The following is a 461373-nucleotide window of genomic DNA, read 5'->3' on the forward strand; positions in this document are numbered from 1 at the left end:
CTGGCTTGCTTAATGTTACTAGAACGCTTACCAAGGCTTGAGGAACCACCCGAGTTCAGACTCGATCCCGAGGTGATTATGGATTATACTAAGCGAGCGATTTACGCTGTCATAATATTCAGATTATCGTCAGTAGAGTACTATGTAGCGGATTGGGTTTCGAAATTATTGGCTTGGGTTTGGTTGGGTGATGATAAGCTAGCTTCTAATGTTTGGGATGATGTGAGTGCGGGGGTTGGCGCTCCAGTGATTGAAGAACCGTTAAAACGCTTGGCTAGCGAGCTCACTGGGTTATCTAGGTTACTAATTGGAGTATTGCACGGATTCCTCGAATGGGTCTACTACAAGGAAGCTCCGAATGACTTACAAGTCTTATCACTTAGGTTGTCATTGCACGTATCTTATACTGTGATACCACTACCAGTGGGGATGTTACTCCACTCACTCTACAATTCAGAGACGTCACTGGATGATTGGACCAGCTTACTAACACCAATACTATCCATAATAGAAGGACTCATAATAAACGCGATAACCGGGGTGTGGTAAGCGATGACTGGTATCATAGTACTAATCGCCTCGCTCTCCTTACTCTCACTCTCGACGTTGGTTAGTGCCGACGAGCTTGATGTTAAGTATTGCATTAACTTGTGTCACACCGTACAGGAGGATGTTAAGAAGTGTAGCGATATGTGTTCCAACGTGATCAGCTTACTTGATAAAATAAGCGCTAGTAGAAGAGTCGATGTTAGTCATGAGATCCACGATATTAAATTGTGTAAAAGGTACTTATCGGAGTCTTACAAAGTGTTGGACTGGAGTCATTCTAGGTTAGAGGAATTGGACGGTATCATAGATAAGTACGATAGTATTCGTGAGATGTTGCTAGTAGAGGCTATGGATGGGGAGAACGGCCTTTTGTCGGGTCTATCCCTATTGGAAGATATGAGGTGGAACCTTCAGGAGCTATTTGGTAAGTTGAGTAGACTAGAGGCTATATGTCGAGATTTCTTGGAAGGAAAGTTGGGTGAAGATGAGTTCATGAGGAAGATGGATGAAGCCGTACCTGACGCTGTTGGATACGCTAGGAGTGTCAGGGATTCCTCTTATCACTTCGGATCCGTTGTGAACGCCAGCCTGTGCAGAGTGAAAGAGATCGTAGAGGCTTGGGAAGAGAAGCGTTCGAAGGAGGAAGAGATAAAACGCACTGAGGCGTCGAGGTTCAAGAAAGCTCTCATGGCATTGGTAGCGGCGCTAATCCTGTCGCTGCTTCCTGGGTGGATCCAGCAGTACATCTCTGCGATCATAGGTTTAATGACGGCGTTGATGCCGTTTCTGTAAGCGCCATACTGCTAGTAACCCGCCTAAGACTTCGATTCTACTCACAGTTTCGTGTAGTCTCTTTACCTCATTGCTGTTATTATTAATGTTTGACAGTGCTGATGCGATCTCGCTGTTCAGCACTTTAATCTTTTCATCGATTTCCTTAATTTTCTTCTCTATATCCACGATTACCTCACCGTAACTTTTCTCCATACTACCGGTCTTACTTTCTAGCGCCTCGACCCTTTCCTTCAACTTACTAACCTCTTCCGTTACTTCATTCACCGTGCTTAGTATCTTGTTAAGCTCGCTTTCCATCCGTCTAACTTTATCTCTAATAACGTCCTGATTGCCCCTTAGGTCTGACACGTTCTTGGTTAGATCTAATACGTAATTATTGACTTCACTGACCTTTTCTCTTAAGGTATTGATACTCTTACTAAGCTTCGCCATGTCCATATTTATACTATTAATGCTACTGTGTATTTCCAATACATCCCCCTCGACATTCGATATTCTGCTCTCAATGTTTCTAATATTTTCACTAATTTCATTCAATTTTGAATTCACGTCATCCACCCGAACTTTGATATTAGATAGCTCGTCCTTAACCGAAGATATTTCACTCTTTATTGAAGACACTTCGTTACTAAGTTCACTTACATTCGTAGTAACATTCAATAGCTTAGATATCGTCCCAATTATCTCGTCTACTGGATCACCTACTCTCAAAGTTTCAATGTATATTTTATTGTCGTTACCTAGCAATGCCAATACCAGACCAGCGCTATTAGATCCGCTACTGTTGCCCGATCCTACAACTAACCTGATGTCGATGTTGATACCATCCTACAGTTCACTGCTGTCATATGTTGACAGCACTTGAACCCTATTGTATTTATCTCTAAATAATACTCCGTGCACCTTACCGTCGGTAGTGAACACTGCCAGATAGTACTTTCCACCGTCGCTATCCTCGTAAACAGGTATCACGTATAGATTCGATACGCTCCCATTATAGCGGTAAATAATCACGTTCTGTGCCACTGAACAACCACTGTCTGTTATCTTTATCAGAGCCGCTTTTATCGCATTCGACGACGCGTCCCTGTACTCTACTACATTACCCACCACACACGGGTCAGTACCTACTCCCAGAGTTAAATTACCTAGGGAATCATTAACACCAGTTCTGAGTACTACCACTCTTACCTCAGGGCTGTCACCCGAGTAATCCGTGAATCCTACGATGAGGTATTTATCGTACACCGATATCATGGGTTTAGGATGTAAGACGGTATTCCCGTCGATCTTACCTACACTAGGGATTTCGTAGTAACTGTTATCACCAATCTTCCTAACCACCACATTACAAGAGTCACCGCACCACTTTTCATATGCGACACAGTAATTTCCTAATGAGTCCGAGGTTAACCGTGGGTACGCAGCACTGTCATCTATTTTGGTAGTGCTTCCAGTACCTACGTCGTACAATACTAAATCACCGTAACTTTCCTTCCTTCTAATATCAACAGCTGCAATGTAATTACCATAGATTAGACACCACCGCCTCATCGGGAACGACCGCCTCCAGGTAATCCGTAACGCCATCAGCGTCCTCGCCACTGACCCCCTCCACGCGATTCGACCCAAGAACCCTCGATACCGACTCGATCACGGACTCCGGATCCGTCCCCGTCAGCAAAACAACTCCCACGTCACCGGTTATCGACTCCAATACGATACTCGAAGACGAGAACTCCACACCCAACAACTCGTCCACACGATCCTCCAGGAACTGGAGGACTAGGTCCATCACGTACACAGCGTCAGGAGGTACCTCACCGTAAACACCGAGCGCAAACCCATTCTCAGGGATCGCCCTAACTAAGAACATCTCGGACACCCACCGATTTTGTCTAGCCGCTTTACCATCCGGAATGTATAAATATTAACCAACATAGGGCTGTGGTATGGAGCGTGGAACCGGGTCGGTAAATCGATGGATCGCATCGACCTGATCGACACCGTCCTAAGTAGGAACCTCTACGCGTTTAGTGACGACCTCAAGAGACTTAAAGACTACTTGAAAATAAGGTCTAATATGCTATCTGAAACGGCAGGTTATATGAATAATCCAGAATTCTCATAATTATGGAAAGTTTGTAAAGTTGCTATACAGGACTTTAGATCAGTTACTTAAGGGAGCTCTGGACATCCCTAAGGATATGATAATTAAGATGGCCTCGGACGTGCTACTCAAAAGAGATAAAGATAAGAGCAATAAGTACAACTAGTGTGGACTTTGATGTCATGTATGAGTTTTTTCAATGGTCATCTCTAGATTTCTACTCGAGTTTTAACTGTCTCTGTATTCTTTCTATCTCTCCGATCGTCTCATTGTCAGCATTCCAGTAGCCTCGTTCGTGCGCTTCTAGTAGTCTTGAGGCTATCTCGCGCACGGCCGCTGGGTTCAGTTCTTCCATCCGTTCTCTCGTCTCGTCGTCTAGCAGATATTCTCTCGCTACTCCCTCCCATATCCAGTCTTCCACGGAGTCGGTTGTGGCGGCGAGTCCTATCAGGTTCTCCACACGTTTCGCTATCTCCCTGCACCCGTCGTATCCGTGTTTCAGCATGTGTTCTTTCCACTTCTCGTTGAGTAGTCTGGACGCCGTCCCGGATCTGATCACGGTCTTAAGGTCGTGGACTTCCGGTTCTTTGTTCGAGCACGAGTCGATCACGTACGTTTCCGCGTCTTCGGCGGTGGCCGTTAGTCCGCCTAGAAACTCGTAGTAGTGGTCCAGGTCGATGATGTCGTAGGGTCTGTGCGACCTGACCTGTACTGTGGCGTCCTGTCGGCTCGTCACCGTCTCGAACAGTTCCCGACATTCTTCGCCGTGAACTCCCTCACCGTACGCGTAACCCATGTCGTTGAGGTACGCGTCGATGAACTCCGATTCGTCGTCCCATTGGGACGATTCCACCTTCGACCGCATGTTGTCCGCCGCGTACAGGTCGGGTCTCGGACCGAATATTCGGGATTCGGGTCGTTCGTGCCCTTCTTCCCGGAGTTCCCTTACGTTCTTCTTCACAGGGTTGATCTCCTCCGGTTCGTCGAGCTCCGCTACCTTGCGCACGGCCCGGTCGATCAGTTCGACGATGTTCGGGAAGGTGTCTCTGAAGATGCCGCACACCGTCACGACGACGTCCACTCGTGGTCGTCCCAGTTCCTCAGCCGGTATCGGTTCGACGTCGATCACGTTACCCGCGTCGTCCCTAACCGGCTTGACTCCGAGCAGCTCGAGGATCATGGCGACGGTCTCTCCACCGGTCTGCATCGTCTCGAAGGCCCATAGGACGATACCAACGGTCCTCGGGTATTCACCGTGCTCTTCGAGGTGGCGTTCTAGGAGTTCTTCGACGGCTTTCCTGGCCCGTTTCTCCGCCTCCGGCGTGGGTATCCTCCTAGGGTTCAGTGACGTCAGGTTGCGACCCGTCGGCACGACTTCGGGGTTCCGTTCTATCTCGCCTCCCGGTGACGGTTCTAGGTACTCGCCTCGGAGCGCCTTTAGGAGTGATTCCTGTTCGCGGCGGTACGATTCCACTAGTCCGTCTACGAGTTCCCGGGCGGAGTCCGGGTTGTTGAAGGCGTTCGATAGCTCGTCCTCGCCTTTTTCGAGGTATTTCAGTACGGTATCGACGGCTCTCTCGCGGTCCGCCTTCAGAGCGTCTCTCGATTCCGCGTAACTCACTACGGTTTCCGCGATCAGTTCTGGGTCGGGGTTCGCTCCGATTACGTGTAATCCGCACGGGATACGGTCTCTGATGGCCCTCCGGATCATCGATTCTACCGCACCGACGTACGCGTCGTCGTCTTCGATTTCAATGTCGATTCCCGCCGCTTCAACGATTTCTCGGAGTTCTTCGACGTCCTCTCGACCTTCGCGGACAGCCTCGCACAGTCGCAGTAGTTCTCGGTATCCATCGAGCTCCGGGTCGGCGAGCGGTGGGTGCAGATGGGAGACGGTGTACGCGTACGTCCTGTGTTTGGCGATCGCGGCCTCCGACGGGTTGTTTACGTTGTATAGGTAGACATGTGGGATCGGTGTTATGAGGAGGTCTGGGAAGCACGAGCGTGATAGTGCCTTCTCTTTACCTGGTAGGAACTCCAGGGTCCCGTGCGTGCCGAAATGTAGTATTACGTCGGCGCCCCACTCCCGTCTTAGCCACTCGTAGAAGCAGGCGTAGTAGTGTGTCGGTGGAGTGTCGTCGTGGTACGATTCTTCGGATTCGTGCAATCCCCTGGTGGGTTGGAACCCGACGAACACGTCCCCGAGATCGAGACCGAAGATTCGGAACGACCCGTCGACGAGTAGCGGGTCGTCTTCCGGGTCGCCCCACGCTTCGAGTATACGTTCTCTGGACTCATCCGGTAGTTCTCCTAGCCATTCCAGGTAACGGTCTACCGGGACCTCGTCGGCCGCCGGCACGTCTTCCGGTCGTTTATGCTTCAAGTCTGGGTTGCCGAGTCGTCGGAGCGTGTCGTCGGTGACTTTGTCCAGGTCGACTTTCAGACTCATTTCGTCCTCCAAGAGCTCTAACACGTTACGTAGGCTCGAGAACGTGTCAAGGTACGCCGCTTCACCTACGTTCTCTTCGCCGGGTGGGTAGTTGAACAGGATGATCGCGATTTTCCTCGGGCCATGACGTCGCAGCTCGATCCATTTGTACACGAGCTCCGCCGCGCGTTCGATGTTCTCTGGTATCGGTTCCATGGCGTGCAATGGGACGTTCCCGAATCTGCCCACTTCCGACTGGCAGGCTACGGGCGGTAGGAAGATCGCGGAGTCGAGTTCCGGGAGTGACACGTTGATGATCAGGCTCAGCGGGTCCATCCCGAACTCGCTCTCTTCCCACTCTTCCCGGTCCATGTACCAGAGTTGAGGAGCTACGAAGTACAGGGTATTCCAGTCCCTGAGTAACTCCACCCCACGCTCGACCTCGCCACCCATCGGACCGCCGACGATCCTGAAACAGGTTAGTGCCACCACCGAGTCAGGGCGCTCGTCGGCGAAGAACCGGGTCAGGGATCCGTACGCGTCTACCGAGCAGTAGCAACCCACCGCGCCGATGCTCTCTTCCCGTAATGCCTCTATGACCGCGTCTACGTGTTCCGTGTTCCCGTTCGTGTAGAAGAACTTGTAGAACGTGACCGGCACGAGAGTCCCGTACTCTTCGCGGAGTTCTCTCAGGTAATCCGCGTCGACGATACCGTCCTTCGGATCGTACAGGGCGCGACTAGGTACCTCCTTCGGTGGATCGGGTTCACGGACGTCAGCGTCTGCTAGCTCCCTCGCGAGGTACAGGAGCATGTTTTCAGCGTTATCGGGCCCGCCGTAATCCCAGTATCGGAACGCCCTCATCGCGATCTTCAACCTCCTGAGCGGTCCGAACCATCCCATTTTCTCCGCGAACTTGGCCCCACGTTCCAACGCCTCGTCCATTCGGACTCCGGACAGGTTGTCCTTACGACGCTCCATCGTTCGGCGGAAGAGTCGGAAGAGTCGGCTCTTCTCGATCCCGAGGCTCTTGAACGACGCTCGTATGACCTCGAAGCAGGAGTTAACGGCAACGAACGGGGTCTCTTGCCCTATCCCGTCCAGGTCGGCGGCCTTAGCGATGGCGGAGTCCATGACGTTCAAGACGGCGAAGTCCGCCTTCCTCGCGGCCCTCTCGAACTCGCTAGGTCGCTCGCGTAGGTCCCACATGTAAAACATCTCGACGTCAATTTCACCCTTGAGCCGTTCCGCCGCCTTCGCGACGCTGAGCGAGTACGGCTGGTGACCAACTACTACGACCGCCTTGACCACCCCCCCCCGGCGGTGTGAGTTCCTCAGGGTATTTAGTACTACCTCACACTGACTATTGGAGATGTACGATAAAGGGGACGTCACGGTGGCCCTGGAGCGGCTCTTATCGTTCCGTGATGTATTTCAAGGTTCAACCCACTCCCAGGGAACGCTCCGAGAGCGCCGAACTCCGTCGGGGGTGGTGTATGTGGTCATTCCGGTGGGAGGTGAGATCGCGTTGGTCGCGATATCCTTGTCCATCGTGGCGATCGTGCCGACGATCGTGGCTGCCTTGGTCGGTGATTTGTTCGGTAAGATAATGGGATACTTAACCATGTTCTTCCTCGTAATGATAGTCGCACCCCTTACTTACCTCAAAGTGAAGAGCTTCGGATTCTGGGAGTTGCTAACGCTGGATCTCACGGCATCGAGTTGCTCCCTCGCGATCCTAAGGATATCGACCTCCGGGCTCGGGTTCGACGTCGGGTCCATCGTGGCGATTTCGAATTTATCGTTCGGTGTCGCGCTCCTGGTCGCCGCGATCATGGGTGGATGGAAATCGTTCAAGGCCGCACTCCACTCGAAGATATGGTTCCGTCTGATGATGATCTCCGGGATCGGGTCGGTCATGGCGTACTGGTCGTACCTCGCTATCTTGGACTTTATAGATTGGCTACACGGTAGGAAAGCGGATCCGAGGGACTTAGAGGCTGCAGAGGCCCTCCTCCGGGGTGTTCGTGATTGCGAGAGACTGCTGAAAGAGGTTTCTGGGTAGGGGGCGGGTTCCTCTACCTGGCCTCCAAGATATCGTCCGATCGAAACGGTAAGTCGAAGGCCTACGCGTTGGCCACTTTTGGTTCATCGTTACAGACCATTTCCGTGGGGATCGCGTCCGCGCTGGGCGGGAGGGTCGAAGAGAGTCACGTAGGGGGTCACAGGACGTGCCGTCCAGTCTTTCGATATCGACCCCCCGTTCGACCGAGAAACGTACTTGCTAGGTCTGAGAATGGTTCATAATAACGTTCATGGTGCTTATAGTGCCATGTACCGAGCTCTCTCCGATGATTCAAGGAACGCGTTCGCTGCGCTTCAAAGGATGCTTGAGGAAGATCCCAACGTGTTCTCAGGTGTCGTTAACTACCTACACAAAGAGATCAAGAGACAGGCTGAGAGGTCTCCAGCTCTATCGGAGTTCGTCCGCGAGACTACCGGAGACGTGACTCTCAAACAACCAGAGTCCGACACTACCACTGTGGACGTTTTCCAACGAGCGTTGAGTTGGCTGCGAGGGGAAGACGAAGAAGGGGAAACTATGTCACACGTGGGTACGGCCACCCCGAGTTCACGATCTTACTCAGATGGACCTTCGACCCGTAGTCGAAAGACGATACCCAGGGCGCAGGGTCGGACCGTTACCAACCGTAAGCTCGAGTACCCACGTCAGCGTCGAACGTCGAGGACGCCCGAAGCTTTCAACGGTCCGGACAGTTCGGAACGATCCTTCGATCTCGTGGCCGCCTTCTGGGAGATGATAAGGGGATTGCACGAAGGGCTGTTCTCCTGGAGTTCAGGGCACCGCAGGTACGGTCGAGACGATGACAGGTCTTCTAGGTAGTCCCGTTCTGGGGTGTGCTGTTGCTAGAACTACTGGTTCTCACCTATCTAATCACGTTGTGCGAGGACCACCGCCTATTCGACCTTCTACTGGATTATTCGGGCGCGTCGGATGCTAAAGTCTACGGGATAAGGTCGGCGAAAAGGTTGGCCGAGGAAGCCAGCAACAAGTTGTCTAGAATAGGTAAGATGTTAAAATCTCGGGAGATACGCAAACGTCCCGAGTACGGGAAGCTTGTGCCCGTGTACTGGAAGGTTTCGCGGTACCACCGTACGGTTCTCAGCTTGGGCATGCTACTGCTCCTGTCGTTCTTAGTGCTGGCCTCAGCGATGATGATATCCTCATCACTTTTCGGTAAGGAAAGTACGGTGACACGCACTCTAGCTGTGGCGACATTGTGTATAGCGCTATCGTCGTTGTTCTGCACCATCGCGGACGTCGCAGTGATAAAATTCGCGGACGCTATCCTGCGCGGAGAAGGAACCCACAAAGCTGTTGAGGATTTTCGACAGTCGATGCTCGAGCTTTCGATCGTTGTAACGGCTTACATAGGGTTCGTGGTTGGTGTGATGATATACTCGGCGTACCTTGTGAAAGTGGAGGGGCGTGATTTAGTAACGATGGCGCCAGCACTCACTTCGATTAATAATAGGATTGTACTTGATATCTTTAGGATTCCAATTAACTGGGTGAGACTTGGAACCGTTTCCGACCGACATCCCTCCTAGGTGCTGTTACCCTTAGGATGTGGACCTGCCGGATAATGGTGTGATTCCGTTGAATTCCATAGATTTGGTGGCTGTAGGGGTAGCGTCGGGTGTCGGTGGCGGACTAGCACCCGGCCCCCTGCAGGCGTTGATAGTCGCTGAAACGCTTAAAAACGGTCTCAAGGCCGGGCTTTCCGCCGCCGTGGTTCCGGTAATCACTGACATTCCACTCATAGTGATTGCTAGTATGATAGCGACTCGCCTTCCGGATCTAGTGCTCAAGCTCCTAGGAATGGTTGGATCTGCCGTCCTGGCTTATATGGGCTTGTCTATGATCGTAGGTGCAGGTTCCGTGGAAAGTGTCGAATCCGAGAACACCGTTCACACTCACACTCTCCGACGTGCTGTCGTTGTCAACCTGCTGAACCCTCACCCCTACGTGTTCTGGTTTACCGTTGGAAGTTCCGTGATGGGATCGGCACGTTCGACCTGGAGTTCGATGATGTTCCCGCTGGGTTTCTTCCTAGGGATAGTGAGCGTACAGACCATCATATCACTGGCCGTCCACTGGACGTCATCCATCTCTCCAATGGAACGATCCGTCGCCCGGAGGTTGTCTGGTATCTTACTAATAGGGGCCGCAGCCTACCTCGCCTATACTTCCGTTAAGTGAAGTAGTCCCGACTCCCACATTTTCTCCAACGGCGCGATGTGTCCCTTCACCCGTACGGATTTCGACTTAGGGTGGTCCGTACTCTCCGAAGCGTCGGGCTGTCGGTACTCTCGAAGTAGAGAGATAGTAGCGGCGGTGGTAACTAGGGACCTCACCGACCGTCGAGAAGTTCACGTGATCGGGATCAGTACCGGGGTTAATCCTCATCCAGCTCGGACGTCCGCCACCTTCATCACTTCCCGGATGCGGTCAACTCAAAGATGGGCGAGCCCGCATTCCCGTTCTGGGTCGGTGATCCAAGTGGCGTAATATAACTAACCTTACCATGAGATCCTCGACTTGGCGTATAGTGATGGTACTCTCGTGAACACTGTCGTGGGATGAGGAAGCGGGAGATCGCCGAGTCGATGATGTCACCCAGGGGCACCGACCTACTTGGTCGTCTGGCGTTTCGCGCAGCTACTCCTCACTCAGTTTAATTAACTTTACGAAAATCAATGTCGAGAGTTTCTAACAGTCTGACCCGACACCGCCGGAGGTCTCCGCGAGTACGCTTTAAACGGGATGACCTGTCCCAGCCGGGGGCAGTGAAGTTGGCCGAGCGTCCCGAGAAGCTCCAGTGGAAGGAGTGGGAAGAAGCGGGCCTCTTCGAGGCGGACCCGGACGACCGTGAGTCGGTTTACATCACGGTCGCGTACCCGTACCCGTCCGGTTCGATGCACGTGGGTCACGCGCGGACGTATCTAGTCCCGGACATCTACGCTAGGTTCAAGCGGATGCAGGGCTATAACGTCCTGTTCCCGATGGCCTTCCACGTGACGGGTACTCCCGTGGTCGGCATCGCGGAACGGATCAAGGAGGGAGACGAGGACACGATAAGGCTTTACCGCGACCTTTACGGGGTCCCTGAGGAAGAGCTCGAGGAGTTCACGAAACCTGAAGCGATCGTGGAGTACTTCGCGCGCGAGTACGAGGAGAACATGAAACGCATGGGTTACTCGATCGACTGGCGTCGGAAGTTCACGACGGTTGATCCTGAGTACCGATCGTTCATCACATGGCAGTACCTGAGACTCAAGGAGAAGGGACTCGTCGACAAAGGCGAGCACCCGGTCCGGTACTGCCCGTACTGCGAGAATCCGGTGGGTGACCATGACCTCCTGGAAGGTGAGGACGCGACGATCGAGGAGCTCACCCTCGTGAAGTTCCCGGTAGACGGTGACGACATGATACTCGTAGCAGCCACGTTCCGCCCGGAGACGCTGTACGGAGCGACGAACGTGTGGGTGAAACCGGACGAGGAGTATCTGATCGTGGAGGTAGACGGCGAGCGGTGGGTGGTTTCGGAGGAAGCTTACCGGAATCTCAAGCACCAGAAGGTCGGTGTCGAGAAGGTGGGTAAGGTGCGGGGTGAGGAGCTGATCGGTGAGAAGGTCGTGAACCCGATCACGGGGGAGGCGCTGCCGGTCCTGCCGGCGGAGTTCATCGACCCGAAGTTCGGAACTGGTGTTGTTTACTCGGTGCCCGCGCATGCTCCGGCGGACGCGGCCGCGCTCGAAGACTTGAGGGGGGACCCGTCGGTACTCGAGGAGTACGGCGTGGACCCGTCGGTCGTGGAGGAGCTCGAACCGGTACAAGTCATCGAAGTGGAAGGGTACGGGGAGTTCCCGGCGTACGAAGCGTTGGAAGAGTACGGGATCGAGTCGCAAACGGACCCGGAGCTCGAGAAAGCGACCCAAGAAGTCTACCGGGCGGAGTTGCATAAGGGTGTGATGGTCGTCGACGAGTTCGAGGGCACGTCGGTGCGGGAAGCGCGGGAGCGGATTAAATCGCGCCTCATCGATGCGGGCGAAGCGGACGTCATGTACGACTTCTCGGAAAAGCCGGTGATCTGTCGATGCGGTACCGAGTGCGTGGTCAAGATCCTGGAGGACCAGTGGTTCCTGAAGTACTCAGACGGAGAGTGGAAGGAGAGAGCTGAAGAGTTACTCGAACGCATGGAGATAATCCCGAAGGAGGTGCGCACGAACTTCGAGGATACGATAGAATGGCTAGACGACTGGGCGTGCGCGCGTAGGGTCGGTTTGGGTACCCCGTTACCGTGGGACCAGGACTGGATCGTCGAGCCGCTGAGCGACTCAACGGTGTACATGTCGTACTACACGATCGCGCACCGACTGAAGGGCAAGGGCGAGCTACCACCTGAGGTGTTCGACTACGTCTTCCTTGGCGAAGGCGATCCGGAGAGGATCGCCGAGGAGACCGGGCTGGACCCGGAGGAGCTCGAGGCGATGCGCGAGGAGTTCGAGTATTGGTACCCGCTGGACTGGCGGCTGTCGGCTAAGGATCTGGTTACGAACCACCTGACGTTCTTCATCTTCCACCACGCGGCACTGTTCCCGGAGGACAAGTGGCCGAAGGGTATTGTCGTGTTCGGCATGGGACTTCTCGAAGGTCAGAAGATGAGCTCGTCCAAGGGTAACGTGGTCCTACTGTCCGAGGCGCTCGACGAGTACGGTCCGGACGTGGTGCGACTGTTCCTCGCGACCTCGGCGGAGCCCTGGCAGGACTTCGACTGGAGGGACGAGCACGTCCGTGGCGTCCAGCGGCATCTGGAGCGGTTCGAGACCCTGATTCGAGACCACGCCGACGAGTCGTTGGACGGTAAGGACGCGGTAGACAGGTGGCTCCTGCATGAGTTCCGTGAGATCATCGAGGAAACTACGGAGGCCCTCGAGGGGTTCCAGATCCGGCGGGCGTACAACCGGGCTTTTTACGGGGTCATGAAGCTACTCCGTGAGTACGAGACCATGAAGGGACACGTGAAGATACTGGGTGAGATCACCGAGGATTGGTTGAAGCTCCTCCATCCGGTAATTCCATTCGCGACCGACCGTTTATGGCGTGAGGTACTGGGTGAGGACTCGTTCCTGATGGAAGAGAGGTGGCCCGACCCGTCGAAGTACCCGGAGGAACCCGAGCTCTCCGTCGCTAAGGAAGTCCTCGACCGGCTGATCGAGGACGTCCGAGACGTGGAGAAGGTAATCGGTGCGGAACCCGGGTACACGCTGCACGTGTACCTGGCGCCGGAGTGGCAGTGGCGGGCGCTGGAGTTGGTCGCGGAGGGTAAGGAGTTCGGGGAGGTCATGTCGGAGTTGATGAAAGACGAGGGGCTGAGGAATAAAGGGGACGAAGTTGCTAAGGTCGTGCGGGAGTTGGTGAAAGAGGATCTACCGGAAGGTGTCGACGCGGGCGCGCTCAGGGAGGCCCTCGCCGAGTTTCTGGAGGACGCGGGACGGGTCCTCACGAACAAGACGGGTGCTTCGGAGGTGGTGGTCCACACGGACCCGGAGGAGGCACCGGGACCGACGGATAGGAAAGCAGGGGCTCGGCCGCTCAGGCCGGGCATCTGGCTGGAAGAATAACTCTGGTTCTACTTATTATAGTTCTTCCTATACAAATCCATCCACGCCCTCATCCTCACCGTCTTCCAGCCTCGCTCTCCAACCAGCTCGATAACGGCTTCCCGCGTCGCCTCGCCCGGCAGCACGACGAACCTCTCGACCGGTTCTCCCTCGAGTTCGGGTTCCTCCACGCCGTCGAGGAACGGCTCCATGTTCGAGTACGATACCTCTATTGCTTCTTCATCGAGTGTCTTCAGCAACCCGCCAATTCCGCCTTCCTCGATAAGGGCCGCGAGTGTCGCGAGGACCATCATAGCCTGTCGGTCGATCATTTTCTGCGGTGCTCCGAGTTCCCTCACCGCACAGAACTCTTTTAGCGCCTCGATCACGCGCCTCAACAGGACGACGCTGAGGTCACCGATCACCGATACCAGCTCCACGTGCGGTAGCTCGAATACTTCCTTGCCCGTGGAGGACAACACCTCTTTGACTAACTCCGCCTGCTCTTCCGTGGCGAGGACGGTCCCGTTGCCCGTACCCCGCGCGGTGATGTAAGCACGATGGTTCTCGGTGCCTGGGATACCCGCCGGGTGCGCGAGTGTCACGCCAACGGCCTCGGGTACTTCCATTCCTGCCTCGTATAGGCTCTCCTGGATTTCGAAAGCGGAAGACGTACAGGTAGGACAGACGACAGCCCCTTCCTCCAGATGTGGTGCCATCTCGCGGACGATGCCACCGGTAGCGCCGAACGGTGTGAACAGTACGACCATCTCTGCCCCTTCGACGGCCTGAGCGTCGTCCTCGGTCAACTCGACACCGGCGTCGACGACCCGGTCCACGTGCTCGGGGTCCTGTTCACTCAGGTTCGGATCAGCTAGTACGACGTCGTGACCTGCCTCCGCGAACTCAATCGCCATAGCCGCACCGCCGAAGGGTGGCTCCCCACCCAGCTTCTCGGCGGCGCCGATCCTCTCGTACAGGCGCTGGTTGCCGAAACCGAGGACGGCCACGGTGGCCAAGTGCTGCCCCTCTAATCACGACCCCAGATAAGGTGATAAATGCTACGGTTTGGAAACGCCCTTCGTCAAAATTGGGGTCGGGGGTCACAGTCGGTCCCGCACGAGTTCGGAGAGCGGGTCGCCACGCATGAATTCGGCTAGGCCCTTACCCAGCTCCGGGTCCCGATCAGCCAGCTCGGCCAGCTCTTCGGAAGAAAGCAATCTTACCTCACCTTCGGAAGACCGTGCTAGGTCCTTCCCGAAACCGTGGGACAGGAGCGTCTGGCGGTCGGCTCCCTCCAGGCGCCTCAAGAGGTCCTCGGGACGTACGAACTTGCGCTCGGCTCGAGTCGCTAACTTTCCGTCGTCTTCCACCCAGAACTTCCCGTGGGCGCGGACGAACCCGCGGACCCTGTCTTCCCGTACCCAACCAGCCGGACCCACGCGCCACTCGAGCACTGGCAGTCTTCCGTGCTCGAACTCCAACAGGACGTATCCATGTTCCTCCTCGGAATCCCGCATGACGTACCATCGACGCACCTCGAACCCCTCGTTCTCCAGCACCTTGCTAAGGCTCCTGGCCGTCTTCTCCAGCTGCGGCCAGTAAATATCTTCTACCTCGTCCGGCAGCCTAACCTCGATCGCGACGACGTGGGCGGGGTTCTTCTCGAACCAACCTCTGATCTCCTCTCCACTCGCGGGCTCGAGCTTCCTCTCCCGGAAGAATTCTGGTGACGGGTCATTCAGGAACGCCCTGGCCGCCAGAATGAAGCGAGTGAGCTGGCGCTTCGAGAGGGCCGCTGCCACGTTGCGTTGGGGATCCACGGGGTCTAGGACGATCAGTGCCGGGTCCTGATCCTCGAACTTCTCTCTAACCTCTCCGTAGTCTTCGTAAACTTCACCCACGAACCCCTCGAGGTCGATGACGAAACCTGGTCTCCAAGTCATCACGGCCTCTCGGAGTACCTCCTTGAAGGACCCGTAGTGGATCACGAGAAGCTCGCAGAGGTAGCCGGAAAATCCCTTAACGCGGGCCTCCGCACCGTACGCATCGATCGCCTTTACGAAAGCCTTGAGCAGTCTCGCCTCTGCTGTGTTCTCTAAGCGCTCCTTGACGTATCGGTTGTGGTGCGGCGTGCGATCGACCGGGGTGATTACCTCGCCCGGTTCGGTATCGTAGCACGGTACGACGTCGACTTCGAAGGTCCGACCTCGGTACTCGACCTCTCCTCCGATGTAAGGGTGATTCGCGTACTCCTCCAGTGCTTCTCCACCAAGTTCCTCGATGGCTTCGCGTCCCACCTCCAGTGTGATTTCAACGATCTCGTCCAGGTCGCGGTCCTTCGGAAACACGCAGAACACATCGATATCCGAGGCGCCCGGTAGCCAGGTGTCCCTGGCCACCGAACCGATCAGCTCGACCTCGGCGTCGGGGTCGCGCCCTTTCAGCCTATCCCTAACCTCGCTCAGGACCCTGCGTGCGAAGCCTTCCACCACCTCTCGCTCCTCTGGGTCCGGCGTGACCTTCCGTCTGACCTCGTCGAGGACCTCCTCGAGGCTCACCTAACCCAGCCCCACCGTGCTACTGTAGCGATTATCGGATCATCCTCTCGTGGTGTGACGACGGCGTCGCGCTCGGTATATCGGCTCAGATCTCGACCTCCTCGACCGTATGGTACTCGGGACCCTGAGGCCTGAGGATACTCTTCTTGAGCCGAATACGGTCGACCTCCACCTCACCTATTTCCACGTTCGAGAGCTCTCGGATGACCTCTACCAATCGGTCCTTGTTGCGTCCGCTTCTGACCCTGGCCACGGTCACGTGGGGCACGAAATCCTTACGCTCCCGTCGGAACCCCATTCGGCCTAGCTCCTGCTCGAGCACCGCGGCCATGGCTTTGGTCTCGTCGGATCCCTCCTCCACGCCGATCCACACCACGCGCACGTAGTTGGGGTTCGGGAACACCCCGATACCCTTCAGTCGCATGGTGAAGGGCTCGACGGTCTCGACAGCTTTCTTCATCGCGTTGACGACGTCGGTGACGCGCGACTCCGGGATGTCACCTAGGAACTTGAGTGTGAGGTGCACGTTCTCCGGCTCCACCAGCTTCAGGTCGGCTCCCGAGGCCTTCAACCGCTCCTGCACCTCGACGATCCGGTTCACTACCTCCTCTTCCTCTATATCGATCGAGATGAACGCCCTGAACCGCGACATACGTTCCATCCCCCGGCGAAGTTAATTACGGGTCCGTGGTGGTCTTCACCGAGGAGGCGACCGGGGGGCTTAGTATCCCCGCCGAATCCTGTGATCCGGTTCCGGACGCCAAGCTCGTCGAGTTAAAACCGTTGGGTTATCCCGTACGGGAGCCGGGGATGAGTAACGAGGTAATCGTGGATTCGCTCGAAGCTTTCAACGCGTACGCTCGTGAGCAGTGGTTAGGAGAGGTCGTGCGGGAAGGCACGATACTCTTCGACACCGGCGTCGTTCACAGTTACGCCTTCAAGGTCGTGCGCGTCGTGCCCTCCGGGGTGGGTCGGATAACATCTTCCACTAAGTTCGTTCTTCGTACCCGATTCGATGAGGACCGCATGGAGATACCGAACGTGACGCTCGACGACGTGGTGGGGCACGAGGAAGCCAAGCGTGCGTGCTCGCTCCTCGTCGAGTACCTCAAGAACTCGGAGGAGTTCCGGGACTGGGCCCCGAAGACCGTCCTCTTCTACGGGCCAACGGGTACCGGTAAGACCCGTACGGCGAGAGCCGTGGCCGGGGAGGCGAAAGTTCCGCTCCTCCACATGAACGCTGCCGAGATCCTCGGCAAGTACGTAGGTGAGGCTAGCGAGAGGATCCGGAGGGCCTTCGCGCGGGCCCGTAGGGCGGCACCCTGCGTGTTCTTCCTCGACGAGATCGACGCGTTGGCGCTCGACCGACGGTACCAGGAGCTCCGGGGCGACGTGGTGGAGAGCGTGAACGCGCTGCTCACGAACCTCGACCGGCTCAAGAACGTGGACGAGGATGTCGTGTTCATTGCGGCCACCAACCAGCCCGACATGTTGGATCCCGCGGTGAGGAACCGGTTCGAGTACGAGATCGAGTTCACACTACCGGACAAGCGCGAGCGAGAGGAGCTGGTCCGTTACTACGCGAAGAAGCTACCTATACCGCTCGAAGTCGATCCCGCGTACATCGCGGCCCGTACAGGAGGGATGTCGCACAGGGAGATCAAGGAGAGGGTGCTCAAACGCGCGCTCCTCGAGGCGTTACGTGAAGGAGCAGAGAGAATCGAACGGAAGCACGTCCAGAAGGTCCTGAATCAGGAACGGGAGCGCAGGGCGGTCCGCATATACCACAGGTAGTAGCCCGCCGCGTGGCGGGCCCTTCCCCGCCGGGTCCCCATACCTACGGGGTTCCCCGGCGGGGTCACGGGTAATCCTCCACTTCTTCCACGTTCCCACGGATTTTCACGCCCGAACCCTCCTCGACGCGGCCGATCCGTCGGTACCAGACATCGCGTCGCTCGAACGCATCTTCCAGGTCCTCGGCGCGTTCCTCCGGCACCGCGACCATTAGCCCCCCAGCCGTCTCCGCTGACTCACCCCGCTCCAGACCGTACCCGAGCGCCCGGGAGAGTTTCGTCGTCCCCGGGATCACCGGCAGTCGCTCGATGACTACACGGACACCGCTAGCCTCCGCCATCTCACCCGCGTGTCCCCTAAGCCCAAATCCTGTGACGTCCGTCATCGCGTGAACCCCGACCTCGAGCGCTGCCTCCGCCGCGTCCCTAAGGGGCTCCGTCATTACCTCAACGGCCAAGTCTACGACTTCCTCCAGCTCGGAGTCCGTCAGGAACTGCCTTCGGACGTCCTCGGGCATCCTCAAGGCGGCCATCGCCGGCTGCGTACCGAGCGGTTTCGTGAGGTACAGAACGTCCCCGGGCTCGGCCCCACCGACCGTTACGTACTGCTCGGCGAACCCGGTGACGCAGCCGCCGAGGATGGGCCACGGGTTCATGATCGTATGTCCGCCGACGACCGGAGCGTCCACTTCACGACACTGGTCCGCGAATCCCTGCAACATCTCGCGCGCGTCTTCCTCCGTGAGCTCCCTGTTGAACCCCGAGACCACCAGTACCGAGAGCACCTCGGTGGCTCCCATCGCGAAGACGTCGTTGATGGAGTTGTTCGCGGCGATTCGTCCTTGGATGTACGGGTCCGGGTGTATCGGGGTGAAGAAGTCCACAGACTGAATCAAGTAGCCCCCGTCCACGCGGATCACCGCGGCGTCGTCGCCGACACCGACCTCCACGCGCTCGCCTTTCTCCGGTAGCTCGACACCCTCTATCAGGTCTTCTAGGTCTCCTTGTGGAAGTTTACAGGCTCATCCGTGAAGATCCACCATCTCAACGAGGCTCTTCTTCCTGCCCATGTTTCGGATATCCCCCGTCTCACCCGATAGGCGGCGCGACTTAAGACGTGCCCGGGGGTCGCGCCGATGGCTATGAAGTGCGTCGATACCGTACCGAATGGGAAACGACAGTAGGACCGAGTGCCGATGAGGAGGATGGGTTGAAGCCAGGCAGAACTAGCCGCTGAAGATCCCAGTCGGAATTCTTCAGGGTAAGACCGAGAGGTCCTCCTCGTAAACGTGCGCGTTGGCGGCGTACACCGTCAACGTCGTAGGCTTCAGTCCAGCCCGCTCCGCCACGTGCTCCTGGAACCTCCTCAAGGCGATCATGTTAGCGACCAGAGCTTTCCCTACGTCCCACGAGCGGTAGAACGCGTGGAGCTCGAGACCATGATCACCGTCGGACTGCAGCTGGAGTGCGGTGAGGCAAGGTACCTCCTCCTCGTCGAGATCCCGGCGTGGATCCCAAGTTACGGCGACGGCGCGTCGGGTGTTTCGGGACGTGCTCAATCGTTCCGAGATCTTTTCGACCTGATCTAGGCCGAAATACCGCCTGAGCCGATTACCGTAAGTGTATTCGAAACCCCGCGGTTCGGGGTCGAGCAGCTGATCCTCGTACGCCCGCACGGAGTGCTCGTCGAGCGGATAATCGTCCGGGATATCGAAGGATTCCGGTCCGGAAGGCTCGAGGTGTGCTATTAAGCCGCGTACTTCCTTGACAGGACCCCGCTCCCTCTTCACCTTCTCACCGTGGATCTTGATACCGGTGACAGCCTGCCGCCACACCTGCTCCAGAGTACGCCCGCGTACGACCAACGGTCTGTCTTTGCCTAGCACGTCGGTACCCCGGTCGGACGCTGGGGCGGTCAGTTAAATGAACGGTCAGCGCCGCGTCATACCCGGACTGGAACTCGCGCTTCAGAGGGAGAGAGGCTACTCACCGCGCAGCTGCATCTTTTCCTCCTCCGGGATTTCCGAGATCTCAAGCCCCCGCATTGCAACCTCGTCGCCAAGGTTCTTCGACACCTCCGCTACGACCTCCGGATCATCGTAGTATGCCGTCGCTTCGACGATGGCTTCTGCCATCTCCCGCGGTCTGTCCGACTTGAAGATGCCCGATCCCACGAAGATCCCGTCAGCACCGAGCTGCATCATCAGGGCGGCGTCGGCCGGCGTCGCGATACCACCAGCGGCGAAGTTCACCACCGGCAGCCTGCCCAAGCTCGCGACCTCCGCGACGAGATCGAACGGTACCCCGTACTCTTTCGCCTTTCCGTAGAGTTCTTCCTTGTCCAGTCGGGTTAGCTCCGAGATCTCGCGCCTGATGATCCTCATGTGCCTGACGGCCTCGGCCACGTTACCCGTACCCGCCTCGCCTTTCGTTCGGATCATCGCGGCGCCCTCGGCGATCCTACGTAACGCCTCACCCAGGTTCCTCGCACCGCAGACGAACGGCACCTCGAACTCCCACTTGTTAATATGGTGCTCCTCGTCCGCCGGCGTGAGGACTTCCGACTCGTCGATCATGTCAACGCCGATCGCTTCCAGAACCTGCGCCTCGGCGACGTGTCCGATCCTGCACTTAGCCATCACGGGGATGGTCACGTGGTCCATTATTTCCTCGATCTTGGCGGGGTCGCACATGCGGGCGACGCCACCCGCAGCTCGGATGTCCGCGGGAACTTTCTCCAACACCATCACAGCGACCGCGCCGGCATCTTCCGCGATCTGAGCCTGTTCGACGTTAGTCACATCCATTACGACGCCTCCCTTCAGCATGCGTGCAAACCCGGTTTTCACACGCCACGTACCGGTCTTCATCCGAATCCCCCCGATTAACCTGCTGTGAGCATTTATATAGCACCGTTACGGGTGCTGAGGGGGGTCCTGATGATTTCGGAAGGTAACGACGATGACAGTCGGAAGGTCAAGATAGCCGTGATCGGACCGGAGGACGCTGGCAAGACTACCGTGGTCCGGCAGTTATCCGACAAGTTCACTACGGTATCGCCCCGTGGAAAGACCGTAGGGATCGACTTCGGGAAGTGCAAGTACTACGAGGACGTATACATGTTTGGCGTCCCAGGGCACCTTAGATTCAAGTTCGTGATGCGTCTCGGGGCGCGGAACGCCGACGGCATGATCTTGGTGATAGACTCGGCCGACCCGCGTATAGACACGGCGGTCAAAATATACAACGTTGTGAAGGGTGTCGTGAAAAACCCACACCGCGTCGTGGTATTCGCGAACAAGCAGGACCTCCACGACGCCCTGTCGCCTGAGCAAGTCGAAGAACTCGTCGAGAGGGCACTTGGTATCTCTCCACCCGTGATCGGAACCGTTGCGATTAAAGGGAAGGGGTTACGGGAAGGCCTTGACATCCTGCTATTCCAGTCCAACACCTACGATGAAACTATCGAGATCAACGGGATTCGCTAACCCCTTGCAGGGGTTCCGACGTTGCCCGTCTCAGTCAAGAACAGAGCCACCATCGCCCAACTGATGTTATCTTATGGGATCACGGTATGTGTAGACGAGGATGTCCTTCGGGCCATCAACGAGATGACGTTCGGGCAACTGCCTATGGTACTGGATGAGTCCGTCGACGTTCCCTTAGAGTATGAGGAGAACATCATGGACGCAGAAGTGGCGTCACTGTTGAAGTTCGGTGAGGATGTTGTATCCTCACTCCTCGACATGATCGTGGTCGTGAGGGTGAACGCTGTTAACGGTGTTGAAGGTACCGGCACACCGTGGGAGCTGTTAAACACCATCCTGCTAGCCGACAACCCGGGAAAGGTAAAGTTGAGCAGTTCTCACTTTTCCATTTTCGCTATCGACGAGAGACGGATCGTATACACATCGAGCAGCGGGAGACGTCGGATACCGTACACTGACCTCACCTACATGAGAGACATATCGGAATGGGTGAATGCGCGCGACATCACATCCCCTAATTACGCGTATATATATGACGAGAGTGCACTCAACATTACGAAAGACGTGCTAAAGAAAAGACACAGAGCAAGTATCAAAGGATTATCAGAGCTACTTAATAGACCTAAACACTGGGTGCGAATCGACACTACTATCACGGAAAAAAAGGACGGTATACTGATTAGAGATAGACTTCTTGATTGGATGGAACCGTTAGAATTTACTAAGATAACAGTAAGATGTGATGTGGATGAGCCTGCTATCGAGGCGATTACTGGCGAGTCAAAAGTGAACAAAGTGTATGCACTCAGGGTATTTAGAGAGATCAAACCCGGATTCAAAACGTATCGTGAACTTGTGGAGCGGGTTCAGTTACCGGATTCTATAGTGAAGTCAACTTTAGCACTGTTCACAAGGTTCAGCTTCCTTATGTATTCATTCAAGTACACTCCTCCGATAATTTAGCTCCGAGGGGGAACGTGAAATGACTTCTGAGGTATTCACTGGGAAGTGTACTCAAGTAATACTCAAAGTACCTGTGTATAGGAGTGCAGGTGTGGAATACAAACCGTCACTGTACGTGATTCCGATGTGTTTTCAGGGCGATCTGATAGCGGGAGAGCTGGCCGTCGCCACCCTACTTTTCGTAATAATCGTAGGCTCTCTCTCGTTGATCTCCCTCCGGAACGCCATTCACGCCAGGGATAAGGGACGGGTCGTACTCCACATCGGGATGCTGACGTTCCTGGCGTCGTTCACGTACGCCGCGTTCCGAATGGTCCAGTCGTCCCTTTTCGTGCCAGCGGGACCACCGTCACCAAAGGCGGTCGCAGTACCCCCGACGATCGTGGGCGGCAGCGAGATCAACATGGTTTTCGTGGCGTCGTTGATCGGCCTCGGTTTGGTCGTGGTCGGGGCTATCGCGTCGATGACACGGCGCATTCGCGTGTAGTTCCCTCCCCCTCGCCCATCGTTAAGACTGACGTAACGTTAGGAGGGATGCCAATGACGAAGGTTTACTTCGTCGGCGCCGGTCCGGGCGACCCCGAGCTGATGACGTTGAAGGGTTTACGGGTGCTCCGACGTGCTGACCTCGTGATATACCCCGGTTCGCTAATTCCCCGTGAGTCCGTGGAAGAGTGGTGCCCGAACGCCGAGCTCGTTGACAGCCACGGCAAGACACTGGAGGAGCTGGTGGAGACTATGGTCGAAGCCGTGGAGGACGACCGTACCGTGGTACGGCTGGTTTCTGGGGACCCGTTCATCTACAGCTCACTGTACGAACAAGTCCTCGAACTCAGACGACGGGGAGTGAATTACGAGGTGATCCCCGGCGTGAGCTCCGTCAACGCCGCCGCGGCGGCGCTAGGCGAGGAGTTGACGAAACCTGGGATCAGCCAGACGGTGATACTCACCCGCCCGGCTGGGAGGACCGGGAAACCCGAAGGTGAGTCACTCTCAGAGCTCGCGAAGCACGGTTGCACGATGGTGATCTTCCTAGGAGCCGCTTACCTGGAGCGCATCGTGAAGTCGCTGCTCGAAGGCGAGTACGACGAAGATACTCCAGCTGCCGTCGTGTATAAGGCGTCCACACCCGAGGAGAAGGTGATCCTGGGTACGCTGGGAGACATCGCTGAGAAGGCGCGTGAAGAGGGTATTGACAGGACCGCCTTGATCATCGTGGGTGACGTCTTGAAGGAGGAAGGTGGGAGATCCCATCTGTACTCGGAAGAATACGCGAGGAGGGTGCGGGGATGACTGGGCTGGGATTCTCGCCGAAACGTCGTCTGGACCGAGTCGTGGTCTACGAGTTTCGAGATCTCCCGATGCTCGACGACGTTCTGGAGTTCTTCGAGATCTTGGATGTCGAGGTTGACGTCGAGAACAGGTTGGGGTTCGATTCCGACGCGGACGCGCTGGTGTACGTGTGTTCACCCGGGATCGCAGCCAGGGCGTTGAGACTGCGGGAGAAGGGTGAAGACCCAGTGGTAATGGTCGTGACGCCCACCAAAGAGGTGATGTGCCTCTCCGGCCACCACTGGGGCGGGGACGAGCTCTCCATAGCGCTGGCGGGATGGTTGGGCGGCCGTCGATCTGGTCTCACCACCGCGGAGGCGGAGTCCCGACCGTCGGCCGAGGACGTGCTGGACGTTATTGGGGTGGACCCACGCCGACACCGGGACGAGATCGTGGAAATCGTAGAGGCGTTAGAGCGTGGCGTCTGGATCGAGAAGTCGCCTCATCCGGGACTCGTCCGGTACCTGAAACTGCTGGGGGTCAAGGCGTGGAGCAGAGAAAAAGCGGGGCTCGTGGTGGACCCCGAGCGCGGTGAAATCGTGGAGTTACGGGGTGGTGATCGTGGGCAAGCTGTACGTGGTCGGTACGGGACCCGGAGATCCGGACCTGATGACGGTTAAGGCACGGAAAGTGCTACGGAACGTGGACGTGGTCGTGGGGTACCGGACGTACGTCGACCTCGTCGAGGAGATACTACCGGAAGACGTCGAGGTAAGGCGGTACGGCATGCGGGAGGAACTCGACCGGGCGCGGGAGGCCGTACGGCTGGCGGCCGATGGGTTCGAGGTGGCCCTCGTCAGCGGTGGGGACCCGGGCGTCTACGGGATGGCCGGCGTCGTCCTCCCGATCGCGGTCGAGGAAGGCGTCGAGGTCGAGGTCGTGCCCGGGGTCACGGCGGCCTGTGCGGCCTCCTCGCTACTCGGCGCGCCGCTCATGTTGGACTTCGCGGTCGTGAGCTTGAGCGACCACCTCGTACCGCTAGAGGAGATACTGGAGAGAGTCCGAGCGGCCCTCGAGGCCGACTTCGTTCTGATCGTGTATAACCCGAGCAGCTCCGAGCGTAGGCACGTCTTCGACGCGTTCGTCGACGTCCTAGAGGAGATAGTGGAGGGAGACAGGCCGGTAGGGGTAGTTCGAGACGCCTATCGCGAGGGACAGAGCGTTGATGTCGTACGAGTTCGCGAGCTGCGCGGTCTGGCCAACAGGATTGATATGCGGTCCATCCTGATCGTGGGGAGCTCTCGGACCCGGGTGATGGGAGATTGGTTGGTAACGGAGCGTGGTTATCCCTCGCGCACTGGTCGGAACTCCAGCGAGTAGTAAATCACACCGTCCTCACCGTCCTCACTGATACGGCGGAACACGGCTTCCACCGGCGTGCCTACGTCGATTTCACCGGGCTCGCAGTCCACGATCATCGCCGTGACCAGCGGCCCCTCTTCTAGTTTCACGACAGCCACGACGTAGGGTGCCTTGTCCTCGAAACCCTCAGGAGGTACGCGCACCACCGAGTACGTGTATACCTCGCCACGACCCGAGAGTTGTACCTCTTCCATCTCACCGTCGCTGCGGCAGTTGGGACAGACCACACGCGGTGGGAAGAACACCTCGCCGCAGTTCTTGCACCTCGTCCCGATCAACCGGTACCTGTTGTCGATGCTCCGCCAGAAGCGAGGTACGCCACCCATGACGGATTCCCCCTAATCGGCCCGCTCGAAGATATGGACGACCACGGTACCACCAGATCCTCCAACGTTGTGGGTGAGCCCGATCTCGGCGCCGTCGACCTGGCGTTTCCCGGCTTCGCCTCTCAGCTGTTCCACGATCTCGACCACCTGGGCGACACCCGACGCACCCACCGGATGTCCCTTCGCCTTCAGCCCGCCGCTCGGGTTCACCGCGACGTAGTCGGAGTCGATCTCGAACATCCCATCGTGATACGCCTCACCGGCCTCCCCCTTCTCGACGAAGCCTAAGTCCTCGACGGCTACGAGCTCCGCGATCGAGAAGCAGTCGTGCACCTCGGCCACGTCCACGTCCTCTGGCTCCACGCCCGCCTGCTTATACGCGGTCTTCGCGGCCTCGACCGTGGCCTTCAGCGTGGTGATGTCATCTCGGTCGTGCAGTGCTATGGAGTCCGAGGCCTGGGCCGTCGCGCGGACCACTATCGGCGTGTCCGTGAACTCCTTGGCCATCTCGAGCGGACAAACTATCACGGCGGCGGCACCGTCCGACACCGGAGAACAATCGAGTAACCGGAGCGGGTCGGCGACGAGTGGGCTCTCGATCACCTGCTCGACCGTGATCTCGAACTGGAACTGGGCCTTCGGGTTCTTAGTGGCGTTACGATGGTTCTTCACCGGTGGAAGCGCCAGGTGTTCCCGAGTGGTTCCGTACTCGTACATGTGTCTCCTGGCTATCATCGCGTAAAGGGATGGGAACGTGATCCCGTGGAACGCCTCCCATTCCTGGTCAGACGCAGTGGCTAACGTCGCGGTCGCCTCCTCCGTGGTCACGTCTGTCATCTTCTCGACGCCACCGGCCAGCACGATGTCGTACATCCCGGAAGCTACTGCGAGGATCGCTTGACGCACGGCCAGACCGCCGGATGCGCACGCCGCCTCGACCCGTGTGCACGGGATAGGCGTCAGACCTGACCGATCCGCGATCAACGAGGCTACGTGCTCCTGGTCGATGAAGCGGCCTGCGCTCATGTTCCCGACGTACATCGCTTCGATCTCGTCTCCTCCCATACCCGCGTCCTCGAGAGCCTCCAACCCGGCTTCCACAAACAGGTCGTCGAAGGACCGCTCCCACAGTTCTCCGAACCTCGTCATACCCACGCCGACGATGGCTACGTCCCGACGGAGCACGTACACCATCCCCTCAGAACTTGAGCTTCCTCTTCATCTTCGCGTACTCTCCGTACGTCACGTACACGCGGTCCTCTAGGTACTCCTCCAGCAGCGGGGCTTTCTCCCGGACCTCTTCGATACGTTCAGTCACGACGAAGCTGAACGCGTCGCTACCCGCACCCGAACCGTACGACACGACCAGGATGCGATCACCCGGCTCGGCGCGGTCCAGTGCCGCCGTGAACCCGAGCAGCGACGATCCAGAGTACGTGTTACCCACGCGGTCTACGACGATGGTCGGTTCGACTTGCTCGGGATCAAATCCTAGACTACGTGCGACCTTCCTCGGGAACTTACCGTTTGGCTGATGGAACACAGCGTAGTCGAAGTCCTCTGGGCTCAGGTCGAGCTCCTCCATCAGTCCGCGGGCGGCTCCGATGATATGCTTGAAGTACGCCGGGGCACCGGTGAACCTCCCACCGTGACGTGGGTAGGGCTGTCCTTCGCGGCGCCAGAAGTCCGGGGTGTCCGTGGTGTACGAGTAGGTGCCTTCCATCTCGGCGATGAGCTTCTTCTTCCCGATCACGAACGCGGCTCCGCCGGCCGCCGCAGTGTACTCTAGCGGGTCTCCCGGAGCCCCCTGAGCCGTGTCCGCGCCGATGGCGAGCCCGTACTTGATCATACTCGAAGCCACGAGACCCGCACACGTCTGGATGGCCGCAGTTCCGGCCTTGCACGCGAACTCGTAGTCGGCCGCCGTGAGATCGGGTGTTGCCCCGATTGCAGCTGCGACGATAGTGGCGGTGGGCTTGACGGCGTAAGGTGGTGACTCCGACCCCACGTATATCGCACCGATGTCTTTAGGGTCTATCCCTGCCCGCGCTACGGCGTTCTTCGCGGCTTCAACGGCAATCGTGGCGGAATCTTCGGTCTCCGATGGGACGCTCTTCTCCTCGATCATTAGCCCTGACTTGATGGAATCTACGTCATCTCCCCAAACGGCCGCGATCTCCTCCACCTTAATCCGATACCTTGGAACGTAGGCACCGTACCCGACGATCCCGACGCGCTCCGAAGGTATCAACCACGATCCCCCGACTGAACTTCGGTAAGTTCCTTAAGCCTTTTCGAGATCTTCGAAATGGACTCAGTAGTGGTGGCGAGGTTGATACCTTCCACCTCCGCGATCTTGATACCGATGTCATCCACCTCGCTTTTATCAATACCATGTAGTATCACCGCGCTCGGTTTCACCCCAGCAGCCTTTATGGCCACCATCGGGGAGCGCCCTCGGTCGATCCTCGTGAACACCAACACCCTGTTCGGGCACTCCCCGTACACCCGAATTAGGGACCGTGCTGGGACCTCCAGTATCGTCTTCACGCTGTCGATCACGGTATACCCGAACACATCCACGTTACCGTGGTGGACCACGGGCTCCGCCTCGATCGCTTCATAGACCTCTTCGAGTTTTCTCGGGTAGGGGAACTCACCGATGCCGACTAAGGTGACCAGTAACTCTTCGCTGAACAGAACGTTCTCGAGCGCGGAAACGATGTTACCGCCACGCTCCTCATCGATCTCTATAAGTGATTCCACGAACTTTCGCACTGTATCGACCCGAGGGGATTTAGTCTTCCCAGTTTCGTACTCGCTGATAACCGAAGGCGACACACCCATCCGCCTAGCGACCTCGACCTGTGAAGCGTGGAACACCTTTCGCCACTTCCTCATCACCTTCCCCGGGTGTTCCGACGCGGCGATGTCGCCGACGATCCTTTTTAGCACGAGGTTCCTCGGCAACGGGATCACTCCCCGTGGGTGATTTCAAGTGCTCGACGGAGGGATGACGCTGTTAGTGCTCATCGCCATGGCACTGTTCAAGGAGAGGAAGAAGCGGCCGCAAAAGGTCTCTGTGGTGATCCCGGCGTACAACGAAGAGAAGACGGTAGCCCGAGTCGTTCGGGCTGCGAAGGAATGCGATCTGGTCAACGAGGTAATAGTTGTAGATGACGGTAGTGAGGATAGGACCGCGGAAGAAGCCGAAGCCGCCGGTGCCATCGTGATCTCGCACTCGGTAAACCGTGGCAAGGGAGAAGCCATGAAAACCGGGTTAAAACATGCTTCCGGGGAGATCGTGGCCTTCGTGGACGCCGACATCAAGAACATTCGACCCGAAATGATCGAGAAAATGATCCGGCCAGTACTCGAGGGGGAGGCGGACCTCGTCAAGACCAAGTTCAAGCGCAAGGCAGGCAGGGTCACGCTCCTAACCGCTAAACCATTGCTGAGGTTCTTCTTCCCAGAGATCGCGCACTTAGAGCAACCGCTCAGCGGGCAGATCTGCGCCCGTAGGAAGCTACTCGAGCGCGTCGACTTCGAGCCGGATTACGGTGTGGATATCGGCATAATCCTCGACGCCGTAGCTCTCGGTGCTAGGATTGAGGAGGTGGACATAGGTGAGATCAAGCACGAGATGCAACCCTTAGAACGACTCCATCGGATGGCCTTACAGGTCGTCCGGACGATCCTGGATCGGGCCCACAAGTACGGTCGTGTGGTCCTCAGATGGAACGTCGGTAAAGCGCTCAACCGCGTGAACTTGGGCGTGTCCCTACTCGCCCTAGCCCTCGCCACCCTGTTCTACACGGAGCTCCCGTTAGCGAGCGTACTGGCGCTGGGGATCCTAGGGATGGGAATCGCGCTATTCTCCCTGGCCCAACTCGTCTACGAGCTCCTCCGCGTCGAGGGTAAGAAGCGGCGTGTCCTCCGCCCGTTCCTCCACATGCACGCTTCCGTTATCATGTCATTGTCGGTCGTCGCCGTGCTCGTCGGTGCGATGTTCTCGTCGATACAGATCGCCCACGACCGTGTCGAGGTCAACCCACTACCCAGGAAGGTCGTCTGGGGAGAACGGGAGGTTAAAGCCGAAGGTCCGTACGTGGTGCAGTACGGTCGTGAACTGAAGATGGGGAGAAACGTCCTCAAGGTGCTGGACCTGAAGCCCGACGATGTCCTCGTTTACCAACGCGGGGAGTACAGAGTCGAGAGCGCGGATCGTGATAACCTCCTCATGATCCCGACGGAACTGGCCCGACAGCTCGGAATCAAGCCGGGGAACGCCACAGATTCAGAGATACGGTTGGCGTTCCGGAACATCACGGTCAAGCGTAAGGTGGAGGGCCCTGACGTCAACATTCGAGTGACCGCGGTTCTGTCCGCGACCCCAGACCACGCCGAGGCCTTGGCGGTGTACGTGGACGGTAGGAAGGAGGCGTGGATTCCGGTGGCGACCAGGGGTGGATCCGTCTACGTGTACGTCTCTGGATACGGGCTGATAAAGTTGGAAAATCGGAGTATCGTCTATGTGAGCAACAGGGAAATCCTCCTGAAGCTCGAGGATACCGACACCGAGACGCTCCTTCTAGCCCCGGCTGAGCCGACACCCTTCGCGGTCATCGAGCTCAAGGTTCCGTCTGTTAGGGCAGTGGTCGAATGAAGGAGCTTCTCGCCGTCGAGCCGAGCCAGGACGCCGACCTCCGCGTGTGTCTCACGTACCCGAATGAGTACCGTGGTATGGCTTCCAACCTCGGATTTCACATCGTACACAAGATACTTGCCGGGATTCCCGGGGTTTCCGTGGAGCGTTCGTACGTGCCGACGGACGCTTACGAATCCATCGGCCCGAACCGCACCTTGGTGAGCCTGGAGACGGGTTCCCCACTGTCCGAGTTCGACGTTGTCGGTTTCTCGTTGCAGTTCGAGCTCGATTACCCCCACATGCTCGAAGCCCTGATCATGGGTGGGATTCCCCTCAGGCGCGAGGACCGAGATGAAAACGACCCGCTGGTGCTCGCCGGCGGTCCCTGTACGGTGAACCCTAGACCGCTGGAACCGTACGTCGACGTGTTCTACGTTGGGGAGGCGGAAGCAGGCCTGAAAGAGGGTATTGAAGCCATCCTGACAGCCCGCGATCGTCGCGACGCCCTGGAAGATGTGGCCGACCTCCCTGGTTTCTACGTTCCGGAGTACCCCGGCACCGTCGATCGAATGACGGTGAACGATCTCGGCGAAACAGATCCTCCGAAGATCACCTTCGCCCCGGAAGACACCGACCACGCCGGTCTCCGCGCGTACCCAGTGGAGTTGGGGAGGGGTTGTCCCTACCGATGCACGTTTTGCCTTGGAGGTTTCACCGCGGGACACATGCGCTACCGCCCAGTCGAGCAGATCCTAGAAGTACTCGAGGACGCCGAGAAGTCTCCCTACGACCGTGTGGCTATGATCTCCACTTCCCCGACGCTACATCCCGAGTTCGAGGAAATACTGGAAGAGTGCTTAGAGCGAAGATTCGAGATTTCACTACCGTCCACCAGAATCAACGATCTGGATCCCGAGCTACTACCCGAACTTAGGGAAGCGGGGGTCAGAACACTCACGTTGGCTCCGGAATCGGGTTCTGAGAACGTCCTCAAGTTCCTGAACAAGCCCCTGGACCTGGATCACCTCCTCGAACTCGTGGAGAACGCTGGAAGACTAGGTATACGGGTGAAGCTATACTTCATCGTTGGGATTCCTGGGTTCTCCCCCGAAGAGGACACCGTGGCATCGGCTCGGCTGGCCCGCGAGTGCGCGAAACTCGCCGACGTCCGTGTTAGCGTCAACCCATTGATCCCCAAAGCCTACACACCGCTTCAATACTCTGAGATGCTGCCCGTACGGGAGATCAACCGCCGATATCGACTGTTCGAGCGGGAATTCGGAGGACGCGTATCGTTCGAGGATCCCGAGTTAGCTCGCGCACAGTGCCTGTTGTCCAGAGGGGACGTGGACGTCTCCCGGATCTTAGAGGAGGTACTGTGGAACGCCAGGAGTTCCGGGACGTGGGCACGAGCGATGAAAGCTCATCGTGTCTCGATATCGCCCGACCGACCACCCGGCGGTCCCGAAGACGTCCCCTACGACTTCGTCCGAGCGGGACCTGACCATGAGGAGTTATATCGGCTCTTCACGTCACTTCAGTGCGCTCCCATGAAATGAGTCACGAGACCTACCAGCCCTCCGATGGCAGCTGTCTCGCACCCGCGCAGGATGAGGTCCTTACCCCTCTCCTCACAGAGTCGACCTAGGTAAACCCCCAGTAGGAACAGGAAGGCTCCGGAAACGCATGTGCAGGCGATCACGCTCCACTTCTGGTCCTTGAGTATCAGCACCGGGAGGATCGGCACCATGGAGGATACGAAGCTGGATCCTCCATGGGAGACCACGCTAGTGTAGATCCGGATCCTGGCCAGGTCGTGCACGCGGGTGTGCTCCAGACCACCTCGTCTCATTATCATTTGACGTTCGAGTTCCCTGATCTCGCGCAGTTCCTCAATCTTTTCACCTAAATAAGACCCGAACCCATTGGAGAGGGCGAGTGCCACCGCCACGCTGAGCCCGGCGCTAGCTGCATCTTGTGCTGAACCACCACGGGCCACTACGCTGAGCACGGCACCCATACTCGCTAGTACACCGTCCATGGATCCTAACGCCATATAGCGCCCCGTCGCCAGGGCCTCCTTGAGTACCCTCTTCAACAACTCCTTCCTGTTCAACGGTGACTAGCCCTTAATCGTCTTGTGGGGTTTTTACCTCCTCGACGATCCGAGAGCCGGCTACTACCTCATCTATGCTGTGGATTGCGCCTCCCATGTCCTCGATCAGGTCCTTTATCCGCTCGAAGTCCAAATCCGGTCCCTCCACCGTAACCTTCACGTTCTCGACGTCGCGATCCACCTCGACCAGAACTATGTTAACGCCATCGACCCCCTCCAGTTTCGCCAGCGAGCGCGCCAGCTCCGTGGTATCGGGTTCCATCGGTTTCATAACGTCCAGTACCAACCTCCGGATCTTCGCCATGGGAGACCCCCTTCGGAAGGGTGATGGAGTTTGAGCACGTGGCACCCACGACCCGGACCCATCCCGGCAGCCATGTACACGCTTCGGGATCTTCTCGCAGATGCCGTGGTGCTCCACGGACCTAAAGGATGTTGCTTCCGGACCGCGCGACTGCTCGAGAAGGACGGCGTCCGGGTGTTCGTGACTGGGATGGAGGAGGACGACTTCGTGTTCGGAGCCCTGGAGAAGCTCGTCGAGCTCCTCGAGTACGTGGAGAAGCGTCTCGAACCGGAGCTGATCGGAGTCGTCGGAACGTGCGTCTCGTCCATCATCGGAGAGGACCTCGAGGCCGCCGTCGATGAGGCGAACACCGATGCGACTGTCGTCACCGTCGAGGTACACAACGGCATGGGGCCTAACACCGAAGGGGTCATTAGGACATTAGAGCGGGCCGCGGAGGCGGGGGTAATCCCAAAAGGGGAAGTGGAACGCCAGAAGAGACTGATGAGGGCGGCGGCCGAGCTCGAGCGTAAGCGTGGGATGGCCAGCCGGAAGTACCTCAAACCGTGGTCCGGACACGATCCGTCCGAGGTCGCCCGGGTGCTGCTATCCTACGAGGACGTACTCGCCATCCTCAACGCGAAGAAGGAGACCGCCTACATCTTCGCGGACCCTATCCTCGAACTCGGTAAACGTGGGGCTTGGGTCCTGGCCAACCTGTCCCCTGAAAGCGGTCTCCCTAAGGTACGGCGGGACGCGGAGGTTATCGGATCAATTTTTCGGGAGGAAGGGATCGAGTTCGAAGTCACCGGTTCCCTGGACGAATACGCGGTCACCGGCGAGCTCCTGGCCAAGAAGATCGAGGAGTTCGACCCCGATTCCGTGCTGATCACCGGGATACCCCACGCCGTCGCACCGGAGGAGCTCGACGTCGACGCCACGTTCGTCGCCGTCACCGACGGGCTTCGCGAAGCCTCCGCCCTACGAGAGCTGGGGTATGATTACGTCGTCGTCGAGGAGGAAGCCCACGCCCGGGTGCTGGGGCGGCGCGAGATCGTGCCGTCAGACCTCGGGGAGGCCATACGTCAGCTCAGCGCATAGTGTGACAGAGTCCCCAACATCAGGCATGAGCACTGTAGCACAGCGTAGTCGCGGAGAACACCGTGGCTCCCCACGGCCCTCAGCGCTATCAGGTTGGCCACAGAGGCTACCGGCGTCCCGTAGCCACCGACTGTCACACCGTGGAGCAGGTCCCTCCAGTCATACGTCATGGGTGTCACCAGCACGGTAGCCGGTACGTTGCTCACGACCTGAGACAGCAACACGGACCACACGAATGGATCGTCTATCCGCGGGTTCCAACTCAACGGCCCGATCACGCTCGGAACCAAGACCCCGACCGTCAGCATGCCGATCACGACCCAATCCACCTGCCGGACGGCATGCGGGCGGAGAACGGCGTAGCATCCGAAGACCGCGGGGAACCATAGGTACACCGGGACGTGGGCCAGTAGACAACCGGCCGCCGCGATCACCACCGTCACGTCCAGGACGTCCGGAGCCGGCCCGGAGCCCGACTCGATCCGCTCACCGTGGGCCCACGCGTACAGAAGACCGGGTATAAGGAGTGCCGCGCATACCGGCAGCTGCGTGACGAAGAAGTCCACGGGATCTATGTGATAATGCGAGTAGACGATGGCGTTCTGAGGGTTCCCGAGCGGCGTCAGGGCGCCGACCGAGTTGGCCGAGACCAAGCATGGCAGGACCACACGGTGAGGTCGGCTGGCACCCGGAGCCAGCAGCGACAGGACGGTGATGAGCGCGGCATCGTTCGTGAGCAACATGGACAACATCCCAGTAACTAGCATCACCCGCACGGTACCCGCTCTTTCCCCGAGTACCGCCCTCCTGACCCGATGGATCGCCCCCGTCCTGATCCACTCCGCGGTGACTGCCGACTGGACCGCTACGAACCCGACAGCGTTCAGATCCACCCACACCGACATGTCCTCGCCCCCGAAAATTTTAAGTAACGAGGGTTCGGGCGCGGCCGTGGACGAAGAGACGCCCCGGCGGTGTAGCCCGGTCAAGGGCCCGTGGGTGACCGCGGGCCCGCCGATATCATGCGGGACTTTCGAGGCCCGTCCGGGCCGGAGACATCCCGCGACCCGGGTTCAAATCCCGGCCGGGGCACCAAACCCTAAATCGTTACGAGAAAACTAACGATCGGGGAGCGCTCCTTGGAGAGATCTCTTCACATCAAAACCGTCCTCGGAGCCGTCGCTGGGGCGATATCGCTTTACATCACCTTGTTCCACCTAGCGGACGTAAACGGAGTCCTCAGAACCCTCCAACGGGCCGACGTTGCTTGGATCCTGACGGCGGGTGCGTGCGAGGTACTGTGGTTCGCGGCGTGCGTGGGGGGATGGAAGAAAACCTTCGAGCCGTTGGGAAGCAGCCCGCCTAGAAGACAACTCTTTCTTATATACTGCGTCAAACTGATGGTCAACAACCTGGTCTCCCTCGCCAGGGTACTCGGCGACGCCGTTCGGGTGTACTACGGAGTTCGGCTCGGATGGTCGGCCGCCACCGTCATCCCAACTATCGTGGCCGACATCGTGCTGGGCAACGCGGGCTACTTAGCGGTGATCCTGCTAGGATGCGTCGTAATATGGTGTTGCACCGAGGTTTCCCCGTACCTGATCGCGGCGAACGGTGTCGGAGCTGCGGCCGTGGTGGGGCTCTGGGCGCTGTTCGCGTCCGAACGCACGTGCCGCGAGGCCTACGAGAGCGTACGCGACCTCGTCGAAGCGCTCGTACGCCGCGTAGGGTACTCCGTGGGAACGGTCGATGAGCTCGTGGATTCCACGGTGCGGCTGTTTCGGTCCAAGGAAGCGCGATCGGCCCTAGTTCAGTACACCGTGGGATGGGCCGCCAGGGTGCTCCGGTTGTACTGCGTCACCTGGGCGGTCTGGCCCACGGCGTCCCCGTTGATACCGTTGGTCATGTCCATCGCGATCCGAGGGTCTGCCGTCGTTTCGGTCTCGCCGGGAGGGCTCGGTATCGTGGAGGGATTGACTACCGGAGTCCTTACCGTGTTGGGGGCGGACCCGAACCGGGTGATGGCGGCTCTACTCCTGGACCGGCTCTACTCGTTCGTGATACCCGTAACTTTGGGGGCTGTCAGCGTGCCCGTACTGGAAAGGCATGTCTGTCGGGGGTAAGATGGGTGGAACTCTACCACGAGGTGATCATGTTCAAGGATATCGCGGCGTTGGCTGACGTGCACGTGGGTGTGGAGATCGAGCTTCGTAAGCGTGGAATACGGGCCGTGAACCGTACAAAAGACCGCGTCGAGAAGCTTCGAAAGTACCTAGAGGTGTTGGACCCCTCGATCCTAGTGATAGTGGGTGACCTCAAGCACAACGTACCGTCCGCCAGTCGTATCGAGTTCCGGGGCGTCCCGAAAATCGTGGACGCCGCGCTCGAGATCGTGGACGAGGTAATCGTGGTCAAGGGGAACCACGACGGCCTGGTGGAAGAGCTCCTCCGAGATCAGCGTGGGGTTCGAGTGGTGGGCACCAGTGGGATACTTATCGACGGGTTCTACTTCCTCCACGGGCACGCGGAACCTGATCACGAGCTGCTCCCACGGTCCAACGTCCTGGTGTTCGGTCACGAACACCCGGTATCGGACGCTGTTCCCGGCGTATCTGTGAAAGTACTCGTCGAGCTGGAGCTCGACCTCGATGGACTCACTCGGGGTGAGGTCTCTGGACGGGCCCCGGGGTTCGTACTACCGGCGTTCGACGACCTGGTTGGTGGTACCGAGGTGACATCGGATGACCGGTTACTCCTCGCCCACCGGCGCGATGCTGTGATCGACGAGTCGTACCTCCCCATTCTGGAAGCCGAACCGTTCTGAGGGCTCACCCCAGGAAGTTCTCCTCATCGGCGTAGCCCTCGGGAGAGGGCGCGGACGATCACGGCCCGGTCGGCCCGGCTGCGGTCCTTTTTTAACGGTGTTCACGGTCCGCGACGGGGGTCGCGAAGATTGGCGAGGGTCCGGGTCGGAGTCCTGGGTGCCACTGGCATTGTAGGCCAGCGGTTCATCAGCTTGCTGGCCGACCATCCGTGGTTCGAGCTCGAGGCCGTGACGGCGTCGCCACGTTCCGCCGGGAAGACTTACGCAGAAGCCGCTAAGTGGTACTTGGAAGAGCCGATGCCGGAGGACGTGGCGGAGCTCACCGTATTGGAGACCGACCCGGAGGAGGTGGAGCGCGAAGCGGACGTAGACCTGGTGTTCTCCGCGTTACCGTCGGACGTGGCGCGCAACGTCGAGCCGGCGTTCGCGGAGGTGGGCTTCGCCGTCGCCAGTAACGCCAGCGCGTACCGCATGGAAGAGGACGTCCCCCTGGTGGTACCCGAGGTCAACCCTGATCACCTGGAACTCATCGACGTGCAGCAGGATGAGCGTGGTTGGAACGGCTTCATCGTGACGAACCCTAACTGTTCGACTATTCAGATGGTCCTGACCCTCAAGCCGCTGATGGACGAGTACGGGATCGAGAGCGTGGTAGTCTCAACGATGCAGGCGGTCTCCGGCGCCGGTTACGCGGGCGTACCGTCCATGGCCATCATCGACAACGTGATCCCATATATCGAGGGCGAGGAGGAGAAAATGGAAACCGAGACCCTTAAGATTCTGGGCGAGCTGGACGGAGACCGCGTCGAATTCGCGGATATCAAGGTCTCCGCGTCGTGTCACCGAGTGCCCGTGTTGGACGGTCACACCGAGGCTATCTTCGTAGCGACCGAAGAAGAGTCTGACCCGGAAGAGGCTGCGGAGATTCTGGCAGGGTTCCTGGGAGTCCCGCAGAAGAAGGATCTACCTAGCGCACCGGAGCGTCCCGTCGTGGTCATGGAGGAAGAAGACAGACCGCAGCCGAGATTCGACCGTGACGTCTACGGCGGTATGGCCGTGGTCGTCGGTAGGATCCGTAAGGACCCGGTATTCGGCGGCCTGAAGTACGTGTGCGTTAGTCACAACGCGGTGAGGGGCGCTGCTGGCGCTTCCGTGCTGAACGCCGAGCTCCTCGTCGAAGAAGGTTATCTGTAACCGACCAGACGCTCCGCTTTCTTCACGGCTTCCTTGGGTGATCCCGCCCCCTCGATCTCACCTCGCCTCGCTAGCTCCTCGGCCCACCCTCCCGATAACGTCAGGCCCACAACCGGCTTCCCCATCTTCTTGGCCAGGGAGATCTCGGAGAGCGTCCCCCATCCGCCCGCGACGGCGATTACGGCGTCTCCCGCCCTGACCACCAGAGCGTTCCGTGCCTCTCCCAGACCCGTCGGGATGACGTCGACGTATGGGTTGGCCTCGTCCCGCATCTCACCCGGTAAGATACCTACGGTGATACCCCCTCCTCCCGCGCTCCTCTGCATGCCGCCTCCATCACGCCTCCTCTTCCACCGCAGACCAGGACGTGGTTTCGTCGGGCGATCTCGCGGCCAAGTTCCTCAGCGAGATTCAGGACGTCCTCCGAGGCCCTTCCGCTACCGATCACCGAGATCTGCAACGAGGTCTTCCCCCGCGAAGGAGTTTTTGCGATGATGACGACCTCAGCTGGCGTAACAATCCACATCGGGGGCAGCCTCCGGCCAACCGGGTGTTCGTCATCAGTCGTGGAGTCCCGGGATCGGTCCCGGGACCCCAAGTCATCCGTACGATCTCCTATCATCCGTTTCATCATCTCCCTGGCTCGGTCGGGGCGCAGCCACCCCATCCGGACGTCGGACCAAGCCGATATCGTCATCGCCGGGGGTGTTCCGAGCTGCTGGACGAGATCCTGGAGCGCGTGAGGGAAAGGGTAGAGGAGATCCGTGACCGCACGTTCACGCCGAGGGCGGGAGGAAGATCGCTGCGGAAGGCCCTTTCGGGCCCCGGTGTGGCAGTGATCGCCGAGGTGAAACCCGCCTCCCCCTCCCAGGGCAGGCTACGCGACGTGGACACGGAGGATGTCGTCGAGAGGGCACGTGCGTACGAGCGAGGTGGTGCGGCAGGTATCTCCGTGTTAACCGAGCCCGAGTTCTTCGACGGTCGGCCTAAGTACGTCGAGGTCGTCCGGGAAGTCGTGGATGTTCCGGTGCTTCGCAAGGACTTCATAATCGACCCGGTGCAGGTAGAGGAGAGCGCGCACTACGGGGCCGATGCCGTACTGATCATCGCCGCGGCCGTAGGTGGAGAGGCCCCTGAACTGATCGACCTTTCACACGAGCACGGTATGGAGGTTCTACTGGAGATCGACCGTCGGGAGCACTTCGAACTGCTAAGCGAGTGCGATCCCGACGTCGTAGGGGTGAACAACCGGGACCTCCGCACGCTCGAGGTGGATCTTAGTCGAACCTTCGACCTGGGTCCCGAGATTAAGGACCTCACGAACGCCCCCCTCGTCGCCGAATCCGGCGTTTCCGGACCTGAGGATGTCGTCCGGCTGGGCGAAGTAGTCGACGCGGTGTTGGTCGGTACGTACCTGATGCGGGCGTCCGACCCGAGTGAAGCGGTAAGAGAGCTCGTGGAAGCGGGGCGGTCGACGGAGTGATCGATCCGCACAAGCTGGCATGGTCGGTGGTTTTCGGTATCTCCAGAGGCCTCTACGTGTTCGCGGGGTCGTTCATCGCGGCGGCCCTGTACCGGTACGTTGCGGAGGAGCGGATAACGATGACAACGGCCATGTTCGTGGGACTCATCACCGCGGGATTCGCGTCGGGTCCGCAGAAGTTGGCCGCGCTGGCCATCAGCCAGCCTAACGTCGAGGTGCTCTCCTGGACGGTCGCGGCCCTGTTCGCGATACCCGCCAGGACCTACGGAGACGCACTGGGTAAGCGACTACTAGAGGCGCGGTTGTCCTCGATGAAACCCACGACCAAAGTGTACCGGCTTCCCGAGGATCCAGACAATATCGAAGACGTCCCTGGGGAACCTCCAGCGCCTCGAGAGGTGAAGAAGCGGATCGCGGGACGTGAGTACGAGTTTCCGCGGGGAACCTCCCGGGAGGACGTGGAGCGGGTGATCAAGCGGGACTTAGAGGAAGAGGGGGGCGTGGGACGAGCGGTGGTGCGTGTCGACGGTGACGAGGTCAAGGTGAGGCTCGCCGGCGCGAAGCCACCAGTCTCGCACACCCTTCCCCCGGATAAGGTCGCCGTCTCGGTAAAACCCAAGGGTGGGTCGGCTCACATCGGTGAGGGGGACAAAGTGATAGTGTACGCCGACGGTCAAATGATCTGCGAGGCGGAGGTCTGGAAGCGGTCCAAGAGTGGCGTCGTCTTGGTCGTGGATCGGGATCACGCGGACGAGCTCATGCGCCTAGTTACCAAGGGTAAGGACGTGTCCCTTGTGGTGGAACCGACTGAGGAATGACTGTGCCCCGTGGTTAGCCAGACCGGTCATCCGTCGCCTTCCGGTCGTCACCCGTCCCGGTCCCAGCCTCGGCCACGGGGCTCATCGGCGGCCCCTACTCCCCCTCATCGGGTGTGCCACCCTCAGGTTTTCGGGGCCGTCCTCTGGCAGAGGCCATGGGCGTTCGAGAGTTAACCCTTTCGATCAGAAGGGTTCCAGATCGGGGTAGTAATCCCTGAACCTCCGGAGGGCCTCCTCGGTCGCCTCAGGGAAACGTCGACGTAGCTCCTTCACGAACTCTCCGCGTGTTCTTCCAGGGATCAGTCCCAATATCTCGGAGACGACACTCAACGCCCGATCCGATGGCTCCCTGGGTACCTCTAGGGTGAGCGTGAGCACGTCCCCGAGGACGCGCTTGTGTTTGCGTGGGACGGAACCTAGGAGTATCCCGGCGCCGAAGTCGACTAAGCCGGGGACCCCACTACTCCGTCGCTCCGCAGTCAGCTTCCCGTAAGACTCTGGTCGGTAGCAGTGGAACTCCACGTAAGCGTCGAACGGTCGAAGGTTCTCGACGACCCGTCGCCAACGCGCACCGACTTCGGAACGGTGGAACGACGGATCCACCGTACTCACGTAAGGTCCGTTCTTGAACACCCTAGAGGTCCGGAATCCATCGGGTAATACCCTGCGAACTACAGGCTCGAGGGCACGACCTTCATCCCCGTGGACCCCGTACACGGCTACTGGTCTGCGGATGGGGTGATCGTTTGCGCTCATGGTTTCCCCACGCCCCGACGGTATCCGTTCCGGAGGTAGGACCGGAGGAGGTTCTGTCGTACCGTGATGAAATCAGGACCAGGGTCAGGTCCTACGCGTTCGGGCTCGACGACTGGATGGCGAAGGTGAAGACGCGCCGCGCTTACCTGCGCAAGATCAGGGACGAGGATGAGTCGGAGGTTTTACGCGTGTACGGAGCTCTCCTAACCGTAGCGGCCGCCGGACCGCGCCCAGTCCGTCACCTGATAGCCGAAGGTGAGTCAGCGATGGCCGAGACAGCGCTCTACGACCTCCGTCGCGAGGACGGGTCCGCCATGTCCTACCCTGAGGAACGTGTCCTCAGTGATCTGTACCTGTGGGACGTACGGGTTCTCGAGCGCGACCTGGGCCTCTACGCGGTCCATTTCTCGTTTCCACTCATTCATCGGTCCCCCGAGGGGCAGAAGTTGAAGGTGTTGGTGTGGGAACGCGCCCCGTTGGAGAAGGTTCTGAAGGAGGTTAGGTCGAACAGGGTCCTCGGTGTGAGAGTCCTCGATCCCGCAGGGTGGAACGACGTCTGGATATGCACGCGATGCGGGGCCACGAGGCGGGGAGGAACGGGGGACTTGGAGCAGGATCACGCCCGCAGGTGCTCCAACTGCCGTGGGCGAATGCGGAGACCGGACCCCAACTTACTCGAGATGCTCAAGGAACCGGAAGGATACCTGATCATGCATTTCAAGACACTGGCACGGACATTCCGCGAGGATGTCCGCCGGTTAGTGATCTCCGACATCGAATCTCTGGGTGGCGTAGAGGCCGAGGAGCTGCGGGAATTCTGCCTCAAACTGTTCCCGAAGGTTCGGAAGCGCTTGGAGCGCGTTGAGAAGGGGGAGGGCGGCCGGTTTCCGCCGTGTATCCGGGAGCTCTTACGGAGGGCTCAAGAAGGGGAGAACTTGCCCCACGAGGCCCGCTTCGCACTGGCTGCCTTCCTAGTCAACGCGGGGTGGGACGTGGACCGCGTGGTGGAAGTGTTCTCGAACCTTCCGGACTTCGACGAAGAGCGTACCAGATATCAGGTTCGCCACATCGCGGGTGAAGTGGGTGGAGGCACACGGTATTTACCTCCGAATTGCGAGAAAATGAAGGCGTGGGGACTATGTCCCCGTGGGGATTGCGGTGTGAAGAACCCGCTCACGTATTATCGCCGACCTAAGGCCGACGATGGGTGAACCGTTATACGAACCGGGGGCACTCCAAGCTCGTCCGCCAACGTTTCGAGATTCTCTTCAACCTCCTTCACGCGGCTGCCATCCTTGCCGATCGCCCTGTGATGGTCGTCCACGTACACCGTGGCAGCCAAGTAACCAGTTCCCTTACCCCTGGGTCCTCTCACTATGACTTCGGCCACACCGCAATCATCGAATTCTTCCCGTAAGAACCGTCTGGTATACTCCTTCATCCACTTGAGCCTCGTGTCCCTCCTGGGCTTACTCCGGAGTTTTTTGAACCACTCACACTCCTCACACTCCAACTGATCGAGCGATGGACGAACGGGACCTCCGCACCGTGGACACCTCAGGGACACTTCAGTCCCCCTCCTTTAACTGCTTCCACAGTTTCCTAACCTTCTCTACTTCCTCCTCTTCAGGCTCCGTCTTTCTGAGCTTACGCTCGACTTTTGGCGGCTCCTTCTGGGCCTTTTCGGCCTTCTGTGCTTTATCACCCATCGACTGCTGGGAGAGCCGTCGCTCGAATTTCACCAATCCGTATCCCATTATGACTGCTATGGTCGCCAGCCCGACCGCCGTCACCAGCGCGTAGTACCTCAGTTCACGCAGCGATCTAGTAAGTCCCTGCAGACCCGCCTTGTGGGCGTGTTTCCTTTCGGGTTTCTTTTTTTCCTTCTTCTTGGTTTCTTCGACTTTCTTTCCGGACTCGGCTTCCTGTACCTTACCGGTCGTGGATATGGATCGAGGCTGTGAGACGCCAGCATGACCGCCGCCCTCGCCGGTTATCGTCGTCGGCCCACTGGGCGTCGTAGACGGCTGGACTGTAGGGGTAGCCTGTCCAGTTCCCGTCGTGGTGCCCCCCTCCTGAGCTGTGACCGGGGCTATCAAGAGGGACGATATCACCAACACGACGATAACGGGGTGGATCACCCATCGCCCCCCTTCCACGCTTTCAAGATGTCCTCACCGGTCAGGAACGGAGCGCCATGCTCTCTCGCGACGTGCTCGGCTTTTTCACGCGGGAGGGCTCCTCCACCAGATTCCAACATCTCACATATGACCGCGACCTTAGGTTTTAACTCGACTAGTTCGAGTAACGCCGCGGTGAGCTCGGTATGCCCTCGACGCTCCTCTAAAAGCCCGTCGAAAGGGCGCAGCAGGTGCACATGTCCCGGAGACCTGAACTCCTCACCGAACTCACGTACTGGGTCTTCATGGTCGCGGGTGAAGAACTCCGCCAGCTTCCGTATAGTCAGAGCACGATCCTCGTCGGTAACCCCTGTAAATGTGTCTCGGTGGTTAACGGTAATCGAGAACGTGGAACGCTCATCGTACGGTATATCGTCGGGCCACGTGGCACGCAGTAGTGGATGATCCGACCGCCCGTAAACGTCCACCAGGAAGGGTAAGCGTATTTTCCGGGCGTGTTCCGGGTGTATTACAACGCAGATCAATCCACCCGCGACCTCCCGGAGTTCCGCGACGTGATCTGGCGTAACCTCAGGAGCCCAAAACACCATATCGGTTTCTCCTTCGCGGTCCTCTGAATCGAAAATGAACACGGGCTTTCCACGTCTCAACGCCCGCCGGACGGATTGCAAGTCAACTTCCTCACCAACTCCCAAATCGACGGTCCCCACACCTCGATCTTTACCGTGTCACCGTGGGTCACGTTGATCTCACGTCGTAGTTCAGTCTCGGATATAAACTCCACTTGATCCCGATGCTCCGTTAGGTCCGGAAAGACCAGCCATGCGGGCCTTCCGCCCACTAAACAGGGGTAAAGCCAAGCTCCTCCGTACTCACCGTGCGGTTCTATTCTATACCCGTACGAAGAAGCGAGCTCACGGAGCGACTCGCGCTCCTCACGCTCCACCCGGACGTTGAACGTTCCCGGGAACGGTCGTGTCCCGATCACCCTCTCGATTTCTCTCCGGTAGTACGGGATGCTGACGTAGCGACGGCCTTCACCCAACCCCTTCACGTACTCACCCACGACCACAGTCGGTCCCGTAGACATCTCGCCTCACCCTCTCTACGACCTCGTCTACGTCCGCCGACACTCCGTATTTTCGCTCAAAGAACGATACGAGATTCTTCACGTCTCGCTGGAGTGTCTCAAACGCCCCCGGCTCCTTCACTTTCACGGCCTCGGATAAGTCGATGATGTACGGCGTACCGTCGTCACCGACTAGGATGTTGAACGCGCTTAGATCACCGTGGACTAACTCGGCGTTCACGGCCAGCCGTACAACCTGGTTCAACAGATCTTCCAGTACCGACCTCGGATCATCCAGGTCCGGCGCCCGGTGTAGGGGTTCACCCGGGATGTACTCCATCACGATAAGGCCAGGACGTGCGTCGTAAGGCTCCGGTACCTTTACACCGGCTTCGTACGCGCGCCGCAATCGGGAGAACTCCCTCAGAGCGGCGTCCCCACGTCTGATCCTCCGCACCTCGCCGCCCTCCACCCGGTAGATTCTCTCCTCGTACCGCTCCTCGTACCCGGTGTGCGCACGGTACACCTTCAGGGCGACCTTCTCCCCGTCACGCTCCGCTAGCAGGACGTCCGCTTCCTTCCCCGTCATGATCGTTCCGAGGATACGATCTACTCCGGCGTACTCCGCCAGCGGATCGGGTTCCGGGATTCCACGTTCCTCGGGTTCTAACACCTCAGAAAGCGTGTCCTCGATGACCCCCAGGGTTTCCTCGGAGATTTTCCCCTTCTCCCTCTGTATCCGCAACGCCTCCAAGAATCGATTCGCGTCCTCTGGACTCACCTCCGCCCCCTCCAATGCCTCTAAGAACGGCTCGGGATCGTCTTTCTGCACCGTTTCTAGCAGTGCGCGTCCCAACTGCTCCAACTCCGTGGACCCCCTGCGGACGCCGGAGCCACGGAGAGGGGATCTCACTCCGTCAGATCGAGTCCTTCGAGCTCCCCGACGGTCTTTAGCACGTGCCTACGGGCCTCCTTGGGGGACTTCGGTTCTCGGATCACCTCACCCTCCTCCATGAACTTCCGCAGCAGCGGCTCACGTTCCGACCCGCACTCGGAACATGGGTTTGGTTCCTCATTCCTGGGGAGCACGACGTCGTCAAGGCAGTTCGGGCACCTCCAGACTTGCTTGGCTCCGGAGAGCTTCCCCCTCTTCGACCTCGGTTCTCCTTCGACCTCCACCAGGTCCATCGCAAAGTCCACCGCCGGAGCGTCCGAGATAGCCGTACCCACGCCGAACGCGTCGGCCCCGGCCTCCGCGAGCCGCCGGATCTCTTCCTCGTCCAGCCCGCCGGACACTACGATCTTAACGTGCTCGTGCCCGCGGAGGTCCAGCTCCCACCTGACCTCTCGTACTATTTCCGCCATGTCACCACGGCGAGATGATGGTGTGTCGAGCCTCACCCCGTAGAGCCTATCCCCCAGCTCTTCGACCGCCATCAGCGCCTCCTCTACCTCGTCGTACAGTGTGTCCACTAGGGCTATCCTGGGAACGTCCTCAGGTACGTGTTCGTCGAATGCACGCCACGCCTTTCGCTGATCCCCGAACACCAAGATGAAAGCGTGCGGCATAGTGCCCACGGGTCGCTCTCCGATCAACTCCGCCCCCTTGATCCCAGAAACACCATCGCATCCACCCACGAACGCTGCTCTGTCCACCATCGGGGCTATCGCAGGGTGCTGCCGACGAATCCCGAAGCTGTACACGGGTTTGCCACCTGCCGCGACCTTGCACCTAGCTGCTTTCGTGGCGATCCCGGTGGCTTTCGCCAAACATCCGATCAGTGCAGTTTCAAGCTCACAGAATTCAACGTAAGGCCCTTCGATCCTCATCACCGGCTGCTCGGGTCGAAACAACTCCCCTTCGTCCATCGCGTACACCGTCACGTCCCGACCCTCAAGTAGCGCCAGCGCTTCCTCGACGCCACACAGGACACCCCACTCCCAACCCTCAGGCAGTGATCGTGTAGAAATCTCGGCGACGACCTCGGTATCGTCTAAACCCTCCTCTTCCAGCACCTCCCTGATCCTCCTGAAGTACACGTCCGCGGTCTCGCCACGCCGTATCTCATCCTCTGCAGCTACGTGGAGACGCACCTTTCCAACCCCTTCGCGGATCGTTTCATAAGGATCGAAAATTTTATCCCTACACCGCAGCTGGAGGCCAGTTCCCGGACGTGCCTATGGTACGATATTGACGTGTATGGGGGCACCCACGGTGTCCAGAAGAGCTCTGATGCCATGCATCGGTATGTCACCTAACGGATTTGTTTCCCGAGTAGCGGTCGCAGAGCTATCCGAGGAGGAAGGAGTTCCGTCGATCTGTCCGCCAGCTACCGCCGCAGGTAAGAAGAAGTTCCTAGACCTTCTAAAACGCGTCGAAGTTTTAGTGATCGCTGGCTGTGACCATAACTGTCCCGAAAAAATATTGAAGGAGAAAGTAGGGAAGAGTCCGTCCGAAACTGTGTTCGTTTCCGAAGTATCGGAAAAAATTGGGGTGAATGCCGACAGTATGTACGAGCTCACGGAGTCGAACAGGAGACTGGCAGAAGAGGTCAAGAAAAAAGTTAAAGAACTCCTTTGAAGACCTGTCAGAGTAACCAGAACCTCACGACTTTACTCGCTGCCTACGGACGGTATAGTAAGTATGGTACAAACTAACTCCGACTTTAATTCCGACAATACCGACTTCTCTTTCAATTAAGAGCACTTCCCATGTGCGTCGGTAATTTTAAGAAAAGATCTAAGTTGGTGATGATCACTCCTTTCACTAACCTAGTAACGTGAGTGGAATTTCTCTAACGTGCGATTATCTTATCATTCATCCAGTTAATCAACACCCTCTTCTCGTCTTCGCTCAGTTCTTCGAATCTCTTAACTTCAATGTCTTCGAGGTCTTCGAGATCCTCCAACGGCACCTCTGACCCAGAATCCAAATCGTAGACGCACACTTCTGGGTTCAAGTCTTCACCTTCAAAGGTCTCAACGAAATTCTCATAGATATCCATCGCTTGATCCGGGTGGTTTTGAACCACACGGACGATAGTTCCTGCACCTAGAAGGACAGTGAACGGGTACCCGTCCCTCTCAGATCTTACGGCGCGACCAGCCACGACCGTCAAGTCGTACAGGACGCTTTCCAGCGCCTCTAGTCTAAGGGCGTCGAGAGGGTTATCGTCGAAGACACCTTTCGGTTCCAGCCGGATTTTGTACAGCATTATAGGGACGATAATCGACCTTTGTGCTGCGTAGTTGGAGAGATACGTCCGACATATTATCACGGATTCTATTCCCTGGACGTCGGCTCCGACTAGTCCTTTGAGGATTTCTGCTACTCCTATTCCTCCCCCTGACCCGGCGAACTGCTGCAGATCCTCGATCTTCTGAATCCAATCTGCATCCCGTAACGCCTCGTGAAGCTTTTTAACGAACGACCTCGACCTGTCCAAGACGAGTACCCTATGGTTTCTAGTGTCCAGGCCACGTAGCAGCTTTCCGAGCCTCCACGCATCATTCGACTTTATGTACAGTGGGAGCATATAGAACGTTGCTTTCATCGTCCCATTCCCCTCCGGTTCAAATCACTCAGAGTGGGTCGGTTCTCAGCCACGAGGTATATCGCTGGAAGCTTGAAGTACTCAGGACCCATGAGTAGTTTTAATAGCTGTTCTAAGTTCTTCACGATAGGTGCGAACGTCAAAGTCGGCTTACCTGACTTGCGTGGACTTTTCACTAACACCCACTCTCTAATCCCAGCTTCATCAGATCTTTCTATCAGTTCGTTCAGAAGTGATAAATTCTTTTTAGCATTTAAGTAGTCGGCACGACATTCTTTCTCTACCAGCTCTCGTAGTTCCATTATCCAGTCTTCGAGCTCGTACGTCAACCGTTCGTATAATTCTCGGAATTTTGTCTTCTCCTCCAGTGCTTTCTTCACTTTTCGGATATCGCGGTCCCAATCAACGACACTCCACATGTGAGATTGGTCTAAGGCTAGGTCGTCTAATTCCCTTTCCAGTGTGCGCGATCCGACGTATACGTACCCTGGGACCTCGACCACGAGCGTCCCGGGTAGCACGTGTGCGTCGTCCAATATCACCAGAGATCCTTCTAGCGCTTTTTCCCAGTCTTTTTCAGAAATGAAAGGTTCCTTATCCAACGCTTGGCGTGCACGACGGTGCGACGCGTACAGGAACGGAACCGACATCAGCTTCCTGAAAGAAATACAGATTATCCTTTTCGGGTCGCATAGCTGGTCGATAATGGGGCAGTCCCTGCATGAATCCCACGGAGCGAACCCGTTGATGAACGGGTTCCCTTTGTACATGGCTTCACGGACTTTCTCCCGCAACTTCTCGTCGTTTTTAAGCACCCCCAATAGTGGACCTTCCGTTCTGTAGAACCACGGATAACACTTAGGCTCATCCTGGGCGGAACCCGCGTGCATCATGACATTGATGAGCTCCTCCTGCTCCAGTTCATCACCCAGGAGCTCCGGCAGCTTGACCTTGCATTCGTCGTAGTCCTCCACCCTGCGCCAAAGGTCGACACTGAGGTCCCATTCCCTGAACTTCTTGTACTCCCGCTCAGCCAGGTCCGGTGACGGAACGGAATAGAACACCCTTCCCCTGTACTCCCTTGCCACCCTTCGCAGCAACCAGGTTTTACCCGACCCGGGTCGCGTTGTAAGCACGGCAACGTTATCATGTTCCAACTGATCTCGGACGTCTTCCAACATCTCGTACTGCGGACCTCTCAGATCGTACTCCTCCTCTACAGCGTCTAGAGCGTCGAACAGGACATCCTTACCACCCTCGCGGCTCAACGCGCCGCCCCCTCCACGACCCCAAGCACCGCCGGTTCGTCGCCCACGGTCACCAGGAACCGGTCGCCGGGTTCCACAACTACCTCACGGTCCAGCTCCAAGACGACGTGTGCCACGTTGTGACCCTCGGCGTAGGGTCGTATCACTTCCGTTCCTGCGTGCGTCTCGACTTCCACGAACTCGACGTTCGCGGCCGCTGAGAGCACGTGTACCTTCCCCATCGTCCCGGGCCGAACCTTGGCGCCTATCGAGAGGACTTCCGCCCTTATCCCGTCGGAGGTCGATAATCCTTCCCCGAGGCACATCCCACGTGTGATCGAGCCCTCCACCTTCAGCCTAGCCTTGAACGGTGATCCCGGTCTGAATCCGCCCGCCGACTCCACCTCCAACACTTCCGCGTTCAGCCCACCCGGCTGAACTTCGACCCACCCTTCCTCCAGCGTACCTCGATCCACTACTCCGAACACATCAACGGTCGTCTCACCCACCCTCCGCGTGGATTCCACCGGAGCCCGCAGCGAGTCCGATTCGGACGGTCGAGGTGGTTCTTCCAGCTCGGCCAGCGCGTCGAGCAGCTCTTCCGCCCCTTCCCCGGTCTTTGCGGACACCAGGACCGGTTCTCTGACAGTTTCCACCCCGAGCAGCTCCAAAAGATCCATCACCTCGTCCGCGACCTCGGATACCCGGTTACGGTCCACCAGGTCCACCTTGTTCACGACCGGTAGTACCCTCGCCCCGTAGAATGAGACCACGAGCGCGTGGTCGATCGTCCCTGGACACGGTCCCTCGTCGGCCGCGACCACTAGAATCGCGTAGTCCGCGCTCCATGCGGACGTCAGCATGTTACGGATGTAGTCGCGGTGACCCGGCACGTCCACGAACGAGATCGTGGTGTCACGGAACTCCAGGAACGCGCGTGCGGGTTCTATTGTGACACCCATTTCCCGCTCATGGGGCAGCCTATCCAGCCATTCACCGGTCAACGCTTTCACGAGCGTAGTCTTCCCGTGGTTGAAATGTCCGCAGACGACTACGTTGACTACATTCACATCGCCACCCTCCAGCCGCTCCGCGCTCGCTTCCGTGCGGTTAGCTCCGGGGATCACCTCCTATTTATTCACCACCCCCTAGGATCCGGTTCGTAACGCTTCGCCCACCATACGGCTAGGAAGAAGCTCACGAGTAACGTCAGTGCCAGCAACCACCTCGGGAAGTAGGATGTCGGGGTCGCCTGATACTCCCGCGTCAGCACTCTCCCGCTCATCGCGACGGTCGACCCGACACCCTTTCCGGTTCCGGCGACTTTATCCGCAACACCTTCTAGGGACACTCCTACCCCGGTGTGCCCCAACGACTTCGGACTTACCCCAGTCCCAGTCGCCATCGCGACACGCGAGACTGTGGCCACAACCTGGGAAATCACAGGTGTCATATGAACCGCAGTTGTCACATGGACGGTTGGTCTGAGCACCGGACGCGTCATCGGCGCGGTCCTGGATACCGGGGTAGCAGTCTCTACCGCCATCCTCTCGACGATTCCGGACTGGAAGGCGCAGAGTTCTGGGCAACAGCAGGCCACTGAAGCGATCCAGGATAACGCCTCTCGCGGGTAGGGGATGCTCAGATCGGTCGAGATTCTGACGAGCGAGAACGCGGCCGAAGCTAGGGCCGTCGGCACCGACGCTAACCAGTCTGCGTTGGCTTTGACTATGGACCAGACGGTCGGGAGGACAGTTGCGAAGTCGCGCCGCCCTACCGCGACGTACCCGAGGGTCGCGAACCGCTTGAGCGAGCGCAACAGGTATAGGGCGCCCGAAGCACCGAACCGACGGAGTCCGGTGGTAAAGCTCCTGTTATACAACGTCCTAAGCAGACTCCGCATGAGATACGCCCGAGTTGTGACCAACGGACCCGAACCACGATCGATCTTCCTCGCCGTCACTCTCAAGTCGTTCACAGCGCGGAGGAGGGCCTCACTCCACCCGACGAGCCTCGCGAGGCGGCCCGCACCCTTGGCAACGTTCCAGCCAGGTTTGAAGGCGCCGAGGTCGACCTTCGAGACGTCGAGCGTCCACCCTCTGACGGAATTCTCACGGAGCAGGTAATCCAGGAGCGCCCTCGCCGACGCCTCGAGGTTGACGGTGCAACCGCAGCAGAAGAGGTTCGAGTAATCGTCGTACGAGTCGAACACCTGCAGGACCGCGTCCGAGGTGACGACAGCCAAGGCTAGTGCGAGCGGACAGTGTAGGAACGGCTGCCGCATTCCCACGAGCTCCGATCGCACATACGGGAGGACTGTGTACGAGAACCCGACGAGCGTCCGGAGCCCTAGGGACTCTACACTGTCACTCGTGTACATGCCGGCCTCGATCATCGGGAGTACCGGCGCTATGAACTCACCCGGACACTGCGTGAAGACCGCGGCGCCTGCCATCACCGGAACGTTATCCCACGTCAGCTCCCCGAGGAGCCAGTCGGGGAGCCTATCCTTCAACGCCTCCCGTAGGACCAAGTATGAGACGGCCCAGTGCAGGAACGGAGCGTTTCGGGACGGTAGAATCCACAGGCCGGTACCGATAGCAACCGACCACAGGAGCTCCGCCAGGTTCCACCCGACCAAGTCTCGAAGACCGACGACGACGTAGTCGTTCAGCTCCTTAAGCCCCTCGTGTAGTTCGTGGAGCGTACCCAGCGGATCGCGCTCCAGCTTCGTCATGACGTCATCGAGGAGCTTCCTGAGGACTTCAGGGACACACCCCCGATCCCGAAGTCTCTCTTTCACCTCCTCCAACGATCTCTCGAGTGCCTCGAGCACGTCTCTTAGAACATCCCATCGCCCCGCACCGTGAGGCCTCGCGGTCGGTGAGAGGTACGAGCGTTCACCGATGGCCAGGGCGACCCACGGTTCCGCCGCGACCACGTCCAGCATGCGGCACATGTTGACCAGCGAGAGCGCGGACGGGCTGATCCCCTGGAACGTCGCCCCCGACACTAGCAATAGGACATCTTTCCTGACCCTGGGTAAATCGAGTACCTCGATTCCCACGATCCGGACCGTCCGGAGATCGAACGTCAACTCACCTACAACGACTACTCTCTCTCCGATGCGTAGGTTCACTGGATACCTGAACGTGACGGTGATGCTCGCGCTCGGATCGTACTCGGATCGGAGGACGATGGTGTGGTCGTTCAGAACCTGCTTCACGATCCCGCTCACGCACGCACTCGTACCTCCGCATACGGTGGGTATTGCGACGAGGTCGGCCACGTCTACGACGTCCTCCTCGCTGTACGATATCACGAGGTCCGAGCACAGCAGGCGCACGTTCTCGGCCTCGAAATCTGGGATACCGAGCACGACGAGCTCCTGGCCCACGCTCACCAGGGTTCCTTCCGGGAGCACGATTTCAACGCGGGCCGTGCCATCGTCCACCACGGCCGTTAGTGACCTGCCTGAGTACCGGACTTCCGTGACCCGACCGCGAACCAGGAGGGTCTGGACGGGTACGTTCGGGTGTCGGACGTGCACGAGCGGTAGTTCCCAAGGGAGGACGCCGATTACCTCACCGGTTAGGTTCGTCCTGCATGAGGTCCGACCCGTCGTCGTGGGAGTATAGCTCCTGAAAGAGGTCTTCACAGGCACGTAACCGAGTAATTCCAGGGCGAGCGCGTACTGGAGGCCGCCAGTGGCTAAATCGGTCGGCCCCATCACCATGATCACACGATCCTCCGTACGCCGGTACAGTTCAGTCGCGACCACCGACGACACGGAGACGGCAGTTTCGTCAGGGAACCTCCGCGTATCGTAAGCGCAGGTATTCCTCCCGGTCGGGGCGACGTAGACGTATCGAAGCGGTGAGCCGCCGAATCCCGGGCGTATGTACTCCGCGTGCAGTGCTTTGAGGAGGTTCTCGATCTCGTACTTAGCACTGAGCAGAAACCTTCTGAGCACTTCGCGGGCCAAGTGTGAGGTCTCGTCGCAGTCCCTCCCTGCCCACACTGCCTCCCAATTTATGCTTATCTTCCTCCACAACGCCCGTCGTAGGGCGAGCTCGACCATGCATTCGAGCGAGTGGAACGGGTCCTCAGGGTCGATCGATGGCAGGCCGTACACGTGTAACCCACACATTCCCGATTCTTCCTCGACCTCCCTTAGGAACTCGTACAATAGACTCGCACACCGGTCAAAGTCCCGCTCGAATTCCTCGAGATCGTTCGCGACTGCCGCGTACAGTCCCGTGGATCGAACTAGTTCGAGAATCGCGTCTCGGAGCGCGGGTGACCGTGACTGCAAGTACTTCTCCAGCGTCTCGATCAATCGCTCTACCTCAGGATCGAATCGGACCTCGTTTCTGGGCGCTGGGAAGTAACCGAGGACGATCGCGCCAAGCCGGCGCCTGGCCGTGACGCAGCCGGTCGGATCCCCCACGTGGTACAAGCAGACGATAGGGGTACCGTCGGATAGGACTATGGGGAATTCCCAGCCGAGTGGAAGGATCGGTTTCAACGGAGTCCACTCGAGGTTACCGCGGCTTCCGATCCTAATTACCGCGTCCGCGTCGAACTTCCGCATGAGGTAGTACCAGAACGCCAGGTAGAGATGAGTGGGCGGGAGCACGACCGTCCGGAGCTCCGCCTCGGACTTCATCCGCAACAGAGGCGGTTCTGGAAGTACGATAATGTTTCCGAATTTCATTCCTGGTATCGGAAACGCGCGAACCCCATCCACGATCCTCAGGAACGGGGATTTCTCGGGCGGACCCCACCCGAAGAGCCCGCCCAGCTCGTCCAACCGATCACTCCACTCCTCCCACAACCCGTCCAACTCGCGCAGCACGTCCTCCTTGTCCAGCTGGCGACCTAACGCGATATCGACGAGCAGGTCTGTCACCTCCGCGAAGACATCCCGTAACCTATCCACCAGAGCCTTTCGGGCCTCATCATCGAGATCCAACAGGTTCAGGCACGAGATCGCGGTGTCCATCAGCGCCTTCATCCTTACCCGGAGGAACTCGAGGTGGCGTTTGTCGGGAGGTAATTCCCCGTGGTCAGCCCGCTCGACGAGATACCTGAGGTATCCTAGTATCCCCCGTTCTACGTACAGTCGAGTGGGTTCGGGGAGAGAGTGATACCACTCGAGGTATTCGTCGAGGGTAACCTTGTCGAGGAGTAGTAACTCGACCTCGTGCGCCCGACCACTCATTCGCTCGACAAACCGGTTTAGACCGGTGTGGAGGGGCGGGGTCCTCACGTACGGGCCCACGTGATAAGCTTTGGACAAGTACTCACGATAGAATTGGTCCGATAGCCCTAGCAGCACATTCATTGCATCACGGAAGATCTCGACTGCCCGACGGAAATCACCTAGCTCGAGAAGTTCCCACGCCTCTCGGTCCAACTCGACAACCCGGTGTAGCACCTCGTCCCACGGTGTGCGGACCGAGTACCTATTCTCGCGCAGCCAAGCCAGGATGTGTAACACGCTCGCGGGCACGTCCAATTGATCAGCTACCGCTACGAAGTCCCGACCGAAGGTGTCGACGCCGTACACCAATGCCACTCTCTTCTCACGGTTGGGAGCCTCACGCAACCGGCGGAGCTTCTCGACTAGGCGGACGACGGCGTCGATCGTTTCCTCGACCGCGCTACCGCTGATTCGGAGTACTCCACCTGGGACGTGTCGGGCGAGCCCCGGTGGTAACCTGACAACGCGCGATGTCCCGACGAGGAACGGACCTAGGAAGCCGAGGTTCTCCGGTACGATCACGTTGAACACCATGTAATGGTCGGCAGCGCGCTCGGACATGTACAGGCATTCCCACTGCAGCTTAGTCATGCCCATGTGGTTGCTATCCAAGCCGATCACCGGGACGTTCAGCCGCTCGAACAGTCTCACGAGCCGGCTGTCGGGACCGTAGTACCGCATCATACTGTGGTTGACAGCCCACATGATACATACAGTATGCTCTTCCTCGATTAGCGGCTCCAGTGCCTTGAGAAGTTCTTCGGGTAGCATGTACAGGATGTCGTAGTGCAGGGCGATGGGCACCACGTTGTACCCGCGTTCGTGGAGCTTCCCTGCAAGCACCTTCAACCAGTCGAGGTAGCCGAGGTGTCGGCCCAAGAGGTTGGCCGAGTCGAAGACGACGAACACTGTCGGGGCTCTCGAGGAGTAGAAACCTTTCGACTCACCCAGTTTCCGGTAGCGGTCGAAGATCTCGTGAAGCCTGGGAAGGACCTCGCCGCGGATCAGCTCCACGAACCACCGTGGGTACACGGTGATACCGTGGTAGCTGGATAGTACCTCGCCGTGTGGGAACTCGCGCTGGTACCTCAGGATCACGATCGGATCGACGGGATGGTCGTAGGAGACCACGGTATCAGTGAGCGGGTCGTACAGGGACAGCAAACCGTCGAGGTAGAACGCTCTGGGTGGTTCTCCACTTCCCACGTACCTGAAGAACTGAACCAGGTTACGCTCGGAGAGCGTAGTTAGGAACATGTAAAGTGGGATCTCGGTGCCCCCTACGTCCACCGTGCGGTCCACCAGCGGTACCATTTCGGCCTTGGCCGAACCGATCGGGATGTTGATGTCGTTCTGATACACATAGAATGGGACACCGCGCGACAGGGCCTCAGCTAGAGCCGCGTACTCCGGCGCCGAGTACGGGTCCAACACCGTCAGTCCTGACGATCGATATAGTATCACGGCCGAAGCGTTCCGGATGCGCTCGCAGGTTTCTTCCCTCACCTCCTCGAGGTTCGCACCTACGATGAGGGAGTCGTACGAACGCGGGTCGATGGCGAGGAAGTCCACTCCGGACTTCGATAACGGTTCTATGAACTGACCGGCGTAACGTGAGATAACTACCACCTCACCGCAAGAAACCGGTACGAACGAAGTAAAGGCTGTGATGAGTAATAGCGAGAGAATTAGGGGGGGACACGGCACCGGAAGAACCCCCCTCAGCGGCGTCGGGTTAGGAGCGACGCTGCGAGGGCCAGTGCCAGGACCCCTGGAGCCACTGGGAAGCGTTTCCGCTCGGTGATACCCTTGACGCCCAGTTTCTCGGCCAACGCGAAGGCTGCCAGCGCGTACGAGGTCGCCAGCGTCTGGCTCCGGTAGCGCAGCTCCGGGCTCCAGACGCTCCGGATGAAATACCAGTAGAACGGTAACCTCAGTCGCTTGGCCCTCAGGTACTGGTCGTGCAGCACCTCAAGTGCTTTCACGATAGCCTCGTGGTTCGGGTCGATGAGACCCAACTTCGCGCACCTGAGCAGCGCGACCAGCGCGGAGGCCGTGCTACCGTAGTCCGGCGGGTACTCGGTCAGCGGGCCGCGACCCCACATGCCGGACTCCTGGTCCCGAAGAGATAGCAGGTAGTCGATAGCTTTCTTGAGCGCGTTCTTCACGCGCTCTACTAATCCCTTCAGCTCGTCTTCCTTGCCCGCCCGCTGCACGGCTTCGAGCCAATCGCAGAGGGCGATCACAGCACGACAGTGTCCGGTCGTGTACAGCGGGTACGGGCAACCTGTATCCCTCGGGTCGGTGTAGAAGTTACCCTTCTCGTCCTGGTTGTTCAGGAACCACTCGACGACCTTCAAGACCAGATCGTCGTCCGGAGGCGTTCCGGCCGCCAGCAGCGTCCGGAAGCAGTACGATGTCACGTCCGTGATACCGTGAGCACCACCCGGACGGTCCGGGTAGTCTATCCAGCAACAGCCCTTATCCTCCTTCTGCAGGTTCGGACCCTCACGGAGCCATCTGATCACCTTCTCTAGGAACGGCTTGTACTCGTTCCACTCGTCGTCCGGAACGATGCCCGCCTGTCTGGCCCGGAAGAACGGCAGTGCGAACTTCGCTGTCAATCCCGCGCTAGGGATTTCTTTACCGTCTTTTATTCTGACCCAGTACGCCCACTTCCCGTTGGGATCTTCCTTGCGCTGGTACTTACCCTTCACGTTCCACATATACCGGAGGGCCTTCAGGATCATGTCCTTGTCGATGGGGTACCCGGCCTCGACGGCCGTCAGTAGGGTGTCCATGACCACGTACGTGTGCAGGTTCGGCAGGCAGTAGTACGTGACGTCCGACTTGTACGACATCGGGAACGCGCCGACGTCTTCCGGCTTGACCTGGTACGTGGCCTTCTGTCCGCTCCTATCCTTGTACTCGATGATTTTTCCCACGTCGTCCTCAGTGTACTGCTGCCCCTTCAACCAGTCGTGAGCGGCCCTGGCGCACTCCTGGATCTGCTCGGCCGTGATGGCGGATCCCGGAGCGGTCGATAGACCAGCAGCGACGAGGGCGAGTACTAACGGCCTAAGGATTCCCATCGCGGTATTACCCCCGCCCGCCCCCATGTTATTACAAAATAAATTTTGCTGGTCTATGTTCTACTTCGTGCTAACCTCCATATGACTCCCACCACTATAAGTGATAGTAGTATCACCGCGGGAACGGCGTCCAGGCTCGGGTGACTGGACACCTCGAAGACATCAGCGGGAACTACCGGCACACGTATGGTATCCGCAGCATATCCGGCCGCGACCGCGCAGAGGGTGATTCCGACCAGGTAAGCCGCGACGATCCTCCATCCCAGGAATCGTAGGATAACGGACAGCGTGGCTACATTGGTCCCAGGGCCGGCCACGGTGAACGTCAGCATCGAGCCTATGGAGGCTCCCTTCGCCACCAGCGAGGCTGCTATGGGGATCGCGGCGACCGAACACACGTAGAGCGGTAGACCTATCAGGGCGGCGAGAATAGACCCGAGGAGACCCTTGAGGTATCGTACCGTCGGACTCGGTACCAACAGTTCCAGCAGGACTGAAGCTACAAGTCCTATCAGAAGCCACGGCCCTACGGTGCCCGATAGCTCCAGAAGCTCACGTGGGAAATCCTTGAAGGAACGCCCTCGGCAGCATGGTCCGTGTTCTCCGCACAATGGGAGTTCTTCCGCCTCTTCGCTTCGGTCCTTCAGGGCGAGCTCGGCCATATAACCGACCACTACGGCCGCAACTACCGCGGTCAGCACCTTAGCCGCCATGAAGTACGGCCCGAGCAGCGCGTAGGCCAACAACAGGGAGTTCACGTCGGTTTGCGGGGTAGCTACGATGAAGGCGATGACTGGGCCTACACCGGCCCCACGGTTCTTGGCCGCTATCGCGAGCGGGAGGACCGAACACGAGCAGAGGGGAAGCGGAACTCCGAGAAGCGTTGCAATTATGCAAGCCTTGAGGCCACCACGCAGATGACGGGCGAGGTAGTGTTCAGGAACCATAGATTGTAGTGCAGCTCCTAACACGAGACCGATGAGCAGGTACGGAGAAATCTCCGTTAAAAAGCCCACGAACGCGTTTAGGGGATCCAAGTGCCGTCCCCCGACAGCCAGTGGTTCTGGAGTGCACATATACTAAAAAGACGAATGTGGGTGAGGTGTGGGATTCGTTACGATAACTGTAACAATGGCGGGGGCGGGGAGGGGGTTACTCCTCCACTATGGTCTCTTCGACCTCCATCCCGAAGTGACGGCCCTTACCTTCTTCGGTCTCCACGTATGCGAGCACCTTGTCGCCTGGTTTGAGATCGACTACGGATACAGGCTCGCCGTCCTCACGTACCAGGTGAATGGTTTCGGCGTTCTGGACTATAGTTTGAATCTCCAAACCTTCGTACTCAGCGCGGATTAGCATTAGCGGTCTCCGTTCGATCTTCAGTCGGCCCACTACCGCGGTCCTTGTACGTCCCTCCGTGTCGACTATCAGCACCTCATCGCCGGGTCTCAGCTCGGCCAGGTACTTCGTCTTCCCGCCGGGCACACGGATGTAGGCGTGGACCGGACCGGCGTTCACCCGGAAAGGTCGCGGCTCGACGTACGGGTTCTCGAGGCTCTCGCTGTGGATGAGGAACATCCCGCGAGATGTCGACCCTACGAGCATCCCTTCACCCTCGGACATGAGCGAGCAGGTGTCCACGCAAACCCTGTCGCCCTTACCTATCGGTTTGACCTCCTTCACCTCGACCGCGACGAGCTCGAACCGCTCCGCCGCGGCCCGCTCCGCGATCTCCGCGGTTTTCTTGATCTCTGACGGATCGATCCGCTCCGCGTCGAGCAGGACACCATCCGAACCCACATCGAGCGTCTCGAAAGCTATACGTGCCTCCTCGGTATCCCGAGCCCCGGCGATGAGCTGTGTCTTCTCACTCTGGAGTTCCGCGATGAGGTTCTCCAGCGGGATGATTTTCCAATCACGACCGATCGCGATCACGTAGTCGGGTCCCACGTTCTTCGCTATCTCCACGGCGAAGCGCTCATAAGGCTTGTCCATAATCTCTACGTACTCGGCGACCTCGAACCCGCGATCCCGCGCCTTCTCGATGAGCGCGGCGTCGATGGACTCGGATACGTCGTCCGGCAGGTCGATGGACCCGTCTCCCTCACCACCTTTGCCAACAATCACCACGTCGGCGTCGATGGCATCCAGCTCCTCGAGAGCTAGGTCGGGGGAACCTGGGTCCGGCATCAGCGGCACCGCGACCTTAACGTTTCCGAGCTCTTTCACGCGCTCTACGTCCTCGGGAAGGCAAACTATCACGTCAACACCGGCCTCGATCGATTCCGTGACGTAGGGCTTTTTCTCGTCCCACTCTCCTTCGAATGCCACCGAGACCCAAACCTGCTTGGTCTGCATCTCGACTTACACCCGCTCCAGCTCCTTCATCGCCTCTTCCACTTCCGCGTCTTCGTGTATGATCCTCGCGATAGCCCGGGTCATCGCCTCGCGCATGCGTGGAGACTTGTGCGCGAAGATGTTACGACCGATGGCCGCACCGGCCGCTCCCGCCTCGATGGCGCCCTTAACCATCTCGAGGACTTCCTTCGGTGTCTCCGCCTTCGGACCTCCCGCGATCACCACCGGCACCGGACAACCCTTCACGACCTCACGGAAGGAGTCCGAGTCGCCCGTGTAGTTGGTTTTCACGATATCCGCACCGAGCTCGGCTCCCACCCTGGCGGCGTGCTTAACGTACTCTACGTCGAACTCGTCCTCGACCTTCGGACCTCGTGGGTACATCATCGCGACCAGGGGTATACCCCACTCCGAACATCGGGCGGCGATTTCACCCAGCTTCTTGAGCATTTGAGGTTCGTCCTCTGCACCCACGTTCACGTGCACACTGACGGCGTCCGCACCGAGCTTTATGGCCTCCTCCACCCGGGATACCAGGACCTTGTTGTTCGGGTCGGGTCCCAGCTCGGTGCTGGCGGACAGGTGAATGATCAGACCGACGTCTCGTCCGTAACCCCGATGACCCGCTTTGACCATACCCTTGTGGAGGAGGACAGCGTTAGCTCCACCGCGGGCCACGGCGTCGACGGTCTCTTCCAGATCCTCAAGACCCGTGATCGGACCTAGGGTCACCCCGTGGTCCATCGGTACGATTAGAGTGCGTCCGGTCTCGCGGTCCATTATTCGCTCCATCCGGATCTGTTTACCGATATGTACCAATCCGGATCACCCCTCCTCGAGCTTCCGGGCTAAGGACTGGTAGCGTTTGGAAATGTCCTCGAACTCTCGATTGAGCTCGGACAAACGTCGGGATATCTCCGAGATGCGCGCGGGAGCGTCCTCGGTGAGTACGGCCCCCCTCTTCGAGGGGCGTATGATCCCTTCCTCCTCCAACACACGAAGCGAGTACCTAACCTTATGCCATTCCATTCCGGTCACATCCGTTATCCGACCGATCCCGATAGGTTGATGCTCGACCACGACCTCCAGGACCCGGACGTGCCGGCGCAGGGTTTCCATAGCTTCCCTGAGCGACCGCAGCACCCGCGGACCATCCCCTGCTCTGTGCTATCAAGTGTCATGATCGTGACTACTTAAAATTTCCCGTCGACAATTCAAACGGCTTTATCTCCACCCCCATGCCGGCTTTCTCGGCACGTTCGTACGCCAACGCCCCGACAGCCACGTCGAGGATAGCGATCCCTGTGGAGTCAAACACGGTCAACTCCGAGGGATCTACCATTATCTCTCCTCTCACCACGTCCGAGAGTTCGACGAGTTCTTCCGGGTTCAGTTCGTTCCGCTCCACGGGTTGGCTTACGTCCCCTGATTCTACGCACTGCTCGCGGTCATCGACCACGACCACTGCGCGCTTCAACAGCTCGGTCTTCACCTCCTGCTTCTCCGGGGCGTCCGATCCTATGGCGTTCACGTGGACGTCTTCCGGAACGTCCTCAGGGCCTAGGTAAGGCTCGGTGGCTGGAGTGCATGTGCAGACGACGTCGACGTTCAGCTTCGAAAAGTCCGTATCGTCGAGTACCTCGGCGTCGACACCGAGGTCCCGCTCGGCCCATTCGGCGAGCCTCCGGGCCACCTTACACGCCTTGTCGTACACGAACACCGCCTCCAGGTCAAAGACCTCCGCGTGCGTGAGGAGCTGGTACCTCCCTTGCACTCCCGCACCGACTATCCCGATAATCCGCACGTCCTCGGCCAAGTACTTCGATGCCACCGCCCCAGCCGCTCCAGTCCTCAGCGATGTGATCTCCGTCGCGCTGACCAGACAGAGCGGCCTCCCCGTTTCCGGTTCGATCAAGCACATGACAGCCATGACCGTCGGGAGACCGCGATCTGGATTGCCGGGATGTGAGTTTACGATTTTGACGCCGGCCACACCTAGCTCCGGTAAGTAGGCGGGCATCGCCCTGAAGTCGCCACCTTCCAGCGGTACGATAACCTTCGGTGGCATCTCGCACTCGGGCTTGATCCGAAACGTCTCCTCGACACGCTCGACGACTTCTCTCACGTCGAGGAGTGCTCTGACGTGATCTTCCGAAAGGAACAGCATGATGACCCCCGGCAACGTAAAATTCGACCATATCCGGAAATCGTTTTCCGGAGCGCTTTGTTCGAAAGTTCGCGGTGGTTCGGGGGTAGCGCTTCATCAGGTCGTCCGACAGCGTTACTGGACTGCGGTGGCTGGTCCTGTACGTGCTCGGTGTGATTGCGACCAGTGCTCTCGTTTACCATCTGATAGAGGGGTGGTCACTACTAGACTCCCTGTACTTCACGATCACCTTAATGAGCTCTGGTTACGGTGCCCTCACTCCTCGCACAGAGGCAGGTAAACTGTGGACGATGACCGTCACACTGTTGGGCGCCGGCGCTATGGGATGGCTCGTACTCACCGCGGTCGAAATCGGTGTGAGGGGCGGACTCCGTGAGTTCGTACATGATATCAACCAAAGGAGGTGGTTACGGGACGTGAGGGATCACGTCGTCGTGTGCGGATTCGGACGTGTGGGGGCTCAGGCCGCCGGGCGGCTCCGCGCCCACGGGTTCGACGTGGTCGTGGTCGACCAGCAAGGAGCGCGTGGAACGGGCGAGACGCGAGGGATTCCCTACGGTCGAGGGGAACCTTACAGACCGTCGGACGCTGGAGCGTGCGGGTGTGGATAGGGCCAGATTCGTGGTGATCTGTACGGACTCCGACGAGACCAACGTGTACGTGACGCTGTTAGTACGCAAGCTTAACCCCGACGCCCGGGTGATCGCCGTAGCCCGAGATCCGGAGAACGCCGATCTCCTCCCGCACGCGGGGGCCGACGAGGTGGTCGACGCCTACCGGGTCGCGGGCGAGGAGGCCGTGGAGCGTGTGCTGGCCGAACACTCGTTCACGGTGACCGTCAGGCACGATCTCAATGAAGTTGAGAAGGAGTGGCGCGCGATCGTCGAGAACGGCGGCACGATCTTGGACGTACGTTTCCACGTCCCCGAGTCACCAGAACCAATAGTGAAGTAGCTCCCGATAGAGTCGCCCGAGGACCTCCAGCGCCGGAAGGAGCTACTGGAGACCTCGAAGGAGTTCAGGTCGACAGTGGAGGCCCTTCACGAGCTGTGTCGAGGGGTACATTCACATAGGGTGTTCGTCGCGGACCCTGGCGATAAAGAGAGGATCGTTAAGGAACTCGAGAAACTAGGGTTCCTGATCGGTGTCGATATGTCTCACAGGGAAGTGCTGGACCGGGCTTTTCGGAACTAAATCGGCGGTGCCAGTGCCAGCTCCCGTCTCCTTTTGAACGCACCCAGGAGTTCGAAGACGACGACGCCGAGCGCCGTCGCCAAGCCCACACCGGACACCAAGAAACCCGTGGGTCCCACCTCCGAGGATCGTGCGATCGGTGCGAACGACCACGAGATTCCCTTCGGACCCAGAAGCACGTAGGCCTCCAGTCCGTACGATTTTAGCGAGAAAGGGAACATCGCGGGAACGCCGGTCCCTGCCCCTTTCATCCCAGCTAGAGCGTCAGTCACAAGGTGAAATACGTACATAGCCAGGACGAGTCCCGTCCTCAGTCCGGCCGCGTACGCAGTGGCTACCCCCGCTAGCAACGCGACGGGCGAGTGGAGTATCCAACGGTACCGAAGGAGGTGATCGAGGTCGATCGCCACGTTTATTCCGAAGGCGTACACCAGGGACGTGCGGACGGTGTACCCAGCAGCCCGCGCCAGCGCATACGAAGCTGCCACATGGAACACCGGGTCCAATGGGACTCCCCCGAGGGGTTTGTGACTTGTCGGCGATCATGTTCGTCGGTACGGCCTCGAACTCCGGTAAGTCGTTCTTGGCGGCGGTTACGTGCGCCTACCTACGCCAGCATGGCGTGGACGTGGCTCCGTTCAAATCCCAGAACATGTCGCTGAACTCGTGTGTGGCAAAGGAAAACGGGGAGATCGCCGTCGCCCAGGCGTTCCAGGCCGCGATGGCAGGTCAGGAACCCTCGATCCACCATAATCCCGTGCTCCTTAAACCCAAAGGGGAGCTCCGCTCGGAGGTCATCGTCCATGGAAAGCCTATCGGGACGATGTCGTATCGCGAGTACCGGGAAATCGTCTTCGAAGATCCCTGGCAAGCCGTCTTGGAATCCGCCGAAATCCTCTCGGAGGAGCACGAGGTCATCGTCGCCGAGGGTGCAGGGTCGCCCGCGGAGGTCAACGTCCTTGACACCGATATCGCGAACCTTCGGGTAGCCGAAGCCCTGGGTGCGGACGTGATCCTGGTCGCGGACATCAGTAGGGGCGGAGCCTTCGCGGCCGTCTACGGCACGATCGAGCTCTTACCGGAGCGATGGCGACGGTTGGTAAAGGGTTTCCTGTTCAACAAGTTCCTCGGCGATGAGTCCCTCCTCGAGTCTGGGATCAAGGAGTTGGAGCGCCGCCTAGGCGTACGTTACTTCGGAACCGTGCGTCACATCGGGGACTTCTGGATGCCTTGGGAAGACTCGGAGGCACTCGACACCCATTCCCCCGGGCGCGGTTCCGTACGGATCGCGGTCATCAGGCTGCCCCGGATCTCCAACTTCACCGACTTCGAGCCTCTCGCGATGGAGCCGGACGTGAGAGTGGAGTTCGTGGACCCTAGGGACAGCCTCCCTGAGGACGCGGATGCAGTGATCCTCCCTGGAACCCGTACCACTATCTCCGACCTCGAAGAACTTCGGAAACACGGGATGGACGAGGAGGTAGTTCAGGCGGCCGGCGAGGATACGGTGGTGCTCGGGGTGTGCGGAGGATATCAGATGCTCGGCAAAGAGCTCGTCGACGAGTCGGGGAGTGAGCTCAACCCGGGGGAGTCGGTCCCGGGGCTCGGACTTCTCGATGCCGTGACCGTGTTCCCCAGTGACACCGGTAAGGTGACGGTGCGATCGGAGGGAGTCGTGAACCATCCGCACCTCCGCGGCATCCGAGTTGAGGGGTTCGAGATCCATGAGGGGCGTACCTATACCGGCGGCCCACACTTGATCCGTTTACGGTCGGGGTATGGAAACAGAGGATGTCTTCTAGACGGTGCGTATCGCATCGATCGGCCCGTTCTCGGTACCTACTTACACGGGATATTCTTCAACCGACGCTTCCGTCACGAGTTCCTCAGATGGGTATCCGGAGGCAGGTGGAATCCTCCCGAGCGGGACGTAGTTCGGGAGGCGGTGAAGCGGAACCTTCAGGTCGCCCAGGAGATCGTAGAATCGACGGATCTTCCAGAGCTCCTGGGGGAGTAAGGGTGGATTTAGACCGGTTGAAGGTAAGTTCCTTCGAGCGCGTAACTAGGCCTATCGAGCCGAAGGATTCGGGCCTAATCACGGAACGACTTGGGCTACTCCCAGGCCATCGCGTGTTCGAATCGGGTGTCGGATCCGGGTTCCTCACAGCTTCCATAGCCCGGATAGTCTACCCAGATGGTGAAGTAGTCGGGATCGAGATCGACGCCAGGAAGCTCAAGAAGGCTCGGGAGAACCTCGAACAGTTGGGAAAAGTCTACGAGAGGAGCGTGACGTTGAAGCACGGTGACGCTAGGGAGTACCTCGAGGGGTTGGAAGACGAGTTCGATGCGATGGTGTTGGACCTACCCGAGCCCGACCGCGTACTTGAGGTGGGATTAAACGCCATCAAATCGAACGGGAAGGTCGCTGTGTTCTGCCCGTTTTTCGAGCAGGTGAGAGCCGTCTGGCAGATCTTGGAGGATCGGTGCACCTGGTTGGAAGCCGTTGAACTGATCGAGCGAAAACTCCAGGTGGAAAAGCGTGGGATTCGACCCGGCCGTACTCTGGGTCACACGGGGTTCATAGTCTTCGGTAGGGTCTGACTCTCCATACCCACAGGACGGTCCACCGGTTCTCCAGGTCTTTACGGAACGATCAGTCGAGGAACTTCACTTTATCTTCCTAGGGTTTGTGCAGGGCATCACGCCCGCAAGTTCAAGTACTTCATCTTCTTCGAGCGGTTTGGGCATGACACCTTCCGTCTCGAGCATTCTGTGCGCGAGCTCGCGGAACGCCTCGGCCGCGTCCGAGTCCGGGAACTCTCTGATCACAGTACGATACCGAGACTCGGCCTTCCGTACCTCATTCATGTAGGGAAGATCGTAAATCAACTCGGCCCGGATTCGCCGGCAGAACTCCGTCACTACGCTAGAATCTGAGTCACGGGAGCGTCGGTTGTGGACAATCCCCCCGAGTTTCGCACCACCTCGATCTGCGTACTCGGCGATCCCGCGGCAGATGTTGTTAGCGGCGTATAGGGACATTGGTTCGCTGGACGTGACCACGAAAACGGTATCCGCGTAGCCGTGGCGGATCGGTAGGGCGAATCCACCACACACCACGTCGCCGAGTACGTCGAAGATCACCACGTCGACGTCCTCGAACGCCCCACTTCGAGTCAACATCTCGAGGGCCTTCAGCACACCGCGCCCCGCGCATCCGACCCCGGGCTTCGGCCCACCGGACTCGACGCACAAGACCCCGAAATCACCTTCGACGATAACGTCCTCGAGCTCGAGGTCTTCCCCTTTCTTCCGGTACTCGTGCATCACCGTTGGGATTCTACGTCCCGCGAGCGTCAGGGTCGAGTCCGCCTTCGGGTCACACCCTACCAGCATGACCAGATAACCTTCTTCGGCCAAAGCCGCGGCCACGTTCGCCGCGATCGTGGACTTTCCTATCCCACCCTTCCCGTAGACGGCGATCCTTTTCAAGCGCTGTCGCCCCACGATCCGGGGTGAGATGCGTGAGGAAGGAAATCGCAGTGATCTTCGTGATCGCCGTTATAGTCCTCCCGGCGGCCGGATACTACGAGGTCAACTACGGACGTGGTTCGATCGAACGGCCCGCAGTGACTTACGGAGAAACCACATGGAGGACCGAGCGTCCTACCGTGGTAGAACTGTTTAAGGAGGTTGGGGTCGATCCGACTAGGTTCCACAGAACGATCGTGACGGCCGAAGAGACCAACCGAGTAGCGGCGGAGGTCACCGGACATAGATACACTCCATCCCAAATATACAGCTGTGCCGCAGTCACACCTTACGACGAACCACCGCGGCGCTATCAGGAGGTCGATGGGTACCGCATCTACGTGGGCCCCGAGATCACGGTATGTAAACCGGAGACATACGCCGAAGCCCTAGCGTCGATAGGCGCACCTCCTTGCTGCGTGACCATCCGTAGTCCCGTTCAGGCCACGGGCGAGGCGGCTCTCGCCGGAGTGTACAAAGCCATGAGGGAGGCCGGTGTAGAGATCACGGAACGTGACGCTAGATTCTCCCAGGCGGTGCTCGAAGCCGTGAAGGAGGCCGGGGACGATCCTCAAAGGCGAGCTGCGGCCGTAACCGTAGTCGCAGTGTGCGTGTTCCGAGGTGCCGACAATCCGCAGAAGGCGAGGGACGTTCAAAACGAAGTCGAGGACGTCTACGGGGTGAACTTACCGCCCGAAACCGCGGTTCACGCCGCGCAAGCGGCGAAGTTGGCCGAGGAAGGGGCAGAGTATTCCTGGTGGTGGCTCTTCAAGAGACTCCTGACGTACTGGATCTAACCTCCCTGTCCCGAATGACGACACCTTTAGAGTTTCGCGAGGACAATGTGGGCTCAACGGGAGGAAACAAAGAAAAAGTGTTTAAGAGATAGTTTTATGGTGAGTCCCGAGGGGCAACCGATGGCAAAGTACGAGCCGATCATACCGGAGCTCGAGGTGAATCCTGAGGAGGAAGTGAGCAAGATAGCAGAATTCCTCCGGGAGAAGTTCGAGGAGGCTGGTCGGGAGATCGCGGTAGTGGGTTTGAGCGGCGGAGTCGATTCATCTACGACCCTCGGACTTGCGGTCGAGGCGCTGGGTCGCGAGAACGTGGTGACACTGATACTACCGGAGCGTGACACTCCGCGGGAGGACGTTGAAGACGCCGTGGAAGCTGCGGAACGGTTCGGTGTCGAGTACTACGTCCACGACGTCACCGAGGTCCTGCGAGCCTTCGGCACCGGTTCATACGTCCCCTGTCACACGTTCAGCCGTAAGAGCGACGCTAACCTCAAACCACGGGTCCGGATGTGCATACTGTATTATTTCGCGAACAAGCTCGGCGGTCTCGTCCTGGGTACCGGTAACCGTACGGAGTGGCTTACTGGGTACTTCACACTTCACGGAGACGGCGCCTGCGACGTGGCCCCTATCAGGCACCTCTACAAGACGCAGGTTTACATAATAGCAGAGTATCTCGGCGTACCAGAGCGTATTGTGGAGGAGAAGGAACCTTCGGCACGACTCTGGCCTGGCCAGACGGATGAGGGTGAACTCGGGATCGATTACCCTACTCTCGATGCTCTCCTGTACGCGCTCGTCGACGAAGGTTTGAAGATTCGGGAGGCTGTCGACTGGCTCGGGGAGCGTGGGGTAGAGGTGACGGAGAAAGACGCTGAGAAAGTCCTGGACCTTGTGCGAAGTTCCTCGTTCAAGCGACGACCTGCTCCTGGTCTGGACTTGCCAGAGCCCGAGGATCCTGCGATGCCGAGGTGAGAGGGAGTTCGATCTGTATGGAACCACGGAAGGTAGAAGTGGTCCTAGAGTTCGGGTGTGAGTTCGGTGCGCGCCTATGGGTAATCCAGCAGGTGGTCTGCATCTTCGTTTCGTCACTAGTGATACTCATCCTCATCTACCACACGATCCGTGCCGTGCGACGCCACGACCTCGACTGTGCGCTGGCCAGCTTCGGGATGCTCCTACTGATACTGGCCGCCGGCGTGATCACTCCCCTGAATACCCTCCTCCACCTTTATTCCCATCCTCGCATCAAGTGGGGTATCATCCTCTGGACATACATCGGATCCCTAGGAGTGGGGATGGTGACGTTCGGCATTGGTATATTCAACGTTCTCACCAGACGGCCCGCCGCCCCGTTCGGGGGCGAGGAGAGTTGATCGGCGCACTTCTCGCATCTCACAGCTACCCAGCAGCCGTGACCTGGGATATCCTCGCGGAAATAGTAGAGATACTTCCATCTTCGATCAAAATTTCATGCGTGAACCGAGACATTTGGGAGTTCTGCGTCGAGCTTAGGGATCGCGTCGAATTCTCGGAAGTGGAGGAAGTAGATTCCCTCGATGATCCTACCATCGTCGTCGCACTCGCGGAGGAAGAGGCGCACATAGGTCCTAAGGTGCTGCGCACGCGAGTGCGTGGGGTCGTGATAGTTACGGACGATCCCGAGCGGGCGGCGGAAGATTGGCGACTCCCTGCCGTCAGTGCTCGTGAAATTTACGTTCCAGTGGTACGCGTCGGTGGGAACGTGACCGTCCACGTTTACGAGCACGGGGAAGCGTTATGGCGCTTCGGGCTTAGGGAGGGGAGGACCATGCTACCACCCGATTACAAATCGCTCCGCGAACTACTCTGGAACGAGTTCCCCTACGTGAGGACCATAGGCTCACTGGCCCAACGAACGAACTGGCACGAGGTCCTCGTCCGGCTGGCACTGATCGAGGAGTGGATTAAAGGAAACAGATTAGTGTCCGAATTTTTGGATTGGATTCCGAAGAGCACTAAGGTGATCCCCAGAGGCACGTATTCACCCACCGATAGATCATCGGGAGAGGACCTACTAGAAGGCCGGCTGATATTATTCCCGACGTTTTCCTCCGCCTTAAGCGCTCTAACGTGAGGGGGCCCCTCGTTGTTCAGGTCCAAACGTCTCCCCTCGTTTCTAATTGAAGGCAAAGTGGACGAGGAATTGGAAGATTTCACGGATGACTTCGGGCAACCTGATCTGGACGCGATCGTCCGAGCCTGCGTGGATAGACTCGACCCTCATCCTGACCTAGAGGAGAGGGTGTTGAAAACAGCCCGGAAGGCCTGCGAACGGATCGGATTTCCGATGGGGGAGCACACGGAGTTCGACCTGTGCCCGTGGCTAGCCCCACAAATATTCCACGAGCGAGTGATCCGAGATGTCTACTCGGGTGAGAGTCGGGAACCCGACGAGGCGCGGGTGGCCTTCGTTTCGATCCATCACGACAAACGTGGCGTCGCCGAGTACGTGTACCGGACTCTGGAACGTCTGGAACCAGAGGCTGTGTGTTTGGAAACCAGTCCAGCTGGACTGGAAACCGCACTCCACTACACACTCTCACCGCTACCGCACGCCGGAATCGAGGTGATGGCACGGGTACCCACTAAGATGCTCATGGGGCCGTTCCGGGACCTCTACGGGGCTTTAGTGTACTGTTTAAGGGAAGGTGTCCCTGCGATCCCCGTCGACGTGCCATCGTCCTTGAAGCTCGAGAAGTCTAGGAAAAATCCCGAGTGTCTCCGCGATCCTATCGTGTTCGAGTACACTTCGGAAGTCGAGCGCGTCTTGGGACCCACCGGTGAGTTGTTCTTCCTCGAGTACGAGGAAGTCGAGCCCGTGCTCAGGAGGCTCGGCGAAGAAATTCGCACCAACGTCTCCCTCGTGGCCTCGGAGACCTTCGTCCGCTTCCACCTAGAGTTTCGAGAGTGGTACATGCTCAGCCGCATCGCCGACGTAACCGAAGATTTCGATCGTGTCGCGGTGGTGGTGGGAGCCGTACACACCTCAGCGATGGAAAAGGCTTGGAGCGAGGACGAATTCCGATACCTGAAACCATCACCTGAGGACTTCAAGGGTGTGGAGTGGGAGCTCTCACCCAGGTACAAACGCCACAAGCTCGTGGTTGGGGGCAGGCGGAGGTGATCGGGATCGTCGTCCTCGGGGCCACTGGTAGGATGGGTCGCCGGATATGCCGGATGGTGATAGAAGATGAAGAGCTCGAGCTGGTAGGCGCTATCGCATCACCCACCTCCGAGCACCTGGGGAGGGACGTGGGACTGCTCATAGGAGTGGGCGAGACAGGTGTAGAAATCGCTCCTCCAGCCGCTTTACCTAACATCGCTAAGGACGCGGACGTCGCGATCGATTTTACAGTCCGTGAAGCGACGTTGGAGAACGCGCCCAAAGCCGCCCATGCGGGGTTGGACCTCGTAATTGGTACCACTGGGTTCAGAGGTGAAGACCTCAGGATGCTCGAACACGAGATCGAGGAAGCAGGAGTTTCGGCCGTGATCTCCGCGAACATGTCCTTAGGAGTCAACCTGCTCTTCGAGCTCACAAGACAGCTCGCTAGGGTGCTCGGAAACAACGGGTTCGATTTCGAGATCGTGGAGATCCATCATCGGCACAAGGTGGATGCACCGAGCGGGACGGCCCTCGAATTGGCGGCAGTCATAGAGGAAGAGCTGGGTAAGGAAAAGAAGGTCTTCGGTCGTGAGGGGAACGTAGGACCACGTGATGACGACGAGATCGGTGTGTTGGCAGTTCGAGGAGGTGAGGTCGTAGGCGATCACACCGTCATGGCGTTGGGCGAGCACGAGAGGATCGAACTCACGCACAGGGCCCTCTCACGTGACGCCTTCGCCAAGGGAGCCTTGGTAGCCGCGAAGTTCGTCGTGGAGGCCCCTCCGGGGATTTACTCGATGAGGGACGTACTGTTCGGCGGGAAACGGGAGGAAGGGTTATAAACCCGGAACTCCGGCTCCGGCTTGGGGGGTGAAGGTGTGAGGCGCGTGTTGGTAGTCCTCTCCATCGCCCTGGTGGCTCTGGCGGCTCCGGGACTGGCGGAAGACAAGGTCGCAGCGGTGACCGAGCAGCAGACACAGGCCAGCGAGCAGCAGTCACAGCAGGCGCAAACCACGGAGCAGCAGACCGAGCAGAAGGCTACCGCGTCGGCGCCCAAGACGGTGGCGCTGAAACTGACGCCGAGCCTTCAGGCGGACTTCACCGTGGACCTGAAGAACGGAGAAGCGGTCTTAACTCTGGCCGGAGGCTACTCGCTGGTTGCCGAGGGACAGGACCTGTTGTCAGACGTCCTGACGGCTGCCCTAGCGGGTGCTATCAACGCTATCGTGGCGCCTATCGACGGTAAGGAGGTACTACCAGGCGTGAAACTGGAGGCCGGAGTGGAGATTCCGACCGTGACCGCGGAGCTGGCAGAGGACTGTGGTGTCAAACTGACAGCGACGGTCCTCAATATCGAGGTACCAAAGCTGGACCTCGATCGTGAGTGGAGCGAAACCGTGGAGGACCCGGTGAAAGCCTGCATCAGCGTGGCTCTACGGCTGCTGCACACGGCCGAGGAACCGTTCATCAAGGCCACTCTAGACCTGCTGACCGGAGCGCTGAAAGTCGTCGTGCACCTGTTCGAGCTAGAGGTCAGCCCGTCAGAGGACTACGAGGGACCGTATTTGGAACTCACACCGGTGAACGTGTCGGAGGAACTGATCGACAACGCGACCGTAACCGCTTACCTGGGAGCGAGCCTATCAGCGTCGACACTGAAATTGTCGCCGACGATCACCTACGAGACGACTACACCACTGAAGCTGCCGGTGACACTGCCGGAGATTACACTGTGCACCTTCCAGCTTCCGGCCTAAAGGTGGCCCCCTTACTAACCTCTCATTTTTTAGGATAGGTTCCGTCTCAGGTTGCTCCATGCCACAACTCCAGACGAATCTCCAATAGTAGAGAGAATTGTTTGCTTTTTCGGGAACTACCTACCCGTCGCGATCTTCGTCGTGAAACCCGACGGGTCGGTGAAGTTGAGCTTTGGTGTTAATCGAATGTTTATATAAGGAGGCGCTTAAACCTGTCACCGATCGCGTCGCCGGCTGTAGGGTCTCGTGTTCCGGATGGAGGTCCAATGGGGCTACTCGACGGAACCGTCCCACGCTAACGAGCGGGGCGGGCGAAGGGTCCAGCGTCACGCTGGCACGGCAATGTGGGCCCGTGTTTCAGCGTCAGCACGCCCGACGGCCTGCAAGTGTCACCGATCGGCACGTACACGCTACCGCCGCCGGAGGATTACCGAAAGTCGGTCCAGTTATCGAGTTATCCGGAAAGGAGTTACGTGGAGAGACCTAGGATTTCCACGACCACGCCAGGCCTGATCTCCACGGCCTTCCCCTCTCCTCCCTTAACTCTCAGCTCCCACTCCACGTCGACGCACTCCTCGTCCAGCACGACTCCTTTCCCGCTGATTTTTAGCTCCACTTTACCGTCTTCCTTGATCGCTGACGCGACTTCTTCCGGGTTGTTCTCCACGTACTCGATGATATCCCGTGTGAGCTCCTTATACCTCGGACCAATGACATCCATCCGCGGTTCGACTTTCACCGGGACCCTCTCCAATTCCGGCTCGCCGACTTCTACTTCGACTTCTTCCGCACGAGTGGCGCTCTTGAGGTCCGGGACCGCTTTCTCGAGGCTTTCAGCCAGCTCTTCGTCCTGAACGTGTACCGTCAGGCCCTCGAACTCCGCGCCCATCCTCAATCCGGCGTCCGTCTTCGCCTTCCTCACTTCGGTCACGATCTCGCGGAGGATCTCACCGACTTCCTCGACTCCTTCCTTGATCCATTTCTCGCTCGTCTTAGGCCACTCCTGGTCGTGTACGCTCTCATTGAACAGTCGGTGGTAGAGTTCTTCCGTCACAAACGGCATGAACGGTGCCAGCAACCTCAGGAGACCTTCCAATACGTGGCGTAGTACCGCTCTGGCGGCTTCCCGTGAACCCTCACCGAGTTCCTCGGGCCGGTACAACCTTAGCTTCGCCATCTCCAGGTAGTCGTCGGCAAGTTCCTCCCATGCGAACTCTTCGATGGCCTTGATCGCGTCGTTGAACCGATACCCCGACTCCAGATATCTCGTCACCTCGTCTATAAGTCGGTGGAACTTGGAGAGGATCCACCTGTCGGCCGGTGTCAAGTTCTCCTCGACATCGTTCACCGACGGTGCGTCATCGATGTGGTCTCTAGCCAGTCGGCACACGTTCCAAATCTTCTTCGCAAACCTATAACCGCGCTTGATGGTCTTCGTCATATACTGAACGTCCGATCCGGGCGCCCCGGACGACACGGCCCAGTACCTGAGCGCGTCCGCACCGTACTCCTCTATCACTTCGGTGGGCTCGACCACGTTACCCCGGGACTTACTCATTTTGTACCCATCTTCGCCGAACACCATACCGTTGATTAGGATCTCCTTGAACGGTTCACTGTCGGCGTGAACTAACGCTCGTACGGTCGTGTAGTACAACCACGTACGGATTATGTCGTGACCCTGCGGGCGGAGGTCTACCGGCAGGTTCGGCTCCTCGTCCGGCCAGCCGGTGATCACCAAGGGAGTGATCGAGCTGTCCATCCAGGTGTCCATCACGTCCGTCTCCGGTTCGAATTCCGAGCACCCGCACTTCGGACACTCGTTCACGGGCGGATCGTCCCGTGTGGGATCCACCGGGAGCTGGTCCTTCTCCGCCGGGATCACCTCACCGCACTCCTTGCAGTACCAGACTGGGATCGGCGTCGCGAATATCCGCTGCCGAGAGATGCACCAGTCCCAGTCCATTGATTCCGTCCAGTCCTCGAGACGCTTGCGCATGTGCTCCGGTATCCAATCCATCTTCCGTGCCGCTTCCTTGACGTCCTCGGCCAGCTCCCTGACCTTCACGAACCACTGCTCCTTGACGAGGATCTCGATGGGAGTCTTACATCGCCAGCAGACGCCGACATTCTGCGTGATCTTCTCGCGCTTGATCAGGTACCCCTCCTCCTTCAGTGCCTCAACGATGGCGGCACGCGCATCCTCCACCTCCATCCCGGCGAACTCGCCCGCCACCTCTGTCATCTTACCCTGCTCGTCGATCGCCCTCACGATCGGCAGGTCGTGCCGCTTGACCCAAACCACGTCCTGGTTATCACCGAAGGTACAGATCATCACGATACCCGTTCCGAACTCGGGATCCACCTCCTCGTCCGCGATGACCGGAACCTCCCAGGGGATGTCCCGGTCTCCGAACCGCTCGTGGAGGGGCACCACGAGCCTCTTCCCTATGAGATCACTGTACCGGTCGTCGTCCGGGTGAACGGCGACCGCCACGCACGCCGGAAGCAGCTCGGGTCTCGTGGTGGCAATGGTCACCGAACCGTCGCCGTCGGCTACGGGGAATTCGATGTAGTTGAGGTACGTCTCTCGGGTTACGTACTCCACTTCGGCGAAGGCGATCGCCGTCTCGCACCTAGGACACCAGTTGACGGGGTGCTCCTCACGGTACGCGTACCCTTTCTCGAGCAGCTCGAGAAACCCGTACTGACTGCGTCGGATGTAATCGGGGTCCATGGTCACGTAGGAACCGAGTTCCTTCAGCTCCTCGTTCTCGTAGTCGATGCAGTCGGTCCACCAGTCGATCGAGCATCCGAGCTGTATCAGCTGCTCTCGCATCTTCCGGATGTTCTCTAAGGTCAGCTCCTCGCAGAGCTTCCGGAATTCCTGTCTAGGCACGTCTCGCTTCGTGATCCCGTGGATCTCTTCCACCTTAACCTCGGTGGGCAGACCATGACAGTCCCAGCCCTGTGGGAAAAACACGTCGTACCCACACATACGTTTGTACCGAGCCACCACGTCCATGTAGGTCCAGTTCAGCACGTGACCCATATGCAGCTCTCCGGTCGGGTACGGCGGTGGGGTATCGATTACGAACGCGGGTCGGTCCTCGCCGCCCTCGAACTTGTACTTCCGCTCCTCCAGCCACCGCTCTCTCCATTTCGGCTCGACATCTTTCGGGTCGTAGTCCTCCACCGGCGTCTCCCCCGGCACGACCCCGGGAGCCTAAATATCACGGTTCCGGCTGAGCCACCCGATGGGGTGACGGTGTTGAACGGTCATGTGATCCATTCACCCACCTCCAGGGCTTTCCTGCTCTTCCTATCGGCCTGGCTGTTCCTGTCGTTTTTGATGACATTCCTGTACTTCGTGAGCATCCCCGGGTTCTTCCACGCCCTAGGACTGGAACCCAAGACGGCACTGCTACTGTCCCTCCTATCCATCGTGGGGAGCGCGGTCAACGTCCCGATCAAACGTATACGCAAGCTAGTCACGGTGCAACACGAGACCTTCGGGTTCTGGGGTATCTCGTACCAGGTACCGGTCCGGCGCTCCGAGGAGATCGTGATCGCCGTGAACGTCGGGGGCTGTCTGATCCCTATCGCTGTCTCGGTGTACCTCATCGCCACCAACCTCGACCTGTGGCTCCAGTACCTGATGGCTACCGCCGTCACCACCGTAGTGTCCTACGCTACCGCGCGAGTCATACCGGGGGTCGGTATTGCGGTCCCGTTCTTCCTCCCCGCGACCGTGGCCGGTACGGTGGCCCTGCTGACGGCTAAGGGCGGCGCCGCCAGCGTCGCGTACGTGGCCGGTACGCTCGGGACGCTCATCGGGGCCGACTTGCTCAACCTGAGGAAGGCTGTGAATTGGGGCGATGCGCCGGTCCTCAGTATCGGAGGGGCCGGCACGTTCGACGCCGTGTTCGTGACGGGTCTCACCGCCGTGTGGATCGCGTACGTCCTCTCACCGGGGGCCGGAGCGTGAGGATCCGGGAAGCCGTGCTGAACATCGACCCGTACGTTCCCGGCAAGTCGAAGGAGGAGATCGCTCGGGAATACGGTATCGAACCGGATGAGATAGTGAAGCTGGGATCCAACGAGAACCCACTGGGTCCTTCACCCAAAGCCGTGAAGGCCGCGAAGCGTGAGCTGGAACACCTTCACGAGTACCCGGAGCCGTTAGCACCTCCGTCCCTGTACGAAGCCATCATCGATTACCTGGCGGACCCCCCTTATCCCGCCGGAAAACCAGTGGAGGTCACGCGGGGGCACCTAGTGGTCGGTGGGGACGGTGCCGACGAGATCATCGACGTGCTGACGCGCGTACTCGTCGACCCGGGCGACCCCGTGGTGATTCCCGTACCCACCTTCTCGCAGTACGGTATCTCCGCACGGGCGTGCGGTGCCGAGGTCAGGAAGCCCCGCTTCGACCCGGAGCGGGGGTTCAAGCTGGACGAGGACTCACTGTTCGAGGCCCTCGACCGGAAAGTGCGTCTAGTGTACCTCTGCACCCCGAACAACCCCACTGGCAACCGGATCCGGGAGCGGGTCGTGAGGGACGTCGTGGAGGAGTGCCGCGGAGTCGTCTTGATCGACCACGCCTACGTCGAGTTCGCCGACCACGACTACACACCGCTGGCGCTCGAGTACGACAACGTCCTCGTGCTGCGCACGTGTTCCAAAGCGCTGGGCCTGGCCGGGGCCCGGGTCGGTTACGGAATAGCCGATCCTGAGCTGATCGAGCACTTACACCGGATCAAACCCGTGTTCAGCCTGACTAGACCTAGTGCGGCCGCAGCCGAGGCCACGTTCCGCGATCGGGACTACGTCGAGAAGTCCGTACGGTTAATGATAGAGAGTCGAGAGTACCTGTACCGGGAACTCCGGAAGTTAGATCGGTTAACACCGTTCCCCTCGGAGGCCAACTACCTCCTGGTGGACGTTTCCGACACCGGAATGAACGCGTCGGAATTCACGGGAGAGCTCCTGAAGCATGGCGTAATAGTACGCGACTGTTCCAGCTTCGAGGGTATAGAGCCGTTTTACGTCCGGGTGTCTACCGGCACGCTCGAGGAGGATCGAAGGTTCATAGAAGTCGTGAAAGAAGTGCTGCTCGAGGAGTGACGCAACGCGCCGTAGTAAGCGACACTACGATCCGTGCACATAAGTCGCAGCTACGGCACTCTGAGTTGCTTAGCGCACTAATTCATCGAGTAGCTCGTGTAGAGGTGTGAAACGTCGTTCAGGGGCTGGAGTGCCGGGATTCGGGGAGTACCGGACGCTCCGGAGGTCGACGAATCCCAGCTCGTCCTCCATTCTCTCCTCGAGCCTTCCGAGACTGTCAACCCAGCACGCTGGGAATCTGACGTCGAATCCGAGCTCTTCGAACTTCTCGGCCCAGTCCAGCAGGGATCCGACCACGTTGTAATGGTCCCGTAAGCCGATCCGTTTGAGTCTCTCTACGGATTTCTTCCCGAAGGGTATCAGGGGTTGTACGAAGACCTCAGCGGGTTCTATCTCGGTGTTGGCGAGCCCCTGGGGCAGGTCGTCGTTGATACCGGGTAGGTACAGTGAACGGACCACGGGACAGTCCGTGTTCTCGGCGAATCGCAGCGTCCTTTCGGGCCCTACACCGTGGAGGCGCCGATAAACGTCGGGACACGTGACGTCGATGCTCACCATCACCAGGTCACAGATCTCCGACAGCTCCGGGGCCAGATCGGGTCTGTATCCTCTGGTCTGGAGGTCTATCCTGTCGAAAAGTCCGGCCTCTCGGACAGTTTCCAGGATATCGATCAATTCTCTCCCGAGGACCGTGGGTTCCCCGTACTGAGAGACTGTAAGGCACCCACGGGGTTCCCCGTACAGTCCCGGTTTCACGACCATACCCACGTTCTTCGCGTAGCGTGCGTAGCAATGAGGGCACTTGTACGGACAGGATGTGGTCAACTCGAGCGTCGGATGGTGAGGACCTTCCCCTTCGGCCCCAGGACACCCCTCGCAGTGACGTGATGTCGGCAGGCTTAAGCGCGTCACGGTCGAGATCCCCCAAGGGGCTTCCGGTGCAGATAGTCGGGGTCGGTCCGAATCCGGCGAGGTTTCTGACGGTCGAGGCGATCGAACGAATCTTGCAAGCGGATCTACTGATCAGTAGTGAGTCGATGCTCCGAGAGATCGACGGATTCAGGATCGAGGCGGAGATAGACCTCTCCGACAAGGAGATAGTTGTCTGGGACGGTTCCGTTCGGGAGACGCTGACGGAGTACGCGGACAACGATCCGGTGGTGATCGCCAGAGGCGATCCGACCTACATGGGTGTCGGGAGGCTGGCGTCGTTACTTTTTGACGACGTCAAAATCGTGCCGGGGGTATCCTCACTGCAGGCGTTGACGGCCCGGTTCGGTCTGGGCTTTCACGAGGTCGAAGCGCACGTCAACCTTCACAGCGGGAAGGACGTTAAAAAGGTCGTAGAGAACCTAGGAGCCGGTCGTACCACAGCGGTACTGTTCGGTAAGGTTCGACCGGCGAAAGTCGTCGAAGTCATTGAGTCGACGGGCCTAAACGTAAAAGTGATCGCTGGAGAGCGATTATGGTACCCGGACGAGCGTCTCGCGACCGAACTGCACTCGTTACGGGACTTTTCCGAGTTCACGGTGGCGATATTCGAGCCGGATCATGCTAGTTCGAAACCCACGTTAAGGTAACGATCACGGTATGAGGGGGGAAGAGACCTTGGCGGAAGTCGTGTTGACAATGGATCGTACGCTGGCCAGCAATTACCGCGGCGGCATGTTCATGGGGTTCAGTGCCTGCGTACCGAAGGGTATCATACCCGACTGGCTATACTTCTCGGTGTTCTGCCCAAGCGTCGAGTACGACGGGGAAACTGGGGAAGTTAAGGAAGCCCCCTTGGGTATACGGCGTATCGAGGCGCAGCTGCGTCGGGAAGGTTACGACGTGACCGTGGTCCACCCGGATGCCGTTCACAAAGCCATCGACGAGGACACCATCGCGGTCGGAATTTCCGAGATAGATCCCCAGGGGATGGGTCCGGCTACGACGACTTTCACGTCCTTCTCCGGTAAGCCGGCGTACATGAAGGTGTGCTTCGAGGACCTCATGGATAGAATCCGCGAGCTAAAGGATCGCTACGAGTTCGGAGTGTTCATGGGAGGACCGGGCGCTTGGCAGGTCGCCGAGACGTTCCCACGCTTCGGAATCGACTTCCTGATAATGGGTGAAGGGGAGTACGTGGTCGGAGAGGTCGTACGCAGGATTGAGGAGGGGGACCGCGGTCCCGAGATCGTCCGCGGCGAGCCGGTAGCGGCGGAGGATATACCAACCATTGTCAACCCTACTACCAACGGAATCGTCGAGGTGGCCCGTGGCTGCGGTCGCGGATGCAAGTTCTGCAGTCCGGACATGCGCGAGCTCAGGAGTTTCCCACTAAGTAAGATCCTGGAAGACGTCGACGTTAACGTACGCAGAGGCCATGAGGAGATATTACTCCACGCGGAGGACGTATTGCGATACAAGGCGGACGGGTGGCGGCCGAACGTCGAAGCGGTGCTGGAGCTGTTTTCGGCCGTAATGGATCAACCGGGAGTTAAACGCGTCAGCGTTAGTCACGTAGCACTTTCGACTGTCTGTCAGTTCGACGAGAGGCTAGGGGAAATCTCGGAGGTGGCGGGTGTGGGTGAGCTCATACCCTGGATGGGAGCACAAGTAGGTGTGGAAACAGGCAGTCCGAGGTTGATGGCCGAGCACATGCCTGGGAAGGTGGCCCCATACAAGGTGGAGGAGTGGCCAGACGTCGTCGAGCAAGCGTTCGGGATCATGAACGATCATGGTTGGGTGCCTTGCGGAACCCTCATCTTGGGACTACCGGGTGAGACCGAGGACGACGTCATGATGACAGTCGAACTCTTGGACCGATTGCGGGATTACAAGAGCTTCATCGTGCCGCTGTTTTTCGTGCCGATCGGCGAATCCAGACTGAGCGATCACGATTTCTTCACCCCGAAAAAACTCACCGAGGCGCACTGGGAGATCATCTTGAAGTGCGTCGACCACGACCTGAAGTGGTTGCCGGAGCTATACGAGGAATACGCTCGAGCCAACGGACACGGGCCACTGGTGAAGTTGGCGATCCGAGCGCTGACGTGGTACGGACGTCGGAAGATCTTCAAATCTGCCCTCAGGTGGTGCTCGAGAGAAATCGTGGAGGCGGTGTTAGGGTAGATGGAGTGTCGTGTGAAAGTGTTCATCTGCGCGGACGGACGACCCGTGATGGGTCCAGGCCGGTACGCACTGCTGAAGGCAATTTCCGAGGAGGGAACTGTCAAAAAAGCGGCGGAGCGGCTGGGCTGGTCGTACGGGTACGCCAGGAGGAGCATCGAGGCCCTCGAGAGGGCGTTCGGTCGCAAAGTCGTCAGAACTGAGAGGGGAGGACCCGAGGGCGGCCGGGCTTCACTCACGGACTTCGGCCGTAAGTTGGTCGAGGAGTACGAGCGGGCCGTAAAGGAGGTCCGTGAGAAGGACCTCAAGCCGATTCTCTGAGGATGTCCGATATTCCCTTAACGCGCATTAGGCGGTACTCTCCTCCCTCGACCACCGGTTTGTATCGGGCTAGCTCCAGTTTGCGCTCCGTCGTTATTTCGTACAGGTTGACGATGACGGCGTCCTCCGAGAACTCGATCACGTTGAAAGAGTTCCTGCTGTACCCACGGAGCTTGGTAGCCGAGAACGTGCCTGCGTTCACCACCACGGTATCCTCCACCTTCGCCGCGAACGGCACGTGTCGGTGACCACACAGGACTAGGTCAACACCGTACTTGATACAGAGGTTGATCATCTCGCCGGCATCCACGAGCACGTTCCTCTCCCTACCCGCACCCGGTACAGGGAGCAAGTGATGGTGCATCGCGACGCACTTGCAAGCGCTGTCCGGAATGCGTCCAAGGATCTTTTCCAACCATTCCTGTCGTTCTCTTCCGAGCTGGCCGTAATCGACGTCCGGCTCCGACGAGTCCAACCCTACCACGTAAAGATCGGCCGAGATACGCTCGACCCTGTATCGGTCTCCGAACACGTCTTCGAAGATCATCCATCCGAGGTTTCTCGCGTCGTGGTTGCCAGGGACGGGGACCACTGGTGCTTCTATCTTTTCAAGCAGCAAGGACGCCTCCTCGTACTCGCGGACTACCCCGTTGTCGGTGAGATCACCGGTGACAATGACCACATCAGGTCCGATCTCGTTAACTTGATCGATACCATGATAGAAAATCTTGGGGTTCCAGCTCTTTCGGTACGGTGAAATGTGGAGGTCGGAAATGTGAACGATCTTGGCGTTCAATCACCCTTGCCCCATGACTTCAACAGCTTCACGGCTCTCACCGGGTCTCCGTCCGCCTCCTCCAACGCACGTCTCGCCTCTTCTTCCGATACTCCGGCAGCCTCCGCCACAGCCTCGACGGTCTTGTCATCCGGCTCGGATTCCTTGGTCTCCCGTAGGATTTCCTCCAGATCCTTCTTTCCAAGGAGGTACTCCGACAGCTTCTTCTTCCACCACATGTACTCCTCAGGACTCATTCCGATGCGCTGCAGCGTCGAGTCCCGCAACGGACACGGCTTGGTGATCTTGCAACACCATACTAAACCACCGAAGCACGTGTTCTTCCCAGAACCCAGCGGGGTCTTCTTCGCGAATTCCTTTTTCCTCCGTACGTATTCCTCTGGATCTAGGTCCGCCTCGTCTAACGCGTGAAAGATCGGACAAGGTTTTACGGGTGGGCAGCAGAAGGCGAGCGCTTCCGGGGGTCCTCCACGACACACGTGCGACGGGGCGTCTGGCCAACCTTCCTTAACAGCGTTCATACCTATCACTCCTGTCGAATCATTTCCTCCCGCTCTTCGGGTGTCAGTTCGCGGATGATCTCCTCTGGATCTCCGGTTTTAACGAATTTTCCATCCCGCATCAGTGAAGCACGGTCGCAAACCATGAGAACGAAGTCCATGTCGTGCGAGACTATCACGAACGTCTGGTTCATCTCCTTCCTGGCGTTCAAAATCGATTTCGCGACCTTGCGCATAGTGATCGGGTCCATGGTACCCGTCGGCTCGTCGAGGATTAGTATACGTGGTTCCCTGATGAGTACCTGAGCTAGTGCCACTCGGTGCCTCTCGCCTTCTGAGAGCTGATCCGGGTACTTGTCCAAGATGTTACCAGCCTTCTTCTCGTCGAACCCGACCGCCTTCAGGACGTGAACGGCCTTCATCCTGGCGAGCTCGTCCGGCAGCTCGATACCGATGGCCTTAGTAAGGTTCTCCAGCACGGTGCGGTGTGGATAGAGCGTATACTGCTGGTGCAGCATCCCGATGTACCGTTTCGCTCGACCCCGTTCACGACGGTCGGTCATGTCAACCCAGTCGTCACCCACCCGCACGTACACCTCGCCGTCGGTCGGCTCCAGCACACCCGCGAGGATCTTCGCCAGCGTGGTCTTGCCTGCTCCGCTCCTTCCGACGATCCCGTAGATCTCGGCCTCCTTCACGTCCAGTGAGACTCCGTCCACGGCCTTCACGACACCACGCTCGATCGAGTAGTAGTACTTCTTGGCGTCCCTAACTCGGATGATGTCCTCTCCGACCTCCACCTCTTCCCGCTCAACCTCTTCCACGAGCTCCAGGTACTTGCTGACGACCTCGGAGGGTTTACCCACCTCCTTCACACACCCGTCCTCCAGCCACACGACCTTATCGGAGATGTCTTCGATAACCTCGGGCCAGTGGGACGTGATCACCATGGTGATGCCCTCTTCCTTCACACCTTCACGGAGAGCCTTGTGCACGATGTCCGCGGTCTCCGGGTCTAAGGTACCGGTAGGTTCATCAGCCAGGAACACGATCGGCTTCTTTGCCAACTGCCGAATCAACACCACACGCTGCTTCTCGCCACCGCTCAAATCTCGCGCTAGGTGCGTGATGCGGTGCTCGAGTTGTACCATCTCGATGAGATCCACCGCACGCTGTACGGCTTCCTCTCCCGAGTAGCCCGACTCTTCGAGCGCCTCCATGACGTTCTCGAGGACAGTTTGCTCCTCGTACAGGGCGAAGGTTCGCTGGAACATGATGGCGATTCTTTTACGGAATCTACGGCGCTCCGTGTCCGAGAGTCCCCACAGGTCGACAACTTCCTCCTCCAGTTCTCCCTTCTCACACTTAGGACATGGCTCACCGATGAACTCCGGACGCTCTACCCAGCCGCATTCTGGGCACATTCCCACCCTGTAGAGAATGCTTCCTTCGTCGGGCTCGTAGTCGTCCAATCCCTTCAGCGCGTGGATGAAGACGGACTTACCTGCGCCGCTTTCTCCGAGGACTCCGAGGACTTCGCCTTCCTCGATCTCGAGCTCCGGGATCTCTAAGCGGAAATCCTCGAGCTCCTTGACTAAGTCCTCCACGTGGATTACCCACGACACCGTTGGTTCCCCCCATCTCGTCGCCGGAAGAGACACTTCAACATCTTATTAGGTTGTCCGAACGGGGTGAGGTCCTTGAAACCCGTCCGGGTGTGCCCGGAGTGCGGCAAGTACACGGAAAGATACACGTGCGAGCGGTGTGGTCGGCGCACCGAGGAGTTTTTGGACGGGCGGCGAAGGCTCGCGCTCAGCAAACTCCTCTCGGGTATCCTCCGGCACTTTCCTGAGGAGGTGAAGGTGAAACTCGACGAGGAGGGTTTCACGGACTGCGACGTACACGAGCTGGCGGAGCGGATCAAGAAGTACTGGAAGAACCGCGAGTACTATCGCTGGCTCACTGGAGAGCACATCATCGCGGTCGTGGAGACCTGCCCCAAGGGCCGGTTCGAGATCGACGAACATGGCCGTATTCGGGCTAGGTACGGTCACTCGAAGCGTCTCAACGTCAGGCCGACGCTCCCCGAAGCCGAGAACGTTAAGGGACTGTACCACGGCACGGCGCGTGAGAACCTAGAGTCCATACTTCAGCACGGGATCAAGCCGATGGGTAGACGTGCGGTGCACTTGACGGACGACGAGCGTGAGGCCCTGATCACGGCGCTCCGTCACACCCGAAACCCGGTGATACTCGTCATTGACACGGAGCGACTAAGACGGCATGGGTTGGTTCCCAGGAAAGCTGGTAAGAGCGTCTACGTGGTGGAAGGCACGATACCTCCGGACTGCATCACTCGCGTGATCCGGAACCCCAAGGAGGTCCGCCGAGAGTGAAAAGCACTGAATGGTTCGAGGCCGACACCGAGAAGGAGCGCGTAGAAATTCAGCGGAAAGTAGCCCGTGAAGTCCGACTGGAACCGCTCGACGACGTGGACGCCGTCGCCGGGGTGGACGTCTCTTACCGTGGTGAAGAGTACAAGGCCGCCGCGGTGGTTTTGGACCCCGAAACCTACGAAGTGGTTGACCGTCGGGTGGTCCAAGGGACTACGAGCGTCCCATACGAGCCCGGGTTCCTCGCGTTCCGCGAGGGTCCGCCCGCCCTGAAGGCCCTCGAAGGCCTGGACTTCGATCTGTTGTTCGTCCACGGTCACGGCATAGCCCATCCCAGGCGTGCCGGTCTCGCTTCCCACCTCGGGGTAGCCCTAAACGTCCCGACGATAGGGGTAGCGCGACGTCCGCTCGTGGGTAGGTCGAAGGAGGAACCAAGAAGGGTGGGAGATACCGCACCTCTCGTACATAGAAGGGAGGTAGTCGGCTACCTCGTACGAACCGACGCCGAAGCCCGACCCGTAGTAGTGAGCCCTGGTCATCGGTGTAACCTCGAGGACGCCGTGAGATGGACGTTACGCCTCACCCGAGTAGGAAAGTGGCCAGAGCCGCTGCGTCTGGCTGATCTGCTCTCACGTGCGTAGAGGAGCATTACGGGTAGAGGGTGAAGGTCGTGGCTCTGGTGTACGACGCTGAGTTCGTGGGCTCGGAGCGAGAGTTCGAGGAAGAACGCGAGACGTTCCTCAAAGGTGTCAAGGCTTACGACGGCGTTCTGGCCACCCGTTACTTGATAGAGAGGTCTCCTAGCGCAAAGGACGACGAGGAGCTGTTAGAGCTTCACCAGAATTTCATCCTTCTCACGGGATCGTACGCCTGCTCGATAGATCCGACAGAAGATAGGTATCAAAACGTCATAGTTCGTGGTGTTAACTTCGATGAACGAGTTCAACGCCTGTCCACGGGCGGTTCACCGGCTCGCTACGCGATCGTGTACAGGCGTGGCTGGAAGGCGATCGCCAAGGCCTTGAATATCGACGAGGAAGACGTTCCTGCCATAGAGGTGCGTGCTGTGAAACGCAACCCACTCCAGCCGGCATTGTACCGGATCCTGGTACGATACGGGCGCGTCGACCTAATGCCCATAACCGTGGACGAGGTGCCACCTGAGATGGCCGGCGAGTTCGAGCGACTGATCGAACGGTACGACGTCCCGATCAACGAGAAGGAGGAGCGCATACTCGAGATCCTCAGGGAGAACCCATGGACCCCACACGACGAAATCGCGAGACGGCTCGGGCTCTCGGTTTCGGAAGTCGAGGGTGAGAAGGATCCGGAGAGCAGCGGTATCTACAGCCTGTGGTCTCGAGTCGTCGTGAACATCGAGTACGACGAGCGTACGGCCGAGCGACACGTTAAGCGCCGGGATCGAATTCTCGAAGAACTATACGAGCGCCTGGAGGAGCTCTCGGAGAGGTACTTACGTCGTCCGTTGACTAGACGGTGGATCGTCGAACATAAGCGCGACATCATGAGAAGGTACCTCGAGCAGCGGATCGTCGAGTGTGCGCTCAAGCTCCAGGACCGTTACGGGATCCGTGAGGATGCGGCACTGTGTCTCGCAAGGACTTTCGACGGGTCCATCTCAATGATCTCTACCACTCCGTACCGGACGCTCAAGGACGTGTGCCCCGACCTGACACTCGAGGAGGCCAAGTCCATCAACCGCACCCTGGCGACACTGATCGACGAGCACGGTCTCAGCCCCGACGCCGCGGACGAGCTCATCGAGAACTTCGAATCGATCGCCGGTATTTTGGCTACCGACTTGAAGGAGATAGATCAAATGCACGAGGAAGGAAGGCTATCCGAGGAGGCTTACCGGGCCGCCGTCGAGATACAGCTGGCAGAGCTCACGAAGAAGGGAGGTGTGGGTAGGAAGACTGCGGAGCGTCTCTTACGCGCCTTCGGAAACCCCGAACGCGTCAAGCAGCTGGCCCGCGAGTTCGAGATCGAGAAGCTAGCCTCGGTGGAAGGGGTCGGCGAGCGCGTCCTACGCAGTCTCGTCCCGGGGTACGCTTCGCTGATCTCAATCCGTGGCATCGACCGGGAGCGGGCGGAGCGTCTGCTCAAGAAGTACGGCGGCTACTCCAAGGTCCGTGAGGCCGGCGTCGAAGAGTTGCGCGAGGACGGCCTCACCGACGCCCAAATCCGGGAGCTCAAGGGTCTAAAGACCCTCGAGAGCGTAGTAGGGGATTTAGAAAAGGCCGACGAACTAAAGCGGAAGTACGGATCCGCGTCCGCGGTTCGAAGTCTACCCGTAGAGGAGCTGCGCGAACTCGGGTTCTCCGACGACGAAATCGCCGAGATTAAAGGAGTACCTAAGAAGCTCCGGGAGGCCTTCGACCTCGAGACCGCCGCGGAACTCTACGAGCAGTACGGTTCGCTGAAGGAGATCGGTCGTCGATTATCTTACGACGATCTACTCGAGCTCGGTGCGACTCCGAAGGCCGCAGCTGAGATCAAGGGACCGGAGTTCAAGTTCCTCTTGAACATCGAAGGGGTCGGACCGGAACTCGCCGAGCGGATACTCGAGGCAGTGGATTACGACCTCGAGCGATTGGCTTCCATGAATCCAGAGGAACTCGAGGAGAAAGTGAAAGGACTGGGTGAAGAACTCGCGGAACGCGTCGTGTACGCCGCTAGGGAGCGCGTAGAAAGTCGCAGAAAGTCCGGCCGCCAGGAGCGATCGGAGGAAGAATGGAAGGAGTGGCTCGAGCGTAAGGTCGGTGAGGGGAGATCTCGCCGGCTGATCGAGTATTTCGGATCCGCGGGTGAGGTAGGAAAACTGGCCGAGAACGCCGAAGTATCGAAGCTGCTGGAGGTCCCTGGTATAGGCGACGAGGCCGTCGCCAGGCTCGTACCGGGTTATAAGACCCTACGAGACGCCGGTCTCACACCGGTTGAAGCGGAGCGCGTGCTGAAACGGTACGGGTCGGTCTCCAAAGTCCAAGAAGAAGCCACTCCGGACGAGTTACGCGAACTCGGCCTCAGCGACGCCAAGATCGCGAGGATCCTGGGCCTGCGTAGCCTGGTGAATAAGGGCCTGGACGTGGACACCGCGTACGAGCTCAAGCGTAGATACGGTTCCGTCTCCGCCGTACGGAAGGCACCGGTGAAAGCACTGCGCGAGCTCGGCCTCTCCGATCGTAAGATCGCGCGTATCAAGAGTATCCCGGAAACTATGCTCCAGGTACGAGGGATGAGTGTGGAGAAAGCGGAGCGGCTACTGGAGCGTTTCGATACCTGGACTAAGGTGAAGGAAGCACCCGTATCGGAGTTGGTGAAAGTTCCGGGCGTCGGATTGAGTTTGGTCAAGGAGATCAAGGCTCAAGCGGACCCGGCCTGGAAGGCACTCTTAGACGTCAAAGGGGTCAGTCCGGAGCTGGCCGACCGACTCGTCGAGGAATTCGGCAGCCCCTACCGGGTGCTGACGGCCAAAAAATCCGACCTGATGAAGGTCGACGGAGTCGGGCCGAAGCTCGCCAAGCGAATCCGGACCGCGGGCAAACGATACGTGGAGGAGCGTAGGTCGAGGAGGGAGAGGATCAGGAGGAAGCTCCGAGGATGATCTCACGACCCGCGTGTTATGTCCTCCATAGCCGACAGGAACATCTCCGCTTCCTCGATGTCGTTGTAGAACGCCACCGAGGCCCGAACACAACCGTCGAGCCCGAGCTTCTCGAACACCAAGCTCGCACAGTGCCTCCCCGTTCGCACACAGATTTTCCGCTCACTGAGCTTTTTGCCTACCTCTGCGTGATCCACGCCGTCGACGAGGAACGGGACGATGGCCTTCCTCTCCGCCTCGGGTGCTAGAATCTCGACCCCCTTCGATCTCTTCTAATCCGTTGAGGATCCGATCGGTAACCTTGCGGATACTCCGCTCTACGCGGTCCAACCCGACTTCCTCCAGGATCTTGACGCCTTCCGCCAGTCCTATCACACCCGGGAGGTTCGGCGTTCCGGATTCGAAGGAGAGTGGAGGTTCTCTGGTGACGACCTCGAAATCTCTGGTTACGTAGTCCGTCGACCCTCCACCTAGAGCCGTAGCTCCAGCTCCTCCATCACGTCCTCTCGAACGTAAAGGATTCCAGTACCATGAGGTCCCAGGAGGCCCTTATGGCCGGGTGCCGCTATGAAGTGATACCTCGACCAATCGTGATCCATGTGGCCCAACGACTGGGCCGCGTCGAGCAGCACGTACGCGCCGAACTCTTCGGCGAGCTCTAAGATCTCGTCCACGGGCTGCAACGAACCCAGAGCGTTGCTCTCGTGAGTTATGGCGATCAGACGTGTGTCGTCGTCGACCACGGTCTCCAGCTCGGTCATGTCAATTTCACCGTTTTCCCGGTTGAACCCTACCACCTCGACTTCGAACCCGAACGTCTCGGAGAACTTCAGCCACGGCACCAGGTTCGAGTGGTGCTCGAGGGCCGTGGTAACGACGACATCGCCTTTCTCCCATCGGATCGAAGCTAGCACGTAATGGATCGAGTGGGTCGTATTCAGCGTGAAGGCGAGACACTCCGGCTCAACTCCGAGGAACGAGGCGACGATATCCCTAGCGCGCTCGAACTCCTCGGTGGCACGCTCGCCCGGGGGATGCGCCCCGCGACCCACGTTCACGCCGAACTCCCGTAAGGCTCTTTCCATGGCTCTTATAACACGTTCATGCTTCAGCGACGTGGCAGCGTTGTCGAGGTACACCCATTCCTCCTTGAGTGGAAACCCGTTCACGATTTCATCCAGACCCAATGCTTTCCCCCTCGGCCGACCTTTAACCGTTGGTTCAAAGTCGTTGCTTCACCGAAAACACATCGCTATCAGACGTCTTTGACACCCGAGTCGAGTACTCACTATCCTTTGAGGAAGCCCTTCAAGAATTCACGTACCCTGTTCGTGTTAGGGACCTCCCAGACGTGCCAACCACTTTCGTAAGGGGTGACGAGGGAGTACCAGTCGGCTTCCGGGTCGAGTTCTCCACCTTCCCAGGCGACTAACACCTGGCCACCGGCCGCTGCGACGGCGCTCTCACGATCGTCATAGTAGTCCCGATGGTCCTCCGACCGGAGTACGAGCACCGCCGCCTTATGACGTCGTTTTACCCTGTCCAAGAGATATCCTCGCTCCGACATGTGGTTCACGATATCGTCGATGAACTCTGGCGGACACCTCGTCACAAGACGACCCGTCTTCGGACGCAAGACGTCCACACAGGTGTCCAGGAACGACAGCACGAACTCGAGATCGGGTGTTCTGGAGATGCCGCTACGGGGTCCCCACGGGGGATCTGTCAGCACCTCGTCGACGGGACGTCTAAAATCTTCGATGCCGCATTCCAGCGGGAGGACGTCACCCAGAAGGACGTCCCGATTCGCGGAGATGTTGGCCGACAAAGCTGCGGAGTGCTCCTGATCCGGTTCCACGGCGTACACGGTGTAAGGACCGAGGGCGGCCACCGTCAGGGCGAAAGATCCGCAACCCGCTCCGGCATCGAGGATCTCTCCTCTCCACGGAGCACGAAGGTCGCGAACTACTTCCATGATGTACCTGGTGCTGGGAATTATTACACGCGAAGGGGACATGGTGAGAGGATCTTCGAGGAAGGGTAAGAGCACCGGTATCGAGCGCTCTGACCTTCCCATTCGCGGTCACCCGGCGCCGAGAGATTAAAACGGACGGAATTTAAGGTACCTGGCAGCCGCGGGGCGGCGGTCGTACGAATTAATGCCTCAAGAAGCGTTGAAGGATCCGACGGCCCGGGCGAACGGGATCTTTCCGAGCGGAGTCATTGGCAGTGTAGTACTCAGGTTCGGTATTCGGCTGTGATCGACGCGCTCGTCGGGATCACGGTAACCTGAATTTATCCAGGGAGATGGGGTCTGGTCTCCCGTTCAAACTGGAGAGAAGAGTTCGGGTGTATGAAGATTCGTCGATCGAGCGCGTCACCCGAACGCTGTACTACCGGGGGTACCTACTACCTCCGAAGTAGGGATCATAGTTCGATCGACAGGGTTACGCGGCTCAGGGTTCATACGGTGGAAGAGGATGTTGTTGGGGAGCGCCCGCGGTCGGATCGATAGGATCTTCACGGATGTACCCTAGAGGTAGGAACGAGGGTCAGTGATCTCACCCTCGATAGCGCTAGCGGCGGCCGTCGCCGGGCTGGCCAGGTACACTTCCGACTCACGGTGTCCCATCCTACCAGGGAAATTCCTGTTGGACGTCGCCACGCACCGCTCGCCTTCCGCGAGAACCCCCATATGACCACCCAGACACGGACCGCAGTTCGGCGGGCAGATCAGTGCTCCCGACTCGTGGAGTACTTCGAGTATGCCGTCCTTGAGCGCCCGGTCGTAGACTTCCCTCGACGCCGGGATGACGATCAGCCGGACGTCGTCGTGGACTTCCTCGCCTTCAAGTACCTCCGCCGCGACCTTCAGGTCCTCGTACCGACCGTTGGTGCAGGAACCGATGAAGACTTGGTCGATCGCGATACCTTCGACTTCCCCCACGGGCACCACGTTGTCCGGAGAGAACGGCTTCGCGACCTGCGGCTCGAGGTCACTCACGTCCAAGGTCAACTCGGCCTCGTACCGGGCGTCTGGGTCTGGCTCAACCGGGCGCCCTTCCGTACCCGCACGCTTCTTGACGTACTCGAACGTCTTCTCATCGGGCGGGATCATCCCCGTCTTCGCCCCCATTTCGATCGCCATGTTACACAGACACATACGGTCCGATACGGACATTTCTCGGACGACCTCGCCGTGGTACTCGATCGCCATGTACGTCGCGCCGTCGGCACCGATTTCTCCCGTCACCTTGAGCACGACGTCCTTAGCGTACACACCCTCCTGAAGTTCTCCCGTAATCTCTACGCGGTACGTTTCCGGGACACGGAACCACAGCTTACCGGTCGCGAAGACCGCCGCCATGTCGGTGGAACCGATCCCGGTAGCGAAGGCTCCGAGAGCTCCGTGGGTGCAGGTGTGGGAGTCGGCCCCTACGATCACGTCCCCAGGACGCACGTGACCCTTCTCGGGGAGAACCTGGTGACAGACACCTTCCCGAACGTCGTAAAAGTGCTCGATACCCTGTTCTTCGACGAACTCCCGCATCATCCTGTGGTTCTCCGCGGCTTCCACGGAGTCCGCTGGCACCTGATGGTCGAACAACACGACGATCTTGGACGGATTCCACACGCGCTCGACTCCCATCTCCTCGAACCGCTGAACTGTGATCGGACCCGTGATATCATGGACCATCGCAACATCGATGTTGGCGACGACGATATCCCCCGCTTCGGCGTCCTCCCCGGACGCTCGGGACAGTATCTTCTCGGCCATCGTCTTCCCCACGGTGCTCGACCCCCGGCCGCCCCCGGGCGGCAGTTGAAAAAGGATCGGGGACCCGAGCTCCGTATAACAGGTGGAAGTGCCAAAGTTTAGAGGGGCGATCCTGACCTCAGACATTGACCGGCTGGTAGAAAAGCTGGCTGAGGAGGTCGGAAAGCGCAAGGAGGAGGTGCGCCGGGAGATCGACAGAATCCGGAAACAGTGGGGAGTGTCGGAGCTTGGAGCGCTTCTCGCCTTCGCCGACCGAATGGGTGTGAAGCTGATGCGAACGGGAGAGGAAAAACCGGGGAAGGTGACTCTGGATGAAGCAATTTCTCAAGAACTACAGTCTTTCGATACGGAGTTCATCGTCGTACGCGTATCGGACCCCGCGGAGACCAGGTCGGGCGGTAGAATGGTGACTTTAGTGGTAGGAGACGAGACGCGATCCGCCGCGTTGGTAGCGTTCGACGAGGTCGTCGAGAAACTCGAGGAACTTGATGAAGGTGACTTGGTACTGGCTAGGAACCTGACGGTGGGTTCGTTCCGCAACAGCCCGCAGCTGGTGGTTACCCGAGAGACCGAGCTTGAAGTAGTAGGCCACGAGGAGAATCCGGATCGGATCATCGAGCGAAGCATCTCCGAGGTGAAACACGGAGAGTACGTACGCGTGCGAGGTGTCGTGGCGAGCGAGCCCGTCGACACGGGAGAACGCGTGTACTTCTGGCTCTCCGACGAGACAGGTTCGACGCGTGTCAACCTGTGGGGTGAGGAAGCCGAGCGTGCGATGGACCTCGACTACGGCGACGGTGTGATCGTGGAAGGGTGGGTTTCTACCCGCAGTGATCACCCGGTGATCAACGTACTCAGGACCCAAGGTCGTGTGGAGCCCACTGAGGTTTCCATCAAGCCCGCTATCCGGAAGCGTGTCGAGGAGCTCGATAAGGGGGATGTAGCAGAGGTATCAGGCGTCATCGTCACCGTGTACGCACGCCGTCGGTACTACGAGGCGTGCCCCACCTGCGGTCGGGCCATGAAAGAGGGGGAGTGTCCCGAGCACGGGGCCGTGGAACCCGAACGGAGACCAGTGCTGAACGTGGTAGTAGACGACGGCTCCGGGACTGTAAGGACGGTGTTCTTCGGAGAACACGCGGTCGAGTTCGTGGGATACGAGACCACGAAGGAATACCTGGAAGCCGACGAATCCGACATCGAAGAGAGACTTTTAGGTGAAAGCGTTTCCGTGGTGCTCAGGGTTCGGGGAGAAGGGGTCGTAGAGGACTACGATGCCGTCGCACTGCGGGCTAGGATACTCACCGAGGAGGACTTCAAACGTGAGATCCAGATCTTGGCCCGGGAGCTAAAGGGGGGAGGAGGGTGAAGGAGAGGAAGCTGAGTGATCTGGACTTACTACCAGATGAAACCGTCAAAAAGCTGGAAGAGAAGGGGGTTGTAACTGTCGAGGACTTCATTTACGCCGATCCGAAGTACCTATCGGAGGTGACGGGGATGTCCGAGCGGGATATGGAGGACATACAAGAGGAGTTGAGGAATATCGAAGTGGAGTTCGAAACGCTAGAGAAGCTGGAACGGGAACGCAGACGCATAACCACGAGCTCCAGCGCGCTCGACGAGATCTTGGGAGGGGGCGTCCCGTGCGGAGAGTTGACGGAGTTCGCGGGCCCCTTCGGCTCGGGTAAATCCCAGATCGCGTTCCAACTATGTGTGAACGTACAACTGCCTGAGGAGGAGGGTGGATTGGAGTCCAAGGCCATCTTCATCGACACAGAGGGAACTGTGTCACCCGGTCGTATCAAGGGAATGGCGGAGGCCTTAGGACTCGATCCCGGGGAAGCTCTACGTAACGTCTTCGTGACGCAGGTGAGATCCGTTGAAGAGCAAATGCGAGCCGCGGAGGAGGCGCACAAGCTGTGCGAGCGTGAGGATGTCGGACTCGTCGTTATAGATTCCCTCACGGCGCACTTCCGCGCGGAATACTCGAAGCTGGGGGATGTCAGCGAGCGTCAGGCCAGACTGATGAAGCACGTGGATCAGCTCAGGAACCTGGCCATGGATCACGACGTGGCCGTAGTCTTCACTAACCAAGTGCATGTCGACATTGAAGCAGCCACGAAGGGTAAGGGCAGGCGTTACGAACCCGTCGGAGGAACGATCGTAGCCCACCAAGCAACGCATAGGATCATGCTCAGGAGAGCCAAAGGTGAGGTCCGAATCGCACGGATCATCGACTCACCGTACCTCCCACAGCGTGAGGCGCCGTTCAGGATCACGGAAGGAGGCATTCGGGACGTGGAACTACCCGAGCGATGAAGACAGGCCCAATAGCCGAAAACCCGATGACGAGCTCCCGGTCCCATCCGAGCCCAGCGGGTGAAACTCGTGGAGTTCGATGTGGTTGTGGTTGGTGCTGGTCCGGCGGGTTCGGTCGCGGCGTGGGCTGCGGCGGAGGCAGGTTGTGATGTCTTGGTACTCGAGCGTAAGGCCGAGGTCGGTGTCCCAAAACAGTGTGCCGAGGGTATCAGCGCACATGGGCTCGAACACGCTGGAATCGAGCCACAGGACGAGTGGATCGCTACCGAGATCTCGCGTGCTCTCATTTACGCTCCCAACGGGAAGGAGTTCGAGGTCCCCGGTGACGGGTACGTGTTGGAGCGTCGTGTGTTTGATAAGTGGTTGGTTGTTCGGGCTGTTGAGGCTGGTGCGGAGGTTAAGTTGTTGGCGCGTGCTCGTCGGGCGTTGGTTGATGATGGTCGGGTGGTTGGGGTCGAGTACGAGGGAGTGGATGGTGTGCATGAGGTTCGAGCACGCGTCACCATCGCCGCGGACGGGATCGAGTCTCGCATAGGAAGAACCGCAGGACTAGTCCCACCACTCAAACCCACAGAGATATGCACATGCGCACAGTACGAGATGATAGGTGTTGATGTTGAGGAGGACGCCACGCACTTCTTCGTCGACGCCGAGTTCTTTCCGGGAGGATACTTCTGGATCTTCCCGAAGGGCGAAGGTCGGGCGAACGTGGGAGTGGGCATCCGAGGGTCCGAATCCGAACCCGGAGATGCGCTGAAGGTACTGAACCGCGCCTTGGAGGATCACGAGCTCATTTCAGAAGCTGTAGCGGAGGCCGTCCCCGTGGAGGTGAATGTGGGTGGTGTGCCGGTGTGTGGGCCTGTTGGGCGGACGTATGGTGATGGTATTCTCGTGGTGGGTGATGCGGCTCGTCAGGTTAACCCGGTGACCGGTGGTGGTCTTCACACTTCCCTGGTTTGTGGTCGGATCGCGGGTGAGGTCGCGGCCGAAGCGATCGAAGAGGACGACACGTCCGCCACCTTCCTAAAACAATACCAAGACCAATGGAAAGAAGAATTCGGTGACACGTTCGGATGTGCGCGTGAGGTAGCGGAGATACTCCCAGAACTTAACCTGGAAGAGGTCGTCGAGTTCTTGTCGTCGGTGGAAAACTTGGAAGAACTGCTTAGGACTTCGGGCATCTTGGAGGACATATGGTGGGGTTAGAGTTTTCCGCGCTGTCCAGCCATGAACTCTCGGTGCTTCTCCGTCCATCGAACCTTCTTCGGATCCCTTCCGAGCTTCAGCATGTTACGCTCACACTTGCTGGAGCAAAACCATAGGATAGTACCATCGTTCCCAACGAACATCTTTCCTGTCCCTGGTTCGATGATCCGACCGCAGAAGTCACAGCGCCGAACATCGGGCATTTTAAGTCCCCCTTACTCGATCGGTCGCGCCTCCCTTTCGGTCTCCCTCAGCAGTAGGATATCTCCCTCTCGAACGGGTCCTTTGACGTTTCTAGTGATTATCCTACCCTTATCCGGTCCTTCCAAGATCCTGACCTTCACCTGTGTCACTTCGCCGGCCATTCCGGTGCGCCCTAAGATCTCCACGACTTCCGCTGGTGTCGCATCCTCCGTCGGGTCGTAATCGCACTCTACCATCCTACTCACCCCTAAACGAGACTTTCCCTGATCCCGGTTATGAAGTTTCGTCGGGGGTTCGGACGCGGTACAAGACTTAAAGTGAAGGGTGGGTTCGGCGCGCTGGGGGTGGCCACTTGCCCGAGTTCAAGGTGGTAGTGGCGGATCCGGAAAAGGCTCGCTCCTACCAGGTGGACGTGAAAGGTGAGGACGCTGAGAAGCTGATCGGGAAGAGAATCGGCGATGTGATCGACGGCGAAATCGTCGGTCTACCTGGATACAAGCTCAAGATCACTGGCGGGACGGACAAGGATGGGTTCCCGATGCGACCCGACATCCATGGACCGGTGCGCGTTCGCCTACTCCTCAGCGGTCCGCCGGGTTTCCGCCCTGAGCGTAAGGGTGAGCGTAGGCGTAAAACCGTTCGAGGAAACACGATCAGCGAGGATATCGTTCAAGTGAACACCGTCATCGTCGAGTACGGAGACAAGCCCGTAGAGGAGTTACTCGGCGAGGGCGGCGAGGAGGAGTAACCGCGGGTGAGTACCGTGCCCGTCGACTTACGACGAGTGGACGACGAACGGTTCCAACAGGCTGAGATGAACATCGGAATGGTGGGGCACGTAGATCACGGTAAAACCACGCTGACGAAAGCCCTTTCCGGTGTGTGGACGGACACGCACAGCGAGGAGACTAGGCGCGGCATCTCCATCAGACTAGGTTACGCGGACACCGTTCTCACTCGGTGTCCCGAATGCGACACGTACTCGGTGGAAGAGAAGTGTCCAAAGTGTGGAGCCGAAACCGAGTGGCTCCGGCGGGTCTCCTTCGTCGACTCCCCGGGCCACGAGACGTTGATGGCGACGATGCTCTCCGGTGCCGCGATCATGGACGCTGCCATCCTGGTAATCGCCGCGAACGAGCCCTGCCCGCAGCCTCAGACCCGAGAGCACCTGATGGCACTGGAAATAATCGGAACCGAAGACGTGATCGTCGTTCAGAACAAGATAGACTTAGTCACTTCGGAGGAAGCTAGAGGGCATTACGAGCAGATCGTGCAATTCCTAGAGGAGGAGACGCACCTCGATCCAGATAAAACCCCCATCATACCAGTATCCGCCCAGCATAAGGCGAACTTAGACGTTTTAGTCGAGGCCATGTACGAGCACTTCGAGCCCCCCGAATACGACCCGAACGCACCATTTCGCATGTACATCGCCCGATCGTTCGACGTCAACAAGCCCGGCACCAGACCGAGCGAACTCAAGGGTGGCGTGATAGGAGGGGCCATTGTTCAGGGAGAAGTCGAGATCGGTGACGAAATCGAGATACGACCGGGAATCCGAGTGGAGCGATACGGTCGCACCGAGTGGGAGCCAGTATACACGGAGGTGGTGAGTCTCCACGCGAACGTGACGCCGGTGGAGCGTGCGAGACCTGGCGGTTTGGTCGGTATAGGCACGAAGCTAGACCCTACCATGACCAAAGCGGACCGGTTGTCGGGCCAAGTTGCCGGAGAACCCGACACGCTGCCACCCGTCCGCCACGAGTTGCTGCTGGAGGTGGAGCTGCTCGAGCGAGTGGTAGGGACAGAAGAGGAGCGTAAGGTGGAACCTATCCGGACGAACGAGGTACTGATGCTCACCGTGGGTACGGCAACCACAGTGGGCGTGGTGACTAGTGCACGGGACGACGAGATCGAGATTAAGCTGAAGCAACCGGTGTGCGCCGAAGAGGGCGACATGATCGCGATAAGCCGTAGGATCCAGCGGTGGCGTCTGATAGGTCATGGCGTCATCAAAGGGTGAAGGGGCGTGACCATCAGAGTCGTGTTGGACGCCAACTTCCTAATGATACCGCACCAGGAAAGGGTGGACGTGTTCTCCGAACTCGACCGCCTCTTGGGCTCCTACCGACCCATCGTTCCCCGTCAGGTCCTCGAGGAACTGGAACACGTGAAACGTGCGGCTACCGGTCGGGACAAGATCGCAGCGAGGGTAGCCATCTCCCTCGTAGACGCTAAAGGAATCGAAGTAGTAGACGACGTTGAAGGGAAGGACGGAGACGAGGCCATCTTGAACCTCGTCCGACGGTGGGATCGAGTGTACGTGGCCACCCGAGATAAGGAGCTCAAAAAGCGCTTGTGGAAACTCGGTATTCCGGTGATAACGTTGCGTCAGCGCACACACTTGGTTATCGAGCGGGGTTGACACCTTGGAAGTACCGCCTTCTCCTGTCTTGAGCGATGCCCTAGGGAAGCGCTACGTACTCCGGGGAATCAATCACATCGTAGGCCCGGTACCGATCTGCGGACGAGCGGTGACTGTGCTTGTGGAAGGAACGGACTGGGGGACCGTGGTGGAAGCTATCGACGAAGCCGAGGAAGGTGACGTACTTGTAATCCAAGCCAGAGACAGGGCGAGGGCGTACTGGGGAGGTCTCTCCTCTCTATCAGCCAAGCGGAAAGGATTGGCCGGGACAGTCGTGGACGGATTGGTGAGGGACGTAGACGATGTACGCGAGATAGGCTACACCGTTTTCGCCCGCGGCGTTACCCCTAGAGCGGGAACCCACCGTCGATCCGGAAAGATTAACGTCGACCTGTACGTCTCGGGTGTGCTCGTGCGTCCCGGTGATGTTATAGTGGGGGACGAGAGCGGCGTCGTGGTCGTTCCCGATGAGGAGTGGGAAGATGCGCTCAAGCGGGCCCGTGAGACACTCGAATTGGAGGATGACATTAGGGCCGACATCGCGGCTAACCGTGCATGGTGGGAGATCGTGCTGGATAAGTTAGGGGGATGGTGAGGAATGGTAATGAACTTATGGAAAGACCTGGAACCGGGCCCGAATCCACCCGACGTAGTGTACGCGGTGATAGAAATCCCACGTGGCTCGAGGAACAAGTACGAGTACGACGAAGAGCGTGGGTACTTCAAGCTGGATCGGGTACTATACTCACCGTTCCATTACCCGCTGGACTACGGGTTCATCCCCAGAACGCTGTACGACGACGGTGACCCACTCGACATCTTAGTGATCATGCAAGATCCCACGTTCCCCGGATGCGTCATAGAGGCACGACCGATCGGTCTGATGAAGATGTTGGACGACAGCGATCAGGACGACAAGGTTCTGGCGGTGCCCACTGAGGACCCCAGGTTCAAGGACGTTAAGGACCTGGACGACGTTCCAAAGCACCTGCTCGACGAAATCGCCCACATGTTCTCCGAGTACAAGCGACTGGAAGGCAAGGAGACCGAAGTACTCGGATGGGAAGGTGCGGACGCGGCTAAGGAAGCCATAGTTCACGCGATGGAGTTGTACGAGGAGGAGCACGGGTGAATTCCGTTGTACGAGCTCGTGGAACTTGAGACCACGGTTAGAATTCCTCCCACTCAATTCACCTCCGACGTCGAGGATGCCGTGCTCAAGGCCTTAGAGAACGACGTCGAGGGGAAGCTCTTCCGGGAAGACGACACCGGTGAGCCCATCGGATTCGTGGTCTTCGTGGACGAAATTCTTGATGTGGAGAACGAGGGCATTTTCCCCGGCGATGGCTCCTCCTACCACCGCGTAAGGTTTAGGGCTCTGGTCTTCCGCCCGGTGGAGCGCGAAGTGGTAATGGGCGAAGTAACCAAGGTAAAGGAGTACGGAGCCTTCGTGCGTCTGGGACCGCTAGACGGTCTTCTGCATGTTTCCCAGATCCTCGACGAGTACATGTACTACGACGGAGCCCGAGAGGCGCTAGTCGGTGAGGAGACAGGCCGGGAGCTCAAACGGGGTGATATAGTTAAAGTGATGATTATCGGTGTGAGCCTCAACGAGGAACGGCCCAGAGACTCGAAAATCGCATTGACAGTGAAGAGACCTGGTCTAGGAAAGCCGGAGTGGTGGGAATGACCCCGCCCTGAGCGAGCAGGATGATCCATTCCGACTCTATTCAGGACATCTTTCATCTCAGCGAAAGATCCACAACATCTGAGAGTATCGGGCGTCAAGGACCAGGGCAAATCCTGCGGGTTCACGCTTCATCACCTCCCAACACGTCATCAGTATCAGTACCAAAAAAGAACTCGTATACACACTACACGCTTCCCATCACCTGAAGGGCGGGACTTTCCAGGGGGGTCGTGAAAGCCGTTGTCCAAGCTGAAAGCGTGCGTCAAGTGCGGGTATCTGGTGGAAGAAGATACCGAGATCTGTCCCGCCTGTCACGGGGACGAGTTCACGGAGAACTGGTGCGGTATCGCAGTGATCCTCGATACTGAGTCCCAGACTGCGGATAGGTTGAACGCGAAGATCCCAGGTAAATACGCCCTGAGGGTTGAGGAGTGACGGTCGTGCTGAGGCTACCTAGGGAGCTACGCCCCGAGCTACGTCGACCCTGGGGCACACTATACCCACGACCGTCCGTCAAGACCTACCGACGTCTCCATGAGGACTCAGAAGCGCTGATTACAGTCGGCGACATGACTACTCGAAGCTTCCTCCGATGTGGTATCCGGCCGGACGTCGCCGTCGTAGACCGGAAGATGCTCAGGACGGTCCCAGTGGATCCGGGGAATAAGTTCCCGGTTACTCTCAACGTGAACAACCCGCCCGGAACTATCACCAAGGAAGCTTGGGAGACCGTACGGCAGGGTATCGAATACGCACTCGATGGCGACGCGACCCTCATCGACGTTACCGGAGAGGAAGATCTACTAGCCATCCCTGCTATCCTGGTCGCTCCCGAAAACTCGATAGTCTGCTACGGGTTGCCGGGCGAGGGGATGGTGGCGGCGCGGATAACCCGACACCTCAAGGATTCTGTCCTCCGACTGCTGACGAGGTTTCGGGGGTACGACGAATGGAAGTCGAGATCTTGGATCAGCGGGATAACCCACTACTGTACCGCAAAGAGGTGAAGTTCGTCGTACGTCACGAAGACGGGGGTACGCCCCGAAAGTCAGAGGTCCTTCGGAAGCTCGCGGCAATTCTCGATGTCGACAGGGAGGTAGTCCTGATCGACCGCATGGAATCGGAGTTCGGGAGTCGTAAAACCAAAGGGTACGCGAAGATCTACAAGAGCGTGGAACACCTGGAGGACATCGAGCCCGAGTACATGGTCGAGCGACACAAGAAGGTGCTTGAAGAGCTAGAGTCCGAATCCGAGGAGTCCGAAGAGTCTGAGTCGGAGGAGTCTGAAGAAGGCGAGTAACCGGGGGTAAAACGGGATGGGAGTGCCTAGAAGGGCTAAGCTGTACGAGGTTAAGGACGGTAAGGTGGAGCGCAAGAACCCGTTCTGTCCGAGATGTGGACCCGGCGTGTTCATGGCGGACCACGGGAACCGGTACGCGTGTGGTAGATGCGGATACACCGAGTTCAAGGACCAGCCGGAGCCCAAGAAAAAGAAGTAATAGAGAAGTAATATTCGCGAGCGAAGTGAGGCGTCTTGAACCTGAGAGTTCCCGACCGACTGCGCGACGTAGTGGAAGCCGGTGACGTCATAGCCCTCGGCGCTGAGTCGCTCCTGGTTCGGCACGACTGGCTCGGGCTCCCCGCCGTCTACAAGATCCGTCTCCCCAAACCCTACCGCCACCCGTCCTTGGACGAGCGCCTCCGTCGCCTCAGGACCCGACGAGAAGCCCGAGCGTTGATCAGATTACCCGAAATAGGCGTGCCGACTCCTACCCTATATGAGGTCGACTTAGACCTCAACCTGCTGATCATCGAGTACGTTCCCGGGAAAACTCTCAAGCAGGCAACCGAAAGTTCCTTCGATTCGGACCGTTACCGGGAGTTGGGCAAACTCGTCGGGCGGATGCACGAGCACGGATTCGTCCACTACGACCTGACCACATCGAACGTCCTCGTGTCCGGTGACAACCTCTACATCATCGACCTGGGACTGAGCGAGGATTCCGACGACCCAGAAGACCATGCCGTAGACCTGCGCGTGTTCGAACGGTGTCTCGAGAGCTCCCACCCCGAAGCTAAGGAGAAGGCGTGGAAGGCTTTCCTGCGAGGCTACAGGGAAGAGAGGGAAGAAACCACCGACACTGTGCTCCGGGCCCTGGAGGGCCTCAAGTCCAGGGTCCGGTACATTTAAACCCTCGCCACCACGAGGCCACTTTTAACCTCGATCTCCCCACGTTCTTCGAGCTTTTTGAGGGCGATGTGCGTGACGTCGTACGGGACGCCGAACTGTGCGAACAAGAACTCGTAGACCTCGTCTTCGGGTACCCTGCCCCGATTCTGCAACCACACCAGCAAAGCACCGAGTACCTCAGACAGGCGCTCCGGCACGTGCATTAGTTCACCATCCTCTGTCATTTCTACCTCATCGCTCATCAGCGCCGAGTACAGGGCTTCGGAAAGTCTCTCACCGGAGTACCCTGACCATCGGAGTCTCATCACGAGGTCCCTCCAGTCTAGGCTCACCTCACGCTTGACTATCTGTACCACATCATTCGGAGTCACCGGGCGGTCTCCCACCAGAAGGTCCTCCAGTGGTTCGGTGTCCGGCCACTCCGGGATCATTCCGAGCTTCGCCTCGAGAAACACTTCAGTCGCCGAACCGTAGTCCAGTTTAAGTGGGTCCTCAATAACTTCTAGGGGTAGCGTCTCCCACTCGGTCACTGCTAACCCGAGACTGTAGTGCTCACAGAATGCCGATACGGACATCACTTCCTCCCTCGGCTCACGGGGAAAGACTACCAGAGCTCCCAAACCCAGTGCCTCCGCGTCACGTGCGATCTCGGCCAGTCCCTCTTCCCACTCCCCTAAGGCCGACATCGAAGCTAGATCACTGAGACCTCCGACGCATACCAGCGCGAAGCAGAAATCGTCCGAACGGACCACGAAGTCCAGCCGGTAGTCGCTGTCTACATCCTCCACGATGCAGCCCAGCTCCTCCAGTACGAACCTACAGTCCCGACGGAACATGGACAAGTTAAGATCCGTCATCGCACCTTTCCCCGCAGGCGGGGTGCCGTAATGTCGACGATGATCTGTGTAGGTATAGAGTCTACGGCCGAGAAACTCGGCGTAGGTGTCGTGACGGACGATGGGGAGATACTGGCTAACGTGAAGGCCCAGTATGTCCCCCCTCCTGGTTCTGGAATATTACCCAGAGAGGCGGCTGAACATCACTCCAGAGAACTGCCGGAGCTCCTCGAACGCGCGTTGAAGAACGCGGGAGTAGAACCCGAAGACATCGACCTAGTAGCTTACTCGCAAGGGCCTGGGCTGGGACCTTGCTTACGTGTCGGCGCCACCGCGGCCAGAACCCTGGCACTAGCGCTCGAGGTTCCCCTGGCACCGGTCAACCATTGCGTGGCCCACGTGGAGATAGGGAAGTTAGCGGCACGCCAGGACGGGCTCGACTTCGACGATCCGGTAACACTCTACGTGTCCGGAGGGAACACCCAGGTGCTGGCCCTCAAAGCCGGACGGTACCGGGTGTTCGGGGAAACCTTGGACCTACCCGTTGGTAACATGCTGGACACCTTCTCCCGCAAGGTCGGACTCCCACATCCAGGTGGGCCCGAGATAGAACGCCTCGCCGAGAAGGGTGAGCCAGTAGAACTCCCTTACACTGTACGAGGCACCGACGTGTCGTTCTCAGGCCTTCTAACTGCGGCACTGCGGAGATATAAGCAGGGAGACAGGCTCGAGGACGTGTGTGCAGGGCTTCAGGAGACAGCCTTCGCAATGCTGGTGGAGATAACGGAGCGTGCCGCGGCCCAGCTAGGCCGGGATGAGATCCTGCTCACGGGTGGGGTGGCCGCAAACCGCCGTCTCTCCGAGATGATACACGAAATGGCGGAAAGCCGCGGTGCGGAGGCGTATACGGTGCCCCAGGAACTGGCCGGAGACAACGGAGCCATGATCGCTTGGACTGGGATCCTTGTCCACGAACACGGCCTCTCGATACCGCCAGATGAGATCCCGGAGAAGGCTATCGTCAAGCAACGATACCGTGTAGACGAGGCGTCCGTCCCGTGGGCTGCCCATCCTTCCAGATCTGCCGATTCCCAAAGGTAGAGGAGGTAGTTCATAGGACCCACGCCGTGGTGGTTGGAACGGTCCGTAAGACGACGGTGGATACCATCCTCCAGTGGAAATCAGTCTCACGAGCTCAGAGTTATGAGCTCGTAAAACGGATAAGACGGAGCACGATCAAGCCGGGCTTAAGCACTCTTGTCTGGTTTCAGGCAGAACGTCGAGGCCGGAGGAGGCTCTCGTCACTAGCAATGTGTGTGGACCCATGCCGACCCCGCCTGTATGCACTCGTCCATTCCAGGAACGTCGAAAGTACGGATATCGAGTACGTCGAGCCCCGGTGCCCTGCCTAAGTTCGAAGGGGTTCACCGTCCTCACCCGGTCCCGGCCGTGAGCCAAGTCCCACCGCTAAACCGGCGAGATGTCAGTGCGGGGAGACATAGTGAACTTCCGCCCGAACCTCTTCGGAGACCCTGTTGACAGAGACTATGAGATAACCCTCGTGCTGGTGGACGGCGGGTTGTGTCTGGGATCGACCAAGTTCGTGCTGCGACGCGTCGAACACGCCGAGACGAGAGAGAGCCCGTATGGGGAATCCGCGTACCGATGCGTGAAATCGGAGAAGCTCGACGCTCGCGAGTCGGTGGGGAGGAACTTGGTGACCACTTCCACGACACCTACTCACGTCGCTCACGGCGGGAAACCTAAGTTCACGAGCTGTGATAGCTCGGAACGCAGCCAGGAAGTCCACCGTGCTGCACTGAAAGTTCTGTCTCGAGGGAACCCGGCGCCAGGTCAGTAATATCATCGGGTGGATCGAACGGGCCGAAACAACCAGACATGAATTACGGGTTTCGAAATCCTCGAGCGCAGGTCGGCCCAACTGGGGAAGCACGTGTCCCACACGATCGTGGGAACCTTCGTATACGAGCTTCCCTCTAAAGCTCCCAGACAGCGTCGGTGAGGTGGTCCTTCTCCGACGTTTATAGTGATGGAGTGGGGAGATTCAACACAGCGGGACTCGGACATCTCATCGAAGAGGCCGGATGAACTAAAACTGGACCACCGAGGCCGACCGGGAGAGGGGGCAGCTTAAGTGGAGCTGGAGTTCTCGGCTGAGGTCGAGCTCACTCTCTCGCGTGAAGTCGACCCCGACGAGATCGAGCCTACGGTTGAGGAGTTCGTCAAAGAGGCTAACGAGGATCTCCTCCAGCGAGGTGTCCCAACTGGGGAGGAGGGGGCCAAGATTGAGGGTTATCGAGTACTCGAGGATATAATCGAGATGGAGATAACCGGAACGAGGTACCTACGTCCTCACGAAGCCGCTATGAGGGTCCGTAAGCGACTTGCCGAACGTCTCGGAAGGGAGCACCGGATCGGCGTTCGCGACCTGAAGATCCCTCGGTACGAGGTCGTGTTCCGGTTCGATCGTGAAGTTACGCGGGACGACGTCGGGTACGTACCAGTAGCCGACGACGTGGTAGTGGAGGACGGGACCGTACGGCTGACGTTCCAAGACGTCGACGAGGAAATGCTCCGCCGACACGTCATCGACCGGGTGATACGGTTAGTAGCTTGGGCAGTCGAGGAGAGATCGGAGCTAGTGGAGCGCGTCACCAAGGTCGAACCAGGTACCGTGGTGGATGAGAGCGGTCCGCGAGAGATTCGGTTCGATGGGGACGTCACCGAAGAGGCGCGTCGACGGGGTTGGGTGAAGGAGTTCCCCGGCCGCGGACAGTGGATTTACAACCCCCCGATGGCCGCCCTGTTCGAAGTTCTCCGTGACTTTCTTCTGGAGCGTGTGACGCGTAAGTTGGGCTTCGAGCCCGTCCTGTTCCCGAAGCTGGTCCCATTGGAAACTATGTTCCGGATGCGTTACCTTCACGGTCTACCCGACGGTATGTACTACGTGTGTCCCCCGAAGCGTGACCCGGAGTTGTTCGACGACTTCAAGCGGGAGCTTTACGTGTGGGGAGAGCTCAACGAGAGGATTCTCGGATCGTTGAGGGAGAAGCTCCGCGATCCCGGATACGTTCTGGCACCCGCCCAGTGTGAGCCGTTCTACGAGCTGCTGCGGGACGAGGTAGTGGACCCCGAGCGACTCCCGATCAAGCTTTACGACTGCAGCGGTTGGACGTACCGATGGGAGGGTGGTGCAGCAAAGGGTCTGGAACGCGTAAACGAGTTCCAACGGATCGAGCACGTATGGATCGCCGAGCCGGAGGAGGCGGAGAGGATCCGAGAGGAGTTACTGGAAGCTACCAAACGTGTCGCGGAGGAGCTGGAGCTCGAGTGGAAGGTAGTCGTATCAGACGATCCTTTCTACCTAGAAGGTCGGCTGCTGGAGGATCGAAACATCGAACTCCCAGACGTACCGTCGTACGAGTTTGAAGTCTACTTACCGTTCAAGGGAGAGCGATCGTCGAAAGAAGCCTGGATTTCTGTGGGTTCGTTCAACGTGCACGGCGAACACTTCGTCGATGGTTTCAACGTGAAGGAGAAGTCTGGAAGGACATTGTTCACGGGCTGTGCGGGTTTGGGTGTCACCCGATGGATGGTTGGGTTACTGGCCCAACACGGGTTCGAACCTGAGGAGTGGCCGGAGCCTATCCTTGAGAGGATCGATGAGAGGTTCGGTGGGTTACCCGAGGTACCGAAGACACTAACCTGGCCGAAGTAGTCCGATCCCGATCCTTTTTTCAACGGCGCCTTCCGGCGGGCCTGGGGGCTTGCGAGCTTGGTCAGAGACAAGTGGAAGGACAAGGTGTGGTACACGATCCTCGCGCCGGATATGTTCGACAATGTAGAGGTAGGTGAGACGCCCGCCGATGATCCGGAGAAGGTAATCGGTCGAGTGCTCGAAACTACCCTAGGTGACGTCTTAGACGACATTACTAAGCATCACATCAAAGTGTTCTTCCGCATTTACGACGTCGAGGGGACGACCGCGTACTCCAAGTTCGAAGGACATAGACTTATGCGCGACTACGTTCGCAGCCTGGTGAGACGCGGAACGAGCAGGATCGACGGTGTCATCGACGTCGTCACCAAGGACGGGTATAAGGTACGCGTCGCGGGACTAGCGTTCACGACGCGACGCGCCAAAACCTCCCAGCAGCGGGCCATCAGGAAGGAGATGTTCAAGGTGGTCGAAGAGAACGCGAAGGAGTGCGACTTCGACGAGTTCATCCGCAGGTGCCTGTCGATCAGCGAAGAGGAGAGCATCCCGGAGCAGATTAAGGAGGCAGGTCGTAAGATCTACCCGATCCGGCAGGCCGAGATCAGGAAGACGGAGGTCCTGGAAGAGCCGAACGGCCTACCACCGTACGAGGCAGTGGGGGACAGGGCCACCCCGGAACTGGCCAGCTACTGAGCCTCCCTCCGCAACGGTCTTCGGGCGCGTGCGAGATGTTCCTAGTGAAAACGCAACGAAACCTGGAGAATGTGGCGGCAGCGAGAATCGAGGAAGAAACCGGGGCCGAGACCGAGCCAAGGCCCTTCGGTTACCTCGGACTGGTTATCGTTACGGGACATGTTACTAAGGAGGAACTCGAGAGTATCCAAGAGGTAGAGCGAGCTATACCGGTAGAAGCCGAGTGCCGCGCGGATCCGAAGGAGATTGCCGAAACCGCGGCCGAACTGGCGAAGACCAAAATTTCGGAGGACGAGACCTTCGCGGTTAGGACTATCCGTAGGGGTAAGCACGACTTCACCAGCGTCGACGTTAACGTCGAGGCCGGTGACGCGGTCCGGGAGGTTACCGGCGCCTCCGTGGACCTAGATGATCCCGATAAGATAGTATGGGTCGAGATAATCAGGGACCGGGCGTACCTGGCGGTCCTACACGGCGAGGAGGAGTGGAAGAAGTTACCTCCAGGGAAACCCGAGGCCGATCCGCTGCTGGCCAAGGTGGAGTTGGCGCAGATACCCTATCTCGGGGACCCACGAGCCGCCTATTCCATGGGTGAACGGATCGGACGAGCGGTTCAGGGGTTCGAATTGAAGTCGTACATCGTCACCCCATACGAACCTGTGAACGCCGTCGAATTACTACACTTTTTGCGGGGCCTACGGGACGGAGTGAAATCCAGGATGGAAGTACAGCGAGAATCGTACGGGCGGAAGTTCCGACGGACGGAACTGCTAGTCTACGACCTTTACCAGCTGGTACGGATGAAGCGGGACGCTCCGATCGTTGGAACGGATCCGAAGGGCGAGCCGTACACGAAGGTTCGGGAGGAACTGGGGGAAACACTCCGAGAAGCTGACGAGGTGGTCGTGCTGGCGGGATCGCGGGTAGGGCTACCGCGGGGAGTGTTGAGAACCTGTGACTTCGTCGTGGACCTATGCCCGGGGGTAACGTTCGCGACAGAACACGTCGTGCCTTCCGTCGTGACGGCGCTGGTTGACTCTTACCTGGAGGTCGAGGGGGAAGAGGATCGAGAGGAATGAACGTTGAATGCAGTGAATATAGCGTCTTTTTGAACGACACCGAGCTCGATAGGAAGTAACCACACAGAACACGCAGGGATGAGTAGGATCCAATCCGAAGACATCGACTCGTTGTTGAATACGTAGAACCGTAACGTCTTAACCTCGAGAGATGAAGTCATCGTGTCCACCGCACTCACAGGGAAACGCTCGATGGCATACTTGGGTGATAGTTCGAACATCGATCCTCTCCACCCTCGAACCCCCTTGCCAGAGGCCCAGTTCGATACGAGAGAATTCTTTCGACGGTAGACCTTCGACGGACCGAGAAACCGCGGGGGTTCAGCGTGCCGTGTACCTACTGTGACGCGCGTGAACTGCACAGGCGACTCACCGGGGGCGTTGCCGTTGGAAGTTGTAGGCGTGGTACACTTACCGCCTCTACCAGGGTCTCCGAGGGCCAAGTCCATCGAGGAGGTAGTTGAACGAGCCCGCCGGGATGCAGCGCGTCTTGAAGACGGTGGTGTCGACGCGGTCCTCGTTGAGAACTTCGGAGACGCTCCATATTACCCAGATGACGTGCCTAAGATTACCGTCGCCTGTATGACCAGGGCGGTGGCCGAGGTCGTAGATACCGTGAGCGTCCCCGTCGGCGTGAACGTGCTACGCAATGACGGTGTAGCGGCTGTCGACGTGTGTGCTGCGACCGGCGCCTCCTTCATCCGTGTTAATGCGTACGTGGAGGTCGTCGCTACGGATCAGGGCGTCCTCCAACCAATCGCACATATGGTCTGGCGCGAGATCGACCGACTCGGAGTGAACGTCGAGGTATACGCTGATATCAGAGTGAAGCACGGACGACCCCTGGACGACAGGCCTGTCGAAGAGGTCGCACGGGACGCTGTGGAGCGAGGATTAGCCGACGCTGTGATAGTCACTGGTTCCGCCACCGGGTCACCTCCACGGCCTGAAGAGGTGCGCAAGGTCTCCAGGGTCGTCGATCGAGTTCTGGTGGGTAGTGGCGTGACTCCGGAAAACGCTCACGTTTTCCTCCGAGCCGGGGCGACGGGTTTCATAGTGGGGACATACTTCAAGAAGAACGGGATCACCGAGAACCCCGTAGACGTGGACCGAGTGCGCGAGCTGGTGCGGTCCATCCGACGCTCAGGGGTAGAACGCTGGCCTTGATACAGAAGAGGCTAAACCGTAGGGAGCTCGAATGGGTGAGGAAGAGGGTGGCACGTGAGGCGGCTAGACTCCTCTACGAGGGTGCCGTCGACGAGTATATCGACGCAAAGAGACTGGCCGCTAGGCGCCTAGGTGTCGATGTGATGCCGTCCAACCGTGAAGTCGCGATAGAACTAGACCGAATCGGAGACGAGCTTGAAGGTGAGGAGAAGTTGCGCCGGTTGAAGAGGCTAAGGGAAGAGGCACTCGAAGTTATGGAGGCCATAGAGGACTTGGAGCCGCGGCTGATTGGAAGTGTGTGGCGTGGAAATATCAAACGGGAAAGTGACATCGATATCGCTGTTCTGGGGACGACGGATCCCGAAGAGGTCATCGAACGCTTGAAGGAAGCCGGGATCGAAGTGTTGGACGTGGATGAAGTGGTTATTACGGAGCGCGGTGGGAAACCTCTTGACATCCCGGAGCACTACGTCAACATCAAAATCAGAACCCCGGGCGGCGAGAAAGCCGAAATCGGTGTCACCGTTAGCAGTCCGGAGCTGGAGCGTAAAGGGCGTGTAGACCTCGGGAGGTGTGACTTCTTCGGGGACAAAATCACGGGATTGAGCGTAGAAGAGCTACGGAAACTGCTTCAAGAGGATCCTTACCGGAAGTTCATACCTCAAGGTTGATACCGGACGAGATCGACCTCAACCCCTATCGCGTCCAGTACCTTCTGAATCACGTAGTCCACTAAGTCGTCGATGGTCGTCGGGCTGTGATAGAAAGCCGGACACGCCGGCAGTATCACGGCACCCTCCTCCCTCAACTTCAACGCAGCCTGCAGGGCGGACCTGGGCCACGGCGTTTCCCGGACGACGAAAACCAACGGACGATCCTCCTTCAGCGCAACTACCGCGGCGCGCTTGATCAGATCTCCGGTCACTCCAGCGGCCACACTCGAAAGGGTGTGTAACGTGCACGGGCACACGACGTACGCGTCGATCCGGTATGTGCCGCTAGCTGGCGGTGCCGTGAGGTCCTCGGGGTCGTACTTCCGCACGTTCTCGGGGAGGTCGACCCCCTCCCGCTTCATAACGTACTCCGCGGGTCTAGTGACCGAGATCTCTACGTCCACCCCCTCCTCGTGCAGCACTTCGATGAGCCTTCTGGTGTAAATCTGCCCACTGGCTCCCGTAACTCCTATGAAGACTCGCAAACCTCCTCCCCCGAGGACCGAGATGACGAGTGATGGGCGGACCGAGTACACGATGCGATGACGATTCCTTTAAGTGCCGATCAACCCGTGCGCCACCTTGTACCTGGCGTACACTGCGGCGAAATTAAACGCCGCGTGGATCGAGATCGCCGTTGAATACCCTAACGTGAACCCAAGCCATCGTCGCCTTAAGAATCCGTACAATAGTCCGAAAGAAGACGTCGCGATCACGTGAATGGGTAACGACGTGAACGTTCGAAGGAACCCCACTATTATAGGGCCTAGAGGTCCGAACTTCAGCCCTACCAGCGCGTAGAACACGTTCTCTATGGACCCGAACCCCAAGGCGGTGGTGGCCGCGACCGTAACGATTCCCACCGGACGCCTACCACACTCCCGTACGACGTTCGCGGCCGCTTCAAGAGTCGGTCCGATCACGGGAAACCCCGATGCCAATCGAAGAGAGCCGGCCAACACTCGCGGGACTACGAGGAACCCGAGCCCTTTGGATAGTTCTTCAACTATCGGAGCTACAACTACGGCCGCTATAACTAGCCGATGGGGGCCAGCGTTTAGGCCCGACGTCAGGACTGTTTCTACCAGGAACGCTATCACCACGGAAATCGGGGCGTAGAGGAGCCCTAACAGGACCCCGATCACCGCGATTACCGGAGTCAGGATCAAGCGTCTATCCCCCGGTGATGAGGAGAGGGCCTGGACACCGACTGAGAGATGACGACAACGGCCGTCGCCGACCGTTTCCCTCTTAAGTCTTCGTAGGCCGGTCTATCATGGGATACCCAGCGTGTTCGTGGCGAAGTACCTGGGCTCGGCCCGTTACTCGGAGCTCGACGAAGAACTGAAGAACTTCGCACGATTAAAGGCGCACTTGGCCGGCGTGGACTTGAACAAGGACCCCGAACTGATTGTATTCAACATCGAAGGTACAAGTAGTTACTACATAGTGTTTTTCGAGGAGGTAGAGTCCGAAGAGGACGTCGAACGACTGTTAAGGGAGGATATGGGGGCAGAGCTATCACGGGATTCGAAAGCGTCGGTGAAGAGAGCGCTGAACCGCTGAAGGCCCAATGGGTCGCCCTGAACGAGGTAGTAAGCGAGCTCCGAGCACGTGGAGAAGAGGTGCCGAGAGAAGTACTCGAGAACTTGCGGACGGCGCGAGTAGTCCTCCATCATTACGAGTTCGACCCCCACACATCCGCCAAGACCCTGGGAAAGGCCCACAAGTACCTAGACAGGGCTCAGCGGGCGCTCGCCAGGATCTGTGAATCCCATCCGGATCTACTGGATAAGTTGGTAAAGTGGCCGAAACGCGTGAAGGAGCTAGCCGCGAAGTTCCGGGAGGATACCGCCCGCTCTAAATTCGAACCGATGCCCAATCGACCGGTTTTCAGGGCCGGTGACGGGTTCGCCCGTGTGAAGCTCCCGGAACCGATTGAAGTCGAGAGGCTTCAGGACGTGTGTGAGTTCGCTGGAGTGATAGTCGAAGTAAAAGAGGTGGACGTAGTGGAAATATCCGGTGACAGGGATCGCGTCGGGACGGCACTCAAAGAGCTCAGAGAGCTGCCGGAATCCTGGAAGAAGATGCTCGAGAAACGCAAGAGCAATGAATAAGTAAAGATCGATGGACGGTTCCGCTGATCGCGAAATCGGGGTGATGCGCTCGTGATCGGTATCGCGACGGCTGACTTCCACGGAGACGTGGAGAAGGCAGAGCAGGTCGCGGAAAAGGCCGCCGACGAGGATGCCGACGTCATCTTCGTAGCGGGAGACGTATCCGACTTCAACTTGGAGGATCCCGTGCAGGTGGTTGAGGAGATCGTTGATGTACTGAAGGAGCACGGTCAGGAGATCATGGCCGTGCCAGGTAACTGCGACACTCCGGAGGTCGTCAGAGTCCTCGATACCAGCGGAGTCTCGGTGCACCTGAAGGTCAAACACATCGGTCGCTACGACGTGGTCGGAATGGGTGGGTCCAACCCGACACCGTTCGATACGCCGCTGGAGTTCGAGGAAAACGTCATTGAGTCGAGGCTCAGTGAACTTATGAACTCGGCCGGTGAGCCGGTGATACTCCTGACACACGCACCCCCGAAGAATACGGCGGTGGACAAGATCGAGGCCGGCGACCATGTGGGGAGTGAGGCGATCCGAAAGATCGTGGAGGAGTTCCAACCCGAGCTCCACATCTGCGCGCACATCCACGAGGCGGCTGGCGAGGACGAGCTCGGTAACACCCGGGTGATCAACCCAGGCCCGGGTGGTACGGTGGTAATCGAGCTGTGAAGGTCAACCCCAAATTCCCTTGGGAACGAGAGGTGATCGAGTTCGTTCGGACGGAGATGTCCGAGGTCTCGCCTTCCCACGACTTCGAACACGTGAAGCGCGTAGTGGAGCTCTGTGAGCTCATTAGGCGCAAGGAGGGAGGAGATCCGGAGATACTCCGCGCGGCTTCCTGGTTACACGATATTGGAAGGCGGGCGGAGGAACGATCGGGTGAGGACCATGCGGAAGTCAGTGCCGAAATAGCGGAAGACTTACTCCCACGCGTGGGATTCCCTTCGGACAAGTTAGAGGAGGTAACGCACGCGATCCGAGCTCACCGTTTCTCCAGTGGACCCGAGCCGCGGACTTTAGAGGCCAAGATACTTCAGGATGCAGACAACCTCGACGCACTGGGGGCCGTTGGGATAGCCCGATGTTTCTGCGTGGTCGGAGAGCGGAGGACATCGCTAGAATCCGGTGTAGAACACTTCCACGAAAAACTACTCCGACTACCGAGGTTGATGCACACTGAGACGGCCCGCCGATTGGCGGAGAAGAGAAGGCGGAGGATGGTACTGTTTCTGGAGTGGCTGGAAAAGGAGTGGCGGATGAGGAGTTAGGGGTCGGCCGATGGGAAGATGGGGATGATGGGGTTTACCCGACGCCTCCGCGACTTTTTTAAGACTATCGAATCCGGCGTCCGGGGGTGTTCTCGTGGCGGACGACGAGGTGAAACCGATCGTCCGGATAGCCGATGTCGACCTTGACGGGCATAAAAAGGTCCCGTACGCGCTCACCGGAATCAAAGGTATCGGGATCCGAATGGCATACGCTATCTGCCGGGAGCTAGGCATCGACGAGGAGAAGAAGCTCGGAGAACTCTCAGACGAGGAAATCGAGCGCATTGAGGAGGAGATAAAGAGGTTATCAGAAGGAGAGTCCAATATCCCCTCCTGGATGTACAATCGTCAGAAGGACTACGAAACGGGCGAAGATATGCACTTGGTCGGCGCTGAACTGGAGATGACGGTGAAGCAAGACATCGATCGGTTGAAGAAGATCCGCGCCTACCGTGGTATACGCCACGAGCTGGGACTCCCAGTCCGTGGTCAGCGTACGAAGTCCTCGTTCCGCCGAGGTAAAACCGTAGGTGTGAAGAAGAAGCGGTAGGGGGTAAACCGGATGGGCGATCCCAAGAAACCACGTAAAAAGTACGAGACCCCCAGACATCCATGGGAAGCCGAGCGACTGGAGTACGAGCGAAAGCTGATGCGCAAGTACGGACTGCGGCGTAAGAAAGAGATATGGCGACACCAGACGCAACTCAAGCGATGGCGTGAGAGAGCCAAAGAGCTCATGGCTAGGACGGACCCCGAAGCACAGCGTGAGCGGGAAGCCCTCTTCCGCAAGCTGTACGATCTCGGTATTTTGGACAAGAAGCCAGAGGAGGCCACGCTGGACGACGTCCTCAGGCTGACCGTAGAGGATGTTTTGGAGCGTCGTCTTCAGACGATTGTGTACCGAAAGGGTCTCGCCAAGACTCCACTACAAGCCAGGCAGCTCATTGTGCACCGTCATATCGCGATAGGCGATCGGATCGTCACCGTCCCGAGCTACTTAGTGTCTCGCGAGGAGGAAGAGGAAGTAGACTACTCCCCGTACTCTCCGCTCAAGGATGAAGATCACCCGATCAGGTGCGAAGCACGAGGTGAGTCACCGGAAGAAACCGTGGCTGAATAGTAAACTTCGGGGGTTGACGGATGGCCGAGAAGGAGGGTAAGAAGGAGAAGAAAGAGCGGTGGGGAATCGCTCACATCTACGCCTCCTTCAACAACACGATCATCACGATCACTGACCTCACAGGTGCCGAGACGTTCGCCCGTTGGTCCGGAGGTATGGTCGTCGACGCGGACCGAGAAGAGAGCTCACCGTACGCCGCCATGAAGGCTGCCAGACGCGCCGCCGAGGAAGCCATGGAGAAGGGTATCACCGCAGTCCACGTGAAGGTGCGCGCTCCCGGTGGTCACGGTCCTAAGACACCCGGACCGGGCGCCCAGGCCGCCATCCGAGCTTTAGCCCGTGCAGGCCTGAAGATCGGACGGATCGAGGACGTCACGCCGATCCCGCACGACGGTACCAGAAGACCCGGAGGTAAGAGGGGACGCAGGGTATGAGTCCCTTGCGCGTCCGTCTCTACGACTACCGGAAAGCCGACGTCGAGCGCGCCACGTTTATCATCGAGGACACGTCCGCGGAGTTCGTCAACACCATCCGCCGCGCCCTCTACACACTCGTTCCCACCTTACGCATTGAAGAGGTCATTATCTACGAGAACGACACACCGATGTACGACGAAATGCTGGCCCATCGACTTGGGCTGATACCGCTGCGCGCCGACGACATCGACCAGTTCGAGTTACCCGACCTGTGCGACTGTGGTGGGAAAGGTTGCGAGAAGTGCCAGGTGAGGGCGGAGCTCGAAGTAGAAGGGCCAACCAAGGTTTACGCTCGAGATCTTGAATTCGATCATCCTGACGTAGAACCAGCCTTCCCCGACACGCTCATCACCGAGGTCGGAGAGGGCCAGCGGATCAGGCTCGAGGCGATCGCCGTACCGGGTCTGGGCCTCGAACACGCGAAGTGGAAGCCGGTGAGCGCAGTCGGGTACAAAGGCCTCCCCGAGCTCGAAATCGATGAAGACAAACTCAAGGAAAATAAGATCACGTACGAGTGCCCTCAGGGTATTATCAGAATCGAGAACGGTGAAGTAGTCCATATCGATGAGGATCGTCTTCCCGAGTGTCGGATGTACAAGGAGTACGAGCGCGAGACCGACGGGGCCGTCCGCGTCCGTTTCCGTGATGACGCTTTCGTGTTCAACGTTGAGACCGACGGCTCGATGTCGCTCGACACCGCGATCTTGAAAGCTCTTGGTGCGATCGAGCAAAAGCTCGAGTCTCTGAAGAAAAACCTGCAGAAGGAGGTGAGCGGAGAATGACTTGGGCGCCCACCGGACCCACTAATGTGGAACTAAGGAAACTGATCCGTGACCTGAAGAAGGCGGCACGTGAGTACAACGCGCCGGTCTGGCGAGATGTGGCGGAACGCCTATCCAGACCCAGAAGGCAGCGAGCTGAAGTTAACGTCGGAAAGCTCGACGGACTAGCCCGCCGCGGTGTCATCCAGGAGGAAGAGACGGTTCTCGTGCCTGGCAAGGTATTGGGTGACGGAGTGATCACCCAACCTCTACGAGTGGCCGCCTGGAAGTTCAGTAGGACCGCCAGGACGAAGATCGAGGCCGTCGGCGGAGAATGTCTGACGATTCGTGAGCTACTCGAAGAGAACCCAGAAGGATCGTACGTTCGGATCATCGAGTGAGGGGGATACGGAGCCTTGGTGGAGTACGCCCACTCGAAACCCGTCGACCCGGAAGAATGGACCGTTATCGACGCCGAAAACGCGGTGCTCGGCCGCCTAGCCAGCGTAGTGGCGAAGAGAATCCTCAAGGGTGAGAGGATCGCCGTCATCAACACTGAAAAAGCCATCATCACCGGCAAGAAGAACACTATCAAGGAAGAGTGGCTCCAGAAGATCCAGCGAGGTGACCCGAAGAAAGGTCCGTTCTACCCGAGGAGGCCTGATCTGATTTTCCGACGGGTAGTCCGAGGCATGCTTCCATGGAAGACCAAGCGCGGGCGTGAAGCCTTCAAGCGGCTCCGAGCGTATATCGGTATTCCGAGATGGGTCGAGGAGGCGAACATCGAGCCCGAGCGGGTTGCCGAGGCTGACATGAGTCGATTGGGACACCTTTGGTACATAACTCTCGGCGAGCTATCAGAGGAGCTCGGTTACCAAATACCTGGGGGCCAGTAAATGGTTAGGGTAGTTCAGACTACGGGCAAGAGGAAGACCGCCATCGCCCGGGCCGTCGTCAAGGAGGGGGAGGGTAGGGTCCGCGTGAATAAGCGTCCGGTGAACATCATCGAGCCCGAAATGGCCCGAATGAAGATCATGGAGCCACTTATCATCGCAGGTGAGGACATCGTCAGTCAGGTCGACATCGACGTGAAGGTTCAGGGAGGAGGATGGATGAGCCAAGCCGAGGCCGCTCGTATCGCCATCGCCCGAGGCCTCGTCGAGTGGACCGGTGACCCGGACTTACGGGACGCTTACATGGCCTACGACCGCCATATGCTGAAAGGTGACCCACGCCGTAAGGAGCCGAAGAAGTTCGGTGGCCGCGGCGCCAGAGCGCGGAGACAGAAGAGCTACCGTTAAGGCGGGTGTCTACGGATGATCATACCGATCAGGTGCTTCACTTGTGGGCGTCCTATCGCCCACTTATGGGAGAAGTATGTGAAGTTAATCGAAGAGGAGGGAAAGGAACCCGGGGAGGCACTGGATGAGCTAGACATCGATCGGTACTGCTGCAGGAGGATGTTCCTATCCCACGTAGACCTGCTTGAGGAGTCCCTTCCCTACACGCCACCACGACTCGGAATGCCCCGCTAAATTCTTAAACATGATCTTTCGTGGGCCCTCTGGTCCACGCCAAGGGGGCCGTGGGGTAGCCTGGTCTATCCTCCGCGGCTGGGGAGCCGCGGCCCGGAGGCCGCGGGACCCCGGTTCAAATCCGGGCGGCCCCACCCTCCAATTGTTACGTTAATTGTAACGATGCTGGTAGGCCGGTCCGGCTTTAGGACTCCCGTGCATAACAATACCGCACACCGGTTACGAACGGGATAATACACTCAAGCCCATGGCAGGATCAACGGTGGATGGGGGTGAGATCACGTGCGAGCCGTAGCCACGCTCCTGGCCTGCATGCTGGCCCTAACCGGAGCAGCGTCGGCGGGTAAGTACTTCGAGGTAACCAAGACGCCGGTCGTCGTCAGCCTGCAGGGAGTTCCGCTTTCCGACGTCCGAGTGAAGTTCACCGACGAGGGTAAGCAGGTAGTAAAGGACATATTGTCAGGACTGAAAGTAAACGTCGACGGCAGGGAGGTCCAAGTGACCAACGTCGCTTGCAAGATCGCTGAGGCGCGCGAGGGTAACATCACCAACGAGGAGTACGTAGTAGGGGCATTGGGATATGAAGTGCCCGAAGGCAAGTACTTCGTAGGCTACCTAGGTGTTAGGGGAGGCGAAGGTGAGACGAAGAAGTACGTTGTACGCTACGAGGAGGAGCAGAAAGCCGTGACCAAGTACGCTCCTGGATTCGGCGGCTTCACAGCGACTGTCGTCCAGGTTCTGGGCCATTACGACGAAAAGGGTCTACCGCTGATGGCACCGTCGATCGATCCGACGGAGGCGAAGGACGAGGTCTTACTGTGCTTACCGGTGATCAAGGAAATCACCCTAAAGCCGGCAGTGCTCCAGATGGACTGGTACAGGATACTGGAGAAGGCGGAACCGGGTAAGGTGTTCGTGAAGCTGGCCCAGGTACATGCACACGGTGATGGCGACAAGATTGAAGTGATATACGCACCGACGAAAGTGGACGCACTACAGCTGCTTGTAAGTGGTGAGGAGCCGCTGGTACCGAGCCAGGAAGATATGATATCGATGATCGTGGATCCGTACATGGAAGAGATCGAGGCGGTAGTGAACACGAAAATCGACGAGTTCCTGAAGCCGATTCAGGATAAGGCACACGGTAATCCTGCCCTCGAAATCCTTACAGAGAAGTTCCTACCGACGTTCCTGAAGACGCTGGCCTCGAAGCAGATCCTCAGGATGAAGGACGCCATCATCAGCACTATGGTACCGTATGCCCAGCATATCAGGATGTTCCTAGTTGGCCTGTACCTATCTCAGTACCCGAATGAGGTAAACGTGAACACGTTGATGGTGCGCAAGGCCGCGTACGGCAGTCCTCTGTACGACTTCCTGGTATCGGCCGTTAAAGCGTCTTACGACATGGTAATCGAATCGCTGGAAAACACGCTATCGAGCATCGTCGATAGTATCATCGGCAAGTACGCGGACGACATCGCTAAAATAGTGAGCACGACCGCCGACGACGTCAAGCAGACCGTCAAAAGGCTCACGGTAGGCGTCCTGAAGGACCTACTAACGGGCGAATACATCGATTACCTCATTAAGCTGGTGGCACTGAACGTACTCTCGGGTATGAGCTCCGCGGGCATACTTTAACCCCCCCACACGTTTTTCGCGCCCAATGTTAGCATTCTCGTAACAATTGGGCGGCAGCTTCATTTACCCAGTGCGATACCATCCATGGCGGTGCGGCCGAGAGGGCCGGTGAGGTCACGGGTGTTCCGATGAGCCGGTGCTCCGGGCCTCCGGTACATTCGACGGCGGCGTCGGGAGGTAGGTGGTGAGAATCACCTCCGATGACCTCCCGCCCTCCAGCCGGAGGTACAATCATTACTTCTTCAACCGCGAGCCGTTTAAGGCCCAGTACACGTCGTGTTGGAGGGCCTTCGTGTCGTCCTTCGCGAACAGGGACGTGATTTCCGTCCGGGATTTCACCCGGAGAGAGTTAGAGGAGCTACTCAGCAACGCGGAAGAGATGGAAAGAGTGTACGAACGGGGCGGAGACGACAGACTCTCCGGCAAGATCCTAGCCACTCTCTTCTTCTCTCCTAGCACGAGGACTCGACTCTCGTTCGAAAGCGCCATGCACCGTCTCGGAGGTGACGTAATCTCGTTGGGTGGCAAGGAGGCGGCGTCTACGGCTAAGGGTGAAAATCTCGCGGATACCGTCCGTACAGTCGAACATTACTGCGACGTTATCGTGTTGCGACACCCGAAGGAAGGTGCCGCCCGACTCGCCGCAGAACTCACCGACGTCCCCGTGATCAACGCGGGTGACGGCGCCAACCAACACCCGACGCAGACGTTCCTAGACCTCTACACGATAATGAAGGAAAAGGGACGTATCGGAGGACTCAGAATCGGGCTGTTGGGAGACCTCAAATACGGACGAACAGTTCACTCGCTGGCGTACGCCCTCGCACTGTTCGGGGCGAGGATCCACCTGATATCACCGGAGGAGCTTCGGATGCCCTCCCATATACTGGCAGAGCTCGAACGGATAGGAGCGAAGGTCGAGGAGCACCGGGATCTGGAGGAGATCCTGCCCGACTTGGACGTACTCTACGTAACCAGGATTCAGCGCGAGATGTTCCCGGACCCGGAGGAGTTCGAGCGTGTGAAAGGTAGTTACAAGGTGACGAGGGATCTCATCGAAGAACACGCGCAGAGCGACTTGGCAATCCTGCACCCTCTCCCCAGGGTAGACGAGATCGAGCCCGAGGTGGATGAACTGCCACAGGCCCGCTACTTCGATCAAGTTCGTAACGGCGTGATCGTACGGATGGCGCTCCTCGACCTCATCCTCGGGGGCGAGTGATCATGGCCCTCAAAGTGAAGAGAATTGAAATGGGCACCGTCCTTGACCATCTGCCGCCGGGCACCGCCCCCAAGATCATGCGCATCCTGGACATCGACCCGACCGAAACTACCCTGCTCGTCGCCATAAACGTGGAGAGTTCGAAGATGGGTCGCAAAGACATACTGAAGATCGAAGGGAAAATCCTGAGCGAGGAGGAGGCGAACAAGGTCGCGCTCGTGGCCCCCAATGCCACGGTCAACATCGTTCGGGACTATTCTGTCGCCGAGAAGTTCCAAGTCAAACCACCCGAACGGGTGGAAGGGTTCCTCCGCTGCCCCAACCCCAACTGCATTACGAACGACGAAAGGGAACCAGTGAACACGGTTTTCATTAGGGAGTCCAGAGAGCCGCTGGAATATCGCTGTCGGTATTGCGAGCGTACCGTCCGGGAGGATCATATCCGTGAGCTGATACGCCCTAGTTAGCCTCTGGGACCAGTTAATGCAATAAAAACGAGGGGGTGAGTGAAAGTCAGAATACCCGCCATCATACAACCTGATGGGTAGGTGATACATTGTCCGACCCGAGGTTCAGTTATTTCCGGACCTTCCGGGAGGTCGTCAGACAGAAGAGTTTCTCGAAAGCTGCGGAAGCGCTCGGAATAACTCAAGGAACCGTCAGCAATCAAATCGCCTCGCTAGAGCGGTTCTTCGACGCGCGCCTCTTCGTCCGGACACCGGAAGGTGTCGAACTGACCGAAGAGGGTGAAATAGCCCTAGAGGCTATTGAGACGGTCCTGGACGCCGTAGAACGAGCCAAGGACAAGATCGCCGCTGTGTCCAAGGAACCCTCGGGTAAGGTCCGCGTCTCGACCAGTACGGTACCGGGCGGATATCTACTTCCCGGTAGTGTCAAAGAGTTCCGCTCCGAGTACCCGAAGGTCGACGTGATAATCCGCGTGTGTGATTCACTCGAGGCGACCGAGCACGTGCTCAGCGGCGATGCCGACGTCGCGATAGTGGGAACCGACGCGTTCGTGACTAGGAAGAGTGTAGAGGTCGTACCGATAGCCTCCGAAGAACTCGTCGTAATCCTTCCGCCGGACCACGAGCTCGCCGATGCCATGGAAGTCAGCATCGACGATATCGTGGGCGAACCCTACGTCAACCGTGAGCCCGGTTCCGGAACCAGGAAGGAGGTGGAGAAATACCTCAAGAGCCACGGGTTAGGGTTCGAGGATTTCAAGATCGTGGAGGAGACGGGAAGCACCGAGGCCGTGATTACCGCGGTATCTCAAGGCGTTGGGATCAGTATCATTTCTGAGCGAGCCGCCAAACGTGCCGAATCCGCCGGCCTGATCCGAATCGCCCGACTCGAGGATAGGCCCCGCAGGTTCTTCTACGCCCTAAAGTCGGACAGACCGCTCCACGCCAGCGCCACGGAGGCGTTCTGGGAGTTCCTCCTCAGCGAGTTTCGCGGAAAAAGTTAGCGAGGTACTTAGCTCGAGCCCTCAACGCCTCAAGAGGATCCTCGAACACGTGTGAAGGTAATCCACCTCCCTCGTAGTCGGGTTTCACTGGCGTCCCTCGTTCCGAGACCTTCACCCCGAAGTCCCAACACAACTCTCTCAAGAACCGTTTCTCGGAACGCACTGTACCCTTCAGTGGAGCGAACTCCGACCACACCTTAAGAATCAAAGAGGTGAACCGCACGAGGTCCTCTACGTCGTACCCCGATAACACGCCGACCCTGAGTCCCGTCTTCAACGCTTCCGAGAAAGAAGCCACCGAACCGGGAACTACATGCTCGGCCCGGTACTCCGCCTTCGTATCGAGTAGGTCCCAAGGGACTACCAGGATGTCCGCCTCAGTCTTCTGTAGAACTTCCGGGTTCGGGTCGACCACGTCGACGTCGGAGCTCAGACGCTCCAACAACCTGGCGTAGTACGGTGTCGCTACGATCCTCAACTTTCCTCGACCTCCTCTAAGATCTTTAAATCACGTAACAGACGGTCGTAGCGTTCTATCCCGTCGTCTTGTATGTATTGGCCGCATGACTTCAGCCGCTCCTCCGCACGTGCCAGTTCATACCCCAAGTACACGGCATGATGTAGGTCAGATAATAATCCCAGAGATACCGCCGCCGCCCCCAGTTTCAAGCCGTCGTCGGATTCCAGGCGTAACGGTTCGTAGTCACCGTATCTGTGCTCTAAGATCAAGATACGACGGTCATGGTCAGTCAGTATCACGAAGTCCCCACGAACGTCCCGGTGCGGCTCCGAGGCGAAGTACTCGGCGTCGAGACCAGACGCGCTAACACTATCGATGCGCTTGTCTTTGAACACGACTAGGTCCAACCCAACGTCCTTTGGGAAACCGCCGAACTTGTGTGCTACGTAACACATCCTGGACGCCACAGCGAGCTCGAGCGTGCTCATCTTGGTCTTCCCACTGGCTTCCGGTGTGAAGATTATAGAACATTCCAACTCGACCGCAAGCTGAGCGCAAAGAGCCGAGACTCCGGGAGAATCTGCGTCTATGAGCTCGAGTACGTTTCCAGCACCGAAGAAGAGTGGTGCTTCCGGAAACTCTTCGGCCACGACTCGGTACCTTACTATCGACTCCACGATATTTCCGGGTGGGTCCATCACCGGGTCGAGAATGTAGTCGACATCGCGACGTTCGCACAGGTGGATCAGCTCTCGGAGCTGCCGTACGACTGTCTCGGGTCTCCTGCCCCCGGGAACCAGAACTACCGGTACGTCGTACTCGGCCGCCAGGTCTACCGGCTCCTTCAGATCCGGAGACGCGTTGAGGATGAGATCGGCACCCGCCTCGACGCCCGCCTCGAGGACCTCTGGATCACCCGAGTCGACGCTCACAGCGACACGATCTCCTACGCGATCCAGTACCTCCAGTACGATCCTACGGACATCCCCAGGAGGCCGCTCGTGGAACCCTACGTCGACGATTTCGGCACCCAGCTCCGCCCTCTTCTCAGCCTCGGACGCGGCCTCCTCCGGGGACAGGTCGTCGGCGAACACCTCCGATAAAACCCGCGGTCTACAACCGCGTGCAATCTTCACGGGCCCCACGTCGATCCAATTCCGCTCGGGGATATCCCTCTCGGCATCACGAACTTTCTTCCCCAACTCCCGTAGTATCTCATCACGGAGCAGCACGCAGGCCGGCACGTCCTTGGATGGGACGAACCCCTCCTCCATCTTGCGGAGAACCAGAGGTAGGTCACGGACCTCTCGAGAACTCAGCCTGAAGTCCGCGCCCAAAGCTTCGTCCAGCTTCCTGACATCGCCGCGGAACCAACCGGGTAGCAGAACGTAATCGTACCCAGTGAGGTCCTCCCCACGCAACTGCCCGAGGACAAAGCTCGTAGTCATCAGAGCGGCCACGTCGATAGGTAGCACCTTGACTTCTGCCCACTCGAAATCCTCAGCCGCCTTCCTCACATCCTCAGCGGCTAGTCTACCGGTCAGAAGTAGTACCCTCACCGGCGAGTTCCCCAAGTCTCTCCAAGATCTCATCGGGTCGTCGTAGGACCTCGATACCCTCGATCCGATCCAGTTTCCTCACGTTCTCCGCGTCGACGGACCTAACCCTCATTTCGTACTCAATACCTCCGTGAATGGCGTTCTCGGGGCAGGCTTCGGAACACCTGCCACACCCCACGCATCGCAGCAGCCTGATGAACGCCTTACCATCGACCATGTCGATAGCGCCCCTCGGACACGTGTCCACGCAGATCCCACATCCTTCACATCGCTCCCTGAGCACCATATACGGCGTGATCGTGCGGACTTTCCCTTCCTCATAATCGCACGGAACAACCCAAACAGGAACGTCTCCTTTACCGGCCTGCGCCACCGCGTTCGTCACCAGGGTATCCGCGATCCCGTGTGCGATCTTAGCCACCGTGTTGGCGGTAGCCGGCGACACCACCAACAGGTCGTACTTTCCAAGCGCGAACCTGCCGATGATAGGACAACTTGCACCCTCATCCGATTGCGTGAACACCTCACGGTAGAATCCGCCCGGGCAGATCTCCCTCAAATCCTCCCACAACCCGAACATTCGAACGACTTCCTCACCCGCTTCCGAGAGGAACGCGCTAACTCGGTGCTCCCGCGACACCTCTTTCATAACTTTAAAACTTTCCACCAAGAAATGCGCTGCACCTGTTATACACCAGCCTATACGGAGTCCCAACAGACCAACACCCGTTAAGGCTTGTAAAAAAGACTTGGCCTAGAACGAGAGAAGCAACAACGGTACCAGCAGCACGCCCGCGAAGACCATACCGCAGGCCAGACCCGCGAACCTGTTCACGTTCAGACCGAAGTATAGCCTGGCGTCACGACCGAAGAATTGGCTGGAATCACGGACATCTTTCACGTAAGCGTCTGCTCGATCCGTGTCCGCCATCGCCGGTGCCCCTATGATGACCTCCTTCAACTCGGATCCTTCCTCCGCCAACTCGGTTCACCCCACATCGGTCTACTGACCCGGTACCTTTTCAACATTGCGACTTCATCTTACACCGGGCGATGATGAAGTGGGTCCGACCGAAAGAGATGAGGTAGGCTGGCGTTCCCGAGCCCTATACTTCAACCTTACCACCCGGCAAGATCCTCACAACATCACCGTTGTCCAGTTCCGACACGAGGTCGCGCTCGGGCTTGTGAAACAACGGGATATCACCCAGAACACACCCTACTACTAAAATCGGCTCGGCTTCGCGTACGACGATACCGGCAGGTGCAGTACCACGATGAGCCATCTCCATCAGTACATACGACCCTACGGTAGAACCACGCCCACCCGGCAGGACCAAGACCTGATCCGTTAACACCTTTCCACAGAGCTCGTGGGACGGATCCACTACCTCACCTGTTTCCGGATCCACTCCACCCAGAAACGAGAGACGCCGCGAAGATACCAGGACTTCCGCTTCAACTGGCTCATCAACGTCGACGATCGGTTCACAACGTACCACAGGCATGTCCGCGTATCCCAAGTGTTTCCATCGGTAGTGGAGTATTTAGAATCGCTGGACAATCGGACCGCATATACACAACGAGAAACTTCGGGTGACAGACGAACCCAAGGTCGTTGATACCTCCGCGGTTGACTGTATGTGACAGAGAAGCTGATGTGAGTACAGAACAGGCTAATATAGTAACACTTGCTGCTTACCACACCCCGGCTCATTGGATATTATAACCTCTTTCTTGTTCTTAGAGTAGTACGGTGTCGCGTGAAGTGGACCCTCCCCGATCGCCTTGTTCGTCGCCGTGATTCTCGCGTGTTTTAGGACTTCCTTCTCGAGTGACAAGGCTCGATCGCACACGTCCTGACAGTAAAAACCGGAGGATGGAATCATCATAACGAACACCGGAATTAAAACCATTACATAACCTAACATTAACCATTATCCCCCGTGTGTGGGTCATCGTTACCAGTTTGGTCACTCGCATAACCCGAGTTACAACCAGTGAGTGTTACTCTAACGGGCGGGGCGAGGGTGACTCACCCCGCGTTACCCTCCGGAAGGGCAACCACCCCGACTACAAGAATAAAAATTACGAGTCATAATAGGCGTGCCTAATCAGTTGACACGCGCACTCGGATGCCCTGTCTGATCGTGTGGTGACCACCCTGGGAGAGGTGTTCTGGGGGGATCGTCGGATACCGTACGAGATCGATGAGATGGGGGTAGCGCGAGAGATCGACGAGATCGACTTGGATTTGTTGGAGGAACCCGAGGATCTCGCGGTCGTCCCTCCATCGAGTGAGGCTGGATCGTGCGGTAATTCCTGTGTTTTCTGCTACATCAGGCAGAATCCACCTGAAGTGCTCAAGGAACGTGGTGGTAGTGTGGACACGACGCGTCACGATACGTTGAACGATCCGAACTTGGAGGAGCGTGTGGAATCTGCCCGGGATAGGTACCATGATCTCAGGTTCAGGATAGTGGATACGGCTGGGAACGTCGGTGTTGATGAAGGGCGCATTGAGTCGTTGGCCGCGGCCGGGATCGATGAGATACAGATTTCGTTGCACACGACGGTCCCGGAGACCAGGAAGAGGTTGATGGGTAATCCGAACGCGGACGAGTTGTTGGAGCTGTTACCGAAGTTTGAGGATGTCGGTATCGACGTCATCGCCGATTTGGTACTCACTCCGGGGTACAACTTGGAAGAGTTACCGAGGACGTGTAAAGACTTGGAGAGCATGGGTGTTAGGCAAGTCCGCGTGTTCCCCGCCGGTGGTACTGACTACGCTCGTGGGTTCCGGTTTCCGACGAGAGGTGAGTTGGAGTGGATGAGGGAAACTTCTCGACTGTTGGATCGTGAGCTGGACGTCGAGGTGATACCGTCGCCGACCATTGACGCGCTGTTGGGGGAACCCGTGTTCGAACCTCCTGATCTTCCCGAGCCCGATTTTGAGGCCGTGATCGTCGTTGGTGAACTAGCGGCCCCTATCTTCGAACCGGCTGTTCGTGACCTTGAGAACGTGGAGCTGCTCGTGGTGAAGAACAGGGTGTTCGGTGGTGTGATAGGGGCGTCGAGCTTGCTCACGGCGAGGGACGTCTTGAGGGAGGTCGAGCGTTATGATCCTAGGACGGAATTCCCTGTGATAATCCTTCCAGATGCCATGTTCGGTCCGGATGGTAGGACGCTTGACGGGTGGTCTCGGGAGGAGTTGGTAGGAAGGTTGGCGGCGCTCGGATACACGGTTATGACGTGCAGAAAACCCGAAGAGGTCGCCAGGATTCTCGCGTCCCCACTGCCGTAAGCCCTCCGCAAACGCTCCCTTCGTCATTGGTCCGTCCGGGGTGGGTTCGTCATCGGGCGCGGTAAGCATTTTGGTGCGGTACTTCATTCGGGTCGTGACCTGATCCCCCGGTAATGCGGGGTTTTAACTTGCGGCTGGTGGTGTTGTCAGGAGGTACAGGCACGCCGAAGCTGCTTCGTGGCCTCAGGGATCTCGACGCCGATTTTTCAGTAATAGTTAATACTGGGGAAGACGACGAGATCCTCGGATTGTACGTCTCTCCCGATGTTGATACTGTCCTGTACACGCTCGCTGGTATAGTCAACGACGAGACGTGGTACGGTATCGGTGGTGACGGGTTCCGTGGGCACGAGTTCTTGGAAAAGCTGGGAGTGAACGAGCCCTTGAGGATAGGTGACGCCGACCGTGCGCTTAAGCAGTATCGTACGTACTTGATGCGAGAGAAGGGGTTGAAACTCTCCGAGGCTGTGGACGAAATCCGACGTCGACTTGGTATCAAGTGGAAGGTGTATCCTATGACCGACGACCGTGTTACGACTGTGATCGAGACGGATGAGGGTGATTTGCATTTTAGGGAGTTCTGGGTCGAGCGTGGTGGTGAGCTCCCCGTACGTGGGGTCAGGTACGAGGGGGCGGAGGAAGCTTCTCCACCGCCCGATGCCGTCGACGAGCTCCTGAGGGCCGATGCGGTCGTAATAGGACCGAGCAACCCGGTGACCAGTATTGGTCCCATTTTATCGGTATCTGAGATCCGCCATATCGTTCGTGAGAAGTCCATCCTGATCGTGTCCCCGTTCATAGGCAAGGAGCCAGTGAGTGGTCCTGCTGGTAAGCTGATGAGGGCTGTCGGCTTCGAACCGTCGGTTCGAGGTCTCGTCGAGTATTACCGGGAATGGGGGGTTGAGCCGGATATCCTCGTTATGGATGAGAGGGACGATGTCGAACCGCCGGACGGCTTAGAGATCGTTCGGACTGACATCGTAATGCGTGATGAAAAGGACTCTGTGAGGTTGGCCCGTGAAGTCCTCAGGGTCTTGGAGGGGTTGGTGTAGAGGGGTAGCGAGATGTCTCCACGGATCATCGTGCCCGCCGTTATCGCCGTCGCGGTCGGTTGTCTGGCCTATTTGTATCTTCACCCGTCTGAGGGGGTTTCGGAGGTGCCCATCAAAGCTAGGGTGGAGCTGCCTAAGCCACTGAAGATGGAGATGTCGGTGTCGGAGGCGTTGGAGAAGCGCCGATCGATCCGTGAGTACCGTGACGAACCTATAACCCTCAAGGAGCTCTCCACGGTGTTGTGGGCCGCACAAGGGATTACGGATCCGCGCGGCTTCCGAACGGCTCCCAGTGCGGGTGCTTTGTACCCGTTGAGGGTATTTGTAGTAGTTCGTAAAGTTGAGGGTTTAGCTCCAGGCATCTACGTGTATGATCCTAAGACCCACACGCTAGGACTCGTCAGGCGGGGCGATTTCACAGCGGAGTTACAACGAGCGTGTCTGGATCAAGAGTGGGTTGGTCGAGCCGCGGTTGATCTGGTCATCGTCGGGTACGAGCGGGTGCTGCGTCCCAAGTACGGAGAACGATCGTTTCGGTATATGGCGCTCGAGGCGGGACACGTAGGCCAGAACGTGTACCTCGCGTGCACGGCGTTGGGTCTAGGTACAGTCGCCGTCGGAGCGTTCTACGACGATCGAGTTAAGGAGATCTTGGGAATAACCGAAGGTGATGCCGTACCGCTGTACGTCTTCCCGATAGGCCGGAAATAGCCGGGTCAGCACCCTCGGGACATCTCATCCCGGTCCCGGTCGAGCTGGGGCTAATCCCGCCATCATCCCCGGTAGCGGGTGGTCGGGCGTGGGTGTGGTCGTCAAGGACGTAATAGGGTACGGGCAACTTAAGCTCTTGGTGTTCGAGAACGTGTACTCGCCAGCAGAAGACTCATTCTTGCTCGTCGAGCATCAAGGAGTGTCCGGATCGGAACGCGTTCTGGACGTAGGGACCGGGTGTGGTATTCAGGGGTTATCTGCGGCCGCGGAAGGGTGCGAAGTGGTGGCGACGGACGTTAACCCCGCGGCAGTCCACTGTGCAATGTGGAACTCCCGTCTCAACGGTCTAGACGTCGACGTCCGCGAGGGTGATCTATTCGATCCGGTCCTGGGTGAACGTTTCGACGTCGTCCTGTTCAACCCGCCTTATCTACCCGGTCGTGAACTGCCTGAAGGTGACCCGATATCCCGGGCAACCGAGGATCCGGTGGTCATTCGACGCTTCTTGAACGGTCTCCTCCGAGGGGAGATCCTGTGGGATGAAGCCAGGGTCGTCGTGTCCAGTCTGACTCCGGATGAGTGTTTGGAGCCGCTGAGGCACTTCGAAGTGGAGGTCGTGGCCGAGGAGTCGTTGTTCTTCGAGAGAGTCCGCGTGCTCGCGCTTCGACCTTGTGAGTAATTTGTGCGAACGTTGATAATTTGTCGCGGTCTCACCTCCTACGGGGGGATGGACGTTGTTCGTGGTCGTTTACTCCACCGCAGGAGACGAAGATGAGGCGAAGCGAATAGCCCGGAAATTAGTCGAGGAGGGACTTGCCGCGTGCGTGAATATCTGGCCGATACGGTCCGTGTACGAGTGGGATGGAGAGTTGTGCGAAGACGAAGAGTACGCCCTATTAGTCAAGACGACCGCGAAACGCGCAGAAGACGTCGTGGATAAAATCCTCGAGCTGCACTCGTATGAAACTCCAGCTGTACTCATCTTACCGGTGTTCGGAGGGTTCGAGGGGTTTCTGGAGTGGATCGTAAAGCGTACCGAGTGATCGTCCAACACTTTATCCGGACTCCTCGAGCAGTTCTAGCACCAGTTTGAGTTTTCGTTCGGCTTCCTCGTACGCTCGCTTGACCCTCTCCTTCATTTCTTCGAAGTCCTCAGGATGTTCCTCTCCGATAACACGCTTCACTTTGGTGTACGCGGCCTCCCGGAACTTCACGTCCAACTCGATTTTCTCGCCGTCCCGCTCGAGGAAGACACCGGAGCCCTCCTCGACGCGTCCTACGATGTCCGCACGCACCCCAGCACCGTCGAGGACCTCAACGCATCGTTCCGCCACGTCTTCAGGCGCTATCACCATGAGCATGTCCAGGGACAGCCCGAGGTAATCTATACCGAGCTCGTCGAGCATCTCTAAAACTCGGTCGTTCACGAGGGATCGTATCGCCTCTTCGTTGAATACAAGACGGACGCCTGCGGTCTCCGAGATTTCGGCCGCGTCACCGCGGATGCCACCGTTCGTGATGTCGGTCATGGCGTCGACCTTCGAGAGTAGTTTCTCCTTGCGGAGCGCGTTAACCGCACGGACGAAATCAACGTTGAGGGTTTCCTCGACGACGTCGTAGTAACCGTGGTAGATGGCGGTTGTGGATACAGTACCTCCTCCGGCGCCCTCCGTGAGAACGATCAGATCACCGGGCTTCGCGTTCCTTCGCGGTGTGAGATCGTCGGGTCGTGCGGTACCGACGCAGGCTACACCGGCGACTAGACGTCGCCCATGCACCATATCCCCGCCGACGCGTAACGTACTACCGGCGAGTATCGGAACGCCGGTGGCAGCACCTACAGCGGTCACGCCGGCAGTGAAGTCGAAGAGACGACCCACATCCCCGTCGTCCGCTAAATGTAGATCGACTAAGAGACCGCGAGGACGAGCCCCGTTGACTAGTACGTCCCGCATGGCGGCCCTAGTCGCGTGAAAGCCGGCGAGAAAGGGGAACTCACTTAGCCGAGAGTGCATGCCGTCGACGGCACTCACTAGGATCACCTCCTCCCGATCTACACGAACTGCGCCCGCATCATCGCGCTCTTCCGGCGATATCAGCGCGTTTTCCGACGCCTCGGCTGCGAGCTCCGTGAGCAATTCGTGTACGAAGAAATCACCTTCACCTCGAGATCCCACCCCCATTTCTCCCATACTAACTCCCGACTCAGGCGGTCGAAGGATGTCGCCTATCCCTCCGTCTATAGAGTGAGCTCTCCGGACGTATCGCACTTCATCGAGGACCGCGTCCACGAATTCCATGATTTCGTCCCTTGACCAATCCCGTTTCCATATTTCCACCAGGTCCGCGAGTAGCTCTCGGATTTCGTCCTCGGAGGCCCCTAAATCCATCATGTGCATGGCCAACCCTTCGAGATCCACCGCTCTGGCACCCCCCGGGTCGGAGCTCACCTCGGTACCGACGCTCGAGGGAGAACCCGAGGGAAGCGTGATGAGGACGGATGTTCGAATGGTTAATCGCGGCGCCTTGGGCATTTTTGACTATAGAATCTCCGCTAGCAGTCGAACAGTCGAACCTGGTAATCTAGCGATCGGAGCGCGGGTCGCTGTTGAGATGGATTGTAGGAGGGGGTTACTACGTAAGACGTGTAACGATCATCTCCTCACACCTGTCAATTCGTCTATCACACGCTCTAGCGACCACTTCCGGGCATCCTCTGGCAGTTCGGCGGCCTTCTTTAGGATAGGGCCCAGGAGTTCCGCGGCGATCATTCGGAGTGCCCTGGTAACTCGAGGTTTACCGGTGGAGATGGCCAGTACAGCGTCCCCACACCGGAGTACGGAGGGGAACCGCACTTTCGGTCTCGAGGTGTCGACGCGGTTGACGAGCGACAACTCCCTTTCCAATCGGGAGTTCAAGTCCGGATCGTCCGTCGCAACCACATAGAGGTCAGCTTCAGGCAAGTCTTCCGGTCCCTCCACCCTCCGACGCACAAATTTCACTGGCAAGTCACGGGACCACTCTGGCTCTTCCGGCGCGACGACGGTCACGTCGACTCCGAGATCGATCAGGGTGCGCGCCTTCCGTTCGGCGACGCGTCCGTCGCCTACGATCACAACCCGCTCAACCCGGACGAACAGTGGTACGTACGGCAAGCTCCGGTCCCCGATCGATCCTCTCGCGGCCCACACTTGAAGCCGCTCGGTCTCTGGTCCGACGTGTCGACTTCTGGCGTAACCCTCTCGACCAGGAGTACTGTAGACGGGACGAGTTCACGCGTTCGGAAACTTCCTGTCCCAACTAGGCTCTTTCAACAATAGCTGGCCATAGACCTCTCGTCGATACTCGGGCGACATTCTGAGCAAATTACGTAGGAGCTCGGGGGAGTCTTTGGTCTTGACACGGAGCTCCGGATTAAGTCGTGGCGTTCCCACGACCCCGTGAACGTCCACTGGGATGAGACCCAGATATTCGCCTGAAACCAGGTCGAAGGAGGCGGCGACACCTATCCGGGCGTCCCCGCGGAGTATAGTTCGCTGCATCGCTTCGAAACCGCACACGTACCGTTTCACGCTCGGCTCGACGATCTCGAACCCTGCCTTTTTTAGGATCTCTTTGAGCTCCGTATCGTATTTCCGGGCCGCCTTACACTTCCGGTGTGGTATAACGACGGTGTTCGAGTGTGGCTCTCGGATCGGCTCGGGTTCATCGGGTTCAACCTCATCCACGTCGGGAAACAGCTCGAAGACGCGGTCGATCCTACCTTCCGGTCCACCGATTACGAGGACATCGTCTCCGGGTCGCGCGTCGACTACCTGTGCGACCCAAGGTGTTATGCAGGTGGAGGAGAGGCAGCCTTCTGGTGTCACGGTTCCGGTGATGGCGTTGCCGTTGACGCTGACCCGGAACCCGACGAGCCGTTTGAGCTCGAAATGTAAGTGCATAGGGGCGTGTCCGGTCCTGAAGACGTAGATGCGGTCCGGATCACCCATGAACAGCCACTTGGGGTCTAAGATATCGGTGGCGTCCACGTACACCGTCAACGATCACTCTCCCCGGTCGGTCAAGTACACCGCGGGTCCGTACGCTGGTATCATCCGATCGGGGAAGCGCTCCGGATCTCTACCTAGCTGGAACTCGGGCTTCTTCGGGCCCAGGGAGACGATATCTTCCAGCTCGTCCCAATCCATCGGCGAGACGTTGTGGCAACCGTGACCGCCGTCCCGATAGACGTCCTCGTTCTCGAGTTTGCCTTCCACGAACTCGCGGATCTGCCTCTCGAACTTCTCCGACGATAATCTGATAGTGTGATGCTCGTAGACACCGACGACCCTGTCACCGTCGAATAGGAACGCAGTTACGTGCCCAGTCCCGTAGTCGATCACCAGAAGTCTGTCCGCGTCCGAATCGACTCGCCCGAGCATGGCGATCGGGACCTTCGAGTCCATCGCAACGGCGTCGGCTCCCGCCGATTCCGCTTCCATGTAGGCCGCACGTAGTCTTGGGAAGTTCTCGGGCGGGACGTCGTCGAACGTCATCCGATCGAGCCTGCAACCGTTCGTCCCGAGATACCGGCGGAACAGCCGCTCGAACCTGTGCTTCCGGTTAGACTCGTAGTCCGGGTGGTAACCGTGGTCCTGGACGCAAGCCACGATCATCTCTACACCGTCCATGTCGACGTTCGAACGCTGTAGCGCCTCGAACACATCCGAAACTCGGAAGTCGTACGTTTCGACCACGGGGGAGTCAGGTGGGATCTCCTCGATGGGGTCCTCGACAATATGAAGGTTGGGCATCTCCTTCAGCCTGCGCACGTCGTTATGAAGCGTCAGTGCCGCATCAAGCTCCGAGTAAATCTCGGTGCCCCTTTTCATGAGTTCCTTGAACTCGTGAGTGGTGGGTCCTCCGCCCATCGGAACGCCAACCAATGCCAAGTACCTCGGCGGTTCTCGCAGCATGGAGCGCAACCTCTGGGCTAGCGTCGACACGCGTGAGGGCCCCACGAATCTCGGTGAATACTCAGGATTTCCAGTGTAAGCCACCACGTCGGTCGTTCCCACTCCCACATCGATGACGATAGTCTTCACTTCATCCTGGAACGATACGGGTTCCAACGAACTCATCCCCGCGCATGGCTCTCAGGAGGTTGTCCGGGTTTCCTGCGTGAACGACGCGAAGTTCGAGATCGTACTCTTCCGCGAGTCGGGGGGCTACGGGATCCAAGGCGGTCCAGTTCCCCTTCAGTTCCCGAGCATCGATCTTGCGGATCAAAGAACCGGGGCACTTCGGATCCTCAAGGATGCCTGGTACGTCCTTAGCGAACACCACCAGGTTCGCGTCCGCTTCGGCTGCGACGTACACCGAGATAGCATCGGAGGTGACCTCCCACGAATGTGGCAGAGGATCTTTCATTCTAAGGTAACGGTATGGCAGTAACACCAGCTTATCGCCGAACTCTGGCTCCTCAGTGGTCGGCAGGTCGAGTAGGTCCGAGAGCAGATACCCGGTCTGGTCCATCGCGGCTATTGCCATCCAATGGGCCGCGTCGTCGGATAGATCCTCGTCTCCGTAGATCTCCCGCACGAGGTTCGCGAACCTCCATCCTCCCGGCACCACTAGGAGCTCGCCTTCGAACGCGACGACCGCGTCCCTCACGGCATCGATTTCCTTCACCGCCCCGGTTCCCGCTTTGAGTACTACCCTCACGATTTCAGCATCCCTTCCAGCTTATCCCTAAGGATACGCATGTCGGTGCGTTCCGTCTCAGTCTCTGCTTCCCGCTCGGCCTTTTCGAGGAACCTGATGACGCATTCCGGATCTTCGCAGCGGTCATACGCCCTCTCGAGTAGTCTGCGCGCTTTCTTGGCGTTCTCAATATAGGGCCGCGCTTCCACGTAGACCTTTGTCAGTAAGTCCTTCAGTTCCTTCGAGGACGACATCCTTCACCACCCGCACGACCGCGTCGGCGACGCTCTTAGCTTCCGGAGACATCGGGCCGAATCCCAACTTCACGGGGACGAGTCCTATCAGCAGGCGGATGTCCATCATCTCGTCGGGAGGTAGCCCGTGGGAACCCCTGTCCGGACCTAGTTTCGGCTTCTCCACCACAACCAGTGTTCCGGGCTCGCGATCGACACACACCGTGTCGACTAGAACTACGGGTTCGCTCGGTGGTCGAAGGCGTTCGAGCCACACGCCGGCGGCCACGGCTTTGAACTTGTGGGTCTTGAGGGGAGAAAGGCGTCGCGCGACCCAATGCCCGAATCCGTCATCCGCGGCCAATGGATTGCCGAGACCGACTAGAACGAATCCTTCTCCCAGCAGTTCTCGGAGGTAGTCTCGGAGTGGTTCCAAGGGTCCGATCATCCACCCAGCACCCTGGCGACGAGCTCGAGGAACCGTGAGACCGTCTCCGCGTCGAGGTGTGGCATCATTACTATCCTGACTCCGAGGGGATTGGTGGAAATGGAGATCTTCCAACCCTCCCGCTCCGCTTCCCGCAACAGTCGTTCCGCGGTCTCTCTGCCGGGCAACAGTATGTTTACCAAGTTGAGGTGGGGCGGGTCCACGGCTAGTTTTAGGCCGAGTTCTTTGGCCTTTTCTGCGACTTTCAGGGTCTCTTCGTAGCATCTGAAAGCTATCTTCCGATACCCTTCTTCCCCGAGCTCCAATATGTTCGCGTAGAGCGCTAGGACCGGAGCTCCAGGTCGTGTGCCGGTGATAGTGTACTGTGATGCCCCACCACCCGACAAGTAAGGTGCATACACCTCGATGGTTTTCGGGAACTCGTCGTCGCGGAACACGATGCCACCTGCTGGCGGGGGTACCAGCCCCATCTTATGGGGGTCGACGGTAACGGATACAACCGCCTCCAGATCGAAGCCGAAACGGGGTAATGGGTACTCATCCCGGAGGAACGGTGCCGTGAAGCCCCCGAACGCGGCGTCTACGTGGAGAGGAACGTCGTGATCCTCCGCCACGTCCGATAGCGCCTCGATGTCGTCGACGGACCCCGTCTCGGTGGTGCCGACGATGCCGACGATCAGCGCGGTATCCCGGGAAATCAGGTCCTGAACCGCGTCTACATCCACGGTATAGTCGGACTTCAGCGGCGCCTCGACGAGTTTCATACGTAACATCCGCGCCGCCTTCTCGAATGAGAAATGGCGAGTGGCGGGAACTATGATCTCCCTACCGCCTGTGACTTCTCGAGCCGCGTACGCGGCTAGGATGTTGGCCTCGGTACCTCCCGACACTATACTACCCTCGGCCTCCTCCGGATCTGGGTGATCTAGGAGCGTCTCCGCCAACCATTCAATGCACTCACGCTCGACCCGGTACGCGTTGGGAAAGAGGTAAGGATCACCCAAATTGACGTGAAGCCCAGCTACGAACGCTTTGGCGGCGACAGGGTGAGGTTCGGTGCACATTGATCCGAGTACGGTACCGTCGGAATAATCAGAGTCACGCTGGATGATCATACGTACTCTATCCGGTATTCGGCTCCCCGCCGTTCCGCCTTGCCCCTCGCCCTCCTCAGCATAGGGGTGGTGATTACCACTAACGCCTTCAGGCCCTTGAGCGCCGCCATGATGGCTCCGTCCACCACCCCGAATTTCAAGTCCGGTTCGATCCCGAGCATGTTCAGGGCCGCCTTCGCCGCGGTGCCGGCCGCTCCGATAAGATCGTAGTCCTCCTTCTCCAGCACCTCTTTCAGCCTGTCGAGGTTCAGTTTGCGGGTCCCTCCTTCGCGCGCGCTCGGGACGCATACGAACACCACCTCCCCTTTTTCGAGCCCCGGAATGTCGCCCTCGATGTTCGTCACCGGCAGGTCTTGTCCTTTCTCCGCGTCGGCTTGGGCTATGGCTCGTGCTCCGGTCTTACGACTCTTCGACGCGTACAACAGCCCGCCTTCCATGTACAGGTGGACCTCTTCACCTTTCCGGATATCCTCCGCAGCTATGGCCGCCCAAGTCATGCGCTTCCCAAGAGCTTCCGCGATTTTAGCCGAGAACCTACGAATATTATTAATCGATTCGAGGGCTTTTTCAGCCCCTTTATCAGTCAGAACATATTCAGCTCGACCTTTTTTCTCTACCAATCCTTCGTCGATAAGTTCCTTTACGTAGTTGTGGATAGCCTGCAAGGATACTCCTAACTCGTCCCCAATGTCACCTAAATGAACTCTAGGTTGACGCAATCCAATGAACGCTAATATCAAAGATTTCATCAGTTCGCGTCTATCCTTTAGCTCATTGGGCACCCTGATAGGTCCTTCTTCCATTTCTTATTCACCCTCACTCGAAACTACAGTCAGCTTAGCTTGTTCCACCCCTCGGACCCCACGAATGCGCTTCGCGAGCTCGGCAATCCGTTTTCCAGGTCCTTGTAGTAACAGTACTTCGAGACACTTTTCGTGGGAAACGTGTATGTGTGTCGTAGATATTATCAAATCCGTGAATTCGTGCTGCACTTTCACTAGCTCGGGCTCGGCGCGCTCGTGATGGAACACGTACGTAAGGACGCCGAAGTACTCCTCATCTCCTAATCGTTCGGTCCATTCGATCCTCTGAAGGTATTCCCGTAGAGCCTGGCGGAAGATCTCCGATCGGCTCGCGAAGTACCCCGAGGCTATTAGTTCGTTAACTTTCTGGAGTAGGTTGTTTGGTATGGTTATCGAGGTTCGTACCAGATTGTCCTCGCCTTTGCTCACCCGAGGATCCCCCACACGGTGAATTAATACTTGGTAGCACCGTCATCTTGAAGTCTCGAGACCTATTAAAGCCATCAGGACCGCGAGCTCGCAGAGGTCTTCCCTCAACACCTTTCCGTCGGATAGTACCCCTATTACACCGGAGCGCTTGCCTATCTCCCTGACTCCGACGAGCTCCGAGAAGACTTCTCCTACCTCCTCACCCGACAAAGCTTCCTCCGTTACGTCAGGAGGAAGTTGGAACCCCGGGCTCGTTCCCACCGCCTCTCGTCCTTCGGGGTCCCGCACCACGGCCACGTGGATGTCCACGTAGACGTCACCGACTTTTATCAGTCCGGCTTCCAAGCCCACCGAGTAGCTACCCAGGTTCCACACCTTCCGAGCCCTGTTCTTAGCGCCCTGATGAACCTCTCTCGTTCCCACAGGTTGAGGTGGTACGTCTGAGTCGACGCTCACCGCCTCGACGGTGATCTCACGGTCCGGAAACGCTCTGAGAAACGCTCGCTCCGTAGCCCGAACTTTTACTGGGTTAGTCGTCCCGACACGGACCTTCATCCACATCTCCCCGCAGCTGGCTTGAGGATATCTTCCTTCCGTCACCGTCCAGCACGAACGGAACGACAACGATGGACAACGGTGGAAGGCCGCGCTTCCTCCTGAGCTCGTTGATCTCCAACGCCACCGGTTCCGTCTCCGGACTCACAACGATCGCGTCCAACTCGTCATCCTCCAGCGTCGTGCCGTAGCGATCCTCCAACGGAACGATCTCGACCCGGTCAGACGCTCCTTTTTTCTCGACGAATCTTCGGACGTCCCGCACCCTCTCCTCAAAGGGCTCGACTCCTCTTTTTCCCTCTTCACGAACGAAGGAGTCCGTCGTGACCCCTATCACCACTCGGTTTCCCAGTTCGAGCGCTACGGACAACAGGCGCTGGTGACCTGGATGTAACCTGTCGAATGTGCCCCCGACGACTACTTTGCGGAACCTGGTCAAGGAGTTCAACCTCCTAAGATATCGTAAACGGCCTTCAGAGCTTCACCCACTTCCAAGAAGCCGTGACGGAGTTCTCGTAGTACCCTCTGAATCGAGGCCCTTCGTAAGTGCGGATGGCGTTGGTGAACCTGATGCAGGAACGGACACGCGTACTTGTAGTCGTGAAACTTCGGGAGGACCTCCTCTACGAGACGGCGTAGCTCGAACTTAGTCTTCGCCAGGGCTGCGGGGACATGTAGTTTGAACCGATCGTCCTCTGGTTGTACGCAGTGATGGCCTGTGGGTAACCCGTCCCCGAACGCTACGACGTCGGTATCGGATTCTTCCATCACTCTTTTCCGGATCTTAGCGTTACAGCGTCCACAAGGGTGGAAGCGACCCTTCTCCAAAGCTCCTTCTACGACGTCGGACAGGTCCTCCTCGACGAATTTAGGTTCCGTGCCGAGGTACTCGGAGAGTATCTCGACGTTTCTGCGCAGCTTAGGCGGCAGGAACATCGGACCCGGGTCTACCGTGACAGATTCGACCTCGTAACCCAGCTTTCGGAGTATTATCGCGGAGGCCGTACTGTCGTATCCACCTGACGCCGCAACGGTGATCCGCATGTCGCGAGGTTCTTCTCCCTCCCAGCGTTCCCAGTAGTCCCACGGCAGTTCCCCGTAGAGCCTGGCTTTCTCTATCTCGATCCCCCGAAGGACGCCCTTTAGATCGGGCTGGTGACGGGAGTACCGCTCTAGAACCTCGTGCGATGCGTCCAACCTCAACAGTCTCATCTTCAGATCCGTCCAGGCCTGGACAACCACGCGGTCTACACCGAGCTCTTCTTTGAGTCTACCGGCGACGTATCCACCCGGACCGATGAAATAAGACATGTCGGAACGGTCCCTACCTACGATCACTAGCGTGCCGTCCTCCTCACGTACGTCCACGATGTCGGGCTCTCCCTTCCCCTTCGTCCCTATCTCCTTCCTCAACTTGTCCACTACGGTCATCACCTCCTTTTTCACGTTGCTTTCCCCACCGCACCGGTTTGGGTTCCTCCAGGTACGCTAGCTCTCCCACACCAGGGCGGGAGACGCCGATCTTCTCGAGGACCGAATGCACGTCCTTCACGATCACGACGAGAGAATGATCGTCGGAGAGTATCTTCGCTCGCCCTTCGACGATCTCGACGCTGTCCCCGAACGTCTCTTTAATGGTGTCCGCAACGATGTACTTGTCCTCCCCCGAGATGTGGATGCAACCAGTGTCTTTGTTGTAGAACACCTCGCCCTGTAGCCCGGATTTAGCTACCGCCCGCATGATCACCTGGGCGAGCTTTCTCGTGACCAGCTTTCGGTTGAGGATCCTAACGGCCAGCTCCGATTCGAGGTCCCCTGCCACAACTTCGACGGAGTCTCCAACCTCGGTATCGGTCGCACTGACGATGCCGGCAGGGAGTTCCACGATCTCTTCAGGAGATTCTTCTGGTACGTACATTCGCCACGGCTTAAGGCGCTCGACAACGTCCACCACTTCCCCGTCTGCCAGGAACACCACATCGATCGGGAAACGCATGAAGAAGGTGTGGATCGCGCAACGTCTACGTCCGCGGTAAGGAGGCTTCAGAATTAATCCTTCCCCCTCCTCCAATCTTCGACGGAACATCAACCCCCGAAGCCTTGCGAAGAACGACTCCGCGATCTCGGCACTGTGAGCGAGCACGGTGCCTTTGCTCCGATTGATCACCGCGGCTTTCAACTGATCACCCCGGGGGTGCGACTTTGGACTTCGTCGAGACGTTCCGTCGAGCCCTACGATGCTTACAACCGTCGGCAGTAGTCGTGGACTTCGATCTTCAAACCGAATCGCTCCGCTCCACTCCGGTTATCAAGCTCCCTTCAAGCATACTGCACTCAGTGGGTCCTGTTGAAGCCTGCGCCAGTTTAGGCTTGAAAGAGGGAGAAACCGTGCTCATAGCGTCGTATTCACGATGTAGTCTGGAGTTCCGTCCCATACGCCCCGAGGAGGCGAGACTGGCGGCACTGGATTACTACCGCGTGGTCAGCAGGATATTGGAAACTATGATGGAGCTGGCGGTTGAGGGGGTGGAGGGAGATCGGGTAGGTACCTTGTGCGTGATATCGGAAGGTGCCGATCGAATGTACCGGACCACGGTTCCGGTCAAGGTGGAGGATGTTAACGTGATGACGGGTTCGGGGAAACGCGTTCTCAAGGCACTGGCTAGGCTCGACGGTGCTATCGTCGTGGATCCGGAGGGCAACATCGAGGCGGCGGGCGCGATCTTCGACGTGGATTCCGGGAGTGCGGAGCCCGGATTCGGCGCCCGACACACCACCGCACTCCACGTCTCTAAGGAGCTCAACTGTCCCGTAATAGTATTATCAGAATCCGGCAGGATCCGGCTGTACCATGGTGGGAAGGAGGTCCTGAAGATCTCGGTCTCGGACCTCGTCGCTATCCGGGGGTTCTGTGATGGCTAGAAACATCGTCGTCGAAACCATGGAACGCAGTCCTTTCACCGAAACCGAGGTGGAGATAGTCGAGCGAAAGGGTGTGGGACATCCGGACAGCCTAGCTGATGGTATCGCAGAGAGCGTATCTAGGGCTCTATGTCGGGAGTACATCGAGCGATTCGGACGGATTCTACACCACAACACCGACGAGGTTCAAATCGTGGCGGGTGAATCGAGGCCGGAGTTCGGAGGCGGGGAGGTAATCCGGCCTATCTACATCCTGGTAACCGGACGCGCCACGGCGTACGTAGGGGACGAGAAGATCCCAGTCGGCACCATCGCGCTAGAAGCCGCGACGGAGTACTTAGAGGAGACCGTCAGACACCTGGATACCGAAAAGCACGTGGTAATCGAGCCGAAGATCGGCCACGGTTCGGCGGATCTGCGTGACGTGTTCGAGCGCGGTGAGGAGGTTCCACTGGCGAACGACACCTCCTTCGGCGTAGGGTACGCACCACTGACTACCACCGAGAGGCTCGTGTACGAGACAGAGCGGGAGATCAACTCCCAGAAGCTCAAGAAGGATCTACCGGAGGTCGGAGAAGATGTTAAGGTCATGGCGCTTCGGGAAGGAGATGAAATCGAACTAACCGTGGCCGCCGCGATGGTGTCGCAGCGTATCGACGATATCGACCACTACATTTCGGTGGTCGAGGAGCTGAGAGACCGAGTCGCGGACTTAGCGGCCGAAATAGCCTCGGATCACGAAGTAAAGGTGCGCGTGAACGCTGCCGACGACTACGAGCGGGAGTCCGTATACTTGACAGTTACCGGCACATCGGCCGAACAAGGTGACGACGGTTCCGTCGGCCGTGGGAACCGTGTCAACGGTCTGATCACGCCGTTCCGGCCGATGAGCATGGAAGCCGCGGCCGGAAAGAACCCAGTGAACCACGTCGGTAAACTCTACAACGTACTGGCCCACCGGATGGCCCGGGAGATCTACGAGGAAACGTCAGCCGACGAGGTATACGTCCGACTACTAAGTCAGATAGGTCACCCCATCGACGATCCCAAGGCAGTCGACGTGCACCTCGTAGGGGATGTATCGAAGGAGGATGAGCGCATGGCTCGACGCGTTGCGGACGAGCTACTGGAGAACATCACCGAGCTCACGGAACGTATTGTAGAGGGAGAAATCATGGTGTTTTGAAGCGATGCGTGTACCGAACTAAACACCACGCCTCTGCGACTCCAGCTACATGCGATGGTGTGGACCGTCTGCTGGCTCGAATCCTCCCAGAACTCGACAGCCTTCGATCTCTCCAGCGATGTTCGTCCTCATGAGTCTCTCGACCTCCTCGAGGTCGTCGGTTTTATGGAGCACGTACATGAGCTTCACGTAAGCAACCTCTGGCAACATATCTTCTCCCGGTATAACACCAGCGGCTCTCAGCAGTCGCCCTGTCCTGTACACGTTCATGTTCACACGTCCGTACAGGCACTGTGAGGTCATCACGACGGCGATTCCATCGTCCACAGCCCGTTCGATCGACTCCAACCACCGCTCCGAGACGTGGCCCAAACCGGTGCCTTCGAGGACGATTCCACGGTAGCCCCGATCCACGTAGAAGTCTAAGATTTCGGGATCCATACCCGGGGCGAACTTCACCAAAGCCACCTTATCCTCGAATCCACCCGAGATCTCAGGCTCCCCGTCCTCCGGCCTCCGGTAATCGCTTCGTAGGAACTCTATCTTGGGATTCCTGAGATCCATTATGTCAACCTTCGCGATTGGGATGGATTCCACCGACCTGAACGCGTCCCTGCGTGAGGTGTGCATCTTCCTGACTCTCACTCCCCGATGCACGAGGCATACCTCGTCGGAGGTCCACCCGTGCATGCAGACGGTGATTTCACCCACCTCTCCGTCGCCCGCGAAGGCACACGCCGCGATGAGGTTCGAGGCCGCGTCCGAAGACGGCCTGTCCGAACTCCGCTGCGCTCCGACCAGCACGACCGGTCCGTTGAGTCCCTCGATGACGAACGACAGCGCCGCGGCTGTGAACGCCATCGTGTCCGTTCCGTGTCCGATCACGATACCGTCTACGTCCGGATCTGAAAGGACATCCACGATCTCTTCGGCAATCTTCATCCAGTGTTTGGGTTCCATGTTCTCACTGAGCAGGTCGAGCACGGCCCTGGCGTCCACGATGTTGACCACGTCGAGGAGCTCCGGGACCGCTCCGACGAGCTCCTCTGCTGTGAACGCGGGTTTCACGGCCCCTGTCTCGTAGTCCACACGACACGCGATGGTGCCGCCGGTCGACATCACCGACACGTTAGGGAGTTCCGGATCGTGTCCGATCTCCCCCTCTATCGGTTCGAAGCTAGGTTCGTGTCCTTCACCCGGGGCTTCAAGCTTCTCGATCCTGTCGACGCGAACCCCTACGTTGTAACCGTTGTCCATTTTGACGACGATGTGCTCGTCGTCTCCAAGTTCCGATCTGGGCATAATGATGCCTTCCACGACCACCCCATCGTCCCGGACTATACGAACCCGGTCGCCGACACTAAGCCCATGCTCCTGTAGCAACTCCCTGGCCTTACCCTTGTATTCGGACAACACCCTCACCCCAACCAATCCCACCAAGGGGGCATCCGGTTTGAAAGTGGCGATAGTAGAGTATGGCGTCGGCAACTTGAACAGCGTGTGCCGCGCGGTTAAACACTTGGGGTACGAGCCCGTCGTTACCAATGATCCCTCGGAGTTGCACGACGCCGACGCCGTAATTCTCCCAGGTGTGGGAAACTTCCGCGCCGCATCGGAAAAACTCGAAGAGACCGGATTATGTGACGAGATTCGAGAGCTACTGGAGTCCGTTCCACTCTTAGGCATATGCCTTGGGATGCAGCTCTTGATGGAATCGAGCGAGGAGAGCCCCGGGTCACGCGGTCTAGGGTTGTTCCGGGGAACATGTGTAGCGCTTCCGGATGACGTGAAGACGCCACACATGGGATGGAACACGGTGGAGTTCCGGACGGAGGAGTTTCGGAAGTTCGACGGTGAGATGTTCTACTTCGTCCACTCGTACCGGGTGGCTCCCGAAGACGACGTCGTCCTAGGTGAAACGGAGTACGGGGAACGGTTTCCGAGCGTGATCGGGGACCGGGATAGACTGATCTACGGGGTACAATTCCACCCCGAAAAAAGCGGACCAGTGGGGTTAAAGTTGCTCGGTGAGATTCTAACGGGGGCGCGTCGTTGAGGATGTCCCGCGAAAGAATATTTCGAGAAGTTGAAGAATCTATGAGGAACATCCGAGAGGTGAGATCCGAGCTAGGCGGCGACGTGTCGCTGTCGACCCTGCGTTACATCCTAGCATCGATGGTCATCACCCTGGGTCGAGGGGCCGGATCCACCTTCTACAGGGCCGGTTACGACATCGGTGTTTACAAAGCGAAATCACACGGCCTGGAGGGCGTCAAAGAGGCCTTTGAATACGTAGAGAAAGCGTTCGAGAAGACTGGTACAGGCATCATTGAGCGCTGGGAAATTGAGGAGGATGATAAGATCGAGATCATTATGCGCGAGTCGGCGACGGCTGCCGGTTACGACATAGGGAAGAAGTTGTGTTACTACCAAGCCGGGTTCATCGCTGGGATCCTACACGGGGCTACCAGCGAGCGCTGGGAGGTGCACGAGACCAAGTGCATGGCCGAAGGTCACGACCACTGTGAGTTCGTGGCGATACGGAGGGGGTAACGTGGAGCGGGTCGTCGTACATGGCACACTGATGGACGTGTTCGGGGTAGGGGTACTCCTGGTAGGTCCACGTGGGGTAGGGAAGAGCGAGACAGCCTTGGAACTCATACGTCGCGGCCACAGGTTAGTGTCAGACGATGCGGTGATCGTGGAGTGCGATGACAGTTACGAGTACCCCGTCGGCAGGCCGCCGGAGAACTTAGCCGGAAAAATGGAGATCCGACTTGCCCTTGCGGAGCTGTACTGCCCCGAGTGCGGTCGAGTATATACTTTCTCCGCCCTCAAGATGAAGGAAGGGTGTGACTGCGGTAGCGACCTGAAGCTACGTCCTATTCGGGATAAAATCGCCGTGGACGTCGCGGAACTCTATGGCATCCGGGCGCTCCGGAGCCGTAAGGGTATAGGCGTGGTCATTAAGATGATTCCGGGACCCCACCACCCGCATCACGATCCATCCATGAGACCGGATGAACCAGTCTCTTCCACGCCTTCCGAGGAGGAGAAGGTAGTGAAGTGGGTGAAAAAAAGGGATGGAAAGGTGTTCCATCTGGACGTGGTCCCGGGTCGAGACACCGCCACGCTGATCGAAACGGTAGCACTTCAAGAGAGCTTGAGGCGCAGGAGGTGAACCGCGGTGCTATCGATACCCGATTGGCTCGGTGCCGCACTGTTGCTTTCACTAAGTGACGAGCTGCACACCGGTCTCGTGTGGGGAGCCCTTCGCAGCCAGTACCTCCTGTTGGGAGCGTACCTCAGGGTCCGACATTCGGCTCTGTTCGTCTGGTTGATACACGAAACCTTGGAGTTCCTTTTCCACGCTGTGGTCCTGTCGTTGATACTTCCGGTTCCGATGGCGGTAACAGCGGCCTCAGTACACTTCGGAATCGACCTATTTCACGAAGCGCTGTTAGGAACCGTTAAAGGTCGAGTGACACACCGGCTGATGCACCTGTCTTTGGAGTCCGCAATATTGTACTGGCTGTGGGGGTGATACCTATGAGGATCTTGCGCGATCTCATCGGCAAACCCGTAATCGACTCCAATGCCAAGCACATCGGCGAAGTCCTCGATGTTGAGTTCGACGAAGAGTCAGGAGAAGTCACTACACTGATAGTGGGGCACTCCAAGCGCCCCGGCGTTCTTCGGAAGATAAAGTGGCTAAGTGGTGAAGAGAAAGCCATCCGCATACCTTACTCGAAGGTCGTTGCCATCGAGGACATGGTACTGGTAGAAGGACGGTGGGGATCCGGGAAAAACTAACCCTTAGTACCGCGGTGGAGGTTCCGAACTCCCCACCCCCACGAACGGTTCCCTCGCCGTTTGTGTGGGTTGCATCGGGGGTTGTCGGATCGGTCACGAACACCAACATCACGAAACGATGAGTAGTGACAGGGGCGATCTCTACGGACAATCTACTGCGACAATGCAGTTCCTCCTCCCTTACATCCCAGAAGGTGAGACTTCCAGGGGTTGCGACCTATGGACGAATCTGAGATCCTGAGAGTACTCCGTGACTGGATCTCTGACCCTTTTGAAGCGGTACTCGTGGATGACGTACCGGTGGACCTATACGACCCAGAGGAAGGTCACGCGTACCTCGTGGCCAACAAGAGCACCGTAGAGAAGAAACTGGGTCGACTTACGAGACTCGTCGGGAAGGTCCCGAAAGCATCGATCGCGTACTCTGGAGATACCGACGAGCTCGTAGACCCGTTGAGGAGGCTCGGTGCAGGCCTCCTAGATGTCTCCCCAGAAGGCGTCGAGGTCGTCCTCGAACCAGAGACGTTCGATGCCGACCCTGACATACGCCCCATGTCCGGACATCATGACGAGCTCGTCGCCGTCCTGAAAGCACTCGGAGATGAGCGTCGTGTCGCCGCGCTCGAGATACTGGGGCACAGTGAGGAGTGTTTATGCAAGCTAGCCGAAATTTTGGGGGAGAACCAACCGTCGACTGCATATCACTTGAAGAAGCTCCTGGAAGTCGGTTTGGTCACCAAGCGCTCCGAAGGCGGTAGAACGTTTTACAGGCTTACCGAGCGTGGCGAGCGCGTATTGAGAGTGATTAGAGATTTAAAAGATCAGCTGCGACGTACGTGATACTCGGAGCGACGAGCCCGAATATCACGGCGATCTGAGCCGCGCGACGCACGTCGTCGGGCTTCGGAAGCCAGTCCCCTCCTTTTAGGACGTACACGTTCGGTTTCTCCAGTCGGACTCCCAGTGCGCAGGCTCCCACGTACATAGGCAACCAGGAGCTCGGGCTCGGGACCTCCCGTACCGCCCGCAACAGTGACCGGGGCCTCGCCCGAAGTATCCACCAAGGTAGAGTTACCGTAAGCGCCGCGGCGCATGCGGGCAGTGAGAGCACATTCAGCAGGTCGTCCAACCTCGCCGGAATCTTACCGAACATCTTGTACTCGCCTCGGTATCCGAACATGGCGTCCGCGACGTTCGTCGCTCGGTACACGACAGCACCCGGCCACCCGAGGATATAGTACCACCACAAGGGGCCCACGATAGAATCTAGTAAGTTCTCGAAACAACTTTCCACCGCGGCCGAAGCTACCTCCGCCCCGTTTAAACAGCTTACGTCACGACTGACGAGCCTCTTCACGGCCCGTCGAGCCACGTCTAAATCCCCATCTTGGAGCGCCCGCTCCACCGGAAGCAAGTGTTCGACAAGTCCCCGTACGGAAATGCACACCCACAGGACCAGGGCATCTCCCACCATCGGGATGGAGTGAAGCAAGTAACACACTCCCAGCAGGAACCCGCAACCGACCGTTAGGGACAGTCCTCCCCAGATTACGTCGAGGATACTTCCGCACCGTACTTTCTTCTCCACGAGCTCCATCACCCGGCCGCACCATGCCACCGGATGGAAACGGTTCGGCGGGTCTCCCAGGAGCAGGTCCAGAGCCACCGCCAGGTACGCGGTAAGGAGGGGGTCCAACGCCATCACCGCCGTAGGACGTTGAGGACGTCCTCAGGGGTCGGAATCTCATCGAGGCGGTACTCTCTCCACCCAGCACGCACCGCGGCTAGTTCGGCTGGGTTCAGCAACACCCATCGCTTGAACCTAGAGGCCTCGTCGACGGGCACCCTGGGACACCCGCAGAACACGCATTGACGTCTGCGGAGCGATCTTAGCGCATCTTCCGTCAGATATCTCAACCTCCATATTGGGCGGTTCAGGATCTGTACCACGCCTGGTCTCCTCTGACCCAACGCGGTGCTCTCTACGATCTCGAACCCCTCTTCCCAGTCGAACTCACGGATTTTAGACAGTCTAACGGCCAGAATCCTCTTGGTGACACCCTCCACGTCCTCTGGGTCTAAGACCCCCTTCGTGGGGTCGAGTTGTACCACGGGCTGATTCGTCCTAATAGCGACACCGGCGGGATGGAAGCTTCCAGAACACACCACTACCGTTGGTAGGGACGTATCGAGAGCGGAGAAATTGCACCCGAGCACCAACCCGGGCGTTGCCACCCTGCGACCGTCTCCCGATCGGATTACGGGCTCGATACCGGATTCCCGTAGGATCTCTGACACGAGCTCGAGATCGGTTACGTACTGTGCCGTTGCGCAGATATTCACACGCTCGATTCCTAAGTTTCGAAGTACTTCGGCGACTTCCTCGACCATCCATGGTTCCACGCGTTTACGTCCACGTACCGGTAGGAAATGTGCGGTCGCCCCGAGCTCCCGTATCCGTCGCTCGACCTCGGGTATGGGATAATGACCGATGTGAACGATATAATCCGTCCGGATCACGGTACCGGAAGTGATGTCGCAAGCTCCGAACACGCGACCTGCGTCGAGCTCCACCTCGCAGCCACGGGCTTCCAGCACGTCGGCAACCTCACGGGCGATTCGCTTCAGCCCATCCGGGGCCTGAACCAGAACACGCCCTTCAACGTTGAGGGACTCGACGGCCCTCGGCACTTCGTCCTCGTCATAGGATTCGGCGGAGGTGCATCTCGTCATCGGGAGCACCACACATGGAGGTGTGATAGTTGTATGCTTTGGGAGTCGGGATGAGGCGGAGAGTGCGACGGCAGGACCTGGTGACTGCGATACGATGGGGTCTGGAGGAAGCAGGCGAACTCGGTGAGATCATCACGATAACCCGAAAGCGGGACCAGCCCTCCGGAAAGGCGCTGGTTGAAATTGGTCGCCGGTTAGGGATCCCCGTACGGTTCGTCGAGAAGTTCGCTGACTACACACCGAGCGATTCCCGAGCGAGGGACCTACTAGGGGTTCGAGGTTCCGTGTGTGAGGGTGTCCTTATAACTCACGGGTACGAAATCGTTCGGCCGAAACGGACTTTCGGAAACACCGTTACCGCGGCTTTGGGGTGGAAAAGATCCCGAAAGTAGTCTGCATAGTCGGAGGGCGTGGGGACGGATTCACACGAGCGGCCCGGGTGCTTTCGAAAGCTATCAAACGTTCGGGACGCACTGTTGGCGTTCTGATGCTTCCACAGTCCACAGGCGGGTCCGGGCGGAAGTGGATCGGTGGATATCGATGGAATTGCGACGTGATAGTGGCGACAGTGGATAGGGTCTCGGAGTGTGATTATGCCATGATACTCAGCAGGTTCGGGGCGTGTACGAACGCCCGAAGGGCGGTGTACGATCTCTCTCATCAGTCCTTCGTAGGGTTCGATCCGCCCGAAGGATGGATCGGAATAGACTGCTCCAGAGTCGCTCGAGATGAAAGGGTTCCTTCAGTCCATTCTCTAATCTTATTAGGGGCCATGTGTCGCATCGCGCGCCTCTGCGAGTTAGAAGACGTGAAAAAGGCGCTGCTTTCGGAAGAGGGACGGCTCGGTGCGGTATCCTATCGGGCCGTACAAGCCGGTTGGGAGGAGGCAAGGCGACGGGGGTACTGACGTTGGTTAACGCCCGAATCCATGTGGACCGTACGACCAGCTTCGACGCGGAAAACGGTACCAAGAGCTACGTGATTAAGGTGACCGTAGAGTTGGAGACCGACGACTACGACGAGGCGAAGCAACTCACCAAGCGCTTGGAGGAGTTCATCGATGAGTTGAAGAGTGTTGTCAAAAGTGAGCTCCTGGAAAAAGACCTGGGAAAACGAGAACTGATACTGTAGTCAGGGGGGATGAGGAAGAGGCGGAGGAACGTACGGAAGCGTATGAAGGAGAGGAATACGAGGAGTCATACCGCGAGGAATCGTACGAGTACGGAGAGTACGAGGAGCGTGAGGTGGAGGGGATCGGCAGGGCCGAGAGTACCGAAGAAGATGTGATACTCACCGAGCGCGGGGAGGAGTTCTTCGGTAGGGCTCATGAGAGCGCAGAGGAAGCCGAGACCATTCCTCAGGAGGTCACCTGGGTAGAGGAGCCCGGAGAGTGGGAGGAGTGGAGACCCAGGAGGTTACCGACGGTTCCGCTACCTAAGGAGTACCTCATCGTAGCCGCCGTGGCTATCGGCCTGTTAGTGGCGGCGCTACTGTATTACGCGAGGTGATCACGGACTTCCTCGGCGATAACGCGGGCGAGCTCCGGCGGCACCGACTCTCCTACCTGGTCGTACTGCGTCTCGTACCCTCCTTCGAACACGTGATCGTCGGGATAACTCATCAGCCGGGCTTGCTCCCTGACGGTAAGCAGTCGGTCCTCGAACGGGTGTATGAACCTGGACCCACCCATCACAGTAGGGGCCGGCTTGAAGGGGTGCAGCCTGAGCCAGTTCTTGAAGCTACCTCTAGCCCCTCTTATGACGCTCAGGGCCTCCCCCCACCTAAGGCGTCGGATCCTTCGGAGCTTCCTCTTGGACATGGGGCGCAGTTCGTGGTTGGGAATCTCCGAGTCAGGGCTGGGGAGATTTCCGATAGCTTCCCACACAGTTTTCGGCCGTTCCGCTGTGGGTTCGGGGTCTATTCTTACGTTTGAAATGAAGACGCGGCGCCGATACGAAGGTACCTCGTAATGTACCGCTTGGAGTACGTTGAAGTGTATCCTCTCGTATCCAACACGTGCGAACTCCTTCCTCAACGCTTTTTCTAAAGGCCCCTCCATGATTGCGGGGACGTTCTCCATGACGAAAACCTCGGGCTGGAGGTCACCGATAATCCTCACGAAGTGGAGTACTAACCTGCCTACGGGATCGTCGTAGAGTCGATCCAGCGGGTTAGGTTTCCGATCCGCGTTGGCGGCTGTGAACGGCTCGCAGGGCGGCCCTCCAATAATCACATCCGGTTCGCCTAACTCGTCCACGATTTCCTCCGAGTCGACCCGCTGGATATCACGCTCGATCACCTCGGCTTTCGGGAAGTTCTTCCGATATGTCGCGGCCGGCGCGGGGTTGTTCTCAACACCTCCCAAGACCTTGAACCCAGCTTCCCTGAAACCCCTAGAGAAACCGCCGGCTCCGCAGAATAGATCCACCACTCTCGGCTTCAACGGATCACCCCCAGTCGAGTTCTACTCAACACCCGCCGGTAGACGCCCCATAAATAAGAGGTAGTGGCCGGACTACTCCGACCATGCGAATCGCATGATCATATCAATCGGGGGATGTGAAGCGTGCGCGGGGTACCGATCGCAATAGGGATCCTATCAGTAGTAGTGATCGCGGCGGCCGCCGGTTACTACTACACGTCCTCGAACCAGCTCACGGTGTTCGCTGCGGCCAGCCTGAAGAAACCACTCACCAAGCTCGCGAAGCAGTACGAGAAGGAAAAAGGCGTTAAGGTAGCCCTCAACTTCGGTCCATCCGGAGGACTGACTGCGCAGATACTCCAAGGGCAGAAGTGCGACCTGTTCTTCTCCGCGGATTGGAAGTACGTGGTCAAGCTCCAGAAGGCCGGCAAGACTATCAAGACTAAGAAATTCCTGAAGGACTACCTCGTTCTGGTGGTATCCAAGACGGGCAAGGAGAAAGGCATCAAGGACGTCGAGGACATCACAAAGCCTGGCGTCACGGTTGCCGTGGCTGACCCGAAGGCACCTGTCGGTGAGTACACACAGCGCGCGCTGAAGAAGCTCGGACTCTGGGACACTATCGTGAAAAACGGGAACCTGAAGGCCAGACCTGGTACCGTCAACCAGGTCGCCACGATGGTGAAGAACGACCAGATCGATGCAGGTTTCGTCTATCGGAGTGTGGCAGTCGGCTTCGGTCTGCCGATCGTGCAGATGTTCCCTCACTCCCTGACTGGGCCGATAATCTGGGGAGCGGCCGTCATCAAGGGAGGTAACGAACGGCTCGCAGAGGACTTCCTGAACTACTGTCTCGAGCACATCGACGAGTTCAAGAAGTACGGGTGGAGTCCAGCATGATCGGGAGGTACGAAATCCTGAGTACTCTGTTCCCTCCCCTGTTCTTCGTATTCATAGTGTTCCCGTTGGTAGCACTGACCATGAACCTAACGCCCCAAGGGATAGCGTGGGCGTTCAGTGATCCCTACTTCTGGTCCGCCACGTTCAACACGGTGCTCTGCGCTGTCGCAGCCGCCGCCGTGGGTGTGGTGATCGCGATAGGGTTTGGCTACTATCATCTGTTCAAGCGAAACTCGGTGATCTACAGGGTAGCGGACTTCCTAAACGACCTACCCATCGCCTTGCCGCACACCGTAGCAGGACTAGCGTTACTGTTGGCGTTCGGTCGCAACTATTTCGGATGGTTGGGTGAGAACGGGCTCGCGTTCACTTTGATCGCAGTAGTCCTCGCCATGCTCTTCGTATCGTACCCGCTAGCGGCCAGGACCGTACAGTCGGGTGTCGAGGAACTAGGACGTGAGCTCGTGGACGTCGCCCGCACACTCGGTGACGAACCGCCAAAGGCCTACATACGAGTGGTCGTACCTGCTCTGCGGGAGGCGCTGCTCGGCGGTTTCCTACTAGGGTTCTCCAGATCCCTGAGCGAGTTCGCCACGGTGATCATGTTCGGAGGTAACCTTCCAGGTAAGACACAGGTACTCGCGTCGTACGTGTTCACCCGGGTGGAAGCAGGAGATCTAGAAGTCGCCGTCGCCGCCAGCGTGTTCTGTATGGTCCTATCGCTGACCATGGTCGCGTTAGTGCGCTCGGTAACAGGGGGACTTCGCCGTGCTGAGGGTTGAGGGAGTCGAGTTCTCCTACGGAGACCGGGAGGTCCTACGCGGTGTCGACCTGGAAGTAAAGCCCGGTAAAGTACGGGTACTCTTCGGTCCCAACGGGAGCGGTAAGTCCACGCTCCTCAAGATCGTCGCCGGCATTCTGAAGCCCGACAAGGGTCGCGTGATCATCGGAGAGGAAGACGTCACCGACCTCCCACCCGAGGAGCGCCACGTTGGGTATGTCCCACAGCAACCTGCGCTGTTCCCACACATGACCGTCAAGGACAACATCACGTACTCCCTCCACAACGGTCGCGGCGATCCCGATCGACTGGACGAACTCGTGGAGCTCCTCGGACTGAAGGAATACCTCGATCTGAAGCCCGACGAGCTCAGCGGCGGGTACCAGAGTCGGGTATCACTCGCTCGAGCTCTATTCTCCGATCCGAAGGTGATGCTTCTGGATGAGCCTCTCAGCGACGTCGACCTGGCCGTGAAGACGGACCTCGTCCCGAAGTTCCGCGAGGTACTGAAGGAAACGGGCGTACCCGCCCTGTACGTCACGCACGACCCATGGGAAGCCGAGCGTATCGGTGACACCTTCACGGTTTTAGTAGGGGGTAAGGCGATGGATGTGGGTTCAGTGGACGAGGCGCTCGAGAAGTTGAAACGGGGTGTGGAAAGTGTCAAAGCGTAAGTACAAGGGCTTCGTGTACGCAGACGATCTGGCCAAGCCCGAGGAGTTCATCCAATTCCTACGACGCTTCGTTTCACCTCCGGAACCCGAGACCGTGGAAGTAGGGTCCGAACTTTCAGGACGCGTGCTCGCGGAAGACGTTCGTGCGGAGCGTCCCTCTCCACCTTTCACCCGGTCCGCTATGGATGGGTATGCCGTGAGATCCGAAGACACCGAGCCCGGAACCAAGTTGAAAGTCGTGGGCAAGTCTAGGATAGGAGAAGGGACCGACGTCGAGGTCGGTCCGGGAGAGGCAGTGTACGTCGACACCGGAGCTCCGATTCCGGAGGGTGCGGACGCCGTCATCCCCGTAGAGTTCGTGGAACGCGACGGTAACGAGATAATTGTGGAGAAAAGCGTCGATCCGGGGGACAACCTGGATCCGGCCGGCTGCTACGTCGAGGAGGAAGAAGTTCTCTACCGGTCCGGCCATCTCGTCGAGCCCGTGGACGTCGGAGTGATGCTCGAACACGGAGTGGAGGAAGTGGATGTCCACAGACCCCTGCGTGTCTCGGTCGTAGTAACCGGAAACGAGCTCGTCCACCGTCCATCAGAGCTGGAGAGTGAGACGCAGGTTGTGGATTGTATCGGCCCAGTGCTCACCGCGGAACTCGAGAACATGGGCTGTGTCGAGGTAGTAGGGATGAGCTTGGTCAAGGATGATCCGGAAGAGATCCGTGAGACAGTGAAGGACTACGCCGATTGCTCCGACGTAGTTCTGATCACTGGAGGATCCTCGGTTGGGGAGAGAGACCATGTCAAGGACATACTGGACGACACGTTCGATGCCTTCATCCACGGGATCAGAGCCCGGCCCGGGCGTCCATTTGGTATCGCCGTACGGGAGGGAACCGTCGCCTTCACCCTGCCAGGATGGCCCACCTCGTGTTACTCTACTTTCCGGGTTTGGGTGATACCTTCGCTACTCATGCTGGCCGGAGCGGACCCGTTAGTGGTCGGTTTCGAGGCAGAAGCCTCCGGGATCAAATCCAAACGCGAGGTCGGCGTGATAGCACGTGTTCGTCTTTCCGATGGTGTCGAGAAGATGTCCAAGGACCGTCCCAGTCACTTCGCGCTGTTTCGGGAGACCGACGGCTTCGCCCTCGTTCCTCCCGGAGGCTCGGAGCGTGCTCTGATTCTCCCGCTGCGCGGGTTCCTTAACTTGTTCGATGAGGTAGAACGTAGGTTCTGAAGGTGTCCACCGGTCGTCCACTCGTCCCCACCGACCCCACTTATTTAATTCCTAACTCCGAGGCGGGCGTGGAGACTAGTGGGGGTCGCGGGTTGGTAGAGATAATCATCCGCGAGGAACGCTGTCACGGATGCGGTAACTGCGTGATCGCTTGCCCAGTCAACGCTTGTAATTCTCCAAATGCATGGGGTGGAAAGGGTCCCGAAGATGGTGAAGATGTGGTGATCAAGGTCGTGAACGGGACAGTCTCGGTGATTAACGAGGACTTGTGCGAGGCATGCATGACTTGCGAACTCGCTTGTCCCGTGGACGCTATCGAAATCAAAACGTAGGGGAGCCACGGGGAATGGTCGAATTCATCCTGCTCACGGGTCGAACGATCTGGCAGGGCGAAGCTATCGAAACCGACAAAGCTGGCGAGATTTACCCTAACGCCACTGCAATATGCTACTTCAATCCAAAGGACATGAGAGAGCTCGGCATTAGCGAAGGTGATCCCGTTAAGGTCAAGTCCAAATACGGTAAAGTAATCGTACGGGCTAAAGCTGCGGACACCGACGTGCCGCCTCGCGGTGTGGTTTTCATCCCGATGGGTCCCTGGGCAAATAAAGTCGTAGATCCGAACACCAAGAGCACGGGAATGCCTGGTTTCAAGGGGATAAAAGTCGAAATAGAACCCACTGATGATGAGCCGATCGAAGATATGTCAGAATTCATGCGCTCCGAGTACCTCTCTGAATAACTCGCGGTAACTTGACAGCTGGTCATTTTCATCTTCATCGAATATCAACATCGGCTACAACTGAAAGGGGGTGAAAAAATGGCGAGGAAAGTAATCAGGGACGTGGTTTGTCCGTTCTGTGGTACGTTGTGTGATGATTTGGAGGTGGTCGTGGAGGACGGTGAGATCGTGGAGGTTCGGCATGCTTGTAGGATTGGTGCTGCGAAGTTCTTGAGTGCGCAGGAGGAGCATCGTCATACGGAACCGATGATCAGGGAGAATGGAGAGTGGAAGAAGATTGACTACGAGGATGCTGCGGAAGAAGCGGCTAGGATACTCGTTGAGGCTAAGTTACCGATCCTGTACGGTTGGTCCGCGACGTTGGTAGAGGCACAGGAGAAGGGTGTTGAACTAGCAGAACTAGTCGGTGGCGTCATCGACAACACGGCCTCAGTGTGACACGGTCCTTCGGTGTTGGGGTTGCAGGATGTTGGTGTTCCGGGGTGTACGTTGGGTGAGGTGAAGAACAGGGCTGATACGGTGATTTACTGGGGTTGTAATCCGATGCATGCTCATCCGCGGCATATGAGTCGGTATCCAGTGTTTGCTAGGGGTTATTTCAGGCCGAAGGGTCGTGGGGATCGTACTGTGATCGTCGTTGACCCGCGGAGGACTGCCACGTCTAGACTGGCTGACGTTTACATACAAGTCAAGCCGAACGAGGATTACGAGTTAATCAGCGCGCTTCGAATGGCTGTTCATGGGCTTGAAATCGAGCGTGAGAAAGTGGCTGGAGTACCGGTAGAACTAGTCTACGAGGTCGCTGACTTGCTCAAGGAGGCTAGCTTTGGTACACTATTCTGGGGAATGGGTTTGACAATGTCTCGCGGTAGGCATCGGAACATTGATAATGCAATCTGCCTAATCAGGGATTTGAACGAGTACTCGAAGTGGACTCTAATCATGATGCGAGGTCATTACAATGTGACTGGGTTCAATGAAGTACTAGCATGGACGACGGGATACCCGTACGCTGTAGACTTCACTAGAGGATACCCGCGGTATAACCCGGGTGAAACGAGTACTGTAGACTTACTAATCAGAGGAGAAGCCGACGCGATGATGGTCATCGCAAGCGACCCAGGCGCACACTTCCCACAAAAAGCAGTAGAACACATGGCTAGAATACCACTCGTATGCATCGACCCACACTGGACGCCAACAGCAGAACTCTCAGACTTATACATACCAGTAGCCATCGCGGGCATAGAATGGGAAGGAACCGCCTACAGAATGGACGCAGTACCAATCAGAATGAAGAAAATAACCGAACCACCAGAACAAATACCCAACGACAAACAAATCCTACAAATGATAATAGAGAAAATAGAGGAGATGTAAGCCCGGGCCGCCCCACGGGGCGAACCCCGTCCCCGGGGAGCCCCGTGGGGTGAAGCGGGGGCAAGTCCCCCGCGGCCCGGGCCCTTCCACCTCGTATTCCTTGGGGTGAGTCCGTATGGAATACCGATGCCCGTACTGCGGCTCACATTCCTGCGTGAACGAATCCGTTCTATCGTTATTCTTCCGAGCGTCCGAACGTGTCGCGAGGTACATGGTTGAGGAGCGAGACGACGTGGATGAAGATCCAAACTTCCGTCCCTCGTTCGGTGAAGTTGGGGTCTGTAAGGAGACTTCCAAGCGTATATGGACGTGTCCGTACTGTCACTCCCTCACCCCGGAGCTAGAATCAGATGGGATGACAGCACGATGTCCCGAATGCGGGCGGGAGGCCAACGTGGCGCCTTCCCGCCGTAAGATCGTGTGTTAAACTCCGTACGGGGTTGGGGGGATCCGATTGGCTAAGGAGCTCCTGATTAAGAACGCGTGCGTGTACGACCCTTTTAACGGGATCGAGGGCGAGGTCATGGATATAGGTGTCAAGGATGGCAAGATAGTCGATCCGTCGGAAGTAGACGAATCCAAAGCGAAGGTCATCGACGCTGAAGGTCGTCTGACCATGGCCGGAGGCGTCGACATACACTCCCACGTGGCCGGCCCTAAAGTCAACGTGGGTCGTATATTTAGACCGGAGGACAGCCGTCGCCTGCAGATAGCAACCAAGAAACTTGGAACACGCTCCGGTACGGGCTTTTCGGTTCCGTCGACCACGATCACGGGATATTTGTACGCTCAGATGGGATACACCACCGTGATGGAGGCTGCCACTCCGCCGCTACTGACCAGGCACACCCACGAGGAGATTAAGGACACCCCGATCCTGGACGAAGGCGCGTACACACTGATGGCTAATAACTGGATCCTATACGAGTACATCAAGGAGGGTGAGCTGGAGAAGGCAGCCGCGTACGCCGCCTGGCTACTCCGAGCGACTAAAGGTTTCGTGATTAAGATGGTGAACCCCGGAGGTACCGAGGCTTGGGGATGGGGCGAGAACGTCCATAGCCTGGACGATCCAGTACCATACTTCGAGATCACCCCGGCCGAAATCTACGAGAACTACGTAAAGATCAACGAGATGCTAGGTTTACCACACTCGATACACATCCATCCGAACCTGCTCGGCGAGCCCGGTAACTACGGGATAACGACGGACAGCTGGGACGTAATCAAGAATACGGGTGTAGAACCGAACCCCGAAATAGGTGAGCGTGAGCAGATCGCACACAACACACACGTACAGTTTCATTCGTACGGCGGTGATTCGTGGCCCACTTTCGAGTCGAAGGCAGATGAAATCGCGAAGTACCTGAACAAGAACGACCATATGACGGTCGACCTGGGCGCGGTCACCCTGGACGAGACCACGACTATGACCGCAGACGGTCCGCTCGAATGGGAGCTACATGAGCTGACAGGCTTCAAGTGGGCAAACTACGACGTCGAGCTCGAGACGGGATCGGGCGTTGTACCGTTCATCTACAGCCCGAAGAACCCCGTGCACTCGGTTCAGTGGGCTATCGGTTTGGAGATCGCACTACTAACCGAGAATCCATGGCAAGTCGTGATCTCGACGGACCACCCGAACGCTGGTCCGTTCATCCGGTACCCGAGGATCATCGCGTGGCTGATGAGTGAACCGTACCGTGAGGAGTGGATCGAGAACATGCACCCGTGGGTGGGTCAGCGCGCAGCGATCGCGACCATCGACCGCGAGTACACATGGACCGATATCGCGATCACGACCCGAGCCGCCCCAGCGAAGATGTTGGGTCTCTCGGACCGTATCGGACACCTTGGTGAGGGAGCTTACGCGCACATCGCCATTTACGACATCAAACCCGACGAGGTGGATCCTTCTCGGGACTATGAGGAAGTGGAGAGGGCGTTCGAACAGGCGTGGCTCGTGGTGAAGGATGGGAAGATAGTAGTTCAGGAAGGTATGGTGGTGAACGAGCCCGTCGGGCGTACTTACTGGGTCGATGTTAAGGTCCCGGAGGATCTGCTCGAAGAAGTCAAGGAGGATCTCAAGACGAAGTTTCGGAAGTATTACTCGGTCAATATGGGTAGCTATGAGGTTCAGGACGTGTACATACCGAAGGAGGAGCGAATTGAAATCGACGCCCGCGATCGCCTCTCGTAAATATTATTTTCCTTGGGGGTACCCCTGTTGAAGGAGGTCGTGCTGACGCCGAAAGGAGAACCGGACGTACCAATCGAGGCCGAGGTTATATGTACGGACGAGTTCGCGGGTAAGTCCGAGGACGAGATCGCAGCGCTGAAGATATACGAAGGTAACTCGACCGTCGAGCTCGGCGAGTACTTCGACGTGGAGGGGAATGCGGGCGACTCGCCTGAGAACACCAGGATCGTGATCGAAGGAGACGTACCCTGGGTTAAGTTGATAGGGTACAGGATGAGCGCCGGCGAGATTCTAGTTAAGGGAGATATCGGACGGCACGCGGGTGCCGAGATGAAAGGAGGTAAGCTGGTCGTGGAGGGGGATGCCGACGACTGGCTCGGTCGGGAGATGAAGGGCGGGGAGATCACGGTGTACGGAAACGCTGGGAACTACGTGGGTTCCTCGTATCGAGGTGAGTGGCGTGGGATGAGCGGTGGCTGTATCCTAGTGAAAGGGGACGTTGGCGACGAGATCGGAGAGTGGATGTCTGACGGGAAAATCATCGTGGAGGGCGACGCAGGCATAATGATAGGAATCCACATGCAGGGAGGTACCATCATCGTGAGAGGAGACGTCGGAGCGCGTCCCGGCGCCCAGATGGAGGGAGGGACCGTCGTCGTCTGCGGCCGCGCCGAGGACGTACTGCCCAGCTTCCGATACGAAGGACTCCGAGAAGATCCGATGGGGGAAACCGGAACCTTCCATCTCTTCACGGGCGATTACGCGAACGGACCTAAGGTCGAGGGTGAACTGTACTTAAACGCAACGCTCAACGAGGTACCGTGAGCTCCGCCCCCACGACCTGTATCGTTATTTCCCCCTTAACGAACCCCCCGGGGATCGTCGACGTGAAGACGCTCCGAATGTCCCCCGAAGAGTTACTGAGGTACTTCCGAGAGAAGGTAGAAGAAGGGGATCAGTTAGAGCTCAACTACGCGTTCGTGCACGTACCCGGTGAAGTTGTTAAAATCACCAGGTACCGCCTCCATCTGTACGTCGAGTCCGAGGTAGCACCAGGAATTCGGCGCTACGACCTGGAAGATATATGCTCGATGATGCTGGAGGTAGTTCACAAGCCTAAGGCTGGGGAACCCGTCAAGATAGTCGTCGAGGGGACCGACGAGAGTCCGAGTATGAACATACTGTAATTCCCACGTGGCAGCCGTGTGTACTAGTCCTCAACACCGGAAATGTTAAGCTAAAGTTAAAATATATCAACTAAGGTTGTGTTGAAGGGCACACCAGTTGAGGAGAACTACCGCGCTACTGGCCCTGCTAGCGGCGCTCGTAGGACAAGCATCGGCTGTTTCTGTGAGTCCTCAGCTTACCCTCGACACGGAGATGAAATGGGATCAGCAACAGGGCAGGTACGTGGACTCCGACGTGGCCGCCAGGGACGGTTACTACTACCAAGTCAAAGGGCCGGCCGTGGCAGTGGATAGTGCCGGTACGGTACTAGTAGCTTGGGAGGAATGGTCCGAGAACGGCAACGTGGTCGGTAAGATCGGCTTGAGAACTCCATCGGGTAGTGCTGCTTATGTGACCCCGGAATCCGGCCACGTCGATTTCGCACCGGCTCTTGTGAGCTACGGTCATGGTAAGTTCCTCCTGGCCGTGACGGAGGTGCCGCAGGACAACTTAGCCACTCAGGATTACGGCGAGCTTCTGGTGTACAATGTCAGTGTCTCTGGTGATCAGATTTCGATGGATTCCCAACCGGTCCAAGTGGACGGGAACGCCGCGTATCCGCACATGGTATACCTCGGATCGGACAATGATGGTAACGAGTATGTGGCGATCGTGTACGAGAAGTGGAACGGTGGGAGTGGTAACGTCGTTCTACAGGTGCTCAAGATATACACGAACGGGAACATCACCCCGGTCTTGGGTCAGCCGCTAGTCATCGCGGAAGGAGTGTGCAAGGACTACGTCAAGGACGGCGTTCACTATTTCGGACACGCCAGACCCGTAGCATCGGTGTACCAACAGGGCGGCTCTAAGTACCTCGTGGTGGTACTGACGGACTACTCGCAAGCGAGCCCCAACGTGACCAGCTGGGGCTTCTATGGCGAGTGGAAGGGGTGCAAAGTGAAGGCGTACGTGGTGGATCTTCCAGCCGATCTATCGACGATCGGTGAATTGAACCAGGAGGACGTTCACGAGGTACAAGGATCACTATCGACCTCCGATAACACCAACGAGTGCCCGTGGGTGTGCGACAACGTGGTAGTGTACCGGGTCGGATCGCTCTGGGGAGGGATGTCGGGAGACACCACAATCCCGGACATCAACGCCGCGCTGATAGTGAATTCAGGTGATGGGAACTGGACGTTCTCGTCGGACACCACGATCTACCGCCGTATCTACACGCAGACGGGCCCCACAGTAGCCAAGGTTTACACGGACAACGGCACGTCGTACTACTTATCGGTGTTCGCGGATAACAGTGGCGGTTTTGGTAGGGAACGATTGGCGGGCGTCCTGTTCCGTGTCAAAGATGGCAAGATCCAGGTGATCGCGCAGTACGACCTCACTGGGTTCGGTAGTGGGTATTATTACTACTGTCCGGCCTTAGCCACGGTCAATAGCGAGTACAAGAACGCCGAGTTGGTCGTAGCCTGCTACAAGGGTGACAGTGGGAGCCGCGGCCATAGTATCGGCGACGCCGTCATACTGACGGTAGGCATCGGTGATCCCGTCGACGAGTTCATGTCGTCGGCCGCCGAGCTGCTCAACAACCTGACTGGTACCATGGATGTCGTGAACAACGCGATTTTCAACAGCTACTCAGGGCTCAAGAAGAAGGTCTCCGACCTGGAGAAGAAGGCGAACGAGCTGATACAGACCGCTCAGGAGTTGAAGCATACTGTAGAGAATCTCGAAGGACGCGTGAAGAAGCTGGAGCAGAAGCTCGAGCGTAGGAAGGTCGCGATATCACCGATGGCGGTATTGGCGGCGATACTGACACTGGCGGCGTACAGGAGGTATAGCCGGTAACAGAACCGGCAAACCCTTCCTTGACCCCTCTCTCCTGTTCGTTTCCATCCCTCCTGACACGGTCTCACTCCTGGACACTTCGCTCCCGCTCGGTTTCGTTATTTTCCCGTAAAACAGCTCCGGGTTCAGGTAAGCCTCGAGTGCCCGCATAGCGTAGGCCGTAGCCCATATCGACGCCGGTTCGTAGCTAGCTCCACTATCAGTTGACATCACATTCCGGGCCGGCCACGGCCAAGCTCCGTACCACTCCGGGTGTTCGGTCCCTCGGTACTGCTGGGATACGAGCCACTCGACGGTGGCGTGAATGTTGTACTTCGGATCCGTCACGAGGTCCCGGAGCTTGCGTCTGCCCACCGGCGTGCAGATTTCCGCGTCCGTCGCGACGTCGAACCACAGAGCCTTCAGCAGTGCCAAACTCAGGACGTTCCCTGTAACGGTCGTCTCCGGCGATCCCTGCGCCTCTAGGTAAGCCGAGGAGTACGCCCACGCGGGACCTCGACCGTGATTTCCAACTACCCACGCTATCCCGGACTTCTCGCTGTTGAAGAGCCACTCGATACCATTGCGGATGGCATTTAGGATCCGATCGCGGTCCACGTGGAGTCCGAGCCTGTCCGCTTTCAGGTAGACGTCGATCAGCGTCGAGAGGATGTACGCCTGAGTGTCGGCCGAGTATTCCTGACACATCAGCCCGGAGTACCAAGACCCGTCGGGGTTTTGACTCTCCAGCATCCAGGAGACTCCCCGCTCGATGGCGCTTTTGATCCGCTCCACCGCACGGTCGTCGAGGCTCAGCAGATCCCGGTGTTCCAACGCCATCAACAACGCCGCGACCGCCGCACGAGTGTGCCACGGAGACCCCTCCCGTGATTCCTCTTTCTTCCTGCTCCAGCTACCATCCCCAAGTTGTTGGTCCAGAAGCCAGGTCAGTCCCCTGCGTACGGCGCTCACTAGCTCGCACTCCACACCCGAATCGTGTCGCCGCTCGATCTCATGGATCAGCAGCATGACCGCCGCCGCAGTGTCGCTAGTTTGACTACCCGAGTGGGTTATACCCCGATACGTCCATGCCTGCCCCCAACCACCGTCCTCGTTCTGGTTGTCTAGTACCCATCTGACGGCCTCCTCGGAAGCCTTAGGCCACTCCGATATCGGCGTCATCGCCGGCACACCGGCAGGTACCCTGTCGGCTAGTAATCCAGCGCGCTCAGCGCTCTCCAGCGTGGGATACGCCAGTGAGATCGCCTTCAGCTCGTATCCGAACGTCATCTGAGGGTTCCACAAGTGGATCGAAGCCAAGTAGGGACCGCCACGATCCGCGGTGATGAACCACCATACGGTGCCCGCTTTCACGGCGTCCGTACACTCCGTTTGGAGCTCCTTATACGGCTCCGCATTCCTCCAGTCCAGCGCTGTCGTCGGTGCGGCGGTTACCAGAACGGCTATCGCGGCAGCGAGGACGCACACCGCACCCACCCCTAACTACAACGTATGGTAGGAGTAAGAAATAAAAATTTAGTAATCACGCGACGGCTCGGTGGGGGTCCGCACGCCCTATGATACACTTGGCACCTTTCCTGATTCTCGTCGCCGTATCCTTAACCGTCCCGACCCCAGCGCATTCGCTAGACGTGGTGATATTCGGGAACGCCGCGAGGGGATCACCCGAAGGAATCCACGCAGTGGAGGAGCGTGTGAAGAAGGATCTGAACGTGGACGTCCGAATTCACGTACACAACGTACTCGTGAGCTGGTCCGACCAGAGCGCTCCGGTGGATTTTGACTCGTTAGCCAAGGATATCGAGCTCTCCGATATCGTCGTTCTGGACAACATGGGACCAATGCCTACGCCCTTCACGATGGAGTTGTCGAAGCGCGTCCTGGGCAAACCCGTCCCCTCGATGCAGGAGTTCCTCAGAGAACTCGCCGACAGAAAGCGGGTGGTGGCCTACGTAACGGGAGACCGACACGATTTCGTGATTTTAGGGCCCGGTTGTCGGCGCGTAGTCGACAACACCGCCGCAGTCGTTAATCTCGGTTTCCTGTTCAGGTTCTCCTCGGATCTGACACCGGCCGTAGAGTTCCTGGTGTGGCTCGCGAACCCGTCGGTACCGGCGGAGGACTTGCATCTTTCCGGGGTACGGATATCGTTCGTGGCCGTTTATGTACCGGGTCGAGGTTGGATTTTCCCGGAGACACCGGGAGAAGTTATCGAGGCGTCATACCACCGGTGGCTTCACGCGCTCGAAGGTCGGGATCGTATCACCGAGCCTCTCTGGACGGAGGTCCGCCTAGGCTCGATACCATCGTGGGTGAAAGCCATCAGGGAAATGTCTTCCAGGCTCTTCCAGTCCATAAAACTTCCGAAACGACGCACCGTAGTAGTGCTTGGTTACATCGATGCACTTTACAAGGGCGAGAAGGATCTCGTGGAGAAGCTCACAGATACAGTGTACCGTGAGGTTTCCCGTGAGTTCCGGGACGTGATGACGATAGCCGTTCTGTGTGATGGGAACGTGGTCTCTCCGATCGAAGCTCTACTCGGGTTGAAAGACGCCGGGTACGACATCGCGGCCGTGGTCTCCCTGTGGGCATTCACGCTCGATTACCCCAAGCCCGGTACCTGGGCGCTCGAGCGGATCGATGCCCCGGTCATCAAGGTGGTGTATCCGTTCTGGGCTAATTGGATGGACGAGCCGCAGCGCTATTTGAACATGGACGAGGAAGATCCGGAATCCGGCCGCATCGGCGCGCTCTTCGAGTGGGGTTACCAGGTAATCGGAGGTCCCGAACCCGAGGGTGCTTTTTGGTTCAAGATGGTGGCGCTCAAGGAGCGCGATCGGATGAGGGTGTTCCCGCTGGAGGACATGATCGAAGATCTGGCCCGGACGGTAACCGGGTTCCTGAGGCTACGGTATCTGCCCGAGTCAAAGAAACGAGTGGCGTTCGTAGTGTACTGCTACCCGCCGGGACGTGGGTGTATCGGCGCCTCTTACCTGGACGTGTTCCGGTCCCTGGTGAGGATCTTCGAGGCGTTGGCGGAACGGGGCTACGACCTGGGCCCCGCGACCGCTTTATACCGGAAGCTGGTGGAGCTCCGGCGGGAGGACCCGAAGGCTGCCGAGGAGATGGAGAAGCGTCTAGCACACGCTCTGATGGCGGCGTCCGACCTCGTACTGAAGAACGTGGGCCCGTGGGCGAGAGGTGAGCTCGCCGACATCGTTCAGCTGTACCGAGGTGGGCGGGCCGAGGCGAGCGTAGATTGGAACGGAAAGTCGATGAAGGTAATCGTCGATCGTGGTACGATCCGGTGGATCGACGTGGACGGGTCGTCGTACGTGCTAGGAACTGTGGGCGAAGATCAACTAGTCCCAGTGGAGACACTGGAGCGCTGGTACCGGGAGGACATCGTGCGGAGGTTCGAATACTACCTATCGCTACTGATCGGCGACGATCCACAGACTGAGTGGGCTCGGAAGTCCCTCATGGAGTGGATGAGGGCCATCGAGGAGAAGTTCGGACCCCCTACGGACAACCGTGGGATCATGAGGTACGGTCCGTACTACGTCATCCCGGCCCTGCGACTGGGCAACGTGGCCGTTATACTGCAGCCGGTGCGCGGTTGGTCAGGAAGCCCAGAGTTGGTCTACCACTCCCCGGACCTGCCGCCGCAGTGGCAATACGTCGCCGCATACGAGTGGTTACGTAGAGTCTTCCACGCGGACGCCGTAGTCCACGTGGGTACGCATGGAACCTTGGAGTGGTTGCCGGGTCATCAGGTCGGTCTATTGGGTTTGGATTGGCCCCATGTACTGCTACCCGATGTGCCCCATATCTACCTCTATATCGTCAGTAATCCCGGCGAGGCGATGGTCGCCAAGTACCGCTCCGGTCCGATCCTCATAACACATCTACCACCGCCGTGGGGTTACTTCAAGGACCTAGGCAAGTATGGGGAACTGGAGCGCGAGCTCGCGAGGTACTTCCAGATGAAGAATTTCGGAGGAGACCCCCGCGTGCTGGAGGAGCTGAAACGGCAGATCGTCGAGACGGCGGAGCGCCTGGGACTTCTGAAGGATGTCGTCAACATGGTCGCCGTGGGGAGGAAGGAACCACCGCCCGAGAACCCAAAGGAGTGGGCGATGAGCCACATTGAAGAGTTCATCGACAAACTCCACGACTTCCTATTGGACCTCGCGCTGAGGAACGTCGCGTATGGATTGCACGTGTACGGCGGAGACGTAGACGAGGACGTGGCCGTAGAGCAGGCCGCGGCACTTGCGTCCTCACGAGTCGCTCCGGTGTTCGCGTACTATGCAGGGCTGATCGACTCCCCGGATCAGGCCGCGCTGAACCGATTGCAGTCCGACGCTCCGGACCTGTTCACGTGGTTCAAACGCGAGCTCAGGGGGTGCCTGAAGGAGATCCTCCGGGCCGTTCTGAGGGACAAGGGCTTGGCCTATCGGCTGGAGCGTTACGTGACGCTAAAAGACCGCGAGGATTACTACGCAGAGTCCGACGACATAGAGGGACCGGGCAGGGAGGCTAAGCGCCTGTTCTGGCAGATATCGAACAAGTTAGTGATGGTGGCCCGAAGGGCGATCGAGTGGCACCTCCACGGCTGGCGAGACGATCCTGACCACGAGCACCTCCTCGCCGAGGCCGTGGTCGACCTGTACAGGATCTACGTGCACTACCGTGACTCGGGACGTGTCGAGTTGGAGGAACTGCTCGCAGCCCTCGACGGCAGGTTCGTCCCTCCGGGGATGTTGGGCGAACCGATGTGGAATGCCAAGGTCCTGCCCACCGGGCGGGACGGCTACCCAATCGATCCCTCCAGTATTCCCACGCCGGAGGCTTGGGACGTCGCGCGCAAGCTCGTCGATCAGATGCTCGCGGACTACTACCTGAAGTACGGCAGGTGGCCCGAGGCTGTGGGCGTAGTCCTGTGGGGTGTTCACGAGCTCTGTACCGGAGGTCTAGGCATCGCGGAGGTTCTGTACCTGCTGGGCGTGAAACCCGTCTGGAACCCGGACTCCGGCCAGGTCATCGGGGTCGAGCTGATCCCGTTAGACGAGCTGAGGGTGAAGGTCGGTAACCGGTGGATCAACCGGCCAAGGATCGACGTGGTGGTGTGGGCCGCCTTACACATGGAAGATCCGCTGAAGCTGCTGACCGAGGCTTATTACTTGGTCTCTCATGTGGGCGAGCCTACCTATTATAACTACCGCAGGAAGCACTATCTGGAGCTGAAACCCAGACTGTTGGAAGAGCTCAATAAGAAGGGGTTCTCACCCGAAGAAGCCGAAGAGATGGCCGACGTGATCGCGTCTTCGGGGTTCTTCGCCCAACCACCCGGAGTCTACGCGGGCACCGGAGCTTGCGACATAGTGGAACACGCCTGGACCGACGTCGCGGGTACGGTCGGTCTCTTTGAGGACTCCGAGACAGCGCTGAAGAGCTTCGAGCGGAGATTCTGGGAGAAGTTCAGGGTGACCTGTGAGAACCGGATGGCGTACGTTTACACGGTTAAAGCTCGGATCCTGACGATCCGAGAGGGGAACAAGGTCAGGATCGTCGTGCTGAGAACCAGTACGGACCGCGTCTACCACGCCATCCCATCGGTCGAGGCGTTCCGATACCTCATGTCCAAGGTCGACGTCGTCGTTCACAACGTCGTAAACACGTGGGGACTGATCGACACGGACGATTTCTACGACTGGGTCGGTGGAATGACTCTGTACGCGATACACGCCTCGGGTCACGCTCCGGAATTGTACATCGGGAACGCCGTCGATCCGACCGCCGCGAGGATGCTAACGGGTTATCAGCAACTGGTAGGCGAGGTCTATACGAAGTTGCTCAGCGAATCCTGGTGGAAAGCCATGATAGAGCACGGTGACTACGGCTGGTCTAGGATCGCCAGGAGAATCGAGTTCCTGGCCGGTTGGGGGATTACGGTACCATCACTGCGTCCGTACCTGAATTCAGTGTACACCGAAGTGTTCAGGACACTGGTCCAACGTATCGGTCAGGTACCACCCAGGACCGAGTACGGGTGGGCGTCCGTCGTCGGTGCCGTCGCTTGGTTCGTAGAACTCGCCCGAACGGGCGTGTGGAGGCCTAACTCGAAGACCTTAGCGCGTGCTGCGGAAGTCCTATTGGATACGATGGCCAAACACGGACCCGCGACGTGTCACCACACCAGCCCCAATCCCGCGTTAGTAGCGTACGCCGCACGGGTCCTATTAGATGCTGGTTACTCCAAATCTGAAGTTGAGCAGTTGGTATCCAAAGTCGTGAAGTGGTACGCCAAGCTGGACAGTCCGAATATCGCTCGCGAGATCGAACGATTGGTGAAAGAAGTGACTGCCGCTGTCGCTACCAGGTCGCATCCCACAGAATCCATCCGGTCAACCTCGGGGACCGCACCGTCGTCTACCAGCCCTTCGGTACATCCGGTATCACAGTTTTCGGCTACGTCGGCGGTTGTCTCGTCTTCGATACGTCACAAACTTGGTGTGCCAGGAAGAAAGAGCGGAGTTCAAACGGTGGTGGGGCTCATCGGAGCGCTGCTCAAGAGCTCGGTCCGGGGAGCCACTGGAGCCTCGACGATTTCAGGTTCGGTCGCCGGTTCCACGAAGTCCGCGCACCGAGCGATCAACCGTACAGCGGCGACCGAGTCTAAGGTGCAACCTGAGAATGCCTCCCGGACGTTCGTCAGGACTTCTCAACCCTCTTCGGGTCCGAAGGTCATCTGGGAGTGGGTCATCGCCCTGCTTCTGACTCTACTGTTCATCTTGGTGTGGAGGATTCAACCGGCGGGTCCTAGGCCGCGAGCTACGTGGGCTACACCAACAACCGTTCCGCCAGTCGCCGCGTGACTTCGCGGATCTCGGACTCCGGTACCACGACGCTCACCGCTACGACCCCATGTGCGCTGCCCAACAAGTCGAACTCCTCGCAAGCTGCCAGGAACTCGGACACGTCCCGGGCCGACATTCCTTCGCCTATCACCGTGACCAATCCCACGTCCTTGTCGACTTCCCAATCGTAGTCCAGGCCGTTCAGAGCTTCCTCCGCGCTCTTCAAGTTTGTCTCCTCCACCAGGAGGTTGATGTAGGGCTCCGAGACCGTCGTGAATACCGCAAGGAGGTTCACGCCGGCGTTCCCCAGCGCGGAGGTCACCCTACCCACCACTCCGGGCTCGTCCACCATCTTGGCACCGCTCACCCTGATCAGCGCGACGTCGTCCCTGGACGCAACTACCTTAGGACCGGGCTCCGTACTATCGGATATCACGGTCCCTATCTCCCCGGTGAACGAGTTCCCAATGAGAACCGTCACTCCGAGGTTCTTAGCAGCCTCCACGGCCTTGGGATGGAGGACTTCCGCCCCTGAGGCGCCCGCCATCACAGCTTCCTCGTACGACAGTCGCTCGACGACCTCTGCGTCCACCAGTTCCGGGTCGGCGGTCATGATGCCGTCGACGTCCGTCCATATTACTGACCGCGATCCCAACACCCCGGCCAGAACGGTGGCCGTGTAGTCGGAGCCCCCTCGTCCCAGCGTGGTCACGTGGCCACGATCGGACCTCCCGATGAACCCCGTGATGACTGGAACGCGGCCCGAGCGGAGGTCTCGTAGGAGTCTCGAACGCGTTCCGTCCCATCTAATGATATCCGCGTTTCCTGGGTCGTCGGTGGTGACCAGCCCCACGTCCCAAGCGTCGTACGCCACCGCCTTGATACCCAGCTCCCTCAGGTACGCCGCTACGATGCGGGCGGACGCGCGCTCTCCGAGTGACAGAACCAAGTCGCGGAGGCGCTCTTCGGGTCTACCCAGTTGCTCGAGAACCGTGACGACACTGTGTAGGAGGGACTCCATATCTTTCAGGAACGATTCTACTTCCTCGTGTCGCTGTTCCAGGTGTTCCGCGATGAACTCCCTGTGACGCTCTAGTATGGGAGTCGGATCGGCGGAACCCTCGGCGGCACGTCGAACGAAGTCCTCCAGTGCATCCGTGACACCGGCTAGGGCCGAGACCACGATAACATGACCGGAAGCCGCGGAAGCCTCGAGGGTCCGAAGTCCCTCCTCAGAGGATACCGAAGTTCCTCCGAACTTGTGAACCTCCAAGATCGGTCCCCTCTTCGTTATGAGACTCATAACGATTCCGTGTTGGCGCCGGGGCCGGGATTTGAACCCGGGCGGCCCGTTACGGGCCACGGGATCTCCAATCCCGCGCCTTGGACCGGGCTCGGCCGCCCCGGCGCTTCCAGGCGGCATAAAACCGTTGTCTGAATAAAGTTTACGGTACAGTCTGGGCCCGGACCTTCATCCCCTTGTGGAGGGCCTCCTCCAGCCGCTGTCCGACCGATGTATCCTTGTTCACCCTGACTTCACCGCTAGAGCCCACCGTGGCCGTAAACACGTACTCGTCTCCCACGAACACCTTCACAGGACGTCCTGAGAACCTGCCCCCCAGCTGCAGCCTGATGTATTCGCCGTCGTCGACGACGCGCATGGGGAACCGCTCTCCTGACTCCACCTCGATTACCTCTCCCTTCCCTTCGGGAACCGGAGAACCAGTCGGCTGCGATCGTTCACCTCGCCGCTCCTCCAGCGGCTTAACGGTTATCTTCAGCCCCGTGCGGTGCTCGATTTGCTCGACATTCCTGCCTTTCTTGCCTATCACCATAGGAACCATGTGCTCTGGGACGTAGACCGTGGCCTGTGAGCCCTTCACCTCGACGTCCACCGGGGCACGGCCGCCTATGAAGCGGCGAACTTCCCGTTCCACGACTTCGGCCGCGAGTCGTTCTGATGCCGTCTCCTGCTCTTCCTCTCCCTTAACGGGGACGACGAAGACTTCCTCTCCGTAGGTATAGATCTCGTACTCTAGCTCTCCAGTCTCGAAGTCCCGAATCTCCACAACGGGACGCGCTAGGTCCTCCTCCGTCATCCCGGTGGGGACCTTCACGGTCAGTGACACGTCGTACACCTTCTTGATCTCACCGTCTTCGATGAAGATGACCGTGTCCACGATCTGCGGGATGACACCCAACTCCACCCTACCTATGAGCCGCTGGATCGCGTCGATGGGTCTGGTGGCGTGAACCACTCCAACCATCCCGACGCCGGCTAGCCTCATGTCCGCGAAGACCTCGAAGTCCTTAGTCTTCCGGACCTCGTCGTAGATTGTGTAGTCCGGACGTACCAGGAGAAGTATGTCCGCGGTCTTCTCCATGTCGCCGTCCAGTGGTGCGTACTGGGTTATTTCGTCACCGACCTGCAGATCACGCGGGCTCTCCATAGTCTTGACGATCTTGCCCTGTTCGGCGTAGAACTCGGCAAGCGCCGCGCAGAACGTCGACTTACCGGACCCTGGCGGACCGGCCACCAGGATACCCTCAGCACGCTCTCTTAGTCGTTCCTTCAACTTCTCGGATAGGTCGTAGTCGTCGAGACTCACCTTGACGACCGGCCGGACGGCAGTGATCTCCCATCCTTCAGAGAACGGAGGTCGAGCTATCGAGATCCGGAGGTCGCGTAGCTGCACCACGGTCGCTCCACTTCGGTCGATCTCCACGAAGCTTTCCTCGTCCGTATACGCCTTCTCGATGACCTCTCTAGCCCATTTCTCCATCTCCTCACGAGTACACGGCTCCGGGCGGAGCTCTATCAGCTTCCACTCTCCGGGTCGTCCCACCTTCGCCTTCGGGGGCACGTTCTCCTTTAGGTGGAGTGACATCGCGTTCTCAGGCATCATCCGCTCGATCTCGGTCTCACCCGCACGGGTTATGGGCTCGAAATACACTACCTCGAGGCCCTCGGCTTTCGCTACCTCCGCCTGGACCTTGTCGCTGGTGATGAGCGTCGCGTTGTACTCCCTCGCCACCTCACGGATCATGGCATCGATCTCACCGCTCCGTGCGAGCCTGATCTCCTCGAGACCCGGCCGTTCGCCCGCGAACTCGATCTCGATGATTCCCTCCTCGGCGAGTCGCTGGAGCTCCTGCAGTTCTTGAAGTCCAGCGAATCCCGTCTCCCTACCGCGGTTGGCCTGGTACTCCAGTTCCGAGAGAACAGCACGTGGGATGACCACGATCTTGCCCTCGAGGTAACCTTCCTCGGCGAGGCGGGATATCCTACCGTCGATCACCACGCTGGTGTCCGGAACGATGTACTCCGTCTCGATCTCTACATCCATGGATCCCACACCTTCCCACGTGTAGCGTTCACCGACTTCGTCCTCTCCCGTAAGCACCTCATCAATATATTAACGGTACACCTCGTCCGGGCTGAAAACTCTATCCATCACGACCTCGAACGATCCATCCCGAGTAACGCGTCGGTAGAAACAGGACCTATAACCGGTGTGGCAAGCCCCACCTTCCTGCTCTACCACGTACAGGACTGCGTCTTTGTCACAGTCCACGCGGACTTCGACTACTCGTTGCACGTGACCCGACTCTTCCCCTTTCTTCCATACTTCGCGCCGACTCGTGCTCCAGTAGTGAGCGTAACCTGTCGTGAGCGTCCGGTATACCGCCTCCTCGTTCGCGAACGCCGTCATCAACACATCGCCATTCTCGGCGTCCTGGGTGATCGCGATCACCAATGGCTCCCCGCCGATCTCGATCCGGTAGTTCAGGGAGGACGTGACCTTCCGCGCGGTCTCGGGATCCAGTGGTACGTGATTCATACTTCAGCCGCCCTCTCGAGTTTATCCAGCGGAACCTCCTCCTGAACCCCTGTTCTCAGGTTCTTCACCGACACGTATCCTTCCTTCAGTTCCCGCTCCCCTACGATCACGGCGTAGTTGTACTCGAGTGAGTCCGCCAGTGATAGCGCCTTGCGTATGTGCTTTCCTGAAACCTCCACGTTCACTACCCACCCGAGCTCGCGCAGCTTCGCGGCTATCTCCCAGATCTTGCCCGACCTCACGAGTGGTATCAATAGGGCTCGAGTTTCCTCCACTCCGTTCGGAATTCGATCGTACAGCTCGGCTGCGAGGAGGAGCCTGTCGAAACCTATGGCCATGCCGACGGCCGGAACATCGGGTCCTCCGAGCTCCTTTACCAAGTCGTCGTAGCGGCCGCCACCGGCGCATTGGGATCCTCCACCGAGCTCCGGCACATGTATCTCGAACACCATACCGGTGTAGTAATCCAATCCTCTCGCGACGGAGAAATCGAGTTCGTGGTCGACCCCAGCTTCCCGGAGCGCGTCCGAGATTTCCATGAGGTTCTCCAAGGCCCGCTCGGCGCGTTCTTTCCCACTAACGGTCTCCTCTACCTCGGACTCCGATCGTGCCGTTACTACCGCTAGGACCGTCTCGGCCGGTTCGGCCGGTAGCAACGTCCTCACTTCATCCAGTTCGCCCTTGTCGACGAGGTGCGCGACCTTGTTCTGTACGTCTTCACCTATCCCGTACTCCTCGAGCAATCCCCGGAGTATTCCCAAGTGTCCCAGGCGGACTTCGAAGGTACCGGAAGGCAGGATACCGTCGAAGATGCGGTAGGTCAGCTCGATCACCTCGACGTCCGCCTCCGGGCGGTCCGAGCCGAGTATCTCCACGCCGGCCTGCCAGAACTCACGCCAACGTCCACGCTGCGGCTGCTCGTACCGGAAACAGTTCACGATGTACGCCAACTTGAGAGGGTGAGGTCGCGTCTTCAGTTCCGTATTGTAAAACCGGACGACGGGCGCCGTCATCTCCGGCCTGAGCGCCAGCTTCCTCCCCTTCTTGTCTTCGAACACGTACATCTCCTCCAGTATCTCCTCACCTGATTTCTCCTCGAATAGCTTCGCGTGCTCGAAAGTAGGGGTGAGGATTTCCTCGTACCCGTAAGAACGGAACACGTCCAGCAGGTACCGCTCCAGCCACCTGCGTGCCCTCATCTCCTCCGGAGTGAAGTCGCGGGTTCCTTTGGGTCGCTCTACCTTCATCAGCGTAACCCCCATCAGCCGGTCCGTCCCATGAGTGCTATGAAGAATCCACAGGTCTCATATCGATGCGGGAACAGTCGGCACGCTTCGGGCATGTCGAATCCTGGGTCACCGACCTCGACTTCCAGCAGCTCGAACTCTGGGTGCTCGTCCAAGAACCTCCGGACTACCTCTTCGTTCTCCTCGGGGAACATTGAGCAGGTGGAATAAAGAAGTCGACCTCCGGGTTTGACCATTTCGGCGCCCGCTTTCAGGAGCTCGTACTGGAACTTAGGCAGTCGTTCCAGCTCATCCGAGGTGATCCTCCACCGACGCTCGGGATTCTTTGGAATAGTACCGTCGGCGGAGCAAGGTGGGTCGACTAATACGGCATCGGCGAACTCACGACCCAGCTTCTCTGGCGCTTCACGTCCGTCCATCAAGTGTGTTTCAATGCAGTCTAGGACACCCATCCGTTCTGCGATCTCCCGAAGACGTTCCATCCGAACCTCATCCACGTCGATCGCCACGACCTTACCCTCTCCTCCCATCAGCTGCGCCATGTGAGTGGTCTTACCGCCCGGAGCCGCACAAAGGTCGACGATTACCTCCCCGGGCTTCGGATTGAGAACCGCCGATGCGAGCGCCGCGGCCTCGTCCTGGATCACGAAAAGACCTTCTTCCCATTCCGGCATCTCTCCGATGGGGAGTCCTTCAGGGATCTTCAGTATCTCATCCAAGAAGCGTCCCGGCTCGACCGTCACCCGATACTTCTTCTGTAACCGATCCGCCAGCTCTTTGGGGTCCACCTTGAGGGTGTTCACGCGGATGGTCAGCGGCGGCCTCCGGTTGTTGGCTTCCAATAGGGCGATCACCTCGTCGTGGTTGCCGAACATCTCCATCCATCGCTCGATCAACCATCGCGGATGGTAGTATTCCCACTTCAACCTGTCGAGTTCATCCTCCGGCTCGGGAGGTTCGTAGTCCATTAAATCCAGCGTGAACGCTTTCACGATCGCCGCTGCCCCGGGATTAGCTAGCTTCCGGACCAGCCCGTGTAGTACGTCGGCTACCTCCTCGGGGTCGCCGTCTTCGAACACGACCTCGTTCACGGCGATCCGTGCCGCGTTCCTTACCCACGTGTCGAGCTCGGTCACGTCATCCGTGATCTCCAGGACGTCCTCTATCACCTCGTCCAAGAGTCCACGTTTCTGTAACACACTGTACAGCATCCCGGCGGACACGGATCTGGCCTCTCGAGAGGGATTCACCTCCTTCATTACCAGGCGTCTGGCGTACTGCGTGGGTTTAACCCTCTCCGCTTTCACCAACGTACGGAGCACTATTTCCATAGCCTCTTCGTAGGTCTTAGCGTTCCGGGACGTCACCGTGCATCATCCCCGTCACCGACGCTCCCTGATGCAGTTCGAACGTGTCGTTCCGGGTTCGAACGTATCCCTTCAGCGTGCGAACGAGTTCTTCGAAGTCGTTCCGAGGAAGCGACTTGGGAGGTGCCATCAGGCACCCCTTGTACTTTCCATCGTGGGTTAAACGGATACGAGTGCAGGCTTCGCACATGACCCCGTCCATGGGTTTGACGACTTCGACGGACATACCGTTGTTAAGCCGGTATATCTCGCGGTTATGGAACGTGCGAACTCGCTCCAGCTCCGGTTCATACTCACCGAGCGCTTTCAGACCGTCTTCGGCACGTGCGGGCTTAAATCCTGGTATCGAACCCATCGGCTCGATCAACTGCAGCTTCAGACCCTCTAAGTCGGACAGCTCCTCCACGAGCGTCGGCAGCGTCTTCACGGTATCCGAGACCAGTACGACGTTTACCTTAACTGGGGTCAATCCCTCAGACACTGCCGCTTCTATCCCTCTGATGACGTAGTCAGGAGAGAAACGAGACCGGGTGAGCTTACGGTACAGTTTCCGATTTACCGTGTCGAGACTCACGTTCACGCGGTCCAGTCCGGCCTCAGCTAGGTCACCCGAGTACCTCGCGAGCAGTACACCGTTCGTGACAAGGGAAGTTTCCTCGAACCCCTTGGCGTTTTCGATTATTTCGACCAGGTCTTCTCGAAGCAACGGTTCGCCACCTGTGATCTTGACCTTCCTAATGCCGATTTCAGCACAGGCTCGGAGCAGTCGGCACCATTCGGCGGCGCTCAGTTCGGATCTCCCAGGCTGTTCCCCTTCCCTGTGGCAGTACACGCAGGCCATGTTGCATCGCATCGTTACGGATATCCTAACGCTTCGAACCTCACGACCTAGCGCGTCGCGCAAGCGAGGGGACCCCACAGAAAAATAATGCGGTTAAGCGGGTAAGAGGGCGTATATGTTGCAGAATATGATCCCGCCGATCTTCGGCTTCCCCTTGAAACCTATTTCGATAAGTATCGGATACGGCTTCGTGTTGTAGACTACTACCCCTTCAGTAGGATGAAAACCGTACTCCATTGGGTGCACGCCCATGTCGATTCCCTTAGGTTTCGGGAGTCCTGCATCCAAGCATGCGTCCCTGAGCGCTCGGGCCGGTGGACAGCATCCGTGTGCGGCTTTCTCGTACCCTGGGACCTCGAACACGTCGAAGTACTGGCGCCTCCCGTGCGTCCAGGAATGTGGTGGTACGATCACTCCGTTCCATCCTCGGCACATCCTCGCGGCGTTGACCACCCTGAGATCGTCTAGGTGGCCGACACCCTCCATCGTTGTCTCGGCGTGTCCGATCAACTTCTTCCGGTACTTGCCAATCCACACGACCACAGCGGAATAGTCGGCCATCTCTACCATCCGTCGGTACGCCGCCTCACCGAACACCTTCTTGACCTCGTTCTCATCCATCGGTCGGCGGCCGTCCGTGAACTTCAGCTCGTAAACCAGCGCCGCGCGCTCCCCGATGTCAGCTTTCTTCAAGTATTTCAGTTTCTCCCAACCGTACTTCTTGGCCGCCTCCTCGAACGTCATGCGTTTGCCCTCGACCTCGATCTCGTCGCTCCCGACCTTCACGGCCACGACCTTCGGGACCTTCCGTCCCCAGACTACCAAGCCCGGTTTCTTCACGTACAGATGGCTGCCCCTTATCAGGACGACACCAGGTCCCTGGTAGTCAGCTACGATCCATCCGTGTTCTACCTTGTAATCCCCGCGCACCCACCGTTCTGCCGGCGATGGGACTACGCCGAAGAACACTGCCGACAGACTTGCGACAGCACCGTACTCCTCGATCGCCTTGCAGGCGATGAACGGGTGCGCCCACACGCTGTACCACGGCAGGGAATACGCAGACATTATCTTGTGTCCTCCCCAAACTGTGTCGCCGTTCTTCACCGGATAGCTGGGCTCCGACGGAGAGAAGGTCAAGTACAGGTGACCGGTCGCCTGACCCGCCGCGATCACTAGTGCCAGTGCGACCAACCCCCCTTTGACTGGACCCAGCTCGCGTATACGCTGTGGGAACTCCCGGACCAGTCGCTGGACTCTTTCGGTTAGCTTCTCCTCTTTCTTCTTCTCCTTCTTTCTCTCCTCTCTCTCCTTCTTCTCCCTGGATTCACTCCTCACCGTATCGTCCTTCCGCTCCTCGTCCGAACGTTCCTCTTTGCGGCTCTTACCCTTCAGTTAAACACCCCCGAGCGGCTTGATTGAGGCGATAGTTATTTATATTATCGGTCAGTGTCCCGGCACGGAGGATGGGGGTCCGGCCGCAGCTCAGTCTGGCTAGAGCGCGGGACTGTAGATCCCGTGGTCCCGGGTTCAAATCCCGGCGGCCGGACCAAGCCAGGAATCGTTATGAAATCCATAACGAGCCCAGGTCGTGGGACGGAGAATTCGATGTCTATCCACAATACCACAACTCAGGTACCAAAGTCCATGACGACATGCGGTACTACGGTGGGGGCGAGTTCGACCACTTTCGCTGAGTTTTTAGGAAGGTGTTTGAGACGACTCGTAGCGGGGGGTAAGTCATGAGGGTAACGTGGTTGGGTCATGCGGCGTTCGAAGTGGAAATCGACGGAGTCAACGTGCTCATCGACCCGTTCTTAAGCGGGAATCCGAAGGCGGCCAAGTCGCCGGACGAGGTGGATCCGGACCTCGTCCTCGTGACTCACGGTCACGGCGATCATCTGGGCGACGCCGTCGAGATCTGCAAGCGCACTGGGGCTACGTTGGTCGGAATCTACGAGATCGCCGTGTACGCCAAGGGACAGGGCGTCGAGAACGTGGAGGAGATGAACATCGGCGGCACCATCGAGGTAGAGGGACTGAGGATCATCCAGGTACCAGCGTGGCACTCCTCGGAGATCGTAGAAGACGGTGAGATAGTCGCCGGCGGCACCCCAGTGGGTTACGTAGTGTCCGGTGAGGAGGGATCCGTTTATCACGCGGGCGATACCGGTCTGTCCATGGACATGAAGCTCATCGGTGAGCTCTACGAGCCAGAGGTGGCGCTGCTACCGATAGGCAGCAGGTTCACCATGGGACCCAAGGAGGCTGCTAAAGCCGTGGAACTGATCGAGCCGGAGGTGGCGATACCGATGCACTACGGGACCTTCCCACCGATCGATCAGGATCCTGAGGAATTCAAACGGGAGGTGAAGGAACTCGGACTGGACGTGGAAGTCGTGATCCTGGAGCCTGGAGAGTCGTACGAAAGGTAGGGATGACGAGCACCTTTCCGACCGAGTGGTGAGGACCGCCGTCGGGCCCGACCTCCCTCATTCTACTTTCACGATTTCACGGTTGATCATCTCGACGAACCGCGCCGCCACGAACCCCATCACACACGCTGCGATCACCACGCCCAGGAACCCGATACCGAGGTACGGTAGGAGTAACGATGACACCAAACCCGCCAGAACGAGGAGGGCCAGAGAAACTGCCACGGGTACCGAGACCCTCTTCGGGCGATCGAGCGCGTCGTCGGCCAGTCCCAGGAGGCCTACACGCCATGGCAGTAGGCATCCGGCTGCCCCTGAAACCGCGATGGCTGGAGGAAGGAGTTTCACGACACGCTCAGGATACGCGAGCGCTTCTATTCCGAGCAGAGTCACCGAAGCCGATCCACAGAGAACACACAACTTCGTTATTCTGCGGATCACCTCGGGCTCCGGTCGAACGTCGTCTATGGTGGTCACACGCAGGGCCCCTCTTAGTGCCCAATTGAGCTTGTGGCGGATCTTCGGGTCCTCGATGTCCTTCACGATTCTATCTATAAGGTTCCGCTCCATGTCTTTTGCCACACTTTCGTCCCCTCGGATCAGTATCCACAACCTGTCGATACGACGGAAGATCCCTACGGATCGCCTGTAACCGTACGCCCGGATCTCTTTTATCTCGGCGTCCTCCGGTACGGCCGCGCTCAGCTCTTCCTCCAACTTGCCGAGTTCGGGCCCATGCTCCGATAGTTCGGTCTTGATCGCTCGCCAAACTCTCCGAGCTCCTTCTGACGGGCTCACGCGCAACATCAGCACACCCGTGGTACCGGGTCTCCAACGGGCTTTTCCACTATTCTCCGACCACCGACTTCGGTTTCCATCTCGACGCGCGGTGTGCCCTCTTCCACGATTCCTATCACCTCGGCGTTTTTGCCGACCTCGGTAGAGCGGATCGCGTCGAGCACGTCATCGACAGTATCCGGACGGACTCCCATAACGACTTTGCCCTCGTTCGCCACTTCCAGGGGGTTGACACCCAGCATCTCCGAAAGCACTCGGACCTCCTCCCGAATTGGAATCCGCTCCTCCTCGATCACGATCCGTACACCCGACTTCTCCGCCATCTCGTTCAGTGCCCCGGCGAGGCCTCCCCGGGTGGGATCCTTCATCGAAGTGACACCACCGACTTCGAGCGCTGCGTTGACGGCTTCCCATACCGGGGCCACGTCGGACTCGAGATCAGTCTCCAATCCCTGCTGAGCCGCCAGAATCGCCATCCCGTGGTCTCCCACCGTACCCGTGACAATGATCTTATCACCGGGCCTGAGACCACGGTCTCGGACAAGCTCGACGATCTCACCCACACCGGTCATGGTGACGACGATATCGACGCCACCAGTGTTTCCGACCTTAGTGTCGCCGGTGATCAGATGAGCGTCCAACTCGCTCAGTACCTCGTCGATCGAACGGTATACGAGCTTCAAGTCATCGATAGGGAACCCCTCGCGCACGACGATGGAGCACGCGAAGGCTACGGGCTTCGCACCCATAACGGCGAGATCGTTGGCCGTACCCGCGGCCGCGAGCTTACCCACATCTCCCCCGGGGAAAAACGGTGGGTCCACGATATGCGCATCGGTTGTCATCACCATCTCACCGTCGACGGAAGGGAACGTCGCTCCATCGTCGAGGTCATCCAGCGTAACCGACCCTTCGCCACGCATCGTCAGGTTAGGCAGCAGCTCCTCCTTGATCAGGGACTCCATGAGTTCCCCGCCGGCTCCGTGTTCGCGGCGTACTTTACTCAAGCCAGTGTTTCCCCCGCCAGCTTTTTACGGCCGGGTAGATCGGCCGACCTGGGGGGTTCAGTTTGGGCGTATGGCACGGACGCTCACTACGTAAGCCGACCGGAGGAAGGATTCGGCCACACCGGAAGAAGCGGAAGTTCGAAATGGGTAATCCTCCCACGGAGACGCTGGTAGGGGAAGAGAGGAAACTCAAGGAGCGACGCGGCATGGGTGGCAACGTCAAGAAGGGTCTCAAGTTCGCGACGCACGCCAACGTAGCCGACCCGGAAACGGGTGAGGTGAAGTGCGTGAGGATCGAGGAAGTCGTCGAGAACCCAGCGTCCCAGTACTACGAGCGTCACGGGGTGATCACTAAGGGAGCGATCATTAGGACTGAGATCGGGCTCGCGAAAGTCACGAATCGACCAGGTCAGGAACCCGTTGTTAACGCTGTCCTCATCAAGGAGGAAGAGGAGAAAGAAGGTTAAGGGAGCAGTCTCTCGGCGAGTTCCGCCATCCCTTCTCCCGTCTTGATGCTCGTGAGGTATACCTCGAGGTCCGGATTTATCTCCTTAGCCGTACTGACCATTGTCTCCGGAGAGACACCGCAGGCATCAGCCAGATCGATCTTATTAACGACCAACACGTCACCCCTCCGGATCATCATCGGATGCTTACCGATGACGTCCTCACCCTCCGTTGCCGAGACTACGATAACGCGCAGGTGGGCGCCAATGGGGAAATCGGCTGGGCACACGAGGTTTCCCACGTTTTCTATGAACAACACGTCCACCTCGTCCAGGTCCGTCAGTTCCTCGAGATGTTCTAAACCGTGTTGTACCATATGAGCATCGAGGTGACACTCACGACCCGTGTTGAGACCTACCGTCGGTACCCCTAGGTCCTTGAACCTGCTCTCGTCGTACTCGCTCACCACGTCTCCTGCGATAACTGCGAAGGAGTACTCGTCCCCGTACTCCTTCACGATCCACTCGATGAGCGAGGTCTTTCCGGAACCGATAGATCCAAGCACCTCCACTGCCCGGACGTTATGCTCGTCCAGTGTTTCCCGAACCTCGCGGGCCAAATTACGGTTGACTTCGAGCAGATCTTCGGAGACGTCGACTTCAACCTTGTGCATGCTGCTCACCCGGCACCTCAAGCCGTACGGACTCGATCGAGCAAGCATCCCCACCGTCCAGCTCCACCGCTCGGGAGCCACATTTCGGGCATTTAAGGTCCAGCAGTTCGGTTAACTCGGACGTACCGAACGCGGTATGCAGCGAAGGATCCTTTAGACTTTCGTCCTCCGGGCGCCATTTGTGCCCGCATTCCACACACTTGAAGTACCCACGTTCGATCTCGATCTCGAACTTTGCCCCCTCTACGGGCGTTCCTTCCGCGAGCACTTCCAGGCAGAACCGCAGTTGCTCCGGATTCAGTAGCGTGAACTCGCCTATCCGGAGTCGAACCGAGAGCACCCTTTCGGCACCTCGCTTTCGCGCGACGTCCAACACGGTTTCGAGTACTGACTGAGCCACGCTCAGCTCGTGCAAGATGACCTCACCCTCGGAACTTAAAGCACGATCATGTCCGTGGTCTGGGGGATGAGGAGTGGCCGGTAAGCTCGTGCTCGTAGGAGCTGGACCCGGAGATCCGGAGCTGCTCACCTTTAAGGCGGCTCGGGCCATCTCGAGAGGTGATGTGATACTCAAGGACCGGCTGGTACCGGATGAGATAATCGAGGAACATGCGTCGGAGGACGCCGAAATCATAGACGTAGGGAAGAAACCTGGGGGCGAAGGGTGGACACAGGAGGAGATCAACGAGCTCATAGTTCGGGAGGGGACCAAGGGAAAGACCGTTGTTCGCGTGAAGAGCGGAGATCCGTTGATATTCGGTCGTGGGGCGGAGGAGATAGAGGTGGCATTGAAACACGGAATGGATGTCGAGGTCGTGCCTGGGGTAACCTCGGCCATCGGCGTACCGACGTCCCTGGGACTCCCTCTCACTCATCGAAAGTGTGCTTCAAGCTTCGTCGTCGCCACGGGACACGAGGATCCTTCGAAACCCGAAAACCGCGTCGATTTCGGCGCTTTGGCCGAGGCCGCGGACACCCTGGTGGTGCTGATGGGGGCCCGACGTCTTCGGGAAATAGCCCGAGAGATCCTGGAAAGGCGGGGGAACGAGTCCGTCGCTATACTGGAGCGAGGGACCACCGAGCAAGAGCGTGTCAAGGTAGGGACGCTGGAGGATGCAGCTGAAGGTAGGATGAAAGCCCGTCCCCCCGCCGTTGTCGTGGTGGGAGAGGTCGTAGAGTGGTGGAAGGAGATACTGGGTAGGGAGACGCGTTGAAGGCGAAGGTTCGAACGTTCAGGTACCTTTGGCATTTACTATGCGATGCGATCAGCGTACCGACCGTGAAGTACGCGATCGCGTACGTAGCGGCGCTCCTATGCATGGGTACTCTCGGGTACTGGATACTCGAAGGACGGTCGCCGGTTGACGCGTTCTACACCACGGTCCTTATCTTGACAGGGGTCGGGTGCGCCAATCCTCCCACGACACCCGCTGGTGAGATCTTCACGATAGGCCTCCTGGCCGTGGGTCTTGGGGCGCTCATTCACATCATTTCGAGAATATTCGCCGCACTTCTGCGGGGAGACGTTCTGTTGCGTATCAAAGAGAGCGACGCGATGGCACGGATAGAGCGCATGCGCGATCACGTGGTGGTGTGCGGGTACGGCAAGAAGGGTCGTGAAATAGCCCGCAACTTAGGGAAGCACGGGTTCGAGGTCGTGGTTGTGGACAAAGACTCGGAAAAGTGCGATCGGGCCTTCCGTGACGGCCACCTGGCGGTGCAAGGCGACGTGACTTCGGAGGAGACGCTACTGAAGGCCGGGGTGGAACGTGCGCAGGCCGTGGCACTAGTCACCGATTCAGACGAAACTAACGTCTTCGCCTGTGTGCTGGTTCGCGACCTCAACCCCGACGCGTGGATAGTGGCAGCAGCTCGGTCCAAAACCGGTGCGAGGACCCTGCAACGTGCCGGGGCCGATGAGGTGGTGAGGGTATACGAGGCGGCCGGGATAGTCATAGCCAACAGGTTGATGGACCCCCTGTCGTTCCTGGTGACTGTGAGTCATCCGTTGGAAGATACCTTCCGAGAGTTCCGGGAGATCATAAGACATGGCGGGATAGTCGTCGACGTTCGGTACCACATCCCTCCGTTACCGGAGCCGTTGGTGAAGGACCTCTGGGTAGAGGATGAGAGCGACGTGAAACGGCGCCTGGAAATGCACGAAGACTCGGAGACTAGAGAGGCCCTGGAGAGGCTTCATAGGATGTCGGACGACGTTCATTCTCACCGTATCATAGTCCGGCGGGAAGAGGACAAGGAAAAGATCGTGGAAGCCCTCCGGAGGCTCGGTTTCCTGATCGGCGTCGACATGACTCACGGAGAGGTTCTTAAGGAGGTGTTCGAAGTGGAGGCGTGAAACTCACTCCTCGTTCACCAAGAGCGCCGTCTTCGCTACGGCTTCCACGGTGCGTTCTTCGGCCTCCACGACCTTCAAGCCGACTCTTCGGAGCTCCTCGGTGGTGACCGGACCTATACTCACAACCGGCTCCGGAATTTCGGCAGGATCCACGCTCTCGAGGAAACACCGCGCGGTGAACGCGCTCAGGAAACATACCACGTCGAACTCCCTCGGGTTCACCTCAACGCGTTTGGGTTTGAGGTCGTATACCTCAAACTCCTCGACCTTAACCCCGCAGGACTCAAGTGTCCTTCTGAGGTCCTCCGTTCTCCGTCTAGAACGGAGCGCCAACACGGCATCGTATTGACGGAGTTCTTCGGCCAACTTTCCGGTCGTATATTCGGTAGGCATTACGTCTACACGCAGTCCAGCTCGTTCGAGCGCCTCGCGCGTTCTGGGACCGACAGCGGCTATATCGACATCTGAGCGTTGCAGTTCTTCAACCTCTTCTTCGGAGAGAAACTCGATGGTGCGCGGGCTGGTGAAAGCTACCGCGTCGTACTTGGATAGTAACCTGACACTTATCTTAGGACGGTCCAGCGGTACAAGCTCGACGGGACACACGACTTCAGCGTCTAGGCCGACCTTTCTGAAGGCTCGAACCGTTTCACTCTCGAGACCCGGTGCTCTAACGACCAGAGCCCTCAACTCTTCCTCCGCTCCCTCAGCTTCTCGGCGATCATGAGGAGAGTTTTCCTCTTCGATTCCACCTTATCCACGATCAACCTCCCCTTGTCGTCCCACCACCGCTTCGGGTACCGCTTATCGCGCTGGACCTCTGGGTTCAGGCCTAGCTTCTCCGCGATGCGACGGAGCTCGGTGAGCCGAGGATTCTTAACGGCTAACCGTTTCGGGACTTTACGTCCTTCGGACCTCGACCTGTCGGCGTCGAAGTATGCCGGCCACACTACGATCCTGTCTTTACCCTTCAACCTGACAGTCGGAGTCTCGGCCACGGTTCGTCCCCCTCGGGAGAGCTGGCACGATCGGTATCAAGGGTATCTTCCTTCGTTTTGAGGACGTTGTGGACGCCTGGTTGTTCGCCTCGGACTCGTTCTCTTTAGGTTCAATCCCTTCCTGGGTGTTCGAGACTTTAACGGACTGGTTCTGGGCCTCGGCTCCGTTAGAATTAGTCGGTTGTGCGACGACCGCGGTGATCGGAACGGAAAGTATTCGAAGTACGTGGGTACCCACCAGCGGTACTTCCAGTACTTGCCCTCGGTAAGCTAGCCATGCGAACGGTTCTTTCACTATACACATAACCGGAACTCCGGCTTCAGCCAGGTGTCGACATATTTCTAACACGTCGGATAACGTGGACGCCAGGAACACGTAGAATCGCACCTTCAGCCCACCACCGACGTCGACGGTTCTCTCCCCCTGGAAGAACTCGTCGAGCCCGGGTGGCAACTTTCCGTCGGTTGGGACCGGGAAGAACAGCACGGGTATAGTTGAAGAGTACTGCTCCAGCGGGTTAAAGGCGTCCTGGATAGCCCGCGATATGTTCAGCTCCAGTGAGTAAGCAGGCACCAGATAGTAGTCGTGCTTCCAGTCGTAATCCGGTCCCTGAATTGCGGAGCAATCTTTCACGACTAAGTAGCGTCCGTTGCTCGTCGCACCCATGACCACGACGGCGTGCATCATAGGCGGCACGACGACGAACCACCTCGATACCGTGACTAACGGTGCGTAGAGTACCACTCCGATGGCGTTAGGATGCTCGGAGTCCGCCGCCAGCGAGATCAGCGCTGGGAACCACGGTGGATCCGTAGAGGCAGTGGGGGCGTCGTATTGGGGGTCCTCGACCGGAATGTTCGTGGTCTTGGCGAACCATTCCTCGCGCTTCTCGAGGTCCTCCGGGGTCAACTCATTGCCTGCGGTGGGCTTCCACCAACCTTTGGCTACGGCTACGTTGTACAAGGTTAGGGATGCGAGCTCCCCGCACCACGTGTGATCCGGTACTCCGTCCCCATCTACGTCTCTACCGAAGTCGACCTGACCGTAGTCGGGTTCGGGAACGAGGAAGTGCACAGTTTGGGGTTTCGAGAACTTGGCCTTAATCACTCCTTCAGTCGTTTTGATGTTGATCGCGATGAGTTTCCACGTGTGCTCCTGTACACTGATTGCATGCGCCGCCCCTCCCAGCACCATGATAAAGGCCAGAATGGAGAAGGACCGAAGCACGCGGACCACCCCGGGGGATTCGGAATGAAACGGTTCGAGTTAGACGTAGTGTTGCCGGATAAGCCCGGACAGCTCGTAAAAGTCCTCGAACCGTTGTCGAAAATCGGTGGTAACGTGATCAGTATATCCCATTCGCGAGATGGTGACCGCGCCCGGGTGCACATAGTGTTCGAAGCCACGGAAGACGTCGCCCGTGAGTATTCGCGGAGCATCAGTGAGTTAGAGGGTGTCAAGATCCTGCGGTTCGGTAGGGGGCCGGGGCACGAGACGGACGTCGTGCTGATAGGGCACATCGTAGACACGGACATTAAGGACACGATCGACCGGGTGAACGCTATACAAGGCGCCCGCGTCGTGGACGTCGACTTGGAGATGCCGGATCCGGAGCGGGAGTCGTCCGCGGGATTCACGCTCATCTACGAGGACGAGGAGGCGCTGAGGAAAGCCGTCCAGACCATCGAGAAGATCGCTGAAGAGAAGGATCTCGTAGCCATCTTCCCGGTGGAGGTGATACGGTGCGCCAGGCGCGCCTCTTCGTGATCGGCCTCGGGGCTGTTGGACTGGGACTAATGCGACTTCTGGCCAAGAAGCGGGACGCGTACGCCCGGGAGTTCGGCATCGACGTTCGCGTGGTAGGAGTCGCGGATTCTCGAGGCGTCTGGGTGAAGAACGACCTTAACCCGGCCGAAGTGCTGAAGGCTAAGCGGGAACTGGGTACCGTGGCGGAGGTCGGTGAGAGCGGCGATGCGTTGCAGGTCATGGAGGAAGTGGAGTTCGACGTTCTCGTGGAGCTCACGCCCACCGATATAGAAACGGGCGAACCCGGTCTATCACACATCATGAAAGCCATAGAGTTGGGTAGGCACGTGGTAACTGCGAACAAAGGACCACTGGCAGTGGCTTACGGGGAAATCATGGAGGCGGCCGAAGAAGCCGGCGTCGTCGTGCGTTACGAGGCTACGGCTGGCGGTGCCATGCCTGTGTTCAACCTCGTACGTGAGACGCTGAAGAGTGTGGACATACGTTCGATAGAGGGTGTACTCAATGGCACTGTCAACTATATCCTCACCAGGATGGAAGAAGAGGGTATATCTCTGAAGGATGCCATCGCCGAGGCGCAATCTCGTGGGATAGCCGAAGCGGATCCGAGTATGGACATTGAAGGGTGGGATACCGCCTGTAAGGTCGTCATCCTCGCGAACGCCATCTTGGGACTAGACTGCACCATCAAGGACGTTGACGTTACGGGTATCGAGGACGTCACACCTGAGGCCATTCGGATCGCGGAGGAGCGTGGCTACAGGATCAAATTAATCGGTCGAGCGGACAGCGACGGCGAGCTCTCGGTACGTCCGTGTCTGGTGCCGAAGTCCGACCCTGTGGCCAAGGTGAGGGGCGTCATGAACGTCGTGAGACTCGAGACCGACGTAGCTGGGGACATTTACGTGTCGGGTCGGGGCGCCGGTCCCTTAGAAACCGCTAGCGCCGTCATGAGTGATGTCCTCTCCATTGCCGAGAACGTTGGCTAGTTCCGGTCCGAAGAATTCTAATTCGTGATCTCAAACCAATCATCGCCACCCCAAGATCTCGAGCAACGCTCTAACTGGATCCCAAGTAATCCATCCTTCGTCCTCCTCCACGTGTTCGTCGATGACGTCTAGTATTTCGGCTATGGTGGGGGAGCTACCTAGGGATCCCTCCATAGTCCTAAGGATGTCCCTGGAAAACCTCTCGACCAGCTTCTGGTCGTGGTTAAGCAGGGAATCTACGCGATAACGCAACGTTTGGGACATGCTCTTCAGAGCTTCTACGAATGCCTCATCAGGACGTTCGACGGACTTCTTCACCGCCTGGGCGAATCCGGGGACGTTCAGACCTATCTCTCGCTTGTAAACGTGGACATGTTCTAAACCACGAAACGCCACTAACGCGACGTTTTCTGGGATCGGGCTATCGGACAGGCGGAGACAGGTTGCGTACAGTACGGCACCCAGCTCGACGAGCGGCCTTCCTTCGGACTTCCAGGCTTCTTTACCGGGAGCGAGCTTGCCCCCCAAATAGATGGATGCAGCCCCGGCGGTCGCTACCGTCATCATCTGTCCCACCCCCATCTTCGACACGTTTCGAGTACCCTTCTAGCGGCCTCGCGGTCTCCTGGATCGACCTTCCCTTTATAACCGAGCTTTTCCAGCACGCGCGTGAGGAACGCACGGAGCGTGTCCGGTCTCTCTCCGACGCTCTTGGACTCTCGCCCCGTCACCAGCCTGAGAATACCAATGATCCACGTGTAAATGACGTGTGCTACGGCCATCAAGGTAGCAACGACTAGACCCACAGTTGGGAGCAGAGAGGAGAACTGGTGGCCAGTAATCCCGACGTAGATGGCCGCCGCGCAAACCGCTAGGTCGGCGATCGTGAACCAAGTAGTGGCTTCGATGGTTCCTTCCACGACTATCGCAGAAATCAGTGCGATGCCGGCGAGGACGAGACAGAGCCCCGCTAACGTTATCCACAGGGTGGTGTGGATCATCGGGACCCCACGTGTTCGGAGTTTGGAAGGACGTTAGCTTTTCTCCCCGAGCAGTAACAGGGTCCCACGTCATCGCTCGTGAGCCGACTGCTACACTCGCGTGCGACTGCGGGTCCGATCGAGCTCGAACTAAACACACATCGAGGACACCACATCTGTACCATCTGTGAAACGCAATCCAACCGTGATATGCGGGTGGAGGGAACGAAGAGTTGGGATGAGCGCGTTAGTTCTCCCGCTCTACGACCACTTCTTTACTGACGATGGCTGAGCCCAAGGTACGGCTCAGGATACACCGGTCGGCGCCCTTCTCTACAATCTTTCGAACTTCGTCGGAGTCGGTGTCATCCTTCAGTTTCACCCTAATCGTGATCTCTATCGTCACCGCCAGGCGGTCCCAGTCCTTCTTCCCGGTCGCCTCCGCCGTCACCTCGGCGTCGATTCCGGCTTTCTCCAACGCGCGGCCCGCGTTCATCGTCACACAAGAGAGAATACCGGCCAGAAAGAGGTGGTACGGGGTGACGTGTTCAGGCTCCGCCACCTTGCTGCTAACGAGCTCCATCCTCTCCTCTTCGAATTCAACGGCGCACTCACCGTCACCCAGGAACTCGGCGATGACGTCCGGCATCTCGTATCCCGAGAGTTTAAGATTCTTTGAAATTTTTAAATGTTTTGAGATGATCCTCGATCTTCGCTATGAGCTCACTGTCGACGAGTGTTCGACCGGCGATTCGAAGGATGGGTTCTTCGATTACCTCGCCGAGCACCGTCACAGGACACCCACGCTCGGCGCACACATCGAGGACTTCCTCGACGTCATCCTGGGATACGACGGCGAGGACGTTATCCCAGTTCCGAGTGATGGATGAGTAGGGAACCGAGTTCAAATCCATTCCAACACCGGACTTAGCGCAGACGAGGGCCGCCATAGCTACAAGACCTCCTTTAGTCACGTCTTTTGCCGCTTTCACCAGCCCCCTACGGGCCAACTCTGGGAATGCGTCGAACAGACGGCGTGCTCTTTCCATCCTCTCCTGGAAACTCCCATGGATAGGCTCACCCACGAGCAGGACCGAATCCCCGGACTCGGCCCCGCAGTCCGTGATCGGCTCGGGAGCTACGAGCGGCCCCATCACTGTCATCGATACTTTCGGCTCTTCGACGTCGTCCTCGATCATCGTGTTGCCGCCGAGTATCTCGATACCCAGCGCACGCGCTTGTCGTCCTATCCATTTCGCGGCCTCCAGCGCTCCCTTCTCCGTGGGTGCGATGATGGTGTCGACAGCGAATCGTGGCTCCCCTCCGGCCACTAGCACGTCCGTTGAGGCGTGGACAAGGGCCGACTTCCTTACCAACCGGAACGCATATGGACCGTCAGAGCTGACTACGAGCTTCCCATCCACCATCACCACGGCCGCATCGTCGTAGTCGGCTAGACCGACTTCCGCTCGACCGAACTCCGGGAGTAACCTTACCACCTTGACGTCGTCCACGGTGTACCTGAGCACGTGCCGACGCAAATCTTTATAGGAGGAGGTCCCTCGGGCCACCCCGCCCGTCCCCCGTAAGCTCCTTCTCGACCCTCTCTAGGAGCTCTCGGACCTCCTTCCACGTTTCGATCCACTGAACCATCGCCGCATGGTTCAATTCGACCGACGTTCGGCTGAACTCTAGCGGGCTGGGATCCTCTCCCACCCTACGAAGTATGGTTTTGATCATCCTCCTGAACTCGCTTCTGTCGAGCTTTCTGGGACCTTCCTGGACGAGCTCTTCCTTCTCGACCTCGTAATAGACAACGATTTCCCCATCTGTGAGGACCGCGAGAACGTCCTCCGGTCTCACATCCCGTTCTCTGACGAGGTAGGCGAAGTACCTGAGCAGCTGATCACGGGCTTCCTCGAGCCTCCCTCCGCTGTTTAGCTCACCCGGTCTCTTCGTTTCGATTATCACCCGGTCACGAACGAGGATGTCGATCCTTCTGGGTCTGTCTTGAAAGGTTCCGACTTCCGATCCGACTCCTACCTCCAGCATCACGTCACCAGGGCATAAGTCTCCCACCACCTCCAACGCATCCTCCAAAGTGCGCGCGACCCAGTGCTGTAAGAATTGGGAGGGTATCTCCGAATATCCAGCTACTTCGACGGCCTCACGGAACCGCAGGTATAACTCGTCCAGAACGTCCAAGAGGGGGTCCCCCGCACGTGGGAGGACTGGAAGTGTTCCCCGAGGTACTCGGACTAGTGTTCATTGGATACACGTTACGTAAGGTTGGGATCTTCTCCGAAGATACACCCTCTCACCTCAACGCGTACGTGGTTTATTTGGCCATGCCGGCGTTAGTGTTCTCCGCGATGTTGAGGGCCCCGATCCAGGGGCTACTCCAACATCTCAAGCTCGTGGTTATCTCGATGTTGCTGTCGGTCACGTGTGCCTTCATCGGTTTCGCGATCGCTCGTAATACGGCGCGCGATCGGCGCGATGCGATAGCCGCTGCCCTAGCCTCGGGTTTGGGAAACACCGGGTTTTTTGGGTACCCCATATGCCTCTCCACATTCGGGGAACCGGGCCTCGAAGCGGCGGTTTTCTACGACTTCGGGACGACCTTGTCGGTGATAGCGGCCTACCTGATGCTGTCTTCCCGCCGCGAAAACCCATTGAAGATGAGCCTACGCTTTCCGCCCGCCCATGCCGCCGTCGCTGGGATATGTTGGACGGCCCTCGGACTTCACCTGCCCGATACCATCCGCTCGACTCTGCAGTTGCTGGGACGCTCCGTAGTGCCGGTCATCATGGTCTCACTCGGAGCCTCACTTCGGTGGGATCTCCCCAAATCCGTCATCAATGTGATACCGACCGTCTGGGTCGTTAAGTTGTGTACATCACCGGTAGTGGCGGTGGCAATCGCCCCATCGGGGTTGGACGGTAAAGTGGCCGTTCTAGAAGCCGCAATGCCTCCGGCCCTGATGAACTTGGTACTGGCAGAGCTCTTGGGACTGAGACTGCACGTAACCGCCGCCCTGGTGTTCTCGACTACCGTGATATCGCTAGCGACGGTTCCGACGGTGATCTACCTGATATCGGGTGGTGGTGGAGCGTGAAAGTCCCAACCGTGTGTTATCGGGACGTGCATCGCTGCGAAACCTCTGAATGGTCGTCCTATGAAGAGTACCTCGACAACATCCTACGAGACATAGCCTCGGAAGAGCCGGAGGTGCTACGGTTTGAGATCGGCGGATGTAGGCGAGACATCCTTCACGCGATCACAGCGTTCGACGTCCTTTTCCGACTTTACCGCAGTAAGCGTAGAGTGGGTAAGGTGATGATCGACGGCATCGACGTGACCGAAATGTTAAAACCGATCTACGAACAGGCATTCTCCAACTACGACGTCGTGCGGGCTAAGGTCGGCGTCCCGGAGAGACACCGGCATATTAGGACGGAGATTGAGATTAGGGACGGCCGAAAGATCGTATTTCAAGAGGCGACTATGTCCAACTTACTCAGGGCGTTCGTAACCGTGAAGACCAGACCGGATGTGGTGTACGTGGAGTTAAAGCGCAAGAAGTTCGACGTCCCGGAGTACTCGGAGTGGCAGCTCGTCGAGACTTCAACGCGTACTCGGCGGCGTTGATTCCGGCCACGCTGCCATGGTACACGGCAAAGGGCAAGTTCCGATGCGAGACCGTCGTAACGTCTCTGGCGGAAAACTCCCTCCAGGATGTGCGCATTTCACTGTCCACGACTATGTGGCCGTGATCGTCGGTTTCCAAGAGATACCGAAACGGTTCCGAGTTCGGCGCCTTACCGGCCGCTATGAAGACGCCCTCACAGGGTAGGAGATGTTCCCATCGGAGAGCTCGATGCCCTCGACGCGCTCGTTCCCGACGATCCGCCGAATTTAGTTACGACCAACCTCCGCGTTGCGGCGTAAGAGCATACGTTCAGTCAGGAGTCTTACACTCGAGCGTACCGTCTGGATTTATACACGCTCGGCTATCTCCGAAGAGGAAGAGACCCATGTTCGCTGCGTAGGTACCTCACACCAACAGCCGTGACGGTCCGGTTTTTGAAAGATAGGGTTGTCGCAAATCGCACAGTAGCTGACTCCCCAGTCTTCGAACTCTCGCTCTCTAGGAACTCCTAACTGCTTCGGCCTGGCTCCCGTGGCAATCACCACAGCCCTGCACTCCTCATCCAGGACGCGGGGAGGTATCGTCCGTTATCTCGATCCCCTAGATTCTGTTAGTGTACTTGTTGGTGTACTTGACGTCCGGCTCTACTCCGACGGTTTCAGCGTATGCCAACATTCGATCGACGGGTTCGTATCCCGGTGTGGGCGGGAAACCCGGGGCAGTTCCCGACCTCAGGCGCCGTGGTGAGCTGACCAACCGAGCTCCTGCGCGACGACGAGGTCCTCGACCCCGTCTCTAGCGTCATGGATAGCGGCGGAGAGCCCGGCGGGTCCGGCCCCGATTACGATGATGTCGTACGACTTCACAGCCATCGGAAGCCTTACCCTTGAGGACGTCAGCCGCTCCTCCTCAGCTTGTCGCAGAAGTCCTCTGCCATCGCCAAGATAACACCGACTGGGGGTTTACCCAACGGCTCGGGCAATACGTTAGCATCCACGACGTAAACGTTGTCGTATCCCTCCAGCGCGTACCTGTTGTCGACTCTATCGGACAACGTTCCACCGGGATGTGCGCCCGAAGGCTCCGTGACGGCGCGTACTCTACCCCCCATCCTTGAGATGATTTCGCCCGCCACCGCGCACCCTTCAGCGAAAAGCTCTATCTCTCGGACGCTGATTGGTTTCTCCCCGCTGATGACGTCGCCCGAGAGTTCGTCCGCAATTTTCACCATGATCGAGTATTTGCCCTCATAAGCCGAAGTTCGATGTGGAGACAAGATGTACTCACCCATGTCGACGATTATTGGCATTTGAATGCCGGGTTCCGCCTCCAGGTCGGACACGACGTGGATGTAAGCGTCCACGAACAGCGGACCGTCTGCGTCTATTCCGCTACGCTCCAGGAGCCGGGGTGTGCCGGGACAACCCGCGCACAATACAACAATGTCGTCGGTTTCAAGTTCTACTGTCTGGGATCTAAGTACGATAGCGGCCGCTTTACCTCCAGAAAACTCAAATCGAATGCACTCGTCTCTCAGTACGCTAACTCCTTCAGGCAGCTCGTCCTGTGGAACCCACTTCGCATTTCTCGGACACTCTAAGCATTCTCCACACCCATCACACAGATCAAAATGAACGGATTTAGGCATATGCTCTGGTTCAAGTCCGACGTCCTCAGCGGCCTCTTCGAACTCAATATCGAGGTTTGACATGACCGAGTCAGGTGTTCTTCGTACCTCGCACGTCATGTCGCGGAGAACTCGCTCAAATGGCCTCCGGAGGCCCTCAGGGCCCCAAAACCAGAAGTTACCCATCGAGTACCTGGCGGAGCCACCGAGCCCCTCTCCGTAGTAAACCCTATAATGCCCGAAGCGCTCCGACTGCAGTCTGTTCTCGGGGTGGGTAATCACGGTAACGTCGTATCCCATCTCATTAACTCGCCGCGCTACCCAACATCCCGAAGGGCCTGCGCCCACGATATAGACCTTCAACTCGAGCCCTGGCAGTCACACGTCAAACGTACCTTTTTAGTAGCTCCCTTCCCAGGTACGGTGGGTTACCAACTCGGAAGTACGTGTATCCTCGGTCCCACTTGTCATGTTATCGCCGGCCTCGCTCGTTGCAGCAGGCGTTGATGAGATGTTTCGCTCGGAAATCAACGGATTTAGGGGATTATTCCCGCTGAAATGGGGTCCGGGTTCGGCGAGACTGGCCGAGCAGCATGCGGCGAGGATGAATGAGGCGAATTGCACTCACGAGTGTCGTCAGGAGTATAGCTTCGAGAACATGGCGCGTATTCCGAACACGGGAGAACCTACCCTGACGGCCAAGTTGCTCGCAATAACGGTGCTTTTCAGCACTCCACATCGGTAGAACGTTCGGAAGGGATTGCGAAGGTGTCGGTGTGTCGATCCCTGGAGATTATGGGGTGATCTCTCAGAAGACATGCTAAATTAAAGGTGCTACCGTTTCGTTAGGTATTGACGGCGCACCGCGATGATGTGGAGATAGCTGTATCGAACGCTGTCTACCGAGAGCGCGAGCGGTCAGACTTCCCACAGTTCTGGACGAGGTACGAAACGAGTCTCGAAGAGCTCTGTGAGGCCACCAAGACACTGTCGATGGATGGCTCGTCAGGAACGCTGGCCCGACATTGTTACGGGACCCCAGTTAAGATCGCCGAAAACGTGCTCACTCCGCGCAGTATCTGCCGGTTGTGATCTCTGGGTTCCGAAAGGTCGCTTAGGAGTAGCCGCTCTCGAAGTTACCGAGGTAACCCCGCCGGACGGGAGTCCCGTCGTACGTCGCTACCGACCGTCAAACGTTCTTTACCAGTCGACGGCGCTAGCGAGGGGCACCGCGGTGAAGAGACGTATCAACGTCGCGATCGCCGGTCACGTAGACCATGGTAAATCCTCGCTGCTCGAGAGCATCACCGGGGAGTTTCCTGACAAAGAGGAGTTCGAGCTCAGCCGCGGTATCACTGCGGTCATGAAGGTGATACCGACGGAATGGAAAGGCGTAGAGATACGTTTCATCGACACGCCGGGACACTCGGACTTCAGGGAGGAGGTGGGTAAAGCGCTGTTAGTGTCGGACGGCTTAGTGCTCGTCGTGGCGGCCGACGACGGCGTGCAAGCTAGGACGGAAGTCATCATCGAGGAGGCGAAGGAGCTCGGGCTGCCAGTGGTCCTAGCGGTAAACAAGATGGACAAGGAAGGGGCGGATTTCGAGCGTGTAGTCAGGGAGGTCAAAGAACGAGGGCTCGAACCCGTGGCCGCCGTCCCCACGTCGGCCAAAACGGGTGAGGGAATCGAGGACTTACTGGACGCTATCGTGGAACACATCGAACCGCGCGGGTGGGGAGACCCGGACGAGGAGACGGCTTTCCTCGTCGTCGACGTCGGAGAGCGGGAAGGACTCGGTTCGGTAGCTACCGGAGTGGTGCGTGCGGGTACCCTGAAACCTGGGGATGAACTCCGATACGAGGGAGAGGTCTATAGGGTTCGGGCCCTCCTCTCCCCGGACGAGAAACGAATGCAAGAAGCTCAGCCGGGTGACGTAGTACTGGTCGCGATGGACCGTGCGCCGGAGACAGGAATCCTTCTTACGGAAACAGGAGGGTACAGGGTCGAGAACCCCGAGGACGTGCGCCCTTGCGTCCGGTACACTGTCGAGGTAGACGACTTGAGGAAAGCCCGTGATATTCTCGAAGACGTAGAAAGGAGGAACCTCGGGGTCGAAACCGAGATCATCGATGAACGCCGCATTAAGATCTCGTGTCTCGGTGACGTACAATTCGACAAGATCCGCTCGGAGCTCGAGGGAGCGGGAATTCAGGTAGAGGTTACGTCCAGAGAGTTCGAGGGGGTGAAGACCGTCGGTGGAAGGGCGGTGGGTCGCTCCGGTCCGGTCGAGGTCGAGGTGCTCCCAAGAGCCTCTGAAGGCGTTCGGGTGTTCAAGCGGGGCAAGGATCGCGCCACCACGAAGGAGATTACAACGGTCCACCTAGTCGCGGAGGAACTCGGACTGGACGGACTCGTCGTGAACATACTCTCCGAGGGCGAATCCCCTCCCGAAGCTCTAGCGGATGCTATCGCGGCGGCGATTGAAGAGGTCGGGATCTTCGAACTGTACCCGATCGAGAACGTACTTATTGAGGTAGACAACGTCGGGAAGGCAGCTTCCCTGGTGTACAAGCACGAGGGGCAAGTCATCGAATCGGACGAGTCTTCGATCAAGGCGATAGTGCCGGCGCCGCGGCTTAACGAGCTCGTGAGCGATCTCATGACGGAGACGTCGGGACGGGCGAGGATACGACTGATCTCGTCCGCAGGTGCGGGTGGCCCGATACTATCCGTGGATCCGGGCGAGGTGAACTTTGGGATCGCGTACATCCCCAGAAGAGGTCCTTGCGACGTCACCTCCGTCAAGCTAACCGGGCACACCCGTGACGCCAAGGTGGAAGAGCTGAGGCGTACACTGAAGATGTTCTTAGCGGACCGAGAAGAACCGAACCTCGTGTACGTCGGTAACGGACCAGGTCACGATGTGGCTGTCGAAGCCGTAGTGGATGTGCTTCCTGAGGTCGAGATAGTGTTAGTCGACGAGCGTGAGACGACGAAGGAAGCCGTGTACAGGTTATCGTCGGGCAAGCTCGAGAACGTTCGATCCAGGGACCTCCGGGATCACGGAGTAGCGGCGCTCGCGATCGCACGTCGCGGACAACTCGGTCGTAGGGTGAAGAAGCGCGTGGATCGTGAGACGGTCAGACGAGCCGTCGTCACGGCCTTCGGAGGTGGCTCTCGAAGGTTTGGCGATTACTCCAGACTACCGATACGCAATCCGGAGGAGTTGGAAGAAGGGACGATGCTACAAGTGAAGGATCCGAACGCAATCACGACTGGGCTGTCGAAAGGCGAAGTAGTCGTGTTCCACGGTTGGAGGGAGGACGGAGGGATGATCGCGTCGACGTTGACCGGAAACCGGGTGATCATCAAGCCGCGAGACGGTCGGTCGCTGAAGAACCCGCGTCGGTTCTTCGAGGTGTTCAGGCCGGTGAAGCCGAAACGAGGCTCGCAGAAAGGAGAGGGGTGAGCCGAAGTGTTGGCGTTGTTCCCCTGACGCACCCGTTCACGATCACCCCTGAAGACTTCCGGAGCGTTTGGCGTTGGATCAAGATGTCGGGTATTATTCGAGTGTACACCGACAGCGAGTCGTTAGCAGAGCTGCTGAAACGGCCACTACTCAGGGTCGTCCGCTCCTCACTCCGACCACCTACGGTCTCGTGGGCGGGTCCTTGCCCGGAAGAGGACCTTCGAAGAGCCGGTGCCGAGGTCGAGATGAACGAATATCGGCCGTTTGAAGCCTCGAACGTCCTCGCACTGTGTACACGAACGTTTGCGCTCTTCCTGAAGGGCGTCCGGGGAAGTACTGTAGGGTTGGTAGGGTTCGGGGACCTCGACGATCTCCACCGTTACCTGGTCGAACTGGGATACCCGCGCACGTTCAAAGCGACGTCCACGCTCATGTTACGTCGTCGGGGATTAGAGGTGGACGAATTGTGGAAATTGTTCCCGGCATGGGTGGGGGACGAGGTCGAACCGTTGCTCCGAGAGACACTCAATTCCAACGTCGCGGAGGACCTCCTGGAGGAGGCGAGGTCTCTGACGTCCTCACTGGGACCGAGAGTCCGAGACCTCGAGACCACACCCACCGGACGCTTGCTACTGGCATCCTCTCAGACCGTGTGGGTCGTGAGGGGGGCGCTGAGCGGATGATCTTGGGAGAGCACGTACTACGGGAGCTGTTCCCCGACTTGGACGAGAACCAGTACCAGCCAGCTGGCATCGATCTCAAGCTGGATAGGGTTTTCCGTCTCGAGGGTCAGAGTGCCCTGTTGGAGGGCGACGATAAGCGGCTACCGGAGTATCGCGAAGTCGAAACCGAAAGTGGGGTGTTCGAGCTCGAACCGAATGTCCCTTACGTACTCGAGCTGGCACCCGAGCTCGAGGTCCCAGAAGACACTGCCGCCCTATTCCTACCGCGATCTACACTATTAAGATCCGGTGTCTCCGTACATACGGCTCTCGGCGACCCGGGTTTCAGGGGTAAGATCAGGGTTCTCGCCGTCAATCACCACACGGCACCGTACCGGGTAGCCCGTGGAGAACGTGTCGTTCAGGCTGTGTTCCTCCGGGCGGAAGATGCTGGTCGGTACGAGGGGAACTACGGCCGATGACAGTAGTAGTGGTCGTGCGGAAAGGTAAACTGGTAAGATCGGCGTCCGGCGGCGTGCTAGAGGCCGACTCGTCGTCCACCCTCGTTCTCACGGAGGAGATGAACCTGTTGGTAGACACCGGAAACGAGGACCCGAAAGGACTGATCCGCGATCTCGAGCCGTACGGCGTCGACGCCGTTATCTTCACCCACGGACATCGGGATCACGTAGGTAACGCCCGGACGATCGCCGAGGCGTTCCACCCGGAATTCTACGCGCACGAGAAGGAGGTTGGATCGATCCCCGTCGACGTGGACCCTATCGACTCGTTCGACCCGCCCGAAGGTGTCGAGATCATCGAGACTCCGGGTCACACCCCTGGTCATATATCCGTAGTCGTGGGGGGCCGGATCGTGATCGCCGGGGACGCGTGTCCGACTCCCGACAACGCGCTGAAACGCGTACCGCCGGCTGTCAGTTGGGACCGCGAACTCGCGGAAGACTCCCTCGAGAAGGTTCTGTCGTACCCGGTCGTTATACCGGGACACGGGGTACACCTTAGGCGGTGAAGGTGAAGGTAAATTATCTGGTGTACACGCCCGTGGTATCGTCAGCTGGATATAGCTGACGTTAAAGGATGATCCACAACGACGAACGGCTCGAAGACCCGGTACGGTTCTCCCACCTCCTCGGCCCCTCTTATAGATCCACAGACATCTGGCCCATCAGCCGTGAAGGTTTTTCCGCGCGACGGGGTGATACGCCCGGGGTAGCGGTGTCCGTCGTCCGTTGGTCCCTTTACGTCAACTCGGCGGTGATTTCGGCGGCGGCAGCCCTGATGCTCCCGAACGTACCGGTATACGTATACAGTCGTGGCGGGGATGAGCTCGCGGCCAGCCTAGTCCTATCGATGTTCTCGATCACGATGACTATCACCTCTTTGGCTTCAACGAGCCTCCTGGAAGGAGTTCGAGCTGGTATCCCTATATGTTTGGGATGTCTGGGATACGGTTGGGCCCTTCTACCTTTCTTCGTTCACGGCTCGATAGCGTCATTGACTCTCGCCAGAGCCCTTCAAGGAGTCTGCTCTGGATTCTCTTTCCCAGCTAACGTGGCCGCCGCACTACAGTTGGGACGTTCCGTAGTGTCCAAGAACAATTTCTGGTCCAACGTCGGTTTCATCACCGGCTATTTGGCTTCTTCCCACGTACGGGACCCGTTCGGTATCTGCTCGGTCCTCAGCGTACTCGCCGCGGTCTTAAGTCTTCCACTGTTGACGCTGAGGATCCAACCGTTGGAAGACGTAAGCGCGTATCACGGGTATCCGGTGGCGTTCGGAGCTGCGCTCGCACTTACGCTGGCCTCGACACTACCCAACTCAGCCATCACACTCCTTGCCCCCAAATACGGAGGTGATTACGGGCTCGTAATCGCCATGATGACCGCGGTCGGGGGAGTAGCTCAACTTCTAGGTCCCAGGCTCGGTGAACTCGAGTCAACACTGCTGGCGACCGTACTCTGCGTGGTCAGTGCTGCTCTCGGCTACTCGATAGCGAGCGTGCTCGCGGCCGGAACCGCCACAGGTCTCATGTACTACGCGGCTAACGTCTACAGCGGTGGAGGTAGGGGAGTTAGGGCCGTTTCCACGGCAATAGGAGTGGGTTACGCCGTGAATCAGACGATAGTGGGAGCGATCCTGTCCGCGGGACTCGACGGTTGGAGGTTCGCCACTCTCGCGGCGGCGGCGATAACACTGGTATCTCTCCTCGGGGTGAGGCGTTGAGCCGCGTCGAGGAGCGCCTTCAGGAAGTTCGTAGAGGTGCGCTGATAGGGATCTACGGAAACGTCCTTTTATCGGCTCTCAAAATAGCGATAGGATATATCGCCAGCAGCTGGGCGTTGGTCTCCGACGGCGTTCATTCCCTGGGAGATACCGTATCTTCCGTAATGGTACTCTTGGGCGCCAAAGTCGCCCGAAAACCGCCGGACGCCCGTCACATGTACGGTCACTACAAGGCCGAAGCCCTCGCAGGACTGGGAGTTTCCATGATGGTCACGTTCACGGGTCTTCTACTGCTATGGGAGTCAATGATGCGTCTTCACAACCCGGAACCACCGACTTCCACACTGCCCTTAGCGGTGGCCCTCGGAACCGTGGCGGCTAAGGAAGGTATGTACAGGTACACACTGAGGCTGGCCGAACGCATAGGAAGCTCGGCGCTGAAAGCGGACGCTAAGCACCATCGCAGTGATGCCCTATCCTCGGTGGCTGCTAGCGTCGGTATCGCCGGAGCACTCTTGGGATATCCATGGGCGGATCCCGGTGCCGCGCTCGTAGTCTCGCTGATGGTCGCGCACATGGGTCTGGAGTTGTGTTGGGAGAGCATCCACGAGCTTATGGACGTGGCTCCCGAGGACGAACTACTCGAGCGCGTTCACGAGATCGTGGAGAACACACTTCAAGACGTTGATTTTGACGTTGAACTCATCGCGGTGCGTGGCAGGAAGATGGGTCCGGCCTACCATTTCGACGTTTTCATAGCCGCGGATCCTGAAGCACATCTCCAGGAACTCGATGTCGTCAGGAGACGGATCGTGAATGGGATCCGCCGAGAAATATCCGCCGCCGAGCTCGTAACCGTGGAATTCGTCCCAACGTAAGCATATAGTTCGAGAACCAGATTCACTTTATGTGCACTCTTAACTATCTAAGTGCCCCTTCACCATCGGCGAATCACGCGGTGATAGGATACGCTGTCACCGTGGCTCATTCGAGTTCATTCGACATAGTCTGAATACCTCCGAGAAAAGTCCACGTAGACTGTCGAGTCGCGGAGTGGCTGGGTGGTCTCGATGCTAGCCGTGGCCGTCGCCGGAGTTCGAAGTGGCTGCGGTAAAACCTCGCTCTCGATAGGGTTGGCGAGGGCACTACGTGAGGAGGGAATCCGGGTACGCCCCTTTAAGGTAGGTCCAGATTACATAGACCCTACGTACTTGGAAGTCGCGGCCGGTCGGGAGGCGTTCAACCTGGACGTCTGGATGATGGGAGAAGGCGGCGTGGTAGATGCTTTCGAGAGGTATACACGGGGATGCGATGCGGCGGTCATAGAAGGCGTGATGGGAATGTTCGACGGGCACGGGGAAGGCACTATCGAGGGGAGTACCGCCCACGTGGCGGCCCTTTTAGGCGTCCCGGTGATTCTGGTAGTGGATTGTAGGAGTTACGCCACGACGGTCGCAGCCGAGGTCCGCGGGTTCCTGGACATGGCCTACGAAATCGGAGCCAGACTCGAAGGGGTGATTCTCAACAGGGTCGGGAGCGAGCGTCACAGGCGACTGCTAATCACAGCGCTGAGACGTTACTGTCCCGGTGTTCGGGTGTTCGGGATAATCCCCAGACTCGAGGACGCCGTCATACCGGACAGACATTTGGGCCTCATCCCGGCGGACGAGCGCAACGGGTTCGCCGAGCGGGTGGCGGAGTACTGGGGTGAGGTTGTCGCCGAACACGTAGACCTCGACGCGCTCCGAGAGCTGGAGGTCGAAGGATCCTCAGTAGAGCCCAGTCCACCCCCCGAACCGGAGCGAGTCGAAGCCAGAGTTGCGGTAATCTCGGGCCGCGTATTCACCTTCTACTACAGGGAGAACTTGCGCTTTTTAGCGGAATCCGCGGAGATCGTGCCGGTGGATCCAGAGAAGGATCGGCTTCCGGACGTCGACGCCGTGTACATTCCGGGCGGATACCCAGAAGTGTACGCAGATAACCTCGACGGCCGGTTGATGAGGGACCTCCTGGAGTTCCACGAGGAGGGAGGTAAGATCCTGGGAGAATGCGGAGGACTGATGTACCTGTGTTCAGAGATAGTGGACGCGGATGGAAATCGTCATGATATGGTGGGAGTGTTCGATGCGGTGGCACGGATGCGGGAACGGTTGGCTGCGCTGGGATACGTCGAAGGTAGTGTGACTGACGCGCACCCGTTTGCACCGTCCGGATCCGAGATCCGTGGTCACGAGTTCCACTACTCAGTAGTGGACGTGAAGGAGGATCTGGAGTACGCGTACAAACTCTCACGGGGAACCGGGGTAGAGGATGGCCTAGACGGACTCGTTAAGGGGAACACGGTAGCTTCGTACACGCACCTCCACATCAGGTCGGACGGTGGTGTGTTCCAAGGTCTGGTGAAATAGGGGGTTCCGTCGGGTGGTGGCCGAGATCACAATAGTGGTGGACAACCGGGTCGGTATGGTCCGCGATCCTTACGTCGCCCGACACGGTCTGGCGATCGTCGTGGAAACCGACGACTCGCTGATACTCTTCGACACCGGTCCTTCCGCGAATGTTTTGGTTAACAATTTGAAGCTGGCAGGATTCGACGTGAGCTTCGACCACGTAGTGGTATCTCACGAACACTGGGACCATACGGGCGGTTTGGAAGCCGTTGAGGGAACCGTTCACCGACCCGGCGGCGGAGAGGAGACCCTCGACGATGTTGTCGTGACGAGGACGTTCGAGGGAGAGTACGAGGGTAGACCAATGCCAGAGCAGGCGTTGATCGTTGGGAACGTAGCGCTGATAGGATGCTGTCATTTCGACTTGGAGGAGCTACTGAACGAGTACGAGCCGAGGACGGTGGTCGGCGGCCTGCACCTGATGGGTGCCACCGAAGAGGAACTAGAGCGGACTGCCGAGCTGTTCTGGGAATACGGGGTTCGAGAAGTTTACGCGTGTCATTGTACGGGACTCTCGGAATCTGCATACTTGGCGAAGGTCGTAGGTGGAGAGCCGGCGTACGTGCCGATGCGGATTTCGGAGAGGCTCTGATCTCGGTCCCCCAAGGGACGCCTCCCCATCTCTCGTCGGAACCCGCCCGACAGGTCATCCCGGTCCTCAGGAACCACCGTTTCGGTCGTCGTCGCCCTGTAGGTGCGTATCTCATCGGCGGATTCAGCCGCCGCGGTAGGAGGGCCTCCGATCATCCGGACGTCACCAGCGACGGGCCTCATCACGCCTCAACTCGGGCCACGAAGAAACCGTCGGTATCGTGACGATGCGGCCAGATCCTGCGAGCTTCCGGCATCCTTATACCGGGCGAGGCCCATTCCAACGGGACGTCTACGAGCTCGAGGTCCCGGTAGCGCCGAACGAGACGTTCGATCAAGCGCTCGTTCTCAGTTAGCGTGATCGAACAAGTGGAGTACACCACTCTTCCTCCCGGCTTCAGCAGCCTCACGGCGACCTTCAGGAGCTCCCACTGGAGCTGAGCCCACTTGGTCGGTTCGCCGGTTGTCTCCCGATCCCACCTCTTCTCAGGCTTGGAATAAACGGACCCCGTGCCCGTGCACGGCGGGTCGACGAGGACTAAGTCCGCGATCCCCTCACCCAGCTGATCGGGCGCGTCGCGCGCGTCCATGCGCAGTGTTTCCACGATATCGTCCGCGTGGAACTGCCTGACCCGCTTCTTCAGCGTCTCGAACCTCTTCGGGTGCATGTCGATCGCGATGATCTCCCCGCAACCTTCCATCAGCTGGGCTAGATGGGTGGTTTTCCCACCTGGAGCCGCGCACAAGTCGACGACGGTCATCCCGGGCTCAGGTTCGGCGGCGTGAGCGACGGCTGCGGAGGCCTTCGTCTGAGGGTATACTACGCCCTTCTTGAACTCCGGAGTCTTGATGACCGGTGTTCCGGCGGACCTTACGCGGAGTACATCTGGTACGTCCGGGTCCCGTTCTGCTTCGATTCCCCTCCTTTTCAGCCGTCTCACGACTTCTTCAGGGTCGGATACTAAGGTGTTGACACGGACGTACCGGGCAGGCCTCCGGTTGCAGGCTTCCAGGAACCTGCTCAACTCGTCCATGCTGTCAAAGGCCGAGCGCACGAGCTCCACGTACCACTTGGGGAAGTTATAACGGGCCGCGAAGCGGGCCGTAGGGTCCCTAATGGAACTTACGACTTCCTCGGGGCTCACACGCTCCACCTGCCTGAGAATGGCGTTGGCGAAACGGGCGTGTTTAGGCCCGACGCGCTCCTTGACGACGTCCACTACTGCCTTAGTGACTGGCCCAGGGTGCTCACGACGCCAGTGAATCTCCCACGTACCTACCCGTAAAGCGTTACGGAGATACGGGTGAAGGTCCTCGACCGTGGAACCGCGGAGGACGTTATTGAGGACTAGGTCTACGTTACCTAGAACTCGTACGAGCTCGTGGGCTAAAGCCTGAACGAACCTATGTCGGCGTTCATCAATACCGCGAAGTGCGTTACGAAGGGCGGCTTTAAGCGAGTAACCTCGCTCTTCCATGTCTGTGAGCGCGTCGACGAGGGTTCCGATGACGGCGCGTATGGGAGGGGAGGCCCCCATTACTCAGGTGGTATAGTCATTAGGCGCTCCCTGGCCTTCTCCGGACCCAGCTTCTTCACGGTCCTGTTGTACGCGTAGTAGAAGATGAACGGTCCCGGCACCATCAGGGCGATCCACCAGTAGAAGCTCGTCGAATCGCTGATGGCGATCTCACCCAGGAAGAGTAAACTCAGCACGGTACCGATGGCTCCCAACCAGTTAACAGCCTTCTTGGTCTTGTCACCCAACGGGGCCTTCTCGTAGATGTCCGGTCTCACGAACTTCCAGACCAGTCCGGTCATACAGATGAACAGATATGTGAACAGTAGTGCTACCGTCGTGATGTCTACGGCCGCCAGGAACTCACCGACCGCCCACGTCAGGATCACCGAGATTATCATTAGGACCGTCAGCGCCCAGTGCGGGGTACCGAAGCGCTTGTGCACCTTGGCGAGCGCCTTCGGGAACATCCCGTCGTAGGCCCAGGCGAACGTCATCCTGCTAGTCGACAGGAACATCGGCGGCAGGTCGCTTAGCAGCGCGATAGCGGCTACGAACGCCACGTATCCCGCGAGTGCGCTCGGCATTATCGGAGCCATCGCCTCGGGGACAGTGAAGTTACTGCCAGCCTTGTCGGCGAGCGCCGCCTTAGCGTAGATGTACTCCCAGGGCACGGCGTGGTACACCGCGGCCGAGTACAGCAGATAGTACGCCGTGATGATTCCCAGTGCGATCAGCATGCCTCTGAACACAGTCTTCTCCGGCTTCTTGACCTCACCGGCCGCCTGCGTACCCGTCTCGAAACCTACATACGCGAACACCAGCGTCGCTGCCGCCGAGAATATCGCGCTGAGGGTGCCCACGTCTTTCGGTAGTCCTCCAGCCTGAGATATCAACGATTTCAGTGCGGTCGTTCCGCCTATCGCCTTGAGGTACTCGGCAGGGGAGTGTGTGAATCCATACCCGACGACGATGAAGAAACCCGTCAGTAGGATGAAGAACATCACATCGACGACGGCTTCATAAATCCGGATTCCTAAGACGTTGACTAGCCACGTGAAAATGATGATGGCTGTCGCCACTTCGAGGGTATGGGCGTTGAGCCAGTTTCCGGCTCCTGGTGCACCCCAGAACTTGCACATCGCAGCCAACAGTGCCACGTCTCCGATCGCGATCGCTACGAAGGCTCCGATCTCACCCACGAATCGGCTCCAAGAGCTGAAGAATGCCAAAAACGGGTCGAACAGTCTGCTCACGTACGTGTAGTGACCGCCTGCCCGTGGAACAGCCGCGCTGAGGGCTCCTGCTACGATACCGGCTACTAAGCTCGGAACGGCTCCGATCAAGAACGCCAACGGAACGTAAGGACCGACTCCCGGTGCCTTGACTTGTATCATACACGTCAGGACGTTGATTCCTCCTCCGATCACGGTGCAGCAGATCGTTGAAATGAAACCCAACATGGTAAGCTCACGCTTCAGACCCACCTTCTCCAATTCAGCGTCTCCGGTCACTTCTGACCACCACCCGGAAATCGTTTTCCGGTTTTATTGCGTCTACCCCGCAGAGTCGGATTAATGCCGATTATAACCTTTCCGGTTCATCACCGACCTTTGAGCGCTCCGCGGGACTTTAAAAGTCGGAACGCCTTTCTCACGGCACGCCTGATTACGTCCCGCTTTCCGAGGCCGCCTAACGCTTTGGCGGCCTTACGAATGCTTCCGCATTCTACTAAGAGCTCCAATAACTCACGGTCCCGCGGGCTCATGGGGATATCCTCCTCGAGGGCCAGCTTGGCGATCTTGATAGGATCGTGGCCCTCGTACGGAAGGTGTTCTGAAAGGATGGGTTCGTCGAAGCGCTCTACCCATTTGAACTCGATGATAGTGACAATATCGTCGTCCCGGAGGTTCGGGTAGTGATCCCGAAGGGCCTTCAGCAACTCCTCACGGTTTTCGAACCCGTCGAGCTTAGCATCTTCGTCCGTCAAATCCCTGACTCTCTTTGTTCGAACGTTCGTGATCCTGACTTTTCCGTACACGTAGCCACCACAGTGAATGTACACCACTTTACCGGGTCGCGCTCCAGGAACACGTCCCACTCGGATCGTCGCTCGTTTCTCACCCCGGAGGAGCTTATCCCTGTACTCACCACTTATCTCTATGTGCTTCGAGATTCCGTAGGTCATGGGGGCGTGGACCCCGGTTCACTGCGGGGGTGGTCCTTCGAAGTCCTCCAGATCGTACTCGAACTCCTCGTCTTCCTCCAGACGATCCAGCTTTTTCAGGAGCTCGCGTGCCAACAGCCAGTACACCAGGGCCAGTGCCTTCCTGCCCTTGTTGTTCGTCGGAATCGCCAGGTCCACGTTACCTGTGAAGTTGTCCGTGTCGCACAGTGCCACGATCGGGATCCCGACGCTCTGTGCCTCGACGAGTGCCTGGAAGTCCGCACGCGGATCTGTGAGGACGATCACCTCGGGCTCCAGATATCCATCGTACTCTGGGTTCGTCAGTGTTCCGGGCACGAACCTGCCCGGAATCGCGGTAGCCCCGGTGGCCTCTGCAAACTTACTGACAGGCTTCTGACCATAATAACGCCTGGATACTACAAGTATCTCGTCGGTATTGTACATGGACAGGAAGTTGGCCGCGATCCGGATGCGCTCGTCGGTCTTACGTACGTCGATGACGTGGAGTCCGTCGGCCCGCGTCCTGTAAATGAACGGTTCCATATCCTTCGTTTTCTGCTGGGTACCGATGTGCACGCCTGCCGCCAAGTAGTCGTTCAGCGGAACGAGCAAATCGTCGTTTTCAGACATCGAGTCACCCCCGGAAGATACGTCAGGGGAGAGGGATTACACCTCGACTACAATGGCACCGTGTGGACAAGCTTGCTCGCAGAGGCCACAGCCGGTGCAGTCATCCTCGTTCACGACGACCGGCTTGTCGTCCTCCTCATCAAGGACGTCCATTGGACAGGCTTCGATACATTCGCCACACTCCGATACTCCGACGCACGCATCGTAGTCGATCACGACCTTCGGCACCTTCCCTTACCCCCATACCCTCTATCTCCGGATCACCACGACGGGCACAACGCCCTCGTCGAACTCCCTTTTAGCAATTTCCAGCGGGTCCTCATCTCCTTCGACCTCTACCAGCACTGGTGACCCCATAGCGATCTGGAGGGCACGTGCTCCAACGATCCTTGCGATCTCGAATCGCGTCAAGTCCTCCATAGGATGCTCCCCCGTGGATCTTGGGCCAGAGCTGTTTATACGTTGCTTGAGAACACGACACGTGAACTCTAGAACTCAGATAGTGAACAAGGCTCTTCATCCCTTACGCGGGACTCGGATAAGTGTGTGCCCGTGACCCTCCGAGGGCACTTCAGAGGGTGAACGATCTAGAGCTCGACCCGATTGAGCTCCTGAAGGATGCCGTAGCCACTCCGAGTGTGACCGGAGAGGAACACGAGATGGTTCGTCTCCTGACGGAAGTGTTAGACGAACACGGCGTGCCTTACGAGGTAGACGATATGGGCAACGTCCTCGCTGGTGATCTGAGCGGGCTGATACTGAACGCGCACCTCGACACGGTCCCTCCTGGTGACGGGTGGGAAGTTACGGACCCTTTCGATCCCACAATCCGCAACGGGAAGCTGTACGGACGCGGTGCGGCCGACTGTAAGGGAGGACTGGCAGCTGCGACGGCGGCGGTGGTTCAAGGGCACTACGAGGAAGTGCCGATAGGCTTGTTGGCGACTGTCGGGGAGGAATCGAGTAGTGAAGAGGACAACGGGGCCCTCCACGTCTGCAGGACCCGTGAGTTAGAGGCCCGAGCCGGAATAGTGTGTGAGCCGACGGACGGTCAAGTTCACGTGGGTGATCGTGGGAGGATTACCCTTCGAGTCACGGTGCGTGGTCGCAGTGCCCACGCCTCGACCCCGGAAATGGGGAAGAATCCCATAGAGGCCGCAACTCGCGTCGTGGAGGAACTCTCCAAGATGAGACCCACGGAGTACAGGCTGCCGGGAATCGGCATCGTGAGGTCGGACTTAACGGTCACTGGAATCGAAACGGACGGACCTTCGAACGTGATACCGGAGCAGTGCGAGATGACCGTGGATTACAGAACGGTACCTGGGGAGAGTGCGGAAGAAGTGAAGAGGCGAGTCGAAAGGGCCGCCAAGCGGGCCGTACCCTCGGGGTTCGAAGTGAGTGTGGGTGTAAAGTCGGCTTCTCGGGCCACAGTTGTGAACGTTGAGGCGCCAGTGGTTAAGGCCGCGGTAATCGCCGCTCGTAAGGTCGGCTTACAGGGTGAGCTAGATTTCAAGCGGGGGCACTGTGACATCGAGTACTTGGTGCATGAAGCCGGACTAGACGCCGTTATACTGGGTCCCAGCGGTGGAAACATACACGGACCGGACGAGTGGGTCAAAGTGGAGGATGTGGTGCGATGCGCCAGAGCCTATCTGACGTGTGCGAACATCCTCCCTGCACCTTACTAGCCGGGAGCCATCAAGTCTAGGACCAAGTCGCTGAACTCTTCCTCCATCTTAATCGGATCGGCCGCCGGCAGTCCGAACTCGTCCTCGATCCTTTCACACACTTCGCGGACTTCTTCCTCACAATAGTCCTTGCCGTTCACGCTCACGAACTGCACCCTCGCTCCCGTGAGCAGCGTGACCACTTCGACGACGTCCTGGAGCTCGTTAAGCAGCTCCGGTCGTGTGGTTACGACTACGCGGTCCGGGTCGCTACCTAGTAAGATAGTGAGAGCGGCTAGGGACCCACCACGTCCCGTCCCCACTTCTAACGGGTCAGCGGTGATCCCTGTCTGCGCACCCACGAGGATCAAGTCGGGTTCGTACTCCTCGTCCAGCTTCTTCACTGCACCGTAGACGGTACCGGCCGCGTGAGCCATCGGTAGGACCTGTGGGATTACCATAGCCTCCGAACCCGTAAGCAGGCTGCTAGGTTCGGTCCCTACCGAGCGTACGTTGATACCCTCTTCCTCCAAGATCCTCCTGGCAGTGTTCAAGGTGGTGAACTTCCCTGTACGGCGGCCTGTACCTACGATCGAAACTACATCGGCGTTCACGCCCTCCTCACGCGCCTTCATTCCGTAGTGGAGGTATTCCAAGTACAGTTCGGGATCGCTCGTGTCAAAGTACTGGACCCCTCTCTTATGGGCTTCTAACCTCCAGTTCGGATCCTGAGCAACCATGTGGAGACGACCCATGTTGTACACATTAACGCCTTTCACGACGGCCTCGTCCACAGCCTCTCTCCATTTGAGGTAATGCACGTCCTCATCGAAGACTTCCTTGGTCCATATCAGCCACTCCGCTTCCTCGAGTAGTTCCCCGAGATCCTCTATCGGTCTTATCTCGAACTCGGGAACGTCGTCACCTACCAGCTCTTTGGTTGTTTTTCCGACCTTCCTATCCCGATAGTCGCAAATACCGACGATCTCGATGTCTGCGAACCTCAGGATCCCGGCGGCAACCTTAGTGAACGGCACCATCACGGCCCGAGTGACTTCGGGATGTTCCAACGGATCCACCCCGTCCGGATGCTGTAGCGGGGTTCAATCGGTGAGATCCACGATTGTAAACCTACGCTTCGGGTTCTCGTACTCATCTCGACGCATGTTCAGCACGATGACGCGGCCAACCGTGGGACTTATCCCGACCTTTTTCTGGAACTCAGTCTGTTCTTGGAAAGTCGCCGTCGATATCACGTTACAACCGTTCCAGACCTCGACAGCGCTCACGTGGGTGTGTCCCACGGCGAGGACGTGCGGAAATTTCCGTATCACTAGGCGATCCTCTGGAAGTGGAGCTATCGGGACGGACCCCCCGTATATAGGTACCAGGTGACGCGCGCGGAGGCACAGCTTGACAGCTTTCCTCACCCCGTCTGGGTTGTGTTCCGCGTCGGGGTGATCGATGATTATATCGTCCAGGGACTGCCCGTGGAACAGGAGTACGTCTAGTTCTCCGTGGATCCGCACGAGCGCAGGGTTGGACGGCAAGTGAACGCCGTCGAGCTCGGTGAGTGGTTGAGCCGGATCCGAGGAGCTGAGGCTCGGCTGTGGGAGCGCTTGTCGGATGGCATCGTGGTTCCCCGGTATCACGATCACTTCGATCCAGTCCGGCAGGAGTTCCAGGTACTCCGCGAACCGCTGGTATTGCTCGTCTATATCTGCGATCTCGAGCTCTTCGCGCTGACCTGGGTAAATCCCGATCCCGTCGACCACGTCTCCGGTCACTATGACGTACTTCACGTGACCAGCTACGGAGTCGTTCGGGTTGTTCAACCATTCCAAGAACCTGCGGAAGAGATCCTCCCTGAACTTCTTCGATCCGATGTGCACGTCTCCGATGAAGACGGCCTTCACGTCGTCCTCCACGGCCGGAACTCGACTCTTACGGTCTCCCTCACCCGGTAACGTCACCTCACCGTACCGGTCGCCGACGAACACAACAGGACCGCGCTCGACTTTGGCGAACCCTTTGACACCGATCACCATCCCGGGAGCGACGTCTCGCCTGACCTTCTCCGAGATTTTCGGGGCTTTAGATTTCGAGATCACCACCCTGACCTTTCCCACTTCATCCTCCAAGTCGAGCAAGAACGCGCGCTCCGTTTCCCGTAAATCCGTCACCACTCCGGCGACGCAGTAATTCCCGGGCTCACGGCGCGCCCGCTCCACGAGCTCCTCGATGTTCTTTACCCATTCCCCGTCGAGCTTGGCTTTAACGAGCGGTCGGAGTTTCTCGAGGCGATCTCGGAAGTGCGCCACGAATCCCTTCACACTACCGTCCGCGGACACGGAACGTACCTCTTCGAGGATTTCCACTTCCGCATCGACCTCGGCGGCAGGGGGCAACTTGGAGGGACGCTCCACCCGCGGGCGCGCCTCATGTTCCTCTTCACTTTCTTCCGCTCCGAGTATTTCGTAAACGTCCCCTTCCATCCCCTCGAGGAAGTCCGGATCCACCTCTCCTCGAATCAGCTTGGCGGTGAACACGGGAAGATCCACTTCATCCGACCTCTCAAGCATTTCGGGGATATCGTCGTCTCTCAGCTTCCGGAGCGCTTCGGGTGTTAGGAGTACGCCGTACTCTTCCGCGACCTTGCGCGCCAGTTGTTTAGCCTTTTCACTTTTCACGGAACTACCCCCGAAACGGGATTAAGATGGGATCGGTGTGGCCGTTCGGGGGCCGGCCCGGGTTGCGGTCAGTGGTATGGACGGTGCGGATAGCGGCCGCCGCGATCATCCTCGTAGCGATGACGGCTTCCGGCTTCCTTTTCGCCGTGTCGCTGACCGGGAAGTCCCCGGTCGACCCTCAGTTAGTTATGAGGATGTCCTCCGACCTGGCGCGAGGTGACTACGATGCGTTCAACCGTGATTTCGCAATGGCGTATCTACAGTTAACGTCTAGACTCCACGAAGGTTTACAAACGTTACTAGAATACCTCGGAATTAAGGCCAGATTCATAAAGGAAGAAGTTAAGGAGAAACTATTCAGGTATAGGGTCAGGGCCGCTAATTCGGAAGATGTTTGCACTAAGTTGATGGAACTAGCGCATGTTGATGATATTGCTAAAGGTAAGTTAATGGTATACGCGGATACAAAACCCGAACCGAATAAGGGTACAAAAATACTAATAAAAGCCGTCGGATATGTGGAAAGAGTGAAGATTAAGGGGGAAACTATAATTATATATTCGACACCTTACTACATTGAAGCTGAGGGAATGGGAGTTTACAACGAGGATAAAGAGGTTGTTGTCGATGTGAACACCATCAAGCTTCGGCAGGTGAGAAAATTATGAAAGTGCCCTCTAGCTCGTTTGCGGGATTGAGGAGAACCGTCGCAGAACTGTGTAAGGAAGTACATCGGACCGGTCTTACGATAGGAGGATCAGGGAACGTTAGCGTGCGCTCCGGTCGCTACGTAGCGGTATCGCCCTCCGGGTTCAGGTTGTCCGATGTGCGCCCGCGGCACGTGCCGATCGTCGACATAGAGGGTCGCGAAGTCCTGGGGGTCACGAAACCCACATCGGAACTGCTCATGCACTTATCCATCTACCGGGAAGTCGGTAATGGGGTCATAATTCACACTCATTCACCATACTTGACGGTGCTGGTTCACTCCGGGAACCGCCCGCTGGAGACGGAGGACATACGGAGATCCGTCGGAGAAATCGTATGGGTGGAATACCAGCCGCCCGGAAGCGAGCGTCTAGCTGAAGCCGTGGCGGAAGTAGCCCGTAAACCCATGGTAGCCGCACTGGAGCGTCATGGCGGCCTCGTCGTCGCGGATAGACCCGATGCGGCCTTGAGACTCGCGGAAGCCTTAGAAGGGGCAGCCAGGTTGGCGGTATTTAAACTTCATCCTTAACTTGTTCGAGGGTCGCTATCACTTGCAAGAGCACGGTGCGGGCGTATTCGGGCGTGTTTTGGTCGTTTACAACTTCCTCCAGGGTAGAGATAGCCGTGCTGGCCCGGACGCCTGGGGACTGTCCCTCTTCTTTCAACGCCTCGATCGCCTGCTTAGCCGCGCGGCGCACGTTCCTCGGGATCTGGTCGTCTTGGATAATCCGCTGTTCCAACAGGGTGCAACACTGTTCGAACTTCTCCTCGTAGTCCGACAAGTCGCCACCCCCCCTCCGGTGAGGGCTGTTGCCGGGCTTCCGACACTTTGAAAAAAATCTTTCGGAACTGGATCTCGGGGGTCGTTCCTTATGCGTTCCGTGACAAACCGAGACGTAATCGAGGTGCTGATGAACGTATACAACTTGACAGAACGGCAGGCTACAGTCTCGGTCATGAGATCGGAAGGGATGTCGTATCGGGAAATAGCTGAGGAGCTAGGCATTACGGTATCGGGTGTAAGAAATCACTTAGAACAGGCTCGGATGAAGATGAAAGTAGATAATGACTTCCAAATGGCTAGGATCATAGGCAAGCTCGAAATGAGTTTAGGACCGGCGCTAGTTATTGCTATAGTGCCGGTCGATAAGTCGGAGGATGTGATCAATAGACTAATTCAGGAAGGCGAAGGAGTTACGGAAATGACTGGACGTGGCGGGTACACAGGTGAAGAACAATCCGTCCTGTTTATTATCACAGAGAACGAGAAGAATGTGCGTGAGATCATTGAAGAGGAGGTTGGACGAGAAGTCCCGATGTTCGTGATGAGGGCACCGACAGCGTTCCCTTCACACTGAGGGGGGAACCCGTCATCAAAAGGTCAGATCTGAACAAGATGGCGGAACGATTGCTCGCGGGACACAAAATGCTTGGTATCCACTGCCCCGAGTGTAAGGTACCGCTGTTCCAGGACCCGAAAACGGGAACCGTGAGCTGCCCAATCTGCGGAACGGAGTTCGAGGTGATAGAAGAGGAGAAGGCGGAGAAAGTCAAGAGAGAAGCGAAGGAGCGCAGGAAGCGGGCCGAAAATGGGAAAAGGAAAACGAAGCGGGTGAAAAAGAAACTGGATAGTGGCAAAGAGGAACGGGAACCTGAGAAGGAAAAACAGAAACGTAGGCAGGAGCTCCGAAGTGGTGAGGACGTACAGAAGGTTGTCCTTCAAGTGGTCACCACCAGGTTGAAGCGGGCCGCCGAGACGAAAGATCCGGAACACGCTTTGCGGGAGCTGGAAGTTGCCGAGAAGGCACTCGAGATTCTCAAAAAGCTGTAAGCTGGTGTTCGTGGGGGTGGTAAACCGCCAGTTCTCGGAGCTAGCGATCGAGTTGGAGCTCGAAGTAGGTGCCGTTCAGTTCTATGACCCAGATGACCAGCCGGGCGACGTCATGTCGTACGTACGGGAAGGGCCAGGTAGATTACTGCCCAGGTTCAGACCTCCGAACTATCGGTGGCTGATTAGGGCGCTCGAAGAACTTCAGCCAGATGTGATGGTACCCACCTCGGAGTTCGCCGTCGAAGCGGCGTTTAGGACATCCAAAAAGCTCGGCGCGGAATACGCGGGCAACGAGCCCGAGGTAGTGAACATCGCGGCGGACAAGTTGGAGCTGTTCAGTAGACTCTCCGACGTCCTTCCCATGCCAGAAACCTCGGAAGATCCATCGGAGCTCGACGTCGAGACCTTAGTCGAGAAACCCGTACGGGGAGCCGGTGGCCTAGGAGTTCGAAAGGTGAAACCCGACGAAGCCGATCCGCGCCCGGGCACGATCTTCCAGGAGTTCGTACCTGGTCGTCACGTCAGCGTGACATTCGTCTCCGACGGGTCGGATGTCAAGGTGCTATCGGTCAACGACCAGCTGATCAACCTGCGATCCGAGTATTCTTACAAGGGGAACCTCGTACCGTCTCCGTACTACCTGGTGCCGAGCGTAAGGGAGGAGGCACGGAAGGTCTGTGAGGTGTTAGTGGACGAGTTGGGCTTGGTCGGTTTGAACGGTATCGATGCCGTACTCAACAAGGATGGACTCCACGTCATAGAGGTTAACCCTCGACCGACCGCGGTTACGGAGTGTCTGGCACGGGTATCATGGGACAACCCCATTCGCCTTCACCTGCGAGCCTTCGATGGTAGCTTGCCAGAACGATGGAAGATACGAGGCTGGTCGTGCAAGAGGGTCATATACGCCCCGGACACGGTGCGCGTGCCTTATCTCTCATGGGCCCGAGACAGACCACGTCCCGGTACGGTTATCCCTCGGGGTGAACCGGTGTGTTCAGTCATCTCCTCCTCGAGTACGCCTTCCGGGGCCAGATCGATGGCGAAGCGTTTGGAACGGATGGTGGTGAACCGCTTAGAGCGTGTGTCGTCGACGCCACCCACGGAGGGTTGGTACTGAGCGACGAACTGCATGAGATGGGACACGAGGTCGTACTCGTCGATGTCTACGGGACGTGCGATGAGGCCCGGCCTTACCCGATCCTCCGTCGGGCCTTCGGAGGGTTCGATTTCATTGCCGTCCCAGTTCACTGTGGCGTGGATTTCGGAAACGTAGAAGGGCCGCAGGTAACTCATCACGCACTCGCCGGAGCCCTCGCGACTCGCTACAAGCAGGACTTTCTCTTCGAGGTTACCGGAGTAAGAGGGAAGACGACGACCGCGACTTACCTCGCGTGGATACTGGAGGAAGCAGGACACCGGCCGGCTCTGTCGACTACGGACGAGTCTCCAGTAGGTCGTCCCTCGGTCACGCCTGCCCGCGTCCTCGAAGTAGTACGCGAGACGAGCGGACCCTACGTTTGTGAGGTCTCGTTGGGGATCACTTCGGCGGCGGACTACGCGGTATTCACAGGGGCCCCTTACGACTACCCGATAGCCAGCGGATCGTCGTCCGCACTCCGCGCGAAGAAGAAGACGTTACTGGAATCGGGTGCTGAGGTAGTGGTCGAGCACCGTGAAGCAGTGAAGCTTTCGCTGATGGGTCCTAAAGTGCATCGAGTCCGTATTTCCGATGGAACCGTGAAATACGACGACATCCACGTCGAGTTCGAAGCTTTCGGCATCCCGTTCCACGACCGCTGCTTCGGACTCGCGTCCGCTACCGCGTTAATCTCCGGCCTAGCGGACAGCGAGGACGTGGAGGCTGCTCGGGCTCGGGGACCAGTCCCTTCCCGACTTGAACTCAGTGGAAACGAGCTCGTCGACGCACATCCGGCGGTGAACGAGCAGACTGTCCGGTACGCGTTGAGCGTGGCTTCGGATCTGTGGGGTAAGTACGGAGCGGTGATCGGAGGCACGTTAGGTGGTTACTGTGAGGAAGTCGATCCGGAAGCCGTGGCGGAAGTCCTGCAGGAACGCATCGAGAGAGGCGAGTTATTAGCACTGAAACTGGAAGGAAAACTCGGACGGGAAGTCGAGCGGTACCTTGAGAACGTCGATCTGCCGGAACCCGGACCGGATACTCCCACTGTTAGGATCGTCCGCAAAGGTGATTAAATTGAAGGAAGGCGCGGCTCGGGGGTTCGTCCGTTGGCGGAAGTTCAGAGGGAGTTCGTTATGATCAAGCCGGACGGCGTGGTTAGAGGTCTGGTCGGAGAGGTGATTCGACGCCTCGAGCGCAAGGGTCTCAAAATAGTCGCGCTGGAGATGCGTCAGCTCGACCGCGAGACGGCGGAGAAGCTCTACGAAGAACATCGAGACAAGCCGTTCTTCGATGATCTCGTCGAGTACGTGACATCCGGCCCAGTTGTGGTGATGATAGTCGAGGGCCGAGAGGCCGTGAAGGTAGTTAGGAATATTATCGGCGCGACGGATCCCGCCGAAGCTGCGCCGGGTACGGTCCGCGGAGATTTCGCGCTGGATATCGGCAGGAACGTGGTACACGCCTCCGACTCTCCAGAGTCCGCCGAGCGGGAGATCGAGATAGTGTTCGGCCAGGATCTACGCACGATAGATTACGAACGATGCGATGAGGAGTGGCTGTATGAATTATAGGAACTTCTCGAGCTCTAGAAGGAATTCCTCCAGCCGATCTTCAGGGACTTCAGCACCCGCAGCCCTCTCGTGTCCTCCTCCCTTTCCATCCACGCGATTAGCCGCGTCTTTGATCACTTCGGCGGCATCCACGTCCGAGTTCTCCGGACAGCGTATCGACACCTTCACGAGACCCTCTTCCATTTCAGCCACACCTACGGTCACACGCTCCCGCTCCTCACACACGAACTGGGCCACGATCCCCACTACGGTGTGCGGGATTCCGAGCTCGCGACCATCGATCACTACCATGCTCTCTCGGTCCGTGATGCCTTCCCCGCGACTAAGCTTACTTAAGGCTTCCCGAATGATGGCCTTGTGTTTGCTCCTGAGCTTCTTGGCCAGTTGCAGAGGATCCCAGGATCCCATGGCGATTAGGACACCCGCCCATCCTTCCCCGTACCTGCCGCAAGCATTGAGAAGCGTGGCCGTCTCTAAGGGATCCCGAAGGGCCTTGAGAGGACGCTCCTCGTAGAACACGTGGATGCGACCCGTTTTGGACTCGAGCTCCTTCCTTTTCTCACCGTTCAGAAGTTCTCGATGCTCTCGAACTATTTCGGCTTCATCCTCTCGACTCAAATCCACAGGGACCACATCTAGATCGCCGAACCTGGCCTCTAACGCCTCCCGTACCGAGGCGCCGGAAACTCGCTCCACGATCTCCCCTACGGTCATCGACGCGCGTCCGAAAACCCAGTAGGCTGGGTCTCGGATTTCGATGATTTCATGCTTCTCTCCGTCCTCTTCCGGTACCCTGTTCAAACCTCGGACTCCTCTCTTGCCAGCTTGGTTGTCACCGTAGGCACCGACCAGCGCGGCCTTCGGCAGACACGTCTCTTCGACTTTAACCACGCGTCGGCACAGCAAGTACGCTACTGTGGAAGCCGAGGCTTCCGTACCACCGTCGACGCCGTGCTCTCGAGGATTCACCAGAAGTACGTTGTCCGAAGGTTTCGAGGAAATCTCATGGTGGTCGACGACGAGCACAGGATGGTCGTTCCGCAATTTGTTCAGGATCCCGCTTCCCATATCCACGACTACGGTGGGGCCGTCGAGATCCTCCTTTAACAGCTCCGTTTCCGTGTTCAGTACCCGAAGCCGTGTGGGCACCTCGAGGCACCGGAGCGTGAAGGCCATCAGCGCTCCTGCCGTGAGCCCGTCCGCGTCGTTGTGGACGTATAGGCGGACGGCAGTTCCTTCCAGATCCTCTAGGAATTCAACAGCTTCTTCCAGAGTACTTTCGAACCCGTCTTCGCTCAAAGTACCGCCCCGCTTCACCCCCAGCTGGGTATTTACCGAGTTGTAGCCATCGGTCGATCGAACGTTAATAGGATCGTAACAATTGAGCGAGGTGGGAGCTCACTCCACGTGTAGGGCCTCCGGATCGTACTTCCAATCCTCGGGTAAGATTCCCTTCCTCTTGTAGTACTTAACTAACCTGTGGATCTTGGATTCGATGAGCTGGAGTCCCCGCTTCGAATGTAAATCCTTCGGATGCCTCTTCAAGTGCTCGCGCACTCGCTTGGCTCTGCGAATCAAGTTCAGCAGGTCCTCCGGGAGTTCCGGAGCCAGTCCGTGTTCTTCGAGGATCTCAGTGATTTTCTTACCAGTAATCAATTTGACGTCAGGTATGCCGTACTCATCGCGTAGCTTGATACCTATCATGGCGGGTTCGTAACCCTGCTTGGCCAGATCGACCACCAAGCTCTCCACTTCCTCGGGCGAGTACTCTACCCACGACGGAGGAGCTACTCTAGGGGGTCTGGTTGATCCTGACTTGCCTTTGTCACGTGAATGCATACGTGCCAAGACCGATCACCTCCCCGCCACGTTGTTCTCGTACCACTCCGCAAACCTCTCGAGCGCCCTGGTCCGGTGCGATATTTTACACTTTTCCTCGACTCCCAGCTCCGCGAACGTGCGGTCTTCACCCTCCGGGATGAAGATAGGATCGTAGCCGAAGCCTTCTCCACCCCGGGGTTCCTCCGCTATCCGTCCGCGGATCTCGCCGGTGAAGGTTACCGGTCGACCGCCAGGCTCGCAGTAGCCTACGACCGAGATGAACTCAGCCTTGCGGTTCTCCTCTCCCTCCAACAACTTCAAGATACCCTCGTTACCGATCGTGTCGAACACGTAGGCGGAGTACGGTCCCGGGAACCCGTTCAGAGCTTCGATAAACAGACCCGAGTCCTCGACTATCACCGGCTGGCCCAACGACTCAGCACAGTATCGGGCCCCGTAGGCGGCGATCTCCTCCAAGCTGTCAGATTGGAGCTCCGGATAGTCGATATCAACGCGCTCGACTTCGATGCCGTATCGAGCTAATATCTGCTTAACCTCACGGTACTTTCCGATATTGCCCGTTGCAAATAACACTTTCATACTCCATCCACCCAAGGTTTAAATTCGAGTAAAATGGCGTTTCGACTAAAAATCTCGAGGGAGTGGTATAAGTTGTCCGAGAGCGATAAAGCCATACGACAACCGATAATTTCGGTGCTCGGGCACGTTGATCACGGAAAGACCACCCTCCTAGATAAGATCCGCGGTACTGCCGTAACGGCGAAGGAAGCCGGGGGTATCACCCAGCACATCGGGGCTTCAGAGATACCACTGGAGGTGGTCAAAGAGATCTGTGGACCGTTGCTTGAACAGCTGGACGTGGAAATCACGATACCCGGACTACTGTTTATCGACACCCCAGGTCATGAAGCTTTCACTAACCTTCGAAGGCGTGGAGGGGCGCTGGCCGACATAGCGATCCTAGTCATCGACATCATGGAAGGCGTGATGCCACAGACCAAAGAGGCTCTCAGGATACTCAGGAGGTACCGCACCCCGTTCGTCGTCGCCGCCAACAAGGTGGACAGGGTACCGGGATGGAAATCCCACGATGACACCCCGTTCCTCGAGTCGTTCCAGAGGCAGTCCCCGGAGGTACAGCAGCGGCTGGAAGAGAAGGTCTACGAGCTTATCGGACAGCTCCATCAGCATGGGTTCCAGGCGGAACGCTTCGATAGGGTGAAGGATTTCACGAGAACCGTCGCGATAGTCCCCACGAGCGGTGTCACAGGGGAGGGTATACCAGAGCTGTTGATGGTCGTAACCGGGCTGGCACAACGCTTCCTGGAAGAACAACTGAAAATAGAGGTAGAAGGTCCAGGAAAGGCCGCGATCCTAGAAGTCAAGGAGGAACCTGGACTCGGCCACACTGTCGACGCGATCCTCTACGACGGTATCGTCCGAACGGGCGACACGATAGTCATCGGTCATCCGGAAGAGCCTATCGTCACCCGGGTGAGATCCCTGCTGAAGCCGAAGCCTCTGGACGAGATGCGCGACCCGAGCGATCGATTCCGTAAGGTGGATGAGGTGACGGCCGCCGCCGGTGTAAAGATAAGTGCCCCGGAGCTCGAAGAGGCCGTGGCCGGCGCCCCGTTACGCGTCGTCTGGGAAGACGAGGACGTCGAAGAAGTCGTGCGCGAGGTCCAGGAGGAGGTCGAGGAGGTCACTATTGAGACAGACCAAGATGGAATCATCATCAAGGCCGATACTCTGGGGACCCTGGAAGCCGTCGTCGGGGAGTTCAAGGAAAAGGACGTTCCGATCCGCAAGGCCGACGTCGGAGACATTACCAAGAAGGACGTCATCGAGGCGCACGCGGTCGCAGAGAAGGATCCGCTACTCGGTGTGATCGTAGGGTTCAACGTGGGAGTCACTGAGGAGGCGCGGGAACTGGCCGACGAGTACGACGTCGACATCATCATCGACGATGTGATCTACGAGCTAGTCGAGAAGTATGAGGAGATGGTCGAAAAGCGGATCGAGCGGGAGCGGCGAAAGCGCCTGGACGAACTCGTACGTCCAGGGAAGATAAAGGTGCTTCCTGGGTACATCTTCCGCCAAAGTAAGCCGGCGATCGTCGGCGTTCGAGTCTTGGCTGGTGTGATCAAACCCGGATATCCACTGATACGAGAGGACGGTAGAGAACTCGGGGAGATCAAGCAGATCCAGATGCACGGTGAACCGATCAAAGAGGCGAAGAAAGGACAGGAAGTGGCCATATCCATCGAGGGTCCCATCGTCGGTAGACACTTCGAGGAAGGCGATATCCTGTATACGGACGTGCCCTCCGAGCACGCGAAGCTCATGTTCGAGGAGTTCAAAGATCTCCTGACGGAGGATGAGCTGGAAGCCCTTGAAGAGATAGCCGAGATCAAACGCAAGGAAGACCCGTTCTACGGTATGTAACTTCGATACCGCCGATGACGACAAACCTGGGCTCGGACCCCGTGAAGAGCCGTGTCCTAGCCGAGGCGGTGTCGCGGCACTATTGTCGGAAGAACGGGTACTGTGACTTTCACCGAACCCGAAGTCGGAGTCCGCGAACGATTCAGTACACCAGTTAACCGCAAGAAGGCCAGGGCCGCATGGTACGCCCTCTCAACGCCCGACAGACCCGCGTCACGTGACTTCCAGAGTGATCACGTCAATTCCGAGCCGACGCGCCACGGATCTTATCGATCCCCTCGGGGCGCTCTTTACTAAGAGCACGAATCCAGAGGACCTCGCCAGCTCATCCACGAGTTCATCCTTCTCATCGGTTAAAAGCGCTCCTTGGCGAGGTACCCCACTGCCGCAGTGCATGTCCAACCAATACTTCACTCTATGGGAGAGCGCAAACCGCACGAGATGCCACGTCAGGGATCCTGGCACATCCGCTACCCGGTTAGGATCTACACCATCGACTAACCTCGAGTTGGCCGCCAACCCCTCCGGGTTAACCGCTGGAATCACGTACACAGTGCCCACTGCGGAGGCCGGGTCCAGTTCGTCCAATAATTTTAGCAGCGCTATCACTGTCCACACCTCGTCGCCGTGAACTCCAGCGGTCAAGAGCACGGCAGGTCCAGGGCCTCCACGGAATTCGAAGACTACGGTGCCTTCGACGGAGTGCTTGTATACCGCCTTCGAGCGTGGGCCGTGGGGCGCGTGCTGGACTAGAATAGGGTTCTTCAGTATGTTACCCTTGGAACCCCAATCATACACCGTCCACACCACCTCACAACATCCGGACGTCGAGAGCGCGAGCAGGACTAACAGAACCGCGATCAACCCTCTGTCACCTCAGTAACGGCAAGTCGCCCGTAACTCGGTCGATCTCCTCCTCTCGCTCGGGCCCGATCCCGAGGCAAGTTATCGTCTCGGGCTCTAGCTCCGTAAGCCCCGCGTCTCGAACCAAGAACGACGGTAAGCCTCTTTCCTTAGCCAGCTCGTGGAGTTCCAGTAGTTCCTCCTCGTCTCTACACTTGAGCACTACCTTCTTCTGACCTTCTCTTAACCACTCCTCAACCGGCGCCCCTGACTCTTTAGCGCGTAGAAAGGCCCCCAGTGAGGCGTGTGCCACCTGAGCCGCGAGCTTCCCACGACTGAGTTTCAAGTCTTCCCTAACCACTATCACCTGTTTGTACAAGGTAAACCCCCTCGGCTGAGAGGAGTCTCGTCACAGACTCGGCCCGTCAGCTCCTCTTCATTGGGGCCGCGAGGTACCGGCGAAACTTTATTTATTTCAACCGATCGGCGGGTATGGGCGAGGAGATCGACCACGAGGATGAGGATGAACCGATGAGTGGGGGTGATGGTTGATGTCCAAGCCCATGTACGTGAAGTTCGAGGTCCCGGAGGAACTGGCCGAGAAGGCTTACGAGGCCATAGAAATCGCTCGAGACACCGGTCGTATCCGTAAGGGTACTAACGAGACAACTAAGGCCGTCGAGCGTGAGGAAGCCGTGCTCGTGCTGATCGCTGAAGACGTGGACCCAGAGGAGGTAGTCGCTCACCTACCGGAGCTCTGCGATGAGAAGGGTATCCCGTACGTGTACGTCCCTAGCAAGGACGAACTGGGCGCCGCCGCCGGCATCGACGTAGCAGCGGCCAGTGCGTGCATCATCGACCCCGGAGACGCCAAGGACCTCGTGGACGAGATCATTGAGGAGGTCGAAGAGCTACGCGAGTAAGCCGATCCTTCCCTCCCGCAGCTCCTATCGTTACAGTTATCGTAACGAATTCTGCACTTGGTCGGCTTCATGACCGTTGAGCGGCCACGGATCTGGCACATCCGAGTGCTTGTCTGATAATGGAGTAAACTGATGCGGGCGACGACTGGAATCTGCCGCACGAACCGCGTCCCACATTACCACATTTCTGTTTCCGATCCACCGCACGCTGCCAGGGGTACAGGCCTTCTAGCAACCGTTGTACAGTCTCGGGACAACTAATGTGATGCCGCCCCTATCCAGACATTTGAGAGTTACTAGATGGACTCCTGCGTGGACGATGCAATAGTACGGCATGGGGGTGAACCGCCATATAATCGTCCCTCAATGGCTCGTGCACCACCGTATGGATGTTACACGCTGTCCCAAGGGGGTCGCCACCGTGGTGGGAGTGATTCCGCTGAAGGTTCTCGCGCTCCTAGTGCTGGCGTGGCTCGCGTATGCGTTTCTCGGTTTCGTGAAATTTTACGTGACGACGGGTTGCATGCCGTTGGGGCGACTGGCTTTCGTGAAGTTACACGATCCGGATATAAGACCGGGAGGTCTTCACGAGATTGTCGCCACTAACGTAGCGCACACCTTTGGATACCCGGCGGTCACGATCGTCCATAACGCTGGTAGTGAGAGTATGTACGGTTCGTGGACCGATAGGAACGGCGTACTAGTGTGGAACATCGCAGCGCTAGACCCTCGTGGGAACCGAGCGTCAGTGGATTGGTATGGTGCGCTCAGGGAGCTGGTCTTCGCGGACAGGTTGAGGACCGCCACCTGGGTTCACGATGGGCCGATCGGCGGGCCACGATTCCCTAAGAACTCCGTGATCTTCTGGCATGGGACCGTGAGGAACGGTTTCCCGCTCCTCTACGGAGGATGTGGGTGCGAGCCGTATTACTACATCCTCGCGAACTATGGGAACATCCCTTTCGCGATCACGGCAACGGTGCTAGGGTGGTTCACACCGTTCCTGATATCACCGCTGGAAGCTTTTTGGGAGCTCTCGCACTACAAGAGACTTCAGTACGAGTACTTGAAGAAGGTAAACGGGATTAGGCTGATAAACTTGAAAAACTACGAGGGAGTATCGGCGGCACCTACTAGTTCGATATCGGGTAGTTCGGCGCCTCGTCCGTGATGGCGATGTCGTGTGGATGGCTTTCCTCGTACCCGGCCCTAGTGATCCGTACGAACCTCGCCTTCTTCTTCATTTCCTCGATGTTCTTGGCGCCAACGTATCCCATGCTGGATCTAAGTCCACCTACGAGGGTGTAGAGGACCTCACTCACCGGGCCTTTGTACGGAACAACTCCCTCGACTCCCTCCGGTACGAACTTCGTTTGGGCGACGTGGCGGCTTCCCTGTTCGGGTTGCTTGAAGTAGCGGTCGGCCGATTCTCCCTTCATCATGGCTCCCAAGCTCCCCATACCACGGTACTGCTTGTACAGGCGTCCGTGTAGCCGGATCACTCGGCCTGGGGCTTCGTCCGTGCCTGCCAATAGGTTACCCAGCATCACGGCGTCAGCGCCTGCGGCGATAGCTTTGGCGATGTCTCCAGAGTACCTGATACCACCGTCCGCGATGACGGGAATATCGTGTTCCTCCGCGACGTCGGCCACCCAGGCTACGGCGGTGATCTGAGGTACGCCGACACCGGCAACAATCCTCGTAGTACATATGGAGCCCGGACCGATACCGACCTTCAGAGCGTCGGCGCCCGCGGCGATAAGGTCCTCCGCAGCTTCGGCCGTGGCGATATTGCCGGCGATGACGTCCGCGTCGACTTCACGCTTGATCTCCTTCACGAAGTTGATGACCGTCTCCGTATGCGCATGGGCGCAGTCGACTACGAGGATGTCCGCGCCGGCCTCGTCCAGGGCGATCGCTCGATCGGGATCCTTCGGACCCACGGCTGCAGCCGCGAGGTATCGTCCTTCCTCATCGGTGGCCGCTTCCGTCTCCTTGCGAAGCTCCGTTACGTCCCTAGCGGTCACGATTCCCAGGAGGCGACCTTCGTCGTCCACTACGGGGACGCGTTCGATCCTCTCTTCTCTCATCACTCGTAAAGCTCTTTCCTCGATGTCCTCACCCTCCTCGATGACGACCGGTTCTTCCGTCATAACACTCTTCACATCCAACTCTCCGATTTCTTCCTCGGAAAGCAGGCCCACGTCGCGCCGCGTAATGATGCCGACGACCTTACCCTCCTCGTCGACGACGGGCAGACCTCCGACGTCATGCTCCTCCATTAGTTCCACTGCTCGCTTCACGCTCTCGTCCGGTGAAATCGTCACAACGTCGCGTTGTACTATGTCCCTAGCCTCCTTGACACGCGTGACCTCCCTTACTTGCTCCTCTATGGTCATGTTCCGGTGGATTACACCGAGGCCACCGTGTCGGGCCATCGCGATGGCCATCTCGGCTTCGGTGACAGTATCCATAGCAGCACTTAGGATCGGTATGTTGAGTCGGTAGTTAACGGTGACTCGTGTGGATACATCCACGTCTGCGGGTTCTACCGAGGATCGTCCGGGGAGTAGGAGGACGTCGTCGAACGTGAGCGCTAGCTCGGCATCTTCCAGCTTTCGGGTGTACCGCCCGACCAAGCCCCCGTTCCCCGCGCCTTTTGCGGGGAACGGGGGCGGGGAGAGTTAAAGATTGCGCGAGGGAGGTTACTCGGACTCCTCTGCCTCCTCCGTTTCAAACGCTCTGCGCTCCAGTTCCTCGACTCGTTCGGCCAGGTTTTCCGCCAACTCCTCCAGCTTATCTCGGAACACCTCGTAGAATCCTGTAGCGGCCTTGACTAGGAGTAGTCCACCGAAGCCGATACCGACCAGCAGTACGAGGAGGCTCAGTACGGCTCCAGCTCCTGGTATGGAGACCATCAGCGGGGACAGTAGAACGGCCACTACGAGAACGATTGCCGCCAGTACCAGGTTGTACGTGGCTGTATGGAGATCTTCCTCTCGACGGCCTAGCAGTGCCATCGATACGAGGTCAGCGGCAGGAGTGATTATCGGTTTCACGTGCTTTAGCACGCCGTAAGCGAAGTATAGTGCCAGTACCACACCCACGACGGTGAGCACCATGTTCACTGGCACACCGATACCTGGTACTATCGTTCCGAGCGACGCCAGTGGAGGCACCACTAGCTGGACTACCACTATCACAATGATCAGGCCGATCGCATTAAGCGTGGCCGGAACTAAGTGCTCACGGACAGCATCCGCGAGCTCACCCATCTCCTTCCACCCCGAAGGGTACGGAGCCTGGAAGATAATAAATGGGTCGATTTCAGGCGAGCGCCTCGGCCAGTTTCCGGACTAGGTGGCTGCGGATCGTCCCACGGTTACGATCACCGCGCTCACAGGCCGCTCCCCGAATTCCTACTATGTCCGCTCCGAGGTCGCGTACGATAGGCATGTCTTCGTGCCGCAGAGACCCGGCGAGTGCCACCTCGAGCCCGTGCTCGTGGGCTAAATCGACGAACTCCCCCACCTCTTCCTCTCTCAAGAAATCGAACAATCGCTTACCGTCCTTTACCGCCGTATCCACCATTGCCACATCGCACTCAGCTTCGGCCGCTACCTCCGGAACGGACATGGGATCTATGCTATCAACCCGATGGGCGTCCGCGTAGCCGGCTGCAACTACGCGCGTGTCGTACCCGAACTCACGGACCGCTCGGGAGCAAGCCCGCATGACTTCCAGCGCTTCTTCTTCAGTCTTGGTTCCGTAAAGTCCTACCTTCGCGTAGTCCACTCCTACGGCGGCTACACCGAGCACAGCCTGAGCCACCGTACCAGGTTTGTAGGGGACGTCTCCAACGGTGGCACTGACCTCGCGATCCTCCGGGACTACTTCCATTATCTCACGTATCACCCACGGAAAGTTCGCGCCTAGGGATCCTTCCTCGGGGTTCTTCACGTCGATGATGTGAGCTCCACCTTCCACGGCCTCCAACGCCTCATCACGGTTTACGGGACTCACAAGGAGCCTCGGTCGCATGGTCACACCCCAACAACTTCGGAACCGGTTTACCGTAAATAGCTCCTTTGGGATAGGTGTTGGCGTCGCGTTCAAGGTAGTCGGGGTCGGTCACCGTGAGGTTGCTCTCCGTGCTCATAGCACTGGCGACACCCTTAGGAGTTGCAGGGCAAGTCATGACACCCGAAGAAGTGTCCGAACTGTCGTACAATCACCCTGTGATCGTGGACGTCGTAGCCGGGCCGCCGGAAGCCGATTCGATCGAGGCGTACACCCGAATCGTATGGGTGGATCCGATAACACATGAGCGTCATATAGAGGAAGAAGTCAGAGTGAGGACATCAAACACGCTACTGCTCAACGTGGTCGTCGCTTCCCCCTCACCGCCCGACCACCTGTGCACTCACTGTGTCCTTCGACGATCGAAGGATCTTGGAACGTACGGTAAAGTTACAGGCTAACGGGATAATTCAGGAATCCTTGGAGCTCGATGTCACGCCCGGTCATCATACACTGTCCGTCCAGGTGACGGACGGGAGCACCGAGGATATCGTGTCCTGCAACCTCCGTGTGGAACCCTTAGAGGCGAACGGAGGCGAGAATAACCAGGTTCTTCCCTTTCAGGGGCTCGTACCATGGCCTCGTCGTCGAAGGAGACTATGGTAATCATAGCCGAAAAGCCAAGTCTCGCGGGAACGATCGCGGGGTTCCTCCGGGGAAGATGGAACGGTAGGAAGTTGCTGGGGTTCGGTAAATACCGAGGTAGGCGGTTCGCTATCACCAGTCTGTCGGGCCACGTCCTGGAGTGGTGGCCTAAAGACGACCCGGGATTCAGGCACCCTGATTACTTCCCTGATCCGGACGACTTCGAGTTGAGACCTATCGACGGCAAAGAAAGGTTCCTGCGGGCCGTGGAACGTGTCGTGGAACGCTACGCCGGCAGTCGAGCCGACAGGATCATCGTAGCGACCGACAACGACGCGGAGGGAGAGTTAATCGGTTGGGAAGCACTTGTATGGTTGAAACGGCAGGGTGTCCTCGACGACCCTGAGTGCGCTCGGCGAATGCGGTTCTCAGCGTACACCCGCGAGGATATCCTCAGAGCGCTCGAGGAAGCACTCCGTGGTGAGAGAATCGACCCGAGTCTGGCTTACTCGGCGCTCGCACGCACGATTGCGGACTGGCTGTACGGAATACCGCTAACCCGTCAGCTGTCGCTCTGCAACGACGACATCGTCTCCGTCGGTCGAGTACAGACACCTACACTCAAACTGGTCGTGGAGCGGGAACGGGAACGCAGGAAAGCCCAGAAGAAGCGCAAATATCACTGGGTACTCCAAGCTGAGACCCCGATCGGAGAACTTAGAACTGAAGAGAAGTTCAAAAACGGGCGTCGGGCGAGGGAGCTTGCCTCCGAAATCGAATCGATAAGAGTCGTGGAAGTGCGACGAGAGCACCGGTCCGTAAGACCACCAACCCCGTTCAATCTGACTACCCTCCAACGGGCCGCCGGTGAGATCCTTCGGATATCGCCGAAGCGCACTCTCGATTTGGCTCAGCACCTCTACGAAGAAGGAATGATCACGTACCCTAGGACCGCGACTAACCGATACCCATCCACGTTCGATCACGAAAAGCTTCTCCGCAAGATGAGGAACGCCCACCCCGACGCCTTCCGAGATTTCCAGCGCGCCGGTCGAAGGTCCGAACCCGTCTCAGGTAGGGAGTACGACGGAGCCCACCCACCGATCACTCCCACCGGTCGGAGGAAGTACATCCGCGGGAAACTAACTTGGCTCCTGTATGATCTGATCGTCCGTCGATATCTGGCGACGCTGTCCGAAAACGCCCTGATAGTGAAGTGGCGGATCGTAGCCGAGCATCCAGAGACCGGGACGAAGTTCGTGATGGAAGGCACGGAAGTCAAGCGGGACGGGTGGTACTCAGTGTACCCGTGGAAGAGGCCTCGGGAAAGGACCATGCCCGACGTGTCTGAAGGAGATGAGTTGCCGGCGAACGTAAACGCTTCCCGCCGTAGAGAACCTCTCCCTCGTCGGTACTCGCAGTCGCGGTTGGTGGCAAAGATGAAGAAGCTTGGATTAGGTACCGAGTCCACACGAGCGGAGATCGTGAAAAAGCTCTTCGATAGGGGTTACGTCAGGAGAGTGGGGTCAGGAGTGGCACCTACGAAGAGGGGAGAGCGCCTGGTAGAGCTACTCGAGGATCGAGTCCCGGAACTCGTGAGCGTCGAACTCACCAGGCGCATTGAGCGCGAGATGGAGGAGATTTCAGAGTTACCACCGAAGCGAGCCAGGGAACGATTGGAACGCGTAGCTCGGGAGATCCGAGAGACCGTCCGCAGGAACTCCAAGAAGCTGAAGTCGGTCAAGGTGATCTGACACCCCATGAGGAGCAAAGTTACTCAACCCCATACTTAGGGAAATGATCGTAATGACTCCATCCAAGAGGGCTCGAACCTTGTCACTACCACCACTGAAACAGCACTTATACGAACCAACGTTTGACCTTGAGCTTCTACACTCTGGACACATTGTGATAGCATGGTGGCAGTATCTTATCAACATTCACAACGGCGCCAGTGCTTTAGCTTCACCTATTCGATCCAATAATGTAACTGTAAACCGTATCGCAGTCTTTCACCGGCTACTTTTCGACTTAACCCCACCACGTCAAAGACCTTTCGAATATTCACCGATGATGATTCGAAACCCGAAGGCAATAACCCACAGCCTGAAAGGCGAGGCTTTTCATGGGGTTGTAGGTACATGACCTCGACTGGAAAGGCTAGGATCCGGAAAGCAGTGTGGGAAGAGCTCAAGGAGTCAGGCGAGGCCGCGCCCCCGTTCCCAGTCGAGGGTAGGATTCCGAACTTCAGAGGCGCCTTGGTGGCGGCTCGACGGCTCACTTCGACGCCCGAATACGAAGAGGCCGAAGTAGTGAAGGTGAATCCGGACTCACCCCAACGGCCTGTACGTGAACGAGTTCTTCGCGACGGTAAGGTCCTGATAATGCCGACACCGAGGCTCAAACGTGGCTTCCTCGTCGTGAAGAACCCCAGGGATCCTCGACGTGCCTCAACGATTAGTGGGGCCTTCCAGGAAGGAAAGATAACGATGCCGGACGAACTCCCCGCGGTCGACTTGGTAGTTGCTGGATCCGTGGCGGTGGCTTCGGACGGCGCCAGGGTTGGAAAAGGAGGCGGATACTTCGACTTGGAGTGGGGGATTTTGGCACAATTGGATCTCGTGGATGAAAACACTCCCATACACACGACCGTTCACGATATCCAGGTACTTCCACCGGGAGAGATACCGATGGAAGAGCACGACGTACCGGTGGACGTCATCCACACGCCGACGGGGACGACGGAGTGCGATCGACGCTACGAGAAGCCAGAGGGACTCCTGGAAGACCGCATCGGCGAGAAAATTATGGAAATAAGGTGGTTACGGGAGTACGTTTCATCCGGAGGCACGTAACGCGTCGACTAGTTCGACCAAGGCCTTCTCGAGTTCGTCCTCTCCGATCACGAGCGGAGGTACGAGTCTGATCACGTCTCCTGAGGTTACGTTCACGAGAACTCCACGGTCCAACATCTCCCGAGCCACGTCTTCCGCTCTTTCGTCGTCGCCGACTTCCACCCCAATCATCAGACCGCGACCCCGAACATCTTCCGCGACGTCCTCCGCTTCGGACAGTATCCTCATCGCTAGCTTCCCTTTCCGCTCTGCGGCCTCCGGAAGGTTCTCCTCGAGTACTGTGCGGACCGCCGCACATACTGCCGCGCAGGCCAGCGGATTGCCACCGAAGGTGGACCCATGATCGCCGGGCTCGAACGCTTCGGCCACCTCCTCCCGCGCTATCGTCGTGCCTACTGGCACACCGCCTCCGAGCCCCTTGGCCAGACAGACGATGTCCGGCAGAACGCCCTCGTGTTCGAACGCGAAGAACTTGCCGGTTCGTCCCATACCGGACTGCACCTCATCGACTATCAGGAGCACCCCGTGTTCGTCGCATAGCTCTCGTAATTCCCGGAGGAATCCCTCAGGCGGTATCCTCACCCCCGCCTCACCCTGCACGGGTTCCACGATGACTGCGGCGGTGTCGTCATCTATCGCTTTCTCCACAGCACTCACGTTGCCGTAAGGTACGTGCTCGAACTCCGGTACTAGCGGCTCGAATGGCTCACGGAACTCAGGCTTCCAGGTCGCCGATAGAGCCCCCATCGTCCTGCCGTGGAAACCGCCTTCGAACGCTATGAACTTGGTACGTCTGGTGAACTTGCGTGCCAACTTTATCGCACACTCCACACTCTCCGTTCCGGAGTTACAGAAGAAGACCTTGTTCAAATCCTTGGGAGCCGCCTCAGCCAAAATCCTTGCAGCCTTCGCCTGCGGCTCGTTGTAGTAGAGGTTCGAACAGTGAATTAGCCGCTCCACTTGCTCTTTAACCGCCTCAACCACGGCCGGATGGCAGTGTCCGAGGACGTTGACCGCTATCCCGGCCACCAGGTCTATGTACTCGTTCCCCTCGTCGTCCCAGACTCTGGCACCTTCACCACGGATCAGGGTGACCGGGAACCTGGAGTACGTGTTCATGTGGTACCTATCGATTAGCTCACGCGCGTCCAGTGGTCACTCCCCCTCGGACAACAACCCTAGCTTCTCGAGTTCCCTACGGAGTAACTCCTTGGTGTCTTCACGGGCTTCCTTGAGCGGAGGCCTTGGGGGACTCGAAGCCATCCCTACGAGCTCGGCTGCGGCCTTTACGGGTATTGGGTTCGTTTCGGTGAACAATGCCCTGTGGAGTGGCAAGAGCTCGTAATGGAGCTCTCGGGCGCGCTTTACGTCGCCGCCCTTCCACGCCTCGTACATCTCTACCATCAATTCGGGGGCTACGTTGGCCGTTACAGATATCACACCGGCTCCTCCGACGGCTAGGATCGGAAGAGTCAACTCGTCGACTCCGGAGATTAGAACGAAATCGTCGGGAGTCTCTTCGATGAAACGCTGAACCACGTCCATGTCGCCACTGGCTTCCTTGATGCCGACGATGTGAGAGTGTTCTTCAGCTAGCTTGGCGGCCGTTTCCGGTTCCAACGCGCAACCAGTCCGTGACGGTATGTTGTAGAGGATGATAGGACACTCGACGGCTTCCGCGATTTCGGAGAAGTGGATGAAAAGACCCTCTTGAGGTGGCTTGTTGTAGTAGGGAACCACGGAAAGGATCGCGTCTGCCCCTACGTCTTCAGCGTACGTGGAGAGTTCGAGGGCCTCGCGCGTCGAGTTCGAACCTGCTCCGGCGATCACGGGCACCTTCCCATTCACCTCGTCAACGACGATTTCGATGACGCGTCGATGTTCCGCGTGACTCAGCGTGGACGATTCCCCTGTGGTCCCTGCGGGTACCACGCCATGCACGCCGGCCTCAAGCAATCGTGAGACGTTCTCACGGAGTCCTTCTTCGTTTATCCCCTTCAGGTCGTCCGTAAAGGGAGTTATCAGGGCTGGGATGACTCCTTCAATCTGAAATCCCAACGGGTACGCCCCTCCCGGTCACTCTGTCCATTCTTCCCTCTGACGCTCCTTGAGGCGCATGAGGTGCGTAACGTAGCCGGCGATCATGTTTCTGAGCTTTTTGGTCTTAGGTCTCGCTACGATCTCAACTACCTTCTTATTGTGCTCGAAGTCGGTGGTGAGGTACTCCTCGTATTTCTCCACGATCTCTCGGGCAGGACGCTTCACGAACGTCGGTCGAACCTTACCCATCCTCGATCACCCCCCGCTGGACTTTTTTGCTAACCTTTAGGATAGAAGCGAGCACGATATCCGCGAGCGCCGGGTCCAGCCCCTCAGTTTTAAACCTCTTCCTCCACCTCTCCCGGAGCTCCTTTTCCCGCTCTTCGTCCGTCAGTGGTAACCCCTCTTGAGCCTTTACACGCCCTATTTCCCGCGCTACCTTCAGGCGGTCTATGACCGCGTCCAGTAAACGTTCGTCGATGCGGTCTATTTCACGTCTGAGCTCCTCGAGCACGTTCAGGCCCCACGGTCCTCGTTTCCAGTACCTCACCTCTATCAGACCAAACTTCGGATACCTCCCTAACGTCCGATTTCGTCTCGCAGAGGGCGACGAACGCTGGACCGGTCCCCGAGAGCCCTGCCGCCGCAGCGCCTGCTTCTAAAGCTTCGACCACGGGTTCGAATTCGTGGCCCAGAGCGGAGCAGTACACTGCCGAGTTGATCATCATTGCTCCCCGATAATCCCCCGTCATCGCCCTCCGGAAAGCGGTCTCGGCTGCAGGAGCTAGCAACTCGAGACGGTTCACATCCACATCCGAGGTTTCGACCTTACCACCCGGGAGCAGGATTACCGCGTAGGGATACGGAAGCTCGCGGATATCCAGAATTCGGCGTTGATCGTTCAGCGTCAGCACTAAGCCACCTAAGTACGATGCACAGGCATCGTCGTAGGCCCCCGTTACCGTCACATCTGCCCTGATGCTTGCCTCGGCGCCGAGTCGGACGACCTCGAGGGGTTCCGGCTCACGTCCTAGCTCTTTAAGCAGGGCTTCAACCACGGCGTTGGACACAGCACTGCTGCTGGCCAGTCCCATCGCAACTGGGATTTCGGAGTCGACTTCGATCTCGAAATTCAGTTCCTGACCGACGTGTTCGCCGACGACCTTCACGCACTGTTCAACGAGTGATGTGTCCTCCACGTCCGTGTGAATCTCAGTGGAATCGGAAAGTTCTGCTTTGACTGAAACCGTTAGATCTATCGCGTAAGCACAACCTTTTTTGGCGGAGATAGCGTTGACGATGGTGCCGGCGGCGTATGCCGTTCCTTCTCCCAAACGTTCTCACCCCGGAAAGCTCTGATCAGAGCCCGAGTGCGGGCCCGCCCCGGTTCGGCAGGCGGCGGTGAGGTGGGAGGTCACCCATCGATGAACCGCCGTTCAACGGCCGGGGTACACGGGCGATGAGCCCCGTGGCCCGACCGGGCGGAGGCGGGCTCGGTTCCCGGCGATGACGCCACGGTCCCGTCGGGCGGGGCACAGTCACTCCATATTCTCCATCACAAACCGACACTCTTCATCATCGACGTCGATACTCACGATCCTCATCTTAACTCCGAAAGTCTCCTCGGCCGCCTTTAGCACTAGGGAGGTGAATGGACACACCACCGGGACCTTGTCACGGTTCAAGAGTTCCCGCTTCACATCCGAGAACGGACACTCGGCGATTATTAGCTCAATAGTATCCTCTCCTTCTTTCACTAGAACATCACCGACATCACCAAGTGATTCAATGGTTTTCTTCACGTCATGTGCTAATGAATTAGCCGTATCCCCAGTTATCTCTAGTAGTTCTTCATCTTTTATGTATTCCATCATTGCTCTACCTGCAACTCTATTTAGTGCCAACGCCATTTCACCGTGAGTCTCGAATAAGGCTTCTTGAAGCCCTACGATAAACGCTTTATGCACTCGTTCTCTCGACAACTACCTACCCCCTCAGCACGTTTCGAATTACTCTTCCGAGCTCTCCGCCGATGCGTGGAATCCTTCCGCTCTGAATGTCTTCGATTACGTCCTTCATCATGCGATAGTGGTTCAGGAGCTCGATTACGTCGCGCTCTGACGTGCCCGAACCGATGGCGATGCGTCGGATCCGTGACTTGTTGAGAATTTCGGGGTTTTCCAGCTCCTTCTCCGTCATCGAATCCATGATAACCTTGTACTTCTTCAAGCGCTCCTCGGTGATCTGTGAGACCTTCCTAACGTTCCTTCCGCCTCCCATGCCGGGTACGTACTGCAGGAGCTTGTCGACAGGCCCCATCTTATTCAGTGTCTCTAGCTGCTCGTAGAGATCCTTGAGCGTGAACTTTCCTTCCAGGACGTCCTCTGCCTTTTCCTCTTCTTCCAGCATCTCTTCGGTCCGACGCAGGAGCTCGTCGATGTCCCCGATGCCCAGGAGCCTCGCGACGAAGCTCTTCGGGTTGAATTCTTCCAGGTCATCCACGCGCTCTCCGGTGCCGACGAACTTGATCGGAGCTCCGGTCCGCGCCACCGCGGAGAGGGCTCCACCACCTTTCGCCGAGGTATCCAATTTGGTGATGACCACGCCAGTGAGCTGAACCGCATCGTGGAACGCCTCCGCGTGATCTCCCGCCTTCTGTCCTATCGTGGCGTCCAGCACCAAGAGTACTTCGTGCGGTTCGATACGTTCCGCCATCTCCCGAAGCTCGTCGATGAGGTCCTCGCTCAGGCGGTCTCTACCCGCCGTGTCCACGATCACGACGTCACATTCGTCCTTGAGAGCTTCCACACCTTTGACGGCCATCTCGACGGCGTCGTCCACGTTCTCCACGTGGGCCGGGACGTCTACCTCTTCGGCAAGTTGACGCAGTTGTTCACCTGCCGCGGGGCGGTACGGATCCGCACCGACGAGTCCGACACGGTATCCCTTCCGCTGGAGATATCTGGCCAGTTTCGCGGCAGTAGTAGTCTTACCCATACCGTACAGTCCGACAAGCATGATGATGTTCACGTCGCGGGAGAGGTCGATGTCGAGACCCTCCGTCTTCTCACCTCCGAGAAGCTCCACGAGCTCCTCGTACACTATCCTCAGTAGGTAGTCACGTTTCGGTACTCCCGTGGGTGGTTCCTCCTCAAGGGCTCGCTTCTCGATACGTTTACTTAGTTCTAATACTAACCTTACGTCGACATCCGCCTCCAGAAGCGCGCGTTGAACGTCGCGTACCACCTCCTTGACGAAGTCCTCATCGATTATCGAGGCACCTTTGATCTTCTTGGCGATCTCAGCGAGCTTATCGGCGAATCCTATCACGATTCTTCACCCCCAATTACGCGCTCGACGAACCATTCCGATGAGAACGCCTTTAAGTCGTCGTAATCCTGGCCGACACCCAGGTACAGTATGGGGGCTCCCGTAACTTTTGATATGGAAAGTACGGCACCACCCTTAGCGTCCGCGTCAACTTTAGTCAGTATCGCACAATCGATTCCAACGTATTCATGGAATGTCTTGGCCTGCTCGATAGCATCGTTTCCGGCCAGCGCGTCACCTACGAACACGACGAGATCCGGCTCCAGAACGCGCTTCATCTTTTTCAATTCTTCCATTAAGTTAACGTCGGTGTACGCCCGCCCGGCGGTGTCGACGAGGACGACGTCCTTCCCCTTCGCTTCCGCGTGCTGCACGGCGTTGAAGGCTACCGCCGTCGGATCGTCTCCACGCTCACCCTTGATCAGAGTGACACCGAGCCTTTCCGCGTGCTCCTCCAATTGTTCAATAGCGGCCGCCCGGAACGTGTCGGCCGCGGCGATTACGACCGAGTAACCGCGGTCCTTGAGCAGTTTCGCGACCTTGGCGATGGTGGTAGTCTTACCGCTCCCGTTCACGCCGACGAACATGATGATGGCCGGTCGACCATCTCGCCGAGCCTTTTCAACGGTCTCTATAAGATCAACCTCTCTCTCCGGCTCGAGTACCGATAGGAGCGCTTCGCGTAATCCTTCCTCTACGGTCTTAGGAATTTCCGATTTGCCCTTAACCCGACGGCCGACCAGCTCCTTCTTGAGCTCCTCTCGGATGCTCTCGGCGACTTCGACCGCGACGTCGTTTCTTATGAGTTCCAGCTCAAGCTCGTCAAGGATATCCTCGATGTCGGCCTCCGTGATCGTAACCTCACGCTTGACTACCCTTTTCATGCGTTCCTTCAGCGTGGGCTTCTTGAGGTCCTCCGACATCGTTTCGACTTCCTTAACTTTTGCTTCCTTAGCCTCCCCTGCACGCTCCTCCACGCGCTTCGACACCTTCTCCTTTACCCTGCTCAAAACACTCTTCATCTTACCGAACAAGCCCTGGGGCACCCCCGAAAAACGTCGGGTTTCGGGAAGGATCATTCTCCACTAGACTGTTGGACGGTCCGCTGGGCACCTTCGAGTTGCTGCGCAAGTTCTTGTGCCTTCCTCTGCTTCTCCTGCAGCTCCTGAGCCAGCTCCTGGAGCTTCTGCTGTGCTTCTGCACGGGCTTTCTCTAGCTCCTGCCGCTGGCCGTCGATGCTCTCGAGTGCCTCATCGATCGTCCTCTCCACGGCAACGCCAGCTCCGATACCCACGATCACGCGCTCTGTGTCGGTGACACACGCTCTAACGAACGATTGAGCGCCCACCGGTACGAGGACTTCCTCGTCGCCCTCCAGCTCCTTGACGCCCTTCAAGGTCTCTTCGACACGGTTCAGCTCGCTGATCGAGGACTCTATGAGGTCTATCTGCGCGTTGATCGCCTCCATTTGCCCTTGAAGTCTGTTGATCTCGACTATCAGTCGCTGTAGTTCCTGTTGGATCTCCTGTTCGTTCTTCTTCTCCGTCATTACTCTTCCACACCCAGGAGCCGCCTTAGTATCGGGTCCTCTACTTTAGATATGTCTATCTCTCGGATCTCTTCGATCTGAATCTCCGTGCGGCTGACGCCGTGCTCGCTACCGAGATCTGAGTACACCTTCTCCAGCGCTTCCTCTTCGGACGTGGCCGGAACCTGACGCGTGAACGGTTGTCGAGGCTCGTCACCCATGCGGAACGTACCGCGGACCTCGAACACCTTCACCTCGGACATCGGGAATACCCCCCACGATTCAAATGAGGTATAATGCATCCTCCAGACGGGCGAGTTCGGGACCCGTCGTATCCTCACCGACGACAGCACCTTTAGAGTTCACCACGACACCCACACCGACGTAGGGAGATCCGCGGTTCACCGTGCCGACTTCCACGTCCACCCCTAGCACCTCCGAGACACGCTCCATTTCCTCCTCCGTCGCCCCCGGGTGTACCACAGCCCCCTTAGAGTTCGCTACACCTGCCGACCCTACAGTCTTCACACCACCGAGCTCACCACGCACCACCTTCCCGCCGAGGACTGATTCGATCACCTCCAATGCGTGATCGTCGAGATCCGGATGAACCAGCGCTCCATAATCGTTAGTGAGAACGAGATTGCCGACAGCGTTCATTTTGGAGGGGAGCACGTCGACTTCCACACCCAGCTCACGGACGGCCCGTATCTCGTACTCTCGAGCGTGTCTAGGGAACAGGGCGCCGTTGGAGTTCACGGCCAGTAGAGCGCCTACGAGGTTGCTGCCAGCCACGGTGGTCCGAACGACTTCAACGTCCAGTGCCTCTTTCATTCTTTCGACGATGTCATCCGGGACTTTGGGAGCGATGACGGCGTATTCCTCTGAGGCAGCTATCCACGCCCCGACGTTGGGGTCCCCGTGGACCGAAGCTTTGACTACGGTCATGCTTACTCCGCCAGCATGACTTTGACGGTGCCGTCCGCGTACTTCACGGCGCGGACTCTGATTTTAGATGGTGGTTTCTTGATACCCCGCTCCCAGATCTTCTCGTTCACGTCGTTGCCGATCTTGACCTCCTCCGCCTTCATGTGTCGTTCGATGAACTGTCTGAGCGCCTTGACGGCCCTCGGTGCGCGCTTCTTAAGCGGTGCCTTCTTCGCATCGCGAAGCGGCACGGTGTAAACACGCTCGTCGACGACTTCAGCCACGTTCCAATACCCCCATTACGGCTTCAGCTTGCTACGTCTCCAGTGCCTCCGCTTCGGATTGTCGATGACGCGACCGCCTGTTTTAGCCACAACCCACGGTGGGACACGACGGTTCTGCTTGATCGCTTTGGCCATACGAAGCTTCTTACCCAATGGTTTCACACGGGCCAATCGACTACCCCCTCACTTCCGTTTGAACCTTATCCGATACTCCTTTCGTGTAGCGTCCGAGACTTGTTTTAGGATTCTCTTAAGTTGATCCTCGTCGATCTTCTCCCTCAGCTGACCCGTTTGAGCCATCTGTAGTAGGTAATTTTCAACCGCCTGAGCCAGCTGTGGCCTGGCGAGCCGGACTCTAGCCAGACGTTCCCGAGCTTCTGGAGTTAAGATCCTACGGAGCATCGCCCGGCGCTGGGCTTCCTCCAGTGTTTTCTTCTCCCTTTCTTCCTCGACCTTCTTCTCCTGCGACTCCTCCAGCTTGCGTTGGAGTTCCATGATCTTCTTACGCCGGATGCGCTCGAGCTCGGGGTCGGTCATAGTGGCGACCTCCTACCCCCGATCGGTGGTTAGATGGGAGACGTGAATTTATCCGTGTACCCCTTCTCCCTAGCTATCTCATGGGCGGTTGAGTCGACGAGGGATCTGCCTTCAGGTGTAACCACTCGGCCTTCTTCGGTCTTCTCTATCAGTCCGGCCTCCTCCAACTGCTGAAGGATCTTGCGGATGATCGCGCCACTTCCCTTCCGGAACCGCTCGGGCCGAGCTCCCCGGTCCTGACGACCTCCGTAGTACGTGCGCAGTCGGGAGATTCCCACCGGACCGTCCATGTACACTCGACGCAGGATCGACGCCGCCCGCATGTACCACCAGTCCTGATCCTCCGGCGGACGCTCCTTATGGCGGCCTGTCTTAACGTACTTCGCCCACTCTGGCGGTTTTATCTCCTCGAAGTCCTTGAGCTTCTCCGCCAGACGCTCCACGAGCTCCGATCCGGGCACCACGTATGCATCGTACACGGACCTAACCCCCATCTGCCGGCCGCAAAGGGCGCGTTAATGGGTTTAACGGGAGAGCCCGTGGAACCTTCGCCATCCTTCCCTCGGTCGGAAGAGTACCGCTGTACGTCCGCGTACGTCGATTAGCTCCGCGTTGACCTTCCTAGCGAGTTCCTCGGCCAGCTCCTTCCGGTCGTACCGACGTAGGATGTTTCGCTCGAACCTGACCTTGATGAGTCCGCGCTCCTCCAGCTGTCGATCGACTTCCTGGATAACCCCGGAAGTCAGCCCTTTCTTCCCTATTTTCACTACGGGATCCAGCAGGATCGCGCGTGCTCGGAGCGCCCTACGCTCCTTACCACTCAGGCGTTTAACCTGCGTCACGATCCCTCACCCCTCCATACGCCTACGTCTCCGCTCCTTTACCTCCCGTAAATACGGATACCGATATATATAGCCACACTCAAGGCAGGTGACCGACACGTGGGGCATGCGGTTCTGTCTCAAGCGTACCCGGGCCGTGACCCCGGGGATGAGTGGGGTATTACAGCGCTTACAGAAGCTACGCTTGAGGTGCTTCGGGAGCTTAACCCGAGCTTTCATAGCTATCCTCCTGGCGAGCTCCACGTACCTCCGCGCCCTATCCGGGTCCTCGTAGTACACCGTCCGAGCCAGCCTCAACAGCCGCTCAGTGCGCTCCAAGGCTATCCTGCGCAACAGTAACACCCCCCCGGACTAAGGGGACTCGACATTGCATACTTGGCTCCTGATCTGGCTCCTGCTACCGATGATACCCGCGCAGGCCAATCCGACAAGCCGCTACCTGGAAGTCCATCCGGATACCGTCCCGGTGACATTCGAGGGGAATCCGCTGGTTCCTGCTTACGTGGAACTAACGGACGAGGGGAAGGAGGCCGCATTCTCCATACTCGAGCGTCTAGGAATCCCGTCGAAGGATGCTGCGGTGGGGTACCTGACCGATGTTTTCGTCGGGGAATCGTGCCGTGGAGACTCCCGGTGCCTCGTAGTTTACAGCCCTCAAGATGGTACCGTCGAGGTGCGACCGTGGAAGGAAGATCGGCTCTCCCTAAGGCTACCACCGCTCCGATTGGACGACCACCTTACGGAACTGCTCCTGTGTCTACCGGTACGGAAGCAAGTTGTCCTCCAGCCAGCCGTTCTCGAGCTCGGTCGGAACGTCGACGAAATGATACAACGGCGCGTCGAAGCCGTCCACTTGCATAAATTCGGCGAGCCGACGGCCGTGACCGCGGTTTACGTACCGACCGAGATGGTTGCCCTCCGGGCGTTCGAATCGTTACTTCCCGAACCACGGAACGTTGCCCGGGCCATGCTCGAGCGTCTCTCCTCCGAGGTCCGCGATGCGATTAACGAGTACCTCGTGCGAGACCGGCTGGAAAAGTTGGTAAAATCGAGGCTAGGGAGTGACGTCTACGGTCGGGTCAGAGAGTACTTCTCTTCGATGATACATCTGATGATCAGTAGAATCGAGGAGGTATACTACGATAAGGTCTTCCCGACACTGATCGAATGGTGTGCCGCCATCGTGCGGTACGTCGAAACTTCACTCATCACCACGTTCGCACTCCTGTACCCTGACAACCCGAGCGCGGACGTCCTAGAGCGTCGGGTGGTCGTGTACAACTCTCCCTGCTTCCGGATGCTCCGAAACTGGGTGCTTGAACCTTCATACACGGCCTGGAAGAGCGTTCTGTACAGCCTAGCCGTCACCGTGGCCGATTTGATCTTCGAGGCAGTGCGACCGGCCCTGTCGGCTTTGGGGTTGGAACCAGAATCGAGCCGAACAACGCTCGAGGAAATCACGAAGTCCGCCGTGAAGAACCTCATTGAAGCCCTCGATCCCTGTCTGAGGACGGTGTTAGAGCTACTTCTACTGGACACATTAACGGGGCTGACGGGAGCTTGCTGGGGTTCTTAGAAAGGCGTGTCCTCATCGTCGGGTGCGGGAACAAGTTGTTCGGAGATGACGGGTTCGGGCCCGCGGTGATCGAGGAAATGGAGCGCCGTGAGTGGGAGCACCCGGACGTGGAGATCTTGGACGCAGGAGCGGGGGCTCCGCAGAACGTGTTCTCGCTGATCGACGAGGATTCGAAGGTCGAGTATATGATAGTGATCGACGCAGTGGACGTAGGAGCGGAGCCGGGAACACTCCTGGAGTTCGGTCCAGAAGATCTCGACCCCGACCATCGCGTAATACCAGTGGACGCTCACGGATGGAGCATAGAATCCGCACTGCTGGACCTCAACGAGAAAGTCGGTCTCGACTTCCGGATATTGGGATGCCAGGTGAAAGAGCTACCGATCCCTGAGGTCCAACCTGGTCTCTCCGATCCAGTCCGTAAGGCGGTACCGAAAGCCGCCGATCGCGCGATCGAGCTCGCTGAGCGTTATTTGAGTGGAGAGACCCGATAGACCAGACCGCGGTACCTGACGCTGAGTGACCTAGCTCCCGAAGGACACGCCCGAACGCACTCTCCGCACCCCAGGCACTCACCATCCGGCGATGGACAGATTTCGGAGCATCGGCTGCACGCTAGGCACTTCTCATCGTCGACATCTGGTTCCGCCTCGGTCCGAGGACCCATCACCCACTTCAACGCCTCAGCAGCGACGTCCACGCCCAACGCTTCACGGAGCTGGGGCCAGAGTCCGAAGGGCGGGATCTCTTCGATTATCCGACGTATCTTGTCACGCGCCTCTTCCGACGGGTAATCACCGCTGAGGTAATGTGAGGCTGTGGATGGGTCAACGCCGAGCCGTGCCGCCACTTCGACGAGAGGCAGCTCGGACGCCATCCGCTCGGCGGCCAGGGCGCGGATCACGGCCTCTAAGTTGAGTTTACCGCGCCGTAAGGCCGACCACCCCTGAATCACGGTTTAATGCGTCCTAGGAGTTCTAGCGATCGTGCGAGCCGTACGACCCGTACAATCCCAGGTGATCCAACTCGACGTGCTCCCTTTTCCAGCAACTCCCATTCTAAGTCGCTCACACCGCCTAACACCACAAGCAGTATCGAGTACGTAAGTGCTCCCACAGCGGATCCGAGTAACAGCTTCAGCAGAGACCCGTGGGTTAAGAGCATGGACCACTCGGTCGTGAACCACGCTGCGACGCCTGCAATCACGGGAACTAGCACCCATCTCAGCTTGAGGTGTGTCTTGGCATGTACCATTACAGCGCGGACTATCAGGATCATTGCGAGCCAATCGGAGATAGCCGTGGCGACGGAAGCCCCGAAGATACCCCACTTCGGTACCATGATAGCGTTCAGGACTACGTTCGCGACCAGCGAAAACGAGAGGACGACCAGCGGCAGGCGCTCGCGCCCTATCCCCTGGAGCAGGCTCGCACAGCTGCGAAAGACCACTATGAAGGCCATGGCGGTTGGCAGCACGTAAAGCGCCTGAGCACCGGGCCGAAAGGCGGGACCGAAGAAGAGTGTGATAAGGGGCTCCGCCAACACACCCGTCAGGACCGCCACCGGGATCAACAACGTCCACATCGTCTTGATCGCTATATGGGCGTACTGTCGTAGTGTCCGCTCATCCTTTAGGGCTTCGGCCTCGGAAGCCGCCGGAAGCAGCGCGGTCGCCACCGCCGCGCACAACGTGGTCGGGAGGCGGGCGATGGGACCGGCCGCGTCGTAGTATCCGACCCAAATTGTCCCTAAAAAATACCCTATCACCAGGAGGTCGACGTTCGACTGGATCATGTCCGCGATACCGGTTAGTGCGACCGGAAGACCGAAAGTCAGGGCGCTCTTGGCAACACGGTTCGGAGGGAGCGGTTCATCCTCTCTGGGTATCTTCGGGAGGTACTCGCTCCTAAGCTTGGCCGCCCCATAGAGTCCCGATGTGGCGTACGCCAGCGTCGCCGAGGCGAAGACGGCACCGGTCGGTCCGTACCCAGCCAGGATGAGCGCGGGTGCTCCACCCACCCGGGTCCCCTGCTCGACGAACTGCGTGAGGACGTACCGCCGCATGTCTTGGAATCCTTGGAAAACACCACGAACACACGAGGCGAAAGCTGCGAAGGGCAGTCCAATAGCCGTGATCAGGAGCGGCGTGTAGAGGCGTGGATTGTGGAAGTACCACGAGGTCAAGTAAGGAGCGGCCAACGCAAGTATCAACGCGGCGAGGGTGGACAGGGCGACCAGAACTAACGTCGGGACCACGATGAACTGGCGGACCTTCGTCCCCTCACCGAGTGCGTGGTACTTGGCTACGTACCTCGCGACGGCGGGCGGCACCCCGAAGGTTGCCAAGAACATCACGATCGTCTGTATTACCATGGTAGACGACACTATTCCGTACCCATCGGGCCCCAGCAGGCGGCCCACAAGGAGTCGGTACACGTATCCTCCCAATCTAAGGAACAACGAACCGACGAGGACCGTGAGACTGCCTTTAACGAGCTTGAGTAGGGGCAATGAGAGACCCCGTCACTCTTCGTACACCGGCGTACCTTCCTTCTTCGTGAGCTCCCGGAACGTCTCCATAATACGCCTCGTGATGGGTCCTGGGCATTCCTCGCCGATCTTCCGCCCGTCGACCTTTCTAACGGGCGCCACTTCCGCTGCCGTGCCCGTTAGGAACACCTCGTCCGCCGCGTACAGTTCCCCCAATGTTATCCTCTTCTCCTTCACTGGTATATCGAGCCTCTCGCAGATCTCCATCACGGTCGCCCTTGTAATCCCACGGAGAATGGTATCCTCCGGTGGAGTGTACACGGTCCCACCTTCCACTACGAACACGTTGTCACCGGTACCTTCGCAGACGTATCCTTCGTGATCCAACATGATGGCCTCGTCGGCGCCCGCCAGGTTAGCTTGGATCTTCGCCAGGATGTTGTTCAAGTAGTTGCACGATTTGATCTTCGGATCTAGCGCGTCCGGTGGAATACGACGCACGGAAGCCGTGATCACCTCGATCCCCTTCTCGTACAGGTCCCCGTACAGCGGCTCCATAGGTTCCGCGATTATCACAACATTAGGTTCTGGACATTTCTCCGGGTCCAACCCGAGATCACCTTCACCGCGTGAAACCACCACGCGAATGTAAGCGTCCCGCAGCTTGTTGGCCCGTACGGTTTCGATGATGGCTTCCTTCATCTCCATCTTGGTCATCGGTATCTCGAGCATGATAGCCTTCGCGGAGTCGTAGAGTCTGTCGACGTGCTCATCCAACTTGAATATCCGACCGTCATAGGCCCGAATGCCCTCAAAAACACCGTCGCCGTACAGGAACCCGTGATCGTAGACGGAGATCTTAGCCTCCTCTCTGGGGACTAGTTCGCCGTTCAGGTAGATGAGTTGCCCACGCTTGGACAACCCGAAACCCCCCGACCGCTGCTCGTCGGAATGATGTTAAAACACTCTCCCTCACCTTCCTCGTCGTGAAACGATGCACATCGATATGTGGGGTGCCGAAAGGTGGTCCAGATCCAGTACGTGATTTTGGAAACCACCATCAGCAACATTATATCCACGATTGTTGAAAAATACGCGAAGGACCCCATCACCAAACGGTATGTCAGGCAGATGGTTGAGAACATTGTTTCGGATGTACTAAGGGAAGCTCGAAAACGCGATATTGGTCTGAGTGACCTGTTTGACTCCGAGGGATGGGTACTAAGGGAAATATCCGAGCGTATCTCTAATACGATAGAATCGATCGGAATACCATCCGAGGATGTTCAGAAAACAGTCCTAGGGACCCTCTCATCAGAGCTTAAGTCACCCTCTACGTATTTCAAGTCGATAGCCAAAACGATGTCGGAAGTTCTATCCGGCAAGAACGAGGACGTCCCTGATGAGTACTTCTTTGAGAAAGTTCTCAACCGGCTAATAGAAAGCGCTGACGAGTTCGTGTACCTAGCCAGCCCTTGGGTGTCAAGTCCTGAAGATTTAGTAAACGAAGGTGTCATATCACTGAAGGGATTGAAGAATTCAAACATTGAGCTTTGCCTTCTAGTAGCGTCGGGAGAAAATGACGAGAAAGTATTGAAAGAATGGGCGGCTTTAGGGTTCGAAATTAGAGAAGCAGAAGGTAGACGTAAGGACGAGTTAGGAATCCATTGTAAAGTGTATGCGAACGAGAAGATGGCGCTCGGGGCCAGCTGGAACCTCACCGTATCGGGTCTTCGACGTCTTCGAGCCATGCGCGAAGTGCACACACTTAACCCGAAAACAGAAGAGTGCGACGTGTGCAAAACCAATTATGAACAACTGATTTCAGAGTTTAACTTTCGGTGGATGGAGTCTAAGCAGAAGTTTTTCAGTGACGAAGGAATCGATGGCAGAGCTGTTTTTAAAATTGAATGGGACGACGACAGACCTAGAAAGATTTTAATCTACCGGGAGAACGGTAAGCGTTGGCTCACAATCAACCTTAGGGAAGACCACGATGGGTTCGTGTTCAACGGTCGAGTGTACCGATACGTCGAGGAATACCACGGGTTCACAACTTTGTTCTTCCAGGACCCAGACATTGCAGCCAAAGTTGTCTATCCTTTCGTCGGACTGAAGCTTAAGAGGATCCGGCCCGAGCACTTGGACATTGTGGAAAAGAAAGTGGACTGGAAGGACAACGCGAAGAAGTACGTGCTGAGATTCACGGACAGTCTCTACGACGGAGCGTTCGTCGTTTGGGGGCTGGACCCGGATCCTAACTCATACTTCTACGTCTACGGTGGTAGACTCTTGGTTGCTAAATGTGAAGAGGATGGCGGTACGATCACGGTGAAGTTCATCGACTCCGCGGATCCGGACGACATGCCGGATTGGGTATTCGGAATGGTAGATATAGGATTGCTCTTCGATAGTTCTTCTCTGGAGGGGACACCGACGCTCTTCGTCTACGATTGATTTCCTTACCCCTTCATTTTCGCGACGAAAAATCCGGCAGTGTCGTGCCTGAACGGCCAGTACCGTCGCACCTTCCTGTACTCACGGAACCGCTCCCCACGAAACTCCTCGATCCCGGGTGACCCTGGTACGTCGACGTCAACTAGTTTCACGTCGAACTCCTCCAGGGCGCGTTTCACGATCGCCTCGTTCTCCTCCCACGATACCGAGCACGTCGAGTACACCAACGTGCAACCGTATTCTTCCGCGATACGGAGCGCGGGTTCCAGTATCTCCCATTGCCTTTCCGCGAACCGTTCCAACGGCTTAGGCTTCCACCGGCTGTCCGGGTTCCTGTTCCAGACCCCTGTGGTCGAGCACGGTGGGTCCACCAATATACGATCCGGGACGCTGGGCAAGTCGTCCACCGTCAGCCCACGGGCGTCCCGACAGATCGTTCGGACACAGGTTATCTCGAGCCGACGGCACCGGCGTTCCAAGACCCGGAGTCCCAGTTCCGATTTGTCCACGGCCCACACCTCACCTTCGTCGAACATGCGCTCCGCCGTGTGTGTGGTTTTACTACCCGGTGCTGCGCAGATGTCGAGCACGGTCTCGCCCGGCTCGGCCCCCAGGGCGGCGGACGCGGACGCCGACGCGAGATCCTGCACGTCGAACAGTCCCTCCCGCCAAGCCTTCGATCCGTACCCTCTGCCCCTGACCAGCGCACGCACCTCCTCTAAGAAGGTGGGCTCTGTCACGATACCATACTCTCTCTCCAATACGTCATCCGCGGTCAGCGGGTCCAACTTCAACCGATTTACTCGGAGGTACTGCGGCGGTACCCGGTTGTTCGCGCGCAGAAGTAACTCGACTCTATCCCGATCACCTCCGAAGATTTCCAGCATGTAGAGCACGAACCACTCGGGATGCCCGTACTCCAGCGCGAGGCGTTCCGTCCATGGGCGATCCTCCAGCACGTTCTTCACGGAGACGCGTTCCACGCCGCGGAGTACGGCGTTGACGAAAGCTCCCGCCCTGCTCCCCACTAGCTTCTTCGCGATCCTGACCATGCAGTCGGTCACCGCTGGTGAAGGGTTCCTCCAGATTTTCATCTCCATGGTGCCGACCCTGAGTATCTGGCGCACGTAAGGCGACCTCACGTCCTCTGGATGTACGTCCGAACCCGTTGCTATGAGTTCGTCCAATAGGTTCCGCCGCTTGATCGTTTCGTACACGAATGCCTGCACGGATCGTCGGACGTCGGTCGAACGGTCCCGGCAAGTACGCTCCACGGCCTCTGGTATCGGCATTCCACGGGTTTCCACGAGGACCAAGGCTTTAACCGCAAGAAGTTGGTTCTCCATGCACCGCCACCCCGGCGGGTGATACGGTGGAAGTCATCAAAGTGGGTGGAGAGATACTGGACCGTGTTGAAGACCTAGCCCAGGTCATCGATGACACCATCGTGGTGCACGGTGGCGGTCCGGAGGTCTCGGACGTGATGGAGCGCATGGGACTCGAACCGAAGTTCGTCCGCGGACTCAGAGTCACCGACCGAGAGACGTTGCACGTGGTGACGATGGTCTTGGCCGGTTTAGTGAACAAACGCTTGGTGGCCGAGCTGCGCTCGGAAGGCATCAACGCGTTAGGCTTGTCCGGAGTCGACGGCGGTCTCCTGATAGCAGAAAAGAGGTCGGAGGTTATTGACGGGAAGGAGGTGGATCTTGGGTACGTGGGGGACGTTAAGCGCGTCAATGCCGAGTTACTCGAATCACTGCTGGATGCCGGGTATGTCCCGGTGGTTGCCCCTATTGGGGTGGGCGAAGACGGGACCTTGTACAACGTGAACGCCGATACAGCCGCTGGGGCCATCGCCGGGGTAATGCGCGCGGATCGGCTCGTACTACTGACGAACGTGCCAGGAGTCCTGGAAGATCTAGACGACCCCGAGACCATTATCGGACTGGTGCGCCCGGAGGACGTCGAGGAGCTTGAAGAAAAGGGAATCGTCACCGGAGGTATGGTGCCGAAGCTTGAAGCCGCCAAGATGGCTGTGGAGGCGGGATGCCGGGAGGCCGTGATCACGAACCTTGAAGGGTTGCTCGAGGGGAGGGGAACTATCATGAGGTAGCCGAGCACCTTGGCGAGAAAATCGAAAAATACAAACTCCCGAGTGTATTGGACGGGTGCGAACCTAGGGACCGCGCCGTAGAGCGTCTACTAGACATGGAAGGTAGGTACTCCCCCATGTCCGGTACTTCCTCGGTAGGGATGATCGTGGGGATATCCTTCATACGTCTCTTACGCGTGGGTCCTTCTGAGAGCCGAGGCCGAAGCGTAGGCGTACTGGACGTCCCGGAAGGGTGAAGTGTGTCCTGCCCGCAGGTGATGATTGTCATCCCGGCTGACCCCCTCCCGGGCATGATGGGGACCACCCAGCTGAAGGGGGTGTCGTCGTAAAATTGGTCCGACTCGTGTCGGTAGGGAAGCATGGCGGTGTATCCGTCGAAGTCCTACACCCGCAAGATCTTCCCCCGCAGTTGACTTCATTCTGTAAGATTAAGATCAACGGAGCCAGAGTCATCTCTCGTAAGAGCAATATCGTAGCCTTCCGTGGTAGACCGTCCCTGGAGCCGCTCGACGAACCAGGCAATTTCATATCGATCGCCGCTCGTGAGAGCGAGGTCATGATAGTCGGTGATCCGTATCTGCGAGTGCTTGCGATCGATGAGGGCGAACGGATCGTCGTGAATACGGACCGTCTCCTCGCCTGCCTTGACTTCGAGACCGTGGAACTACAGAACGACGAGATTACGGTGGTCGAGTGCGTAGGACCTGATATCGTGGTTCTCGCGTGTTCGAGCCCCGTAGTCGCGTCGCTGAAGCTGGAAGGAGACACCGCACACGTACAGACGGGGAGCATCCTGTGTTGGTGGGGAAATATCCACATGGAGACTGTCAGTGGCTTCCTCAAGCTCTCCGGCCAGGGTCACGTGATATTGTCCATCACCAAGAAACCAGACACCACCGAGAAGGCCGTCACATCGAGAAAAGTCAGCCCTTGGATTTAGCGGCTTCCCACGATCCTCAGTAATGTTACGGCTCTTGTAACGATTCGAGGTTTGGTGCGGCCGCCGGGATTTGAACCCGGGCCACGGGCTCGGCAGGCCCGCGTCCTACCAGACTAGACTGCGGCCGCTCGCCCCGTTGTCATCCCGGCTCCTCAGTCTACTTACTAAATATCTTTTTCGGCCTCACGCAACGCCGCCTCTATTGCCGGGACTGCCTCTCCGATCACCTCGTATCCGTGCCCGGGGAATATCGACCGAACGCCCGTGCTCAACAGCCGCTCCAAGGACTCGCACAGCTTCTCCCTATCCCCGCCCGGGAGGTCCCACCTACCAGGACCGAACCCGAACACGGTATCCCCGGTGAACGCCAAGTCACCGAGCAGGAAACAGCAGCTCCCGGGGGAGTGTCCTGGGGTGTACAGGACCTCCACCTCTTCACCACCCACGTCGAACGTCTCCCTGTCTCGGAACGTGAAGGATGGCTCGTACGCTGGCATCGAACGTCCGAAAAGGTACGCCGCCGACAGTTCGGCGTCTCCCTCTCGCAGCACCTCGGCCTCCGCTCGGTGCACTCCTATCTCGAGCCCGGCTTCCAGGGCGTCAGGACCCGAGGCTGCGTGATCGAAGTGGCAGTGCGTGAGCAAGGCGTACCTGACGTCCACGTCCCCGGGTAACTTCTCGATGATCTCTCCGGAAGCTCCTAGATCGATGAGGATCCCCTCGCCACCCACGGCCAACAGGTAACAGTTGCAGTCCGGCGAGGGTGTAATCCCCTTACCGCCGACCCGGAACACCCTCACTTCGCCGTCTGAGTACACCTCCAACAAAGGGGACTCCCCCATGCGACCAGAGGAACTCGCGCTGAAAGCCGTACGGGAGGCTCTCCGGAGGACCGTGTTCGACCCGGACGCCTGGACGCACGTCACCGTGGTATCCGACGACGCTCTCCACGTGCATATCCTGACCAATCAGCGTAAGAACGTTGAGGGAAAAGGCGGCCGTAACCGCCAATACCTCGAAGGGTACACCGAGGGATACCTGGCCGCCCACGGGCACGACGTCGTGGTCCATGTCTCCATCGTCGGGGCGGGCCTCAAGGACGAGACCGAGGAGTTCCGGTACCTGCCGCTGGAACGAGCCCTGAAAGAAGGGGTGATCGAGGAGGATTCCCCCATCCACAGGGTCTGTGATCGGTTGGGCATCGAGTACGTCGTCCTCGGCGCCCGCGAGATCGTCGGGCCAAACCCGGCCCTCGTCGAGGTCGTCGAAAGCCTCAAAGGGGAGCGCGCCGTCGACGTCTTCACCGGGACCGGTGCGGGGGCGCTCGCCGCGGTCGAGGCGGACTTCAAAGAGGTCTACGCGATCGATCTGAAGGTGCATCCCAAGGTCCGCGAACGTCTAGAGTCGGAAGGGGTCGAGGTAATCGAGGCCGACTTCCGCGACGTCGACTTGCGGGAGTTCGAACCGATCGACCTCCTCACCGCAGACCCACCGTACGCGTCCACCTTCGAGTTCCTAGAAAAGCTCTCCGAGGAACGTCCACGAGTCGACACCGCCGTCGTCTGCCACGGCTTCTCCTCCTGGACGCGAGCCGTGCGGGAGATCCGAGGCTTTCTGATCGAGCTGTTCGAGGACGTCAAGCCGGTGTCCAAGTACGATCACGAGCTCAGCGTCTGCCACCGCCTACGAGACTGACCCAGAGACGGCCACCCCCCTACGATGTCGCCTTACGTAGGTCCAATGTCGCCACCTCCTTCCCCTACCCGTAGTGCGTCGGGAGGTACGAACGTTTACGTACTATTGGCCACAATCGCTCATGTTAAAGTTGTACTGTTTACGTACAAACATTCAACAATAGTAGTGTAGTCATTTCGGTTTTGAAGTGATTGTAAAGTAGTTACATTAGAGGGTCTGAAGACGACAATGATTTAACTAGTATAGGACCGGTTTCAATCGTAAATGACATCCACACAAGTATTCGCGAACTGTTACAGATGCTAATATCAGACAGAGCGCCCCGGATCGTCGTCAGTGCCGTAAACAGTCCCAGATCGAACCGTCATCGGGAACTTCGTGTCGAGGGACTTGCACAGACCCGGATGGCCTCGTTCAGGTAGCCCGAATAGTGCATCGGTTCCCGGGGGTTCTAACGACGAAAGACCCCCCAGTCGGACCCATCGAGGGAGTCACCAGTCCGAGGACCTCACGTTAAGAGACCTGATGAGAGTGCCTCTCCCAACCGTCTGAATTGTGAGGGCGAGGGAGAGAGGATAGTTCGAGCCTCCCTAACTGGGGACCCACATACCCGGACGGAACGGGAACGAGTCGAGGCTAACCGCATGCTGGAATGCACCAACTAGCTCCGATCCCGACGTGGACCCACCGCACCGACGCCCTCTACCGACGTTTCGATATACGCCATCCTGCTGGGCACCAGGCCACCTGGCAGGCACCGATTCTCGACGAACCGACGATAGCGCAGGTAAGCCCCGGTCCACAACACGCGCTCCCGTTTCCGGACCGAGTAGTCGAAGGGAACGATGGTGAAGAATTCCTCCTGAGAGCCGGCGCGAACCTCGAATTCCTCAGCACACGCTGTACAGTCCGGATAACAGCTCACGTACCGCATGGGGACCCTCGGACATCCAGTTCGGAATTTGAGGGAAAAACAGTCACGGTTTGCCGACGTCTTCTTTTTGTAACTTGGAAACGATACGTTCTGATATTCATAACGATCATGGGGTGCCGCGGCCGGGATTTGAACCCGGGCCCACCGGATGGCCATGGGCCCGCGGGATACCCGCGGGCCCTCTTCAGTCCGGCGCTCTCCCAGGCTGAGCTGCCGCGGCTCCGACGTCATGGCCGGCGATACACACTTTCTATTTAACTTTGTCGCCAGCCTGATGTCTGGGTCGGGCGTCCGTATTAGGCTCTCGCAGCGGCCTGGCTATTTGTGCAACTTAAGGGGCTGTTCGCGGAGCTCGCGCCGACGACCGAAGGTAGGCTAGGTGTAAGGGGAGAATCGTCGACATCCGTCTGCGAGGGCTATGATTGGTGGGGTGTCCGGGATTGTACCTGACGAAAGAGGAGGAGCGGATCCTGAACGGCGAGGAGGGCGAGCTGAAGGCCAAGCTCATGGAAGTGTTGGTAAAGCTCGGGGATGTCTTCGACGCGGAGCGACTCGTGAGGCCCGCCTCGGTGCACGTATCCGGGGTGTCGTACGGAACGATCGGTGACGCGGGACTGAGGTTCCTGAGGAAGGTAGCGGAGGCTGGTCTGAAGGTCTCGGTCCCGACGAGCGTGAACCCATGTGGCATCTGTCTGGACGGTAACCTCCCGGTAGACGAGGAGTTCGAGCGGAGGCAACGCGAGATCATGGACGCCTTGGAGTCACTGGGTACGGCCCCGGTGTACACGTGCGTGCCGTACCAGCAGGGGTTTCAACCCTCACGCGGTGATCTCTTGGCGTGGGGGGAATCCTCCGCCGTCTTCGTGGCGAACACGTATTACGGTGCGCGGGCGAACCGTGAAGGGGCACCGGCGACTGTCGCGGCGGCGGTCGTGGGGAGGATCCCGGAGTACGGGATGCACCTGGACGAGAATCGGGTGGCGGAGTACGAAGTAGTCGTCGAGTTCGAGCCGCGGAACGACTTTGAGTGGTCGGCGCTGGGATACTACCTTGGGGAGGTGCTCGACGGGATCCCGGTACTGAGATTGCCAACGGTTCCCTCGCTGTCGAACGTGAAGTACATGGGAGCCGCGGCGGCGGCCTCGGGAGCGCTGGCTATGGCTTACATTCCAGGGATCACGCCGGAGGAGCCACGGGTGGACGGTACCGAAAGGATCGAGGTGGAGCGGAAGGACGTGTTCGACCTTGTAGAGGAGAGGTTCGGGACGGAGCGTGAGGGGTTCTCGTTCACCGGGTGTCCTCACAGACCCGACGGTGAGATTCCGAGGTTCGACGGCTGCGCGATCTGCTGTCCGGCGAACGCGACACTCGACGGGCACAGGCTCCGGGGAACGTGCCCCGTAGTCGCGCCGATCGAGGACGTCTACGACGTGGTGTTCACAGACTCGCTGAAGGCCGCCCACTACTTGGCGTCACGGGTCGAGGTGAACGTGGGTCCGCTGTGATCGGGGAAAAATCATAAGTAGGACTAAGTCCGGAACGGCTCCGGGTCGGGGCCGTGGGGTAGCCTGGTCTATCCTTCCGGCTTTGGGGGCCGGAGACCCCGGTTCAAATCCGGGCGGCCCCACCAACCTCAGGAATCGTTGCGAACATCATAACGATTCGGATTCTGATGAGTGAGCGAACAATGTTACCGACGTAGCTCGGGTAGCCGCAGTATCCTTGTGGCTCTGGTGAGATCCTTGATCCTCCACTCGGATTCTCCTATTACGCTCCGTTGGGCTTCACGCCAGCGATACGTCAGCCTAGCCCTCCAGGAGTCCACGCGCTGCGCGTCCGTGTGGTACTCGTCGTCCTCGCTCATTAGTACCGGACGCTCGGGTTCCTCTGTCGGATCTATACCGGTCCATTCCGCCAGCTCTCGGAGTGCCTCCAGTCCTCGTTCGGTGATGGAGAACTCGATGGTCTCCTCCGGTTTCTCGACCCTCAGACGGGGCTCGTCCGGTGTTCCTTCCAGCCAAGGCTCGCCGGGACACACGTCCTCCCAACGCATTCTCACTAGGTCCATCACGCTGATTCCCGATTCGGCGATGATTCTGAACGGCGCCCACCAGGATGCGTCCTTGTTTTCTTTTGCCCATTCCTCGATCAAATCTACCAGCTCTAAAACTTCGCGAGCGTCCTGCTCGGTCATCTCAGGCGATGCGGGCGATCCGTACGCCTTCACGGTCAGGATGAGCAGTGGATCCCTACCAACGGCTCGTAGGGCCTTAGTGAGCGCGTACCAGCACAGTCTACCCATTTCGTGGTCCAACTCCATGTTACGGACTGACTCTACCAGAAGGTTACGGAGCTCGCGTGCCACCTCTAAAATCTCCTCGTCTGGAGCCTTCTCGAGCCACTCTTCCGGCTCCTCGTCCTCCAAGATCCTCCGGAGGAATTCGTCCAGTCTTCGTAAAACGAAGCGGTACGAGTGTCTGGTGTTTTCGTTACGTACGTCCAGCAGATCCACCAGATTCTCCAAAGCCACCGGGACTCCCCCTACGTGAAAGTTTTACGTGGCGCTCGAATGGACCCCTGCTCCCAGCCGTAGCGCCGACGCACTAACGCACTGGCCGTTGTACTATATCAGTTATGTCGAACACAGAGAACACCGAAGGGGTATCGCGACGTGTCTGAGCCGAACGTAGTGGAGCTGTTCCACGGCGACCTGTACTCTATCGCGTACCGAGCGGGGCTGGACAAGTTCCTACCAATAATCGGAAGGGCGCGCATCACCCCGGCAGAACTGACGCTCGCGGGACTGTTGGAGCTAGGGTATGATGTGGAAGTCACTACGCTGGAGGGGAAATCGCTACCCGGCCGGAGGAGAATAGAACTGGCGGACGAGGTGAAGGAGGTTGTGACCGGACGGTACGTGGAGAACCTCTTGGACTCGGACCGCGTGCATCACCTCAGGCTTTCCGCTAGGTGTCTCGGGGCGAAGGTCAAAATACATTACTCATCCGACTGGGGGATGGAGGTAGGAGGCTACGGGGTGAATCCTTCGAAGCTTCATAAGAACCGAGCGTTGGTGAAATTGTTGGAGTTCGTGTCGACGCGTGAGCCGTCCTTCACGGATCTCGTGGTGGACTTAGGGGCGGCTCCCGGAGGCTGGTCGTCCTTCGCGGCGCAGGTTGCGGAGAACGTGGTCGCCGTCGACCCAGCGAGGTTGGAGGATCGAGTGAGAGAGCTGGAGAACGTGCATCACCTGCGTATCACGGCCCACGAGTTCGTCCTCCCCGAGATGATCGTGGTCGGATTCCCCGGGGAGAAAGTGACGCTGCTCTCGGACATTTACTCCGGAAACCCCGAGGACGACCTGTATGCGGTCCTTCGGCTGCTGGAGCGTCTCGAGAACGATGTCGCGTGGGGTTTCGTGAAGGTGGCGCCGGCGGGGGACGATGTGTTGGAATGGTTCATGGAGGAGATCGAAGAGGCGGGGTTCGCGGTGGAGAACGTTAATCTCGAGTCGGCGAGCTCGAACGAGACGTTCGTTTACTTCCGAGAGTGATGGTGGTCTCGTGGCGGTAAGGAGGAGAGCACACACAAAGTATCCTCAGCGTCTCCGAGCCGTCGTTCTCGACCCAGTGTACCGAGCCACGGGGGATTTCCACACAGTTCTCCGGATGAACCTCCAAAGATCTAGATCCGACGTGTACGATGCCCCGACCCTCCAGGACCCAGTACACCTCGTCAAAGTCGATGTGGTAGTGAGGTACCGTGGACTCTCCTGGTGGAACCTCCGCGACAGCCAGGCTCACGGTCTTAACGCGGGAGAACTCTGGACGTACGACTTCGTAGATCAGCGAGCCGTCGAGTGTTACGTAGGGTTCGGAGTCACGCGGGCTACGTTTCAAGACTCGACACTCCCCGCGAAGTTAGTGGCGAACGTCAGATGGGAGGCCGCGTGTACGTGGACGTACGTTCCCAACACGTTCGGGAAGTCTTTGGGTCGGAACCCCTCCCGTCCGCGCCAACCTTGACCGCGGATTATCCGATACGCACTCTCGAGACCTTCTGGCCTCACGAGGCGTGAGTAATGGAACTCGTGGCCCTTGAACATCTCACCCTTACGCGTTACCGGGGTGTCGTCCACGGCGCGGGCGATCGTGTAGCTGAGACCTTGAACCCTATCCGTCATCTCGACCGCTACGTCAAAGACTCCTACCCACCTGTACCTGTCCTCGTTCCACCTGAGCTCCTTACACAAGTACATAAAGCCGCCGCATTCCGCGTATATCGGAGCACCCGACTCCGCCAACTCTCGGATGGAGTCACGCGTACTCTCGGCATCTTCCAGCTGACGTGCGAACAGCTCCGGATAGCCACCTCCGATGTAAAGTGCATCAGCGTCGGGTGGAACGTCCTCGTCGCGTACTGGGCTGAACTCCAGGAGCTTCGCGCCGTTCTCCTCGAGCGCCTCCAGGTTCTCCGGGTAGTAGAAGTTGAAGGCTTCATCCTTAGCCACGGCGATGCGGCATTTGGTCGGGTTCACTTCCCAGGGACGCTCCCCTGGCCCCAGTGGGCCGGCGGCCTTCGCCACATCGATGAGCGCGTCCAGGTCCACGTGCTCGGAGATCACTTCAGCCACTGTGCGGAGACGTTCCCTCATCTCCTCGAGGCGTTCGGGAGTCGGTACCAAACCCAAATGCCGGTACTCCACCTTGAGCCTGCGGTCCCTGGGGACGTAACCCAGGACTTTGACATCGGTGTACTTAACCAGAGCGCGTCGCGCCTTGCGGTAGTGAACCTCTGACCTGATGCGGTTCAGTATCACGCCGACTATGTTCGCTCCTTCCAGTTCTGTGTATCCCTTCACCAACGCCGCCACACTCTTGGTGAGACTCCGGGCGTCGACGATCAACACTACGGGCGCGTTGAGGACCTCGGAGACGTGGTACGTGCTTCCCCTAACACCGACAGCGCCGATACCCTCGTAAAGCCCTCGAACTCCCTCCACGACGGCGAGATCGGCGCCCTCACATCGGTGCTGGAAGAGCCATATAACGTGCTCCTCGCGGAAGAGGAACGTGTCGAGGTTACCACACGGTCGCCCGGAAGCCAGCCAGTGGTACGACGGATCGATATAATCGGGGCCTACCTTGAACGGTTGCACCTCATATCCGTCGTCTCGTAGCGCCCGAATTATGCCAGCGGTGATCATAGTCTTACCGCAAGCGCTGGACGAGCCAGCGAGTACGATCCGGGGTATCGGCAACAGGACACCCCTGTTTCCGTGTACCATAAAATTTGATATACAGGACTTCCACGCCGACCGCTCGGGGGAAAGCTTTACGGCCATGCGATGCAGGGGATGCGGTTCCTCCAACCTGGAGGAGCGTGACGAAGGAGACTACGTCGTCGTTAAGTGCCGCGAGTGCGGCCATACCACCGTCCGCAGGAAAGTGGGGTTGGTAGGTCTGACCACCGAAACACTGGGCATCGCCGTAGCCGCAGTAGTGACCGCGACGGCGATCGCCTCGACGCTCGTGTAAAAGGTGGTAAGGAAATAGGGTCATCGGAAGGCCAGAATGGCCCCTCACCTGTTTGGATGTTCCGGCCCGGTACGCAACGGCGTCCATCCCGGGAGGGTACGCCTCCCAGGTCGCGCCGCCGCTGTGAAGTCGTGTGGCCGGGGCGGGGGAAACCCGATACCGACGCCCTCACTCCGTATTTTATTGTATTGTATTTATTTCATGAGGTGCTTGGCGTACTTCAGGAGCGACGGTTTCCTGGCGATCACCTTCTTGGCAACCTTCACGACCCCCTCTCCTTTCACCAACCTGAGGATATCCTCGCGGTCCAGCGCCTCCGCCAGTGCGTTGAGCTCCTCGTTACTCATCTCGGAGAGTATCTTGGACGCCTTCAGTGTGTATTTGAACATCCTACCGAATTCTTCTTTCCATTGGTCTTGGTATTGTTTTAGGAAGGTGGCGGACGTGTCGTCCTCTTCGATCGCTTCGGCCGCGACCTCACCCGCGATCCGACCACAAACCAGGGAAGTGTGAAGACCACCACCGGTCACCGGGTTAACCTGACGAGCCGCATCACCCACCACGAGAATACCATCACCATACGTCCGCCCAACAGGCCCACACACCGGCACACCACCCACATTCACCTCCACGGGGACGGCCTCCGCTACAGCTTCTGAAATGAGCTCGTGATCCTCCAAGGCGCGGTTCAGTACCTTCAGCGCATCTCCGGGTTCGGATTCGGACCCTCGGATGCCCACTCCCACGTTCGCCCGACCTTCGCCCTTCGGGAAGATCCAGAAGTATCCTCCCGGAAAGAACTCGGCGTCGACGAAGAAGTGCGTGGCGTCCTCCTCAACATCAACACCTATCATCTCGTACTGTGCGCATGTGCATATCTCTGTGGGTTTGAGTGGTGGGACTAGTCCTGCGGTTCTTCCTATGCGAGACTCGATCCCGTCCGCGGCGATGGTGACGCGTGCTCGAACCTCATGCACACCATCCACTCCCTCGTACTCGACCCCAACCACCCGACCATCATCAACCAACGCCCGACGAGCACGCGCCAACAACTTAACCTCCGCACCAGCCTCAACAGCCCGAACAACCAACCACTTATCAAACACACGACGCTCCAACACGTACCCGTCACCGGGGACCTCGAACTCCTTCCCGTTGGGAGCGTAAATGAGAGCACGCGAGATCTCGGTAGCGATCCACTCGTCCTGTGGCTCGATTCCAGCGTGTTCGAGCCCATGTGCGCTGATACCCTCGGCACACTGTTTTGGGACACCGACCTCGGCCTTACGCTCGAGTACCAAGACATCACAACCTGCCTCCGCCGCAGCCCACGCCGCGACCGAACCCGCCGGACCAGCACCAACCACAACCACATCGAACTCCACCTTCACTCCCCCTCGTCCTCGATGGCGCCCGTCGGGCAAACCTTAGCGCAAATGCCACAGTCGTCGCACTCAGGGCCGAACTCTGGTTTCCCACCGGAAATCGTCAGCGCATCCTTGGGGCAGACCGCAGCGCACGCAGCGCACCCGAGACAACGTTCGACCATGACTTTCAACCCCAATCACCTCCCTCATTCCAGGAACTCGATCACATCGAGACGTTCACACTCAGCTTCAACCTCAACAAGTTCGGCGAGACTGGGGCGCGTCCGTCCAGCGTCTCCAGATATTAACTCTTTCACGTACAGTCCCGGGTCGCAGAGGAACTCGACGATGGCTCGATCTCCGTCGTGCTCGACCAGCTTGGCCTCGTGAACTCTTTTTCTCCTGACCTTGTCCGCCCTCCTGTGGAGCACGCGCCTCGGTGTCCTTTGCTCTATTACACACCTTTTCAGCTCCTCCAGGGCTTCTCTCAGCTTATCCTCTGGAACTGGTTTTCCGAACTTCACCCACGCTCGGTACCTCTTTCGGGATCGCTCGGAGAGATCTTTCACCTTCCCGACGTCTTCGGGCCCCCCGTACTCCAGTTCTACCACCTGTACGTCGTCGCCCACCTTCCGGTTGATCTCTTCTTCAACCCTCTTAAGGTCGACGTTCCTGCGCTTAGGATACAGGAGTTCCATCACGAAAGGCCTACCATTTCCGAGCATTCTCACGTCGATATCTTCGCGACCCGCAGCGTGGAACTTGTGCGACTCCGCCAGGAATGCATCCTTCAGCACCATTCCAATGAGTTCCTCCACAGACTCCGTGTACAGCTTACCAGTGAAATCGCAGTTCGGACATCCCGCCCCCCCGCACCGCGGGCAGGGCCACTTCGTCTGCGGGATCCCCCTTCTCAACTTAAGGTAGCGCCCTCGCACGTAGACGGGGCGTACGTAGACTTCGAACTTTGGATCCTCCAAGGAGGACCGGAAGTCGAACACCATCTCTATATCCGGATCTCTCGGGTCCGCGCGCACGTTCAGTAGATTTTCCACCCTTTTACCGACTTCCCTGTTGAACTCGCGTTTGATTGGTTCACCCTCGACGCCGAGTATCCCCCAGAGCTCTTCCTCGGCTTCCCGTATTTCCTCCGGCCATCTGGATCCCACTACGAATCCACGGAACTCGACGTCTTTCAGTTCACACGCGACCACCTCGGCGAACTCGTCCACTTTTTCCAGCACTCCACGGCACACACCGCAGGGTTCAGGTTCTGGAGGGTCGTCGAGTACCGCTGCGGCCTCCTCCAGCCCGGATCGAGCGAGTAGTTCGAGTGTTTCCTCTTCCCCCTCCAAGTGCGCTAGCATCCCTATGTACAGCTTGATGGATCGCCCTCGCTCCCAGTTCTCGAGACCTGTCAACCCGTAGCCGAAAGCCCGGCCTAGGCAGTGGTCGCACGGATTGAACCGTCTCAGCACCTCTCGTAGCTTATCGATCACGGCGGACCACCACCCGTGGATCGCTTCTAGAGACGTTGGACATCGACGGATCGGTGACGATGACTCGAGACTTGCACCCGAGTACGACGGCAGGGTGAAGCGTCCGAGCTGTCCGTGTTTCACATACGCTACGGGTTAGTCGAGGAGATCCGGAGTGGATCATCCCTACCTCCGTGGGTTGCTCTACCGTTGTCGGACAACGTGGCCATCATACCCGCACAAAAAGTCAGAATGCACCCGGGTGGAGAGGCGGCATACTAGTCTGCCACTGGGTGCCGGTAATCTCCGGACTCAAGCCGACATCACGTAAGTGCGTTAAACACAATCGAAGTCCGCCGCTACCCACCGCGACGGCACGAACGGCAACGGTTTAACCCGTGGTGCGATCGTGAGGCGGGGGGTCCGAGAACATGCCCAGGATAGCCTCCGTGAAAGCTAGGGAAGTGCTAGACTCACGCGGAGAACCCACGGTGGAAGTGGAGGTGGAACTCGAAGACGGTACCGTAGGTCGGGCTATGGTCCCATCCGGAGCTTCCACGGGCACGTACGAAGCGCTGGAGTTGAGGGACGGCGACGATCGCTACGGGGGTAAGGGAGTGCGCCGCGCTGTCAGGAACGTGGAGGAGATCATAGCCCCGGAGATCGAGGGACTCGACGCGACGACCCAATCCGACATCGACCGCATGATGATCGAGCTCGACGGCACCGAGAACAAGTCTCACCTCGGAGCGAACGCGATTTTAGGGGTCTCACTGGCTGTCGCCCGGGCAGCGGCCAAGTCGCTGGGAATCCCTCTGTACCGGTACTTAGGCGGTCCAACTGCGCGCCGACTACCCGTGCCGTTCATGAACGTCATCAACGGCGGCGAGCACGCTGGTAACGAGCTCGACTTCCAGGAACACATGATCGTTCCACACGGATTCGAATCGTTTTCCGAAGCCCTTCGAGCCGGCGTAGAGACGTACCACGTCCTTGGGGAGTTGCTGGAGGAGGAGTATGGGCCGATCGCTACAAACGTGGGTGACGAGGGCGGTTACGCCCCACCGATGAAGGATATGATGGAACCACTAGACGTCCTCGTGGAGGCCATCGAGGAGGCCGGATATGCACCCGGCAGGGAGATCGCGTTGGCCCTGGACGCAGCCGCGAGCGAGTTCTACGACGAAGACTCAGGGACGTATAGGGCATACGGCCAGAAGTACACCCGCGACGAGCTGATCGACGTGTACAAAGATCTAGTAAGCCAGTACCCGATCGTCTCCATAGAGGATCCGCTGCACGAGGAGGACTTCCGGGGATTCGCCAAGATCACCGAAGAGCTAGGAGACAAGATCCAGATCGTGGGTGACGACTTGTTCGTGACGAACCCGAACCGCTTGCGGAAGGGTATCGAGATGGGGGCGGCGAACGCCCTGCTTCTGAAGGTGAACCAGATAGGCACCCTGACGGAGGCCCTGGAGGCGGGTGAACTCGCGCTTCACCACGGGTACGGAGTAATGGTAAGCCACAGGAGCGGTGACACTGAAGACCCGTTCATCGCCGACTTGGCCGTGGCCCTTGGGTGCGGGCAAATCAAGACCGGAGCACCCGCTCGTAGCTCGAGGACCGCCAAGTATAACCAGTTACTCCGAATCGAGGAAGACCTGGCCGGGACGGCGGAGTTCGGACCTCGGAACGACTTCTTCCTGCCCTAACTTCCGCTCTCCGGTATCACACATTCGACACCACACCGTCTCTACCACAATCTTGGGCTTAAACCAGCCTCAGGGAATACACGGTCTACTGGCATAACTGCGGCTATGGGGAGCGTGATCCACCATAGTTCCGAAAGACGTGATCGAACCCGCTAGAAGTATGGACAACGCGAACATCACTGAGAAAAGTCATCTTCATCAATTCAGGGAGATCATGGCGATCACTAGTTTGACAACATCCGTAGGGTGCGCGGTTGTAGCGACTCGCGAAGCACCGCGGTCTCCGACAAGCTCCCGTGAAGGCAGGTACCCAACCCTGAGAATATCGAGATTATCGCCACCAAACCGAAAAAAACACATGAATTCCATGAAGCTCCGCGCTTCACGCGGTTGTTCACCGAGAACGACGACACCGTCGCCAAAATCCGAGGTGCAGCCGCGAGGAGGAAAATATGCCTTCGGCTCACAGTATTTCAACACGCCCATGATTACGGCCAGAAGCATCGGGAGTACCTACACTATCGGCAATATACGCAGGATTTCATTGATGCTGAACGCCAGACTCTGCCCTTCGGCGACCTCCTCGGTCGCGATCACGGTATCCACGGGATCCTCGCGCAGTGTCTGTCCCTTTGCAGCCTTAACCTGCAGAGAGGTCACGCACAGGAACTAGTACATCCACCTAGGCGCCCACCCGTCCCCGCGGCCCACAGTCTCCCGGCCACACGCTTCACGGACACCCATGTGCTTCGTGCAGGGCCGTTGGTTTACCGACGATGGGTCTCGTCTTCGTCTCTTGAGCTCGAGGTCCACACTAATCCAAGTGATCTCTTCCACGGGGACTCCCGCGACGTCCTTGTCGTAGATTATCAGCACTTTGTCCTCCCCGACGACTAGTCCATTCCTCCTCAGAACTCGTAGGTAGGTACAGCAGAGGCGGTAGAAGTGGTGCGACTATCACTGAGGGAGAGATTACTGTCGCTCCGACTACCGTTGGATAGTGTTTCTCCACTACTTACATCCCGACCGCGACAATGAGCCAAGCGGTTACGAAGTTAAGTGTCTCGACTATGAAGGATCCTATGCGTTGGTACGATCGGTGGTCCATGGCTCTGGGTTTCACCCCCTCTTACCCCGATCACTCAGGGACCGGGGTGGGATACTCACCCGTCAAACAACCTACACATAGCTCACGTTTCTTCAACCCGATCGACTCGACGAGACCCTCCAAGGACAGGTAAGCCAGCGAGTCCGCCGAGATTTTCTCACATATTTCTGGAACGTCTAAGTCTGCGGCTATGAGCTCCTCCTTCGTAGCCATATCAATCCCGTAATAACAGGGGGACACCACTGGAGGCGACGCGATCCTCATGTGGATCTCACGGGCCCCTGCATCCCGCAACATCTCCACTATCTGTCGGGAGGTGTTTCCGCGTACGATGCTGTCGTCCACTACGCCCAGCGAGCATCCCTTGATCACATCCCGGATAGGGTTCAACTTCACCCGGATGCTCCGTACGCGCTCCTCCTGCTCCGGCATGATGAACGTCCTGCCCACGTACCGATTCTTGATCAGCCCCTCCTCCATAGGAACTCCCAACGACTCCGCGTACCCAAGCGCCGCCGTCCGGCCCGAATCCGGGACGGGGACCACCAGATCGCATTCAACTGGAGCCTCCTCGGCGAGTCGCTTACCCATGCACTTCCGGCATTCATACACGCATTTGCCTTCGATGATGGAATCCGGTCGCGCGAAGTACACGAATTCGAACATACAGACGGCTTTGCGTTCCCTTCTCACGACCTTACTTTCGACGTCGCCCTCCCGAATCCAAACTACCTCACCACGCTCCAGCTCGCGGCGTTCCTCCACGCCTAGCATATCCAGACCAACCGTCTCGGAGGAAATGAAGAAGCCACGTTCATCCCATCCCAGGCACAGTGGCCGGAATCCCCAGGGGTCCCGAACCGCGATTAGGTCACCGTGACTCGTTATCACGGTCAGGGAGTACGAGCCTATCAACCGTTCCATAACGTCCTCGAACGCCTCGAACATATCGTCGGTCTCGGTGAGGGCGACTGCGAGCAGTCGGGCGATGACCTCCGAATCAGTTTCGGAAACGAAAGCATGCCCGTCAAAAACGAGCTTCCTCCTTAGCTCCTCAGAGTTCACGATGTCTCCGTTATGGGCCAGAGCCAACTCGCCCTTCGAGTACCCCACTTTGAACGGCTGAGCGTTGACGAGCTCGGAAGTGCCGGTTGTAGAGTACCTAACGTGGCCGATACCCACCGGGCCCGAGAGCTTCCGCAGGTCAGATCGATCGAAGACTTCGGTCACTAGGCCCATTCCCTTCTTCCCGATCAGTCGGAGTCCATCGTACACGCAGATTCCGGCCGACTCTTGACCCCTGTGCTGGTTCGCATGGAGGATGAGGTAATTATAAACGCCCGCCTCGTTTCCCTCGAGCAGGTAACATCCGGAAATCCCGCACAACCACTATACCCCCCCGGGCGGTACCCTACATGGGCACGGCTTCGACCGTAGCGATTCTCCTGTGGTCGCTCATATCGTACCCGGTCAACGCGGTCGAGCCGATAGAGCACTCCACCCACGGAGCCGAATCATTCGTGAACGAAGGTCATTACGCGGACCACCGATTCGATCGCGAGCTCCGGGAGCAATCTACACTGGTCTGTCCGGAGCATCGCATCGATCTGACCGGCACCGAGGGAGTCGGAATGGAATCCAAAGAGAAACCAGATGGCAAGCATGGCAAAAACCGTGTGGGGCATCAGCATGTCGGAAGATATGCTGACGGGCGAGCGTCGGTGCGGAACGCCAAGTGGATCGGTGCCGGAGTGACTTTAAGCCTGTCATTATTGGGGGCTCTGATTATGTGGGAAAGCTCACGGGCTACGTCTCGCCGAAAAACTTCTTGAGTGACACGTCGTGGTCGCTTCCGAACAGCGTCTTCGCTTCTTCTTCCAGCAGCTCCACTTCCGATGCGATCGTCTTCCATTCCTCGTCGTACGTGCCGAATTCCTCCACTAATCGCTTAGCCGGTTCCAGGTACTTCGTAGCCGTCGCCGGATAGATAGTCAGCAGTATGTCACTACCGCACCGTGGGCACTTACCGCTGAGCGGTGGTACGTTAAACTTCGCGTTGCAGCGTGAGCAACGGAACTTCTGACGCCCGAATTTCCGCAGGTTTCCTTTGATATCAGGCAAGAAGTGGGAGTCGAGAACTATCTTCGCGACGTCGGACTCGTTCACGGCTCGAATCCTCTTGGCGAGGTCGAGCTGCTCCTCGAGTTTCTCCTCCATCTTCTCCAGCTTGGAGTACCGCGTTACGGTGGGTCCGAGGTCTATCGCCTCAGTATCGTGGGTGAATTGAAGTCCTCGGGGCAGGTCTAGCCTATCTTCGAGTCGTTCTATGAGCTCTTCCGCCTCCCCCGCGTCGGAGTACTCCAATGCCTTCCTGTACAGCTCCAGCGGGTAGTCACCGCAGACGTCCATATTCCAGACCTCGTCGTCGATCTCGTACGGATCCACCACCGCGGTAAGCACCAGTGGGGCATCCATCAAACCTCCACGTTTGTCCGGCAGGTACAGACGACTGAAGTTCAGGAGGACGTCGAGTAACAGCATAAAGGCATCCTCATCGCCGTCACAGTTCCTGCGTCGGGCCGCGTTGATTATAGGGTGGTTGTACCAGCAGTTAATATCCGCGATTCCGACTACTCGCCCCACCACGCCGCATGAGGTATGCGGCGCTAAAGTGACGATCAAATGTCCGATCAGATCCTCAGGCTTCTCCACGCCGTACACGGGCTCGAGTCCGTAATACTTCCGCAGGAGATCATCCAAGTACTGACAGACGCGGACGGCCCACTCCGCGGCCTTCCTCGGTAGCACCACGTCCTGCGGGTATAGCTCGACCACCTGATTCTCCGAGATTACGGGGTCGCCGTTGATGTCACGCTCGAACCCCAAGAGTCTGGCTTTGAACGGTGTTAACCCTACCTCCTTCAGCCTCACATGCGTCAGCGGGCAGTCGTTACAGTCGAAGCGTAGGGTACCGTCCTTGAACACGAAGAGATCTCTCTTGGCCCTCAGGATCCCTTTTTGCAACGGTTCGGGCATTTTCAACCTGCTTGTCATTCCCTTGACTCCTTTGAGCGTGTCAGTGGTACCAACCTCCTCTTCCGCACGTCGGACCAGCTCCCTGACCGGCAGTGATGAATATGCGTCGTCGTTCCACTCGATGTCAGCACGGACGACGGGGTCGGGCTCTTCGCAATCACACTCGTCAGCCGGCTCATCACATCGGTTACAGTACTGCACGGTCTCCGTACCGCAGAACGGGCATACCCGATACGGTACCAACCGGTCGCACTCAGGACAGATCCGATAGCAGACCTCGACGCGATCCGTGTCTTCCCACTCCCCTCGATGGAACTTCATGATATCTCTCTGATTACCACCGGCTATACCGATTGGGAACAACACGTGCGGCGGTGGGCTCATCTTCCTCTCACGTGCCTTCTCCGGTCTCCCCATTCGGGCCCCTATTCTCGTCGGTGCCTTCTCACGGATCGGGAATCCAGCCAGCTTGGACACGTACCGGCACGTCTCGTCCCGTATCACGAGGTAGTCCAGCAGGTAATCCATATCCTCGTTCCTCTCGCGGAACTCTCCGCTCTCTGGGTCGTACCCGAGCTGTGCCAACAGCGCTGACGCCCAAGGTTCCTCCACCACGATCGTACCGTCTTCGATCCTGTGGGGGACAAGCAGATACTCCAATATGCGTTTGACCTTTCCGTCGTTCTCGAACTCGACTCTCAGGTTCCCCCATTCCGATCCGGCGACTTCGAGTGTTTCCCGGAGCTCGTCTACGTCCTCAGGTTCCACATCGTGCCACAGGAACGTGTACTTCGGATGGAACGGAACCCCGTACTCGAGCGACAGCTCGATAGCCTCCTCTACGCTCATACGCTCCGGAGAGCTAAGGCGCGGCATCACCTCCTTCCTCACTAGTTCGATGATGGAACGGGCGACCTTCACGGGACCGTTCAAGAAGTTGTCGAGATTGTTCCCGTTCCCGGACAGCCTGCTTGCTTCCTTCACCAATCGCTTCAATGGAACGTCCTTCAGCTTCTCGAAGACGTCGTTCGGGAGGTTCTTCTTAAGGCCTATCACCTTGATCACGTCCGGAACTTCCTTCACCCACCACTCCGGGCAGTACGCCGGAGGAACGAGTGGATGGTTGTTCTCTATGAACTCACCCACCGCGACCAACATCTCGCCTAGGTCAAGTATCTCCTCGATTTCATCCTTCTCGACGAGCTCCTTCGCCTTTTTCGGGTCGTCTAGACGCACGACCGAACCGTCTCGAAGCCTCACCACCGGAGGTTCTATCTCGGTCACCGGCAACACACAAGCCGCCTTACCCGGCCGCTCCACCTTCAGCTGTGTGCCTATGACTATGAAGCCCTTTGTAACGTACATCAGCGATGGATGGATTCCGACCGCAGCGAAACCGGTGTTCCTGGCTCGACCGTACCGGAGCCGGAAACCTCCTTTAGCCGACGGGTGAGAGAGTAGCGGCCTCCCCGCTACGAGCTCGCCCATGTACTTGTCATTGGGTTTGACTTTGGTCTCTCCCTCTTCTCCTTCTTCCTCTTCATCGTCGGATCCCTTGTTCACAAGTTTTTCCAGAAACTCCCATCCATCTATTCCGTACTTCTCGACACGCTTGATCAGCTTCGGGGCTTTCTGACATATGCCCTCACAGATAACCAAGAGGGCGCCTCCGCGGAGTCGGTTAGGGAGATGCGGGATGTCACGGTGACCTTGTACCTCCACCTCTTCCGTGGGTTCTCCGTCGATCTCGATCGGGATGTTCTTCGCGACTAGCTCGATCTCTTCCTCCGAAGGATTGTATTGGAACGATCCTACCTTATCCAGGTACGTCACGACCTCTTCCACGTACCGACCCACGAGGTCATGATCGAAGTCGTCCGGGTCGAACCTCGGTAGGCCGGCTACTTGACGAGCATAGTCGGCGAGGAGTGCGGAAAGAGCTGCCGCAGTACCACCGGCGGCCCGGATCGGTCCGGCGTATTTGACGGCTAAGTAGCAGTTCTCGGAATCGACTTCTTTCCCACACTCCGTGCACACGAGTTTCGGTTCCTCATGCGGAGGTTCCGATTCGTCAACGACTTTATGTCCCGTACCCCGTTCTCGGATCTCGACAGCCGCGATGCCTTCCAGTGGGGCCGATACCACGGCTTCAGTGAGTATCGCCAGACCTATTCTGACCGCATAATCTATTCTCTTATGCATCGGTAAGTCGCCTTTGACCTTCAGCTCTCCCTTGATCACCTCCTCTACTATGCGAAACGTGGCTTCCTCACGGTCTCCTAGCTCTTCCTCCAGCTCCTCCAGTCGATCCGCTACGTTTTCGACCTGGAGCAGACCCTCCACTCGCTCACCGATCGACGTAGCCAGCATCACCTCGGGTTCCGGTTTCGGATCCTCCCTACGCTGTCTGGCCTTCGTGGCGACCTCGACGAAGCGGGAAGAGACTTCCTCCAGCGTCTCCCGGTACCTGTCTAATTCCTCCCGCGCTCTGTTCACAACGTGGCGTCCCCTTCAGCGGTTTTCCTCCCGCCAGCTACGGTCTCGCCTCTCCAGCTTTAGCGGGACTCCCCCGACGTCCACGACTCCTTCGAACATTTCCGAGGACATCTCTTCTCGGGGTTCCGGTTCGTGTTCCTCCTTCTTTTCGTCTCGCTCTTTCTCGAGCGGGAGTTCCTGAATACGCCCTCCGGTATCGGCTGGCAGCTCGAACTGGAACGTCTCAACCCGGATCCATCCTCCACCGGGCAGCTTGATCTCCTGGACGTTACGGTCGGTGCTTCCTTCGCGCTCTAGCCGTTCAAGCTCCTTTTCCATCTCCTCACAGAGCCGTGCTATCTCCCGCTCCATCTCACGCATCGCCTCCTCCATCGAGCGATCGATCATTCTGAACAGCGTACGGAACAAGTGATCGAACATTTCAGGATCCCCCTACGCAGGACAGGCGGGATTCCCACACTCGGTACAGAAGGGGCCTTCCCAACACCGGTTCGGGCAAGGTATCCGGGCGGCACTCGCGCACGCGCAGCACGCGGCTCCGAATGGGGTCAAGCCGACTTCTCGTGCTATCCTGAGGAGGCGTTCCTTGATGTCGCCGGTACGCACGTACACCTGCTTCCTGCCTCTAGGTATCGGTCTATCGACCCTATTAACTATTTCCGAGACGTCAAACCCGAACCGCCTCAGCCTGTTCAGTATGCCCTCGTTCACCCGGAAACCTCCCACTACGACACCTCGAGCTCCGGCATCGCGGGCCAGCCGGAAAAGTTCTTCCGCCTCCTCAAGACCGACTATTCCCGGCAATATCGGCCTGAAAAAGAGGTCGATCGTCAAACCGGTCCTCGAGAGTTCTGCGATTGTCTCCAACCGCTCTTCAGGTGTAGGGGCCCGTGGCTCCAGCCTTGAAGCTTTCTCTCCGTCCGGTGTGAGAATCGTGACGAGGCCGTTCAGTGGTAGATCCAGTTCCGCAAGTGATTCGGCCACCTCCACGCCGATCACGGATTTCGTGGAGAACTGTGTGGGATTACCCAACCACCGCGAGAACGCCCTCAGATACTCAAGCGTTTTATCCGCGAGCTCCGGGAGGAACGGGTCCGTCACGCTACCTACCGCTATGAACGTCCCTTCACGACCTGGTTCGAAGGCTCGGTTGTAGAGCAAGGCTAAGGTCATACCCTCTCCTGAAAGCTGGTAGGGACGTGCGCGCTCGAATTTGAACCCAATTTCCGGTATATAGCAGTAAGAGCAAGCCCTAGGGCACCCATGGCCTGGGTGGACCGTCATCCCACAGGGCCTCGGACGTCGACGAGCGTGAGAATCTCTGCGAGCTTTCTCGATCTCTCTCCGGTCGAGACGTGATTCGAGCTCCTCGATTAATTTCCGCCTCATTTCATCGCGCCCCAGGCCCACAGAATGGTACTCCACACTAACGTCGGTACCGTCAAGTACATCGAACCCAACAGACTTCTCCGCATAACCTGCTTCTCGTGACATCTCACAGCCGCCGCGGCCACGGCGACGTTGTAAGGACATGCGGCCGCCGCGCAAGCCGCACCGGCCAGCGTGATCTCCGGGTGCGGTGTCCCAGACGCGAAAGTCGCCATCACCGCGGTAGTACTACCGACGACCATCTCCCCTACGAACCCCATCAGGAAAGTGACAAGCGGAGAGGCGGCGTAGGGTCTGATCGCACTTGGGAGTTCGGAATAGGATATCAACGTTCCAAGGACCATTAAAAGCACGATCGAGAGCAGCTCCTCCCAAGTCTTACGGAGTACGCGGATAAGTGCTACGATCATCCGGGCCCACCGCGGACTCGCATACAACAGTACGGCAGCCCACAGCAACATCCACGGTTGCACCCACTCCACCTTCAGGACCTTGGCCACCCCTATACCGATGACCGCCAGCCCGTAGACCGCCATTCCCTTGACGGTATCGTTGCTGATCTCGAGACTAGTCTCCTCACCTGTAACTCGCAGATACCAAAAGAAGCCGGAAGTTACGCCCAAAACCAAGAGCGGACCTACGATACTGGGAGACGTAACCCACCAAACGGCCAGCAAGGAGGCGGTAGTCATAATCCACATGGTCATCAGTAGAGCCTTCGACACCCTCAGGTCGGCGGTCTCCGCCACAGCATAGGGCAGTATCAGCAAGCTCGGCGCGATGCAGAGGGCGACATCAAGGCTCAACTTTTTGGGATCGATCCCTAAAACTCCTGAGGTGACGAGAATCGGCACACCGAAGGCAGCAAACACTCCGAACGGAGCGTGTCCTACGAGAGCTGCGGCCGCAGCAGTCGTCTTACTCAGCCCCGCTTCGACGAGGAGCGGACCTACTAAAGTGGCGGGCGTTCCGAAACTGGCCACGCTCTCGAAGGCACCGGTGGCTACGACGTTGAGACCTACCAGGCACGGACCGCGCAGCTGGCAGATCTCCTTCAGAACGTGCACGATGTCCTCCAGTACGCCGTCTTCACGCATCATTTCCACAAGCGTGAGGCTGGCCAACACGACGGCTAGAATCTCAACACCTTTTAGCGCGGAATCGACGACCCGAACGCAGGGTACCTGAACGGTGAACGGAGTGAATGTTGAAGCTATAAGGTAGAGGGCTAAGGAAATGGAGGACGCTCGGAGTAGTCCCCAACCGCGGAGTGCGGCCACGATCAAAGCTGAGATAGACACCAGGGGGACAACCAGTGCGAGCGATGGCAACGGTGATCCCCCTTCTGATGACGATAGCGATCGGGGTTCAAGGTCTCGACGTCTGTATAACCTCAGACGCTATCAACGGGAGTACTTCTGATATCGCATTCCTGAAGGAGTTCGCAGTCGCCTTACACGATAAAGCTCCCACCTATGGCCTCCGGATAGACAGGATTTACGTGAGTTACAGCTCAGCTGGCGGCGCGGAGTATCTATACGAGCTGAGCGAGGGTGAGTTAAAGCTACTGCAACAGTATCGGCGTATAGGGGAAGTACCACGAGGGTTCCGTATCTGCTCCGAGTTAGGTTTGGACACGCTGATCTGGATCGCAGGTAGGGATGGGTCCTCGTACTACGAGCTTAAGAGGATCCTCCTGACCGAGAACTCCACGGTGAGGCACGTCGTCTACGTGAATGTATCTCCGGACTACCTGGTAACCGACGACCCGAACTTGCCCGGATACTTCAGCGTTAACTGCTATTGGAACGGGCCGGATAAGATCTGGTACCCGTACTATTATCTTAAGCTACTGGGTGTGGAGGTCGTCAACGTAAAGGACGTCTACCCCGCTTACAGCAGCACGACCCAACTCATCTCATTGGCGGATATACTCGCCGACGCCGTTCTGAGGGCACTAACTAAAGCCGTTAAACACGGGCTGATCAGCCAACAGCCGCCCGAAGTTAAAGCCGAAGTGAGTCGCTTACTGTCTGCCCTAGAAGGTCCGGAACCACCATCACCGTCGGCCTTAGAGGAGGTGATGCGGAAAGGTGGGACGCCCAAAGAAGTCATTGAGAACGTCCTAGAGGACTTGGGGAAGTACTGGAGCGGTAGCATGGACATAAGGACTCCGCAAGAGTCCCCTGTAAATATTATATACACCCTTTTGACCCTCATTCCATGGCCGCGGAGACGCCCCGGCGGTGTAGCCCGGTCAAGGGCCCGTGGGTGACCGCGGGCCCGCCGATATCATGCGGGACTTTCGAGGCCCGTCCGGGCCGGAGACATCCCGCGACCCGGGTTCAAATCCCGGCCGGGGCACCAAACCCTAAATCGTTACGAGAGCGATAACAATAACCAGGGGACGAGCTTAGTCTAAGACCCCTCGGCGTCGAGTTCTTCGGGACTCATTTCCCTCTCTATCCTACCGTCTCGAAGCAAAACCACCCGATCAGCCCAGCGAACTAAGGAGAGATCGTGAGTGACCATCACAATAGTATGACCGGAGTCATTAAGCTTCTCAAGGAGCTTCATAATGCGCTGGGAGTTTTTCGTATCGAGCTGCCCGGTGGGTTCGTCGGCTAAGATTACTTCTGGATCGTTCGCCAGAGCTCGAGCAATAGCTACACGCTGCTGCTCGCCACCACTCAATTGGCTCGGAAACTTGTCGAAGTGTTCCTTTTTAAGTCCTACTTTCAGCAGTAGATCCTTGGCCCTCTTCTCATCCTCCTCTCCGGCCAATGTCATGGGAAACATGACATTTTCTAACACCGTAAGTGATTCGATTAGATTACACTGTTGAAACACGAAACCAACGTATTTATTCCTAATTTCAGCAAGCTCTTCATCACTAAGGTTAGTCATATTCTTACCCGCAATTTCAACGCGACCTGACGTTGGTGTATCCAAAGCCCCCATGATATGAAGTAGCGTTGATTTGCCAGATCCCGAAGGTCCGACTATCATTAGGAACTCCCCATTTTTTACTTCGAGACTCACTCCTCTAAGCGCTTCTACCTTTGTCGACCCCGAATTGTAAACTTTCCGAACGTTTTCCAATCTTATTACGTAGTCTGACATTTAGACGCCCCCTACTCGTACCTGAGAGCTTCGACGGGGTCGACTCTAGCGGCTTTCCACGCCGGATATAGGCCCGAGACTACCCCGATCGCTAGGGCTAGAGCCAGTCCGAGCCCCAGTACTTCAGGCGTTATGAGTACCGATACCGTCTGATGCTTTATGTACGACAGGACGTGGACCAACAGCCGTGATCCTAACATCCCGAGAACGCATCCTATGATTCCTCCCGACAAGGATAACACTATCGACTCCATTAAGAACAGTTTCATCACGTCTCTGTTCGTCGCTCCTACGGCTTTCATAACACCTATTTCGCGTTTTCTCTCAAGCACTGACATAAGCATGGTGTTGGCTACTCCGAGCGCTCCTACAACTCCGGCGATCCCGGTGAGTGCTATAGCAGCAAGTTCAACTGTTCTCAAATTATTCAACATCCCTTGAACAGCCTTGCTAGTAGTGATGGCCTCAACACCCTCTATCCTTGACTCTATCTCTTTCCTCACTCGCTTCGGGTCTGACGTTTGGACGAACACACAGCTAATACTCTTCCCTCTAATTCTATTGACACTATCCATGGTAGTAATCGCACACATATTAGCGAGTTGCGACGATGTTTTGAACGCTCCAGACACCCTCAGCTTTTGTCCGGACAAGTCCACTACTTCCCCTATCTTAGGTTGTAATTTTCTCCACACGAGGCTTCCAAAGGCCATTTCTCCATGTTTAGGGAGGTGGCCTTCTATTGGCTCTATTTTGGATCCCATCACGAATTCATAATCTCCATTTTCCACCGCTGCGATCAGTATAGGCTGACGTTGTTTGCCTACTGTAATCATTCTATTGTTAAACCAGACAGCGACTGTGCGCTTTACTCCTGGTATCTTTCTCACTTCGTCCTCAACACTTTCATCAAGTACACTAGATAGTGGATCAGGTGCCGCCTTTGATTTCACTATTAGTGAAGCCGATCCGCTGATTGCTACCTTAACATCATGTTGCAATCCCTTCGCGATCGCTGAGACGCCCACTACGGCAGCAACTCCGATAGCAACCCCTAAGATCGTGAGTAGTGAGCGAACACTCCTTCGAGCTATGTTCCTGATCGCTACCTTTATTGTTATCAAGCATCCATTCCCCTTATATGGATTCTAATGACTTCTTAGGCGTTCCTCTCCTGACAGGTCTTCCGTATATTCTTTTTATCTCATCAGCTTTGACCGACTTACCCTCACGTTTTACTGTAGGGCGACCCTCAGGTTTTATCGCATGTACCCTGAACAGCATCCCATCGAGTTCGTATATCTCTCCAACCGTAAACTCCTCATCCCTATTAACCTCAATTTTCTCAGAAATTGTGTATCCTGATGGGAGATTGATTGAAACTCCAATTCGGGCCGGGATGTCCAGTGATACTCCCCAGACCGATACGATGTCCTTGACCTTGGCTTTCTTCACGCTGTCCTCTTCGTGTGTAGATATATTTGTGATTTCCACCCTTTCCCCCTCCACCTCGATCACATCACCAACTTCAATCTCCTCTAACGGGTCCATCTCTACTTCTTTACACTCCGACTCCTCGTACCTGCTGATAGTGACTTTAACCTTCTTGGGAGCGTAGAACACTAACCTTACGGGATTCACGGTACCGCAGCTCTCACACCGAGCGAGGACGTTCGCTACGAACCTCGGAACACCTTTCTCGTCGGGTCCTTTCCTGTGTACCGTAGCGCGGACAACCTCTTGTGGGACTTCTTCGTCGGGAGAGCAGCCTTTGCAGGGCGCGTATATTATCCTGCCTTCCACGTCCGACTCAGACAGGTCCCCTACTGTAGTTTCAGTATCCAGGGTGATCATCGACGAGTACCCCCGGGGGATGTGGGATGGAGGTCACCTTCGAGGCCCGAGGTCACGAGAACGTGACCGGACGTCATCGGAGTACGTTCGAAGTCACGAAAGACCCAGAGATCGGGACAACGGCTGACTGCATAATAGGTGTTCGCGCCGATATGGCCTGCGCCGACCTGCCGGAAAATTTCAAGCTGATGTTGCGGCGGGGAGCGAGAGTAGAAGTAATTCTGCGAGCCGGCGGTACGGAGGACAGGGTAATCGGCGTCGGACACCCGAAAATGACCCTACAAGACGGTAGGAGTATGGTGTTCCGGACGAGCGACTACGTCGACGATCGCACCGTGTTGATAAAATGCGACAAAGCGGCGAGGGACCTGAGTCGTGATTTGGTTCGGGCACTTAAGGACCCGAGGACCGTCCTGACTGTAGAGATGCGGGTACTCGATGTTCGTTAATGTTATCATAACGATTCCAAGCTGGCGGACCCGCCGGGATTTGAACCCGGGACCACGGGGTTAGAAGCCCCGCGCTCTGTCCAGGCTGAGCTGCGGGCCCTCTCCCAATCCGCCCTCTGAGGTTGTGGGTATAATAAGATTGCGGAGGTCACCGTCGCCTCCCGCCACCCCGGAACTCCGGCACGAACAGCCTGTACTTGTCCCGGGTCTCTCCTTTGAGCTCCACCAGAACGCGCTCTTTGATCATGTCTTTGGGGTGCATTCGGAGGCCCTTAACTCTCTCCTTGATATCATCCAAGGACTCGAAAGGTTCCTTCTCACGTTCCTCCAAGATACGCTCGAGCGTTTTCCGGCCTATCCCAGGAAGAAGCTCGAGCTGGTGCAACCTCGGGGTGATAGGCCTAGCCTCGTTGAAGAACCTGACGAAGTCCTTTTCGTTATCCTCGATGATCTTCTCGACGGCGTGGGGGAGTTCCTCACGGGCCGTCGCGGTGAGCTCATCGTACCGTAGTCGTCGGTTCACGTGGTGAATCTTGTCACGCTTACCACGGCCTACGTACACCTCTTCATGAAGCTCCAGGAATGCCCCTTCTTTGGGAGCTAGCTCTAGGAGCACGAAGAAGTCTTTCCCCACCGCCTGCGCCACGGGCTGTCGCTTATGAGGTGGCTCCTCCGCCCTGCCGTACGGTAAGAAGTCCAGTATCAGCGCATACTCTTCATAGGGCCGTTTCCCCTTCGGCTGCTTGTACAGTATCTCCACCATCGTTTACTCCTCCTCCACGATTCGTTCAGATACCTCCAAAATAGCGTGCACCACATCTTCATCGGCACGACGGAGGAGACGTTTTCCGGCAGACTCGAGTAGGATTTTGATCTCCTCCTCACTCCTGGGTTGAACCTCCAAGATCTTGTTGACGAGGACCTCCACCGTGCGCTCGTTGGTCGTGAGCTCACCGAGAATAGACCTGAGCTCTTCCCTCACTTCCTCCAGGTCCTCCGGCTCCAGCGATCCGAACTTCTTCAGGTACCGAACTGCCTCGCGCTGGTCGTAGGTTAGTTCCGGGTCCCGCTCCTTTAGGACCTTCTCTACCACTTTGCGGGCCTCGTGTACATTGGTCGGATTCCTCTCCCGGGCCCGAAGGGATATCGTGGGCAAGGCCGGAGACCCCTATCGTCGGAGCTCGGGCTGCTTCTGGGGCTTCAAATGCTCGGGGTACACGATTAGTTTCTTCTCCTTCCCTCCATCCCTGATCTTCACGATGTAAGCTCGGCCTTGGCGTCCCACGACCACTCCAGTTCTCCCGTGGTACCTCGGATGGGGCATACCTTTGTGGACGCTGGGATCGATTACGATGTGTACTTTCTGACCCTTCTCGAACTCTTGCATCATCGGACCCAACGGGGAAAGACCGCGCTCTCTGGGCTTCTTTCGGAGTTTTTTCCGTGTACGACTCCGGAAACCTTTGGACCTCCTCACCAACTCAAGTTCCCCCCAACTCGTACAATACGACAGCCAACGCAGCCAGCTCTCCGACGGGAGCGTCGACACCGACGGTGAGATCGGGATCTATATCGACCTCTTCGAGTAGCTCCACTGGGACTGTGAGCAGCACGTCTGACGGCTTTAATTTCTTGATCCCTCCATCTGCCGGGGGATCCAGCAGCGCTACCCGGCCGTTAACAACTTCCAGGGCATCGTCCAAGTCGTCGACCACCATCACCGGAACGCGTCTTCTCTCCTCGGGGTGTTCCAGCACTTGTGTGATACCGTCCAGGGCTGCGCGTGACTTCGGTTCCGAGTAAACGAGGAGCTTCGCTCCGAGGTTGCCCGCGATAAGGGCCACGTGGTTGACGCGGAAGTGACTGAAGGGGCGGTGGTATACCACGACGACCACACCTCAGCACCCCGAGAACGGGCAGGTGAGGATGGCATCTATGGCCGGTAGTCGCTCCCCGGCGAGCATTCTGAGCATCGCTCCGCCACCCGTGCTGACGTGATCTATGTGGTAGTAGGCACCACAGGCCTTCGCCGCCGCAATTATGTGGCCTCCTCCGATCACGGAGAAAGCGTCCGAATCGGCGATGGCGTTAAGGAGCTCGTACGTTCCCTTTTCGAATCCGGGTTCCTCGTACACGCCCATCGGCCCGTTAGCGACCACCATACCCGCTCTTTCGACTTCCTTGCAATACCGTTCGATCGTTCCGTTACCGATGTCGAACACGGGAGCGTCCGCCGGTAGTTCACCTACGTCTATCTCCTCGCGTTCCCCACCGCGGTTAAGAGCCACGTCTTCTGGTACGAGGATCACGTCGTCACCTTCCTCGAGGAGCTCCCGTGCTTCGTCCAAATAACCAGTGTAACCCTTCATATCCAGGAACTTCCGTGACGGCTTCCCTAGATCCACTCCGGAAGCCCAAAGGAAGAGGTTGCCTACGAGACCTCCAAGTAACACGCGACGTACGTTGTCCATCTCGATGGCTCGGCGTATGACCTTGATAGAGTCCTCGATCTTGGATCCACCGATCACGAAGACGCCATCTTCCATCTCCTCTCTGACCATGGTTTCGAGGACTTCGATCTCCCGTTCCATCACACGGCCGACGCAAGACGGGAGTCTTCGAGTGAACCCGACCAGTGAAGCATTCGAGCGATGGGCCGCGGCGAAGGCGTCGTTCACGAAAATGTCGAACAGCGGAGCCAGGTTCCGCACCAAATGTCGGCGTGCGTGCCACTCCGGGTCCCGGTTGATACGTTCCTCGGAATAGAACCTCACGTTTTCCAGCAAGATAACCTCACCGGGCTCCAACGACCGAATCTTCTTCTTCGCGGTGGGCCCAAACACGTCGGGCACGTACTCGAAGTTGTCGAGTTCTTCGGACATGATTTCCGCGTGTGGTTCCAGTGTCGTGAAGTCGTCCTCACCCGGTCTTCCTTGGTGTGCCAGAATGGCCACTCGAGCGTCGTGTTCCGTCAACTCCTTGATCGTCCTGAGATGTCTTCTAATACGTTCATCATCCTTAATTTTACCATTAATAACCGTAGAATTTATATCAATTCGTAACAGAACCCACTTATTTTCAAACTCGAAATCGTCCATAGTAGATATATCTTCGTACATCGGTGTTCGCCCCTAATCTTTTATTGTATTTTAGCGTGCCGTTCCCACATATCTGATTCATCAACTCCTAATTCCTCAGCGAGCTGAGCCGCAAATCCGTCCAAGAACGATAACATTAACATCTCCGAGAATGTGCGAAGAATTATCTCTTCTGGTTCCGGAAGGACGACTACAACATCCGCCTTTTCAGCTATTTTCGAGTCCGCATTCATAGTTACTGCAAGCACATCTGCACCTTCATCCTTCGCCACATTCGCCGCGTAATTGACGAACGCAGTGTTGCCAGAAACGCTCAGTGCGATGAGGAGATCATCGGATTTTATCGCCCGCTCCGTGCTGTGACCGACCACGTAGCACCGGGCACCCATCTGCACGAGCCTGACGGCGAAGCACTCACCGATGAGCCCAGTTCTACCCATCCCTACGATGAATATGCCATTGTCATTCCGTATCTTCTCCACAACTAGATCCAAAGCTTTCTTAACATCTTCTTCGGGTAGATTATTATACGCATACTCTATTACTTCAGCCTCCCTCTGCATGATTTTACGTATACGATCCAACTCCCATCATCCCCTACTCTAAGCCGGAGATGAGGTCTAATAGCGCCTCCTTAGGGTCGTCCGCTAACACTACTCCAGAAGCTACCAAGACGCCATCAGCACCCAATTCCAGGGCGGCACGCACATCGGATCTGTCAGTGATCCCGGCCCCGCACAATACGGCCGTCTCCTCCGAGACCTCCTTTACGACCTCGACCGATCGTTCAACTACTTCGGGGTCAGCCTTCGACACCGGGGTCCCAGTACCGATGAGCTCCGGCGGTTCCACGGCCACCGCGTGGGGCGAGAGAGCCCCAGCCGCACGGGCAGCGAGCGCGTCGCTCGCACAGACGATCGTGATGAGACCCTCGTTCATGCACGCGCGGCAGACGTCCTTAAGATCCTCCAGCAGCATCCGACGTTCTGAATGGTTCAGAAGCGTCCCATCGGCGCCTGCTTCAACCACCATCTCGGGAGTTACATGCCCAGTCCTCCCGCCGGGCTCAGCTGCGTCAACCGCCTGCGCTAGGACTGTGACTTCACCGCCCACCTCCCTAACCACGTCGCGCAAGTCGACGTGAGGAGGACAGATCCCGACCTCGACTCCGGTTTCTTCCGACACTTCAGCGGCTACTCGAGCCAGTCGTAGTGCGTTCTCACCGATCGCCTCCGAGTACGCCTTGAAATTCACGATAACGGAAGGTACACGCAACATCTCACCCCCTACGACCTCCCGACGATGATCCTATCTACCTTGTCCCCGGGGAATACGCCGCATTCAACTACGCCGGGGACGGAGTTCAACTCGCGTTCTAGCTTGGCGGGATCCCAGTCATCCACGTGCAGGTCGACGATGGGGTTGCCCGAGTCCGAAACCACGGGCCCGTATTTTCCATCACACGTTCTCGGTCTGACCTCACCGAACTTCTCCAGCGCCCGAACTGTTAACTCGTAGCAATCGCGAAGTACCTCCACGGGTACCGGAAGCTCCCAGAGGTTCTCGACTATCTTCGACTCGTCCACGACGACCCAGAATTCGTCAGCGGTGTAATCTATCGCCTTCTCCAACGAGTGGCAGGCCCCTCCTCCTTTCAGCAGGTTACCATCGGGATCCACGGCGTCAGCCCCGTCGATAGCGACTGGGAGCTCTTCGGGCGGTATTGTAGTCACGTTCAGTCCGATGCGGCGACAAGCATCGATCGTCCCGGGTATCGTGGTGAACACCAGTACGTCGGCTCCTCTCTTCACCAGCTCTTCGAGGAAAGCCTCGATTGTGGTGCCGGCACCGACCCCGATCACCTCGAACCCGCGTCGGCAGACTTCTTCTGCGGCTTTCCTGGCCGCATCCCGTTTGCCGCTCAAAACCGAACCCCCGAGGATTTCTTAATCCGGCGCGTGGGCCCTCACGCGCGGGTACTTGGGCGATGCCCGATAAAATCCTCGTGATAGGCGCGGGGCCCAACCGCATCGGGCAGGGTATCGAATTCGACTATTGCACAGTTCACGCCGTGTGGGCGATCCAGGAAGAGGGCTACAAGGCGATCATAGTGAACAACAACCCGGAAACGGTTTCCACGGACTACGATACCTCTGACAAACTGTACTTCGAGCCGATAACACTCGAAGACGTGTTGAACGTCATCGAAAAGGAACGACCCGTCGGCGTACTGACGCAGTTCGGGGGACAAACTTCTGTCAACCTAACCGTGCCACTCGCGGAACGTGGTGTCCGTGTTCTCGGCACCGATCCCGACGACGTCGACCGACTCGAGGATCGGGACAGGTTCTCGAAGCTCCTGAAGAAGCTCGGTATCCCGCAGCCCGAGAGCGGAACCGCCAACGACCCAGAAGAAGCCGTTGAGATAGCGGAAGACATCGGTTATCCGGTCCTTGTGCGCCCATCGTACGTGATAGGTGGCCGAGCCATGGAGATAGTGTACGATGAGGAGGACCTCCGTAGGTACATCGAGGAGGCCGCCAAGGTATCCCCAGAGCACCCGATCTTGATAGATCGGTTCATCGAGGGTGGCATAGAGTGTGAGATCGACGGTGCACGGGATGAGGCTGGGAACGTGCTCATCCCCGGGATCATGGAGCACATTGAGGAGGCTGGTGTGCACTCCGGTGACTCCGCCTGTGTCGTACCACCACAGACGCTCCCGGAGCACGCGCAGGAAACCATCCTCGAGTACGCTGAGGACATCTCCGAGGAAGCTAACGTGATAGGGCTTATTAACATCCAGTTCGTCTACGATCCTGAAGAGGACGAGGTTTACGTTATCGAAGCCAACCCGCGCGCCAGTCGAACGGTGCCTTTCATCAGCAAGGCTGTTGGGGTACCGCTCGCCAAAATCGGAACCAAAGCCATCCTCGGATATGAGATCCCTGAGATCTTGGACGAGATGGGAATAGAGCCTCCGGACGGTGATCCCGGAATTGTAGCCGTCAAAGAGGCCGTATTCTCCTTCGAGAAGTGGCCAGGAGTGGATCCTGTGTTGGGTCCCGAGATGAAGGCTACGGGGGAGGTTATGGGGATCGACAAGACGTTCGGTGCCGCCTACTGGAAGGCTCAACTAGCGGCAGGACACGAGCTTCCTCTCGAAGGTACTGCAGTCATATCGGTTGCCGACCGGGACAAGCCCGACATCGTCTCGATCGCTCGAAAGCTCCATCGGTTAGGGTTCGATCTGCTCGCGACTCGTGGTACCGCATCGCACCTGCGCGAGCACGGGATCGAGTGCGAAGTGGTGAGGAAAGTATCGGAAGGTAGTCCAAACATAGTCGATCTCATCCGCGAAGGTGAAATCGACCTGATTATCAACACCCCGACGAAAGGGAAGGACGCTCGCCGCGATGGGTACGCCATCCGTCGGGCGGCTGTGAAGTTCAAGGTTCCATACATCACTACGATCGCGGCAGCAAAGGCGACTGTTGAGGCGATAGAACTGGTGAAAGAGGAGGGAATCACCGTCAACTGCCTTCAGGACATCCACAAGGGTGATTGGACACCTTGCGAGATGAAACCCGAAGAGTTAACTCGCTATGGAGGATGATGGGGGAGAGAAGTGTTGATAGTCCTCGTCACGTCGGAAGGCGTCAAGCTGGGTCGGCGTCTCGCAGAGGAGCTCGACACGGAGCTGGCGCCGGTCGAGGAGGACAGGTTCCCCGACGGTGAGCAGATTGTAAGGATCCCTCCGGAGCTCGACGGGACGGTCGTCGTCGTACACTCGATGAGCCCACCCCAGGACGAGAACCTTGTGAAGGCTATAATCACTCTCGACGCTGCTCGGGAGAGCGGGGCCGAGGAAGTAATCGCCGTCGTCCCTTACCTGGCATATTCCAGACAAGATCGTAGATTCGAACCCGGAGAGCCCATCTCGTTCCGCGCCGTCGCTAAGGCAGTGTCCGCGAACGCTGACGCTCTGATAACCGTCGACCTCCACGAGCCGGACACGCTGGAATACTTTGATGTACCTGCCGAAAACGTCAGCGCGGCTAAGGAGCTGGGCAAGTACCTGGCAAAAAGGTTCGAGGGAGAAGATCTCGTAGTCATCGGACCGGACGAAGGGGCCCGAGAACTGGCTCGCGAAGTCGCCTCGGTATGTGATGCAGAATACGATCATCTGGAGAAGAAGCGGCTTAGTGGGGATAAGGTCGAGATTTATCCAAAGGAGCTGGACGTCGACGGGCGGACGGTGGTACTGGTCGATGATATGATCGACACCGGAGGGACCATGATCGAAGCCGCCCGAGCGCTTCTCGATCAAGGTGCCGGAACACTCTACGCTGCGTGCACCCATGCGCTCCTCACCAGGAACGCCGCCACTAGGCTTTTGGCTTCGGGATTCGAGGATATCATAGCCACCGACACCGTCCCAAACCCGTTCGAGAAAGTGAGTGCGGCCCCACCGGTAGCCGAGGCTGTTGAGAATCTCATCGGGTGAGGCCCGGGAGAAATACTTAAAACCCAGCTTCATACTTGCACAGTGGGAGAAGCGCCGGGGCGGCCGAGCCCGGTCTAAGGCGCGGGACTGCTAATCCCGTGGCCCGTAACGGGCCGCCCGGGTTCAAATCCCGGCCCCGGCGCCAATCCGAAATCGTTATAAAACCAATAACGATCTACGGCGACGAGGGGGACGCCCGTTGACCGAACTACAGGTCGGAGACCATGCCCGATACGTGCGGACCGGAACGGTGGGTAAAGTGGTCGATGTTAAGGAGCGTGAGGATGGTCGGTGGATTCAGCTCGACTCAACGGGACTGTACTACCACGAGGACTACGTCGAGAAGGTGGAAAAGAAGGAGTCGAAGGAGAAGGAAAAGGCCGACATCGAGGAAGTCGTGGAGAGGATTAAGGAACTCAAGGAAGCGTTCGAACACGTCGACGAGCGGGTTTGCGAAGGAGGTGGTTGACTACCTTCTCGGTCGGATTTTCGACTCGTCCACTAAAACGTACTTGCCCACCGCCAGCACGGAGCTCCACGGAACCTCCACGACGTCGGCCTTCACCTGCTGAGCGTATTCCTTCGACGGCTGCACTAGCAACGCTTTGATGCACTTATCTTTCCAGGCCAACTCCACCTCCATGACGATACCTAAGTCGTGACCGCGGTTGGTGATCACGTGTCGCTGCAGCAGTTCCGAAACCCTCATCTCGTTTTTAGCACCTGAAGCCCCCGGGCCTGCTCCTCTCTCGGGCAACTCCGAAGCACCCCTTCCACCTTCCGGAGATCGTGCCACGTGTTGACGTTGTAAGCCAACCGTGGCTCGTCCAGCAAGAGTTTGAACTCATCGGTTTTCCGCAGGTCTCCTACTACATTTAATCCTACGACCACTGCCCGGACGTTCCCCACAATTGACTCAAATCTCCGCCATAGGCTCAATCCGGCCTTCACGATCAAGCTTTGTGGAACCCAGACAGAGAGCGAAGGCTCCGGAACGGCTGCCCACACGGCGATAACAAAGTCCACGATGTCCGCGGCTAGACACGGCAAATCCGCGGTAACTGTCAGTGCCGGCGTCCCTACGTTCTCTAGTGCGAACCTTAAGTCATGGATGTACCCGCGTCCCGGGGTGATTACGACCTCGGTTCCCGAACGCTTCGCGATGGATCGGGTAACCCTCGCGTCCCGCGATACCGCCACAATGATCTCCTTCACGCAAGAGCAATCCTGAAGTGCCTCGAGCACCCACACTAGCAGCGGTTTACCCGCAACTTCTACGGCCGGCTTCTCCACTCCACCCATGCGCTTCGCCCGGCCGCCGGCCATCACCAGGGCAGGGAGCTTAGGCAAACGGCGTTCAGGACCCGTGACGCCCATATCGATGCACCCAAGAAATCACCGTTCACGCCTCTTACGGTACGGCGTGCTGCCTCCAGACAGGCCCAAGCGACAACCGCCGAGCAGACCGCACATGTTAGGGTGGCTACGGGTGAAAACGGCAATGACACGACCGTTGACAGAAGCCCCCCCAACAGAACCTGCTCAGCGTCCACGTACTCCGTGAACACCCTACCGGAGTAGCTAGTAGGCGCGGGCTCACCAACCGCCGCTATCGAGAGCACGGTGAAACGTGAGAACACTTCGATGGGTACCAACACCTCGAAAGGTACCCACCCGAACGACGTGACTGCCAAGAAGAGTGTCATAGACCCCACCGCTAAGCCTCCCACTCCCACTCTCGGATCACGCATCGCCTTCGCGGTACCTTCTTTGGAGGTTACGCCCGCCATCAGCGCGTCACCCACATCTACGATGCCATCGAAGTGCTGCGCCCCCTCAAGCGCGAGCAGTGTCAAGACCACCAAGCAACCTCTAACCGGAGTCCCGACGAAGGCCCACGCCACGATTCCTGCCAGCAACCCACTAACGAGCCCGACCGCGGGAAGCCCCAACCATGCTTGCTCACCGATCTCACGCGGACTTTTCGGGTGTTCGCCGATCGGGAGGACGGTCAGGAACCTGAAAACTTTCAGGAACTCCATCCGAATCACCCCGGGCGGAACGCGACGGTCATGGCACCGGCGATTAGACCTGCGAGGACGTCGTCCAGCATAACCCATCTCTCGTCGACTTCCTTCAGGATCCCGGGCTTCTCCTCGTCGTACCGTTTGAAATTGAACAGCGCCCCGTAGCCCCCCAACTCCATAGCCACGAACTGGCCTAGGACCTCATCGAAGTAAATCCAACCCGGATCCTCCTGCAATTCACCGCACTCCTTCGGGTAAGAGCCTAGTCTCACAAATCTGTCGACGAGTAACGCCGTGAACACGGCCAGAGCCACGTTCGGATTCTCCAGACCCCGCTCGAGTTCCTCTAGGACTCTGGAAGCGTATTCCTCCTCCCACTCACTTACAAACAACTCCCGGCCGGCCTCAACGAGGTCATCCAGTTCGATCCCTTCCTCTTCAAGGATCGTTTTTATCGAGCGTGTCGGGGAATAACCCGTGCGCTCCCCCGCGGTGACCACAGCTTCCTCGACCGCGCTCATCAGGCGCCGACCGAGCTCCGTCGCGGGTCCACAGAAAGAGTCCAGCTCGTCTCCCTGTGGACACAAGACGGCGACGGAGTCCGTAGTCGTCCCTAAGCAAGGTCCTTCGTTACCTAGAACTATGCGCAGGACCCCATGGCATTTCGCCTCCACAGCCCACGCCAGGGCCTCGACCAGGGAGCGTGTGGTCAGGGGTCGCCCTACCACGACGACCACGTTCACGGTCCCTGGTCCTCCTAAGTCGTGCTCTTTAGTCTTAGAGCAGTAGGCGTTACCGAACCCGGCGGTCGCGACGGCGAAGACGTCACCCTTTTGAACCATAGCGGCTTGCTCGACGTCGGCGGCCGTCAGGAACGCCAGCGTGTCCTCGGGTTCGAGTCCCAGTTCATGAAGTCTCTCCTCAATGTAACCCCAAGGATCATCGTGCGACCAGCCTTTCTCGACCCGGATGTTGGCCACCCACTTCACCTCTCCCACACCGTCCGAGTAGAATGCGCTCGAAACGTATTTCACGGGGCTCTCGAACTCGAGCACTACCGCCCGCTCGTCCTTGATCACGTGAAAGAACTCCACAAACACTCCCCCAGGGAGTGATACCGTGGCCGAGACTAAGAGGCCGGCTGGTAAGGAGTACACAACCATATCTGAAGTCTCCGGACCACTGATGGTAGTCGAGGGCGTCGAAGGCGCGAAGTACGGTGAAGTAGTCGAAGTGGAGACTCCCACCGGTGAAGTCCGACGAGGTCAAGTTCTGGAAGCCCGTAAGGACGCCGCCGTCGTGCAAGTCTTCGAAGGTACTTCGGGTCTCGACGCCACCTCGACGAAGGTCAGGTTCACGGGAGAGACGCTGAGGACCCCTGTGTCGACCGACCTACTGGGACGCATCCTAAACGGCCGTGGTGAACCCATTGACGGCGGTCCCGAGATAGTGCCGGAGAACGAGCTCGACATCCACGGGGCTCCGATCAACCCGGCCGCCAGGAAGTACCCGAGCGACTTCATTCAAACGGGTATCTCGGCTATTGACGGTATGAACACCCTAGTACGCGGTCAGAAGCTTCCGATCTTCTCTGGCTCCGGTCTTCCGCATAACGAGTTAGCGGCTCAGATCGCACGCCAGGCAACCGTTCCAGGTGAAGAGGAGGAGTTCGCTGTAGTGTTCGCGGCTATGGGTATCACGCACGAGGAGGCTGCGTTCTTCAGGCGAGAGTTCGAGGAGACCGGTGCCCTGGACCGTGCCGTGCTCATCCTCAACCTAGCCGACGACCCGTCGATGGAGCGAATCATTACCCCACGCATCGCACTGACGATAGCCGAATATCTGGCATTCGAGAACGACATGCACGTTCTGGTGATCCTGACGGACATGACGAACTACTGTGAGGCCCTGCGTGAGATTTCGGCGGCTCGTGAGGAAGTTCCGGGCCGGCGTGGCTACCCAGGGTACATGTACACGGACTTAGCGACCATCTACGAGAGAGCCGGATGCATCCGTGGTCGGAAGGGTTCTATCACTCAGATGCCGATCCTCACTATGCCTCACGACGACATCACGCATCCGATTCCGGACCTAACGGGATACATCACCGAGGGCCAGATAGTCCTCAGTAGAGACTTACACCGGCGCGGTATCTACCCACCGATCGACGTGCTACCCTCGCTGTCGCGTCTTATGGATGAAGGTATCGGTAAGGGTAAGACGCGCGAGGATCACCCGGATCTCTCCAACCAACTGTACGCGGCGTACGCCGAGGGTCGCGACCTGCGCGACCTAGTAGCGGTAGTAGGTGAAGAGGCGCTGACGGAGCGGGACCGCAAGTTCCTGAAGTTCGCGGACGAGTTCGAGCAGCGGTTCGTGAAGCAAGGCCGCGATGAGAACCGGAGTATCGAAGAAACTCTCGACCTGGGATGGGAGCTACTGGCGATCCTACCGGAGCGTGAGCTCAAAAGAGTCAGCGATGAGCTGATCGAGAAGTACCACCCGAAGTACAGGCAGGAGAAGGAGGAACAGGGAGAGTAGTGTAAGGATCCCCCGCCACATTTCCACTCAAACCCACCTAGGTGGGGGATACCCGTGACTCAGGAGATCCTAGAGGACGTCAATCCTACCAGGATGGAATTACTGAAACTCCAGGACAGAATCGAACTGGCGAAGAAGGGCCACAAGCTACTCAAGGAGAAGCGAGACGCCCTCATCATGGAGTTCTTCGAGATGGTGAAACGCGCCTCCGAGATCAGGGAGCGAGCCGTCGAGAAGTTGATGGAGGCGTACAGCAAGTTGGCTGCTTCCAAGGTGACCTTAGGTGAGATCGGAGTGGAGCGCGCCTCTATGGCCACAGGCGAGGAGATCAAGGTAGATATAGGATCAAGGAACGTGATGGGTGTAGTTGTACCGATCATCGAGCGCGTAAGCGAAGATGGCGGTTCGAAGGTTGTCTATGGCTTCGCCGACACGTCCGGCGCACTCGATGAGGCGATGCGAGCCTTCACGGAGGCTATCGACGCCGTGCTGGAGCTGGCCGAAATCGAGGAAACCCTACGTCTCATGGCCGAGGAAATCGAACGCACTAAGCGCAGGGTGAACGCGTTAGAACATATAGTCATCCCGCGCCTCGAGAACACCGAGAAGTACATCGAGATGAAACTCGACGAGCAGGAGAGGGAGAACTTCGTACGGCTGAAGCGTGTGAAGGACTTGATCGAACGGAAGAAGTTGAGAGAGGAACTCGAGCAGGTCGTCGAAGAAGAGATCGAATTCCCATCCTTCGAGTGAGGTGTGGGTGAGTAGAGAATGGTCTTCGTCAGCGTCGCCAAGAGGAAAGTCACTGAACGTGTCCGCCGGCGCCGCGAGCCATACGACTTCAAAACCGATACGTTCGAGGGGCGGTTTAAGCCACTGATAGCGGCCGAGGATGTGACCGTCGAAGAAGGTGAGGACGTCATTATTAAGGTAGAACCGATTGAAATTCCACCTCATACAATGGTACTACTGTCACCGTACGCCCGGAATCCCTACGGCCACGTTCTAGCCGTAGCCGAGGAGTTTCCCAAAATGATGGAACTGGGTCGGAAGGTGGAACAAGTGTACTTCGTCGCCGTAAGACACGGTCGAATTCGTAAGGGTGACGTGCTGGGAGTGCTCATACTGATCGAGTTGAAAGGTGAAGAGTGATGCGCGGCGAGTCGCGCCTCGACAGGTACGTGATCAAGGAAATACTCCGAATCAACCGACACCTACCTCGACGTCGTAAGACCCTTGAAGAGCTGTTGAGGGAAGAGAGACCGCACGTTGTTAACCGGGACGGTACCAAGCACTACTTTGACCGGGATGAGCTGGAACGCCTCGCCGACGTATTACCACGGTATCTTCACGGCCGCCTCAAGCTCCCGATACTCATCGAGCTTGGATACTCGGGAGCAGCGGTGATCCGTGGTAAGGCGGAAGTTCGGGTAGTGTGTGAGGTGCTCGGTGAGGAGTGGCGGTTTTCCCAAGATCGAGTGGAGCTGAACATGTTCGAAGTTCGAAAGCTCCGCCGCGAATTCCCTACAGCTACCCAGTACATGTTCAGCTCCGAGCATATCGTGGGGAGGCCGAAAGTTGAGAGAAGAAGATAAGCGGAGGTTGATGGTGGCTCTCGTTCGAGTTGCCCCTATCGTGGCAACGGTAACCCTAATCGTGGGTTTTACGGTATTCGTGATACTGGTACTGACAGGGCACTCCGGAACCGTAACCCGTTAAACTCTTTCGAAACTGGAGTCGCCGGAAGGTCGCCCTACAACACCTAAAACCTAAAGATGACCTCCTCCCCGGAAGCTATTGCCACTGCATGTACTAACGTCATATGGGGGAGAACCGTATGGCCGTGGAGTTACCCAAGGCTGCCATCGAAAGGATCTTCCGGCAGGGTATTGGTGAGAGACGCCTGAGCCAGGATGCGAAGGAGACCATCTACGACTTCGTCCCAGCAATGGCGGAGTACGTAGCCAACGCGGCTAAGTCTGTATTAGATGCCTCCGGTAAGAAGACGCTGATGGAGGAGCACCTGAAGGCGCTGGCCGACGTCCTCATGGTGGAAGATGTGGAGGACTACGACGGTGAGCTGTTCGGCCGAGCGACGGTGCGCCGCATCCTAAAGCGAGCTGGGATTGAGAGAGCTAGTTCGGACGCCGTCGACCTGTACAACAAGTTGATCTGCCGTGCCACGGAGGAGCTGGGTGAGACGGCCGCTGAGTACGCGGACGAAGACGGCAGGAAGACCGTGCAGGGAGAAGACGTCGAAAAGGCCATCACATACTCTATGCCCAAAGGTGGGAAATTCTAAGCCTTTCTTCCCCCGACCGAATTGTTATAAGAACTTGAACGATTCGCGCTGTGGCTTATCCCCAAAAGAAACGCCGTATTTCCCTGGCCTTCCGTTCTCCTATCCCTTTGACGCGTTTCAGCTCAGATGGACTAGCGTTCACGACGTCACCTATGGATCCGAACTCGTCCAACAGTCTCCGAGCCAGCTCCGGTCCAACTCCTGGGACACACGACAACATCTCAACCCGGAGATCCTCGGTCGATCTACGCTTCCGTGGCCTCGGCCTCTGTCGCTCTTCGAACCTTCTAGCCATCCGATAGAGCAGCTCCGCGGTTTCCTCCGGTCCCGAAGACTGAAGCACGGAGATTCCGAAATCGACGGCGAGCGTCGCCAGCGCTCCATCAACGGACTCCGGCTCGATCTCCTTCCTCGGGTTCCCCTCCACGATAATTACGGCACGGTCAAACTCTCGGGCCATCTCTTGAGCCTGATCCATTAACCTACCGTCCAGGAGAGACCGGGCGAAATCGGATTCAGACTTGCGCTCTACTCCGACGCCCTCACCTACAATGTAGTCAGCTAGCTCTAACGTGTCTCTCTCGAGGATCACGGGCTTTCTCCTGAGGTGTTCCACAACCTTGGTGTTGATCTCACGCGAATCCACTACGATGACGGGAGCCCTGCTCGGTGGACGTACTTCATCGCGTTCATGTTTGCTACGACCACCGCCCACGAATTGATCGAGCGTCCTCGCCCTCGAACGCAACTTTTCTGGGTTTTTGCTCGCAGCAGCCATCTTCCTTTTTCTCCTCCGCAACCATTCCCGCACGCGCATCACTGCCTCCAACATCTTCTTCTCACGACGCCTTGCTACGTGAAAGTAGATCTCGTCCAAAGTAGGGAAAGAACCTCTAGCGACGAGAACGTGAGCGTTACCCACGGCACCATCCCTCGCAGTACGTCCGATCCGCTGGATCGTCCTTATCTCCGAGGGAACCGGCTCGTACAGCACCACCTCCTCGCAGGTCGGAAGGTCCAGTCCCTCCTCCCCTACGCTCGTCGACACGAGAACGCGACATTCTCTCCGTCTGATCGATTCTATGGCATCCAGCTGCTCGCGCTCCTTCATGTGTTCCTTGCCGAGCAACACCACGACTGACATTCCGCTCTCCTTGAGGTAATCTGCGATCAGCTTGGCTGTATCCACGTACTGTGTGAATACCAGAGCGGACTCGACGTCTTCCACTAACTCCTCAACTTCGGGCAGTTTCGGGTGATCCGGTTCGTCTCGGAGTGACGCCGATTTGCACTCCCGTACGGCGCGCTGGAAGTTCGGATCTCCGAGTATCCTCCGTAGCGAGGAACCGCCGCTAGATCGTTTGCGTTCCGTGAGGCGCTCGACGTACCGTAGGAAAGGTCCGATTCCTTGGGTTTCCAGGATCTCCCTCGCCCTAGCTATCCGAAGGGCTTCCGCTACGACTCCAAGAGCCCGTGAGCACCAACTGGCGCGCTCTCGGCGCTTCGCCATCTGCTCCCTGATCTCCTCCCTGAGCGATAGCAGCTTCCCAACCCACGCGTTACGCGAGGATCGTAGGAATCCCATGTCCTCTAGCAACTCCAACCTGCGCTCGAAAGCTCGCTGCAGCTCCCGTCTAGCGTTGTCGAACCATTCCGGTAGTTCGACGTCAACCCACTCAACTTTCACTCTTCCTAAGTACTTTTTAACATCTGGATCCTTCTCTGTTTTAACTATAATACGTTCTATCCCAAGGTTTTGCACTACCTCTTTTATACGTTTCACATCCGATCCTGGTGACGCTGTAAGGCCAACTTTCAGGCAATTAAACTCCTTTGATACATACACGTATGGGTAACCTCCGACCGCTCTATGCGCCTCATCAAATACTACTATGGACGCCTCATCGGGGTTAATTCTACCTTCTATAATGTCATTACGGATTACATGCGGTGTTGCAACAATTACGTCAGACTTCTTCCACTCGACTTTCCTTCGTTCAGGTCGCACCTTACCCGTGAGTGCTTTCACGTCCAATCCTCGTGTGACTCGCTCTATGAATCGGGCGTGTTGATTCACTAGCGGCACGGTGGGGGCCAAGAACACGGCCCGACCTTCGTCCACGAGTTCCGAGAGTACCATTACACCGATCGCGGTCTTACCAAGGCCAGTGGGTATCACCACCAGGGTGTTGTCCCTTGAATCGAGAATCTCAGCTGCAACCGACACCTGGTACTCACGATACTCCAGGACGTCCCAGTTCACCCGTCTCCATTCAGGCATTCTCGGATCACCTCCTCGGCCCGACGCCGGAACTCCCGGACTGCCTTTTCCGGATCCTCCACGGAAGATACTATCTCACGGCGCAGTTCACTGAGCTTGCGCCCTAGTTCCTGGGTAGCCGCGCCTGTCTCGGAGAGACGACGCATCAGCTCTCCCATGACCCGACGTGTGCGCACGTCGACTTCATTCACGGAGGAGGCATCGGCGCGCCGACGTCTCTTTTTAGGCTTCTCGACGCGTAGACCCGACTCGACGAACTCGAGAACTTCATCGGAAACCCGAGAGTCGTCTAAAACCAAGGTCGCACGCTCCCACCACCGATCCGGCTCGGGTGGTTCGAACTTCTCATAGATCCTACGAACGACCTCCTCCGGGATAGGTTCGCCTCGCTCGCGGTTCCTACGTAGGCATGTGTCTAGGTCGACACGAAGGTATACTATTCCCCATGGAACCCTCCTCTCCATAGCCAGGAGAGCCAACTCACGCCGCATGCTGGAATAGTAATTAGTATCGTCCGCTACCACCAGGTCTAGCTCAGCGTCCAGACACGTTTCAACGGACTTCAAAAAGAGTTTCCGGGCCACCTGCTCGAGCTTCGGGTCGAACTCGTCCCATAGGAATCCGCGTAGAGTGTCCGCCTCCACATGTGCCACTCGCCAGCCTTCCTGCCGGAGTTCCCGAGCTAGCCCCTGTGCGAAACACGTTTTACCTGAGCCGGGCGGGCCGGTGAGTATCAGCAGTCGCAACCGCTGTGACTCCCCCAGGGGGTCTGATGATGGGCATCTCGGAGAAACTCGGGCTTTCGAAGGGTCAGCGGTACGTCTTCTTCGGCGGTAAAGGAGGAGTAGGAAAAACAACCTGTGCCGCGGCCACTGCCGTGTGGTTATCCGAGGAGGAAGGTAAGGAAGTACTAGTAGTCTCAACAGACCCGGCGCACTCGCTTTCGGATATTTTCGATCAGGACATCGGTTCGGAACCTACCCAGATCGAGGGTGTAGAGGGACTCAAGGCGATCGAAATCGATCCGGAGAAAGCCGCGGAAGAGTATGTAGAGGTAATGAAGCGAGTGTACGAGATGTCGAAGGATAAAGGAATGGAGGATATGTTCGGAGGCGAAGATCTGCTCAAAGAGCAAGAGGAACTGCTAAAATCATCGCCGGGTATCGACGAGGCGGCGGCGTTCCAGAAGTTCATGGAACTGATGAAGTATGACTCGTACGACGTGATCGTGTTCGATACCGCCCCCACGGGTCACACTCTGAGGTTCCTCTCGTTACCCGAGACGTTGGAACGCCAGGTGAAGACGATGATCAAAGTTAGACGGACCCTGCGTCAAGTCAGCAAGATGCTGAAGGCGTTGATACCGTTCGCCGACTCGGATGAGGACGAGGAAGACGAGATCCTGGAAAACCTAGAGAAAATGAAGAAGGAGGTAGAGGAAATACGAGAGACGCTAAGCGACGCATCGCTGACGGCCTTCCGGCTGGTGATGACACCTGAAGAGATGGCAATTTACGAGGCACACCGTGCCCTACGTACGCTTAACCACTACGAGATTCCCGTCGATATGGTCATCGTGAACAAGGTAATGCCGAAACGAGCGGACGAGTGCGAGTTCTGTCGCACTCGTCGTAAGATGGAAGAGAAGCGTCTCGAGCTGGTGGAGAAGTACTTCGGAGACAAGGAAATACTTCAGATTCCGATGTTCGCGGAAGAGGTGCGCGGTCTGGAGAAGATCCGTCAAGTCGCTGAGATACTGTACGGTGAGCCGGCCTGAGGGTCAGTGCCTTGGTCAGGAGGCCGAAAAGGTTCCCAAAGCGCCGGTACGAACTCCACGCCCACACTTACTTGACCGACGGTGAGCTACTGCCTGCCGAGTTCCTACGGCGCGCGGAAGAGCTGGAGCACGAAGCGCTAGTGTTCACGGAGCACGTCGATCCGTCCAACCTCGAGGACACCGTGTCCAGACTCGCCGAGACTTGCGACGCGCTCCGAGGTTACTACCGAACAGAACCCGTACCCGGAGCCGAGTTGACCCATGTACCGCCGGACTTGATTCCGGAACTCGCGGAGGAGGCCCGAGATAACGGTGCCAGAGTGGTCCTCGTGCACGGGGAGACACCCGCGGAGCCCGTCAAGCCAGGGACCAACGAGGCAGCCGCCAGTTGTGACGCCGTCGATGTGTTAGCCCACCCAGGACTTATCGATCCAGAAACCGCTAGAATGGCGTCAGAGAATGGTGTTGCACTCGAGATTACAACTAAACACGGACACTGCCTTGCTAACGGATGGGTGGTCCGAGTTGCTTTAGAAACGGATGTAGAGTTAGTGTTGAACACGGATGCACACCTCCCGGAAGACCTCCTGAAGCCCGAGGAAGCCGCCACGGTGGCCATGGGAGCGGGATTTCCAGAAAGAATGTTGAAATGGGTGCTCGAAAAGGTGCCTAGAAAGATCCTGAAAAAGCGCTAGCCCTTGACCACACCGATCGGCCTTAGTCTCACGACGGGATCTGAAATTCCAGCCTCAGCGACCGCCCGCACCACCTCATCGACGTCCTTATACGCCGGAGGAGCCTCCTCCGCGACCACCGGCATACTCGCGGCCTTCACTAGGATCCCTTGACGCTCGAGCTCCCTGGCCACGTCTTCACCCCAGAACTTCCGCTTCGCTGCGGCCCTGCTCATGGTACGTCCCGCTCCGTGACAGGTGCTGCCCCAGGTCTCTTTCATCGCCTTCTCAGTGCCGATCAGGATGTACGAGCCAGTCCCCATGTCTCCCGGGATGAGTACCGGCTGCGGCAGCCCCTCGAACGGTACGGGCTCTCCGTGCTTCTTCAGGGCCTCCTCCGAGAAGGCTCGGGTGGCACCCTTCCTGTGTACCACGAGCCACCGCTCCTCGCCGTTGACCGGGTGCTTCTCTATCTTGGCCATGTTGTGGGCGATGTCGTAGATCACCTCGATACCCATGTCATCGGCGTCGCCGTAGTCATCTCCGAACACCTCCACGAATGACTCTCTGGTCCAGTGCGAGATCATTTGACGGTTTGCGAACGCGTAGTTGGCCGCGGCGTTCATCGCGTTGAAGTACCTCTTGGCTTCGTCGGTACCCATCGCGGCGCACGCTAGCTGACGGTCCGGGATCCTCACACCGAACCTTCGCTCTACGTCACGCATGGACCGCTCCATGATCCTGAGATGGTCGGAGCAGACCTGATGACCGAATCCTCGGGAACCCGTGTGAACCATGATGGTAACTTGTCCCTCCTCGCGGATTCCTATCTTCTCGGCCGCTTCCTCGTTGTAAATCTCGTCAACGACCTGCACCTCGAGGAAGTGGTTACCCGAACCTAGCGTGCCCAGCTGCGGTCGACCGCGCTCGATCGCACGCTTGCTGGCAACATCGTCCCTGGGCCCGTACTCATCCCAACCGATGGTCTCGTAAGCGTGGGTCATGTTACCACGGGATTCGATATGGTCGAGATCCTCCTCGAACCCGTACCCTTCTTCCACGGCCCACTCGGCACCGTATAGCATGACCTGTCGGAGCTCCTGCGTCGACAGACGGACGCGACGATGCCGCGATCCCAGGCCGGCAGGTACGTTGCGGAAGATGGTTTCTAAGAGTTCCCTCAGTTTAGGTCGCACATCGTCTTCGGTTAAGTCAGTTTTCATCACTCTTACACCGCAATTGATATCGTAACCTACGCCACCGGGGCTTACAACCCCCTCTTCAACGTCGAATGCTGCAACTCCACCTATCGGGAACCCGTATCCGTAGTGGGCATCTGGAAGTGCTATTGAGTATCCGTAAATGCCAGGTAGGCAAGCCACGTTTGCGACCTGGTCGAATACGCCTTTCTCCATTTCGTCGATGAGCTTCTCCGTCGCGTAGAGGCGGCCTGGAACCTTCATACATCCCTTATAGTCTTCAGGCAGTTCCCACACGACGTTGTTACGAATATGCTTTAGCATCGACTTCGGGGCCACGGTGCTTCCCCCTTTATGGCGTTACGATTCGACTTGCTGACTCAGCTTCCGCCCCCTCCCTTAAGTATCGAACGGCCGTTTTCAACGCTTCGACTAAGTGTTCAACCTCCACCCCCGGCACACCGTGCGCGAGTAGGAGCACACGCTCGGTTTCATCGGTCACCGCCGTCCTACGGGCATCGCGGTAAGGAGACACGGATACGAGTCCATCCTCGTCTGCGACTACGACGAAACGGTCGTCCAATTCCATCCGCTCTCCGGCGATATCCACCATGACTTCCTCACTCTCTGCGGGCCTGATGACCAAATCCCCCGTTAGCTTATCGGCGTCGAAACAGCTGATCGGCACACGGTACTCGGCGGAGGCAAGGTTGTAGTAGTCGACCACCGCGTTGATCCTCGGGAAGTTACCTCGCAGAGCGCGCCGTAGCAGTGCCTCTCCGGCAGGCCTAACCTTGGTAGGATCTACGTCGATCGACCATAAGTAATCCCGGTACGCGCGAACTATCGGATCGTCCTTCAAACCGTTCAAGTCGAACTGTTCTCGTAGCCTCGCCGTGACTCGGTCTACGAGCTCTGAAGCGTCGGCCCCGGGATCGACACCCTCGACTCTGACGTACGCGTAGCGTAGTCCCCTATCGTTGACTTCCGGATCCACTTCGACCCGCATTTTTCGAACCCCGCTTCTCCATCGTTATCAGAACGCGCTTGCCGGCCGATTGAAATCGGACGAGTTTCCAGCTCATATCCCTCATGATACCGACCACGGTGTCCGGAGATACCCAAGCGTTGTTACCGGTGAGAACGTGGATCAGTCTCGTGGCCACGCGGGCAGCTCGGCTCGTAGGGTCGGGCAACACCACGGTCATCCTACAACCACGAGCCGCTACCCTGTCTACTTCCTTCAGAGCCTTAATCACATCGAGATGCTGGAGTATTTCGGAAAGGACGATGCCATCGAAACATGCGTCCGGGAAAGGTAAATTATGAGCGTCAGCCCGAACGAACTTAACGTTGGGTAACCGATTTCGAGACTTTGAGATTTCTACCATTTTCCTGTTGATGTCCACACCCACGGCGCAGTCACACACGGCGGCGAGCTTACGCGTCAAGTAACCGGTCGCGCAACCGACGTCAAGGACTCGACAACATCCTTTAAGATCTCGCAGGATCTCATTGACAAGGCGTTTCGGCAGCGAGAGGGGGGAACGCTCGTATACTCGGGAAAGTAGCTCGTAAAACACCCTCTGCCGTGTTCCTTCTACAGCAGCACGTATCTCTTACACCCCCCTTGTGCGGCGCGGGGTGAACGGCCGTGATCAAAAGAATACTCCCGTGCACTGTGCTAGCCACGATGATCTGTACCGTGGTAGGGCTCCAACCAGCCCACTCAGAGAAAGCCCCCGTACCGAAACCGCCGAAGCTGGAGAAGGAGGAGAAAAAGGAGAAGGAAGAAGAAAAAGAAAGGAAAGAGTCGACCTTGAAACCGGGCAAGTACAGGGTCGCGAAAGCGGACATTAGGAAAGGAGTTGTATACTTAAAACCCCTGTACAAGCCCAAGCCGACTATCTCAGTGAAAGTTCCTCAACAAGTTATCCGACAGCTACGCCCCGGCACCGTCGTCGAAGTTCACCAGCGAGGTAATAGTACCGTGATCAGGACCGCAAGTAGGACTGCGGAAGGCTCCACGGTGACAACCAATACAGGACCCTTGGCCTCTTCGAGTGGGACTCTTCAAACTAGGTCAACATCGTCATCAACACCATCGACACCGTCACGCTCGGCAGGTGCGGGAACATATTGGGTCACCACAGTGAAAGCGAGGGAGAAAACTGTACCGTCAGAGGGCGGAAAAACGGCGGGATCGTCCAAATCGGAGGAAAGCAAGGGTAAAAAGGAAAAGAAGGAGAAGGAGCGGGGCAGCAAGGAGAAGATGAAGGTGAAAGGGCCGAAGAGTTCCGGATCGTCCGATCTAGAACTACAGCGTGAAGCGCGCAGCGAAAACTCGTCAGGATGGGCGCCCTATCTAGTGGCTATCGCCCTGGTAGGGGCGGCCACCGGCGGCATGTGGCTCGTTAAGCAGCGGAGGTCGATGACGTGGGAGTGGGAGTAAGGACCGCGAACATTTTGATCTCCAAGCACTGATTTTTCGCACGGGGAGCACGATGTTTGGAGGGACAGGGTTTGGATGGGTAGAGTATGGCGGCGAGAGATACAATCATGATGTTTACGTGACAACCGAAGGGAAGGTTCACCGGCGCGAGAAAGGACTCTCAAGGAGCAAATTCGGTACTAGCCACAACCTGGCGGCCGACGAGTTGAGACGACTCCTAGAGTTGTGCGACGAGGAACCGGAGATCATCGTGGTAGGGACGGGTCAGAGTGGTGTTCTGTCCGTCACGGATGAGGCTCGAGAGTTCTGCGAGGAGCGAGGGATAGAGCTCGTGGAAGCTCCGACTCCGGAGGCAATAGAGAGGTACAACGAACTCAAAGATGAGGGCAAAAAAGTAGCAGCCGTGATTCACACGACGTGCTAGGAGGGTCCGAACTCCACCTCGATGTATTCTTTCGTGCGTTCGTCCTGAGGGTCGGTGAACAACTTTTCGGTGTCGTTCGCCTCGACCAGCTCGCCATGTAGGAAGAACGCGGTGTAGTCACCAATCCGATACGCCTGGGGGAGCAAGTGCGTGACGAATACTATAGTCACTTCTCCCTTGAGCTCCATGACTGTCTCCTCGATTTTCCTCGTCGCAATCGGATCGAGGTCGGAGGTAGGCTCGTCCATCAGCAATACCTCGGGACGCATCGCTAGAGCTCTCGCGATACAGAGTCTCTGCTGTTGACCACCGGACAGTGCTGAAGCCGGGTCATCGAGTCTGTCTTCCACTTGGTCGAGTAGCGCGGCCTTCTCTAGTGCCTCGTACACTCGGTCTTCGATCTCATCTTCATCCATACCCATTAGCCGGAGTCCGTAGGCGACGTTGTCGTAGATGGACATCCAGGGGAACGGGTTGGGGTGCTGGAATACCGTCCCAACACGGCGCCGGTGAGCGATGATATCGGCTTCATCCTCGTACTCCAGGACGTTCTCGCCGTCAAAGATCACCTCTCCTTCCGTACGCGCGTACGGGATTTCTTTGATCATTAAATTGAGGCAACGAAGGAACGTGGACTTACCGCAACCGGATGGTCCTATTATGGTAGTAATCTCCTTTTCTGGAATGTTCAAAGTGATGCCCTTTAGTGCCTCCTTATCGCCGTAGTACACGCGTAGATCACGTACCTCGAACGCCGTCATTGGCTCAACCCCGCCGACCGATCTTCCTTTCGAACTTATCCCTCATGTAGATCGCCAAAAAGTTCAGTCCGAGCGTCACCGCGACTAGAACGGTCGCCGCGGCGAACGCCGTGGCGCGTGCTCCAGGCTCCATTAAGTACTCCTTGGCGATCAGATAAATGCGGAACGCTAACGCGTCGGTAGGCTGAAGAACGTGAACGAACGGGTTAGTGCTGATCAATCCTATCATAACCGCTGTCAGGATAATCGGCGCGGCCTCCTCCGCCGCTCGACACATCGATAGTGTGATTCCGGCCGTGATTCCCGGCTTCGCCATCGGTAGCAGCACGTCCCTGACAACGTGGAACCAAGAGGCACCCATGCCTCGTGCCGCCTCGACGTACTCCCGCGGTACTGACCTGAAGGCCTCCTCCGTTGTCCTCACTATCACTGGGAGGTTCATGACTGCCAACGTTAACGCTCCCGCGAGGACCGAGTATCCCATCCTCATGTAAACCACGAAGAGCATCGCACCGAACAGTCCGTAGACGATAGAGGGGACTCCAGCGAGGGTGTCGATCGCGAACCGGACCGCGCGGGTGAAGGCCGTATCGCCCGCGAACTCCGCGAGGTAGAGCGCCGTCGGAACTCCGATCAGTGCCGCGAAAACCGTCGAGTAGAACATCAGCGCTAGGGTTCCCAACAGGGCGGGGTACAACGAGCTGTGGACTGGGTCCCCGATGTTGATGGGGCCGAACAGGATGTTCCAGCTGAGTGCCCCTACACCGTTGGCGAAGATGTAACCTGTTATCCCCACCAGAGCGGCCGCAGCTATCGCACCGGCCATCACCATCAATCCGGTCATCAGTTTACTCATGGTCACCGGATTTAGCCGAGCGCGATGCGATTTGCGCTTCCTGACACGGACACGACCAGTACGCCTCCGGTAATGGTACGCCAGAACGATCACGCCGGTTACCATCAGCATCAGCACGAGACCTCCGAAATACAGCGCGTAATATCCGGGCGAGCCCACCGGTAGTACGGTAGCCTGAAGCAGGATATGAGCCGAAAGCGGTCGACATGGATCCAGCGGTGAGGTAGGTATCATCAAGGCGGCACCGGCGACCAACGCTACGGCGACGGTCTCACCCATCGCTCTCAAAGTGCCCAGCATGCCTCCGGCTGTGATACCGGACCTAGCCGCTGGCCACAGTACCGTCCTCACCACCTGCCATCGAGTCGCCCCCACCCCCAACGCGGCCTCCACGTACTCTCGCGGGACCGCCCTCATCGCTTCCATCATCACACTTGTCATGTAAGGGAGGATCATGACGGCAACTATGATGCCAGCTACGAGTACCGAGTAACCCGTTGGAGCTCCGAGATACTCCCTGGCAAACGGGACGAGGGTTAGGATACCGAACAGACCATACACGACCGAAGGCACACCGGCCAGCATGTCGATCGCGGGTCGTAAGGTTCGTCTGATAACCTTGGGGGCAAACTCAGCCAGATAGGTCGCGCAAAGCAGTGAAATCGGGAAGGCTGTCACCACGGCTATTAGCGTCACGTATAGTGTCGAGATTATCATCGGGAGCAATCCTAACCGCGGAGGGCAACTGTCAGGCCTCCAGACGGTACCGAATAGTATGTCGATCACGGAGTCATATTGTAGGGCTTTGACGCCGTTCATCGTGAGGAACAAGTAGATTCCGATCACCGCGGCGATCGAGATGGCGGCCGACGCGGTGACTGACTTAATTAGGTTCTCAGACTCCTGAGCTTGCTTCGCGGCGATTTCCCGCATCACTGGTCCCCCAATGAGATTCGATAAAGATCTGTGGGAGGGGGTCGAAGAGGTAGCCACCCAACCCCGTTACTTAACTAGCGGTTTGATCTCTATGTACGGCTTCTTGGAGAATAGTGGTGCGTCCTCGGGCACCGGGACGTACCCAACCTTCTCTGCGAACTCCTTGTTGATGTCCGGCTTCCTGATCCACTTGATCAGGGCGATTACGGTCTTCGAGGCGTTGTCCCTGTCAATTATCAAGTACTCGGCTCTGACCATCGGGTACTTCTTCGTAATAATCGTCTGTGTGTTAGCCTCGATACCGTTGACTTTCAGCGGCTTCACCTCACCCGGTATTTTGCCGCCCTTCTTGGCCTTAACGATGTAAGCGTAGTCCACGTAACCTATAGCGTACGGAGTCTTCTCTACTTTCTCCAGGACCTCCGAGTTAGACCCACAGAGAATCGCATCCTTAACGTAATCCTGGATGTTTAGATACTTGTCGAACGTAGCCCGCGTACCTGAACCCTTCGCACGGCCGATTACAACGATCTTCTTATGTGGCAAACCTGGCCTCACTTGATCCCAGTACTTGATCTTGCCCGTATAGATGTCCTTAAGCGTCTTCGGGTCAATGTCATCTAGCTGGCCCAGTGTCTTCCCATTCACAATCGGAACAATCGCTGACAGAACTACAGGACACATCACAGGGTCACTCAACTGCTGGACTTCTTCAGGCTTTAGTGGTCTTGACGCCATAGCGATATCGAACGTCCCTTCGATGAGACCCTTAACACCTGCAGAGGATCCGCCGTCGGAAACCATTAACTGCACAGGTTCGTCAGGTAGCCCTTGAACACCTACTTGTTCACCGAGCTGCTTCCAAGTCATTCGGTGTTCTTCACCGACATAAGCAGCGATCTTCATCATAAATGGCATCAAACTCGTCGATCCTCCTATCCTTAGTTGTGTTTTCACCGCACCCGCTGTAGAGTAGTAGTAAGCCGCGCCTCCTACGATGACTGCGATCGCGACCACAGCCGCGATTAAGTACTTCTTCAAGGTCCCACCCCCTGTTGAACCATAAGAGATTGCATTATAAAGTTGACGGAACCTGATCGGAAGTTCCTAAAATGTGAAGGGGGGTTTGCTCTGCGGCAGTGCCGGATCTGTGGTATACCCGAGACGGTCGATGGGGTAAAACTGGACGAAAGCGGCGTGTGCAGAGCCTGCCGACGACAGATCCGGCACATACCCAGTAGGAGGGAGCTCCGAGAAGAAGTTCGAAAGGCCCTCGAAAACTCGGAGAAGGTCCTGGTGGCGGTTTCAGGTGGTCTGGATAGCCTCGCTGCGTTGGGGTTAGCCTTGAGAATTTGCGACGAAGTAGTAGCGCTGACCGTGGATACCGGCGCGCTCCACCCGGAAGCCTGGCGGAGGATAATCCTGGCTAGGAGGAGGTCCGATATAAGGTGGGAGATCATCGGCGACCAAGAGCCGTTCCTGAAGTTGTTCGAAGAGAGACTGACTCGGGCCGAGTCACCGTGTGGACCATGCTCACGTATGATCACGCGGAGATACGAACGGAGGGCTAGGGAGCTCGGTGTGGACGCTATAGTAACTGGACATGAGTTACCACACGGGACGTCACCTGTGGTTCCTAAAGACCCGCCTGTGATTAGAGCTATGTGTGGAATGACGGAAAACGAGCGCCAAGATATCGTCGAAGAGGAGTTCGGACTGACTGTTGATAAAATATCGGGTTATACTTCAAACTGCGTCGTACTACCGTTTGCCTTGAAGCTATTCTACATGAAATATGGATACAGCTTCGAGGCACCTCGGTTAGCAGCGATGGTACGATATGGATACATTTCTAGGGAAGATATGGAACAAATTATGACACCTCCGACGTTATCTGACCTCAAAAAGCTGTTAAGGGAGTGTGAGGAATGGGTTCCAGAAATCTTAAAACAGATGTTACAGAAGGCTATCAACAAGATATCGAATTCGGATCTTGGACGCGAAAATGGGGGTTAAAGTCATTCTCAAAACTTTTGGAGCTTTTGAGGGAAAAAGTCAGTGGTAAAAAAATTTGCGTTCTAATTTCAGGTGGAATGGACAGTGCTGTTGCAACGAAGGTTTTACAGCTGTCTGGTGCTGATGTAAGAGGACTTCATATAACACATAGGTGGATGTGGTTCACGCCAAAGATTGAAATTAAACGAATATCTAAAATGCTCGGGATTAAGGTAGATATTGTTGATATAACTGATGAGTTAAAGCGTAGGCTTCGAGGTGCTAAGGGCAGATCTGTGTGTAAGATATGTAAGAAGATCATGTTAGAGGTAGCTGTTAGTAGGGCTAGCGTTGTGGCAACGGGAGAGTGTGGTATGGACACCATAGCGGGTGCAGTCCTGGATGTATCAAGGCGAACCGGAATCGAACCGGAGTTCGTCCAGTTGCCTAAGAGGTACTTCGACGGGGACGATCGTATCATCGTGCGGCCACTGATCCGTATCCACGAGAGCGACGTGAATAAGCTCGCCACGCTTCTAGGTGTGAGAGTACGGCGGGTCGGGGAGACCGGGGATCTCCGTAGGGGACGCCGTGAAGGGTGTCCGCTTCAACACCTGGACCCGTGGGTGGACGTTACCGATGAGCTGATGGACGAAGTCCGGGACGTCAACGTGGAGGCGTTAACCGTGGCCAGGAGATTAGGGCGTCGGGTATCCGTAAAGTGGCCGTCGTTCAGGATCATATTGGAGGGAAGTCCTGAAGAGCGACGTCACGTCGCGGAGTGCGTCTGGTACAGCTGGGTCCGAGCTGGGAGACCCCGTCGGTACAAGTAGAACCCCACCGTGGCTATCAACGTCACGGCGATTATCAGCGCCGCCACCGATCCCCAGCTCGAGACCACAGGTTCCGGCCTTTCACGTTCCATGACTCTGGCCGAGCCTGAAGGATGCTCGCGGGTCTTCTCACGTACTTTCTCGGCGGATTTCTTGACGGAAGAGCCGGTAGTCCCAGTCCCGCCCACACTCGACGCTTCCCCTTTGGCCCCGGATAAGGTTTTACCGGACTTCCGTTCGGTGATCATCGATGCTGTTCCGCGACCGTATCCGCCCGCACCGGTGTTCGAAGCGCCTCCCCTCGCGACAGTCCGTTCTGGTGATGCCCGGGTCGTTGTAGACCTCGAGGTGGAGTACGCTGACGCTGGACGTTCCTTAACCGTGGCAGCCGCGCCATCGTGGAGATGCTCAGATTGTGTCACGGTTCTTCCGGAAGACTGTCTACGTTCCGTCGGCGTAGCAAGCGGTGTAGCACTCACCACCACCCCGTCTACGACTTTTAACTTGACCCTCTGTCCGATCATGTCGGAAAGACGTACACGCACGTTGGAATCGACTTTGAGTCGGAGTACTTCATCATCGCACCGCACGATGACAGTATCGTCTTGGATCCCCAAAATCACGCCCTCGATGACGAACGTCTCGTGCGGTATCTCCGGAGGTGACGGTACCGGTGAGGCGACTGTAGCCAAGGTTAGGGCGAGGGTTAACCCGATCGGCAACCGGACCCTCCCCTCATCGAGCGGCACCACCTCTCGGCTCGTCGTAGTATTATCTTGGTGGTAGGGCCGGATACAGACTCATGTTGGAGTACTTCTCGGGCCCGATAAGCGGAGGGCGGTCGTGACGCCAAGATTACTGTCGAGTGAAAGATCCGCGGGTGCTCCCTCACTGCGTCGATGAGCATTGACCTCCAAAATTTTTCTCTACCCAGGGAAAACCAGTCGTCGTGGATTATTCCGAGAGCCCCTAAGTCGTGAGCTGTTAACTCTTCTCCGAGAGGGAGTAGCTCACGGGCTAATTCCTCACCTCGTCGGTAGACCAGCTTAGCCACCGACGCGGGCACGCGGGCTTCAGACCGAATACGCGTCCAGTGTCTTCCGAAACAGTTTACACCGAAGCGTAGAAAGATCTGTTTAGAGTAGTGAGGAGCCGTCTTGCGCAGTTCCGCGTACACGTCTACATCAGATGTGAACATTGCTCAACCCTCAGGCCGAACCTCGACTGTCGCGGGCTCCCCCTCTTTCCCGCGGATTTCGATGCTCACGGGGAGGAATTTCTCCACCACCCATGCGTTCGTCGGGAGGTGTGGATCGACGCCGGTCACACCGAAGACCGATTCACCGTCAGCAATCGCTAGGAATGGCAGAATCTGATCTCCCATGTGCTCGTCGAGGGCCATTCCAGTGCGAAGACGCTGCACGAGCTGCTCCGCGGCCTCTCTTCCCACAATCTCTGCGGGCTTTCCCTTCTCACCCAGCGCATCAGCACCGATCCTGTTCCCACGATCGTCTTCCGCCCACAAGACGATACCACTGCCGGGACCTAAGTGCGGATCGCGGCCTTTAGGGTACGTCTCGATCTCGATTTCAGGTCTGATCCCGAGTTCTCTCTCGACAATTTCCGAAGCCGCCTTGGCCTGACGTTCCGCCACATGGGGAGGCAACCGCACGCAGTGGGAGATCCCTCGAACACTCTCCAGCTCGCCGAACTTCACGGCTTCCAGCGGTTTCATCCGCTTTGGGGGTTCAATCCTGGCCCTGACTATCCCCCCACCTCGAGGGTAATGGCCGCGTCGCAGGACCTCCAACTCATACCGGTAACCGATTCGGTCTAGGTAGTGTGCGTTGACGTTGATCTCGTAGTCCACAGGCGGTGACCACTTGACGTCCGTCCCGCCTCGTACTTCCATCTCCACTGGCCCGTCTGCGGCTATCGCCGCGAGCTTGACGGCCTGAAGCAGTAAGGTCACGCTGCCCGCGGTACCGATATCTACCTCGTACTCCCCTCCCTTCGCCTTCCCAGGCTCGAACACGATCTCGGTCGAACCTATCTCAAGCCCCTCACACTCCGCGTTGCAAACCTCGGCCACGGCCTTCACTGCATGTAGGTGCTGGTGTGAAAGGCCTGGGCGTGGCCTGTTGGCCCGGATATTGTATATTCGAACCTGTTCGCCGGTCAGTGCCGACATCCCGACCGCCGTCCGGAGTATTTGACCTCCACCTTCTCCATAGGAGCCGTCGATCTCTATCAAGCTCATCACCGCACCGGCGATGAGGAGGGTCCGGATGGCCGCGCTCGTGAGGAGAGAACCCGGGACTGAGCCGGGGTTTTAACGCCGTCACCCCTCCTCCATCGGTTTTACTTCTATCTCAGTTACTTCTATCTCACTAGCTTCCGCCTTCGGTGCCTTCACGACCAGGAGACCACGACCGCACTTCGCACTGACGGCGTTCGGGTTGATTTTCCCTGGTAGGTCTATCCTCCGTCGGACTTCTCCGGTCACGCGTTCTCGCGTTTTAGCCTCACCTTCTCGCATCTTCGGGATGTTAGCCGTGATCTCTACGAACCTCTCACCCGCCCTGACTTGAACGTCTTCCGGGCGGGCGCCGGGGACCTCCGCGATGATAACGAACTCCTCCGAACGTTCGAAAACGTCCACGGCGGGCGTGTGTAGCGATCTTACCATTCTGATAAGCTGGCTCGAAGTCCCTTCTAGTATTTCCGTTATCTCCTCGGGCTCCATTTCCTTCAAGATAGACCCTACCAGCCGCCCGTCCTCCCGGAATAGCTTTATCAGCTCCTCCGTGACCTCGAGACCGGCCTTAGCGCTTTTCATCCAGATCTTCATCATATCCTCGATCACACCCACTGTAGTACCCCCTAGCCAAATCGTTCAGTATCTCACGAAGCTTTTTCAATCCGGTTCTTTCCGTCGCCGAGACCTTATAAACGGGTTCCCCCTCGAGGTTGGGTTCCTCCCACAGGTCCCGTAGGTCGGCTTTCGTCAGCACCACGTAGGTCGGTACGTCGAACTCCTTCCGGACACGACCCAGCAACTCCAACTGCTCCTCTACGGGATATCCGCATGTCCCGGTGGGGTCTATCAGGAAAAGCACGACGTCCGTCACGTGCTTCAGGGCCGCGATCGCCTGCCTCTCGACCGGATTGCGCTCCTCCTCCGGTCGTTCCAGCAAACCCGGGGTGTCGAGCATCTGCACTGGATACGGGTCCTCTATGTATCCTACTTGGATGCCCTTGGTAGTGAAAGGATATGGGGCTATCTCCGGCTTTGAGCCCGTAAGAACCGTCATGAGGGTGGTCTTACCGACGTTGGGGAACCCCGCCAAGGTCACGGTGAACATCTCGGTGTCGATCGCGGGTAGGTCTACGAGCTTCGGCTGCACCTTCCGGAGGAACCTGAGCGCGTCTCCAGCTTTCCTGCGAATCGTCGAAGCCAGCCTCCCGAACGCCTGACGTCTCAACTCCGCGGCGGTCCGGGGGTCCTTCGCCCGCTTGATCTTACGAGTGTATTCCTCCCGGATCAACCTGGCTATCTTGGCGACAGTGTGCACGTCTGCCAGACTGCTTTTCAGCCTGTCAACGCCCGCCAGCGCATCCGCCAACTCCCGGTAGAACGGGTGGAGCTCGTCGAGGTTGGGTGTCTTCCTCACGATCTCCCAAAGGCGGTCCTGCACTAACTGGCACGCCGTGTTGACACGTGCTATCTCGATGGACCTTGCCCTGACTTCAGGCGGTGTTTTGGTACCGTAGAACGATTTCCTGGTGCCTTCAGCGGCTCTCTCCGCACGACGGAAGGCGACGTCGATCAGCTCTTCCGGATCCGGTACCTCGGGCATATTCCGAAACGGGTTCCCGGACACGATATCGCCTCCCGTAAACCTTTTTGAGTCGACAGAGGCCGTCCGGCAAGAAAACGACGACGGGGGTTCCGCGAATGGAGTACATTTACGCGGCGTTGCTGCTTCATGCTGCAGGTCAGGAGATTAACGAGGACAACCTACGGAAGGTCCTAGAGGCAGCAGGTGTGGACGTCGACGACGCCAGGCTGAAGGCGACCGTGGCCGCCCTAGAAGAAGTCGACATCGACGAGGCTATCGAAGAAGCCGCAGTCCCATCCGCCGCACCGGCAGCCGCAGCGCCAGCAGCCGAAGAGGAGGAGGAAGAAGAGGAAGCGGAAGAAGAGGAGGAAGAAGAGGAAGAGGAGGAGGCGGAAGAGGAGGCGGCAGCTGGCCTCGGTGCATTGTTCGGGTAAACCTCAGAAGAACGCGTCTAACGTCCTCTGTTCACCTTCTCCTTCCTTCTTCTTTTCCTTCTTCTCCTCTTTTTCCGCTTCTTCCACGGCTTCTTCGATCTCCTCCACTTCTTCCTCTATCCCAGATTCCTCACGTTTTCTCTCGAGCATTGACTCTACCGCACCTTTCGCCCGTTCTCTGCGGATCTTCCGCAGCTTCTCGCGAACGCGCAACGCCCGCTGATATACTCGCTGAGCCACCTGTGGATCGCCGCAGAGGAACCCGATTTCCCGTTTGGAGAGATCTAAATAGCCGGCGATTCCTCCTAGGATTTCCAAACCGCGATCGGTGGGGTTATCCGCGACCTCTTGGAACGTGATCTCAAGCACTGGGATCACGTCCATCTTAGCACGGCGTGTGGATATATGCATCCGTTCCGCGATTTTTTTCGCTATGGAATTCCGGACATCACGCTCTTTGCGGGTGGCCCCCAGTTTCCGTAGGATCTTGGGAGGTTGGAACCGGACGAATCCCGGAGGTTTACTCTCCCGGGCCGCGGCCACACCTGACGTCATGAGGTCGGTGGCGTAGACGTACTTGAACCTCCAGTCTCCGGTTTCTATCGCACGATTCGAGAATACGTCAGCTTTGGACAGGTAATCGTACGCGCGAGCGATCTCTTCCGGGTCTCGGTACGCTCGAGGTATGTTCTGAGCTATCCACAGGATCACGTCATCCGGATCCTCGTCTAAGTTCCAGAACGCGCGTCTGGCCTGTCTAGGCGGTTTGTTGAAGATCCTACCCAAGGCCTCGAAGATAGTGATTTCCTTATCACGCCATCCGAGCGCTTCCACGTCATCGGACGTCACCCTACCAGTAGGCCTCGCGAGCGCCTCCAGATCATTGATCGCGGCCCTGAGGTCCCCTTTCGCACGTTTGGCGATTCTACGCAGGGCCGTCTCCTCATACTCGATACCTTCCCGCTCACAGATACGACGTAGTACTCCGACGATGTCATTAACTCGGAGCCGACGGAACTCGACCATCCGGACGCTGTCACGTAGGGATTTGGGCAACGTCCACGGATCGTTGGCTACTAGGACCATGGGGTTGCGAGTCTGACGTACGGCCCGAGTTAGCGCGGTAATCCCACCTCTATCCTCCCTGGGATCGATTCCGTCTACCTCGTCCACGAGGACTAGGACCCTGTCCGACTGTCCCTTTACACGCTCGTAGTCCCCTCCGGTTTCCCTGATAATTCGGAGGAGGGAGTGTGACGTGGAAGCGCCCCCCACTACCTTTTCGATAACGTTTCGAGTGCGCTTGTCCGACGCGTTGAGTTCGATCACGTCCCAGCCGAAGTCGTGAGCCAGAGCGTACGCGGCACTCGTCTTTCCAGTCCCTGGTGGCCCGTGAAGTAGTACGGCACGCGGTTCCGGAATGCTACCGCGCGCCCACTCGTTCGCCCATGCGGCTAGCTCCTTCTTGGCCTCATCCTGGTTCACCAGCTCTTTGATCGACTTAGGCCGGTACTTCTCAACCCAAGGTACCAACGGTGTTACCCACCGGAGTACTCATTACCGAGCGCGTGAATTCTGGCTAACAAAGCCTCCAACTGGATCCGCTCGTCCGAGCCACGGACCAGGCGGTATTCGAAGTCACCGACGGCGTTCACGAGCTCCGGAATAGCCTCGTCCGGTATCTCGTCCATGTCGAAGATTTCTCGGTGTACCTGGCGGACGACGTCTTCTCCCGACATTCCGTACTTGGTAAGGAGCTCGTGTAGTAGTTCTCTGGCCCGATCGAAGTCCCCGTTCCAGGCGTGGTGGATCATCTCTCGCACCTCCTCGGGGCGAGCCGTAGCCGCGATCTGGAACACCGTGTCCTCGTCGATCTCCCGTCCGAGCGCCGCGGCAGCTTGGAGCACGTTAATAGCACGCCGCATGTCGCCCTCGGAGACGTAAACGATCGCGTCCAGGGCATCCTCCGTTATCTCGACTCCTTCACTCTCGGCGATCTCCTTTAACCGCTCCTTGATGGCGCTCTCGGGTAGCTTGGTGAACTTGAACACTACACACCGGCTCTGGATGGGGTCGATGATTGCGGACGAGTAGTTCGCCGCGAGTATGAACCGACACGCGTCAGAGTACATCTCCATGATTCTACGGAGGGCCTGTTGCGAGTCCCTAGTCAGGTTATCCGCCTCGTCGAGGAAGATTATCTTGAACTGGGCCCCTCCCATCGGCCGGGTCCTGGCGAAGTTCTTTACCTTGGTCCGGATTACATCAATGCCTCTCTCGTCGGAGTTGTGCAGCAGGACCGGGACCTCACCCGCGAAGAACATCTCGTTGCCGGGTACGCTCACGTCGTAGACGTAGCCATCGTAGTCCATGACGTCCAGATCCTCGACCTTGACTGCGTGTACGTCCGATCGTATGAGCGTCCTGAGCATCCGGTACGCTCTCTTAGCGTCCCCACGGAGATTTTTCGGATTGACCGAGGAGAGGACATTTCGAACTGTCTCCTTCGAGATCCGACCGTCGAACACCCACGACTCGAGATCGTCCACGAGGTCAGGTTCGAGCCTTTCGACGAGTTTCAGAACCGGATCGGCCGGCAACAGGTCACCCGTACGGGTCTCCCAAATCAGCTCGACACCGTCGTTCGTCACACGGCTCTCGACACCCGAGATCCTAGCCAGCCACGCCAGATCCACCGACACGTCCTTCGAAGCATCGATTACACCGTCATCGGCTAACTCACGTAGGAGCTCGACCCGGACTTCCACGGGCAGGTCGTAGATGGTGTTCGAGATCCGGGATCCGGACCCGACCGACGTGACTACTGTGCCGCCGTCGGTGGGTTGTTCGTCGAATTCCGCGACGAAGCTGAGTAGAAACGAACCCCTCTTAATCTCGGATGCCCTAGTCGCCCGGAGGCCGTCCTCATCAAGTACCATCACCGAGTGGTTACCCGTGAGCTCGATCGTTCCGTTCTCGAGATGGACGCGCAGGATCTTACGTGTACGATGTCTGATGAGCTTGGAAACGCGGGCCCAAGTCACCCTTAAGTTACTATCGACAGTCAAGACCTCCAGATCGCTCACGTCCACGTACTCGCCACCACGATCCCCGAAGTACCAGCTATCGAGGTCCTCGAAGGTCACTCGGCGAACTTCGCTGTCCCTTCGCACGAGGATGGGAGTATCAGCGGACACAGAAGCGTTCAATTCGAGGAAATTGTCCCTCCAGTGTTCACCGAACAGTTCACGCGATAAGCACAGAGCCGCCGTCGTTTTGCCGGTTCCGGGTGGACCGGCGAAGAGTAGGTTGGGCATGTCGCCGCGGTTCACGTAGGCCTTCAGACGCTCGACCACGTGCTCCTGGTCGACGATGTCGTCCAAACGCCTAGGTCGGTACTTTTCCACCCATGGTATCTCAAGAACGCGTAGCTCGTGCTCGGCCATCTCGGCGTCCCCGTGGGATCGCATCACCAAGCTAATAAAAACCGTCGGTCGGGAGAGATCAGCCGGTTAGGTACTTCATGACAGGTAGTTCCCTCCGCATGCGTTCCATGTACTCGACACTGTCCGAAACGTCGGTGAAGACTTCTTCAACACGCTCCACGTGCTTCTTCTCCACGACCTCGGACCCTTCCTTCTCAGCCACGATTCGAGCGGGCTCCAAGAGTCGCGTCGCGTACCGTATGGACTTCTCCTCGCCAAGATCCGTCAAGTACTCATGAGCTTCGTCCGTCAGCTGGATGTCTTGGACTCGGGCCCTGATTCCGATGATCTCGTAGATTTCATGACGTTCGAAGGGCCTGGTTCTCGCGATCAGCATGCGGTCCAGCAGATCGCCCGGAATCCCGTGGGGAGCCTCCTCGTCCGTCCCTCGTACTTTCGCCATGGCCCTGTTAGTAGCCATTACGAGGATCGGAGCGATTTCCTCCTCCAGTGACCTGTTCAAGAACGCGAAAGCCTCTATGTCCAGCATGTGCGCTTCATCTATGAACAGTACTCCCGGAACTAGGCTGGCCTCCCCTTCGTCGACCATCTTCTGGACCCGTTCGTCCACTTTCTGACGAATCTCGTCGGTGATCTCTTCTTCACGGAAGCCCAAGAGTCGACCGGCCCGCACGTTGGCCATGTCGAGGTCGTGCAGGGTCACCACGCGCTTGATCTCTTTCTTCTTCTGCACTGGACCTTCCGGGAGCTCTACCGCGTGAACTCCTAGTAGTTCTTCCTCTTCCTCCTCGAGCGCATCCTTCGCCCGTCCGAGTTTCGTCACGTGACCGCTTTCCACGTCGATCTGGATTACGTCTCCCTCACGAACACCGGCCTGCACCAGCTGGATCGCTATCTCCTCAGGTACCTTGAACCTTCGGTGGTCGTCCTGAGTTTTAAGCTCGATGATGGCCCCGCTAGGTACCTCCATATACGGGGAAAGTGGGTGCTTAGCGCGCTCTATCTCGAGGCTTTCAACCTTCCCTTCAATTACCTCCCGAGTCTCCGTGAACTCGACACCGATAGCACGCCGTATCCCCTGCTGTAAAAACTCCGTTTTGCTGAGGTTCGTGCCATAGATCTCGGAACCGGAGATAGATACGAACGGAACGTCTTCACCGAGTTCTCTGGCTATACCGTACGCGATCGCCGTCTTACCCGTGCCGGGCGGACCTATGAGGAGGAGACCGTGACCCGCACGCCGACCCTTCTTGACCATCTCGACAACTATTCCGGCGGCTTCACGGGCCTCTTCCTGTCCCACCAAACCGTCTCCGACTGGCTTCGCCTTGAGGTTCTCATCGAGGCCGAGACCGGTGATGTGTGAGTGCGCTCCCGGTGATGTTTCCTCCGTAGAAACTTCGCCGATCTCCTTGATCTCCACCAACTTTCGGTACCCCCTGCCGATCAACATACACTTATATTTATTATTTTTGGGTAGCTATCGAAGTTCGTAATCGTCATTTGAATAGTTTCAAGCAACATTTATCCGCGGGACCTCGCGGGGACACTTGAGGGGATGGACGTGATCACAGTGGTAATCTCTGAAGCTCCATACGGCCAAGAACGTGCATACACTGCGCTGAGATTCGCTCTCACTGCCCTTGTCGAGGGAGAAGAGGTCAAGATATTCCTAATAGAGGACGGGGTGTTCCTAGGGAAGAAAGGACAAGATCCTGACGAGGTTCCCAACTACTTGGAGATCCTGAAACAGTGCATTGAGCAGGGAGCCGAAGTGAAGGCCTGCGGGCCATGCTCCAAAGCCCGAGGGCTGAGCGAAGAAGACTTCATCGAGGGAGTCGAGCTGGCCACTATGCATGATTTGGTGAACTGGGTGAAGGAGTCCGATAACGTCATTTTCTTCTGACGGATTCTTTCTGACGGAGCCACCTCTCAGTGCCAACGGTGTGCGAAAAAGGGATATCAGCCCCTCGGACCGGTACGGGCAGGGATCTCCGTGCTGCGGTGGTCGTCGGCTCTTACTCTTCTCGTCCTCGCGACTCCGGCTTCCGCGACGGTGTACGTGGCGACGTGGACGGGACCCGGTCTAGACACCGACCCGAATCCTGAGACGAACTGCTGGACGACGAGCGTCTGGGACGTTAAGTGGTGGAATTCCCATCTCGACGAAATGCCGGTCAAGGAGCAAATCGAACTCATACCTGTCAAGAGTTCCTCCAGATGGCGCCAAATCTTGTACACAGGCGTCGATCCAGTGACAAAGCATAGAATCGATGTGATCTACGTTCCAGGGGGATGGAGGCCCGAAGAACACTGGGGCAGCGATTGGGACGATCTCCTAAGGTGGGCCCAGTTGCATCTCGGGATCGGATACGTGGGGATCTGCGCCGGTGCGACGACGTTCATTCGGGCGTTCCCATGCGTATGGAGCGTCGATGGGCTGAAAGGGCATGCGCTTCCCAAGGTGTTGTTGTTACCTCATCCAGCGAACCCACTAGTGAATGAGGGTGAGAGTAAGGTCATCAGGATGTACTACGCCAACGGTCCCGGCATGGAGTGGAAGCGTGGCTGGTACACGGTAAAGTACTACATCGACAAGAAGCTGCGCGAGATTAAGGCGTACTGTGACGTTCAGGGTGTAATGAAGTACCTGGAACACGTGAAAGGATGGGCCTACGTGGCCGGTCGGTGGATCGTGGACGGTGTCGAGAAAGGTCGGTTCGTTGTGATGAGCGTGCACCCCGAGATAATGGGTCGGAAGGACAAGGACCCTGACATGGTAAAGACATTCATCTACGCGATTCTCTGGGCGGCGAAGCGACTACCTTCGGGATGGAAGATACACTTGACTCTGGACAAGACACTGGTAAGTGTGGGAGAAGCCGTCAGGGTCGTCCTGAGGCTGGTGAACTCCGTGGGAGCTCCGATAGCGGACTTCTCCCCTGTCTGGGTGAAGGTGATAGGGCCAGAAAGCGAGGAAGAACACGTACTTAAGACCGACGAGAGGGGCAAGGCGACACTGACGGTAGTACCAGAATTGGAGGGGCTGTACCGCATCGAGGCTTCAGCCGTGGACGTTCAAGCCACGGGATCTTTCTCGGTGGGTATACCACCGGTGCCTTTCCCAGTGGTCACGGGAGTTCTGATAGCAGCGATATTAGGAACCGTCGTCACCCAGAGATGGATTCGACAGATTTTTCAAGGCTAGCTCGGCCAGCTTATCCGCAACGCGTTCTAACACCATCGGTGAAATAGGGTCCGGGTCCCGGATGTACCGTCCGGTCGTAACCAACACGTGATCTGATGGTGCCCCGCACTCCATGAGCTCCTTCGCCACGGGTCCTTCGGCATCCTCGAGCCGTACGACTCGCACATCTTCACTGCCGTATCCGAAGACCCCTCCGGTGCTCACGGTGATTGCTCCGAACCGCCGTGCTTCTCGGACCAGAGTGGCGGTAACCGGGGTCGTACGACCTCCAGCGATGGTGATCACGACTACGTCCGGCTCCCACGAGTTAACTAATTCGGATGCGTTTTCTTCAGTCACGAACTCGGGTTCTGCATGAACCTCCCTAAGGGGATGAACACGCCCAAGTCGCGCGGCGAACTCCGCTTTATTCTCCCCAACTCTAGCCCCATGTCTTAGGTGTATGATATCGTCCGGCTCGACCCTCTGGCCGTCAACGCATACGATCCTTTTGGGGCCTCCTCGGTGAGTTTCAAGCAGTCTCAAGAATACTCGGAAACCGAGCCTACCTATGCCGCACAAAAGGACGGTGCCGCGGGGACGCTTGCGGAGCTCGAGCTCCTCGATGAATTCATCAGACTCCACGCGTCTGGTCCCCCATAATGGTCGTTTTGGTATGCAATTGAGACGTCGTAGTAATAAGACCGTGAGGGAACCTATGGGCGAGGGGACACCGATGACTGTGGCTAGAGCGATTTTCATCAAATGCGGGAACTTGGGTACCTCCATGATGATGGATATGCTGCTAGACGAGCGCGCCGACCGCGAGGATGTGGAGTTTCGGGTAGTCGGCACGTCCGTCAAGATGGATCCGGAATGCGTGGAAGCGGCTGTCGAGACGGCGCTCGACATAGCCGATGACTTCGAGCCGGATTTCGTAGTGTACGGAGGTCCGAATCCTGCCGCTCCGGGCCCCTCCAAGGCCAGGGAAATGCTGGCGGACTCTGGGTACCCAGCGGTCATCATCGGCGACGCTCCGGGCCTTAAGGTGAAGGACGAGATGGAGGAGCAAGGGCTCGGATACATCTTAGTTAAGCCCGATGCGATGCTCGGGGCTAGGCGGGAGTTCCTAGACCCAGTCGAAATGGCGATTTATAACGCCGATCTTATGAAGGTGCTCGCGGCGACCGGCGTGTTCAGGGTAGTCCAGGAAGCGTTTGACGAGCTGATCGAGAAGGCTAAGGAGGGTGAGATCTCCGAGGACGATCTACCCAGGTTGATTATTAGTAGGAACACCCTACTGGAACGCGAGGAGTTCGAGAACCCGTACGCCATGGTCAAGGCCATGGCGGCCCTGGAGATCGCCGAGAACGTCGCCGACGTCTCAGTCGAAGGATGCTTCGTAGAGCAGGATAAGGAGCGTTATGTGCCGATCGTGGCGTCCGCTCATGAGATGATGAGGAAGGCGGCGGAGCTCGCCGACGAGGCGCGCGAACTCGAGAAGTCGAGCGATGCCGTCCTCCGGACACCGCACGCTCCTGACGGGAAGATCCTGAGTAAGCGAAAGTTCATGGAAGACCCAGAGTAACTTCTTCCACCCACTCTTCTTCTAACAGCTCGTCCAGCTCGTCCCGAAAGTACGCCCGGAACACTATCAGGGAGCGTTTTATTCCTTGCAGTTGTCGTTTCCTAATTCTCTTATCAGGTTTCAACAAATTAGCGTGCACGTCCGTCCTGCCCAAGAGCGTGATCTCACCGTCATCGAGGCAGATCGCGCCCCTGCCAATACCCGCCGTGGTGCCGATTCCGACGTCCGCTCCGGTACGCTCACGGACTGCCCTAGCCATCATGACCGCTACCTTCCTGTCGGTCTCCTCCCGGTAAGCTTTGGCACCCGACTTCGAGACCTCATCGGGTTCCGGCGGGTCTATGCCCAGAAGAGATCTCAGTCCGGACACAGTCGGAATGAAACACACCGCCACCACGGAGACCTTCCCTTCGAGTTCCGTACCTAGTATCTCGGATCCTAACTCGCCTGTATACCCGCTCGCGGAAGCATGGATCTCGCGACCGACGAAACCATGGGTGAAACACTCCGCGGTTGCGACCCTGATCACCCAAGGTCCCCCACCATGACGTGTATTTAACCGTTATCACGTTGAAGCAGTCGGTGCGCTAATTAATCTCACTACCTGTAAGGACGACGCACTGGTAAGATATGAACGCCCTAAACGACGGGGTGCCTGCGCATGGTGGAGATCAACAAAGTCGCAATTTTAGGCACCGGATGTTGGAGAACCCACGCCGCGACGGGTATCACGACGTTCAAACGTGCATGTGAGGTAGCCGACGAGACCGGCATTAAAGAGGCCGCTCTCACGCACTCCAGCGTGACGTACGCCGTCGAGCTGAAGCACCTGGCGGGCGTTGACGAGGTGGTCCTATCCGACCCCGTATTCGATGCCGACGGCTTCACGGTCGTGGACATCGAAGAGGACTGCGGCGTGGATCTGGATGAGTTCATCGAGGCGCACCTCAAGGGCGACCCCGAAGACGTGATGCCTAAGCTAAGGGACTACGTGAATGACATCGCCGACGACGTTCCGAAGCCGCCCGAGGGCGCCATCCACTTCCTGAGCCCCGATGAGATGGAGGACAAGCTCGACATCGTTGTGACCACAGACGACGCGGAGGCCGTCGAGGACGCGGACATGATCATCTCCTGGTTGCCCAAGGGCGGCGTTCAGCCCGACATCTTCAAGAAGATCATCGACAACATCCCGGAAGGCTGTATCGTGGCCAACACCTGCACGATTCCGACGCGACAGTTCAAGGAGATGTTCGAAGACCTGGGCCGCGACGACCTACAGGTGACCTCCTACCATCCAGCGACCGTGCCGGAGCATAAGGGCCAGGTATTCGTGGCGGAGGGTTACGCGGACGAGGAGGTCGTCGAGGCCGTCTACGAGATAGGTGAGAAGGCCCGTGGACTGGCGTTCAAGGTCCCGGGTTACCTGCTGGGCCCGGTGTGCGACATGGCCAGCGCTGTCACGGCGATCGTGTACGCCGGTCTGCTAACGTTCAGAGATGCATGTACCGACATTCTAGGAGCCCCAGTGGACTTCACCCAGAACATGGCCGTAGAAGCGCTGAAGATGATGGCAAAGTTCATGGAGGAGGAGGGTCTGGACAAACTGGAGGAGGCTCTGGACCCGGCAGCACTCACGAACACGGCCGACTCGATGAATTTCGGCCCGCTGGCGGACACGGAAATCCTGCCGAAGGCCCTAGAAGTCCTGGAGGAGTACTCGAAGAAGGCAGAGTAAGCCCCTTTACTTTCCCACAACAGTCCCTTTCCAGGGGAGCTCGTTGAAGGAGCCGGGAATAACTGATCTCACGGAGACAGTTCGGTCACGTCCGTTCTGGGACGTCGTCAAAGAAATCGGGTTAGCTAAGGCCGAGGAAATCGCCGAAGTTGTTCCGGAAGGTTCCCGGGTACTCGTGTTGGGAGCGTACCTGACGGGAATCTTCGTGGCAGAGCTCCTCTCGGAGGAGCATGAAATCACTGTCCTGGATCCCGAACCCGCGCTTCGGAAGATCTTACCCTCGGGTGTGAGGTTCAGGGCAAGTCGAGTACCTCCTCCCGGACGCTACGACGTCGTGATAGATTTGACGGGATTAGGCGGAACGAACCACCGGGCGCTACGTAGACTGAACCCCGACGTACTCGTGGTGGAAAACCCGGCCGGAAACATGAACGACCCTCGAATCGAGGAGTACAACGACACCGAAGAGCGTCTGGAGGCCGGGAAAGAATCCTACGAGCTCCGACTGTTCGACGCCCCGTTCGAGGCCAAGACCTCCGGCACGTTCACACTTTCCGTGAGGGCCGTACGTGAGGCTGCGAACAGGCTGGAACGCCATTACGGTGTCCTTTACGCCGTCCCGGGCGCGGTTAACCTCGAACGATGGACCTTCAGGCTGAGGAGACCCGAGGAGGGAGTCGAGCGAGCTCGAGAGAAACCGGCAGTGACGGTATCGCAGCTCACCGGTTCCTCGGACCCGGACGAGGTCATCGGGGAAGTCCTTGATGAGATCCTCTTCGAAATCCGTGAGCGTTGAAGACGTTCTGGGAACCCTTGAGGAACTGGCACCGTTCGATCTAGCCGTCGAAGGGGATGAGGTAGGTCTCGTCGCCGGGGATCCCTCCGACTCCGTGGACCGTGTGGTAGTATGCCTAGACCTCACACCTCGGCTCGTTCGTCGGCTGTCCTCCGAAACACTCGTGATATCACACCACCCCGTCCCCGAACCTCTGCTCGAACGCGTACGATCCCCTGTGATCGTGTTTCATTCGAACTGGGATGTAGCTCGAGCCGCGGAGGCCCTAGCCGAATGGTTAGGGCTAGAAGATGTCCGTAAGCCGGATCCGCTAGCCGCCGAAGGCAGGTTCGACGGTACGCTCGAGTACCTGTTGTCAAGGGTTGAGGACGTTCTTAGCCCTCCGGAAATACGAGTAGTCGCCGCGAAAAACCGCATACGCGACGTGATCGTGGTCCCCGGGTTTGGACTATCCACGGAACGTTTCGTTCGTCTCGCGGTAAAGGAAGGAGCTGACGCTGTCGTCTCCGGTGATCTGACCCACCGAACGGCCATCGTAGCCCGTGTTCTCGATGTGGCTTGTGTGGATGCCACTCATGCACGTACCGAGCTGCCCGGGTTGAAGGAACTCTCGGAGGAACTCTCGAAGCGCTTGCAGGTGCGGGTGGAGCTGAGGCCACCCGAGCATCCGGTGGGGGACCACTATCATGCGTTTCAAAGACGCACTGCGCGAAGTCAGGATGGATCGTGAGTTGGCGGATATCGAAGCCATCGTCCGCTTACTCTCCGCTAAATCGGTTCGGGTACATGACCTGTTCCGAGCCGCCCTGAGCGAGAAACTCCACCATCGCGGAGAGCTGGTAAAGCTCACGTCAACAATACACGTAACCAATGAGTGCCGTATCCGGCCGAGATGTGCGTACTGCGGCTTCGCCTCGGGAGCATCCCCGGAGGGCTACTTCAAGGGATTTACACGGAGCTACGAGGAGATCGCGGAGGCCGCGAAAGCCATCGAGAAATCGGGAATCACACGCATCAGCTGTTCGGGAGCCTATCGTGGAGACGGAGGTAAGCTGGCCGTGACCGCCGCTAGGGCGGTGAAGGAGAACACCGACCTGGAACTCCTCATCAACTTCGGTCACGACCTGTCCGAGGATACCATAAAGGAGCTCGCGAGGTTAGGTGTGGAGACCATCTGCTGTAATTTAGAGACCACCAACAGGGAGCTGTTCGAAAGGCTGAAACCTGGAGACAGCTTCGAGGAGCGCGTCCGTGTGTGCGAGACAGTATGTCGATACGGCATTGACCTATCGAGCGGCCTTCTGGTGGGAATCGGTGAGAACTACAGGGATCGAGCCGAGCATCTGAGGTTCCTCGCGAAGTTCGAAACCCTCGCGGAAATACCCGTTATGGGGTTTAACCCGTATCCCGGTACGCCGATGGAACACGTACCCCGTTGTTCGCTGATGGAGCAGGCGAAGGTCATGGCCGTAGCCAGGCTGATGTACCCCGACTTGATGATCACCGCCCCAACACCGACCGTGGGACCGGAGGAGGTTGAGGTGGCACTAATGGCGGGTGCCGACAACCTGGCGACCGTGATACCGGACAACCATCCGCACGAGGTTAAGGGTGTCGGAAACCCGAGAACTGGTAACCTGGATAGGGTCGTGGAGCTCATTGAGGGGTTCGGGCTGGAGCCCGAGCTCAGGGGTGACCGAGCTTGCTCGACCTCCTGCACGAGGCCTGCGAATCGCTCGACGCAGCGCTCGAGCTGAAACGGCTGGCCTACGAGGGGAAGTTGAGCGTCGATGAGGTGATTACGGACCTAGGAGAACTAACGGATCGGGAACTTGAGACCCTTGGCGACAATCTTCGCACGTTTCCAATGGGATGTGATCTGATCGAGTTAGCCGTAGGACCCTGTGCCTCCGATTACTCACCGGATGTCCTTCTCTCGAACGCTATCCTGGCGGACCGGATGGGATTACCACTACACGTGTGCGCGTATGCGGTGGCGGACGTAGCCGAGAACTACGGGATGAGACCCATCGAGTTGTTCCGTCGCCTCGTGAGGAACGTTCGCGTGCCGGTGGACGTGGATCACATCGGAGTTCACGGTCCGATGCGGTTCCCGAGGGACATAACCGCGTGTGAAGGGACCTGTTACCTGGAAGGACCGCCGTTCAAAGAGTGTCCCAGAGGTAGAATACATCGACGGTTGATCGACAAGGAGAGACAGCAGGGAGAGGATCTAGAGGAATGGGCGGAACTGGCGGCATCGATCTGTGTGAACGTCACGGGAGAAGGAGGACAGGACGCTGAAGCCCACGCCGCTCCACTCGACGAGATGAAACGCGTCGCCGAAACGGCCCGACACGCGGGCGCGGGTGTCGGAGCTATCCTGCACGTCGCAGACGGCGAGGACGAGTTCGCCGACGGCCTCAAAGCGGCCGTCGAGGAGGTGAAAGCGGATTACCTTGCGGTCGAAGGAGGCCCGTTCAACCGAGCCGAAGATAGACTCTCGGCCTTCCGACTGGCCGTAGTAGCATGCAGGATATTCGCGCCGGGAAAGGTCGTCTTGACCAACGGGGCTTACGAGGACGAGCTCGTCGTGGGACTGAGAGCGGGCTTGAACGGTGTCCTCTCCGGATTCCCCAAAAATCACCATGGATACATGGTCGGGTACGAACCCGGAACGGCGCGACGTGGTAAATTCGGACTCCCAAAGGTTCTCGCAATCATGCGGAAGACGATGGGCTCAAGGTACGGGGACACCAAGGTGCCTGCCGGGTGGGAGGAACTCGAAGGGGTCACGAGGGCAGCTCTCTTCTTGGGATCCGACTTACTGTACCCACGAGATGTGGCAGGCATCCCAATCGGGGACGTTCATTGGGTAGCTACCCTCCGATCCAACGCTGCCCGTGAGTTGTCCGGCGAGGTTAAGTCCGTCGAAGACGTCGTATCGAACGTGGACGCGGGCACGGTCGCTTTGCTGGGTGGGAGGTTCCCCGCCTGGGGTCTGGCCATAGCTCTCGACGAACTCGGCGTATCCGAGATATTGATCAGCGACCTCGATGCGTGGGTGGAGAGGGTCACTGTACGGCTGCTGAACGAGGAACTCGACGCTACGGTTCATGCGATGGCTGGGGACGACCGCAAAGCGATGAAGGAAGCCGATGTGGCGTTCGTGACCGCTGTTCTACCTAAGGTAGCGGAACGCCTAGCTGAGAGGACCGGGGCGAGAACCGTGTGCTAAGGGAGACACTGCTCAAAGCCTGGCAGGAGTCATGGGAGGGCACCCGCAGGGGTGACGAGAAGCGGGAGGTCGAGAGACTCCGCGAGTACCTGACCTCGGCAGACCGGCTCGCAGTGGTAACAGGCAACGAGAACAAGCTCCGGGCTGTGAACAGGGTTCTCCGTAGGTTCGGGTTGTCTGAGGCCGAAATGGTACGTGTGCCGACGGAAATGGCGGATGCGACGCTGTGCCCCGCCATCTTCAAGGCGATCATGGGAGTTCAGGCGTCGAACGCCGACGTAGTGATCGCTAGAGGGAGGTTAGGGGTCCCGGGATCCGGAGCCATGACCGTGTTCATGGATGCGCGATGTAGGTTGCTGACGGCGGCCCTTTCTCCACCTCACGTCATCCACGAGATGTCGGTGGAAGAGGCTATGGAGCGCGAAGTGGAGGAAGCCTTGCGGCGTCTGGGTATGAAGGAGAACACGCCCCATTTGCGTTGATCTAGAATCGTTACACGCATAAACTCCCCAATCCCAGTGGTAAGAAAAAGTGAGTTCAGCAGAGCGAGTCCGATGTTTGAAGAATTGGTAAAGCCCCGGGCACGTTGACGTATCGAGTCATCGAAGTATCAGCCACAGTACTATTACACATCCGTTTTACTCATGCCACCACCTAATCTTTACCACGTCATCCGACCTCAAGGATCGTGGATGGTCCTGTGCCCTTCGCGCTGACCACAGGGATATAATACGATGGTTTTAAATAGTTAGCGATGGACGTAGTATGTGGTGGGCATATAACGCGAGTTAGGGTGACTCGTAAAATCCGTACACGCGATGCAGCCACTGACTCTTGTAGGTAAGTCGCCCGAAAACCGTGGTGGGAGATAGATGCCGCGGGACAGGCTGTACTGTACCCGGCAGGAGGACCGGCCACCGCCCGGCTCGCCACGCGGACCATGTGCCGGGCGGGTTTACCCGCCGTCATCGTAGTCCGGCGGGCCGCCAATCTTTCAGCCATTTCAGGTTCACTTCTTAAGTGCTTTCGGGAAGAACTCGCGGCGGGCCTCACGTAAGGTGATACCCTTGACGCGTGCGTACGCTTTCCTCAGTGTTTCGGCTCTTATCTCCATATGTCCTTCCTCTTCGGATATGCGTACGGCTTCACGTACGACATCTTCCAGTATATCAGGGTGGTCGTCTTCCAGCCTCTTGAGATATCGGAGTGCCAACGGGCGAACCTCGAAATCGTCAGGGATGAGATCCAGAGGCTTTAACCTCATACCTCAGCGCCCTCCAGCGCTCGGGAACATGGACACGATCGTTCCGGTGGGATGTACTCGATACAGCGCTCAACGAGTTCCACTACCTTAGGTCTGAGCTCCTCGACCAGCTCGAACACTTCGTCGATCGTGCGGCGGCGATCGTCGATGCCTGCGGCGTAGTTGGTGCACAGGCACACGGAGGCATAGCAGATCTCGAGCTCCCTGGCGAGCACGACTTCCGGGAACCCGGTCATCCCGACGATATCACCGCCGAGCTTCCGAAAGGCACGTATCTCAGCAGGAGTTTCGAACCTGGGTCCTTCAGTGGCCACGTATATAGCGCCTTCCTTGACCGTGTACCCTAGGTCGTCCGCGGCCTTCAGTAGCGCTTCACGTAGCTCCGGACAATAGGGTTCGGTGACATCGACGTGGACGACCTTCTCGTCGTAGAACGTCGTCGGTCTGCGCTTAGTGAAGTCGAGGAAGTCCACCGGAAGGACGATGTCTCCCGGCTCGTACTCGCCGGAGTTGATCACGCCTACGGAATTCGTCGCTAATATCCGTTTCACGCCGAGCTCCCGCATCGCCCACACGATGGCTCGATAGTTGACACGGTGTGGGGGCAAATCGTGGCCCTTACCATGCCGGTTTATGAAGTATACCAGATGGTCTCCGACCCGAGTGATGTCCACGCGTACGGTGCCGTATGGCGTGAACACCGTCCGCCTGCGTTCTGGCAGACCGGGTCGGAAACCCGTACCGCCTATCACTCCTACCTCTGTCATGGGTCCTCACGCTCCAGTAGCGGATCTATCGCCGCTTTGAGGATGGAAAACGTCTCTGCCTCGGACCATCTAGAGGTGTCGAGGACGAGATCGTACAAGGAGAGGTCCGTCGGGTCGACGCCGTAGATCTCTTTATACCGCTTCAACTCGCTCTTTTCCCGCTCCTGAATGCGCCGGCGAGCCTCTTCCACGTCGATCTTTTCGCGCTTCGCTACCCGTTCGGAGCGCACTTCTAACGGAGCTTTGAGCCATATCTTGAGGGTAGCCAGGTCAGGTCCTTTCACATGGTCCAGTTCGCCGGCTGCCACGAAAGCCGCTAGGCGTCCCTCGAGTATTACGTCACCCTTCTCAGCGGCTTCCCGCTGCCTCCGATCGATTTCAAGGTCGATCTCCGGATTGTTCTCCGCTACCTTAGAGAATTCCTCTATGCCCATATCCCGCTCTTTAGCCATTTCCCGGAATATCTTACCGGCGTACACGTGCTTCAGGTCGTAGTGCTCGGCAAGCCGCCGGGCCATGGTGGTGGTGCCGGAACCCGGGAGGCCGCCGATAGTGATGACTACGCTGATCGAAAACACCCCTCACTCCTCGGGCTCCGGTGGTTCCTCTCCCGGTAGAACCGGCAGCCACGGCTGCTCCCGCTTGCGCTCCCAGAACTTGTACCTCACCTTGTCCTTGATGAGCTTCCTAGTGCACTCCGGGCACAAGATGCCGCCATAGGGACGGTTCGGTCGCTTCTGCGTCTTCGGCGCGTTCTTGAGCTCGACGTTGCGACCGCGCATCACGCCGTTCAGCCGGCGACCACAGGCTCCGCACTTGGGCCAGTTCGGTATCTTCTTCTCGAAGTGAATCACGGTCCTACCTCCAGGGGTGCGCTTGTACACTCGTCGACGGGACCTGGACCGGTACCTCGGGGCCGGCATCGTCTCACCCCCCTCCGAAGCGTTTTACCACCATTTCCGCCAACGGCTTGAGCACGAACGACACTGTGACGGCGCAGATGATGTACCAGCCCACAGGGCCTAGTGTATCCCCAACACCAGGCACGTAGAACGGTAACTTCACCGTCCAATGAGCCAGCCGGTACTCTAAGGTGTATACAATAATGATTATAGGTGGGAACGTGATGAGCATAGCTTTGATCTGCTTACTCATCAGCCGAGATTGGACATTCAAGAGCTCTTTGGAGTGGTCTCGCATCTTCTCCTCTATCTCCTTCATCTTCTCCACGTCACCTAACACCTTAGCCTTCCGGAGCTCTTCTTGGTACTTCTTGGTCTCGTCAGCCATTTTCCGGACTCGCTCCAGCTCTTCACGCCCGATTACAAGTTCGTAAACGATGTCGATGAAAAACGTCACAAGAGCCGCAGCCACCAGCATCCCAAGGGCGGGACCGAAGTAGTGGACGAACGGGTCGACGAGTGGGTAAAAGTGCCGTGCAAGTCCTTCAGTGAGTCCGTGCACGTCTCCCTCCCCGTCAGAGGGATCGGACCGTCTCGACGAACTCACGTACGGCCTCTTCGAGACGGTCGTCGTGGTTCTCGATGATTTTCACGGTAGCCCCGGTCAGTGTGGCGTAAGCCATCGCCGCCATTCGGTTCATCTCTTGGTGCTCTTTTATCTCGTGTGCCCGGTCGTAGTCACGTTGACGCTCCTCTGAGTCTTTCACCCTCCGCATCATGATCTCATCGGGGTCGGCTTCGATCAGAACGATAACGGCGGGCTGCAGCTCCTCGAGGACCCAAATCGGAAGACCCGGTAGGTAACCGGCTGGTGTTTTAATGGTACAGTGCGTGTCGACTATAATTCCCTCCCTCTCCTCGGCCATCTTGGCGATCCTACGTGCGGCGAGGCGCTGGATTTCACGCTGCTTTTCGGCCGGGAGCTTCCTGATCTCATCGCGATGCTCGACTAGACCCTCTTCTTTGGCGATCTCGAGCATGACGTCGCCGTAGTTAACGTGTTCGTAACCCTCGAGCTCCTTTACGGCCTCGGTGGTGACGGTCGTGGCTCCGACTCCGGGCACTCCCGTCGCTACAATCACGTAACCCATCCAAATCCACCCCTCTACGCTATCTCAAGGTCTTCTCGAGGAATTTCCGCACGACGGGGTGTGTCTCCATGAGGCGTTCTTGCTTGATCTCCTCGTACATATTGTAGAGGATTGATACCGTCAGGAGTACGCCGGTACCTCCACCCAGCGCGCCCATCAGGTCGGCACCCGCTGCGAGGAACCCTACGAAGGCTCCACCCATCACGGTCACTGGGTAAATGTACTTCTGGAGTCGCTTCTCCAATACCCTGATGTCTCGACGGAAGCCCGGGATGTGCAGACCGGCACGGTGCAAGTGTCTGGCGATCTCACGTGGCCCCATACCGGTCAACTCGACCCACAGGACCGCAAAGAACACGGACGCTATCACCATGGCCATCATGTAGCCCAGCGCTTGCAAGGGATCTGATAGTGTCTTCACGATGCTGTTAGGGGGTGACAGGTAGTACACTAGCCCGGATATCGGTTGACCGCGTGGGTCGAGCTTCCCAAGTATCGGTACACCCATCCGTTGGAAGGCTAGTGCCCACAGTCGAACGTTCATGAACAGCGCCGAAGCTAGGATCACGGGGATATTGGACGTGTAAAGTAGACGGACTGGGAAGCGGCCTCGAGCACCTCGAATTCCGGCGAACGCGATCGGGATCTCGACCCTTATACTTTCGACATAGAGTACTATGAGGAACGTGATGACGGCTCCGGTGACCGGAGCTAGTAACGTCCAATCCGGCGTCCCTTGCATCACCGAGTACAGGAACGCCCAGACGGCACCCGCGGGGCGTCCGGGCTGTTGCGGACTCGGAAGCGGGTTGAACGCTCCGATGATAATCTGTGACGAAACCCCAGCGACGATGAATAGTCCGACACCGGACCCTATACCCCACTTGCTAACGACCTCGTCCAAGAAGATGACCAAAATGCCACCGAGCGCCAGCTGTAAAATGAGTAGGATTTCGAGCAGGATACTCGGCTCGGCCGGCGGTGCGGCACCGCTGAACACCATCATTGCACCTTCGAAAAAGCACAGGGCGATCGCGAGCAGTTTCTGAAGGCCTTGGAAGAGTCTTCGGTCTTCAGGATTCGTGAGGTCCAACTTGATTAGGTCGCCTCCGATGAGAAGCTGCAGGAGTATCGAAGCGGTAACGATAGGACCGATACCCAGAGTGAGGATCGAGCCGAAGTTTCCGGCTAGGACAGCACGTAAATTCGCTAAGTAGTCCACAGCCTGCGGTGAGAGACCGTAAAGTGGAATTTCACACAATATGAAGTAAAGGATGAGTGGTATTCCTGTGTACTTGAACAGCTTCTCGTTGAAGGATACATGCCTATCCGGAACCTTGACCTCAGGGAGCCTCTCCAGGATCGGTCTTAGCCTCTCCAGCCAGTCATCCGCCAACATCGTCTCCTCCCAGAAGCGTTTGGTGGCGACTGGGACGCCGAGCCTTGAAAAAACCGGCGGGCACTACACTTCCCTGGCTTCCCCACCTGCTTCCTCTAGCTTCTTGACGGCCCTCTCTGTGAACTCGGGAGCGACCACTACTATCGGCCGCTTAACATGACCTCCTCCTAGCACCTTGTCGAAGGGACCGCCGTAGGGCTTCAGTCGCTCGTCAGTAACGTCGATTATTATCTTATCGTTATCCTTCTCCGCGATCCCCTCCTCTAGGAGCTTGTCCGCCAGGGCGTCTAACTCGCCGACGTTGATGGTGTTGGATTCCTTAACCACTTTGGGTGGGCGGTTGAACCCGCGCTTACCGAAGTGATCCGGCATGTACTTAATGACGTGGAACCACTTGTGCTTGTGCGATCCCGCCATACCGCGCCCACCGCGGTTACCTGCGCCGCGCCGGTTCTTGTGACTGCCTCCGCCATGAGTCCGTGATCCGCGGTACTTCTTCGGGGACTTCTTCTTCCGCCGCACGACCACGTGGGTTACCCCCTTCAGATCATCCGCTCCAGGAGGTCGTTGATGGCCTTCCCGCGGTAACCGAGAGCACCGCCGAGTATGTACGGCTTCTTAATACCTCCTCTTTCGTACCCTCCGCGAGGTGGATGCAAGCGGAAAAACGGCTTCAGCTTCGGGATGTCATCGAGTTCCGCCTCGAACTCGCAGTACGCCCGTGAGAACTCCTCTATACTGTCGTACTCGGTGTGTTCAGACACGTATTCGTCGGTTACCGGACGACCACCTTCTAGCTCTCCCCGCTTCTTCAGCAGGGCCGCCACGGTGTCTGGTTCCACTTCGCCCCACGTCACGTAATCCTTGATCTTCTGCAGCATACCAAGGTAACTCGGGCGATCGTCGATCAGTACGCACCAGTTGCGCCGCAGCAGCTTCAGCATCCGCGCGGTATCCTCGATATCTCGACGTACACCGACGGGACCGCGCACCCGGACGACCGCAAGCCGGGTGGTGGCTCGCTCGTACTCACGGGCCTTCGGGCTGACCTTGACTCCGATATCCCCTTTCGCGCGGCGGGCCGCCGCCTCGCTCGCCGTCTCGTGTTTCAGCTCAATCTTCCCGGTAGCCGTCATCTTTTACGCCCCCTCAGCGCTGCCGCTCACGATTCCGAGCCGCTCGGCCTCCTCCTCGCGCATCCTCACGTAGATTAGGTTCCGCAGCGCATCGAACGTCGCCTTGGCGAAGTTGATCGTGGTCCTAGTCTCGCCCTTGCCCTTACCGCCCGTAGTCTTCGTCCAGACGTCCTCGATGCCGGCCATCTCCAAGACCTTCTGCGCGGTCTCACCCGCGACGAGCCCGGTACCTCTTGGGGCAGGCTTGAGCGTGATACGGACGCTGCCGCACTTACCGGTGATCTCGAATGGGACGGAATGTTGTCGACGGCATCCGCACTCCCAGCTACCACAGCCACGACGGACTTTAATGATGTTTAGCTTAGCCCGGTCGATCGCGGCGCGGATCGCGGGACCTACCTCTCGAGCTTTACCCTGTCCGACACCTACGAATCCGTCCTTGTTTCCTACCACCACCGTGACTCTGAACCTCACTCGGCGGCCGGACTTGTGCATCTTCTGGACCATGTTGACGTCGAGTACCTCCTCTTCTAGGTCGGGCAGCAGCCAGTCCACGATCTCTGGCTCTAGGATCTTCCAACCCTGAGCGAACACCTCGTCGATTGTCTTGATCTCTCCTTCCTTGACCATGCGGCCTAGTTTGGTTTTGGGTTCCCATTCCTCCAAGTGCGGTGGGACAGACATGCTCGCATCGCCCCCGCTACGCGCCGCCGAACTCCTCCTCGATTTTGGACTTTACTTCCTCGAAGTGTTCCGGGAGTTCTTCCGGCTTCAGACCGCGTTCGAGGTACTTGGAGAACCTGCGCTCATATTCCTCCGGGTCCTCTTCCTTGATCTGTCGGGCCATGTTGGCGATGTGCTCACCACGAATCCTGTCCTCCGGTGGGAGCACTTCCTCCCCATGCGGTATGTCCATGCCGGCGTCCAGGGCCCCCTTCAACATGGCGAACACTCTGGAGCCCCGCACGGGTCGGTGGAGTCCTATGTCGATCACCGCTCGCTCGATGCCACGTTCAAGCGCTCGGAGACCGCACAAGTAACCCGTCAGATATGCCGCCGGTGTGTTCCCGCAGTGTCCCTTCCAGCCGAATTTGTTGCGCAGCTCGATGGAGTGGGCCGAAGCCAGTGTGACGTCACCCTGCGGGGCGAAGTCGACGATCTGGGCGATGTTGTGGTTGAGCGTCTTTCTGGCCACTAGGCGCGGAGCGTCGGCCTTGATTAGCTCACGTCGCTTGTAGTAGTTGGTCTTACCCTCGCGACGCCTTCTGAACGGAACCCGATACCTGGGACCCGTGGCCAACACAACCACCCCTTACTTTTTCCACAGGTCGTTCTCCTCGATGTACGCCAACAGGTGAGAGGTGTCGCGGAAGTATCCTCCCTTCGCCATCATGTACAGCTTCCGATACGTGCTGCGGTCGATCTTGCCGGAGTCTCGGAGCTCCCGCAGCTTGCGCCTAATCGGCCTTATTCGTTGGATCCACGCGCGCTTCTTCGGCATCCGTGCGCCCTTCGCTCCCTTCCGACGACCCGGACCACGCTGGCGCCCCTTCTTCCGCTGTTCGTGCCGCTTTCGGGCTCTCACCCGGGATTGTCCCTTGATCGGCCTCTTTCGGATAACCCCTTCCTTGATGAGTCGACGGATGTCCTCCCGAGTCTGGGCTCGGGCGACTTCTTCCAGCCTCTCCGGGTCTATCCATACCTTGTGAACACCGCATTTGAGTATCTCAGCCGCCATCCGACGCTGGGGCCGTAGGTTCATGGTCCTTCTCACCCTCCTACTTCGGGCCTGGACCGTCACTCGACGCCGCCGTCGGTTCGAGCCCTAATTAGAATATTCCCCGGAGGGCACCATCGGGCGGAATATCCTGGTGCGGAGTTCCTCGGCCTCCTCCTCGTCCAACTCCCGCACCTCGAGCTTGTCGTCCTGCTCGGGGAGGATAGCCGAGTGACCGTAAGGATCCTTCAGCACGATCGTGATCTCGTCCTCTCCTGAAACCGCCGCATCCATCCTGCGTAGAATTTCTTCCGCCCGCTTCTTGGACTCCTCGTTATCCGCCCACCTGGCGGCGGTTTCCACGCGTTCTCGGATTCTCCTCAGCAATCCCTCGATGTTGGACACGAAACCCTGAGCGGCGGGACCTGGCTTGACCTCGACCCCGAGCTCTGGTATTTCAACGAAACCTGAAGGTGAGCGGACCACTCGAACGCGAAGATCCTCGGGTGAATTAACCCGGTACCGATACTCCGCAGGTTTCCGATCCTCCAGACACATGACATCGGAGCGCCGATACCCGCACGTCTTACAATGAATGAACTGCTCGAGGACTCGCCCGAAGTGTGGTATCTCATCTATTCTTCCGTGCACCATCAGCGCCTTCTCTCCACACACCGGACACTCTAAGTAGGAGAACTCCATCCTGTACTTCATTTCGTGGGTTTCGCGGTTACCCTTCCCTATCTTCTTTCCCAACCTCGCGCACGTCCCCCGACCGTAGCTCTTCTACCTTAAATCCTTCCATTCGAAGCTTCTCGATAGCACGATGTAGTGACTCCTCGTCTGGAGCGGAGATTTTATGATAATGTACGTTATTCGATGCGGAGTAAAGATGTTTGAAGTATTGCTGTGATTCCTCGTTGTTCAAAATTTCTTCCCATTCGTCAACTGGGTCCCTTCTGAAGGATACTTTGATCACATCACGCTTACCTGGGATGGGGAAACCAATGTCTATTAACCTGCAGTTGTTCTCTCGTATGATTTCGGCCTCCCGAATAGAATCTTCCAGATTATGGACGGATTTGATTACTACACTGACACTTCGGACCACGGACAGCACCTCGCTGACCGTACGGTCGATATCATCGTTCTTGATAGTGGGTATGCCGTGCTCGTCCGCCGCTTCAAGAAGGAAGTCGTGAATAATTCGGATCTGACGGAAGTACTCGAGATGTCGGCCTCCACGACCCTTTTCCATGGCACGCTTCACGAACCGCTCACGGTGCTCCTCCTCGTCCGCATAGAGTATAACCATGTGGACGTCGGCGTACTGGTAGTCTTCCGGATGTACGAGGCCCGGTACGAGGTGGACGCCTTCGATCACAAGGTCACTAGCGTCCTCGACCGCCCTCTTGATCACCATGTCGATAGCAGGCTTCACCATTGAGGCGTGCTCCACGAAACCGGCGATGACTCGGTCTCGGAACTTCTTTGGAACCATGTGGTCAGGAATTCTGAGCGCACGATAGGCGTTGTAGGAAGACATATGAAGCACAGGGGCGTACTTTTTGTCGATCGCTCCACGGAGAACCTCTCGGAGGTGATCCGTCTCGATAAGGTGCGTGATGTTGAGTCTCCTCGCGACCTCACGGGCGATCGTGGACGTCCCAACGCCTGAAGCGCCACCGATCAGCACGATCGTGGATCTAGCCATTCATCAGCCCCGCCTCTCGATGTCAACACTATCGGAAGTTACCAGCAGTACGGTGTCCTTAATCACCCCGACGAATCCACCAAGACTCACCGCGGTGCGCTTGAGTTCTTGGATAATATCCTCATGACCATCGCGATCGAGGAGGGGTTTGACATCCAGTATCAGCACGTTCCCTTGGTAAAGCTCGTTCATCAAGTCCTCCAGATCCGACGGCTCCTGAACCCGAGATACCACTATCGTAACTTTGGGGTGCTGAGACCTCTCTTCCTCTTCTTCCTCAAGGAAGTCCTCAAGCATGGGGCCTTTCGAGTTCTCCCCCTCACCAAAGATCCTTCTCAAAAACCCTAACATCGTGCCCCGCCCCGACCGGTCCCCTCGATAGTGCGGATCACGTCCCGTGCCAGTTTCTCGGGTTCCTCGACGGGATTCCTCACTGGAACCTGCTCTCCTGTAACCCGCCATATTCTAGCACGTAGTTTACGAGCGTACGTCTCGAAGGGCTCCTCCAAGTTCCTCGGGTTCACGCACACCGCCGCGAGGTCCGCGTCGGGGACTATCGCCCGAAGGGCCTTGACTTCAGCCAGAACCCCACGAGGGTACCGGAACGGGTGGTTCGGGCGGTGGCACACTACCACCGCGTCCGGAGCACATCCGAGTAATATCCCTAGGTAGAGGGGCCGTGGGTGTGGGTTACGACGTTCGGTGAGTGAAGACTGTCCCTCTACAATGATCAAGTCGGCGTCTTTCTCCTCGGCGACGTAGTCGACGGCGTGAGCTACAGCGGAAGCTACGTCCATGACGGAGAGAGAACCCGCTCGAAACCCCACGTCCGCTTCGAGCGTCGCGAACTCTCCCGTGGCTACCGTAGCTGGAGTATAGCCTAACGCCTCGAGTCCTTCCGCTAACTTAAGGGTCGTCGTACGTTTTCCACACTCTTGGGAGGTTCCACCAACGAACACGCGAGGTATCTCCGTTTCAGGCCCGTCCTTCTTGGGCACTACCTCAGTACAGCGTTCTGGAGCATCCCCGGCCACCTCACGCACGACGTCCAACCTGGGGCTCAGCTCGAGGATCTTGACGCCTCTCGACTCAGCCAGCTTCACTAGCGCAGGGTAGTCCTCGAGCGGAAGTGACCTGAAGGACGTGACTACGTTGAGGCCGCGGCGGATGGATTCCACGGCTAGCTCGAGGGCCCTGTGTTCCGCACCCTTTGGAAGCATGATCGCTACGGAGGATGCTCCTTCGACGGCCTCATCGAAGTCGTTCGTGACTTTCACTCCGGCGATCTCCGTTCCCACCTTACTCGGGTCGTCGTCCATAATCCCAACGACTTCTACCGTTGGGAGGGTCGCGAACTTTTCCCCGCCGCCCCCGGCACCCACCACGGCGAACGGGTTGAGCTCGGCGAGCTCATCGATCGAACGTAGCACCGTCAACTGTAGCGGCCCCCCAGCTTCACCGCGATCCGCGCCGGCTAATGCTGATAGTATTACCGGTACCCCAGAGCGACCCGTAGCGTTCGTCGCTTTTCACGAACCCGACGCTCGATCTCCCTGAGCAGCCTTCCGATGCCCTCACCGGTCAAGGCGGACACGGGGACGGGTCTGTGACCAGTACGCTCTCTGATGCGTTCTAACCGTTCTTCAAGTTCCCCGCGGTCGAGAAGATCGATCTTGTTCGCGACGAGCAGCGTCTCGAGATCGGCGGCGTACTTGATCACGTGGAGTGCACGGAGCGTCTCGGGACCTACACGCCTCGTGACGTCGACCACGAACAACGCTAAATCGTATCTGCCGAGCTTCTCAACGACGTCTTCAGCACGGACACCTCGTTTACTCCGCTTACCCCGCTCGTCGGCGAGTCCGACGGTATCGAATACATACAGCGGGAACTCGCGGGACGTCCACCGGTAACCGGAGACGGTCTTCGTGGTACCTGGGACTTCGGAGACTTCAGTGACCTCTCGCCCCATCAACGCGTTGACCAGAGTGGACTTGCCGGCGTTTTCAGGCCCCAACACGGCGATGCGAAAGGCCCGCGAGTCCAGCTCCGGAACCTCTTTCACAGAGGCCTCCTTCATTCCTTCACTCCCCGCACAACCCGGGCTAAACCTGCCAAGAACCCCAAGACCACTCCCAAAACCGGAAGCAACACCTTGAGCAGTCTATGTTGCACGTATTGGGACAGGATCCAGCCTGCAACTACCCCAAACACCACGGAGCTCGAAAGCTCCACAGCAGCGATATATTCCCTCCGCAAGGGGGCCCACCCGGGGATAGTGATTTGGACGTGGAAGCGATTTACCGGCTGAAGCGCATACTCAGGACGGGGTGGTTAGTCCGGGGCATTCCCAGAAGCTCCGTGGAAAGCGTCGCGGAACATTCTTTCGGTGCGGCGATGTTGGCTTGGGAGATCTGCCATCGACTGACCGAGCGAGGTATCGACGTCGACCCTTACAAGACCGTCGTCATGGCGCTGATACACGATCTCCCGGAAGCCCTCACCTTGGACCTAGACGCCGAGGCATCACGGGTGTTCGGTGATGCCAAGCGCGAAGCGGAAGAGAAAGCCGCCAAACGCGTGTTCGACGGGAAACTACTCGATATTTGGAGGGAGTTCGAACGACGTGAATCCCCGGAAGCGAAGGCTGCCAAGCTCGCGGACACTCTCGACATGGCCTTGCAGGCCTTGGAGTACTCTCGGGTCGGGTTCGAAGCGTGTCGGGAGTTCTTAGACTCAGCGGAGCGCGATGCTAGGAAGCTAGGTCTAGAGTACCTACTAGTTTTCAAAGAGATACTACGTGAGTGGGGGCGGAACGGCGATGAAGGTAGTGGAAAAGGATCTGGATAAAGGATACATAGAAGTACTTCCTGAAACGTTGGACGATCTATGGCACTTATACCACGTCGTTAGGAGAGGTGATCTAGTATTTGCACTGGAAAGACGACGGGTTAAAGATGAGAGGGCCGAAACTATCAGAAGAGATAAGGGGGAACGCAAACCGGTTTACCTAGGAGTCCGAGTAGAAGATGTAGAATTTGATAAATACGCGAACAGGTTACGAATCAAAGGTGTGATAGAGCACGGCCCAGAGTCTGGATCACACCATACCATCAACGTTACGACCGGGAAGCGGATAAAAATCGTGAAGGACGGGTGGGAACGGAAGGACATAGAGCGCATCGAAGAGGCCGAGATATTGCGACCACCAGTGATGCTCGTGGCAGTAGACACCGGTGAGGGAACCATTGGAATAGTCAGGGATTACGGGTTAGACATCGTGTCCAGGGTGCGGCACAACGTACCGGGGAAGCGCGGCGGTAACCGAAAGGCGGAAATGCGGAAGTTCTTCCATCAACTCGCCGACGAGATCGAGCGTATTGCCGAAGAGGAAGGGGTGGAACACATCGTCGTGGGTGGCCCGGGGTTCGTGAAGTCGGATTTCGCCGAGTTCTTACGGGAAGAGCGTGACATTCCCACCCACGTGGAGGATACTGGCTCGGCGGGTGAGGCCGGGCTCATCGAAATGATCCGACGTGGAGCAGTGGAGAAGGCAGTCGAAGAGTCTAGGGTCGCGGAGGAGGTCAAGTATCTCGAGGAAGTGTTCAAGAGGATCGGCAAGGGTAATGACACGGTGGCGTACGGCGTCCGAGAGTGTCTCAAAGCCGCGGAGTTCGGGGCTATCGAAGTATTGCTAGTGGCGGACGAGAAGTTCCGGGAAGCGATGGTGGAAGGTGAAGAGGACGTCCTGAACGCCGTCAAGTACGCGGAGCGTACGGGGGCAAAGGTACTCATTGTAAGCACAGAACACGAGTGGGGAGAGAGGCTACGGGAATTGGGGGGAATCGCCGCACTGCTCCGGTTCTCTATCCCCACGGGGTAGCACGGTAATCGTACACCGGCGAGAACACACGTCCCCTGCGTCGTGGAGTATCTCGACGTCGTGACCGGCCAGCCGGCACAGTTCATCTATGAGGTTTACCACCGGGCACGCGGGATACCTACTTATGGAGTCCTGGATGATTCGTTTCGCCCCATCTGACAGGGACTCATACTTTTTGAGCATTGAAAAGGGCGAGATCGGGCACCCTTCTACCGTCACGATGATTTTGTCACCTTCGACTTCGATTCTTGCCGCTTCGCCCAACATCCTATCACAAACATCCTTCACTATGACGTCGACAGAGACTCGTTCGAATCCAGCGTAGTCCGGCATCAACTCGTATTCTAAATACGACTCGGCAACCCGTCGGTACACGGTCTTCCGGAACGCTGTAGCTCGCTCTCCGAACATCTCAGCGGGTACCGTGATGATCGCAAAGTTGAAGTGTCGGAGCAGTGAGCGCGACTTCAATCCTCCACCTCCCGCACCTCGCCACGCTCCTTCACGAAGACTTTCTCGGGATCCACTCGAATCCCCTCATCGGTGATATCGAACGGGTGACGCCGCATGCTGTGCGCGGTTCCCCTCATCTTCCACACTATCAATGACCTCCATAGTCTTCCTTTTACTTCGTCGAGATCGAGCCGAATAATACCATCCACTGCGTGTTCCACACCCGGACCTCCAAAGCCACGTTCGTGGGCGGCGATCTGGTTAACCAGGATGCTGGTACATCCTAGCCCCGCGAGCATCCGTTTGAGCCTGAACATGATCCGACGCGCCACACTGGGCTTATCGATGTACAACGGAGTCACGGAATCTATGGCCACCCGCTTGGCTTCGACGTCGTTGACGGCCTGCCTGATCACTCCAATCAGCTCACTGGCATCCGTCGGATCCTTCACGACGTACTTCTCGTACTCGCTCGCCCTACCTATACCACCCGTAAACGCGTCCACAACGGCCAGGAGACCCTCATCCTCGTACTCCCGGAAGTTCCAGCCGAACCCTTCAACGTTCTTCCTCACCTGAACCGGGTGCTCCTCAAGCGTCACGAAAACGCCGGGCTCACCTTCCTCCAGCCCCTCCCAGATGAACTGCTGTGAGAATATCGTCTTACCCGTTCCCGGACCTCCGGTCAGTAGCACGGCGTTGCGCTCCGGGATTCCCCCGTTGAGAACCTCGTCCATTCCAGGAATACCAGTTGAGACTCTCTCTACGGTCATGGGACCACCCCCACTAGACCAACTCGAGCTCAATTCGATTATAATTCATTGCTCGGGGGATAGCCCTTTGGGAGGACTTTGCCCGAAATGCAGGGGCCGCAGGTGGTGTGGGCGCGACCGTTGCCCCTTCTTGAACGCACTGAACGAGGTCCGAGCTAGACTCTCGAGTCGGAACGTCGACGGTTACACCGTAACTGCCTACGTCTCGTGGCGTGGGTACCCGCGGGTTATCGCGGCGCCGGGGGTCGGAGAGCGCCGCACGCCGGATGAAGGAGGTACCCTGGCCGATCTCCCGTACGAAGAGGCACTGAAAACTAGAGCACTCACCTTCCGTAAGTACCGTGGGAAGCGCGATGTCCGAAACCCGCCGGACCTGTCGGATCCCGAGATCGAGTCGTCGGTTTCTGTGAGACCCGTGGAGAGCACGCTGCAAGTCCGACGTAGGCTCAGCGGCGCGTCCAGAACTACCCCGTTCATCGGGCCCTTAGTCGAGGGAGAGCTCGAACTCGACGGGACACCGAAGGTTCCACGCGACCTGGAACGCTATCATGAGGACGACGTCAAAGCCGAGGAGGCCGTCGTTGGTCTCTACCGACGCGGCTACGACGAGTCGTACATCGCGCGGGCGTTGTCGTTAGGACTGTTAGGAAGGGACCGCCGAATGGTGCCGACCCGATGGAGCGTCGCGTCGGTGGATTCGATGATCTCAGAACACCTGACACGGGAGGTCAGAGACTTACCTGTATCTTCGAAATACCGCGTCTTGTCGGGCGAAATTTTCGGTAACGAAATGTGGGTGATTTTACGCCCGGAACCGTTATCGTACGAACTCGTCGAATCTTACGAGCCGGGTGCGCCGTGGTCCGATCGCACACGAATCGCAGTACTTAGGGACTCGGAAGTGAAGGGTTGCAAGGAACCCCGCGAAACCGGAGGTGCGTACTTCGCGGCTAGATTAGCGGCCTTAGAGTGGTGTTCCGAGCTGAATAAACAGCACGGAATCACCGTGATCAGGATCGTTCGGAAGAAGTACTCAGCGCCGTTAGGTGCTTGGGTGATTAGGGAAGCCGTACGACGCGCCGAGGAGGTGTTTTCAACGGACGATCCGCATGAGGTATGGGAGTTCCTGCGGGAGAAGTTGGGCGATCCGGTAGGTAAAGCCGCTCTGAAGGTGATCAGACGTAGCCGCCAGAGAACTCTCGACACGTTTTTATGAGTAAGTAGGAGCCGAGCAATAGGGAGGAAGGCGATGCTACTGTTGAAGGACCACGCGGAAGTACTGATTACGGTCGAGGAACTCGGTGCCAGGGAAGAGGCTAGGGAGATCGCCAAGGAGGCCGAGGCGATCACGGAAATCATCCCACAGCGGTTGCTAGAGCTCGAGCTTCAAGGTCTGATGGAGCGAGTCGGACCGAATGAGTGGGAACTAACCGATGCCGGAAAAACCGCTGCGAAGGCAGTAGCTGAGACCGTCGATATTCTGGAGCAGCCACCACAAGAGTGGACGCATGACCGATGGGTTGGCTCGGACACGATACTGGCGCTGAAACACTCAGCCCTATCCTTCGTGCCGGAGCGTTGGGAAGAGTTGCTGAACGAGCGTGGTCTGTCGGAAGATGGCGAGCTGACAAAAGCCGGAGAGCTAGTGTTAGAGGCGTATTTCAAGGCGACTCCGAAACTGTACGTCACCCAAGATGTAGCCGGGCGAATAGCTAAGTTACCACCGGGACCCGGGACATTGAAAAACCTTCATCAAATACCGGGAAACTATAGACATTCCAGATAACATCCTCCACGCGCTCGAGGCGATGCGGATGCTGGTGATCTCCCCACCCTCGGATGGTGGCCGCACGTACACTCTGACTGCGCTCGGCCGCGAGATCAAGTACGCGATCGAAAAGGCGATTCCCGCCATGCATCTGGTGTTGTCACCTGGGATCATGGAGGACGTAAAGGCCGTGAGTGAAGGAGAAGAACCCGAGGACATGAAGCGCCTCGAGCGGCTCGGATACGCGTTGAAGGGATCGTTAACGAGGGCCGGCGAGCACGTCCTCCGAGCCTACGAGATGGTAGGGGAAGATTTCCCGAGTGTGCCTCCTATCAGCGTACGTCCAAGCGAGCTAAGGCTTTTGGAGATTATCGATCGCCTGTACCGCCCCGACGAGAACCTTAACGTGGCTCCTACCCTGAAGAGGATCAAGAGGATGCTAATAGAGGAGTACGGAGAGGCTGATCCCGACCCCACAACTGACCTGAAGGAGTTGGAGGCGCACGGGTTCGTGGAGAGAACCGTCTGCGACTACGGAAAGGAAAAGGGCAAGCCGATATGGGTACTCACAGAGGAAGGAGAACGATTACTTCACAACCTGGGCGCGCCGGTGCGGGCGGAAAGTGTCAAAGCCGTCACCGTGTCGATGGGTTTCGAGTCACCTTCCCCAGAGTGGCTGGAGGAGGCTCACCGTGCCGGTCTGGTATCGCAAGCCGCCATCACCACGAAGGGGTTGATGGTCGCCAAGATAGCGCGTCGCGTGGAGAGGTCTCCCTTCTTGACTGGAGACGAGGCCAAACTGATCTACCGAGTACCCGACGGGTCGATCGACAGACGGGAACTGATCGAAGACGTTTGTGACCGGTACGGGCTCGAAGAGCACCAGATCCTGGAGTCACTGTCGAAGTTGGAGTCTCGAGGTATAGTCGAAGAGTTGCTCACGGGAGGGGTGATACTGACGCGAGCCGGCCAACACCTCAAGACGGCGATACACCGTGGTCAGACGATGGAGATTCTGAAACTCCGACACCCGATTACACCGGTCGCGACCCGTCTCCTCAAGGCAGTATACGACTTGAAGAGGGAGGGTGTTAACATCAAGAAGCTCTACAAGTTCCCGAAGACCCTACTAAAGAGAGCCGGCGTCACGCTGGACCAAGCTAAGAAAGCAGTAAAGTTGTTGCGGCAAACCAAGATGATGAGCGGCTGGAAGATCACAGAGGCCGGAGAGGAATTACTCAGAGCATTCGAATTGCTTCAGAAAGCCACGGAAGTGCGACAGCATCCGGAGGAGGCCGCTTAACCTCCCCCAAACCAATCCCGTGGGGAAAACGTTACGATTTTTATAACGATTTGAGGCTTGGTGCGGCCGCCGGGATTTGAACCCGGGCCACGGGCTCGGAAGGCCCGCGTCCTACCAGACTAGACTGCGGCCGCCCCACCGTCGCCAGTGGTCGGACTCCAACTATAAAAATATTTCGGACATTCGGTGGGTCGCTGTGCGTGCGACAACTGGAGGAGCCAGACTTTCGTAGCTGGGATGTTCGCTCATCACTACCGTCTCCGATACCGGTGTGGCGACCTCCCCGGCGCCGTACAGACATATGTTATAGAGCTCGTAACAATTCCGACCTGGGGGGAAGGAAGCCTCTATTGGCGTCGGACGGCTATCATCACGATCCCGAGCAAGCACACTGCGGCCACCGGCACCTGAACGAACTTCTTGAACGCACTTTCCGCTGTGGCTGCTGCCTGCTGCGCCTCGGGGCTGCTGAGGACATCCTGCAGGACCGTCACGGCCTCACCGATCAAGTTCTCAAGGTTGTCAACGCTGAACTCCGCCTTCAGGTCCGTTAGACCCTGCTGCTCATTCACTTCTAGGAACGCACGGAGCGCGTATCCGGTCTCTTCGTTGACCTCCTTTTCTTCCTTCCCTTCCTTCTCCTCCTCGCTGACCTCGAGCTTCTGTAGCTCTTCCGGCTCGGCTCCCGTCACTGACGCCTTCACGAAGTACTTAAACACGAGCGCCTGCAGGTACCCTACGGGAGTCTTACCGTGGGGGTGACCGTACTCGTACGTAGCCAATACTCGCGCCAGACCTTTTAGGAGCTCCCGGTTGAGTTTCACCTGGAACTTCCCAACCTTAATCGTCAGTTCCTCTGGGTCAACCATCTTGAGCGATAGTCCTATCGGTAGCGGCTTGGTCTCCAGCGACAGGGCTAGTAGAGCCCCTCTAGCCAAGTGAGCTGGCTTCCACTGTCTGAACTTCACAGCCGGCGGAAGCTTACCCGATATCGCGTTGGGGTCCACTACTACAGCATCCTCCGTCTCTCCCGTCACCGCCGGGGTTAGGTCCACGATCAACGCGGCGTGATTCCCGTCGGCTACGAACACCCCGTAGTACGCCTTACCTAGCGGTAGTTGAGCACCGGCCGGTGCTTCCACGGAGATCACGTACTCTTTCGATATCTGCTTGGCCTGATTCGCGGAAAGCTGGAATGTCCACGGGTGTGTCAGCACTCCGTATAGCGGTGCCTCTTCAGCTGCGGCGCCAACCGACGCCGCAAGGACCAACACTAAGAGTGCTAGGGCTCGCATGTTGCATTCCCCCAACACTTGCAGTAGAATATCGAATAATTAACCTTTTCGTCCACCTCCACTGACTGAGCTGGTGTCAGTATCGGCCTTAGTTCTTCCTTAATTTTGCGATGAAAAACCCCTGACATCGGTCGGTATGAGGATAGAACCGTCGGGTTCTCGGAACTAACCCTCTCCTACCGAATTGGAGGTTTACTTCCTCAATAGTTATATCATACCGTCTTACGACTCTTCGGATCACGTTTTCATTTTCATTAATAGTTAAAGTACACGTTGAATACACCACAATACCCCCGGGTCGAACGGTCTTTACCGCTGCTTCCAACAATTCTGATTGAAGTTTAGCGTAACGTCGCACCCGTTTCTTCGTGACATTCCACCTGGTTTCCGGTCGCTTCTGGACGGAACCCATACCGGAACATGGGGGATCGACAATGGCTCGGTCGGCCTCTTCATCCAGCTCCTCTGGTATCTCTCGAGCGTCCGTGCATCGGAGTTTGACGACACCGTCGGGAACATGCTGCCACGCCAACTTCTCCCGCATGGCATCCAATCGCCAGTCAGATTTGTCGACCGCAAGGATCTCTCCTTCGCCCTCCATCAAACAGAGGACATGGAGCGTCTTTCCGCCAGGGGCCGCGCAGAGGTCGACTACGAACTCCCCAGGTTGTGGATCGAGTACGTGAGCGACGGCCGCGGAGGCCTTGTCTTGAGTGAACACCAGGCCTTCTTTCCACGCCTCCGTTCTGACTATAGGTACCTCCTCCTCGACTACACGTAGCAAGTCCGATATGTGCTCATCCGGCTCCGTCAGCACGCCCTCCTCCGCTAGGCGTTCGCGGACTTCGTCCACGTCCGCCAGCAGCGTGTTCACGCGGACGTACTTTACCGCGGGCTCGTTGCACGCTCGGAGGAAGTCTTCTATCTCGTCCTCGGGCAGCACTCGGCGGACGTAATCGACGAAGTCGGGTGGGAAGTAGTACTGCAGGCAAAGGTCATCGTAACCGCGTCGCTTCAGCCGGTCGACGTCGTACTCTTCGAGATCGAAGCATATCGCGTGCACGAAGTCGGCCACTTTATCGTTGACTAGCTCCTTAGCTATCCGCGTCGCGGCGTCGGTTACTAACGCCGGGCTAGTTCCTTCGAACAACATCTCGTCAGCCGCGGTTACCAGAACCCCTTTCAGCTCCGGACCAAGGTCTTCGAAAGACCCCGATTGAATGACGTCATCGAGGATCTCTTCGCAGAGTCCTAACCGCTTGCCGAGTTCCATAAGTCGACGGTGAATAGCTCTAGCCTTGTGGCTAGGAATGGAGAACGGATCATCGAGAGCCCGGTAGAACGACTCTTTCAGGGAGACCCTGGACCGGTAGTGCTCAGCGAGTATCCTAGCCAACATGGATACTATCTCGCTGGCTTTCACACGACCTCCCTTCGGTCGGCCAGCTGCGTTCGTGAAGAAATAGGTTTAGGAGAAAGGAGGACATATCGCGAGTTCATAGGCGCTGGGCTGGCGATCTATAGTGCAATTCCGGTACTGCTGCCCTTCCCACGATTTATTCTCCGCTTATGTCGTGCAGGTTACCGGCCCCGGATAGTCCTCGAGTCCTCGGTGGGAATCCCAGCACGGGCCAGGTCGTTGCACAGAACCTCTCGACGTCCGAGGCTGGGGAAATCGTTATATCTAGTCAACCGGACGTAAAGTCGGGCGGCGGTGGGTGGGCTGGCGGCTCCCCCGCCCCGAGGAAGGGCCCGCCGGAGTAAGGCAATGAAGGCGGGTCCGTCGGGGTACGGCCGTGGGGCCGCTAAGGGGAGGAAGCTCCGCCCCCGGGCCCGGGCCCGCCGCCCCGAGAGGGGGCCGGCCGAGAGGCCGGGGACCGGCCACAGAAACGACACGTCCGTCGGCGGATGGCGATGACGCGGCTGAGGTCCGCCGTTGGCGGACCGAGAAGGGCCCCGGCGACGGGGCCCGAGCTAACCCGCAGAGGACGCCGGCGGGAGCGGTGAAACGGGCCGCCCGGCGGGGGGCGAGGCCGAATGAGCCCGATGATACGAGGGTGATGCCCCCGATGAGTTCCCGGGCCGGAGGGGGATGGTAGGCCGCTTAGGTGAATGCCGCCGTCTAAGGCTACAGAAGGCGGGCTATAGCCCACCCACCGCCGCCGTCCGCCTGCAATCGTCACGGGTGTTGTAACAAATGACGCAGGAAGTGAGGCACGCTCACGTGGATACCCCGAATCCCCCGGCGCCCGTAGCTCCCTTAACCAGTGGCACGAGTTCTTCGGCGTTGAGACCCACTTTGTACAGTTTACCTTGCCTCGACTCGCGCCGGGCCAGCTCCTTACGGACGTCGGAGATCACTCGCATTCGGTACAGATCCCACTCTGGCTCGATCCTCTCCTCGTCCGGTGCCCTGTCCTTGGAGAGTCGCTGGATGAGAACTGTCGGAGCCATACGTTCCAGGGCATCGGCCAGGAGCCTGATGTACTCGCGGTAACTCAGCGGCTTGTAGCGGCGATCGTAGTACATACGCTCCAGATCGGTACGTTCTAGCACGACCAGAGGATACAGCTTCACGGCTTCTACACCGAGCACCGAGAGGACTCTGACGGTCTCGAGCATCTCATCTCGGGTCTCGCCGGGAAGTCCGAAGATGATGTGGTTGACTATTCGGATCCCACGTTCCTTGGCCCGGATTATGGCGTCGATCACCTCGGTGAGCCCGTGACCACGCCGCGTGCGGCGCAGAGTGCGATGGTGGTAAGACTGCACCCCTATCTCGAGCCATACGTCGTAACCTTCTTTGACGTAGCCTTCGAGGATGTCTAGGACATCGTCCGGTAGGCAATCCGGTCGTGTCCCTATGGATAAACCGATGACGTCTTCTATCTCCAGGGCGCGGTTGTACAGCTCCTCAAGGACGTCGGGAGGCGCGTAAGTGTTCGTGGCCGGGTAGAAGTACACGAGGAACTTCTCGGCACCGTATCTCTCGCGGAATACTTCCATCTGCTCACGAGCCTGCTCCTCGAGCCTCTTACCCGGGTCCACGTTAGGAGTGATGATTGTCCTGCCCATCTTCGGGCAGAACAAGCACCCTTCACTGGATATCCTGCCGTCCTTGTTCGGACACACAAAACCGGCGTCCACGGCCGCCTTCATAACCTTGCAACCTTTCTCGCGACGATAATATGCTCCGAAAGCCACGAACTTTTCTCCGTCCTCGTACAACTCCCGAACTATCCGTTCGTCGACGTACCTGGGCAAGGCACCATCGGTCGCCGGTTCGACTTCCCGTTGGAGCGTCTCAAGATCCCTGAGGTCGGATTTAATATCCCCCCACCCCCGTGTTGAGGTCGAGTTAACGGGTACAAAAACCACTCGGGAGTGGCGATGCATGCCACCGAAGTGGTATCGGCACGTGATGAGAGTGCTCTCCGAGTCGCAGGTGGTATTGGAGGTTCGAGACGTGCGATATCCGGAGGAGACGCGGTGGGAGAAACTCCACAGACTAGAAGACGTGTTCAACTTCACCCGTGTGGTAGTGCTCAACAAGGCCGATCTGGTCCCGCGGGCTGAAGCCGAGCGTGTAAAGGAGGAGGTGGAGCTCAAGGAGAACGTACCCACGGTGTACGTAAGCGCACGAGAGCGCATGGGTTTCCGGCACCTCCGTAGGACCATCTACGAGGTAGCACCTGAAGTTGAAACCGTGAGGGTAGGAGTAGTAGGGTTTCAGAACGTAGGCAAGTCCACGATAATTAACGCATTGACTCGGAGGAGTGCTGCGGAAACGTCACGACGCGCGGGATATACCAGAGGGAAGCAGTGGGTACGCGGTGGTAGGAGACTGTTAGTCATCGACTCTCCGGGTGTGATTCCGACCGACGAAGCCACGGCCGAGGCCGTAGCACTGGATCCAGACGTACTAGAGGATCCAATGGAGCCGGCACTAGGTGTGATCGAGCGCGTTGTCCGCGAGTACCCAGGGGCACTGTTCAATAGATTCGGCGTCGACGAATCGAAGGATCCATGGAAGATCCTTCGGGATATCTCAGAGCGCTTGGGCAAAGACCTCAGAACTACCGCGAAACTGCTCCTTCGTGAGTGGGTGGACGGTAGCCTGGTGGAAATTTACCGGACCACACGGGACGACCTGACCGAAGCTTCAGAGCTAGAGGTGGGCGGCACCGCACAGCGCTTAGTGGAGGAGACTCTCCGTGAAATCGAGGAAGTGGCACCCGAAGGTATCCCACCTAGCGCCGCGACGGTTCGTGGGATTCTAACGAGGCTGGCCTACGGAGAGAACGTGGACGGCGTAGGATTCGGCACAGTAAGGCTAGGTGAATACAGTGTGGGAGTGTCCGTCGGCGACCGATATTACGATCGAATGATTAGGAGGCTGCGTCGTGAACTGGGGGGCGAAGTGGTCTCTGAGGAGCGGTTCAGAGTGGGCGCCAACGGGCGCAAGGCGGTGGTACTGGTGACCAAGGGTCGGTAGCGCGGGCCGGTTTCCTCACATTCCGCCAAGATCGGACCCCATGGCCCTCCTCATCCCCTCGAATCAGCGCGGGGAGTTCTCCGCATCCCCGGCCGTACTCGGAGCCTGAAACCGTCATCATCCCAACCCGCAGACGGTCAGGCCTGTAAAAAAAGCATCGTGGAGGGACTGCGTGTTGATAGCCCTGGTGAAGTCTGTCGAGGAATACAGGCGGCTTTTGGGAGAAGTCGTCGAGGAGGGTGACACAGTAGTGGAGTTGGGATGCCACCAAGGAGCCTCCACCCGAGTCATACTCACCGGCTCTCCCAGACGTGTTGTCGTCGTGGACTACGGTAAAGACGCCGAAGAAGCTATGCGAGAGTTGGAGCGTAGTCATCCCGAACTCACATTCGTCAAAGGTGACGCCCGAGAATACGATACCCTTGAACGTGTCCTCGAAGAGCTAGGCGGACCTGAGTGTGATGTGCTGGCCGTGGACCTCGGCGGTGGTATGTTTCCGGACACCGCGTTCAAGGTGTATTACGTGTGGTCGGTGACTCTGCGACCACGAGATGCGGTGGTACGAAACGCGGGCCTCTGCGAGTTCCTGAAGCTGGCCAAGCTCCAGGAAGAGGTGCACCTGAACGATGAAAGCCGGGGTTATCTCGGAGAGTTGAGCCCTCCGGGGATCCCGGGTAAAATCCGAGAGCGGTTCGAAGAGTTCAAGTTGTGGAGGAGATAGGGGTACCCCACAACTGCAAGATCGTAAGGTATTACGTTCTCCGTACGGCTACATACCGCTTGATCGGACACCGTGCCATATCCTCACACGTCGAGCAATCCCTAGGATGATTCCTACAGCCCGTCACCCTGGCGTAACCGCTCATTAGGGCTGCGCCCTCGCGGCCGTCGTAGTGTTTCAAGAGCTCGTCGGCGCACTCCTCGACCTCAGGGGGTACGCTCCCGTTTATACCTGGCATGCCCGACCACGTCGCATACAACCCGCATTCCCTAGCTACCTCGACTGCCCTTTCCATCAGGCGTTTCGGGGATCCGGGATGCCGTTCTAACACGAAGTTGGGCCTGAACGCTAGGAAGCATACCGGAACGGACTCGTCGAGATCCGCCAAGAACTCGCACATCGCCCTGATTTCCTCCGTATCGTGGGCCTTCGGAATCAGGAGGATTCGAACTTCCCAAATTTTATCCAGATGCTTGAGGACCAAGAATTCCAAGTTCCTCAAGACGGGCTCGACGGGGGCGCCAGTGATGGCACGATGGAGGGGATCGGAGTACGCTTTGAAGTCGAATGTGATCGAGTCTGCTAACTTAACGATACGGCGCATGCTCTTGCGCGTCGCGAACCCGTTCGTGTCGAAGTTGACCTTCCATAGGTCTGTCGTGTCCCGGTAATGCTCGACGACCTTCTCTATGTAAGGCAGGTGCACAGTGGGTTCGCCACCCGAGAAGAATATCCTGTCCGCCCCTATCATACGACCCTGATTCGTTTCGATCATGTTCACTGCCTCGACAGCGAGCTCTTTTGGATCTTGATAACCTACTACCCGCCCCTCGGGGTTGTCGGGATAATGAGCTATATTCCAGTTTTGACAGTTGAGGCACCGATAGTTGCACCCGGCCATGAACACCGTGTAGCTGGCCGGTGGCGCCGGGTGGAGTTGTTTAGCGGCAATAATTGGCCCAGTAACGCGACAGACGCCGCGTTCTCCCTCGAGCCTGTCAACCCCGCATTCCCAGGAGCAGAGCTTACAGTTACGTAGGTCCTTCACACGACCACCCCATACCCAGAATTTACATCCTCGGGGGATGACGAGGCGACCGAACACCGATAAGTGAGGAACTCAGGCGGCGCTGACCCTTGCACTGGGAAGGTGAAAAGAGACGGAAGCTTGAGGAGCTAGAACGCGCAATCGAACGGGGAGAGGTGGACGAAACCGCCATTCCGGTCCTGGAGACCATCAACTCATTCGAGGAGTACTGTACGACCAGCAGTTGCTCAGGCCGAGTGGTCGTGCTACATGAGCCGGAGGTAGGTGACAAGATAGGGTCCGAGTTCGTGGCCAAGTGGCACGAGCCACCGGAACCGGAGGAAGTCCGTGAAGCCGTACTGAGAGCCCCAGAGGAAGGTATAACGTGGGTGAAAGCCCAGCCGCCCCTGTTCCACGTGATGTGTAGGGATTTGGAGGCGGCCGTTCGGTTGAGGAACATCGCCTCAGAAGCCGGATTCAAGGCGTCGTCCATACGTTCGGTCAAAAGTTCAAAGGTGATCGTAGAGATACTCGGCGGTGAGCGGATGGACGTTCCGGTCAAAGTCAACGGGGAACTGACACTGCGCGAAGAGGCATGGGATAGCGTCGTCGCCCTTTGCACTGATATCCTACGGAGCGGGCACGAGCGGCTCAGTCGGCTGGTGGAAGCGCTGAAGGGGTTGAGCAGATGATGGTGCTGAAACGTGCCAAGGACATGGTTCCAAAAGGATTCCGGGGTTTAGTCGAGTCTATCCTGGACGACTGTGCTGACTTGGAGGAGCTAGCGGATAGCGTTGCAGAAACAGAAATGGAGCCAGAGGAAGTACGCCGTAGAGACATTGGGAACACCGGCCCCAACGAGCCGGTGGCGATTTTCGGATCCTCGTGCGTCCTGTGCGGAGGCGACTGTTCGTCCATCAGACTCACCTCCAGGATAGGCATTTGCGAGCGGTGTCTTCCGGTCGATACGGAGACACTGCGCGAAGCACTGAAGGAAGCTAGAGAACGTCACGGGCACGTGGGAGAGGCTTTACTGATGTTAACCCTGGTAGGACGATATTCACCGGATCGGGTGGAGGAATTCTTCCGTCGGTACGTCTGGCCGGAGCTGTTCACCGAAATCGTTGACAGAGCCTTCAATCGGGCTACCGGATTCCGACTGTATTCGGCACAACGTGTGTGGACGAGGAGGCTAGTTAAAGGTTGCAGTTTCTCGATACTGGCCCCAACCGGTACCGGTAAGACCTCTTGGGGCTCGTTAGTAGCGGCGGTACTCGGGCATGCCGGACGCAGGGTATATTACCTAGTCCCAACCACAACTCTGGTCCGACAGGTCGAAGATAGAATCAAGGGGTTCGCGCGCGACGCCGAACTGGACGTCGATGTAGTCGCGTATCACGCGGCTATGCCAACCCAAGCTAAACAAGAGGCTTTGGAACGTATCTTCTCCGGAGATTTCGACGTTCTGATCACCACGGCGCAGTTCCTGGTTCACCGTGTGGAGGATCTTGAGAAGCTGAACTTCGATCTGATCCTAGTGGACGACGTGGACGCAATCATCCGGGGTACCGGACGCAACGTCGACCGCGTGCTCCGCGTCGCCGGACTCGAGCAGGAAGAGATTGACAGCGCGTACAGGTTGGCCACCCTCCGACGGCGCTACTACTCACTTCGAGATTGGCTTCGGTCGTTGGAAGACCGTGGAGACAAGCGCGCGGAACATGTCCGGGAGGAACTCCGAGAGGTCGAGTGCGAGATCGAGGAACTCGAAGAACGGTTGAAGTGGATTAAAAAAGAGCGCGATCTCGCACGGATCGTGTTCATGAGCGCGACGGGAGCCGCGGCCCCCTCCAGACGTCTCGTCGTGGTCCGGGAGCTCTTCGATTTCGAAGTCGGAGCGGGCGGGGATGGTCTCCGTAACATTCAGGACATTGCGGTGATTTCCGAACCGTCCCCTGAAGCCGTGGAACGGATCGTCCGAAGAGCCGGTGTGAAGGGAGGCCTGATCTTCGTCCCGCAGCGGTTGCCGGGAGAAAAGAAAGCTAGAGAGATCGTGGAAGAGCTCACGGAGCACCTACGATCTTCAGGGATCGAGGCTCGGGCGATCCATGCCGGGACGCCCGCCGAGGAGCGGGAGAGGATCATAGACGGCTTCTCCGAAGGAGACGTAGACGTTCTGGTAGCCGTAGCCAGTCCTTACGGCGTGATAGTTCGAGGTCTCGACCTTCCACAAGCCGCCAGATACGCGGTCTTCTACGGGGTTCCTCGACAGCGGATAAGACTGACCCCGCGCGAGGAAGATCTCAAGAACCCGACGTACGTAGCCTCGGCCCTGTCCAACCTAGCCAGACTTCTGGACGACCGCAGAGCGAGGAGTCGCTTAGAGGGTGTGGCGGATCGACTATGGAGGATCCTCAGACGTGGGGACTGGATCAGGAAGCGGCTGGAAGAGGCTGTGGAACCGCTCTCTCTGGATACGCTGATGAAACTCGCGGAGCGAGATCCGGAAGATATCGCCGAGCAACTCGACGTCAATCGGTGGCTGGCACAGCACGTTCGAACGTTGGCCGATGGTGTGCGAGAGCTGACCCGATTGTTGGGCGACCCTGACCGAGTGAAGGCTCTGGCCGAAGAAGCTACGACGGTCGCTGTGCGCGAAGAGGGTGAGGAAGCCTACTTGGAGGTCCCAGACCTCCGGACGTACGTACAGGCCAGCGGCAGAGTCAGCCGTCTCTTCGCCGGTGGAGTGACTTTCGGATTGTCTTTCGTGCTATGTCCCGAGGACGAACGCGAGCTCCGGATACTCAACGGTCTGATCAGGCGCATGTCCTACACCTATGGCTCGGAGTTCGAATGGAAGTCTTATTCGAAGTCTTTGGACGTGAAGGAGATCGGTCTAGAACTCAAGAAAATCTCGGACGAGGAACTCGAAGAACTAGTGAGGAAGGTGGACGAAGACCGAGAACGAGTCCGGAAGATACTCGCAGGCGAGCTGAAACCGGAGGAAACCAGTCGGCTCGCTCGTTCAGCACTGATGATCGTGGAATCCCCGAACAAGGCCCGTATGATCGCCTCGCTGTTCTCTCAGCGACCGTCACGCCGCAGACTGAACGGGGGGGTGGCATACGAAGCCGCAGCGGACGGTTTTCATCTCACCGTCGTCGCCACGCAGGGTCACGTCGCCGACCTAGTCGAGGAGTCCGGAGTTCACGGTGTGCTCCGTATCGACGAACGTTGGGTACCAGTGTACGACGTTCTAGGCAGATGTAACGAGTGCGGTGAGCAGGTGGTCGGTTCTGAAGAGTGTCCGAATTGCGGCGGTGAAGTAGAGCTCAAGATACCGCTTCTAGAGTCGATTCGAGAACTAGCCTCGGAAGCTGACGTGATACTCATCGGAACGGACCCGGACACTGAAGGAGAGAAGATCGGATGGGACGTCTTCAACTACTTGGGATGGACCACGGCCCAGGTGTACCGGACTGAGTTCCACGAGGTCACTAGACGTGGTATCTCCGAGGCTCTGAAAGAAGAGAACTGGAAGAACGTCGATGCAGGCCGTGTGTCGGCTCAGATTCTCCGGCGAGTGGCCGATAGATGGATCGGATTCTCACTATCTCAGGACTTGTGGGACGTGTTCAAGCACCTCGAGATAAAGCTAGGAGAGCTCCCATCGGGCTCCAGGATCGAGGTGAAGTTGGACATCCCGAGCGGGGTAGAAGTAGTAGATTTCCGACGCACGTTCGACGAGGATTCTTCGGTAAGGTCCAGGTCGGTAAGACTGCGCCGAGGAAGCGATGGGTACGTGGCGCGTACTCGCATCAGTCGTGGCGGCGACGTGACGTATACCGCGATACTTCTGGATCCGAACAGGAAGCTCGGAGACAGGAACAGAGTGCGACCGGAGCTTGTACGTGTACGCGCGTCCGTCAACGGTGAACCGGTCGATCCGAACGTCAAGCTGGAGCCGATGACGTGGCTGAGCGCTGGTCGAGTTCAAACTCCAGTGCTCGGATGGATCATAGATAGAGCAAGGGAATACCGTGAGACAGAGTTCTACGCGTGTCGTGCGGAGGTTTCGACGGACGACGTAACCATCCGCGCGTTGATCGAGGAACTGAAGGTACCGCGGGCTCTGACGGAGAAGTTGGACGAAGCTACGATCCGAGTGCTGTCCAAGATCGCGGAGGAGGGTTCTGACGCCGAGTTCTCCGAGGAAGAGGTGGACCGGCTCGAGGAGACCGATCTGTTCGAGCGGAAGGACGGGCGCTACAGACTCTCAGAGGAGGGGCGGAAGGTGCTGGAGTCCGAGGGAGTCATAGGGCTGATGCTGCGCTTCGCGGGGGTTTCCAACAGATGACCCGCGCGATCGCCACTGTGGACGAAAACGCTCCCCATATTGCGTTCGTGGAGACGCCGTCTGCCAACGAGAAGCTGCTAGACGTAATATCTCGTGAGGAATGGCGGGAACTCGGAGTGTTCGTACTGGACCATCACGGTCAGTTATCCGAGGAACCGTCGGCTGTGGCTCAGGCTCACGAGATCGTGAAGGATCATACCGAGTTTCTGCTGGTACGGGCGGTCGTCATCGAGCCACCGGTGGATACGGATATGGTGGCCGCTGTACTGCTGCTGAAGCGTGGACCGGTGCTCCCAGAGGAAGACGTCGAAGTGCTCGACAAGATCGACCGGTTCGGGAAGCACTACCCGTCGGACGAGGAGCTCGAGAGGGCTGAGTACGCGCTGGCGATCATGCAAGCCGTGGCAGAGGTAGTGAAGAAGCCGTACCCGGATAACCCGGAAGAGCTGAAAGAAACGTTCAAGAAGGCCCTGAGGGCCGTGGAGCGTGTCGTGGACGATGAGGAGTACCGAAAAGAGCTAGCATCGAAGTGGCTGGAGGGGTTCCGGAAGTCCGTACGGGAGGCCGAAGAGAGTACGGAAGTAATTGAAGAGGGAGAAGTGAAGGTAGAAGACGATAGGATAAGGTGGTGTGCGACTATTTCGGAGGCGCAGAACGCCTTCACGTATCTGTACCGTGAAGGGTATGACCTAGTGATCCTCTACTCGCCCGCGATGAAGCGGGTGACAGTAGGGCTCGCCGATCCCGAGTTACCTATCGACCTATGTGAGTTGTTCGAGTACCTGAACGAGCATCACCGCGAGGGTTGGGGAGGTAGGAAGAACATCGGAGGCTCACCAAAGAACCACGGGATCGACGAGGACGAGTTCAAAGACATCGTTTCCATCATTCGCGGGTGGCTTCTAGGGTTTTCATGAACGACCTGTAAAGGCGGTCCAAGAACTCCACGGAGTTCGCGCCAACCTCGAGCCTCAACCATTCCAGGCCATGCGCCGTCCTACTGCGTAAAGTGATCCCGTACGGCTTGGAGTACGGGCAATCAGACTCGAAAATCGGGAGACCTACTTCTTCCGGTATCAGCCCCGTCCAAACTTCCGGAACGCGGATCATCGGACGCACTATAGTGGTTTCCGGGAAGTCGTAGTCCACGTACTCGGATCTCATTCCACCTAGCTCCTCAACGGGCCGCAGGATGTTCAACCCTTCACCCTTAATCGCTGAAGCCATAGCGGTGACGATAGCGTCGTCCAAAGTATGGGCCAACACCAGCTTATTCCCACGTTCCCGAAGCTCTCGACGACGAATTAAGGAGCAAATAAGGCAGGGAGACTCATCGTGCTCTTCGGCGAGCTCGCCGACGTCTTCCTTCGGTTCCACGTACTCCAGTTGGAAACCGAGAGACCTACATATTTCTTCGCAAACTTCCCGACCCTCACGGCCCCATATGGGATCTCCATGAAGTCTGGTTTCTACAAGGACCGGTCTAACACGGAGCCCAAGTCGTCGGGTTAACGGCTCGAGCATGAGGAGGCACGTAACACTATCTTTACCGCCACTAAAGCCGACAACGACCTCCTCCCGAGGTTCGAATAGGTCATAATCGGTCACGACTTGATGAAACCTCGAGGAAGCTCGCTCGACAACCTTAGAACGGACGACCTTTATACCCTCTCTCCTCAGCTCCTCCCGCCGCGAAGCAGTGAGGCCAGCTCTCCTCGGGTTCAGCGCAACCACAGTATCACCTAAAATCGCGACGTAGCGGGAATCTACGCCAACGTCTCGGAGTATCTCCTCGATATCCAACGCTCCACCCCCCGGGGGGACAGGTGGAATGTCCCTAACGATGCTGATGTTCCTACTCAACGTCCTGGCTTACGTGCTCAGCGTAGGACCGGATGGAATCATCCGACCCGACGTACTATACAGCTATGGATTATACCTTCACAATATTACTGTTCATCCTGAATGTTTGATTACTTACATGTTTCTTCACGCAAATCTCATCCATTTACTGTTCAATATGCTAGGATTATTGACGTTCGGAGCGCAACTAGAGCGTGTACTCTCCGCATCAGAATTCCTCGTACTCTATTTACTATCAGGGTTAATGGGTGGACTGGCACAGACCGCGCTAACACCGGATGTTCCCGTAGTGGGTGCATCCGCAGCCATCTTCGGATTACTCGGGTGCCTCACGATGCTCAGACCGATGAGTATAATGATGTTCCTGTTCATCCCGATGCCCTTGGCGTTATTCGCCGTCCTTTACGCAGCACTAGCCATATTCGTGATCCAATCGGGAGTTGTCACGCAAGTAGCCCACGCAGGCCACTTCGTAGGAATGGTAGTCGGAGGGGTGCTGGCGCTGCTTTACAGACCGAGTGAGGCCTTAAAGGGGTTACTGGCGGTGACAGCGATCACCGCACTGCTACTGACGGGCTACTGGTTCCTGACCCACCACTAAACCCACCACTAACGGGGGCGAAATGTTTATTATCACCCTAGGGGCCGGGTGCTTGTGGGAGGAGGGCCCGCAGCTCAGCCTGGCAGAGCGCGGCCTTGGCGCGGCCGTGGCCCCGGGTTCAAATCCCGGCGGGTCCACCACCGCCAATTGTTACGAGAAATGTTACAATTATCATATCGAGCTGCCCCGTCCTCGGGATACCGGCCCGAAAGATTAATAAGTTCGCAAGGGGAAACCGGCGGCCGGGAGGAGGGCCCGCAGCTCAGCCAGGTTAGAGCGCGGGGCTGATAACCCCGAGGTCCCGGGTTCAAATCCCGGCGGGCCCACCACCGCCAATTGTTACGAGAAATGTTACAATTCCGACAGATGAGTTCCCTTCCAGTATTAGTGACGATCGAAAACGTGGGCGTTCGTCCGATTGAAAAGTACCGAAATGCAGTGGAGGTTTTGCCGGAAAAACATTGCCGGGTAAATAATAAGAACAACTGTTGCCGGAAAGCCTTGCCGGACAAAAGTGGGGGGAAATCAATGGCGGCAGAGAGTATAGCTAAGGCCGTACACGACGCGCTGGCGACATGGGGTGCCCAGGGACCGGGTGCGATCTTCTTCCTGGTATGGGCAGCCGTGTTAGTCGTCGGAATGCAGCTAGGTTTCATGTTCCTAGAAGCCGGTCAGGTACGGACGAAGAACGTCGTCAGCGTTCTGATGAAGAACCTGCTAGACTTGTCACTCGGAGGTATTGTCTTCATATTCTTCGGATTCGCGCTAGCTTTCCCGGACTACGCACAAAGCATCGGCAAGTGGATCGCCACCATGTTCACGGCGAACCCGTGGAGCGCCGATCCGATGAAGGCCGCCGACCCCTACAACCTGGCGTACTGCTTCTTCCAGTTCGCGTTCTGCGCCACGGCAGCGACCATTGTCTCAGGGGCCGTCGCCGAGCGGATCAACTTCAAGGCGTACCTGGTGATGACGGTCCTGATCACGGGGATACTGTACCCGATTTTCGTGCTGTGGACTTGGGGCGGCGGCTGGATGGGCGGCGACACCGGCTTGTTCGCCAAGGTCTTCGGCCAACCGTACCACGACTTCGCCGGTTCGACCGTGGTGCACGCCCTAGGAGGTTTCCTGGCGATGGCCGCCGCCTACCTGTTGGGTCCGAGGATCGGGAGGTTCAAGGACGGTAAGCCGGTACCGATCCCGGGACACAACATCCCGCAGGCGTTCCTGGGGGCGCTTTTCCTGGCAATCACCTGGTACGGTTTCAACGTGGGTAGCTCGGCGGTGCTCTACGACCCGACGAACGAGTCGTGGATCAGCTCGCTAGTGGCCATTAACACTACCCTCGCGATGTGTGGTGGAGCCGCGGCGGCCGCCTTCGCGACGAGGTTCGACCCGCTGTGGGCTGCCAACGGTCTGATCGCGGGATTGGTAGCGATCTGCGCCGGATGTGACATCATGAGTCCCATCGGAGCCCTGATCACCGGTATCGTGGCGGGACTGATCATTAAGCCGGCGTTCCGGATGCTGGAGAAGCTGGAGATCGACGACGTTGTCGCCGCGTGCCCAGTACACGGATTCGCGGGCGTGTGGGGTGCGATCGCGGCTGGAATCTTCGGAACCGAAGCGCTGGGTGGCGCCGGCGGCGTGAGTCTAGCCGCACAGATTGTCGGTGCCATCGTATGCGTAGCCTGGGCACTGGGCGCAGGATTCGTGACCTTCTACCTGATCGACAAGATGGTCGGGTTAAGGGCGACGGAAGAGGAGGAGAAGAAGGGCCTAGACGAGACTGAGTTCGGTGTCAGCGCCTACCCGTACATGGAGACCAGGGAATGAACGAGCGGATGGGGGTGAACCACGATGTACATGGTTGAGGCCGTTATCAGGCCGGAGAAGTTGGACGAGGTGAAGGAGGCGTTGGATGATGCCGGCTACCCGGGTATGACCGTGATCGACGTGAAGGGTCGTGGTCGGCAGCGGGGAATCGTACACCGGTACCGTGACGAGGAGTACCGGATCGATCTCCTCGACAAGATCCTGCTGAAGGTCGCCGTTCCCACCGAGAATGACGTCGAAAAGGTCATCGACATCATCTGTAAACACGCGAAGACCGGCAAGCCCGGCGATGGTATGATCTTCGTCATCTCGCTCGAGGACGCCGTCCGCGTGCGCACCAGAGAGCGTGGTGAGGACGCACTGTCTACCGAGGAGTGATCGAGTTTTCTTTCCACTCACCGTGATCGTTATTGGCTCAATAACGATTGCAGCACGCGTGGGCCGGGAGCTCGGCTAAGAGCTTAGTAGCGCCACTCGGCTGGGTGGCGACTCATCGACTAGCTCGAATCCTGCGTGCTCCGCGATCTCTGCCGCGAACTTCCGCACTTCTTCGTGCGAAGGCATGTTGTCCGGTGACATCCGGAAGGCTGCCCACCCCACGCACATGAACGCCTTCACTTCGACGTAGTCCGGCTCGACGTTGGCCAACAGTTCGCCGAACTTCTCGGCGGTACCCTCCATGTTCCAACCTTTGATCGCGGTGATGCGGATAACCGTCCGGCAGGAGAGGGAATCCAGTAACTCCAGCGTCCTCACGATCCGGTCCCAGGAGTCCGGAACCGTGGGCCTGTTGATCTGACAGTGTAGCTCCTCGTTCGGTGAGTCTAGGGACACGTATAGCTGCGTCGGCTCACGTTCCAGATCCTCCACCCGGTCGGGTCGCAGCCCGTTGGTTACCAGGAACGTAGTGTCGAATCCGTAGGAGTGGAAAGCGTCGATCAGTTCGCCGATTCTAGGGTACAGAGTGGGCTCACCTGCGAGACTGATCGCGGCGTGTCTAGGCTCGAGGGATTCCTTCCAGCGTTTACGAGCTTCACCTTCGAGGTGCCCATACCCTTGGAGGAAGCGCCGTTGTTGCTCTACGCTCTCCTCGACTATCAGGTCTGGATCGTCCGGGTCAGGCACGTCATGGGTCCCTACGGTGAGTTCGACCGGCCTCCAGCAGTACACGCAGCGCTGCTGACACCAAGCTACCGTAGGGGTCATCTGAAGGCAACGGTGGCTCTCCACCCCGTAGAACTTCGCCTTGTAGCAGTGCCTACCGTTCTTGATCGCCTCCCGGCACCAATGACACGGCTTGACCGCGGAGTGCTTCCCGACCAGACCGTAGCCCTGCTTACGGAGAACTTCCAACACATCAGCGTGTAGCAACTCGTATCACCCCGAACGGTCTTTTTCCGTCCGAAAAGATTCCTAGCTTAATCGGGATCACCACGGGGTCAGCTGCGATAGCCACCACAGCTTTTCCTCAACGATAATAACGTGGTCGGGTGGGTAACACGATCTTGAAATTTGTAACACCGGTGATTCGCTCTGGAGATCGCTCGTAGGGTTCGAAGTTGAATCGAACGGAGTTACTCTATTCTTTTGTCTTGTCTGAAATGTAGGGCAACGTCCTGCTGTCTGTGCGTATATGCGGCGGGAAATCGGCTTAATTTCATCTAGGGACTGTTGCATGTGATGAGGAGGTACTGAGTACGAGTTAACCGATCGTCCGATCGATGCCAGCGCACGCAACCATTATATATCCTGTCCTATGCTGCCCACATTTGGGGGCGGGCCCGCGGTGTAGCCAGGTCTATCATGCGGGGCTCCAGGGACCCGCCGATGACTTCCATGGGGTGTGCCGGACCTGGTGGGGAGACTCCTGGAGCGACGAGGCGGGTCGAAGACACCCCGTGACCCGGGTTCAAATCCCGGCGGGCCCACCAAGCCCCGAATTGTTATGAAAACCATAACGGTGGCCCAGTCAGTAAAGGGTGCTCAACCTGCTCATTCCTCTAGTTCCCTCCTGATCAGGTGCCCGACAACGGCGGTGACCGCCCCGATGGCCGTGGCGGTTTCGAGGGGTATCCTACGACCGGTGATATCGAGGTGATACTCACACGCTTCGAGTACCTCCGCAGGCAGTCCACGTCGTCCGAGTCCGAAAACCAGGGTTACGGATCGGGGCCGAAAAACTTCTCGAACTACATCCTCGGGTTCGATGGCCTTCCGCTCGTCGGGACGACAGGTTGTCCCGATGATCGTGCCGAGCTGAGGTGGGAAGCCGCGCTCGGGATAGTCGTAAACCTCCAACAGGTTGCGCTCGGCCAGCACCAGCATCTCGCGACCTGAAGTACCGATGGTAGTCTCTTCGGAGACGTACTCGGCGAGTTCGTGTGGGGTCCTTACGCCTAAATCGTCCAGCGGGAACCCGAAGAGTGCGAGCTTGAAGTCGAAGGCCACGCAGAGCGGTGCCACCCGGGCGATAGTCCGTGCGTGTATCTCGTGGAAGCGCCGCGGGTCGTAGGAGTTGTACAGGCCGATGGTCACCCTGCCGGCGCGCTTAGGCATCGCTGGATGATTCCCCTTTGGTCACTCCGGTGGCGATGAAGTGAGCGACCCGGATGGGTTCGGGAAGACGGTGACGAGTCGCCGTGCGTCTGAGCACCAATTTAGCGATGTCAGGTTCGACTCCAGCGCACTGGAAGTAGACTGGAGGTTCATCTCGACGTGTTTTCACGCTGTGGACTGGACCTGCCCTGAGGACTATCTTCCGGCGTTCCTCGGTATGGTTCAAATTACTAAGAGCGGAGACCACAGATGCCACGTCGGGCCGGCGCTTGATCACGGAGATTACGGGTAAACCAGTCTCCTCGTGTAACTTTTTGATGTCCAGGACGTTGAACCCCGCGAATGTGATTCCGTCGGTCAGGATTACGCGCAATTGAGGCCTGTGTTTGGACCTGTTGACCATCTCCGCGATCCGATCAGTGACGTCGAGGCCGTCGACGGTTACCTCCGTGCTCATCACGCCGTCGATCCACTGTCCGCCGCGCATTACAACACCGACAACGAGTGTTCTATCGTCCTCTGGGCCGTAATGACCGTCGTCGATCCCCAACACTCTTATCTCCGGCTTCACTTCTCTGAGCTTCAACTTTCCTTCTCCTCCAACGCCCCCAAGAACTCCTCCTTAGCCTTTTTCACCAGATCCAGCAGTTCCTCTATGGCCCGCTCGAGGGCTTCTCTGGCGTCGGCGTCCTCATCGACCACCCGTATACGCATCTTCGGTGGTACGTACTGTTCTTCGTCGACTTCGTGTTCTTTACCGAGTATAGGGTGCTCAATTCTGTAAGTCGCGACGATTCCGTCCTGCTGGTTTAAGGACCATCTTAAGAGATTACATAAGGTGTGGTCCTCACCGGGCAGCTCGAGAAGGACCTCGTCTTTGTCGTATTTCTTAACAACGACTTCAACCTCGGGCAGTTTCACAGTATTCACCCCGTCACAAGGGTTCGTGGAGGAAGTCCTCCAGGGCCTTACCCATACCTTTACGGGCTTTCCGGAGCTCGGACGCGATCTCCTCTAATTTGCGCTCCGTGGACTTCGGGTCCTCCCGGAGCTCACAACGCCCGTCTTCTCCCTCCCGAAGTATTCCCCGTTCGATGGCCTCATAGGCTAGATCCATGGGGTCGACGTCGTACTCGTGGGAGAGGATGGCCAGCATTCGGCGCACGGGTTCCGATGCCGCGTAAAACCTCGCCTCGCGGTAAGCCTCGGCGAGCTCTCTAACGAGCTCGCGGAGCTCACTCATGGGTGCGTTCGTGGTGATCCACGGGCCGCGAACCCTTGCCCGGTAACCCTGGCGGCGGAGTGCGTCGCGCAGTAGCTCGGGTGGTATCTTCGGGGCGCCGGCTTCTCTGCAGATCGTGCTCAGGTGGAGCCTAACCTGTTTCTTTTCTTCCGACTCGGACAGGACGGTCCTACGAAGTTCTCCCAACTTGCAGATGTGAGCTTTAACCGCGGCATGCGGGCCGAACACCTTCACTTTAACCCGGGTACCGCGAAGCTCCACGACGGTGTCTACACCTCGGGCCTGAGTAGTTTCGACGGCACGGAGGAATCGCTGGGCGGAGTCACGGTCGGGGAAGGTGAACGCTATCTCGCGCTTCTCCATCTTAGGCATCGCTCTCGACCTCCCGCAAGTAACCGGCAGCGACCTTTCTCGTCTCGGTGTGACCGCACACGGGGCAACGGAGGGTCCGACCCTTCACCCTTTCGAGTTCGGATCTACATCGGGTGCAGTACGCGAGGACTACCCCGTATTCCTTACCCATAGTGGACAGCTGTATCGGCATTTTAGTGCTCACTACTCGAGCGCGAACGATGTCTCCGGGTTGGAACTCGTCGGCCAGATCCTCCACATAGGCGTCTCTGACCTTTGATATGTGGACCCCTCCTACTCCAGAGGTTGGAGGCTCGCGGTCCGTCCGATCGTCCACGAAGCATATCTTGACGAGAACGACCTGCTCTTTCACCGACTGCACTCGTCCGATCACTGAGGATCCCAGTTCCAGTTTCGGTGGTGTGTCCGCGTACGGTTCGACGCGAACTTCACGCTCCTCGAGGTCCACTTCCACTCGCCCGATGATGGCGGCCCGAACGACACCACCATCCTCGTAGGTACCTGGGCCAGGGTAAAACGCCTCTGCCACGGTTATCTTGTCGCCGGGCAGTACGAACTTCCCTGGCTCCACGTAACGTCTCACGACTTTCTCGTCCGGACGCTTTCGACTTGTCTCTTCACCTCTTCCCCGAACAGTCTCAGGAACTCCTCGACCTTGCTTTCTGGGACGACGCCTCCGGCCGCCGGTGCGTGTCCACCGCCCTTTCCGCCCACCTCGGTCGCCGCCTTTCTGATCGCTCGGGCTACGTCGATCTCCTCTCCCTCGACTACCCGGGCGCTGATCTTTCCCCGTCGAACGCATACGCCCACGGGTCTTCGCTTCACGCCCGCTACGTGAGATGCGACTCTTCCGGTCATTGCGGGGTGGACGTCGTCCATGATCGCGTACGCGACGACTTCGTTCAGGCATTCCGCCACCTCCCTCGCTCGACGGAGCACCTCGTGTTCCTCCGCCATAGCATCGCGAGCGAGCTCATACACCTCGTCCAGCTCGGAGACGGAGGTCTCCGGGAGCTTGAGAGCCAATTCCTGTCGGTATTCGCCATCCATCCGGATCAGTGCGTAGTCGAGCAGGCTCGCCTCCGTGTAAACCTTGCGCCGGTCGTACATCTTGAGGACCTCTCTGAGTACTCTGGAGTACTCCTCGGCGTAGTCCGTGAAGGCCGCGTACGCGGCGATGAGTCGTAGGTCACGCTCGTGCAGATCGACCGTGGCCCAATAGCAGAGTTCGGCCGCACAGAGTCTGGTGTCGTGAATGAATACGTCGGGTCGCACGTCCTCGAGTACTTGGTGATGGTCTACGACGATCACCCGACATCCCTCGGACTTGGCGTCGTGGATCGCTGTCTCCCCGGTAGACCCTAGGTCTGCGGCTATCAGCACATCACACTCCGGAGCGATTCCAGAGACGACTTCCTCGAAGTTGGCGGGAGGGGAGAAGTACAGCACGAAGTCCACCCCAACGTTGTTCAGCACGTGACCGAGGATCGCAGCGCTCGCTAACCCATCCACGTCGATATCCGAAATTACCGCGACTCGCTCGTCCTCCAGCTTCTTCAGGTGTGGGATCAGCGCGTTCCTTACTTCCTTAATGGGATCCAAAGGAAACCCCCTTTTGTCAGTCGATCTTCTTAAAGACTAGAATCGCAGCGTCTACGTGGCGGATCCTGCTCCGATGATGAGGATACATGGCCGGGATAGGGAATCGAACTAATCCGACGGTGTCACATGTAGCCCCTAATTCATGGGCACGACGCTTCCAAAACTCTTCCGTACCCGCGCGATGGAGTGAGACCACACCAGATGACGCCTCCAGGGCTACCTCTACGAATGGCCGGTCGGCGCCACGCCGCTGGGCTCCGAATGGGGGATTCATTATAGTAACGTCGTACTGGTCCTCGGGCTCGAAATCCCGAACGTCCGCCTCGACGACTTCCAATCTGTCCTCGACGCCAGCCCGTTTCACGTTCCTCCGTGCCACTTTGACGGCCTCTGAGTCAACCTCCACACACGTGACCTCGCACGCCCCTGCAAGCGCCGCACCGATACCTATCCTACCAGTACCGGCTCCGAGATCGAGTACGCGCGAGCATTCGAGTCCGAACTCCCTCTCGGCGACCGAGAGCAGCACTCGGATCACCTCCCCGGGAGTCTCGTACTGCTCAAGTGATAGTTTCGGTTCCGGAAACCCATCCAACTCGTCGAGCTTCATCGCCAGGCGACGATCTATCAAAGCCTTTCACGCACCCTCCGCTCCCGTTCGACTTCCTTCCACCACTCTGGTCCTCTACCCAAACGCTCCTCTGGGTCCATCCGCACAAACTTCTTCTTCCCGCAGTACGGACACTCAGGAGGAGTTCGCTTTCGACCAACTCTCTTACCGCACGATGCGCAGATTATGTGTTCCGGCAACATCATTCCCCCAGTCGGGGGTGCGTTCGAAATGCCTGCGGGTCCGGTGCACTTGGCGTACGGAGTCCTATTGGCGGTGATGTCGTACCCACAGAATCCGGAATACGGCGGGATAATCGTGTACGGGTCATTAGCACCGGACTTCGCTACGGCGGCCTACCACGACCGGTACTCGGACTTAAGGTACGTGGACTACCGGTGGGCCCACGATCCCACGCACGTTTACGATTATGCATCTGTGATAGTCGAGCGGACTGTATCCAGGACGCTTCAGGGAGTCGATGGAAAGGCAGCACTGTGGTGCGTGGAGACGGGTATCGCCAGTCATCTTCTTTTAGATCTTTACACACACGTTAGGACGTCGCCGATCAAGGAGTGGAGAGAACGAGCCGGCATCAAGACGGTGCTCCGGTATTTCTACTACCCATGGCAAGAGAACGCGGTGGAGTTCGCACGTTGGGCGCTAGGGCGGGCTATTCGAGTGTTCGGTAGCCCGGACGAGTTCTGGCGGTACGTAGACGAGGCGTGTGCTGTCGCGGAACAGCTCATGGGCGACTATGTCATCAGCGCTTACCTCAGGAGGCTGTCGGAACGCTACTTCGGAAACCCCGACTTGCGCCTAGCCGATTGGTTGAGGTGGTTCTACCGAAAGTACGGTTGGGAAGAGAACGCTACGGACGCGTTCATCATCGATGACGTAAGAATTCCGGCCGATCCTGTGGAACTTTTGTCATGGGTTAGTCAGTGGGATCCGAGTGTGACCCCAGAGCGGCCACCTCAGTCGGGCGGTGGTGGATCGTGGTTATTGCCGGTGTTCCCGATACCGACGATACGCCGGCACTAGCCCGGCACCCAAATGTATCTATTACCAGCCTTGTACACCGCACCGCCGAGCTTCTTCATGTGACCGAGTTGTGCACCGCCACGTTTCGCCCTAGCAACCTCCTTGAACTTCTCCACTTTTAGCCCGGAGGGAGTGCGGTAGATCTTCGTGACGGTAACCTTGCCCGTGGTAGTCTTGGTGATGATGGTAGCTTCCGACGTTTTAGGGCTGAGGATTTTAGTGAGACCGTAGCTGGAAGACATGGTGATGATGAACGCCAGGGCGAAAACCATCGCCGCGTCGAACAGGTTGGCGACGCCGGCCAGTGGGTCGTCGTTGTCATCGCCGTTCAGAAACCTCCTACGACGTCGTCTCCTCAGATACCTGGGCAACGTCATCCCCCGAACTCGCGTTGGAGTATAGTTTCAGCCAAGAATTCGAGATCCGAGACGTCCTTTCGGTACCACCTAGATCTGAACAACGTGATCACGTAACAAGCTCCGGCGGATGCCAGACCGACTACTGTGGTCGCGAACGCCGTGATCAAAGATGTCGCTAAGCCCGAGATGTTACCCTTAGCTAGCTGCTCCAATCCCGGTCCCAATGGGATCAGCGTTCCCATCAGTCCCAACATGGGACCTAAACGCACGATAATCCTTGTCCTGCTGACTTTGCTGGCCAGAAAGTTTTCGAGGTTCTCCAGCTCCTTTTCGACCCTCAAACTGGCCTCGTCCGCAGAATCGGATTTCTCGACAATCTGTTCTACTCTCCTCAGAAACTCCGAGAAGTGTGGAGGAAGTCGCTTCACGTCCGGAAACTTCTCCGCAATCTGTTCGAGATCCTTCCTGGTGAACCTGGGCCGGTAGGCCACCTCACGGAGGAATATGGCCAGTTCCATCAGAGAGTAGGCTAAGGACAACAGCAACAGTACTACCGTCGGGTAAAACAACAGCTCCATTACCACGTACAGCGCCTTAGTTATCGCCGTCGCGACGCTAGCCATTCGATCACCGCCCTGATGATATCGTCGATTGGGTTATCCGGTGGATAGTTTCCTCGTGAAGCCTTGCGCGCCGCCCACAGGTACCCGAACGCCATCAAAGTCAGGAACAGTAACGCCCACGGTCCTATTTCCGATGGACTCGGAAGGGTCAGCTTGAGTTTAGGTGCTCGCTTCCATAACGGGTAGGCCCACGCGATAATCCCAGTGATTATGAAGAGGAGTCCCACTAAGTTCTCGAGACCGCTAAGAGCCACAGCCGGAGGGATTTTGAGAACCTCGATGACAGCATCGGCGACGATCAAGGTAGCGTACGCCGTCGAAACGAAGCAAGTCCAGAGTACCAAGGCGGCTTGAGTGACGTTAAGTGCGCCTATCTCGGCGTACATGGCGACCGATAGGGCCACTCCGGTTAGGCAGATCGGACACGGAACGGCCACGATGAATGCTCCCAGCTTGGAGAGATCTTTCGCCGAACCTTCCGTTGCCCACTTACGTGCTATGAATATTCCCAGTCCGATAAGGAACAATCCCAGCAAGGCGTGACCGAGGAGGGCGTATCTTTGCATAGCGAGCGCTGTTTTTATGAACTTGGAGACCAAGTGACTTAGGCCTATTATCGCAGGTATTAGTATCCCGGAGAGCGCTGCAATAGCCATCGCCCCACGACGTAACTGGAAACCAGCGAATCCTATTCCTAATCCCGTTTTTAACCCCACGATGAACACGAAGAACGCTATCGCAAGCGCGTAAATCGGGTTATCGGCGAAGGCTGGAACGACCATCCACGAGGTCAGCGCAGCCACGATTACCGAAGACGTCACGGCGAGGAGGGTGACAACTTTGAAGGGTGATACGCCGAGATCACGTGAGATGAGATAAGATGGATACATCAGAGCGACGGAGGACGCCGCGATAGCCCCGGCAGTCACGTCGAGAAGGCCGACGAGGAGGGCGACCCCGGAAAGCGCCGTCCCTTCCAACACGGCGCGAATTATCTCACGACGCTTCTTACGGACACCTAGCACGCGCGCCAGCATTACTCCCGTACCGACTCCGACGGCGGCCGCGGCCATCCCGTAAACGGCTCCGTAGGTCAGTGCTTCCGACACGCCGACGGAATGGTATCTTAGCATTAGCGCCGCGCTGGCACCTAGATAAGTAGTGAAAGCCGCGATCACACCGTGGAACACCCGTCCTTCCCCCGTCATGGACCGAATGCGCCGATCAGAGGGAACAGGATGTTGAACGGTGGTAAGTAAAGTAGATTCTCTGACAGCTCATAATACTTGAATTTAGGCAACTTCGAAGTGATTTCCTGAACGAGCCACCACTTCCGTTCGGTGAGTGTCCGCAGCACCGGGGTCAAAGCCTCGACTTCGCGCAGGTCGTCCATGGCCCCGGGCGCACGCTTCTTGACACGGTTTTCGGCACGGCGTAGCGCTGAGAGAACCCGCGAGACGTTCCTCTCAGCCCGATCGAGACCGGTAACACCTTTCGCTCTCGCTTTCCGGATTTTCAGTCGGGCGAGCTCGAGTTTACGCTCAGCACTGCGGATAGCGGAAAGCAACTCCAACCGATCTCGTCCCGGATTGTTCCCAACGCGGAGCGTATTATCGTACAAAACAGCCTTGTAGGCCAAATACGGGGATGAGGCGAGTACGGTGGCAACGCATTTAGTAGCTCCGTCGATGTCGTTGACAGCGGATTGTAACCTCTCCATGCGGAGGTACTTCTGGAATCGGTGGTCGAACGACCCATGAACGAGTGCTGGGGATAGCACGAGAATGGCCACGAGCGCTGCTGCCACCTTCCATCGCAACTCCACTACCCCTCGTATTACCCAGTAGTTGCCACGTAACAATCTATAATCGTTTTGCGGCTCTGGATCATGTGTGAGCGTGGACATATATCCAATTATTGTTACCCTCGTCGGTGTGCTCAGTCACGGTGTAGCCTACGGTCCCGTAGTATAGGGCGGTTAGGAGTTCCCCGACCTTCCGTTCAACTCGGTCCCCATCGTCTAGAATGTGCTCGTCATCGAAAAGCACGTCAAACCACAGGAGGAGCTCGTCGTAAGCCATTGTCTGAGCGTACTCTCCCATCCCCAAGAACAACTGTCCGTCTTGGAACATTTCCGTTACTATCTCACTTATCCTGCTCACCCCCCGGCACGTCCGTGTGCTAAGCGGACCAGGTCTAAGTAGGGAGCCACCTCGCGCAGCTCGTCCGGCTTTATCAGTGCGCCGCTTTTCTTGACGTACTCGATGAACCTGCGGTACGTCGGATGGCTGGAAAGCGTGCCGGAATCTCCGATACAAATGAGTTTCCGCCTAGGCCTAGTGATAGCGACGTTCAACCTCCTCATGTCCTTTAGGAACCCTATTTCACCTCTAGGATTGCTTCGGACGAAGGATACGATCACGGCCTCCTTCTCCCGACCCTGGAACCCGTCGACCGTGTTCACCTCGACGTCGTCGAGCCCGAGTTCGTCGAGGGCCTTCGAAATCAGGTCCACCTGGTCGTCGTACGGACTGATAACTGCTAGATCCTCCTGAGATAACCCCTGCCGAACCAGTTGTTCCGACAAAAAGGCGACTATCGCGACCTCCATCGGATTTTCACGGGATTTGGAGCCGGGACGGCGTCGCTCCCTCCGCAAGCGTTCTGGTAAGTGCGATGTATCCACGAACCCCAGCGGCTCCTTAGGGCGTAAGATATCAGCCCAGGGTCTGCCTACTTCGGGCTCGCCGACACCTAAGTCCTCGAGCGTGTGACGACGGACGCTCGAGTGAGCCTCGAGCTTACCGTTGTAAAACTCTCGGTTCGGGAATTCCATGATGCTCTCGTGCATCCTGTACTGCACTCTCAGCATCCTGGAGAGCTTCGGGTGCTTTTCGATCAAACGCTCGAAGAGCGTGCGAGAGAGCTCCGGCTGAGCCTTTTCACTTAAGATAGTCGGGGGCAACTGCTTGTGGTCTCCCGCCATGATGAACCTCTTAGCCCTGGAGATCGGGATGAGCGCTGAAGGTTCCGTGGCTTGCGATCCTTCGTCGATTACGGCGACGTCGAACTCGACGTCTTCGAGGAACTCCAACCCTGCGCCGGCGTTCGTAGTGACCACGACTTCGGCTTCCTCTAGTACTTCTCGGATAGCGCGCTCTTCCAGTCGCTCCGCCTCCTCGAAGAGTTTCTGGACCTTCCTGTTGATGTGGATCCATTTAGCCATACTCCGGATTACACGCGGCGGAACACCTCGGGCTCCCTTACCCTCTCTCGCTAGGTAGAGTATGGTCTCGTCGGACATTCCTCGACGCCACCTGGGCACCGGGCGCTGGTATCGATCACGCTTCTCAATGAGCCTGTAAGCGCGCTCCCGGAGGCTCTCCGCCTTCTTGTACAGTGGGTGATTTTCCACGATCGCGCTAAGTGTCCGCTCCTTAAGACTCTTGGAGACACGGGCAGGGTGCCCGACTCTAACAGCCTCCACGCCACGCTCTATCAAATAATCCAAGATGTTGTCCGCGGCGATGTTAGACTCGGCCGTCGCGAGGACCTTGTTACCACGCCGGACCTCCTGGACGATCACTTCGGTGATCGTTCGGGTCTTACCCGCACCCGGAGGACCGTGAATTAGGAAGAAATCCGGCGCCCCTAGGGCGTGTTCCACGGCCTCCCGCTGGGAATAGTTAAGGTCAGTATCGACGAAGTCCACGTCCTCTGGCTCCGCGTCGCCCGGATCGTTGAGTCCGATGATCGTATTCCTGAGCTCTCGGAGTCGACCCTCAGCGTGTCTTATTCGTTCTAGCGCCTCCATCATGCGCTGGAAAGTGACGTCGTTAGCGTATAGGTCGATCCTGATCCCATCGCCCACAGCCCACTTGGGTGGGGGGCTATCGAAGGCAACCGTAATCGAGCGTTTGGTCTTCTCCACCACGGTTCCAGTGAGATCACTCTTCAGTGGATCACCGCGGCTCACGAGGACAAGATCGCCCACGGATATTTGTGTATCTATCTCTCTGGACCGGCCGTACTTCACCAGATAGTAACCTCCGACTTCCCGACCGGCCCTCGTACCACGCAAACCGAGTACTGCTCTTCCTTTCTTCTCACGTTCCTTGCCTGAAAGTTTCCTGATTTCCTTTTCCATCGCCCTCATCTCAGCTTCCCGCTCCAGCTGGACTAGCCTCTGGAACTTCTTGACGTAGGCGTCTACTACCTTAATCTCCTCGGATTCCTCTCCCGTAGGTACTTTCACGTCAGCATGTCTTAGGAGACGTTGAGCCGCACGAGGCTCGACCTGGCACAGCGCGGCTCGGTTAGCCAGCCAGATTTTACCGACTTCGTGTGGTCTTACACCGAGTGAGGATAGTGTATCCAGGACATCTCTCGGAGAGTCCCCCGGACTAAACCCTTTGATCAACACTTCCTTCATGGTTACACCCCCGGTGAACACTACATTACCGGGGGGGTACCGTTCTGTGAGACCGTTTCTGAGCCGGCTGCGCGCCCTCATCTCGTACATAAAGAAAACGTACGATCGCGTCGCGGTAGCCTACTCCGGTGGTACTGATAGCTCGGTACTCCTGTACGCTGCCGTCAAGGCGTTAGGACGGAAGAACGTGATCGCCTGCACGGCGTGTTTGCCGTACGTAGTGAACGTGTGTCCGCCGACCCCTGTGGATGTGAAGCAAATCAGAATCCGCCCCAACGTCGAGGATGTCTTCCGAAAGGACAGAGACGAACACCCGTGTTACCTGTGCAAGCGGGCGATTTACGGGGCGATACACGAAACCGTAGGAGATGTGGACGGAGTGATGGACGGTACCAACGTCTCGGAATTAACCAGAGGTCGACCTGGTCTCCGGGCGTTGTACGAGCTCCACGTTGACATCCCACTGATCAAGTGTGGACTCGGTGATCAGACAACGTCCGTGCTCGCCTCTTACCTGAACCTCCGAGCCCGCTCCGGAGCGTGCTCACTCGTATTGTCTCCGGAGTGGCCCGACGTCGAAGTGAGCGACCCAGGGAGGCTGAACCGGACAGCCCGACTACGCAAGCCACGGTCGGAAAGGTGGTCCCTCTCGGAGTGTCTGGAGTTCACGATCCATGCGCCGTTACCCGAAAGACGAACTGAGACATACGAGTGTATCCGTCGAGGGAACGCGCTAGCGTTCCGAGTACTGGGCGGAAGAGTCACCGAAGCCGTAGCTTCGTACTTCCGAGAGTGCTGGAACGTGTGAGAATTCGCACTTCACTCGATCGAGATATCTATTATTAGAGGGTAAAACCGGGAAGATTTGGCCTCGTTGAAGTCGGAGACTGGAAGTGGGGCGAGGATAGCCCGTTTCACGAACTCTACTAATACGGGTTCCACTTGAAACGTCCTGTGCACCTCATCGCCGACCATCGGGACTTGGTTCTCCAGTGTAGCGCGGAGGATCTCACCCAATTCTCCTGGATCCTCGGAGGTTATCGGCACGATCTTGACCTTGATCTCAGATTCCAGTGTACGGACTACACGCTTGAACCGGCGATCCTTGAGACAGCTTACCACGATGAGATAATCGAATTTCAGTTCCCGGAGGAACTTCCACTGGGTCCACTGGATAGCGTGCTTTCCACCGCGTGGGTCCCTCCACAACGGCTTCCCTTTTGTGAACTTCCATAGATAAGAAAAGTCCAGCGTAGGAGCATCTAGCATTGACGACACGTAAACACCGTAGAGTGCGGAGATTGTATCGGTGACCGCAACAGCGACTGGTGCTTGGTCCCAAAGCTCATCGGCGACCGCTGCCTCAACACCCCATGAGCATACGTTCGGCATCCGCTTCCAACCTCGAAGGGGTTCGGCTCCGACTTGACCGCTTTTGTATCCCGTCACGGCGATCGATTCGGGTGCCAGAGACCTAAGTGCATCAGCGGAGTACGGTGAGGCTACCTGGTATCCAGAAGCCTTTGGGGGGAAACCCTCGAGAAGGTCGCTCGTCGGTCCCACGGCGTTGTGAGAAGCCAAGAGGAGGGGGAGCCGAACCGCCGTGAGGTCTTCCAGTACCTTACGCGTCTTTCTACGGAGGATACCCGACAGGCATAGTGTCTTACATATCTCGTACAGGGGATACGCCACAACGGTCGCGGTGCCTTTCCTCATAGAATACGTCTCTAGGAATGCCTCGGCGGAGACCTCGCTACGTTCCTCGGCCGATGATTCCTCGTGTGGTTCCCTCGACGGTTCTTCCTCCACCTCATCTTGTCTCGTCTTTTTCGATCCCTCTCCCGAGCCGCGGGAGCTGCTCTCCATTGGTCCCCCGATGGTCTCCGCGACTGCTGTTGGATCTACTTCGGTCGCGTCGATCGTTTGCCTTATCTTCATCAGTCGATCTCGTACGACCTTACTATCTCGACGGAAGATCCTACCGATCATCCCGGTTCACCTCGTAAGTCTGAACATCTCCTCGACGATTTCTTCGACCTGAGAGATGAGGTCGGAGTCCAGCTCCACTATGAGCGGTTTCGGGACGTGTCGGGCCTCGAGCACTCTTTCGACTTTTTCTCCCGTGTTGATTTTCATATCGGCACACACCATATGACCAGGGACGATGACTTCAGTGCCAGTTTCGCGACGTATCCGGAAGGCGAGGCCTTCCTCGGTTCCCATCACGATTTTACTGATGTTCTCCTTTTCACAGTATCGACGTATTTGGGACGTGGAGCCGACGAAATCCGCCATCGCGCATACCTCAGGGGGACATTCCGGGTGTACCACGACGGCGGCGTCCGGATGTCGAGAACACAGTTCGCGTAAGTCAGAAGGAGACAGCGAGTGATGAACGGGGCAGCTACCATGCTCGGGGAACGGAATTATTTCCTTGTCCGGCACGTGTTTTTGCACCCAAGCCGCGAGGTTACCGTCGGGAACGAAGATGATCTTATCCTCAGGGAGTGAGGATACGACTTCGACAGCGTTGGCACTGGTACACATCACGTCAGCCTCAGCTTTCACCTCGGCGCTCGTGTTGACGTACGCGACCACGGCGGCGTCTGGATGCTCGCGGCGAAACTCTCGCAGCTCTTCCACCCTGAGCCGCATGGCCATACCGCACGCAGCGCGGTGGTCGGGCACGACGACTTCACGATCGGGGTTGAGTGCCTTCACAACCTCCGCCATGAAATCCACTCCGCACATTACGATACGATCAGCATCGATCTCCCGGGCCTCTAGGGCCATCTCTAGCGAATCCCCGACGCAGTCCGCCATGAGTTGCACATCGGGCCGCTGATAGTTGTGAGCCAGCACGAACGTTTCCACAGTACCTACCCCCTAAACCAACGGCTCGAACTCGACCCCGAATACGTGTTCTGGAATTTCGATCATTACCTTGGGTACGAGGTCCGGATCGATGGTACGGAGGATTCTGGCAGCTTTGGGCACCGAACGGAGAGGTAGGGCGGCGTTGGGACGCTTAGGGTCGTCCAAGTAGTCGCTCTCCAGCATGAACTCCGGACCGTGCTCCGCGGCTTCCCGTACTGATCGCCGAGAGGCTGGTACTGAGGGCCACACTCCTACGTTTCGGGCTGCGGAGACGTCGGATGTCGCCCGATGCCTCACGAACCTGTCGAAGTCGAATCCGACGTCTTTTAAGTACTCGTACAGTCGCATGTAGTGCTTCCCCGAGGCTTTGGGTCCATGGTAAATCACCGGCAAGTCCAGATCTTTGGCCAGCTCCAGGAACCTGATGAACACCTTGTGGCACACACGCTTCACCTCAGCGGGCACGGGATAGTGGGGATGACCTACTTCGCCCACTGCGACTACCTCTTCGTACTCGGCGGCGAATTTCTCGATGAGACCGCACACGGTTTCTGCGACGTTTAGCACTTCCTCTTCGGGACGCTCTTCGGCCAGCGTCGTCACCTCGGCCGGGTGCCAGCCTAAGGCCGCATATCCTCTCAGCGGATACTCGAGCTTGCCGTACCGGACCCCTTCGAGATGTAACAGGTAAGCGCGCTCGAAGTCTTCCCTACTGTATCCGTGGATTCGATAGCTCCGAAGCGTTAGAACCGGGGATACGAACCCGGTACCCCCAGCTCGATAGAACTTCTCAAAGACCTTGTACCCGTCACCTTTCACCGGATTGAAGTGAAGATGTACGTCAGTAGCCACCCGCAATCGATCACCCCGGATCATCCTGAAGGTTGGCTTAAATCGGATGACGTGAGGGCTCGGCGTCATCCCGGCCGATCATCCGTCTCCCGAGTGGTGGCCTTCTTCATCGCCCGGGGGTTGGCGGAATGTGGGTAGAGTTAAGGCGTAAATACGGTCGGGATCGCGGTCACGCACCGATGTCGGAAGAGGACGTGCTGCGGATCAAGCCCAAAGAACGTCCCGGAGTGGTGTTCGTAACCCCGGATGGTCGAGTTCACGCGGACTTGGAGCACGTGAGGATGGTGGAAGATACGGTGACGCTGCACTCCGATCCCACGAAGCCCCCGGGCCCGGACAATCCATCAGTGATCGTACCGGAGCACGTGTTGGCGGCACTTTATGTTTCGGGGTACGCGGGCGCGATAGTCGAGATCCGGGGCGACCCGGGGCACGCGAAGCACGTGTGGAGGGCAGATTGTTACCTGATGGAGGCCGTGGAGGAGCTGGGTGGTCCAGCCGACCCACCCGAGATTGGGGAGCCCGCGGCTAAAAGGACGTTCATCCGCGAGGGAGAAGCCCCGTCTACGGTTAGGAACGTGGAGGGAAGGATCGAACCGGCAGAAGGGTTCGAAGTGCGTGTAGAAGGCGAGGTTGTCTCGATTCACGATCTCATGACCGTCAGGCGTGGGAACGTGAGCAACAAGACGCCAGAACATGCGGGCCTAGACGTGGTAGCGGACGTCGCGATGCTGGCGGGAACGACGGGCGCTAAGGTGGAGATATCAAGACCCACGGAGGTAACCTCGGTGCATCCTACCGATCTCTACCTGGCGACGGCCGCAAAGCGTGGAATTCGCGTCTGTTCGCTCAACGTTGGGAGGATGCGAGGCGCCGTAAACTTGGAGAAAGGGGTGACCGTTCGGGTCGGTACTGATCTCAGGTACGAAGTCTGCATCACCGAAGAACCGGTAACATCTGAGATCAAGATAGGCGACGTAACGCTGGTCCGCGAGGGGGGTAAGTTCCGGACCGTAGAGCCTGGAACTGTTCGGCTCGGAGACGAGGTGGTGGAAGTAAGTTGATCGACGTTTCGTCCCTGTCATGGGCCGTAGCGCTCGGAGTGGTTCGAGGTCTCTACGTGTTCGCGGGGTCGTTCATCGCGGCGGCCCTGTACCGGTAGTGATCGCGTGGGCTATCGCCACCTTGTTCTCGACTCCCGCCAGAACGTACGGGGACGCTATCGGTGAGAGGATCCTCCGGGTGAGGATTCGGGCGTCGGTGAATCCCAGAACTAAGGTCTACAGTCCCCCAGAGAACCCAAACGAGATCAAGGATATCCCCGGAGAACCACCCGCGCCCACAGAGGTCAAAGAACGGATCGCGGGACGTGAGTACGAGTTCCCTCGAGGCACTCCGAAGGAGGAAGTGGAGCGAGTGATCAAGCGAGATTTGGAGAGCGAGACCGGGATAGGCCGCGCCGTGGTCCGCGTGCGGGACGGCGACGTCGAGGTACTCATCGCGGGTGCGAAGCCCCCGATCTCGCACACGCTCCCCCCGGACAAGGTCGCCGTTTCCGTGGAACCACTAGGCGGAGCCATCCACATCGGAGAGGGAGATCGTGTACGTGTGTTCGTGGACGGTCGTGAGCTAGGCGAGGCAGAAGTGTGGCGACGGGTAGACGATCGGGTAGTATTGGTGATGGAAGAACGCATCGCCGAAAAGCTGCTGAAGGAGATCACTCGGGGTAAAGCAGGTGTCCCTGATGGTGGTGGGAGGGGAGGGAGTGAGAGGGGAGGGAAGTTGAAGCGTGAGCGCGTTCGGATCGAGGGAGGCTCGATCAGGGTAGATGGACCGTCCCGGGCTCTAGTAATTCGAGGTGAGGCGACCACGAACAAAGGTACAGAAGTATGTGAGGGTGAAGAACTAGTGATCAGGCGTGGGGAGCGGCTGACGCTTACCACTGACTCGGAGCTCGAGGTAGAGCTAATCCTGGGGACCGGCGCCGGCTACTCGGTCGAAGAAGACGACGTCGAAATACCATCGGACTGGAAAGAGTTAGCCGAAGAGCTGGCCGATCACGGTGGAACACCGATTTGTATGGTGATCGGTCCTCAGGACTCCGGTAAGACGACGCTAGTAACCTTCATCGCCAACGAGCTCGTGGAACGAGGGCTCAAGGTAGGTGTCGTCGACGCCGATATAGGACAGTCGGACGTCGGACCTCCGGCAGTCGTCTCCCTGGGTATCGTAGAGGACACCATCCACGACCTCTCCGAGGTGGAAATGAGACACGGGTACTTCGTCGGGTCGATCACACCATCGGGACACCTACTCCAAACCACCGTAGGGACTCGGAGGATGGTAGACCTCGCACTGGCCGAAGGGACGAATGCCGTACTCATTGATACTTCTGGGATGGTCCACGGCGGACCGGCCAGGGCCCTTAAACTCCACAAGGTCGACGTGATCAGGCCCTCGCACGTGGCGTTCCTGGATCGTAACGGTCAGGTATCGCACATCAAACGTATGGTAGGGTCCTTAGAGTACATCGAGGTACATGACCTCACGGTACCTGAGGCCGTGAAAGACGTTGAACGGAAGGACCGTATCCGACGTAGAGAGCGCGTACTGCGCGAGTTCTTCGAGAAACGGGAGATCCTGGAGCTCGACTTGGAAGAAATCTCCGTACAGCGGGCGTTCATAGGGACGGGTGAACCAGTAGATTTAGAGGAGGAGAGCAAGCTGCCCGCACTGATCAAGGCTGTATCAGGTGTCGAACCGGAGATATTGCACGCGGAGAGGGCGCCGGATGCCGTTATTTTGGTCGTTAGAGACCAGGCCGGTCGAATCGTGGGACGCGGCGGCCGACATGCCCGAGAGCTTAGACGGCTACTTAACGTCCGAGAGTTCGTTGTAGTCAATGAGGAAGAACTTCAGGGAGTGTTGGTAGGACTGTGCGACGGGGCCGGTGATCTGCTCGGTATCGGCGTGATTCGAGAAATTGACTTCACCTCCGGAGAACTGAAAGTCGAGGGCCGGCTACTCCGCGACAGGACGATTCGTGTCGTTCAGCTGGGCTCACTCAAAGTGGATCCTGAGACGGGGTCTCACGAGCCTATGAACGTGCGAGTTTGACCACAGTCCCGAAGTGTTAATCTTCTGGGGTTGCGGCGATGATGTACGTAGGGATCGATCACGGTACCTCTGGAATCAAAGTCGCAGCGTGCGACGGTGAGAGAGACCCGGAGTTTTTGGGCAAAGCACCGAGACGGAAGGTGGCCGAGCATGGGTTACTCCGATCCCTCCCCGACGAGGCCCGGAGGGCAGTAGAGGAGGCCGAGTGCATCTGCCTGAACTATGGAATGGGCGACGCGCTCACGGAGTTCACGCCGCTAGAGGAAGCGGAGGATCTCGGTGTGGGATACGGACTACGTGATACCGGCGGATCGGGACAAGAGTTCGGCGCCGGGAGGCGTATGGTCGAGGAGCTGTCAGAGCTCGGCGTTGAGGCCTACCTAGCACCGGGTATCCATCGGGACTTACCACGGCTGGACGGGGCATTCCGAATATTCTCACACGTGGCGAGCGGTGAGAAGCTAGGAACCGCGAGGCTAGCACTCGAGTTGTCCTCTTCGGATGATCTAGTGGTGTGTGACACGAGCTCGAACACAGTTTCCGTGGTGGTAAAGGATGGTGAAGTAATCGGCGGAATCGACGCGTGCCTAGGTGCACCGGGTATATTGCAAGGACCATTAGACTTGGAGGCCATTCGCAGGATCGACTCGGGTGAACTGTCGGCCAACGAGGCGTTTTCAACCGGAGGGATCGTTAAGGTAGTTAACTGCGCCGGAAAAGACCCAGAGAGCGCTGTAGAGGAATTCATCCAGAGGTGCGGCAAAGAAGAGAAGGAGTGGCTGGCACGACTAGTCGCTTGGGAAGTGGTAGGGTTAGGTATAGTCTACGACTGCGACGAGGCATGGATTGGTGGTACGTTGTCGGGAGACGACGAATTCATGGGAGCGCTTGAGAGGGTCCTGAGCAAAGCTTTTAACAGGGTCGCCGGGTTACCGCCCGAGTCGGCTTCGATGGGACTGGCGCTGATAGCCGCAGACATAGCTTCTGGAGCTCGGTCGGTGTTGGGGGTGCGAATTTCTCGCCGCCACTGATTTCATACCTAGGGCCACCAGGCACGTTCACAGAGGAGGCGGCTGAGCGGTTTTCTGAGGAGGAACTTGGGGGAAATGGGGAGCTCCAGTCCGCTAGTACTATTACCATGGTTTTCTTGCGTGTAGAGCGAGGTGAGGCGGATTATGGTGTGGTCCCGTGGGAGAACTCGCTGGAGGGATCCGTAGGAGAAACTTTGGATAACCTCTTACACAGGAGCGTACGAGTGTTCGGAGAGTTGGTGTTACCTATCTTACACGCACTGATGTCCGGATCCGAACCCGACGATCGTGAGCCCGTGGTCTACTCACATCCCCAGGCGTATGAGCAGGCGCGGGAAGCGCTGCGAGAGTTACTCGGTAACCACGAGTTCGTGCCCACGGCGAGCACCGCCGAAGCTGCCAAACTGGCGTCGGAGAAGGGTGCTTACGCTCTAGGTCCACCGAGGCTCGCGGAGCGGTTCGGACTGGACATAGTGGAGGAGATAAGGTTGGAAAATAACGAGACCAGGTTTGCGATCATCTCGAGGCGTGATAGGGCCCCGACTAAAGAGGACAAGACATCCGTAGTATTCTCGGTAACAGATCGTCCGGGTGCTTTACGTGAGGTTTTGGGTATCTTCGCGGATCGGGGTATCAACCTCACTAAGATCGAATCTCGACCCGCGAAGAGCGGGTTGGGAGACTACGTTTTCTTTCTGGACTTTGAGGGTCACAGGATGCTATACCCAGGGTCTGAAGCGTTAGCGGAACTCCGAGAGAGAACGCCATTCTCCAAGGTATTGGGGTCTTACCCCAAGGTTTTCCCGTAGGGGGTCGGAACAGTGATCGAGATCAGGATACACGGGAGAGGTGGCCAAGGGGCCGTCACCGCGGCTGAGATCCTGGCGATCGCGGCGAAGGAGGACGGGAAGTACTCTCAAGCGTTCCCGTTTTTCGGTGTAGAACGCCGCGGGGCGCCGGTGACGGCTTTCGCACGGATCGATGATGAGTTCATCAAGATCCGATCGCAGATATACGAGCCGGATCACGTGATAGTACTCGACTCCAGCCTGCTGGCCGTAGTGGACGTCACCGAAGGTCTATCGGAAGACGGTCTTATCGTCATTAACTCTAGGGAGGAGTCGGATGAAGTCGCTGAGGAGTTCGAAGATTTCGACGTTTACGTCGTGGACGCGACTCAGATCGCACTTGACGAGTTAGGCATCCCTATCGTGAACACCGCGATGGTCGGCGCCTATCTGAAGGCTTCCGACGTCCTAACCCTCGACGCCGTAAAGGAGGCTATCCACGCACGCTTCTCCGGAGAGATCGCAGAGAAAAACGTTAGGGTCGTTGAGCGAGCCTACCGGGAGGTGAAGGCAGTTGGGTAACGAAGAGTTCACGATAGGGGCTGTAGTGCGAGAACCGGGAAGTACCAGGAGGAATAAGACCGGTAGATGGCGCGTATTCAGACCCGAACTAGATCAGGAGAAGTGTGTAGACTGCGGTATGTGCTTCATGTACTGCCCGGACGGGTGCATCAGACCATCGGACGATGGCTACACTATCGACTATGATCACTGTAAAGGGTGTGGAATCTGCGAAAGCGTATGTCCTGTAGACGCGATCGAAATGGTCCTGGAGGAGGGTTGAGGGGAGATACCGATGACTGAAGTTCGTGTGATCAACGGGAATTACGCCGTGGCTGAAGCTGTTAGGATGGTGGACGTCGACGTCATTGCGGCGTACCCGATCACGCCTCAAACACCTATCGTAGAGTACCTTTCCGAATTCGTATCTGACGGAGAACTGGACGCCGAGTTCATACACGTAGAGTCGGAGCACAGCGCGATAAGCGCCGTGCTCGGTGCCTCGGCAACTGGAGCCCGCGTGTTCACTGCGACGGCTTCTCAAGGTCTCGCCCTTATGCACGAGATCCTGTTCATAGCTTCAGGGTTGAGGTTACCGATCGTAATGGCTGTCACAAACCGCGCTCTCTCAGCTCCGATAAACATCTGGTGCGATCACTCCGACTCCGTGGCGCAACGGGACACGTCGTGGATCCAACTTTACTGCGAGTCAAATCAAGAGGTGTTCGACACAGTAGTGCAGGCATATCGGATAGCGGAACACGAAGACGTCCTCCTACCCGTAATGGTGTGCCTGGACGGGTTCACGTTATCCCACACGTTAGAGCCCGTCGAACTGCCGGAAGAGGAAGAAGTGCGATCGTTCGTCGGTGGGTATGAACCATTCCACTGTTATCTCGATCCCGAAGACCCAATGACGTTAGGGCCTGTAGGTGATCCTGACAGCTACATGGAGTTCAAGAAGATGCAGCACGATGCTATGGAGAAGGCATGTGAAGTTATAGGAGAAGTCAATAGGGAGTTCTCGGACGAGTTCGGGCGTTCTTACGGTGACGGGCTCATCGAAGAATACAACACGGAGGACGCAGATTACGTCGTTATCGCGATGGGATCCGTCTGCGGGACTATCAAGCACGTGATAGATGAGGAGCGCCCGGACGTGGGTCTGGTCAGGGTGAAGGCTTACCGCCCGTTCCCAGGCGACCGGATAGTGGAAGTGATTCAGGATAAGGAAGGTGTCGTGACCATCGATCGCGCACATTCGTACGGGGCAATGCCGCCACTGTGGACGGACGTCAAAGCCCACGCACCGGACATCGACGTGTCGTCGACCATCGCGGGTCTCGGCGGTCGCGACATACGCCCGCAGGACGTGCTCGAGATAATCAAGGTAGCTGAGGAAGGGAAGGGTATGGACGAACCCGTCTGGATCAACGTGAAGGTGTGAGGGGGATCACCCGTGGGGAAAGCCAAGAGACGCGTCCCCATTCCGGAAGAAGAACTCATAGCCCCCGGCCACCGAGCGTGTGCGGGCTGCGGATCCGCCATCTGCGCACGCCTTTGTATGAAAGCCTTAGGTAAGGACACCGTGGTGGTCATGTCGACTGGGTGCATCGAAGTCGTCACGACGCCGTACCCTGAGACCGCTTGGGAAACACCGTGGATCCACGTGGCGTTCGAGAACGCCGCCGCCGTCGCATCCGGCATCGAGCGCGCGTTGAAGGCGTTGGGGAAGGAGGACGTAACAGTGGCTGTGCTCGCGGGCGACGGTGGGACCGTGGACATAGGATTTCAGGCGCTATCAGGGATGTTGGAGCGGGGCCACGACATCGTCTATATCTGTTACGACAACGAAGCCTACATGAACACGGGAGTTCAGAGGAGCGGTGCGACACCGTACTTCGCGGCGACCACCACGACACCACCGGGTAAGATCTGGAAGGGAGAGATGCGACCGAAGAAGAACATCCCAGAGATCATCGCCGCACACGGGGCGCCGTACGTTGCGACGGCGTGTGTGTCCCATCCTAAAGACCTCATCAAGAAGGTCAAGAAGGCTAAGGAGGTGAAAGGGCCTGCGTACGTCCACGTACTGTGCCCGTGTCCGCCGGGTTGGGGGCATGATTCGTCAGAGACCGTCGAAATCGCGAAGCTAGCAGTGGAGACGGGGATGTGGGTATTATACGAGATCGAGAACGGGGAACTCCGCATCACTTACCGTCCGAAGGATCGAAAGCCTGTGAAGGAGTATCTCAAGCGTCAGAAGAGGTTCCAACACCTGACCGAGGACGACATAGAGGAGATCCAAAGGATGGTGGACGAGCAGTGGAAAGAGCTCGAAGGGTGAAGGTCTGGGTCGGCTTACCCGACTGCGTAGGGTGCGGTAAGTGCGCGGAGGTATGTCCAATCGGCGCTATAGAGATAGTCGACGGCCGGCCGCGGAAGTGCGTGCACTGTAATCCGGAACGAGCGATGTGCGCTCGGGTTTGTCCCAGTCACGCGATCGTTCAGGTGTGCGAAACACTCGTGATAGACCGTGACAGATGCGACGGGTGCGGGAAGTGTGTCGAAGCCTGCCCGGTGGACGGGATATTCGTCCGTGGGAACGTCGCCGTGAAGTGCGACAACTGCTCAGACCGAGAGTACCCCGCATGCGTGGAAGCATGCCCGGTAGCCGGTGCAGATGTGGCTTCCGTAGATGAGCGGGTTTTATGGAGACGATTCCGAACCACCCGAACCTTCCGGGACTTGCAGGGGAGTAGGGGTTATGCCAGACGACCCGGATCGGAAGCTGCTCGAAAGCATATCCGAAGCCACCGTCGAAGCGTTGCGCGTGGCCGAAACTAAGCTCCCGGACGATGTGCTGGAAAGGCTGGAACGGGCACTGGACGAGGAAGACGGTCATGCCCAGACGATGCTGGAAGCGATTCTCGAGAACGTCCGCATCGCAGAGGAGAAAGGATTACCGATGTGCCAAGATACAGGGCTAATCACCGTTTTCGCGGAGATTGGCCGCGAGTTCCCCCTGAGGCTAGCCGGAACCATCCGGGACGGAATCGAGGAGGGTATCCGACGGGCTACGGAGGAGATACCGCTTAGACCCAACGTGGTCCATCCGATAAGTAGGGAGAACACTGGTGATAACACCGGGTACCGTGTACCCATCGTTCGGTTCATCCCGACCAAGGGGAAAGAGCTGAAACTCCACTTCCTACCCAAAGGTTTCGGGTCTGAGAACTCCAGCGCGGTGACCCGGTTGTTGCCCACGGAAGGGTTGGAAGGCGTCCGCGAGTTCGTAGTCAGGACAGTGAGAGAGGCCGGCGGGATGCCGTGTCCACCGATCGTGTTGGGCGTAGGGGTCGGTGGGACGATCGACGAGGCCACGCACTTGGCCAAGCTTGCCCTGTTCCGACCACTGAACGTTAGGAACCCGGACCCAGAGATCGCGGATTTGGAGGAGGAGCTGTTAGAGGAGATAAACCGACTGGGTATAGGCCCAATGGGTCTCGGGGGCCGGACTACGGCACTGGCCGTCAACGTCGAGCTAGCTTACACCCACACGGCCGGGCTGCCGGTGGCCGTGAACGTACAGTGCTGGGCGGCCCGAAGGGCGACCGCGATCGTGTACCCGGACGGCTTCTTCGAAGTTACCCAACGTGAGTACCCGCGGGGGATAATCTGTTGACCGAACACCACCTGGAAGTCCCACTCGAGGAGGGGCGACTCACCGAGTTGGAGGTAGGTGACGTAGTGTACCTGACCGGGATCATAATCACGGCTCGCGACAAAGCCCATCAGCGGATTTTCGAGGAAGGTGATGAACCTCCCGTAGATCTCGAAGGGGCCGCCGTGTTTCACGCGGGTCCCGTGGTCAGGCGTGTCGATAACGGCTACGAGCTAGTTGTGATAGGCCCCACGACGAGCACGAGGATAGCGAAGTATCTCGAGGATATCGTGGATGCTGGCGTGAAGATGATCGTCGGCAAGGGGGGCATGGGCCCGGACGCTCCTGAGGTGATGAAGGATCGCGCCGTGTACCTCACGGCGCCGGGAGGGTGCGCCGCGCTCCTTGCCGAACGGGTAAAGGGCATCCGAGAAGTACACTGGTTGGACCTTGGAATCCCAGAGGCGATCTGGGTCCTGGAGGTGGAAGAGTTCGGCCCGCTGATAGTCACCGTAGACGCGCACGGTAACGAGCTGTCGGGTGAGTGAACCGTGTACGTCGGTCGGTTTTTACTTGCCGGAAAGCTGGAGGACGGGACACCGATCGCAGTATACTGCGTTTGTAGCCGCAGCTTCTCGGATCGACGTATCGAAGTCAGTGAGAGTGCGGCGTTCGTGGTCCCAGAAGATCCGAGCTACACGACAGAGAACCCGTACGTGACCTATACCTGCGCCCGTATCGTCGAAGAGTTCCTCGTACTCTCCAACGGAGCTCAGACGGATCCTATCGCGGACAAGCTGGAGTCGGGTGTGCCACCCAGGGAAGCGATAGTGTCTGTCACCTTCGCTATGGATTATGAACACGACGAGTACAACACACCGAGGATCTCCCTAATCACGGACGGCGAAACGTTCTGGCTTGGACGGGTCGCACTGGATGAGGTGTGCTTCAAGTCTATGAAGCCAAAGGACGGGGAGGGGTACTTGCTGTCCGTGTACGGGGAATACGCCGAAGTTCCGTCGGAGCCTAACGTGACCCTGGACCGAGAGGACCCGCTTAAGTGCGATCCTGTCCCGTCCTTCAAGCACTACGTCTGCTCGGTGATCGCACGGCACGACGGCGGCCGTTGGTCCCTCGAGGCCAGGTGATTCAGTCTGTCTCCAACAGCCTCGCGTTTCCGGGTGGCATCGCCCTCATTACGTCGTCCACAGTTAGATAACGGCGTAGGTTCTCCACCCCGTTCTTGAACATCTCGAAAAGCCTCCTGGCGACGTCGGATTTTCGCTCGTTTCCGGGTTCCAAGACGCCGTACGTCAAGCAGTGTCTCTTCACGGCAGAGACCGGTCCGCCCATTACCCTGTACCCACTCTCCACCTCTTGGACACCGATCGCCACCTTCAGCTCCGTTCGACGGAACCAGTTACGTTTACCGCGGATGATAGCACCTCCGTGGGGAGCCTCGGCAGACTTGTCTACCTGGTCGGCTGTCACCCAGTAAACATCGGCGGCTTTGAGACCCCAACGCCACGCTCGGGAATACGAAGCCGCGAAGATCGCCGCCTCACGTAAGGTCGTCTCCGGGACCTCCTTGCCCTCGGTCTTGATCACGACATGTGGAGCCCCGTGCACGTGAGCGTGGACGAGGATGTCGTGGTCCTCCAGGTAGCGTCGTAATATGATCTCGTTTGTATGGGCGTCCGAGCCGCCTATAACCACGAAGCCGTCGGATGATATGAACCAACGGAACCGCTCGTACCAGTCCTTCTTGCGACGCTTGGTGAGCTCGACCGTCAGCTCTTCAAGCTTCACCTCAGGTGGGCCCTCTTCGAGTAACTTCTCGAGTTCGCGCTCCTGCTCTCGAAGAACCTCTCGAGCGCGCTCGGCTTTCCGTTCCAGCTCCTTCGCACGATCAAATAGCTTGGAAGCAGTGGAGTGAACGTCCGAGTCGATCGGTACGGGCACGGTCACCTCGCTGTTTTCACCTGGCAACCTGAGGATCACGCGACGGTTCTCGACGTCGATGTCGGTTATCCTCTCCACCTCCTCTATGCCGGAACCCTTAGCCTCTTGGATCCTCCGCTTAATCTCCTCCAACGAGTACCCCTCGCGCTCCGCTTTTCGGAGCTCGCTCAAGATCCCGTCGACGAGGTTGTAATTCAGGTACAGCGCGTTGGCACGCTCACGGAGTTTTTCCGCCTTTGTACACAGCTGCTCGATGCTCGAACGCTGTCTCTCGATCGTCCGCTCGAGGCGACGCTTTTCGCATTCCCATTTCTCTCGTACTTTGCGTTCCTTCTCCGCCAGGAATTTAGTCACGTAATACTCGTCTAAGGCGCGTTGGAAGGTGTCCTGCTCCTCCATCTCAAGTTCCTCGGAGTAACGCTCAAGCGGCACCGGCGTGACGTCCACGTAGTTTCGCTCGGTCGTCCTGTAGAGTGTAGGTCGTAAATCTCCCTCGGATATCTGCTCTAGGAGATCCCGGAGCGTTTCGTAGATCTCCTCCAGCTCCTCCTCCTCGAACTCCGATGCGTGTGATTCCCGACGCTCGTACAGCCCGACCCTCAGGAGCACCTCTTCGGCATAAAGGCCACCGAGGCCCACGTCCACGGCGAGTGTCCGGACGATATCACGGTCGGACTCGAGGAGTAATTCTAGGAAGGTATCACGGCCGAGTTCGTAGGGATCGGGCGGGCTTTCAGGTGGCTTGTACGTCTCGCCTGGCACGACAGCCCTGTTACGGAACCGTCTGGTCGGAAAGGCCCTCTCGATGGAATCGTTCTCGTCAGTTACGGCGAGCGTACCTTTGGGGAGCAGCTCGATGTAGATCCTACGGCCCGAACGCAGGTCGAAGCGTAATATCCTGTCGAAACCTAGCTGGGTGATACGCTCTATACGGTCACCCGAAAGGGTACTTCTGAGCGCCTGTGAAACGGGGGTAGGCTGATCGGGGCTTGGTTTGGGGCGCCAGGTTAGGTGTACACGCGTCCCTGGTTCCAAGACCAGATAATGGGAGCCTACACCCGGGATGTGGAGCTTAACCTTCAGCTCACGCTCACCTACCTGGTATACCTTATCTATCAAGGCCCCTTCGAGTAGGGAATCAAGTTCGCGGGCAGTGGCACGCACGTCGAAGGATGTCATCGCTTCCTTGGACCACGCTTTCAGACCGTGTAACCCCCGGCGGAACCACCGCCGAATCACGAGGTCCTACTCTTGATCTTCGCCTTAACGGCTTCCTTTCTCCGGACTGTCTCCTCCTTCTCCTCTTCTCCGAGAACCTCACGGACTAAGTGTCGGATGGCGTTCTTGAAGGCTGTAATCAGATCCCAATCGTGGTCCTTGACCGATATGACGTTCCGCGCATCCTTGACGTGGATGCGTACCGAGTACTTGTGACGGTTACCTTCCTCATGGTACCGTTTGATGTGGACCTCGACAGCCTCGATCGACGGACGCATCGAGGCGAGCTTCTGAACGGCCGCGGCTATCGACTTACGGAGGATTACTAGGGTGAAGTCGTCGACGTCGTCTACACCCTTCAGCGACACGAACACGCCGCGCTTCCGCATCAACTCGGGGATCTTGCGCAGAATGTCCCGCCTCGTCACGACTCCGATTGGCTCTTCGAATTTATTAACTATCGGCATACCACGGATGCCGTTCTCTACGATCTTCTCGCATAGGTCGACCAAGGTCTCGTCGGGCTCGGCTCGCACGCACGGTGAGCTCATGATATTCTTTACCGGGTGACCGAAAGCGGGCACCTTCTCACCCTTGCGGTCCATTTTCCCGAGCCTGGTGATCGGCTTGATGACCTCACGGATGATATCCGTTGTGGTGACGATCCCTCGGAGCTTGTTCGCGTCGTTAACCACCGGGAGCCTGCTGATACCGTTATCGCGCATTATAGCTCTGGCTTTAGCGATGGTGTCGTTCTCGTGGATGGTGATGACAGGAGTGCTCATCACTTCCCGCGCGTCGATCTTGGCAAGCTCGTCCGACTCTCGCGCGACGTCGATGATGTCGTATTCCGTTACGAGACCAACAAATTCCCCATCTTCTTCTACCACGGATAAAGCGCGGAGACCCGAATCGAGCATCGCGGTGATAGCTTCGACTATGAGTGTGTCGGGTGTGATCGTTTCCGGCTTCATCATCACGGTTTCTGGTTTAACGTTCGAGACGTCCGCTACGTGAGCGTCTACCACGTCGTAATACGAGATCATCCCCACAACCTTACCATCATCTACAATTGGTATTTCCTTCACACCATGGCGTTCTAACTTCGAGAATATCTTCGACAACGGCTCGCCAGGTTCCGCGGTGATAACCTCTTCGGCAGGCGTCATAATCTCTTCGACGGGGCGCTCGAAGACCTCCAATGGATCGCCCCCATAGACCTTTGGCGGCACGGTGGTTGTCCCGTCCACGGCAAAAAAGAAATCGGTACCGAACCGCGCCGGCGTCGAAATGGCGAGATGAGGGTGGGTGACTTGAGCGGTGAGCCAGAGTATAAGTTAGTGCTAGCGGCGGTTCATCAAGGGCTCGGGGTCCTAGCCGGGTACCTATGCGCCACGAGATACTCGATCGTGCTCGCTATGGTTCTCTTGATCTTGCCGTTCGCCCTCGGCAGGGTCCTGGAGCGATTGCTGGATCGGGAGTGCATCGGCGGAGCCAAAGGCTGGATGGCGTACGGTCTAGGGGCGTACCTCTCGGCGTGGATACTAGCTTGGACGTACTTCATCAACCGGTAATCGGGGGTGGTATCGATCGGAAGAGTGGCGGTCGTGGATAGGGAGCGGTGTAAGGGAGGATCCAAATGCGACTACGTCTGCCAACGTTTCTGCCCTGGAGTTAGGACAGGGCGTGAAACCATCACGATCGACGAAGACACCAACAAGCCCGTGATCTCCGAGGAACTGTGCTCCGGATGCGGTATTTGCACTCAGAAGTGTCCCTTCGGTGCTATCAAAGTTGTACGTCTCCCCGAGGAGCTGGAGGGAGAATGCGTACACAAGTACGAGGAAGGGGGGTTCCGGCTCTACAGGCTCCCAGTCCCAAAGCCCGGAAAAGTCACCGGTGTGATCGGACGCAACGCGATCGGTAAAACTACCGCCGCCAAGATACTCACAGGTGAGCTCAAACCCAACCTAGGGGATCCCGAAGCGGACCCAGACTGGGATGAGGTGATCCGGGCATTTTCAGGTACGGAACTTCAGGAACACTTCAGACGTATCGCGAACGGTGACCTCCGACCCATCATGAAGCCGCAGTACGTCGAGATCCTGCCCAAGGTCGTCGAGGGCAGGGTGAAGGACGCCCTTGAGGATGTAGATGAGTTGGGAGTCGCCGACGAACTCATCGAGCGCCTCGGACTAACCGAGGTAACCGACCGGCGGATCTCCGACCTCAGTGGTGGAGAGCTGCAGCGCGTCGCCATCGCCGCGGCACTCTCTCGAGACGCGGACTTCCTGGTTCTCGACGAGCCGTGTAGCTACCTCGATGTCGAACAACGACTCTCGCTAGCCAGATTACTTCGCGAGATCGCAGAGGATCGAGGGATTCCGATGCTCGTCATCGAGCACGACTTAGCTACACTGGACTACGTGGCCGACGTAGTACACGTCTTTTACGGAAAGCGCGGTGCGTACGGTGTAGTGTCCAAGCCGATGGGTGTGGGTAAAGGGATCAACGCGTACTTGAAGGGATATTTAGAGGCCGAGAACGTCCGCTTCCGGGATGATGAAGTTGTACTTCCAGAGAAACCTGTTGAGGCCGAAGCGGGTGAGCGGGACACCCTCGTGGAGTACGGTGAGCTCGTCAAAGAATACGACGGCAACTTCAGGCTAGAAGTGGAACCGGGAGAAATTCGTGTCGGGGAGATCATCGGAGCCCTCGGACCCAACGCTATCGGTAAGACGACTTTCGTTAAGCTCCTGGCCGGGGTGCTCGAGCCTACCGAAGGGAAAGTGGATGTCGACATTAAAGTCTCGTACAAGCCACAGTACCTGGAGGTGGACTCGGATGAACCCGTCGAGCAGGTGCTACGGAGAACCGCCGGCTCGGAATGGGGATCGAGCTGGTACCGGAGCAACATCGTGGAGCCACTGGACTTAGAGTACCTATTCGATAGACCGTTGTGTGAACTGAGCGGCGGTGAGCTGCAGCGCGTAGCCGTGGCGGCTGCCCTATCCCGGGAAGCAGATCTGTACCTTCTAGACGAACCTAGCGCATATTTGGATGTTGAGGAGAGGATCAACACCGCCCGCGTCATAAGACGGGTGATTGAGACACGGGATGCCGCCGCCGTCGTAGTCGATCACGATTTACTCCTGATAGACTACATCAGTGACAGGATGATGGTGTTCGAAGGCGAGCCAGGAAAGCACGGACGCGCGAATCCACCGGAGAGTAAACGAGAAGCCATGAACAGGTTCCTGTCGAACTTGGGCGTGACGTTCAGACGGGACCAGGAGACACGGAGACCGAGAGCTAACAAGCCCGGCAGTCACCGTGACCGTGAGCAGAAGCGTCGTGGTGAGTACTTCTACGCCTAGCGGGTCTCCACCGCACTAGCCGATGGAAACGCGCCCTCGAGTCCCATTGATTCTCGGACCGAAACATGCCCCGACACGTCCTGGAAGAAGCTCTTTCTTTATATTAAAATTTGGAAACATAATTGTATTTTTTGGTTCATACGGTTTATGCATAGTTTGTGCATGAAAGTTGAATTACAGTACGTAAATAATACGATACTAATGAATAAATTACATGAGTACTATCGTACGATTCATGCAAGTACGAAGTTTAATCTTCGAAGATCCGTAATACCATTTAAGTACAATTTTCCGAATTTCATGCATAGACCATAATACCCAACACCGAGCTAACACCAGTAGAAGGCTCAAGGACTCGATTTACTTGCGGAAAAAACAGTTTGGAGTGCAGGATTATGGGTGGTCAGAGCTCCGTCTCGAACTCCTCGGTCTCCAACCGATCACGCTTGAGCATGTACAGCTTCATCCACACCTCTTTACCGTCGATGGTGCCGTACATGAACGACGGGCCCGGGCTGGGCCCTCCTCCAGATGGTACACCAGTGAGACTTCCCGGGTTTACGATCAGTACATCTCGGTGCTCCCTGAACTCCGGCCTGTGGGTGTGACCAGTGAAAATGATGTCGGATCCCTCTTCCTCGGCTATCGCCGAGAGCTGGTCCGGGTCACCCCTCGGGTGAACCCCACTGCCGTGGTCTACCGTCACCTTGACGTCTCCGATACCTTCGGTCACCCTGGGAGGTAGCGGGAGTCCGAAGTCGCAGTTCCCCACAACCATCAAGGCCTTTTCACCGAGTGATGCTATCCATTCCATAGTGTCCTCGGTCGTGTAGTCACCGGGTGAAATCACCACGTCCACTGGGGCGAGCTCCTCGATCTTCCGCCTGATAGTATGTGGGACTTCCTGCGCACGCTCGGGAATGTGAGCGTCCCCGAGCACCAGTACCGTGATCATCGCTAGCCCCCCATCCGAGTATCGGCGGGAATCACTCTTCAACATGATCGGGGGTCGGGTCGAGGGGGACGTACCCTTGAGAGGCGCAGGCACGGAGAAGGCGCTTCCCTTCGCTTTCATCGAAGAACGGGGGGGCCCAATCCCGCGTTACTCGGCGGCGTTGGACACCGTCCTCGTTCACAACCACCCGGTAGGCGAGTATCCCTCGACGTTGCCAAGCCGGGGTCCGTCCGAGGTTGATCCCAAACTCTCGGTAAAGCAGCTCATGCACATCCTGCGCCTTCATTCCACGGAGCCGCTCGGCAGCTTCCTTGGGTTTCAGTCCTCGCTCACGCAGCGCCCAGTACGCGTAGGAGTTCAGGTGATTCCGCCAAGCCTCGTCCTGACGCCACTTGAAGTAACATACCAGGTCATCGTCCGTGAGCACCACGCACCTGGAGTCGAAGGACACCGTCTCGTCGGCCGGATCTATTCCACGACGCTGTAGGGCCCGGAGGAAGTACGTGGAGGCGCAGGACGCAGATACGGACGTCAACTTCTCGACCCGACCGGAGAAGGGAACGTTGCCACGGGGTATGAGCGCATTCAGCTCATCGGAGAACGTGTAGACAAGTGTTACCCCCAAACCCGCGTCTCGGATCATCCGGACCGCCGTCTCGGCCATAGCTTCCGCGAATCGTCGGTCGTAGGGCTTTTTGAGGCGTAACCGGCGGACGAGTCCGGTGAACGCCCTCCCGTCGATCCTCAGAACCAGATGTGTGTTGGGGGGCACCCTTAGGTCCGCGTACACCTCGAGGTCGCAGGGTTTCACGGGCTTCAAGTGCCCACTCGAATCCCCTCGGTCATCCGTTCGATTAAAGCTACGGCGGAGTACGCAGCGACGGCACTCGTCTTCGGGTTATTCGGGAGCGCTTCGTTCTTCAGTTCGAACCGATACGTACCTGCACTCGACTCGACCTTGATAACGTGCGTGTTAACTGAGACCTCGGGGTCGCAGACGATCCGAACGGTGACTAGTGAGGGATCACCGACGGCTAGCGACACGGCGGCCGCCACGTTGATGTTCTTAGGAAACTTGCGGACGGCATCCCGCACGGAACCCTCGTAGAGTACCGTCCGTTCGGAAACATCCTCATTCAGAGCTTTCGGGTGCTTGATGGTGGTGAGAGTGACCTCTCTCACCCGACCTCGAAGCGCTCGCAGCACGTCCAGACCTCCCACCGCACCGGACGGAACGTGAAGGCGATGTCCGGTGACTTCCGCGACCTCGCGACATCGACTCAGCAGGTCCTCCTCGAGCACCAGCGCTCCTACGCTCATCACGATCACATCGAACCTCTTCAGCGCATCAGGTAGGAGGCTAGCCGCCGCTTCCACGGAGGCGGCTTCGAGCAGCACGTCGGCTTCGGCGCCCATGACGTCGTCTAGGTCGGTGGAGGTGTCGCAGTCTGGGAACCACCGCTTGATGCGTTTGAGCTTCTCCAGGTGACGATCACAGACCAGAACCGGTTCCACCTTGCCTTCGAGCCGCCCTTCACGGATCTCCCTCAGAACCGTCGTTCCGATGCCTCCAGCGCCTACGAGCGCTAAGCTCAGCTTCCTCATAGTCGACGATACCCTCCCTCAGGTACTCGACCAAACCCTCCGGAAGTTCCGGCTTTCCGTTCTCGGAAGGGTAGTCGCAATCCAATCGTACCGTGTGACCCGGTGCGACCTCGATCTCGGGCCTCTCCACCACTTGTATCTCCTCCAAAGGGACTCCACACTCGAGTACTGTGAGAGCCACTTTGAGGGCACCGTCGATGCTGAAATGGTAAGGTCCTAAATGTCGAACTTCTGCGTCTGGGAACCTCGGTGTGAGCTCCTTCCGAGTACGATGTCGGCGTGGATAATCGCCGAGGATACCTCCGACGATCACCACGTCGGGATCATCCTCGGGAGTCAAAGGATCCTCGGCGTCCGGGTCGAGGACTATCACACGATCTCCTCGGAGGGGCAGCTCGGACGCGGAGTACGGCAGCGCCGGATATTTGGCCTTAGCCAGTACTTCAGGGTCCGCGTTCGTAACCGTGAACTCCCAGCCGTACTTCCTCGCAGTCCGGTAGGCTTCCATGTACTCGAGGTCGAGCCAGGGGGACCACCGGTCAAGGTGTTCCACTATCGCCATTGGCATCACGCGACACCTCAAATCTCCAGATCTGAAGGTTTAGCCGGCGAGCTCTCCTGCTTCTTCCTCTCCCTTCCCTCCCCGGAAGACGCCTTCTCCGGGGATTCGATTATGATTATGTCCCCGACGGCCTTCACCAGCTCCGCATCGACAGTCTCCGTGCGCCTACCTCCACCACCGGGAAGCGGTAGCAGACCGCCGCCGGAGGGTTGGTTGGTGACGGTCACTAGGAACCGGACGAGATCGCCCGTCTTAGGGTCGAAAGTCACGTCTTCGACGGTACCGACCCGACGACCGTCTTCGGTAAAAACTTCCATTCCGAGAATCCGTTGGAACCTCACGTATCTCTTCTTGTATTCCTCCTCGTTGCCACTTTCACCGTTTGTCACGGGGGATCCCCCGTGGAGGTCGTGGGAATTCATCACGGGCACGACGCAGGTGCCGCCCTGATCCGAGACGGGGAGATCGTGGCGGCGGCTAATGAAGAGCGATTCTCCCGTAAAAAGTTCCACCGTGGGTTTCCGGAGCGATCTCTCCAGTTCGTCCTCGAGCGAAGTGATGGCGTCGACGTCCTCGCGGTGGCAGGACTGTACCGAAAACGCAAGGATTTGGAGCGAGTGCGGAACATTGCCGAGGAGCTAGAGGTGCCCGTATACTTGGTTGAGCACCACACCGCACACGCGGCTTCAGCTTATTATACCTCCGGGTTTAACCGATGCCTGACGATCACGGTCGACGCGGCCGGTGACGGACTCTCCTCCACGGTCTGGGTCTGCGAGCGCGGGGAGATGCACCGGATCGCGACGGAGCCGTACTACGACTCCTTGGGCGACTTCTACGCCAACGTGACCGAACTATTGGGATTCGAGCCGATGAAGGACGAGGGTAAGGTCATGTGCCTAGCCGCCTACGCCGAGCCGGATCTGAAATCCGTAGAGTGGATCAGGCGAGAAGTCATCGACGTCGAGGAGGGAAACATTGTCAACCGCCTCGGTGCGATCTCGGGAGAGGCCGTGCGCCGCCTCAAAAGGTCGAAGCTCGCCAGAATGGGGCGAGAACGCGCCGCCGCCGTGGCTCAGGAGGCGTTGGAAGAGCTACTACTGGAGTACTTCGGATACTACGTGAACGAGTACGGAGAGAACCGTGTAGCCTACGCGGGCGGTGTGGCCGCGAACGTCGTGGCTAACATGAGGTTACGGGAGAGGCTCGATCTTGACCTTTTCGTGCACCCGAACATGGGCGACGGCGGTCTCGCAGTCGGAGCGGCGCTATGGGCGTGGGCGGAAGAGGAACTCGCCCATGGACGAAAACCAGAACCACGGCGTTTGGAGAACGTGTACTTCGGACCCCAATACGATGGGAAGGAAGTGCGTAAGGCCCTGGAAGAGCGGAGCATGACGGACAGGGCGGAGTACGTGGGAAACGACCCCGACGCCATCGTCCGCGAGCTGCTGGAGGGTAAGACCGTAGCGTTTTTCCACGGTCGTATGGAGTACGGCCCCAGGGCGCTCGGAGCCAGGAGTATTCTCGCCGACCCGCGGGATCGGGACGTGGTGCACAAGCTCAACCGCGATCTGGGACGGGAGTCGTTTCAGCCCTTCGCACCGACAATCCTGTACGAGGACGCTCCGGAGTACCTAAGGAAGCCCTGTGAGTCACCGTTCATGACCCTAGCATTTCGCGCCACGGACACGTTCCGCAGGGAGGCCCCCGCGGTGGTTCACGTCGACGGAACCACACGTCCACAGACCCTCCAGGACGAACTGCCGTTCTACCGTGAGGTAATCGAAACGTTCCGAGAGGAGACCGGGTTAGGAGCCGTTCTGAATACCAGCTTCAATCCACATGGTGAGCCCATCGTGTGTTCGCCGAGAGACGCTCTCGAGGCGTTCGAGCACGGTGTCGCGGACGTCCTATGGATCGAGGGGTATATGATCGAGCGGGGGTGAGCCAGTGCCTCGGCCGAAGGTCCTGTACAATGTTGGGATGACGGCGGACGGGAAAGTCGTGACCACCGCCGGTGATTCGAGGATCTCGGGCGAAGAGGATCTCAGAGAGGTTCACAAGTTGAGGGCCGAACACGACGCGGTGGCCGTTGGAATCAACACGGTGCGGAAGGACGACCCAATGCTGAACGTGAGGTTGGTGAAGGGAGAGGACCCCATTCGAGTTGTGTTCGACACCGAGTGCTCAATTCCGCTCGGCTGTCGTCTAGTTCGCACCGCTCGGGATATCCCCACGGTCGTACTATGTGCCGAAGCAGACCCGAATCGTGTCGAGAAGCTCGAAAAAAGAGGTGTAAGGGTGGAGGAGGTCGGTACCTGTGAGGACGGCGTCAACGTGGAGCTCGGACTGGAGCGGCTCTACGATATGGGAGTACGAACCCTGCTACTCGAAGGTGGACCCACGCTGGCTTGGTCCTTCTTGAAGCGCGGCCTGATCGACGAGTTCCGTGTGGCCGTGGCTCCAGTGCTCGTGGGCGGATCCGACGCGTTGACGCCCATAGAAGGTGAGGGGTTCCCGCGCGTCGATCTCGGAGTGGGCCTGGAATTAAAACGAGTGGAGCGAGTGGGGCGCGACGTGGTACTCTGGTACGAAGTTTCCGGATCCGCCGCTGACCTGGCCTCCGAACACGAGGAAGCCAGGGGGAGATCATCATGAGGTGTCCGGAGTGCGGAACCGAGATGCGGTCGGAGCTACGGGACGACGGGGTGGAACTCCTCAAGTGTCCCGAGTGCGGCAAGGAGATCAAGCGTGTCCCGTCGTACCGAGAGTTCGGTCTGAAACGTCCGAACTTCTTCGAGATGACGGTACCGGAGTGGGACGAGGAAGTACTCGGGAAGGAGGTCGTGGCGGTCGTCAAGTACCGTTCTCCGGACGGTTACCGCCGCCGTAAGATCAGGGGCAAGGCGGTGCGCATCGACAACCGGGGTAACCTGGTAATCCGCCGGGATAACGGTTTCGAGGTCTCCCTGTACCCACAGGTGGTCGAGAACATCAAGGTACTGGAGTGAGTCGGCTCCCGCCGGTCAGGTCATCGACCGTAACGGTCTCCCTGATCCCCACCGGAGATCCCATCCTCATCCCACCGAGAGGCACACGGTGCGGTGCAGGTATTAAACTGATCTCGAGCCGACGAGTGGCAGGCGGTTCGACGGGGGTGAACCGATGCTGGCGGTGGTCGCGATCATAACTTCACTGGCCATCATGACGGGTCCGGTTTACGCGGAAGTTCACGTGCTCACTTGGGCCGGTGACGGAGCCGACTCCACCTGCGTCGCCAAAACCAAAAAAATAGTGGATTGGTGGAACACGTACAGGGCGACCGGTCCAGATACCACCATCGTCTGGCACTACACCAAAAACAAGGATCGTTGGAGGACAGTCTTGGAAACGGGTAACGATCCGCTCACCGGAGCTAGAATAAGCGTGGTGTACGTCCCAGGAGGTTGGCACCCCGAGCGTTACTGGAACTTCGATTGGGTTCGAGCCCTCTACCACGCGCAGATCGACCTGGGCATCGGATACGTCGGCATCTGCGCGGGCGCATACCTGCACGCGGGTGACGTCGCGTATTCCACCAACGGACCGGGACACGGCGACGTACTGCAGGATGGGGTCACGGTGATCGACGGTATGAACGGGCCCGACAGGATCTGTCGCGTACTGATACTACCGGGCAACCCGCTGACCCCGGAATGGACGTGGGGTAACGTGTTCACGTACAAGTACTGGAACGGGCCGGGATTCGGGCCGGAACCGGGTCTCGAGTTCAACACTTCGTACAAGTGCTGGGTGAAGATCACGAACATCGAAGGCCGTGAGGTGATGATTAAGATCTGGCCGGTGGGAGAGTACGTCGACACGTGCAAGGGTTGGGCGATAGTCGCCGGACAGTACTTCGTCAAGGAGGGCAACAAGTGGGTACCACGCGGCCGGTTCGTACTCTTCGGACCGCACCCGGAACTGACGTCGAGAACGGGAGCCCATGCACTGCTGGCCAAGGCCATCCTGTGGGCGGCGGGAGCCAAAGTACCGATGGAACCTAACCCGTCGCCAGTCGTTCAGGTGATACCGAAGGGAACGATCCCGAAGACACTGGTAGCGGCCGTCGTGTCGACAGTACTGACCTTCGCGCTCCCGGATGACGTCAAGGAGGAACTGTTCGAGGCGTCGGACCCGTCCATCCAGGAGATATTCAAAACCATTTCAAACGTGATCCGTGACGAGCTAGGGCTCAAAGTACCTCCTGAGGATCTACTGACGGCAACGGTGGCGACAGTCGTGGTCTACGTCATCGAGGCGCTGATCGAGTGGCTGTTCGGAACGGCACCCGTTCCGGCCTCCGCATAACCTCTTCGCCAGTGTTTTGTTATGAATTCGATAACGATGCATGGGGTTGGTAGCGGGGCCGGGATTTGAACCCGGGACCTCCGGGTTATGAGCCCGGCGGGATGGACCTGGCTACCCCGCCCCGCTGCCTTCCACCAATCCCACACCCGGGGGATTATATGAATTTTTCGTGCTCCGAACTCTCTCGACACCACCCGAGCGGGGAGGACGAGCATGGGGCTGTACTTGGGGGTTGAGGGCGTTGACGGTGTCGGCAAGTCATCCGTGGTGAACCTAGCCGCGGAATTCCTCGAGATCCACGGGCTTGAGGTCACCACCGTGAGGGAGCCTTCCACCGACATCGGACGAGAGGCCTTGGAGTGGGACGACCCCCACCTCCAAGCCCTGGCCTTCACACTCGATCGCATGCTCACACTGAAACGACTGGACTTCGAGGCCGTCGACGTCGTCCTGTCCGACCGCACATTCCTCAGTACACTCGCCTACCAGTCCGCACTAGGCGCCGACATCCGGTGGCTGCTGGAACTCCAACGTCCAGTCCCCAAGCCCGACGTCGTGTACGTCATCGATCGAGAACCGCTGACGGAAGACGCGACGTTTGAGAAGGAATTCCTAGAGCGCGTACGGAATCGCTACCGGGAAGCGGCACGACTTGTCGAGGAAGAGTTCGACGTCGAAATCAAATGGATCGGAGCGGAAGGTATGGACAAAGAAGAGATTGCCGAACTGATCGTGGCCGACGCACGCCGGAGACTGGACGACCCGCTCGGGATTCCGGACGATCTCCTCGAGGGGTGACGTACGGTGAGTTACCAACGCGGCGCCGACTTCGAGCGTCAACTGGTGCGCTACCTTCGAGAGCACGGAGGCGAGGCCGTCAGAGTGGCCGGATCCGGGGGATACGTCGACGTAGTAGGTTACGCGCCGGCGATGGGACACGTGGCCATCGAGTGCAAAGTCCGCCGCGACGACAGGTTATACGTAAGAAGAGAGGAGATCGAAGGCCTGACGGAGTTCGCGGAACGGTTCCGTGCTGAACCGATGATAGCCTGGAAGCCACCACACGTCCGGACGGGCCTCACGCTCAACGCCGTCCTCTTCCCACCCGATCTGATGGAAGAACGCGAGAGAACGTACGTTATCGACCTGAAAACGGCCCTCGAGGAGGGGATCGACGTCATCTGTCTCGTCACCCGCCCTTTAGACAGCTATCGAAAGTGAGCACCCGTTCCTCCAAGAAGTCCGAAACCTCCGGATCTACACCCAACCTCGCACACTCCTTCTCCACATCCTCGACGGACGGCGCCTTCCACGGGAACCCGAGGTACTTACCAACCAACCGTAGGAACAATTCCTTGTGACTACGGTACCCGAGACGCTTAGCCACCGCCCGCTTAATACCAAGCTCCCGCACGAGCTTGTCCAACATCTTGGAAGTCAACGACCCGTACTGGGTCGCGCGTTTCCGCCTCTCCACCACGAACTCCGGGAGTCCGAGCTCGGCCGCGACTCGCCTCAAGGCGCGCTTGCGCAGATCGTCCTCGGGCCCGGAAACGTTTTCCCTGGGGTCTATATCCAAACCCACCCTGACCACGTCCAAGTCGAGGTACGGAACCCGAAGCTCGACCGAACTGTACATCGCGGCCTTATCATCCCGCTCCAGGTTCACGGCGTGTATAGACGCCACGTCCTTCCAGAGTTCCCACGAGAACCTGTCCCAATCGCCACAATACCGAAGATGCCGGTGGTAACCCCCTAGTAGCTCGTCCGCCCCTTGGCCCGAGAGAACCACCCGGATCCCGTCGTCGGACGCAGCCCCGGCGCAGGCCAAGATCGGGATTCCAACTTCCACCTTCATCGGGTTCCAAGTTTCGACGGCGTAGACCGTGGAGACCACGTACCGCTCGAACCCGTCCTCTAGAGATACCGGGACGAACGACCATCCCATCTCGTCGCATAACCGTTCCGCGACCTCCACGTCATCCGAACCCTCGAACCCAGCCACGTAGCACCTGACATCCACGTGCTCGGACGCCAATCTCGCCACAGTCGAGCTGTCCACACCACCGGACAATACCACCCCCACGCGCTCCGTCTCCATCACGCGCTCCCGGACGGACCGCTGAAGAACCTTCAACAGGTCTTTCCAGGAGCTTTTTCCCGGTCTCGGCTTAGGGACATCGACCACGTTCCTAAGCTCGACACGACCGTCACGGAGCACGAGAAGCGCACCCGGGGGTACCCTACGCACGTCCCGGAACCCAGCCGCCCACAAGGCCTTACGCTCTGAAGCCACGGCGGTCCCGCCTTCCGCGGACACGGAATAGTATAGAGGACGAACGCCGACTGGATCCCTCGCCGCGACCACCGTACCGTCCACGAAAGCGGCGACGAACGTGTACTCTCCACGGAGGATACGGAGAGCCGCCGCCGCGTCTCGCACGGATCTCACGACCTCGAACACCGCCCAGGAGTCCGACGGCGCGTCCTCGACGAACCGCCGGTAGTTGTAGATCTCACCGTTCACGGCGACCGCCCGATCCTCTCCTACGATCGGCTGGATCGCAGAAGGCTCACCGCGCACCCACAGTCGAACGTGGCCTAGAACGACATCACCCTCAGAGGGCGACTCCTCGGAGAACTCGACGTCGCCGTCCGATACCGAAGCGAAACCTCGCCCGTCGGGACCACGATGCTTTATCGCCGCAACCATCTCGGCGACATCACCGCCGACCGTGCACGCAATACCACACATACCTCTCGACCTCCAACACTTTTATATCACTCCATACCGATCCCACTCTGAGGGTGCCGGGAACAGGCGGGGGTTATCCTGCTTTGCCGAGGGCCCCAACTTTAACGGCTTTATCCCTCGCCATACTTGCCACACTTTCAATTCCATCCCCAACTCAAGGGAACCCACAACAGTCGCCTCAGACAGGCAACGGCGAGGAAAAGGAGGTAATATCAGGTATAGGACCGCTTAAGGCGTACTTGATGTCGTACTACGGGAGAGACTGGCCACACTATGCTCAATGGGTACACTCCGAGATCAAGGTGGCGGACGACGTCGACGCATACAGCATTAAAGCTATTGACTTCGGGTACAACATACTACCTGGAGTGCCGGCGAGAGGAGTCCTAGTAGCGTACGCTTCACGTGGCAGAATAGGACTATCCTTCGTAGCTGAAACCGGTGAAATTTTCAAGCTTTGTGAGATTCCAGCCATCCTACCGGAAAAAAAAAGAGGGAGAAGAGAGTGCAGATTGGATAGACTTAGATTACATCAGGAAAGAGGATGGTGTTGTTACAACACTCATAGCCTGGAGCTGTGGAGACAAATTATACCTGTTAAGGATAGACTTGAGCGGATATAAACCCCTTAACAGCAGTGCCGAAAATGTCCCAGAAGAAGTGAAAGAGATAACCGTTCCGGAATTAAAAGAGGTGCACAACATAAATTCAATATCTTCACCGTGGAAGTACAAAGACATTAAGCAACTTAGAGTGTTGGCACTAAATGACAAGTTTCTAGTGCTCTTTACGGCTAAACGCGAAGATAAACAGACAGAAGAATACGGCTACGATCTACTTTACTTAATAGTGGATAAAAATGGGAACTTGAAGATAGGACCGGCAGACTTAGGTTTTCATGATGTGCTAACCTTTCAAGCGAAGTTAATATCAAAGGATGTGAAAAGCATGACGCCATCACTTATAGGACTAGCCGTAATGGGGAAATGGCTACAACAAAACTTCGGAGTATGGTGGACAATACTAGGTGTTGAAGGAAGCTCAATAAAGGTGTTACAAGACCCAATACTGGTGAGTGACCAAGGTTTCAAAGTACCTAAAGTAGAGAGAGCATTAATAGACTTTGGCTACTATAAGGTTGAGGACAATGATGGAATCACATACAAAATCTTAGTAGTATGGAATGATTGTAGATCCCCCGACATCCTAGCAGACAGGATATATAGAATCACTGGTGCAGGTATCACGTACGAAGAAAATAAATTATGGATAGTATACGGACAACGACTCAAAGTCGATCTTCATGTGAGTAATGGTAATATTTGGGTTGGAACTACACTCGAACCAGAGATTATTAGGGAGAGATGGTATCGAGAATCTGAGGGAGAAGACAATCATATTAAAATAGAGACAGAAAAGGTAGAGATTATGAACTTTCCAATAGTATATCTGGCAACAATGGGAGGAGCAGGAGGTATTAGTTTTGGAGAAATTGACTCAATTACAGTATATACTAGTAGGGATAAGGATGGAAGAGCGTACTTTGTGGTTGACGCTTCAGTTAAAATTCCGGACACTGCAGTATCCGGAAATCTGTCGTGGGTTCACTACGGTTGTTTTGAACTTGGTAGAGAGACATATGGCTTCGACGTGTTATCAGTTCCTGTACCAGTAGATCCAGATTATGGAACTGTCGCGACTGAAGTCGGAACGTCAACAAAAAAATTGTACATAATTTATCCAATATTTAACGCTAATGGTGTCGACGCTATACCAGTGCCGCAAAGTAATAAATATCCTGACTTGCAAAACATATCAACAAATATTGAAGAGAAGATGATCATACCAGTAAGCCACGTGTTTTTATGTGACACAATCCAGTTTGATGAAGTGTATAAGATAGGTATATGTAGAGACCAAATTAATGTAAAATCAGTATCACTACATGACGGGGTAGTAGTCGAAGGGTTTATTGAAAGGAGCTCAGATGGAAAAAATAGAATTCTTATCGATGATGATCACAGTGCCGTTCGTATGTGAACTGACTGACTACTTGCCGTACTTAAAAGAGATAGGGCAAGTGATTGGGAGTGTTTATGACGAGAACAGTATTTATAACAAGTACTATAACAAGTACAAGGACGTCGTACAAGTATATGATATAATGTCAGAGGATATGGAGGACGTATTAATGGGTGAGGCACATTCCGAACTCCAACGATACATTAAGAACAAACTCGAGGAGCTTAGTGAAGAAGTACGGAATTTCCTTAAATTGTTGATTAGTAAGGCTATATGGCCAGATGAAATTCTTAGACTGATTCATTCTATTTATCTGTACTATTACGACAAAGATGGTAACTATGACGATACCGAAATCAAACCACTCCTAGTGTTGAAGTTTAGACCAATTAGATTCCATGATTACCCAACTTCCACAGCAAGTCCGGTGTTGTATGACCTATCGAAACCGCACGACGAATCATACAGCGCTATTGAGATCACAGTGTCATACACGACTGATGAATTCAGCTACATCCAGCACAAGGCGAAGGTGTTAGTTATGATATTCGGGCCAGGTCGAGAAGACGAATTCGATGAACTTACCCCGCTGTCCGGATTTGCATATTGCAACGATCACAGCGTTGGATCACGGAATGTTTGTTTGTACAAAACGGGTCGTAGGGTTTCAGTGCGCTTCTTGCCACCGGTAGTTGATGTTATAAGAACTGTAACCAAAATTGCCAAAATTATAAAGGAGGCCATGAGAGAGGCGACAATCACGGATGGAATGATGCGAAAGATACGGGATGGAGTGAGTAAAGCATTGAGTGAAATAGAGGACTTAAAAGAAGAAAATTTACTGAAAGGCCAGGCTGGAATTCCCGGTGAGGTCAAGTACGTTGAAGAGGTACTCAGGCGTATCGAGAAGGACACAAGTTTGAAGATCGAAGACTTAGCTGAGGGCGTCTCCTCTATACTAAATGTGTTAAAGCGCCTCGTGGAGGGCACATACCATGTTACCATTATATACCATCCATACGGTTCTGTCCGGCACTATCCTAAGGAGCTACCGGAGGGCGTTATGAAACTCTTCGACAGTATCTCCTACGCGTCGGTCATCTCATGGGTTCCAATCAATGTTAAATGTAAAGTGCTTCAAATCGTTCCACCGACTGTTTCAGGGGTTGAAAGTACCATTGAGGGTGTAAGAACTTCGGAGAGGCCACTAGTGCAACCACCGAAATTGGAGCGGGAGGAGAGTGGTGGGCAAGGGAGTGCTAAACTATCGGAGCATCGGTCGTCGGCTCGGAACAAGTCCGGGAGGAGTCCGGTACCGTTGCTCCCGGTGATCCCTTACAGACGTTGGCTGTCAAGACCGAGGTTAAGGAGGCGATCTTGTACCCGGAGTGCGTGTTGAGTGCGTTGTGAAAGCTTCCTCCATTTCCTAGCCAGTACGTTCCGCTCACCCTCCAACTTACTGAGGTTCTCGTGCAATATTTTCGTTTGGAGAAGTTGAGCCGTGATCCTCCCGGCGACCTTGTGTGACCCTCGACGGGGAGGTCGTCCGTCGAACTCCCGCTTCAGGAACCATGGGCACCGTAGTTTGACGGAGTGGAGTTTGTCGTCGGTCTCCGTCATTGGTTTCACACAGAGTCCTTCGCGCCAATTCCGTTCGAGCTTGTTGAGGTCCTTCTTCAGGTCTTCAGGATCGGGATCGACGACGACCCGCCATCTGGGTGGTTCCGTGGATAGGCGGCGACATTCCCTGAGCTGTTCGGTTCGAGGTGTCGTGATCTTTACGCTCCCCTCGAGCATATCGAGCTCGTAGAAGCAGATCTTGGGTTTGAGCTTCCCCTCGGCCACGGCGGATTCGAAGTCCGGTTTGGTCTGGTTCTCACGGAGGAAGCGCTGGATGAGTTCATGATCGGGGTCCAACTCGCAGGCTCGGGAGAACAGCGGTTCGGGTCGGCACTCGTACCGTTTTCCTTCCAGGTACACGAGTTCCGCCGTGATGTCCGAGGGTTCGCCGTCGAACAGCACCTCGGTCTCGAGTCTTCCTGAGAGCTCGTGCAGCCTGGGTGACTCCTGGGAGAATAAGTCGTAGGGAAGCAGTTCACCTTCCAAGATCGTGATCCGGTCGAATTCGCCGCGGAGGTCCTCCCAAGGGGGTTCGATGCCGAGCTTCCGGAGGTATTCGTCGGCGTTCACCCAACCCCTGGTGTGGGCGAGGAGGCGGTCCCCTTCCAGGTACACGCGGACGTTGGTGCCGTCCAGTTTCTCCTCGATGACTAGCTCGCGGTCCCGGGAGAAAGCGCGGAGGAGGCGTAGTGTAGGTTCGGGTTCCTCGGGGCGGGCGGCCGCCATGGTCCGCGTCGCGGTGATCCGGATGTCTTCTGGGATTTTCGGAGGTGTTTCCTCCCGCATCGCGACGTTTCCCTGGTTATCGGCGGTCTTCTAGTGCGTCCTTCAATATCTTGATGGCGCAGTATTCCCCGCACATCGAGCACAGTTCCTTGGCTTGCGGGGGGCGTTCCTCCCGGTAGTGTCGTGGTTTCTTCGGATCGATAGCGAGCTCGAACTGGCGGTCCCAGTCCAGGTTCCACCGTGCTTCGGCCATTTCCTCGTTCTCTCGACGGGCGTACTTCATACCCCTGGCCGTGTCGGCGGCGTGAGCCGCGATACGTGTCGCTATCACGCCGAGGATCACGTCCTTAACGTCCGGGAGCGCCAGATGCTCTGCCGGTGTCACATAACACAGGAAGTCGGCGCCGTGGTACGCGGCGATGGCCCCTCCGATGGCCGCGGCGATGTGATCGTATCCAGGGGCCACGTCGGTCGGTACGGGACCGAGCACGTAGAACGGAGCACCGTCACACACGCGCTTCTGCAGCCTCACCACCGCCGGTATCTGGTCGAGTGGCACGTGGCCGGGCCCCTCTACCATCGCCTGTACTCCGGCCTTGCGGCACCTGTCTACTAGCTCCCCCTGAACCACGAGCTCCCGGTGTTGGGCGGCGTCGTTGGCGTCGAGCACGGATCCGGGACGCATCGCGTCGCCTAGGGATAGGGTCACGTCGTGCTCCCGCGCGAGCTCCAGGATGTAGTCGAAGTTCTCGTACAGTGGGTTCTCGGCGTCGTGATGGATCATCCAGGCCGCGACGATGGCACCGCCGCGCGAAACGATACCTAGTGCCCTACCCCTACGGAGGATGTCCTCGAGCGCGTCCAGTGTGACCGCGCAGTGTACCGTCATGAAGTCGACTCCGTCCTTCATGTGCCGCTCGATGGCTCGTAGCATGTCGTCCTCGTCCATGTCCACTACGGCCTGTCCTCGTCTTGTCATCTCGACGGCCGCCTCGTACACGGGTACGGTCCCTACGGGTACGTCCACTGCCTTCATGATCCGTCGTCGGATCTCCCTAGGATTTCCACCCGTGCTGAGATCCATCACAGTGTCGGCACCGTGGTCGACCGCCGCGCGGGCCTTCTCCACTTCGAGGTCTGGGTCGCAGACCTCCGGGGAGGTTCCGACGTTGGCGTTGACCTTCACGCGGAGCCCTTCTCCTATACCGACGGGGCGGACCTCGTCACGGCGGTCCGCGTGGATCGGGACGACTACCCGTCCTTCGGCCACCTGTCTCGCGAGTTTCTCGGGCCGGACGCCTTCCTCCTCCGCGATCTTCCGGACCGTGTCGGGTACTGTCCGTCTACATTCTTCCATCAGGGTCACGGCGTACCTGCCCCTGCCCGCGCTGCCATGGTCTTAGCCAATTTCATGAGCTGTGAGAGCAACGTGTTCATTTCGAGGACCAACGGCCGCGGTAGGTAATGCTCGCGGACGTACAGACCGAACCAAGCTGACGATAACGTTACGAGGACCCAGATCAGGAACCACACCACGGCGACGGGCGCCGAATCGCGGTTCCTACGGGCGGCCGCGATAGGAAAGTAAACGAAGAACGGCAGTGCTAAGTACGGATGTAGGGCGGTTAGTGAACCCACTATGGCCGACGCCCCGACGGCACGGGCGGACTCGGACGGGATGCGTCCGAATATCTTGACGGCGTAGTCGGGCGGCTCCACGTACGCTACGAGGTGGGGTCCAAAGCGGAACGCTACGTACGAGCAGTCGTAATCGACGCGTTCACGGACCGTTACAGCGTTTTCGGCGGCGCGACCCCTCGAGTCCCCTATGCCGATCTTTATCTTGACGTCGTCTCCCGTCAGCCGGCCGACGATCTTGATCGCGGCCCTCAGCGCCCGACTTTTGGTGGGGAACCGGGCTATTACGTCGTCCCCTCCTCTGCGGTGGTCGAGCACGACTCCTTCCTCCTCGTTGATTACGTCGATCACCCTACTCATGATACCTTCTAGGTACCGGCGTCCGCGCTCGCGGACGAGCTCGGAGGACCCGACGATATCGAGGTATAGGATGCGGTCGGGTGCGGTGTTGGTTCGGCGTGGTAGGGGGAGTGGGTCGCCACCCCGGTGGATGATCCACTCTGCCCCGATCTTGGAAAACGCGGCAAACTCGGAGTCGGCGTGACGTTCGGCCTTGGCGAACCGTTCGGTGGCGGCGGCCTGGGTGAGGCCGATAGCGGCGCTACCACGCAGCCGCAGTGGGACCTGAGCTGCGAATCGCAGTGCGTGGAATTTGGAAGGGGCTTCCACGGTCGCTTCGCCCCCAGCGTACTCCAGCACGGTGCATTGGCACTCGTGAGCGAGCGACTGGAGGTCGTCTTCGTTGCTGTACGTACAGTACACGTACCTGGTCTCGTCCAGCACGATCTTGCTGACGAGCGCCACTTCAGGGTCGTCGTACTTGAACCGTTCTATCTTCGTCAGTCCGAATCCTTCGCGTCGGAGCTCTTCCGCCACCTCACCGAGCTCGTTGGAGATTACCTGTGGAGCAGGTAGGGGGTATCCCTCGAAGCGCGTTAGTAGCATGTACATGGAGTTGAGGGTCTCCACTATCTCCAGCTCCTCTTCGGTGATCGGGTCGTACTTGGTACCACAGGCGACGATCTCTCCATCGACCCGCGGGGAGGCCGAGAGTTTCACGAACAGGCGTGAGGGGTGGATCATTTCACTCCACCTCTTCGGGCGTTTTGACGCGCACCTTGTAGTCTCCTTTCTCGACCAACAGGCTTTCTTTCACTACCACGTACGGGAACTTCAGATAGGCGGCGCGGGTGGCTACGGTGCTGGCTATGAAGCGGGCGAGACGGATCATGGTCGACCTCAAATCTTCACCCACTAAGACCTCCACTTTGAAGGGGGGTCGTTCCTTCGCTACCTCCGAGGAGTGGAGCGTGAGGACTCCGAACTCTTCAGGACCCACACACAAGTCGTTCCGAACGAGGACCAGTGGCGTATGGTCGAGATCGAGTTCTTCCCGGGCGGTGACGGCGATCGCTCCGGCTTTTTCCCGTAACTCCCGATAGTTGCGGGGATCAACGGCGATGAAGCACACGTAACGGTCTTCCTCAGCCACCGGCTCGAGCTCCTCCTCGGCGACAACGGTTTTCACGACGGGGATCTTGCTGAGGAACTTGTCCAGTACGGTGTCAACACCCTTGAGTGAGAACTCGAGACCTGCCATCCCACCTATCTCTCTGACCACCTCCCTGGCCACACTACGGACGTCGAGTTCGGCGCACTTCTTCAGGTCGTACACGGGGTAATCCCTTTTGGATAACGCGTCGAGGACCTGGAGGCTGACGTCGGCACCTATACGCTTCGCCTCCTCGTCCGGGATCCACACCTTATCCTGGCCCGCGTCCGACCTCTCGGCCTCCGTCACGTTCGTCACCCCGGAACCCGCGGGTAGGGAGGAGGACCTTGAGGATCGTTATGAAGTTCGGCGGTACCTCGGTAGGTACTGGGGAGTCCATTAGGAAAGTTGCGAAAATCGTCACGGACGCAGCGGAAGAGCACGAGGTGATCGTGGTAGTTTCAGCGATGTCCGGGGTTACGGACGAGCTGGTACGTGCGGCCGAAAGCGCCCCGGACTGGACGGAGGAGGATGTTAAAAACTTCGTAGGGAAGCTCCGAAGGAGGCACGGAAAAGCCGCTTCGGAAGCGATTTCATCCGATCTAATCCTGCGAGAGGTGATGGGTTACATCGACTCATTGCTCGAGGAACTAGAGAAAGTGTTGTTGGGACTCAGTTACGTCGGTGAGGTGACCTCTCGTTCGACGGACCTCATACTCTCGTTCGGGGAGCGGATGTCCGCACCAATCGTGGCGGGCGCATTGAGGGATCAGGGACTCGAGGCGGAGCATCTCGAGGGAGGAGAGGCCGGAGTGATTACGGACGATAGGTTTGGTGAAGCTGAGCCGATACTGCCCGCCTGTCGGCGGAAGGCGCAGAAGACACTGATCCCCATGATCGAATCCGGTAAAATCCCCGTGATTACGGGCTTCATCGGGCGGACTATCGACGGCGAGGTGACGACGCTGGGGCGCGGAGGATCCGATTACTCTGCCGCAATCATCGGGTGCATCTCGGAGGCGGACGAGGTGCAGATATGGACCGACGTCGACGGCGTGATGACAGCGAACCCGAACCTCGTACCAGACGCCCGAACGGTTCCGAAGCTCTCGTACGAGGAAGCCATGGAACTAGCCAGTTTCGGCGCGGAGGTACTCCATCCGAAGACCGTCATTCCGGTGAGGCCGGAAAACATCCCGATCCGGGTTAAGAACACCTTCAACCCAGAGAGCGAAGGTACACTGATCACCTCCGAATCGGAACCTTCCGAGCAGGTGGTGAAGGCTGTCGCGTCGTCCTCGGACGTCGGCATGGTCGACATCCGAGGTATCACGATGATAGGGCGCCCAGGAGTGGCCGGACGGGTATTCTCGAGCCTAGGGGAGGAGGGAATCAACGTCATTATGATATCCCAATCGGCCTCGGAGTCGAACATCTCGATAGTCGTTGACCGCCCAGAGGTTCACCGCGCCGCCCGTATCATCGAACGTGAGTTCGTCGGCGAGCGGGTGGTCGAGAGGGTTACGACGTACGAAGACGTAGCCGTGGTGGCGGTGGTTGGAGAAGGTATGCGAGGAACTCCCGGAGTCGCTTCCAGGGTGTTCAGAGCCGTAGCAGACGCCGGGGTAAACGTCAAAACCATCTCACAAGGAGCGTCTGAAGTGAATATATCGTTCGTGGTGGCGGAGGAAGATGAGGCGGCGGCGGTTAACGCGGTTCACAGTGAGTTCGAACTCGGTGAGGAAGCATGATCGGACGGCTGGTCGAGCGGTACCTTAGACACGTCACCAAAAAGCGGCTAACCCGCAGACCCACCACGGCGCTTATCTACACTTGCCTCCTCGGGATGAAAGCCCTGGCCCGAGCGTTTTCCGGGGAGACTATTTCGTCTATTTCCCCAGAACCACTTTGGACTGTTGAATCCGTATCCCTGGTGCGGATTGGAGACTATCCGAGAAACGTCCTCTGTTCCGAACTGATCTCGTTCCTCGTCCGCGAGTTCGAAGGGGAAGAGAAAGTCGAAGACGTGCTGCCGGAGGTGGAAGTCGAAGCAGAATTCCTGGCCCGTGTGGAACGTTTCAACGACCTCCTGTACGAAGACATCGAGCTCCCGTTCGAAATCGAAGGCACCGGTAAAGGGGAACCGGACCTCGACCTGCGTTTGATCGAAGTCCTCCTGGCACTCGACGAAATCCCGCGATCCGAGCGGGGGCGATACGCGAAGCCGTTCATACTCGTCTGTTTCGAGACTCTCTCGGATTACCTCGATGTGCTGGGACTCCGGTGGTCGGACGTCGACACAGTGCGCCGCAAGGTGAGGATTAAAGGACGAGTTCATCGTATTTCGCGGGCGCTCGCCTATGAGCTCCGTAGGATTCCACGCGAAGGTGAGTTGGTGTTCCCGGTAAGCTCCGTGGACGTGATGCGATGGGAGCGGACCGTGTCGAAGGAGGTAGGACGTAGGTTCAGGTTCCTGTGAGTCGTCTGGCGTTCTTCAGGATCTTCCGGGCTAGTCGTTCCCCTATCCCTTTCACCCTCATCAGTTCCGTGACAGTCGCTTCCGCAAGATCCCGGACGGAGTGATAACCAGCACGGTACAACCTCATCGCCAGCGTCCTACCGACGCCTTCCACCTCGGTCAGTTCAAGGGCTTCTTTCGGAACTCCGTACTCCAGCCTACGACTTAGGAGCGGAGAACGCCATGTGATCCCCGCGGCGTTGGCCAACCTGGACATACCCCAAGCGATCCACGCGGCGTCATCCTTGGCTCTATACAGGTCACCCGGATACAAGCCGTACTTCCGCAGAATACTCCTGTCCGGAGACCCCGATACCCAATCACTTAACGCTTCCGCCCAGGCCAACCTACGCTCGAGTTCCCAGTCATCGTAGCCGAACTCCTCGACGGCTAGTTCCAGGACCTCGTCCGCCTCCACCGAGGGCGACCCTCCCATGAACTCGTCCAGCGTGCTCATATCGCGTGATTTCGGGGAGATAGGGGCCGGTTGGAAGTCCGGGCAGAGCGTGATGGACGGTAACACCACGTCCTCCTCGGTTCCCACTTCCTCCATGCATCGTAGGAGGAACTTGGCGGAGTCGGGCGTCAGGTAGCTTTGCGACACGGCGTGACCCACTCTCGTCGCCGTGAGTTCACCCTCCATCTCCTCCAAGAATTCCCAATCTACCAGCATCTTCAGTGAGGATAACACTGCGTCTTCAGGGCGGATGTTCACCGAAGATGCGAACGTGTTCAGCGCCACCTGCATTACATCCGCGATCTGACGACAGAACCCCGCCGCCACGAGACCCAAGAGGAAACGCCGCAACTGAGGTCCGCTCGCCCATATCCTACTTCGGATGGGATCTGCATCGGAGTGCACGTACTCCTCAGCTAACTCCTTCAAGTTCGGGGTGGTGAGAACGAACACGAGACCTATATCATCGTAGCCCGGTCTACCCGCCCTGCCAGCCATCTGTTTGAACTCGTTCTTCGTGGGCTTGATCTCGTTCCCCAATCGAATCCCGAAGTCTTTGATTATCACGTACCTAGCCGGCAGGTTCACACCCGCCGCGAGCGTCGGCGTCGATACCACGACCTTCAGAAGACCTTCCCGGAACGCGTCCTCCACCAGAGCGCGTTGCTCGGCGGTGAGTCCTGCGTGGTGGAAAGCGACTCCACGCATCACGGAATAAGTCAAGATTTCGGTCTCCTCACCCTCTCCCAGCTCACTAACACGCTCCGCGAGTGTCCGAAGTTCCTTTTTCTCATCATCTGACAGTAGTCCAGACACCATCCGAGATAGGTTCTTGGCTTCCGTCATCGTGCGCCTCCGGGAGTACAAAAACACTAACGCTTGTCCACCTTCTCTGAGGCACTTTCGGATTAGATCCCGAACCTTAGCGTCTTTCTCCGACGTGGAGGGGACTTCCACGATCACGTGCTCGAGTTTGACAGGTCTCCAATCGCTGATCACGGGAGTAGCGTCGAGCCAGTCCGCCAGCTCCTCGGCGTTACCCACCGTGGCTGAGAGGGCGAGCAGCGAGACCTCTTTCCGGAAGGTTCTGACGAGGGATATCAGCGCCTCGTACGTGGCACCCCGGTTCCGATCCCCGACTATGTGAACCTCGTCTAGGACCAGCAGGTCCACATCTTCCACTAAGCTCGGTCGTGAGCGCAGGCTGGCGTCGAGTTTCTCAGCCGTCGTCACCGTGATTCCGGGCCGCAACTCTCGGATGGGACGTCTAATGTCACCTGTTGAGATTTCAACGGTTGATTCTACCCCCTTCTCCCGGCAGAACTCGATGACATCCTTGAGTTCCTCGTATTTCTCCCTCGCTAGAGCCCGGAAGGGCACGACGTAGACTACTCTGGCCTCCCCATGGGATTCGATGATCTCGTGTAACGCGCGCATCTCCGCGAGGAGTGTCTTACCGCTAGCCGTTGGGGAGGCGATCAGGAGGTTCTTATCGTCGAACAGACCCTTCTCAACGGCCTCGCGCTGAGGAGGGAAGAGCTCTCGGATCCCCTTGCTATCGAGGTACTCCCGCACGTGCTCGGGTAGTTTCAACTTCGAACACCCTCGTCGGACCGGCGTGTACATTAGGGCGGTCGGCGGCTCGCACCGGGGCTTTCGACCGTTGAGGAAGTTGAAGATAGAGGGACGCGCTTACATCCATCCCACAGCCACTGTCCTAGGTGAAGTCGAGTTGGGCCGGGACGCCAGTCTGTGGCCGGGCGCCGTGGTACGAGGTGACTTGGAGCCCGTGAGGATCGGCCGTAAATCTAATGTCCAGGACAACGCGGTGATCCATACTTCTAAAGGGTATCCGGTAGAGATCGGAGACAGGGTCAGCGTGGGTCACGGAGCGGTCGTCCACGGTGCGACGATCGAACGAGATTGCCTCATCGGGATGAACGCCACAGTGATGAACGGAGCAGTAATTCGGAGAGGATCGATCATTGGAGCCGGAGCTGTAGTGACGGAAGGTACCGAGGTGGGTCCTTACGAAGTTTGGGTAGGAGTCCCCGCCAAGCGGATCGGAACGACCGATGAAAAACGCGTCGAAGAGATCCGCGAGAACGCCAGACGCTACTTGGAACTAGCCCGTGAGGAGCTTCCCGAGTGGCGGAAGTAACCACTACCTAGCGCCTAATCGCGAGGAACGCGGCACCGACCGCCGGCGCGACCTCGGAACCTTTCCCGAATATCTCGTCGAACTGTTCCACCTCGACACCGATCCTCTTGCAGGCCATCTCGATCAGGAAATCACCCGCACCGGCCGCCACTACGGTGTCCAGCCCGTGCTCTCGAAGTTTGAGTTCGATGTGCTTCAGTAGCCGTCCGAGCAGCGCTCGAACCGCGGCCTTCGCTAGATCAATCACACCATCCCAACCAAGTTCCTCCGGATCAGAGCACACCGTTCTGGCGAGCCTGCGGGCACACTCCTCCGGTGATTTTCCACGACCGTCCGGCGTCTCAGGTGTGTAATCATCAGGGTCGATTTCACCGAGTAATAGTAGCGCGTCCGCCACGATCGAGAAGTATTCGTACGAGGTCGGTACCGGCTCGCCGCCGATCTCGACTTCTCGGAGCAGAAAAGGTATCGGTGTTCTCAGCGCCCCCAAGTACGCCAATTCTCCGTTCTTCATCCTTTCCAAATCGGTACGTCCCTCGGCCGATATCTCACCGCGGATGATGGGGATTAGATCCAGTGTGGTAGATCCAAGATCCACCAGGAGATAGGAACCGGGCCGGACGTGAGCTAAGACCTCGGCCGTCGCCCTCCAGTTGGCCGACGCGACTTCACGCCAACGTCTGAGGGCATCTTCCGGGGGCACCGTCGAACCATCGGAAGTCACCACGTAAACCGGGGCGTGACATGCCGAGGTGACGGTGCTGACGATGTACTCGACCCCTTCCCGTCTCGTGTTGAAAGCATCGGCCAACTCACCCGTCATAGTTAAACCGACGACATCCGGCTTGAACTTATGAACAATCCTCTTGATAGTTTTCTTTAGTCGTTTTTTCTTTTTCCACATTGGAAGATATACCCTATCAGTTCCTAATACCATCACTTTACCATCTTCATCACAACGAACTAGAGCAGCATCGGTGTGTGCTCCGCCCACATCTAACCCCAACGCTTTCACGACGTTACCCCCGATACACTCGCAACCCATGGAAATTCTCAACGACCTCGAACCTTTCGGGCACCAACGCCTCAGCCCCACGCTTCACGTATACGTACTCACGACGGTACCGCAGTACCCTCCCGGTCGGTCCTTCGAGAAGCGATCGAACTACCGCCTCGGGATGTTCCAAGGCCGCGGCGACCGTGGGTGTGGTCGGACGTGGGTTAACTTCGATCAGGTACGGCTCCTCACCTTTCATCACGAGGTCCACACCGAACAGGCCTAAGAGTCCAGGTATGCGTTCGGCGACTTCCTCCGCGATATCCCTCGCGATGTGGGTTAACTCTCGGTGGTCCGAAGGTGTTCTCCCGCCCAAGTACACCAGCTCCCTACCGGCGAAAGCCACGAACTGGTCGTTAATCCCTAATACGTCGACAGTCTCTCCGTCCGATACGCACAACAAGCTGTGATGGGAGCCCGGAACCAGTTCCCGGGAGAATTCACCTCGACCTATTCGAACACCATCTGAACCTGCGCCGTCTGCGGGCTTAGATACCATCACATCGGCCTCCAGTGCTGGAAGTTGAAAGGATTGAGCATCCCTGAGAACGTCTTCTGTCTTGCGCTTGTCGGCTGTCACCCTGATGGCCTTAGGGGTAGGTCCTATCACCTCAGTCTCACGGGAATACTCCAAAACCTTGCCCTCCAGCAAGCCATCGGACTCGGGGGCTATAACCAGCGCCAGATCGGCACACTCCAACGCCTTTGTCTCGTCTCGAAGGACCTCATCCGCCCAGCGCACACCGACGGAGTGGTGCGCTACGGTCAGTGTTTCATAGCCTGATTTCGCGAACGCCCTTAGGAGTGACTCGAGCATGGCCTGACCTTCGGCTAGAAACTCCTCATCCCCAGTCGCCACCGCGTACTCGTATATATACACTCGCATCGCGGCACCACCCGGGGACCTTCCGGATGACGGATATAGTGTACGATGTGGAAGGGTTCCGAGCTTTTCTCCCGGAAGAAACACTTCGATGGATTCGACACAGGGAGCTTGAGCGTGAGGTGGGTGTGGTGGAGAAATTTTCGGACCGGATCGGACCTGTCCCGGTGGAGATCCGCCGCAGAAGGTCCCAACACGGCGAGTTCTATCACGCCGGAAAGGGAACTACTCGAACCCAGGCCCGCGTCTCCGCCGTGATGGAGTGCGTGGAACGCGCCGCCGCGGAACCCCGAGAAGAGCTCATCGAGCGGGACCCGGAAGATGACAAGTGGACACCGGCATGGTACCGGACGGAACCGCGGGAGTGGATCGAGGGCGTTGATCTGACGACCCACGAACCCATCTACGTACCGGCGAACGAGGTGTTCCACCCCTGGTTAGGTAACACTTTGCCCAGTCATACCAACGGACTTTCGGCCGGTCGTCTCCGGGAAGAGGCAGTGGTTCAAGGACTGTTAGAGGTCGTGGAGAGGGACTCGTGGAGCATCGTCGAATACTTCAGGATCCATCCACCCGAGTTGGAAGTACATGGTGAGCTGGAGGAACTTCGCCGATCGTTAGAGTGGGAGGTCGGTCGAGTGGAGCTCAGACTACTACCTTCCCGAGTCGAAGGCGTTTACGTGGTAGGAGCCATCACCGAAGCCGAGCGTGTCGAGGAAATGGTGATGGGATTCGGTGCTAGTCCAGACCCGGAGATGGCCGTTCTCCGAGCTTTACTGGAGGTCGCCCAAGGACTCTCAATGGCCCGTCGTGGCATCGAAAGCCCGGTGAGGAAAGGGCTCGGTGAGTTTTCTGACACGGGGAAGCTGACCCCGGAACGTCTCAAGAGGATGAACCGGCACTGGTTCGAGCCAGGAGGGACCGTCGAGATAGATGACTTGGACCGCGTCATCACGACCGGTTCGTTGGAGAAGTTAACGGAAGAACTCGTGGAGAGGGTCGCGGAGGCCGGCCTCGGTAGGGTGATCGAGGTGGACTTAACGTTGGATGACTTGAACGTTCCAGTGGTGAGGATGCGAGTGACCGGCGCCTCGGAGTACGTGATAGATGGAGCGAGGGTGGGGAAGATGCCGGAAAAACCGCCCGGAGTGCCTGTGGGATGAGGAAAGGAGGCCCTCGGAGCCCCTGCGATGACGAGTGTCACCCTCGCCGACCTCGAAACGAGCTCAGAACAGGTCGTGTAGGTGGATCTCGTACTGTCCGAGCTTACCACCGAAGTTACCCGCGCTGATTTTCACCACGCCGGGCTGACGACACGCGGCTTCGATGCCGACCCTCATCGCCTCCTTGACGACATCCTCGTTGAGGCCGTTGATCACGATCTCGTAGACGCACTCCACGCCCTCGGGCAGCTCGTTGTCCTCCACCGTGGGGCAGTACGCGTCGTTGGTCGACGCGGGTAGGAAGTCGTACTGCTTAGAGCCGACCTTCGACGCGGACGCGACGATTCCGCCGGGGAACGGCGCGTAGGCTCCTTCAACTCCCTTGATGGCGTCGACTGCCGCCTCCGCCGCCTGAAGACCCGCCGGCTGACTTTCCGCCATGATGTAGAAGTTACCGCCGGCCACACCGGTGGTGATTCCGAACGAGTCCTCTACGACGAACTCTCCCTCCACGACCGGAATTTTCCACACTTTACGGCCGTCCAGCTCGTCCTCCTCTTGGTACCCATCTCCGAAGAAGCTGAGCTTGTATCCGACCCTGTCTTCATCCTCCTTCTCAGCTTCTGGCATCGCGTCGAACGCGGACGCAGTAGGCGCCGTCATTACGCACTGTCCGATGCGGTCCAAGAGCTGTTCCTTGAGCTCATCCTCGTCGTTGTGACCGACCATTATAGTGACGCCGGGTCTCCCGTCGGGGGTTTCCTCCGGCGGAACGTAGCCGCGATCGATACCGGCCTCAGCCGGGCACATAATTACCGAAGTACCGAATCCTGTAGCCTCCTTAGCGGCGATCATCGCCCACTTGTGTGAAGCGGCGGTGATCAAGACTCGTGCCATCTTCGCTTCGAAGGCCTCGGCGAAGGTGTCTTCGATCTCCACGCCGTTGATTTCCACTCGGAACACCCCGCGTGGACCGCCCGGGTTGACCCTTAAATTAGCAACGATTCACTGGAGGTGTTCCAGGACGGCTTCCCTCATAACATCCACTGGTGCCTCTTCCCCCGTCCATAGCTCGAACGCCAGCGCCCCCTGATACACCAGCATACCGACACCGCTCACCGGGACGGCTCCGGCCTTCTCGGCTTCCTCGAGCAGCCGCGTCTTCGGTGGGTTGTACACGAGATCGTTCACGATCAAGTCCTCGCGCATTTGGTCGGCGGTAACTAGGGGTGGTTCGTTCTCGTTCGGGTACATACCGACCGGCGTGGCGTCAACCAACAGATCGGCGTCCTGAAGCTCCCTCTCGATTTCGTCTCCGTCCAGCCCTATGGCGCGTGCCTTTACTCCCACTTTCTCCCTCAGCTCCTCCGCGAGCCTCTCTGCCCGGCTTACCGTACGGTTGGCGATGACGATCTCGTCGGCCCCTTCCGTGGCGAGCTTGAAGGAGACAGCGCGGGCTGCACCTCCCGCACCTAGGATCACGGACTTAGTACCTCTGGGATCGAAGTCTGTCTCTTCCTGCAGTGCCCGCAGGAACCCCTCGCCGTCGGTGTTGAACCCCTCGATTTTGCCACGTGAGAACCTGACGGTGTTCACGGCCCCGGTCAGTTCGGCGTCGCGATCTAGCTCGTCGCACAACTCCATGACAGCTTCTTTGTGAGGTATCGTCACGTTAAGGCCGACGATCCCAAGATCGGCGGCACCTCGGACGGCACCTTCAAGCCTTTCCGGTGGCACGTCGAAGGCTAGATATACGTAGTTCAGCCCGAGCTCCTTGAACGCAGCGTTATGCATAGCTGGAGACATGGAATGCTCGACGGGATGTCCGATGAGTCCTACGACGTTGGTTTCAGCGTCGACCGATACGGACACGCTCACGGTCGATCACCCGCGCCTCGTGCAGGTTGAACAGCTTCGCCCGGAGGGTTCTCCCAGAAGTCTTCAGTATGCAGACGTTACCTACGTTGAGCGGATCACGACACGTGGCGCAAATCGCGGGACATGAGGTGGTACCTACGTTCACTACCAGTTTTCCCTCAACGTTCCCGAGGTATCTACAGTGCGTGTGACCTGTGATCACGACGTCGGCATGTGTCGAGCGAGCTATTTCCTCCAGTCGTTCGGGCATCTCGTACTCCCGGCACGTGTAATTGTCCAGGATCTGATCGCGTTTCGGCATCGGAGATTCTCGGGCTACGGGATTGACAGGCTTCTGCGGGTTCAAGTCCAGCTCCGAACAAGGTTCGTGACCGTGCAAGACGAGCATCCAAACGTCCCCGAAGCGGAGTAAGTGAGGCCCGCCCAGTGACGGTCCCGAGTGTCCCGGCGGGCACCCGCGTCCGCGACGGTTATCGTAGCGGCGCGATAGTACGTGCACCCCGGCGTCACGCAGCGATTTCACGAGATCTACGGTGTCGTGGTTCCCGGGAACGAAGTAAATCTGGACTTCGGAGGACAACCTCCGTAAGTCCCGCAAAAGCTCCCTCAACTCGGGATCCGGGGCCCTAGGATCTGCGAGGTCGCCATCGATGAGAAACGCGTCGAAATCCAACGCCAGATCGAGTGCCGCTTCCCAGATTTCCCGATCGTGCCCCTGGTATTCGTCACCGACGTGTACATCGGAAGATATCAGTAGGCTATCACCGGGTAAGCGCGTTACATCGAGCGTCATCTGAACCACGCTAACCCTCCCGACCGAAGACCTCGGGGTTGAACCTCTCACGAATCAGCAGCATCGGCGTCTTTCGGTGGTAGACTAAATACTCACGCCAGGGTATCTTCGGCGCACTCGCACCCAAGATCTCCTCATCTTCTGGCGATGGCCGCGCCTCCTCAACGCGGAGTATCTCACGTCGCGTCTCCAGTCTTAACTCTTCGATCATCTTTCCAAGCGGTTTTCTCGACTGAAGAACCAATCTACGCAGGCGCCCTGGAAGGTTATCGGGACGGGCGAGTGAAGTAGCTAGGATGGCGGGTCGACCGTCAACCTTGATGACGACTCGTCGGACGTACACGGTGTCTCCATCGGGAACACCGAGAAGTCTCGCATCTCGACCTTCAACTTCCAGTTTCCTGGTTTCGAGTGGATCGATCGTTACTTCCCCGAAGAACCGCTCGAGGATCCTCGTCACCGACCCGTCAGTGTAGAGGAGTACCTCCAACAGCGGGACCTTCATCCGATGAACCTCCATTTCATATCTCGCCGTACTCCTGTAGCAGTTGGAGTTCCTCCAAGCTGACCTTCTCCCCACGCTCGAGCCGCTCCTTGATCTCCTTCAGTCGCTCTCTGTCTACCGCCTGTTTCTCCAGGTCTTTGATTCGAACCTCGAGCGCGCGCTCTTCCGCGCGTTTCTCCATTATTTTCTGCTCTAAATCGCGGAGCTCCGACTGAAGTTCACGGAGCTCGTCTTCCAGCGGTTTCACTTTGGCCAGCTCCTCGACGTACTTACGGTGGTAACCGTCCGCCTTCTCTCGCAACTCGTCGGCACGTTCGTAATGTTCGATCATCTTCTGGTGGTACTCATCCGCCTCTTCGGCCGTTTTCATGACCTTTTCGTGGTATTCGGAGGCCTTTTCGCGGAGCTCGTCCGCCTGGGAGAACAGCTCGTCGGCCTTTTTGGAGTGCTCGTTGGCCTTCTCCCACGCTCTCAGCTGCTCGCGGAGCTCTTCGAGACGCTGAGCGATTTGCTCCTCCCTTCTCGGACTGAGCGGGTTGGTTTCGATCTCCCTTTCTAGCTTACGTATCTCGGCTCGGATCTCTCGGATCGGACGTTCCACTTTAGAGCGAAGTTTCTTGGCGGTTTCAACGTGCTCCCGGGCCTTCTGAGCTAGCTTCCTGGCACGCTCGTTCAACTCGTCACGCTTAGCCTTGTACTGCTGGACCTCCTCGTTCAGCTCGTCCCTACGTCGGCGATGCTCATCGGCTCGCTCTCTGAGCTCTCGGACGCGTTCGTTCAGCTCATCACGCTTAGCACGGTATCTCTCCGCTCGCTTCCGGATTTCGTGGATTTGATCCTGAAGCTGGTTTACCTTACGCTGGATTTCCCGCCGCTTTTCTTCAAGGTCATCGAGTTCCTCACGGGTTTTAACTAGCTGATTCTCGAGTTCCTTGATTCTCTGCAGCTTGTCCTCGGAGGGCATCATTCGACGGGAACACCCCAAAAGCGCAGTACGACAGGGACGGCACGACGAAAGTCGTCGAACGCCATCTCGATGATCTCGTATAGCGGCTTTTTAGGGCGGAACCCTAGTGGCAGACCGGCACGCTTTAACATTGATGCGTCGTTCGCGCCGTCTCCTACCGCCACGGTGTCCTCAGGACGGGTGCCGAATCGGCGGCATAGCTCCATCAGGACCCTTTCCTTCGCGGAAGAGCTCATAACGGGACCGTAAACTCTGCCCGTAAGGAAACCGTCTCGTACCTCGAGTTCGTTGGCTACATACGCGTCCAATCTTAGCTCTCTACAGAAACGGGAAACCACTTCGGTGAACCCTCCGCTGATCACCGCTACGGCTGCTCCTACGGATCGTACAGCTGCTACGAATTCCCGGACGCCGGGGTTCAGGCGCAGCTCGGTCACGACCTCGTCGAGAACGGAGGCGGGTGTGCCAGCCAGTAACCGGACCCGTTCCCGGAGGGCCTCTCCGAACTCGAGCTCGCCGCGCATCGCCCGTCTCGTGATCTCTTCGACTTCGTCGTCGACTCCTGCCGCCTCCGCGATTAGGTCGATGGTCTCCCCGTCGACCAGCGTCCCATCGAAGTCCAACACTACCAGTCGGCGAGCCTGGACCATTCGTGGGCACCCACTCCCGACCCGAACCCGTACTTGACTTCCTGGAACTCACGCCGAAGTTCCTCGACGTCCTTACGGACCTCGGACGGCTCCCTGCGACCGAGCACGACGTCCGCTATCAGCTCGGCGATGTACTCCATCTCAGAAGGACCCATACCTAACCGAGTGAGCTCTTGGGTACCCAGCCGGATACCGCTCGGATCGTGGGATTTCGATTCGTCGTCCCAGGGCAGCAGGTTCTTATTGCACAGGATGTTAGCGCTCTCCAGTTTTTCGGCGATGACCGCTCCCCCTCCTTGCTCCCGCACGTCAACAGCGATTTGATGGGACTCCGTGAAACCCCGGTGCTCACAGAGTACCGCGAGTCCCTCGGCGTACAGGGACTCGGCCAGGGCTTTAGCGTTCTTAACCGTGTCACGTGCGTATCGCTCCCCGTACTCCTTGAACTCCGCGAGCGCTACGGCTAGCGCCGCCACGTGGTGTAGGTGGTGGTTGCTCACGAGCCCCGGAAACACGGCCTCGTCGATGTCGTCGGCTAGATCCCGCTGACAGAGCACGATTCCACCCTGGGGACCCGGAAGCGTCTTGTGGGTGCTTCCGGTAACCACATGGGCGCCCTCTCGGATCGGATCTTGGAACTGACCGCCGGCGATTAGCCCGAGCACGTGGGCTGCGTCGTACACTACGTAACCTCCTACGGCCTCCACAGCTTCTACGGCCTCTTTCACCGGATGTGGAAACAGGAACAGGCTGGCCCCGAGCATGACCACCGACGGCTCGACTTCCTCGATCTTACGGACCATGCTGTCGACGTCGATGACCATATCATCCTCGTCGAACGGTAGGTACTCAACGTTGAGCCCTCTAACACCCGGGGCGCTGATATCGTGGTGGCTGATGTGTCCACCGTGGGAGATCCTAAGCCCCAGAATCGTGTCGCCGGGATCGGTCAACGCGAAGAGGGCGGCTAGGTTGGCCACAACTCCGGATGTGGGCTGAACGTTCGCGTGCTCGGCACCGAAGAGCTCTTTGGCTAGCCGTACGCAGGCCAGCTCGACTTCGTCGATGTACCCACAACCCTCGTAAAGCCGCTCACCGGGTCTCCCCTCGGCGTATCGGTGCCCGAAATCCGTCACGAGCATCTCACGCACCGCGGGGCTGGTCACGTTCTCGCTGGCGATCATGGGGAGGCACTTCTTCATCCACTCATGATGCTTCTCAACCGCCCGCACGACGGAGCGTATGTCCTCCAACCCGAACACCCCGAAGGAGGGTTTTGACTTTGGTCGAGGCGCGAGCGCTGGCCGAGGCAGTGACCAAGGGTGTGCTCACGTACGTCGAAGTGAGCGTAGAGCAAGGCTCCGGCTTGGAGCTGGAGGTGGACGTTCCCAGAGCGGATCGAGTGAAAGACATCGTCAGATCGCTAGTAACCCCGATCACGGGCATGTATCGGGTTAGGGTCCGGATAACCAACGCGCGCGCCGAACCGGAGGCGGCGAATAAAAAGTGTCTCGCTACGGGGACGTTCACGGCTCTAGGGAAGGTGCTCATGGACGCGTTCTTCCCCGGCCGGGGTACCGAAGCCGTGAATAAGGCTCTCCTAAGGGTGCCTATAACCTCCGAAGAAGCGTATCGCGGCAAGAGGTTCGACCGTGTGTACGATCCCCGCGAGAAGCGTTGGGTTCCGGCTCGGCCCGGTATGATGTGTAGAACCAAGGACGGGATGATCTGCGCGGTCACGGACGATCCCGACGGTATCGCGCCCACGATCGCGGCCGAAAAGGACGCGAAGTTGGCTACGGTCCTGTGTGACACGTTGTTCGACATGCTCCTGGCTGAAAAGCCACCCACGGTGCGGGGGTAAACGGGAGTGAGTTCCGAGTCCGAAGGCGTCCGCCAAGCTGCGCGTCTGATGGCGGTAGCCGCCCGCACGGCCCCGAAAACGAGGGGTATCGACGATATCGTCATCGAGATCGTGGAGGACGAGGATACGCTGGATAAGATCGCCGAGAGGATGGAAGAAATTGCCGAGGAAAAGGGGGTCGACTCCTTCAAGCGCGACGCGGAGTGCCTCAGGAGATCGGAGTGTCTGGTATTAATCGGTGTCAAGTCCAGCGGGCCTTGTGGCCTCAACTGCGGTATGTGCGGGGCCTCGTGCGACGACATCGAGGAGCGCAGCGCGGACGTCGAGTTCGCGGGACCGATCTGCGGGTTCAAGCTGATCGATCTGGGAATCGCGTTGGGATCGGCGGCGAAGGTCGCCAACGATCTAGTAGTCGACAACAGACTGATGTACACCATCGGCGTCGCAGCACGCTCCTTGGGCGTAGTCGACGCGGACGTCGTGATAGGGATTCCGCTATCCGCGACCGGGAAGAATATATACTTCGACAGAGATGGCTGACCGGGAGGGATCGCGCGATGGCGCGCAATCCCAGACGCAAAGGTCGCGATGGATGGAAGCAGTCGAAATCGCGTGGTAAGCCCTCGTTCGTGACCTGTGAGTGCTGCGGGGGAAAAGTACCTCGACACAAGGCCATCTCCTGGACGCAAGGGTTCAGGATTACCGATCCGGTGGTTCGTCAGGCGGTGGACGACCGATACGTTCACACTTTCAGCCGCAAGGTGTACTACTGCCCTAAGTGCGCCAGGTTCTTGGGGATTAGAAAGCCCAAACGCTGATTCTTCCCCGATCCCCATCGGGTTCCGCGCACCGTCCACACCCAAAATACGCTCTGATTGTTTCGAGTCTTCCCTAACCAGCTTCCAGGTTTTCTCACATAAACAGGTTTTAAGGAGTTGCCATACTCCGTGCACGCCCAGTGTACAGCCTCCCGCGAGTTAACAGGGGGAAGCCGCGATCACCCTTCATGCCGTGCTGGGTGGTGGATCAGTAGGTCACGTGGTGGCGGACGCACTGAGGGATCGTGGTGAAGAGGTGGTAATCGTCGACTGTAACGAGGACCGTGCGGAGGTCCTGAAGGAGCAAGGTTTCGAAGTGATTATCGGAGACATCACGGAGAAAGAAGTATTACTCGAAGCGGGCATAGAGAAGGCCGTCATGGTGTACGTCCTCACCCCCGACGACGACGCTAACGCGGAAGCTATCAGGCTGATCCGTAAGATCAACGAGGACACGTACATCATCGCGCGAGTCACGGACGAGGAACGCGTTGAGGAGTTTAAGGAGCTCGGAGCGGACGAAGTTCTCTCCCCGAATCAGCTGCTGGTCGGGAAGTTGCTTCACAACATCGACAACGTGAGGAACCGCCGAAAGGTGCACGAGCTGCTGACAAAGCTCGAAGACGTGGAGAGTTTGGCTATAATCCCACATAACAACCCTGATCCCGACTCCATCGCTAGCGCTGTAGCTCTTCAGGAGATAGCCAGTATCGTCGACGTTCAATCCGACGTGGTATACGGAGGCGAGATCGGTCATCAGGAGAATAAAGCCCTCGTGAACCTCCTGGATATCGAGATGAAGCGGATCTCACGTGTAGACTTAGATGAGTACGACGCTATCGCCGTAGTGGACACCCCAGTCCTACCACGGGAGCTGGCTGAGTACGACGGTATCGAGGATAGTATTCTGGTGGCTGTCGACCACCACGATTCGTCGGACGGCATGATGGACATGAACGGCACTTCTAAGAGCGCTTTAGAGCTCGCGGACTTCGTAGATCACAGACCGGAGGTCGGAGCCGCTTCTACGATACTCACCCAATACCTCAAAATCCTCGATAGGAACGTCGACCGGAGGATAGCGACGGCACTACTGTACGGTATCAGGACTGACACGTTGAACTTCACGAGGAACGTGTCGCCGGAGGACCTCAAGGCGGCCGCGTATCTCTACCCGCGGGCCGATCACGAAGCGCTGGCTAAGATCGAGTCTCCGGACATCTCTCCCGAGACTCTCGACGTGCTCGGTGAAGCTATCCGCAACAGGACGGTTATTCGGAGCTACCTGTTCTCGAACGTGGGGTTCGTGAAAAATGAGGATGCGTTGCCTCAAGCCGCCGACTATCTGCTTAACCTTGAGGGTGTCCACACGGTCATAGTGTTCGGTGTGGTCAACGGTAAGGTCAAGATCTCAGCGCGAACGGACGATATCCGCCTGAACATAGGTGAGATAATGAAAGAAGCGTTTGGTGACGTGGGTTCCGCTGGAGGTCACTCGAAGGCCGCCGCAGCCGAGATCCCGTTAGGCATCTTCCAGGACGTCGAGAGCGACATGGTGCTCGATCTCGTCGAGCAGGCGGTGCGTAAACGGATATTCAAGGTGATAGGCATCGAAGAGGAGGAGGACTGAACTCACTCTACGGTTACGCTCTTGGCCAGGTTCCGTGGATAGTCAGGATCGATGCCTCTGGCTACGCTCATGTAGTACGCCAGCAATTGAAGCGGTACCGTGTAGACTATCGGGGAGAACACCTCGCTGATACTCGGCACCTGGATGACGTGATCGGAGTGCTCCTCCACGGCTTCGTCCTTCTCATCGGCCACGGTGATCACAGTGGCACCCCGAGCTTTCACCTCTTCGATGTTCGCGAGCATCTTCTCGTAGGCGCCGCCTGGCTGAGCTACGGCGACCACCGGCACACCCTCCTCGATCAATGCCAGCGGACCGTGTTTGAGCTCACCCGCAGGGTACGCCTCCGCGTGCTGGTAGGTGATCTCCTTGAGCTTCAGTGCGCCCTCCATGGCGGTAGGATATCCAGGACCGCGGCCGATGAAGAACCAGTTGGGACGTTCCTTGTACCGACCACCCATCACCGCTATCTCACGCTCCCGCTCCCAGTTGAGTACCTCCTCCAGCATCTCCGGAACCTTGTCCAGCTCATCGTGGTACTCCTCCGACTCCTTGTCGGTTATCTCACCAAAGTGGCGGGCTAGCTCCACGGCCAACGTGTACATCGCCGCGAGCTGCGCTGTGTAGGTCTTTGTGGCGGCGACGGCTTTCTCGAAGCCAGCGTGGGTGTACATGACGTGGTCGACCTCGCGGGTGATCGTGCTCCCGACGACGTTGGTCAGTGCTATCGTCGTGGCCCCCCGGGCGTTCGCCTCCCGCACCGCCGCTAGCGTATCGGCGGTTTCACCCGACTGTGAGATGGCTAGAACGAGGGTGTCCTCGTCGACGAGTTCCTTTGTCACATATCGGAACTCGGAGGCTATCACCACGTCCACGGGGAACTTGGCGAGCAACTCCGTGGCGTACTTCGCGCCGAGTCCGGCATGGTACGAGGTACCGCACGCGACGATGTACAACTTAGTGTAATCGCCGCCGACAAGCTCCTCCGCCATCTCCATGAGGTTTTCCCGTTCGATCCGAAGCGTGTTCCTAACGGCTTCGGGTTGCTCGTGGATCTCCTTGAGCATGAAGTGCGGGTAGCCACGGCGTTCCAGCGTGTGCGGATCCTCCTCGACTATCTGCACTTTCTTCTCTTCCGTGACGTCCTCAAGGGTCTCCACGTCCAGTATCTTGATCTCGTCCCGCTTCACTACGACGATCTCGCCGTCGTCGATAGGGATCACGCGGTTCGTTTCTGGTAGTATTGCCGGTATATCGGACGCCAAGAAGTTACCATCGTCTCCCAACCCTACTACCAACGGACTCTCCTTCCTAGCGGCCAGGATTACGTCGGGCTCGCGGGTACAAATGGCGGCGATGGCGTACGACCCCTCTAGCCGGCGCACGGCCTCGACGAACGCCTCGAAGAACGATTTCCCTTCCTTCATCCCCTGCTCGATGAGATGGGGTACGATCTCGGTGTCCGTCTCGGAGTCGAACCGGTGTCCCTTATCTTCCAGTTCCTCCTTAAGTTGCATGAAGTTCTCGATGATCCCGTTGTGCACGACCGCGATCTCGTCACGACAGTCCGTGTGCGGATGTGCATTACGCCGGTTAGGGTCTCCATGAGTCGCCCATCGGGTATGTCCGATTCCAACCTTACCGGGGAGCTTTCTGAGGTTACGCTGCAGCTTCGTCGGCTCGCCGCCCTCGGTCAGCTTCCCGGCATCCTTCTCGACGTACAATCGACCCTCGTGGATCGTGGCGACTCCGGCGGAGTCGTAGCCGCGGTACTCGAGCCTGACCAACGAGTCGACTATAATGGGGGCCGCGTCACGCTCCCCGATGTACCCTACGATCCCGCACAAACCGGTTCACACCCTTTACTTACGAGAGGTATTCCACAACGTCGTAAAGCACGCGAACAGCATTTACGAGGTCCTCAATCGGAACGTGCTCCGAAGGGGAGTGCGCGTAGTCGATCGAACCGGGTCCGAAGACCACCACGTCCTTACCAACCAATTTACGGATGTAACCGGCGTCCGTGCTCGCTGGCCAGGTAATAGGTTCGTTCGGGAGCCTGCGGGCACTTAGGGCTTCCCGTAGCGCGCGCACTACCGGTTCGTCGCCTGAGAGTACGAACGGTGGTGCTCCTGCCCGAATGTCGGCCGAGACCCCTTCCACTCCGTGAAAGAATCGCTCGAGGTCCTCGGGAGACAGCTGAGTGTTGAGCCTGACGTCCAACACGGCTTCCAGGCACTGGGGTGTCACGTTAGTCGCCACCCCCCTGGAGTGAACGCTCGTGGGATTGGCGGTAGGGACTCCGAGTGCGTCCTCAAAATCCTCCAGCGTCTCATAGAGGTCATGCAGTATCCTGCAGAATTTCAAAATGGGGTTCTCCGGGTTGTGTGAGCCGGCGTGTTTGGACTCCCCTTCGATACACAACCTGACTTCCACACGGGACTTGTGCCCGATCACGGGACGTAGTTCCGTCGGTTCCCCGTTGATCACGTGGTTCGCTTGAATTTCCCTACGACGTAACACGTGACGAATGCCGGCCGAATCGGTCTCTTCTCGGACTACCGCGATTATCTCCAGTGGTCCATCCCATATCTCGGCCAGGGTAACGTAAACGGCCAGATTGGCCTTCGCGTCGCAAGCTCCTCGGCCGTACAGCTTACCGTCGACGATACGGGGCTCGAACGGTTTCTCCATCCCGTCGGGTGGGACAGTATCGAGATGTGACGTTAAGCACACCTCCGGCTCTCCACGTCGCCCGATCACGTTCCCCAGACGGTCGATTTCCACCTCTAAGCCGGCACGCTCCAGGTCCGAAGCGTACCGCTCCGAGAGCTCTTCCTCCTCGCCGCTGACGCTGGGGATAGAGATGTAGTCGCACAGGAGCTTTACCACGCGCTCCCTGACGTCCAACCTAATCACTCTCCCGAAATCTCTTGAATTCGCTCACGGACGAGCTCGCTTACCCGTTTACCGTCCGCCCGTCCCCGTAGGACTTCCATTACTTCACCCATAATCTTGCCCATGACTGCCATACCTCGCTCCCGAATCTCATCCTTGTACCTACGAATCGCCTCTTCGACAACCTCCTCGATCTCCTCCTCGGACACCATCACTATGCCGAGTTCTTCCGCGAGCTCCTCTGGATCGGAGTCCGGATCGGCCGCAAGGGCGCCCAGCAGCTCCTCGATTCCAGACTTAGCTATGGTACCCTCGGCGTAGAGCTTCAGCACATCCTTAACGTGGTCTATGGTGAGGTTATCCACTGGGTACCCGTCTTTTTCAAGCCGAGGGATCGTGTTCACTAGCGTGGCCGCTGCTACCTTGGGTTCCGCTCCGGTCTCCTCCACGATCTTCTCGAACTCGTCCACGACTCCATGCTCGAACATCTGCTCAACTAACTCCTCCCCGAGACCGTACTCTTCGGTGAGCCTCTCCTTACGCTCCCAAGGTTTCTCCGGGAGCTTTTCCGCCAGCTCTTTTACCCTGTCCTCGTCGATAACTACTGGCGGGATGTCCGTCTCAGGGTACATTCGAGCGGCTCCCGGGCGAGGCCGCATGTACTCCGTGGTCCCGTCCTTCCGAGCGCGTCGGGTCTCGGCCGGGACGCCTTTCAGCGCCATGATAGCGCGATCCTTCACCGCTTCCATGGCGGACTTAACACGATCCTCCGGACCCGCTATCAAGACGAACCCGTCACCGTCTTCCACACCGAGACGCTGCCTGACAGTCTCGACTTCCTCCTCCGAGATACCGTACTTGGGAAGCTCATCGGAGTGGAACAGCCCCGAAACCCCTCGTCTCCTCGCGTAGTCGGCGAGCTCGGTACCGAACCTCCGGCCCGGACACAGTTCCCAACCTAAAATCCCTTCGAACCCGGGCAGAAGCAGAGCGTACACTACACCATCACGCTCGAGTTCCCGACGGATAACCTCGCTGTCGGTGTCCTCGAACACGTCAGTAACATCCACTGGCTCACAATTGACTAGGTCCGTTTCACTAACATCGCGTTCACGAAGCTCGTCTCGGATCCTGAGTAGATTCGCCTGTCTTAACGCCTCGTACTTGACTACCTTAGGAATCAGGTTCAAGTCCTGAACACCCTTGATCTCCTGCACGGCGCCACCCTTTATCGAGACGTTCACGTCCTGCCTTACCGTGCCGATTCCTGACTTCACACCGCCTACGGCTTTGATCGCCTCACCGATCCTCTCAGCGGCCTCACGGGCCTGTTCCGGCGTCCTGATGTCCGGCTCCGTAGAAACCTCGATAAGCGGTATCCCGAGCCTGTCAAGGCAGTAATCGACCTCGAGATCCTGATCACGTCCCTTCACCTTGCGAGCGGCGTCTTCTTCCAGACACACCGTACTGATACGGACTGGGCCTTCGGACGTCGGGACCTCACCACCGAACCCGACGAGCATTGTACGCTGGAATCCAGTGGTGTTCGAACCGTCGATTACCATCTTCCGCATCACGTGCACCTCGTCGACGACGGACCCACCCAGAAGGAGGGTAACCTTAATCGCGACGTCGAGAGCTTCAGAACAAGGCTCGTGCGGGGGCTCTTCGTCCAGTTCAACTAGGCACGAGAAGGACCCGTCCGCCAGGTAGTAGAACGTTCGGTCGCGCTTGAATTCTTCCAAAGCCGCCGGATCGAACTCGCCCATCTCGCTCTGGACCGGGCGGAGCTTACGTCTGACCTTGGGCTCCTCCGGCACCTCTTCCCCTAGCTCTGGAGTACAGCGACAGAACAGCTTTCTGGAGGTATCAAGCTGCCGGTGGATCTCAAGTCCCACTCGGAGACCGATCTCTTCCCAGTCTAGGTCCTCTTCTCGCACGGGCTCGGGCAGGGGGGTCACCCCCCTCGCGGTACCGGTTCGATTATCGAACGCCTTATGGGCGCGGGTACGTAGTCCACGACGGCGAGGTAGTGCTAGAGGTAACCCTACCGGGGGAAGGCACGCCGGCGGCGGAGAGATCCCGCACGCTCCGCACCCTTAAACGTGCCCTGGAGCGGTACTTCCGGGGCCACCCCGTAAACTTCGGTGATGTCCCGGTGAGGATAAACGTTTCCGGAAAACCTCGGGAGGTGCTCGAGCTCGTCCGCGAGATCCCGTACGGGACAGTGGTCACCTACGGGGATATCGCCCAAAAGGCCAACATCCATCCACGGGTGGTGGGAGTCTCCCTCGCCCTAAACAGGACCCCGATAATCGTGCCATGCCACCGCGTCGTAGCCACCGACGGGCTCGGTGGGTTCAGGTGGGGGTTGGAATGGAAGAGGAGGCTGTTAGAGCTAGAGGGAGCGTTACCATCGAAGAGGTAGGCCAGTGGGTAGTGATCGTCGACCGTGAGGAGCTCGAGTACGACGGCTCGCAGCTCCGCAGGACGTTCGCTCACGAGCGGTACGGAATTAAAGGGCGGGCCGTAGTGGTGTTTCGAGGCCCGATGGACGTAAGGACGGAATACACCGCGGATGCTGAGGATGTCGGCTCGCCTATCCGGGGCAACGACGTGCTGCATTTGCTCGTGGACGACCCCACCCGAGCCGATCCGTTGGTATCGGGATTACTTCAAAGGTTGCTGGTAGTGGTAGCGAAGGAAGTCATCGAGAGGGAACTATCGACAAATCTGAACCGAGACGGTGACGACCTCTTACACGACGGCAGAAAGCTCACCGTGTCGGTTTTCAAGCCGGCGGGCCCCGGTTCGCTCGCGCACCTCGGGATCAACGTGACAACCGAGGGTGTTCCCGTCCCAGCCTCCTCCCTACGCGACCTCGGTTACCTTGGAGACCCACTCGACCTGGGTCGACGCGTTGCCGTCGAATTCGTCCGCGAGATCACGGATGTGGAGTTGGACCTCACCAAGATCAGGTGGTGAGGAACTTGGACGAAGCCGTCGTGATCCGCATCGAGACCGCCGAGCGATCGGAGAGCGTGAAAGTCCCGTATCGTGAGGGGATGACGCTACTCGACGCGCTACGGTGGATCAAGGAGCACGAGATACAGGACCTCGAGTTCGAGTTCTCGTGTCGGAACGCTCAATGTGGCACTTGCGCTGTGCTCGTGAACGGGAAAGCTCGACTCGCCTGTGAGTACTTGTTGGAACCAGGTCAGGAAGTGACCGTGGAACCCCTGAGGCACCTACCAGTAGTCAAAGACCTGGCGATCGATTGGTCGGCGGTCACGTCGAGGCTCCGGCCTCTCTCCCCCAAATCCTACCGGGAGTGGTTCCGTCGAATGGAACCCGAGAAGCAGCGGAAATTGTACGAGCTAAGATCTTGCATCGAGTGCCTCTGCTGCGTCGCCGAATGTCCCGTGATCAAGTCGGGATCGACGCGGAACCCGGGCCCGATCGTACTACGGAAGGTAGCGGAGGAAGTCGAAAAATGGGACGAATCTCCAGGAATAGACGACACCGTGTACGCCTGCACCACGTGCCATACCTGCGCCGAAGTGTGCCCTAAGGACATAGAGATCCCGGCGAAGGCTGTCGAGACGTTACGGGCGAGACTCTACGAGGAAGGTAAAGGTCCACTACCCGAGCACAAGGAGCTAGGAGAAAGGGCCGTACGCACGGGCAGGTCCGTCGAGAAGGGGAACAGGTCGTTCATAGAGGAGTACTCCGGCGAGTACGGGGAGGGAGACGTCGAGGCCATGTTTTTCACTGGATGCCTAGTGGATTACCGACTACCCGATACTGGGAAAGCCCTAGTTAAGCTGGCCGAGGAGTTAGGGGTCAGACTGATCGTTCCTCGGGAGCAAGTCTGTTGCGGCTCACCACTCCTGAGGACGGGGCAGTACGACCGTGCCGAACGCCTAGCTTTCGAGAACCTGGAGACGTTCCGACGGGTCGACCCCGATGTTATCGTCACCGTCTGCGCCGGCTGCGGAGCCACGCTGAAGAACAACTACCCCGAACTCCTCGGTGATAGGTTCGAGTGGGACGTACTAGACGTCACGGAGCTACTCGTAGAGATAAGGGCACACGAGCGGGGATTCCGGCTCCAGGAGCGTACAACGGTTACGTATCACGATCCGTGTCATCTGAAGCGGGGACAAGGTGTCGAGGGCGAGCCCAGGAAGCTCATCCGATCGATCGAGAACGTTGAGTTCGTTGAGATGGAGGAACCGGATCGGTGTTGCGGGGCCGGCGGGGGCGTTCGATCCGGTCTACCGGAGCTCGCGGAGCTGATGTCCGACGTGAAGGCTCACATGGTACGCGAGACCGGGGCCGAAGTGTTGACCACGGTCTGTCCGTTCTGCGAATACAACCTCAGGGAAGGGCTCGAGCGCAACGACGTCGAGGCACGGGTGGAGAACTTGACGGTACTGCTCTCCAGAGGTCTTTAGCCCCAAGCCTTCGGGTACGTGCCCGGCTCCATCAGGACCCTCTTGGTGTCCACCATAATACCCCGATCCGCGTGTAGCATCTCCTTCCAAGTAGCCTTGGCCACTCCCAGCGCTACCGCCTCCCCCTTCAACGTGAAGATGGCGACTAGATCGCCGGGCTGGATCCCTTTCTCCACCCTAACGATTCCCGGTGCGGCCAGGTCGGCCCCGTGGCAGATGGCGTCGACGGCAGTATCCCTGATCTCTATCCTCGGTAGGTGCTCTAGGCCTTCCTCCATCGGACGTACGATGTGTCGTAAGGGTTCCTCCCACCGACACTCCTTCCAGAACTCGTACGCGTCCTTCACGTCGTGGAGAGTGACGGCGTTCTCCTCCGAGAACGGCCCCGTCCTCGTCCTTCGAAGCTCAGCCATGTGCGCACCGACACCCAAGGCCTCACCGATGTCATGACACAGCTTCCGGATGTAAGTACCAGCCTGACACCCGACCCTCATCAGCACGTCGCGATCGTCGATCTCGAGGATATCGATGTAGTAAACTTTCTTAGGACGTACCCTCCTCTTGACCGCCGAGCGTAACGGTGGCCGCTGGAGTATCGTCCCCTCGAACTCCTTCACGACGCGCTCCAGCTCCTCCTCGTCCACATCGCCGTGGAGATGCATAATCGTCACGTATTCCTTGCCCGCCGGTAGCAGCGTCTGGATTATCTTCGTGGCTTTCTCGAGGGCGATAGGAAGGACTCCCGTGACCTTAGGATCCAGGGTACCACCGTGACCCGCCTTGGACAGACCGAAGATCTCCTTCACCCAAGCCACGACCTCGTGCGATGTGGGCCCGGCTGGCTTATCTAGGTTGATAACACCCTTCATGATGTACTCCTCGATAGGGCGCTCCTCCGGAGGACAACCGTACCGAGGGTCCGTTTCCGCCTCGGCTTTCGTAACCATTTCCCGATCTCGGTCGAACGGTAACCGACGGTCCTTGTCACCGCTCATGCGTGGCCCCCTCGACGTTCGTCGGCGCCTCTGGTGACTCTCTCGATAATAACCTCTTCACCAGCCTCGCGAAGTCCCGATCCTCGGTCTCCACAGCGTGCCGACCAGGACGACCGCCGCCAGCAACGCGACAATGAGGGCTACGAGTATCCAGCGAGGAACCGAAGTGGTGACTGGAGATTGCGCCGAGGTTCGACGAAGTACCGAGACCCTCGCCGGTCTCCCCTGCGAGGGTTTACCCTTATCAGCCGAACTTCCGACGTTTACCTCGACGGTAGCAGCCGACTTCGCGCCGACAGTACCACGGAGAGGGACGCCCGTAACCGACACCGGGACGACACCTCGACCGGAGCCGCTGAGCGCAGCCTGACTAGCTAGAGCCGACACGATCATAGCCGAAACCGTGGCCGCTAGACTACCGGTGGCCCGACTTTGGGTGATTTGAGACGATGATGTTCTAACGGCATGAACAACGGAGGTTCTAGCGGCCGTGACAGTCGTCGGGATGGTTCCTCTCGTAAACGTGGAGGTGAGCTGCCGGAGGATCCGAGCGGCGAGTTCCGGGTTGTTCATGTAGTTGGTGGCGAAGACCGCCATGGCCACTCTGAGGTTGGGGACCAGTCCCTCGTACTGGGAGAGGGCCTCTAAGAGGCGCCGCTGCACTACCGGGTTCCCGCAGACTCCCGGACAGCAGCATAGGACGCCTCGGAGGAGCTCGGGCACGATCACGTCCCGGACGAGGGTTACGAACTCCCGGCTCTTGAGGACTTCCTCGTTGATAAGCTTATGTTGAGCCCGGTCATACGCGATCACGAGCAAAGACACCGCCAGCGAGAACAGGCCCTCCGGGGAATATCGCGCCAGCCAGTCCCGGTTCTCCACGAGTGTCGCGGCCGTACGGCGGAGGATACCCTCCCAGCCGAGGAGCCCCGGTGCGAGAGTGGACCAGCCGCGGATGAGGTAACTGAGGCGTTTCAGGAGTTCCACCGCACCCGAGTACCCGTGGAATCGGAGTCCACGGACATAAGTTGGGTTGAAGACCGTACGCATCAGATCGTACCATGCGTAGGTGTCGAAGGGCATGAGGAAGGAGTACCGAAACGCGGCCATCTCGTTCCCGGTGAGCGTGGCGAGTGTACGGGTAGTCACGGTGGAGAATAACGAGGTCATGTTCGAAGCCAGGAGCGCCGCCAAGTAGCTCCCCGCGCCGAGTTGGGGTGCGAGATCACGTAACCAAGGGGCCAGGTTCGGGTTCACCGAGATCATCAGCTGGATCTCCTCCGCGAGCCGGCGCGCCATCCGCGAATAATCACCGCCTACGTAAGAGCCAAGGGCTGTGTTCCTAAGGTTCAGGACTAACGCGTCGATCATCGTCTCTTGCTTGGGTAGCAGCCCGTTGACAGCGCTTACGGCCAGCCTCAAACCGCCCTCGAAAGCGTAGATACAGTCGTCGTAGAAGAACGTGGCCTTCTCATCGGATGAAACCATCGTATGAAGCGTGCGGTCGGGCGCCGCGAGGTTCAACGCGAGGAGAAGCGGGAAGCTGGCTCCCCAATACTTCGGCCCGTAGACGTAGCTGAGACCGGATATCCAACTCATCGCGAGGTTCAACCGATCCTCCAGCAGAAACTCTCCGGACTCGATCGTCTTGCCGATCACGTTCGTGTAGTCGCCGGGTGCTTGACAGAACACGTTGAACGCGGCGAGTAACGGGAGATCTTCGTCCGGAACTCCACGAATTTGATCGACCCAACCCGTGATGATCCCGACGTTCGAAGGTCTCCGAAGACCGGTACCAGGAGTGGAGGTTCGGCTCGACTCCCGACAGGACAACAGCGCCAAGTAGACGACGGCCCAGTCCAGGAACGGATAATTCTCGGCCGGTGGCACGAGAACGGCGAGTGAGGACGCGGTGTTGACGACGGATTCGAAGTCGTACCCGTGTTCCGCGCAGAACTCCTCTATCAGGTCGTAGAGCCGCCTCAGCCCCTCCTCGAGCTCGCGAGCCAACTCCTCGTCCGGAGTCGTGAGCGCCCGCCACAGCGCCGCCAGGTACACGTGTAGCACTGTCTCGTGGATAGGGTTCTTCCATTCACCCTGAGATAATCGCTCCACGATCTCGCGTAGCCACCGACGGACGCAGTACACTGGATGTTCCTCGGGACCACAGATCTCCAGAACTTTGTCCACGTCGCCGACGATCAGTGAGCTGTGACCGAGTAGTCGTGCCAGATAGGGTTCGGCGGCCAGAATCGCCGCCACCCTACCCAAGAACAGTTCCGTCAGGATATTGTGTGCGAACACGTCTCGGAAGCACGAAGTACCCGTGATGATCACATCGGTAAGCCGACGTGGAACCCGCCGTAATACCAGGCTGGCCGAGATCACCGGTCTGTCTCCCACGAGCGTTATCGTGCCGATCACGGTAACTACCTCTCCCTCCTCAGGCACACGCCCCTCGTCAATCCGAACCCGGACTTCCGTACGCCCGTCCGTTAGGGTGATCCACCGTCCCTCTACCCGATCGACCCTACCGCGGATCGGAAGTCTACCGAACGCCCGTCCGACGGCCAAGAGTTGCGTGGGCGTGAGTACCTCGTCCTCGATTCTCTTCACCTCTTCCTCAGAGAGGACCCTAGCGTTAACGACTTCTACACGACCGCCCGTAGGTACCAGCGTACCTAGCACCATGACTTCATCGTCCAAGTGGAGCGGTATCGGCAGCACGCTGACCGGGCACCGCACCTCGATGCGTTGACCACCCATCAGAGGCTCGATCACCAGGCGAACGGCACCCGATCCGAGCGACTCCATCCGAACGATGCGGCCCACAACTAAGATCTGACCGAAGCGTCGGGTATAGAACACGCCGCTGGGGTTCATACAAAGGGATGGGTCGACGCCCGTTACGATCCAATCCGAGTTACGGTGTGGGAGTACACCCAACAGGAGCATCTGAACCGCGATCGGCAGTCCCCTGGTGTTGATGTTGTCCGTCGCCCAGTCGAAGGCCACTACCTTTCTAGTGACAGTACGTAGTGGGATCGCAACAGTGTATGCTACGTTGATCGAGATCCAGTCAGGCCACTTCCTGGGGTCGAACATGCACGCGTTCCGGCCGGTAGGTAACGCGTCGAGCTGTTTGAAAGGACTAGAGTTGAAACCCGGCGGCACGTAGCCACCGCTCAGCGCGTTGAGGAAGTTCGCACGTTCGAGCCGCGCACTCTCGAAGAGTAATTCAACGATCCGGGCTGCTTCACGGTGTAGGTCGTCGACGTCCCGCGTCTCAGGCCGCTCGATCACCTCGCGACATACGTTCAGAGCCTTGGAGTAGTCCAGTGACCCCATCACCTCGTTCAGGAGTACCCTCGCTGCGAAGCTGGCCATAGTGCTTACGGGATCCTCTCCGATCGGCGGCATCCCGAACACGTGGAGGCCGATCGGAACCACCTCGTGTTCTTCCAGGTCGTGCAGTAGGAAGTACAGCTTAGCACAGTTCTCGTCGAATCTCCTCTCAAACGCCTCCAGCGAGCTCAGGTTCAGCAGCTCGTAGGCACGCGTCTTCTTCACTAATTCCAGGATCGCCAGCTTCAGAGAGCTCAAGTGGGAAGACTGATACCTTTCCAACAACTTTAGGAGTCGACCCATGTCGCCGGTGAGTTCTTCTTTGGCCAGGGATTGCGGTAGATAGTTCACTATCACGGCCCAGCCGCGGCGCTTCGCCACCAGAGCCTCCGACGGGTCCGCGACGTAGTACGGGTAGACTTGGGGCACGTTTTGGATGCATATCTGCGGGAAGTCCCACCAAGACATGAACAGGGGCTTGTACGGCAGCCACTCGTACGTCCCGTGCTTACCTGTATTCACGATCACGTGCGCCCGGAACACCCGGGTGAAGTAGTAGTAGCAGGCCAGATAGTAGTGGCAGGGTGGAAGTACAGTAGAGTGGTACGCGACGCTGATCCCGACGTAATATCCTCTGGCGGGTTGGGGCGCGACGATGACGTTTCCGAAGTCGATCCCCCGTATCACGAAGTACATCTTCCCGTCGATCTCGACGAGGTACCGGGAGCGCTCTGGCGGTCCCCAACCCGTGAACCAACCGTAGAAAGCCTCGACTCGGCTCCACTTAGCATGAAGTGACCTACACAGCTCGAGGGCGCGCCCCACTTTCTTCTGGTCCGTTAGTGCATCGATGACGGCGTCCACCAGTGACTCCACGTCCCGCCGGAACTGTTCTTTCGTCTCTTCGGGAACGTCCAGGTATTGCAGGTGACCCGCTATGTAAGATACGAGAGACTTCAGACCGTTGACGATAACCCGTAACTTCAGCGGGTCGGTAATCGGACCGTGCTTTTGGATTTGAAGCAGCACCGCCTCTAGGTACCCGAAGACACCCTTCTCCACACACAACCTGGCTTCCTCGGGCAGCGACCGGTACCATTTCAGATACTCGTCGAGCGGCAACAGGTACAGGTACCGGATCTCCTGCTCCCGCTCCACGAACCGACCGTGCTCATAGGCAAGTAGTCGGAGAACGAGCTTGTGACCTTCCACGCTCACACGCCTCAATATGTACGAACCGACGTTGGAACCCTCCTCCACAATGAGGCGTCCTAGTGCATCGGCGAGTGGCCTCACGAGGAGATAGGCCTTGTAGTAGAGATCGAGAGCTTCCTTCCACTTACCCTCCTGGGCGAGCTTTTCCGCCCGTTCTTCTAGCTCTGCAATCTTCAGCAGCATCTCCTTGATCGATAATCCTCGAGCGTCGGTCGGGATCTCGTCCGCGAACTCCAACAGCTTCTCCTTAAGTTCCTCTGGAATCTCGACGCGGTACCCTTCCTTAATCAGCCATGCGAGGAAGTTCACGATCGATGCGGGCACGTCCAACGATGAAGCCGTTCCGACGCCCTCCTTACCCGGCTCCGAAGCCCAGTACAGTATCACGACACGCTTCTCCCGGTTTGGGATGTTATTGAGTCTTATCCAAGCGAGGATCCTGTCGGCGGCTATGTGGATCATCTCGGGAACAGGTTCGTCCGTGCACATTACGCGATCCAGTAGCGTTTCTGGACCGTCCTTACGCCACTCGCGAACCGAGATGGGGATACCTTCGATTGCACCGATGTTTTCCGGAATCACGATGTGATACAAGGCGGACCAGTCCAGGCCGCTCGGAGTTCGCCAGTACGTCTGCCACTCGCTCATCGTCCAGGGTAGACTCACGAGTTTAATCACGGGTAGATTCAGCTGTTTCAGAAGATTTACCTCCGGTGAATCTGGGGAACGCATCTTGAAGAAACCAGGGAGAAGTGCAATCGCCTCCACTTTAAATAGCTTTAACTTCGATATCACGTGTTCGAGAGCGGAAAGTACATCCTCGAAACAACCGTCAAGGATATCGTAATGGAGACCGAGTACTATCGGTACCAAACCACGCTCTATCAGCGCCCTACACAATTCGCGAATGGGGGCCGTCCAACCACTTTCTAACCTCGTTGTATCGACGATTATGAGCACACAAGGTATACGTTCCTTTTCAATTTTGGAAGCGTCGTGTGATAGGATCAAGCGTAATATTTGAATCATTGAGTAAGGTGGTGTGCTGGTATTCTTCGTATGAGTTGTACTGAGGTGTTCAGCAATAACGCTTGCGGTAACCATTGTAATCCCAGAGATGATGTTTGATATGTCCAACATTTTGTTCATTACTTCGGCGACAGCGCGTGGTAGGTGTTTGCGAAGAAGTTCCACAAACCATACTGGATAACGCGTGTGACCGAGGGTTACAGTTTTACTACCGTACCGCCTGATCAGATCGGCCACTTCTTCCGGATCCGGATCGGACGGTCGAATTATTTCATCCCTAAAAGGATCATAACCTTCGATCCATCCGTCGAATAGATGGTAAGGGCCGGGATGTCCATTAAGGAGATAGGAGAGAAGAGAACGAAAGTTCCGAACGGAACGTGACTGTACGTACATGGAGAGCGGTATCTTTAACCCGTGCCAATCAACTTTTATTTGATTCAGCTCTTTCGCATCCGATGGTACCGGAAGAACGTTATCGAATTCAAACACACGTTTTTTTGACTCCGAGATAACCTCGTTGAGAATGTTTTCGAGTACTGTGTTACTCGTCGTATGGATTAATAACAAGGTATCGGCGGATTCAACCTCCTTCCTAACGAGGTCTTCTGAGATCAATCCTTTGGAAACGGCGTCCTCAACGATCACGGTCACAGGGAACCCAGAAGCAGCCTTCGCGGCCGGGATACCGGTGGACCAATACCTGGTGATGATGACCAACTTATCGGCGTGAACGGGCGATACCGCGATCAAGGATGCGAGCGTGATTACGAGTGCCGGCTTGAAACTCATTGGCCACCCCCTCATGGGAGTACCGAGCGACCGGTCGGAATGACTTTATAAAAAGATCGTTTGGGTGGGAGGGAGTGGATCACCGGCGCCGCAGTAATGCCAGCGCGAGCACGCTCAGAGTCGCCATCACTAGCGGTACCGTGGGTACCCTCTTCCTGGCCCTGGCACGTCCGAATATTTCGTACTTCACACTCTTCGGTAGGTTCTCCACGGCCTTCAACGCCGCCACTACGTGGGCCGTAGCGAAGGCGCACTCGTTGGCTTCACGGTCCTTGAAGAACCGGCTCATGTAAAGGTAATAGGAGCTTTGCGGTGTCGGCACGTAAAAGTAGTACTTGAGTCCGTTCTTAATAGCTTCCTTGTACTGGTTGACAATCGCATTAACGACGTTCTTTATCAACTGAACCGTCAGGTTGTCCTTGTAGCCGAGATCCACCACCGTACACAGTCCGAGTAAGGCCGCACACGTGCTCGCGAAGTCAGGTGATCCCTTGATGTACTCGTTGTATGGGAAGTACCCTGGCTTGTTTTCGAGCTGCATTCCGTAGAGCCAGCACACGTACCGTCTCAGCGCGTCGTGGAGTAAGTCCCTCGCCTTGTCGCTCAGGTACCCCGCCTTCTCGGCCTCACGGATCGCCCACAGCGCGTAGAAGGAGTATTTAACTGGGTAGTAGTAGGATTTCGAGTACAAGCCCTGCTCCACTGCCTGCTTCTCCAGGAAGCACGGGTTACCGTTGCCCTCGTAGAACCGCTTCACTAAGAAGTTAACAGCGTACTTGATTATGTCAGCTACCTTGTACGTCGATCCTTCAACGCTCACATTATCGTTTTCACTTATGAGCCCCGTTTTGATGGCATGTATCAGCGTCAGCACAGCGCCGGCGGTGTCGTAGACGGCGCTGTAATCAACCCAGATGCCGTCCTTCAACCTCTGTCGGACCCAGTAAGCTATCCCGTTCTTCGAGTCGACTATCAGCGCATCTTTCTTGTTCTGCTTCGAGCTACAGTATACTTCTGGAGCCAGGATCGCATTTTTAATAATGTACAAGGCGTCGTCTTTGACTGAGTTCCATAAATCGTCGTCGACAAGTCCTAACTCACGGCCGATTAACAATGGAATCAGTTGGTACAGGCAGACACCGCCGATCGATCCTGTACGGATGTATCCATTTTCTTCTTCAAGCGTTGTTCTGATGTCCTTGAGCGAGTATTGGTAGTAGTACCCACGTGGATTACTGACTGTTAGTACCCACTTAATAGCCCGTTTTACAGCATTTTTGAACTGTTCATCTGTCACTCCTTCCTCTACAGCTAGCACTAACATGGGAATGGTAAATTTAGTAATTGAGTACCCTGGCTCGCCTCCAAACCCGACGTATCCGTACTTATCATTCTTTTTAACGTAAACTATGCGCTTATTGTTGTCAATAAGAGCCAATATCTTGTCTCCCAGTTTAACCGCCTCCAGCCCGTGGTCTGAGGAGAAGTAGTTATACTTTTTGACGTAAATTATCCGACAGTCTCCCTTGTACGTGGTCGGCCACGTGCCGATATCGACGTCCTCTACCGTGAAGTCCCTGGACGCCGGACCCTCGTCCTGCAGTTGGCCGTCCTGCTCGGTCGCAAAGTGGACTTCGTACTGATTACCGTTGTAGGTGCCACCTGGATCCCGAAGTGTGTAGGTCTTACCGACGTCCTGCTCGGTGAACTGGTTCTCCACCAGCCACGCTGTGCTGTCCTTCAAGCATTGGTCGACGTCTTCGAGCGTGACCGCACTGGCGGGTCCCATCGCCGTTACGCAGCACAGAATCACGAGCAACCGTCTCACTTAAGTCATCCCCTAGTGCGTCGATTCCGGGACATTATTAATATTTCTTTCGATTGTGATGTTACTAGAAGACCACAGGTTCCGCCCAGGCGCTGAACGTTCTATAATTCGTAACGATTCCGGATGAGGGCAGAGGGAGGTTCAGTCTCCGTGGATCTCCTCGAGTAGTTCCTCTACTATCTTCTCCCGGACTTCCTCTCCGGTGACGCGTCGGAGGATGGCTCCTAACGTCTCGTCATCGTCCACCGGGATGAAATACGCCGTCTTACGGCCGAGACGCTTCGACTTCAGCAGCCCTTCCTGCCTAACCTTGTAGAGTGCGCTTCTGATGCTGTTGGCTTTGACGTTGTATCCTAGTTCTTTAAGCACCTTAACGATTTCATCAACGTTAATCCATTGACCCTTAAGGCTCGCTAGTAACACCACCGCCAAGGCCGCTCCTAGGTTCGTTAGCTCACCTTCACGAAGCCTTCTCTTAATCTCTTCGACATCCTTCTGGAACTCCTTCGTGACCTCAGACAACTCCGACCACCCCCCTCCACGTCTAATTCCTTGCACTGGCGGGATTCGCTGTTAATAAATAAATCGCCGTGCGGTTACCGAACTGACTTACATGTGGGCCGATGACGAGGTAATCCCCGGCTGACAGCCGGTGTGATGATGGAGAGCCGGCGGAGGTCTTTATATCAGTCCCAAGTAGTTGAGCACGGCAAGGGTGGCGTGGACGGCCTCCTCGGTCCTCACTACCTGCACCCCTTGATTTGGCACGAAGTTGATCGTTAGATACTCGTCTCGAACCTCCGGATTTACGTCCAGAACGCTCACTTTACCAGATCCGAACACCACGCACTTTACCGGAGTATTGAACTCGACTTCCCGAACGTTTTCACCGTACCTTGAAGTCACAATAATACCGTCCTTAAATTTCCTTAACACCTCATTAAGCCCAGTCACAACCTCTACTCGGTACCCCCAGTACTCCTCGGGCTCGGCCGGTTCCACCTCCAGTGGATCCTCGGAAACTACTCGTACGGTCACCCGTTCATGTGGTTTAAAGCGCCGTTTGGCGCGTGCGAGGCGGTCGGCACCCACGTCCACTAGCGCTCCGTTCCGACTCCTCCTAACGACGTAACCCTCCCGTACCTCACCTTCCTTCGGCGGGTGGACCTTATGGTGAGGAGCCCTCAGCGGCGGCATGACTCCGGCGTACCTTAGGTCACGGTCCAGTCTGAATACTCTCTTCCTAAGGTATTGTGGACATTCCTGATACTCCAAGAGTTTTCGTAACCGCTCCGCGTTCCTGCGGGTTCCGACACCATCGCCGTATAGATAGACCTCCTCCACCCGATATATAGCCAGAGCACGCGCGAGGGTCCCCACCCGATAAGTGTAGATCTTCGGGTCGGTCTCCTCGGAAAAGAGGCTCCACGGGAACGCGACAGCCACCACGACCTACCACCCCCTCCGGGGGAGATCGAGTTGCGGTTAGTGTCCGGCCTCGAACCTCAAGAAGGGTACGAGATAGGGGTAGTCGTGGACGCGCTGCGAGCTAGCTCGACGATAGTCACGGCCCTGGCCCTGGAAGCTGAAGCGGTCGTGCCGCTTTCTTCCCCGGAGGAACTCAAACGGGTGGATGGACCCACGATCGGGGAACACCATGGTAAGAAGATCGACTTCGCGGACTACGGTAACTCGCCGACCGAGCTGCTGCGCCACGCCGATGAGATTGAGGGAAAGACATTGTACATGGTAACCACCAATGGGACCGATGCCATTTTACGGGCCGCAGAGGTTCACGAGGAGGTGCTGATCGGTAGCCTGCTGAACGCTTCGGCCGTGGCCTCGAAACTCTCCGGTGACACCTGCTTCGTGGAGGCGGGTCATCGGGGGATGCTCGCTGTCGAGGACACCTACACGGCGGGCTACATCGCGCACTTAGTATGCGGAGAACCTGCCGACGGTAGGACACGAGCGGCCATGGAAATGGCCCGCGGTCTTCCGGCGGAGGAGGTGTTCAAAGGCTCGAGGACTGGCCACGTGCTCGAGCAACGCGGGAGGCTCGAAGACGTCGAGTTCTGCGCTCGTGTGGACGAGTTCGAAGTCGTACCGGTCTACGAGGACGGTATGGTGGTGCCCCGGTAGTTGCTGATGGATCGGTTCGAGATGTTCGGCTCAGAGCTCTATGTGATTAGAACCGCACACGCCGGGGTGGACGGCGACCGGGTCCGGCGTAAAATTTTGGAGTTAAATCCCGAAGCCGTGTTGGTGGAGCTATGTGAAGGTAGGCTGCTCTCGTTCCTCGCTGAACTTCGCGGTGAGCGAGCAGGATCACGGACCGGCGGTCTCACTGGGAGGTTAATCGCCGCAGCTGAGCGCATTGTAGGTCGCGTAGTCGGAGGAGAGTTAGGTGAGGACATCAAGGGTGCCATCGAAGCGGCACTGGAGCTGGAGGCTGAGATAGTTCCCGTGGATATGGACATCGGCTGGGTCTTCCGAAGGGTAAAAATGAAAGCTTCGAGATGGGAACTTCTGAGGTTCCAGCTCTCCGTGACCATCGATGTCTTACGATCGTTACTCCGGCCGGGTCAGACCAGGGATGCCCTGCTATCATCCGTCGCGGACGAGGAAGCCGCTCGGGAGATGGTTCGTGGGCTCAGGAGTGCTTTTCCCAGGATAGCCGAAGTGTTGATCGACGAGCGCAATCGGGTTATCGCGGAGAACACGATCGAGTTCCTCCACAGCCGTGAGGACGTAACCAAAGCCGTTCTCGTGATAGGTGCGGCCCATTACGGAGTGCTCGACATTCTTCGAGAAGCGGAGCTGGAGAGCGCGTCGCATCATGATGATGAGGATACGGCGAGCGGAGAGGGTGAAGAGGAGACCGCGGGCTGAGCAGGTCGACCGGAAGATTGAAAGATTTTTGAATAATTCAAAGTCTCTTTAAAGAGCGGATACGGAGGGTACCACGATGCGAGTACTGTTCCTAGGCTACCGATACGGGAGTAGGGCCGCGGAAAACGTAGAGTCGAGGTCGGACTTCGACGTCGAGTTCCTAGAAGTGAAGGAGCCTCCGAAGAACGTTATTTTGGATGAAGACTATGTGAGGGCTCTCTTGCCATCGTCCTACTCGGAGTTCGACCTCGTCGTTTCGTACCTCCAACATCCGGATCTGCAACTCGCACTGGCCGAAGTTTGTGACTTACCTATACTGTACGGCATCTCCCCTGATCCGGCGGTTCGAGAGGAAATAAAGCGCAGTCACGACGCCGTCGCTTTCCCAGAGACCACCATGTGTTCCCTGTTGCCTGAAACCGGCATCCCAGAGGTCGACCGGTTCGCCGAGAAGTTCGGAAAACCGAAACTGGAGGTGTCGATGTCCGGAGGAAGGGTCCGGGAGGTACGAGTCGTCCGAGGTGCTCCGTGTGGTGCCACTTGGATGGCAGCCGAGCGTGTGGAGGGGATGTCAGCGGACGAAGAGGCCGTGAGAGCCTTCGCTCTGGCGGCCTGTCATCACTGCGTCGCACCGCGGTTCGGTAAGTTCGAGTCGAAGGACGTTGCGGCGTATCTACACGGTGTCGCGTTGGCCGAAGCACTCGGAATCGAACTCGACGTCGACTTGAGGGAGTTCGAGTTCCCCATCTAGCGTCTCAAAGAAGCTTAACGCCCAACCCCCGTAAGATGAACTTCATCGATACGTACAGGAATACCGCCCCGAATATACCCTTGATCGTCCACGGCTCGATTTTCTGGGTAGTCTTCGCGCCTAGTTTCACCCCGGCGATGGTGCCCAAGCCCAGCAGCGTGCCTCCAATCAGGTCCGTTATGCCCTGGGCCATCTTGTACGCCGCAGAGACCGTCGCCATGAGGACCATGCTGATCATGGACGTCCCCACGGCGAGGTGAACCGGCGCGTCCAGCAGGTAAATGAATGACGGAACCAGGGCGTAGCCTCCACCCAGTCCCAGGATCCCAGTAAGGACTCCGATGCCGAACCCTATTGCGGCCTTGCCGGACGGCTTACCTGGGATCTCATCGGCCTCGGACCCAGGGATCTTCTTGATCCACTCGTAAATCATTCTCACCGAGGCGTACAAGAAAGCCGCTCCGAGGATCACCTGCAGCACTCCGATGTGCCTCATTATGAAGGCGAAGATTATGGAGCCAAGCAGTGCACCTATGGCACCGGCGGCCAGAACGATAGATGACGTTTGGTAGTCGATGTTCCCGAGTTTCGCGTGAGATATCGTACCGAACGTCGCCGTCCAAACCACCGCGAATACTGTCGTGGCGATAGCCTTCGGAATGGGATATTTCAGCAGGAACACGAGCATGGGTAACATCAGCACGCATCCACCGGTACCTATGAGGCCACCTAAGTAGCCAGCTATGAACCCCGTTCCAAGTAGCTCGAGTGCCGTGAGTGCCGATATTCCGGGCAAACACATCGCCCTGCTCTCCTCTAATTTCAAAAGTTTTTTAATGTTTCGAGATTAGTTGAACAAGGGGACGCGGTCGTGCCTCGGAAGATCTTGGTGCCGTTCGACGGGTCCGAACCAGCCGAGCTGGCCTTGAGGTGGGCGCTTCTGGACGCGCACGACCACGGGTTTCCGATCAAGATTATGTACGTGGTCGATGAGCGTTCCTTGGACGAGCTTACTGGCTTCGCTCCCAAAGAGACGGTGCTTAAGGAACTGAGGGGAAGAGGGGAGAGAATACTGAACAGAGCAGAGCGAATGGCGAATGAATTGGGCGTCGACGTGGAGATCGAGAAGAAGGTCCGTGTAGGTGTTCCGTGGCGTGAAATCGTGAGGGAAGCGGAAGATGACGAGGAGATCAACTTGATCGTGTTGGGATCTCACGGACGGACAGGTCTAGAGAAATTGATCCTGGGAAGCGTCGCGGAGAACGTGATCAGATACAGTCCCGTCAACGTCTTGGTGGTGAAGCATGAGAAGAGAATCGAGGATAGCGTCGATGAGGCTCCCCGTCCTTAAGTCAAGAGCAGACCGTTGAGCGTCATCTTGGCCCCTACGATGGCTAATACCACCGAGAACGCCCGCTTGACTTTCTCACCGCCGATCTTGTTGGAGAGCTCCGCCCCCACGTATGACGACATTAACATTCCGACAACTACGGCCAGTGCGGCCCAGAAGTTCACGTACCCTTCCATCCAGTACTGAGCGACTCCCGCCAGCGCGCTGATTGGTACGATCACGGATGACGTGCCTACGGCGAGCATGGTCGGGAAGTTCAAGATCGACGCCATTACCGGGACGAAAAGCACGCCGCCCCCTGACCCGGTGAAACCGCTGAAAGCACCCACGCCGAAACCCGTGAGCGACGCTATCGCGGTGTTATCGCGGATCTCGTTCTTTTCCTCGATCTCCCCGTCGAACGCCATCCTGAGGGCCATTGCGGAGCACGCTACCCCCAGTGCTACTTTGAGCACGTGCTCGGAAGCTAGGCACGCCAGGTAGCTCCCTACCTGCGCCCCGACGATCGCGCTTAACCCGAAGACCGGTGCCGCGCCGACGTGTACATTGCCCTCTTGAAGGTGCTTGTAAGCTCCGGTGAACCCGCCGAGACTTATAGCAAACAGCGTAGTGCCCAGAGCCAGATGCATGGGCATTCCGGTGGAGTTCAGAAGTGGTACTAGTAGGAAACCCCCACCGACGCCGAACATTCCGGAAATTAACCCTACGAGACTGCCTATACCGAGATACAGCATCGTTGACGGATCCGGTATCATAGTGAAACTTCTTCCCCTCCGCGCTCTGCGCGCTCGGAGGAGACGTTACTTAATGACGTTATCGCCCTCTTAGCGTCCTCAGGGCCGTCCCTACAACGTTTCCCTTAACGTGAGGGATCCACTCGCGTTCCAACCGATCGAGAAACCCCTTCACCTCATCTCGAAGCCCTCCGGCGTAGGGACACACGTCCTCCGTCCTTACGGTATCGACTTTTAACTCCTCAGACAGCGCCTTGGTGACGGCCTCTGGACAGCGAGCTAACGGTCGGACGAGTCTGGGTCCCTCACGCCACGTTCCCGTGTACCACAGCAATTTCAACCGTTCGGCGCCTGTGAGCAGCGAGAGTATTGCGGTAGTCGCCGCGTCGTCCAGCGTATGACCCAAGGCGATATAATCGAACCCCTCATCTTCCGCGAGTCGACCGAGCTCGATCCTCCGAAGTGTACGGCACGCGTAGCAGACCTTGCGAGCGCTCATCTCCCTCTTGAGGTCGAGCACATCCGTCTTCGGCTCCAGGAGGTGTGCCTGTATACCCAATATGTTCGCCTGCTTCTCGACGACACTCCAAGCGCTGATTTTCTCACCGTCCACCGTCGGGGCCACGTGAGCTCCCTCTACCTCCCACCCGTACTCATCTTCGAGTCTCTTCAGACCGAACGCCACCGCGAAACTGTCCTTACCACCCGACATAGCCACCAGGACTCTGGAACCCGGACGCGGGTGACCTGACCTCCTAACGCATTCCTCAATTTTGTCCTCGATTACCTGTGCAGGGTCGCTGAACGCGTGTGACAACTTAAGAAACCCCGCTAGCACTTTGAGACGACGACTGGCGACGAAATGCGCAGCGTTGTGAATCCCGTCAGGAACGTCGTTCCAGTATCCTCAAGCGGTGCTTTTTGGTCCGTCGCTACTCACTTAGAGGCTTTAAGGTAGTTTCTGTTTCCCCACACCTCTCCGCTAGTCCCAGTGCACGCACCCGCTAGTCCCAAATCGCGTCGCCTACTAACGTGCTCAACACCAGCCCTCCGAGCCACGAGAAAGCGTTTCCGACCACGTTAGTCCAACGCCTCGGGTCGGCGAAACTATCGAGCGAATGCACGGATACACCCACCGGGCAACGGTAAGATCGTGTAAAGGGCGTGACGTACCGTTATATCAATTATCGTATCGATATTCATACCCTTCAATAAACCGTACAATCCACCCGACAACGATCTTGGCAACTCAAAGAGCTCACTTATCAAACGTTTCGTGGATTCCTAAATTAACGGAATTTCAACGCTTAAATGTACTGTTTCCAATACTTCTTCAATAACTGTGTCCGGCCTGCCCCACAAAGGTTCACCTGATAAGAGTCTCACAAATAAATTTACTAGTGATCGAACATTAGATCAAACCAGTCAAGATAGCAATCATATTAGTTCGCATATTAGTACATATACCAGAGTCGCACAGCTTAGTCTATCTATATGACCCATTTAGCTAACTCCCGGAAGCATGTAACAATAACTTGATTGGTCTGGCGTGAATTATATCTGACTTTTCTAGTATATGTTCGAGTTTGAACGCTTCACGGCAGGGTTGGAAATAGTTTCAGCTCAAGAAGTTGCTACAGATAATAAACTTAATGAAATTTAAAAATTCTAACAGTTTGCGATTGTACCTATTTATTTCCACATTAGAGAGTTTGATAAATGCGGTTACTAGCTCATTGGAATTAGTACCATATACTACTAGCGAAAATCTGTAGACGTAGAATGTTGCAAAATCTCCATTAACATTAATTCCGAAGATAAAATCCAGCACATGTAATACCCATTCGATAGCGTATTTAGAAATAATCTTGACATATTTAGAAGTACGTTCTTTTAATGCTTTAGACATTAGAAGTGGACAGGAGGTAAATGGGAGAACCTGAGGTTCAGCTCTTGTATCCACGAATGCGTAGGTCCTTCTTCCCTTAACTATGTTAAGTCTAAAATGGTGCCGACGTCGAAATCCGTTGATGTAGGTATTAATGGTATATTGGATGAGAGCTTAAATACTGTGTACGTGTGTTTCGGGTGTAACGTTATACTTTCGATAAGTTGAGAACCGATTTCAAATATTAACTTATTATCTTCGATAGACATGAAGCTTGATGCCCTATCACTAGTTTTGGAGTATGGTGGAATTTTGATAATATAAGGTATAAAGACGGAAGTTTTTGATCGTATAATGATCGTACAGTATAATTAAGGTTCAAAGTTTGGATAACCCCTTTAGTAGTGGTAACTGGGATACATTCTTTCTTCACTGTTAATAACGCTGATTTTTCTAACAATAGGATTCGATCATGTGTATCGCGCACGTAAAAGCACGAGGAGGGTGTTGACACCATCAGAATAGTGTTAGTGATAGTGAAGAAGAGACCGTGGTAGTGGTAACGAAACGAGTTAGATCCTCTCTAACCGGTGGAGTATCTCGTTGGAGCGAAGCGGAGAATGACAAGAGGACTCCTCGTGCTGCGGTACCACGTTGATCACTAAAAGGCTTACTGTCCTTGGGAATACGGCGCCGTGGGTACACTCACAACTCCAACCTGTCCTCCCGACGTATGATGACTTCTCTCGGTTCCCCCTCTTCGACTTCCACGATAACGGTACCCGTGAGTCCCTTGTCGGCCAATCGCTCTACAGCCTTCCGGATACCCTCGACCGCGGCGCTTCGTCGTAGGTCCTCCTTGTATTCCTCGTACAGGAGACCTACTAGGTCCCTGAGAGATCGCATGAGATCGGGTACTTCCTCACCCAGGAAGTTCGCGACATCCTCCCACTCCCAACGCTGTAAACACTTGGTGATGAGCAGCAATTCCTCCTCCTCGGACAGCTCCGGCCTGTCCTCGGTGTCCAAGAAGTACGCTTTCGCCAGTTCCCGTACCGCGTCGGCAGCGATCTCGTACGTGTGGACCATATCTGCGTACTTTTCGAGCCGTTTAAGTTGACCCTCGGTTAGCGTCGGCTGGTACTTCAAGGACGACATGGGTTCGAAGAGCAGTCGGGCCACCTCAGGCTCAAGGTCTCGATGTGTTTCGCCTAGCCAGTTTGCCAGTTTGATCCTGAACTCGAAGTTCGCTCGGTTGATGATCTCCTCGGCTTCCTCGGAGATCGGCCGGATAACGGCGACGGAGTATTCTCCGCTTACGGGGTTACGGTTGGGGCTGATGTGCACAGGAACAAAACCGTTACGCAACCAGAATCGGGTAAGTTCTTCGTTGGCTCCGAACCCCGTTCCTATCCAATCGTAGTTCTTCTTTTTCGCTATTTTTACCAGTTCCTTCATGGCTCGAGAGCCAAGGCCATGCCTCATGACGTCAGGATGTGTCGCTATCCTTACGATCCTGAGTCCCTTCATTCGCGGGAACTCCAGCGCGTCGTGGTGTTGAACCATCAAATCTGGGATCACGTTGCCCGGCGGTCGGTAACCGCGACGCATTTTGGTGATCACGTCTCTGGGTATGGAGCCTTCACGGGCTACCTGGAGCGCGGTGACGATCTTACCGGTCTCGGTTTTGAGGGCGTAGGCCTCGTGGTGTGGAGCGTCGGCGAGCACCATCACGTCGCTGGGCCGGTTACGATAATGTGCCATCACATAGATTCCGATGAATTGACGTAGCTCATCTTCACCCTCAGGATCCTCGAACCAGTACCTCAGGTCCGGCTTCTCTAGCTCGACCTTCATTTCCTTCACGCATTTCAGGTCACTCTCGTCGAGATCCGCGGGCTCGGCGTCCAGGAGGAGCGTGTCGAATAACCATCGTTCGATGGGGTCGTCCGGATCGTAGCGGATCGGCTCGTGCATCTTGAACTCTATCAAGCGAACGTCCTGTCTCCTGCGGACGTTCTGGAGGAACCTCACCGAGAATCCGCGGCCCGCACCTTCGTAGCCGTGGATGGTGGAAGAGTAGACCACCTTGTCGTTGTTGTCCAGGATCCTCTCCAGGATGGGAACGTGAATCGATGCGGCTTCGTCGACTACCATCAGGTCGCACTCGATCTCGGAGGCTTCGGACGGTTGCTCGTACTCGACCACGAAATCGTCGGTTTCTACGTACACGATGTTCCCTTTGTCGTCCCGTTCCACATCGTACTCGACACCGAGCTCACGCAATGCTTTGAGTAAGAACTCGAAGAGTACGGCGACGTTCTCGGGCTCGGACGCCGTAACCACGACGTCGTACACGTCGGTCGTGACGCCCGCACCTGTCACGGCGATTCCGAGAAGCGCCGACTTGCCCCGCCCTCGGTCCGCCGTGAGGATCAGGGCGGTCTTGCCGTTCGACTCCAACAGCTCTTCGAACCTAATCAGGGCCCGAAATTGATCCTCGGTCGCACACATCCGGTAGAGATCGTCGGGGAGCACGGCGTCGTCCGGTGGATCGAGATATGGCCGTTCTCGACGTTTGACCTTCACTTCGAGGTCGACATCTTCCGACGGTTCAGGATCTGCGGTCCACTCATCCGTGTTTACTATCCAAATGCCGTCATGCTCCTTCAGCTTCCTTATGAACCGCCGGTTGAAACGCTTGCCGACGTGGTCGAGCGTGTAAGGCGGTGTCACTAAGCTCTTGTGGAAGGCAGTCCACATGTTCCTCCAGCGGTCGAAGGGCGGGGTCTGGAAGATTACGAGACCACCTCCTCGAACTGTTTCGACGAGACGACCGATAGCGTCCGGATCCAGGTCGTAGGATAGGTCAATCACCATGAGATCCCAGGTAGTACCGAGCGCCCGTTTGGAGCTGCCGAAAGTGAGTGCCTCTAACTCGTACTCGAAGTTTGCTTCCTCGGCGAATCCCTCGAAGACGCGGCGAAACTTCTCGTAACGCTCATAAGCGTACGTGTCCTCTTTGAGGCTGTCAGTCACATACAGGACGGAAATGGGCCTATCCCGGACGTCGAAAAGGACGTCCGCGGCTCCCGCCGTCACGACACCCGCAGCCTCCGCTTTCCCTTCATCACCCTGGAACACGATCATCCTTCGGTGTCTGTGGACTAAGGCCTCGGCGAGGGCTTCCTCCCCAACGTCTAGCACGATCTCATCGACGTCCGCGAAGTCCAGTACTCCCTCGTCGAAGAACACTTCCACTTTGTCCGGCATTCCGAGCCCCCTCTGCCGCACTATTCCCCCTTGATGGTGGGATTCGACTTAAAGCCCGAGACGGTACGCTCCACCTGGGGATGAAGACGGACCTCGGGCCGAAGTCCAATGGGGAGGGTCCGCGCTACTGACCCGCTTTTCCTCGGGGGACCAGGGTTGATCCCAAGGATCATGGTGGGGACCTCCCCGTTCCTAGGAGCTGGTCAGTTCGGGCATCGGGCCTTCCTATACCGACGCACCTTCTACCATTGCCCTGAAAACATCGTCACACTGCTAGAGTACTGCGCCGAAGAGCTCGGAGTTACGGGTGTCCAAGCCCTAGCGGATCCAGTCATTATCGAGGCGCTGAGGGACGTGGATCCAGATCTGGACGTCGTGGCGGTAGTGGGACTGAGGAACTTGGAGGAGGAGCTCGAGATGCTGGAAGACCTGAACCTTCGTGCGGTGCTCCTTCACGCTAGCTGTGTCGATGGTGAGGACGTCGGAGAAGTGTCTGCCAAGCTGAATGAAATCAGAGACCGATTAGATGTTCCGGTCGGGATCGCAACGCACCGACCGGATGAGACGCTCCCTAGGTGGGAAGACAGAAAAACGGCAGACGTGTACATGGTTCCTATGAACCCAGTTGGGGCGTTCATGGGTGACCAGAAAGTCGTCGAAGAGCTCTTGGCCGAAACTGATCGAACTGTGATAGCGAAGAAAGTATTGGCGGCGGGGTCATTACCGCCGGAGGAAGGACTACCGTACGCAGCGCGTTACGCGGACGCCGTGGCTGTGGGAATCGCGGGGAAGGAGGAAGCGGAGGAGACTCTAAGGACCGCTAAGAGGTACTTCGAGTGATGAACCCCTCGGGAGCGGACCTTATGAAGAGACGTTCCAGCGCTGATACTTCGAGAGCACCCTTAAAGGGTAAGGAGGTTAGATTAGAGAACTATTTTGACGTTCCGAACCCGCTCCAGAACGACCCGCTCTCCCGTCTTAACCTCTCCCTCGAAGTCTACGAGTACGGCCCCACGCGTACCGTGAGTATCAACGATTTTCCCTTCGACTCCTCCTTCCGTACTGACTTTCTCGCCCACTAGGCGCTCGGCGTGCTCCTTGTTTAGAGCTAATCCATCGACGACAGCTAAACCCTTCCCCATATGGTCAGCCCTAGTAACGCGCCCACGTCGTCTGGAGACGCGCTTGAATGTCTCGCGCTTCGAGGTACCTTCCACGAGCCCGGAACCCGCTATACGGAGCGTTGTCGGCGGTAAGTCCAACTTAACGAGGATCGTCCTGTCTCCCTCTTTAACGGCAACGGGCTCGTTGAGCTTCGCATACAGGTAACTCGATTCGCCGGGTCGTAGGGAGTCTAGGAGGAACCCATCGTCGTGAGGCACGACCCGGGCCGGTACGGACCTCATTCCGACGTGTATGTGCAGCATCGTCTTCTGCCCGATAGATTGAGAGAACAAAGGATCCATTTCCACCTTCAAGTCGAGGTATCTAGTGACCCGCAGGGAACCCTGCTCGGCTAGTTGGAAGCCACGTTCGATCTCTTCCTCTCGGACCCCTCGTAGTGCTATTCCGACCCGATCACCCGCACGCGCTTCCTGCTTGTCCCTCCCGAAACTCTGGATGGACTTTACTTCAACGGTCTTACCGATCGGGTACAGTGTCAGTTCATCCCCGACTTCGACGCGCCCGGTTAGTACGGTACCGGTTACCACGGTCCCAGCGCCTTTGACGTGGAACGCGTGGTCTATCGGCATTCTAAACGGGGAATCCAGATCACGATCTGGAGGCTCCAGCACCTCGAGCAACGCGTCTTTCAGGTTCTCGATGCCCTCACCTGTCTTCGCGGAGACTGGTATTATTGGGGCATCTTCTAGGGCGGTTCCCTGAAGTACTCGTTTGATTTCCTCTATCCGACGCTCGACAGTCTTTTCGTCCACCAAATCCACCTTATTAAGGGCGACGACCCCGCGGTCGATACCCAGGTGGTTAAGTACCACCAAGTGTTCCCCGGTCTGTACCTGAGGACCCTCATCGGCCGCTACAACCAGGATCGCGGCATCTATTATTTCGGCCCCGGCCACCACGGTTCTGATGAGATCGGCGTGGCCCGGGGCGTCTACCAGTGTGACGGTGTAATCACCGAGCTCGAAGCTGGAGAACCCCAGGTCTATCGTGATACCACGCTCCTTCTCCTCCGGGTGTTTATCCAACGCCGCCGTGGAAGGCTTCTCGGTCAGCTGCGCTGCGAGTGCCGTCTTGCCGTGGTCGATGTGCCCGAACAGTCCAACATGTACTATAGGCACGGCGCTGCATCACCACCCTTCGTCGAAGAAATATCGCACCTTCGCCCGATTAAAAAGCGACGAGGCCCCTGCTACTGCAGCCGCTGTGAAAATGTCTTCACCTCCTAACCCACCCTTTGCCAGCAGCACGTAGGCGACTACTATCGGGATAGGTAGGACGGCATCGATGGCACAGACACGGCGGAAGGTGTTCCGAACGGACACCACGATATCGATGGGCATTCCCATGAGGACCCAGTGATAATGCCGCTTCCTGAGGGCGATGACGCAAGGTAGGGTCACCAAGGCTATGAGCGTACCGTAGACCAACGCCTTGAACTCTGTGATATCCATAAAATAAAACACCTTACGTCGGAGGGCGGTGAATGCCATTAAAAGGCCGGGTATGGACGCGATCTCCGTGAACTGCAACCCTAGGATCGCGAACGAAAGTTTGAGAGACCTCTTAACGCGTATGATCTCCGCACCCACGGGCGGAGAACTGCTGCGAGCTTTCGCATCGAATATACGGATCCACAGCAGCATGTTGGCGAACAGTAAGGCCACACCGAAAGCGAGTAGGTATTTCATCCTTCCGCACGCTACGATCAGGTACGCTGTCCCGTAGGAGAACGCTAGGACGAGAAGGTACGTCCACAGTTCTGCCGTCGCCGGATTCAACGTCGCTCACCCAAGGTGACGTACTTCGAGCTTGAGGTCCCCGAGAAGTTCTCGGACGTTAAGCCACAGAGCCTCGGCTCCGGCGGGAGTGATCCCGTAGACTGGAATCTGGCTACCGGCTTTTAATATGTACCTACGTCCGACCGCACGTCGCACGGTCTTCGAGGCGCAGCCGGTGATTATATCGCAATACTGCACCAGTCGTTCGGCATCCTCCTCGTCGGTTCCCGTAGTGTGTACCGCGGCTATCAGTACATCGTCACCGAACTCCTCTCGAATGGTCTCAGCGTCTCCGGCGTCCGCGACGGTTACGGCGACGAACCTTCGCCTCCCCTCCAGCGCTATCTCGACACCTTCACGTTGATCGATTTTCCCTAGTACCGAGCAGCCGGATTCCTCTAACCTGTCTACGACCTCGGGGATGGGATCCGTATCCCGGATCCCAGAGATTTCGCCGCAAAGACCCTGAACGATCGTCGGCTTGTCGGTGACGACCGTACCGGCACAGTCAGAGACTATTACGGCAGCGTCGATGAGCCTATGTTGTAGACACGTCATCAGTGTCTCGGAAACCCCGAACGGGGTGTAGCGACGGCAAGATCGGATCCTACGCTTCGGGGTGAACATACCCACCTCGTTGACCTTGTTAAGGACGTGGCGTTCGGCCGTCTCCCTAGTTAACTTGCTGAAGCCCTCCCGGCGACGCATCAGGGGACATCGCTCGATCAAGGGGTCACCTTCGGCGTGGACCTTCACGTTCCCGTCCTTCCAGATCACCCGTACCGGTGTCTTCCCCAGGCACTCCATCACGTGCTCGTACTTCGTCACCTCGACACCCTCCGGGGGACGATGTGCCGTTGCGTCTGATACCGATAGGGTTGGTCGTCAAGAGTACGGACGAAGAGGGAATCGTGAGAGTAAGGGAGAGATACAGGAAGTGCCTCGAGGGGTTGGAGGGATTCTCCCACGTCTGGATACTGTGGTGGGGGCATGAAGCAGATCGGACCGTTACGAGGGTGAGACCAGTTCACGGGAGAGTCCCCGAGCTCGTCGGCGTTTTCGCCTGTAGGAGCCCTGACCGGCCGAATCCCGTGCTCCTGACGCTTTGTCGGATACTGGAGGTCCGTCTGAGCTCCGGCGAGCTTCGAGTCTCCGGCCTAGACGCCCGAACTGGGTCGCCAGTAGTCGATATGAAACCATACCTACCTGACTACGACGAGCCCGATGGGGAGGTGTCGGTACCTGAGTGGGTCGAGAGAGTCACACAGGGTCGCCGGCCTCCTCGAACTCGAGGTTACCATCGATGAGCCCGCGTAGTACGTCCGCTAGCTTTCCGACCTCTACGCGGACTTGCTCGGTCGTGTCCCTGTCCCTAATAGTCACCGTATCATCCTCGAGTGTTTCGTGGTCCACGGTGACGCAGTACGGAACACCGATCTCGTCGGCACGAGCGTATCGTCTGCCTATCGAACCGGAGTCGTCGTACTCGACTGTAAATCCTTCCTCACGTAGCATACTGGCCACGCGTCGGGCGTACTCGACCATGTCGCTGCGCTTCAGCAGTGGGAATACTCCCACCTCGATCGGCGCCAACCAGGCCGGGAACCTGAACACGCCTTCCTCCGGGTCGAAGTTGTGTTCGAGGACACAATACAGGATACGATCGATACCGTAGGAAGGTTCGATCACGTGCGGGTAGAACCACTCGCCCGTGACCCTCTCCTTGATAATCTCGTAGCACTCCTGGGGCACCTCCACCTCCTCGCCGTCGACTTCGACAGTGAGGCCTCCCTTCAGCTCATCCTCGCTCTCCGCGGTGATTCGACGTAGCGCTTCCGCGATCTTCGGAGCGTCCGACATGAACTTCGGTCCGAGCTCTTCCATCACGGGTTCCGGGCGGTAGATGACCTTGGGCTCCTCCAGCTCGCGGAAGGCCCGTAGGTTCTCTCCACTGTGTTCCGAGTGCTTCTTAAGGTCATAATCCGTCCTGTCCGCGATCCCGACGACTTCAACCCATCCGAACCGCTCCAGCTTCACCTCCACGTCCCAGCAGTCGCTGGCGTAGTGTGCCCGCTCTTCTGGGAGATGCTGACGCGATCGAATGGCTTCGTCCGGAATCCCCATCTCGTTGAGCATACGCTTGGTGAGACCAAGGAAGTAGCCGATTGGTTGACTGACCATGCCTTCCTCAACGGCCTCACGAACGGACATCTCCAGCATCTCACCGTCCTCTTTCCGTTGTTCCTCTATGGGATAGAACTTGAGGACTTCGTCCGCGTAGCGTTCGAACCCGGGGTACTCCTTCTCCTCGGGGTCGAAGAAGACTTCAGCCTCGGCCTGAGTGAACTCGCGGAGACGGATCACACCCTGTCGCGGGCTGATTTCGTTTCGGTACGCGCGACCTATCTGCACGACACCGAAGGGAAGCTTCTGTCGCGCCCACCTGTAAAGGTCTTTGAACTGGATAAAGATAGCTTGGGCGGTCTCCGGACGCAGATATCCCGTTCGACCTTCCTTGGGACCGATGTTCGTATCGAACATCAGGTTGAACTCGGTGACCTCGGCGAGCTTCCCACCGCACTCGGGACATCGTAGGTCGTGCTCACGGATCAAGTCCTCCAACTCCTCGGGCGACATTCCCTCGGCGTCGACTCCAAGCTCCTCCTCGACCAAGTGATCGGCGCGGAAGAACTCACCACACTCGCTGCAATGAGTCATGGGATCTATGAAGTGCTCGACGTGACCGGAAGCCTCGAACACCTCACTTATGAGCAGGTTGGGGGCTTCGATCTCCATGAAACCTTCCTTATGAACGTAATACTCGCGCCACTTCTCCTCGATTTTCCGCTTTAGAAGTGCTCCCAGGGGACCGTAGTCGTAAAAGCCCCGGGCTCCCCCGTAGATACGGAACGCGGGCAGTATGAACCCGCGTCGGCGTGCGATCTCCATGATGCGTTCGTAGATGTCCTCGGTCAATTCCGTGCCCCCACCTCATATCTCGTAGACTGCTTCCACTACCCCGTACAGCTTGAGTACATGTTCCTCGGCTACGAGGATCGTCTTCACACTCTCCTTGACGATACTCTCGAGGTCCTCCCGATCGAACTCCTCCGCTCCCAGGACCAGGGTGAGATCGCGCCCGTCATCCTCGAACTTCGGTACGAGATCCGAGTCATCGTCACCGACGGTACGCAAGCTGGGCTCGTTTCGGACCCATTCCACGAGCTGGATAGCCGCGTTCAAGACTTCGGAGACGCGTTCAGGATCCTTGACGACGAGTCCAACGGTACTGTGTTTACGAATACCAAGCAACGCCTCACGTTGGTCTTCGTCGGGTCTGAAATCGTAAGGTTCCACACTGGCGGCTTCTACGACAGCCTCCGCGGCCTTCGAGGGATCCTCGGAGGACGTGATGTATCCGCCAACGATCACTAAGTCCACGCCATCCAGCTCTTCTATCTTCCTCGGGGTGAGGCTACCTGCGACCGCGGTTCTCGCGGGACACCGGTCGACCCCGAACTTGTGGAGTAGCTCTTCCCCAGTGATCGGCTCGTCGATAGCCGCGTGGAGCAGGAGGTAGTCCGGGAGTTCCTCAAGTCCCTCCAACTTCGACAGAACGTTTACGGGATTGACACCGATAGTGTCCACTAACGCCCCCGCGCAAAGCTCGTGTGCTCTGGTGACGAACGATCGGATCGTCTCCTCGGGAGCCGCACCCAGTACGCATCCCAAGTTCGCCCCATGTTTAATCGATAGCTCCGCCTCCAGTGCCCCTACGTCCATCGTTTTCGTGTCGGCGACTATTGGGCGTTCCGGAAACTCCTCGGCCAACCGTTCGATCGCCCGCGATCCTTCGGCCTTGATGAGCGGTGTTCCGACCTCAAGTATGTGAATACCGGCCTCCACGCTCGCCTCGGCTATTTCGATGGCCTTGGGTAGAGATGTAAGGTCCAACGCTACTTGCGTAAGCATCCGCTGTCCCCCGCCACCTCTGTGAGGACGGCTTCGAACTCTTCCGGACCCGCATCGGTTTTCACGACGGCTCTCTTTGAATAGTGTGGACGTACTGCGTTGAATCCCTCCTCACGGAGCCCTTCAAGTACCGAGGTCAGGCTCGGCACCCTGGATAAGCCCAACCTCGACGCCCATCGGTGGATATCGTAAGCCCAAGGATTCGTCCCGACCTCCTCCGCCACAGTCTCCAAGAGTTCCGAAGCCTCCTCGAACCCGAGTTCGCGGGCGTCCGAAGCCCCACGTTCGGCCCGCTCTCTGTCCGCGAAGTCGGGCAACCACAGTGGTCCCAACCTTACTACGCTCCCAGACCCGCAGCGCGGACACTCACGATCGAACTCACGCTCTGAGGTGTACCCACACTCACGACAGTGCAGAAGGTGACCGAGCTGTTTTAACGCTCGATCGGCTCGGCGGGCTCCTCTTTGGATCTCTCCGATTACGCGCACGTGGTGGCGCTGGAAGAACGCAATATGGGGTTCGAACGCGAGGTCGTACTTCGCACACGTTCGGACGATGTACGAAATCAGCGTACGGATAGCAACTTCCTGGTAGAACTCGACGCGCTCGACCTCTACCCAATACTTCCTACGGGCCGAGCTCGGGTAGCGCCCGGCGAGGGCCGAGACATCGGTGGCAGAGACCCCTATCACGCCACGGTTTCGGACCGTTCTAACGGCAGCATCCAAGAACGGAACCGGGGGCCCGAACGGATCGATATCGACGTAATCGAAACGACCTGACAGCTCATCTTCGTGCATCAAGGCATTCGCATCACGGTTCTCGACCCTGCAGACGTCCTCGACGTCGTTCAACCGGACGTTCTCCTCGATCAGCTCGACCGCACGGGGGTTGAGATCGTTAAGGACGGTTACCTCAGGGTTCAACTCGACTGCGATGCGGATCCCGCGAGCGCCTACTCCCGCCAGCGGATCACACACGATCTTCGGGTCGTATTGTACCAGCGAGGATACCGTTAAATCGCGGCTCAGTTGCATTGCGGGGTTGTAGAACACTGGGTCTCTGGAGGAAGGTTGCCCGCGGGTCTTCGGGACTTTCAGCAGCGTGCGGCCTTCGGTGATTGTCTCGAGCTCCATCGACCTATCCCTAGCCCTGCCCCTGAAGGTGCGCTCACTTCAGTATCACTTCGGTACCCAAGGCCTGGCCCGGGAGACCACGCTCAAACCGGACACGTACGGCCCCGTTGTTGCCGTGAGTGTCGACCACCTTACCACGAATCACCCTACCCGTCTCAGGGTGCTTCCAGATGACTTCCCTACCGATCAACTGGGCCGCCTCTGATCTGTTCTCGACACCCTCAAACTCTATTATGCACTGCCTGGGATCCTGCGTGTGCCTTCCCACGCGGTAGTTCACAATCACACCTCGCTTGACCTCACTCACGACTATTTACCCCCTGGGGGAGACCAGTTGTCCAAGCTCGCCATCGATGGAGGCAGACCGGTTAGGGAGGATCCTATACCGATAGCTCAACCTATCCTGGGTGATGAGGAGGCTCGTGCCGTCACGGAAGTCCTTCGGTCGGGCCAGCTCGCTCAAGGACCACGCGTTGAGGAGTTCGAGCGTGAGTTCGCCAAGTTCGTCGGATGTGAACACTGCATCGCGACGAGTTCGGGCACGACCGCACTGCAGCTCGCCCTGGAGTCCGCCGGGCTCGGTCCGGGCGACCTCGCGATCGTTCCGTCTTTTACGTTTATCGCTACTGCGAACGCCGCCTTGCACGTGGGCGCCCACGTCGCGTTCGTAGACATCGATCTGGAAACGTACTGTATGGATCCATACTCCCTTGAGGAGGTCGTGAAGCTCCTGAAAGACCGCGTGCTACGCCCCCGCACCGTAGTAGTGGTCCCAGTGCATCTCTACGGTCACCCAGCCGACATGGATCCGATCTTGGAGATCGCGGAGGAACACGATCTCATCGTAATCGAAGACGCGGCACAGGCCCACGGAGCCGAGTACAAAGGTAAGAGGGCAGGATCCTTGGGAGACGCCGCCTGCTTCAGTTTCTATCCGACCAAGAACATGACAACGGGAGAGGGAGGGGCAATCACCACGGACGACGAGGAACTGGCCGAGCGGGCCAGGATGCTCCGCTCACACGGTGAGCGCGAACGCTACGACCACGTGGAGATAGGGTACAATTTCCGGATGACGGACATCGCCGCGGCTATCGGGACCGTTCAGCTCCGGAGGCTGGAGGAGTTCAACGAGCAGAGGAGGGAGAACGCTCGCTACTACCTCAAGGAGCTGGCCGATTTAGAACCCCTTATCGAGCTACCGACCGAG

At 57.8% G+C, this 461373-nt stretch carries 495 protein-coding genes, 15 tRNA genes, 1 other RNA gene and 3 pseudogenes (1 of these 514 only partly in view); 241 read left to right on the forward strand and 273 right to left on the reverse strand.

All coding sequences use genetic code 11. The features are described from left to right. Both BW921_RS07880 and BW921_RS00005 read left to right on the forward strand, forming a co-directional pair. The coding region (locus tag BW921_RS07880) for a hypothetical protein (protein ID WP_210400461.1) at positions 1-549 on the forward strand (549 nt) is incomplete at its 5' end. A 3-nt stretch (positions 550-552) separates the two neighbouring features. Then, entirely contained in the window at positions 553-1341 is a 789-nt protein-coding gene (locus BW921_RS00005; protein WP_148688042.1) for a biotin transporter BioY, read from the forward strand. Here BW921_RS00005 and BW921_RS00010 read toward each other — a convergent pair. The 4 genes from BW921_RS00010 to BW921_RS00025 form a co-directional block, all read right to left on the reverse strand. Then, positions 1312-2097, reverse strand: coding sequence for a hypothetical protein (locus BW921_RS00010; RefSeq protein ID WP_210400462.1), 786 nt, complete (start codon positions 2095-2097; stop codon positions 1312-1314). The genes BW921_RS00005 and BW921_RS00010 overlap by 30 nt on opposite strands. Before the next feature lie 75 nt (positions 2098-2172). Then, a complete protein-coding gene (locus tag BW921_RS00015) occupies positions 2173-2817 on the reverse strand; it encodes a hypothetical protein (protein WP_148688044.1) in 645 nt (214 codons plus the stop codon). Positions 2818-2869: 52 nt separating this feature from the next. Continuing rightward, on the reverse strand, positions 2870-3220 hold the full coding sequence (locus BW921_RS00020) for a hypothetical protein (RefSeq protein ID WP_148688045.1): 351 nt from the start codon (positions 3218-3220) through the stop codon (positions 2870-2872). A 451-nt stretch (positions 3221-3671) separates the two neighbouring features. Continuing rightward, entirely contained in the window at positions 3672-7193 is a 3522-nt protein-coding gene (locus BW921_RS00025; protein ID WP_148688046.1) for a cobaltochelatase subunit CobN, read from the reverse strand. Positions 7194-7380: 187 nt separating this feature from the next. Here BW921_RS00025 and BW921_RS00030 point away from each other — a divergent pair, with 187 nt between their 5' ends. From BW921_RS00030 to leuS, 5 genes are all read left to right on the forward strand, one after another. Next, a complete protein-coding gene (locus BW921_RS00030) occupies positions 7381-7947 on the forward strand; it encodes a hypothetical protein (protein WP_168168576.1) in 567 nt (188 codons plus the stop codon). Positions 7948-8163: 216 nt separating this feature from the next. After that, positions 8164-8787 carry a hypothetical protein gene (locus BW921_RS00035; protein WP_168168577.1) on the forward strand — a complete coding sequence of 208 codons (624 nt, stop codon included), beginning with the start codon at positions 8164-8166 and terminating at the stop codon, positions 8785-8787. A gap of 20 nt (positions 8788-8807) precedes the next feature. Further along, positions 8808-9515 carry a hypothetical protein gene (locus BW921_RS00040; protein ID WP_148688049.1) on the forward strand — a complete coding sequence of 236 codons (708 nt, stop codon included), beginning with the start codon at positions 8808-8810 and terminating at the stop codon, positions 9513-9515. 49 nt (positions 9516-9564) lie between these two features. Further along, entirely contained in the window at positions 9565-10167 is a 603-nt protein-coding gene (locus tag BW921_RS00045; protein ID WP_168168578.1) for a LysE family transporter, read from the forward strand. A 587-nt stretch (positions 10168-10754) separates the two neighbouring features. Next, entirely contained in the window at positions 10755-13592 is a 2838-nt protein-coding gene (gene leuS / locus BW921_RS00050) for a leucine--tRNA ligase (protein ID WP_236953749.1), read from the forward strand. Between the two features lie 8 nt (positions 13593-13600). Here the strand turns inward: leuS and BW921_RS00055 are convergent, their stop codons facing one another. The 3 genes from BW921_RS00055 to thpR all read right to left on the reverse strand — a co-directional run bounded on the left by BW921_RS00055 (position 13601) and on the right by thpR (position 16784). Beyond that, a complete protein-coding gene (locus BW921_RS00055) occupies positions 13601-14581 on the reverse strand; it encodes a H(2)-dependent methylenetetrahydromethanopterin dehydrogenase-related protein (protein WP_236953837.1) in 981 nt (326 codons plus the stop codon). Between the two features lie 93 nt (positions 14582-14674). Next, entirely contained in the window at positions 14675-16132 is a 1458-nt protein-coding gene (cca, locus tag BW921_RS00060; protein ID WP_148688053.1) for a CCA tRNA nucleotidyltransferase, read from the reverse strand. An 85-nt stretch (positions 16133-16217) separates the two neighbouring features. After that, positions 16218-16784: an RNA 2',3'-cyclic phosphodiesterase gene (gene thpR, locus BW921_RS00065; RefSeq protein WP_168168579.1), complete on the reverse strand. Its 567-nt coding sequence runs from the start codon at positions 16782-16784 to the stop codon at positions 16218-16220. Between the two features lie 35 nt (positions 16785-16819). Here thpR and BW921_RS00070 point away from each other — a divergent pair, with 35 nt between their 5' ends. Then, entirely contained in the window at positions 16820-17926 is a 1107-nt protein-coding gene (locus BW921_RS00070; protein ID WP_148688055.1) for an AAA family ATPase, read from the forward strand. 64 nt (positions 17927-17990) lie between these two features. Here BW921_RS00070 and selD read toward each other — a convergent pair whose 3' ends face one another. From selD to pdxS, 3 genes are all read right to left on the reverse strand, one after another. After that, complete coding sequence (gene selD / locus BW921_RS00075) at positions 17991-18995, reverse strand: selenide, water dikinase SelD (protein ID WP_148688056.1); 1005 nt, start codon at positions 18993-18995, stop codon at positions 17991-17993. Positions 18996-19181: 186 nt separating this feature from the next. Then, positions 19182-19811 (reverse strand): thymidylate synthase, encoded by a 630-nt coding sequence (locus BW921_RS00080; RefSeq protein ID WP_168168581.1) that lies wholly within the window; start codon positions 19809-19811, stop codon positions 19182-19184. Between the two features lie 96 nt (positions 19812-19907). Beyond that, on the reverse strand, positions 19908-20801 hold the full coding sequence (pdxS, locus tag BW921_RS00085) for a pyridoxal 5'-phosphate synthase lyase subunit PdxS (protein WP_343224376.1): 894 nt from the start codon (positions 20799-20801) through the stop codon (positions 19908-19910). 63 nt (positions 20802-20864) lie between these two features. Between pdxS and BW921_RS00090 the strand changes: the two genes are divergently transcribed. From BW921_RS00090 to cobJ, 6 genes are read left to right on the forward strand one after another with little or no spacing between them, the layout of a single operon-like run. Then, complete coding sequence (locus tag BW921_RS00090; protein WP_148688058.1) at positions 20865-21413, forward strand: ATP/GTP-binding protein; 549 nt, start codon at positions 20865-20867, stop codon at positions 21411-21413. A 21-nt stretch (positions 21414-21434) separates the two neighbouring features. Then, positions 21435-22376 carry a hypothetical protein gene (locus tag BW921_RS00095; protein WP_148688059.1) on the forward strand — a complete coding sequence of 314 codons (942 nt, stop codon included), beginning with the start codon at positions 21435-21437 and terminating at the stop codon, positions 22374-22376. A 19-nt stretch (positions 22377-22395) separates the two neighbouring features. Next, entirely contained in the window at positions 22396-22863 is a 468-nt protein-coding gene (locus BW921_RS00100; RefSeq protein ID WP_088336335.1) for a hypothetical protein, read from the forward strand. Positions 22864-22910: 47 nt separating this feature from the next. Then, positions 22911-23669, forward strand: a complete 759-nt coding sequence (gene cobM / locus BW921_RS00105) for a precorrin-4 C(11)-methyltransferase (RefSeq protein ID WP_210400463.1) — start codon at positions 22911-22913, stop codon at positions 23667-23669. Continuing rightward, complete coding sequence (locus tag BW921_RS00110) at positions 23666-24328, forward strand: hypothetical protein (protein ID WP_148688061.1); 663 nt, start codon at positions 23666-23668, stop codon at positions 24326-24328. The genes cobM and BW921_RS00110 overlap by 4 nt, the downstream gene beginning before the upstream one ends. Next, positions 24270-25028: a precorrin-3B C(17)-methyltransferase gene (cobJ, locus tag BW921_RS00115; RefSeq protein WP_088336338.1), complete on the forward strand. Its 759-nt coding sequence runs from the start codon at positions 24270-24272 to the stop codon at positions 25026-25028. The genes BW921_RS00110 and cobJ overlap by 59 nt, the downstream gene beginning before the upstream one ends. Here cobJ and BW921_RS00120 read toward each other — a convergent pair. Genes BW921_RS00120 through BW921_RS00135 form a run of 4 tightly spaced genes read right to left on the reverse strand, consistent with a single transcriptional unit; the run spans position 24992 to position 28366 of the window. Next, the gene (locus BW921_RS00120; protein WP_148688062.1) at positions 24992-25396 is read right to left on the reverse strand and encodes a Zn-ribbon domain-containing OB-fold protein; all 405 of its coding nucleotides are present in this window, start codon (positions 25394-25396) and stop codon (positions 24992-24994) included. The two genes, cobJ and BW921_RS00120, sit on opposite strands and share 37 nt — an antisense overlap. 12 nt (positions 25397-25408) lie before the next feature. Further along, on the reverse strand, positions 25409-26581 hold the full coding sequence (locus BW921_RS00125; RefSeq protein ID WP_394338947.1) for a thiolase domain-containing protein: 1173 nt from the start codon (positions 26579-26581) through the stop codon (positions 25409-25411). Positions 26582-26594: 13 nt separating this feature from the next. Further along, positions 26595-27647, reverse strand: a complete 1053-nt coding sequence (locus BW921_RS00130; RefSeq protein WP_148688064.1) for a hydroxymethylglutaryl-CoA synthase — start codon at positions 27645-27647, stop codon at positions 26595-26597. After that, a complete protein-coding gene (locus BW921_RS00135) occupies positions 27644-28366 on the reverse strand; it encodes a helix-turn-helix domain-containing protein (protein WP_148688065.1) in 723 nt (240 codons plus the stop codon). Before BW921_RS00135 ends, BW921_RS00130 begins: the two co-directional genes overlap by 4 nt. Positions 28367-28394: 28 nt before the next feature. Here BW921_RS00135 and BW921_RS00140 point away from each other — a divergent pair, with 28 nt between their 5' ends. Together BW921_RS00140 and BW921_RS00145 are read left to right on the forward strand one after the other, a co-directional pair. Then, positions 28395-30062: a glycosyltransferase gene (locus BW921_RS00140; RefSeq protein ID WP_148688066.1), complete on the forward strand. Its 1668-nt coding sequence runs from the start codon at positions 28395-28397 to the stop codon at positions 30060-30062. Then, positions 30059-31603, forward strand: a complete 1545-nt coding sequence (locus BW921_RS00145) for a radical SAM protein (protein ID WP_148688067.1) — start codon at positions 30059-30061, stop codon at positions 31601-31603. Before BW921_RS00140 ends, BW921_RS00145 begins: the two co-directional genes overlap by 4 nt. Here BW921_RS00145 and BW921_RS00150 read toward each other — a convergent pair. Then, positions 31582-32160, reverse strand: a complete 579-nt coding sequence (locus BW921_RS00150; RefSeq protein WP_148688068.1) for a VIT1/CCC1 transporter family protein — start codon at positions 32158-32160, stop codon at positions 31582-31584. The genes BW921_RS00145 and BW921_RS00150 overlap by 22 nt on opposite strands. Positions 32161-32173: 13 nt before the next feature. Next, a complete protein-coding gene (locus tag BW921_RS00155) occupies positions 32174-32464 on the reverse strand; it encodes a DUF211 domain-containing protein (RefSeq protein WP_011019752.1) in 291 nt (96 codons plus the stop codon). Between the two features lie 30 nt (positions 32465-32494). Here BW921_RS00155 and cfbD point away from each other — a divergent pair, with 30 nt between their 5' ends. Further along, complete coding sequence (gene cfbD / locus BW921_RS00160) at positions 32495-33544, forward strand: Ni-sirohydrochlorin a,c-diamide reductive cyclase catalytic subunit (RefSeq protein WP_210400464.1); 1050 nt, start codon at positions 32495-32497, stop codon at positions 33542-33544. On the opposite strand, the gene BW921_RS00165 is transcribed toward cfbD, so the two are convergent. Next, positions 33529-34467, reverse strand: a complete 939-nt coding sequence (locus BW921_RS00165; protein ID WP_257789224.1) for an SLC13 family permease — start codon at positions 34465-34467, stop codon at positions 33529-33531. The genes cfbD and BW921_RS00165 overlap by 16 nt on opposite strands. A gap of 42 nt (positions 34468-34509) precedes the next feature. On the opposite strand from BW921_RS00165, the gene BW921_RS00170 reads away from it, so the two are divergent. The 4 genes from BW921_RS00170 (at position 34510) to asd (ending at position 37562) form a co-directional block, all read left to right on the forward strand. Beyond that, positions 34510-34639: transfer RNA gene (locus tag BW921_RS00170), tRNA-Glu, on the forward strand. Positions 34640-34683: 44 nt separating this feature from the next. After that, entirely contained in the window at positions 34684-35667 is a 984-nt protein-coding gene (locus tag BW921_RS00175) for a YbhN family protein (protein WP_168168582.1), read from the forward strand. A 5-nt stretch (positions 35668-35672) separates the two neighbouring features. Beyond that, positions 35673-36368, forward strand: coding sequence for a metallophosphoesterase (locus tag BW921_RS00180; RefSeq protein ID WP_148688071.1), 696 nt, complete (start codon positions 35673-35675; stop codon positions 36366-36368). Between the two features lie 129 nt (positions 36369-36497). After that, the gene (gene asd, locus BW921_RS00185; protein WP_148688072.1) at positions 36498-37562 is read left to right on the forward strand and encodes an aspartate-semialdehyde dehydrogenase; all 1065 of its coding nucleotides are present in this window, start codon (positions 36498-36500) and stop codon (positions 37560-37562) included. On the opposite strand, the pseudogene BW921_RS00190 reads toward asd, so the two are convergent. Beyond that, a pseudogene (locus tag BW921_RS00190) lies at positions 37553-38022 on the reverse strand (TIGR00725 family protein). The gene asd and the pseudogene BW921_RS00190 sit on opposite strands and share 10 nt — an antisense overlap. Positions 38023-38112: 90 nt before the next feature. Here BW921_RS00190 and BW921_RS00195 point away from each other — a divergent pair. Beyond that, positions 38113-39045 (forward strand): indole-3-glycerol-phosphate synthase, encoded by a 933-nt coding sequence (locus tag BW921_RS00195; protein WP_394338948.1) that lies wholly within the window; start codon positions 38113-38115, stop codon positions 39043-39045. After that, positions 39042-39863 carry a hypothetical protein gene (locus BW921_RS00200; RefSeq protein ID WP_088336354.1) on the forward strand — a complete coding sequence of 274 codons (822 nt, stop codon included), beginning with the start codon at positions 39042-39044 and terminating at the stop codon, positions 39861-39863. The genes BW921_RS00195 and BW921_RS00200 overlap by 4 nt, the downstream gene beginning before the upstream one ends. A gap of 183 nt (positions 39864-40046) precedes the next feature. On the opposite strand, the gene BW921_RS00205 is transcribed toward BW921_RS00200, so the two are convergent. After that, on the reverse strand, positions 40047-40619 hold the full coding sequence (locus BW921_RS00205; protein WP_148688074.1) for a DUF2119 domain-containing protein: 573 nt from the start codon (positions 40617-40619) through the stop codon (positions 40047-40049). Here BW921_RS00205 and priL point away from each other — a divergent pair. Then, positions 40610-41830 (forward strand): DNA primase regulatory subunit PriL, encoded by a 1221-nt coding sequence (priL, locus tag BW921_RS00210; RefSeq protein ID WP_168168584.1) that lies wholly within the window; start codon positions 40610-40612, stop codon positions 41828-41830. The genes BW921_RS00205 and priL overlap by 10 nt on opposite strands. Here priL and BW921_RS00215 read toward each other — a convergent pair. From BW921_RS00215 to BW921_RS00240, 6 genes are read right to left on the reverse strand one after another with little or no spacing between them, the layout of a single operon-like run. After that, positions 41800-42186, reverse strand: coding sequence for a hypothetical protein (locus BW921_RS00215; RefSeq protein ID WP_088336357.1), 387 nt, complete (start codon positions 42184-42186; stop codon positions 41800-41802). The two genes, priL and BW921_RS00215, sit on opposite strands and share 31 nt — an antisense overlap. 1 nt (position 42187) lies before the next feature. Then, the gene (locus BW921_RS00220) at positions 42188-42760 is read right to left on the reverse strand and encodes a hypothetical protein (RefSeq protein WP_148688076.1); all 573 of its coding nucleotides are present in this window, start codon (positions 42758-42760) and stop codon (positions 42188-42190) included. Next, complete coding sequence (gene ribB, locus BW921_RS00225) at positions 42757-43455, reverse strand: 3,4-dihydroxy-2-butanone-4-phosphate synthase (RefSeq protein WP_236953752.1); 699 nt, start codon at positions 43453-43455, stop codon at positions 42757-42759. The genes BW921_RS00220 and ribB overlap by 4 nt, the downstream gene beginning before the upstream one ends. After that, entirely contained in the window at positions 43407-43850 is a 444-nt protein-coding gene (locus tag BW921_RS00230; RefSeq protein WP_148688078.1) for a DUF120 domain-containing protein, read from the reverse strand. The genes ribB and BW921_RS00230 overlap by 49 nt, the downstream gene beginning before the upstream one ends. After that, positions 43819-44694, reverse strand: a complete 876-nt coding sequence (locus BW921_RS00235) for an RIO1 family regulatory kinase/ATPase (RefSeq protein WP_148688079.1) — start codon at positions 44692-44694, stop codon at positions 43819-43821. Before BW921_RS00235 ends, BW921_RS00230 begins: the two co-directional genes overlap by 32 nt. Before the next feature lie 44 nt (positions 44695-44738). Next, positions 44739-45923 (reverse strand): nicotinate phosphoribosyltransferase, encoded by a 1185-nt coding sequence (locus tag BW921_RS00240; RefSeq protein ID WP_148688080.1) that lies wholly within the window; start codon positions 45921-45923, stop codon positions 44739-44741. Between the two features lie 121 nt (positions 45924-46044). Between BW921_RS00240 and BW921_RS00245 the strand changes: the two genes are divergently transcribed. Beyond that, on the forward strand, positions 46045-46410 hold the full coding sequence (locus BW921_RS00245; protein WP_168168585.1) for a putative zinc-binding protein: 366 nt from the start codon (positions 46045-46047) through the stop codon (positions 46408-46410). 214 nt (positions 46411-46624) lie between these two features. Here BW921_RS00245 and BW921_RS00250 read toward each other — a convergent pair whose 3' ends face one another. The 10 genes from BW921_RS00250 to BW921_RS00295 all read right to left on the reverse strand — a co-directional run bounded on the left by BW921_RS00250 (position 46625) and on the right by BW921_RS00295 (position 61513). Further along, a complete protein-coding gene (locus BW921_RS00250) occupies positions 46625-47383 on the reverse strand; it encodes a hypothetical protein (RefSeq protein WP_148688082.1) in 759 nt (252 codons plus the stop codon). Then, positions 47380-48651: a hypothetical protein gene (locus BW921_RS00255; RefSeq protein ID WP_148688083.1), complete on the reverse strand. Its 1272-nt coding sequence runs from the start codon at positions 48649-48651 to the stop codon at positions 47380-47382. Before BW921_RS00255 ends, BW921_RS00250 begins: the two co-directional genes overlap by 4 nt. Further along, entirely contained in the window at positions 48648-49757 is a 1110-nt protein-coding gene (locus BW921_RS00260) for a GTP-binding protein (RefSeq protein ID WP_148688084.1), read from the reverse strand. The genes BW921_RS00255 and BW921_RS00260 overlap by 4 nt, the downstream gene beginning before the upstream one ends. Positions 49758-49768: 11 nt before the next feature. Beyond that, positions 49769-55603: a cobaltochelatase subunit CobN gene (locus BW921_RS00265; RefSeq protein WP_168168586.1), complete on the reverse strand. Its 5835-nt coding sequence runs from the start codon at positions 55601-55603 to the stop codon at positions 49769-49771. 14 nt (positions 55604-55617) lie between these two features. After that, complete coding sequence (locus tag BW921_RS00270) at positions 55618-56988, reverse strand: prenyltransferase/squalene oxidase repeat-containing protein (protein WP_148688086.1); 1371 nt, start codon at positions 56986-56988, stop codon at positions 55618-55620. Positions 56989-57041: 53 nt separating this feature from the next. After that, complete coding sequence (locus BW921_RS00275) at positions 57042-58025, reverse strand: permease (RefSeq protein WP_168168587.1); 984 nt, start codon at positions 58023-58025, stop codon at positions 57042-57044. A 115-nt stretch (positions 58026-58140) separates the two neighbouring features. Further along, positions 58141-59346, reverse strand: coding sequence for a 3-dehydroquinate synthase II (locus BW921_RS00280; protein WP_148688088.1), 1206 nt, complete (start codon positions 59344-59346; stop codon positions 58141-58143). A gap of 6 nt (positions 59347-59352) precedes the next feature. Next, positions 59353-60165: a 2-amino-3,7-dideoxy-D-threo-hept-6-ulosonate synthase gene (locus BW921_RS00285; protein WP_088336372.1), complete on the reverse strand. Its 813-nt coding sequence runs from the start codon at positions 60163-60165 to the stop codon at positions 59353-59355. Between the two features lie 6 nt (positions 60166-60171). Then, entirely contained in the window at positions 60172-60489 is a 318-nt protein-coding gene (locus BW921_RS00290) for a hypothetical protein (RefSeq protein ID WP_210400465.1), read from the reverse strand. Positions 60490-60535: 46 nt separating this feature from the next. After that, positions 60536-61513 carry an ornithine cyclodeaminase family protein gene (locus tag BW921_RS00295; protein WP_168168588.1) on the reverse strand — a complete coding sequence of 326 codons (978 nt, stop codon included), beginning with the start codon at positions 61511-61513 and terminating at the stop codon, positions 60536-60538. A 152-nt stretch (positions 61514-61665) separates the two neighbouring features. Between BW921_RS00295 and BW921_RS08025 the strand changes: the two are divergent. After that, positions 61666-62707, forward strand: a pseudogene (locus BW921_RS08025) (NAD-binding protein); the annotation flags it as partial. Here BW921_RS08025 and BW921_RS00315 read toward each other — a convergent pair. Continuing rightward, positions 62704-63213 (reverse strand): hypothetical protein, encoded by a 510-nt coding sequence (locus BW921_RS00315; protein WP_148688093.1) that lies wholly within the window; start codon positions 63211-63213, stop codon positions 62704-62706. The pseudogene BW921_RS08025 and the gene BW921_RS00315 sit on opposite strands and share 4 nt — an antisense overlap. A gap of 26 nt (positions 63214-63239) precedes the next feature. Between BW921_RS00315 and BW921_RS00320 the strand changes: the two genes are divergently transcribed. Further along, positions 63240-64724 (forward strand): cobyric acid synthase, encoded by a 1485-nt coding sequence (locus BW921_RS00320; RefSeq protein ID WP_168168591.1) that lies wholly within the window; start codon positions 63240-63242, stop codon positions 64722-64724. A gap of 2 nt (positions 64725-64726) precedes the next feature. After that, on the forward strand, positions 64727-65308 hold the full coding sequence (locus BW921_RS00325) for a methyltransferase domain-containing protein (protein WP_168168592.1): 582 nt from the start codon (positions 64727-64729) through the stop codon (positions 65306-65308). Positions 65309-65374: 66 nt separating this feature from the next. On the opposite strand, the gene BW921_RS00330 is transcribed toward BW921_RS00325, so the two are convergent. After that, positions 65375-66199: a P-loop NTPase gene (locus BW921_RS00330; RefSeq protein ID WP_148688096.1), complete on the reverse strand. Its 825-nt coding sequence runs from the start codon at positions 66197-66199 to the stop codon at positions 65375-65377. Positions 66200-66231: 32 nt separating this feature from the next. Between BW921_RS00330 and BW921_RS00335 the strand changes: the two genes are divergently transcribed. From BW921_RS00335 to BW921_RS00365, 7 genes are all read left to right on the forward strand, one after another. Continuing rightward, a complete protein-coding gene (locus BW921_RS00335) occupies positions 66232-67035 on the forward strand; it encodes a DUF1002 domain-containing protein (RefSeq protein WP_168168593.1) in 804 nt (267 codons plus the stop codon). A gap of 120 nt (positions 67036-67155) precedes the next feature. Next, positions 67156-68010 carry an NAD+ synthase gene (locus BW921_RS00340; RefSeq protein WP_148688098.1) on the forward strand — a complete coding sequence of 285 codons (855 nt, stop codon included), beginning with the start codon at positions 67156-67158 and terminating at the stop codon, positions 68008-68010. Between the two features lie 17 nt (positions 68011-68027). Further along, entirely contained in the window at positions 68028-68411 is a 384-nt protein-coding gene (locus tag BW921_RS00345) for a hypothetical protein (protein WP_148688099.1), read from the forward strand. Next, the gene (locus BW921_RS00350; protein WP_148688100.1) at positions 68408-69151 is read left to right on the forward strand and encodes a hypothetical protein; all 744 of its coding nucleotides are present in this window, start codon (positions 68408-68410) and stop codon (positions 69149-69151) included. Before BW921_RS00345 ends, BW921_RS00350 begins: the two co-directional genes overlap by 4 nt. 12 nt (positions 69152-69163) lie before the next feature. Continuing rightward, on the forward strand, positions 69164-70201 hold the full coding sequence (locus BW921_RS00355) for a hypothetical protein (protein ID WP_148688101.1): 1038 nt from the start codon (positions 69164-69166) through the stop codon (positions 70199-70201). Further along, positions 70198-71025, forward strand: a complete 828-nt coding sequence (gene dapB, locus BW921_RS00360; protein ID WP_148688102.1) for a 4-hydroxy-tetrahydrodipicolinate reductase — start codon at positions 70198-70200, stop codon at positions 71023-71025. Before BW921_RS00355 ends, dapB begins: the two co-directional genes overlap by 4 nt. A 36-nt stretch (positions 71026-71061) precedes the next feature. Continuing rightward, positions 71062-71940, forward strand: coding sequence for a hypothetical protein (locus tag BW921_RS00365; RefSeq protein ID WP_148688103.1), 879 nt, complete (start codon positions 71062-71064; stop codon positions 71938-71940). A 469-nt stretch (positions 71941-72409) separates the two neighbouring features. Here the strand turns inward: BW921_RS00365 and BW921_RS00370 are convergent, their stop codons facing one another. Continuing rightward, positions 72410-75136, reverse strand: coding sequence for a valine--tRNA ligase (locus BW921_RS00370; protein WP_236953753.1), 2727 nt, complete (start codon positions 75134-75136; stop codon positions 72410-72412). A gap of 75 nt (positions 75137-75211) precedes the next feature. Between BW921_RS00370 and BW921_RS00375 the strand changes: the two genes are divergently transcribed. Together BW921_RS00375 and hisC are read left to right on the forward strand one after the other, a co-directional pair. Further along, positions 75212-75928 (forward strand): DUF1614 domain-containing protein, encoded by a 717-nt coding sequence (locus BW921_RS00375; protein WP_148688105.1) that lies wholly within the window; start codon positions 75212-75214, stop codon positions 75926-75928. Next, entirely contained in the window at positions 75889-77067 is a 1179-nt protein-coding gene (gene hisC / locus BW921_RS00380) for a histidinol-phosphate transaminase (protein WP_148688106.1), read from the forward strand. The genes BW921_RS00375 and hisC overlap by 40 nt, the downstream gene beginning before the upstream one ends. 69 nt (positions 77068-77136) lie before the next feature. Here the strand turns inward: hisC and BW921_RS00385 are convergent, their stop codons facing one another. Further along, complete coding sequence (locus BW921_RS00385) at positions 77137-77979, reverse strand: hypothetical protein (protein ID WP_168168595.1); 843 nt, start codon at positions 77977-77979, stop codon at positions 77137-77139. A gap of 26 nt (positions 77980-78005) precedes the next feature. Here BW921_RS00385 and BW921_RS00390 point away from each other — a divergent pair, with 26 nt between their 5' ends. Genes BW921_RS00390 through BW921_RS00400 form a run of 3 tightly spaced genes read left to right on the forward strand, consistent with a single transcriptional unit; the run spans position 78006 to position 80502 of the window. After that, positions 78006-78647 carry an SAM-dependent methyltransferase gene (locus tag BW921_RS00390; protein WP_168168596.1) on the forward strand — a complete coding sequence of 214 codons (642 nt, stop codon included), beginning with the start codon at positions 78006-78008 and terminating at the stop codon, positions 78645-78647. Between the two features lie 28 nt (positions 78648-78675). Next, entirely contained in the window at positions 78676-80184 is a 1509-nt protein-coding gene (locus BW921_RS00395) for a radical SAM protein (RefSeq protein WP_168168597.1), read from the forward strand. Beyond that, positions 80185-80502 (forward strand): winged helix-turn-helix domain-containing protein, encoded by a 318-nt coding sequence (locus tag BW921_RS00400; RefSeq protein WP_148688110.1) that lies wholly within the window; start codon positions 80185-80187, stop codon positions 80500-80502. It abuts the gene before it with no gap. Here the strand turns inward: BW921_RS00400 and BW921_RS00405 are convergent. From BW921_RS00405 to atwA, 3 genes are read right to left on the reverse strand one after another with little or no spacing between them, the layout of a single operon-like run. After that, positions 80486-81298, reverse strand: coding sequence for a metallophosphoesterase (locus tag BW921_RS00405; protein ID WP_148688111.1), 813 nt, complete (start codon positions 81296-81298; stop codon positions 80486-80488). The genes BW921_RS00400 and BW921_RS00405 overlap by 17 nt on opposite strands. Further along, positions 81295-81819 carry a methanogenesis marker 9 domain-containing protein gene (locus BW921_RS00410; RefSeq protein WP_148688112.1) on the reverse strand — a complete coding sequence of 175 codons (525 nt, stop codon included), beginning with the start codon at positions 81817-81819 and terminating at the stop codon, positions 81295-81297. The genes BW921_RS00405 and BW921_RS00410 overlap by 4 nt, the downstream gene beginning before the upstream one ends. A 5-nt stretch (positions 81820-81824) precedes the next feature. Continuing rightward, positions 81825-83423, reverse strand: a complete 1599-nt coding sequence (gene atwA / locus BW921_RS00415; RefSeq protein WP_148688113.1) for a methyl coenzyme M reductase system, component A2 — start codon at positions 83421-83423, stop codon at positions 81825-81827. Positions 83424-83498: 75 nt separating this feature from the next. Between atwA and BW921_RS00420 the strand changes: the two genes are divergently transcribed. From BW921_RS00420 to BW921_RS00430, 3 genes are read left to right on the forward strand one after another with little or no spacing between them, the layout of a single operon-like run. Beyond that, complete coding sequence (locus BW921_RS00420; RefSeq protein WP_088336395.1) at positions 83499-84194, forward strand: RNA 2'-phosphotransferase; 696 nt, start codon at positions 83499-83501, stop codon at positions 84192-84194. Continuing rightward, complete coding sequence (locus tag BW921_RS00425) at positions 84191-84832, forward strand: endonuclease V (protein WP_148688114.1); 642 nt, start codon at positions 84191-84193, stop codon at positions 84830-84832. Before BW921_RS00420 ends, BW921_RS00425 begins: the two co-directional genes overlap by 4 nt. A 20-nt stretch (positions 84833-84852) precedes the next feature. Then, complete coding sequence (locus BW921_RS00430; protein WP_210400466.1) at positions 84853-87816, forward strand: helix-hairpin-helix domain-containing protein; 2964 nt, start codon at positions 84853-84855, stop codon at positions 87814-87816. A gap of 2 nt (positions 87817-87818) precedes the next feature. Here the strand turns inward: BW921_RS00430 and BW921_RS00435 are convergent, their stop codons facing one another. The 5 genes and pseudogenes from BW921_RS00435 to hacA all read right to left on the reverse strand — a co-directional run bounded on the left by BW921_RS00435 (position 87819) and on the right by hacA (position 91606). Beyond that, positions 87819-88067, reverse strand: coding sequence for an aminotransferase class V-fold PLP-dependent enzyme (locus BW921_RS00435; RefSeq protein ID WP_148688116.1), 249 nt, complete (start codon positions 88065-88067; stop codon positions 87819-87821). Then, positions 87979-88230, reverse strand: a pseudogene (locus tag BW921_RS08040) (aminotransferase class V-fold PLP-dependent enzyme); the annotation flags it as partial. The gene BW921_RS00435 and the pseudogene BW921_RS08040, both read right to left, overlap by 89 nt. Positions 88231-88286: 56 nt before the next feature. Next, positions 88287-89003: an aminotransferase class V-fold PLP-dependent enzyme gene (locus BW921_RS00445; protein WP_148688118.1), complete on the reverse strand. Its 717-nt coding sequence runs from the start codon at positions 89001-89003 to the stop codon at positions 88287-88289. A gap of 101 nt (positions 89004-89104) precedes the next feature. After that, positions 89105-89893: an METTL5 family protein gene (locus BW921_RS00450; protein WP_148688119.1), complete on the reverse strand. Its 789-nt coding sequence runs from the start codon at positions 89891-89893 to the stop codon at positions 89105-89107. A gap of 456 nt (positions 89894-90349) precedes the next feature. Beyond that, positions 90350-91606 carry a homoaconitase large subunit gene (gene hacA, locus BW921_RS00455; RefSeq protein ID WP_148688120.1) on the reverse strand — a complete coding sequence of 419 codons (1257 nt, stop codon included), beginning with the start codon at positions 91604-91606 and terminating at the stop codon, positions 90350-90352. Positions 91607-91682: 76 nt separating this feature from the next. Between hacA and BW921_RS00460 the strand changes: the two genes are divergently transcribed. The 3 genes from BW921_RS00460 (at position 91683) to BW921_RS00470 (ending at position 95119) form a co-directional block, all read left to right on the forward strand. Continuing rightward, on the forward strand, positions 91683-92963 hold the full coding sequence (locus BW921_RS00460) for a replication factor A (protein ID WP_168168598.1): 1281 nt from the start codon (positions 91683-91685) through the stop codon (positions 92961-92963). After that, entirely contained in the window at positions 92960-93913 is a 954-nt protein-coding gene (gene radA, locus BW921_RS00465) for a DNA repair and recombination protein RadA (RefSeq protein ID WP_148688122.1), read from the forward strand. Before BW921_RS00460 ends, radA begins: the two co-directional genes overlap by 4 nt. 69 nt (positions 93914-93982) lie before the next feature. Further along, on the forward strand, positions 93983-95119 hold the full coding sequence (locus tag BW921_RS00470; protein ID WP_148689269.1) for an NAD(P)/FAD-dependent oxidoreductase: 1137 nt from the start codon (positions 93983-93985) through the stop codon (positions 95117-95119). On the opposite strand, the gene BW921_RS00475 is transcribed toward BW921_RS00470, so the two are convergent. Both BW921_RS00475 and BW921_RS00480 read right to left on the reverse strand, forming a co-directional pair. Then, positions 95116-95322: a 50S ribosomal protein L24e gene (locus tag BW921_RS00475; RefSeq protein WP_148688123.1), complete on the reverse strand. Its 207-nt coding sequence runs from the start codon at positions 95320-95322 to the stop codon at positions 95116-95118. The two genes, BW921_RS00470 and BW921_RS00475, sit on opposite strands and share 4 nt — an antisense overlap. A 12-nt stretch (positions 95323-95334) precedes the next feature. Next, entirely contained in the window at positions 95335-95559 is a 225-nt protein-coding gene (locus BW921_RS00480; RefSeq protein ID WP_011019813.1) for a 30S ribosomal protein S28e, read from the reverse strand. 116 nt (positions 95560-95675) lie between these two features. Here BW921_RS00480 and BW921_RS00485 point away from each other — a divergent pair, with 116 nt between their 5' ends. The 11 genes from BW921_RS00485 (at position 95676) to BW921_RS00535 (ending at position 101629) form a co-directional block, all read left to right on the forward strand. Continuing rightward, positions 95676-96071: a 30S ribosomal protein S6e gene (locus tag BW921_RS00485; RefSeq protein ID WP_148688124.1), complete on the forward strand. Its 396-nt coding sequence runs from the start codon at positions 95676-95678 to the stop codon at positions 96069-96071. Positions 96072-96107: 36 nt separating this feature from the next. Continuing rightward, positions 96108-97346: a translation initiation factor IF-2 subunit gamma gene (eif2g, locus tag BW921_RS00490; RefSeq protein ID WP_148689270.1), complete on the forward strand. Its 1239-nt coding sequence runs from the start codon at positions 96108-96110 to the stop codon at positions 97344-97346. Between the two features lie 6 nt (positions 97347-97352). Continuing rightward, positions 97353-97748, forward strand: a complete 396-nt coding sequence (locus tag BW921_RS00495) for a nucleotide-binding protein (protein ID WP_088336406.1) — start codon at positions 97353-97355, stop codon at positions 97746-97748. A 4-nt stretch (positions 97749-97752) separates the two neighbouring features. After that, entirely contained in the window at positions 97753-98343 is a 591-nt protein-coding gene (locus BW921_RS00500) for an RraA family protein (protein WP_088336407.1), read from the forward strand. 9 nt (positions 98344-98352) lie between these two features. After that, a complete protein-coding gene (locus tag BW921_RS00505) occupies positions 98353-98880 on the forward strand; it encodes an inorganic diphosphatase (protein WP_088336536.1) in 528 nt (175 codons plus the stop codon). 6 nt (positions 98881-98886) lie between these two features. Next, complete coding sequence (locus tag BW921_RS00510; protein ID WP_157666179.1) at positions 98887-99438, forward strand: DNA-directed RNA polymerase; 552 nt, start codon at positions 98887-98889, stop codon at positions 99436-99438. Between the two features lie 240 nt (positions 99439-99678). Next, positions 99679-99873: a transcription elongation factor subunit Spt4 gene (gene spt4, locus BW921_RS00515; protein ID WP_088336409.1), complete on the forward strand. Its 195-nt coding sequence runs from the start codon at positions 99679-99681 to the stop codon at positions 99871-99873. Further along, the gene (locus BW921_RS00520; RefSeq protein WP_148688125.1) at positions 99870-100445 is read left to right on the forward strand and encodes a GTP-dependent dephospho-CoA kinase family protein; all 576 of its coding nucleotides are present in this window, start codon (positions 99870-99872) and stop codon (positions 100443-100445) included. Before spt4 ends, BW921_RS00520 begins: the two co-directional genes overlap by 4 nt. Further along, the gene (locus tag BW921_RS00525; RefSeq protein ID WP_088336411.1) at positions 100388-100738 is read left to right on the forward strand and encodes a 30S ribosomal protein S24e; all 351 of its coding nucleotides are present in this window, start codon (positions 100388-100390) and stop codon (positions 100736-100738) included. Before BW921_RS00520 ends, BW921_RS00525 begins: the two co-directional genes overlap by 58 nt. 16 nt (positions 100739-100754) lie before the next feature. Next, positions 100755-100937 carry a 30S ribosomal protein S27ae gene (locus BW921_RS00530; protein ID WP_011019823.1) on the forward strand — a complete coding sequence of 61 codons (183 nt, stop codon included), beginning with the start codon at positions 100755-100757 and terminating at the stop codon, positions 100935-100937. Positions 100938-100972: 35 nt separating this feature from the next. Continuing rightward, positions 100973-101629 (forward strand): Kae1-associated kinase Bud32, encoded by a 657-nt coding sequence (locus tag BW921_RS00535; RefSeq protein ID WP_148688126.1) that lies wholly within the window; start codon positions 100973-100975, stop codon positions 101627-101629. On the opposite strand, the gene BW921_RS00540 is transcribed toward BW921_RS00535, so the two are convergent. Beyond that, the gene (locus BW921_RS00540) at positions 101626-102486 is read right to left on the reverse strand and encodes a hypothetical protein (RefSeq protein ID WP_148688127.1); all 861 of its coding nucleotides are present in this window, start codon (positions 102484-102486) and stop codon (positions 101626-101628) included. The genes BW921_RS00535 and BW921_RS00540 overlap by 4 nt on opposite strands. Before the next feature lie 30 nt (positions 102487-102516). On the opposite strand from BW921_RS00540, the gene kae1 reads away from it, so the two are divergent. The 7 genes from kae1 (at position 102517) to BW921_RS00575 (ending at position 109814) form a co-directional block, all read left to right on the forward strand. Further along, positions 102517-103566, forward strand: a complete 1050-nt coding sequence (kae1, locus tag BW921_RS00545; RefSeq protein ID WP_236953755.1) for a KEOPS complex N(6)-L-threonylcarbamoyladenine synthase Kae1 — start codon at positions 102517-102519, stop codon at positions 103564-103566. Between the two features lie 400 nt (positions 103567-103966). Then, positions 103967-104326, forward strand: a complete 360-nt coding sequence (locus BW921_RS00550; protein ID WP_168168599.1) for a hypothetical protein — start codon at positions 103967-103969, stop codon at positions 104324-104326. A 294-nt stretch (positions 104327-104620) separates the two neighbouring features. Next, positions 104621-106204, forward strand: a complete 1584-nt coding sequence (locus tag BW921_RS00555; protein WP_148688129.1) for a serine--tRNA ligase — start codon at positions 104621-104623, stop codon at positions 106202-106204. 57 nt (positions 106205-106261) lie between these two features. Next, entirely contained in the window at positions 106262-106897 is a 636-nt protein-coding gene (locus tag BW921_RS00560) for a 30S ribosomal protein S3ae (RefSeq protein WP_088336416.1), read from the forward strand. A gap of 35 nt (positions 106898-106932) precedes the next feature. After that, entirely contained in the window at positions 106933-107976 is a 1044-nt protein-coding gene (locus BW921_RS00565; RefSeq protein ID WP_148688130.1) for an SPOUT family RNA methylase, read from the forward strand. Positions 107977-108363: 387 nt separating this feature from the next. Next, positions 108364-109143 carry a BtpA/SgcQ family protein gene (locus BW921_RS00570; protein WP_210400467.1) on the forward strand — a complete coding sequence of 260 codons (780 nt, stop codon included), beginning with the start codon at positions 108364-108366 and terminating at the stop codon, positions 109141-109143. Further along, a complete protein-coding gene (locus BW921_RS00575; protein ID WP_148688131.1) occupies positions 109140-109814 on the forward strand; it encodes a nucleotidyltransferase domain-containing protein in 675 nt (224 codons plus the stop codon). Before BW921_RS00570 ends, BW921_RS00575 begins: the two co-directional genes overlap by 4 nt. Here BW921_RS00575 and BW921_RS00580 read toward each other — a convergent pair. Both BW921_RS00580 and BW921_RS00585 read right to left on the reverse strand, forming a co-directional pair. Further along, on the reverse strand, positions 109805-110341 hold the full coding sequence (locus BW921_RS00580) for a UbiX family flavin prenyltransferase (protein ID WP_148688132.1): 537 nt from the start codon (positions 110339-110341) through the stop codon (positions 109805-109807). The genes BW921_RS00575 and BW921_RS00580 overlap by 10 nt on opposite strands. A gap of 69 nt (positions 110342-110410) precedes the next feature. Beyond that, positions 110411-111025: a PrsW family glutamic-type intramembrane protease gene (locus BW921_RS00585; protein WP_148688133.1), complete on the reverse strand. Its 615-nt coding sequence runs from the start codon at positions 111023-111025 to the stop codon at positions 110411-110413. Positions 111026-111146: 121 nt separating this feature from the next. Here BW921_RS00585 and BW921_RS00590 point away from each other — a divergent pair, with 121 nt between their 5' ends. The 17 genes from BW921_RS00590 (at position 111147) to BW921_RS00670 (ending at position 121473) form a co-directional block, all read left to right on the forward strand. Beyond that, positions 111147-111422 (forward strand): DUF749 family protein, encoded by a 276-nt coding sequence (locus BW921_RS00590; protein ID WP_168168600.1) that lies wholly within the window; start codon positions 111147-111149, stop codon positions 111420-111422. A 17-nt stretch (positions 111423-111439) separates the two neighbouring features. Beyond that, positions 111440-111973, forward strand: coding sequence for a DUF2096 family protein (locus BW921_RS00595; protein ID WP_236953839.1), 534 nt, complete (start codon positions 111440-111442; stop codon positions 111971-111973). A 51-nt stretch (positions 111974-112024) separates the two neighbouring features. Beyond that, on the forward strand, positions 112025-112645 hold the full coding sequence (locus BW921_RS00600; RefSeq protein WP_088336423.1) for a metallophosphoesterase: 621 nt from the start codon (positions 112025-112027) through the stop codon (positions 112643-112645). Then, on the forward strand, positions 112642-113244 hold the full coding sequence (locus tag BW921_RS00605; RefSeq protein ID WP_088336424.1) for an HD domain-containing protein: 603 nt from the start codon (positions 112642-112644) through the stop codon (positions 113242-113244). The genes BW921_RS00600 and BW921_RS00605 overlap by 4 nt, the downstream gene beginning before the upstream one ends. A 94-nt stretch (positions 113245-113338) precedes the next feature. Continuing rightward, positions 113339-113794, forward strand: a complete 456-nt coding sequence (locus BW921_RS00610; RefSeq protein WP_148688136.1) for a 30S ribosomal protein S13 — start codon at positions 113339-113341, stop codon at positions 113792-113794. A 12-nt stretch (positions 113795-113806) separates the two neighbouring features. Then, the gene (locus tag BW921_RS00615; RefSeq protein WP_148688137.1) at positions 113807-114364 is read left to right on the forward strand and encodes a 30S ribosomal protein S4; all 558 of its coding nucleotides are present in this window, start codon (positions 113807-113809) and stop codon (positions 114362-114364) included. Positions 114365-114384: 20 nt separating this feature from the next. Beyond that, entirely contained in the window at positions 114385-114798 is a 414-nt protein-coding gene (locus BW921_RS00620) for a 30S ribosomal protein S11 (RefSeq protein ID WP_011019841.1), read from the forward strand. A 5-nt stretch (positions 114799-114803) separates the two neighbouring features. Further along, on the forward strand, positions 114804-115622 hold the full coding sequence (locus BW921_RS00625; RefSeq protein ID WP_168168601.1) for a DNA-directed RNA polymerase subunit D: 819 nt from the start codon (positions 114804-114806) through the stop codon (positions 115620-115622). Continuing rightward, positions 115619-116002, forward strand: coding sequence for a 50S ribosomal protein L18e (locus tag BW921_RS00630; protein ID WP_148688139.1), 384 nt, complete (start codon positions 115619-115621; stop codon positions 116000-116002). The genes BW921_RS00625 and BW921_RS00630 overlap by 4 nt, the downstream gene beginning before the upstream one ends. Positions 116003-116017: 15 nt before the next feature. Then, complete coding sequence (locus tag BW921_RS00635; protein ID WP_148688140.1) at positions 116018-116497, forward strand: 50S ribosomal protein L13; 480 nt, start codon at positions 116018-116020, stop codon at positions 116495-116497. Further along, complete coding sequence (locus BW921_RS00640; protein ID WP_148688141.1) at positions 116498-116902, forward strand: 30S ribosomal protein S9; 405 nt, start codon at positions 116498-116500, stop codon at positions 116900-116902. A gap of 15 nt (positions 116903-116917) precedes the next feature. Further along, entirely contained in the window at positions 116918-117136 is a 219-nt protein-coding gene (locus BW921_RS00645) for a DNA-directed RNA polymerase subunit N (protein WP_088336432.1), read from the forward strand. A 44-nt stretch (positions 117137-117180) separates the two neighbouring features. After that, positions 117181-117270, forward strand: a tRNA-Pro gene (locus BW921_RS00650). Between the two features lie 148 nt (positions 117271-117418). Beyond that, the gene (locus tag BW921_RS00655; protein WP_148688142.1) at positions 117419-118780 is read left to right on the forward strand and encodes a hypothetical protein; all 1362 of its coding nucleotides are present in this window, start codon (positions 117419-117421) and stop codon (positions 118778-118780) included. Positions 118781-119072: 292 nt separating this feature from the next. Beyond that, positions 119073-120002 carry an aspartate carbamoyltransferase gene (gene pyrB / locus BW921_RS00660; protein WP_148689273.1) on the forward strand — a complete coding sequence of 310 codons (930 nt, stop codon included), beginning with the start codon at positions 119073-119075 and terminating at the stop codon, positions 120000-120002. Beyond that, positions 120002-120469: an aspartate carbamoyltransferase regulatory subunit gene (gene pyrI, locus BW921_RS00665; protein WP_148689274.1), complete on the forward strand. Its 468-nt coding sequence runs from the start codon at positions 120002-120004 to the stop codon at positions 120467-120469. Before pyrB ends, pyrI begins: the two co-directional genes overlap by 1 nt. A gap of 89 nt (positions 120470-120558) precedes the next feature. Further along, positions 120559-121473 carry a selenium metabolism-associated LysR family transcriptional regulator gene (locus BW921_RS00670; protein WP_148688143.1) on the forward strand — a complete coding sequence of 305 codons (915 nt, stop codon included), beginning with the start codon at positions 120559-120561 and terminating at the stop codon, positions 121471-121473. Here the strand turns inward: BW921_RS00670 and BW921_RS00675 are convergent. From BW921_RS00675 to BW921_RS00700, 6 genes are all read right to left on the reverse strand, one after another. After that, complete coding sequence (locus BW921_RS00675; RefSeq protein WP_148688144.1) at positions 121448-121951, reverse strand: hypothetical protein; 504 nt, start codon at positions 121949-121951, stop codon at positions 121448-121450. The two genes, BW921_RS00670 and BW921_RS00675, sit on opposite strands and share 26 nt — an antisense overlap. Further along, a complete protein-coding gene (locus BW921_RS00680) occupies positions 121948-123492 on the reverse strand; it encodes a dihydropteroate synthase-like protein (RefSeq protein WP_168168602.1) in 1545 nt (514 codons plus the stop codon). Before BW921_RS00680 ends, BW921_RS00675 begins: the two co-directional genes overlap by 4 nt. Then, on the reverse strand, positions 123467-124207 hold the full coding sequence (locus BW921_RS00685) for a dihydromethanopterin reductase (acceptor) (protein WP_210400469.1): 741 nt from the start codon (positions 124205-124207) through the stop codon (positions 123467-123469). Before BW921_RS00685 ends, BW921_RS00680 begins: the two co-directional genes overlap by 26 nt. Positions 124208-124246: 39 nt before the next feature. Beyond that, positions 124247-124474: a tetrahydromethanopterin S-methyltransferase subunit F gene (gene mtrF, locus BW921_RS00690; protein WP_148688147.1), complete on the reverse strand. Its 228-nt coding sequence runs from the start codon at positions 124472-124474 to the stop codon at positions 124247-124249. Between the two features lie 124 nt (positions 124475-124598). Next, on the reverse strand, positions 124599-125000 hold the full coding sequence (locus BW921_RS00695; RefSeq protein WP_148688148.1) for an aconitase X swivel domain-containing protein: 402 nt from the start codon (positions 124998-125000) through the stop codon (positions 124599-124601). 168 nt (positions 125001-125168) lie between these two features. Further along, entirely contained in the window at positions 125169-125381 is a 213-nt protein-coding gene (locus tag BW921_RS00700; protein ID WP_210400470.1) for a hypothetical protein, read from the reverse strand. Positions 125382-125647: 266 nt separating this feature from the next. Here BW921_RS00700 and BW921_RS00705 point away from each other — a divergent pair, with 266 nt between their 5' ends. From BW921_RS00705 to cutA, 5 genes are all read left to right on the forward strand, one after another. After that, on the forward strand, positions 125648-126796 hold the full coding sequence (locus BW921_RS00705; protein WP_210400471.1) for a DUF512 domain-containing protein: 1149 nt from the start codon (positions 125648-125650) through the stop codon (positions 126794-126796). Positions 126797-126933: 137 nt separating this feature from the next. Continuing rightward, positions 126934-127848: a 2-phospho-L-lactate transferase gene (gene cofD / locus BW921_RS00710; RefSeq protein ID WP_236953841.1), complete on the forward strand. Its 915-nt coding sequence runs from the start codon at positions 126934-126936 to the stop codon at positions 127846-127848. A gap of 12 nt (positions 127849-127860) precedes the next feature. Next, complete coding sequence (locus tag BW921_RS00715; RefSeq protein ID WP_148688151.1) at positions 127861-128559, forward strand: SagB/ThcOx family dehydrogenase; 699 nt, start codon at positions 127861-127863, stop codon at positions 128557-128559. 88 nt (positions 128560-128647) lie between these two features. After that, positions 128648-129238 carry a HemK2/MTQ2 family protein methyltransferase gene (locus BW921_RS00720; protein ID WP_168168604.1) on the forward strand — a complete coding sequence of 197 codons (591 nt, stop codon included), beginning with the start codon at positions 128648-128650 and terminating at the stop codon, positions 129236-129238. Between the two features lie 61 nt (positions 129239-129299). After that, positions 129300-129602, forward strand: a complete 303-nt coding sequence (gene cutA / locus BW921_RS00725) for a divalent-cation tolerance protein CutA (protein WP_236953842.1) — start codon at positions 129300-129302, stop codon at positions 129600-129602. A 12-nt stretch (positions 129603-129614) separates the two neighbouring features. Here cutA and BW921_RS00730 read toward each other — a convergent pair whose 3' ends face one another. The 14 genes from BW921_RS00730 to BW921_RS00795 form a co-directional block, all read right to left on the reverse strand. Further along, positions 129615-130979: an AIR synthase-related protein gene (locus tag BW921_RS00730; protein WP_148688154.1), complete on the reverse strand. Its 1365-nt coding sequence runs from the start codon at positions 130977-130979 to the stop codon at positions 129615-129617. Positions 130980-131213: 234 nt separating this feature from the next. Continuing rightward, positions 131214-131714, reverse strand: coding sequence for a bifunctional precorrin-2 dehydrogenase/sirohydrochlorin ferrochelatase (locus BW921_RS00735; RefSeq protein ID WP_168168605.1), 501 nt, complete (start codon positions 131712-131714; stop codon positions 131214-131216). A 117-nt stretch (positions 131715-131831) separates the two neighbouring features. Beyond that, positions 131832-132602: a hypothetical protein gene (locus BW921_RS00740; RefSeq protein WP_148688156.1), complete on the reverse strand. Its 771-nt coding sequence runs from the start codon at positions 132600-132602 to the stop codon at positions 131832-131834. Between the two features lie 3 nt (positions 132603-132605). Continuing rightward, complete coding sequence (locus BW921_RS00745; protein ID WP_168168606.1) at positions 132606-133673, reverse strand: DUF1786 domain-containing protein; 1068 nt, start codon at positions 133671-133673, stop codon at positions 132606-132608. After that, positions 133648-134265: a hypothetical protein gene (locus BW921_RS00750; RefSeq protein WP_148688158.1), complete on the reverse strand. Its 618-nt coding sequence runs from the start codon at positions 134263-134265 to the stop codon at positions 133648-133650. Before BW921_RS00750 ends, BW921_RS00745 begins: the two co-directional genes overlap by 26 nt. After that, positions 134262-134498, reverse strand: coding sequence for a hypothetical protein (locus BW921_RS00755; RefSeq protein WP_148688159.1), 237 nt, complete (start codon positions 134496-134498; stop codon positions 134262-134264). Before BW921_RS00755 ends, BW921_RS00750 begins: the two co-directional genes overlap by 4 nt. Beyond that, positions 134431-134925, reverse strand: coding sequence for a hypothetical protein (locus BW921_RS00760; RefSeq protein ID WP_148688160.1), 495 nt, complete (start codon positions 134923-134925; stop codon positions 134431-134433). Before BW921_RS00760 ends, BW921_RS00755 begins: the two co-directional genes overlap by 68 nt. After that, positions 134922-136040 carry a tyrosine decarboxylase MfnA gene (mfnA, locus tag BW921_RS00765; protein ID WP_168168607.1) on the reverse strand — a complete coding sequence of 373 codons (1119 nt, stop codon included), beginning with the start codon at positions 136038-136040 and terminating at the stop codon, positions 134922-134924. The genes BW921_RS00760 and mfnA overlap by 4 nt, the downstream gene beginning before the upstream one ends. After that, complete coding sequence (locus BW921_RS00770; RefSeq protein ID WP_148688162.1) at positions 136037-136843, reverse strand: MarR family transcriptional regulator; 807 nt, start codon at positions 136841-136843, stop codon at positions 136037-136039. The genes mfnA and BW921_RS00770 overlap by 4 nt, the downstream gene beginning before the upstream one ends. A 3-nt stretch (positions 136844-136846) precedes the next feature. Beyond that, positions 136847-137272 (reverse strand): nickel-responsive transcriptional regulator NikR, encoded by a 426-nt coding sequence (gene nikR / locus BW921_RS00775; RefSeq protein ID WP_157665776.1) that lies wholly within the window; start codon positions 137270-137272, stop codon positions 136847-136849. A gap of 42 nt (positions 137273-137314) precedes the next feature. Then, positions 137315-137827, reverse strand: a complete 513-nt coding sequence (gene yjjX / locus BW921_RS00780; protein WP_148688163.1) for an inosine/xanthosine triphosphatase — start codon at positions 137825-137827, stop codon at positions 137315-137317. Further along, the gene (locus BW921_RS00785; protein WP_088334619.1) at positions 137802-138266 is read right to left on the reverse strand and encodes a phosphopantetheine adenylyltransferase; all 465 of its coding nucleotides are present in this window, start codon (positions 138264-138266) and stop codon (positions 137802-137804) included. Before BW921_RS00785 ends, yjjX begins: the two co-directional genes overlap by 26 nt. Positions 138267-138271: 5 nt before the next feature. Continuing rightward, positions 138272-139273 carry an ATPase gene (locus BW921_RS00790; protein ID WP_148688164.1) on the reverse strand — a complete coding sequence of 334 codons (1002 nt, stop codon included), beginning with the start codon at positions 139271-139273 and terminating at the stop codon, positions 138272-138274. Then, the gene (locus BW921_RS00795) at positions 139182-140006 is read right to left on the reverse strand and encodes a DUF192 domain-containing protein (protein ID WP_148688165.1); all 825 of its coding nucleotides are present in this window, start codon (positions 140004-140006) and stop codon (positions 139182-139184) included. Before BW921_RS00795 ends, BW921_RS00790 begins: the two co-directional genes overlap by 92 nt. Before the next feature lie 23 nt (positions 140007-140029). On the opposite strand from BW921_RS00795, the gene BW921_RS00800 reads away from it, so the two are divergent. Both BW921_RS00800 and BW921_RS00805 read left to right on the forward strand, forming a co-directional pair. After that, entirely contained in the window at positions 140030-140749 is a 720-nt protein-coding gene (locus tag BW921_RS00800; RefSeq protein ID WP_148688166.1) for a diadenylate cyclase, read from the forward strand. After that, positions 140742-141935, forward strand: a complete 1194-nt coding sequence (locus BW921_RS00805; RefSeq protein WP_148688167.1) for a methionine adenosyltransferase — start codon at positions 140742-140744, stop codon at positions 141933-141935. The genes BW921_RS00800 and BW921_RS00805 overlap by 8 nt, the downstream gene beginning before the upstream one ends. Positions 141936-141980: 45 nt before the next feature. On the opposite strand, the gene gatD is transcribed toward BW921_RS00805, so the two are convergent. Then, a complete protein-coding gene (gatD, locus tag BW921_RS00810; protein ID WP_148688168.1) occupies positions 141981-143357 on the reverse strand; it encodes a Glu-tRNA(Gln) amidotransferase subunit GatD in 1377 nt (458 codons plus the stop codon). Between the two features lie 37 nt (positions 143358-143394). Here gatD and hisH point away from each other — a divergent pair, with 37 nt between their 5' ends. The 6 genes from hisH (at position 143395) to BW921_RS00840 (ending at position 146588) form a co-directional block, all read left to right on the forward strand. After that, positions 143395-143991 carry an imidazole glycerol phosphate synthase subunit HisH gene (hisH, locus tag BW921_RS00815; RefSeq protein ID WP_236953844.1) on the forward strand — a complete coding sequence of 199 codons (597 nt, stop codon included), beginning with the start codon at positions 143395-143397 and terminating at the stop codon, positions 143989-143991. A gap of 2 nt (positions 143992-143993) precedes the next feature. Further along, complete coding sequence (locus BW921_RS00820) at positions 143994-144488, forward strand: V4R domain-containing protein (protein WP_236953845.1); 495 nt, start codon at positions 143994-143996, stop codon at positions 144486-144488. Between the two features lies 1 nt (position 144489). Then, entirely contained in the window at positions 144490-145116 is a 627-nt protein-coding gene (locus BW921_RS00825) for an HPr kinase/phosphatase C-terminal domain-containing protein (RefSeq protein ID WP_210400474.1), read from the forward strand. Positions 145117-145122: 6 nt separating this feature from the next. Continuing rightward, positions 145123-145479, forward strand: coding sequence for a hypothetical protein (locus BW921_RS00830; RefSeq protein WP_088334635.1), 357 nt, complete (start codon positions 145123-145125; stop codon positions 145477-145479). A gap of 5 nt (positions 145480-145484) precedes the next feature. Further along, entirely contained in the window at positions 145485-145748 is a 264-nt protein-coding gene (locus BW921_RS00835) for a PRC-barrel domain-containing protein (RefSeq protein ID WP_148688170.1), read from the forward strand. Positions 145749-145967: 219 nt separating this feature from the next. Continuing rightward, the gene (locus tag BW921_RS00840; protein ID WP_088334639.1) at positions 145968-146588 is read left to right on the forward strand and encodes a helix-turn-helix transcriptional regulator; all 621 of its coding nucleotides are present in this window, start codon (positions 145968-145970) and stop codon (positions 146586-146588) included. On the opposite strand, the gene cbiB is transcribed toward BW921_RS00840, so the two are convergent. Both cbiB and dph2 read right to left on the reverse strand, forming a co-directional pair. Then, a complete protein-coding gene (gene cbiB, locus BW921_RS00845; protein ID WP_168168608.1) occupies positions 146554-147444 on the reverse strand; it encodes an adenosylcobinamide-phosphate synthase CbiB in 891 nt (296 codons plus the stop codon). The two genes, BW921_RS00840 and cbiB, sit on opposite strands and share 35 nt — an antisense overlap. A 5-nt stretch (positions 147445-147449) precedes the next feature. After that, a complete protein-coding gene (gene dph2, locus BW921_RS00850; protein ID WP_148688172.1) occupies positions 147450-148481 on the reverse strand; it encodes a diphthamide biosynthesis enzyme Dph2 in 1032 nt (343 codons plus the stop codon). Positions 148482-148510: 29 nt separating this feature from the next. On the opposite strand from dph2, the gene BW921_RS00855 reads away from it, so the two are divergent. The 4 genes from BW921_RS00855 (at position 148511) to BW921_RS00870 (ending at position 149989) form a co-directional block, all read left to right on the forward strand. Further along, positions 148511-148873: a cobalamin biosynthesis protein gene (locus tag BW921_RS00855; protein WP_148688173.1), complete on the forward strand. Its 363-nt coding sequence runs from the start codon at positions 148511-148513 to the stop codon at positions 148871-148873. Continuing rightward, complete coding sequence (locus BW921_RS00860; protein ID WP_148688174.1) at positions 148852-149388, forward strand: hypothetical protein; 537 nt, start codon at positions 148852-148854, stop codon at positions 149386-149388. The genes BW921_RS00855 and BW921_RS00860 overlap by 22 nt, the downstream gene beginning before the upstream one ends. Before the next feature lie 2 nt (positions 149389-149390). Continuing rightward, on the forward strand, positions 149391-149612 hold the full coding sequence (locus tag BW921_RS00865; protein ID WP_088334647.1) for a hypothetical protein: 222 nt from the start codon (positions 149391-149393) through the stop codon (positions 149610-149612). A 113-nt stretch (positions 149613-149725) separates the two neighbouring features. Continuing rightward, positions 149726-149989 carry a hypothetical protein gene (locus BW921_RS00870; protein ID WP_148688175.1) on the forward strand — a complete coding sequence of 88 codons (264 nt, stop codon included), beginning with the start codon at positions 149726-149728 and terminating at the stop codon, positions 149987-149989. Here the strand turns inward: BW921_RS00870 and BW921_RS00875 are convergent. Beyond that, entirely contained in the window at positions 149977-150924 is a 948-nt protein-coding gene (locus BW921_RS00875) for a DNA cytosine methyltransferase (protein ID WP_148688176.1), read from the reverse strand. The two genes, BW921_RS00870 and BW921_RS00875, sit on opposite strands and share 13 nt — an antisense overlap. 123 nt (positions 150925-151047) lie before the next feature. Between BW921_RS00875 and modA the strand changes: the two genes are divergently transcribed. The 12 genes from modA to BW921_RS00935 all read left to right on the forward strand — a co-directional run bounded on the left by modA (position 151048) and on the right by BW921_RS00935 (position 161847). Next, positions 151048-151803, forward strand: coding sequence for a molybdate ABC transporter substrate-binding protein (gene modA / locus BW921_RS00880; protein ID WP_148688177.1), 756 nt, complete (start codon positions 151048-151050; stop codon positions 151801-151803). Beyond that, positions 151800-152585 carry an ABC transporter permease gene (locus BW921_RS00885; protein ID WP_210400475.1) on the forward strand — a complete coding sequence of 262 codons (786 nt, stop codon included), beginning with the start codon at positions 151800-151802 and terminating at the stop codon, positions 152583-152585. The genes modA and BW921_RS00885 overlap by 4 nt, the downstream gene beginning before the upstream one ends. Beyond that, positions 152572-153258 (forward strand): ABC transporter ATP-binding protein, encoded by a 687-nt coding sequence (locus BW921_RS00890; protein ID WP_148688178.1) that lies wholly within the window; start codon positions 152572-152574, stop codon positions 153256-153258. The genes BW921_RS00885 and BW921_RS00890 overlap by 14 nt, the downstream gene beginning before the upstream one ends. Next, the gene (locus BW921_RS00895; protein ID WP_168168609.1) at positions 153245-154489 is read left to right on the forward strand and encodes a molybdopterin molybdotransferase MoeA; all 1245 of its coding nucleotides are present in this window, start codon (positions 153245-153247) and stop codon (positions 154487-154489) included. Before BW921_RS00890 ends, BW921_RS00895 begins: the two co-directional genes overlap by 14 nt. A gap of 92 nt (positions 154490-154581) precedes the next feature. Further along, positions 154582-154821 carry a 4Fe-4S binding protein gene (locus BW921_RS00900; protein WP_088334659.1) on the forward strand — a complete coding sequence of 80 codons (240 nt, stop codon included), beginning with the start codon at positions 154582-154584 and terminating at the stop codon, positions 154819-154821. Between the two features lie 14 nt (positions 154822-154835). Then, on the forward strand, positions 154836-155231 hold the full coding sequence (gene fwdD / locus BW921_RS00905) for a tungsten-dependent formylmethanofuran dehydrogenase subunit FwdD (RefSeq protein WP_148688180.1): 396 nt from the start codon (positions 154836-154838) through the stop codon (positions 155229-155231). A 78-nt stretch (positions 155232-155309) separates the two neighbouring features. After that, on the forward strand, positions 155310-156611 hold the full coding sequence (locus tag BW921_RS00910; protein ID WP_148688181.1) for a formylmethanofuran dehydrogenase subunit B: 1302 nt from the start codon (positions 155310-155312) through the stop codon (positions 156609-156611). Positions 156612-156726: 115 nt separating this feature from the next. After that, a complete protein-coding gene (locus BW921_RS00915) occupies positions 156727-157038 on the forward strand; it encodes a hypothetical protein (RefSeq protein ID WP_168168610.1) in 312 nt (103 codons plus the stop codon). A 27-nt stretch (positions 157039-157065) separates the two neighbouring features. Beyond that, positions 157066-158811, forward strand: a complete 1746-nt coding sequence (locus BW921_RS00920; RefSeq protein WP_148688183.1) for a formylmethanofuran dehydrogenase subunit A — start codon at positions 157066-157068, stop codon at positions 158809-158811. A gap of 27 nt (positions 158812-158838) precedes the next feature. Next, a complete protein-coding gene (locus BW921_RS00925; RefSeq protein ID WP_148688184.1) occupies positions 158839-159636 on the forward strand; it encodes a formylmethanofuran dehydrogenase subunit C in 798 nt (265 codons plus the stop codon). A gap of 62 nt (positions 159637-159698) precedes the next feature. Continuing rightward, positions 159699-159998 carry a DUF2097 domain-containing protein gene (locus BW921_RS00930; RefSeq protein WP_148688185.1) on the forward strand — a complete coding sequence of 100 codons (300 nt, stop codon included), beginning with the start codon at positions 159699-159701 and terminating at the stop codon, positions 159996-159998. A gap of 97 nt (positions 159999-160095) precedes the next feature. After that, positions 160096-161847 (forward strand): hypothetical protein, encoded by a 1752-nt coding sequence (locus tag BW921_RS00935; RefSeq protein ID WP_148688186.1) that lies wholly within the window; start codon positions 160096-160098, stop codon positions 161845-161847. Here the strand turns inward: BW921_RS00935 and BW921_RS00940 are convergent. Continuing rightward, positions 161785-163314 carry a prenyltransferase/squalene oxidase repeat-containing protein gene (locus BW921_RS00940; RefSeq protein ID WP_148688187.1) on the reverse strand — a complete coding sequence of 510 codons (1530 nt, stop codon included), beginning with the start codon at positions 163312-163314 and terminating at the stop codon, positions 161785-161787. The genes BW921_RS00935 and BW921_RS00940 overlap by 63 nt on opposite strands. An 89-nt stretch (positions 163315-163403) precedes the next feature. Between BW921_RS00940 and BW921_RS00945 the strand changes: the two genes are divergently transcribed. Beyond that, positions 163404-168731, forward strand: coding sequence for a cobaltochelatase subunit CobN (locus BW921_RS00945; RefSeq protein ID WP_148688188.1), 5328 nt, complete (start codon positions 163404-163406; stop codon positions 168729-168731). Here BW921_RS00945 and BW921_RS00950 read toward each other — a convergent pair. From BW921_RS00950 to BW921_RS00985, 8 genes are all read right to left on the reverse strand, one after another. Beyond that, positions 168697-169986 carry an aspartate kinase gene (locus BW921_RS00950; RefSeq protein WP_168168611.1) on the reverse strand — a complete coding sequence of 430 codons (1290 nt, stop codon included), beginning with the start codon at positions 169984-169986 and terminating at the stop codon, positions 168697-168699. The two genes, BW921_RS00945 and BW921_RS00950, sit on opposite strands and share 35 nt — an antisense overlap. A gap of 43 nt (positions 169987-170029) precedes the next feature. Further along, positions 170030-170121, reverse strand: a tRNA-Ser gene (locus BW921_RS00955). 37 nt (positions 170122-170158) lie between these two features. Further along, positions 170159-172060, reverse strand: coding sequence for a PINc/VapC family ATPase (locus BW921_RS00960; RefSeq protein WP_148689279.1), 1902 nt, complete (start codon positions 172058-172060; stop codon positions 170159-170161). A gap of 69 nt (positions 172061-172129) precedes the next feature. Then, positions 172130-172555, reverse strand: coding sequence for a phosphoribosyl-AMP cyclohydrolase (gene hisI, locus BW921_RS00965; RefSeq protein ID WP_210400476.1), 426 nt, complete (start codon positions 172553-172555; stop codon positions 172130-172132). Beyond that, complete coding sequence (gene hisS, locus BW921_RS00970; protein WP_168168612.1) at positions 172552-173802, reverse strand: histidine--tRNA ligase; 1251 nt, start codon at positions 173800-173802, stop codon at positions 172552-172554. Before hisS ends, hisI begins: the two co-directional genes overlap by 4 nt. Positions 173803-173816: 14 nt before the next feature. Then, on the reverse strand, positions 173817-175169 hold the full coding sequence (locus BW921_RS00975; protein ID WP_148688191.1) for an RsmB/NOP family class I SAM-dependent RNA methyltransferase: 1353 nt from the start codon (positions 175167-175169) through the stop codon (positions 173817-173819). Beyond that, the gene (gene moaA / locus BW921_RS00980; RefSeq protein WP_168168613.1) at positions 175150-176073 is read right to left on the reverse strand and encodes a GTP 3',8-cyclase MoaA; all 924 of its coding nucleotides are present in this window, start codon (positions 176071-176073) and stop codon (positions 175150-175152) included. Before moaA ends, BW921_RS00975 begins: the two co-directional genes overlap by 20 nt. Positions 176074-176103: 30 nt before the next feature. Further along, positions 176104-177348 (reverse strand): hypothetical protein, encoded by a 1245-nt coding sequence (locus BW921_RS00985; protein ID WP_148688193.1) that lies wholly within the window; start codon positions 177346-177348, stop codon positions 176104-176106. Positions 177349-177484: 136 nt separating this feature from the next. Between BW921_RS00985 and BW921_RS00990 the strand changes: the two genes are divergently transcribed. Together BW921_RS00990 and BW921_RS00995 are read left to right on the forward strand one after the other, a co-directional pair. Continuing rightward, positions 177485-177562, forward strand: a tRNA-Tyr gene (locus tag BW921_RS00990). Between the two features lie 190 nt (positions 177563-177752). Then, entirely contained in the window at positions 177753-178445 is a 693-nt protein-coding gene (locus BW921_RS00995; protein WP_148688194.1) for a metal-dependent hydrolase, read from the forward strand. Positions 178446-178502: 57 nt separating this feature from the next. Here BW921_RS00995 and BW921_RS01000 read toward each other — a convergent pair whose 3' ends face one another. Next, the gene (locus BW921_RS01000; RefSeq protein ID WP_168168614.1) at positions 178503-179252 is read right to left on the reverse strand and encodes a hypothetical protein; all 750 of its coding nucleotides are present in this window, start codon (positions 179250-179252) and stop codon (positions 178503-178505) included. After that, positions 179252-180250, reverse strand: a complete 999-nt coding sequence (gene hypE / locus BW921_RS01005) for a hydrogenase expression/formation protein HypE (RefSeq protein ID WP_088334691.1) — start codon at positions 180248-180250, stop codon at positions 179252-179254. Before hypE ends, BW921_RS01000 begins: the two co-directional genes overlap by 1 nt. Before the next feature lie 62 nt (positions 180251-180312). On the opposite strand from hypE, the gene BW921_RS01010 reads away from it, so the two are divergent. Next, positions 180313-180717 (forward strand): 30S ribosomal protein S8e, encoded by a 405-nt coding sequence (locus tag BW921_RS01010; protein WP_088334693.1) that lies wholly within the window; start codon positions 180313-180315, stop codon positions 180715-180717. Here the strand turns inward: BW921_RS01010 and hypB are convergent. Beyond that, positions 180714-181370 (reverse strand): hydrogenase nickel incorporation protein HypB, encoded by a 657-nt coding sequence (gene hypB / locus BW921_RS01015; RefSeq protein ID WP_148688196.1) that lies wholly within the window; start codon positions 181368-181370, stop codon positions 180714-180716. The genes BW921_RS01010 and hypB overlap by 4 nt on opposite strands. Further along, a complete protein-coding gene (hypA, locus tag BW921_RS01020; RefSeq protein ID WP_168168615.1) occupies positions 181357-181785 on the reverse strand; it encodes a hydrogenase maturation nickel metallochaperone HypA in 429 nt (142 codons plus the stop codon). The genes hypB and hypA overlap by 14 nt, the downstream gene beginning before the upstream one ends. 58 nt (positions 181786-181843) lie before the next feature. Between hypA and cobA the strand changes: the two genes are divergently transcribed. Both cobA and BW921_RS01030 read left to right on the forward strand, forming a co-directional pair. Then, positions 181844-182584: a uroporphyrinogen-III C-methyltransferase gene (cobA, locus tag BW921_RS01025; RefSeq protein WP_088334699.1), complete on the forward strand. Its 741-nt coding sequence runs from the start codon at positions 181844-181846 to the stop codon at positions 182582-182584. Further along, entirely contained in the window at positions 182581-183726 is a 1146-nt protein-coding gene (locus BW921_RS01030) for an NAD-binding protein (RefSeq protein WP_148688198.1), read from the forward strand. Before cobA ends, BW921_RS01030 begins: the two co-directional genes overlap by 4 nt. A gap of 3 nt (positions 183727-183729) precedes the next feature. On the opposite strand, the gene BW921_RS01035 is transcribed toward BW921_RS01030, so the two are convergent. From BW921_RS01035 to BW921_RS01045, 3 genes are read right to left on the reverse strand one after another with little or no spacing between them, the layout of a single operon-like run. Next, positions 183730-184416, reverse strand: a complete 687-nt coding sequence (locus BW921_RS01035; RefSeq protein WP_168168616.1) for a uroporphyrinogen-III synthase — start codon at positions 184414-184416, stop codon at positions 183730-183732. After that, positions 184413-184724, reverse strand: coding sequence for a signal recognition particle protein Srp19 (locus tag BW921_RS01040; RefSeq protein ID WP_148688200.1), 312 nt, complete (start codon positions 184722-184724; stop codon positions 184413-184415). Before BW921_RS01040 ends, BW921_RS01035 begins: the two co-directional genes overlap by 4 nt. Next, on the reverse strand, positions 184690-185952 hold the full coding sequence (locus BW921_RS01045; protein WP_168168617.1) for a hypothetical protein: 1263 nt from the start codon (positions 185950-185952) through the stop codon (positions 184690-184692). Before BW921_RS01045 ends, BW921_RS01040 begins: the two co-directional genes overlap by 35 nt. 24 nt (positions 185953-185976) lie before the next feature. Here BW921_RS01045 and BW921_RS01050 point away from each other — a divergent pair, with 24 nt between their 5' ends. Next, positions 185977-186492, forward strand: coding sequence for an ACT domain-containing protein (locus BW921_RS01050; RefSeq protein WP_168168618.1), 516 nt, complete (start codon positions 185977-185979; stop codon positions 186490-186492). Next, complete coding sequence (locus BW921_RS01055) at positions 186468-187481, forward strand: homoserine dehydrogenase (RefSeq protein WP_088334711.1); 1014 nt, start codon at positions 186468-186470, stop codon at positions 187479-187481. Before BW921_RS01050 ends, BW921_RS01055 begins: the two co-directional genes overlap by 25 nt. 39 nt (positions 187482-187520) lie before the next feature. On the opposite strand, the gene BW921_RS01060 is transcribed toward BW921_RS01055, so the two are convergent. From BW921_RS01060 to BW921_RS01080, 5 genes are all read right to left on the reverse strand, one after another. Continuing rightward, positions 187521-188048: a hypothetical protein gene (locus tag BW921_RS01060; RefSeq protein WP_148688203.1), complete on the reverse strand. Its 528-nt coding sequence runs from the start codon at positions 188046-188048 to the stop codon at positions 187521-187523. Beyond that, a complete protein-coding gene (locus tag BW921_RS01065; protein ID WP_148688204.1) occupies positions 188045-188482 on the reverse strand; it encodes a hypothetical protein in 438 nt (145 codons plus the stop codon). The genes BW921_RS01060 and BW921_RS01065 overlap by 4 nt, the downstream gene beginning before the upstream one ends. Positions 188483-188708: 226 nt before the next feature. Then, entirely contained in the window at positions 188709-189110 is a 402-nt protein-coding gene (locus BW921_RS01070; RefSeq protein WP_148688205.1) for an OsmC family protein, read from the reverse strand. A 16-nt stretch (positions 189111-189126) separates the two neighbouring features. After that, positions 189127-190032, reverse strand: coding sequence for an AIR synthase-related protein (locus BW921_RS01075; RefSeq protein ID WP_148688206.1), 906 nt, complete (start codon positions 190030-190032; stop codon positions 189127-189129). After that, positions 190007-190666, reverse strand: coding sequence for a hypothetical protein (locus BW921_RS01080; RefSeq protein ID WP_148688207.1), 660 nt, complete (start codon positions 190664-190666; stop codon positions 190007-190009). Before BW921_RS01080 ends, BW921_RS01075 begins: the two co-directional genes overlap by 26 nt. 17 nt (positions 190667-190683) lie before the next feature. On the opposite strand from BW921_RS01080, the gene BW921_RS01085 reads away from it, so the two are divergent. Further along, positions 190684-191580 carry an AEC family transporter gene (locus BW921_RS01085; RefSeq protein ID WP_148688208.1) on the forward strand — a complete coding sequence of 299 codons (897 nt, stop codon included), beginning with the start codon at positions 190684-190686 and terminating at the stop codon, positions 191578-191580. Further along, positions 191577-192113, forward strand: a complete 537-nt coding sequence (locus BW921_RS01090) for a hypothetical protein (RefSeq protein ID WP_148688209.1) — start codon at positions 191577-191579, stop codon at positions 192111-192113. The genes BW921_RS01085 and BW921_RS01090 overlap by 4 nt, the downstream gene beginning before the upstream one ends. Before the next feature lie 732 nt (positions 192114-192845). Here BW921_RS01090 and BW921_RS01095 read toward each other — a convergent pair. After that, entirely contained in the window at positions 192846-192986 is a 141-nt protein-coding gene (locus tag BW921_RS01095; RefSeq protein ID WP_148688210.1) for an FAD-binding protein, read from the reverse strand. Between the two features lie 23 nt (positions 192987-193009). After that, positions 193010-194104, reverse strand: coding sequence for a GMC family oxidoreductase (locus BW921_RS01100; protein ID WP_148688211.1), 1095 nt, complete (start codon positions 194102-194104; stop codon positions 193010-193012). Positions 194105-194593: 489 nt separating this feature from the next. Between BW921_RS01100 and BW921_RS01105 the strand changes: the two genes are divergently transcribed. The 9 genes from BW921_RS01105 (at position 194594) to BW921_RS01140 (ending at position 203158) form a co-directional block, all read left to right on the forward strand. Then, complete coding sequence (locus tag BW921_RS01105; protein ID WP_148688212.1) at positions 194594-194833, forward strand: hypothetical protein; 240 nt, start codon at positions 194594-194596, stop codon at positions 194831-194833. A 142-nt stretch (positions 194834-194975) separates the two neighbouring features. Further along, entirely contained in the window at positions 194976-197210 is a 2235-nt protein-coding gene (locus BW921_RS01110; protein ID WP_168168619.1) for a GTP-binding protein, read from the forward strand. A gap of 101 nt (positions 197211-197311) precedes the next feature. Then, a complete protein-coding gene (locus tag BW921_RS07740) occupies positions 197312-197893 on the forward strand; it encodes a hypothetical protein (RefSeq protein ID WP_168168620.1) in 582 nt (193 codons plus the stop codon). Continuing rightward, positions 197890-198354 (forward strand): deoxyuridine 5'-triphosphate nucleotidohydrolase, encoded by a 465-nt coding sequence (locus BW921_RS01115; protein ID WP_168168621.1) that lies wholly within the window; start codon positions 197890-197892, stop codon positions 198352-198354. Before BW921_RS07740 ends, BW921_RS01115 begins: the two co-directional genes overlap by 4 nt. Further along, positions 198351-198902, forward strand: a complete 552-nt coding sequence (locus BW921_RS01120; protein WP_148688215.1) for an MBL fold metallo-hydrolase — start codon at positions 198351-198353, stop codon at positions 198900-198902. Before BW921_RS01115 ends, BW921_RS01120 begins: the two co-directional genes overlap by 4 nt. A 206-nt stretch (positions 198903-199108) precedes the next feature. Beyond that, on the forward strand, positions 199109-200116 hold the full coding sequence (locus BW921_RS01125; RefSeq protein WP_148688216.1) for an MFS transporter: 1008 nt from the start codon (positions 199109-199111) through the stop codon (positions 200114-200116). Further along, positions 200113-200994, forward strand: coding sequence for a cation diffusion facilitator family transporter (locus BW921_RS01130; RefSeq protein WP_168168622.1), 882 nt, complete (start codon positions 200113-200115; stop codon positions 200992-200994). Before BW921_RS01125 ends, BW921_RS01130 begins: the two co-directional genes overlap by 4 nt. 192 nt (positions 200995-201186) lie before the next feature. After that, positions 201187-202524, forward strand: coding sequence for a cobyrinate a,c-diamide synthase (locus tag BW921_RS01135; RefSeq protein ID WP_148688218.1), 1338 nt, complete (start codon positions 201187-201189; stop codon positions 202522-202524). Positions 202525-202537: 13 nt separating this feature from the next. Further along, complete coding sequence (locus tag BW921_RS01140; protein WP_148688219.1) at positions 202538-203158, forward strand: MBL fold metallo-hydrolase; 621 nt, start codon at positions 202538-202540, stop codon at positions 203156-203158. Between the two features lie 181 nt (positions 203159-203339). On the opposite strand, the gene BW921_RS01145 is transcribed toward BW921_RS01140, so the two are convergent. The 6 genes from BW921_RS01145 to BW921_RS01170 all read right to left on the reverse strand — a co-directional run bounded on the left by BW921_RS01145 (position 203340) and on the right by BW921_RS01170 (position 207912). Continuing rightward, positions 203340-204695, reverse strand: coding sequence for an RsmB/NOP family class I SAM-dependent RNA methyltransferase (locus BW921_RS01145; RefSeq protein WP_148688220.1), 1356 nt, complete (start codon positions 204693-204695; stop codon positions 203340-203342). After that, positions 204695-206188, reverse strand: a complete 1494-nt coding sequence (locus tag BW921_RS01150) for an APC family permease (RefSeq protein ID WP_088334746.1) — start codon at positions 206186-206188, stop codon at positions 204695-204697. The genes BW921_RS01145 and BW921_RS01150 overlap by 1 nt, the downstream gene beginning before the upstream one ends. 89 nt (positions 206189-206277) lie before the next feature. Next, entirely contained in the window at positions 206278-206862 is a 585-nt protein-coding gene (locus BW921_RS01155; protein ID WP_088334748.1) for an ASCH domain-containing protein, read from the reverse strand. An 18-nt stretch (positions 206863-206880) separates the two neighbouring features. Continuing rightward, positions 206881-207492 carry a 30S ribosomal protein S2 gene (gene rpsB, locus BW921_RS01160; RefSeq protein WP_088334750.1) on the reverse strand — a complete coding sequence of 204 codons (612 nt, stop codon included), beginning with the start codon at positions 207490-207492 and terminating at the stop codon, positions 206881-206883. A 36-nt stretch (positions 207493-207528) separates the two neighbouring features. Next, positions 207529-207720, reverse strand: a complete 192-nt coding sequence (locus tag BW921_RS01165; protein ID WP_088334752.1) for an ATP-binding protein — start codon at positions 207718-207720, stop codon at positions 207529-207531. 21 nt (positions 207721-207741) lie between these two features. Beyond that, positions 207742-207912, reverse strand: a complete 171-nt coding sequence (locus BW921_RS01170) for a DNA-directed RNA polymerase subunit K (protein WP_011019948.1) — start codon at positions 207910-207912, stop codon at positions 207742-207744. A 122-nt stretch (positions 207913-208034) separates the two neighbouring features. On the opposite strand from BW921_RS01170, the gene BW921_RS01175 reads away from it, so the two are divergent. Further along, entirely contained in the window at positions 208035-209183 is a 1149-nt protein-coding gene (locus BW921_RS01175) for a M20 family metallopeptidase (protein ID WP_168168623.1), read from the forward strand. Here BW921_RS01175 and BW921_RS01180 read toward each other — a convergent pair. Together BW921_RS01180 and BW921_RS01185 are read right to left on the reverse strand one after the other, a co-directional pair. Next, the gene (locus BW921_RS01180) at positions 209180-210232 is read right to left on the reverse strand and encodes a DUF1611 domain-containing protein (protein ID WP_148688222.1); all 1053 of its coding nucleotides are present in this window, start codon (positions 210230-210232) and stop codon (positions 209180-209182) included. The two genes, BW921_RS01175 and BW921_RS01180, sit on opposite strands and share 4 nt — an antisense overlap. Positions 210233-210265: 33 nt before the next feature. Then, positions 210266-211852 carry a DNA-directed DNA polymerase II small subunit gene (locus BW921_RS01185; protein ID WP_148688223.1) on the reverse strand — a complete coding sequence of 529 codons (1587 nt, stop codon included), beginning with the start codon at positions 211850-211852 and terminating at the stop codon, positions 210266-210268. Positions 211853-211935: 83 nt separating this feature from the next. On the opposite strand from BW921_RS01185, the gene BW921_RS01190 reads away from it, so the two are divergent. Together BW921_RS01190 and BW921_RS01195 are read left to right on the forward strand one after the other, a co-directional pair. Beyond that, positions 211936-212520, forward strand: coding sequence for a hypothetical protein (locus BW921_RS01190; RefSeq protein ID WP_148688224.1), 585 nt, complete (start codon positions 211936-211938; stop codon positions 212518-212520). Continuing rightward, positions 212517-213089, forward strand: coding sequence for a class II aldolase/adducin family protein (locus BW921_RS01195; protein ID WP_148688225.1), 573 nt, complete (start codon positions 212517-212519; stop codon positions 213087-213089). Before BW921_RS01190 ends, BW921_RS01195 begins: the two co-directional genes overlap by 4 nt. Here BW921_RS01195 and BW921_RS01200 read toward each other — a convergent pair. Then, on the reverse strand, positions 213073-213342 hold the full coding sequence (locus BW921_RS01200) for a UPF0147 family protein (protein ID WP_148688226.1): 270 nt from the start codon (positions 213340-213342) through the stop codon (positions 213073-213075). The two genes, BW921_RS01195 and BW921_RS01200, sit on opposite strands and share 17 nt — an antisense overlap. 90 nt (positions 213343-213432) lie before the next feature. Between BW921_RS01200 and BW921_RS01205 the strand changes: the two genes are divergently transcribed. The 4 genes from BW921_RS01205 (at position 213433) to ndk (ending at position 217106) form a co-directional block, all read left to right on the forward strand. Then, positions 213433-213918, forward strand: a complete 486-nt coding sequence (locus tag BW921_RS01205) for a sigma factor-like helix-turn-helix DNA-binding protein (protein ID WP_148688227.1) — start codon at positions 213433-213435, stop codon at positions 213916-213918. A gap of 38 nt (positions 213919-213956) precedes the next feature. Next, on the forward strand, positions 213957-214391 hold the full coding sequence (locus BW921_RS01210; RefSeq protein WP_148688228.1) for an Sjogren's syndrome/scleroderma autoantigen 1 family protein: 435 nt from the start codon (positions 213957-213959) through the stop codon (positions 214389-214391). Beyond that, on the forward strand, positions 214354-215511 hold the full coding sequence (locus BW921_RS01215; protein ID WP_168168625.1) for an ATP-grasp domain-containing protein: 1158 nt from the start codon (positions 214354-214356) through the stop codon (positions 215509-215511). The genes BW921_RS01210 and BW921_RS01215 overlap by 38 nt, the downstream gene beginning before the upstream one ends. Positions 215512-216641: 1130 nt before the next feature. Further along, on the forward strand, positions 216642-217106 hold the full coding sequence (gene ndk, locus BW921_RS01220; RefSeq protein ID WP_148688230.1) for a nucleoside-diphosphate kinase: 465 nt from the start codon (positions 216642-216644) through the stop codon (positions 217104-217106). On the opposite strand, the gene BW921_RS01225 is transcribed toward ndk, so the two are convergent. The 3 genes from BW921_RS01225 to BW921_RS01235 form a co-directional block, all read right to left on the reverse strand. Then, positions 217101-218405 carry a DHH family phosphoesterase gene (locus tag BW921_RS01225; RefSeq protein WP_148688231.1) on the reverse strand — a complete coding sequence of 435 codons (1305 nt, stop codon included), beginning with the start codon at positions 218403-218405 and terminating at the stop codon, positions 217101-217103. The genes ndk and BW921_RS01225 overlap by 6 nt on opposite strands. Before the next feature lie 99 nt (positions 218406-218504). After that, on the reverse strand, positions 218505-218954 hold the full coding sequence (locus tag BW921_RS01230; RefSeq protein ID WP_148688232.1) for a 30S ribosomal protein S15: 450 nt from the start codon (positions 218952-218954) through the stop codon (positions 218505-218507). Between the two features lie 6 nt (positions 218955-218960). Further along, positions 218961-219527: an XTP/dITP diphosphatase gene (locus BW921_RS01235; protein ID WP_148688233.1), complete on the reverse strand. Its 567-nt coding sequence runs from the start codon at positions 219525-219527 to the stop codon at positions 218961-218963. Between the two features lie 33 nt (positions 219528-219560). Here BW921_RS01235 and infB point away from each other — a divergent pair, with 33 nt between their 5' ends. Continuing rightward, positions 219561-221396: a translation initiation factor IF-2 gene (gene infB, locus BW921_RS01240; RefSeq protein ID WP_148688234.1), complete on the forward strand. Its 1836-nt coding sequence runs from the start codon at positions 219561-219563 to the stop codon at positions 221394-221396. A gap of 213 nt (positions 221397-221609) precedes the next feature. Here infB and BW921_RS01245 read toward each other — a convergent pair whose 3' ends face one another. Both BW921_RS01245 and pth2 read right to left on the reverse strand, forming a co-directional pair. Next, complete coding sequence (locus tag BW921_RS01245) at positions 221610-222260, reverse strand: succinylglutamate desuccinylase/aspartoacylase family protein (RefSeq protein ID WP_148688235.1); 651 nt, start codon at positions 222258-222260, stop codon at positions 221610-221612. Between the two features lie 7 nt (positions 222261-222267). After that, positions 222268-222618, reverse strand: a complete 351-nt coding sequence (gene pth2 / locus BW921_RS01250; protein WP_148688236.1) for a peptidyl-tRNA hydrolase Pth2 — start codon at positions 222616-222618, stop codon at positions 222268-222270. Between the two features lie 172 nt (positions 222619-222790). Here pth2 and rpl7ae point away from each other — a divergent pair, with 172 nt between their 5' ends. Then, positions 222791-223162, forward strand: a complete 372-nt coding sequence (gene rpl7ae, locus BW921_RS01255) for a 50S ribosomal protein L7Ae (protein ID WP_148688237.1) — start codon at positions 222791-222793, stop codon at positions 223160-223162. Between the two features lie 421 nt (positions 223163-223583). Beyond that, complete coding sequence (locus tag BW921_RS01260) at positions 223584-224333, forward strand: hypothetical protein (protein ID WP_148688238.1); 750 nt, start codon at positions 223584-223586, stop codon at positions 224331-224333. On the opposite strand, the gene guaB is transcribed toward BW921_RS01260, so the two are convergent. The 3 genes from guaB to BW921_RS01275 all read right to left on the reverse strand — a co-directional run bounded on the left by guaB (position 224296) and on the right by BW921_RS01275 (position 227203). Then, the gene (gene guaB, locus BW921_RS01265) at positions 224296-225801 is read right to left on the reverse strand and encodes an IMP dehydrogenase (protein WP_148688239.1); all 1506 of its coding nucleotides are present in this window, start codon (positions 225799-225801) and stop codon (positions 224296-224298) included. The two genes, BW921_RS01260 and guaB, sit on opposite strands and share 38 nt — an antisense overlap. A 66-nt stretch (positions 225802-225867) precedes the next feature. Then, entirely contained in the window at positions 225868-226437 is a 570-nt protein-coding gene (locus tag BW921_RS01270; RefSeq protein WP_148688240.1) for a hypothetical protein, read from the reverse strand. A 52-nt stretch (positions 226438-226489) separates the two neighbouring features. Beyond that, positions 226490-227203, reverse strand: coding sequence for a (5-formylfuran-3-yl)methyl phosphate synthase (locus BW921_RS01275; protein WP_148689281.1), 714 nt, complete (start codon positions 227201-227203; stop codon positions 226490-226492). Between the two features lie 95 nt (positions 227204-227298). Between BW921_RS01275 and BW921_RS01280 the strand changes: the two genes are divergently transcribed. The 3 genes from BW921_RS01280 to BW921_RS01290 all read left to right on the forward strand — a co-directional run bounded on the left by BW921_RS01280 (position 227299) and on the right by BW921_RS01290 (position 230682). Next, entirely contained in the window at positions 227299-227643 is a 345-nt protein-coding gene (locus BW921_RS01280; protein WP_148688241.1) for a hypothetical protein, read from the forward strand. A gap of 174 nt (positions 227644-227817) precedes the next feature. Next, positions 227818-229581 carry a type IA DNA topoisomerase gene (locus BW921_RS01285; protein ID WP_148688242.1) on the forward strand — a complete coding sequence of 588 codons (1764 nt, stop codon included), beginning with the start codon at positions 227818-227820 and terminating at the stop codon, positions 229579-229581. A 387-nt stretch (positions 229582-229968) separates the two neighbouring features. Next, a complete protein-coding gene (locus BW921_RS01290) occupies positions 229969-230682 on the forward strand; it encodes a 5-formyltetrahydrofolate cyclo-ligase (RefSeq protein WP_148688243.1) in 714 nt (237 codons plus the stop codon). Here the strand turns inward: BW921_RS01290 and BW921_RS01295 are convergent. The 17 genes from BW921_RS01295 to BW921_RS01375 all read right to left on the reverse strand — a co-directional run bounded on the left by BW921_RS01295 (position 230665) and on the right by BW921_RS01375 (position 240503). Then, positions 230665-231834, reverse strand: coding sequence for an acetylornithine transaminase (locus tag BW921_RS01295; protein ID WP_148688244.1), 1170 nt, complete (start codon positions 231832-231834; stop codon positions 230665-230667). The genes BW921_RS01290 and BW921_RS01295 overlap by 18 nt on opposite strands. Before the next feature lie 3 nt (positions 231835-231837). Next, entirely contained in the window at positions 231838-232740 is a 903-nt protein-coding gene (gene dapA, locus BW921_RS01300; protein WP_210400478.1) for a 4-hydroxy-tetrahydrodipicolinate synthase, read from the reverse strand. An 18-nt stretch (positions 232741-232758) separates the two neighbouring features. Continuing rightward, positions 232759-232971, reverse strand: a complete 213-nt coding sequence (locus tag BW921_RS01305) for a 30S ribosomal protein S17e (protein WP_088334804.1) — start codon at positions 232969-232971, stop codon at positions 232759-232761. Next, positions 232964-233236, reverse strand: coding sequence for a chorismate mutase (locus tag BW921_RS01310; protein WP_210400479.1), 273 nt, complete (start codon positions 233234-233236; stop codon positions 232964-232966). Before BW921_RS01310 ends, BW921_RS01305 begins: the two co-directional genes overlap by 8 nt. Continuing rightward, a complete protein-coding gene (locus BW921_RS01315; protein WP_148688245.1) occupies positions 233214-234056 on the reverse strand; it encodes a shikimate kinase in 843 nt (280 codons plus the stop codon). The genes BW921_RS01310 and BW921_RS01315 overlap by 23 nt, the downstream gene beginning before the upstream one ends. 204 nt (positions 234057-234260) lie before the next feature. Beyond that, positions 234261-234704 (reverse strand): hypothetical protein, encoded by a 444-nt coding sequence (locus BW921_RS01320; protein WP_148688246.1) that lies wholly within the window; start codon positions 234702-234704, stop codon positions 234261-234263. Positions 234705-234708: 4 nt separating this feature from the next. After that, complete coding sequence (locus BW921_RS01325) at positions 234709-236052, reverse strand: signal recognition particle protein Srp54 (protein WP_148688247.1); 1344 nt, start codon at positions 236050-236052, stop codon at positions 234709-234711. Continuing rightward, a complete protein-coding gene (gene ftsY / locus BW921_RS01330) occupies positions 236049-237086 on the reverse strand; it encodes a signal recognition particle-docking protein FtsY (protein ID WP_236953758.1) in 1038 nt (345 codons plus the stop codon). Before ftsY ends, BW921_RS01325 begins: the two co-directional genes overlap by 4 nt. Positions 237087-237127: 41 nt before the next feature. Beyond that, on the reverse strand, positions 237128-237601 hold the full coding sequence (gene pfdA, locus BW921_RS01335) for a prefoldin subunit alpha (RefSeq protein ID WP_088334813.1): 474 nt from the start codon (positions 237599-237601) through the stop codon (positions 237128-237130). Continuing rightward, positions 237601-237843: a 50S ribosomal protein L18Ae gene (gene rpl18a, locus BW921_RS01340; RefSeq protein WP_088334815.1), complete on the reverse strand. Its 243-nt coding sequence runs from the start codon at positions 237841-237843 to the stop codon at positions 237601-237603. Before rpl18a ends, pfdA begins: the two co-directional genes overlap by 1 nt. Before the next feature lie 19 nt (positions 237844-237862). Next, positions 237863-238528: a translation initiation factor IF-6 gene (locus tag BW921_RS01345; RefSeq protein ID WP_148688248.1), complete on the reverse strand. Its 666-nt coding sequence runs from the start codon at positions 238526-238528 to the stop codon at positions 237863-237865. 2 nt (positions 238529-238530) lie between these two features. Beyond that, the gene (locus BW921_RS01350) at positions 238531-238791 is read right to left on the reverse strand and encodes a 50S ribosomal protein L31e (protein ID WP_088334819.1); all 261 of its coding nucleotides are present in this window, start codon (positions 238789-238791) and stop codon (positions 238531-238533) included. Between the two features lie 15 nt (positions 238792-238806). Then, on the reverse strand, positions 238807-238962 hold the full coding sequence (locus tag BW921_RS01355) for a 50S ribosomal protein L39e (RefSeq protein ID WP_011019986.1): 156 nt from the start codon (positions 238960-238962) through the stop codon (positions 238807-238809). 12 nt (positions 238963-238974) lie between these two features. Then, a complete protein-coding gene (locus tag BW921_RS01360; protein WP_088334821.1) occupies positions 238975-239328 on the reverse strand; it encodes a DNA-binding protein in 354 nt (117 codons plus the stop codon). A gap of 29 nt (positions 239329-239357) precedes the next feature. Next, positions 239358-239807 carry a 30S ribosomal protein S19e gene (locus BW921_RS01365; RefSeq protein ID WP_210400481.1) on the reverse strand — a complete coding sequence of 150 codons (450 nt, stop codon included), beginning with the start codon at positions 239805-239807 and terminating at the stop codon, positions 239358-239360. Positions 239808-239852: 45 nt separating this feature from the next. Further along, complete coding sequence (gene yhbY / locus BW921_RS01370) at positions 239853-240170, reverse strand: ribosome assembly RNA-binding protein YhbY (protein WP_088334824.1); 318 nt, start codon at positions 240168-240170, stop codon at positions 239853-239855. A gap of 6 nt (positions 240171-240176) precedes the next feature. Next, the gene (locus BW921_RS01375; protein WP_236953759.1) at positions 240177-240503 is read right to left on the reverse strand and encodes a ribonuclease P protein component 4; all 327 of its coding nucleotides are present in this window, start codon (positions 240501-240503) and stop codon (positions 240177-240179) included. Between the two features lie 34 nt (positions 240504-240537). Between BW921_RS01375 and BW921_RS01380 the strand changes: the two genes are divergently transcribed. Together BW921_RS01380 and frhD are read left to right on the forward strand one after the other, a co-directional pair. Beyond that, positions 240538-241746, forward strand: a complete 1209-nt coding sequence (locus BW921_RS01380) for a hypothetical protein (protein WP_168168626.1) — start codon at positions 240538-240540, stop codon at positions 241744-241746. Then, complete coding sequence (gene frhD, locus BW921_RS01385; RefSeq protein WP_168168627.1) at positions 241731-242240, forward strand: coenzyme F420-reducing hydrogenase, FrhD protein; 510 nt, start codon at positions 241731-241733, stop codon at positions 242238-242240. The genes BW921_RS01380 and frhD overlap by 16 nt, the downstream gene beginning before the upstream one ends. Here the strand turns inward: frhD and BW921_RS01390 are convergent. From BW921_RS01390 to ilvE, 3 genes are read right to left on the reverse strand one after another with little or no spacing between them, the layout of a single operon-like run. Further along, a complete protein-coding gene (locus BW921_RS01390) occupies positions 242216-242701 on the reverse strand; it encodes a 4Fe-4S binding protein (RefSeq protein ID WP_168168628.1) in 486 nt (161 codons plus the stop codon). The genes frhD and BW921_RS01390 overlap by 25 nt on opposite strands. Further along, a complete protein-coding gene (locus BW921_RS01395) occupies positions 242698-244257 on the reverse strand; it encodes a flippase (protein WP_148688254.1) in 1560 nt (519 codons plus the stop codon). Before BW921_RS01395 ends, BW921_RS01390 begins: the two co-directional genes overlap by 4 nt. Positions 244258-244269: 12 nt before the next feature. Then, positions 244270-245157, reverse strand: coding sequence for a branched-chain-amino-acid transaminase (ilvE, locus tag BW921_RS01400; protein WP_148688255.1), 888 nt, complete (start codon positions 245155-245157; stop codon positions 244270-244272). Between the two features lie 102 nt (positions 245158-245259). Between ilvE and BW921_RS01405 the strand changes: the two genes are divergently transcribed. Beyond that, positions 245260-246693 (forward strand): hypothetical protein, encoded by a 1434-nt coding sequence (locus tag BW921_RS01405; RefSeq protein ID WP_148688256.1) that lies wholly within the window; start codon positions 245260-245262, stop codon positions 246691-246693. Between the two features lie 5 nt (positions 246694-246698). Here the strand turns inward: BW921_RS01405 and BW921_RS01410 are convergent, their stop codons facing one another. Beyond that, on the reverse strand, positions 246699-248039 hold the full coding sequence (locus BW921_RS01410) for a transcription antitermination factor NusB (protein WP_148688257.1): 1341 nt from the start codon (positions 248037-248039) through the stop codon (positions 246699-246701). A 26-nt stretch (positions 248040-248065) separates the two neighbouring features. Here BW921_RS01410 and argB point away from each other — a divergent pair, with 26 nt between their 5' ends. From argB to BW921_RS01425, 3 genes are all read left to right on the forward strand, one after another. Continuing rightward, on the forward strand, positions 248066-248806 hold the full coding sequence (gene argB, locus BW921_RS01415) for an acetylglutamate kinase (protein ID WP_148688258.1): 741 nt from the start codon (positions 248066-248068) through the stop codon (positions 248804-248806). Positions 248807-248853: 47 nt separating this feature from the next. After that, positions 248854-249042, forward strand: coding sequence for a hypothetical protein (locus tag BW921_RS01420; RefSeq protein ID WP_148688259.1), 189 nt, complete (start codon positions 248854-248856; stop codon positions 249040-249042). Between the two features lie 95 nt (positions 249043-249137). Then, entirely contained in the window at positions 249138-249746 is a 609-nt protein-coding gene (locus BW921_RS01425; RefSeq protein WP_148688260.1) for an AIM24 family protein, read from the forward strand. Between the two features lie 52 nt (positions 249747-249798). On the opposite strand, the gene BW921_RS01430 is transcribed toward BW921_RS01425, so the two are convergent. Beyond that, positions 249799-249874, reverse strand: a tRNA-Gly gene (locus tag BW921_RS01430). 36 nt (positions 249875-249910) lie between these two features. Next, on the reverse strand, positions 249911-250564 hold the full coding sequence (locus BW921_RS01435) for an MBL fold metallo-hydrolase (RefSeq protein WP_236953847.1): 654 nt from the start codon (positions 250562-250564) through the stop codon (positions 249911-249913). 22 nt (positions 250565-250586) lie between these two features. On the opposite strand from BW921_RS01435, the gene BW921_RS01440 reads away from it, so the two are divergent. Continuing rightward, positions 250587-251441 carry a class I SAM-dependent methyltransferase gene (locus BW921_RS01440; RefSeq protein WP_148688262.1) on the forward strand — a complete coding sequence of 285 codons (855 nt, stop codon included), beginning with the start codon at positions 250587-250589 and terminating at the stop codon, positions 251439-251441. Positions 251442-252102: 661 nt separating this feature from the next. On the opposite strand, the gene BW921_RS01445 is transcribed toward BW921_RS01440, so the two are convergent. Together BW921_RS01445 and BW921_RS01450 are read right to left on the reverse strand one after the other, a co-directional pair. After that, the gene (locus BW921_RS01445) at positions 252103-252375 is read right to left on the reverse strand and encodes a hypothetical protein (protein WP_148688263.1); all 273 of its coding nucleotides are present in this window, start codon (positions 252373-252375) and stop codon (positions 252103-252105) included. 114 nt (positions 252376-252489) lie between these two features. Next, positions 252490-252595: transfer RNA gene (locus tag BW921_RS01450), tRNA-Phe, on the reverse strand. 220 nt (positions 252596-252815) lie between these two features. Between BW921_RS01450 and BW921_RS01455 the strand changes: the two genes are divergently transcribed. Then, positions 252816-253880: an aconitase X gene (locus BW921_RS01455; RefSeq protein ID WP_168168630.1), complete on the forward strand. Its 1065-nt coding sequence runs from the start codon at positions 252816-252818 to the stop codon at positions 253878-253880. Between the two features lie 47 nt (positions 253881-253927). After that, positions 253928-254005, forward strand: a tRNA-Pro gene (locus BW921_RS01460). Between the two features lie 60 nt (positions 254006-254065). Here BW921_RS01460 and BW921_RS01465 read toward each other — a convergent pair. After that, entirely contained in the window at positions 254066-254905 is an 840-nt protein-coding gene (locus BW921_RS01465) for a hypothetical protein (RefSeq protein WP_148688265.1), read from the reverse strand. Positions 254906-255046: 141 nt separating this feature from the next. On the opposite strand from BW921_RS01465, the gene BW921_RS01470 reads away from it, so the two are divergent. Continuing rightward, entirely contained in the window at positions 255047-255928 is an 882-nt protein-coding gene (locus tag BW921_RS01470; protein ID WP_148688266.1) for an SAM-dependent methyltransferase, read from the forward strand. Here the strand turns inward: BW921_RS01470 and BW921_RS01475 are convergent. Beyond that, positions 255876-256274 carry a cupin domain-containing protein gene (locus BW921_RS01475; RefSeq protein WP_088334856.1) on the reverse strand — a complete coding sequence of 133 codons (399 nt, stop codon included), beginning with the start codon at positions 256272-256274 and terminating at the stop codon, positions 255876-255878. The genes BW921_RS01470 and BW921_RS01475 overlap by 53 nt on opposite strands. Continuing rightward, the gene (locus BW921_RS01480; RefSeq protein ID WP_168168631.1) at positions 256271-257635 is read right to left on the reverse strand and encodes a cobyrinate a,c-diamide synthase; all 1365 of its coding nucleotides are present in this window, start codon (positions 257633-257635) and stop codon (positions 256271-256273) included. The genes BW921_RS01475 and BW921_RS01480 overlap by 4 nt, the downstream gene beginning before the upstream one ends. An 82-nt stretch (positions 257636-257717) precedes the next feature. Between BW921_RS01480 and BW921_RS01485 the strand changes: the two genes are divergently transcribed. Beyond that, entirely contained in the window at positions 257718-257912 is a 195-nt protein-coding gene (locus BW921_RS01485; protein ID WP_148688268.1) for a hypothetical protein, read from the forward strand. A gap of 194 nt (positions 257913-258106) precedes the next feature. On the opposite strand, the gene BW921_RS01490 is transcribed toward BW921_RS01485, so the two are convergent. Genes BW921_RS01490 through BW921_RS01500 form a run of 3 tightly spaced genes read right to left on the reverse strand, consistent with a single transcriptional unit; the run spans position 258107 to position 260778 of the window. Then, positions 258107-259297, reverse strand: coding sequence for an NAD(P)/FAD-dependent oxidoreductase (locus BW921_RS01490; RefSeq protein WP_148688269.1), 1191 nt, complete (start codon positions 259295-259297; stop codon positions 258107-258109). Between the two features lie 2 nt (positions 259298-259299). Next, positions 259300-259461 (reverse strand): 4Fe-4S binding protein, encoded by a 162-nt coding sequence (locus BW921_RS01495; protein ID WP_148689285.1) that lies wholly within the window; start codon positions 259459-259461, stop codon positions 259300-259302. A gap of 24 nt (positions 259462-259485) precedes the next feature. Continuing rightward, on the reverse strand, positions 259486-260778 hold the full coding sequence (locus BW921_RS01500) for a tRNA pseudouridine(54/55) synthase Pus10 (protein ID WP_168168632.1): 1293 nt from the start codon (positions 260776-260778) through the stop codon (positions 259486-259488). Positions 260779-261188: 410 nt separating this feature from the next. Between BW921_RS01500 and eno the strand changes: the two genes are divergently transcribed. Further along, on the forward strand, positions 261189-262472 hold the full coding sequence (gene eno, locus BW921_RS01505; RefSeq protein WP_088334868.1) for a phosphopyruvate hydratase: 1284 nt from the start codon (positions 261189-261191) through the stop codon (positions 262470-262472). A 513-nt stretch (positions 262473-262985) separates the two neighbouring features. Here eno and BW921_RS07745 read toward each other — a convergent pair. From BW921_RS07745 to BW921_RS01535, 7 genes are all read right to left on the reverse strand, one after another. Further along, a complete protein-coding gene (locus BW921_RS07745; RefSeq protein ID WP_168168633.1) occupies positions 262986-263132 on the reverse strand; it encodes a hypothetical protein in 147 nt (48 codons plus the stop codon). Positions 263133-263141: 9 nt separating this feature from the next. After that, on the reverse strand, positions 263142-263348 hold the full coding sequence (locus tag BW921_RS01510) for a hypothetical protein (RefSeq protein WP_148688271.1): 207 nt from the start codon (positions 263346-263348) through the stop codon (positions 263142-263144). Positions 263349-263610: 262 nt separating this feature from the next. Further along, positions 263611-264966, reverse strand: a complete 1356-nt coding sequence (purF, locus tag BW921_RS01515) for an amidophosphoribosyltransferase (RefSeq protein WP_148688272.1) — start codon at positions 264964-264966, stop codon at positions 263611-263613. 420 nt (positions 264967-265386) lie between these two features. After that, positions 265387-269112 carry a DNA polymerase II large subunit gene (locus BW921_RS01520; RefSeq protein ID WP_148688273.1) on the reverse strand — a complete coding sequence of 1242 codons (3726 nt, stop codon included), beginning with the start codon at positions 269110-269112 and terminating at the stop codon, positions 265387-265389. A 15-nt stretch (positions 269113-269127) separates the two neighbouring features. Continuing rightward, positions 269128-269532 (reverse strand): hypothetical protein, encoded by a 405-nt coding sequence (locus BW921_RS01525; protein ID WP_148688274.1) that lies wholly within the window; start codon positions 269530-269532, stop codon positions 269128-269130. A gap of 12 nt (positions 269533-269544) precedes the next feature. After that, entirely contained in the window at positions 269545-270501 is a 957-nt protein-coding gene (locus BW921_RS01530) for a radical SAM protein (protein ID WP_168168634.1), read from the reverse strand. After that, positions 270498-271832 (reverse strand): L-lactate permease, encoded by a 1335-nt coding sequence (locus tag BW921_RS01535; RefSeq protein ID WP_168168635.1) that lies wholly within the window; start codon positions 271830-271832, stop codon positions 270498-270500. Before BW921_RS01535 ends, BW921_RS01530 begins: the two co-directional genes overlap by 4 nt. Positions 271833-272738: 906 nt before the next feature. Between BW921_RS01535 and BW921_RS01540 the strand changes: the two genes are divergently transcribed. Next, positions 272739-272868, forward strand: a tRNA-Glu gene (locus BW921_RS01540). A gap of 51 nt (positions 272869-272919) precedes the next feature. On the opposite strand, the gene BW921_RS01545 is transcribed toward BW921_RS01540, so the two are convergent. From BW921_RS01545 to BW921_RS01555, 3 genes are read right to left on the reverse strand one after another with little or no spacing between them, the layout of a single operon-like run. Further along, positions 272920-273624, reverse strand: coding sequence for an ABC transporter ATP-binding protein (locus tag BW921_RS01545; protein WP_148688277.1), 705 nt, complete (start codon positions 273622-273624; stop codon positions 272920-272922). 11 nt (positions 273625-273635) lie between these two features. Next, complete coding sequence (locus tag BW921_RS01550) at positions 273636-274748, reverse strand: ABC transporter permease (protein ID WP_148688278.1); 1113 nt, start codon at positions 274746-274748, stop codon at positions 273636-273638. Between the two features lie 13 nt (positions 274749-274761). Beyond that, positions 274762-275478 carry an HVO_0476 family zinc finger protein gene (locus BW921_RS01555; protein WP_148688279.1) on the reverse strand — a complete coding sequence of 239 codons (717 nt, stop codon included), beginning with the start codon at positions 275476-275478 and terminating at the stop codon, positions 274762-274764. 26 nt (positions 275479-275504) lie between these two features. Here BW921_RS01555 and BW921_RS01560 point away from each other — a divergent pair, with 26 nt between their 5' ends. Continuing rightward, a complete protein-coding gene (locus BW921_RS01560) occupies positions 275505-275927 on the forward strand; it encodes a DUF371 domain-containing protein (RefSeq protein ID WP_148688280.1) in 423 nt (140 codons plus the stop codon). A gap of 22 nt (positions 275928-275949) precedes the next feature. On the opposite strand, the gene BW921_RS01565 is transcribed toward BW921_RS01560, so the two are convergent. The 9 genes from BW921_RS01565 to rpiA all read right to left on the reverse strand — a co-directional run bounded on the left by BW921_RS01565 (position 275950) and on the right by rpiA (position 280950). After that, a tRNA-Arg gene (locus tag BW921_RS01565) sits at positions 275950-276027 on the reverse strand. 48 nt (positions 276028-276075) lie between these two features. Next, positions 276076-276690 carry a DUF655 domain-containing protein gene (locus tag BW921_RS01570; protein ID WP_148688281.1) on the reverse strand — a complete coding sequence of 205 codons (615 nt, stop codon included), beginning with the start codon at positions 276688-276690 and terminating at the stop codon, positions 276076-276078. Between the two features lie 3 nt (positions 276691-276693). After that, positions 276694-277083 carry a hypothetical protein gene (locus tag BW921_RS01575; RefSeq protein WP_148688282.1) on the reverse strand — a complete coding sequence of 130 codons (390 nt, stop codon included), beginning with the start codon at positions 277081-277083 and terminating at the stop codon, positions 276694-276696. A gap of 12 nt (positions 277084-277095) precedes the next feature. Further along, on the reverse strand, positions 277096-277407 hold the full coding sequence (locus BW921_RS01580; protein WP_148688283.1) for a 50S ribosomal protein L21e: 312 nt from the start codon (positions 277405-277407) through the stop codon (positions 277096-277098). A 1-nt stretch (position 277408) separates the two neighbouring features. Beyond that, entirely contained in the window at positions 277409-277822 is a 414-nt protein-coding gene (locus BW921_RS01585; protein ID WP_148688284.1) for a RecB-family nuclease, read from the reverse strand. Between the two features lie 3 nt (positions 277823-277825). Next, complete coding sequence (locus tag BW921_RS01590) at positions 277826-279046, reverse strand: phosphoglycerate kinase (protein ID WP_148688285.1); 1221 nt, start codon at positions 279044-279046, stop codon at positions 277826-277828. Positions 279047-279066: 20 nt separating this feature from the next. Then, the gene (locus tag BW921_RS01595; protein ID WP_148688286.1) at positions 279067-279609 is read right to left on the reverse strand and encodes an SIS domain-containing protein; all 543 of its coding nucleotides are present in this window, start codon (positions 279607-279609) and stop codon (positions 279067-279069) included. 13 nt (positions 279610-279622) lie between these two features. Further along, positions 279623-280303, reverse strand: a complete 681-nt coding sequence (gene tpiA, locus BW921_RS01600; protein ID WP_148688287.1) for a triose-phosphate isomerase — start codon at positions 280301-280303, stop codon at positions 279623-279625. A gap of 8 nt (positions 280304-280311) precedes the next feature. Further along, the gene (rpiA, locus tag BW921_RS01605; RefSeq protein ID WP_168168636.1) at positions 280312-280950 is read right to left on the reverse strand and encodes a ribose 5-phosphate isomerase A; all 639 of its coding nucleotides are present in this window, start codon (positions 280948-280950) and stop codon (positions 280312-280314) included. Between the two features lie 62 nt (positions 280951-281012). Between rpiA and carB the strand changes: the two genes are divergently transcribed. From carB to BW921_RS01625, 4 genes are all read left to right on the forward strand, one after another. After that, positions 281013-282641 carry a carbamoyl-phosphate synthase large subunit gene (carB, locus tag BW921_RS01610; protein WP_148688289.1) on the forward strand — a complete coding sequence of 543 codons (1629 nt, stop codon included), beginning with the start codon at positions 281013-281015 and terminating at the stop codon, positions 282639-282641. A gap of 15 nt (positions 282642-282656) precedes the next feature. After that, positions 282657-283532: a ribose-phosphate diphosphokinase gene (locus BW921_RS01615; protein ID WP_168168637.1), complete on the forward strand. Its 876-nt coding sequence runs from the start codon at positions 282657-282659 to the stop codon at positions 283530-283532. 53 nt (positions 283533-283585) lie between these two features. Beyond that, a tRNA-Ser gene (locus BW921_RS01620) sits at positions 283586-283677 on the forward strand. A gap of 54 nt (positions 283678-283731) precedes the next feature. Next, positions 283732-284001 carry a DUF2098 domain-containing protein gene (locus tag BW921_RS01625; protein ID WP_168168638.1) on the forward strand — a complete coding sequence of 90 codons (270 nt, stop codon included), beginning with the start codon at positions 283732-283734 and terminating at the stop codon, positions 283999-284001. Here BW921_RS01625 and BW921_RS01630 read toward each other — a convergent pair whose 3' ends face one another. From BW921_RS01630 to cbiS, 4 genes are read right to left on the reverse strand one after another with little or no spacing between them, the layout of a single operon-like run. After that, on the reverse strand, positions 284002-284289 hold the full coding sequence (locus BW921_RS01630; protein ID WP_148688292.1) for a PRC-barrel domain-containing protein: 288 nt from the start codon (positions 284287-284289) through the stop codon (positions 284002-284004). Beyond that, on the reverse strand, positions 284238-284882 hold the full coding sequence (locus BW921_RS01635; protein ID WP_168168639.1) for an NTP transferase domain-containing protein: 645 nt from the start codon (positions 284880-284882) through the stop codon (positions 284238-284240). Before BW921_RS01635 ends, BW921_RS01630 begins: the two co-directional genes overlap by 52 nt. After that, positions 284858-285574 carry an adenosylcobinamide-GDP ribazoletransferase gene (locus BW921_RS01640; RefSeq protein WP_168168640.1) on the reverse strand — a complete coding sequence of 239 codons (717 nt, stop codon included), beginning with the start codon at positions 285572-285574 and terminating at the stop codon, positions 284858-284860. Before BW921_RS01640 ends, BW921_RS01635 begins: the two co-directional genes overlap by 25 nt. A 5-nt stretch (positions 285575-285579) precedes the next feature. After that, positions 285580-286653, reverse strand: coding sequence for a multifunctional adenosylcobinamide hydrolase CbiS (gene cbiS / locus BW921_RS01645; protein WP_148688295.1), 1074 nt, complete (start codon positions 286651-286653; stop codon positions 285580-285582). Positions 286654-286678: 25 nt separating this feature from the next. Between cbiS and BW921_RS01650 the strand changes: the two genes are divergently transcribed. The 6 genes from BW921_RS01650 to BW921_RS01670 all read left to right on the forward strand — a co-directional run bounded on the left by BW921_RS01650 (position 286679) and on the right by BW921_RS01670 (position 290402). Next, positions 286679-288100 (forward strand): ATP synthase subunit B, encoded by a 1422-nt coding sequence (locus BW921_RS01650; RefSeq protein WP_210400483.1) that lies wholly within the window; start codon positions 286679-286681, stop codon positions 288098-288100. A gap of 54 nt (positions 288101-288154) precedes the next feature. After that, positions 288155-288853, forward strand: a complete 699-nt coding sequence (locus BW921_RS01655) for a V-type ATP synthase subunit D (protein WP_088334922.1) — start codon at positions 288155-288157, stop codon at positions 288851-288853. A gap of 18 nt (positions 288854-288871) precedes the next feature. Further along, positions 288872-289252 (forward strand): DUF22 domain-containing protein, encoded by a 381-nt coding sequence (locus BW921_RS01660; RefSeq protein ID WP_148688296.1) that lies wholly within the window; start codon positions 288872-288874, stop codon positions 289250-289252. Beyond that, positions 289252-289695, forward strand: a complete 444-nt coding sequence (locus BW921_RS01665; RefSeq protein ID WP_148688297.1) for a DUF61 family protein — start codon at positions 289252-289254, stop codon at positions 289693-289695. Before BW921_RS01660 ends, BW921_RS01665 begins: the two co-directional genes overlap by 1 nt. Further along, on the forward strand, positions 289679-289819 hold the full coding sequence (locus tag BW921_RS07750; protein ID WP_157665822.1) for a hypothetical protein: 141 nt from the start codon (positions 289679-289681) through the stop codon (positions 289817-289819). Before BW921_RS01665 ends, BW921_RS07750 begins: the two co-directional genes overlap by 17 nt. Positions 289820-289937: 118 nt before the next feature. Next, on the forward strand, positions 289938-290402 hold the full coding sequence (locus BW921_RS01670) for a histone-like protein (protein ID WP_168168641.1): 465 nt from the start codon (positions 289938-289940) through the stop codon (positions 290400-290402). 55 nt (positions 290403-290457) lie between these two features. Here the strand turns inward: BW921_RS01670 and BW921_RS01675 are convergent, their stop codons facing one another. Further along, entirely contained in the window at positions 290458-292683 is a 2226-nt protein-coding gene (locus BW921_RS01675) for a DEAD/DEAH box helicase (protein WP_148688298.1), read from the reverse strand. After that, the gene (gene pstK, locus BW921_RS01680; RefSeq protein WP_168168642.1) at positions 292662-293429 is read right to left on the reverse strand and encodes an L-seryl-tRNA(Sec) kinase; all 768 of its coding nucleotides are present in this window, start codon (positions 293427-293429) and stop codon (positions 292662-292664) included. Before pstK ends, BW921_RS01675 begins: the two co-directional genes overlap by 22 nt. Positions 293430-293458: 29 nt before the next feature. Between pstK and BW921_RS01685 the strand changes: the two genes are divergently transcribed. Further along, positions 293459-294460, forward strand: a complete 1002-nt coding sequence (locus BW921_RS01685; RefSeq protein WP_148688300.1) for a TRC40/GET3/ArsA family transport-energizing ATPase — start codon at positions 293459-293461, stop codon at positions 294458-294460. An 11-nt stretch (positions 294461-294471) separates the two neighbouring features. After that, positions 294472-295155, forward strand: coding sequence for a histidinol phosphate phosphatase domain-containing protein (locus tag BW921_RS01690; RefSeq protein ID WP_148688301.1), 684 nt, complete (start codon positions 294472-294474; stop codon positions 295153-295155). Here BW921_RS01690 and BW921_RS01695 read toward each other — a convergent pair. From BW921_RS01695 to BW921_RS01705, 3 genes are read right to left on the reverse strand one after another with little or no spacing between them, the layout of a single operon-like run. After that, positions 295152-296657, reverse strand: coding sequence for an RtcB family protein (locus BW921_RS01695; protein WP_148689287.1), 1506 nt, complete (start codon positions 296655-296657; stop codon positions 295152-295154). The two genes, BW921_RS01690 and BW921_RS01695, sit on opposite strands and share 4 nt — an antisense overlap. A gap of 28 nt (positions 296658-296685) precedes the next feature. Next, positions 296686-297342 carry a B3/4 domain-containing protein gene (locus BW921_RS01700; RefSeq protein ID WP_148688302.1) on the reverse strand — a complete coding sequence of 219 codons (657 nt, stop codon included), beginning with the start codon at positions 297340-297342 and terminating at the stop codon, positions 296686-296688. Next, the gene (locus BW921_RS01705; RefSeq protein WP_168168643.1) at positions 297308-297916 is read right to left on the reverse strand and encodes a class I SAM-dependent methyltransferase; all 609 of its coding nucleotides are present in this window, start codon (positions 297914-297916) and stop codon (positions 297308-297310) included. The genes BW921_RS01700 and BW921_RS01705 overlap by 35 nt, the downstream gene beginning before the upstream one ends. Before the next feature lie 71 nt (positions 297917-297987). On the opposite strand from BW921_RS01705, the gene BW921_RS01710 reads away from it, so the two are divergent. After that, a complete protein-coding gene (locus BW921_RS01710; RefSeq protein ID WP_148688304.1) occupies positions 297988-298785 on the forward strand; it encodes a hypothetical protein in 798 nt (265 codons plus the stop codon). A gap of 52 nt (positions 298786-298837) precedes the next feature. After that, complete coding sequence (locus tag BW921_RS01715) at positions 298838-299209, forward strand: Mth938-like domain-containing protein (protein ID WP_148688305.1); 372 nt, start codon at positions 298838-298840, stop codon at positions 299207-299209. Here BW921_RS01715 and BW921_RS01720 read toward each other — a convergent pair. From BW921_RS01720 to BW921_RS01730, 3 genes are all read right to left on the reverse strand, one after another. Further along, positions 299206-299970, reverse strand: a complete 765-nt coding sequence (locus BW921_RS01720; RefSeq protein WP_148688306.1) for a phosphate ABC transporter ATP-binding protein — start codon at positions 299968-299970, stop codon at positions 299206-299208. The two genes, BW921_RS01715 and BW921_RS01720, sit on opposite strands and share 4 nt — an antisense overlap. 4 nt (positions 299971-299974) lie before the next feature. Then, positions 299975-301759 (reverse strand): phosphate ABC transporter permease PstA, encoded by a 1785-nt coding sequence (pstA, locus tag BW921_RS01725; protein ID WP_148688307.1) that lies wholly within the window; start codon positions 301757-301759, stop codon positions 299975-299977. Between the two features lie 69 nt (positions 301760-301828). Further along, complete coding sequence (locus BW921_RS01730) at positions 301829-302803, reverse strand: phosphate ABC transporter substrate-binding protein (RefSeq protein ID WP_168168644.1); 975 nt, start codon at positions 302801-302803, stop codon at positions 301829-301831. A 42-nt stretch (positions 302804-302845) separates the two neighbouring features. Between BW921_RS01730 and BW921_RS01735 the strand changes: the two genes are divergently transcribed. Both BW921_RS01735 and BW921_RS01740 read left to right on the forward strand, forming a co-directional pair. Continuing rightward, positions 302846-303778, forward strand: coding sequence for a phosphoadenosine phosphosulfate reductase family protein (locus BW921_RS01735; protein WP_168168645.1), 933 nt, complete (start codon positions 302846-302848; stop codon positions 303776-303778). After that, positions 303691-304590, forward strand: coding sequence for a hypothetical protein (locus BW921_RS01740; protein ID WP_148688310.1), 900 nt, complete (start codon positions 303691-303693; stop codon positions 304588-304590). The genes BW921_RS01735 and BW921_RS01740 overlap by 88 nt, the downstream gene beginning before the upstream one ends. Here the strand turns inward: BW921_RS01740 and BW921_RS01745 are convergent. The 4 genes from BW921_RS01745 to BW921_RS01760 all read right to left on the reverse strand — a co-directional run bounded on the left by BW921_RS01745 (position 304527) and on the right by BW921_RS01760 (position 308474). Next, positions 304527-305312: a hypothetical protein gene (locus tag BW921_RS01745; RefSeq protein ID WP_148688311.1), complete on the reverse strand. Its 786-nt coding sequence runs from the start codon at positions 305310-305312 to the stop codon at positions 304527-304529. The two genes, BW921_RS01740 and BW921_RS01745, sit on opposite strands and share 64 nt — an antisense overlap. A gap of 479 nt (positions 305313-305791) precedes the next feature. After that, positions 305792-306850 (reverse strand): RNA 3'-terminal phosphate cyclase, encoded by a 1059-nt coding sequence (gene rtcA, locus BW921_RS01750; protein ID WP_148688312.1) that lies wholly within the window; start codon positions 306848-306850, stop codon positions 305792-305794. An 81-nt stretch (positions 306851-306931) separates the two neighbouring features. Further along, complete coding sequence (locus BW921_RS01755) at positions 306932-307462, reverse strand: Hsp20/alpha crystallin family protein (protein ID WP_148688313.1); 531 nt, start codon at positions 307460-307462, stop codon at positions 306932-306934. Then, positions 307416-308474, reverse strand: a complete 1059-nt coding sequence (locus BW921_RS01760) for an NOG1 family protein (protein ID WP_168168647.1) — start codon at positions 308472-308474, stop codon at positions 307416-307418. The genes BW921_RS01755 and BW921_RS01760 overlap by 47 nt, the downstream gene beginning before the upstream one ends. Positions 308475-308548: 74 nt before the next feature. Here BW921_RS01760 and rpl12p point away from each other — a divergent pair, with 74 nt between their 5' ends. After that, positions 308549-308866: a 50S ribosomal protein P1 gene (rpl12p, locus tag BW921_RS01765; RefSeq protein ID WP_148688315.1), complete on the forward strand. Its 318-nt coding sequence runs from the start codon at positions 308549-308551 to the stop codon at positions 308864-308866. Positions 308867-308869: 3 nt separating this feature from the next. Here rpl12p and BW921_RS01770 read toward each other — a convergent pair whose 3' ends face one another. Genes BW921_RS01770 through BW921_RS01780 form a run of 3 tightly spaced genes read right to left on the reverse strand, consistent with a single transcriptional unit; the run spans position 308870 to position 313738 of the window. Then, the gene (locus tag BW921_RS01770) at positions 308870-310399 is read right to left on the reverse strand and encodes a replication factor C large subunit (RefSeq protein ID WP_148688316.1); all 1530 of its coding nucleotides are present in this window, start codon (positions 310397-310399) and stop codon (positions 308870-308872) included. Positions 310400-310404: 5 nt separating this feature from the next. Further along, positions 310405-312312 (reverse strand): replication factor C small subunit, encoded by a 1908-nt coding sequence (locus BW921_RS01775; protein ID WP_148689288.1) that lies wholly within the window; start codon positions 312310-312312, stop codon positions 310405-310407. A 58-nt stretch (positions 312313-312370) separates the two neighbouring features. Next, positions 312371-313738 carry a RuvB-like helicase gene (locus tag BW921_RS01780; RefSeq protein WP_088334962.1) on the reverse strand — a complete coding sequence of 456 codons (1368 nt, stop codon included), beginning with the start codon at positions 313736-313738 and terminating at the stop codon, positions 312371-312373. Between the two features lie 132 nt (positions 313739-313870). Here BW921_RS01780 and BW921_RS01785 point away from each other — a divergent pair, with 132 nt between their 5' ends. Then, complete coding sequence (locus BW921_RS01785; protein ID WP_088334964.1) at positions 313871-314218, forward strand: DsrE/DsrF/TusD sulfur relay family protein; 348 nt, start codon at positions 313871-313873, stop codon at positions 314216-314218. Positions 314219-314308: 90 nt separating this feature from the next. After that, positions 314309-315520, forward strand: a complete 1212-nt coding sequence (locus BW921_RS01790) for a hypothetical protein (RefSeq protein ID WP_168168648.1) — start codon at positions 314309-314311, stop codon at positions 315518-315520. Here BW921_RS01790 and BW921_RS01795 read toward each other — a convergent pair. After that, positions 315470-316144 carry a ThiF family adenylyltransferase gene (locus BW921_RS01795; RefSeq protein WP_148688318.1) on the reverse strand — a complete coding sequence of 225 codons (675 nt, stop codon included), beginning with the start codon at positions 316142-316144 and terminating at the stop codon, positions 315470-315472. The genes BW921_RS01790 and BW921_RS01795 overlap by 51 nt on opposite strands. A gap of 91 nt (positions 316145-316235) precedes the next feature. Here BW921_RS01795 and BW921_RS01800 point away from each other — a divergent pair, with 91 nt between their 5' ends. Next, positions 316236-317087, forward strand: a complete 852-nt coding sequence (locus BW921_RS01800; RefSeq protein WP_148688319.1) for a F420-dependent methylenetetrahydromethanopterin dehydrogenase — start codon at positions 316236-316238, stop codon at positions 317085-317087. Here the strand turns inward: BW921_RS01800 and BW921_RS01805 are convergent. Next, positions 317068-317616, reverse strand: coding sequence for a FeGP cofactor biosynthesis protein HcgF family protein (locus tag BW921_RS01805; protein ID WP_148688320.1), 549 nt, complete (start codon positions 317614-317616; stop codon positions 317068-317070). The two genes, BW921_RS01800 and BW921_RS01805, sit on opposite strands and share 20 nt — an antisense overlap. Before the next feature lie 132 nt (positions 317617-317748). Between BW921_RS01805 and hmd the strand changes: the two genes are divergently transcribed. Genes hmd through BW921_RS01835 form a run of 6 tightly spaced genes read left to right on the forward strand, consistent with a single transcriptional unit; the run spans position 317749 to position 323341 of the window. Next, entirely contained in the window at positions 317749-318825 is a 1077-nt protein-coding gene (gene hmd / locus BW921_RS01810; protein WP_148688321.1) for a 5,10-methenyltetrahydromethanopterin hydrogenase, read from the forward strand. A gap of 43 nt (positions 318826-318868) precedes the next feature. Beyond that, entirely contained in the window at positions 318869-319621 is a 753-nt protein-coding gene (locus tag BW921_RS01815) for an SAM-dependent methyltransferase HcgC family protein (RefSeq protein ID WP_088334975.1), read from the forward strand. Further along, positions 319590-320351: a Nif3-like dinuclear metal center hexameric protein gene (locus BW921_RS01820; RefSeq protein WP_148688322.1), complete on the forward strand. Its 762-nt coding sequence runs from the start codon at positions 319590-319592 to the stop codon at positions 320349-320351. The genes BW921_RS01815 and BW921_RS01820 overlap by 32 nt, the downstream gene beginning before the upstream one ends. Then, positions 320308-321378 carry a 5,10-methenyltetrahydromethanopterin hydrogenase cofactor biosynthesis protein HmdB gene (hmdB, locus tag BW921_RS01825; RefSeq protein ID WP_148688323.1) on the forward strand — a complete coding sequence of 357 codons (1071 nt, stop codon included), beginning with the start codon at positions 320308-320310 and terminating at the stop codon, positions 321376-321378. Before BW921_RS01820 ends, hmdB begins: the two co-directional genes overlap by 44 nt. Then, on the forward strand, positions 321324-322859 hold the full coding sequence (hmdC, locus tag BW921_RS01830) for a 5,10-methenyltetrahydromethanopterin hydrogenase cofactor biosynthesis protein HmdC (RefSeq protein WP_148688324.1): 1536 nt from the start codon (positions 321324-321326) through the stop codon (positions 322857-322859). Before hmdB ends, hmdC begins: the two co-directional genes overlap by 55 nt. Then, entirely contained in the window at positions 322853-323341 is a 489-nt protein-coding gene (locus BW921_RS01835) for a FeGP cofactor biosynthesis guanylyltransferase HcgB family protein (protein WP_148688325.1), read from the forward strand. Before hmdC ends, BW921_RS01835 begins: the two co-directional genes overlap by 7 nt. Positions 323342-323868: 527 nt before the next feature. Here BW921_RS01835 and BW921_RS01840 read toward each other — a convergent pair. The 18 genes from BW921_RS01840 to BW921_RS07755 form a co-directional block, all read right to left on the reverse strand. Beyond that, positions 323869-324123 carry a hypothetical protein gene (locus BW921_RS01840; RefSeq protein ID WP_088334985.1) on the reverse strand — a complete coding sequence of 85 codons (255 nt, stop codon included), beginning with the start codon at positions 324121-324123 and terminating at the stop codon, positions 323869-323871. Next, the gene (mtnP, locus tag BW921_RS01845) at positions 324120-324890 is read right to left on the reverse strand and encodes an S-methyl-5'-thioadenosine phosphorylase (protein WP_148688326.1); all 771 of its coding nucleotides are present in this window, start codon (positions 324888-324890) and stop codon (positions 324120-324122) included. The genes BW921_RS01840 and mtnP overlap by 4 nt, the downstream gene beginning before the upstream one ends. Further along, positions 324887-325468 carry a (d)CMP kinase gene (gene cmk, locus BW921_RS01850; protein WP_148688327.1) on the reverse strand — a complete coding sequence of 194 codons (582 nt, stop codon included), beginning with the start codon at positions 325466-325468 and terminating at the stop codon, positions 324887-324889. Before cmk ends, mtnP begins: the two co-directional genes overlap by 4 nt. Before the next feature lie 3 nt (positions 325469-325471). Continuing rightward, positions 325472-325813: a 50S ribosomal protein L34e gene (locus BW921_RS01855; protein WP_088334991.1), complete on the reverse strand. Its 342-nt coding sequence runs from the start codon at positions 325811-325813 to the stop codon at positions 325472-325474. Between the two features lie 4 nt (positions 325814-325817). After that, positions 325818-326354 carry an EMC3/TMCO1 family protein gene (locus tag BW921_RS01860; protein WP_148688328.1) on the reverse strand — a complete coding sequence of 179 codons (537 nt, stop codon included), beginning with the start codon at positions 326352-326354 and terminating at the stop codon, positions 325818-325820. A gap of 13 nt (positions 326355-326367) precedes the next feature. Beyond that, entirely contained in the window at positions 326368-326943 is a 576-nt protein-coding gene (locus tag BW921_RS01865; RefSeq protein WP_148688329.1) for an adenylate kinase, read from the reverse strand. Positions 326944-326962: 19 nt separating this feature from the next. Continuing rightward, the gene (gene secY, locus BW921_RS01870) at positions 326963-328339 is read right to left on the reverse strand and encodes a preprotein translocase subunit SecY (protein WP_210400485.1); all 1377 of its coding nucleotides are present in this window, start codon (positions 328337-328339) and stop codon (positions 326963-326965) included. A gap of 66 nt (positions 328340-328405) precedes the next feature. Then, positions 328406-328864 carry a 50S ribosomal protein L15 gene (locus BW921_RS01875; RefSeq protein ID WP_088336453.1) on the reverse strand — a complete coding sequence of 153 codons (459 nt, stop codon included), beginning with the start codon at positions 328862-328864 and terminating at the stop codon, positions 328406-328408. Positions 328865-328884: 20 nt separating this feature from the next. Further along, a complete protein-coding gene (locus BW921_RS01880; RefSeq protein ID WP_148689289.1) occupies positions 328885-329403 on the reverse strand; it encodes a 50S ribosomal protein L30 in 519 nt (172 codons plus the stop codon). 78 nt (positions 329404-329481) lie between these two features. Continuing rightward, positions 329482-330162 (reverse strand): 30S ribosomal protein S5, encoded by a 681-nt coding sequence (locus BW921_RS01885; protein WP_148688331.1) that lies wholly within the window; start codon positions 330160-330162, stop codon positions 329482-329484. A gap of 16 nt (positions 330163-330178) precedes the next feature. Continuing rightward, positions 330179-330778, reverse strand: coding sequence for a 50S ribosomal protein L18 (locus tag BW921_RS01890; protein ID WP_088334999.1), 600 nt, complete (start codon positions 330776-330778; stop codon positions 330179-330181). A gap of 12 nt (positions 330779-330790) precedes the next feature. After that, the gene (locus BW921_RS01895) at positions 330791-331240 is read right to left on the reverse strand and encodes a 50S ribosomal protein L19e (RefSeq protein ID WP_088335001.1); all 450 of its coding nucleotides are present in this window, start codon (positions 331238-331240) and stop codon (positions 330791-330793) included. Between the two features lie 63 nt (positions 331241-331303). Beyond that, on the reverse strand, positions 331304-331951 hold the full coding sequence (locus tag BW921_RS01900) for a ZPR1 zinc finger domain-containing protein (RefSeq protein WP_210400486.1): 648 nt from the start codon (positions 331949-331951) through the stop codon (positions 331304-331306). After that, entirely contained in the window at positions 331926-332909 is a 984-nt protein-coding gene (locus BW921_RS01905) for an AAA family ATPase (protein WP_148688332.1), read from the reverse strand. Before BW921_RS01905 ends, BW921_RS01900 begins: the two co-directional genes overlap by 26 nt. 3 nt (positions 332910-332912) lie before the next feature. After that, the gene (sepF, locus tag BW921_RS01910; protein ID WP_168168649.1) at positions 332913-333248 is read right to left on the reverse strand and encodes a cell division protein SepF; all 336 of its coding nucleotides are present in this window, start codon (positions 333246-333248) and stop codon (positions 332913-332915) included. Between the two features lie 5 nt (positions 333249-333253). Then, the gene (locus tag BW921_RS01915) at positions 333254-334339 is read right to left on the reverse strand and encodes a DUF1611 domain-containing protein (RefSeq protein ID WP_232452990.1); all 1086 of its coding nucleotides are present in this window, start codon (positions 334337-334339) and stop codon (positions 333254-333256) included. 59 nt (positions 334340-334398) lie between these two features. Beyond that, positions 334399-334989, reverse strand: a complete 591-nt coding sequence (locus tag BW921_RS01920; protein ID WP_148688334.1) for an Era-like GTP-binding protein — start codon at positions 334987-334989, stop codon at positions 334399-334401. Further along, the gene (locus BW921_RS07755; protein WP_168168650.1) at positions 334986-335168 is read right to left on the reverse strand and encodes a hypothetical protein; all 183 of its coding nucleotides are present in this window, start codon (positions 335166-335168) and stop codon (positions 334986-334988) included. The genes BW921_RS01920 and BW921_RS07755 overlap by 4 nt, the downstream gene beginning before the upstream one ends. 30 nt (positions 335169-335198) lie before the next feature. On the opposite strand from BW921_RS07755, the gene BW921_RS01925 reads away from it, so the two are divergent. Next, positions 335199-335759 carry an HD family hydrolase gene (locus tag BW921_RS01925; RefSeq protein WP_236953850.1) on the forward strand — a complete coding sequence of 187 codons (561 nt, stop codon included), beginning with the start codon at positions 335199-335201 and terminating at the stop codon, positions 335757-335759. Continuing rightward, the gene (locus BW921_RS01930) at positions 335731-336792 is read left to right on the forward strand and encodes an mRNA surveillance protein pelota (protein ID WP_148688336.1); all 1062 of its coding nucleotides are present in this window, start codon (positions 335731-335733) and stop codon (positions 336790-336792) included. Before BW921_RS01925 ends, BW921_RS01930 begins: the two co-directional genes overlap by 29 nt. On the opposite strand, the gene BW921_RS01935 is transcribed toward BW921_RS01930, so the two are convergent. Together BW921_RS01935 and BW921_RS01940 are read right to left on the reverse strand one after the other, a co-directional pair. Then, positions 336736-337263, reverse strand: coding sequence for a hypothetical protein (locus BW921_RS01935; protein ID WP_148688337.1), 528 nt, complete (start codon positions 337261-337263; stop codon positions 336736-336738). The genes BW921_RS01930 and BW921_RS01935 overlap by 57 nt on opposite strands. Continuing rightward, positions 337260-338018 carry a KaiC domain-containing protein gene (locus tag BW921_RS01940; RefSeq protein WP_148688338.1) on the reverse strand — a complete coding sequence of 253 codons (759 nt, stop codon included), beginning with the start codon at positions 338016-338018 and terminating at the stop codon, positions 337260-337262. The genes BW921_RS01935 and BW921_RS01940 overlap by 4 nt, the downstream gene beginning before the upstream one ends. Positions 338019-338085: 67 nt before the next feature. On the opposite strand from BW921_RS01940, the gene BW921_RS01945 reads away from it, so the two are divergent. From BW921_RS01945 to BW921_RS01955, 3 genes are read left to right on the forward strand one after another with little or no spacing between them, the layout of a single operon-like run. Beyond that, positions 338086-339234 (forward strand): Nre family DNA repair protein, encoded by a 1149-nt coding sequence (locus BW921_RS01945; RefSeq protein ID WP_168168652.1) that lies wholly within the window; start codon positions 338086-338088, stop codon positions 339232-339234. 33 nt (positions 339235-339267) lie between these two features. Beyond that, complete coding sequence (locus tag BW921_RS07975; protein WP_148688340.1) at positions 339268-339804, forward strand: DUF505 family protein; 537 nt, start codon at positions 339268-339270, stop codon at positions 339802-339804. A 28-nt stretch (positions 339805-339832) separates the two neighbouring features. Beyond that, positions 339833-341089 (forward strand): DUF505 family protein, encoded by a 1257-nt coding sequence (locus tag BW921_RS01955; RefSeq protein ID WP_250638225.1) that lies wholly within the window; start codon positions 339833-339835, stop codon positions 341087-341089. Between the two features lie 58 nt (positions 341090-341147). Here the strand turns inward: BW921_RS01955 and BW921_RS01960 are convergent. The 3 genes from BW921_RS01960 to BW921_RS01970 all read right to left on the reverse strand — a co-directional run bounded on the left by BW921_RS01960 (position 341148) and on the right by BW921_RS01970 (position 343807). Continuing rightward, positions 341148-341223: transfer RNA gene (locus tag BW921_RS01960), tRNA-Gly, on the reverse strand. Positions 341224-341436: 213 nt separating this feature from the next. After that, positions 341437-342384 carry a hypothetical protein gene (locus BW921_RS01965; protein WP_148688342.1) on the reverse strand — a complete coding sequence of 316 codons (948 nt, stop codon included), beginning with the start codon at positions 342382-342384 and terminating at the stop codon, positions 341437-341439. 88 nt (positions 342385-342472) lie between these two features. Further along, positions 342473-343807 carry an RsmB/NOP family class I SAM-dependent RNA methyltransferase gene (locus tag BW921_RS01970; RefSeq protein WP_148688343.1) on the reverse strand — a complete coding sequence of 445 codons (1335 nt, stop codon included), beginning with the start codon at positions 343805-343807 and terminating at the stop codon, positions 342473-342475. 369 nt (positions 343808-344176) lie between these two features. On the opposite strand from BW921_RS01970, the gene rnpB reads away from it, so the two are divergent. After that, positions 344177-344534, forward strand: an RNA gene (gene rnpB / locus BW921_RS01975) — RNase P RNA component. Positions 344535-344604: 70 nt separating this feature from the next. Here rnpB and BW921_RS01980 read toward each other — a convergent pair. Further along, the gene (locus BW921_RS01980; RefSeq protein ID WP_168168653.1) at positions 344605-345648 is read right to left on the reverse strand and encodes a TIGR01212 family radical SAM protein; all 1044 of its coding nucleotides are present in this window, start codon (positions 345646-345648) and stop codon (positions 344605-344607) included. A 130-nt stretch (positions 345649-345778) separates the two neighbouring features. Between BW921_RS01980 and BW921_RS01985 the strand changes: the two genes are divergently transcribed. Then, the gene (locus BW921_RS01985) at positions 345779-346879 is read left to right on the forward strand and encodes a GTPase (RefSeq protein WP_148688344.1); all 1101 of its coding nucleotides are present in this window, start codon (positions 345779-345781) and stop codon (positions 346877-346879) included. 175 nt (positions 346880-347054) lie between these two features. Beyond that, a complete protein-coding gene (locus BW921_RS01990) occupies positions 347055-347600 on the forward strand; it encodes an SAM-dependent methyltransferase (RefSeq protein WP_168168654.1) in 546 nt (181 codons plus the stop codon). A gap of 31 nt (positions 347601-347631) precedes the next feature. Here BW921_RS01990 and BW921_RS01995 read toward each other — a convergent pair whose 3' ends face one another. Next, entirely contained in the window at positions 347632-348648 is a 1017-nt protein-coding gene (locus BW921_RS01995) for a radical SAM protein (RefSeq protein WP_148688346.1), read from the reverse strand. A gap of 89 nt (positions 348649-348737) precedes the next feature. On the opposite strand from BW921_RS01995, the gene BW921_RS02000 reads away from it, so the two are divergent. The 3 genes from BW921_RS02000 to BW921_RS02010 are packed head-to-tail and all read left to right on the forward strand — an operon-like array spanning position 348738 to position 353901. Continuing rightward, the gene (locus tag BW921_RS02000) at positions 348738-349319 is read left to right on the forward strand and encodes a hypothetical protein (protein ID WP_148688347.1); all 582 of its coding nucleotides are present in this window, start codon (positions 348738-348740) and stop codon (positions 349317-349319) included. After that, entirely contained in the window at positions 349316-352984 is a 3669-nt protein-coding gene (gene rgy, locus BW921_RS02005) for a reverse gyrase (RefSeq protein WP_148688348.1), read from the forward strand. The genes BW921_RS02000 and rgy overlap by 4 nt, the downstream gene beginning before the upstream one ends. Beyond that, on the forward strand, positions 352981-353901 hold the full coding sequence (locus tag BW921_RS02010; protein ID WP_148688349.1) for a hypothetical protein: 921 nt from the start codon (positions 352981-352983) through the stop codon (positions 353899-353901). Before rgy ends, BW921_RS02010 begins: the two co-directional genes overlap by 4 nt. On the opposite strand, the gene BW921_RS02015 is transcribed toward BW921_RS02010, so the two are convergent. After that, complete coding sequence (locus tag BW921_RS02015) at positions 353870-354787, reverse strand: ATP-binding protein (protein WP_168168655.1); 918 nt, start codon at positions 354785-354787, stop codon at positions 353870-353872. The two genes, BW921_RS02010 and BW921_RS02015, sit on opposite strands and share 32 nt — an antisense overlap. Before the next feature lie 28 nt (positions 354788-354815). On the opposite strand from BW921_RS02015, the gene BW921_RS02020 reads away from it, so the two are divergent. The 5 genes from BW921_RS02020 (at position 354816) to BW921_RS02040 (ending at position 357662) form a co-directional block, all read left to right on the forward strand. Then, a complete protein-coding gene (locus BW921_RS02020) occupies positions 354816-355448 on the forward strand; it encodes a rhomboid family intramembrane serine protease (protein ID WP_088335044.1) in 633 nt (210 codons plus the stop codon). Positions 355449-355511: 63 nt separating this feature from the next. After that, positions 355512-355588 (forward strand) — tRNA-Ala (locus BW921_RS02025). Positions 355589-355699: 111 nt separating this feature from the next. After that, positions 355700-355777, forward strand: a tRNA-Ile gene (locus BW921_RS02030). 199 nt (positions 355778-355976) lie between these two features. Beyond that, the gene (locus BW921_RS02035) at positions 355977-357284 is read left to right on the forward strand and encodes an ammonium transporter (protein WP_148688351.1); all 1308 of its coding nucleotides are present in this window, start codon (positions 355977-355979) and stop codon (positions 357282-357284) included. Between the two features lie 24 nt (positions 357285-357308). After that, a complete protein-coding gene (locus BW921_RS02040; RefSeq protein ID WP_148688352.1) occupies positions 357309-357662 on the forward strand; it encodes a P-II family nitrogen regulator in 354 nt (117 codons plus the stop codon). Positions 357663-357737: 75 nt separating this feature from the next. Here the strand turns inward: BW921_RS02040 and twy1 are convergent, their stop codons facing one another. Continuing rightward, positions 357738-358655 carry a 4-demethylwyosine synthase TYW1 gene (gene twy1, locus BW921_RS02045; protein ID WP_148688353.1) on the reverse strand — a complete coding sequence of 306 codons (918 nt, stop codon included), beginning with the start codon at positions 358653-358655 and terminating at the stop codon, positions 357738-357740. Between the two features lie 406 nt (positions 358656-359061). Between twy1 and BW921_RS02050 the strand changes: the two genes are divergently transcribed. Further along, a tRNA-Trp gene (locus BW921_RS02050) sits at positions 359062-359215 on the forward strand. A 61-nt stretch (positions 359216-359276) separates the two neighbouring features. On the opposite strand, the gene BW921_RS02055 is transcribed toward BW921_RS02050, so the two are convergent. The 8 genes from BW921_RS02055 to BW921_RS02090 are packed head-to-tail and all read right to left on the reverse strand — an operon-like array spanning position 359277 to position 363867. Further along, the gene (locus BW921_RS02055) at positions 359277-359840 is read right to left on the reverse strand and encodes a DUF531 domain-containing protein (RefSeq protein WP_148688354.1); all 564 of its coding nucleotides are present in this window, start codon (positions 359838-359840) and stop codon (positions 359277-359279) included. Beyond that, entirely contained in the window at positions 359833-360426 is a 594-nt protein-coding gene (locus BW921_RS02060) for a DUF99 family protein (protein ID WP_148688355.1), read from the reverse strand. The genes BW921_RS02055 and BW921_RS02060 overlap by 8 nt, the downstream gene beginning before the upstream one ends. Further along, positions 360423-360761 carry an RpoL/Rpb11 RNA polymerase subunit family protein gene (locus BW921_RS02065; RefSeq protein ID WP_168168656.1) on the reverse strand — a complete coding sequence of 113 codons (339 nt, stop codon included), beginning with the start codon at positions 360759-360761 and terminating at the stop codon, positions 360423-360425. The genes BW921_RS02060 and BW921_RS02065 overlap by 4 nt, the downstream gene beginning before the upstream one ends. Positions 360762-360774: 13 nt before the next feature. Continuing rightward, entirely contained in the window at positions 360775-361455 is a 681-nt protein-coding gene (locus BW921_RS02070; protein WP_148688357.1) for a DUF2067 family protein, read from the reverse strand. Next, positions 361448-362038 carry an exosome complex RNA-binding protein Csl4 gene (locus BW921_RS02075; RefSeq protein WP_148688358.1) on the reverse strand — a complete coding sequence of 197 codons (591 nt, stop codon included), beginning with the start codon at positions 362036-362038 and terminating at the stop codon, positions 361448-361450. The genes BW921_RS02070 and BW921_RS02075 overlap by 8 nt, the downstream gene beginning before the upstream one ends. Next, positions 362035-363057: a DHHA1 domain-containing protein gene (locus BW921_RS02080; RefSeq protein WP_148688359.1), complete on the reverse strand. Its 1023-nt coding sequence runs from the start codon at positions 363055-363057 to the stop codon at positions 362035-362037. The genes BW921_RS02075 and BW921_RS02080 overlap by 4 nt, the downstream gene beginning before the upstream one ends. Before the next feature lie 16 nt (positions 363058-363073). Continuing rightward, positions 363074-363688, reverse strand: a complete 615-nt coding sequence (locus tag BW921_RS02085) for an METTL5 family protein (RefSeq protein WP_148688360.1) — start codon at positions 363686-363688, stop codon at positions 363074-363076. Next, positions 363685-363867: a hypothetical protein gene (locus tag BW921_RS02090; RefSeq protein WP_088335066.1), complete on the reverse strand. Its 183-nt coding sequence runs from the start codon at positions 363865-363867 to the stop codon at positions 363685-363687. Before BW921_RS02090 ends, BW921_RS02085 begins: the two co-directional genes overlap by 4 nt. A gap of 31 nt (positions 363868-363898) precedes the next feature. On the opposite strand from BW921_RS02090, the gene BW921_RS02095 reads away from it, so the two are divergent. Then, positions 363899-364711, forward strand: coding sequence for a hypothetical protein (locus BW921_RS02095; RefSeq protein WP_148688361.1), 813 nt, complete (start codon positions 363899-363901; stop codon positions 364709-364711). Here the strand turns inward: BW921_RS02095 and BW921_RS02100 are convergent. From BW921_RS02100 to BW921_RS02125, 6 genes are all read right to left on the reverse strand, one after another. Continuing rightward, the gene (locus tag BW921_RS02100; RefSeq protein ID WP_157665849.1) at positions 364708-365082 is read right to left on the reverse strand and encodes a DUF2149 domain-containing protein; all 375 of its coding nucleotides are present in this window, start codon (positions 365080-365082) and stop codon (positions 364708-364710) included. The genes BW921_RS02095 and BW921_RS02100 overlap by 4 nt on opposite strands. A 2-nt stretch (positions 365083-365084) precedes the next feature. After that, a complete protein-coding gene (locus BW921_RS02105; RefSeq protein WP_148688362.1) occupies positions 365085-365693 on the reverse strand; it encodes a MotA/TolQ/ExbB proton channel family protein in 609 nt (202 codons plus the stop codon). Then, positions 365669-366883: a DUF2162 domain-containing protein gene (locus BW921_RS02110; RefSeq protein WP_168168657.1), complete on the reverse strand. Its 1215-nt coding sequence runs from the start codon at positions 366881-366883 to the stop codon at positions 365669-365671. The genes BW921_RS02105 and BW921_RS02110 overlap by 25 nt, the downstream gene beginning before the upstream one ends. Positions 366884-366897: 14 nt before the next feature. Next, positions 366898-367512, reverse strand: coding sequence for a hypothetical protein (locus BW921_RS02115; RefSeq protein ID WP_148688364.1), 615 nt, complete (start codon positions 367510-367512; stop codon positions 366898-366900). Positions 367513-367579: 67 nt separating this feature from the next. Then, a complete protein-coding gene (locus tag BW921_RS02120; protein ID WP_148688365.1) occupies positions 367580-367855 on the reverse strand; it encodes a hypothetical protein in 276 nt (91 codons plus the stop codon). Beyond that, positions 367852-370125, reverse strand: a complete 2274-nt coding sequence (locus tag BW921_RS02125; RefSeq protein ID WP_236953761.1) for an IGHMBP2 family helicase — start codon at positions 370123-370125, stop codon at positions 367852-367854. The genes BW921_RS02120 and BW921_RS02125 overlap by 4 nt, the downstream gene beginning before the upstream one ends. A gap of 46 nt (positions 370126-370171) precedes the next feature. On the opposite strand from BW921_RS02125, the gene BW921_RS02130 reads away from it, so the two are divergent. Then, the gene (locus tag BW921_RS02130) at positions 370172-370933 is read left to right on the forward strand and encodes a hypothetical protein (protein WP_148688366.1); all 762 of its coding nucleotides are present in this window, start codon (positions 370172-370174) and stop codon (positions 370931-370933) included. Positions 370934-370944: 11 nt separating this feature from the next. Here BW921_RS02130 and BW921_RS02135 read toward each other — a convergent pair whose 3' ends face one another. The 3 genes from BW921_RS02135 to BW921_RS02145 are packed head-to-tail and all read right to left on the reverse strand — an operon-like array spanning position 370945 to position 373854. Next, positions 370945-372114, reverse strand: a complete 1170-nt coding sequence (locus tag BW921_RS02135; RefSeq protein ID WP_148688367.1) for a hypothetical protein — start codon at positions 372112-372114, stop codon at positions 370945-370947. A 6-nt stretch (positions 372115-372120) separates the two neighbouring features. Beyond that, complete coding sequence (gene nadA / locus BW921_RS02140; RefSeq protein ID WP_148688368.1) at positions 372121-372999, reverse strand: quinolinate synthase NadA; 879 nt, start codon at positions 372997-372999, stop codon at positions 372121-372123. A 12-nt stretch (positions 373000-373011) separates the two neighbouring features. Continuing rightward, positions 373012-373854, reverse strand: a complete 843-nt coding sequence (locus BW921_RS02145; RefSeq protein WP_236953779.1) for a TatD family hydrolase — start codon at positions 373852-373854, stop codon at positions 373012-373014. A 128-nt stretch (positions 373855-373982) separates the two neighbouring features. On the opposite strand from BW921_RS02145, the gene BW921_RS02150 reads away from it, so the two are divergent. The 12 genes from BW921_RS02150 (at position 373983) to purO (ending at position 384163) form a co-directional block, all read left to right on the forward strand. Next, positions 373983-374918 carry a hypothetical protein gene (locus BW921_RS02150; RefSeq protein WP_148688370.1) on the forward strand — a complete coding sequence of 312 codons (936 nt, stop codon included), beginning with the start codon at positions 373983-373985 and terminating at the stop codon, positions 374916-374918. A gap of 121 nt (positions 374919-375039) precedes the next feature. Then, positions 375040-376971, forward strand: coding sequence for a Clp1/GlmU family protein (locus BW921_RS02160; RefSeq protein ID WP_236953762.1), 1932 nt, complete (start codon positions 375040-375042; stop codon positions 376969-376971). 38 nt (positions 376972-377009) lie between these two features. Beyond that, complete coding sequence (locus BW921_RS02165; protein ID WP_148688372.1) at positions 377010-378002, forward strand: methanogenesis marker 12 protein; 993 nt, start codon at positions 377010-377012, stop codon at positions 378000-378002. Continuing rightward, positions 378002-378811, forward strand: a complete 810-nt coding sequence (pheA, locus tag BW921_RS02170) for a prephenate dehydratase (RefSeq protein WP_236953780.1) — start codon at positions 378002-378004, stop codon at positions 378809-378811. Before BW921_RS02165 ends, pheA begins: the two co-directional genes overlap by 1 nt. 12 nt (positions 378812-378823) lie before the next feature. Further along, entirely contained in the window at positions 378824-379372 is a 549-nt protein-coding gene (locus BW921_RS02175; RefSeq protein ID WP_148688374.1) for a pyruvate ferredoxin oxidoreductase subunit gamma, read from the forward strand. Next, positions 379365-379634 (forward strand): pyruvate synthase subunit PorD, encoded by a 270-nt coding sequence (gene porD, locus BW921_RS02180; RefSeq protein WP_148688375.1) that lies wholly within the window; start codon positions 379365-379367, stop codon positions 379632-379634. Before BW921_RS02175 ends, porD begins: the two co-directional genes overlap by 8 nt. Positions 379635-379646: 12 nt before the next feature. Beyond that, positions 379647-380798 carry a pyruvate synthase subunit PorA gene (porA, locus tag BW921_RS02185; protein ID WP_148688376.1) on the forward strand — a complete coding sequence of 384 codons (1152 nt, stop codon included), beginning with the start codon at positions 379647-379649 and terminating at the stop codon, positions 380796-380798. 39 nt (positions 380799-380837) lie between these two features. Then, a complete protein-coding gene (gene porB / locus BW921_RS02190; protein WP_394338949.1) occupies positions 380838-381698 on the forward strand; it encodes a pyruvate synthase subunit PorB in 861 nt (286 codons plus the stop codon). Next, on the forward strand, positions 381677-382198 hold the full coding sequence (locus BW921_RS02195; RefSeq protein WP_148688378.1) for a 4Fe-4S dicluster domain-containing protein: 522 nt from the start codon (positions 381677-381679) through the stop codon (positions 382196-382198). The genes porB and BW921_RS02195 overlap by 22 nt, the downstream gene beginning before the upstream one ends. Next, positions 382119-383036 (forward strand): fumarate hydratase, encoded by a 918-nt coding sequence (locus tag BW921_RS02200; protein ID WP_148688379.1) that lies wholly within the window; start codon positions 382119-382121, stop codon positions 383034-383036. The genes BW921_RS02195 and BW921_RS02200 overlap by 80 nt, the downstream gene beginning before the upstream one ends. Beyond that, entirely contained in the window at positions 383033-383563 is a 531-nt protein-coding gene (locus BW921_RS02205; RefSeq protein ID WP_148688380.1) for a FumA C-terminus/TtdB family hydratase beta subunit, read from the forward strand. Before BW921_RS02200 ends, BW921_RS02205 begins: the two co-directional genes overlap by 4 nt. Before the next feature lie 3 nt (positions 383564-383566). After that, positions 383567-384163 (forward strand): IMP cyclohydrolase, encoded by a 597-nt coding sequence (gene purO / locus BW921_RS02210; protein WP_148688381.1) that lies wholly within the window; start codon positions 383567-383569, stop codon positions 384161-384163. A 1-nt stretch (position 384164) separates the two neighbouring features. Here the strand turns inward: purO and rqcH are convergent, their stop codons facing one another. Together rqcH and BW921_RS02220 are read right to left on the reverse strand one after the other, a co-directional pair. Next, positions 384165-386216 carry a ribosome rescue protein RqcH gene (gene rqcH / locus BW921_RS02215; RefSeq protein WP_148688382.1) on the reverse strand — a complete coding sequence of 684 codons (2052 nt, stop codon included), beginning with the start codon at positions 386214-386216 and terminating at the stop codon, positions 384165-384167. Continuing rightward, positions 386213-387397, reverse strand: coding sequence for a CBS domain-containing protein (locus tag BW921_RS02220; RefSeq protein ID WP_148688383.1), 1185 nt, complete (start codon positions 387395-387397; stop codon positions 386213-386215). The genes rqcH and BW921_RS02220 overlap by 4 nt, the downstream gene beginning before the upstream one ends. 111 nt (positions 387398-387508) lie before the next feature. Here BW921_RS02220 and BW921_RS02225 point away from each other — a divergent pair, with 111 nt between their 5' ends. Continuing rightward, positions 387509-387769, forward strand: a complete 261-nt coding sequence (locus BW921_RS02225; protein WP_088335118.1) for a hypothetical protein — start codon at positions 387509-387511, stop codon at positions 387767-387769. A gap of 6 nt (positions 387770-387775) precedes the next feature. Further along, entirely contained in the window at positions 387776-389572 is a 1797-nt protein-coding gene (locus BW921_RS02230; protein ID WP_148688385.1) for a ribosome biogenesis/translation initiation ATPase RLI, read from the forward strand. Positions 389573-389975: 403 nt separating this feature from the next. Here BW921_RS02230 and BW921_RS02235 read toward each other — a convergent pair whose 3' ends face one another. The 5 genes from BW921_RS02235 to BW921_RS02255 are packed head-to-tail and all read right to left on the reverse strand — an operon-like array spanning position 389976 to position 393083. Then, positions 389976-390527 carry a YfcE family phosphodiesterase gene (locus BW921_RS02235; protein WP_168168659.1) on the reverse strand — a complete coding sequence of 184 codons (552 nt, stop codon included), beginning with the start codon at positions 390525-390527 and terminating at the stop codon, positions 389976-389978. A 31-nt stretch (positions 390528-390558) separates the two neighbouring features. After that, positions 390559-391338, reverse strand: a complete 780-nt coding sequence (locus BW921_RS02240; RefSeq protein WP_236953781.1) for a tRNA(His) guanylyltransferase — start codon at positions 391336-391338, stop codon at positions 390559-390561. A gap of 5 nt (positions 391339-391343) precedes the next feature. Beyond that, positions 391344-392132 carry an aspartate dehydrogenase gene (nadX, locus tag BW921_RS02245; RefSeq protein ID WP_148688388.1) on the reverse strand — a complete coding sequence of 263 codons (789 nt, stop codon included), beginning with the start codon at positions 392130-392132 and terminating at the stop codon, positions 391344-391346. Further along, complete coding sequence (locus tag BW921_RS02250) at positions 392062-392700, reverse strand: hypothetical protein (RefSeq protein ID WP_148688389.1); 639 nt, start codon at positions 392698-392700, stop codon at positions 392062-392064. Before BW921_RS02250 ends, nadX begins: the two co-directional genes overlap by 71 nt. A gap of 11 nt (positions 392701-392711) precedes the next feature. Beyond that, complete coding sequence (locus BW921_RS02255) at positions 392712-393083, reverse strand: PRC-barrel domain-containing protein (RefSeq protein ID WP_168168660.1); 372 nt, start codon at positions 393081-393083, stop codon at positions 392712-392714. Between the two features lie 12 nt (positions 393084-393095). On the opposite strand from BW921_RS02255, the gene BW921_RS02260 reads away from it, so the two are divergent. The 4 genes from BW921_RS02260 (at position 393096) to BW921_RS02275 (ending at position 397047) form a co-directional block, all read left to right on the forward strand. Then, positions 393096-394643: a carbamoyltransferase gene (locus BW921_RS02260; RefSeq protein WP_148688391.1), complete on the forward strand. Its 1548-nt coding sequence runs from the start codon at positions 393096-393098 to the stop codon at positions 394641-394643. A gap of 4 nt (positions 394644-394647) precedes the next feature. Continuing rightward, positions 394648-395355: a 2,5-diamino-6-(ribosylamino)-4(3H)-pyrimidinone 5'-phosphate reductase gene (locus BW921_RS02265; RefSeq protein ID WP_148688392.1), complete on the forward strand. Its 708-nt coding sequence runs from the start codon at positions 394648-394650 to the stop codon at positions 395353-395355. Next, positions 395352-395708: a zf-TFIIB domain-containing protein gene (locus BW921_RS02270; protein WP_088335134.1), complete on the forward strand. Its 357-nt coding sequence runs from the start codon at positions 395352-395354 to the stop codon at positions 395706-395708. Before BW921_RS02265 ends, BW921_RS02270 begins: the two co-directional genes overlap by 4 nt. A gap of 154 nt (positions 395709-395862) precedes the next feature. After that, complete coding sequence (locus tag BW921_RS02275) at positions 395863-397047, forward strand: hypothetical protein (RefSeq protein WP_148688393.1); 1185 nt, start codon at positions 395863-395865, stop codon at positions 397045-397047. Between the two features lie 47 nt (positions 397048-397094). On the opposite strand, the gene BW921_RS02280 is transcribed toward BW921_RS02275, so the two are convergent. Continuing rightward, positions 397095-397173 (reverse strand) — tRNA-Met (locus BW921_RS02280). 87 nt (positions 397174-397260) lie between these two features. On the opposite strand from BW921_RS02280, the gene BW921_RS02285 reads away from it, so the two are divergent. Next, positions 397261-397845 (forward strand): dTMP kinase, encoded by a 585-nt coding sequence (locus BW921_RS02285; protein WP_148688394.1) that lies wholly within the window; start codon positions 397261-397263, stop codon positions 397843-397845. Positions 397846-397851: 6 nt separating this feature from the next. Continuing rightward, positions 397852-398268, forward strand: a complete 417-nt coding sequence (gene hjc, locus BW921_RS02290) for a Holliday junction resolvase Hjc (RefSeq protein ID WP_148688395.1) — start codon at positions 397852-397854, stop codon at positions 398266-398268. Here the strand turns inward: hjc and BW921_RS02295 are convergent. Beyond that, positions 398237-399802, reverse strand: a complete 1566-nt coding sequence (locus BW921_RS02295; protein WP_148688396.1) for an asparagine synthetase B — start codon at positions 399800-399802, stop codon at positions 398237-398239. The two genes, hjc and BW921_RS02295, sit on opposite strands and share 32 nt — an antisense overlap. A 459-nt stretch (positions 399803-400261) precedes the next feature. On the opposite strand from BW921_RS02295, the gene BW921_RS02300 reads away from it, so the two are divergent. Further along, positions 400262-401842 (forward strand): hypothetical protein, encoded by a 1581-nt coding sequence (locus BW921_RS02300; RefSeq protein WP_168168661.1) that lies wholly within the window; start codon positions 400262-400264, stop codon positions 401840-401842. Beyond that, a complete protein-coding gene (locus BW921_RS02305; RefSeq protein ID WP_148688398.1) occupies positions 401790-403223 on the forward strand; it encodes a hypothetical protein in 1434 nt (477 codons plus the stop codon). The genes BW921_RS02300 and BW921_RS02305 overlap by 53 nt, the downstream gene beginning before the upstream one ends. Here BW921_RS02305 and BW921_RS02310 read toward each other — a convergent pair. From BW921_RS02310 to BW921_RS02325, 4 genes are read right to left on the reverse strand one after another with little or no spacing between them, the layout of a single operon-like run. Beyond that, positions 403160-404230, reverse strand: a complete 1071-nt coding sequence (locus BW921_RS02310) for an RNA ligase family protein (protein WP_148688399.1) — start codon at positions 404228-404230, stop codon at positions 403160-403162. The genes BW921_RS02305 and BW921_RS02310 overlap by 64 nt on opposite strands. Before the next feature lie 16 nt (positions 404231-404246). Continuing rightward, positions 404247-405536 carry a phosphomethylpyrimidine synthase gene (gene thiC / locus BW921_RS02315; protein WP_148688400.1) on the reverse strand — a complete coding sequence of 430 codons (1290 nt, stop codon included), beginning with the start codon at positions 405534-405536 and terminating at the stop codon, positions 404247-404249. Further along, entirely contained in the window at positions 405533-406891 is a 1359-nt protein-coding gene (locus BW921_RS02320) for a hypothetical protein (protein WP_148688401.1), read from the reverse strand. The genes thiC and BW921_RS02320 overlap by 4 nt, the downstream gene beginning before the upstream one ends. Before the next feature lies 1 nt (position 406892). Next, entirely contained in the window at positions 406893-407609 is a 717-nt protein-coding gene (locus BW921_RS02325; protein WP_148688402.1) for a hypothetical protein, read from the reverse strand. 38 nt (positions 407610-407647) lie between these two features. Here BW921_RS02325 and BW921_RS02330 point away from each other — a divergent pair, with 38 nt between their 5' ends. Next, entirely contained in the window at positions 407648-409051 is a 1404-nt protein-coding gene (locus tag BW921_RS02330) for an aspartate kinase (protein ID WP_148688403.1), read from the forward strand. Continuing rightward, entirely contained in the window at positions 409048-409779 is a 732-nt protein-coding gene (locus tag BW921_RS02335; RefSeq protein WP_148688404.1) for a hypothetical protein, read from the forward strand. The genes BW921_RS02330 and BW921_RS02335 overlap by 4 nt, the downstream gene beginning before the upstream one ends. Here BW921_RS02335 and BW921_RS02340 read toward each other — a convergent pair. Continuing rightward, a complete protein-coding gene (locus BW921_RS02340; RefSeq protein ID WP_168168662.1) occupies positions 409766-411868 on the reverse strand; it encodes a DEAD/DEAH box helicase in 2103 nt (700 codons plus the stop codon). The genes BW921_RS02335 and BW921_RS02340 overlap by 14 nt on opposite strands. A 70-nt stretch (positions 411869-411938) precedes the next feature. On the opposite strand from BW921_RS02340, the gene BW921_RS02345 reads away from it, so the two are divergent. After that, positions 411939-412436 (forward strand): gamma carbonic anhydrase family protein, encoded by a 498-nt coding sequence (locus tag BW921_RS02345; RefSeq protein WP_148688406.1) that lies wholly within the window; start codon positions 411939-411941, stop codon positions 412434-412436. Positions 412437-412443: 7 nt separating this feature from the next. On the opposite strand, the gene BW921_RS02350 is transcribed toward BW921_RS02345, so the two are convergent. Next, positions 412444-413451 carry a hydantoinase/oxoprolinase family protein gene (locus BW921_RS02350; protein WP_168168663.1) on the reverse strand — a complete coding sequence of 336 codons (1008 nt, stop codon included), beginning with the start codon at positions 413449-413451 and terminating at the stop codon, positions 412444-412446. Between the two features lie 4 nt (positions 413452-413455). Continuing rightward, on the reverse strand, positions 413456-414379 hold the full coding sequence (locus tag BW921_RS02355) for an ATP-grasp domain-containing protein (RefSeq protein ID WP_088336462.1): 924 nt from the start codon (positions 414377-414379) through the stop codon (positions 413456-413458). A 26-nt stretch (positions 414380-414405) separates the two neighbouring features. Here BW921_RS02355 and BW921_RS02360 point away from each other — a divergent pair, with 26 nt between their 5' ends. Continuing rightward, positions 414406-415539 carry a YcaO-related McrA-glycine thioamidation protein gene (locus BW921_RS02360; protein WP_148688408.1) on the forward strand — a complete coding sequence of 378 codons (1134 nt, stop codon included), beginning with the start codon at positions 414406-414408 and terminating at the stop codon, positions 415537-415539. Positions 415540-415602: 63 nt separating this feature from the next. Here BW921_RS02360 and fhcD read toward each other — a convergent pair whose 3' ends face one another. The 7 genes from fhcD to glyA are packed head-to-tail and all read right to left on the reverse strand — an operon-like array spanning position 415603 to position 421594. Then, entirely contained in the window at positions 415603-416493 is an 891-nt protein-coding gene (gene fhcD, locus BW921_RS02365; RefSeq protein WP_148688409.1) for a formylmethanofuran--tetrahydromethanopterin N-formyltransferase, read from the reverse strand. A gap of 51 nt (positions 416494-416544) precedes the next feature. After that, on the reverse strand, positions 416545-417417 hold the full coding sequence (locus BW921_RS02370) for a shikimate dehydrogenase (RefSeq protein WP_148688410.1): 873 nt from the start codon (positions 417415-417417) through the stop codon (positions 416545-416547). Beyond that, positions 417389-418210, reverse strand: a complete 822-nt coding sequence (locus BW921_RS02375; protein ID WP_236953783.1) for a metallophosphoesterase — start codon at positions 418208-418210, stop codon at positions 417389-417391. The genes BW921_RS02370 and BW921_RS02375 overlap by 29 nt, the downstream gene beginning before the upstream one ends. A gap of 10 nt (positions 418211-418220) precedes the next feature. Then, the gene (locus BW921_RS02380; protein WP_168168664.1) at positions 418221-418715 is read right to left on the reverse strand and encodes a chorismate lyase; all 495 of its coding nucleotides are present in this window, start codon (positions 418713-418715) and stop codon (positions 418221-418223) included. Positions 418716-418731: 16 nt separating this feature from the next. After that, positions 418732-419682, reverse strand: coding sequence for a coiled-coil protein (locus tag BW921_RS02385; RefSeq protein ID WP_168168665.1), 951 nt, complete (start codon positions 419680-419682; stop codon positions 418732-418734). Further along, complete coding sequence (serB, locus tag BW921_RS02390) at positions 419679-420332, reverse strand: phosphoserine phosphatase SerB (RefSeq protein ID WP_148688414.1); 654 nt, start codon at positions 420330-420332, stop codon at positions 419679-419681. The genes BW921_RS02385 and serB overlap by 4 nt, the downstream gene beginning before the upstream one ends. Beyond that, entirely contained in the window at positions 420308-421594 is a 1287-nt protein-coding gene (gene glyA / locus BW921_RS02395; RefSeq protein ID WP_148688415.1) for a serine hydroxymethyltransferase, read from the reverse strand. The genes serB and glyA overlap by 25 nt, the downstream gene beginning before the upstream one ends. Before the next feature lie 20 nt (positions 421595-421614). Here glyA and BW921_RS02400 point away from each other — a divergent pair, with 20 nt between their 5' ends. The 4 genes from BW921_RS02400 (at position 421615) to BW921_RS02415 (ending at position 424644) form a co-directional block, all read left to right on the forward strand. Next, the gene (locus BW921_RS02400; protein ID WP_168168666.1) at positions 421615-422196 is read left to right on the forward strand and encodes a hypothetical protein; all 582 of its coding nucleotides are present in this window, start codon (positions 421615-421617) and stop codon (positions 422194-422196) included. 6 nt (positions 422197-422202) lie between these two features. Beyond that, complete coding sequence (locus BW921_RS02405; RefSeq protein ID WP_148688417.1) at positions 422203-422736, forward strand: ferredoxin domain-containing protein; 534 nt, start codon at positions 422203-422205, stop codon at positions 422734-422736. Positions 422737-422753: 17 nt separating this feature from the next. Then, positions 422754-423014 carry a hypothetical protein gene (locus tag BW921_RS02410; protein ID WP_088335184.1) on the forward strand — a complete coding sequence of 87 codons (261 nt, stop codon included), beginning with the start codon at positions 422754-422756 and terminating at the stop codon, positions 423012-423014. Between the two features lie 193 nt (positions 423015-423207). Further along, positions 423208-424644, forward strand: a complete 1437-nt coding sequence (locus BW921_RS02415; protein WP_148688418.1) for a DHH family phosphoesterase — start codon at positions 423208-423210, stop codon at positions 424642-424644. Between the two features lie 2 nt (positions 424645-424646). On the opposite strand, the gene glmS is transcribed toward BW921_RS02415, so the two are convergent. Genes glmS through gatE form a run of 3 tightly spaced genes read right to left on the reverse strand, consistent with a single transcriptional unit; the run spans position 424647 to position 429482 of the window. After that, a complete protein-coding gene (glmS, locus tag BW921_RS02420) occupies positions 424647-426491 on the reverse strand; it encodes a glutamine--fructose-6-phosphate transaminase (isomerizing) (protein WP_148688419.1) in 1845 nt (614 codons plus the stop codon). A 19-nt stretch (positions 426492-426510) separates the two neighbouring features. Beyond that, a complete protein-coding gene (locus BW921_RS02425; protein ID WP_148688420.1) occupies positions 426511-427554 on the reverse strand; it encodes a M20 family metallopeptidase in 1044 nt (347 codons plus the stop codon). 5 nt (positions 427555-427559) lie between these two features. Beyond that, positions 427560-429482, reverse strand: coding sequence for a Glu-tRNA(Gln) amidotransferase subunit GatE (gatE, locus tag BW921_RS02430; protein ID WP_148689293.1), 1923 nt, complete (start codon positions 429480-429482; stop codon positions 427560-427562). 92 nt (positions 429483-429574) lie between these two features. On the opposite strand from gatE, the gene BW921_RS02435 reads away from it, so the two are divergent. Genes BW921_RS02435 through tfrB form a run of 3 tightly spaced genes read left to right on the forward strand, consistent with a single transcriptional unit; the run spans position 429575 to position 431999 of the window. Beyond that, complete coding sequence (locus BW921_RS02435) at positions 429575-429970, forward strand: methylated-DNA--[protein]-cysteine S-methyltransferase (protein ID WP_148688421.1); 396 nt, start codon at positions 429575-429577, stop codon at positions 429968-429970. Then, a complete protein-coding gene (locus BW921_RS02440; protein WP_168168668.1) occupies positions 429919-430527 on the forward strand; it encodes a DUF366 family protein in 609 nt (202 codons plus the stop codon). Before BW921_RS02435 ends, BW921_RS02440 begins: the two co-directional genes overlap by 52 nt. A 5-nt stretch (positions 430528-430532) precedes the next feature. Further along, positions 430533-431999 carry a fumarate reductase (CoM/CoB) subunit TfrB gene (gene tfrB / locus BW921_RS02445; protein WP_168168669.1) on the forward strand — a complete coding sequence of 489 codons (1467 nt, stop codon included), beginning with the start codon at positions 430533-430535 and terminating at the stop codon, positions 431997-431999. On the opposite strand, the gene BW921_RS02450 is transcribed toward tfrB, so the two are convergent. From BW921_RS02450 to BW921_RS02470, 5 genes are all read right to left on the reverse strand, one after another. Further along, a complete protein-coding gene (locus tag BW921_RS02450; protein WP_148688424.1) occupies positions 431996-432994 on the reverse strand; it encodes an RNA-guided pseudouridylation complex pseudouridine synthase subunit Cbf5 in 999 nt (332 codons plus the stop codon). The two genes, tfrB and BW921_RS02450, sit on opposite strands and share 4 nt — an antisense overlap. A 57-nt stretch (positions 432995-433051) precedes the next feature. Further along, entirely contained in the window at positions 433052-439375 is a 6324-nt protein-coding gene (locus BW921_RS02455; protein ID WP_168168670.1) for a cobaltochelatase subunit CobN, read from the reverse strand. Between the two features lie 79 nt (positions 439376-439454). Beyond that, positions 439455-441203 (reverse strand): hypothetical protein, encoded by a 1749-nt coding sequence (locus BW921_RS02460; protein WP_148688426.1) that lies wholly within the window; start codon positions 441201-441203, stop codon positions 439455-439457. Positions 441204-441344: 141 nt separating this feature from the next. Continuing rightward, the gene (locus BW921_RS02465) at positions 441345-441725 is read right to left on the reverse strand and encodes a hypothetical protein (RefSeq protein WP_168168671.1); all 381 of its coding nucleotides are present in this window, start codon (positions 441723-441725) and stop codon (positions 441345-441347) included. A 159-nt stretch (positions 441726-441884) separates the two neighbouring features. Further along, positions 441885-442652, reverse strand: a complete 768-nt coding sequence (locus BW921_RS02470) for a putative RNA uridine N3 methyltransferase (protein WP_148688428.1) — start codon at positions 442650-442652, stop codon at positions 441885-441887. A gap of 39 nt (positions 442653-442691) precedes the next feature. Here BW921_RS02470 and BW921_RS02475 point away from each other — a divergent pair, with 39 nt between their 5' ends. From BW921_RS02475 to BW921_RS02485, 3 genes are all read left to right on the forward strand, one after another. Further along, the gene (locus tag BW921_RS02475) at positions 442692-443345 is read left to right on the forward strand and encodes a 2-phosphosulfolactate phosphatase (protein WP_236953784.1); all 654 of its coding nucleotides are present in this window, start codon (positions 442692-442694) and stop codon (positions 443343-443345) included. Between the two features lie 6 nt (positions 443346-443351). Continuing rightward, entirely contained in the window at positions 443352-444095 is a 744-nt protein-coding gene (locus BW921_RS02480) for a TraB domain-containing protein (protein WP_168168673.1), read from the forward strand. A gap of 76 nt (positions 444096-444171) precedes the next feature. After that, a complete protein-coding gene (locus tag BW921_RS02485) occupies positions 444172-444846 on the forward strand; it encodes a DUF166 family protein (RefSeq protein WP_148688431.1) in 675 nt (224 codons plus the stop codon). 4 nt (positions 444847-444850) lie between these two features. Here BW921_RS02485 and BW921_RS02490 read toward each other — a convergent pair whose 3' ends face one another. Then, positions 444851-445648 (reverse strand): sulfite exporter TauE/SafE family protein, encoded by a 798-nt coding sequence (locus BW921_RS02490; RefSeq protein WP_236953764.1) that lies wholly within the window; start codon positions 445646-445648, stop codon positions 444851-444853. Between the two features lie 69 nt (positions 445649-445717). On the opposite strand from BW921_RS02490, the gene BW921_RS02495 reads away from it, so the two are divergent. Next, entirely contained in the window at positions 445718-446197 is a 480-nt protein-coding gene (locus tag BW921_RS02495) for a universal stress protein (RefSeq protein ID WP_148688432.1), read from the forward strand. Here the strand turns inward: BW921_RS02495 and BW921_RS02500 are convergent. From BW921_RS02500 to BW921_RS02510, 3 genes are all read right to left on the reverse strand, one after another. Next, the gene (locus BW921_RS02500; RefSeq protein WP_148688433.1) at positions 446194-446952 is read right to left on the reverse strand and encodes a sulfite exporter TauE/SafE family protein; all 759 of its coding nucleotides are present in this window, start codon (positions 446950-446952) and stop codon (positions 446194-446196) included. The genes BW921_RS02495 and BW921_RS02500 overlap by 4 nt on opposite strands. A 58-nt stretch (positions 446953-447010) precedes the next feature. Continuing rightward, positions 447011-447748: a tRNA 2-thiocytidine biosynthesis TtcA family protein gene (locus BW921_RS02505; protein ID WP_088335223.1), complete on the reverse strand. Its 738-nt coding sequence runs from the start codon at positions 447746-447748 to the stop codon at positions 447011-447013. A 1776-nt stretch (positions 447749-449524) separates the two neighbouring features. Beyond that, positions 449525-452092: a tRNA(Met) cytidine acetyltransferase TmcA gene (locus BW921_RS02510; protein ID WP_148688434.1), complete on the reverse strand. Its 2568-nt coding sequence runs from the start codon at positions 452090-452092 to the stop codon at positions 449525-449527. Positions 452093-452248: 156 nt separating this feature from the next. On the opposite strand from BW921_RS02510, the gene BW921_RS02515 reads away from it, so the two are divergent. Next, positions 452249-452932 (forward strand): hypothetical protein, encoded by a 684-nt coding sequence (locus tag BW921_RS02515; RefSeq protein ID WP_148688435.1) that lies wholly within the window; start codon positions 452249-452251, stop codon positions 452930-452932. 83 nt (positions 452933-453015) lie between these two features. Here the strand turns inward: BW921_RS02515 and selB are convergent, their stop codons facing one another. Genes selB through BW921_RS02530 form a run of 3 tightly spaced genes read right to left on the reverse strand, consistent with a single transcriptional unit; the run spans position 453016 to position 455883 of the window. Further along, positions 453016-454395, reverse strand: a complete 1380-nt coding sequence (gene selB, locus BW921_RS02520) for a selenocysteine-specific translation elongation factor (protein ID WP_210400487.1) — start codon at positions 454393-454395, stop codon at positions 453016-453018. A gap of 9 nt (positions 454396-454404) precedes the next feature. Beyond that, a complete protein-coding gene (locus BW921_RS02525; RefSeq protein ID WP_148688436.1) occupies positions 454405-455055 on the reverse strand; it encodes a hypothetical protein in 651 nt (216 codons plus the stop codon). 6 nt (positions 455056-455061) lie between these two features. Further along, positions 455062-455883 (reverse strand): methanogenesis marker 8 protein, encoded by an 822-nt coding sequence (locus tag BW921_RS02530; RefSeq protein WP_148688437.1) that lies wholly within the window; start codon positions 455881-455883, stop codon positions 455062-455064. Between the two features lie 23 nt (positions 455884-455906). Between BW921_RS02530 and BW921_RS02535 the strand changes: the two genes are divergently transcribed. Then, positions 455907-456362 carry an SAM-dependent methyltransferase gene (locus tag BW921_RS02535; protein ID WP_168168674.1) on the forward strand — a complete coding sequence of 152 codons (456 nt, stop codon included), beginning with the start codon at positions 455907-455909 and terminating at the stop codon, positions 456360-456362. Here the strand turns inward: BW921_RS02535 and glyS are convergent. Genes glyS through BW921_RS02555 form a run of 4 tightly spaced genes read right to left on the reverse strand, consistent with a single transcriptional unit; the run spans position 456316 to position 460470 of the window. Continuing rightward, entirely contained in the window at positions 456316-458031 is a 1716-nt protein-coding gene (gene glyS, locus BW921_RS02540) for a glycine--tRNA ligase (protein WP_148688439.1), read from the reverse strand. The two genes, BW921_RS02535 and glyS, sit on opposite strands and share 47 nt — an antisense overlap. A 15-nt stretch (positions 458032-458046) precedes the next feature. Next, positions 458047-459027: an orotidine 5'-phosphate decarboxylase / HUMPS family protein gene (locus BW921_RS02545; protein WP_148688440.1), complete on the reverse strand. Its 981-nt coding sequence runs from the start codon at positions 459025-459027 to the stop codon at positions 458047-458049. After that, entirely contained in the window at positions 459012-460163 is a 1152-nt protein-coding gene (locus tag BW921_RS02550; RefSeq protein ID WP_148688441.1) for a hypothetical protein, read from the reverse strand. The genes BW921_RS02545 and BW921_RS02550 overlap by 16 nt, the downstream gene beginning before the upstream one ends. Before the next feature lie 34 nt (positions 460164-460197). Continuing rightward, positions 460198-460470, reverse strand: coding sequence for a 50S ribosomal protein L35ae (locus BW921_RS02555; protein ID WP_148688442.1), 273 nt, complete (start codon positions 460468-460470; stop codon positions 460198-460200). A 27-nt stretch (positions 460471-460497) separates the two neighbouring features. Between BW921_RS02555 and BW921_RS02560 the strand changes: the two genes are divergently transcribed. Further along, on the forward strand, positions 460498-461373 hold the 5' portion of the coding sequence (locus tag BW921_RS02560) for a DegT/DnrJ/EryC1/StrS aminotransferase family protein (RefSeq protein WP_148688443.1). Its footprint extends 309 nt past the window's final position; the window shows 876 of its 1185 coding nt (coding positions 1-876); its start codon is at positions 460498-460500; its stop codon lies off the right edge, out of view.

The organism is Methanopyrus sp. SNP6 (assembly GCF_002201895.1).
Taxonomy (GTDB): Archaea; JAADCQ01; Methanopyri; order Methanopyrales; family Methanopyraceae; genus Methanopyrus.

What these genes read in the sequence shown, in the direction of transcription:
- BW921_RS02020 (WP_088335044.1), top strand. Translation starts at nt 354,816, where the DNA reads ATGTCCCTAACGATGCTGATGTTCCTACTCAACGTCCTGGCTTACGTG.
- BW921_RS02380 (WP_168168664.1), bottom strand. Translation starts at nt 418,715, where the DNA reads ATGAAGGTCCCGCTGTTGGAGGTACTCCTCTACACTGACGGGTCGGTG.
- BW921_RS01305 (WP_088334804.1), bottom strand. Translation starts at nt 232,971, where the DNA reads ATGGGTAAGGTTCGACCGACGTTCGTGAAGCGTCCTGCCCGAGAGATC.
- BW921_RS01985 (WP_148688344.1), top strand. Translation starts at nt 345,779, where the DNA reads ATGCCACCGAAGTGGTATCGGCACGTGATGAGAGTGCTCTCCGAGTCG.
- BW921_RS01715 (WP_148688305.1), top strand. Translation starts at nt 298,838, where the DNA reads ATGTTTGGAGGGACAGGGTTTGGATGGGTAGAGTATGGCGGCGAGAGA.
- BW921_RS00155 (WP_011019752.1), bottom strand. Translation starts at nt 32,464, where the DNA reads ATGGCGAAGATCCGGAGGTTGGTACTGGACGTTATGAAACCGATGGAA.
- BW921_RS01170 (WP_011019948.1), bottom strand. Translation starts at nt 207,912, where the DNA reads ATGGAGGACTTGACGCGATTCGAGATCGCAAGGATCGTTGGAGCACGT.
- BW921_RS01235 (WP_148688233.1), bottom strand. Translation starts at nt 219,527, where the DNA reads ATGAAAGTGTTATTTGCAACGGGCAATATCGGAAAGTACCGTGAGGTT.
- BW921_RS02035 (WP_148688351.1), top strand. Translation starts at nt 355,977, where the DNA reads ATGGCGGCAGAGAGTATAGCTAAGGCCGTACACGACGCGCTGGCGACA.
- BW921_RS00620 (WP_011019841.1), top strand. Translation starts at nt 114,385, where the DNA reads ATGGCCGAGAAGGAGGGTAAGAAGGAGAAGAAAGAGCGGTGGGGAATC.
- eno (WP_088334868.1), top strand. Translation starts at nt 261,189, where the DNA reads ATGCCCAGGATAGCCTCCGTGAAAGCTAGGGAAGTGCTAGACTCACGC.
- BW921_RS02055 (WP_148688354.1), bottom strand. Translation starts at nt 359,840, where the DNA reads ATGCCTAAGCGCGCCGGCAGGGTGACCATCGGCCTGTACAACTCCTAC.
- BW921_RS00805 (WP_148688167.1), top strand. Translation starts at nt 140,742, where the DNA reads ATGGCTAGAAACATCGTCGTCGAAACCATGGAACGCAGTCCTTTCACC.
- mfnA (WP_168168607.1), bottom strand. Translation starts at nt 136,040, where the DNA reads ATGATCATCCAGCGTGACTCTGATTATTCCGACGGTACCGTACTCGGA.
- BW921_RS01700 (WP_148688302.1), bottom strand. Translation starts at nt 297,342, where the DNA reads ATGCGGGTCGAAGTGGATCCGGAAGTCAACGATAGGGGACTACGCTAC.
- BW921_RS01670 (WP_168168641.1), top strand. Translation starts at nt 289,938, where the DNA reads ATGGCCGTGGAGTTACCCAAGGCTGCCATCGAAAGGATCTTCCGGCAG.
- BW921_RS01555 (WP_148688279.1), bottom strand. Translation starts at nt 275,478, where the DNA reads ATGATCACCCTGGATACTGAAACTACAGTAGGGGACCTGTCTGAGTCG.
- BW921_RS01930 (WP_148688336.1), top strand. Translation starts at nt 335,731, where the DNA reads ATGAAGGTAGTGGAAAAGGATCTGGATAAAGGATACATAGAAGTACTT.
- pfdA (WP_088334813.1), bottom strand. Translation starts at nt 237,601, where the DNA reads ATGACGGAGAAGAAGAACGAACAGGAGATCCAACAGGAACTACAGCGA.
- BW921_RS00695 (WP_148688148.1), bottom strand. Translation starts at nt 125,000, where the DNA reads ATGCCTGTGGTACGTTGTGAACCGATCGTCGACGTTGATGAGCCAGTT.
- BW921_RS00020 (WP_148688045.1), bottom strand. Translation starts at nt 3,220, where the DNA reads ATGTTCTTAGTTAGGGCGATCCCTGAGAATGGGTTTGCGCTCGGTGTT.
- BW921_RS02490 (WP_236953764.1), bottom strand. Translation starts at nt 445,648, where the DNA reads ATGTGTTTGCCCGGAATATCGGCACTCACGGCACTCGAGCTACTTGGA.
- rgy (WP_148688348.1), top strand. Translation starts at nt 349,316, where the DNA reads ATGATGGTGCTGAAACGTGCCAAGGACATGGTTCCAAAAGGATTCCGG.
- BW921_RS00770 (WP_148688162.1), bottom strand. Translation starts at nt 136,843, where the DNA reads ATGGAAGAAGGACCTATCAGGGTGCCCAATGAGCTAAAGGATAGACGC.
- BW921_RS01070 (WP_148688205.1), bottom strand. Translation starts at nt 189,110, where the DNA reads ATGCCGGACGTCATCGCCGAGTTCCTGGGTGACGGTGAGTGCGCCGTT.
- BW921_RS01920 (WP_148688334.1), bottom strand. Translation starts at nt 334,989, where the DNA reads ATGAAGGAGGCCTCTGTGAAAGAGGTTCCGGAGCTGGACTCGCGGGCC.
- BW921_RS01410 (WP_148688257.1), bottom strand. Translation starts at nt 248,039, where the DNA reads ATGGAGAACCAACTTCTTGCGGTTAAAGCCTTGGTCCTCGTGGAAACC.
- BW921_RS00090 (WP_148688058.1), top strand. Translation starts at nt 20,865, where the DNA reads ATGATTTCGGAAGGTAACGACGATGACAGTCGGAAGGTCAAGATAGCC.
- BW921_RS00540 (WP_148688127.1), bottom strand. Translation starts at nt 102,486, where the DNA reads ATGACGGATCTTAACTTGTCCATGTTCCGTCGGGACTGTAGGTTCGTA.
- BW921_RS02455 (WP_168168670.1), bottom strand. Translation starts at nt 439,375, where the DNA reads ATGAGTTTCAAGCCGGCACTCGTAATCACGCTCGCATCCTTGATCGCG.
- BW921_RS02545 (WP_148688440.1), bottom strand. Translation starts at nt 459,027, where the DNA reads ATGCTTACGCAAGTAGCGTTGGACCTTACATCTCTACCCAAGGCCATC.
- BW921_RS00640 (WP_148688141.1), top strand. Translation starts at nt 116,498, where the DNA reads ATGGTTAGGGTAGTTCAGACTACGGGCAAGAGGAAGACCGCCATCGCC.
- BW921_RS02105 (WP_148688362.1), bottom strand. Translation starts at nt 365,693, where the DNA reads ATGGCTAGCGTCGCGACGGCGATAACTAAGGCGCTGTACGTGGTAATG.
- BW921_RS02150 (WP_148688370.1), top strand. Translation starts at nt 373,983, where the DNA reads ATGTGGGTAGAGTTAAGGCGTAAATACGGTCGGGATCGCGGTCACGCA.
- hypB (WP_148688196.1), bottom strand. Translation starts at nt 181,370, where the DNA reads ATGCACAAGGTTGAAGTCGACGTCTCCGAAGATCTGCTCGAAGTCAAC.
- BW921_RS01440 (WP_148688262.1), top strand. Translation starts at nt 250,587, where the DNA reads ATGCGACCAGAGGAACTCGCGCTGAAAGCCGTACGGGAGGCTCTCCGG.
- BW921_RS02440 (WP_168168668.1), top strand. Translation starts at nt 429,919, where the DNA reads ATGGAAGAGGAGGCTGTTAGAGCTAGAGGGAGCGTTACCATCGAAGAG.
- BW921_RS01675 (WP_148688298.1), bottom strand. Translation starts at nt 292,683, where the DNA reads ATGCCTGAATGGAGACGGGTGAACTGGGACGTCCTGGAGTATCGTGAG.
- cobM (WP_210400463.1), top strand. Translation starts at nt 22,911, where the DNA reads ATGCCAATGACGAAGGTTTACTTCGTCGGCGCCGGTCCGGGCGACCCC.
- BW921_RS00280 (WP_148688088.1), bottom strand. Translation starts at nt 59,346, where the DNA reads ATGCAGACCAAGCAGGTTTGGGTCTCGGTGGCATTCGAAGGAGAGTGG.
- BW921_RS01785 (WP_088334964.1), top strand. Translation starts at nt 313,871, where the DNA reads ATGGACGTGATCACAGTGGTAATCTCTGAAGCTCCATACGGCCAAGAA.
- BW921_RS01360 (WP_088334821.1), bottom strand. Translation starts at nt 239,328, where the DNA reads ATGACCGACCCCGAGCTCGAGCGCATCCGGCGTAAGAAGATCATGGAA.
- rtcA (WP_148688312.1), bottom strand. Translation starts at nt 306,850, where the DNA reads ATGAGCTTGATAGAGATCGACGGCTCCTATGGAGAAGGTGGAGGTCAA.
- BW921_RS02385 (WP_168168665.1), bottom strand. Translation starts at nt 419,682, where the DNA reads ATGATGCCCTCCGAGGACAAGCTGCAGAGAATCAAGGAACTCGAGAAT.
- BW921_RS01485 (WP_148688268.1), top strand. Translation starts at nt 257,718, where the DNA reads ATGCGATGCAGGGGATGCGGTTCCTCCAACCTGGAGGAGCGTGACGAA.
- BW921_RS01445 (WP_148688263.1), bottom strand. Translation starts at nt 252,375, where the DNA reads ATGCGGTACGTGAGCTGTTATCCGGACTGTACAGCGTGTGCTGAGGAA.
- mtnP (WP_148688326.1), bottom strand. Translation starts at nt 324,890, where the DNA reads ATGACAGAGGTAGGAGTGATAGGCGGTACGGGTTTCCGACCCGGTCTG.
- hisS (WP_168168612.1), bottom strand. Translation starts at nt 173,802, where the DNA reads ATGAAGGTAGAGCGACCCAAAGGAACCCGCGACTTCACTCCGGAGGAG.
- BW921_RS02360 (WP_148688408.1), top strand. Translation starts at nt 414,406, where the DNA reads ATGACGGATATAGTGTACGATGTGGAAGGGTTCCGAGCTTTTCTCCCG.
- BW921_RS00100 (WP_088336335.1), top strand. Translation starts at nt 22,396, where the DNA reads ATGACTTCTGAGGTATTCACTGGGAAGTGTACTCAAGTAATACTCAAA.
- BW921_RS01120 (WP_148688215.1), top strand. Translation starts at nt 198,351, where the DNA reads ATGACAGTAGTAGTGGTCGTGCGGAAAGGTAAACTGGTAAGATCGGCG.
- BW921_RS01000 (WP_168168614.1), bottom strand. Translation starts at nt 179,252, where the DNA reads ATGTTGCGCGTGAGCCCGTCAGAAGGAGCTCGGAGAGTTTGGCGAGCG.
- rpl7ae (WP_148688237.1), top strand. Translation starts at nt 222,791, where the DNA reads ATGTCCAAGCCCATGTACGTGAAGTTCGAGGTCCCGGAGGAACTGGCC.
- BW921_RS00630 (WP_148688139.1), top strand. Translation starts at nt 115,619, where the DNA reads ATGACTTGGGCGCCCACCGGACCCACTAATGTGGAACTAAGGAAACTG.
- BW921_RS02275 (WP_148688393.1), top strand. Translation starts at nt 395,863, where the DNA reads ATGCTGGCGGTGGTCGCGATCATAACTTCACTGGCCATCATGACGGGT.
- BW921_RS01115 (WP_168168621.1), top strand. Translation starts at nt 197,890, where the DNA reads ATGATCTTGGGAGAGCACGTACTACGGGAGCTGTTCCCCGACTTGGAC.
- BW921_RS00945 (WP_148688188.1), top strand. Translation starts at nt 163,404, where the DNA reads ATGATACACTTGGCACCTTTCCTGATTCTCGTCGCCGTATCCTTAACC.
- BW921_RS01095 (WP_148688210.1), bottom strand. Translation starts at nt 192,986, where the DNA reads ATGGCTGTGAAGTCGTACGACATCATCGTAATCGGGGCCGGACCCGCC.
- BW921_RS02550 (WP_148688441.1), bottom strand. Translation starts at nt 460,163, where the DNA reads ATGGAGCTCGAGACAATCACCGAAGGCCGCACGCTGCTGAAAGTCCCG.
- BW921_RS01940 (WP_148688338.1), bottom strand. Translation starts at nt 338,018, where the DNA reads ATGACCGTAGAGAGAGTCTCAACTGGTATTCCTGGAATGGACGAGGTT.
- BW921_RS01290 (WP_148688243.1), top strand. Translation starts at nt 229,969, where the DNA reads ATGACCTCGACTGGAAAGGCTAGGATCCGGAAAGCAGTGTGGGAAGAG.
- BW921_RS01775 (WP_148689288.1), bottom strand. Translation starts at nt 312,312, where the DNA reads ATGGCCGAGCACGAGCTACGCGTTCTTGAGATACCATGGGTGGAAAAG.
- BW921_RS00525 (WP_088336411.1), top strand. Translation starts at nt 100,388, where the DNA reads ATGGAAGTCGAGATCTTGGATCAGCGGGATAACCCACTACTGTACCGC.
- BW921_RS00915 (WP_168168610.1), top strand. Translation starts at nt 156,727, where the DNA reads ATGGAATACCGATGCCCGTACTGCGGCTCACATTCCTGCGTGAACGAA.
- BW921_RS01495 (WP_148689285.1), bottom strand. Translation starts at nt 259,461, where the DNA reads ATGGTCGAACGTTGTCTCGGGTGCGCTGCGTGCGCTGCGGTCTGCCCC.
- BW921_RS00760 (WP_148688160.1), bottom strand. Translation starts at nt 134,925, where the DNA reads ATGATCGGACCCTTGGAACCACTCCGAGACTACCTCCGAGAACTGCTG.
- BW921_RS00700 (WP_210400470.1), bottom strand. Translation starts at nt 125,381, where the DNA reads ATGATTCCATCCTCCGGTTTTTACTGTCAGGACGTGTGCGATCGAGCC.
- BW921_RS00755 (WP_148688159.1), bottom strand. Translation starts at nt 134,498, where the DNA reads ATGTCGTCCTCGAAGGAACTGAAGGACTTACTGACAAAGGTCTACGTG.
- BW921_RS02305 (WP_148688398.1), top strand. Translation starts at nt 401,790, where the DNA reads ATGGAAAAAATAGAATTCTTATCGATGATGATCACAGTGCCGTTCGTA.
- BW921_RS00205 (WP_148688074.1), bottom strand. Translation starts at nt 40,619, where the DNA reads ATGAGCGCAAACGATCACCCCATCCGCAGACCAGTAGCCGTGTACGGG.
- BW921_RS02320 (WP_148688401.1), bottom strand. Translation starts at nt 406,891, where the DNA reads ATGATCCACCCCTCACGCCTGTTCGTGAAACTCTCGGCCTCCCCGCGG.
- BW921_RS00475 (WP_148688123.1), bottom strand. Translation starts at nt 95,322, where the DNA reads ATGCCCGATGTTCGGCGCTGTGACTTCTGCGGTCGGATCATCGAACCA.
- BW921_RS00120 (WP_148688062.1), bottom strand. Translation starts at nt 25,396, where the DNA reads ATGGGTGGCGTACCTCGCTTCTGGCGGAGCATCGACAACAGGTACCGG.
- BW921_RS01530 (WP_168168634.1), bottom strand. Translation starts at nt 270,501, where the DNA reads ATGAGGCGGAAATTAATCGAGGAGCTCGAATCACGTCTCGACCGGAGA.
- BW921_RS01820 (WP_148688322.1), top strand. Translation starts at nt 319,590, where the DNA reads ATGAGATCCTCTTCGAAATCCGTGAGCGTTGAAGACGTTCTGGGAACC.
- BW921_RS00840 (WP_088334639.1), top strand. Translation starts at nt 145,968, where the DNA reads ATGGACGAATCTGAGATCCTGAGAGTACTCCGTGACTGGATCTCTGAC.
- BW921_RS02070 (WP_148688357.1), bottom strand. Translation starts at nt 361,455, where the DNA reads ATGCCTAAGATGGAGAAGCGCGAGATAGCGTTCACCTTCCCCGACCGT.
- BW921_RS01065 (WP_148688204.1), bottom strand. Translation starts at nt 188,482, where the DNA reads ATGATCCACACCACCCTGTGGATAACGTTAGCGGGGCTCTGTCTCGTC.
- BW921_RS01865 (WP_148688329.1), bottom strand. Translation starts at nt 326,943, where the DNA reads ATGGGTTACGTGATTGTAGCGACGGGAGTGCCCGGAGTCGGAGCCACG.
- BW921_RS01840 (WP_088334985.1), bottom strand. Translation starts at nt 324,123, where the DNA reads ATGAGGTTAAAGCCTCTGGATCTCATCCCTGACGATTTCGAGGTTCGC.
- BW921_RS00820 (WP_236953845.1), top strand. Translation starts at nt 143,994, where the DNA reads ATGTCCCGCGAAAGAATATTTCGAGAAGTTGAAGAATCTATGAGGAAC.
- BW921_RS02355 (WP_088336462.1), bottom strand. Translation starts at nt 414,379, where the DNA reads ATGCGAGTGTATATATACGAGTACGCGGTGGCGACTGGGGATGAGGAG.
- BW921_RS01685 (WP_148688300.1), top strand. Translation starts at nt 293,459, where the DNA reads ATGGGCATCTCGGAGAAACTCGGGCTTTCGAAGGGTCAGCGGTACGTC.
- BW921_RS00715 (WP_148688151.1), top strand. Translation starts at nt 127,861, where the DNA reads ATGTCTCCACGGATCATCGTGCCCGCCGTTATCGCCGTCGCGGTCGGT.
- hisI (WP_210400476.1), bottom strand. Translation starts at nt 172,555, where the DNA reads ATGAATCACGTACCACTGGATCCCGAGACCGCGCGGAAGGTCACGTCC.
- BW921_RS00530 (WP_011019823.1), top strand. Translation starts at nt 100,755, where the DNA reads ATGGGAGTGCCTAGAAGGGCTAAGCTGTACGAGGTTAAGGACGGTAAG.
- hmdB (WP_148688323.1), top strand. Translation starts at nt 320,308, where the DNA reads ATGCGTTTCAAAGACGCACTGCGCGAAGTCAGGATGGATCGTGAGTTG.
- BW921_RS01525 (WP_148688274.1), bottom strand. Translation starts at nt 269,532, where the DNA reads ATGTTCGATCACTTGTTCCGTACGCTGTTCAGAATGATCGATCGCTCG.
- BW921_RS00345 (WP_148688099.1), top strand. Translation starts at nt 68,028, where the DNA reads ATGGAACCACGGAAGGTAGAAGTGGTCCTAGAGTTCGGGTGTGAGTTC.
- BW921_RS02375 (WP_236953783.1), bottom strand. Translation starts at nt 418,210, where the DNA reads ATGACGCTCGATGTAACGCGCTTACCCGGTGATAGCCTACTGATATCT.
- rpl12p (WP_148688315.1), top strand. Translation starts at nt 308,549, where the DNA reads ATGGAGTACATTTACGCGGCGTTGCTGCTTCATGCTGCAGGTCAGGAG.
- BW921_RS02310 (WP_148688399.1), bottom strand. Translation starts at nt 404,230, where the DNA reads ATGCGGGAGGAAACACCTCCGAAAATCCCAGAAGACATCCGGATCACC.
- BW921_RS00340 (WP_148688098.1), top strand. Translation starts at nt 67,156, where the DNA reads ATGGCAAAGTACGAGCCGATCATACCGGAGCTCGAGGTGAATCCTGAG.
- BW921_RS00480 (WP_011019813.1), bottom strand. Translation starts at nt 95,559, where the DNA reads ATGGTAGAGTGCGATTACGACCCGACGGAGGATGCGACACCAGCGGAA.
- BW921_RS01195 (WP_148688225.1), top strand. Translation starts at nt 212,517, where the DNA reads ATGAAAGTGCCCTCTAGCTCGTTTGCGGGATTGAGGAGAACCGTCGCA.
- pstA (WP_148688307.1), bottom strand. Translation starts at nt 301,759, where the DNA reads ATGCGGGAAATCGCCGCGAAGCAAGCTCAGGAGTCTGAGAACCTAATT.
- carB (WP_148688289.1), top strand. Translation starts at nt 281,013, where the DNA reads ATGCCCGATAAAATCCTCGTGATAGGCGCGGGGCCCAACCGCATCGGG.
- rpsB (WP_088334750.1), bottom strand. Translation starts at nt 207,492, where the DNA reads ATGTCTGAAAACGACGATTTGCTCGTTCCGCTGAACGACTACTTGGCG.
- BW921_RS01270 (WP_148688240.1), bottom strand. Translation starts at nt 226,437, where the DNA reads ATGGGTGAGCTCGCGGATGCTGTCCGTGAGCACTTAGTTCCGGCCACG.
- BW921_RS02510 (WP_148688434.1), bottom strand. Translation starts at nt 452,092, where the DNA reads ATGCCGGACAAAGTGGAAGTGTTCTTCGACGAGGGAGTACTGGACTTC.
- BW921_RS02250 (WP_148688389.1), bottom strand. Translation starts at nt 392,700, where the DNA reads ATGCCAATGGCGATAGTGGAACACCTTGACCGGTGGTCCCCCTGGCTC.
- BW921_RS01285 (WP_148688242.1), top strand. Translation starts at nt 227,818, where the DNA reads ATGGCCTCGTCGTCGAAGGAGACTATGGTAATCATAGCCGAAAAGCCA.
- BW921_RS01060 (WP_148688203.1), bottom strand. Translation starts at nt 188,048, where the DNA reads ATGATGACGGTAGCGACCGCCGGGGCTGCATCCATCTATTTGGGGGGC.
- BW921_RS01660 (WP_148688296.1), top strand. Translation starts at nt 288,872, where the DNA reads ATGGTCTTCGTCAGCGTCGCCAAGAGGAAAGTCACTGAACGTGTCCGC.
- BW921_RS01905 (WP_148688332.1), bottom strand. Translation starts at nt 332,909, where the DNA reads ATGGCTAGATCCACGATCGTGCTGATCGGTGGCGCTTCAGGCGTTGGG.
- BW921_RS01205 (WP_148688227.1), top strand. Translation starts at nt 213,433, where the DNA reads ATGCGTTCCGTGACAAACCGAGACGTAATCGAGGTGCTGATGAACGTA.
- BW921_RS01720 (WP_148688306.1), bottom strand. Translation starts at nt 299,970, where the DNA reads ATGACGGCGTTCGAGGTACGTGATCTACGCGTGTACTACGGCGATAAG.
- BW921_RS01590 (WP_148688285.1), bottom strand. Translation starts at nt 279,046, where the DNA reads ATGTACGAAGATATATCTACTATGGACGATTTCGAGTTTGAAAATAAG.
- BW921_RS07975 (WP_148688340.1), top strand. Translation starts at nt 339,268, where the DNA reads ATGCTACTGTTGAAGGACCACGCGGAAGTACTGATTACGGTCGAGGAA.
- porA (WP_148688376.1), top strand. Translation starts at nt 379,647, where the DNA reads ATGACTGAAGTTCGTGTGATCAACGGGAATTACGCCGTGGCTGAAGCT.
- BW921_RS00005 (WP_148688042.1), top strand. Translation starts at nt 553, where the DNA reads ATGACTGGTATCATAGTACTAATCGCCTCGCTCTCCTTACTCTCACTC.
- BW921_RS02450 (WP_148688424.1), bottom strand. Translation starts at nt 432,994, where the DNA reads ATGAGCGGTGACAAGGACCGTCGGTTACCGTTCGACCGAGATCGGGAA.
- hmd (WP_148688321.1), top strand. Translation starts at nt 317,749, where the DNA reads ATGGTGGAGATCAACAAAGTCGCAATTTTAGGCACCGGATGTTGGAGA.
- BW921_RS01345 (WP_148688248.1), bottom strand. Translation starts at nt 238,528, where the DNA reads ATGACCGTAGTCAAAGCTTCGGTCCACGGGGACCCCAACGTCGGGGCG.
- BW921_RS01955 (WP_250638225.1), top strand. Translation starts at nt 339,833, where the DNA reads ATGCTGGTGATCTCCCCACCCTCGGATGGTGGCCGCACGTACACTCTG.
- fwdD (WP_148688180.1), top strand. Translation starts at nt 154,836, where the DNA reads ATGGTCGAATTCATCCTGCTCACGGGTCGAACGATCTGGCAGGGCGAA.
- BW921_RS02235 (WP_168168659.1), bottom strand. Translation starts at nt 390,527, where the DNA reads ATGATCACGGTACTGGTGCTCGGGGACGCTCACATTCCCGAGCGTGCG.
- BW921_RS02135 (WP_148688367.1), bottom strand. Translation starts at nt 372,114, where the DNA reads ATGATCGGTAGGATCTTCCGTCGAGATAGTAAGGTCGTACGAGATCGA.
- BW921_RS02295 (WP_148688396.1), bottom strand. Translation starts at nt 399,802, where the DNA reads ATGTGTGGTATTGCGTGCACGGTCGGCGGTGATGTCGCCGAGATGGTT.
- BW921_RS00400 (WP_148688110.1), top strand. Translation starts at nt 80,185, where the DNA reads ATGGAGTGTCGTGTGAAAGTGTTCATCTGCGCGGACGGACGACCCGTG.
- BW921_RS01050 (WP_168168618.1), top strand. Translation starts at nt 185,977, where the DNA reads ATGAAACGGTTCGAGTTAGACGTAGTGTTGCCGGATAAGCCCGGACAG.
- BW921_RS01965 (WP_148688342.1), bottom strand. Translation starts at nt 342,384, where the DNA reads ATGCGAGCCCTAGCACTCTTAGTGTTGGTCCTTGCGGCGTCGGTTGGC.
- BW921_RS02125 (WP_236953761.1), bottom strand. Translation starts at nt 370,125, where the DNA reads ATGAAGGAAGTGTTGATCAAAGGGTTTAGTCCGGGGGACTCTCCGAGA.
- BW921_RS00835 (WP_148688170.1), top strand. Translation starts at nt 145,485, where the DNA reads ATGAGGATCTTGCGCGATCTCATCGGCAAACCCGTAATCGACTCCAAT.
- BW921_RS01885 (WP_148688331.1), bottom strand. Translation starts at nt 330,162, where the DNA reads ATGTCTGTCCCACCGCACTTGGAGGAATGGGAACCCAAAACCAAACTA.
- BW921_RS00110 (WP_148688061.1), top strand. Translation starts at nt 23,666, where the DNA reads ATGACTGGGCTGGGATTCTCGCCGAAACGTCGTCTGGACCGAGTCGTG.
- infB (WP_148688234.1), top strand. Translation starts at nt 219,561, where the DNA reads ATGGCGTTTCGACTAAAAATCTCGAGGGAGTGGTATAAGTTGTCCGAG.
- BW921_RS00145 (WP_148688067.1), top strand. Translation starts at nt 30,059, where the DNA reads ATGAAGGAGCTTCTCGCCGTCGAGCCGAGCCAGGACGCCGACCTCCGC.
- BW921_RS00960 (WP_148689279.1), bottom strand. Translation starts at nt 172,060, where the DNA reads ATGGATGTAGAGATCGAGACGGAGTACATCGTTCCGGACACCAGCGTG.
- BW921_RS02480 (WP_168168673.1), top strand. Translation starts at nt 443,352, where the DNA reads ATGGATCGGTTCGAGATGTTCGGCTCAGAGCTCTATGTGATTAGAACC.
- BW921_RS01275 (WP_148689281.1), bottom strand. Translation starts at nt 227,203, where the DNA reads ATGCGACCGAGGCTCCTTGTGAGTCCCGTAAACCGTGATGAGGCGTTG.
- BW921_RS00450 (WP_148688119.1), bottom strand. Translation starts at nt 89,893, where the DNA reads ATGGGAAGGTCAGAGCGCTCGATACCGGTGCTCTTACCCTTCCTCGAA.
- rpl18a (WP_088334815.1), bottom strand. Translation starts at nt 237,843, where the DNA reads ATGTCCGAGGTGAAGGTGTTCGAGGTCCGCGGTACGTTCCGCATGGGT.
- BW921_RS00885 (WP_210400475.1), top strand. Translation starts at nt 151,800, where the DNA reads ATGATCGGGAGGTACGAAATCCTGAGTACTCTGTTCCCTCCCCTGTTC.
- BW921_RS01640 (WP_168168640.1), bottom strand. Translation starts at nt 285,574, where the DNA reads ATGGAGTTCCTGAAAGTTTTCAGGTTCCTGACCGTCCTCCCGATCGGC.
- BW921_RS00410 (WP_148688112.1), bottom strand. Translation starts at nt 81,819, where the DNA reads ATGAACGCTGTTAAGGAAGGTTGGCCAGACGCCCCGTCGCACGTGTGT.
- BW921_RS00505 (WP_088336536.1), top strand. Translation starts at nt 98,353, where the DNA reads ATGAACTTATGGAAAGACCTGGAACCGGGCCCGAATCCACCCGACGTA.
- BW921_RS02095 (WP_148688361.1), top strand. Translation starts at nt 363,899, where the DNA reads ATGCCTGCGGGTCCGGTGCACTTGGCGTACGGAGTCCTATTGGCGGTG.
- BW921_RS01210 (WP_148688228.1), top strand. Translation starts at nt 213,957, where the DNA reads ATGGCGGAACGATTGCTCGCGGGACACAAAATGCTTGGTATCCACTGC.
- BW921_RS01740 (WP_148688310.1), top strand. Translation starts at nt 303,691, where the DNA reads ATGGGTTCCAGAAATCTTAAAACAGATGTTACAGAAGGCTATCAACAA.
- BW921_RS01545 (WP_148688277.1), bottom strand. Translation starts at nt 273,624, where the DNA reads ATGTCAGACTACGTAATAAGATTGGAAAACGTTCGGAAAGTTTACAAT.
- BW921_RS01665 (WP_148688297.1), top strand. Translation starts at nt 289,252, where the DNA reads ATGCGCGGCGAGTCGCGCCTCGACAGGTACGTGATCAAGGAAATACTC.
- BW921_RS01570 (WP_148688281.1), bottom strand. Translation starts at nt 276,690, where the DNA reads ATGGTGGAGATACTGTACAAGCAGCCGAAGGGGAAACGGCCCTATGAA.
- dph2 (WP_148688172.1), bottom strand. Translation starts at nt 148,481, where the DNA reads ATGACGAGATGCACCTCCGCCGAATCCTATGACGAGGACGAAGTGCCG.
- BW921_RS00565 (WP_148688130.1), top strand. Translation starts at nt 106,933, where the DNA reads ATGTTCCTAGTGAAAACGCAACGAAACCTGGAGAATGTGGCGGCAGCG.
- BW921_RS01145 (WP_148688220.1), bottom strand. Translation starts at nt 204,695, where the DNA reads ATGGGGGCCTCCCCTCCCATACGCGCCGTCATCGGAACCCTCGTCGAC.
- BW921_RS00230 (WP_148688078.1), bottom strand. Translation starts at nt 43,850, where the DNA reads ATGTCTACGGGACCGACTGTGGTCGTGGGTGAGTACGTGAAGGGGTTG.
- BW921_RS01895 (WP_088335001.1), bottom strand. Translation starts at nt 331,240, where the DNA reads ATGAACCTACGGCCCCAGCGTCGGATGGCGGCTGAGATACTCAAATGC.
- kae1 (WP_236953755.1), top strand. Translation starts at nt 102,517, where the DNA reads ATGTCGACGATGATCTGTGTAGGTATAGAGTCTACGGCCGAGAAACTC.
- tpiA (WP_148688287.1), bottom strand. Translation starts at nt 280,303, where the DNA reads ATGTTGCGTGTACCTTCCGTTATCGTGAATTTCAAGGCGTACTCGGAG.
- BW921_RS02200 (WP_148688379.1), top strand. Translation starts at nt 382,119, where the DNA reads ATGCCAGACGACCCGGATCGGAAGCTGCTCGAAAGCATATCCGAAGCC.
- BW921_RS02335 (WP_148688404.1), top strand. Translation starts at nt 409,048, where the DNA reads ATGATCGGACGGCTGGTCGAGCGGTACCTTAGACACGTCACCAAAAAG.
- BW921_RS02165 (WP_148688372.1), top strand. Translation starts at nt 377,010, where the DNA reads ATGATGTACGTAGGGATCGATCACGGTACCTCTGGAATCAAAGTCGCA.
- BW921_RS01695 (WP_148689287.1), bottom strand. Translation starts at nt 296,657, where the DNA reads ATGCTAAAGCATATTCGTAACAACGTCGTGTGGGAACTGCCTGAAGAC.
- BW921_RS02410 (WP_088335184.1), top strand. Translation starts at nt 422,754, where the DNA reads ATGGCGCGCAATCCCAGACGCAAAGGTCGCGATGGATGGAAGCAGTCG.
- BW921_RS01800 (WP_148688319.1), top strand. Translation starts at nt 316,236, where the DNA reads ATGACTGTGGCTAGAGCGATTTTCATCAAATGCGGGAACTTGGGTACC.
- BW921_RS00995 (WP_148688194.1), top strand. Translation starts at nt 177,753, where the DNA reads ATGAGGGTAACGTGGTTGGGTCATGCGGCGTTCGAAGTGGAAATCGAC.
- BW921_RS00270 (WP_148688086.1), bottom strand. Translation starts at nt 56,988, where the DNA reads ATGGGAATCCTTAGGCCGTTAGTACTCGCCCTCGTCGCTGCTGGTCTA.
- BW921_RS02285 (WP_148688394.1), top strand. Translation starts at nt 397,261, where the DNA reads ATGGGGCTGTACTTGGGGGTTGAGGGCGTTGACGGTGTCGGCAAGTCA.
- BW921_RS00295 (WP_168168588.1), bottom strand. Translation starts at nt 61,513, where the DNA reads ATGCTGTTCCTTTCGGAAGATCACGTCAGAGCACTCCTCGACGTGAGA.
- BW921_RS01135 (WP_148688218.1), top strand. Translation starts at nt 201,187, where the DNA reads ATGCTAGCCGTGGCCGTCGCCGGAGTTCGAAGTGGCTGCGGTAAAACC.
- BW921_RS00645 (WP_088336432.1), top strand. Translation starts at nt 116,918, where the DNA reads ATGATCATACCGATCAGGTGCTTCACTTGTGGGCGTCCTATCGCCCAC.
- BW921_RS01155 (WP_088334748.1), bottom strand. Translation starts at nt 206,862, where the DNA reads ATGACCTACGGAATCTCGAAGCACATAGAGATAAGTGGTGAGTACAGG.
- BW921_RS02040 (WP_148688352.1), top strand. Translation starts at nt 357,309, where the DNA reads ATGTACATGGTTGAGGCCGTTATCAGGCCGGAGAAGTTGGACGAGGTG.
- serB (WP_148688414.1), bottom strand. Translation starts at nt 420,332, where the DNA reads ATGGTCCAGGCTCGCCGACTGGTAGTGTTGGACTTCGATGGGACGCTG.
- BW921_RS00250 (WP_148688082.1), bottom strand. Translation starts at nt 47,383, where the DNA reads ATGAAAGCAACGTTCTATATGCTCCCACTGTACATAAAGTCGAATGAT.
- BW921_RS01560 (WP_148688280.1), top strand. Translation starts at nt 275,505, where the DNA reads ATGGAGGTCACCTTCGAGGCCCGAGGTCACGAGAACGTGACCGGACGT.
- BW921_RS02010 (WP_148688349.1), top strand. Translation starts at nt 352,981, where the DNA reads ATGACCCGCGCGATCGCCACTGTGGACGAAAACGCTCCCCATATTGCG.
- nadX (WP_148688388.1), bottom strand. Translation starts at nt 392,132, where the DNA reads ATGAGGAAGCTGAGCTTAGCGCTCGTAGGCGCTGGAGGCATCGGAACG.
- yjjX (WP_148688163.1), bottom strand. Translation starts at nt 137,827, where the DNA reads ATGAAGGTCCGTGTCGGGACGACTAACCCAGTAAAAGTTCGGGCTACG.
- BW921_RS02485 (WP_148688431.1), top strand. Translation starts at nt 444,172, where the DNA reads ATGCGAGTACTGTTCCTAGGCTACCGATACGGGAGTAGGGCCGCGGAA.
- BW921_RS02500 (WP_148688433.1), bottom strand. Translation starts at nt 446,952, where the DNA reads ATGATACCGGATCCGTCAACGATGCTGTATCTCGGTATAGGCAGTCTC.
- BW921_RS00615 (WP_148688137.1), top strand. Translation starts at nt 113,807, where the DNA reads ATGGGCGATCCCAAGAAACCACGTAAAAAGTACGAGACCCCCAGACAT.
- BW921_RS01855 (WP_088334991.1), bottom strand. Translation starts at nt 325,813, where the DNA reads ATGCCGGCCCCGAGGTACCGGTCCAGGTCCCGTCGACGAGTGTACAAG.
- thpR (WP_168168579.1), bottom strand. Translation starts at nt 16,784, where the DNA reads ATGTCGCGGTTCAGGGCGTTCATCTCGATCGATATAGAGGAAGAGGAG.
- BW921_RS02270 (WP_088335134.1), top strand. Translation starts at nt 395,352, where the DNA reads ATGAGGTGTCCGGAGTGCGGAACCGAGATGCGGTCGGAGCTACGGGAC.